The organism is Pseudomonas sp. v388, assembly GCF_003935425.1.
Taxonomy (GTDB): Bacteria; Pseudomonadota; Gammaproteobacteria; order Pseudomonadales; family Pseudomonadaceae; genus Aquipseudomonas.
On the sequence record NZ_RHQN01000002.1, the window covers coordinates 168,723 to 630,095 of the forward strand.

Consider the following 461,373-nt stretch of genomic DNA (forward strand, 5'->3'; position numbering starts at 1 on the left):
AGCCGAGTTTTCAATGTCCAGGTCCAGGTCACTTTCGTCGAAAATGTCCTCCAGCGCCTGCTGGGTGGCATCGACCAGGTCGTGAAAGCGGGCTTCGGTCAAACTCATTGCGGGAACCTCGAAAAATGTCTGCGGATGACGCCGTGACGCAAGATACGGACGCCGCATGCCAAATGCAAAGCTTACCCGCCGAGCGCAGCGCGGGGGGTGCCAATAATCCGAAGTAAAGCGGCAAATCCCGGGATATCGCGTCAAAGCCCCGCCGGACGGGCGGGACACCACATAGGCAATCCCGCAGGTGGCCGGTATACTCGGGCGCAATTAATGCTTTTACAAAGGATTTCGCCATGAAGCGCCTGATCTCTTCGCTTGCTGCGCTCGTCGCGGTTGCTTGCCTGGTTACTGCCTGTGGTCAAAAAGGCCCGCTGTACCTGCCTGATGACACCAAGTCTTCCGACGAACAAGCCAAATCGCACTCGCACAAGCATCTTTAAGGGAATCCCATGGACGCCTTCAACTACCGCGACGGCGAGCTGTTCGCGGAGGGAGTGGCATTGTCTGCCATTGCCGAGCGCTTCGGCACGCCAACCTATGTCTACTCCCGCGCTCATATCGAAGCGCAATATCGGGCCTATGCCGATGCGCTGAGCGGCATGCCGCATCTGGTCTGCTTTGCGGTAAAAGCCAACTCCAACCTGGGCGTGCTCAATGTCCTCGCGCGTCTGGGTGCCGGTTTCGACATCGTGTCGAGGGGCGAGCTGGAACGCGTTCTGGCGGCTGGCGGCAAGGCGGACAAGATCGTGTTCTCCGGCGTCGGCAAGACCCGCGATGACATGCGCCGCGCCCTGGAAGTCGGCGTCCACTGCTTCAACGTCGAGTCCACCGACGAGCTGGAGCGCCTGCAGGTCGTGGCGGCCGAACTCAACGTTCGCGCGCCGATCTCGCTGCGGGTCAACCCGGACGTCGATGCCGGCACCCACCCGTATATCTCGACGGGCCTGAAGGAAAACAAATTCGGCATTGCCATTGCCGATGCAGAAGATGTCTACATCCGCGCTTCGCAGCTGCCCAACCTGGAAGTGATCGGGGTCGATTGCCACATCGGCTCGCAGCTGACCACGCTGGAACCCTTTATCGATGCGCTGGATCGTTTGCTGGATCTGGTGGACCGCCTCGGCGATTGCGGCATCCATCTGCACCACATCGATCTGGGTGGCGGTCTGGGTGTGCGCTATCGCGATGAAGAGCCTCCGCTGGCCGCCGACTACATCAAGGCTGTCCGTGAGCGTCTCGAAGGCCGCGATCTGGGCCTGGTGTTCGAGCCGGGCCGCTTTATCGTCGCCAATGCCGGCGTTCTGCTGACCCAGGTCGAGTACCTCAAGCACACTGAACACAAGGACTTCGCCATCGTCGACGCAGCGATGAACGACCTGATCCGCCCGGCGCTGTATCAAGCCTGGATGGACGTGACCGCCGTGCGCCCCCGTGATGCCGAGCCCCGCGCCTACGACATCGTCGGCCCGATCTGCGAGACCGGCGATTTCCTCGCCAAGGGCCGCGAACTGGCCCTGGCCGAAGGCGATCTGCTGGCCGTGCATTCGGCGGGCGCCTATGGTTTTGTCATGAGCTCGAACTACAACACCCGTGGCCGCGCCGCTGAAGTACTGGTCGACGGTTCCCAGGCTTTCGAAGTGCGTCGTCGCGAAACCGTGGCCGAGTTGTTCGCCGGCGAAAGCCTGCTGCCGGAGTAAACCCATGCTGCTGCGTTTTACCAAGATGCACGGGCTGGGTAACGACTTCATGGTCCTGGACCTGGTGAGTCAGCACGCGCATATCTTGCCCAAGCACGCCAAACAGTGGGGCGACAGGCACACCGGAGTCGGTTTCGATCAGCTGCTGCTGGTCGAGGCGCCTAGCAATCCGGATGTGGACTTTCGCTACCGGATCTTCAATTCCGACGGCTCCGAGGTCGAGCAGTGCGGCAACGGCGCGCGCTGCTTCGCCCGCTTCGTGCTGGATAAGCGCCTGACCGCCAAGCGCCAGATCCGCGTGGAAACCAAAGGCGGCATCATCGAACTGGACATCCGCAACGATGGCCAGATCAGCGTCGACATGGGGCCGCCACGCCTGGTGCCGAGCGAGATCCCGTTCGAAGCGCCTGAGCAGGCGCTCAGCTACAACCTCGAGGTCGACGGCCAGAACGTCGAACTGGCCGCCGTTTCGATGGGCAACCCCCATGCCGTCCTGCGGGTGGACGACATCAATGCGGCCCCGGTGCATCAATTGGGGCCGAAGATCGAACACCACCCGCGCTTTCCGGCGCGGGTCAATGTGGGCTTTCTTCATGTGGTGGACCGCCAGCGCGCACAGCTGCGTGTCTGGGAACGCGGCGCCGGGGAAACCCAGGCCTGCGGCACCGGTGCCTGTGCGGCGGCGGTCGCGGCCATCAGCCAGGGCTGGATGGACTCACCGCTGCTGATCGACCTGCCCGGCGGACGCCTGTCCATCGAATGGGCAGGCCCGGGCCATCCGGTCATGATGACCGGCCCGGCCGTTCGGGTTTACGAAGGCCAAGTTCGTCTATGAGTGAGCAAATGCGATGACCGATCAGCCTCCGGCTTCAACCGGCAACACCAGCGAATCGCCTGCCGATAGCGCAGCGCCCAATCTTGAAGCGGAGGCGGTCATTGCATTCCTGCTTCAGCACCCTGATTTTTTCGCCGAGCACGACGAACTACTGGTTTCGATGCGCATCCCGCATCAGCGCGGCGACACCGTTTCGCTGGTAGAACGCCAGCTCAAGGTGCTGCGCGAGCGCAACATCGAAATGCGCCACCGTTTGTCCCAGCTGATGGATGTGGCCCGGGACAACGACCGCCTTTTCGAAAAGACCCGGCGCCTGAACCTTGCCCTGATGGATGCCACCAGCCTTGATGAGCTGGTCATTGCAGCCGAAGACAGCCTGCGCCAGGAATTCCAGGTGCCTTTCGTCAGCCTGATCCTGTTCAGCGACACTCCGGCCACCGTGGGACGTTGGGTCAGCAGTGCCGAAGCGCAGAAAGCCATCGGCGGTCTGATCGGCGAGAAGACCGTATGCGGCGCCCTGCGCGAGCATGAACTGGCCTTCCTGTTCGGTGCCGAGCAAAGCAAGGAAGTCGGCTCCGCCGCCGTCGTGACGCTCAATCATCTGGGACTGCACGGCGTACTGGCGATCGGCAGCCGCGATCCTCAGCACTACAAGAGTTCGGTAGGCACGTTGTTCCTCAGTTACATCGCCGATGTACTCGGGCGCCTGGTGCCGCGCTTCACCCATTCGCTGCGCTCGGTCCGCTAGGCCATGGAACAGCACCTGGATGCCTACTGCATGCACCTGCGCAGTGAGCGCCAGGTATCGCCGCATACCCTGGAAGCTTATCGACGCGATCTGAACAAGGTTCTCGCTTATTGCGAGAAGGCCCATGTCTCCAGCTGGGTAGACCTTGATATCCAGCACCTGCGCAGTTTCGTGGCCCGCCAGCATCAACAGGGCCAGTCGTCCCGCAGCCTGGCACGTATGCTCTCGGCGGTGCGCGGGCTCTACCTGTACCTGAACCGCGAAGGCATTTGCCAGCACGACCCGGCCAACGGCCTGTCGCCGCCCAAGGGTGAGCGACGACTGCCCAAGACCCTGGACACCGACCGGACCGCGCAGTTGCTGGATGGCGCTGTCGAAGATGACTTTCTGGCTCGTCGTGATCAGGCCATTCTGGAGCTGCTGTACTCCTCCGGGCTGCGGCTTTCCGAACTGACGGGACTGAATCTGGATCAACTCGATCTGAGTGCAGGTCTGGTGCAGGTACTCGGCAAGGGCAGCAAGACCCGAGTCCTGCCGGTGGGCAGCAAGGCCCGCTCGGCACTGGAAAACTGGCTCTCCTTGCGTGCATTGGCCAATCCGCAGGATGACGCGGTGTTCGTCAGCCAGCAGGGTAAACGCCTTGGGCCTCGGGCTATTCAAAAGCGTCTGAAGGCCGCCGGCGAGCGCGAGCTGGGTCAGAATCTGCATCCGCACATGCTGCGTCATTCCTTCGCCAGCCATCTGCTGGAATCCTCGCAGGATCTGCGCGCCGTGCAGGAATTGCTCGGTCATGCGGACATCAAGACCACGCAAATCTATACGCATCTAGACTTTCAACATCTGGCGACCGTATACGACGGTGCCCATCCCCGCGCCAAACGCAAAGGATCTGCCCATGATTAAGCTCATCACTTTCGATCTGGACGACACTCTGTGGGATACCGCGCCAGCGCTCGTGGGCGCCGAAGCGGCTTTGCGCGACTGGTTGACCGAGCACGCGCCGCTGTTGGGGCCGGTTCCGGTCGAGCACCTGTGGGAAATCCGCACTCGCCTGGTCGAGGCGGAGCCGTCTTTGAAGCATCGGATCAGCGCCTTGCGACGTCAGGTTCTGCTTCATGCACTGGAAGACGCCGGCTACGAGTCCGAGCAGGCTCAGGATCTGGCCGACAGGAGTTTCGAGGTGTTCCTGCATGGCAGGCACCAGGTGCAGATCTTTCCGGACGTGCAGCCCACCCTGGAAATCCTGGCCAAGACCTTCACCCTGGGTGTGATCACCAACGGCAACGCCGACGTGCGACGCCTGGGCCTGGCGGATTATTTCGCATTTGCGCTGTGTGCCGAAGACCTGGGCATTGGCAAGCCGGACGCCGCGCCGTTTCTGGAAGCGTTGCGCCGGGCCAATGTGGACGCCAGCACGGCCGTGCATATCGGCGATCACCCCAGTGATGACATCGCCGGCGCACAACGCGCCGGCATGCGCGCCATCTGGTACAACCCGCAGGGCAAGGCCTGGGAAGCCGACAATCTTCCGGACGCGGAAATCCACAACCTGTCGCAGCTGCCCGAGGTGTTGGCGCGCTGGGCCTGAGCCTGGCGGCGCGGAATCGGTAGGAGCCAGCTTGCTGGCGAACCCATCCTCTTCGCGAGCCAGCTCGCTCCTACAAAAATTCCCCCAAAAAAAAGCCCGCAGCGACAGCGGGCTTTTCTCATACGGCCGTGCAGCGTTAAATCGGGCGGCTGCCGTATTTGTTGTCTGGCTTCTTGGGCGGATCGGCGACCACGTTGGCCTCCACTTCCTGCACCTTGCCACCGCGCGCCAGGAATTCCTCCATGGCACGGGCAAGAGCATCACGCTCCTTGTTCTTGGCTTCTACGCTAGGCAGCTCATCGACCGATACCGCAGCCTTGGCCTTGCCTTTGACAGGTGTAGCCGAGGCTTCAGCACCATCGTCGGCATCGGAGGCGTCGTCTTCAGGAGCAGCAGCAAGCTCCTCGCCGTCCTCTTCACCTTCCAGGTCGTCTACCAGATCATCGTTGTCGTCGTCGCTCATGTTCTACCTCATGACTTGCGAAAGCAGATTAGTTATAGCCCAGCAGCCTCAAAATCCAAGGCTGTCGGAAAAAATTCAACAACCGCCATGTCTGGCGATCATGTCCATTCACCCTGAAGGGTGGCAAGGACGTTGCGAGCACCGCCAGCATCCCGGTGCTCACCCAGATAAACACCTTGCCAGGTCCCCAGCGCCAGTCGCCCCGCCGTCACCGGTAAAACCAACTGGCAGCCTAGCAAACTGGCCTTGAAGTGCGCCGGCAGATCATCAGGGCCTTCGTCGTTGTGTTCGTAGCCGCCCGCACCTTGCGGCACAAGACGGCTGAAGAAACGCTCGAAGTCACGACGTACCGCCGGATCGGCATTCTCGTTGACCGTTAACGAAGCCGAGGTATGTTGCAGCCACAAATGCAGCAATCCGACCTGACAACCACGCAGCTGCGGCAAGCCTGCCAGTATCTCGTCGGTCACCAGATGAAACCCGCGAGGCCTGGCCTTGAGGGTAATCCTGGATTGATGCCACATACCGTTCTCCGTACGTTCGGCGCGCATTCTAACTCGCCTGTGAAAAAAGCAAAGCCCGCAATAATGCGGCTTTCGGACGAGTTGACAACCGAGCTGTCAGCCACGCGAAGAGCGCATTGTCGAACCGCCCGGATCGCTCCCGGCGGCAAGATAAATGACAGCGCAAACTGGCAGTTGATTCACAAAAGACAGACAAAAAAATGCCCGGAAACCGGGCATTTTTGTTTCCGCAGCAGTGGCCGATTACAAGTTGTAGCCACGCTCGTTGTGTTGCGCAAGGTCCAGACCGACAGACTCTTCTTCATCGGTGACACGCAGACCCATGACTGCATCCAGCACCTTGAGAATGATGTAGGTCACGATCGCGGTGTAGACCACGGTGAACGCTACGCCTTTGAACTGAATCCAGACCTGACCGCCGATGTCGGTCACGGTGCCGAAGCCGCCCAGGGCCGGAGCTGCAAACACGCCGGTCAGGATGGCGCCGACGATACCGCCGACACCGTGCACGCCGAATGCGTCCAGGGAGTCGTCGTAGCCCAGCTTGCGCTTGAGGCTGGTGGCGCAGAAGAAGCAGATCACGCCCGAAGCCAGACCGATCACCAGTGCGCCCATCGGACCAACGGTACCCGCCGCCGGGGTTACTGCAACCAGGCCTGCAACCACGCCCGATGCGATACCCAGTGCGCTTGGCTTACCGTGGGTGACCCACTCGGCGAACATCCAGCCCAGTGCAGCGGCGGCGGTTGCGATCTGGGTAACCAGCATCGCCATGCCGGCCGTGCCGTTGGCAGCTGCAGCGGAACCTGCGTTGAAGCCGAACCAGCCGATCCACAGCATCGCGGCGCCGACCAGGGTGTAACCCAGGTTGTGCGGAGCCATCGGAGTGGTCGGGAAACCTTTGCGCTTGCCCAGTACCAGGCACGCCACCAGACCGGCCACACCGGCGTTGATGTGCACCACGGTGCCGCCGGCGAAGTCCAGAACGCCCCAGTCCCACATCAGGCCGCCGACGCCGCCCCAGACCATGTGAGCGATTGGCGCGTAGACCAGCGTGAACCAGATGCCCATGAACACCAGCATGGCGGAGAACTTCATGCGTTCTGCGAATGCACCGACGATCAGCGCCGGGGTAATGATGGCGAACGTCATCTGGAAGGTGACGAAGACTGCCTCAGGGAACAGTGCCGCAGGGCCTGTGATGCTCGATGGTGTGATGCCCGCGAGGAACGCTTTGCCCATGCCGCCGAAGAAAGAGTTGAAGTTGACGACGCCTTCTTCCATGCCCGTCGTGTCGAAGGCGATGCTGTAGCCGTAGACGACCCAGAGGATGCTGATCAGGCCAGTGATGGCGAAGCATTGCATCATCACGGAAAGAATGTTTTTCGAACGCACCATGCCGCCGTAGAACAGCGCAAGGCCGGGGATAGTCATGAACAGGACCAGAGCAGTCGCCGTCAGCATCCATGCAGTGTCGCCGGAGTTGAGGACGGGCTCGGCAACCGGATCAGCCGCCAGGGCCAGACCAGGTAATGCAAGGGACAACAGGGCTCCTAGCCCTGCGAATTGACGCAGAGTCATATTGTTTTCTCCTGGGGCTTTTGGGGTATGGCGGCTTAAATTGCGTCGGTATCGGTTTCGCCGGTACGGATGCGGATGGCCTGTTCCAGATTCACCACGAAAATCTTGCCGTCACCGATCTTGCCGGTATTGGCGGCTTTGGTGATGGCCTCGATCACGCGATCAAGATCCTTGTCATCGATAGCGACATCGATCTTCACCTTTGGAAGGAAGTCGACTACGTATTCAGCGCCGCGGTACAGCTCAGTGTGACCTTTCTGACGACCGAAACCTTTGACCTCGGTGACGGTGATGCCCTGCACGCCGATTTCAGACAACGACTCGCGCACGTCGTCCAACTTGAACGGCTTGATGATTGCAGTGACTAGCTTCATGAAACTTTCTCCCGAATTGGTGGACTTGCCCCAGGAAAACAAACCCGACTCAAGTCTAAGCGCAGTGCCTGGCTTTGTAACGCGTCGGTCGCCGGATGAGCCGGACCAACTCCAGAAAACCGCTTCTGACGAAACATTCCCCGCTCCGCCTGCCGCACTGCCTTCGTCACAGCGACTGCATCAGTGCATGGGTCATCTGCCACTAAGCAGAAAGCTTGCCATCTCACGAAAATTGATGAAATACGGGCCCCGGAGCCGTTAAAGGGGTCACCAGGAACGGCTCGGCGGAGCTGGTGCGCACAACAACAGTGCGCACGTGCACGCGCCGATGCTCAAAAATCGTGCATGGCAGGACCTGAAAAAGACTATAGACCCCGCGTGCTACACTGCCGCGTGTTCTGACTTCGGAAAAACCATCATGCTCGCGCCAAAAGCTTTCCTCGACGCCTTGAGCGGCCACGCTTCCCGCCTGTTCAACGGCGAGACGCCGCTGCCCCGCAACGAATTCGAGAACCAATTCAAAGCATTGCTGCACAGCGCCTTCAGCAAGCTCGACATGGTCAGCCGCGAAGAGTTCGACAGCCAGATGGCCGTCCTCGCTCGCACCCGCGCACGTCTGGAGGCGCTGGAAGCCAAAGTCGCGCAGATGGAAGAGAAAACCGCCGCTGCTGCCAATGTCGAGCGTCCCGCCGACCCAAGCTGAACCGCAAACGCCCGGCCTGGGGCATGGACGCCCCAGGCGCGCAGACGCGACCCGCTCCAGCATGGTGGCGTTCACACCCTGTATCCATTCCCTTCCTCGTTACGCCCTTGAATGTCGCACGATGTCTGCCGTCGCACTTTCAAGGAACGATCTATGTCGCTGGCCATTGTTCACAGCCGCGCCCAAGTGGGCGTGGAAGCCCCCGCCGTCACCGTCGAAACCCACCTTGCCAACGGCCTGCCCGCGCTGACGCTGGTGGGCTTGCCTGAAGGCGCGGTCAAGGAAAGCAAGGACCGGGTGCGCAGCGCCATCCTCAATTCAGGGCTGAGTTTTCCTGCGCGCCGCATCACGCTCAACCTCGCCCCCGCCGATCTGCCCAAGGACGGCGGCCGCTTTGACCTGGCGATTGCGTTGGGGCTGCTGGGCGCCAGCGGGCAGGTGCCGTTGGTTGCATTGCAGGATATCGAGTGTCTGGGCGAGCTGGCGTTGTCCGGCGCGATTCGTCCGGTCCAGGGCGTGTTACCCGCGGCGCTGGCGGCGCGCGCAGCCGAACGCACCCTGGTAGTCCCGGCCGCCAACGCGGAGGAGGCCTGCCTGGCCTCGGGGCTTCGGGTGATTGCGGTGAATCATCTGCTGGAGCTGGTTGCCCATTTCAACGGGCAGACGCCGATCACGCCTTACCAGGCCAGTGGCTTGCTGGCGCAGTCCCGCCCCTATCCGGACCTCAACGAAGTCCAGGGCCAGACCGCCGCGAAGCGAGCCTTGGTGGTCGCGGCTGCCGGCGCGCATAACCTGTTGTTCAGCGGTCCGCCCGGCACTGGCAAGACGTTGCTGGCCAGTCGACTGCCGGGGCTGCTGCCGCCGCTGGACGAGTTCGAAGCGCTGGAAGTGGCCGCGATCCAGTCAGTGGCCAGCCAGACACCGCTCGACTGCTGGCCGCAGCGCCCGTTTCGCCAGCCGCACCATTCGGCGTCCGGTCCGGCACTGGTAGGTGGCGGCAGTCGCCCGCAACCGGGCGAAATCACCCTGGCGCATCATGGCGTGCTGTTTCTGGACGAGCTGCCCGAGTTTGATCGCAGGGTGCTGGAGGTGCTGCGTGAGCCACTGGAGTCAGGACACATCGTGATCGCCCGAGCCCGCGACAGGGTTCGGTTTCCGGCGCGCTTTCAGCTGGTCGCCGCCATGAATCCCTGCCCATGCGGCTACCTCGGCGAGCCGACCGGCCGATGCCGGTGCTCGACCGAGCAGATCGAGCGCTATCGCAACAAATTGTCCGGCCCTCTGCTGGACCGCATCGACCTGCACCTGACCGTGGCCCGTGAAGCCACTGCGCTGCATCACATTCCCCAGGCTGGCGAGGACAGCGCAAATGCCGCGGCACGGGTTGCCCGCGCCCGCGACCGCCAGCAACGCCGACAGGGTTGCGCCAATGCGTTTCTGGACCTGCCGGGCTTGCGTGAGCATTGCGCGCTGTCCCGTGAAGACGAGATCTGGCTGGAAACCGCCTGCGAGCGCTTGACCTTGTCGCTGAGGGCCGCGCACCGGCTGCTGAAAGTGGCCCGCACCCTCGCGGATCTGGAGCAGGTCAACGCAATCGGCCGTGAGCATCTGGCTGAGGCGTTGCAGTATCGGCCGTCTAGCCAGTGAGGGGGAGTGACTGAGAACCATGCGCCGGCTTCAAGAGCGCTCCGGGCAAGTAGGAGCGCCCGCGACTGCGTGGGAGCGGCAGGCGCGGATATGCACTGGTCTGTTGGTCAGCAAGGCGGCGATCCGCCTTGCTGACCACGGGGACGTTTCAAACGATAAAGCTGATCACTCAGCGAAACCGATCCACCTGGTTACGCAGCTCACCGGCCAGCGAGTTCAGTTCTTCGGCGGTAATGGCCAGGTTGGACACCACTTCACGCTGTTCGCTGTTGGCCATGGCGATGCTCTGCAAGTTGCTGCTGAGCATGGTCGCCGTGTCGCTTTGTTCCTGGGTCGCGGTGGTGATCGCGGCAAATTGCAGGCCGGCCGAGCGGCTTTGCTCGTCGATCTGAGCCAGCGCAGCAGCCACTTTGGCATTGCGCGACAAGCCTTCCTGCATCAGCAGGTTGCCCTGCTGCATGGTGCTGATTGCGTTGCCGGTTTCCTGCTGGATGCTGGCGATCATGCCGGAAATTTCGTCGGTGGCCTGACGAGTCCGCGACGCCAGGCTGCGCACCTCGTCAGCCACCACGGCGAAGCCACGACCTTGCTCACCGGCACGGGCGGCTTCGATGGCGGCGTTCAGCGCCAGCAGGTTGGTCTGGTCGGCAATCGAAGTGATCACGCCGACAATACTGCCGATTTCCTGGGAACGCTGGCCCAACGTGTCGATAACAGTCGCTGTGCTGTTGAGCGAGGTCGCAATCTGTTGCAGTGAGGAGGAAGCTTCTTCCATCGACGTGCGACCGATGCGGGTCTGCTGGGCATTTTCCTGTGCCAGACGTTCGGTGTTACCCATGTTGTCGGCAATGTTCATGGAGGTGGAGCTGAACTCCTCGACGGCACCCGCCATGCTGGTGATCTCGCCAGACTGCTGTTCCATCCCTTCGTAGGCCCCGCCGGACATGCCCGACAGCGCATGGGCACGGGTGCTGACTTCCTGGGCGGCCGTGCGGATGTGGGAAACCATCGATGACAGCGCTTCACCCATCTTGTTGAAGCTGCCGGCCAGCTGACCGATTTCGTCCTGGCTGGTGACTTTCGAGCGCACGCTCAGGTTGCCGGCGCCCAGCGCATCGGCTTGCTGTACCAGTTCGGACAATGGACGCAGTTTGCTACGCAGCAGCCAGATGGCGCTGCCCACGGCGATCAGCATCGCCAGCAGGCTGCCGATTGCCAGTTGAGTACCGACATTCCAGGTCACTGCACTGATTTCTTCGCGAGGCATGCTCGACAACACGGTCCACGGACCACCGCTGAAGGTTTGACCGACGCTGTAGAACTCCTTGCCGCCCTCGGTCCAGAACTGGCCCTTGCCTGTCTGTTTAACCACGGGAGCGACCGCTTTGGCGGCATCTTCAAGGGATTTCACGCCTGCCGGTGGCACCAGCCACACCCCTTTGTCGTCCAGCAGTGCCAGCGAGCCGGTCTGGCCGATGCGGAATTTTTTCAGGTTCTCGAACTGAGTGTTCTGGGCGTCGGTGTAATCGAACCCCACGAACAGCGCGGCAATGATGTTGCCGCTGGAATCACGTACCGGCGAGTACTGAGTCATGGCGTTGCGTTCGAACAGAATGGTCTTGCCGACGTACTCTTGACCCGCCATGAGACGGCTGTATGCCGGGCTCTGGCGGTCCAGCAAGGTGCCGATGGCACGGCTGCCGTCCTGTTTGGTCACGGAGGTGCTGATGCGGACGAAGTCGTCGCCGCGACGCACGAATACAGTGGCTGTGCCCGCTGTCAGCCGGCGAAACTCATCCACTTCGGTGAAGTCGTTATTAAGCGCATGGTCGCCCAGGAACAGACCTGGCGTCTGCGTGCCGCCCACGTTAAAGCTCTTGTCGTTCTGCAAGGTCAGGCCACCGGCGAAACGCTTTTCGAACAGACCGCTCAGACGCTGCGTGCTGTCGCGCAGGGTGCTGTGGAACGTATTGAGCTGGTCGGCGAGCAAGCGCGCCTCGCTGCTCATGTGTTCTTCACGGATGACCAGGTTCGATGAATCCAGGGATCTAAGGGCAAACAACGTGCTGCCACTGATGACCACTGCCAAAATCACAGCCAAAGCAATACCGAGTTGCGTTGCAATTCGGGCACGGGGCTTGGACATAACGACTCCGAGCAAGATGGTTGGATTCACCAGGACCCTGGCGACCATCCAGCAAAAGTTTATTTTAGTTGAGGGGTGTACCGTTTTGAACGAACAGCACTTTGACTCATCATCGGCACGTGCTGCCGATACTTGAGTTCAGGGCGCGGACATTATCAAAGGATCGCGACAAAGTGCAGTCATATGGCCACTATTTACTGTAACAAATCCACGTCCGGCAGTTCCATCGCCTTCACTTCACCTTGCAGAAAATCACTGAGCCTGCGCAGACGCTCTGCGCCAGGTCGGGTCTTGGGCCAGACCAGATAATAGTTTTCGCCACTGAATACCGCCGTGCGCCATGGCAGACTCAGCCGCTCTTGCGCCACGTCCTCGGCGACCATCAGCAAATCGCCCATGGACACGCCATACCCACGGGCCGCAGCGATCATGCCCAGTTCGAGTGTGTCGAATACCTGACCGCCCTTGAGCGATACCTGGCCTGCCATGCCCATGCGGTTCAGCCACCTGCGCCAGTCACGCCGGTCCGGCGTCGGGTGCAGCAGTTCGGCCGCTGCCAGGCGCTCCACGGTCCAGGGCGACTCTTTGAGCAAGGTCGGCGCGCCCACTGGAATCAGCCACTCGGGGAACAGCAAGGTGGCTTCCCAGTCCGGAGGAAAGTGCCCGCGACTGAGCAGAATGGCGCAGTCGAACGGCTCCTGGGCGAAGTCCACCGCGTCGATGTCCATCCAGGCGCTGGTGAGCTGCACTTCGTTTCCGGCCTGAAGATGACGAAAACGGCTCAGTCTTGCCAGCAGCCAGCGCATGGTCAGCGTCGAAGGCGCTTTCATGCGCAGAATGCCTTCGTCTGCCAGCACGGTGGTGCAAGCGCGTTCAAGGGCCAGGAAGCCGTCGCGGACGCCCGGCAGTAGTGCGCGTGCGGTTTCGGTCAGTTGCAGATTACGGCCGTTGCGTTGGAACAGCCGACAGCCGAAATGATCTTCCAGGGTGCGGATATGCCGGCTCACCGCACTCTGGGTGATGGACAGTTCATGCGCCGCGCGAGTGAAAGATGTGTGCCGGGCGGCGGCTTCAAAAGCGCGCAGTGCGTATAAAGGAGGAAGATTGCGAGGCATTCCAGACATCCTGTCGAGACGAGCCACTACTTTACGATAAATGCCTCTACATGAGTATTTGTCATGCTGATGATCGCATTTATCGCTTTGTGAAAGTTCATGTAAGTCCCCAGAATACCCGGCTCATCAGTCATTCATGTAGTTGAGCACCCCGCCATGCAGCAGCCCGCCTTCAAAGAACTCTGGATCATCCTGCGTCTGGCCGGGCCGCTTATCGCATCGCAAATGGCCCACATGCTGATGGTTTTCACCGACACGGTGATGATGGGCAAGATAGGCCCTGAAGCGCTGGCCGGGGGCGGATTGGGCGCCGCCACCTACAGTTTCATCTCGTTTTTCTGTGTCGGCGTCATGGCGGCCGTCGGTACGCTGGTCTCGATTCGACACGGCGCCGGCGACGCCGAAGGAGCGACGCGCCTGACGCAGGCCGGCTTGTGGCTGGCTTGGGGCATGGCGCTGGTCGCGATGCTACTGCTGTGGAACCTGGAGCCGTTGCTGCTCAGGTTCGGTCAGGACGAGGCCAACGTCCATATGGCTGCTCAATTTCTGATCACCCTGCCCTTGGCGCTGCCGGGCCTGCTGAGTTTCATGGCATTGCGCGGATTCACCAGCGCCCTGGGCCGTGCCGGTCCGGTGATGACCATCAGCCTGATCGGCGCGGTCGCCAACTACGGGCTCAACTATGCACTTATCCACAACTGGTCCGGCCTGCCCAACCTCGGCCTGATGGGCATCGGGCTGGTCACCGCCGTGGTGACCAACTGCATGGCGCTCGCGCTGGCCCTGCATATCCGGCGTCATGCGGCGTATGCGGCCTATCCGATCCACAAGGGGCTGAGCAAACTGCCGCGCAGTCACCTGGCCGAGCTGTGGCGACTGGGCTTGCCGATTGGCGGCACTTACGCGGTGGAAGTCGGGCTGTTCACGTTCGCTGCGTTCTGTATGGGTGCCATGGGCAGCACGCAGATGGCAGCACACCAGATTGCCATCCAGTCAGTGTCGATGGCGTTCATGATTCCAGTGGGGATTTCCTACGCGGTGACCATGCGTATCGGCCAGCATTACGGAGCGGGGAACGCACAGATGGTGCGCACCGCCGGGCGGGTGGGGATTGGCTTTGGCGGCGCGGTGATGCTGTCGTTCGGCCTGTTGTTCTGGCTGGCTCCTTACCAGATCATCGGCCTGTTCCTGGATGTGCAGGACCCTGAGTTCGCCGAGATCGTGATTCTGGCGGTGAAACTGCTGGCGGTGGCCGCCTGGTTCGAGTTGTTCGATGGCATGCAGACCATTGCCATGGGCGCGATTCGTGGCTTGAAGGATGCCAGGACAACGTTTCTCATCGGCCTTGGCTGCTACTGGCTGATCTCTGCGCCGGCTGCCTGGCTGTTGGGATTTTCCGCGCAAATGGGGGCTCCGGGCGTCTGGTGGGGCCTGGCGCTTGGCCTGTTCTGCGCGGCAGTTGCCCTGACCTGGGCGTTCGAATACAAGGCTGCTCGCCTGCTGAACAAGAGGTCGGTCAGGGATGCGCTGCTGGACTGACCAGCCGCGCATCCCTGCGGTCAGTTCGCCGTGGCCTGTAATGGGTCAGCGGTCAGGTACGCTACCAGCTCCGGCATGGGCAGTGGCCTGCTGATCAGATAGCCCTGCACCTGATCGCATCCGAAGCTGCGCAACAGCTCCAGCTGTTCGGCGGTTTCCACGCCTTCGGCCACCGCTTCGAGGTCGAGGTTGTGGGCCAGGCTGATCATGGCGTGCACCAGCTTGCAGTTTTCGCTGCGCTGTTCCATCTCGCCGACAAAGCTCTTGTCGATCTTGAGCAGCGTGATGGGCAGGCTGTTGAGGTGCATGAACGACGAGAACCCGGTACCGAAATCGTCCAGCGAGAAGCGCACACCCAGGCGCCGCAGGGCGTCCATGGTCTGGCGGACCTGATCGCTGCGACGCATCACGGCCGTTTCAGTCAGTTCGAATTCCAGCCAGCGCGCGTCCACCGCGTGCTCGATGATCAGCCGGTTGAGGGTCGCCAGCAACTGGCTGTCCTGAAACTGCCGGAACGACAGGTTGACCGCCATGTGCAAGGGCGCGATGCCGTGCTCGCGTAACGCCTGCATGTCGCGCATGGCCCGGTAGATCACCCAGTAGCCCAGGGGAATGATCAAACCGCTCTGCTCGGCCAGCGGCACGAACTCGCCGGGCAGCAACAGGCCGCGCTCATGATGCCGCCAGCGCACCAATGCTTCGAGACCGACGATATTGCCGCTTTTCATGCACAGGCGCGGCTGGTAATGCAGCTCCAGTTCGTCGCGGCGCAGTGCCCGGCGCAGCTCGCCTTCCAGGTCCGCCAGGCTGCGTGCGTTGCGGCTGATGCGTTCGTCGAAGATATGGAAGGTACAGCCCTGGGAACTCTTGGCCTGGCGCATGGCGATGTGGGCGTGCCACATCAGCGGATCGGAGCCTGCGTCGCTGACTGCATGGGCAAGCCCCAGGCTGCAGCCCAGCAACAGGCTTTCCCCATCGATCCAGTACGGCTCGGACAAAGCGTCAGTGATGCGCTCTGCCATTTGTGTCGCACGTTGCGGGGCATCGCGGGTGTCGATCAGCAAGGCAAATTCGTCACCGCCCAGCCGGGCGATATGATCGTTGGCCGCCAACTGGCTCTTGAGGCGAGCGACCACCTGCAGGATCAGCCTGTCGCCAGCCTGATGGCCCAACGCGTCGTTGGTTCGCCGGAAGTTATCGAGGTCCAGATGCCCAAGCGCCAGATGACTGCCCTCGGCCAGGCGTGAGGCCAGCAGAGCATGGAATCCCTGGCGATTGACGATGCCGGTCAGCGAATCCTGGCCTGCCAGGCGGCGCAAGGCATCTTCGAGCAGGCCGCGCTCCAGAACATGCCGCAGGCAGCGGCGCAGGGTGTCGCGGCTGAGGGTGTCGCGGACCAGCCAGTCGCTGACGGCGCTCGGTCCGACCAGCGGTTCTTCGTCGAGCAGAAGAATGGTCGGCAAGGCGCAGCTGCCATGCGCGGGCAGCAGGTCCGGCGTCACCAAAAGCACGGTGCTGCGGTCGTTGCCGTGGCGGGCGCCGAGCGAGGCCCGGTCGGCAGGCTGCAACAAGGTGATTTCGCCGCCTGGAGAACCCAGGCAATCGTTCAAGAGCGCCAGCCATGCTGGTTCTTCTGCCAGCAGTAGCAACCGCAAGGATTCGACAGGCCTGGGCAATCTAACTCCCTAAATGCAAAGGAAAAACCGATGGCCACACCCCAAAAGGGGGTGCACGTAAATTCGCGCCGCGGGCAAATGTAACAAAATCCAAAGATTTAGATAGCCGTTCCTGACAATGACTATCAACGACGATCATCGCTGCACAAACCTGCGGGCCTGTTAAAATGCCCGCCCATTTCGCAACACGACTCCCTTATCGCCATGTCCCGACTCAATCCTCGGCAGCAGGAAGCCGTGAACTACGTCGGCGGCCCTCTTTTGGTGCTCGCCGGTGCCGGTTCCGGCAAGACCAGCGTGATCACCCGCAAGATCGCCCATCTGATCCAGAACTGCGGCATTCGTGCCCAATATATTGTCGCCATGACCTTCACCAACAAGGCCGCGCGGGAGATGAAGGAGCGGGTCGGGACGCTGCTCAAGGGTGGCGAGGGTCGCGGCCTGACAGTCTCGACGTTCCACAACCTGGGCCTGAACATCATCCGCAAGGAACACACGCGGCTGGGCTACAAGCCGGGCTTCTCGATCTTTGACGAGACCGACGTCAAGGCGCTGATGACCGACATCATGCAGAAGGAATATTCGGGCGACGACGGCGTCGACGAAATCAAGAACATGATCGGCGCCTGGAAGAACGACCTGATCCTGCCCGAGGAAGCGCTGGCCAACGCCCGCAATCCCAAGGAACAGACCGCGGCCATCGTCTACACCCATTACCAGCGCACGCTCAAGGCGTACAACGCGGTGGACTTCGACGACCTGATCCTGCTGCCGGTCAAGCTGTTCCAGGAACACGCCGACATTCTGGAAAAGTGGCAGAACAAGGTCCGCTACCTGCTGGTGGACGAATACCAGGACACCAACGCCAGCCAGTACCTGCTGGTGAAACTGCTGATCGGCACGCGCTGCCAGTTCACGGTCGTGGGCGACGATGATCAGTCGATCTACGCCTGGCGCGGCGCGCGGCCGGAAAACCTGATGCTGCTCAAGGACGACTATCCGTCGTTGAAAGTGGTGATGCTGGAGCAGAACTACCGCTCCACCAGCCGCATCCTGCGTTGCGCCAACGTGCTGATCTCCAACAACCCGCACGCGTTCGAAAAGCAGCTTTGGTCGGAAATGGGCCACGGCGACGAGATCCGCGTCATTCGCTGCCGCAACGAAGACGCCGAGGCCGAGCGGGTGGCGATGGAAATCCTTACCCTGCACCTGCGCACCGACCGGCCTTACAGCGATTTCGCCATCCTGTACCGGGGAAACTATCAGGCCAAGCTGATCGAGCTGAAATTGCAGCACCACCAGATTCCGTATCGCTTGTCGGGCGGCAACAGCTTCTTCGGGCGTCAGGAAGTGAAAGACCTGATGGCCTACTTCCGGCTGCTGGTCAATCCGGATGACGACAACGCCTTCCTGCGCGTGATCAACGTGCCGCGCCGGGAAATCGGCTCCACGACCCTGGAAAAACTCGGCAACTACGCCACCGAGCGCAAGGTCTCGATGTACGCCGCCACCGATGAAATCGGCCTTGGCGAGCACCTGGACAGCCGCTTCACCGATCGCCTGCAACGCTTCAAGCGCTGGATGGACGGCGTGCGCCAGCAATGCGCGCAGAACGACCCCATCGCTGCGCTGCGCAGCATGGTCATGGACATCGACTACGAGAACTGGCTGCGTCAGAACAGCTCCAGCGACAAAGCCGCCGATTACCGCATGAGCAACGTCTGGTTCCTGATCGAGGCGTTGAAAAACACGCTGGAGAAGGACGAAGAAGGTGGCATGACCATCGAGGAAGCCATCGGCAAGCTGGTTTTGCGTGACATGCTGGAACGCCAGCAGGAAGAGGAAGATGGCGCCGAAGGCGTGCAGATGATGACCCTGCACGCGTCCAAGGGCCTGGAATTTCCGTATGTGTTCATCATGGGCATGGAAGAAGAAATCCTGCCGCACCGCTCCAGCATCGAAGCCGACACCATCGAGGAAGAGCGGCGCCTGGCTTACGTGGGCATTACCCGCGCGCGCCAGACCCTGGCGTTCACTTTTGCCGCCAAGCGCAAGCAATACGGCGAAATCATCGACTGCGCGCCGAGCCGATTCCTTGACGAACTGCCACCGGACGACCTGGCCTGGGAAGGCAACGACGACACACCAACCGAAGTGAAGGCCGTGCGCGGTAATACGGCACTGGCGGACATCCGCGCCATGCTGAAACGCTAGGCTATATTGATCATTTTTTGCGCAATGGCGCACCCAAGGAACTGAAGTGGAAGCACTGCACACCAAGATTCGCGAAGAAGGCATCGTACTGTCCGACCAGGTATTGAAGGTCGACGCGTTCCTCAATCATCAGATCGATCCGGCACTGATGAAGGCCATCGGCGACGAATTCGCCCGGCTGTTCGCCGATTCGGGCGTTACCAAGATCGTCACCATCGAGGCTTCCGGCATCGCGCCGGCCGTGATGACCGGTCTGAATCTGGGCGTGCCGGTCATCTTCGCCCGCAAGCATCAGTCGCTGACGCTGACCGAAAATCTGCTGTCGGCCACGGTGTACTCGTTCACCAAGCAGACGGAAAGCACCGTTGCCATCTCGCCGCGTCATTTGAACAGCAGCGACAAGGTGCTGATCATCGATGACTTCCTGGCCAACGGCAAAGCGTCCCAGGCGCTGATTTCCATCATCAAGCAAGCGGGCGCGACCGTCGCAGGGCTGGGCATCGTGATCGAAAAATCCTTCCAGGGCGGACGCGCCGAGCTGGATTCACAGGGTTATCGCGTCGAATCACTGGCTCGGGTCGAGTCTCTGGCTGGCGGTGTGGTGACCTTCAAGTAAGCTTTCCATGCAGACGCATTGAAGCAGGAGGACGCATGAACATGGCAGACAGGCTCTACGTCGAGGCATTGTTCGACGAACAGACCTCGACCATCAGTTACCTGGTGATGGATCGCAGCAGCCGGCAGTGCGCCTTGATCGACAGCGTGCTGGACTATGATCCAAAGTCGGGGCGTACCTCAACGGCGTCCGCCGACCGGCTGATCGAGCGGGTCCGGGCGCTGGAGGCTTCGGTGCAATGGATTCTGGAAACCCATGTTCATGCCGATCATCTTTCGGCAGCGGCCTACCTGAAACACCGGGTTGCAGGCCGCACCGTGATCGGCCGCCATATCAAGGCCGTGCAGAAGGTGTTCGGCACCTTGTTCAATGCCTCGGATTTCCCGCGTGATGGCAGCCAGTTCGATGTATTGCTGGATGACAACGCCACGTTCTCCCTCGGCAGCCTGCAGGTTCGGGCACTGCACACGCCCGGTCATACCCCTGCGTGCATGACCTATGTCGTGGCGGATGGCGATGAAAGGATCGCCTTTGTCGGCGACACATTGTTCATGCCCGATTACGGTACGGCGCGGTGCGACTTTCCTGGCGCCGATGCGCGGACGCTGTACAGGTCAATCCGTCGTATCCTCGACCTGCCTGGCGACACTCGTCTGTTCATGTGCCACGACTACCTGCCCAATGGCCGGGAATTGAAATACATGACAACCGTGGCCGAACAGCGCGCCACCAACATTCATGTGCGCGACGGCATTTCCGAGGAGCGCTTTGTCGAGATGCGCGAAACCCGCGATGCCACACTCGATATGCCGGTGCTCATGCTGCCGTCGGTGCAGGTCAACATGCGCTGCGGCCGATTGCCCGAACCCGAAGACAACGGCGTGCGCTACCTGAAAATCCCGCTGAACACCTTCTGACCAACGCCGTAGGAGCGGACTTGTCCGCGAATGCACCTTTCAGGCGATGCATCTGCTTTGGGTGTACTGCCTTTCGCAGACAAGTCCGCTCCTACAGTTCTCGGCCTTGGGAATGATGCAGCCCGGCCAGCAGCAGGCGTTGATACAGCTCTTCGCGCAGGCCTTGTGGCTGGTCGAGCTGCATGCGCTGTAGATGCTCGGCGTAGGCGTCGGGTTCTGGTGCGTCGAGGGTGGCTTTGCCCAGTTCGAGGATTTCAGTGAGCTTGAGTTTGCTCTTGAGCCAGTTCAGCGCGCGCAACAGGTCGCGCTCCTGCGCGGTGAAATCGCACCCCAATGGATACTCGGTGAACAGGGACGGGTAGCCGGCGGCGATGTTCTGCAAGCGCTGCGGCGTGTTGTCCAGAAAGCGCGGGTCGAGCTGGAAGTCCTTGGGCAATTTACCGGCTTTCTGCGCCTGTTCGATCAGCCCACCCTGGAAACGTGAGTCGGTGATGTTGAGAATGCGCTCGATGACCGTGGCGTCGGTCTGCCCGCGCAAATCGGCGATGCCGTATTCGGTGACCACGATGTCGCGCAGGTGCCGGGGAATGGTGGTATGTCCATAATTCCAGACGATGTTGGAGCTGACCTCGCCGCCCGATTCGCGCCAGCTGCGCAGGATCAGAATCGAACGGGCATCCTCCAGCGCATGGGCCTGGGCGACGAAATTGTATTGCCCGCCCACGCCGCTGAGCACTCGCCCGTCTTCGAGCTGGTCGGCCACCGCCGCACCCATCAGCGTCACGGTGAAGGCGCTGTTGATGAATCGCGCGTCACGGCGTTGCAAGCGCTTGAGATGCTCGTCGCCATAAAGCTCGTTGATGAAGCTGATGGCCGTCATGTTGAACTGTGCCCGACGCTCCATCGGCAATTCCCGCAGACGCTCGTAGAAACTTTGCGGGCCGAGAAAGAAGCCGCCATGGACCACGACGCCGTCGGGATGCGTCTGTTCATCCAGCGTGCCCAGGTTGGCCAGCTTTTGCAGTTCGGCATCGGCATACACCTTGCGCCGCAGAATGCCGGCGTCGGCCAGTACCAGCAGGCCGTTGACGAACATTTCGCTGCAACCGTACAGGCCGGCGGCAAACGGCTGCATGCCGCCTTCGCGGTCGATCAGCGTCTGCCAGTTGCTCATGTTCAACTCGCCCAACAAGGCGCGATAAGTCTCGTTGTCGGCCTGACGCGCCAGTAGCGCTGCGGTCAGTGCGTCGCCCATCGAGCCAATGCCGATCTGCAGGGTGCCGCCGTCGCGCACCAGCGTGCTGGCATGCAGGCCGATCAGGTGATCCTGATAACCGACCGGCATGTTGGGCGTGGAAAACAGTGTGCTGTGTTCATCTTCGTCCAGCAGCAGGTCGAAGGCGTCGACGTCGAGTTCGGCGTCACCCGGCATGTACGGCAGTTGGGTATGAACCTGGCCGAGCATGAGGATGGTTTCCCCCGCCGCCCGGCGCCTGGCGATCATCGGTAGCAGATCGAGGGTGACGTCCGGGTTGCAGCTCAGGCTCAGCTTGCCGGGGTAGCGCTCGTCTCGGGCGACCAGCTGGGCGACCAGGTTCAGACCGCCGGCGTTGATGTCCCGGGCCGCATGGCTGTAGTTGCTGCTGACGTACTCCTGCTGCGCGCTGTCACTGCCCAGCAGGCTGCCCGGCTGCATGAAGAAATGCTGCACGCTGATGTTGGCCGCAAGCCTGTCGCGGCGCAGGGCCGCGAGGTAATCGAGTTCCGGGTAGTCGCCGAAGATGCGTTCCAGGAACGGTTCCAGAAAGCGCCCTTGCAGACCTTCGCCGGAGGTCGGCCGGCCAAGGCTCAAGGCGGTATAGATGGTCAGGCGCCTGTCGGGCAGCTGGCGGATGCGCTCGAACAGCGCGTTGACGAAGCGGTTGGGCTTGCCCAGCCCCAAGGGCATGCCGAGGTGAATATGCTCGGGTAGCTGCGCGAGAACATGATCGACGGCTTGCTCAATGGAACAGGACTGCGGCATCCCGGCTCTCCGGATTGATTATCGAATGGAGGTTGGACCGAGTGACGCGCCGAATTGCTGCAAACCCTGCGCGCATAAAAAAGCCGCCGAAGGCTGGACGACCATCGGCGGCTTGCGCGCCTGAAAACCTACTTGATGCCCGACATCTTCTCGATGGCGCCCTTGAGGTCGCTATCGGTGCAGTCGCCGCAGGTGCCTTTGGGCGGCATGGCATTGATGCCGGTAATGGCCTTGGCCAGCAGGCCGTCAATGCCGCCTTCCTTCTTGGCCCGCTCGCCCCACGCGGCGGCATCGCCGATCTTGGGTGCGCCGAGCAGCCCGGCGGTGTGGCAGGCGGTGCAATGCTTGGCGATGACATCGTCCGGAGACTTGGCTGCGCCGCCGCCAGTCGTGGCGACCACCTCCATACCCGGGCATTCCTTGCCTTGAACGCAGACTTGGCCGACAGGTTCGAGCCGCTTGGCAATGTCATCGTTGGGCGCCGCCTGAGCGTTGAATGCCCAAAAAGCCAGCAAAGCAGCGACTGCCAGGATCTTGTTTATCAGGTTCACGCTTACACCCTCATGGTGACTAATCACGCCCACGGCCACGGTTTGCCAGGCGGGCGAATTATAGCGACAAGCCTGTGACCCCGGAACACCCCTACAGCAATAAGGGTTATTGCGTCGTTGTACGACGCTGCCGATGTCTGGCTTGCCACCCCGTGTAAACAGGCGTTTGCGCGCTTCTTCTCAGAAATTGGCCGGTGTAGCTGCGCTGATTAGTCGCGCCGGAACGTCGAACGGATTGCGGAAGCGGTGCGGCCTGGTGCTTTCGAAATAGTAGCTGTCGCCGACTTCCAGGATGTAACTCTCCTGACCGACGACCAGTTCCAGGCGTCCCTCGACGAGAATTCCGGTTTCCTCGCCTTCGTGCGCAAGCATTTCTTCGCCGGTATCGGCGCCGGGCGGGTAGGTTTCGGTGAGAAACGCGATGGCGCGGCTTGGATGCGACTTGCCCACCAGCTTCATGGTGACGGCACCGTCGGAGATATCGATCAGTTCGCTGGCCTTGTAGACCACCTGGGTGGGATTTTCCGGCTCCAGTTCTTCGGAGAAGAACTCGACCATGGACATCGGAATGCCGCTGAGCACCTTGCGCAGGGAGCTGATCGACGGGCTGACACTGTTTTTTTCGATCATGGAGATGGTGCTGTTGGTCACGCCTGCGCGCTTGGCGAGTTCTCGCTGGGACAGGCCCTTGAGCTTGCGGATCGATTGCAGTCGGTCACCGACGTCCAATGCGGTATTCCCCTGTTGTTTTTACGGTCAAGTCGAGTAGAACGCCATCATGGCAACAGCGTTCAGTATTTACAACACTTCGACTTCCGGCCGGTCTGTCAGGGGTTGGCCGATGGACGGTTCAGCTGCCGGTATAGCTGCGCGGTACGCGGTGCAGGTTGCAGAAGATCTGGTAAGGGATGGTTCCGGCATGGTTCGCGACTTCGCTCGCCAACACATTGCGGCCCCATAGCTCGACGCTGCTGCCCAGCCCGGCCTGCGGCAGATGCGACAGGTCGACGCACAGCATGTCCATGGAGACGCGCCCCAGCAGCCGGCTTGGCTGGCCATCGACGAATACCGGCGTACCGGTAGGTGCCTGGCGCGGATAGCCGTCGGCATAACCCATGGCAACGATGCCCAAGCGTGTGCTGCCGGACGTGACGAATGTCGCGCCGTAGCCGACCGGCTCACTGGCCGGCAATTCGCTGACGCTGATGATCTTCGATTCCAGGGTCATTACCGGTTGCAGCTGGTCGGCCAAGGGGTGTGGCCGGTCAAAAGGCGTGGCGCCGTAAAGCATGATGCCGGGGCGTACCCAGTCGCTTGGAATATTCGGCCAGCCCAGCACGGCCGGGGAATTGCGCAGGCTGGTTTCGCCCGCCAGGCCTTCGCTGGCCGCCCGGAATACCGCGAGCTGTTCGTCGCTGCGGGGGTTGTCCAGTTCGTCGGCACGGGCGAAGTGGCTCATCAGCACGACGTCGGCAACCTTGCCGCTGGCCGTCAGGCGCTGATAGGCGGTCCGATATTCGCCTGGCTGAAAACCAACGCGGTGCATGCCCGTGTCGAGCTTGAGCCAGACGCCCAGCGGTCGGCTGATCGCGGCCTGTTCGATGGCATGCAGCTGCCACGTCGAATGCACCACGGACCACAGGTCGTGCTCGACGATCAGTGCCAGCTCTGCGGCTTCGAAAAAGCCTTCCAGCAACAGGATCGGTGCGCGTATGCCGGCGGCGCGCAGCTCCAGCGCTTCTTCGATGCAAGCGACGGCAAACCCGTTGGCTTCGTCTTCCAGCGCCTGGGCGACACGCACCGCGCCGTGCCCGTAGGCGTCGGCCTTGACCACCGCAAGGGCCTTGGCGCCGGTGTTTTCGCGGGCCAGGCGGTAGTTGTGACGCAGGGCTTGCAGATCGATGACGGCGCGGGCTGGACGCATGGGAGGTTCTTGCTCAGGAAATTAAAAAAAGCCCGACGCCGAGGGTGGTCGCCGGGCCAAGGAAAAACGTTACGGCAGTGCCGCAGTGACGGACAGTTCGACCAGAATCTGCGGCTCGCACAGCTTGGCTTCGACGGTCGCCCGCGCCGGGGCAACGCCCTTGGGCAGCCATTTGTCCCACACGCTGTTCATGCCTGCGAAATGGGCGTCGATGTCCTTCAGATAAATGGTGACAGACAGGATCCGGTTCTTGTCGGTTCCGGCCAGGTCGAGCAAGCGCTCGATATTGTCCAGTGTCTGCTGCGTCTGTTGCTCGATCCCCGTATCCAGATCATCGCCGACCTGGCCCGCCAGATAGACGGTGCCATTGTGGACGACGATCTGACTCATGCGCTCATTGGTGAGCTGGCGCTGGATTCCCATGCTTTTCATTCTCCTTGGTACTGCCATAGCGAGAGATATCGAGGCCTTCGGTGCTGATCTGGGGTTTGTTACGGGCCATCACATCGGCCAGCAATCGACCGGAACCGCACGCCATCGTCCAGCCAAGCGTTCCATGCCCGGTGTTGAGGAACAGATTGCGCAACGATGTCGCCCCCACGATCGGCGTGCCATCCGGCGTAGTGGGACGCAGCCCGGTCCAGAAACTGGCCTGGGACAGGTCGCCGCCCTGAGGATAGAGGTCGTTGACGATCATCTCCAGCGTTTCACGCCGACGCGGGTTGAGCGACAGGTCGAAACCGGCGATTTCCGCCATGCCGCCGACCCGGATGCGGTTGTCGAAACGGGTAATGGCGACTTTGTAGGTCTCGTCGAGAATGGTCGAGGTGGGCGCCATGTCGCCATCGGTGATCGGCACCGTCAGCGAATAGCCTTTGAGCGGGTACACCGGCGCCTTGATGCCCAGCGGCTTGAGCAGTTGCGGCGAGTAGCTGCCCAGCGCCAGCACGTAGCGGTCGGCGGTTTCCAGCTTGCCGTCGATCCACACGCCATTGATACGGTCGCCTGCATGATCGAGGCGTTCGATGTTCTGTCCGTAGCGGAACTCGACGCCCAGCTTGATGGCCATTTCCGCCAGGCGCGTGGTGAACAACTGGCAGTCGCCCGTCTGGTCATTGGGCAGGCGCAGCGCGCCGCTGAGAATATTGGTCACACCGGCCAGCGCCGGTTCGACCCGCGCAATGCCCGCGCGATCCAGCAGTTCGTAAGGCACGCCGGACTGTTCGAGTACGGCGATGTCCTTGGCGGCATTGTCCAGTTGCGCCTGAGTGCGGAACAGCTGAGTGGTGCCCAGCTTGCGGCCTTCATAGGCGATGCCGGTTTCGGCGCACAGTTCGTCGAGGCAGTCGCGACTGTATTCGGAGAGTCGCACCATGCGTTCTTTATTGATCGCATAGCGGCTGGCGGTGCAGTTGCGCAGCATCTGCGCCATCCACAGGTATTGATCGATATCGGCGGTGGCCTTGATCGCCAGGGGCGCATGGCGTTGCAGCAGCCATTTGATGGCCTTGAGCGGAACGCCCGGTGCAGCCCAGGGCGAGGCATAACCGGGTGACACTTGGCCGGCGTTGGCAAAACTGGTTTCCATGGCCGCAGCCGGCTGGCGATCGACCACAGTGACTTCAAAACCCGCTCGGGCCAGATAATAGGCACTCGTTGTGCCGATCACACCACTACCAAGGACCAGAACGCGCATGTCGATGACCTCATCGCGGATATCCGCTGACGTTTTGAAGTTTTAAGCAAGGATGTGCGCAGTATATGAAGCATCGAGCAGTGTTTCTCACCATATAACTGCGTATATTCAGGGCTAATTACCGGTAAAGAATGCTTTGTCAGAGAGGATCTGGACTGTGCGTACCCAACACCAGTCAAAACGTGAGCTGGACAAGATCGACCGCAATATCCTGCGCATTCTGCAAGTCGACGGGCGCATTTCCTTCACCGAACTGGGCGAACGGGTCGGCCTCTCGACCACACCGTGCACCGAACGGGTCCGCAGGCTGGAGCGCGAAGGCATCATCATGGGCTACAACGCACGCCTTAATCCGCAAAGCCTCAAGGCCAGTCTGCTGGTATTCGTGGAGATCAGCCTGGACTACAAGTCCGGCGACACCTTCGAGGAATTTCGCCGCGCAGTGCTCAAGCTGCCTCACGTTCTGGAGTGCCACCTGGTGTCGGGGGATTTCGATTACCTGGTCAAGGCGCGCATTTCCGAGATGGCCTCGTACCGCAAGCTGTTGGGCGATATCCTGCTCAAGCTGCCGCACGTGCGCGAGTCAAAGAGCTATATCGTGATGGAAGAAGTGAAGGAGAGCCTGAACCTGCCGATTGCCGAGTAGGCTGTCTCAGACCAGCACTTGTCGGGTAGATGCGATAAAGGCATGCACCTGCTTTTCGACCGCTGGGTGAATCAACTCTGCAGGGCGCCGGCCGTTCGGGCAGGGCAAGGAGCTGGTCGTACCGAACAGGCGACAGATCAGCGGGCGTTCTGCATAAACGGTGCAACCCTGCGGGCCAAGATGAACGCAGTTGAGCTCGTTGAGAGCTGCTTCCTGTTCAGCGGCGGTCTTGCGCGGCAGGCGAGACATTTCTTCGGAAGAGGTGGTGACCGGCCCGCAGCAGTCATGACAACCCGGCACACACTCGAACGATGGGATCTGCCGGCGCAGATCGCGGATTTTCTCACTGTTGCAACTCATTGAATCGACCACCTGAACGCTGTGCGGCGATTCTGCCTCAGTTGGCAGGCCGGTGACAGCGGCTTATCCTCCCTGTCGATTGTGTATTTCCCGCCAACAGGACACCCCATGACTTCCCGCGCGCTCGACCAGCATGCCGCTTCCTACTACGCCGCCAGCAGCCATCCGCAGCCGGATTACCCTGCGCTGCAAGGCGAGTTGAAAGTGGACGTATGCGTGGTGGGCGGCGGGTTTTCCGGGCTGAACACTGCCATCGAACTGGCCGAGCGCGGCCTGAGCGTCGCGTTGCTGGAGGCGCGCAGGATCGGTTGGGGCGCCAGCGGGCGCAATGGCGGCCAGCTTATCCGAGGTGTCGGGCATGGCGTCGAGCGTTTCGCCTCGGTCATCGGCCAGGACGGCGTGCGTCAACTCAAGCTGATGGGACTTGAGGCCGTGGAGATCGTGCGCCGGCGGGTTGAGCAGCATGCAATCGAGTGCGACCTCAAATGGGGCTACTGCGACCTGGCGAACAAACCACGCGAATTGGACGGCCTGGCCGCAGACGCCGACGAGTTGCGCGAACTGGGCTATCGACATGAGCTGAAACTGGTGCAAGCCGACAACATGCACAGCGTGGTGGGATCGGATCGCTACGCCGGCGGCCTGATCGATATGGGCTCCGGGCATCTGCATCCGTTGAATCTGGCGCTTGGCGAGGCTGCACTGGCGGCCTCGCTCGGCGTTCAGGTGTTCGAACATTCGGCGGTGACCCGCATCGACTACGGGCCGCAGGTAAAAGTGCACACCGGTCAGGGGACTGTGCAGGCGCAGACCCTGGTGCTGGGCTGCAATGCTTATCTGAATGACCTGAACCCGGAAATCGGCGGCAAAGTATTGCCCGCCGGCAGTTACATCATCGCCACAGAACCCCTGAGCGAAGAGCAGGCCAGGCAGCTGCTGCCGCAGGACATGGCGGTCTGCGATCAGCGTGTGACGGTGGATTACTACCGCCTTTCCAGCGACCGTCGCCTGTTGTTCGGCGGTGCCTGCCATTACTCAGGCCGCGATCCTCGGGATATCGCAGGCTATATGCAGCCCAAGATGCTGGACGTCTTTCCGCAATTGGCCGGTGTGCGCATCGATTATCAATGGGGCGGCATGATCGGCATCGGCGCCAACCGCCTGCCGCAGATCGGTCGGCTCAAGCACCAGCCCAACGTGTTCTATGCCCAGGCTTACTCCGGGCATGGACTGAATGCGACCCACCTGGCCGGACAGCTGCTGGGCGAAGCCATCGCCGGTCAGCACAGCGATGGTTTCGAACTGTTCGCCAAGGTGCCGCACATGACCTTTCCAGGCGGCAAGCACCTGCGCTCGCCGTTGCTGGCGCTGGGCATGCTCTGGCACCGCCTTAAAGAGCTGCGCTGAGGCTCAGTCGCGCCAGAAGGGCTTCATCGCCTCGATCCGGGCCTGACGGAAATCCAGCCCGATGTCGCGCAGCTCGGCATCGGTCAGCTCCAGCAGGGCGCGCCGTGAAGTGATGCGGTGGCGGTACAGCGCCCAGCGACTCATGCCTGCCGGCGTTGCGGCCGACGATTTGACCTCGATGGCCGTGTGCGGGCGACGATCGTCCTGTTCGCGTGCCCTGCCTTGCAGTGTCAACTGTACTTCGGTAACCCCGTTCATGATCTGTCTCTCCGTCACGTCCAATGTGATGCATGATGACGCGAGGAGTAAAACCATTACAGATTCAAAGCCCAACTTAATTTTCCATACAGAAGGTTTGTAAAACCGACTGAATGTTATATTTTGGGCGCATCTGTATTGCTTCCTCTTCCTTGGGCCCTGATGAGTACGCCATGACGCTCTACGTCAACCTTGCCGAGCTGCTCGGCTCACGCATCGAGAACGGCTTCTATCGCCCCGGTGACCGCCTGCCGTCGGTGCGGGCACTGAGCGTCGAGCATGGTGTGAGTCTGAGCACCGTGCAGCAAGCGTACCGGGTGCTGGAAGACAGCGGGCTGGCGACACCGAAGCCCAAGTCCGGCTATTTCGTATCCGCCGCCCGGCAGGCGCCAGCGCTTCCCGTGGTCGGGCGACCGATGCAACGGCCTGTGGATATCTCCCAATGGGATCAAGTGCTCGACCTGATCCGCGTATCGCCCGCCGAAGCCGTCACGCAGCTTGGGCGCGGCATGCCCGACGTCACCAGCCCGACCCTCAGGCCGCTCATGCGCTCCTTGAGCCAACTGAGTCGGCACCAGGATATGCCGGGTCTGTATTACGACAACATCAGTGGCGTCCATACACTTCGCGAACAGATTGCCCGACTGATGCTCGACTCGGGCTGTAACCTCACTGCGGACGACGTGCTGGTCACCAGCGGTTGCCACGAAGCCCTCTCGGCCTGCGTGCGTGCCCTGTGTTCACCCGGAGATATCGTTGCAGTCGACTCCCCGAGCTTTTTCGGAGCCATGCAAACGCTCAAGGGTCTGGGCATGAAGGCGCTGGAAATTCCCACTGACCCGATCACGGGTATCAGTCTCGAAGCCCTGGAGCTGGCGCTGGAGCAGTGGCCGATCAAGGTGATCCAGCTCACACCCAGTTGCAACAACCCGCTGGGCTACGTGATGCCCGAGGCGCGCAAACGCGGCTTGCTGACTCTGGCGCAGCGTTTCGATGTCGCAATCATCGAGGATGATGTGTACGGCGATCTGGCTTACAACTACCCGCGGCCGCGCACCATCAAGTCATTCGACGAAGATGGCCGGGTGCTGCTCTGCAGTTCGTTTTCCAAGACCCTCGCACCCGGCCTTCGCGTCGGCTGGGTCGCGCCGGGTCGCTATCTGGAACAGGTGCTGCACATGAAGTACATCGGCACCGGATCAACCGCGCCGCAACCGCAGCTGGCGATCGCCGATTTTCTCAAGGGCGGTCACTATGAACCGCACCTGCGCCGCATGCGCACCCAATACCAGCGCGGCCGCGACCAGATGATCGACTGGGTCATGCGGTACTTCCCGCAAGGCACGCGGGCCAGCCGCCCTCAAGGCGGCTTCATGATCTGGATCGAGCTGGCCGAAGGCTTCGACACCCTGCGCCTGAATCGCGCCTTGCTCGACCAGGGCGTACAGGTGGCGGTCGGCAGCATTTTCTCGGCGTCGGGCAAATACCGGAACTGCCTGCGCATGAACTACGCGGCCAAGCCGACCCCTGAAATCGAAGACGGTGTGCGTAAAGTGGGCGCTGCCATTGCGCGCCTGCTGGCTGAAACGGACCCGGTCTGAAAATTTTTCCCAATTTCCAGTGTCCTATCGCATGCCCTGCCCTGCCTGACTCAGACACGGAAAATCCATTTGAACACATCATGGGCCTTGCCCTTTTGCCTGCTGATTGCCCTGTGCGTCAGCGGTTGTGCCCATGTCGGCATTGACAGCCATCCCAGCCAGGCCACCGCGCCGTCGGCATCGGCCTTCGGCCGCTCGATCCAGAACATGGCGTTGCCCCACGAAGGGCGTTCGGGCTTTCGCCTGCTGCCTGACAGCAGCGATGCCTTCAAGGCTCGAGCCGAGCTGATCCGCAATGCCAAAAGCAGTCTGGACTTGCAGTACTACATCGTTCACGACGGCCTCAGCACCCGGGCGCTGATCGACGAGCTGCTCAAGGCGGCGGATCGTGGCGTGCGGGTGCGGGTTTTGCTCGACGACACTACCAGCGATGGGCTGGACCAGGTCATTGCGACCCTCGCCGCGCATCCCAATATCGAGATTCGCCTGTTCAACCCGCAGAACCTGGGGCGTGAAACCGGTGTTACTCGCAGCGTCGGCCGCTTGCTGAATCTGTCGCGTCAGCATCGGCGCATGCACAACAAATTGTGGCTGGCCGATAACAGCGTCGCCATCGTCGGCGGGCGAAACCTGGGCGACGAATACTTCGACGCCGAACCCAATCTGAACTTCACCGACATCGATATGCTCAGCGTCGGCCCCGTGGCCGAGCAGTTGGGTCACAGCTTCGACCAGTACTGGAACAGCACGCTGAGCAAGCCGATCGCCGATTTCATGTACTTCCTGCCGACCGTCAAGGACCTGGCCGAAGCACGCCGCAAGCTGGACATATCCCTTGAGCAGGCCCAGCGGCAGCACAAAGCGCTGTACGACCAACTGATGGCCTACAAGACCGAGCCGCGCCTCAAGGTCTGGCTCAATGAGCTGGACTGGGCCTGGAACCAGGCATTGTGGGACGCGCCCACCAAGGTGCTGGCTCAGGGTGATCCCGATCCGCATCTGTTGTTGACCACCCAGCTGGCGCCAGAGCTGATCAATACCCGCAAGGAGTTGATGCTGATCTCCGCCTATTTCGTGCCGGGCGAAGCCGGGCTGCTGTATCTCACCGGGCGTGCCGATGCCGGCGTGGAAGTGAGCCTGTTGACCAACTCGCTGGAAGCCACCGACGTCCCGGCCGTGCATGGCGGCTACGCGCCGTATCGCAAGGCGCTGCTGGAGCACGGCGTCAGGCTCTTCGAGCTGCGCCGCCAGCCGGGTGACACCGAGACGTTCAGCGGCAGTGGGCCGCGCCTGTTCAAGGAAAGCCACTCCATCGCCAGCTCCGATTCAAGCCTGCACAGCAAGGCCATGGTGTTCGACAGGCGCAAGATCTTCGTCGGCTCGTTCAATTTCGACCCGCGCTCAGTGCTGTGGAACACCGAGGTCGGCGTGCTGGTCGATAGCCCGAAACTGGCCGAGCAACTGCGCGAGCTGACCTTGCAGGGCATGGCGCCGGCCTTGAGCTACGAAGCGAAGCTGGAAGACGGCAAGGTGGTGTGGGTGACCGAGGACAACGGCCGCATCCACACCCTGCATACCGAGCCGGGCGACCTGTGGCGGCGGGTCAATGCGTGGTTCAGCAAGGTCGTGGGTCTGGAGCGCATGCTTTAAACGAGCGTGCACGCGAACAGGCCGGAGCGGTGCACTTCAGCCTTTGCCAGCAAGCTGGCGCCTACCAGATCGATACACGCCCCAGACCTGGAGGAGCGAGCTTGCTCGCGAAGGGGGCGTGCGGAGGCATCGGCTGCACTGCGCACGCCGAGCTCAGGCCTGCGCGACCTGCGCTCCGAAAGCGTCGCGCCGAAACGTCAGGATCACCAGCCCGAAAGCCCCGGCCGCCATCAGCAGTGGCAACGCGTGCCCGCTGACCCACTGACTGCCCGCTCCCGCAGCCAACGGCCCGAGCAAACAGCCGATGCCCCACAACTGCGCGACATGGGCGTTGGCGCGCACCAGCGAGTCGTCACGGTAGCGCTCGCCGATCAATATCAGCGACAAGGTGAACAATCCGCCCGCGCTGGCGCCGAACACTACCCACAACGGCCAGATCAGCACGGTATGCACCAGCAACGGCACCAGCAGGCTCGACACCAGCAAGGCCGCAGCACAGCCGGAGAACAACGTGCGCCGGGAAATCCGGTCGGCGAGCATGCCGATGGGCAATTGCAGGCAGGCGTCGCCGACCACCACCGTACTGACCATGATCAGCGCGATTTCCGGGCTGAAGCCCTGGCGCAAGCTGTAAATCGGCAGAAGCGTCAGAATCAGCGCCTCGAACGCGGCGAACAGTGCGACCGCCCAGGCGATGGCCGGAGTGGTCCGGCAGAATCCGAGCAAGTCCTTGAACGTGACGCGACAGGCGTCGGCGGCGGGCGCGCCGGTTCGGCCCAGCAACAGCAAGGGTGAAATCGTGAGCAGCGCAACACCGATCCAGAAGCCGTAATCGGCCTCGGTGCCGATCACGCCGAGTAACAGCGGCCCGGACAACTGGCTCAGGGCATAGGTGCTGCCATACAGCGCCACCAACCGACCGCGCAGCCGCTCGATCACCAACTGATTGATCCAGCTTTCCCCCAGGACGAACACGATGGTGAGAATCACCCCGAGCATCAGCCGCAAAAGCAGCCAGACCGGATAGTGCGGCAACAAGGCCAGCAGCGCGACCGAGAAGCCACCGGCCCACATGCACCAGCGCATCAGGTTGGCCGTGCCGAAGCGCGCTGCCAGTCGGCTCGCCAGGCTTGCGCCCACCAGCACACCGATGGCCGGCATGGCCGCCATGACTCCGATGGCGAACGCGTTGTAGCCCCAGCCTTCGAGGCGCAGGGACACCAGCGGCATACTGACGCCCAGCGCCAGGCCGATACTCAGTACCGATGCCAGAACGGCGAAATATGTACCCCAACGCATGTGCGAATCCTGTTAACCACGGTTGTGCAGCGAAGAAAGGACCGCGCCGTTCCTGAGCGAACGGCAGACGATCCGCGATGCCTGACGAGTCGCTCGCCAGGCATCGGGTGCAGCGCGCCCATGGCAGGCATGGGCGTCGTCGGAGGGGATGAAGCTTACAGCTTGATCCAGGTGGCTTTCAGTTCGGTGTACTTGTCGAAGGCATGCAGCGACTTGTCGCGGCCGTTGCCCGATTGCTTGAAACCACCGAATGGCGCAGTCATGTCGCCACCGTCGTACTGATTGACCCACACGCTGCCTGCGCGCAACGCCTTGGCGGTGCGATGGGCCTTGGACAGATCAGCCGTCCATACCGCGGCAGCCAGACCATACTGCGTATCGTTGGCGATATTGATGGCTTCTTCGGCAGTGTCGAAGGTCAGCACCGACAACACCGGGCCGAAGATCTCTTCCTGGGCGATTTTCATGGCGTTGGTCACGCCGTCGAAAATCGTCGGCTCGACATAGGTGCCGCCGGTTTCTTCCAGAATGCGCTTGCCGCCAGTAACCAGCTTGGCGCCGTCTGCATGACCCGCTTCGATGTACGACAGCACGGTGTTCATCTGCTGGGTATCGACCAGCGCGCCGACGTTGGTGGCCGGGTCCAGCGGGTTGCCGGGTTTCCAGCCCTTGAGAGCCTCGACGACCAGCGGCAGGAAACGGTCCTTGATCGAGCGCTCCACCAGCAGTCGCGAACCGGCGGTGCAGACCTCGCCCTGGTTGAAGGCAATCGCACTGGCGGCCGCTTCAGCCGCTGCCTGCAGGTCCGGAGCGTCGGCAAACACGATGTTCGGGCTCTTGCCGCCGGCTTCCAGCCAGACGCGCTTCATATTGGATTCGCCCGAGTAGACCATCAGTTGCTTGGCGATCCTGGTCGAACCGGTGAACACCACGGTGTCCACATCCATATGCAGCGCCAGTGCCTTGCCCACGGTATGCCCGTAGCCAGGCAGGACGTTCAGTACGCCGGCCGGAATACCGGCCTCGATGGCCAGTTGCGCAATACGGATGGCGGTCAGCGGTGATTTTTCCGAAGGCTTGAGGATCACGGAGTTGCCGGTCGACAACGCCGGACCAAGCTTCCAGCAGGCCATCATCAGCGGGAAGTTCCACGGCACGATGGCCGCCACGACGCCAACCGGCTCGCGGGTCACCAGACCCAACTGGTCGTGAGGCGTGGCAGCGACTTCATCGTAGATTTTATCGATCGCTTCACCGCTCCAGCTCAAGGCGCCGGCAGCGCCGGGCACATCGATATTGAACGAGTCGCTGATCGGCTTGCCCATATCCAGCGTTTCCAGCAGGGCCAGTTCTTCGGCATTCTGCTTGAGCAGACCGGCGAAGCGGATCATGGTCGCCTTGCGTTTGGCCGGCGCGGCTCGTGACCATGCACCGGAATCGAATGCACGACGAGCACTTTCAATCGCGCGTTGAGCGTCGGCGGCTTCGCAGCTGGCGACCTTGGCAAGCATCCGGCCATCGACCGGGCTCAGGCAATCGAACGTCTCGCCGGAGGCTGCGGCGGTGTACTCACCATCGATGAAGGCGCGGCCTTCGATCTTCAAATCCTGGGCACGTTGTTCCCAGTCGGCACGAGTCAGGGTGGTCATGCGAATTCCTCCTCTTGATGAAATGGCTACGGCTGTAGAACATAAAGACAAGCACAGCCCAAGGTATGAGCCACCCTAAACCAGCGGTCTGGCGATGCCAATATATTTGACAGAAATAGCCGATTTACGGCGCGCTTGTTGATTTTATTCAACGACAGGCTCGCCAGGCCGGTTCAAGCTGCAGGGCGGACTTGTCAGCGCTGCAACATCCATCAGTTCACTGCAGAGGGAAAGCATGAATATCAAGAGCATCGTCGACTTCAGCGAAGCTGCGACGGCAGTCGAAGAGTACCGCCCCGCGCAGGAAAAGATCTTCAAGGGCGACCCGCTCCAGAAGGTCTACAACCATTACAACAGTCCATGCGGGCAAATGAATGCCGGGGTGTGGGAAGGCGATCCGGGCCAATGGCGCGTCAACTACACCGAGCATGAATACTGCGAGATCGTCCAGGGGGTTTCCGTGCTGCGCGACGAGCAGAACCAGGCCAAGACCTTGCGGGCGGGTGACCGATTCGTGATCCCGGCCGGGTTCAAGGGCACCTGGGAGGTGCTGGAAACATGCCGCAAGATTTATGTGGTCTTTGAGGCGAAAGATATAAATAAGTAACGCATCAACGGACCCTGGCGGCGAGATTCTAGGGGCGTCCAGACCGGACATCATTCATAAAGGACTATGAGCATGACCAATGAACAGATCACCCAGGCCCTGCAATTCCTGATCGGCAGCCGTTACGTGCCGAGCATCAAGACCTACATCTCCGAACTGACCGGCCGCGCCCGTGTATTGGGTGCCAATGATGTCAGCACCCGCGAATTCGACCTGAACCGCATTCACGTACATACCGATGACGCGGGTCTGATTTCGGGCTTCACCTTCGGCTGATCCGACGATCGGGCGGCGCCCGCCGGGTCTGGCCCGAGAATCACAAACGCCCGGTGCCACGCATCGGGCGTTTTACGTTTCCGACAGGCACAAAAAAGCCCGCAGCGATGCGGGCTTTTCCGTAGCCGACAGAATCAATTACTTGATTTTGCCTTCTTTGTAGATCACGTGCTTGCGTACAACCGGATCGAATTTTTTGATTTCGATTTTATCCGGAGTAGTACGTTTGTTCTTGTCGGTGGTGTAGAAGTGGCCAGTACCGGCGCTCGACACCAAACGGATCAATTCACGCATGATTCTCTCCCTTAAATTTTGCCGTCGCGACGCAGTTCAGCGAGCACAACTTCAATGCCACGCTTGTCGATGATACGCATGCCTTTAGCAGATACGCGCAGACGAACAAAACGCTTCTCGCCTTCAACCCAGAAGCGGTGATGCTGCAGGTTTGGCAGGAAACGACGACGGGTTTTGTTGTTTGCGTGGGAAATGTTATTCCCAGTTACCGGACCCTTACCGGTAACTTGACAGACTCTCGACATGCCTCAGCCCTCTAAAACCACATGCCCAACCCGGCATGGGTTGGCCGCTTAATCTCTCAGTCATTTGGCGCCAGGCGCCGCGTTTCTTTAAGGGTCTTACCGGCTACACCTACAGTGAAGGAACCGGGCCCCTAGAAAAGAGCGCTGCTTTATACCAGAAAGCCTTCGAAGCAACAACAGGCAAAGCGTTTTGCCCGCCATGAATCGGCGCTGTGCCGCACATTGATCAGGCGCTGCGGGCATGTGGGCAAATCGACCGCTCGTCGTGTGACAGAGATTGTTCTGCCCCGATACATGGTCTAGGGTAAGTCCCTCACCAGACTGCACCGGCAGATGGAGCCCTTTCTGAACAGGAATCACGCCATGCGTCTTGCTGCAATTCCCTTTCTGCTCGCGCCACTGCTGCTGCCGGGCCTGGCCCAGGCGGCTTCCCTGGCAGTATGTACCGAAGCCAGCCCTGAAGGCTTCGACGTGGTGCAATACAATTCGCTGACCACCACCAATGCATCGGCCGATGTGCTGATGAACCGTCTGGTGGACTTCGACACGGCAAGTGGCAAGCTGGTGCCGAGCCTGGCGCAGAGCTGGACCGTTTCGCCCGATGGCCTGACCTACGACTTCAAACTGCGCACGGGTGTGAAATTCCACACCACCGACTATTTCACCCCCAGCCGCGAGCTGAACGCCGACGACGTGCTGTTCAGCTTCAAGCGCATGCTCGATCCGCAGAACCCGTGGCACAAGATTGCGCAAAGCGGCTTCCCCCATGCGCAGTCGATGCAGTTGCCTGCGTTGATCAAGAACATTGAAGCGCCTGATCCGCAAACCGTGCGCTTCACCCTCAACCGTGCCGACTCGACCTTTCTTGCCACGCTGAGCATGGGATTTGCCTCGATCTACTCGGCCGAATACACCGCACAGCTGATGAAAGCCGGTACGCCTGAGAAACTCAACAGCCAGCCCATCGGCACCGGGCCGTTCGTGTTCAGGCGTTTCCAGAAGGACGCCGTGGTGCGTTATCAGGCCTTTGACAGCTACTTCGCCGGCAAGCCCAAGGTCGAGACGCTGATCTACGCCATTACCCCGGACGCCAACGTGCGCCTGCAGAAGATTCGTCAGAATGAATGCCAGATTGCCCTGTCGCCCAAGCCTCTGGATATCGAGGCGGCCAGCAAGGATTCGGCGCTCAAGGTGGAGAAGACCGAAGCGTTCATGACAGCGTTCGTGGCGATCAACAGCCAGCATCCGCCGTTCGACAAGCCGCAGGTGCGTCAGGCGGTGAATCTGGCCTTCGACAAGGCCAATTACCTCAAGGCGGTTTTCGAGGGTACGGCGGAAACCGCGAACGGTCCTTATCCACCCAACACCTGGAGTTATGCCAAGGATCTGCCTGGCTATGCCCATGATCCGGCCAAAGCTCGTGACCTGCTGAACAAGGCCGGTTTGAAGGACGGTTTCAAGACCACGATCTGGACCCGGCCGTCCGGCAGTCTGCTCAACCCTAACCCCAGTCTGAGTGCGCAGTTGTTGCAAGCGGACCTCAAGCAGGTGGGTATCGATGCCGAGATCAAGGTCATCGAGTGGGGCGAGCTGATCCGGCGCGCCAAGGCCGGCGAGCATGATCTGCTGTTCATGGGCTGGGCGGGCGACAACGGCGACCCGGATAACTTCCTGACCCCGCAGTTTTCCTGCGCGGCGGTGCAGTCGGGCACCAACTTCGCCCGCTACTGCGACCAGAAGCTGGACAAGCTGATCACCGACGGCAAATCCACCAGCGCCCAGGCCGACCGCAGCAAGCTGTATCACCAGGCCCAGGCGCAAATTCAGCAACAGGCTTTGTGGATTCCCCTCGCCCACCCGACCGCCGCCGCGCTGGTGCGCAAGGATGTGAGCGGTTATCAGGTCAGCCCGTTCGGACGGCAGGATTTCTTCCAGGTGACCGGGAAGTAGGAATACCTTTCTGTGGGGGGCTGTGCGGACTTGTGTGGCGCGCCGCTCCCTCCCACAAGTAAAGGCAAGGCAATTGCTACAAAGTATGGCGCCTACATCAACCCGCGCTCCACCATCGACAGCGGCTCGCCGTCGCCGACGATCACGTGGTCCAGCACCTGCACATCGATCAACGCCAGCGCCTGTTTCAGGCGCTCGGTCAGTTCGATGTCGGCATGGCTGGGGTCGGTGATGCCCGAGGGGTGGTTGTGGCAGAGAATGAGGCTGGCGGCGTTATGCGCCATGGCGCGCTTGACCACCTGGCGTGGGTGGACATAGGCCGAGTTGATGGTGCCGTGGAACAGTATTTCGAAAGTCATGACCCGGTGCTTGTTATCGAGAAACAGGCAGCCGAACACTTCATGTTGCTCATGCCGCAACAGCGCCTTGAGGTAGTGGCGGACCTGAAGCGGACTTTCCAGTGCAGAACTGCGTTGCAGGGATTCGGCCATGTGCCGGCGGGCCATCTCCATCACCGCCTGAAGCTGGGCGAATTTCGCCGGTCCCAGGCCCAGTTGCGAGCGGAACTCGGTCAGGTTCGCGTCCAGTAACGGTCGCAGGCCGCCGAACTGATTCAACAGATGACGCGCCAGGTCGACCGCACTTTTGCCGGCCACTCCGGTGCGCAGGAAGATCGCCAGCAACTCGGCGTCAGACAGACTCTGGGCACCCAGTTCCAGCAGGCGTTCACGCGGGCGTTCGGACGCCGGCCAATTGCGAATACTCATACCACCTCCATGTGCATGTGCGCCGCTGTTCCAGTGCGGTCGCTGTGCTATCTTAGCCCATCTTTTTTGCGCGGCGATCTGGCCTGGGGAGGCGTCATCGCCGTCGCGCATCCACTCGACAAAAAGGCAGGCCTATGCAGCGGCTGTATCGAAAACGCATCGTTCTGGGCGTCGGCGGCGGCATCGCGGCCTACAAGAGCGCCGAGTTGGTCCGCCGCTTGCGCGACCACGGTGCAGAGGTGCGTGTTGTCATGACCCGCGGTGGCGCCGAATTCATCACGCCACTGACCATGCAGGCCCTTTCCGGCCATCCTGTGCATCTGGACCTGCTCGACCCTGCGGCCGAAGCCGCGATGGGCCATATCGAGCTGGCCAAATGGGCCGACCTGATCCTCATTGCCCCGGCCACCGCCGACCTGATCGCGCGCCTGACCCAAGGTATCGCCAACGATCTGCTGACCACCGTGGTGCTCGCTACCGATGCGACCGTCGCCATCGCGCCTGCGATGAATCAGGCGATGTGGCGCGACGCCTCGGTGCAGGCCAATACCCGTGCGCTGGAGGACCGCGGCTTTCGCGTATTCGGCCCGGCATCCGGCAGCCAGGCCTGCGGCGATGTGGGCTTCGGGCGGATGCTCGAACCCAACGATCTGGCGCAGTGCGCCGCCGAATGCTTCAAGCGCCTGACCCTGACCGGCAAGCACGTGCTGATCACCGCCGGGCCGACCCAGGAAAACATCGACCCGGTGCGTTACATCACCAATCACAGCTCCGGCAAGATGGGCTTTGCCCTCGCCGAAGCTGCGGTGGAAGCAGGCGCCCGCGTCACGCTGATCACAGGCCCGGTAAATCTGCCGACCCCGGATCGGGTAACGCGCATCGACGTGGTCAGCGCTCGAGACATGCTTGCCGCGTGTGAGGCCGCGATCCCGTGTGACCTGTTCATCGCCTCTGCGGCGGTTGCGGATTACCGGCCGGAGGTCGTTGCACCTCACAAACTTAAGAAAGATCCTACGAACGGTGATGGTCTTCTGTTACAGATGGTCCGTAATCCGGACATTCTGGCAACCATCGCCACACGCCCGGATCGCCCGTTCAGTGTCGGCTTCGCTGCCGAGACCGAACACCTGCTCGACTACGCTGCGCGCAAGCTCAAGGACAAGAATCTCGACCTGATCGTCGCCAACGATGTGGCCAACCCCAGCATCGGCTTCAACAGTGAGGAAAACGCCTGCAGCGTGATCGACCGAGCGTTGCATGCAACGCTTTTCGCCCAGACCAGCAAGGCCAAGATTGCTCGCCAGCTGATCACTTTTATCGCCGACCGCATGAATCAGGTTTAACTACGAATGCACGCTCTACAAGCCAAGATCCTCGACCCTCGCATTGGCGACCAATTCCCGCTGCCGGCTTACGCCACCACCGGTTCGGCCGGCCTGGACCTGCGCGCCATGCTCAAGGAAGACACCGTCCTTGAACCGGGCCAGACGCTGCTGATCCCCACCGGCCTGTCGATCTACATCGGCGACCCGGGCCTGGCCGCGATGATCCTGCCGCGTTCGGGGCTGGGCCATAAACACGGCATCGTGCTGGGCAACCTGGTCGGCCTGATCGACTCGGATTACCAGGGCGAGCTGATGGTGTCCTGCTGGAACCGTGGCCAGACGCCGTTCACCATCGCCATCGGCGAGCGTATCGCGCAGTTGGTGCTGGTGCCGGTGGTTCAAGCCCGCTTCGAGGTGGTCGAAGCATTCGATGAAAGCCAGCGCGGCACAGGCGGCTTCGGTCATTCCGGCAGTCACTGATCTGCCATTGGGAAGTCAATCCGGTCTCAGGACCAGCTCAGGGAGAGGACGGGTGAAAGGCAGTCAGCAGTCCGCGTCAAACCAGCCCGGCCCATTGAAAGCGAATGTGCAGGCTTTGTCTCCCGGCTTGATTCCTGCGCTGCTTGGCCTGGTGGCCGCCGCAGTGCTGATCTGGCTCGCCCTGGTCAGCAACCCCGCGCAACGGGCCTTGCTCGTGCAGGCGTGGGGCGGCAGCCAGGCGTCTGCGGTCAATCTGGCGCTCAGGCAGTTGAATGCCGATACCCGCGCCGCAGCGGCCAGTGACGTGCTGGTCAAGGCGTTGCAAAGCAATGATCCGGTGGCGATTCGTGCCGCACAGGATTCGCTCCGGCATTGGGATGGCGTTCTGGGCGCTCGTCTCGACCCCAATGCGCTGGCGGATGTCGATCCGCAAGGTGCGCTGCCAGTCAGCTATGCCACCCTCGATATGCTGAACAAGGCCGGCCAGGGACAGGACGTCGCCCCCGAAGCCCGCAAGATCGGTGAACGCTGGGTCATCTATGTCGCGGCACCGGTGCGCGCCGACATCGCACAAGCGGCCAGCGGCACGCTGTTGCTGGCCTTCGATCCGCAACGCCTGCTCAATGCCTTGCCGCCCATGCCCGAGCATGCCGGCAAGATCATTCTGAGCCAGCAGTTCGGCGCCGGACCTGAACAGGTCTTTCTGGAGCGTGGTCAGGCAGACGGCGAAGCCGTGACTCTGGATACCGGCTACGCAGGCTGGAAACTGGAGTTCACGCCGGGCGATGCACTGGCTGCATCCCCGTCATGGGCGTTTCTTCTACTTGCTGGATTGATTGCCCTGGCCGGGATTGTCATGGGGCTTTACATCAACGAGCGCACACTGCAGCGACGCATTCGCGACGATGCCCGGCAATTGGATCAGTTGCTTCAAGAACTCTCGGGCGGAAAAGCCGTCAAACCCTTCGGTTTGAGCCTCGCGCCCCTTCATGGCCTGGCTCAGGCACTTGCCCGCGTATCACTTCGCAGTCAGGCAGCACCTGTGCCGACAGCGATTGAAGAACCCGGTGCGTTACCCGGCATCACGAAAACCGGCGCTCGGCCCTCACCCGCCGTATCGGGCGCCGATTGGACAGATCCGCTGTTTCAAAATACCGATATCCTCGATGTCGACATTCTCGACGAAAACCCGGACTTCCTGAGATCGGAGCACCCCATCTTTATGAACAGCCAAGCATCAGTGGCACCCCAACTTCCCGACACTATTTTCCGTGCCTACGACATTCGTGGCGTGGTCGGGGACACCCTCAGCGCTGAAACCGCTTACTGGATCGGTCGTGCCATCGGCGCCGAAAGCCTGGCCCAGAACGAACCCAACGTCAGCGTTGGCCGCGACGGCCGTCTTTCCGGCCCCGAGCTGGTGCAACAACTGATTCAAGGCCTGCACGACAGCGGCTGCCACGTCAGCGACGTGGGCCTGGTGCCAACTCCTGCGCTCTACTACGCCGCCAACGTGCTGGCCGGCAAGACCGGCGTGATGCTGACCGGTAGCCACAACCCCAAGGACTACAACGGCTTCAAGATCGTGATCGCTGGCGACACCCTCGCCAACGAACAGATCCAGGCGCTGCACGAGCGCATCAAGACCCACAACCTGACCTGGCAGAAAGGCAGCATCACCCAGGTCGACATCCTCGATCGCTACTTCAAGCAGATCAAGGACGACGTGGTCCTGGCCCGCAAGCTCAAGGTCGTGGTCGACTGCGGCAACGGCGCGGCCGGTGTGATCGCTCCGCAGCTGATCGAAGCGCTGGGTTGCGAAGTCATTTCCCTGTTCGCCGAGGTGGATGGCAACTTCCCGAACCACCACCCGGATCCGGGCAAGCTGGAAAACCTCCAGGACCTGATCGCCAAGGTCAACGAAACCGGTGCCGACCTTGGCCTGGCCTTCGACGGCGACGGCGACCGTGTCGGCGTGGTGACCAACAAGGGCAACGTGGTGTATCCCGACCGCCTGCTGATGCTGTTCGCGCTGGACGTGCTCAAGCGCAACCCGGGTGCCGACATCCTGTTCGACGTCAAATGCACCCGTCGCCTGACCCCGCTGATCAGCGAGCATGGCGGTCGCCCGGTAATGTCCAAGACCGGTCACTCGCTGATCAAGAAAGAAATGAAGAAAAGCGGTGCGCTGCTGGCCGGCGAAATGAGCGGCCATATCTTCTTCAAGGAGCGCTGGTTCGGTTTCGACGACGGCATCTACAGCGCGGCACGCCTGCTGGAAATTCTCAGCCAGGAGTCGGCGACTGCCGAAGACCTGTTCGAGACCTTCCCGAACGATATTTCCACGCCCGAGATCAACATCAAGGTGACGGATGTCACCAAGTTCAGCATCATCGAGGCCCTTGAGAAAGACGCGCAGTGGGGCGACGCCAAACTGACCACCATCGACGGCGTCCGTGTGGACTATCCGAAGGGCTGGGGCCTGGTTCGCGCTTCCAATACCACGCCGGTACTGGTATTACGCTTCGAGGCTGAAACCGAAGCCGAATTGCAGCGCATCAAGGACGTGTTCCACGCCGAGCTCAAGAAAGTTGCGCCGGACCTCGACCTGCCGTTTTGATTTTTCCTTTTGACTGGAGCCCTGAATGACCCTCGAACGTGATGCCGCCTCTAATGTAGCCAAGGTCCTTTCCGAAGCGCTGCCTTACATTCGCCGATTCGTCGGCAAGACGCTGGTAATCAAGTACGGCGGTAACGCCATGGAGAGCGAAGAGTTGAAAACCGGCTTCGCTCGCGACATCGTGTTGATGAAGGCAGTCGGCATCAACCCGGTGGTGGTCCATGGCGGAGGGCCGCAGATCGGTGATTTGCTCGCTCGCCTGAACATCGAAAGCAACTTCATCGACGGCATGCGCGTCACTGATGCGCAAACCATGGATGTGGTGGAAATGGTGCTCGGCGGCCAGGTCAACAAGTCCATCGTGAACCTGATCAACCGGCATGGCGGCAGCGCCATCGGCCTGACTGGCAAGGACGCCGAGCTGATTCGTGCGAAAAAGCTCATCGCGACCCGCCAGACGCCGGAGATGACCAAGCCTGAAATCATCGACATCGGTCAGGTCGGCGAAGTGGTCGGGGTCAACACCGATCTGCTGAACATGCTGGTCAAGGGTGATTTCATTCCAGTCATCGCGCCGATTGGCGTGGGTCCGGAGGGCGAGTCCTACAATATCAACGCCGATCTGGTGGCAGGCAAGGTTGCCGAGGCGCTCAAGGCCGAGAAACTGATCCTGCTGACCAATATCGCTGGTCTGATGAACAAACAGGGCGAAGTCCTCACCGGGCTGACCACCGAGCAGGTCGACGGCCTGATCGCCGACGGCACGATCTACGGTGGCATGCTGCCGAAGATTCGCTGCGCGCTGGAAGCGGTCCAGGGCGGCGTTCACAGCTCGCACATCATCGATGGTCGGGTGCCCAATGCCGTGCTGCTGGAAATCTTCACCGACAGCGGTGTCGGTACGCAGATCACCAATCGCAAGCGTCACTGAGCGACCCGGTAATACCAGAGCCTCGTCGGCGAATGCTGACGGGGCTTTTTTATGGCCCGTACCAAGCCCGCGTTTACCCTACTCGCCCAGACGAATTGTCTGGCGCAGTCCGGCGCAAATGTCCGGCTGAACATTTTCTATCGGTATGCAACGTGGTTCCTTTGTTCATCAAGGAACGCACAACATGACCACTTCCTTTTCCTCGTCTGAACATCAGCCGGGGACCGCACTGCCCGTCCTGGTGGGCGCACTCTCTCACCAGCCGGAACTCGACATCATCAAGTTCGCCGTTGCGCGTTTCGTCGCGCAGCGCCGGGACTGGTACCTGTCCGCCGGCTTGAAGCCCAAGGACAGTCCGTCGTTCGACGTCAGTACGCTGCTTCAGGCGTTGGCCTGGGAGTCGCTGGATCGCCTCGACACCCGAGATTTCACAGCCGATCAGTTCCGGGCGTTACTGGAACAGCTGCTCGATTCGCCTGCGGCGCGGGCGCTGGGCCGGGAGTTGCATGAAGCGCTCGGCTGGGATAACGAAATCGATGCCCAGGACGCCGATCCGCAATTGCTCAAGCAACTGGTGTGGAGCGCTCTGATTCTGGAAATCGACCCACCGGCCCGGCACAAAATCGCCCATGTAGCGGGCTATGACCTCACGGCCAAACGCACTTGGGGTCGGCCCTTGCGGTGGATTCGGGCTGACCTGATCAGCTTTCTCGAATGGAAGACCCGAGGCGTTGACGGGTTGCGCTCCTATGAAATGGCCAGCCTCGCGCTGTGCGCACTGGAGCCGTTGATACCGGAGTTCGCCCGAAACGACATTCCGGCCGGTCTGCCATACGGTTCCCTGCGCTGGGCCAATTTCGCCCACGGCGTCGCGCTTGCCGAGGCGTTGCAGCCGGGAGCATCGCAGCTGCTGGGCTTCGAGCAATTGCTGGAGCTGCCGCTGGAGCAGAGTGACCAGGCCGGGCCTGACGTCTTGCAGGTCATCGCCGCAACACGTCTGCTGCCTGCGCTGCAATGGGCGATTGCCCACGAGCGGGTCGACCATCGTCCTGACGCGGCTTACTCCGAGGAGGACGTGCAACGAGCGATCGGCGCGCTGGACGACTACTCTGCTCGCCTGGCCCGTTCGACGCTGGCGGTGCTGCGCGATCCGCCGCACCGCATCAGGATGGCCGAGCAACTATTCAATGAGCTGATGGGCGACAAGAGTTACCTGCATCAGACGGTCATGCGACCGAGCACGGTCTGGGGGCGAATCGAATTCTCGTTGAAAAACCCGGCACCCAGCGTGCGCGCCGGCGAGTTCTATCTTCTGGATGTGTTCGCCGCGGGCTATCTGAAGAACGGCCTGGACCAGTTCGAACCTCATTTGCAGCACAATCAGACGGCGCTGCGGGATGCGATCGTGCCTGCCATCGAAAAACTCAAGGGGGTCGACATTCCAGCGCTGTATGACACTGCGTTCGATGCCTGGTTCGAGCAGGCTCAGGCCGGCTACAAGGCGCTGGTCGAGCACCTTCTTGAGCAGATCCCGCCTGATGATCAAGAGCGTCTCAACACCGGCGAAGTCACTGTCATCGTGCTGCGGCGCGAGACCGGCAAGGCCTTGCAGAGTGAAACCGCTCAGGACCGTGCGGATCATCAAGGGCGTTTCGGCTTCATGATTCGCTGCGAGCACGACGGCAAGGTTTTCTTCTACGAGCTGTTTCCGTTCCGGAGCCAGCTGAAACGCCGTGCCGACCTGGGCGTGATCCCTCGTTCTCGCGCCGAGGTGCAATACGTTGACTGGGCTCCAGCACTTATCCAGACCGACTGGGCGACCTATCGCGAAAATCGCGAGCCTGAAGCGGACGCCCGTTGCGCGGTTATCCCGGTGCAGATCGGATATTTTCCCGCGTCTTGCGACGATAGTCCGCCGGCGGCGCCATCGCAGCGCCTGAAGGCGATTGCTGAAGTGGTCGTGCAACGCAACATGTTCTGCGACCGGCAGCGCACCTATCAGGTGCAGCGTGGTGTCACAGGCGTGGAATTGGTCAGCGGTAATTACCCGCCAGTGCTGCGCCTCGCTGAAGTGCTGATCCCCGGCCTGGGTTGCTACAACGCTGTGCGAACCGGGGAGTCTGCGGCACTCAGCTGTGTGCTGGATGTGGGCGCGATCATGGCGCTTCCGTTATTCACGCTCGGCAAAGGCGTGTTGCAGGTTTCCGTGCGTTCGGGGCGAATCGGGTTGCTCAAGGCGCTTCCGGCGTTCGGGGGCGCCGCCCGCCAGTTCGTCAAGGCCAGCGGCGTGGCGTATCGACAGGCATTGAACCCGATAGGGCTGGGCATTGCGCTGGGCTCGGCACTGCAGGAGGCGGGTCAGTTCAGTCGGGTCGTATTGAAGCGAATGACTGCCCGCATGAATACCTGGGCCAGGCTGAGCAGCCGCGCCGTGGTTTTCAGAATGCCTCAGCGGGTCAATGGCCGCATCGGCTATCCCCTGAGCGGGCGCGGCGCGGCTGCGGCAGCGGTAGCGCTGGGTGCTGATGATTCGGGCCGCCGGATCCGTAATGTCAGGGACTACGATGCGTTTCTCGACACCGACGACATATTCAAAGGCAACGCCCGGCTCAGGGCCGACATGCTCGCCGAAGTCGAAGCGGGTGCCGACATTCGGGTGCACGTGCGGCGCGATGGCAGCAGGACGTTGGTCAAAAAAGACCAGGCCGATCAAGTCTTCGTCGATCTGGCGGACAACTCGACCGTGCACCTCACGTCCCACTACGACTACCGGGTGCTCAAAAGCTGGGCAACGGGGAATGAAAGCGGGCAGGCAGAGGTCAAGCGACTGGCGGTCAATCGAGTGGTGCCCAGCAGGCGCGTGCTCGATCCGCAACGGCTAAGGAGCGTCAAGGATGCCATCGAGAACGGAAATTACCTGCCGCCGCTGGATGTCAGGCGAATGGGAGAAGGGTTCGAGGTCGTCAACGGCAATCACCGTTTGCAGGCCGCCGTTGAACTGGAACTGGAGAACGTTCCGGCGGTGATCCTGCCGCAATCTGCGGATTCGCCCGCAACCAGTTACTGAGTCAGCTGTTGTACCCGGGCGCGGTCGACGGCAAAGCCTGCTTCGGCCTGTGCCCGTGTTGCCTGGTAACGGGCGATATCGGCCTTGAGTTTTTGCTGCTGATCGCGCAAGTCCTGCAGTTGATCCACCAGTGACTGCGGGACCGGCCTTCCGGCACGTTCCTGATCGGCGGCCTGGCTTTGCAGGTTGCGCTGCTGTACGGCCAGCCCCTGAATGTTGCCCTGGGCAACGCTCACCAGCGCGTCCAGCTCGGCCAGCTTGCGCGCCTTGACCCGGTCGACGTCGTCGACGCTGCCGTAAAGACTCAGCAACTGGGCGTCGGCGCTGGCCTGGACCTTATCGACCTGGGCCTGACGGATCTGCTCGGCGGTGGGCGCAGGCGGTACGACCTGCACCACCCGCCCGTGAGCGTTGAGCACTTCATAGCCCTTGGCAACGTACTCAGGCGGTACGCCCTGGCGATCCAGTACCGTTACGCCACGACTGTCGACGTAACGGTACAACTGCATCCCCGGCGCCTCGGCGGCCTGAGCGGCAGGCAAAGCGAACAGGTTCGCCGCCAGGCATAAACCCAGCAGGTTCACTCTCAACGCCCGATGGTTGCCGCCTTGGACCATACGCCCCTCAGATTCCGTATTGCGTGCGATAAGCCTCGACTGCCGGCAGATGCTGCTTGAGTTGCGGGTCGTCGGCCAGAAATTCCAGGACTTGATTCAAGGAAACGATACTGACCACCGGAATACCGAAGTCGCGCTCCACTTCCTGAATGGCGGACAACTCGCCGTTGCCGCGCTCCTGGCGATTGAGGGCGATCAGCACGCCAGCCGCGGTTGCGCCCTGGGCCTGGATGATCTGCATCACCTCGCGGATCGCGGTGCCGGCGGTGATCACGTCGTCGATGATCAGCACATTGCCGGTCAACGGCGCGCCGACCAGGCTGCCGCCTTCGCCGTGGGCCTTGGCTTCCTTGCGGTTGAAGCACCACGGCAGATCCAGATCGTGATGTTCGGCCAACGCCACCGCAGTAGAGGCCGCCAGCGGGATGCCTTTGTAGGCCGGGCCGAACAGAACGTCGAAGGAAATACCGCTTTCAACCACGGCCGCCGCGTAGAAACGACCCAGTTGCGCCAGGGCCGAACCGCTGTTGAACAGGCCGGCATTGAAGAAGTACGGACTGGTGCGCCCGGACTTCAGGGTGAACTCACCGAAGCGCAGTACACCGCGATCGATGGCAAAACGAATGAAATCGCGTTGATACGCTTGCATGAAAAAAGCCCCGAATACCACGGATTTAGCTAATTAGGTAGAGCTCGGGTATCATACACGCACGTGATTTTTGGGGCCATTTATGCGGATCATCAGTGTGAACGTAAATGGCATTCAGGCTGCGGTCGAGCGTGGTTTGCTCAGCTGGCTGCAAGCTCAGAATGCCGACGTCATCTGCCTACAGGACACCCGCGCCTCCACCTTTGAACTGGATGATCCAGCCTTCCAACTGGATGGCTACTTCCTCTATGCCTGCGAAGCTGAAGTCCCCGCCCAGGGTGGCGTGGCGCTTTATTCGCGGTTGCAACCGAAGGCGGTAATCAGCGGCCTCGGCTTCGAGACAGCCGACCGCTACGGGCGTTACCTGCAAGCAGATTTCGACAAAGTCAGTATTGCGACCCTGTTGTTCCCGTCGGGAATGAACGGGGACGAGGACTTGAATCAGAAATTCAAGCTCATGGACGATTTTGGCAAGTACATGGACAAGCAGCGCCGCAAGCGCCGCGAATACATCTACTGCGGATCGCTCTATGTGGCACAGCAGAAGCTCGACATCAAGAACTGGCGCGACAGCCAACAGTCGCCCGGCTTCCTGGCGCCCGAGCGTGCCTGGATGGACGAACTGGTAGGCACTATGGGCTATGTGGATGCCCTGCGTGAAGTCAGCCGTGAAGGTGACCAGTACAGCTGGTGGCCCGACAGCGAACAGGCCGAGATGCTGAACCTGGGCTGGCGCTTCGATTACCAGATCCTGACACCGGGTCTGCGCCGTTTCGTGCGCACCGCACGTCTGCCCCGCCAGCCGCGCTTCTCGCAACACGCGCCGTTGATCGTGGACTATGACTGGACGCTGACTATCTGATCTGAAGGAGCGAGCTTGCTCGCGAAGAGGCCGGTACATCCGCAGCAGATGTGTTGGCCTGAAATTAGTCTTCGCGAGCAAGCTCGCTCCCACCAGATCTACGCCGAACCCGCAGGAGCGGACTCGTCCGCGAAGAGGCCGGTACATCCGCAGCAGATGTGTTGGCCTGAAATTAGTCTTCGCGAGCAGGCTCGCTCCTACCAGATCTACACCGAACCTGTAGGAGCGAGCTTGCTCGCGAAGAGGCCGGTATAGCCGTAGCAGCTGTATTGGCCGGAAATACGCCTTCACGGACAAGTCCGTTCCTGCAGGATTCGCGCTGAATCTGGTTCGGGCCGCCTACTTCAGCAGTCGCCAGGTAAACGGATAACGATAATCCCGCCCTTCGTTCGCCTTGATACCGGCAATGATGATCAGCGCCATTGCGCCCACGATGACCAACAGCAAGAGTGGAAAGCCGATAACGACCACCATCAGCAGAATGCTGACCATGGCGGCAAGGGTTGCGGTGATCTGGAAATTCATCGCCTCCTTGCCCTGCGCGTCGATGAATGGGTCGTTCTCGCGCTTCAACTGCCAGAGAATCAAGGGAGCCAACAGGTTGCCGAGTGGAAAGATCAGCCCGGCAAATGCGGACAAGTGACAGAACATCGCCCATTGACGAGCGCTTTGAGCCGGTGTGTTCAACGGTTGCTGGCTGTCGCTCATGATCCTTCCCTCTGGTTTTTATCAATCGGCCAGTGCGGCCTTTTGCAGTGCGAACAGCTCGGTCATGCCTTGCTGTGCCAGGGCCAGCATGGCGTTCAGCTCTTGCGGCTGGAATGGCGCGCCTTCGGCGGTGCCCTGTACTTCGATGAAGCCGCCTTCGCTGGTCATCACCACATTCAGGTCAGTCTCGGCTGCGGAGTCTTCCAGGTAATCCAGGTCAAGCACCGGCTCGCCTTGGTACATGCCGACCGAAACGGCTGCAATCATCTGCTTGAGCGGATCGCCGCCTTTGAGGCCGCCACGTTTCTTGATCACTTTCAAGGCGTCGGCCAGGGCAACCATGGCGCCGGTGATGGACGCCGTGCGGGTGCCGCCATCGGCCTGGATGACATCGCAATCCACATACAGGGTGACATCGCCCAGCTTGGACATGTCCAGCGCAGCGCGCAGTGAGCGACCGATCAGGCGCTGGATTTCCAGGGTGCGGCCGCCTTGCTTGCCACGGCTGGCTTCGCGCTGGTTACGCTCGCCGGTGGCGCGCGGCAGCATGCCGTATTCGGCAGTCAGCCAGCCCTGGCCCTGACCCTTGAGGAAGCGGGGTACGCCGTTCTCGACGCTGACGGTGCAAATCACCTTGGTATCACCAAACTCGACCAGCACAGAACCCTCGGCGTGTTTGGTGTAGTTGCGGGTGATGCGGATCGAGCGGAGCTGATCGGCGGCGCGACCACTTGGACGTTTCATCTGGATACCTGTACTGGGACGGAAAACTGCCGAGCATTATAGAGGTCACAACCCTGACAGGGCATCTCTTAAAGTCACTCGTGCCCGATTGCATCCCGCCAAGGCCCGCCGGCCGGGCTCCGCGAGCCTTCAGCGAGTGACGGGCGGAACGACTCGAATCGCCGATTGGGAGCCGACGCCGCTCTGCGCTACAATCCTGCGCCTTTGCAGCCTGTCGGCTTTCACGACTCCACGACCGCCCTCTTCATTCGCGCTCCTGGACCGACCCAAGAGGTACATCCCATGGTGCATAGCATGACTGCCTTCGCTCGCGTCGAACGGGCCGGCGCCCAGGGCACGCTGAGCTGGGAATTGCGCTCGGTCAACCATCGCTATCTGGAGCCGCACCTGCGCCTGCCGGAATCTTTTCGCGATCTGGAAGGCTCGGTCCGCGAAGCCCTGCGCCAGGGTTTGTCCCGCGGCAAGGTCGAATGCACGCTGCGCTTCGTCGAGGAAACCGCCGGCAAGCCGTTGCAGGTGGACCGCGAGCGCGCCAGCCAGTTGGTCGCCGCAGCGGAAATCGTGGCTGGCCTGATCAAACAGCCGGCGGCGCTCAACCCGCTTGAAGTGCTGGCCTGGCCGGGGGTTCTGGTCGCCGATGCCAGCGATCCCCAGGCATTGAACAGCGAAGCGTTGAGCCTGTTCAACGAGGCGTTGGCGGAACTGAAGAAAGGTCGCGGCCGCGAAGGCGCGGATCTGGCGGCACTTCTCGACGAACGGTTGGTTTCCATCACGCAGGAAGTCGTCACTCTGCGCACGCTGGTGCCGCAGATGCTCGCCACCCAGCGGCAGAAAGTCCTGGATCGTTTCGCCGACATGAAGGCCGAGCTCGATCCGCAGCGGCTTGAGCAGGAAATGGTCCTGCTCGCGCAGAAGAGCGACGTCGCTGAAGAACTCGATCGCCTGAGCACTCATGTCACCGAGGTGCGCCGTGTGCTCAAGGCCGGCGGCCAGGCAGGACGACGGCTGGATTTCCTCATGCAGGAACTCAACCGCGAAGCGAATACACTGGGCTCCAAGGCCTTCGACCCGCGCAGCACGCAAGCGGCCGTCAACCTCAAGGTGTTGATCGAGCAGATGCGTGAACAAGTGCAGAATATTGAGTAAGGCTGAACCTGACATGACCCACAGCACCGGTACCCTGTACATCATTTCCGCCCCTTCGGGCGCGGGCAAGACCAGCCTGGTCAAGGCCCTGATCGACGCCCAGCCGCAGATTCGCGTTTCGGTGTCGCACACCACGCGGGCCATGCGTCCCGGCGAAGCCGATGGCGTGAACTATCACTTCGTGGAACGCGCCGAATTCGTGCGCATGATCGAGCATGGCGATTTCCTGGAGCAGGCCGAAGTCTTCGGCAATCTCTACGGGACGTCCCAGAGCCGCCTGCAGCAGACCCTGGACGAAGGTCATGACCTGATCCTTGAGATCGACTGGCAGGGCGCGCAGCAGGTTCGCAGGCAGATGCCCCATGCCCGGTCCATTTTCATTCTGCCGCCGACCCAGCAGGCACTGCGTCAGCGCCTGACCAATCGCGGCCAGGACAGTGACGAGATCATCGACGCGCGCATGCGTGAAGCGGTCAGCGAGATGAGCCATTACGTCGAATACGAGTACATCGTGGTCAATGACGATTTCGGCAGCGCACTTGAGGATCTCAAAGCCATCTTCCGCGCCAATCGCCTGTCCCAGACGCATCAGCAGGAACAGTACAGCGAGCTTTTCCAGCAATTGCTGGCTTGATCGCCGGGTTTTTGGGCGGCCGGCTGAGGTCAAAAGCAGCCATGCGACGGCATGGCGCTTGATGCTTGCAGCTGTCCGCTTGTAAACTACCGAGTCCGCTCGCCCATCCGGGCATCGCGCATCCGCATTTGCTACGAGGAATACCCATGGCCCGCGTAACCGTTGAAGACTGCCTAGAACACGTGGATAACCGCTTTGAGCTGGTCATGCTCTCCACCAAGCGTGCCCGTCAACTGGCAACCGGCGGCAAAGAACCGAAGCTGGCGTGGGAAAATGACAAGCCTACCGTTATGGCCCTGCGTGAAATCGCAGCAGGCGTGATGGATTACGCGGTAATCGCAGAAGCTGAAATCGTTGAAGATGAACCACTGTTCGCAGCGTTTGAGGACGAGTCCAACGAGGCCGTCTAAGCCTATGCCGGGTCGACGTAGTACGGCGCAGGGTACAAGCCATCGGCAGGGGGTAGCGCCTTGCCGAGCATAGACGCCCTCGCCGATCGCCTGTCGGCCTACCTCGGCAAGGAACAGGTCAACCTGGTCCGCCGAGCGTATTTCTACGCCGAACAAGCCCACGACGGCCAGCGCCGCCGTAGCGGCGAAGCCTACGTCACGCACCCGCTGGCGGTAGCGAACATCCTCGCTGACATGCACATGGACCATCAGAGCCTGATGGCCGCGATGCTGCATGACGTCATCGAGGACACCGGCATTGCCAAGGAAGCGCTCTGTGCGCAATTTGGCGAAACCGTGGCCGAACTGGTCGACGGGGTCAGCAAACTGACCCAGATGAACTTCGAGACCAAGGCCGAGGCGCAAGCCGAAAACTTCCAGAAGATGGCCATGGCCATGGCGCGCGATATTCGCGTGATCCTGGTCAAGCTCGCCGATCGCCTGCACAACATGCGCACCCTGGAGGTTCTCTCCGGTGAGAAGCGCCGCCGCATTGCCAAGGAAACCCTCGAAATCTACGCGCCCATCGCCAACCGGCTGGGCATGCACAGCGTGCGTATCGAGTTCGAGGATCTAGGCTTCAAGGCGATGTACCCGATGCGTTCGGCGCGCATCAATCAAGCGGTCAAGCGCGCCCGGGGCAATCGCAAGGAGCTGGTCAACAAGATCGAAGAGTCGCTGAGCCATTGCCTGGCAGTGGACGAGATCGAAGGCGACGTCAGCGGACGGCAGAAACATCTCTACGGCATCTACAAGAAGATGCGCGGCAAGCGTCGGGCCTTCAACGAGATCATGGACGTCTACGCGTTCCGCATCATCGTCGACAAGGTTGATACCTGTTATCGCGTGCTGGGCGCTGTTCATAATTTGTACAAGCCGCTACCGGGCCGCTTCAAGGATTACATCGCGATTCCCAAGGCCAACGGCTACCAGTCGCTGCATACCACGCTGTTCGGTATGCATGGCGTGCCTATCGAAATCCAGATTCGTACCCGCGAAATGGAAGAAATGGCCAACAACGGGATCGCGGCGCACTGGCTATACAAGTCCAGTGACGATGAACAACCCAAGGGCACGCATGCCCGCGCCCGCCAGTGGGTCAAGGGTGTGCTGGAAATGCAGCAACGTGCCGGCAACTCCCTGGAATTCATCGAAAGCGTCAAGATCGACCTGTTTCCGGACGAGGTCTACGTGTTCACGCCCAAAGGCCGGATCATGGAGCTGCCCAAAGGCTCCACGGCGGTGGACTTTGCCTATGCGGTTCACACCGATGTCGGCAACAGCTGCATCGCCTGCCGTATCAACCGCCGTCTGGCGCCGTTGTCCGAGCCGTTGCAGAGCGGTTCGACCGTGGAGATCGTCAGCGCGCCCGGTGCCCGTCCGAATCCGGCCTGGCTGAACTTCGTCGTCACCGGCAAGGCGCGCACCCATATTCGCCACGCGCTCAAGCTGCAGCGCCGTTCCGAGTCCATCAGCCTGGGCGAGCGCCTGCTCAACAAGGTGCTGAACGGCTTCGAATCCAGCCTGGAGAAAATCGCCCACGAGCGCGTTCAGCAGGCGCTGGCCGAATACCGGGTGGAAGTGCTGGAAGACCTGCTCGAAGACATCGGCCTGGGTAACCGGATGGCTTACGTTGTTGCCCGCCGCCTGCTGGGTGAAGGCGATCAGTTGCCGAGCCCCGAAGGTCCGCTGGCGATTCGCGGGACCGAAGGTCTGGTGCTCAGTTATGCCAAGTGCTGCACGCCGATTCCGGGTGACCCGATCGTCGGCCACCTGTCCGCCGGCAAGGGCATGGTCGTGCACCTGGATAACTGCCGCAATATCAGCGAAATCCGCCACAACCCGGAAAAATGCATCCAGCTGTCCTGGGCCAAGGATGTCACCGGCGAATTCAATGTCGAGCTGCGCGTCGAGCTGGAACACCAGCGCGGGCTGATTGCCCTGCTGGCCAGCAGCGTCAATGCGGCCGACGGCAATATCGAGAAGATCGGCATGGACGAGCGCGATGGTCGCATCAGCGTGGTCCAGCTGGTTGTCAGCGTGCACGACCGCGTGCATCTGGCCCGTGTGATCAAGAAGCTGCGCGCGCTGACCGGAGTGACTCGCATCACTCGCATGCGCGCCTAGTAAACCCACTACCAGGAGTTCTTCATGACCAAGACCGTCATCACCAGCGAACAGGCACCTGCGGCCATCGGCCCGTATTCCCAGGCGATCAAGGCTGGCAATACCGTCTACATGTCCGGGCAGATCCCGCTGGACCCGAAAACCATGGAACTGGTCGAGGGCATCGAAGCCCAGATCGTTCAGGTGTTCGAGAACCTGAAGTCGGTGGCCGAAGCGGCGGGCGGTTCGTTCAAGGACATCGTCAAGCTGAACATCTTCCTGACCGATCTGGGTCACTTCGCCAAGGTCAACGAGATCATGGGCAAGTACTTCGAGCAGCCTTATCCGGCCCGTGCCGCCATTGGCGTTGCTGCCCTGCCGCGTGGCGCGCAGGTCGAGATGGACGCCATCCTGGTCATCGAATAAATCCCCCTCGGCGGAGCGCCTCATGCTCCGCCACCTTGCAAAAGGAAGGACTCTGCTATGCGTTCCGCCCTCGCCATTTCGTTGTTGGCCCTCATGCTCGGCGGTTGCGCCAGCCACGCCGACCGCAACCCTGATGGGACATGGATCAACCAGAACGCCATCGACGCTGCGGTCAAAGGCGGCAACCTGCGCCAGGCGCTGTTGGCCAGCGGCCCCAATCTCGAATGGCAGATCAACACCAAGGCCAACCAGGCCGTGTATTCCAATGGTTTCGAAGTGGGCGAAGGCAAGATCGCCAGCGCTGCCAACGGCAAGTTGCATGTCGATTTCTACGGCAACTTTTTCGAAGACCTGAGTTTCGATGGCGATGAGCTGGTGCAGGCTGCCAGTGAATCCGGGCCGGAACAGCATTTCGAGAAGCCCGAAGCGCCGGCTGCGGAAGGCGCGCCGGCCGGCAGCAGCTTCGAACAAGCGCTGTACCAGGCATACATGGGCGGCAAATGGACCATCGTCAACGGCGACGGTCAGGGCAGCACCGTGCAGTTCATGGCTGATGGCAGTGTTCAGGGCCTGCCGGAGAACGATCGTTATGCACTCTGCCTGGCGGGCGACTGCGCGGCCATGAGCGGTGAGTACGACAGCATGTGGCTGGAGAAAGCCGAGCAAGGCGCACCGTGGATCTTCGTGCGCAAGGGCAAGCAGCTGGAAATCTTCCAGGCGCTGAACAATGCCGGCCCCGACCAGATGCCGGAGCTGCGTCCGGGTACGCGTCGCTGGTTGTTGGAACAGCAGTAGTTCGTAAAGCGGATTTTGTGCAGGAGCGAGCGGGCGGCGCTCCTACACGGAAGCGGGTTTACTCAATAACGCCGCATACCCAGCTCGGTAATCCGGGTACGCCGGCTCCCAGCCCAGCGCCCTCGCCCGGGCGTTGCTGCAGCGCTTGCTGCCGACGCGCTGCACGCTGGCATCGGCTGCCCATTCGGTGACGCCCAGATACTCGCGAATCCACGCGACTACGTCGGCCAGCGCGGCCGGTTCGTCGTCGACGCCCAGATAGCACTCCTCCAGCATTACGCCTTGAGCATCTGCCTTAAGTAAGTGCGCCAGCAATCCCGCTGCGTCATCGGCGTGGATGCGATTGGCGTAGACAGGTGGATCGATGCGGACACTTTGCCCCTGGCGCACGCGGTTGGACAGATCACTGCGGCCAGGTCCGTAGATGCCTGTCAGCCGCACGACCGTCGCCGCAAGCCCGCTGTTGAGCGCGACCTGTTCCGCTTCGAGCATGATCCGGCCGGTGAAGCTGCGAGGTTCGGTAGGCGACTGTTCATCGACCCATTCGCCGTCAGCCTGTCCGTAGACGCCGCTGCTGGAGACGAATAGAACCCGTTTGGGCTGTTGGCCGCAACGGGCCAGCCAACCCAGCACGTTCTGCAAACCCTCGACATAAGCCTGGCGGTAGCCCGCTTCATCCCGTTGCGAAGGGGTCGCGCAGTACACCAGATAATCGATCGGGGTCTGTGGCCAATGGGCCGGCAGGCGTGAATCAAACAGATCACCCGCCACTGCGGCAATGCCCGCAGGCAATTGCGAAGTGTCTCGACGCAATCCGTGCACAGTCCAGCCGTCAGCCAGCAACCGTTGAGCCGTTCGAGAACCGATGTCGCCACAACCGGCGATCAGTACGGAGGGGGCAGCCATTTGTCTCTCCATCAGGCGGTCGGGCCGCCGTAAAAATGATCAGAAACCCTCGCAAGCCGAGAATTTCTTTAAAAAAAGATACATTATTACTTTTGTTAACAAGAACGATTTGCAATAATGCCGGCCTATCTGCTTTTTCAACCGCGTCGAGCGCATCGCGCAGTACGACGCAATGCTCATTTATTCTCTTCCAGGTCCGGCCAGCATGACACGTAATGAATCAATCGCTTCGCCAACCAAGCTCTCCAGCCTGCCACGCGCATGGCGTGGTGTCGCTGCCTTCGTACTGAGCCTGATGCTCGCGCCTCTGGCGTTCGCCGACCAGGCCGCACCCAATGCCGCGCCGGCCACCCAGCCTGCGGTCAGCACGCCGGCCACTCCGGTTGCGGCTGATCCGACGGCACCTGCGCAGCCTCAGGCTGTCGCGCCCGGCGCAGCCGTCGAGCCGGTCGCGGAAGAAGGCAGCCTGGGCATGGCCCACGACCTGTCGCCATGGGGCATGTATCAGAACGCCGACGTCGTGGTCAAAGCGGTCATGATCGGCCTGGCCATCGCGTCGATCATCACCTGGACGATCTGGATCGCCAAGGGCTTCGAACTGCTGGGCGCCAAGCGCCGGCTGCGCAGCGAAATCGCCGACCTGAAAAAGGCCCGTTCGCTGTCCGATGCCAGCCAGAGCGCCAACAAGGAAGGCACCCTCGCCCACTTGCTGGTTCACGACGCACTGGAAGAAATGCGCCTGTCGGCCAACAGCCGCGAGCGCGAAGGTATCAAGGAGCGCGTCAGCTTCCGCCTGGAGCGTCTGGTCGCGGCATGCGGTCGCAACATGAGTTCCGGCACCGGTGTTCTCGCCACCATCGGTTCCACTGCCCCGTTCGTGGGTCTGTTCGGTACCGTCTGGGGCATCATGAACAGCTTCATCGGCATCGCCAAAACCCAGACCACCAACCTGGCGGTCGTGGCTCCCGGCATCGCCGAGGCTCTGCTGGCAACCGCACTTGGCCTGGTGGCCGCGATTCCCGCGGTAGTGATCTACAACGTCTTCGCCCGCTCCATCGCCGGCTACAAGGCTCAGGTTTCCGATGCCTCGGCTCAGGTTCTGCTGCTGGTCAGCCGCGATCTGGACCACCTGCCTGAACCGACCGAGCGCAATCAACAGCAACCGCACATGGTCAAGGTGGGCTAAGACGTGGGCCTGCATCTTAACGAAGGTGGCGACGATCTCGCCGAGAACCACGAAATCAACGTCACGCCGTTCATCGACGTCATGTTGGTGCTGCTGATCATTTTCATGGTGGCCGCGCCACTGGCGACGGTAGATATCAAGGTCGACCTGCCGGCGTCCACCGCGACGCCGCAGCCAAGGCCCGAGAAACCGATCTTCCTCAGCGTCAAGGCCGACAAAAACCTGTACCTGGGCGAAGAGCAAGTCTCCCGCGAGCAGATCGGTCAGGTACTGGACGGCAAGACCAAGGGCAAGAAGGACACCACGATCTTCTTCCAGGCCGACAAGGGTGTGGATTACGGCGACCTGATGGACGTCATGAACACGCTTCGCAGCGCCGGCTACCTGAAGGTGGGTCTCGTAGGTCTTGAGACGGTTGGTAAAAAATGATCACTACGCGCCAAAAACTGACGCGCTATAGCGGTAGTCTGTTGTTGGTGCTGGCCGTGCACGCCATTGCGTTCATCGTCGCGCTTCGCTGGCCGGCCTCACAGGCTATCGAGCTGCCGCCGGCGGCGATGATGGTCGAGCTTGCGCCTTTGCCCGAGCCCGCACCGCCACCACCGCCGCAGGTTGTTCAGCCGCCACAGCCACCTGCACCGGAAGAAGTCGAGCCGATCCCGGAAGTCGCGCAAGCGCCCAAGCCGGAAATCGTGGTGCCCAAGAAGGTCGAAAAGCCCAAGCCGAAGCCACAGCCGCCCAAGCCTGTGAAAAAGCCTGAGCCGCCCAAGGAAGAGCCCGCCGCCGAGAAACCGGTGGATACGCCGCCCACGACTGCCAAGCCGGAGAAGTCCGCAGCGCCGACACCGCCTGCTCCGCCTTCGCCGCCGAGCAACGCGCTGCCGAACTGGCAGAGTGATCTGTTGCGGCACCTGAGCAAGTACAAGAAGTATCCGGAAGACGCTCGTCGTCGCGGCATGCAGGGCGTCGCTCGCCTGCGCTTCGTGGTCGATGCGCAAGGCAATGTCTTGTCCTATTCGATTGCCAGCAGTTCAGGCAGTCCAGCGCTGGACCGAGCCACCACGGAAATGATCCGTCGTGCTCAGCCTTTGCCCAAGCCGCCTGCGGAAACACTGAACAACGGCACCATCGAAATCCTCGCACCGTTCGTTTATTCGCTGGATAAACGCTGAATCACACTTTTGTTACTCAAGAGTGCTTCTGATAACGTGCGTCTATCGATTGCACCCGCTATGCTGGGTTCGCAACTTCATGGACGCACGTTATGACTCTTACAGAATTGCGCTACATCGTTACGCTCGCTCAGGAACAGCACTTCGGCCACGCCGCCGAGCGCTGTCATGTCAGCCAGCCCACTTTGTCCGTGGGTGTGAAGAAACTCGAGGATGAACTCGGGGTTCTGATTTTCGAGCGCAGCAAGAGCGCGGTACGTCTGACGCCGGTCGGCGAAGGCATCGTGGCTCAGGCGCAGAAAGTACTGGAGCAGGCGCAAGGCATTCGCGAACTCGCCCAGGCGGGCAAGAACCAGCTCACCGCACCGCTCAAGGTCGGCGCCATCTACACCGTCGGCCCGTATCTGTTTCCTCACCTGATCCCGCAACTGCACCGGGTTGCCCCGCAGATGCCGTTGTACATCGAGGAAAACTTCACTCATGTATTGCGCGACAAGCTGCGCAACGGTGAGCTGGATGCGGTGATCATCGCCCTGCCGTTCAACGAAGCCGATGTGCTGACGCTGCCGCTGTACGATGAACCGTTCTCGGTGCTGATGCCGGCTGGCCATCCCTGGACCCAGAAAAAGACCATCGACGCCTCGGCGCTGAACGACAAGAGCCTGCTGTTGCTCGGTGAAGGTCACTGTTTCCGTGACCAGGTTCTGGAAGCCTGCCCGACCCTGACCAAGGGTAGCGAAGGCTCCAAGCACACCACGGTGGAATCCAGCTCGCTGGAAACCATTCGGCACATGGTTGCGTCCGGACTGGGGGTTTCGATCCTGCCGTTGTCCGCAGTGGACAGCCACCACTACGCTCCTGGCGTGATCGAAGTTCGCCCGCTGACCGCGCCGGTGCCGTTCCGCACCGTCGCCATCGCATGGCGCGCCAGTTTCCCAAGGCCCAAGGCAATCGAGATCCTCGCTGACTCTGTGCGCCTGTGTTCAGTGGCACGTCCGAAAGCAGAAGCGAGCTAGGCAGGAAGACATGAGCGAGCTTTCTAAAGTCTCGGTCACGGCGCTCAAGGGCGTCGGCGAAGCCATGGCTGAAAAACTGGCCAAGGTCGGTCTGGAAAACCTGCAGGATGTGCTGTTCCACCTGCCGCTGCGTTATCAGGACCGTACCCGCGTTGTCCCGATAGGCGCCTTGCGTCCCGGGCAGGACGCGGTGATTGAAGGTGTGGTCAGCGGTGCTGATGTGGTGATGGGCAAGCGGCGCAGTCTGCTGGTGCGGCTGGGCGATGGCTCCGGTGTCGTCAGCCTGCGTTTCTACCATTTCAGCAATGCCCAGAAAGACAGCATGAAGCGCGGCACTCTGCTGCGCTGTTTCGGCGAAGCTCGCCCGGGTGCGTCGGGCCTTGAGATCTATCATCCCGAATACCGCGCACTGACCGGCGACGAGCCTGCGCCGGTCGAGCAGACGCTGACCCCGATTTATCCCACTACCGAAGGGCTGACCCAGCAACGCCTGCGCCAGCTATGCCAGCAGAGCCTTGCGATGCTCGGTCCCAAGAGCCTGCCGGACTGGCTGCCTGAAGAGCTGGCACGAGATTATCAGCTGGCACCGCTCGACGATGCGATTCGCTACCTGCACCACCCGCCGGCCGATGCCGACGTCGATGAGCTGGCGCTTGGGCACCATTGGGCGCAGCACCGGCTGGCCTTCGAAGAATTGTTGACCCATCAACTCTCGCAGCAGCGCCTGCGGGAAAGCCTTCGTGCGCAACACGCGCCCGCCTTGCCGCCGGCGAAGAAACTGCCGAAACAGTTTCTCGCCAACCTCGGTTTTCCGCCCACCGGCGCGCAGCAGAGGGTCGGCAAGGAAGTGGCCTACGACCTGAGTCAGCCCGAGCCGATGCTGCGCCTGATCCAGGGCGACGTGGGTTCGGGCAAGACGGTGGTCGCGGCACTGGCGGCGTTGCAGGCGCTTGAAGCGGGGTATCAGGTGGCGCTGATGGCGCCGACCGAGATTCTCGCCGAGCAGCACTACATCAATTTTCAGCGTTGGCTGGAGCCGCTGGGTGTGGACGTGGCCTGGCTGGCGGGCAAGCTCAAGGGCAAGGCCCGTGTCACTTCACTGGAGCAGATCGCCAACGGCACGCCCATGGTGGTCGGCACCCACGCGCTGTTTCAGGACGAGGTGAAGTTCAAGAATCTGGCGCTGGTCATCATCGACGAGCAACACCGCTTCGGTGTCCAGCAGCGTCTGGCGCTGCGCAAGAAAGGCGTGGGCGGCATGATGTGTCCGCACCAATTGATCATGACTGCCACGCCGATCCCGCGCACGCTGGCGATGAGCGCCTATGCCGATCTCGACACCTCGATTCTCGACGAGCTGCCGCCGGGTCGAACGCCGGTCAACACCGTGCTGGTGGCGGACAGCCGACGCATCGAAGTCATCGAGCGGGTTCGCGCTGCGTGTGCCGAAGGGCGCCAAGCCTACTGGGTCTGTACCCTGATCGAAGAATCCGAAGAGCTGACCTGCAAGGCCGCTGAAACCACTTTCGAAGAGCTGAGCAGCGCCTTGGGTGAATTGCGGGTCGGGTTGATTCACGGACGCATGAAGCCGGTGGAAAAGGCCGCGATCATGGCTGAGTTCAAGCAAGGCGCATTGCAGTTGCTGGTGGCGACCACGGTCATCGAAGTGGGTGTCGACGTGCCCAATTCCAGCCTGATGATCATCGAGAACCCCGAGCGCCTGGGGCTTGCGCAACTTCACCAGCTGCGCGGCCGGGTCGGACGCGGCAGCGCCGTCAGCCACTGCGTGTTGCTTTATCATCCGCCGCTTTCCCAGATCGGTCGCCAGCGCCTGGGCATCATGCGCGAGACCAACGATGGCTTCGTGATTGCCGAGAAAGATCTGGAGTTGCGTGGCCCTGGCGAAATGCTCGGTACTCGACAAACGGGCTTGCTGCAGTTCAAGGTCGCTGATCTGATGCGCGATGCCGACCTGCTCCCGGCCGTTCGTGACGCGGCCCAGGCACTGCTGGAACGGTGGCCGCAACATGTCAGCCCGCTGCTGGAGCGCTGGCTGCGCCATGGCCAGCAATACGGACAGGTGTGACGCAAACAACGCTTTCAGAAGCGCAAACGACTTGAAGTGAGTAAGCTGGTTATACTTCCACGACTGTAGGAAATTGGACAAAGACCATGACAGAAGTTGCCCACGTCAGTGATTCGCACCACGCGCCGTCCGTCATTCGGCAATTGCTCGAAAAATTGTCCATCAGCTACAGGGAAGTCGTGGATGCCCCCGGCTTGCCTGCTGCGAGCAAAGTCCAGGCGGTGTTGGTCGAAGACGCAGTCGGGGCGCTTCTGATTCTGTTCCCGCAAAGCCAGTTGCTCGATCTGGGCCGGATCACCGAATTGACCGGTCGCCAGCTCGCTGCGGTGCCCCACGAGCGGCTGTTGCGCATGCTCGCCAAGCACAATCTGCATCAGTTGCCGGGTTTGCCGGCGCTGACCAGTTCGCCATGCCTGTATGACGATCGCCTGCTTCAGGAGCCTTTGTTGCTGGTGGGCTCGGGCGAACCCGGCGTCCTGCTGGAAATCGCCAGCGACGATTTCAAGGGCATGCTGAGCAAGGCCAGCGCTGCCCACTTCGGCGAACTCGCTGGCGCCATCCGGCCGAACCTGGACCGTCCGGACGACGACCGCGCGGAAATCACCCAGGCCATGACGGCGTTTACCGCCCGCCGCATCCAGCAGCGTCTGGAAGCGACCTTGGAGATTCCGCCGCTGGCCGGAACGGCACAAAAAATCATCAAATTGCGCGTCGACCCCGATGCAACCATCGACGACATCACCGGTGTGGTGGAAACCGACCCGGCGCTGGCGGCGCAGGTAGTCAGCTGGGCCGCTTCGCCTTATTACGCCTCCACCGGCAAGATCCGTTCGGTTGAAGACGCCATCGTGCGCGTGCTTGGCTTCGACCTGGTGATCAACCTGGCGCTGGGTCTGGCGCTGGGCAAGACGTTGAGCCTGCCCAAGGATCATCCGCAACAGACCACGCCTTACTGGCAGCAGTCGATCTACACCGCAGCCGTCATCGAAGGCCTGACCCGCGCCATTCCGCGTGCCAAGCGTCCCGAAGGTGGCCTGACCTATCTGGCCGGGCTGTTGCACAACTTTGGCTACCTGCTGCTGGCCCATGTATTCCCGCCGCATTTCTCGCTGATCTGCCGTCAGCTGGAAGTCAATCCGCACCTGCATCACAGCTATGTGGAGCATCATCTGCTGGGCATCACTCGCGAGCAGATCGGCGCCTGGTTAATGCGTTACTGGGACATGCCGGACGAACTGGCCACCGCCCTGCGCTTCCAGCACGACCCGCATTACGCCGGCGAGCACTGCGAGTATGCCAACCTGGTGTTCCTCGCCGTGCGCCTGCTGCGCGCCAATGGCGTGGGTTCCGGCCCGCAGGAGGAAATCCCGGACGAGCTGTTCGAGCGCCTGGGCCTGAGCCGTGAAAAAGCTACTGAGTCGGTGCGCAAGGTGCTCGAAGCGGAAGTCATGCTGCGCGAACTGGCTTCGCAGTTCGGGCATTGATGTCTGGTTACATATAGGAGCGGACCTGTCCGCGAAGACGGCAGTACGGACGATACACATGATGCGTCTGTTCAGGCCCTTTCGCGGACAGATCGGTTCCTACGAAGCTTCGCCTTCCCGGCCGGGAAGGTGCTCATCCAGACGCAACCACGGCAATCGGTTTTCGATCCAGATATGGCGAGACGCGGCTGCCTGTTCCGGATGATCCAGCGTGGCGATGGTGACGTCGATTTCTTCGGGGCTGTTGCGAGTGAACAGCGCCAGGTGTGCACCGCAGTTGCCGCAAAAGTAGCGCACGCAGGTCGGGCCGGAGTCATACGCGGCGGGGCTTCCCGCAAGCCAGTGAAACGACGCCAGAGGCACGGTGACCCAGCTCATGACGGTCCCGCCCGACGTGCGGCGGCAAATCGAGCAGTGGCAGTGAGCGATGTCCACCAGCGGAGCATCGAATTGATAGCGCAGGCTGCCGCAATGGCAGCCGCCGGTATGAATCTGTTCCATTTCCCTCTCCCGTCGCAGGTCGATACCGCTTGTGACAATCGGATCGGCCCATCGGTTGTCTGAAAGGTGAGCGAAAGCTTGTCCGATTAGGATCAAGTCACTTCCGGCAAAAGACCGGTCAGCCTGGAACACATCAACCGTGATTCCCGGCCCGATGAACAACAATAATGGTGATTCTGATGCTTGCTGATACCCCTCGTTGCTCCCTCCTTGCGCCCCCACTCCACGTACCGCTCCCGCTGAGCTGACTCGTTCGTTTCTTCTGAGCCGTATTACGTCTGGAGTATTCCCATGCTGACTTTCCTTGGCTTTGCCATGGTCATTGCGTTCATGTACCTGATCATGAGCAAGCGCCTGAGCGCGCTGATTGCCTTGATTCTCGTGCCCATTGTTTTCGCCTTGTTCGGCGGCTTTGCCTCCGAGATCGGGCCCATGATGCTCGCCGGCATCTCCAAGCTGGCGCCCACTGGCGTCATGCTGATGTTCGCCATTCTCTATTTCGCCCTGATGATCGACTCCGGCCTGTTCGACCCGGCCGTGCGCAAGATCCTGAAAATGGTGAAGGGCGACCCGGTGCGCATCTCCGTCGGCACTGCTGTGTTGGCATTGGTGGTTTCACTGGATGGTGACGGCGCCACCACCTACATGATCTGCGTCGCAGCGATGCTGCCGCTGTACAGCCGCGTCGGCATGAGCCCGCGGATCATGGCCGGCCTGATCATTCTGGCCGGCGGCGTGATGAACATGACGCCCTGGGGCGGCCCGACCGCGCGTGCGGCAAGCGCCCTGCACGTAGACGCTTCGGATATCTTCGTGCCGATGATTCCGGCCATGCTGGCGGGCGTCGTGGCGATCCTGGCTATCGCCTACTTCTATGGCAAGCGGGAACGCGCCCGCCTGGGTGAGCTGCATCTGCCGGGTGATGAAGTCGATCACAGTGAAATCTGCGTTTCGCAGTTTCCTGACGCCCGCCGCCCGAAAATGCTCTGGTTCAACGCCGGCCTGACCCTGGCGTTGATGGTTGCCCTGATCATGGGCCTGCTGCCCTTGCCGGTGCTGTTCATGATCGCGTTCAGTATCGCGATGATCATCAACTACCCGAACCTCGAAGACCAGAAAGAGCGGATCTCGGCCCACGCCGGCAGCGTTCTGGCGGTCGTCGGTCTGATTTTCGCAGCCGGCATTTTCACCGGGATCCTGAGCGGCACCAAGATGGTGGACGCCATGTCCCAGAGCCTGCTGGCGGTGATTCCCGACGCGTTGGGTCCGTACCTGGCGGTGATCACGGCGCTGGTGAGCATGCCGTTCACCTTCTTCATGTCCAACGACGCGTTCTACTACGGCGTACTTCCAGTGCTGGCCGAAGCTGCCGCTCACTACGGCATCAGCCCGGTAGACATGGCGCGTGCCTCGATCGTTGGTCAGCCGGTGCATTTGCTCAGCCCGCTGGTGCCTTCGACCTACCTGCTGGTCGCCCTGGCCGGGATCGATTTCGGCGATCACCAGCGCTTCACCCTCAAGTGGGCCGTGCTGGTCTGCTTGTGCATCATGGTCGCAGCATTGCTGATGGGCATTTTCCCGTTCTTCAGCAGTCTATAAGCTCTGACTCGCAGGCTCGCCGTCGGTCGGACGGCGAGCCTTCACGTTCAAGGAGCTTGCGATGGAGTGGCTGGCCAATCCCGAGATATGGGTTGCATTCTTTACCCTGACCCTGCTGGAAATCGTCCTGGGTATCGACAACATCATCATGATCTCGATCCTGGTCAGTCACATGCCCAAGGCCATGCAACCCCGGACCCGCATTGTCGGGCTGGCGCTGGCGATGGTCACGCGGATCATGCTCCTGCTGTCGATCACCTGGGTCATGCGCCTGACCACCGACCTGTTTTCGGTGATGGGCGAAGGCTTTTCCGGTCGCGACCTGATCCTGTTCTTCGGCGGGCTGTTCCTGCTCTGGAAGAGTTCGCAGGAGATCTATCACGGCCTGGAAGGCGACGATGAGCCCGCCGAAGAGCCCAAGGCCGGCAATGGCCGGTTCTTCTACACCATCATCCAGATCGCGATCATCGACATCGTGTTCTCCCTCGACTCGGTCATCACCGCCGTCGGCATGGTGTCCGACATTCCGGTGATGATTGCCGCCATCGTGGTTGCAGTGCTGGTGATGATGTGGAGTTCCGGCACCATCAGCGACTTCATCGATAAACACCCTTCGCTCAAGATGCTGGCGCTGTCTTTCCTGACGCTGGTCGGCACTGTACTGATCGCCGAGGCGTTCGGCGTGCATGTGCCCAAGGGCTACGTTTACTTTGCGATGGTTTTCTCGCTGGCGGTGGAGACGATCAATATCAAGATGCGTATGGCGAGGGCAAATCGCAAAGTGCCGTCGCAAGGTAAAGGCATGGACTGACAGTTCTGTCAGTAGCGCAAGCCTGGGGGGTGCCGCAGACTCGACGTGACGGACCATCAAGTTGCTCACTGGTTGACATGTAACCCAAGGCTTGATTGCGTCCGGTTCATGTGACTAACGGAGAACAACTGAAATGGACACTTCACAGCCTCTTGCGCCGGGCAGTCTGGACCCGGACTTTGCAACCAACGGCATCTTCACGTTTACCACTGACCCGTATGGGATGCTCTCCATCAACAGGCTCGCGCTGAGTTCTGATGGAAGTATCACCGTGGCATTAAGGCATCTGGTCCGCGAACACGAGAAAAACTTCTATTGCCTTGCCCGGTTGTTGAACGACGGTACACCTGACCCCGCCTTTGGCAGGCATGGGCTGGTTCAGGGCCAATTCAAAGAGGATGCTGAATCCTGGGGCGCATCTGTTGCAATCAGAGATGAAAAAAGCATCCTGCTCTCTGGACATTACCTGCCTCAAGGGACAGACGCGGTCCCTCGTAAAGTGGCACTGGTGCAATACACGACAGAGGGACGAATTGACAGCGGGTTTGGGGAGAAGGGCTTCGTCTATCTGGATTTCCCGCCTCCCAAGTCCACGACTGAGAGCCAGCACACGCCGGCTGGCGGACCGCCTGACATGCCTATCGAGTTCTTCGGTTTCAAAGTCACGCCACTGCCTGACGGCAAGATCATGTTTTCCGGCGTACTCGAAGTGCAGACAAAAGTGGGCGCGCCCTGGACACGCTTCAGCGTTTTGGGGCGATTGAAATCCGACGGCTCGTTGGACGAAAGCTTTGGCGAACGGGGCTGGGTCTATCCCAAACCGCCGCTCAATATCGCAGATCAGCATCTGATACAGGCGGACGGCAAGATTCTATTGACCGGTCAGATGGAGAATGTTCCTGGGGGTCGAGGTTATGTAGCCCGCTACTTACCGGACGGTACGTTGGACAACGGGTTTGGCAGCAGTGGGTATGTGCTATTCGAAGGGCTCGATGGTGGCCACGTTACCGCGATGGCATTGCATGGTGCTGAGGAAAAGTTGTTGATAGGCGCCAATAAAAAAGTTAACGGGGATTGGAGTGGTGTTCTGAGAAGCTATACCCGTCAAGGAGAGCCCGATGTCGAATTCAACGGCGGTCAGCCATTGGATGTGAAATTGGGGGCAAGCAGTTTCAAACTTATCCTCAAGGATATGGTTATTGACGACGACGGTGTTGTCCTTCTGGGAGAAATGGGCAATATCGCGCTGGTCCGATATTTTCTCGATGGCTCGCCAGATCTTGGCTACGGCAACAGGTCAGGGTGGCAAGAGGTCTCGGGGACGGAAACCTACGCTCTGGCCCGGCAGCCGGATGGCAAGCTGGTGGCTACCGCGATGGCAGTCTCAGGTGAAAAGATCGTGGCACGCTTTCTGAGCAATTGAGTCATCTCTTTGCGCGGATGATGGCGGTTCAGGGCGTTCGCTATGAGCGTCCTGATCATGAAACGGATGGCTATCGCCGAAGCGCGCAGCAATTTATGACAGTTTTATTTCAATGGCTTCACAGCTATGCGATGCTGGCGTCAAGGCCCAAGGCCGACTACAGCTTAGTTGAGCACCACACCCTCGTTCCGCTCGCTACACGCTATATCGTAAATCCTTCACCTTAGTCGGGTGATATCAGGGGGGCTTTCAGTATGCTGACCCTGCTCGATCTGCTTTCAGCGGTTGCGCTTCTTATCTGGGGCACGCACATCGTGCGAACCGGCATCCTGCGCGTGTACGGCTCGCAGTTGCGCCGGGTGCTCAGCCAGAACATGACCAACCGACCGTTGGCGTTCGTCTCGGGCATTCTGGTGACCGCGCTGGTACAGAGCAGCAACGCGACCGCGATGCTGGTGACCTCGTTCGTCGGTCAGGGCCTGATGGGGCTGACGCCGGCGTTGGCGATCATGCTCGGTGCCGACGTCGGTACGGCGCTGATGTCCCGCGTGCTGACCTTCGATTTGTCCTGGCTGTCGCCGTTGCTGATCTTTCTCGGCGTAGTGTTTTTCCTGTCCCGCAAGCAGACCCGCGCCGGTCAGTTGGGTCGGGTCGGGATTGGTCTGGGCCTGATCATTCTGGCCTTGCAACTGATCGTGGCGGCCGCCGCGCCGATTACCCAGGCCGCAGGGGTCAAAGTGCTGTTTGCGTCGTTGACCGGCGACCTGCTGCTCGATGCGCTGGTTGGCGCGATGTTCGCCCTGATTTCTTACTCCAGCCTGGCGGCGGTCCTGCTGACCGCGACCCTTGCCGGTGCCGAGATCATCGGCTTGCCGGTGGCAATCGGGCTGGTGATCGGTGCCAACATCGGCAGCGGCCTGCTCGCGTTTCTCAGTACCAGCATGCAGAACGTGGCTGGACGGCAGGTGGCGCTGGGCAGTCTGCTCTACAAATTGCTGGGCCTGCTGTTGATCATTCCTGTGCTTGATCCGCTGGTCGCCTGGGTCGATACCTTGGGTTTCCAGCCTCAGGAGCTGGTGATCGGTTTCCACTTGCTCTACAACTCCGCACGCTGCCTGATCATGCTGCCTACCGTCGGCCCGATGGCGCGGCTATGCTCGGCGTTGCTGCCGCAACAACACGAAGTGGGCGGCCTGGCCAAGCCTCGGCATCTGGACCTTGCCGCTTTATCCACACCCAGCCTGGCCCTGGCCAACGCGGTACGCGAAACACTGCGGATGGGCGACCGCGTGGAAAACATGCTTGGCTCCATGCTGGCCGTGTTGCGCGGTACCCAGACCGCCGTGACGCAAGAGGTTCGTCGCCTGGGTGACGACGTCGAAGCGCTCTACAACGCGATCAAACTGTACCTGGCGCAGATGCCGCGCGAAGAGCTGGGCGAGCAGGACAACCGGCGTTGGGCCGAAATCATCGAACTGACCATCAACCTTGAGCTGGCCAGCGGCCTGATCGAACGCATGTTGCGCAAGATTCAGCAGCAGAAGACCTCCCAGCGCCGCTCGTTTTCCGATACCGGGCTGGAGGAACTGGCCGATCTGCAAATCCAGCTGCAGTCCAATCTTCGCCTTGGCCTGTCGGTATTTCTCAGTGGCGACCCGGAAAGCGCACGCCAGCTGTTGCGGGAAAAACGTCGCTTCCGCGCTCAGGAACGGCGCCTCGCTCATGCGCATGTGAACCGCCTGCAACGCAAGGTAGTGCAGAGCATCGAGACCAGCTCGTTGCATCTGGAACTGATGGCCGACATGAAGCGCCTCAACTCGCTGTTCTGCGCCAGTGCCTATGCGGTTCTGGAAACTGCCGACACCGGTGCGCTGGCGGGTGAAAGCGCGGTCGAACAATCGCGGTGAACATACGCGACAGGTGGAAGTCTGTTGAACATACCGGCCCGCAAGGAAAGCTGTTTTATGCGTTGCCTGCTGTTCGTTTGTCTTTTCCTGAGTTCACTTTCTGCGCAAGCCCTGGATCGGCTTCAGGTCGAGGGCTATCTGTTGCCCAACGGTTTGCAGGTACTGCTCAAGCCTGGCTATGAAAAAGGCCACGTCGCCATCCGGTTGGTGGTGGGCATCGGCCTCGATGATTTTCCCTGCGCGGACAAGGAACTGCCTCATCTGTTGGAGCATTTACTGTTCAGCGGCATAGATGACGGTGGCGAAGGTGCGCTTGAAGAGCGCATGCAGGCATTGGGCGGCGAATGGAATGCGTTCACCAGTGACACCGACACCACGTTCGTGATCGAGGCGCCGGCGCGCAACCAGCGCAAGGTGCTGGACCTGCTGATGGAAGTCCTGGCTCATACCGAACTGGACCAGGCGCGCCTTGATACCGTGAAGCGCATCGTCGAGCGCGAGGATGGCGGCCATTCCTCGCATCTGCGACAGCTGCTGGATCGGCGCCAGACCGCCCACGGTGCCACCAGCGAACTGGCGGTAGAGCTGGGCCTCAAGTGCCCGGAACGCCCGCAAGTCGACAGAATTTCCCTTGAGCAGGTCGAAGAGGTCTTCGCCGCCTGGTACGCGCCCAACAATATGACGCTCATCATGGTGGGCGATCTGGACAAATTGCTGCCCAGTTACCTGGAGCGCGTCTACGGCCAGCTCAATCCGACAGACCCGATTGCGCATCCTCCGTTGGCGTCCATCAGTGAAGCCGCGCCGCAGCGTCAGGAGCTGGAGCGTGGCGGCCTGGGCGATGGTGCAAAACTGCACCTGATCTTCACCGAGCCGCAGCTTGACGAGCAGCACGACGAAACCTGGGACTTGGTCAAAGCCTACCTGGACTGGGCGCTCTACACCGATTTGCGGCTCAGGCACGGTTTGTCCTACGGGCCTTCCGCCGACCGTGAAGTCTTCGGCGACACGGGTTTCCTGAGCCTCAATGCCGACCTGGAACGCGATGACCTGGAGCAGGCCGAGCGCGCTCTGGGTGCGCTGATCGACACATTGCGCAAAGAGGGCATGCAGCCGGCGATGTTCAACCGCCTCAAGGACGCCGCGATCGCGCGTCAGGCCTGGGCGGTACAGGGCAACAGTTCCCTGGCCGATTATTACTGGAGTGCGCTCAATGACTACGAGAACGGCCGTTTCGCCGATCCCGCCAAGCGCATCAAGGCCGTCAGCCTGGAAAACGCCAACCGCGCCATGCGCCAACTGCTGGACCAGCCGGGTTACCTGCGCATCGAAAAACCGCTGCTGGGCTATGACGGCCTGCTATGGGTACTTGCTGCCGTCGTCGGCCTGATTGTGCTGGCGGCGCTCTGGAGCTGGCGGGTGCGTGGCCGCAACCGATGAAATGACAGGAACCGCGACGGCCTTGATATGCTTCGCGGTTTTCCGATCCCCGATGACCAAAGTGAAGCGCTCTGATGCCTGAATGGAAAAGCTACCTCACGCGGGTACTCGAACTGATGAAGCGCTATCCCGGCATCATTGCGGCGGGTGGTTTCATTTCGGGTATCGCCAGCTTCATTCTCGTCGACCGGCAGGCGGGGCTGGCGACCTGGATCGCGGTGGTCATGCTGATCAGCTGGGTCTGGCTGATGGTGGAGAACTCTATCGTCAGCCTGTTCAACAAGCGCTTCGGCAAGGAAATTCCCCAGGGATTGTTGCGCTACGGCACCCAGATGATCCATCAGGAAAGCCTGTTCTTCGTCCTGCCGTTCTTCTTCATCACCACCACCTGGAACAGCGGGCAGGCCATTTTCACCGCCTTCCTCGGCGCTGCCGGGCTGATCTCGATCATCGATCCGCTGTACTACAAGTGGCTGGCGCCACGGCGCTGGCTGTTCATGGCGCTGCACACGTTGACGCTGTTTGCGGCGTTGTTGACGGCGCTGCCGATCATTCTGCACCTCACTACCGCGCAGAGTTACAAGCTCGCGCTGGGCGTAGCCATGCTGCTGTCGTTCCCCAGCCTGGCATCCAGCTTTCCGATCAATAACTGGCGGCGCGCCGTGGCCGTGCCGGTCATGATTCTAGCGATCGGCGCTGGTGGCTGGCTGTTGCGTTCATGGGTGCCGCCGGCAACCCTGTGGTTGACCGAGGTGGCGGTAAGCACCGATTTCGACAACAAGAACCGCAAACCCGGCGAAAGCATCTCCCAGATCAGCGCCGGCCAGTTGCGCAGCGGCGGGCTGTACGCCTACACCGCCATCAACGCTCCGCGTGGGCTTGAGGAGCGGATTTATCACGTCTGGCGCCACGAGGGTAAGGAAGTCGACCGTATCGCCCTGGACATCCATGGCGGGCGCAAGGAAGGCTATCGCGCCTGGACCCACAAGCAGAACTTCTCGCAGGACGTCGTCGGCCGCTGGCAGGTCAGGGTGCTGACCGAAGACGGGCAGATGATCGGCGTGCTGCGCTTCATGGTGACCGACACCAATGAACCGGCCGTCACCCGACCAGCCGGCAGGCTGATCAAGTTCAAGCCTGGAGGAGACGCCCAAGCGCCGGCCCCAGAGCCTGAAGCGCCAAAGACGCCGCCTGCCGAGCCGGCGCCCGAAGCATCGAAAGGCTCCGAAAACTGACCGATCAGCTGGCGGTAGCGCCGAAGAACCAGTAACAGACGAAGATTGCGGCCACCACGCCGGAGAACTCGGCCAGCAGCGCGCAGCCCACCGCGTGGCGCGCGCGTTGAATGCCGACGGCTCCGAAGTACACCGCCAGGACATAGAACGTGGTTTCGGTACTGCCCTGAATGGTTGCTGCGGCCAGGGCCGCGAAGCTGTCCACGCCTTGGGTCTGCATGGTCTCGATCAGCAGGGCACGGGCGGCGCTTCCTGAAAACGGTTTGACCATCGCCGTGGGTAGCGCATCGACGAAACGAGTGTCCCAGCCCAGCCATTCCACCAGATGGCGAATGCCTTCCAGGCCGAAATCCAGCGCGCCGGATGCGCGCAGCACGCCGACGGCGCACAGCATCGCGACCAGATACGGCAGCAGACTCCTGGCCACGTCGAACCCTTCCTTGGCGCCTTCCACGAACGCTTCGTAGACTTGCACCTTACGCAGTGAGCCAATGATCAGGAACAGCATGATCAGGCCGAACAACGTCAGGTTGCCGAGAATCGAGGACAAACCGGCCAGGGCCGCCGCTGACAGTGTTGCCAGAAACGCCATGAAGCCGCCGAGCAGCAATGCGCCGGGAATCAGGTACGCCAGCACCACTGGGTCCCAGAGCCGCAGCCGTTGCATGAAGGCCACCGACAGCAGGCCGACGAACGTAGAGACGCTGGTCGCCAGCAGGATCGGCAGGAACACCAGTGTCGGGTCCGGCGCGCCTTGCTGGGCGCGGTACATGAAGATCGTTACCGGAAGCAGCGTCAGGGAAGACGCGTTCAGCACCAGGAACAGGATCTGCGCATTACTGGCAGCGGTGGCGCTGGGGTTCAGCTCCTGCAACGAGCGCATGGCCTTGAGGCCGATGGGTGTGGCGGCGTTGTCCAGGCCCAGCGCATTGGCGGCGAAGTTCAGCGTGATCAGCCCCAGCGCCGGATGGCCCGGCGGGACTTCCGGCATCAGGCGCAGGAACAGCGGGCCGAGCACCTTGGCCAGCCAGTCGACGATCCCGGCTTTCTCGGCAATGCGCAGAAAACCCAGCCACAGCGTCAGGGTACCGAACAGCAGCACCATGACTTCGACGGACAGCTTGGCCATGGCAAAGATGCTTTCGACCATCGCGGCAAAGATTCCGGCATTACCGCCAACCAGCCACTGCGCCATCGCGGAGATTGCCGCCACGACAAAAAAACCAAGCCACAGGCCATTGAGCATCAGATACGTCCTTTACAAGATGCGGCGATGATAGCGGCGTGAGTCGCTTGGGGGAAATGATGCGGCTGATTCAGTCAATTGATCTGAAACCAACCGACCGGTAGGAGCCGCCGGTGCGGCGTTTCGCCTTGCGGGCGAAAGGGCCGGTACTGCCTGAACATCTCCGTCGCCCGGCATGATGTCTTCGCCAGCAAGACGGCTCGCCGCCCGCTCTACGAGTTTGCATGGCTGAGAAACGACAAACCCCGGAAATCCGGGGTTTGTCGTTATGCCTACTCGGCGGCAGGGCCTTGAACAGGGACTGGGTCCTTGCTGCGCCAGTGCGGCAGCGAGTTCCAGTAACGCTCGCCCTTGGCGTCGTCGTACATGCCTTCCCAACGGGCGATGACCAGCACGGCCAGAGCGTTGCCAATGACGTTCAGCGCGGTACGTGCCATGTCCATGATGCGGTCGACACCGGCGATGAACGCCAGGCCTTCCAGCGGAATGCCGACGCTGCCCAGGGTTGCCAGCAAGACCACGAACGAAACGCCCGGCACACCGGCAATTCCTTTGGAAGTCACCATCAGGGTCAGCACCAGCATCAACTGCTGGCCGATCGACAGGTCGATGCCGTAAAGCTGCGCGATGAAGATGGCCGCGATGCTCTGGTACAGGGTCGAGCCGTCCAGGTTGAACGAATAGCCGGTCGGCACCACGAAGCTGCAAATGGCCTTGGGTGCGCCATAGGCTTCCATCTTGCTGATGACACGCGGCAGCGCGGTCTCGGAGCTGGCGGTGGAGTAGGCCAGAATCAACTCGTCCTTGAAAATCCGCATCAGCCTGATCACCGAGAAGCCGAATGCACGGGCGATCAGCCCCAGGACCACGAAGGCGAAGAAGGCGATGGCGACGTAAACCAGGATCACCAGTTTGGCCAGCGGCAGCAAAGAGGAGAAGCCGAAGTTGGCGACGGTCACGGCGATCAGGGCAAACACGCCGATGGGCGCATAGTTCATGATCATGTGCGTGACCTTGAACATGGTTTCCGATACGCCCTGGAACAGCTTGACCAGCGGCATGCGGATGTCGTCCTGCAGGCTGGAAAGGCCCAGGCCGAACATCACCGAGAAGAAAATGATCGGCAGCATGTCGGCGCGAGCCATGGCTGCGAAAATGTTTGCCGGAATCAGGTTGAGGATGGTCGCGACGAACGCGTGATCGTGCTGAACCTCGGCGGTGGTCGCTGTGTACTTGGAAATATCCACCGTACCCAGCGTGCTCATGTCGATGCCGGCACCTGGCTGGAACACGTTAGCCAGTACCAGGCCCACCAGAATAGCGATAGTGGTAACGACCTCGAAGTAGATGATGGTCTTGAGGCCGATTCGCCCGAGCTTTTTCGCATCACCGACGCCAGCGATACCGACCACCAGCGAAGCCACGACGATTGGCACGACGATCATCTTGATCAGGCGGATGAAGATATCACCGGCGGGTTGCAGAACATTGCTGATCCACCAGGCCTTCTCTTCGCCAAAGTGGTTGAGTACAGCGCCCAGCGCGATACCCAGTGCCAGTCCGATAAGAATCTGCCACGCCAGACTCAGTTTTGCCTTCTTCATGCGGTTACCCTTGTGCAAATGGCTTGGGCATGTCCAAAAACGACACACTGAAAGACGCCATTCCACAGCGGTTTCAATAATCGTATTTCTTCGAAAATGCCCACAAAAGGTCTACGCAGGCGGGCATCCAGGCCCTATTGCGCGCGAAAAAGGCGCAACTATTCCCATGGCAAGAACCGACGTCTAATGCCAGAAACGACTACCCTATGCCGAATCGGCATATGAAAGCGACAGAATGCATTGCATATCGGCCATTTTGAAATGCCGTGATTCGGCTCGAACGTGGCTAGAACGTCGCCTGTAGCTTGGCAAGAGGGGGGAGTGAAAGAGGCGGTTCGCGCAGGGGCGCTTGAGGAAATATCTCGCAAACTTTACTGGATGTACGGTTGCAAGCGGTTGAGCGAAAAGAAAAATATAAAGCGCCACATCCTTTTCCGGTCTCGACCTCGATGTCATCGAGACCGATATCGTCAACAGATGTGGCAGCTTTTCCTGACCCGGCCCATTCACGGGAGCACTCCCTGTGCTCCTAGGTCTCGCCGATCCATTCGATCAGCGCTTCCCGGCCCCTTGGTCATGCGCGAATCCTCTTCGGATCGCACAGCGAAAGAAAGCATGGCCCCTGATAAGGAAAATGCTTTCCTGTTCGATCAGTACCAGTTCGGGTCCTTGCGCAGCTGTTCCTGCAACAGTTGCTGCATGCCTTCATCAGGCTTGCCCAGAAAACGGTAAGTAGCATGACGGGTAGGCGACTTGTCGGAAGGAAGCCCGGCGGGCACTTCGACCAACATCGCGTACGCATCTTCTTTATCGAGGCTGAACGCCACGATCAGACGCTTGCTTTTACAGGTGTCGGCTGTCTCGCAAAGCGGGCCTACCAGATACTGGTCGCCATCCTCGGTAACCGCCGTCATCTGCTCGGAAGAGCCGGACAGGTTGATCACCCAGTCCGGTAGCCGCTCTTCCTTTTGCACGACTTGGGTCCATGTCTCGCGATACTCAGGAGCGGTGCTCAAAAGCTCATTGACCCGAGCCTGTCCATCATTGGCAGCCACTGCCATGGCACTGCCGCCCATCAACAGAGCGGCTGCCAGTGAATGGAAGGATGCGCGCATTATCAGCCTCGCCCACGACGACCGAAGAAGAACGACACAACGAACATCACCAGGAATACAACGAACAGAATCTTGGCGATACCGGTAGCCGTGCCTGCGATACCACCGAAGCCAAGTACAGCAGCGACAATGGCGATGATCAGAAACGTGATAGCCCAACTCAACATGGTGATACTCCTTTACTGCCGTTTAGATTGTCTGAGGTTTGCTCGGGTTCGTGTCAGAACACCCATTTTTCCTGCGGCGCTGCCTCACTCACCGACACCAGGCCATCGACAGGTCGAATGCTCTGGGCGTTGCTGTGAACCATCGGCGCACTGACGGCGCGATAGGAAACACTGCTGTGAATGATCTGCTGTTTAACCAGGGCTGCGTCGCTCGCTTGGGTCCAACGCTGGAACTGTTGAATGGCAATCAGGGTGACCAGCAACGCCAGAAGTAGAAACAGGCCCTGCTGGATATGGAGAGGGGAGATACGCATCTGTGCAATACGCTGACTGTTCATCGCAAACTCCCTTCACCTGAGTGCTATTCATCGTACCGGCCGTGTCACGACCTTCGTTGAAAGGGATATTGCAGACTGCGTGCCAATTTTTATGTTCAGGTTTTATCCAGTTAAATCAATGGTTTAGGATTCGTATCAGACTTTTCCTGCGCGCAAGCTGCACGATTACACCTTTGCAATCGTGCGTTCTGCACGGGCGCACTCAGTCGGGCGGCTTTTGCCCCTGATTCAGCCTGCGCTGCGTGCCATTACTTTAAGCGAATCGGCGTTCACGCCTTTTACGCCGCGGATGTTGCGGGCGATCTCCACGGCCAGCTCTTTTTCCGCATAGTTGGCGACGATCCCGTCGAGGCTGACCACGCCGCCCTCGGTGTTGACCTTGATGTTCAGGCCATCGAGGGTGCGGCTGTAGATAAGGCTGGACTTCACCTTGCTGGTGACCCAGGCGTCGCTCAACTGTTCGGTCGGGTTGAGGTTTTGCGGCTGAGCCTTGGCGGCAATGGAGTCGGCGGCGCTGATGCTGATCAGGTTGTTCACCGTAATCACGCCGTCGGTGTTGGTTGCCAGGCTGCCGGCCAGCTCCTTGGCTTCAGGGCTCTGGGCGCGCCCTTTGAGGGTGACCACGCCGTCCTTGCTGTTCACGTCAATGTTCAGCGCCTCGGTGACGCTGCTCCATAGCAGTTTGGATTTCACCGTAGCGGTCAAGGTTGCATCGTCGAAACGCTGGGCCATTGCCGAACGGGTACCGGGTTCGCTGGACACGTCCGGGTCCACCTGCAACTGGTTGTCGACCTTGTCGATGCCTTTGACATCAAGGGCAATGCGCTCGGCCAGCTCCCGCTCAACCTCGTTTTCGACCTTGCCCTTGAGAGTAGCGGTGCCTTGCTCGACGTCGACCTCCAGCTTGAACGGACTCAGATGCCGGTTCAGGGCAAACGCCGTCCAGATCGATCCTTCCTGACGTGCCTCGGCAAGTTGGGCTGGCACGTCGCCCTGGGCTGCCTGCGCGAACGCCGGGCCGCTCAGTGCGGCGGCGGTCATGGTGATCAGCGCCAGCTTTTTCAGCGAATGCATATCCACTCTCCTTCATATGAATAGGTCGTCTCAGGTTGAGCGACAGGTGCGGCTGTAAGGCAGGTGAACGTGTCCGTTCGCCATGGCTTACTCAGATAGCTACCATTCAAGCCGCAGAATCAATCAGAATGGACCATGCAACTTGCCCGATGATTCCGAGACTAACCAAGACTATTCATGAAGGAGCGTAGGAAAAATGGAAGCAGCCACTGAGAATCAGGGCCGTATTCTGCTTGTGGACGACGAGTCCGCCATCCTTCGCACGTTCCGGTATTGCCTGGAAGACGAGGGTTATAGCGTGGCCACTGCCAATAGCGCAGCTCAGGCCGATTCGCTGATGCAACGCCAGGTGTTCGATCTGTGTTTTCTCGATTTGCGCCTTGGCGAGGACAACGGGCTGGACGTACTGGCGCAGATGCGCATCCAGGCTCCATGGATGCGCGTGGTGATCGTCACGGCCCATTCAGCGGTCGACACCGCAGTCGATGCGATCCAGGCCGGCGCCGCCGATTACCTGGTCAAGCCGTGCAGCCCCGATCAGCTGCGCCTGGCTACCGCCAAGCAGCTCGAAGTGCGGCAGCTGTCCGCCAGGCTCGAAGCGCTGGAGGGTGAAATCCGCAAACCCAAAGACGGCCTGGATTCCCACAGCCCGTCGATGATGGCGATCCTGGAAACGGCCCGTCAGGTGGCCGTAACCGATGCCAACATTCTCATCCTCGGCGAGTCCGGTACCGGGAAAGGCGAGTTGGCACGGGCGATTCACGGCTGGAGCAAGCGCTCGAAAAAAGCCTGCGTTACCATCAACTGCCCGTCGCTTACCGCCGAACTGATGGAAAGCGAACTGTTCGGTCACAGTCGCGGCGCGTTTACCGGCGCCAGCGAAAGTACTCTGGGCCGGGTCAACCAGGCCGATGGCGGTACGCTGTTTCTCGATGAGATCGGCGACTTCCCGTTGACCCTGCAACCCAAACTGCTGCGCTTCATTCAGGACAAGGAATACGAACGCGTCGGCGACCCGGTCACGCGGCGTGCCGATGTGCGAATCCTGGCGGCCACCAACCTGAATCTTGAAGACATGGTGCGCAGCGGGCGCTTCCGAGAAGACCTGCTGTATCGCCTGAACGTGATCACCCTGCATCTGCCGGCCCTGCGTGAGCGCAGTGAAGACATCATGACCCTGGCCGACCGTTTCCTGGCGCGTTTCGTCAAGGATTACGCCCGTCCGGCGCGCGGCTTCAGCGAAGAGGCACGTGCCGCGCTGCTCAACTACCGCTGGCCCGGCAACATCCGTGAACTGCGCAACGTGATTGAGCGCGCCAGTATCATTTGCCCGGCCGAGCGCGTGGAGATCAGTCACCTGGGGATGGCCGAGCAACCGACCAACAATGCACCGCGCGTCGGCGCGGCCCTGAGCCTGGACGAGCTGGAGAAGGCGCATATCGGTGCGGTTCTGGCCACCAGCGATACCCTGGATCAGGCTGCCAAGACCCTGGGCATCGATGCCTCCACGCTTTATCGAAAACGCAAGCAGTACAACCTGTGAATTGCCCCTCATGAAATTGGCAATGAAGTTACGGACTCGCTTGTTTCTGAGCATTTCCGCGCTCATTACGGTGGCGTTGCTCGGGCTGTTGCTCGGGCTGGTCAGCGTGATGCAGATGGCCCGCACCCAGGAATCGCTCATCCAGCATAACTTCATCACCCTGGATCTGGGCTTGAAGTTGCGCCAGAACGTGGGCGACCAGTTGGTCCTGATGACCGGCTATCCGCGGGACGAGACGGAGCTGGCGGCCGCTCAGGAGCAGTTCAAGCAGCTGCTGGAACAGGGCTTTAGCCAGGACACGCAAAGCAACGTGCGCGCCGGTTTTGAAAAGACCCGGGCGGACTACGAGCGCTTCCTGGAAATTTATCGTCAGGTAGGCTCCGACAGTCGTGGCATAAATGGTGTGCCGCAGCTGCGCGAGGCATTCGTGGAGCTGCGTGAAGCGCTCCAGGATACCCATCGACATGCCTTGCAGAACATCAGCGACGCCGAAATCAGTTCACGCCAGCGGGCACTGTGGATTGCAGGCCTGCTGGGGATGGTCGGCATCGCCGTGCTGTTCATCGGTTTCGTCACTGCCCACGGCATCGCCCGGCGCTTCGGTGCACCTATCGAGGCCTTGGCCAAGGCCGCCGACCGCATCGGCGAGGGTGATTACGAAGTGACACTGCCGATCTCCTCGGCGGCGGAAATGAACCTGCTGACTCGCCGGTTCGGCATCATGGCCGAAGCCTTGCGGCAGCATCAGGCGACCAACGTCGACGAACTGCTGGCCGGGCAGCAACGCTTGCAGGCGGTGCTCGACAGTATCGACGATGGCCTGCTGATGATTGACCGGCAAGGACGCCTGGAACACTTGAACCCCGTCGCCCAGCGCCAGCTGGGTTGGGACGAGAGCCGCCTGGGCAAGGGGCTCGGCGAGGCGCTGGGCCGTCCGGAACTGGACGAGCAGCTGTTCCTGATCCTGCGCGGCGGCACGCTGGAGCGCGCGCCGGAGGATCTGGCCTTCGAGATCGACGGCGAATCGCGCCTGTTGACCTATAGCCTTACGCCGGTCAGCCACACCAAAGGCCACATTCTCGGCGCCGTAATGGTGCTGCATGACGTGACCGAACAACGGGCATTCGAGCGTGTGCGCAGTGAGTTCGTATTGCGCGCCTCTCACGAGTTGCGCACGCCGGTAACCGGCATGCACATGGCGTTCGGTCTGTTGCAGGAGCGGCTGCATTTCACGCCGGACTCCCGCGAAGCCGACCTGCTCAATACCGTGAACGAAGAAATGCAGCGCCTGATGCAGTTGATCAACGACCTGCTGAATTTCTCGCGCTACCAGAACGGCTTGCAAAAACTCAAGCTGGCACCGTGCTCGATCGAGGAATTGCTCGACGAAGCCAAGTCGCGTTTCAACGAGAAGGCCGAGGAGCAGAGCATCGTGCTGATGCTCGATATCCAGGAGCCGCTGCCGCGCCTGCATGCCGATGCGTCGCAACTGGAGCGGGTGCTGGATAACCTGCTGGACAATGCGCTGCGCCATACCCCGGAAAATGGCCTGATTCGTCTTCAGGGCCGTCGCCATGGCGAGCGGGTGATCATCAGTGTCGAGGACAACGGCGAAGGCATTGCCTATGGCCAGCAAGGAAGGATCTTCGAGCCTTTCGTGCAGGTCGGGCGCAAGAAGGGCGGCGCCGGGCTGGGGCTGGCCTTGTGCAAGGAGATCGTCCAGTTGCACGGCGGTCGCATGGGCGTGTACTCGCGTCCAGGGCAGGGCACGCAGTTCTACATGGCACTGCCGCTTTAAGCTGTATCTGCAGAAACGTCAGGCCACGTCGTCGCGGCGCCGCGGCGCACTGCGCCGACCGCCGGTGATCAGCTCGACGAATTGCATCGGCGACAATGGCCGCGCGAACAGCCAGCCTTGGCCGTACATCACGCCTTCACTGCGCAGCAGCAGCGCCTGCGATTCGAACTCGATGCCTTCGGCGATCACCTTCAGTTGCAGCGCGTGAGCCATGCGGATGATATGCGGCGCGACGCCGCTGCTGGCGGCGTCATAGCCCAGCGCATCGATGAACGCTTTGTCGATTTTCAGACAGTCCACCGGCAAGGTCTGCAGATAGGCCAGGCTGCAATAGCCGGTGCCGAAGTCGTCGATCAGCACCTGGTGGCCCCGATCCCTGAGCACCTGCAAATGGTTGCGGGCCACCACAACGTCTACCATGCCGCGCTCGGTGACCTCGAAAGCAATCTGCTGCGGTGCGACTTTGTGCAGGGCCAGCAGTTTGGCGGTTACCCGCCCGATCCGGGCCGACACCACGTCGCAGGCCGCGAGGTTGACCGAGATATACAGATGCGGGTTGGCTCGCAGCACCGGCCCGAGCTTCTCCAGAGTCTGTTGCAGGACAAAATCGGTGATCTGCCGGATCTGGCCGGTATTCTCCGCCAGCGGGATGAACAGGTCCGGGCTGGTGAGCGTGCCGTCCGGTCGTCGCCAGCGCACCAGCGCTTCGGCACCGACACACTGCCGCGTGTCGAGGTTGAATATCGGTTGATACAGCACCTTGAGTTCGCCGCGCCGCAGCGCGCCGGTCAGTTCGGCACCCAGGCTCTTGCGCTGCTGCGCCACTTGCAGGACCAGCGCGCCGATACACAGGGAAATCAGCAGGCTGAACGGCACCAGTAATCCCCAGGCACCGGTGATCTTTTCCTGAACGCTGAGGCGCGGGGTAATCAACACCAGCTGATATTCCGGGCTTTGCGTCGGCATGCTGTAGATCAACTGCCCAGGCGTGGTAACCAGCGCGCCGTCGGTGCCTGGTGACCAGTCCGCTGGAGGCCAGGCCTGCGCCGGGCCTAGTACGGGAATCGCCCGGGTGCCGTTATCCAGCACCACCAGCAGACTGCCGCCCGCCGGCAGATCGACCACGTCGGTCAAGTGCCCGCGCGAGGTCGAGACCCGAAAGTCGCCACGGCCCAGAACCAATGCCGCCAGGTTGTCGTCCGGCTGGGCAGAGGTGTTGAGCCAATAATCGTAGGTCGGGCCACGGATATCGGGAGCGCGGCTGTCATCGATGACTTTCTTGCGCGCCCAGCTCGAACAGGTGCGCTTGTCGCCCACGAAGGCCGCTTCATAGATGAAGCGGTTGCCGGAAATGACTTCGCGCAGCCGCCCGACCATCTCCGGGCTGCAACGACGCAGCGGTTGCTGCTCAAGTTGGTCGAGACCTGCGCGCAACTGCCCGAACAGTTGTTCGAGGCGAATCAGAAAGCGCTCGCCCTGTGCATTCATCTGCAGGGTTTCATTCTGCCGGGCCTGATGCACCGCCAGGCCGAAGCTGCCCAGCAGCAAGACGGCAGCACTCAACGAGGCCGCCAGCAAGGCCAGCAGCCAGGGGTTGGAGAGGTTCATGCGGGAGCGCGTGGCCGCTGGCATTGGTGGATATCCGAGTGAATACCCATCAGGTATAGCAACAAGCGTGAAAATAGCCCGCCCGGCAACGAGCTGTTTGTAGATCAGTTGCTGCGGTTGAGCACCTGCAGGATCGCCGCGCTCTGCGCATCAGGCTCGCCGTCGAAGCGCGCCGGGCGAAAACGCATCTGGAATGCCGCGAGAACATTGCGGGTTTCGGTATCCAGCTCTCCGCTGCGCGGCGTTTTATAACCCAATTGGGCCAATTGCTGCTGGAACCAGGCGATGCTCGGCAGATTGTTCATCAGCTGCGCCTGACGCTGCGCCACCAGCCGTTCGTCAGGCCAGATGCCGACGCCTGCCTCGGCGAGTCGTTTCCAGGGAAACAGCGGGCCTGGGTCGAGTTTGCGCATCGGTGCAATGTCGCTATGGCCGATGATATGGCGTGGATCGATTTTGTTGCGCTCGACGATGTCCTTGAGCAGCACGATGATCGATTTGATCTGGCTCTCGGTGTAAGGGTACCAGAGCCGGCCGGTGGGCGTGTCGCGGAAACCCGGATTGACGATTTCAATGCCGATGGAGCTTGAGTTCAGCCAGGTACGGCCGTCCCATTCGCTGTCTCCGGCGTGCCACGCGCGGGCGCTTTCATCGACCAGCTTGTAAATGGTCGCCGGGTTATCGTCGCCGATCAGGTAATGGCTGCTGACCTCGCCGTGGGTCAGCAATTGCAGCGATTGATCCAGCGGGGCCGAGGTGTAATGCATGACGACGTATTGAACACGGCCGTCGAAATTGACCGAAGGATGGCTGGTGTCGAGTCTGGGGCCGCTGGAACAGGCGGCGAGAAACAGCAGGAGCAGGGCAGGGACGAACAGCTTCATGGGAACTTCAGAATGCGTCGGCGGAAAGCGCAACAGCATAACAAAATGAGCGCCAATAGCTCGGCCGTTGAGGCAGAGCAGGCTGAACGGTTGCTTCCAAATGTTTCGATCAGACGGGCTCGACCCTGTTGCGACCGTTTTCCTTGGCGCGGTACAGCGCCTGATCCGCGCGCTTGAGTGCCGCATCGCTACGCTCGCCGGGCTGCAATGCCGTAACGCCCATGGACACGGTGATGGTGACCCGCTCGCCCTTGAAGTGGAACGGGCAGGCTTCGACCGCCGCACGCAACTCATCGAGCAACGGCACGCCTTCGTTCAGCGCGGTGGCGGGCAACAACATGACGAATTCCTCGCCGCCGAAGCGGGCCAGGAAATCCTTCGGGCGCAGGCGTTTCTTCAGTACGTTGGCGACGATCTTCAGCACCTTGTCGCCGGCCAGATGACCGTAGCCGTCGTTGATGCTCTTGAACCGGTCCAGATCCAGCATGCACACCAGCAGGTTGTCCTTGCGCTGCTGCCAGTGGGCCATTTCCTGTTCCAGCCGCTCGCTCCAGGCGGCACGATTGGGGAGCGCGGTCAGCGGGTCGATCAGCGCTTTCTGTCGTTGTTCTTCCAGATGGGTGCGGAAGCTCTGGGCCTCCTGCTCCATGCTTGCGACCCGGGCAGCTAGACCTTGCAAGCGGGCGGCCACTTCCTGTTCACGGTCGTCACGCTTGCGCTGGTAATCGTCCATTGTGGTCAACAGACCTTCGAGTCGGTTATCCAGCACCTGCTTGAGGCTGCTCAGGTCCGACGCGTCCTGAACGCTGCTTTGCAATCCGCCGACCTGCTCGCGCAGCTGCTCGTTGAGATCGCGGACGGAGGTCTGACTCTCGGCGTGATCCTCGCTGGCGGCCTGCAAATGGCTCTGGAATGACTCCAGTCGCTCATTGAGTTCCTTGAGATACACTCCGAAAGCCTGTTGCTCGCCGTTGTTGATGGCAAGCATCAGCACCGCCAGATCGTCGAGGATCGGCAGCAGTTCGTACCAGTTAAGCCCATGTTTGAGACGTAACTGCATGGCCTCGACCTGCGGGCGGTGATGCTCGGACAGCGTCAGGTCATTGAGTAGCCCCAGCAGGGTGTCCTCGATGTGCGCGGCCACCGAGCTGTAGCTCGGTTCCGGCGAGCAGGGCAGTGCGTAAGCGGCATCCTCGGCGTCCTCTTCTTCGGAAGACGGGTCGGCAGAGGCTTCAACCGGCTCGGGCGCATGTTGATAGGCAACCAGCGGCGTCGGCGTCAGCATTGCTTCCAGATCGACGACGTCGGCCTGCTGCACCTCGGCAGGTTCCGGCAGTGCATCTGCACGCGGGCCGGCAACGGGTTCGGCCTGCTGAACCTGCGCCGTAGCGACAGCAAGCACGGCAGGCTCCGGCGCTAACGGCAAGTCCGGCTCGTCACTGGCCTGAACAGCAGCGGCGGGCAGCTCGGGCTCCGGCTCCAGCTCCAGCTCGGCAGCGGACTCAGCCTCGACAGTGACCGGAGGCGCGGCCGTTGCAGTAGAAGCCGTCGGTTCGGGTTGCCCGGGAGGCGGCGTCTGAGTGTCGCGGGTGTCAGGGGCGGTCTCGACCGGGCTGGCGACGGGCGCGGTCTCGGCAGGCAAGGTTTCGACCTGTTCCTCACGCGAGCCGAACAGGCGTTGCAGCAGGCCGGGGCGGGGGCCGTCTTCGTCCTTTTCCAGAGCGCTGAGCGCCTTGCCCTGCAAGCCGCTCAATTCGCTCAACAGCAGCGGCAGCTCACGCGCCTGGGAGGCACGATCATCCAGATCCTTGGCGAACCGCTTGAGCGGCTTGCGCACTTCACGGGGAAGCGGCAACGCCTGCAACTGCTGAACCAGCGCGTTCAACGCGGTCAGGGTCTGGCCGGCGCGCACTTCGCGGCGCTGCTCGGAGTCGAGCACGGCTTTTTCCAGGCGGGGAATCAATGCGGCCAGACCGGCATCCATGTCGTCCTTGCGCACGATTTCGCGCATTTCCTTCATGCATTCGTCTACCGCGCGGTCAGAGCCTTCTGCGGCCAGACTGCTGCGCACCAGGCCCCGGCGCAGCAGGTCGAGGCGGGCGCTCCAGCGCTTTTCGAGCTTATCCTGCTGCTCGATGCCCTTGAGATACTTCTCTCTCCAGCGCTCGGCTTCGTCGCTCATGCAAGCGGTCCACCAGCAACCACGGGCAGGGAATCCCCGCGCAGGGAGTCAGGCAGGCGGATCTCTACCGCAACGGGCAGGTGATCTGAAATGGGTTGCGCCAGGACCTGAAAACGTTCCAGCGTCAGGGTCGGGCTGAGCAGAATGTGATCAAGGCAACGCTGAGGACGCCAGCTGGGGAAAGTCGCTTCCAGCTGCGGCGCCAGCAGGCCAAGGTCGCGCAGCGGCGAAGATTCGAGCAGGTCATTGGCGTGGGTGTTCATGTCACCCATCAGGATCTGGTGGCGATAACCGCCGATCAACTCGCGAATGTACGCCAATTGCCGAGTGCGGGTCCGCGTGCCCAAGGCCAGGTGCATCATGACCACGATCAACGCGTCATCACCTTCACCGAAACGAACCAGAATCGCGCCGCGTCCGGCCGGACCGGGCAGCGGGTGATCTTCGATCTTGGTCGGCCTAAGCCGACTCAGCACGCCATTGCTGTGCTGGCCGAAGCGTCCAAGGTTGCGATTGAGTTGCTGGTACCAGTAGGGAAACGAGCCCAACTGGGCGAGGTGCTCGACCTGATTGACGAAGCCGGAACGCAGGCTCCCGCCGTCGACTTCCTGCAGGGCGACCAGATCGAAGTCATTGAGCAACTGGCCGATTTTCTGCAGGTTGCCCGCCCGACCTCCGTGAGGCAGCAGATGCTGCCAGCCGCGGGTCAGGTAATGACGGTAGCGTTCGGTGCTGATGCCCACCTGGATATTGAAACTGAGCAGGCGCAGCCGGCCATCTTCCGGCAAACCGCTTTGCGTCAGATGCAGTTCGTTGACCTGCGGTTCATGCAGGCCAACGACTCGCTCGGTGCCCTTGCCCCAGCGGCGCATGGCGGGCGTTACTCGGCTTTGCCGGCTGCACGCTCTTTGGCGATCAGCTGGTCGGCTACCTGCAGAGTGGCTTCCGGACCGCCGGAAGTGCCCAGGTCAAAACGATACTTGCCGTTGACGATCATGGTCGGAACGCCGGTGACTTCGTACTTCTTGGCCAGTTCCTTGTACTGGGCGATCTTGCCCTTGACGGTGAAGGAGTCGAAGGTCTTGAGGAATTCGTCCTTGTCGACGCCTTGAGTGGCGACGAATTCAGCCATGTCTTTCTTGTCGGTCAGACGCTTGCCGCCCTTCTGGATGGCTTCGAATACCGCAGCGTGAACCTTGTGCTCTACACCCATGGTGTCGAGGGTGATGAACAGCTGGCCATGGGCATCCCAAGGACCGCCGAACATGGCCGGAATACGCACGAAATTAACGTCGGCCGGCAGCTTCTCAACCCAAGGATTGATGGTCGGCTCGAATGCATAGCAGTGGGGGCAGCCGTACCAGAACAGCTCCACGACTTCGATCTTGCCTGGCTCGGCGACAGGCACAGCGCTGCTCAGTTGGACATATTGCTTGCCAGCCTGAACAGGTTCGGCGGCCTGAGCGGACATACCGAACAGACTGGTGGCAACCAGAGCGGCGCTGATGATCAGATTACGCATGCTTAACTCCTGGACTGATGAAATCGCCTTCAAGCGACACGGTTTTCGACCGGTCGCCAAGGTTTGAGTTCGGTAGTGTAACGCTCGTCATCACAAAAAAGGGCAGCCGAAGCTGCCCTTTTTGCATATGCCCCGAAACCGGCGGCGCGGACTCAGTGCAGGCCCTGGATGTATTGCGCCAGGGCTTCGATGTCCTTGTTGCTGAGTTTGGCGGCGATGGAACGCATGACCATGGTGTCGCCGTCGTTGGTGCGCTCGCCTTCACGAAATGCCGTCAATTGTTTCTTGATGTAGTCGGCGTGCTGGCCACCCAGATGCGGGAACCCGGCTTGCGCGTTGCCGCTGCCGTTGGGCGAATGACAGCCGGTGCAGGCCGCCAGCCCTTGGTCCAGTTTGCCGCCGCGGAACAGAGCCTCGCCTCGGGCAACCAGATTCGGATCGGCGGCGCCGACGCTGCCTTTTTGCCCGGCATAGAACGCGGCGATGTCCGCCAGGTCCTGTTCGGTCAGGTTGTTGAGCAGGCCGGTCATCTCCAGGACGACACGCTTGCCGTCCTTTATCTCGTGCAGTTGCTTGAGCAGGTACCGCTCGCCCTGGCCGGCGATCTTCGGAAAGTTGGGCGCCATGCTGTTGCCGTCCGGACCATGACACGCGCCGCATACGGCCGTCTTGGCCTGCCCGGCGGTTGCGTCGCCGACTACCGTTTCAGCGGCCTGCACCGAGCTGCAGATGCCAAGCGCCAACAGCATACTCACGAGTAATTTGTTCATCAGGTAATCCAAGTCGGCTAAAAGGTGAAAAGTTAGGTAGCAGATGACTTGCTCATCCAGAGGACGATGGTTCGCAAATCCTGACTACTGCGGTCCTTGCACATTCCACGCGGCGGCATCGCTTTGAATCCTGTGAACAGCTGATCCAAGCCTCCTTACTCAGCAAAAACCTTTCAGGTTGAAAGCGGACTGCGTTCTAATGCGCATATTAGTTCTCGCTTTCGTGCTCTTCCTCCCGATGACGGTCGAAAGCACACACAAAATTTGCGGCATTATATACTCGAGCTACCCAAACGGAAACGACACCTCTTGCCGCACCCTTTGCAGGCAGGGCCTTCACCGGAAATCACATGCAACTCAAGAACCCGATCCTCGGTCTGTGCCAACAGGCCACGTTCATGCTCAGCGCCGCCAAGGTCGACCAGTGCCCCGACGACGAAGGCTTCGAAGTCGCTTTCGCCGGCCGTTCCAACGCCGGCAAGTCGAGCGCGCTCAACACGCTGACTCACGCCAGTCTGGCGCGCACTTCCAAAACGCCGGGGCGCACCCAGCTGCTCAACTTCTTTGGCCTGGACGAAGACCGTCGCCTGGTGGATTTGCCCGGTTACGGCTACGCCAAGGTGCCGATCCCGCTCAAACTGCACTGGCAGCGTCACCTGGAAGCGTATCTGGGCAGCCGCGAGAGCCTGAAAGGTCTGATCCTGATGATGGATATCCGTCATCCAATGACCGACTTCGACATTCTGATGCTCGACTGGGCCATCGCCAGCCAGATGCCGATGCATATCCTGCTGACCAAGGCCGACAAACTGACCTACGGCGCGGCCAAGAACACCCTGCTCAAGGTTCAGGCGGAAATCCGCAAGGGTTGGGGTGACGCGGTTTCGATCCAGCTGTTCTCGGCGCCAAAGCGCATGGGCCTGGAAGAAGCCTACACCGTGCTGGCCGACTGGATGGAATTGGAAGACAAAGTGCCTGCCGAATAAATCGCAGGCAAAAAAAACCCCGGACTTCGTATGGGGAGGGGGAAGAACGGGGTTCAAGGTCCAGACCCTTAGGGAGGGGGCCGGATATCTGCCAACACTTAACACAACATAGGAGCATGACTGGCTTCGCGGCCAATCGAGAGGTCTGACCCGTTCCGGGAAGGTTAAGTTCCGCCAGACGAGAAATGTTCTTGTCCGGCAGCCTGTCGGCGAGTCTGCGAACAGGCTCGCCTTGCGCCGTCAGTGCGCCTCGTCCCAGTTGTTGCCAACGCCCACCTCGACCAGCAACGGAACGGCCAGCTCGGCCGCACCGCTCATGTGCGGGCGGATCTGCTCGCTGATCTGATCCACCAGGTCTTCGCGCACTTCCAGCACCAGTTCGTCGTGCACCTGCAGGATCACTCGGGCATCGAGCCCGGAAGTGTCCAGCCAGCCATTCACCTCGACCATGGCGCGCTTGATGATGTCGGCGGCGGTGCCTTGCATCGGCGCGTTGATCGCCATGCGTTCCGCGCCTTTGCGCAGCGAAGGGTTCTTGGCGTTGATGTCCGGCAGATACAGGCGCCGACCAAAGATGGTTTCCACGAAGCCTTGCTCGGCAGCCTGGGCGCGGGTGCGTTCCATGTAGTCGAGCACGCCCGGATAACGCGCAAAATAACGGTCCACGTAAGCCTGGGACTGCTTGCGGTCGACGCCGATCTGCTTGGCCAGGCCAAATGCGCTCATGCCATAGATCAGACCGAAGTTGATGGCCTTGGCGCTGCGGCGCATGTCGGTGGTGACATTCTCCAGCTCGACGCCGAACACCTCCGCCGCCGTGGCGCGGTGCACGTCCAGGTCATTGCGGAAAGCGTGCAGAAGACCTTCGTCCCTGGCGAGGTGCGCCATGATGCGCAGTTCGATTTGCGAGTAGTCCGCCGCCAACAGCTTGTAGCCTTTCGGCGCGACGAAAGCCTGGCGAATGCGGCGGCCTTCGGCGGTGCGGATGGGAATGTTCTGCAGGTTCGGGTCACTGGACGACAGGCGTCCGGTCACCGCCACGGCCTGATGGTACGAAGTGTGGATCCGTCCGGTACGCGGGTTGATCTGCTCGGGCAGCCGGTCGGTGTAGGTGCTCTTGAGCTTGCTCATCGAGCGGTACTGCATCAGCACCTTGGGCAGCGGAAAATCCTGCTCGGCCAGTTCTGCCAGCACCGCTTCGGCGGTGGATGGCTGGCCGGTAGCGGTTTTGCTCAGGATCGGCATGCCGAGCTTTTCATACAGAATGACGCCCAACTGCTTGGGCGAGCCAAGGTTGAATTCTTCGCCGGCGATGGCAAAGGCTTCGCGCTCCAGCGCGGTCATCTTGTCGCCCAGCTCGACGCTCTGGATGCCGAGCAGGTTGGCATCGACCAGCGCACCCTGGCGTTCGATGCGCGCCAGAACCGGCACCAATGGCATCTCGATCTCGTTCAGCACCGGCTGCAAGGTCGGGATGGCCGCGAGCCTGGCCTGGAAGACTTCGTGCAGGCGCAGGGTCAGGTCGGCTTCTTCGGCGGCGTAGATGCCGGCCTGTTCCAGTGCGATCTGGTCGAAGGTCAGCTGCTTGGCACCCTTGCCGGCGATGTCCTGGAAATTGATCGGCGTGTGGGTCAGGTACTTGGCAACCAGGCTGTCACGGTCATGGCGAGTCGCGGTGGAGTCCAGCACGTAGGATTCCAGAATGGTGTCGTATTTCACGCCCTGCAGGTCGATGCCCTGCTGCGCGTCGCCACCAATCGCGCAGTTGGCGAGCAGGTTGATGGCGAACTTGGCGTGCTGCCCAACCTTGATGCGCGATGGGTCTTCAAGCAGCGGCTTGAGTGCCAGAAGCACGGTATCGCGGTCCAGCTGCTGCGGCACGCCCATGTACGAATGCGTCAGCGGGATATAAGCGGCTTCATGAGTCTGGATGGCGAACGACAAACCGACCAGTTGGGCCCGCTGGGCGTCGGTGCCGTTGCTCTGGGTCACGAAGGCGAACAGCTCGGTGCTTTCGAGCTTCTTCAACCAGGCGTCGAACTGTGCCTGCTCAAGAATGACTTCGTAGGAGGCTTCCTTGATCACCACCGGCTCTTCGACCACCAGCTCCTGTCCGGCGCGCTTGGCGTCACGTTGCAGGTCTTCGATCCAGCTCTTGAATTCCAGCTCGGCATACAGCTCCAGCAGGGCGTCGCGATCCGGCTCGCCGCAATGCAGCTGATCCAGCTCGATATCCAGCGGGACATCGACCTTGATGGTTGCCAGCTCGTAAGAGAGGAACGCCATGGTGCGGTGTTCTTCGAGCTTGGCCGCCAGCGTCTTGGCGCCGCGAATCGGCAGGGTCGCCACGGCTTCGAGATTGCCGTAAAGCTCTTTCAGGCCGCCGCCGACGCCTACCAGCAGGCCCACGGCAGTCTTTTCACCCACGCCGGGAACGCCTGGGATGTTGTCGACCTTGTCGCCCATCAGCGCCAGGTAATCGATGATGTGCTCAGGGCCGACGCCGAATTTTTCCTTCACGCCCGCCACGTCCAGCACGCTGCCGGTCATGGTGTTGACCAGCGTGATGTGGCCGTCGACCAGCTGGGCCATGTCCTTGTCGCCGGTGGAGATGATGACCGGCCGGTCCGCCGCGGCGCTGCTGCGTGCCAGGGTGCCGATCACGTCGTCCGCTTCCACGCCTTCCACGCACAACAGCGGGTAGCCCAGACCTTTGACGCAGGCGTGCAACAAGTCGACCTGCACCCGCAGGTCATCCGGCATGCTCGGGCGGTTGGCCTTGTATTCAGCGAACAACTCGTCACGAAACGTGCCGCCCTTGGCATCGAAGACCACGGCGAACGGGCTTTCCGGATACTGGCGGCGCAGGCTCTTGAGCATGTTCAGCACGCCCTTGACGGCGCCGGTCGGCAACCCCTTGGAGGTGGCCAGCGGCGGCAGTGCGTGGAATGCGCGGTAAAGATACGAAGAACCGTCCACCAGGACGAGGGGGGCTTGGCTCATGAGCAGAATCAACCTTTTCGGCGGGGTCGGCGCTAGAATGCGAGGACCATTGACGACAAAGGGATAAGGTTATCATGCGCGCAGCTAATCGACTGTTGTTGACCGGCCTGTTGGCTTTCTGCCCGATGATCGCTTTCGCGGCAGAAGACGCGCCATCGGCGGCTCCGGACGTTACTATCCGCACCGACGGCGACAGGACCATCCAGGAATACCGCCAGAACGGCTTCCTGTACGCTGTGAAGATCACTCCGAAAGGGGGTAAACCTTATTTTCTGGTCCGCGCCGATGGCACGAGCCCCAATTTCATTCGTTCGGACCAACCGGACATGCTGATTCCCCAGTGGGAAATATTCAGCTGGTAACGCCCTTCATTCACTTAACTTGTTGGCAATCTCGATATGTCCGTTTTTACCCCACTGGCTCGGCCCGAGCTGGAAACATTTCTCGCCCCTTATGGGCTTGGCCGTTTGCGTGACTTTCAGGGCATTGCCGCCGGTAGTGAAAACACCAACTATTTCATCAGCCTGGAGCAGGGCGAGTTCGTGCTGACGCTGGTCGAGCGCGGGCCGGTTCAGGAGATGCCGTTCTTCATCGAATTGCTGGATGTGCTGCACGATGCCGACCTGCCGGTGCCATATGCGCTGCAGACCACCGACGGCCAGGCGCTGCGGGAGCTGGCCGGCAAGCCTGCACTGCTGCAACCGCGGTTGCCGGGCAAGCACATCAAGGAACCCAACACCCAGCATTGCGTCGAGATCGGTGCGCTGCTGGGCAAGTTGCACCTGGCGACCCGCGAGCATGTGCTGGAACGCAGGACCGACCGCGGCCTTGACTGGATGCTGAGCGAAGGGCGCGACTTTCTTTCGCATCTGGGCGACGGACAGCGGGCATTGCTGGACAAGGCGCTCAAGGAAATCGGCGAACTCAAGGCGCAGATTCTGGCGCTGCCTCGCGCCAACCTGCATGGCGACCTGTTCCGCGACAACGCGTTGTTCGAAGGCACCCACCTCACCGGCGTAATCGATTTCTACAACGCCTGCTCGGGGCCGATGCTCTACGACCTGGCCATTGCCCTGAACGACTGGTGTTCACGGCAAGACGGCCAGATCGACCCGGTTCGCGCCCGCGCATTTCTGGGTGCTTACGCGGCGCTGCGTCCGTTCACGGCTGCCGAAGCCCAGCTGTGGCCGACCATGCTGCGCGTGGGTTGCGTCAGGTTCTGGTTGTCACGCCTGATCGCCGCCGAGTCGTTCGCCGGGCAGGATGTGCTGATTCATGACCCGATGGAATTCGAAAGCCGCCTGGCTCAGCGCCAGGATGTACACATTCCGTTGCCGTTCGCGCTCTGATGATCCGCCGGGAGGCTGCGTTGCAGCCTGTCGCGGGCAAGCGGACCCCCGCACGACCAGACCTGTAGGACCGGCTTTAGCCACGAAGAGGCCGGTCGATCCGCAGAATATGTAGTGTCTGAAACCACATATTCGCGGCCAAGCGGAGCGCTGCCCGATCCGCTGGCCACAGGCCAAGTGGTGTCAGAGGCTTTCCAGACAGCCCGCCAGATCGTCGCCTAGCTTCTGCAACACTTGCTCATAGCCATGGGCCGTCGCCTCGGTGTAGCCGCCAAGCGCGTCCAGCTCTGCGAGCTTGACCGGCAGACCTGCCGTCAGGGTTTCGGCCAGGCGCGGGCGCAACGGTGGTTCGCTGAACACGCAGGTCTTGCCGGCTTCCTTCAAACGATCACGCATCGCCGCCACATGTTGCGCGCCGGGCTGGATTTCGGCCGCCACGGCGAACACGCCAGCGTGCTTCAAGCCATAGGCATCTTCGAAATAATCGAAGGCTTCGTGAAATACGAAATAGGGCTTGTCCGCGAGGGGGGCAACGCGGTTCTTGATCCGCGCATCCAGTGCGTCCAGGCGCCTGGCGAAGGCTTCGGCGTTCTGTTTGTAGCGCGCGGCATTGCCCGTGTCCGCGGCGCTCATGTCGCTGGCCATTCTGGCGGCGATGACTCGGGCATTGACGGTCGACAGCCACAGATGGGAGTCCAGGCTGCCGGGCATGTGATCGTGATCATGATCGCTGCCGCCGTGGTCATGGTCGTCGTGCGAGGCATTATCCGTCGCGAAATGACGCAGTTTCATGCCGGACAAGCTCTGCACTGCCACAGCGGGCTTGCTGCGGCCCTGAATGACGCGCGGCAGGAAGCTCTCCATGTCCGGGCCAATCCAGTAGAACAGCTGCACGTCCCTGACACGCCGTACATCGGATGGCCGCAGCGCGTAGTTATGCGGCGACGCACCCGGTGGCAACAGCACTTGCGGCTTGCCCACTCCGTCCTGCACAGCCGCGGCGATCAGTTGCAGGGGCTTGATACTGGTCAGGACCTGAACATCGGCCTGAACCGGCGCGACAACCAGCAAACTGGTCGATAAAAAAGCAAAAAGGTTTAAAAGACGACGCACGTGATCCACTCATGTAAGGCAGGAACGGGTAACATAATAACGTCTCTCACAATTATCGTCGCCCGCTCATGACTATTACACCTCTGGCCAGCCGCCCACATGATCATTCCCACTGCGTGCATTCGGCCCTCACCGAAGCCGATACGCTGTGCGCCCGGCAAGGTCTGCGCCTGACGGCGCTGCGTCGCCGTGTGCTGGAACTGGTCTGGCAAAGTCACAAGCCGCTGGGTGCCTACGACATCCTTGCGGTGCTCAGCGACGAAGACGGCCGCCGCGCCGCGCCGCCGACCGTTTATCGGGCGCTGGATTTCCTGCTGGAAAACGGCCTGGTGCATCGGATCGCATCGCTCAACGCATTCACCGGCTGTAACCACCCGACCCACGCGCATCAGGGCCAGTTCCTGATCTGCCGCGAGTGCCACGCCGCCATCGAGCTGCAGCACGAAAGCATCAGCAACGCGGTGGTGAATGCCGCCGCTGAAGTCGGCTTCATGGTGGAAGGGCAGACAGTCGAAATCGTCGGTATCTGCTCCGGTTGCAAGGCCGCCTGATGAGCACAGCCTTGATTCGCCTGGAGCGGGTTGCGGTCACGCTTTCCGGGCAAAACGTACTGGATAACATTCAGCTAAGCGTAGAGCCTGGGCAGATCGTCACCTTGATCGGCCCCAACGGCGCCGGCAAGACGACCCTGGTGCGAGCGGTGCTCGGATTGCTCAAGCCGGACGCAGGCACGGTATGGCGAAAACCCAAGTTGCGGATCGGTTACATGCCGCAAAAGCTGCACGTCGACCAGACATTGCCGCTTTCGGTGCTGCGCTTTCTGCGCCTGGTGCCGGGCGTCGATCGGGCCGCCGCGCTGGCCGCGCTCGAAGAAGTCGGCGCGGGAAAGGTCATCGACAGCCCGTTGCAAGGGATCTCCGGCGGCGAGATGCAGCGCGTCCTGCTGGCCCGTGCGTTGCTGCGCAAACCTGAACTGCTGGTGCTCGACGAGCCGGTCCAGGGCGTGGATGTTGCCGGGCAGGCCGAGCTGTACAGTCTGATCACCCGCCTGCGCGACCGCCATGGCTGCGGCGTGCTGATGGTCTCCCATGATCTGCATCTGGTGATGAGCACCACTGACCAGGTGGTGTGCCTGAACCGGCACGTCTGCTGCTCGGGGCATCCCGAACAGGTCAGCCACGATCCGGCGTTCGTCGAGCTGTTCGGCAAGAACGCGCAAAGCCTGGCGATCTATCACCACCACCACGACCACGCCCACGATCTGCACGGCGAAGTGGTGAGCGATGCCTCGCCCGCCGCACCCCACGTTCACACACATGTTCACGGAGACAGCTGCAAGCATGGCTGATTTTCTACTCTACGCCTTGCTCGCAGGCCTGGCCCTTGCTGTCGTTGCCGGCCCGTTGGGATCGTTCGTGGTCTGGCGGCGCATGGCGTATTTCGGCGACACCTTGTCCCACGCGGCGCTGCTCGGCGTTGCCCTGGGTTTTCTGCTGGATGTCAGCCCGACCATCGCCGTGACCTGCGGCTGTCTGCTGCTGGCGATCCTGCTGGTGACGCTGCAACAGCGCCAGCCGCTGGCGTCCGATACGCTGCTGGGCATTCTGGCGCCCAGCACTTTGTCGCTGGGGTTGGTGGTGCTGAGCTTCATGCATGAAGTGCGTATCGACCTGATGGCCTACCTGTTCGGCGACCTGCTGGCGATCAGCCCGACCGACCTGGCGTGGATTATGGGCGGCAGCGCGTTGGTGCTGGTGCTTATCGTCGCACTGTGGCGGCCGCTGCTGGCGATCACCGTGCATGAGGAACTGGCGAAGGTCGAAGGGCTTCCTGTGGCTGCGTTGCGCATGACCCTGATGCTGCTGATTGCCGTGGTCATCGCAGTAGCCATGAAGATCGTCGGCGTGTTGCTGATCACCTCGTTGCTGATCATTCCCGCCGCTGCGGCACAGCGTCACGCCCGCTCACCGGAACAAATGGCACTGGGCGCGAGTCTGTTGGGCGTGACGGCAGTGGGTATTGGGCTATCGTTGTCCTGGTTCAAGGACACGCCAGCCGGGCCGTCTATCGTCGTCTGCGCCGCAGCGCTGTTCTTGCTCAGCTTTGTTCTCCCCAAGCGAGCGGTGTAGACTTGCTCGTTTTTTGCGCAAACTAGAGAATCGCAGGAATGAAGCCGCTCGCCTCACGCTATCTGCTGCTGGTCGCATTTTCCGTCCTGTTGGGTGCCTGCCAAAGCACGCCAACGGTTGAAACGCCCGTGGCCGAAGTCCAGCCAGATGGGTTTGCTCAGCTTGAACAAAGCATTGCCGGCAATGAGCTGGCGACCGCTGAAGAGCAGTTGGCCGCCTTGCAGGCCTCTGCACCGGATGACGCCCGACTTGAACCCGCCCAGCGCAGGCTGGCGGAAGCTTATCTGAGCCGTAGCCAGATCGGTTTGCAGAAGGGCGACATGAACGCCGCCGCCACTGCACTGACCCGCGCCCGCGCATTGATGCCCAAGGCTCCGGCATTGACCAGTGGTGTCAATGGCGCCATCGCCCACGCGCGCAAGGCCGAGCTGGAAAAGGCGGAAGCCGAATTGCGTGAAGCCGAAGCGCGGCGGGTCGCGAAGCTGATCGATCCGTCAGCCGAAAGCACCACCATCGACCTTAAAATCGGCGATATGGCAGAGTTGCGTCGGCAGTTGGATGCCATCGCGGCGGATACCGTAGCGTTCAATTGCGAAGTGCTGATCGTGGTGCCGCGCACCGATGATTATCCGTGGCTGGCCACGTTGCTGACCAAGCGCGTGGTGAAGCTCAACCCGAGTTTCGAACTGGAACTGCGCCGCCAGATCGACCGCACCGAACACGCTCGGATCGTCCTGACTCCCGCCAGGTCCTGATAGATTCATTTGCCGGCCAGCGACACGCGTGGCCCGTAGGAGCGACCGGGGCGGCGTTCCGCCTTGCTCACGAAGAGGCCGGTACATCCGCATTAGATTTAGCGGCTGAACACATGCCTTCGCGGACAAGCGGAGCGCCGTCCGGTCCGCTCCTACAGGTCTATTGCCTGCAGGAGCGGCGACTTGGTCAGGCCGGAACAGCCTTGGCCTTCGGCTCACGTGCCCACACCCGATGCTGGGCGATGGCGTTGAAGAACGCTTCGTAGGAAGCGCTATCGGACACCACCAACAAACCGGCGTCTTCATCCAGATGCAGCAGCTGAAGCAACGACTTGGCCTCGCCGGACAGCGAGATGGCCTTGAGGTGCTTGTAGGCTTCCAGGATGTAGTGCAGCGCCACGCCGTCGGTGCTCAGTGCCTTGATCGAATCCGCGCCGCCCGGTACGAATACCGCATCGAATGCGATCGATGGCAGACCTTCCGCCGAAGCATCCACCGGCAGTGTCTTGCCATCCGCCGTTGTCACCGGCGCCGACGTCGGGCCGAGGACCTTGGCATGAGCGCCTTTGGCAGCCAGCGCGGCTTTCATGGTCTCGACGGCCGTGCCATCTACCCCGTTGGCGACCAGAATCGCGACCTTGCGGGACACGATGTCACCTGACAGCAGGTTTACCTGGCTCAGCGCCGGCGATTCCTTGATCGAGGTATCGCGTGCAGGCACGGTCCCGGCAGTGGGTGCCGGCAAGCCCAGATTGGCGGCCACGCGGCTGGCCAGTTCCAGGTCGATGTTAGCGAGGATCTCGTTGACCTGACGCGCCCGAATGAACTCGCGATCCACCTTGCCCAGCTCGAAGCTGTAGGCCGCGATGATGTGCTCTTTCTCGTGATGGCTCATGCTCTGGAAGAACAGCGTCGCCTGGGAGAAATGATCCGAGAACGACTCGCTGCGCTCACGCACTTTGTGCGCTTCGATGCGCTCAGGATAGGTCTCGAAACCGCCGTCCACAGGACCGGCCGGTGTTTCCTTCGGCCAGCCGCCATCGATGGAGTTGGGCTCGTAGGAAGCGCGGCCCTTGTCGATAGTGGTGCGATGCTGGGCATCACGTTGACCATTGTGGTTCGGCGCGACCGGGCGGTTGATCGGGATCTCGTGGAAGTTCGGTCCACCAAGACGGCTGATCTGCGTGTCGGTGTAGGAAAACAGGCGGCCCTGCAGCAGCGGGTCGTTGGAGAAATCGATACCCGGCACGATGTGGCCCGGGCAGAACGCGACCTGCTCGACTTCGGCGAAGAAGTTGTCCGGGTTGCGGTTGAGCACCATCTTGCCCAGCGGCGTCACCGGCACCAGTTCTTCGGGAATGATCTTGGTCGGGTCGAGCAGGTCGAAGTCGAACTTGTGCTCGTCTTCTTCCGGCACGATCTGCACGCCCAGTTCCCATTCCGGGTAGTCGCCCATCTCGATGGACTCCCACAGGTCGCGGCGGTGGTAGTCGGTGTCCTTGCCGGCCAGCTTCTGCGCTTCATCCCAGACCAGCGAACAGACGCCTTGCTTGGGCTTCCAGTGGAATTTCACGAAGGTCGATTTACCTTCGGTGTTGATCATGCGGAAGGTATGGATACCGAAGCCTTGCATGGTGCGCAGGCTTTTCGGAATAGCACGGTCGGACATGGCCCACAGCACCATGTGCGCGGATTCAGGCACCAGCGACACAAAATCCCAGAACGTGTCGTGCGCCGAGCCGCCGGTTGGAATTTCGTTGTGTGGCTCAGGCTTCACCGCATGCACGAAGTCCGGAAACTTCACGGCGTCCTGAATGAAGAAGACCGGCATGTTGTTGCCGACCAGATCGAAGTTGCCTTCCTCGGTGTAGAACTTGACTGCGAAGCCGCGCACGTCACGCACGGTGTCGCCCGAGCCGCGCGGGCCTTGCACGGTGGAGAAGCGCACGAACACCGGCGTCTTGTGCTCAGGATTGCGCAGGAAACCGGCCTTGCTGAGGGCACCGTGGTTTTCATAGGTCTGGAAGTAACCGTGAGCCGCCGTGCCGCGGGCGTGAACGATGCGCTCCGGGATGCGTTCATGGTCAAAGTGCGTGATCTTTTCACGCATGATGAAGTCTTCCAGCAGCGACGGGCCGCGGCTGCCGACCTTGAGTGTGTTCTGGTTGTCAGCGATCTTCACGCCGTGGTTGGTGCGCAGCGCTTGCTCGGTGGCATCGGAGCGGAACTGCTCGAGTTGGTCCAGCTTGGCGTTGGTGTTGCCACGGTCGAGGGTGTCGGTGCCTGCCAGTGCGCTTTTGGCGGTGTCGCCCAAAGGCGGCTTGTTTTCGCTAGCCATCAGTCTTGCTCCTCGGTTACCACCCAGTCATGAGCTGGGTTTGGTTAAGTCCGACTCCCGCGGCAAACGCAAGGAATCACGGTATCCAAGAAATGACAAAAATTGATAACAGCCGTTCCGTCGGCGTTACGGCCAATGGCGCCAGCGGTTGCCTTATGTCACTTACGCAGCGTCGCCGACAAATAAATGCTAAGCACTGCCGCCCGGACAGGCTAAAATGCGCGCCCGGCTCAATCCGGCCGGGGTAACGAAGCAAGTGGCATCGTGCCCACTGCGCTGATTTCTTAACGCGCCCCCACAAGGTTCGCTCCGTGATCGAGTTTCATAACGTCCACAAAACCTATCGGGTGGCAGGCAAGGAAATACCGGCCCTGCACCCTACCCGCCTGAGCGTCGAAAATGGCCAGGTGTTCGGCCTGATCGGTCACTCCGGCGCCGGCAAGAGCACGTTGCTGCGCCTGATCAACCGGCTGGAAGCCCCGAGCGGCGGGCAGATCGTGGTCGATGGTGAAGATGTCACCGCACTCGACGCCAATGGCCTGCGCCGCTTCCGCCAACAGGTCGGGATGATCTTCCAGCACTTTAATCTGCTGGCATCCAAGACCGTGGCGGACAACGTCGCCATGCCGCTGACCCTGGCCGGCGACATGCCCCGCGCCCAGATCGACCAGCGTGTGGCCGAGTTGCTGGCGCGCGTCGGGCTGTCCGACCACGCCAAAAAGTACCCGGCGCAACTGTCCGGCGGCCAGAAACAGCGTGTCGGCATTGCCCGCGCCCTGGCGACCAAGCCCAAGATTCTGCTGTGCGACGAAGCCACCAGCGCACTGGACCCGCAGACCACGGCGTCGGTCCTGCAACTGCTGGCCGAGATCAACCGCGAGCTGAAGCTGACCATCGTGCTCATCACCCACGAAATGGACGTGATCCGTCGCGTCTGTGACCAAGTGGCGGTAATGGATGCCGGCGTGATCGTCGAGCAAGGCAACGTGGCGGATGTGTTCCTGCACCCCAAGCACCCGACCACCAAGCGTTTCGTGCAGGAAGACGAGCAGGTCGACGAGAACGAACAGCGCGACGATTTCGCTCATGTACAGGGCCGCATCGTGCGCCTGACGTTCCAGGGCGAGGCGACCTATGCACCGCTGCTGGGCACCGTTGCCCGGGAAACCGGCGTTGACTACAGCATCCTGGCCGGTCGCATCGACCGCATCAAGGATACGCCTTACGGGCAGCTGACACTGGCCATCACCGGCGGCGACATGGACGCCGCCTTCGCGCGCTTCACGGCTGCGGACGTGCATATGGAGGTCCTGCGCTGATGGACGCTTTTCTGAATCTGTTTTCCAACGTCGATTGGTACGAAATCTGGGTCGCCACCGGCGATACCCTGATCATGCTCAGCGTCTCGCTGGGCTTCACCATCCTGTTCGGCCTGCCGCTGGGCGTGCTGATGTTCCTTACCTCGCCGCGTCAGTTGCTGGAGCACAAGCAGTTGTATGCCACGGTCGGCCTGATCGTGAACATGTTGCGGGCGCTGCCGTTCATCATCCTGCTGATCGTAATGATGCCGCTGACCGAAATCATCACCGGCACCTCGCTGGGCATCCTCGGCACCCTGCCGCCGCTGATTGCCGGTGCGACGCCGTTCTTCGCCCGTCTGGTGGAAACCGCCTTGCGGGAAGTGGATCGCGGCATCATCGAAGCGACCCAGGCCATGGGCGCCACGACCCGGCAGATCATCGTCAAGGCGCTGCTGCCTGAGGCGCGCCCCGGCATTCTGGCGGCGATCACGGTCACGGCGATTGCGCTGGTGTCCTTCACCGCCATGGCCGGTGCCGTGGGCGCCGGCGGCCTGGGCGACCTGGCTATCCGTTACGGCTACCAGCGCTTCCAGAACGATGTGATGTTCGTGACGGTCGTATTGCTGTTGGTACTGGTGCAGATCCTGCAAACCGTCGGCGACCGACTGGTTGCGCACTTCACTCATCGTTGACCGAATCAGTTGGCAACGGCCGTCTCGGGCCGGGCCATCCCAAGGAGTTGTTGCATGAAAAAACTACTGGCCGTATTTGCTGCGGTGACCGCGCTGTCTGCGCAGGCCAACGAAACCCTGACCGTCGCGGCGTCCGCCGTGCCGCACGCCGAGATCCTCGAGTTCGTGAAGCCGACGCTGGCCAAGGAAGGCGTGGACCTCAACATCAAGGTGTTCAACGATTACATCCAGCCGAACGTGCAGGTGTCCCAGAAGCGCATGGACGCCAATTTCTTCCAGCACCAGCCGTACCTGGATGAATTCAACAAGGGCAAGAACACCGATCTGGTGGCTGTCGCCAAAGTCCACGTCGAGCCTTTCGGTGCCTACTCGGACAAGTTCAAGAAGCTGGAAGACCTGCCCGGTGGTGCAAACGTCGCACTGCCCAACGACGCCACCAACGAAGGCCGCGCCCTGTTGCTGCTGGCCAAGGCCGGCCTGATCACCCTCAAGGACCCGACCAGTATCCTGGCCAAGCCTTCGGACGTGGTGACCAACGTCAAGGACCTGAAATTCCGCGAGCTGGAAGCGGCAACGCTGCCGCGCGTGCTGACTCAGGTCGATCTGGCGCTGATCAACACCAACTATGCCCTGAGCGCCAAGCTGGACCCAACCAAGGACGCGCTGATCATCGAAGGTGCTGAATCGCCTTACGCCAACATCCTGGTTGCCCGCCCGGACAACAAGGATTCGGACGCCATGAAGAAACTGGCCGCCGCCCTGAACAGCCCTGAAGTCAAAGCGTTCCTGGTCGAGAAATACAAAGGCGCCGTGGTTCCGGCCTTCTGATCCTGCACATATGACCTGTGGGATGTGGGAGCGGACTTGTCCGCGAAGACATAATTACAGACGCAGCAGATGTTGCGAATGTACCGACCTTTTCGCGGACAAAGCGGGGGCCGCCCGGTCCGCTCCCACGCTGCGTTAATGACGCTGCAATAACATCGGCAACCGCTCTACCAGCTTCTGCCCGTTCAGCGGCGCGCGGATGAAGCCGCGTTGCCTGCCGTCCGGGCCGAGCAGGGCGAGGTTGCCGCTGTGGTCGACGGTGTAGTTGGGCTTGCTGGTGTCGGCGGGAATGAACGGAACGCTCACCGCATTAGCCAGTGTCTGGATGTCCGCCACCGGCGCACTCAAGCCAATGTACTGCTTGTCGAAGTAGCCCAGGTACTCATTGAGCCGCTGCGGCGTATCGCGGTTGGGGTCGACGCTCACCAGCACCACCCGCAGCCTGTCCGCATCCTCTGTGGATAACTCGCTGCGAATCTGCCGAATCTGCGCCAGTGTCGTCGGGCAGATGTCCGGGCAGAAGGTGTAGCCGAAGAACAGCAGCGTCCACTTGTCCTTCAATTGATCCACCGCCACCGGTGCACCGTTCTGGTCGAGCATTTGCAGGTCGGGCAGGGTGCGGCTTTGCGGCAGCAGGATGATCCCAGCGTCGATCAGCGCCATCTGGTCGTCCGAGCCTTTGCCGGACAGCACGCGGTACACGGTCAGGCCCATGATGAGCGCCACGAGGGCGACCAGGATGAATACGGTTTTCTGATTTCGGGTCATGAGTTCGGCAACAGATAGTGGTCGGCGAGCAGCGCGATAAACAACAGCAGCAGATACCACACAGAGTATTTGAAGGTGTCGATTGCCGCGTGCGGTCGTTTGCCAAGGTACAGCACCCAGCTCCACCACAGGAAGCGCATTCCCAGTACGGTCGCACACATCAGGTACAACACGCCGCTCATATGAATGGCGTAGGGCAACAGACTCACCGCCAGCAGAATGCAGGTATAAAACACGATATGGACTTTGGTGTATCGCTCGCCGTGGGTGACCGGCAGCATCGGAATATCAGCCTTGGCGTACTCAGCTCTGCGATGGATCGCCAGGGACCAGAAGTGCGGCGGCGTCCAGGCAAAAATGATCAGCGTCAGCAGCAGGGCCTCGGCGTCCAGGCGGCCGCTGACCGCCACCCAGCCTAGCAGCGGTGGCGCAGCGCCGGCCAGGCCGCCGATGACGATGTTCTGCGGTGTGGCGCGCTTCAGGAAACCGGTATAGACAACCGCATAACCCAGCAGCGAAGCAAGGGTCAGCCACGTCGTGAGCGGATTGGTGAACGTCAGCAGCAACGTCTGTCCGGTGACTGCCAGCAGCAGGGCAAAGACCAGCGCGGCGCCGGGCGCTATGCGCGCTTGAGCCAGGGGCCGCTGACGGGTGCGCGCCATGATCGCGTCGATACGGCGATCCACCACATGATTGATGACCGCCGCGCCCGCTGCACACAGGCCGATCCCCAGATTACCGAACACCAGCACCGTCCACGGCAAGGGCTGCCGGGTCGCAAGCAGCATGCCGACACTGGCTGTCACCAGCATCAGGATCACAACCCTGGGTTTGGTGAGTTCCAGATAATCACGCCACAGCAGCGTCTGCCGTCGCGTTCGGGTGATGGGTAGCATGTCATCGCATCCTTCGAGTGAGTCCGCCGAACCTCAGTCCATTGAACGGGTCATGAGCGGCCGGCTGCGCCGTCGAATGCGCCAGCCGATAGTTGATCGACACCAGACTCAACAGCAGCGCTGCGCCTCCGGCGTTGTGGGCCAATGCGATCCCCAACGGCAAATGCAGCAGCACATTGCTGAGGCCCAGCCCGAGTTGCGCGAACAGCACCAGCATCAGAGTGGCGGCCAGTTTTCCGAGCCCGGCGCGCAGCAGATGCCAGGCCAGCATGGAAAGCGTGCTCACCACCAGCAGCGCGCCGATGCGATGGGTCAGGTGAATGGCCGTGCGCGCCTCGCTGTCGAGCCGTCCGCCCAGGTAATTGGGGCCGATGTGCTGGTGGACATGGAAGGCGTTGGTGAAATCCGCATCGGGCCACCATTGGCCTTGGCAGGTCGGCAGATCGGTGCAGGCCATGGCCGCGTAGTTGGCGCTGACCCAACCGCCCAAGGCGATCTGCGTCACGACCAGCAGCAGACCGAACCGCGCCAGACGGCGCAGTGGCGCGGGATAGCTCAACCGGATCGAGGCGATGCCGGCCAGACGCAGCGTCAATACCAGCAACAGGCTCAAGGTCGCGAAACCGCCCAGCAGATGCGTCACCACCACGGGCGGCCAGAGTTGGAGGGTCACGGTCCACATCCCGAATGCGGCCTGGGCCACGACCACCGCCAGGATCAGCAGCGGCAGCTTCAGCGGCTGATCCGCCAGATGCCGGGTGCGCCAGGCCTGTACGGCCAGCAGCAGAATGGTCAGTGCCAGCGCGCCGGCAAAGTACCGATGAATCATCTCGCTCCAGCCTTTGTCCGCCTCCACCGGCGCATGGGGAAAATGCAGTTGCGCGTGGGCCAGTTGAACATCGTTGCTGGGTACGGCGATAAATCCGTAGCAGCCGGGCCAGTCTGGGCAGCCCAGCCCGGCGTGGGTCAAGCGCGTGTAGGCGCCGAGCAGCACCACCACCAGCGCCAGCAGCGTGGCGAGCAAGGCGAGACGAAATCCGGGCCGGGTCATGGCGACCTCCCTTTATCCGATGTTCGATAACTTCAGCAGTCGTCGCAGGTCGTCGAGCAGATCCTTGCCTTTGACCCGAGCGCCGTAACGCAGCACCAGGTTGCCGTGGGGGTCGATGATCCACAGCTGAGGCTCGTCCAGGCCCGGAACGGTTTGCCAGTAGCGGGCCAGATCCAGCGGATAACGCTTCAATTCGGCGTACTCGCGTTGCAGCTTTTCGGCATAGCCGGCATCGGGCGCCTGCCCGGTCGCCAGGGCATGGCTGGCGCGGGCGGCATCCCGGCCAAGGCCGATCTGAACCTGACGCGCCAGGTACACCAACTGCTGGCAGTCGGTTGCGCAGCGGGTCGGCGCGCTGACCAGCAACTGCCAGCGCCGCTCATCGGCGCTGACGCCCAGGTCGGCCCGGCTCTGGCCGGTGGCGATCAACTGGCCGTGATAGGTGCGGCCTTTGGGGACCCAGAACCCAAGGTGATACATGCTGGTCGCCAGTACCATCGGCACGACGGCTACCAGAATCAGCAGCACCAGTTGCAGGCGCCCACGGCGCCGGACCCGCGGTTCAGAGATCACGGTGGGGTTCATGACTGCTCCTGTGCTGGATAACCGCCTGACGCTGTTTGCCCTGATGCCAGCCCAGATAGCCGTAGAGGACCAATAACGCCAAGGCCAGGGCGAACCACTGCACCGCGTAGGCCACATGCTTTTCCGGCCCCATCGCCACCACCGGCCAATCGACCCGGTTGGCCGCAGGTCCAGGCTCCAGGCGCAGCGCATGGGGATAGCCTTCGCGACCCAGTTCGAGCCAGAGCGCTTCCGGCTCGACCGAGTTCACCAGCTTCGGCCACGCATGGGTTGGCGCATCGGCTCGCAGACGAAACGCCTTGCCGGGGGTTTCATACACCCAGGCGGTGAGTTCCAGGCGCTGATCCGGCGTGTCGAAAGCCGGCAGCGCGCGTCGGTCCGGCCAGGGCAGCCAGCCCCGGTTGACCAGCAACCACAGGCCACTGGCGTGATCGAGAAAGGGTTGCAGCAGTTCGACCCCGCCTTTGCCGTCCCGAATGGCATTGTCCAGCAGCACGCTGTGCTCGGGATCGAAGCGGCCCTGCATCCGCAGGCGCCGCCAGGCCGGTTCGTCCGCATAGAGAATCTGCGTCGGGCTGACCGGCTCGGCCGCCCGGCGCTCGGCATAGTGGCTGAGTATCTCGCGCTTTTCCGCGCCGCGGCTCAATTGCCAGAACCCCAGGGACACCAGGGTCGGCAATAACATCAGGACGATCAATGTGGGCAGCCAGCCAGGGGAAAAACGCCTCATACCGGCTGCCCGACCCAATCAAAAGCCCTGCCTATACTCCAATGCACCATCGCGATTGCTCCTGGAGTTCACATGCTCAAAGCAGCGATTGTTCTTATGTTGGCCGCTACCGTGACCAGCCTGTTCAGCGGCCTGTTTTTCCTGATCAAAGACGACAGCCAGTCCACCCGACTGGTCAAGGCCCTGGCCCTGCGCGTCATCCTCGCCGCGCTGACCCTGGCGTTGATCGCCTGGGGTTTCTACAGCGGCCAGCTGGTTTCGCATGTGACCTGGTAAGTCCAGAACACAGCGCGCGTGCGCGAGCGGTTACAGCACGTACACAAAAATGAACAGGCCGACCCACACCACATCCACGAAATGCCAGTACCAGCTTGCCGCCTCAAATCCGAACTGGTGATCGGCATCAAAATGCCCGCGCAGGATGCGCATCAGCATGACGAACAAAATGATGGTGCCGATGGTGACATGGGCGCCGTGAAATCCGGTGAGCATGAAGAACGTTGCGCCATAGATTCCCGAACCCAGGGTCAGGCCCAGCTCGTGATAGGCGTGCACATATTCCTCGGCCTGCAGCGCAATGAAGGTCCAACCCAACAGAATGGTCAGCGCCAGCCAGCGCTTGAGCGCCGTTCGATGGCCTTGCTTGAGCGCGTGGTGGGCGAAGGTGATGGTCACGCTGGAGCTGACCAGCAACACCGTATTGATCAGCGGCAGTTTCCAGGGGTCGATGATGCCTTTGGGCGCTGGATAGAGCTTGGGGTCGGGCGTGTCGAGCATCGGCCAGGTGTACTCGAAGTTCGGCCACAGCATATTGGAAACGGCATTGGCGCCTTCGCCGCCCAGCCATGGGCCGGACAGGACGCGCACGTAAAACAGCACGCCGAAGAACGCCAGGAAGAAACTCACTTCGGAAAAGATGAACCACGCCATGCCCCAGCGGAACGAGCGATCCATCTGTGCGCTGTAGAGTCCGGCCCGGCCTTCGCGCACGACCGCACCGAACCAGCCGAACATCATGTACGCCACCAGCAGCGCTCCGACGAAGAAAATCAGCGGCCCGTTCGATTCCGGCCGTCCGGCCTTCATGTCGTTGAACCAGGTGCCCAGGCCGAACATCGTGATCAGCAATGCCAGGGTGGCAATGATCGGCCACTTGCTCTGGGCGGGAACGTAATAGTGCTCGTGGGGCGTCGTCATGTCTGGCCTCCTTAACCGCCGCTGTGGGCGACGGGTGTTGCAGGCTTCTGGCTGGGAGTAATGTCGAACAGCGTGTAGGCCAGCGTCAGGTGTTTCACGTCGTCGGGCAGGTCACGGTCGACGATGAAACGCACCGGCATTTCAATCCGCTCGCCGGGCTTGAGGTGTTGCTGGGTAAAGCAAAAGCACTCGGTCTTGTGAAAATAGGCAGCCGCCGGCCCCGGCGAAACGCTCGGCACCGCCTGGGCGGTCATGGGTTTGTCAGTGGGGTTCTGCGCGATGAACACCATCTCGTTCACCGCGCCGGGATACACCTCCAGCCGATCGGCCTTGGGATAGAACGCCCAGACCATATTCGCCGCGTTGGTCGACATGAACTGCACGCGGATCTGGCGCGTCTGATCGACCGATTGCACACCCTGATAGGCGTCGCCGGTCTTGCCGTTGATGCCGAACGCCTTGCACATCACGTCGTACAGCGGCACCAGCGCGAAGCCGAACGCAAACATCGCCACCACAATCAGCAGCAGCCGTGGAACCAGCCATTTGGTCGAGCGGGATTCGTCCATGGGCTCTTACTTCACTTCCGGCGGCGTGGAAAAGGTGTGATAAGGCGCCGGCGAAGGCAGGCTCCACTCCAGCCCTTCGGCCCCGTCCCAGGGCTTGGCCGGAGCGGGCGGGCCGCCGCGGATGGTCTTGATCACGATGAACAGGAACAGCAACTGGGTGGCGCCGAAGGTGAACGCACCGATGGTCGACACCATGTTGAAGTCCGCAAACTGCAGGTTGTAGTCCGGAATTCTGCGCGGCATGCCCGCCAGGCCCACGAAATGCATTGGGAAGAAGGCCATGTTCATCCCCACAAACGACATCCAGAAATGCAGCTTGCCCAGGGTTTCGTCGTACATGTGGCCGGTCCATTTGGGCAGCCAGTAGTAAGCGGACGCGAAAATGCCGAAGATCGCGCCCGGCACCAGTACGTAGTGAAAATGCGCGACTACGAAATAGGTGTCCTGATACTGGAAATCGGCAGGCGCGATGGACAGCATCAGCCCGGAGAACCCGCCGATGCTGAACAGGATCACGAACGCCACTGCGAACAGCATCGGCGTTTCGAAGCTCAGCGAACCCTGCCACATGGTGCTCACCCAATTGAAAACCTTTACCCCCGTGGGTACCGCGATGAGCATGGTCGCGTACATGAAGAACAGCTCACCCACCAACGGCACGCCCACCACGAACATGTGATGCGCCCAGACAATGAACGACAGAAAGGCAATGGCCGCCACTGCGTAGACCATCGAGGTATAGCCGAACAGTGGCTTGCGCGAGAACGCCGGGATGATCGAACTGACCGCGCCGAACGCCGGCAGGATCATGATGTACACCTCGGGATGGCCGAAAAACCAGAACACATGCTGGAACAGCACCGGGTCGCCACCGCCTGCGGCATTGAAGAAGCTGGTGCCGAAGTGGATGTCCATCAGCATCATGGTCACGCAGCCGGCCAGCACCGGCATCACCGCGATCAACAGGAAAGCGGTGATCAGCCAGGTCCAGACGAACAAGGGCATTTTCATCAGCGTCATGCCTGGGGCGCGCAGGTTGAGAATGGTCGAGACCACATTGATCGCGCCCATGATCGAGCTGATGCCCATCATGTGAATGGCGAAGATGAAGAACGTCACGCTCTCCGGCGCGTAGGTCGTGGACAGCGGCGCGTAGAAGGTCCAGCCGAAGTTGGGGCCGCCGCCGGGGCTGAACAGCGTGGAGACCAGCAGCAAAAATGCCGCGGGCAACAGCCAGAAACTGAAGTTGTTGAGCCGTGGAAGGGCCATGTCAGGCGCGCCGATCATCAGCGGAATCATCCAGTTGGCCAGCCCGACGAATGCCGGCATCACTGCGCCGAACACCATGATCAGGCCATGCATGGTGGTCATCTGATTGAAGAACTCAGGCTGCACGATCTGCAGGCCGGGTTGAAACAGTTCGGCACGGATCACCATCGCGAAGGAGCCGCCGAGCAGAAACATCGAGAAGCTGAACCACAGGTACAGCGTGCCGATGTCCTTGTGATTGGTGGTCAGGACCCAGCGCATCAGCCCTTTGGCCGGGCCGTGAGCATGGTCATGATCAACGTGGTCGTGGTCGTCGATAACTGCGCTCATGTTCGGTCTCCTGCCGTGCGGTCTTGCCGGATATTCATGGCTGCGCCTGCTTGAGCGTCAGTACTTCCCTGGGCGTGATCATGTCGCCCTTGGCGTTGCCCCACGCGTTGCGCTCGTAGGTCACGACCGCCGCGATATCCACCTCCGACAGCTGCTTGCCGAACGCGGCCATGGCCGTGCCCGGCTTGCCGTTGACCACGATGGCGAGGTGCTCGGCGATAGGGCCGGTCGCAATCTTCGAGCCCTTGAGAGCCGGAAACATTGGCGGCAGGCCCTGGCCTTCGGGCTGGTGACAGGCCACGCAGACGGTGTGATAGACCTTGTCGCCCTGGGCAATCAGCTCTTCGCGGGTCCATTCCTTGCTGGTCAGCTCCTTGAGCCGGGCCGCTTCCTGCTTGCGCTCGGTGAGCCAGGCGTCGTAATCGGCCTGGCTGCGGACATCGACCACAATAGGCATGAAGCCGTGATCCTTGCCGCACAGCTCGGTGCATTGTCCGCGATAGATGCCCGGCTTTTCGATGCGGGTCCAGGCTTCATGGACAAAGCCGGGCACCGCATCGCGCTTGACCGCGAACGCCGGCACCCACCAGGAATGGATCACGTCGGCGCCGGTCACCAGAAAACGGATCTTGGAACCGACCGGCAACACCAGCGGCTGATCCACTTCCAGCAGGTAATGCTCGCCCTTGGTATCGCGATTCTGGATCTGGTCGGCGGTGGTCGCCAGGTTGCTGAAGAACTCGACGTCCTGGCCCAGGTATTTGTAGTGCCACTTCCACTGGTAGCCGGTGATCTGGATATCCAGATCGGATTCGGCAGCGTCGTACATGCTGATCAGGGTGCGGGTGGCCGGAATCGCCATCGCCACCAATATCAACAGGGGGACGACGGTCCAGAGGATTTCGACGGTGGTGTTTTCGTGAAAATGGGCGGCGGTTTGACCGGTTACCCGGCGATGAACGATCATTGACCACAGCATCGCGCCAAAGACCACCACACCGATCACCACACAGATCCAGAAGATGGTCATGTGCAGGTCAAAGACAGCGTTGCTGACGACAGAAGCGCCGGGCGCCATATTGACAGTCCAGGCTCCATGCACCGGACTGCATATCGACCACAACACGAAGCTCATCCAGACGTGTGGATGTCGCATCATCGCGCGTTCCCCCAGGCTCTTGTCATCCCGCAGGTTCAACCTGCGTTCAAGGGAGTGGGCCAACGAATGCCATGACGCGACGACCAGAGGGCTGCAACAGACAGCGCTGTGGTCCTGAGCCGACTTCCTTCAGAGCCGAGTATAGCCAGCACATGAAGGTCCGCCATCTCTCTGGATTGGCGGTGCGGCTGCGGGGTGCGTTCACTTGTTTTTGATTGAACACGCAATAAACCGCCCAAAACGGGCTTTTAATAGCTAATGCATATAAATGTGTACCGGTTATGACAAATGCGTCTTAGCTGTCGGGCCAATCAGGCTACCGTATGACGTTTCATCACACCTACCTGGTATTGTGCCGTCAGGAGCAACCATGAACACCGCCGCATTGCGCGAGCTGATCCACCATGCGCATCAACATGAGGCCGCCACCGGCCAGTTGTTACGCCAAGTCGCGAACCAGCTTCCGCATCTTCATCCAGCGATCCATTTGCCGGATGCCGATGCAAAAGGTGCGTTGACGCGTTTCGTCGCCGCTTATATCGATCTGGTTCCCGATCTGCTGGACGCGGCGCACGCGGTTGCGGTCGAGGCGGGTATCGAAAGCCAGATCAAGCCGGTCCTCAAGATCGCTGAACACTTCTTCATTACCCCGCCGGACATTCTGGCCGACCACGAGGGGCTGGACAGTCTGCTGGACGAGGCTTATCTGGCGCATCGCCTGGTCGAGGAAGTCAACGACCTGTATATCCGCCACTTCGGGCGCCCGCTGATTCCGTCCAACACCACCGTCGCCAGCGTGATCGCTCACCAGTTGATCGGCGAAACCTTCGCCAATCATCTGGATGAAGCCGTTCATAAGGCTGTGGACGAGTTGCTTGATGAGGAAAGTTTCGAATTGGCCTCGGTGGAAGCCTACCGCGACCGAATCGCCAGCCCGCACACCGAAGCTGCCTGGAAACGCTGGCCTTGCCTGTCGCGGCAGTTGGGCGTCGGCCTGGAGCTGGAAGAGCACGAAGCTTGACCCCGCTGAACCCGTAGGAGCGAGCGGGCGGCGATCCGTCTTGCTCGCGAACGGGTCGGTGCAGACGCCGAGCTGCTGTCAGCTGGCACCGCTCCCGATTCCGGTCGTGGTATGAACCCGGCCTTCCAGGCGCCGCTTCAGACCGCGCGGTTCGATGACCAGTTTCGTACCGTGCGCGGCATTGGCGCGACCCCATTCTTCCAGCAGTTCCAGGCAGGAATGGTCGATGTAGCTCAAATTGTTCAGCGGCACATGGACCGTACTGCCGGCAGGGATACCGGCAAGCGCCTTGGTCAGCGCCGGAACCTTGAGGAAGGTCGCTGCACCCACCAGACGCAGCTCCAGCTCGTTCTCCGCTTCCAGCGGAACCACGCTGATCTTCAGGCGCGAAGCTTTGAGCGCCAGCTTGACCAGGGTCAGACCAAAGCCCACCAATACACCCGTCAACAGGTCGGTGAAGATGATCGCACCTGCCGTGGCGGCGTAAGTGAACATCGGCATGCGACCGTAGCGCCCCAGACCGCGGAAGGTCTTCAGATCGACCAGTTTCAGACCGGTATAGACCAGCACACCCGCCAGACTCGCCACCGGAATGCTCTGCAGCACGCTGGACAGCAGCAACACGAACGCCAGCAGCCACAGGCCATGGAAGATCGTCGACATGCGCGTCGTAGCACCGGCCTGGACGTTGGCCGAGCTGCGCACGATCACGCCCGTCATCGGCAGCGCACCGACCAGACCGCACAACATGTTGCCGACACCCTGGGCACTGAGTTCCTTGTCGAAATCCGAACGCTGGCCGCTGTGCATGCGATCGACCGCCGCTGCGGACAGCAGCGTTTCGGCGCTGGCGATAAAGGCCACGGCAATGGCCGCGATCAGAATGGCAGGATCTGCCAGATTCATCAGATCTGCCGGACGCAGCCAGTCGATGGCGTCGGAAAGGTTATCAGGCACCTCGACGCGCTTGACATCGAGCGCCATGAACAGGCTGATGCCCGTCGCGATACCCACGCCCAGCAAGGCACCCGGCACGAAGCGCAGCGACTGCGGGCGCAACTTGTCCCAGCTCCACATGATCAGGATCGTACCCAGGCCCAGCATCCCGGCTTGCAGACCGCTGCCCGGCCCGATGGCCTGCACCAGCGTGGCGGGGAAGCCCACCAGGTTGTCCAGTCCGGAAGGCTTGGGTCCGCTGTCGAACATCACATGCGCCTGCGAAAGCACGATCAGCACGCCGATCCCCGCCAGCATGCCGTACACCACCGCCGGAGCGGTCACCCGAAACCAGCATCCGAGTTTGAAGCGCCCGGCCAGCACCTGCAGCAAGCCGGCCAGCAACAGGATAGGGCCGAGCATGAGCATGCCGTGTTCGCGCACCAGCTCGAAGACCAGCACCGCCAGACCGGCAGCCGGGCCGCTGACCTGCAACGGAGAGCCCGCCAGCCAGCCGACCACAAGGCCGCCGATGATGCCGGTGATCAGGCCTTTGGCCGGAGGCATACCAGAGGCAATGGCGATACCCATGCACAACGGCAGGGCGACCAGGAACACCACCACGGAAGCCAGTAGCTCCCGTGGTAAAACGGATTTCAATTCTGTTGCACCCATGGCACTTCTCCGGGATTTCATCAGACGTGACAACGCCTGGCGACACGCGATGAACGCAGCCGCCACAGGCAGAAAAAGGGTTACCGTCAGTCGTGGATCAAATCAGGCGACTAAAAGCGCGGCTTTGGAGTGGCCATGGGAATGTGACCGGAGCCGTCGAGTGGGATGAAGCTGTCCAGCTCGGCATCGTAGGCGAGGATTTCGCTGGTCTCGATGCTGTAGACCCAACCGTGGATGAACAGCTGGCCGGCGGCCATTTTTGCTGCAACGGACGGGTGAGTGCGCAGATGCTGGAGCTGGGAGATCACGTTTTCCTGAGTCAGGACGTGCATGGTCTCCAGTTCACTGTTGCAGTTGCAATTCTGCTCGACCACGGTGCGTGCGACTTCGGCGTGGCGCAGCCAGGCTTTGACGGTCGGCATCTTTTCCAGGCTATCGGGGTTGAGCACCGCACGCATCGCGCCGCAGTCGGAGTGACCGCAGATGATGATGTGCTGCACGCCAAGGGCGCCGACGGCATATTCGATGGCGGTGGACACGCCGCCGTTCATCTGGCCATAGGGCGGTACCACGTTACCGACGTTACGGGTAACGAACAGGTCGCCGGGCGAGCTTTGGGTGATGAGTTCGGGAACGATGCGCGAGTCGGCGCAGGTGATGAACATGGCGCGTGGCTTCTGGGCCGTGGCCAGTTTCTTGAACAGCTCTTGCTGCTGGGGGAACACTTCATTGCGAAAATGCACGAAGCCATCCACGATATGTTGCAACGCTACTTCGGCGCTCTCTGCGTGTTCACTGGTTGCCGAAGTAGCCGATGGCTGTTTATCCATGTCTCTCATGTCTGCATCCTCTGACGGATTGATGTGGATTATTCATGCGTTCACTGACCAAACCGGAATGACACTCTTGTCTGGCATGGCAATCATGTCCGTTGATCGCTGCCTCTGGCATCAGTCCTGAATACAAAGTAAACCGCCAAGCTTAAATGAAACTGAAGGCAGCCGCTCTGGGTCGTGGCTCGCAGCCATTATCAGAGCAGCGACATCTGCCCTCCCGGTGGGCAAAAGGCCGTGCAGTCCAGCACCAGTTCGCTACGCCGATTGAGCCCGAGGCGTTTGACCGCCACCGCATAACGCTGCGCCAACAGGTCGGCAAACGGCCCTTCGCCACGCATGCGCGAGCCGAATCGGCTGTCATACACCTCGCCGCCCCGGCTCTGGCGGATCAGGCTCATGACATGATCGGCGCGTTGCGGGTAATGCGTCTTCAACCACTCGTCGAACAGCGGCGCGACTTCAAGCGGCAGGCGCAACATGACATAGCTGGCGCTCAGTGCGCCCGCTGCCTTGGCTTCGCGCAGCAGGGCTTCAAGCTCGCTGTCGTTGATCATCGGGATCATCGGTGCGCACAGGACGCCCACCGGGATTCCGGCTTCGCGCATCACGCGGATCGCCCGCAGGCGTGCCTTGGGCGCCGCCGCACGAGGTTCAAGGATGCATTTAAGCTCGTCGTCCAGTGTGGTCAGGCTGATGTAGACCGACACCAGTCGCATTTTTGCCATTTCGGCCAACAGGTCAAGATCGCGCAGGATCAACGAACCCTTGGTGATGATGCTCACCGGGTGACGATAGCGCAGCAGCACCTCCAGCGTGGCCCGAGTAATCCGGTACTCGCGCTCGATGGGTTGATACGGATCGGTGTTGGCGCCCAGCGTAATGGGAGCGCACTGATAGCCCGGCCTGGAAAGCTGCTGTTCAAGCAGCGCAGCCGCATTGGTCTTGGCAATCAGCCTGGTCTCGAAATCCAGACCGGGCGACATGTCCCAATAGGCATGGCTGGGTCGAGCGAAGCAATAAATGCAGCCATGCTCGCAGCCGCGATACGGGTTGATCGAGCGATCGAAGGGAATGTCCGGCGAAGTATTGCGAGTGATGATGCTCTTGGCGGTCTCGAGGGTGACTTGCGTCCCCTGCGTCAAAGGCACTTCCTGGTACCAGCCATCGTCCTCGGCCACCGAGCGGCTGGGTGCAAAGCGATTGTGAGGATTGGTGGTGGTTCCGCGACCACGAAGGGGAGCCGGGCTGGGCATCTGGAAATACTCGAATACTGTCTGGATGTACAGTAATACGAGCCTGTCCGGATGTCATCGAAAAAACTGCCGCCCTGACCGATGGTGCCTGCGGATTTGACTTTATTGCCTCCCGCCACGTAGCGGTTATATGTCTTAACCGTGTTCGGCATTGACACTGTATGAGTAACCACCTGTCATTTCTGTCAGTAGACGTACTACCGGGTGCGGAATAAGTTGGCATGCACGCCGGGCTTGCGGGTCATGGAGTGCCGGCAACTTTACCTAACTGCGAGGTGGGTGATGGCCAAGTACGAGATTCGGTTATCGACTGAAGATTTCGAGCAGGAAGATCAGCCCGAAATTGCCATTGAGTTCTATCAGGACGACGAGTTGCAAGACAACGCCTGGGTCACACTGCGCCCGAAAGGCAAGCACAAGATTCGCGGTGATCTGGGGAGGGATGAAGAAGTACTTATCGACCTGGCGCTTTCCTTCAAGGAAAAGGTTTCCGAACTGGCCGAGCGTTAAGGCTATCGCGCCGGTGAAGGACGAGGCCATTCTTCTCGAGCTCGCCAACGCCTTCGCCAAGATCAAACTTAACTGACCAGATGCACCAGGAGCGCTATATGAGCGCTCCTGGTGGCGTTGATACAAAACCGACAGGGTCAGTCTGGATCGACAGGCTTTTTCAGTTTCGGGTTGGGAAAGAACTGAACGCCCTGGACCTTCGGATCGACAGCCTTCACGGCAATCTTGTTGACCCGCGTACCCAGTTCTTTGGGAACGGAAAGCCCTTGTTCGTTGAGCGTGTCGCTGTAGCCGCAGCCGACGCACTCACGATGCGGAACGTCATTTTCGCTCCACATCATCAGTTTGTCCGGCTCGCTGCAGGCCGGGCATACGGCCCCGGCGATGAAACGCTTCTTGGTGACGATCACCGGTGTGTCGGTCATGCTGCCGCTTCCTCGCTCAGGCCGCTGTGGCGCAAGAGTGCGTCAATGGAAGGCTCGCGTCCCCGGAAATCGACGAACAGCACCATCGGCGCCTGCGAACCACCACGGGCCAGAATGGCTTCGCGGAACGCGCGCCCGGTCTCGGCGCTCAGCACGCCGTCCTCCTCGAACTTCGAGAATGCATCGGCCGACAGCACTTCCGCCCACTTGTAGCTGTAGTAACCCGCCGCGTAACCGCCGGCGAAGATGTGCGCGAAGCTGTTGGGGAACCGGTTGTAGGCCGGTGGCCGCATGACCGAAACCTCGTCGCGAATGCCTTCGAGCACATCCAGCACGGTACGGCCGTCGCCGTGGGTGGCATGCAGTTCGAAGTCGAACAGCGAGAACTCCAGTTGGCGGACCATCATCAGGCCAGACTGGAAGTTTTTCGCCGCGAGCATTTTCTCCAGCAGGTCTTGCGGCAACGGTTCGCCGGTCTCGTAGTGACCGGAAATCAGTGCCAACCCTTCAGGCTCCCAGCACCAGTTTTCCATGAACTGGCTTGGCAGCTCGACCGCGTCCCACGCCACACCGTTGATGCCCGACACGCCGGCATGTTCGATACGGGTCAGCAGGTGATGCAGGCCGTGGCCGAATTCATGGAACAGCGTGGTGACTTCATCGTGGGTCAGCAGCGCAGGCTTGCCGCCCACCGCCGGCGTGAAGTTGCAGACCAGATTGGCAACCGGGTTCTGCAGAGTGCCTTCAGCGGTGCGGCGACGGTCGCGGGCGCCGTCCATCCAGGCCCCGCCACGCTTGTTGGCGCGGGCGTACAGGTCGAAGAAAAAGCGTCCGACGTGCTGGCCGTTTTCCTTGATCTCGAACAGGCGAACATCCGGGTGCCAGGTGTCGAAGCCTTGCTGCTCGGCAATCTCGATGCCGTACAGGCGCTGCACGATGGCGAACAGGCCGGTCAGCACCTTGTCGATCGGGAAGTAGGCGCGCAGGGCTTCCTGGGAAACGCTGTAGCGTTGTTCGCGCAGCTTCTCGGCATAGAAACCGCTGTCCCAGCTTTGCAGGTCGGGGCAGCCTTGTTCGGCGGCATACGCCTTGAGCTGCTTGAGGTCTTGCTCGGCGAACGGCTTGCTGCGCTTGGCCAGGTCGCGCAGGAAGCTGAGCACCTGATCGCTGGACTCGGCCATCTTGGTGGCCAGGCTCAACTCGGCATAGTTGGCGTAACCCAGCAGTACGGCCAGCTCCTGGCGCAGGTCGAGGATCTGCTCCATGATCGGGCCGTTGTCGTTCTTGCCGGCGTTCGGACCTTGATCCGAGGCGCGCGTGCAATATGCCGCGTAGACTTCTTCACGCAGGGCGCGGTCTTCGGCGTAGGTCATCACCGCGTAGTAGCTCGGGAATTCCAGAGTGATCAGGAACCCGTCCAGATCCTTGGCCTTGGCTGCAGCGGCCATTTGCTGTTTGGCCGATTCGGTCAGGCCGGCGAGCGCGGACTCGTCCGTGACCAGCTTGGTCCAGGCCTGGGTCGCGTCGAGCAACTGGTTGGAAAACTGGCTGCCCAGCTCCGACAGCTTGCTTTGCACTTCGGCGTAACGCTTCTGCTGTTCAGGCGGCAAATCGATGCCGGACAAGCGGAAGTCGCGCAGTGCCTGTTCGAGAATGGTTTTCTGGGCAACGTCGTAGGACGCCGCTTCCGGGCTGTTGGCCAGTGCTTCATACGCCTGGAACAGCTCGCGGTTCTGGCCCATCTCGGTAGAGTAGGCACTCAACGCCGGCAGGCAGGACTCATAGGCTTCCCGCAGCTCGGCGCTGTTGCACACGGCATTGAGGTGGCTGACCGGACTCCACGCTGCGCCCAGACGGTCGTTCAACTCGTCCATGGTGAGCACCAGCCCGGCCCAGTCCGGCGTTGAACCCTGCCTGGCGAGGATGTCGGCGATGGCGGCGCGGTTGTCGGCCAGAATCTGGTCGATGGCAGGTTTGACGTGCTCGGCGCGGATCGCCGAGAACGGAGGCAGGTCGTACGGTTGCAGAAGAGGGTTGTTCGCGCTCACGGTTTTGCACCTTGGCTGGAAGAAACACTCAGGCATCTTAATTACAATCGACGCCGACCGCAGCATCGAAACCCGGATCATCCACTATCAATGCCAGAGAAGGAGCCTATCGTGGCCATTCGCAAGTTTCAGGACCACACCCCAGCCCTTGGCGAGCGGGCGTTCGTCGATCATTCGGCCGTGGTAATCGGTGATGTGCAGATCGGCGCCGACAGCTCGGTCTGGCCCCTGACCGTCATTCGCGGCGATATGCACCGCATCCGCATTGGTGCCCGCACCAGCGTGCAGGATGGCAGCGTGTTGCACATCACCCACGCCGGCCCGTTCAACCCGGACGGTTTCCCGTTGCTGATCGGTGATGAAGTCACCATTGGCCACAAGGTGATGCTGCACGGCTGCACCGTAGGCAACCGCATCCTGATCGGGATGGGCACGACGATCATGGACGGCGCGGTAGTCGAGGACGAAGTCATCATTGGCGCTGGCAGCCTGGTGCCGCCGGGCAAGGTGCTGGAGAGCGGTTTTCTGTACGTTGGGCGCCCGGTCAGGCAGGTGCGCGCTTTGACCGAAAAGGAAATCGCCTTCTTCCCTTACAGTGCGACCAATTACGTGAAGCTCAAGGATCAGCATCTGGCCGAAGGCTTTGACCAGCCATGCTGACTTATCCCCAGACCGAGGCGCCCATGCATTACACCAATATTCTGTTCGACCTGGACGGTACGCTCACCGACCCACGCCTTGGTATCACCCGCTCGATCCAGTTCGCCCTGGCGCGTCTGGGCATCGACGAGCCGGACATCACCAGGCTGGAGCACTTCATCGGCCCGCCGCTGCTGCAGGCGTTCATGCAGTTCTATGACATGGACGAAGCGCGGGCGTGGGAAGCGGTGGGGCATTATCGCGAGCGCTTCAAAGTGACCGGGCTTTACGAGAACCTGGTGTTCGAAGGTGTTCCGCAACTGCTGGAAGACCTGGCCGGGCAGGGCAGGACGCTGTATATCGCAACCTCCAAGCCCTGGCTGTTCGCCCGCGAGATTGCCCGGCACTTCGACTTCGCCCGGCATTTCAAACTGATCTATGGCAGCGAGCTGGATGGCACCCGCACCGACAAAGTCGAGCTGATCGCCCATTTGCTGGCCGAAGAAAACCTCGACCCGGCGCACACCTTGATGATCGGGGATCGCAAACACGACCTGATCGGCGGCCTGCGCAACGGTCTGGATGTGGCAGCTGTGGGCTACGGTTTTGGCAGCCACGAGGAACTGGCGGCGGAGCAGCCGACGTATCATTTCGCGACGCTGGCTGAGTTGCATGAGGCGTTTGTCCCCTCGGCCAGGTAACGCTGTGCCAGCCAGTTCGCCAGCAAGACGAATTCCCGGAGCAGGCAAGGCGCAGATCACTTACTCCATCAATTCGCGCAACGCCTTCTTGCGGGCTTCTTCCGGCTGCTCACCCAATTTTTCTACAGCTTTGTAGAAAGCCGGCCAATCCCCATTCACTTGCCTGAACAGCGCCTCGAACGCCGGCACCCATTGGTCATACAGGCCCAAAGGCAGCAGCTTGGCGTTGTTCATGGGGCTGTTGATCCAGGCGTCGAAGCGCTTGTCGCCAGCCCATTGTTCGTCACGCACCCTGCGGTACTCACGACGCAATCGCTCGAATTCTTCAGCCTTGCGACTGCGCATGACATCGCTGTTCAGCGGCTGACGATACAGCGTCTGCAAGCGCTCGCGGGTGGCCAGCACCAAGCGAATGAACTGGTCGCGGCGCTCGGATTGCGCTACGGGTTCAGGCGCCAGCCCTCGGGCCGCGCGCCATTGCCGCGTGCCTTCCTGTTCGACGAAGCTGGCGTAAGACTCGTTGAATGCAGTGTCGTCCTTCACATAGAGACGCTGGTGCGCGAGCTCGTGAAAAATCAGGGTCGCCAGGCGTTCATCTCCCCAGTTCAGCATCGAACTCAAGATCGGGTCATCGAACCAGCCCAGGGTCGAGTAGGCTTCCACGCCGCTGACATAGGTGTCTTTGCCCGACTGGCGCTGCAAGGCCGCTGCGCCCCGCGCCGCGCCGACGCTGTAATAGCCGCGATAAGCCACACAACCGGCAATCGGAAAGCAATGGGTCACCGGTTCCAGACTGAACTCGCCCGTCGCAAACACGTTCCACACCACATAAGGGCGGCCCAGTTCGGTGTACAGGCGGTAGCTGCGGTTGTCCGGAAGCTTCAACTGTGAACTGGCGAAATCCCTGGCCTGCTGCGCGTGAGCCAGCCGCTCACGCAGCCTGGCATCGCGGCGCGGATCGTTGACCACCTGGGCAATCGGCTCCCGGGCGCGCAGCAGCTCCAGTTGCCCGCCGGCCAGTTGGCTGTAGTACGAAACGCTGGAACATCCGCCAGGCAGCAACAGCAGTATCATCGGCAACACGCGCCAATGGTTTGGAATGTCGAGTCCGGGCATATACGGCCTTGATGAATGAATTAACCGCCGTTATGCAGGACAGTCGAGGCTCGGCGCAACTATCATCGCCACGATCACCAATGGAGGCTGCGAATGCGACTGACACCACTGTGCATCATCATGGTTACGCTGGCGGGATGCGCATCGCCGTTGCCCGCAGTCGATCCGAACATGGCCTGGGTAGACATGCACACGTTCACCGGCAGGCTGGTGATGAGCGACAAGCTGGATGGCGAGAACGCGCCGGATGGCCGGTACTTTCAGGTGACGCCGGGCAGCCATGAGTTGCAGGTGCGATACGACTATGAATACCGGTCAGGTGGCATCGGCATCATGAGCGACGACCTGAGGGAGCTGACCTGTTTCATCGACCTCAGGTACGACCAGTTCAAGGCTGGCGAGCGTTACCGGTTCGAGGTGCGTTCCATCGCCAACAGCGTCGATGCGATGCTGTACGACTCAAAGCGCAACCTTGTTGCTGAGGAAGAGGACGTGCATTGCCTGTAATCAGCGATCGTTGCGCTGATAGATGATTTTCTTGGTGCCGTTCTCGCAGGTGCCGACAACCATGTTCGGGTCCTGCACTTCCTCGTTGGTGACGATTTCCAACGTATACGATGTGACGTTGTTGGCCTGGATCTTCGCCTCGATCTCATCCTTGAGCTCTTCACAGGATTTGGGGGCGGCCAGCGCGCCGCAAGCCATCAGGCTGCAGGTCACGGCAATGGCGAAACGTTTCATGCTCGACTCCTTCGATACGACGGACTGACGATGAGGGCCACACGCTGGCGACGCATGACAGGCCATGCCGTCATGCTTCAAGGGTGTCTTGAATATGGGACCGTTGCGTTCGGGGTCTGGTTCTGGGGTCATTCGAAAGACCCGGAAAGCAGTGCTCTCCGGGCTTCGGGGAAACCTGAATCAGCCGAGCAGCGTGGCGTCCAGGGTGATCTTGGCATTCAGCACCTTGGAAACCGGGCAGCCTTCTTTGGCTTTGTTGGTCAGTTCGGTGAACTGTTCCTGGCTGGCGCCTGGCACCTTGGCCTTGAGGATCAGGTGCACGGCGGAGATGGCAAAGCCACCTTCAACCTGGTCCAGGCTCACTTCAGCCTGGGTATCGATGCTCTCGGCAGTAAAGCCTGCGTCGCCCAGAATCATGGACAGCGCCATGGAGAAGCAGCCTGCGTGGGCTGCGCCGATCAGTTCTTCAGGGTTGGTGCCCTTGCCGCCTTCAAAGCGGGCTTTGAAACCATAAGGTGCTTCGCGCAGTACACCGGTTTCGGTAGAAATGCTGCCGATACCGCTTTTTAGATCACCTTCCCAATGGGCGGATGCTTTCTTGACGATGCTCATGGTGCCTCCTGACTGAATGTCTGAGTGGATATCTGATTATCTTTCTAGATGACTAGGGTTCTGAGGATAGACGGCTTCGGAAAGTTCAACCCTGCGGAAAGACCTAGTTATTTGGTAGGATTTTTCCCTTCCTGCTATTGAAAATGCCCTTTCGCGCCCCGACTGCATGTGTCATGCACGCTCGGTCTTCGAGCGGCCCATCCTTTCAAGGAGCTTTAGCGGCCTATGAAACGTCTCAGCGATATCAAGATTTCCACACTCGATCTGGTGCCCGTGCGCCACGACAAAGGTCCTGCCGAATCCCTGCGCAATTCCCTTAACCTGGCACAGCATGTCGAGAAGTTGGGTTACAACCGTTTCTGGGTCGCCGAACACCACAACATGGACGGCATCGCCAGCTCTGCCACGTCAGTGCTGCTGGCCTATCTGGCAGGCGGCACCTCGACCATCCGTGTCGGGGCCGGCGGTATAATGCTACCCAATCACGCGCCGCTGGTGATCGCCGAGCAGTTCGGCACCCTCGCCAGCCTGTATCCCGGCCGTATCGACCTGGGCCTGGGGCGTGCGCCGGGATCGGACCAGATGACCGCCCGCGCGCTGCGCCGCGAGCGCTCGGGCAGCGCCGATGATTTTCCGGATGACGTCGCCGAGCTGATGGAATACCTGGGGCCGCGCACTCCTGATCAAAAAGTGATCGCAGTGCCGGGCACCGGCACCAACGTGCCAATCTGGCTGTTGGGGTCCAGCCTGTTCAGCGCGCAACTGGCCGGCATGCGCGGTTTGCCGTATGCCTTCGCCTCGCACTTCGCGCCGCGCTACATGCACGAGGCGATCCGCACCTATCGCAACCACTTCCAGCCGTCCGAAGTCCTCGATAAGCCGTATGTCATGTTGGGCGTGCCACTGGCCGCAGCGGACACCGACGAGCACGCCGAATACCTGGCAACCTCGGTGTACCAGCGAATCCTCGCGCTGATGCGTGGGCACAGCCTGATGCAGCGCCCGCCGGTCGAGTCCATGGACAAGTTATGGCTGCCGCACGAGCGCGAAGCCGTGGCAAGCTTCCTGGGACTGGCAATGGTCGGCGGCCCTGAGAAAATCCGCGCCAAGCTTGAGGTCCTGCTGGAGCAGACTGATGCGGATGAACTCATCTTCACCTGTGACATGTACGAGCATCAGGACCGCCTGCGTTCCTACGAAATTCTCGCCCAGGTCGCCCAGGGCTGAGGCAGGACCACGGGCAAAAAAAACCGACTCACTGAGTCGGTTTTTTTATTTATCCAGCGAAGTTAGCCACGCTGATAAACGATCTCTTTGGTACCGGCTTCGCAAGTACCGACAACTTGTTTGTCGGTCACGCTGCCTTTGTCGACCACTTCCAGGGTATAGGACGTCGTGCCCTTGGCCTGAAGTTTGGCGTCGATCTCCGCCTTCAATTCTTCACACGGCTTGCCGGCTGCCAGAGCAGTTCCCGCCATACTCAACAGACCCACCGCCAACATGAACTTCTTCATGAGTTCAACTCCTGTTCAGCCAGAGACTGACGCCTGCAACAGGTCAGGCGTCGAGAGACGTCAGCCACGCCAGCGCTTACTCGGCAGCGGGCTATCAGTGTGTAGCGCAGCTTATGGCAATCGGCCAGTGGAAAGGTTCAGCCTGCTCAGCTGCTGGCGATGCGGAAGCCGACCTTGAGGGTGACCTGATAGTGCGCCACGCGACCGTTTTCGATATGGCCGCGGGTCTCGGTCACTTCGAACCATTCCAGGTGCTTGAGGCTCTTGCTGGCCTCAGCCAGCGCATTGTTGATGGCGTCTTCGATCGTCGTGGTGGACGAGCCGACCAGCTCGATTTTCTTGTACGTGTGGTGATCACTCATGGCAGTTCTCCTGATGGGTCATTGAGAGCGTAGCGATGATGACGCTCCTAGCATCTGTCAGGAGAAGACGATCAAAAGTTCAGCACATTGTAAAAATGCAATCGCACTTTCCAGAACGGCCGTAGTCGGAAACAACACACGCCACTTACCATTGCAGGAGAAACATCATGGCTAGTACTTCACTTCGCAAGGCCTCGTTGCAAAGCATGGAAGCGGAGATCGAAAGTCTCCTCAAGTCGCTGGAAAGCCTCAAGGCCGATGCGTCGGATGAGTCGCGCAAGACGCTGAAAAGCCTCAAGGCCAATGCTGAAAATGCACTGAGCCATTCGCGCAGCCTGTTGAGCGATGTCTACGAAGACGTGAAGGTCAAGACCCGTGAAAACGCGTTGGCAACACGCGACTACGCGCAAGAGCACCCATGGACTACTGCCGGCGTTGCAGTCGGTGCGGTAGGCCTGCTGGCAGCCTACCTGCTGTGCAAGCGCGGTCACTGATCAAGTTGCATCTGGCTGCCCTGAACGCTTGAGCTCGTTTTTCAACCATTGAGCCAGCTGCTGCGCGCGCCCGTCAACGGCCCGCCTGGGTATCCAAAGCGCCAGTTGCGCCGGGGTTTCGCTGAAACCCCACGGCGCAGCGAGGCGACCGGCGCGCAGGTCATCCACCACCAGCGGCTCCGGTGCGATGGCAATGCCAAGTCCGGCCACCGCTGCCTCCAGTAAATAATACAAATGCTCGAAACCCTGCCCGTAACGCAACGACTGCGGTTCGATCCCGTTCTGTCGTGCCCAGCTTGGCCACGCTTGCGGTCGTGACGCGGTATGCAGCAGCGACCCGTCGAGCAATGCCTGCGCCGGTGCCTGGCGCAGCGCTTCGAAATTAGCGAATCGCGGGCTTAACACCGGGCCTATTCGCTCGCTCGCCAGTTCGAATACCTGCATATCCGCAGGCCATGGCGGCTCGGCGAACATCAGCAGGGCGTCCAGCCCTGGCCTGCGCGGGTCCAGATCGCCTTCGCCTGCCGACAGGTGCAGACGCAAATCCGGCAACTCGGCATTCAAACGCCCCAGGCGCGGGATGAACCAGCGCGCCAGCAGGCTTCCCGAGCAGCCGAGCACGAAGGGTGCGTCAACGGCATCCTGGCTCAGCTCGGCGCAGACATCGCGCAATCGGTCGAACGCGTCGCTTGCGGCATCACGCAGGCGTATTCCTGAATCTGTGAGTTTAAGGCCGCGTCCATCCTTGATGAACAGGCTTACGCCCAAGTCTTCTTCAAGCACCTTGAGTTGCCGGCTCACCGCACCGTGAGTCACGTTGAGCTGCTCCGCTGCCTGGCTGACGCTGCCCAGGCGTGCTGTGGTTTCAAAGGCGCGCAGGGCATTGAGGGAAGGCAGTTTTCGAGTCATGGTATCTGTGAGTTTTTCTGACAGGTTTGCGCGATCTTATCGGTTTTCATCGAGCCATGCGCTGGTTAAAGTGTGTTCACTGCCTCGCGGCTCAATCCATTCGTTACGCAACTGGAGCTCCCATGACCCAGACCACCCTTCGCAGCGGCCCCGATGCCAACGGCCTGTTCGGCTCATTCGGCGGACGCTACGTGGCTGAAACCCTCATGCCGCTGGTGCTCGATCTCAATCGTGAGTACGAAGCCGCCAAAGCCGATCCTGAATTCGCCCGCCAGATGGCTTACTTCCAGAGCGACTACGTTGGCCGCCCTAATCCGCTGTACTTCGCCGAGCGCCTGACCGAGTTCTGTGGCGGGGCGAAAATCTACTTCAAGCGGGAAGAGCTGAACCACACCGGCGCGCACAAGATCAACAACTGCATCGGCCAAGTGCTGCTGGCCAAGCGCATGGGCAAGAAGCGCCTGATCGCGGAAACCGGCGCCGGCATGCACGGCGTCGCCACTGCAACGGTCGCCGCACGTTTCGGCCTGCCTTGCGTGATCTACATGGGTGCGACCGACATCGAACGCCAGCAGGCCAACGTGTTTCGCATGAAGCTGCTGGGCGCGGAAATCGTTCCCGTCACCTCCGGCACCGGCACCCTGAAAGATGCCATGAACGAAGCGCTGCGTGACTGGGTCACCAACGTCGACGACACGTTCTACCTGATCGGCACCGTGGCCGGCCCGCACCCTTATCCTGCCATGGTCCGCGACTTCCAGTCGGTCATCGGCCGGGAAACCAAGGCGCAGCTGCAAGAGAAAGAAGGCCGCCTGCCGGATAGCGTCGTTGCCTGCGTCGGCGGCGGCTCCAACGCCATGGGCCTGTTTCACCCATTCCTGGATGACGCCAGCGTCCAGATCATCGGCGTCGAAGCCGGCGGTCATGGCGTCAATACCGACAAGCATGCCGCCAGCCTGAACGGCGGCGTTCCGGGCGTACTGCACGGCAACCGTACCTACCTGCTGCAGGACGACGACGGCCAGATCGCAGACGCGCACTCTATTTCCGCCGGCCTGGACTATCCCGGCATCGGTCCTGAGCACGCCTGGTTGCATGAAGTGAAGCGCGCCGAATACGTCAGCATTACCGACGACGAAGCGCTGAATGCCTTTCACCAGTGCTGCCTGCTCGAAGGCATCATCCCGGCGCTGGAAACTTCCCACGCCCTGGCCGAAGCCATGAAGCGCGCACCGGGTCTGCCCAAGGATCACTTGATGGTGATCTGTCTGTCCGGACGCGGCGACAAGGACATGCAAACCGTGATGAACCACATGGCTGCGGCCGAAAAAACTCAGGAGGAGCTGGTATGAGCCGTCTCGAACAGCGTTTTGCCCAGCTGAAGACCGAAGGCCGCGCCGCACTGGTCACCTTCATTACAGCCGGCGATCCCGGCTACGACACCTCGCTGAAGATCCTCAAGGGTCTGCCGGCCGCTGGCGCTGACGTGATCGAACTGGGCATGCCGTTCACCGATCCGATGGCCGACGGCGTGGCAATTCAACTCGCGACCCTGCGTGCACTGGAAGCCGGCCAGACGCTGGCGAAAACCCTGCAGATGGTTCGCGAGTTTCGGGTCGAGGATCAGGCGACGCCTATCGTGCTGATGGGGTACTACAACCCGATTCACCGCTTCGGCGTCGAAGCATTCGTGGCTCAGGCCAGGGAAGCGGGTGTCGATGGCCTGATCATCGTCGATCTGCCGCCCGAGCACGATGCCGAGCTGGCCACACCGGCACAGGCGTCGGACATCGACTTCATCCGCCTGACCACACCGACTACCGACGACGCGCGCCTGCCGCGTGTGTTGGAGCGCAGTTCGGGCTTCGTCTACTACGTTTCGGTGGCGGGCGTGACCGGCGCCGGTTCGGCGACGACTGAACACGTCACCGAAGCGGTGGCGCGTCTGCGTCGCCACACTCAGTTGCCGATCAGCGTGGGCTTTGGCATCCGCACCCCGGAACAGGCGGCTGCCATTGCCCGCCTTGCGGACGGCGTGGTCGTGGGTTCGGCGCTGGTGGACAAGATCGCCACCGCCAGCTCGCCGGAGCAGGCCATCAATGGCGTACTGAGCCTGTGCTCGGCGCTGGCGGACGGTGTACGTAGCGCGCGTGTAAGCGGTAGGTAAAGTTCCTGATACAGAGGAATCAAAAGGTTTTTCACCGCTCTATGCTTCACAAGGCAAGGGGTTCATGACCGGGTCATGAACCCCTTTTTGCTGCATGAATAGAGGTTGAGGAGTACCACATGAAACTGCCGAATCGCTTTATCGCTGGCCTGGGAATATTGATGATCAGCGCCAGCCCGCTGTTGCAGGCTGCGCCGCCGGATCAGCGTGGTGGAGGCCCGGACGATAACCGTAGCGGTCAGCAGCAAGGCCCGCAGCATAACGGCGGCGGCAAGGGTCAAGGCAATGACAAGGGGCAGGGCAAGCCCGGCAACCAAGGGCATCAGGAGAATCGAGGCAAGAATCAACCGCCGCAGGACTTCGGCCAGGTTCGCCAGACCTTCCAGCAACACCGTGACGTGATCGGCCGGGGCCAGCCGCTGCCGCCGGGTATCCACATCGCCAAAGGCAAACCACTGCCGCCCGGTTACGGCAAGCGCCTGGACCGCCGCGCCCTGCAGAACCTGCCGCATTACGACGGCTACGAATGGCGCCGCCTGGGCACCGACGTGGTGCTGATCGCCGTGGGCACCGGCATCGTCTACGCCATTCTGGATGGCGTGCTGAACTGATCAGGACCGGACTGTAGGAGCGCGCTTGCTCGCGAAGAGGCTGGTACAACCGCAGCAGATGCATTGGCTGGGATCAGGTCTTCGCGGACAAGTCCGCTCCCATCGATACTGCGCTGAACTGTAGGAGTGAGCTTGCTCGCGAAGAGGCTGGTACAACCGCAGCAGATGCATAGGCTGGATCAGGTCTTCGCGGACAAGTCCGCTTCCGCCCATACCGCGCTCATGCAGGAAACATTCAAACCTGTTCCTGCTCCTGGGTCAGTTCCAGTACCCGGTCCACCAGCTTGTTGATGCCGGCGGCCGCTTCGCTGATGCTCTTGGCAACCATATAGGCCGGGGTGCTGACGAGTTTGCGGGCGTGGTCTTCGACAATCTCCGTGACTTCGCACTCCTCATGGATGCCGCCCATTTTGGTGATGGCCGCTGCGGTCTCCTGGTCGTTACCGATGGTGCAGGTCACGCCAGGGCCGTACAGTTTGGCGGCGAGTGCCGGGCTGATGCAGATCAGGCCGACCGGCTTGCCGGCCAGGGCAAAGGCTTCGGCCAGCGCCAGCACTCCGCTTTCCACGCGGCATCCGGCGCCCTGCCGGGCAAAGTCAGAGAGATTTTTCGCCGAGCCGAAACCACCGGGGATGATCAAGGCGTCGAACTCGTTCACATCAGCTTCAAGGATGTCCTTGATCGCACCGCGCGCGATGCGGGCCGATTCCACCAGGACATTGCGGGTTTCCGCCGTCTCCTCGCCGGTCAGGTGATTCACCACATGCTGCTGGGCAATGTCGGGAGCGAAGCATTGAACCTCGGCGCCGCGTTGATCCAGGCGCAGCAAGGTCAGAACGCTTTCGTGAATCTCTGCGCCGTCGTAGACGCCGCAGCCGGAAAGGATCACCGCCACTTTCTTGTGCATACCTCAACTCCTTATCGCCAGCGGCCGGTTGCGCGGCCGCTCGTTTTCAATGGGTGCTGATCTATGGATCGTATTGAGTGCGATGTGTTCAGTGGCGCATTTTCGCCCTCGTGGCAGGGAAAGCCAAGAGGGCGAGCGGGGCGGCGCCAGAGATGGGGAAGGGGTTGCGAGCCTGAAACGAATCAGTCGTCGGACTTCTTCGGCGGGGTTTCGCTAGGGACTTCGACGGCCAGATCGGAAGCGGCCGCCGACGCGCACAGACGCTTCTCTTCACGGGCGATGCGGGCGTTCTTCATGCGACGGCGCAGCCAGAGCGCAAGGCCCAGCACCACCAGGCCGCCGAGCACCCACATCTCGTATTTCTTGATATTGCCCAGCAGCCCTTCCATGACCGCACCGAAGTGGTACGCCGCAGAACCCAGTGCCGCCGCCCAGACCGCCGCGCCGATGCCATTGAGCAGCAGGTAGCGGCCCGGCGGGTAGCCGGACATGCCGATGGCCACCGGCATGACCGTTCGCAGGCCATAGACGAAGCGGAAGCTCAGTACCCAGATGTCGGGATGCTTGCGCACCAGCCGCAGGGCCTTGTCGCCCATCAACTGCCAGCGCGGCTTGCGCGCCAGAATCCGGCGGCCGTGCTTGCGCCCCATGAAGTACCACAACTGGTCGCCGGCGTAGCTGCCACAGAAGGCCACCAGGATGACCATGTTCAGGTCCATGTAGTTACGGAACGCCAGAAATCCGGCAAGCACCAAAATGGTCTCGCCTTCAAAGAAGGTGCCGAGGAACAGGGCGAAGTAGCCAAACTCGTTCAAGAAATTCTGGAGCATGGTCTGGATGCTGGCGAAATGAACGCGCAGCCTAACCCGGCCACGACAATCATGAAAGTGTCGATATGTGTCTCGACGTTAAAGATTGATACAGGTTAATGGGGTTACCCTATAGCTCGAACGTCGCTGCGGCCCCGAGTCGCAGGTCACACTATGACTGTCACACTTTGGTCATAATGGCAGCTTATAACTGTCGCGCTTGCCCGCGTATGCGGGCTCAGGAGTCTCGCCGTGAGCTTTACCCCCGCAAACCGCTTGTTTCCTCTCACCCGCCTGCGTCGCAACCGCCGCGACGACTTTTCTCGTCGTCTGGTTCGCGAAAACGTCGTCACCGTTGATGACCTGATTCTCCCCGTATTTGTCCTGGACGGCGAAAACCGTCGGGAAACCGTTGCTTCCATGCCTGGCGTCGAGCGCCTGAGCATCGACCTGCTGCTGAAGGAAGCCGAAAGCTGGGTTGAGCTGGGTATTCCTGCGCTGGCGCTGTTTCCGGTCACGCCGGCCGAGAAAAAATCTCTGGATGGCGCCGAAGCCTGGAACCCGGACGGTATCGCTCAGCGTGCAACCCGCGCATTGCGTGACCGCTTCCCGGAGCTGGGCGTCATCACTGACGTGGCGCTGGACCCGTTCACCACTCACGGTCAGGACGGTGTCCTGGATGAAGAAGGCTATGTGCAGAACGACATTACCGTCGATGCGCTGGTCAAGCAGGCCTTGTCCCATGCCGACGCGGGCGCCCAGGTGGTCGCGCCTTCCGACATGATGGACGGTCGCATTCAGGCGATCCGTGAAGCACTCGAGCTGGCCGGGCATGTCAACGTGCGGATCATGGCTTACTCAGCCAAGTACGCCAGCGCCTATTACGGCCCGTTCCGCGACGCGGTAGGTTCCTCGTTGAACCTGGGCAAGGCCAACAAGGCGTCCTATCAGATGGACCCGGCCAACAGTCACGAAGCATTGCATGAAGTGGCCGCCGACCTGGCTGAAGGCGCGGACATGGTGATGGTCAAGCCAGGCATGCCTTATCTGGACATCCTTTACCGGGTCAAGGATGAGTTCAAGGTGCCGACCTTTGTCTATCAGGTGAGCGGCGAATATGCGATGCATATGGCCGCGATCCAGAATGGCTGGCTGAGTGAGGGCGTGATTCTCGAGTCCCTCACCGCCTTCAAACGCGCGGGTGCAGATGGCATTCTTACTTACTTCGCCGTCCGCGCCGCCCAATTGTTAAAAGGGCAATAGCCTTACAGGAACGTTCATGAATACCGAAGGACTCATCGAAGCCACTGTTGAAGTCGACGTTCAGGAAGCTGCACCCGCGGTCCAGCCTGAGATCGAAGTCGTTCCGGTTGTCGAGGCGCCCGCAGCTCCTGCGATCGTTGCCGTGAACCTGGATGACAGCAGCTTGTACATCCACCGTGAACTGTCGCAGTTGCAGTTCAATATCCGGGTTCTGGAACAGGCGCTCGACGAGTCCTATCCATTGCTGGAACGGCTGAAATTCCTGCTGATCTTCTCCAGCAACCTCGACGAGTTCTTCGAGATTCGTGTCGCGGGCCTCAAGAAACAAATCACCTTTGCACGCGAACAGGCCGGTGCCGATGGCTTGCAGCCGCATCAGGCGCTGGCGCGCATCAGCGAGCTGACCCACGGTCACGTTGACCGTCAGTACGCGATCCTCAACGATATTCTCCTGCCGGAACTGGAAAAGCATCAGGTCCGGTTCATCCGCCGCCGTCACTGGACGGCCAAGCTCAAGGCCTGGGTGCGTCGCTATTTCCGTGACGAAATTGCGCCGATCATCACGCCGATCGGTCTGGACCCGACTCACCCGTTCCCATTGCTGGTCAACAAGAGCCTGAACTTCATCGTCGAGCTCGAAGGCATCGACGCCTTTGGTCGCGACTCGGGCCTGGCGATCATTCCGGCACCGCGCCTGTTGCCACGGGTCATCAAGGTTCCGGAAGACGTCGGTGGCCCGGGCGACAACTTCGTGTTTCTGTCGTCGATGATCCACGCCCACGCCGACGACCTGTTCCAGGGCATGAAGGTCAAGGGCTGCTATCAGTTCCGCCTGACCCGCAACGCCGACCTCGCGCTGGATTCGGAGGACGTGGAAGACTTGGCCCGCGCCCTGCGCGGCGAACTGTTCTCGCGTCGCTACGGTGACGCGGTGCGGCTGGAAGTGGCCGATACCTGCCCCAAACATCTGTCCGACTACTTGCTCAAGCAGTTCAACCTGAACGAGTCCGAGCTGTATCAGGTCAACGGGCCGGTCAACCTGACCCGCCTGTTCAGCATCACCGGCCTGGACAGCCATCCGGAGCTGCAATACCCGCCGTTTACGCCAGCCATCCCGAAACTGCTGCAGAACAGCGAAAACATTTTCAGCGTGATCAGCAAGCAGGACATCCTGCTGCTGCACCCGTTCGAGTCGTTCACGCCGGTCGTCGACCTGCTGCGCCAGGCCGCAAAGGACCCGCACGTCCTGGCTGTACGCCAGACCCTGTATCGCAGCGGCGCGAACTCGGAAATCGTCGATGCGCTGGTAGATGCGGCGCGTAACGGCAAGGAAGTCACGGCGGTGATCGAACTGCGCGCCCGCTTCGACGAGGAATCCAACCTGCAGCTGGCCAGCCGTCTTCAGGCAGCGGGCGCGGTAGTGATCTATGGCGTGGTCGGGTTCAAGACCCACTCCAAGATGATGCTGATCCTGCGCCGCGAAGGCAGCGAGATCGTGCGTTATGCGCATCTTGGCACCGGTAACTACCACGCGGGCAATGCTCGCCTGTATACCGACTACAGCCTGCTGACCTCCGACGATGCCTTGTGCGAAGACGTCGGCAAACTGTTCAGCCAGTTGATCGGCATGGGCAAGACGCTGCGCATGAAAAAGCTGCTGCATGCGCCGTTCACGCTCAAGAAGGGCATGCTCGACATGATCGCCCGCGAGACGCAGTTCGCGCTCGATGGCAAGCCGGCGCACATCATCGCCAAGTTCAATTCGCTGACCGATCCGAAGATCATCCGCGCGCTGTACAAAGCCAGTCAGTCAGGCGTGCGCATCGATCTGGTCGTGCGGGGCATGTGCTGCCTGCGGCCGGGAATTGCCGGTGTGTCGCATAACATCCATGTGCGTTCGATCATCGGCCGCTTCCTGGAGCACACACGGGTGTTCTATTTCCTCAACGGCGGCGATGAGCAGATGTTCCTTTCCAGCGCCGACTGGATGGAGCGCAACCTCGACAAGCGCGTCGAGACCTGCTTCCCGGTGGAAGGCAAGAAACTGACCCTGCGGGTCAAGAAGGAGCTGGAGAGTTACCTGACCGATAACACCCAAAGCTGGCTGTTGCAGGCTGACGGGCGTTACGTGCGCAGCACGCCGACCGGCAACCAGAACCCGCGCAGTGCCCAGGCGACCCTGCTGGAGCGCCTGAGCAACCCGGTTCTCAGCGTACGCTGAAGACGATGCCGACTCGGGTCAGCCACTCCGCTTCAAGCGCGAAGTCGGCCTGAGTCAGCTGGTTGTTTTCCAGCCAGCCTGCCGGGAATTCCGCATCCAGGTTCGGGCCATCGGCACGCAGCACCACGCGCGGCATCTCTTGCGTGCCGCGAATGTGGTGGAACAGGATCGCAAAGCGCAGCAGCACGCACAGACGAATCAGCTTGATGCCTTCATCGCCGAACTCGGCAAACTTGTCCTTGGGAATGTTACGGCGATGACCGCGCACCAGCAGCGCGAGCATTTGCTGGTCTACGCGTGAGAAGCCGGCCAGGTCCGAATGCTCGATCAGGTAGGCGCCGTGCTTGTGATACTGATAGTGGGCGATGTCCAGCCCGATCTCATGCACCTTGGCGCCCCAGCTCAGCAGCTCGGCATAGATTTCGTCCTGTAGCCCCCAGCTGTCGGCCACTTGCTCCAACGCGTGCAACGCCTTGGTCTCGACGCGCGCCGCCTGTTCCAGGTCGACGTGATAACGGTCCATGAGTGAACTCAGCGTGCGTTCACGGACGTCTTCGTGGTGATGACGGCCCATCAGGTCGTACAGCACGCCTTCGCGCAAAGCTCCGTCACAATGGTCCATGCGCTGAAGTTCCAGGGCATCGAAAATCGCTTCCAGAATCGCCAGGCCCGCCGGGAAGATCGTGCGGCGGTCGGGTTTGATGCCGTCGAAGTCGATCTTGTCGACGTCGCCCAGCTTGAACAGCTTGCGCTTGAGCCACGCCAGACCTTCGGCGTTGACCTCACCTGAGCCATGACCGTTGGCCTTGAGGGCCAGGCCGATGGCGCGGATGGTGCCGGACGAGCCGATGGCTTCATCCCACTTCAGGCGATGCAGGGCGTGCTCGATGCTCATGATTTCCAGGCGTGCAGCGGTATAGGCCTGGGCATAGCGCGCCGGGGTGATCTTGCCGTCGCGGAAATAGCGCTGGGTATAGCTGACGCAGCCCATCTGCAGGCTTTCGCGCAGCAGGGGCTCGAAGCGTTGACCAATGATGAATTCAGTACTGCCGCCACCGATGTCCGCGACCAGGCGTTTGCCCGGTGTGTCGGCCAGCGTGTGGGATACACCCAGGTAGATCAGTCGCGCCTCTTCACGCCCGGAAATCACTTCGACGGGGTGGCCGAGGATCTCTTCGGCACGGCGGATGAATTCGTTGCGGTTGCGCGCCTCACGCAGGGCGTTGGTGCCAACGATCCGCACGGCGCCCATGGGCAGGCCGTTGATCAGTTGGGCGAACCGCTTGAGGCAGTCCAGCCCGCGCTGCATGGATTCTTCAGTGAGCTGGCGTTCTTCGTCGATACCCGCCGCCAGCTGGACCTTCTCGCCGAGACGCTCAAGAATACGGATTTCACCTTCATTGGCCTTGGCCACGACCATGTGAAAGCTGTTCGAGCCCAGGTCGATTGCGGCGATCAGTGAAAAATTCTTGGCTTTGGATTGCGGCATGATCAGAAAACCCCGTTCGATAACCGCGTCATCGTGCCACGATCCATGCCTGCCGCCAACGCGAAGCTGCCCAAGGGGTCGCAAACACTGATGGCAATCGGCCTGTCCGAAGTGGACACCGATCCTGTGGGAGCCAGCTGGCTGGCGAAAGAGGCATTACGTGCTGCACCTGTGCTGCGCCTGCAAAGGCCCCTTCGGCAGCACGCTGACGCCTGCAGGTGCAAGGTGTGCCTTACGGGTTCTCGGTCCCGATGAAATTGGCCAGCTCCGGCGTTCGCGGGTTGGCGAACAGGACTTTGGGGTCGCCCACTTCATGCACCTTGCCCTGGTGCATGAACACCAGCTTGTCGCCCACTTCCCGGGCGAAGCGCATTTCGTGGGTCACCATGATCAGGGTCATGCCGTCGGCCGCCAGCTGGCGGACCACGCTCAACACTTCGCTGACCAGCTCCGGGTCCAGGGCCGAAGTGATTTCATCGCACAGCAAGACCTTGGGTGACATCGCCAGCGCCCGGGCGATCGCCACGCGCTGCTGCTGGCCACCGGAGAGTCGATCCGGAAATGCATCGAATTTCTCGCCCAGGCCGACACGCTCCAGCATCTGCCGCGCCAGCCGGGCCGCTTCGGCCTTGGGCACCTTCTGCACAACCTGAGGCGCGAGCATCACGTTCTCGCCCACGCTCAGGTGCGGAAACAGGTTGAACTGCTGAAATACCATGCCCACTTTCTGGCGCAAGGTGCGCAGGTCCGCGCGGGCTGCATCCAGATATTCGCCGTCTACCTCGATCACGCCGTCGTTGATCGACTCCAGGCCGTTGAGCGTGCGCAGCAGCGTGCTCTTGCCCGAACCGCTACGGCCGATGATTGCCACGACCTGGCCTTCCTCCACGGACAGGTCGATGCCCTTCAATACATGGTGATCGCCGTAGTATTTATGCAGGGCGGAAATTCTAAGCAGGGGCATGCAGCCTCCTTTCCAGATGGCGGGCGCAAAGCGACAAGGGATAGCAAAGGATGAAATAGCCCAGTGCAACGAAGCCGTAGACCATGAAAGGCTCGAATGTGGCGTTGGCCAGCATGCTGCCGGTCTTGGTCAGCTCGGTAAAACCGATGATCGAGGTCACGGCGGTGCCTTTGACCACCTGCACCGAAAAACCCACGGTGGGCGCTACACCTATGCGCAGTGCCTGGGGAAGAATGACGTAGCGCATCTGTTCCAGCGGAGTCATCGCCAGGCTGGCGGACGCTTCCCACTGCCCTTTGGAAATCGACTCGACACAGCCGCGCCAGATCTCTGCCAGGTAGGCGCTGGTGAACAGCGTCAAGGCCAGCGCTGCCGCTGCCCAAGGGGAAATATCCACGCCCATCAGTGCCACGCCGAAAAACACCAGGAACAGCTGCATCAGCAGCGGTGTGCCCTGGAACAGTTCGATGTAGAGGCTGGCGAAAACGCGCGGTCCGGTCTTGGCCGAGGTGCGCATGCCCATCACCAGCAGGCCGATCAGCCCGCCGCCGATGAACGCCACCAGCGACAGGGCGAGCGTCCACTGCAAGCCGGTCAACAGGTTGCGCAGGATGTCCCATAGCGTGAAATCCATCAGCGACTCCTGGCGATGAAGCGCCGCCCGAACCAGGCCAGTAATTGACGAATCAGCAAGGCCATCGCCAGATAAATCAGCGTCGTCACGATATAAGTCTCGAACGCGCGGAAGTCGCGGGACTGGATAAAGTTGGCAAAGAAAGTCAGTTCTTCGGTCGCGATCTGCGAACAGACCGCCGAGCCGAGCATCACGATAATGATCTGGCTGCTCAACGCCGGCCAGACCTTGCCCAGCGCCGGAATCAACACCACGTGGCGGAACACCTCCAGACGATTCATCGCCAGCGCCGACGCGGCTTCCAGCTGACCTTTGGAAATGGCCTGGATACCGGCGCGGATAATTTCCGTCGAGTAAGCCCCCAGGTTGATGACCATCGCCAGCACGGCAGCCTGCCACTCGGAAATCTGCACGCCGAGTGACGGCAGCCCGAAAAAGATGAAAAACAGCTGCACCAGAAACGGGGTGTTGCGGATCAACTCGACGTAGACCGCGAACACCGAAGCGAACGGCTGGATTTTCCAGGCCCTCACCACCGCGCCGACGATGCCCAGGCTCACGCCGAGCAGTGTGCCGATGGCGGTCAGTTCCAGGGTGAACAACGCACCGCGCAGCAGCAGGTCGAGGTTCTGCACCACCGGCGCGAAGTCGAATTGATAAGCCATCGGCAGATCCTGCTCAGTGGTCGATGATCAAAGGTCGGCCGGCAGCGGCTGCTTGAGCCAGGTCACCGAGGCTTTTTCCAGTGAGCCATCGCTCTTGGCCGTGTCGAGGATTTCGTTGACCTTGGCCAGCAACGCCGGTTGGCCCTTGTTCAGTCCAACGTAGACCGGCGAGTCCTTGAGCTTGATCTTCAGCGCGGGGATGCGTTTGGGGTTGCGCTCGCTGATGGCGACCATGACCACGTTGCCGCTGGCAATCAGGTCGGTCTGGCCGGCCAGGTAGGCGGCGATGGTCGAGTTGTTGTCTTCGAAGCGCTTGATGGTCGCGCCTTGCGGAGCGACGGCGCTCAGCTCGATATCTTCGATGGCGCCACGGGTGACGCTGATGGTCTTGCCGTTGAGGTCGGCGATTTCCTTGATCGGCGCATCAGGCGGGCCGAACACCGCCAGGTAGAACGGTGCATAGGCGCGGGAGAAATCGATGACTTTCTCGCGATCCGGGTTCTTGCCCAGGCTGGAAATCACCAGGTCGACCTTGCCGGTGGTCAGGAACGGGATGCGGTTGGTGCTGTTGACGGGTGTCAGTTCCAGCTTGACCTTGAGCTTGTCCGCCAGCAGTTGCGCGGTGTCGATATCCAGGCCGCGCGGTTTCATGTCCGGCCCCACCGAGCCGAAAGGCGGAAAATCCTGGGGAACGGCGACTTTCAACGTGCCACGCTTCACGACATCTTCCAGGCCGTCGGCCCGAGCCGGGGTCTGGCTCAGCAGCAGACTTGCAAACAAGGCAGCAAACAGGGCGCTGTAACGCTTGGTCATGGGTGATCTCCGGGCGGAACGAAAGAGGTGGGCTCCATGACAGTGCACAGCCCATGCCATTCATCCACAGCGCGGTTTCCGGCGTCGCCAGCGTGCTCAAGGCCGGGCGGGCCACCGACCGATGCCCCGATATGAAGCGCTCCGACGCGCGGCTGCCTTGATCCTGAGCACCGATCGGACGGCCGCCACCGCAGCGCGCAAGAATGCGCTATAACCTCACTCATGCCTCGTCATAGGTAGAGTCAATGATCCTTCGCTTCCTGAATGCCATTGAGGCCGCTATGATGAGCGTCGTTTTTTAGCCTATGACTCTCGGAGACTTTCATGAGTAGCGATAAGATCAAACACGTCACCGACGCCAGCTTTGAAGCGGACGTACTCAAGGCCGATGGTCCCGTGCTGGTTGACTATTGGGCTGAGTGGTGCGGCCCGTGCAAGATGATTGCCCCGGTTCTGGACGAAATCGCCAGCACCTACGAAGGCAAGCTGACTGTTGCCAAGCTGAACATTGACGAGAACCAGGAGACTCCGGCCAAGCATGGCGTGCGTGGTATCCCGACTCTGATGCTGTTCAAGAACGGCAACGTCGAAGCCACCAAGGTGGGTGCCCTGTCGAAGTCGCAGCTGGCAGCATTCCTCGACGCCAATATCTGAAGCGTCCAAAAACCCCGCTAATAGCGGGGTTTTTTTTGGGCCTTCGTACTAGACGCCTCGAAAATCAGGTGGTACATTCGGCCCCGCAACGGCTTCTCCGTTGCCCCCTGCTAGCCGTCGCCGACGCTCTCCTTATCGATTTAGTACGCGATCCTGTCGCCTTCTCTGCGGCGCGGCCTCATTAAGCCAAAAGCTTAATTCCCCCTCCATACATGATTACGTCATTCCTATATGAACCTGACTGAACTCAAGCAAAAGCCGATTACCGATCTGCTCGAAATGGCCGAACAGATGGGCATAGAAAATATGGCCCGTTCGCGCAAGCAGGATGTGATTTTCTCCCTGCTCAAAAAGCACGCTAAAAGTGGCGAGGAAATTTCCGGTGATGGCGTGCTGGAGATCCTCCAGGACGGCTTCGGCTTCCTGCGCTCTGCGGATGCTTCCTACCTGGCCGGCCCCGATGACATTTATGTCTCGCCGAGCCAGATCCGCCGCTTCAACCTGCGTACCGGCGACACCATTGTCGGCAAGATCCGACCGCCGAAAGAGGGCGAGCGTTACTTCGCGCTGCTCAAGGTCGACACGATCAACTACGATCGCCCGGAAAACGCCAAGAACAAGATCCTGTTCGAGAACCTGACTCCACTGTTCCCGACCATTCGCATGAAGATGGAAGCCGGCAACGGTTCCACCGAAGACCTCACCGGTCGTGTGATCGATCTGTGTGCTCCGATCGGTAAAGGTCAGCGTGGCCTGATCGTTGCTCCGCCGAAGGCAGGCAAGACCATCATGCTGCAGAACATCGCGTCGAACATCACGCGTAATAACCCGGAAGTGCATCTGATCGTTCTGCTGATCGACGAGCGTCCGGAAGAAGTGACCGAGATGCAGCGCACCGTGCGCGGCGAAGTGGTCGCTTCCACGTTCGACGAGCCGCCGGCGCGCCACGTACAGGTTGCCGAGATGGTGATCGAGAAGGCCAAGCGCCTGGTCGAGCACAAGAAAGACGTGGTCATCCTGCTTGACTCCATCACCCGTCTGGCTCGTGCCTACAACACCGTCATCCCGAGCTCCGGCAAGGTACTGACCGGTGGTGTCGATGCTCACGCCCTCGAGAAGCCGAAGCGCTTCTTCGGTGCGGCACGTAACATCGAAGAAGGCGGCTCGCTGACCATCATCGCTACCGCGCTGGTCGAAACCGGCTCGAAGATGGATGAAGTCATCTACGAAGAGTTCAAGGGTACCGGCAACATGGAGCTGCCTCTGGATCGCAAGATCGCAGAGAAGCGCGTGTTCCCGGCGATCAACATCAACCGCTCCGGTACCCGTCGCGAAGAGTTGCTCACCGCCGACGACGAACTGCAGCGTATGTGGATCCTGCGCAAGCTGCTGCACCCGATGGATGAAGTGGCGGCCATCGAGTTCCTGGTCGACAAGCTCAAGCAGACCAAGACCAACGATGAGTTCTTCCTGTCGATGAAACGCAAGTAACAGACAGGTCGACTCAAGAAATGGCGCTCCCCGGAGCGCCATTTTTTTTGGCCGCGTGCCGCTGATTAGCTGCCTTGGCCGGCAGGAGCAGGTACGATGTGCGTCTATTTGGATAACTGGCCGGGTTAATGAAATTCAATGATCTAAGGGATTTCGTGCAGCAGCTTGAGCAGCGCGGAGAGCTGAAACGCATCCAGATGCCGATTTCCCCTGTGCTGGAAATGACGGAAATCTGCGATCGCACCCTGCGCGCCAAGGGCCCGGCCCTGCTTTTTGAAAAGCCGGTGGGGTTCGATATTCCGGTGCTTGGCAACCTGTTCGGCACGCCTGAGCGCGTGGCAATGGGCATGGGCGCCGAGTCGGTCAGCGAGCTGCGGGAAATCGGCAAGCTGCTGGCGTTTCTCAAGGAACCTGAGCCGCCGAAAGGCTTGAAGGATGCCTGGTCCAAGCTGCCGATCTTCAAGAAAGTCATTTCCATGGCGCCCAAGGTCGTCAAGGACGCACCTTGCCAGGAGATCGTCATCGAAGGTGACGACGTGGACCTCGCCATGCTGCCAGTCCAGACCTGCTGGCCTGGCGACGTCGCGCCGCTGATCACCTGGGGTTTGACCGTCACCCGTGGCCCGAACAAAGAACGCCAGAACCTGGGTATCTATCGCCAGCAGGTCATCGGGCGCAACAAGGTCATCATGCGTTGGTTGAGCCATCGTGGCGGCGCGCTGGACTTCAAGGAATGGTGCGCCAAGCATCCAGGCAAGCCGTTTCCGGTAGCTGTTGCGCTGGGTGCCGATCCGGCCACCATCCTCGGCGCCGTGACCCCGGTTCCCGACAGCCTTTCGGAATATGCTTTTGCCGGGCTGTTGCGTGGATCGCGTACCGAGCTGATCAAGTGCCGTGGCAATGACCTGCAAGTGCCCGGCAGTGCGGAAATCGTTCTTGAAGGTGTGATCCATCCCGGCGAGGTGGCCGATGAGGGGCCATACGGCGACCACACCGGCTACTACAACGAAGTCGACAGCTTCCCGGTGTTCACGGTTGAACGCATCACCCACCGGATCAAGCCGATCTACCACAGCACCTACACCGGCCGGCCACCTGACGAGCCTGCGATTCTGGGTGTGGCGCTGAACGAAGTCTTCGTCCCGATCCTGCAAAAGCAGTTCCCGGAAATCGTCGATTTCTACCTGCCGCCTGAAGGTTGCTCGTACCGCATGGCGGTGGTGACCATCAAGAAACAGTATCCGGGGCATGCCAAGCGTGTGATGCTCGGGGTCTGGTCATTCTTGCGCCAGTTCATGTACACCAAGTTCGTGATCGTCACGGATGACGACATCAACGCCCGCGACTGGAATGACGTGATCTGGGCCATCACCACGCGCATGGACCCCAAGCGCGATACCGTGATGATCGAGAACACGCCCATCGATTACCTGGATTTCGCCTCGCCGGTATCCGGGCTGGGTTCCAAGATGGGCCTGGACGCTACGCATAAATGGCCAGGCGAAACCACGCGCGAGTGGGGCCGGGCTATCGTCAAGGACGAAGCCACGACACGTCGGGTCGACGAGATCTGGAATCAGCTGGGAATAGATTGATGCGCGTAACCTTGCAGCCCTCGGGTGCGGTACTGGAAACCTTGGCGGGCGAGCGGATTCTCGATGCCGCACAGCGCCTGGGCTATGACTGCCCACAGAGCTGTCGCAACGGCAACTGCCATGTGTGCTCGGCTTTGCTGGTGGAAGGGCGAGTCACCGAATCGGGTCAGGAACGTGACCACGGCGAAATTCACACCTGCCTGGCCGAGCCGCTGGAAGACTGCATCCTGCTGTGGGATGGCGTGCTGGCCAAGGGCGAGCTGCCGGTGCGCAGCTTCGCCTGCCAGCTGAGCGAGTGCGTCGAGGTGGGCGGCGATGTCTGGCGGGTCGGCCTGCGTGCGCCTGCGGGCAAGGCGCCGCGCTACCACGCCGGGCAGTACTTGATGATCGAACGCGAGAGCGGCGAAAAGTCGGCGTTCTCACTGGCGTCGGCACCGCACGATGGCCGGGATCTGGAATTGCATGTGCTGGTGCGCGAAGAGAGCGCCCGCAGTCTGCTGGAGCAGTTGCAGCGAAACCAGATGGCCAGGGTCGAGCTTCCGTTCGGTGATACCCACCTTGCCGAGTTGCCTGACGGCCCGCTGGTGCTGATCGCCGCCGGAACCGGTATGGCGCAGATGCACAGCTTGATCGAGCACTGCCGCGCCAAGGGGTTCCAGCATCCCGTGCATCTGTATTGGGGCGTGCGCCGACCCGAAGACTTCTACGACATCAGCCATTGGGACGAATGGGCCAGCCTGCCCAATCTGTTCCTGCACAAGGTCGTCAGTGACCTGTGCGGTTGGGAAGGGCGTTGCGGCCTGCTGCACGAAGCGGTCTGTGACGACATCAAGGACCTGTCCGGCGTGCACGTGTACGCCAGCGGTTCGCCGGCGATGATCTACGGCACGCTCGATGCGCTGGTCGAAGCCGGAATGGATGCCCATCAGATGCGTGCAGACGTGTTCGCTTACGCCCCGCGACCTTGAGTGTCTGACTGACGGCGCCTCAGCTGGATTGCAAATTGCTTCATCCGCTTATCGCGCCTGGCGGTGCCAATTGATCGGCAGGCGATCTTCCGGAGTTTGAAACGGTAATCGCAACATGACCCGCTGCCATCGTGGGTCGGCAACTTCTGGCAGCCTGCTGTCAGGGAGGCAAATGGAAAGTCCCATCAATGAACTGGCGGTCGCCGTACACGACGGCCTTGGCCTGACCTATCCGCCGGCCATCGATCTTGGTCCGCAGCTGACTCGCGAACAGTTGCTGGCCTCAATGAGCGCCACCATGCAAGCTCACAAGGGCGGGCCTGTGTGGCTATTCGCTTACGGCTCGCTGATCTGGCGCCCTGAATGCACGGCGGTCGAACGCCAGCGTGGCCGGGTGCATGGCTATCACCGCGGCCTGTACCTGTGGTCCCACGAGCATCGCGGTACGCCCGAAGCACCGGGTCTGGTATTCGGGCTGGATCGCGGTGGTTCCTGCACCGGATTCGCTTATCGCCTGCCGGATGACGATCTCGAACAGTCCCTGCTCGCCCTGTGGCAACGGGAGATGCCGTACCCCTCTTATCGGCCACACTGGCTCAGTTGCAGGCTGGCCGACGGCAGGCAGGTTCAGGCATTGGGTTTTGTGCTTGAGCGGCATTTGCCCAGCTATGCGGGGAACCTGCCTGACAGCGTGCTCAGCCAGGTACTGGCCAACGCGTGTGGGCGGTACGGAACCACCCTCGATTACGTGGAACAGACCGCCAACGCCCTGCGTAGCCACGCCATGCCAGACCTGAATCTGGAGGCGCGGCTCAAACGCTGCTGGGCGGCGACGGCCTGAATCAGGCCTCGGCGACGCGAGAGCGGCTGGCGACTTGCTTGTGGCCCAGCGTCGGGGCCAGGAACGCCATTGCCAGGATGCATGCACCGATCAGCAGCACGAAGCCGCCGTCCCAGCCGAAATGGTCAACCGTGTAGCCCATTGCCGCGCTGGCAGCCACCGAGCCGCCCAGATAACCGAACAGGCCGGTAAAGCCCGCAGCCGTGCCGGCCGCTTTCTTCGGCGCCAGCTCCAGTGCCTGCAGACCAATCAACATGACCGGCCCATAGATCAGGAAGCCGATGGAAACCAGAGCGATCATGTCCACTGTCGGATTGCCTTCGGGGTTGAGCCAGTACACCAGCGTGGCGATGGTCACCAGGAACATGAACACCATGCCGGTCAGGCCGCGATTGCCCTTGAAGATCTTGTCCGACATCCAGCCGCACAGCAGCGTGCCGGGAATGCCTGCCCACTCGTACAGGAAATAGGCCCACGAGGTCTTGTCGACCGTAAAGTGCTTGGCTTCCTTCAGGTAGGTCGGCGCCCAGTCCAGCACGCCATAGCGCAGCAGATACACGAACACGTTCGCCATGGCGATGTACCACAGCAGCTTGTTGCGCAGCACGTACTTGACGAAGATTTCCTTGGCGCTGAATTCTTCTTCATGGCTCGCGTTGTAGCCTTCCGGGTAATCGTTCTTGTAATGCTCGATAGGTGGCAAGCCCATCGACTGCGGCGTATCGCGCATGGTTGCGAATGCGAACACCGCGACCAGCAGCGCCACGGCCGCCGGCACGTAGAATGCTGCATGCCAGTCGTTGAACAGGCCCATGCCCAGCAGGAACAGCGGGCCAATCAGGCCGCCACCCACGTTGTGCGCCACGTTCCACACCGACACCACGCCGCCGCGCTCTTTCTGCGACCACCAGTGAACCATGGTTCGCCCGCTCGGCGGCCAGCCCATGCCTTGCGCCCAGCCGTTGATAAACAACAGCACGAACATGATGGTGACGCTCGACGTCGCCCAAGGCGCGAATCCGAAGATAAACATCACCCCGGCAGACACCAGCAAGCCGAACGGCAGGAAGTAACGCGGGTTGGAACGGTCCGACACCAGCCCCATCAGGAACTTCGACAACCCGTAGGCAATCGCGATAGCCGACATCGCCACACCCAGCTGACCACGGGTATAGCCCTCTTCGATCAGATAAGGCATGGCCAGGGAGAAGTTCTTGCGCAGCAGGTAGTAACCGGCATAGCCGATGAAAATACCGGCGAAGATCTGCCAGCGCAGGCGGCGGTAAGTGCTATCGACCTTTTCTTCAGGCAAGGGTGCCTGATGCTTGGCGGGACGGAAAAACGCAAACATGTGTACGCTCCGGATTATTATTGTGGTGTGCGGAAGCGAATATTACATTTTCGTTACAGAAAAAAGCAGGCCGTTTGTAGGAAATGTGCACTGGTGCGTGTTGTTTTATGAACGACCTTGCACAAACCTCGCCCGCCACGGCCGGCGCTGATCATCATTTCGTTATGTTCATTTGCGCGAATGATTTTACGAATGCTCCTACGCTTCAGCAGGATGTCATCACCTTATCGACCCGAGACAGCCTCCTTACCATTGCGTCCACTGCACCAGCTGGTGCCTGCGTGGTAGTGGAGGAAAGAGATGAAATGGTTCGTGTGGATGTCCACGAAGCTTGTGACGCTGTGTGCCATGGCCGCGCAACGGTTGCTGGTTCCGATGTTTACCCCCAGCCGCACTGTTGTCGCCTCGCAGCATGTCGCCGGGACCCTGCCGGCGATGCCGGGAATCGTCAAAGGCTGCGAACGGCATCCGGAGCTGCGTTACGGTGATTTCTTGCCAGCATGGATAAGGGCGCTGAGCTTGAGTGCGGTTGAGCCAGGGGAGGGAATCTGAATGGCCAGGCTGCTCACTTTTCTGCTCATCGGATTTTGCATTGCGGATGTTGTGCAGGCGACCGGCAGTTACCCGGTGCCACGCTATATGCCCATGGAGGATTACCCGAAAGAGCTACGCGGTACCTCTGCCAAAGGCAATGTCACCGTACGGATTTTTATCCAGGCCGACGGTAACGTGCGTTTCCGCGAAGTCGTCAGCGCGACAGATCCACGATTCATCGAGGCGGCCAGGAAGTCCGTCGAGCAATGGCAATTCGAACCATGGACGCCGCCAGCTTCCAGTCCAGAAGGCGAGACGGTGAAAGTAACCATCTCTTACACCGGCAAACCAGAGAAGGGGTTTGGCCTGGCCAGCAATTTCGAACTAAAGTCGGTGCGCTGCCATCAGCTCAATGCGCAGGTGCAGCGAAGTCGGGATGCATGGGAAATAAGGAGAGCGGATAAAGAATTGAAAATCCTCACAGAAACAGAGCATTTTCTAAGTAGCAACGCGGTCATTTCTCAGTTTCTCCCGCTCGCGGAGCGCGACGCACTGGTCAGCGAGTTTATCAGGGCAACGCCATACGTCATTGAACAGTGCAAAAAACACCCAACACGCAAATATGCAGACTTTCTGCCGCCGAGCGTTAAGCAGTATCTGTAGTGGCTAGGCGCGTAACAGCAGGGCTTGTCTATCTGTTCCACGCGGGCGAGAAGGGTTGAAATTGCTGCTGGGTGTAATCAGAGATTCTGGGCTTTGATTCCATTTATGGTATTCCTCACTGAGTAAGGGGCAAGACCCCGATATTTACTTTTTTGTGGTAATTACCACTTTCCCCACAGCCTTTCTCGCCTTCAGCGACTCAATAGCCGCCCCAGCCTGTTCCAGGGAATAAACCTTCGAGACCAACGGTCTCGCCCTTCCTTCTTCAAACCAGGTAAACAACTGTGCAAAGTTGGCCGCATTGTCTTCCGGCTGGCGTTGGGCGAAGGCGCCCCAGAAGACGCCGAGTACCGCTGCGCCTTTGAGCAACGCAAGGTTGACCGGAAGCTCCGGAATGCGTCCGCTGGCAAAGCCGATGACCAGCAAACGGCCGTTCCATGCGATGGCGCGCATGGCTTCGTCGAAAAGATCGCCGCCAACCGGGTCGAAGATCACATTGGCACCGTTGCCATCCGTCAGGCGTTTCACTTCGTCCTTTAGGCTGGTTTCGGAGTAGTTGACCAGTTCGTCGGCGCCGGCATTTCTGGCCACTGCAAGTTTCTCGGCTGAGCTGGCAGCGGCAATCACGCGAGCGCCCATGGCCTTGCCGATTTCCACGGCGGCCAGACCAACGCCGCCAGAGGCGCCGAGCACCAACAAGGTTTCTCCGCCCTGCAAACCGGCACGCTGTTTGAGCGCGTGCATGGCGGTGCCGTAAGTCATGCTGAAGGCCGCTGCCGCCTGGAAGTCCATGCCTGGCGGGATCGGTAGTACGTTGTAGGCCGGCACGGCGACCTGTTCGGCGAACGCGCCCCAGCCGGTGAGCGCCATGACCCGGTCGCCGGGCTTGAATGCCTTGACCTTGTCACCCACTGCCGCAACGACGCCGGCGGCCTCGCCACCCGGGGAAAAGGGGAACGGCGGTTTGAACTGGTATTTGCCTTCGATGATCAAGGTGTCCGGAAAGTTGACCCCGGCCGCATGAACGTCTAGCAGAATTTCGTTGCCCTTGATCACCGGGCTGGCGATGTCTTCGATCACCAGCGTGTCGGCGCTACCAAACGCTTTGCAAAGCACGGCTTTCATCGAGGCTATTCCTTTTCCATTGATGGCCGATAAAGTCGGGTATGTACGTTCAGGCGTCAATCAGCATGCCCTGACCTGATGAACGCTTATAAGCGCTAAGCTATGCGCGGTAATGAATTGAAGGAGTGGACTGTGAAAGCGTGGATCCTGATGTTGTTGGCCTTGTCACTGCCTGCCGTGGCGCAAGCTGAAGAAGCGAAGGAAGAAGGTCCGCCCAAGGCGGCCTATGTGTCGCTGACGCCACCTTTCGTGGGGAACTACGCCCTGGACGGTGGCCCGAAGCTGCGTGTCTACAAGGCTGACATTGCGCTGCGCGTGACAGGTGCCGAAGCCGAAGCGGCCGTGAAGCGCAACGACGCTTTGATCCGCAACCAGCTGGTGGCGCTGTTCACTCAGCAGACGGTCGATACGATGAGCACTGCCGAGGCGAAGGAAAAAATTCGCCAGGAAGCGCTCAAGCAGGTCCAGCAGGTCATGAACACCGAAGAAGGCAAGCCGGTCGTCGAGGATCTGCTGTTCAACAACTTCATCGTTCAGTAACAGGCGATCAACGCAGTGCCAGGATCGCCGTCCATTGTTCGGCGGTCACCGGCATGACCGATAGGCGGCTGCCTTTCTGCACCAGTGGCAGTTGCTCCAGCGCGGCCTGTTGCTTGAGGTAGCCCAGGCTCAGGACTTTGCCAAAGTATTCCACGAACGCTACGTCAATGGCGCTCCATGGGTTCTTGTCGGCGTTGGCTTTAGGGTCATGGTAATGACTTTGTGGATCGAGCGCGGTGGGGTCGGGATAGGCTGCACGGCTGATTTTACCAATACCTGCGATACCGGGTTCCGGGCAACTTGAGTGGTAGAAAAAGAACTCGTCGCCCACGGCCATCTCGCGCAGAAAATTGCGCGCCTGATAGTTGCGCACGCCGTCCCAGCGCGCGTTGCCCAGGCGTTGTAAATCGCTGACCGAGAACTCGTCAGGTTCGGACTTCATCAGCCAATAGGCCATTGCTGCATCTCCAGAAACTCAAGGAATTCGATTTGTCGAGGCTTTCATGACAAACCGACGGTCGGTTGGCGCCAATATTTGCGTACTGGTTCACGTTGTCGCAAAATGCCGCCATTTTAGGCACCCCACAACTGCGCGGCCTCTTACAAACCGATGTTTACATCGTATTGATTTGCCGAAGGAGGGCAATCGATGAAACGCAAGCCGGATTTACTTTGGATTTTGGTTGTACTGTTTGGCTTGGGTGTTGTGACGACCGGTTACGCGCAGAGCCTGTGGGCCAACAAGGCCGATGCGCCTGTTGAGATCGTTCAGCAGCAACAGAAAGTGCCAGGCCGCCACTGATTTTCCAGCGATGATCGTGTCCCGGCACGATCATCCCGCGCTTCAGGACAGGTACCAGCGCTTGTCCGACACCGTGCCCGTCAACGGCACGTCCCAACTGGCCTGAGCCAGTCGTTCGACCTTCTGGCATTCATGGGCCAGCCCCAGCAGTGTCGGTGTTTTCCAGAATTTTCTTCGCGAGCGGTAGGCCAGGCTTCGGTCATAGAAACCGCCGCCCATTCCCAGCCTTCCGCCTTCGTCATCGAACCCTACCAACGGCATCAGAATCAGGTCCAGTGCCCAGATCTTGCGCTGTCTGGCACGGTCGAAACGCGGCTCGGGAATGCGGAAACGATTGGGCCGAAATTTCTCTCCCGGCCGAACACGCTGGAACACCATGCGGGTGCGCGGCCAGGCATTGAGCACTGGCAGATAAGTCGCCTTGCCTCGGCGCTGAGCGGCACGCAGCAGCAGGCGCGGGTCGATTTCACCGTCCATGGGCAAGTACAGCGAGACGTGGCGGGCACGGCGAAAGACCGGGTGCTGAGCCAGCTGGCGGTACAGACCGCGGGCCGCTGCGCGTTGCTGGCTGGGGCTCAATGCGCGACGCGCGATGCGAAGCTTGCGACGCAATTGCGCGCGTGTGAGCGGCGGGGCGCTGGTCATGAACGAAAGGTCATGCAGGCTGATCCATGAGGCAGGAAACCGGAGGCTGGATCGTCATTGCCGGACAGCATGCCGGCAATGAATTGAATGAGGACTCCCCGACGAACCGCTGTCGGTGTAGCCCTTGAACCCGAAAGTTCAAGGTGGAGATTGCAGGAGGTTTTAAGGCTTTCCGTCGAGCGGACATGCACACCAACCCCAACGTGCAACCCCCGTGGTTGTGCGTATCGGCTCAGGGACATGACCGACTGGCAAGCACTCCAGGGAGCGGCGCAAGTATACCGAAACGGTCTGAAATAATCAGCCCCGGGTTGAATCCGGTGTGCCGGGAGTGTCCGTGGCCAGCACCAGATCGACTTTTTCCAGCAGGTCGCGGACTTGCTCGCGTGTCGATCCGCTGGTCTGTACGTCAGGTACGCTCTGCTTGTGCAGCAGATCGTGAGTAATGTTCAGAGCGGCCATGACCGCGATGCGATCGGCGCCGATGACCTTGCCGCTGCTGCGGATTTCACGCATCTTGCCGTCGAGGTAGCGCGCCGCGCTCACCAGGTTGGTGCGTTCTTCCTGAGGGCAGATGATCGAGTATTCCTTGTCGAGGATCTGAACGGTGACGCTGTTGCCATTGCTCATGAGTCTTGCTCCAGGGCTTTAAGGCGCGAAATCATGGTCTCGACCTTTTGCCGGGCGATTTCGTTCTTTTCAATGAGGTGGGCGCGTTCCTCGCGCCAGGATTTTTCCTGAGCTAATAGGAGTGCGTTTTGGCTTTTAAGTTGCTCTGTGTGCTTCAACAGCAACTCCAGCCGGTTCATCAGCGCTTGCAGATCGGTGTCTTCCATTGTTTTCCACTGAATACTTTCTGATGAATGGCAGAGGAGCCACCTTACACCACAGCCTCCGACCGCCCCCATTGGTGATCTTGTCGCGCGGATAGTCTAGGATACAAGGCCTTCATTCTAGACATTGCGCCGTTTGGCGACTAGCTGCCCATGCCCATTCAGAATTCCCCGTATAAAGCATTTGCGACCCTGCTCAACAGCAGCGGTCATCCCGTTTCCCCTGCCGAACTGCACGGTCTGTTGCTGGGCCGCAGTTGCGCCGGTGCCGGCTTCGACAACGAAGGCTGGTTCGCCGATGCGTCGGTACTGCTGGAAACCGAGCCGCAGGACAACGTTCGTCAGGCACTGATCGGCCTGCAGGAAATGGTCAAGGGCGAACTCACCAGCGACGACATGACCGTCGTGCTGTTGCTGCCGGGCGATGACGAATCGCTGACCGACCGCGCCGCGGCGCTGGGTCAATGGTGCCAGGGCTTCCTGTCCGGCTTTGGTCTGGCAGCGGGCGACAAGGTGATGAGCATCGAGGCGACCGAAGTCCTGCAGGATCTGGCAGCTATCGCTCAGGTACAGGATGCGCTGGAAGAATCCGAAGACGGCGAATCCGACTATATGGAAGTCATGGAGTACCTGCGCGTCGCTCCGCTGCTGCTGTTCACCGAGTTCAACAAGCCTGAAGCACCGCAACCCAAGCCTTCGCTGCACTGATCTCTGTCCCTGCGAAACGGCCAGGCGCAGCCGCGCGCTGGCCCATGCGCTGCACAAGGAATAACGCCTGCCCATGATCCGTATCCCGAAGTCCGAATACGCCCGGCGACGCAAGGCCTTGATGGCCCAGATGGAGCCCAACAGCATCGCCATTCTTCCGGCCGCTGCTGTTGCGATTCGCAATCGGGATGTCGAGCATGTGTACCGCCAGGACAGCGATTTCCAGTACATGAGCGGCTTTCCCGAGCCGGAAGCCGTGGTGGTACTGATTCCCGGGCGCGAGCACGGCGAATACGTGCTGTTCTGCCGCGAGCGCAATGCCGAGCGTGAGCTGTGGGACGGCCTGCGCGCCGGGCAGGAAGGCGCGATACGTGACTACGGCGCCGACGATGCCTTTCCGATCAACGACATCGACGACATTCTGCCGGGGCTGATCGAAGGCCGTGACCGGGTGTATTCGGCCATGGGCAGCAATCCCGAGTTCGACCGGCACCTGATGGAGTGGATCAACGTCATCCGCTCCAAGGCGCACCTGGGCGCGCAGCCGCCGAATGAATACGTTGCGCTGGACCATCTGCTGCACGACATGCGCCTGTATAAATCGGCGGCGGAAGTGAAGGTCATGCGTGAAGCGGCGCAGATCTCGGCACGTGCCCATGTGCGGGCCATGCAGGCCAGCCGTGCCGGGCTGCACGAATTCAGCCTGGAGGCCGAGCTCGATTACGAGTTTCGCAAGGGCGGCGCGAAGATGCCGGCCTACGGCTCCATCGTTGCTTCCGGTCGCAACACCTGCATCCTGCACTACCAGGAAAACGACGCGCCGCTCAAGGACGGGGATCTGGTGCTGATCGACGCCGGTTGCGAGATCGACTGCTACGCCAGCGACATCACCCGCACCTTCCCCGTGAATGGTCGGTTTTCGCCAGAGCAGAAAGCGATCTACGAGCTGGTGCTCGAGGCGCAGCAGGCTGCCTTCCAGGCCATCGGGCCAGGCAAGCACTGGAACCAGGCGCACGAGGCGACGGTCCAGGTTATAACCGCCGGGTTGGTGAAGCTGGGGCTGTTGCAGGGCGATGTGAATCAGCTGATCGAAGCCGAGGCCTACAAGGCTTACTACATGCACCGCGCCGGTCATTGGCTGGGCATGGATGTGCATGACGTCGGCGAATACAAGGTCGGCGGCGAGTGGCGTGTGCTTGAGGTCGGCATGGCGCTGACTGTGGAGCCTGGCATTTATATTTCCCCGGACGACCACAACGTCGCAAAGAAATGGCGAGGTATTGGCGTGCGAATCGAAGACGACGTGGTCGTGACCAGGAGCGGGTGTGAAATCCTGTCGGGTGACGTGCCCAAGACCGTCAGCGAAATCGAGGCGTTGATGGCCGCCGCACGAGAAGAGGCAGCATGAGTCGTTTCAACATTGCGATTGTCGGCGGCGGCCTGGTGGGCGCCAGCCTTGCGCTTTCCCTGCAGGCCGGCGCCAAGGCGCGTGGCTGGAAAATCGTGCTCATCGAGCCCTTCGCCCCCGGCGATAGCTGGCAGCCCAGTTATGACGCACGCTCGTCGGCGCTGTCGTTCGGTGCCCGGCGCATCTACGAACGGCTCGGCCTGTGGCAGCAGATTTCCCGACGCGCCGAGCCGATCATGCAGATTCAGGTTTCGGATCGCGGCCGTTTCGGCGCCACACGTCTGTCGGCGCTGGAAGAGGGCGTGCCGGCGCTGGGTTACGTGGTGGAAAACGCCTGGCTCGGCCAATGTCTGTGGGCAGGACTGGACCATGAAGTCATCAGCTGGCGCGTTCCTGCTGAAGTCCGCAGCATGCAGGCCCTGGCCGACGGTTATCGCCTGAAGCTCAATGATGACACCGAGCTGGAATGCGACCTGGCTATTCTCGCCGACGGCGGTCGCTCCAGCCTTCGCGAACAGTTGGGCATTGCCGTGCGCCAGCAGCCCTACGACCAGAGTGCGTTGATCGCGAACATTACCCCAGGCGAAGCCCATTGCGGCCAAGCATTCGAGCGTTTCACCGAAGAGGGGCCGATGGCGCTGCTGCCATTGCCGGAAAACCGCTGCGCGCTGGTCTGGACTCGGACCGGCAATGACACCAAACGCCTTGCCGCGCTGGATGACCGCAGTTTTCTCAACGAATTGCAGGGCGTGTTCGGCTATCGCCTGGGCACCTTGCGTCAGGTCGGCGCCCGGCATGTTTACCCGCTGGCACTGATTGAAGCCGAAGAACAGGTGCGCTCGCATCTGGTCATCCTCGGTAACGCTGCCCATAGCCTCCACCCCATCGCGGGCCAAGGGTTCAACCTGTCCCTGCGCGACGCCGACGCACTGGCTGATACCCTGCTCGACAGCGAGGCGCCGTTGGGTGATCTGGCTGTTCTGCTGGCCTACCGCGACCGCCAGCGCCTGGATCAGCAGCTTACTGTTGGCTTTTCCGACAAGGTGACGCGTCTGTTCGGCAGCAAGCAGTCGGTCATCGCTACCGGCCGCAACCTCGGACTGCTCGGCCTTGACCTGCTGCCTCCCGCCAAGCGCTGGTTTGCCAGGCAGGCCATGGGGCTGGGTACCCGTCCTGATGTCTGACGCCTTGACCCTTTCTTCACGAGATCGAATTAGCATGGAAACACGCGCAGATGTGTTGATCGTCGGAGCCGGTATGGTCGGCAGCGCCCTTGCCCTGGCTTTGCAAGGCAGTGGCCTGGATGTGTTGGTGCTCGACGGCGGCTCGCTGAGCGTCAAGCCCTTCGACCCGCAGTCCGCTTTCGAGCCGCGAGTCAGCGCGCTATCGGCTGCCAGTCAGCGCATCCTGGAACGGCTCGATGTCTGGGAAGGGATTGCTGCGCGCCGCGTCAGTCCTTACGGGCAAATGCACGTGTGGGACGGCAGCGGCACCGGGCAGATTCACTTTTCCGCCTCCAGCGTGCATGCCGACGTGCTGGGGCACATCGTTGAGAACCGGGTCGTGCAGGACGCACTGCTCGACCGTCTGCATGACAGCGATATCGGCCTGCTGGGCAATGCGCGGCTGGAACAGATGCGCCATTCCGGCGACGACTGGCTGCTGACCATGGCCGATGGTCGCCAATTCCGGGCGCCGCTGGTGGTGGCTGCCGATGGTGCAAATTCCGCGGTGCGCCGGCTGACCGGCACGCCCACGCGGGAGTGGGATTACATGCACCACGCCATCGTCACCAGCGTGCGTTGCACTGATTCGCACAAACGCACCGCCTGGCAGCGCTTCACGGACGACGGCCCACTGGCGTTTCTGCCGCTGGAGCGCGGCGGCGAGCATTGGTGCTCGATCGTCTGGTCGGTCACGCCGCTACAGGCCGAACGCTTGATGGCTTTGGACGATGAGTCGTTCTGTCGAGCACTGGAACAGGCTTTCGAAGGACAGCTTGGGCAGGTCGTGTCGGCCGATTCCCGGCTGTGCGTACCGCTGCGGCAACGCCACGCCAAACGCTACGTCGCCAAAGGTCTGGCATTGATCGGTGACGCCGCGCATACCATTCACCCGCTGGCCGGCCAGGGTGTGAACCTGGGCTTCCTCGATGCTGCGGTGCTGGCCGAGGTGTTGCGCCATGCAGCCGAACGGGGCGAGAACCTGTCCGATACGCGCGTCCTGAGCCGCTACGAACGCCGCCGCATGCCGCACAACCTGGCGTTGATGGCCGCGATGGAAGGCTTCGAGCGCCTGTTCCAGGCCGACCGCCTGCCGCTGCGCTGGTTGCGTAACACCGGGCTGAAGGTCGTCAACCGGATGCCCGAAGCCAAGGCGCTGTTCGTGCGCGAGGCGTTGGGCTTGTCCGGCGAGTTGCCAGAGCTGGCGCGCATCTAATAGGTAGCAACTGTCTTGCGCTTACCTGAGGGAGGCAGCTTGCTGGCGACTGCGGTGCGCCAGTCGCTGACGCGGAATCAAGTATGTCGCAGTCGTGAGCAAGCCCTCCCAAGTACAAGCTACGCAGTACAGTATGCGGGTCCGCAACATCCTGTAACGTCTAAAGGCCCTCACTGATTGAGATAGCAAATGGGATTCACTACCATTTCGCCTCATTTTGCGAATGCGAGAGACTTCCCATGCAGGCAAGCAAGCGACTTCTGGCTGCTTTGACACTGACCGTTCTGGGTAGCACCGCTCAGGCAGCCGACGAGGTCGTGGTGTATTCGTCTCGAGTCGATGAGCTGATCAAACCGGTGTTCGACGCGTATACCGCCAAGACCGGGGTGAAGATCAAGTTCATCACCGACAAGGAAGCGCCCTTGATGCAGCGCATCAAGGCTGAAGGCGAGAACGCTACCGCCGACCTGCTGCTGACCGTCGACGCCGGCAACCTCTGGCAGGCCGAGCAGATGGGCATTCTCCAGCCGTTCATTACGCCGGTGATCGAAGCCAACATTCCGCCGCAGTATCGTTCTTCGACCCAAGGCTGGACCGGCCTGAGCCTGCGTGCCCGGACCATCGCCTATTCGACTGACCGCGTACAGCCTGCGGAACTGACCACTTACGAGGCGCTGGCCGACAAGAACTGGGAAGGGCGGCTGTGCCTGCGTACCGGCAAGAAGGTCTACAACCAGTCGCTGACCGCGACCTTGATCGAAACCCACGGCGCAGAAGCGTCGGAGAAGATTCTCAAGGGCTGGGTGAACAACCTGTCCACCGATGTGTTCTCCGATGATATCGCGGTGCTGGAGGCGATCAATGCCGGGCAATGCGACGTCGGCATCGTCAACTCCTATTACTACGGCCGGCTGCACAAGCAGAACCCCGAGCTGGCGGTGAAGCTGTTCTGGCCTAATCAGGCTGACCGTGGCGTACACGTCAACCTGTCCGGCATCGGCCTGACCAGATACGCCCCGCATCCCGAGGCCGCCAAGGCGCTGGTCGAGTGGATGACCGGCCCGGACGCGCAGAAGATCTTCTCCGGCGTCAATCAGGAATTCCCGGCCAACCCGAAGGTTGCGCCTTCGGAGGAAGTGGCAAGCTGGGGTTCGTTCAAGGCCGATACCATTCCGGTCGAAGTGGCAGGCAAGCGCCAGGCCGAAGCCATACGCATGATGGATCGCGCAGGCTGGAATTGATCTAATACTTGCCTTGCTCCTTGCAGGGGCGGACATGTCCGCGAAGACTGATATACAGCCGCCGCATATGCTGTGCCTGTTCCGCTTCTTCGCCGACACGTCCGCTCCCGCAGGCCATCGTTACTCTTTCCTGAACCGAGCTTCTCTCCTTGGCCCATCCCGCCCAACGCCGCTGGTACCCTCTGGTTTTCGCCATCGCCGCGTTGGTGCTGCTGCCGCTGAGCGTGCTGCTGCTGTCGTGGGAGTCCATCGACCGGGAAATCTGGTCGCACTTGCTCGACACGCAGATGCCTCGCCTGCTGGGCAACACCCTGACGCTGCTGGCAGGCGTGGGCATTGGCGTTACCTTGCTGGGCGTGAGCCTGGCGTGGCTGACCAGCCTGTGTGAATTCCCCGGCCGACGCTGGCTGGACTGGGCGTTGATGCTGCCCTTTGCGATTCCGGCTTATGTGCTGGCTTTCGTCTTCGTTGGCTTGCTCGACTTCTCCGGCCCGGTGCAGAGCCTGATGCGCGAATGGTTCGGCACCGGCTTGCGGCTGCCGCGAGTCCGCTCCACCGGTGGCGTGATTCTGGTGCTGGTGCTGGTCTTTTACCCTTACGTTTATCTGCTGGCGCGCACGGCGTTCCTCGCGCAAGGCAAGGGCTTGATGGAAGCTGCGCGGGTCCTGGGTCAATCGCCGCTGCAAGCGTTCTGGCGGGTCGCACTGCCCATGGCGCGTCCGGCCATCGGGGCCGGTGTGGCGCTGGCGCTGATGGAGACGCTGGCCGACTTCGGCGCTGTATCGGTGTTCAACTTCGACACCTTTACCACCGCCATCTACAAGACCTGGTACGGATTCTTCAGCCTTTCCAGTGCCGCACAACTGGCCAGCCTGTTGCTGTTGGCGGTCATGGTGGTGCTGTATGGCGAGCGGCGGGCGCGGGGCGCCAGCCGTCCGGCCACCGAGCGGCCACGCAGCAAAGCGCTTTACCACCTGCATGGCATCAAGGCGCTGGCCGCGACTTTCTGGTGTGGGCTGGTGTTTGCCTGCGCGTTCGTAGTACCGGTGTTGCAGTTGATCGTGTGGGTCTGGCAACGCGGCCGCTTCGATCTGGATGAACGCTACACCGGCCTGATCCTGCACACGCTGTACCTGGGGGGCATGGCCGCGCTGATCACCGTCAGCGTCGCGCTGATCCTGGCGTTTGCGCGACGCATGGCGCCTACGCCGGCGATTCGTTCCGGTGTCAGCATCGCCAACCTGGGCTACGCACTACCCGGTTCGGTGCTGGCGGTATCGATCATGCTGGCGTTCAGTTACCTGGACCGGGAGCTGGTCATTCCGCTGTCCGGCTGGTTCGGTGGTGCGGGCAAGCCACTGTTGCTGGGCAGCCTTTCGGCGCTGGTGCTGGCGTATCTGGTGCGTTTCATTGCGGTGGCCTATGGGCCGCTGGAAAACAGTCTGGCGCGGATCAGGCCGTCATTGCCCGAAGCTGCACGTAGCCTGGGTGTCAGTGGGCCCAAGTTGTTTTTCAAGGTGTATCTGCCGTTGCTGGTGCCGGGCGCGTTGAGCGCGGCGCTATTAGTGTTTGTCGATGTGCTCAAGGAAATGCCGGCCACCTTGCTGATGCGTCCGTTCGGATGGGACACGCTGGCGGTACGAATCTTCGAGATGACCAGTGAAGGCGAGTGGGCGCGAGCCGCATTACCGGCCCTGACGCTGGTGTTGGTCGGCCTGCTGCCGGTCATCGGTTTGATCCGGCGTTCTGCCCGTCAGATTGGTTAGGTGCGTGGCCCACACCGTGCGGCTACAATGCGCCGCAATCGGTGCGGTCTGTCAGATCATTCGATGAGCTGTCATGTGCTGCAAACCCCGAGTCACGGGGGCTTGTCGGACATTTGCCGGTCCGCACCTTCGCCACGCCCGGAAGGAGAAACCCATGGGACAGCGTACCCCCCTCTTTGACCTGCACCTCGCGCTGGGCGCGAAGCTGGTTGATTTTGGTGGCTGGGACATGCCGTTGCATTATGGATCGCAGGTCGAGGAGCACCATCAAGTGCGTCGCGATTGCGGTGTGTTCGACGTCTCTCACATGCGTGTGATCGATGTGATGGGCAGCCAGGCCAAGGCCTGGCTTCGCTACCTGCTCGCCAACGATGTCGATCGCCTCAAGAATGTCGGGCGCGCTTTATACAGCGCCATGCTGGACTTCAGCGGCGGCATCATTGACGACATGATCGTCTACCTTACCCACGCCGGTTATCGGCTGGTCGTCAACGCCGCCACCGGCGCCAAGGACCTGGCGTGGATGCAGTCCCGTCTGGCCGGGTTCGACGTACAGCTCGTCCCCCGCGATGAAATGGCCATGCTGGCGATCCAGGGTCCGCAAGCCCGCAACAAGATCGCCGAGCTGGTCAGCAGCTCGCGCGCCGAACTGATTCGCCAGCTCAAGCCGTTCGAAGGCCATGACGACGGCGAATGGTTCATCGCCCGCACCGGCTATACCGGTGAAGACGGCCTGGAGATCATGCTGCCCGCCGATCAGGCACCGAGTTTCTTCAACGACCTGGTCGGCGCGGGCATCTCGCCCATCGGCCTGGGCGCCCGCGACACGCTGCGACTGGAGGCCGGCATGAACCTGTACGGCCAGGACATCGATGAGAGCGTGTCGCCGCTGGTGTCCAACATCGCCTGGTCGGTGGCCTGGGAACCGGTCGAGCGCGACTTCATCGGGCGCGCCGCCTTGCAGTCTGAGCGCGACCAGGGCGTGGCCTCCAAACTGGTCGGCCTGGTGCTCGAAGAACGGGGTGTTCTGCGGGCGCGTCAGGTGGTGCGGATCGCAGAAATTGGCGAAGGGGAGATCACCAGTGGTAGTTTCTCACCTACGCTAAGCAAATCGATTGCCCTGGCACGTGTGCCGATGGCGACGGCTGACCGGGCCGAAGTGGAGATCCGCGGCAAATGGTATCCCGTTCGGGTCGTGCAGCCGGCGTTCGTGCGCCACGGCAAGGTCCTTATCTAACCTATATGGCGGCTTTCCGCTGACTCGATCTAGAGGATGATTACATGAGCAATATTCCCGCCGAACTGCGTTTCGCCGAAAGCCATGAATGGGCACGTCTGGAGTCTGATGGCACCGTGACCGTCGGTATCTCCGATCACGCGCAGGAAGCACTGGGCGATGTGGTGTTCGTCGAGCTGCCGGAAGTCGGCAAGGTGTTCGCGGCTGGCGATACGGCTGGTGTCGTGGAATCCGTCAAGGCGGCGTCCGATATCTATTCGCCGATTGCCGGTGAGGTGATCGCGGCCAACGAAGCGCTGGGCGATGGTCCTGAATTGCTCAACAGCACGCCTTACGACGCTTGGATCTTCAAGCTCAAGCCGTCCGACGCGACAGGCGATCTGGCCAGACTGCTGGATGCCGCCGGTTACAAGAGCGCCATTGGCGAGTAAACCGCATGCAAAAAAATGCCGCTCGATGGAGCGGCTTTTTTTTGCGCGGAATTTACTGGTTTTCGGCCACCAGATTCTTGTCCAGGATGGCGTTGGCCAGTTCCATGTCCGTCGCCTTCAGGCCCGGATTGTCCTGACGAACCTGCTGGATGGCCGCTTCCAGGAACGGACCGCGAATCCCGCCTTCGCTGGCAACGAAACTGCCGGCATCATCCTGAGCTGCAACGATCAGCTTGTGATCCTTGAACGTGAGATAGGTCGAGCCGGTGGTGGCACCCGAGGAAATCACATTACGCCAGAAACTGTCAGCCATCGCTGAACCGACTGGAAGAGACAGCAAGGCTAACGTGGCTACAGCGAACTTGAGACGCATGGTGAGTACTCCAACTGTGGTTATTCTGAGCAGTTGGATAGCCATAGCGCCAGAGTAGTTCAATCGGCCCTGTGAGGGTGTCCCCTGTAGCAACTGTCTTGCGATGACCTGTGGGAGGCAGCTTGCTGGCGACTGCAGTGTGTCAGTCACTGATGCGCGGGCAGGTATGTCGCAGTCGCGAGCAAGCTCCCTCCCACGGGGGGCAGATAATCAGCGCTGCTCGCTCTGCGGCGTGACCCGCAACACTTCCTCCAGCGTCGTCAGGCCCGCCGAGACCTTCTGTGCGCCTGACAGGCGCAGACTGCGCATGCCTTCCTTGAAGGCCTGACGCCGCATCGCGGTCAGGTCCAGGTCGGCAGAGATGAGCGCCTTGACGTTGTCCGACATCAGCATGATTTCGTAGACGCCGGCACGGCCCCGGTAGCCGGTGTCGCGGCATTCCACGCAGCCGACGGCCTGGTGCGCACCTGCCGGCACCGGCGCCTGCCACGGACGGGTCAGTGTTTGCCAGTCGGTTTCATTGAGATTGATCGGCGCCTTGCAGTGCGGGCACAAGGTGCGCACCAGGCGCTGGGCCATGACACCCAGGATGGTCGCCTTGAGCAGATAATGCGGCACGCCCAGTTCCAGCATGCGGCTGATGGCGCTGGGCGCATCGTTAGTGTGCAGCGTCGAGAGCACAAGGTGGCCGGTCAGCGCGGCCTGAATCGCCATTTCGGCGGTCTCCAGGTCACGAATCTCGCCGATCATGATGATATCCGGATCCTGTCGCATCAGCGCCCGCACGCCGCTGGCGAAGTTGAGGTCGATGTTGTGCTGCACCTGCATCTGGTTGAACGCCGGTTCCACCATTTCGATCGGGTCTTCAATGGTGCAGAGGTTGACCTCCGAGGTCGCCAGTTTCTTGAGCGTGGTGTACAGCGTGGTGGTCTTGCCTGACCCCGTGGGGCCGGTGACCAGAATGATGCCGTTGGGCTGGCGGGTCATTTCCTGCCAGCGCCGCAGGTCATCGCTGGAAAAACCCAGCTGGTCGAAGTTCTTGAGCAGCACCTCCGGATCGAAGATCCGCATGACCATCTTTTCCCCGAACGCGGTGGGGAGGGTCGAAAGCCTCAGCTCCACTTCGCCGCCGTCCGGCGTGCTGGTCTTGACCCGGCCATCCTGCGGCTTGCGCTTCTCGGCCACGTTCATCCGGCCCAGGCTCTTGAGGCGACTGACGACAGCCATCACCACCTGGGGCGGGAACTGGTAGACATTGTGCAGCACTCCGTCGATCCGGAAGCGCACCGTGCCCTGCTCGCGGCGCGGCTCGATATGGATGTCGCTGGCGCGCTGCTGGAACGCGTACTGGAACAGCCAGTCCACGATATTGACGATATGTGCGTCGTTGGCGTCGGGCTCCTGGTCGCTGGCGCCCAACTTGAGCAACTGTTCGAAGTTGCCCATGTTGCTGGTTTTCTGTTCGGTGGAGCTGGCGCCGCTGACGGACTTGGCGAGCCTGAAGAACTCCACCGCCACGCGCTGGATATCCACCGGGTTGGCGACCACACGCTTGATCGGCAATTTCAGCACATGGGCAAGGTCCGCTTCCCACGAGCGCACGTAGGGCTGGGCGCTGGCGATGGTGACCGATTCGCGGTCGACGGCAACGGCCAGAATCTTGTGGCGCTGCGCAAAGGCGTAGGACATCAGTGGCGTCACCGCCGTGACGTTGATCTTCAATGGGTCGATGCGCATGTAGGGCTGGTCGCACTGCCGGGCCAGCCAGGCGGTGAGGGTTTCCAGATCCAGCCGCTTGCCGGGACGCTTGAGATCGTCGAATTGCAGGGTTGCCAGAAATTCCAGCGGATGCAGCTGAATGTTGGCCGCACTACGGCGCTGGGTCAGGGCTGTCTCGGCATCGTCCTGGCCGAGATAACCCTGGGCGACCAGATCGCGTAGCAAATCGTTGAGATCCAGCCAGCGATCCTGTGAAGAGGGGGCGAGAACTGCCATGCGCGCTCCTTGGACATTTCATCTTCAGTCGATGAGCAAGAGTAGCGTCCGGGCAGGGCGATGCAGATTTCGCTGTGTGACCGCTGGTTTCGAGGCTTAGCGAGATTTCAGCCGGCTGCCAGGACGACGTGGTGTTGTAGGTCGACTGCGTTGAACTGCGTCAGTTCTACCGAACTTACGTCGATGAGGTTGCGCATTTTTTCGCCAATCACCTGCGCACGATGCCAGCTCAGGCCGTCGATTGCCACGTCGATTGTCAGCAAGTCGTTCTCGCGTCTCACCTCGATTGCCGTTGGCACCAGATATTGCAGGGCAAACAGATTCAACACCTGACACAGCAAGGCAGGTTCGGCGTACGCCAAAATCCGATAGTTGGCACCGCAATGGAGGGCATTGGCTGACCATGCATCGGCACGATGGGCGGGGGTATTCACGGCTTCGAGAGTAGACATGCTCAGGTCTCCTGATCTGTGGAGAAAAGCTTTACATGCGGGAAAAGAAATTTCTGACCCAAGTTGGATTGGATTAAGCTGATCACGACTACTTAATGCGCAGCTGCGCCCAGGCGAGAATTGATTATGCAAAGCGAGCTGGACAGTTATGACCGCAGGATACTGGCGTTGCTGCAGGAAGACGCTTCCTTGTCGAGCGCCCAGATCGCCGAGCAGGTCGGGCTGTCGCAGTCGCCATGCTGGCGGCGCATTCAGCGGCTGAAAGACGAAGGGGTCATTCGCCGTCAGGTCACGTTGCTGGATCGCAAGAAAATCGGGCTCAACACGCAGATATTCGCCGAGGTAAAACTCAACGCCCACGGCCGTTCCAACTTCACCGAATTCACCGAAGCGATTCGCGGTTTTCCCGAAGTGTTGGAATGTTACGTGTTGATGGGATCGGTGGATTTTCTGCTGCGCATCGTCACGCCCGACATCGAGGCGTATGAGCGATTCTTCTTTGAAAAGCTCTCGCTGGTGCCGGGGATTCAGGAGGTGAATTCGACCGTGGCGCTTTCCGAGATCAAGTCGACGACGAGTTTGCCGTTAGGAAAATAGCCCGGCGTTTGCCGGGCCTTTTCGCCAGCAAGCTGGCGAAGACTAACCTTCAGGCGCCGAAGACGGCAGGTTCATTACAAACGCAGCAGCTGCTTCCATACCCGGCTCTGGAACACAGTCAGGGCCTGTTGCACGCGCGCGTCGAGGACTTCGTCGCTGATGTTCTGATTGGCCAGTTCCTGCAGCTTGTTCAGCTCGCCGTACAAGCGATCCAGGTCCGGCAGCTCCAGCGCGCCGCGTGCCCAGTGCAGCCAGACCTGCATACGCTCGATACGCGGCAGCTGTTCGGCCAGATCTTCCGGCTGCTGCTGATAGCGACCCAATTGCAGCGCAGTGGCCTCTTCGGCCAGCAGACGCGGCAACCAGCTGTACAGCAAAGCCGCGCCCTGGCGATTGCCGCGATTGTTGCGCTCGACGGTCCAGCTTCGCTCCAGCAGCCAGCGCGACGTGTTCAACGAGAACTCGCCCCAGCGCGTGTCCTGCAGTTCTTCGAGGAATTGCTCATGCGCAGCACTGCGCACGTCGGCGTCTTCCTGGCCGGCCTGGACCAGCGGGCGCCAGTCTTCCAACAGAACGTCCAGCGCAGTGCGCAATTGCGCGGTCGAGGCGCGCGGTGCGGCCTGGCCCAGGCTGCTGGTCAGCGAGCGCAGTTCGCCGAGCAAGTCGACCCAATCCTGCAACAGGCGCCAGTGGCCGTTGAAACGGTATTGTTCAGCCAGACGCTGACTGCTGCCCAACAAATGCCAGGCCAGCGCCGCGAAGGCGTCGTCCAGTGGCGTTTCGGCGGTCAGCTCAGGGGCCGGCAGGCTCAGGGAATAACTGCCGGCGTCCAGCAGGCGGTAGCCGCGCTCGGCCTTGCTGATATCGCACGGCATCAGCGGCAGCGTCGCGGCCAGTTCGGCAGCCAGTTCCAGCAGAGCGGCCGGCTCGCCTTCGCGCAGCTCAAGCTCCAGCTCGCAGATTTCTTCCTTCTGCTTGCCCGCGACCACGTTGCCCAGGTCCAGCGCGGCTTCGATCACCACCTTGGCCTTGCCGCGACCCCAGGAAATCTCCGCCTTCTCGCGCACGAAATCAGTGCTGAACAGCGGCTTGATGGTCTTCTTGTCCAGGTCCGCCAGTTGCTCGGGCCAGCACTCGCCGTCGAGCTTCTTGAGGTCCAGCTTGGCCTTGGGCAGGTCCCAGTTGTATTCGTTGCGCTCGGACAGCCCGGCCACGCTTTGCCCGCGGGTCTTCATGGTCTGGATGATCTGGTCGCCGTCACGACGAATGCGCAGGGCGACCTTGGCCTGGGCCAGTTCGCGCTCCGGCGTGTCGAAATACTGGTTCGACAGCTCATGGCGCTCCCAGCCACTTTTGTTGCGCTTCTTGAGCAACGGGTGTTCGCGCAATGCAGCGAGGGTCTCGCGGCTGACGCGGAGTTTGATTTCTGTTTCTTTTTGCATGGCCGGGGGAATCCAAACGCTGATGCTGATAACGGGAGCGCAGCCCATGGGTGAACGGGCGCGAAGGCCGCCAGTGTACAGGACATGGCCGGTAACGGTTTATTCCTGGGTCGCTATGGCCCTATGATGACTCGTGTCTCGTCTCGACTTCAGGAAGCGCCAATGCCCGTGCCGTCCATGAAAGACCAGTTCGCAGCCCTGATCGCCACGCCGTCGGTGAGCTGCACCCAGCCTTCCCTGGACCAGTCCAATCGCCCTGTGATCGACCTGCTGGCCGGCTGGCTCGGCGACCTGGGTTTTGCCTGCGACATCCAGCAGGTCTCGCCCGGCAAATTCAACCTGCTGGCGACGTTGGGCTCGGGGCCCGGCGGCCTGGTTCTGGCGGGCCATAGCGATACGGTGCCTTACGACGACGCCCTGTGGAAAACCGACCCGCTCAAGCTCACCGAAGTCGACGGCCGTTGGGTCGGGCTGGGCAGTTGCGACATGAAGGGCTTTTTCGCACTGGTGATCGAGGCCGTTCGCGGCGTGCTCGATCAGCCATTCCGCCAGCCCTTGCTGATTCTGGCTACGTGCGATGAGGAAAGCTCCATGGCCGGCGCTCGCGCCCTGGCCGATGCCGGTCGCCCGTTGGGGCGGGCCGCGGTGATCGGCGAGCCGACCGGGCTCAAGCCGATCCGATTGCACAAAGGCGTGATGATGGAGCGTATCGATATTCTCGGGCGCAGCGGCCACTCTTCCGATCCAGGCCTGGGCCACAGCGCGCTGGAGGCCATGCACGACGCCATCTCCGAACTGCGCGGGCTGCGCAGCCAGTGGCAGCAGGAATACCGCAATCCGCAGTTCACCGTGCCGCAACCGACGCTCAACCTGGGTTGTATTCATGGCGGCGACAATCCCAACCGGATCTGCGGGCAATGTTCCCTGGAGTTCGACCTGCGCCCGCTGCCGGGCATGGACCCGGACATGCTGCGCGATGCCATCCGCCAGAAGTTGCGCCCGCTGGCCGAGCGGCATCAGGTGCAGATCGATTACGCGCCGCTGTTCCCCGAGTGCTCGCCTTTCGAACAGTCGGCCGACGCGGAACTTGTCCGGGTGGCGGAACGTCTGACCGGCCATACGGCCGCGGCAGTAGCATTTGGCACTGAAGCGCCTTATCTTCAGCGCCTTGGCTGCGAAACACTGGTGCTCGGCCCTGGCGACATCGCTTGTGCGCACCAGCCGGGGGAATACCTCGAAATGTCACGCCTGGAGCCTACAGTGCGTCTGTTACGTCAGTTGATCGAACATTATTGCCTGAGCCCGCAGTGAGACGGGGGCGGGCGTATCCACAGCAAAGGAGAAAGCGCGTGTTGCCAAGCCTGTTACGACGATAACCACCACACCGTTGTGCGTGTTTCTGTCCTTCGTCCCTTTTTCACAGGCTCTTGCTGTCATGCCCGATTACGTAAACTGGCTCCGCCACGCGTCCCCTTATATCAATGCCCATCGCGACTGCACCTTTGTCGTCATGCTGCCCGGCGATGGCGTGGCGCACCCCAACTTCGGCAACATCGTTCACGACCTGGTGCTGCTGCACAGCCTTGGCGTGCGTCTGGTGTTGGTGCATGGGTCGCGTCCGCAGATCGAAAGCCGCCTGATCCAGCGCGGCATCACACCGCGCTTCCACCGCGACCTGCGCATCACCGACACGGAAACCCTCGATTGCGTGATCGATGCCGTAGGCCAGTTGCGCATTGCCATCGAAGCCCGGCTGTCCATGGACATGGCTGCGTCGCCCATGCAGGGCTCGCGGCTGCGGGTCACCAGCGGCAACGTCGTCACGGCACGGCCGATTGGCGTGCTGGAAGGCGTCGATTACCAGCACACCGGCGAAGTGCGTCGGGTTGACCGCAAAGGCATCAATCGCTTGCTTGACGAGCGTCATATCGTGCTGCTGTCGCCGCTGGGTTATTCGCCGACCGGGGAAATCTTCAACCTGGCCTGTGAAGACGTCGCGACCCGCGCCGCCATCGACCTGGGTGCGGACAAGCTGCTGCTGTTCGGTGCCGAGACCGGCCTGCTGGACGAGCAGGGCCGACTGGTGCGCGAACTGCGCCCTCAGCAGGTGCCGGCGCATCTGCAACGCCTGGGCAGCAACTATCAGGCTGAACTGCTCGATGCGGCGGCCGAGGCCTGTCGTGGCGGCGTGGGCCGCAGCCACATCGTCAGCTATGCCGAAGACGGCGCGCTGCTGACCGAATTGTTCACCCGCGACGGTGGCGGCACGCTGGTGGCGCAGGAGCAGTTCGAGCTGGTGCGTGAGGCGGCCATCGAGGACGTGGGTGGTTTGATGGATCTGATCACGCCGCTGGAAGAGCAGGGCATTCTGGTGCGCCGCTCGCGGGAAGTGTTGGAGCGCGAGATCGAGCAGTTCAGTGTGGTCGAGCGGGAAGGGTTGATCATTGCCTGCGCGGCGCTGTACCCGATTGCCGATTCGGAAACCGGCGAGCTGGCGTGTCTGGCGGTCAATCCGGAATATCGCCACGGCGGACGCGGCGACGAGTTGCTGGAGCGTATCGAAACCCGCGCCCGAGCCTTGGGCCTCAAGACCCTGTTCGTATTAACCACCCGCACCGCGCACTGGTTCCGCGAACGTGGCTTCGAGCCAAGCAGCGTCGACCGCCTGCCCAGCGCCCGCGCTTCGCTCTACAACTATCAGCGTAATTCGAAGATCTTCGAGAAGGCGTTGTAAAGCAAGCATCGACCTGTAGGAGAGGGCCGGGCGGCGCTCCGCTTGTCCGCGAAAAGGCCAGTACATCCGCAGCCTTGTATCGGCTCAAAGTACGTCTTCGCGGACAAGTCCGCTCCCACTGGTTCGACGCAAAACCTGTGGGAGGGAGCTTGCTCGCGACTGCGACACACCTGCGCGTGCAGCAGTGACTGATACGCTGCTATCGCCAGCAAGCTGGCTCCTTCAGTTCCGATTTTTTCTGTAGGAGCCAGCGGGCGGCGATCCGTCTTGCTGGCGAATAGCCCGTTGCGGCGTCAGGTACTGATCGACAGAATGCTCGCCTGGTAGGAACCGACGAAGGTGTCGAAATCGACGACTTCCTCGGTGGCTTCCAGTTCGGCCTGTTCCTCGATAGAGGTTTTGGCCAGCGCTTCGAACTCGGCCTGTTCGCCCGGTTCCAGGGCTGTGCTGCGGAAATACTCCGCGTGCAGTTTGCTCTGGCGTAGCGAGAACGCGGTGAATCCCTCGTTGTTTGCCTTCATGCTCGCCAGCACCTGTGCCGAGGGCGTCAGCGCGGCATCGTCGACCTTGGCCTGTTGCGCCGCGATGGATTTGACGTGCTCATCGGTGCCTTGCGCCTTGTCGAGCAATTGCGCGATAGGTGCGATCTTTTCCAGCAATTCACTGGCCCAGACCTTGAGCTGCACCGGCGCATTATCGCGATGCAGGTTCAGGCCCGGACGACGGCCTTCCTTGACCACTGTCAGGAAGTTCGAATTGGCGCTGGAACATTCGTGACTGGCCAGCTGCGGGCTTTCCTGCAGCGCGCAATACAGCACGAATGCATCGATGAAGCGCGACTCTTCGAGGCTGATGCCGGTCGGCAGGAACGGGTTGATGTCCAGGCAGCGCACTTCAACGTACTGCACGCCACGGGCCATCAATGCCTGAATCGGACGTTCGCCCGAATAGGTCACGCGTTTGGGGCGGATGTTGGAGTAGTACTCGTTTTCGATCTGCAACACATTGGTGTTGAGCTGGACCCATTCACCTTGCTCATCATGAGTACCGACCTTCACATAAGGCGGATACGGCGTCGCCACGGCCTTGCGCAGGCTGTCGGTGTAGCTGACCAGATCGTTGTAGCACGGGGTCAGGTCCGCCTGGGCATTGCTTTGATAGCCCAGGTCGCTCATGCGCAGGCTGGTGGCATACGGCAGGTACAGGGTGTTGGCGTCGAAATGCTCCAGCTGGTGAGCGCGGCCGCGCAGGAAACCCGCGTCCAGTGCCGGTGATGCTCCGAACAGGTACATCAACAGCCAGCTGTAGCGGCGGAAGTTACGGATCAGTGCGATGTAGGCGTGGGACTGATAATCCCGCGCATCTCCAGCGAAGTCCTCCGTCTGCTTGAGCAGCGCCCAGGCATCTTCCGGCAGCGAAAAGTTGTAGTGGATGCCGGCGATGCACTGCATGGTCTTGCCGTAACGCAGCGCCAGGCCCTTGCGGTAGACATACTTGAGCTTGCCGATGTTGGACGTGCCGTAATAGGCGATCGGAATGTCTTCCTCGCCCGGCAGCGGGCACGGCATCGACGGACTCCACAGCAGCTCGGCCCCCAGCTTGCTGTAGGCAAAGCGGTGGATCTTGTCGAGACTGGCGAGGGTTTCAGCCGGGTTCTTCAGTGCCGGAGTGATGAACTCCAGCAGCGATTCGGAATAATCGGTGGTAATCAGACTGTTGGTCAGTGCCGCGCCCAACGCCTTGGGGTGCGGCGTGCGGGCCAGCGCTGCCGTGTCGGTGACGCGCAGGCATTCACGTTCGATACCGTGCAGGCACTGCTCCAGCAGTGAGAGGTTGTTTCGCTCGCCAAGCAAGGCCAGGCGGCGGTTGAGTAGTTCGCTCAAGGTGGAATCCTTCACGCATCAGTCGCCCCGATATGGGGGTGGACACGACGGTCTACAAGGGGTGAAGAAGGGAGCTGGCGTTGTCGCCTGTTCTGGTCGGTAACGCCTGTTCACAATCACGGCTCTTCGTTGTACTGCCCAAATGGACACGGCACCACGCTAATGGTGCCGAAAGTACCCCAAACGGTCGTTTACAGCTAGGCGCAGTTCGTGAAGATCATCAGCCGTCAGACCACCGCGAAAGTGCCCTGGGCCTTGGCGACCAGCTTGTCGCCCTGTACCACCTCCGCTTCAACCACCAGCGTTCGCCGTCCGGCGTGCAGGACCTTGGCGATGCACAGCACCTCGCCTTCCGATACGCCGCGAACATAGTTGATCTTGCATTCGATGGTCACGCTGCGCTGGTCGAAGCCGTGGGAGCTGGAACAGGCCAGCCCCATGGCGATGTCGACGAGGCTGAAGATTGCCCCGCCGTGCAGCATGCTGCTCCGATTGCGCAGGTGGTCGTCCAGCGGCAGCGCCACCTCGGCGACGCCTTGATCAAGACGTTTCAGCTCGCAGCCGAGCGTCTTGAAAAAGGCGCTCTGGGTGAGGCCCGGCGCAATGTCCATCAACGCTTCTTCAACTGCTTGGCATTGGCGAACAGCGATGCCATGGCGTTGCCGGCTGGAGCCGCCGCCACGGTTTCCCGGCGTGGCGCGCTGGTCTGCTGACGCGGCGCCGCGCCCGGACGAGCGCCACGTGCGCCGTCGATCTTCTCGCCTGGCGTGTCGCTCATGCGCATGGACAGGCCGACGCGTTTACGTGGAATGTCCACCTCCATGACCTTGACCTTCACCACATCACCGGCCTTGACCGCTTCACGCGGGTCCTTGATGAATTTTTCGGACAGCGCCGAAATATGCACCAAACCGTCCTGATGGACGCCGATGTCGACAAATGCGCCGAAGTTGGTGACGTTGGTCACCACGCCTTCGAGGATCATGCCCAGTTGCAGGTCCTTGAGATCCTCGACGCCGTCCTGGAATTCGGCGGTCTTGAACTCCGGACGCGGGTCGCGGCCTGGCTTCTCCAGTTCCTGAAGAATGTCGGTCACGGTCGGCAAGCCAAAGGTCTCGTCGGTGAATTTCTTCGGGTCCAGGCGCTTGAGAAAGCCTGCGTCGCCGATCAGCGAACGGATATCGCGGTCGGTCTGCGCCGCGATGCGTTGTACCAGCGGGTAGGCTTCCGGGTGAACGGCAGACGAGTCCAGCGGGTTGTCGCCATTCATCACGCGCAGGAAGCCTGCGGCCTGTTCGAAGGTCTTCTCGCCGAGACGGCTGACTTTCTTCAGCGCAGCGCGGGTCTTGAACGCGCCGTTGGCGTCACGGTGGGCGACGATATTCTGCGCCAGCGTGGTGTTCAGGCCGGAGATGCGCGCCAGGAGTGCCACCGAAGCGGTGTTCACGTCCACGCCCACGGCGTTCACGCAGTCTTCCACGACCGCGTCCAGGCCACGCGCCAGTTTCAGCTGGGAAACGTCGTGCTGGTATTGGCCGACACCGATGGATTTAGGATCGATCTTCACCAGTTCGGCGAGCGGGTCTTGCAGGCGGCGGGCGATGGACACCGCGCCACGGATCGACACGTCCAGGTCAGGGAATTCCTTGGCGGCCAGTTCCGATGCCGAGTACACCGAAGCGCCGGCTTCGGACACCATCACCTTGGTCATTTTCAGGCCTGGGTATTTTTTGATCAGCTCGCCGGCCAGCTTGTCGGTTTCGCGGCTGGCGGTGCCGTTGCCGATGGCGATCAGGTCGACCGAATGCTTGGCGCACAAAGCGGCGAGCACGGCGATGGTCTGGTCCCACTGGTTCTTCGGCACGTGCGGGTACACGGTGGCGTAGTCGAGCAGCTTGCCGGTGGCGTCCACCACCGCGACCTTGCAGCCGGTGCGCAGGCCAGGGTCCAGGCCCAGGGTAGCGCGCGGCCCGGCCGGCGCGGCCAGCAGCAGGTCGTGCAGGTTGTGGGCGAATACGTTGATCGCTTCGGTTTCCGCGGCATCGCGCAGTTCACCCAGCAGATCGGTTTCCAGATGGCTGTAAAGCTTGACCTTCCAGGTCCAGCGCACCACCTCGGCCAGCCACTTGTCGGCGGGACGGTTCTGGTTTTGCAGGCCGAAGCGCTCGGCAATCATCATTTCGCACGGGTGCATCGTGCCCGGCAGCTCTTCGCCGACTTTCAGCGATGAACTGAGGAAGCCTTCGTTGCGGCCGCGGAAAATCGCCAGCGCGCGGTGCGACGGCATGCTCTTGAGCGGCTCGTCGTGTTCGAAGTAATCGCGGAACTTGGCGCCTTCTTCTTCCTTGCCAGGCACCACGCGGGCGCTGATCACGGCTTCGTGTTTCAGGAAGCTGCGCAGCTTGTCCAGCAACGAAGCGTCTTCGGCGAAGCGCTCCATGAGAATGTATTTGGCGCCTTCGAGGGCGGCCTTGACGTCCGCGACGCCTTTGTCCGCATCGACGAAGCGCGCGGCTTCGCTGTCGGGGGTCAGGCTCGGATCATTGAAGAGGCTGTCGGCCAGTTCGCCCAGGCCTGCTTCGAGGGCGATCTGGCCCTTGGTGCGGCGCTTCTGCTTGTACGGCAGGTACAAGTCTTCGAGGCGGGTCTTGGTGTCGGCCAGCTTGATGTCGCGGGCCAGTTCCGGGGTCAGCTTGCCTTGCTCTTCGATGCTGGCAAGGATGCTGATGCGGCGCTCGTCGAGTTCGCGCAGGTAGCGAAGGCGCTCTTCCAGATGGCGCAGTTGCGTGTCATCGAGGCTGCCGGTCACTTCCTTGCGGTAGCGGGAAATGAAGGGCACGGTCGAGCCTTCATCCAGTAGTGCTACGGCCGCTTCGACCTGTTGGGGGCGTACACCGAGTTCTTCGGCGATGCGGCTGTTGATGCTGTCCATAAGACCACCTGGAGTTGTGAGCAAAAAACTGGGCTTTGTACGATTTGCCTTGCCCCGGCTGCGTGCGCCGATGTGTATTTTTGCAACTGGCGAACTGCTATAAGTCTGGCGTTGCCTGACTTTGAGGGCGGCGCATTATACCCAGCGAAGTCGGATTAGGGGATTGGCCGACGAGCGCGCACTATTTTGCGCAGTCCACAGTTGATCGGATGTGACCCCAAGTAAAATCTGCTAACAATGCACACGGTGCGCATCACCGCAGCTACGCCATAATGCGCCCCGAGATCAAAGGAGCATCCGATGAGCAGCACTGCACAAAATGCTGAAGGCGAAAAAATCCTGATCGTTGATGACGATCCGGGGTTGAGCAGCCTTCTGGAGCGCTTTTTCACCAGCAAGGGCTATCGTGCCCGTGCCGTGGCCAACGTTGAGCAAATGGACCGCCTGTTGTCGCGCGAAGTGTTCAACCTTGTCGTCCTGGACTTGATGCTGCCCGGCGAAGACGGCCTTTCCGCTTGCCGCCGCTTGCGCGCAGCGAACAATCAGGTGCCTATCATCATGCTCACCGCCAAGGGCGACGAGCTGAGCCGGATCAAGGGCCTGGAACTGGGCGCCGACGATTACCTGGCCAAACCCTTCAACCCCGACGAGCTGATGGCCCGCGTCAAGGCCGTCTTGCGCCGCCAGGCCGCTCCGGTGCCAGGCGCACCGGGCAGCGAGGACGAGTCGGTCAGTTTCGGCGACTACGTGCTGTCCCTTGCCACCCGCGAACTCAAGCGCGGCGATGAAGTGCACATGCTGACCACCGGCGAGTTCGCGGTGCTCAAGGCGCTGGTCATGCATGCGCGTGAGCCGCTGACTCGCGACAAACTGATGAATCTGGCTCGCGGCCGGGAATGGGATGCGCTGGAGCGGTCCATCGACGTGCAGATTTCACGTCTGCGTCGCCTGATCGAACCCGACCCTTCCAAGCCGCGCTATATCCAGACCGTCTGGGGCGTGGGCTATGTATTCGTACCCGATGGTGCCGGAAACCGCTGACCGGCTGCTTGTTTCACCGAGCGCTGAAGTCCCTGCCAGTTACGTCGATGATCTTCGGATCATCGACGTAACTGGTTTTTCGCATGTGTAACCCCGGCTGGCCCACGACCCGCATACCCTGCGAGCCTGGTTCGTCCTGCAAAGTGTATGGCTGCAGTTATGAAGACTCCGCTCTGGTTCCCGCAAAGCTTTTTCTCCCGCACCTTGTGGCTGGTGCTCATCGTCGTGCTGTTTTCCAAGGCACTGACGCTGGTTTACCTGCTGATGAACGAAGACGTGCTCGTCGACCGGCAATACAGCCACGGTGTCGCCCTGACGCTGCGCGCCTACTGGGCGGCGGACGAAAATGATCGAGAAGCCATCGCAGAAGCCGCAGGGCTGATTCGGGTGGTGGGCGGCGGGGTGCCGGAAGGCGAGCAGCATTGGCCCTACAGCGAGATCTATCAGCGACAGATGCAGGCTGAACTGGGCGCCGACACCGAAGTGCGCTTGCGTGTGCACTCACCGCCTGCGTTGTGGGTCCGGGCCCCAAGCCTGGGGGACGGCTGGCTGAAAGTGCCGTTGTATCCTCACCCGCTGCGCGGACAGAAAATCTGGAACGTGCTGGGCTGGTTCCTGGCCATCGGCCTGTTGTCCACGGCCTCGGCGTGGATTTTCGTCAGCCAGCTCAATCAACCGCTCAAGCGTCTGGTCTTCGCGGCGCGCCAATTGGGTCAAGGGCGCAGTGTGCGGTTGCCGATCAGCGACACGCCCAGCGAGATGACCGAGGTGTACCGCGCGTTCAACCAGATGGCGGAGGATGTCGAGCAGGCCGGGCAGGAGCGGGAGCTGATGCTGGCCGGTGTGTCCCATGATCTGCGCACGCCGCTGACCCGGCTGCGACTGTCGCTGGAATTGATGAACGACAATGAGTTCAGTGAAGGCATGGTTCGCGACATTGAAGACATGGACGCGATTCTGGATCAGTTCCTGGCGTTCATCCGCGATGGTCGTGACGAGCAGATCGAGGAAGTCGATCTGAGCGAGCTGGTGCGCGAAGTGGTGGCACCGTTCAACAGCCCGGACGACCACATCCGGCTCTGCCTTGAGCCGATCCCGCCTTTTCCGCTGCGCCGGATCTCCATGAAGCGATTGCTGACCAACCTGATCGGCAACGCCATGCATCACGCGGGCAATGGTATCGAGGTCGCGGCTTATGTATCGGGCGACCGGAATGCGCCCTATGTCGTGCTCAGCGTTCTGGACCGTGGCACCGGTATCGATCCAGCCGAGCTGGACACCATCTTCAACCCGTTCATTCGTGGCGACCGTGCCCGCAGCGGCAAGGGCACCGGGCTGGGGCTGGCGATCGTCAAGCGCATTGCCTCGATGCACGGCGGCAACGTGGAACTGCGCAACCGCTCAGGCGGCGGCCTTGAGGCGCGGGTACGCCTGCCGCTGGGCTTGATGCTGCCAAGGGACGCGGTGTAGGCAGCGCTGGAAGGGGCGGTGTATCCGCAGCGGATGCATCGCCCGGCAAGACGTCTTCGCGAGCAAGCTCCTGCCTGTATTGCACCGCTTAACCCTTTCCTTTGGTCCGGGTCAGGTGCGGGCCGCTGTTCTTTTCCAGGTATTCGATGATCATCCCGGCAACGTCCTTGCTGGTAGTTACTTCGATACCTTCAAGGCCGGGCGATGAGTTGACCTCCATCACCAGCGGGCCGTGATTGGAACGCAGGATGTCGACGCCTGCGACACTCAAGCCCATTACCTTGGCAGCGCGCAGGGCGGTCATGCGTTCTTCCGGAGTGATCTTGATCAGGCTGGCGCTGCCGCCGCGGTGCAGGTTGGAGCGAAACTCGCCCGGCTTGGCCTGACGCTTCATGGAGGCGATGACCTTGTCGCCGACCACGAAGCAGCGAATGTCCGCGCCGCCGGCTTCCTTTATGTACTCCTGAACCATGATGTCCTGCTTGAGCCCCATGAACGCCTCGATCACCGATTCGGCCGCGGTCGCGGTTTCGCAAAGCACCACGCCGATGCCTTGCGTGCCTTCGAGCACCTTGATGACCAGTGGCGCGCCGTTGACCATCTGGATCAGGTCAGGAATATCATCCGGCGAGTGAGCAAAGCCGGTGACCGGCAAGCCGATCCCCCGACGCGACAACAACTGCAGCGAGCGCAACTTGTCCCGGGAACGGGCAATGGCGACCGATTCATTGAGCGGGAACACGCCCATCATTTCAAACTGGCGCAACACGGCGCAGCCATAGAAGGTCACCGAGGCGCCGATGCGCGGGATGACCGCATCGAAACCTTCCAGTGGCTTGCCGCGATAATGAATCTGCGGTTTGTGGCTGGCGATGTTCATATAGGCGCGCAGGGTGTCGATCACCACCATTTCATGGCCCCGCTCGATACCGGCTTCGACCAGACGACGGGTGGAATACAGACGCGGGTTACGCGAAAGCACAGCGATCTTCATGCAGCACCTGAGGAAGTAGAGGCCGGGAACACCGGCTTGTCTTGTACGTAAGTAATGCCCGGATTGACTACCAGCTGGCCGTCGATCAAGGCGTTTGAACCCAGCAGCAGCCGATAGCGCATCGATTTGCGGCAGGCCAGCGTGAATTCCACCGGCCAGATACGATCCCCCAGCGCCAGGGTGGTGCGGATCACATAGCGGACCTGCGCCTGGCCGTTGGAGCTTTTGATAGTCTTGATCGCCACCAGCTGTGCTTCACAGCGCCGATGACGCAACTGCACGATGGTGCCCAGGTGAGCGTTGAAGCGGACCCATTTATGGCCGTCGCGCTCGAAAGGCTCGATTTCGGTCGCATGCAGGCTTGAGGTGCTGGCGCCGGTGTCGATTTTTGCCCGAAGGCCTGCAACGCCCAGATCGGGCAGTGCCACCCACTCGCGCAGGCCAATGACTGTCAGATGGTCGAATGTCTTCAATGCGATTCCGTACTCTTCAAGACGTCTGCCAGGCGCCAGGCGAAACCTGGGCCAGGGCTTTGAACGCAGGCTTGGCGAACCAGTAACCCTGCATCAGGAAAATGCCGCAATCGGCGAGAAAATCCCGCTCGTCCGCCTGCTCGATGCCTTCGGCGATGACCGTGACGCCCAGTTCCTCGCACATTCTCACGACCCCACGAACAATAGCCTGACGCGGACGATCGCGATGAATATCTCGGATCAAATCCATGTCGAGTTTTATCAGGTCGGGCTGGAAGTTCGCCAGCAGGGTGAGTCCGGAGTACCCCGCGCCGAAATCGTCGATGGCCGTCATGAAGCCGAACTCGTGGTACTCGCGCAGGATATTCTGCAGATGCCCGTGGTTCTCCACGTGCTCGGATTCGACGGTTTCGAAGATCAGCCGTTCAATCGGGAAATTGTGCTGGCGGGCTGCCTCCAGCGTGCTTCGAATGCACAGTTCGGGACGATACACGGCGTTGGGCAGAAAGTTGATCGATAAACGTTCGGCCATGCCCAGTTGCGCTGCGCCCGCAATCGCCTTGACGCGACACTTCTGATCGAACCGGTAACGGTTCTGGTCGTTGACCTGATTCAACACGCTCAGCGCACCCTCGCCGTTGGGGCCGCGCACCAGTGCCTCATGGGCGAAGATGGACTGATCACGCACGTCCACGATCGGTTGATACGCATAATCGAAGGAGAAGGTCAGCTCTGGACTGTCGACACAGCCCTGACAGCCCTTCCGGGGTGCGGTCAGCGAAGCGGGAAATTCTGTCATGGCGCACTCCGGATAACGTCCGGATCATGGAAATCCGGATAACTGGTTTTGACAAGCAAGGTTCGGTTACTTCATGTTCTTGAAGGCATGCACGACTGTACACAGACACGCGACCGCAGGTCAGCGGTTCAGGTGCAGCGTCAGCAAGGTTCAGACTGTTATGCGAGTGGGGAATTCATATGGCGCAAAAGCCGGAAGATGACGACAAGGTCAGGTTGGATAAATGGTTATGGGCGGCACGCTTCTTCAAGACCCGCGCACTGGCCAAGGCGGCTATAGAAAGTGGCAAGGTGCACTGCCGTGGCGAGCGTTGCAAACCGGGCAAGGAACCCCGTCTGGGCGATGAATTCCAGATCCGCATCGGCTTCGACGAGCGTACCGTCGTGGTCGAGGCCTTGTCCATCGTTCGCCGTGGCGCGCCGCAAGCGCAGACACTGTATCGCGAAACACCGGAGAGTGTCGCCCGGCGCGAGCATGCCGCCGCTCAACGCAAGGCCGGCAATCTGGGCATGACCACCGACGGCAAGCCGACCAAGAAGCAGCGCCGACAACTGTCCGAGCTGCACGGCAGCCATCATGACGGTTAAACAAGCCAGGTAGCGGACACCCTTCGCTGCCTTTCGGCTTGGAAGAGCGGGGCTTAGCTCCTAAAATGCCATCCCAATGGCCTGACCCGAGTCGCCCTGTGACACCGGTCAGCGAACTTCACCCTTTCAGATACCTTCTTCCTATGCATGATTCCCCGGACATCGACTTCACCCAGCGTTTCATCTTCGACGAAAGCGACGTTCGTGGAGAACTGGTGGCGCTGGAGCGCAGCTACGCCGAAGTGCTCGCCAAACATCCTTACCCGGAGCCGGTTGCGCAACTGCTCGGTGAACTGATGGCCGCCGCTGCGCTGCTGGTCGGCACCCTGAAGTTCGACGGCCTGCTGATTCTGCAAGCCCGCTCCAGCGGCGCGGTGCCGCTGTTGATGGTCGAATGTTCGAGCGAACGCGAACTGCGCGGCATCGCTCGTTACGACGAATCCCTGATCACGCCGGGCGCCGGTCTGCAGGACCTGATGCCCGAAGGCTCGCTGGCCTTGACGGTCGATCCGCGCAAAGGCAAGCGTTACCAGGGGATCGTCGCGCTCGACGGCGTGGACCTGTCGGAAAGCCTCTCCAGCTATTTCGTCATGTCCGAGCAGCTGGGCACCCGCTTCTGGCTCAAGGCCGACGGTCATCGCGCCCGCGGCCTGCTGTTGCAGCAACTGCCGGTGGCGCAGATCACCGATCCTGAAGAGCGTGATGCCAGCTGGGAACACGTGATCACCCTCGCCAACACGCTGTCGGCCGAGGAAATGCTGGGCCTGGATAACGCGACTATCCTTCATCGGCTGTACCACGAAGACCCTGTTCGGCTGTTCGATATCCAGCCGATCTGCTTCCGTTGCAGCTGCTCTCGCGAACGTTCCGCCAATGCGCTGGTCAGTCTTGGGCTGGACGACGCGCAGCAACTGGTGGAAGAACATGGCGGCAAGATCGAAATCGACTGCCAGTTCTGCAACGAGCGCTACCTGTTCGATGCCACTGACGTGGCCCAGCTCTTCGCTGGCGGCGGCGTGGATTCGCCATCTGATACGCGCCACTGATTGCGTCCGGATTTGACTCACAACACTGCGTGGGCAGCTGTAATGCTGTACTGACAGGAGGGTCCTACCATTTCTGGGCTTTTCTGGCATAATCCGGCCCACTTTTACGCTGTAGTAGTGGTTGTTTTTTTACTACAAAATCGTTTGGAGCACTCGGCCACTGGCCGACGGGGACACTCATGACGCAAACCAACAACGCTGTGTACACCGATCTGAGCATCGACGAACTGGTGAAGGAAGCCCTTGCCCGCGGCGAAGGCGAACTTTCCGACACTGGCGCACTGGTTGTGCAGACAGGCCATCGCACCGGCCGTTCGCCGGTCGACCGTTTCATCGTTGATGAGCCGGGAACCCAGCAAGATATTGCCTGGGGCCCGATCAACCGCAAGTTTCCGTCCGAGAAATTCGACGCGTTGTGGAATCGCGTGGGTGCCTATCTTGCCGAGCGTGAGCGCTTCGTTTCCCACGTTCATGTAGGTTCCGATCCTGCGCACTACCTGCCGGTCAAGATGACCACCGAGACGGCATGGCATAACCTGTTCGGCCGTTGCCTGTTCATCAACCCTGAGCAGTACAACCAGGGCGGCAAGGACGAGTGGGAAATCCAGAACGCGCCATGGTTCGTCTGCGATCCCGAGCGTGACGGCACCAACTCCGATGGCACCGTGATCATCAACTTCCAGGCCCGCAAGGTTCTGATCGCGGGCATGCGTTACGCCGGCGAAATGAAGAAGGCATTGTTCTCGGTACAGAACTTCCTGCTCCCTGCGGTCGACGTGCTGCCAATGCACTGCGCGGCCAACATGGGCGAAGAAGGCGACGTGACCCTGTTCTTCGGTCTGTCCGGCACCGGCAAGACCACCCTGTCCGCTGACGAAACCCGCTACCTGATCGGCGACGACGAGCACGGCTGGGGCGAAGGCGTGGTGTTCAACATCGAAGGCGGTTGCTATGCCAAGTGCATCGACCTCTCCGAGAAGAACGAGCCGGTCATCTGGAAAGCCATCCAGCACGGCGCAGTCCTGGAAAACGTGGTCCTGGACCCGGTTACCAAGAAAGCCGACTATGCCGATGACAGCCTGACCCAGAACAGCCGTGCGGCCTACCCGCGTGAACTGATCGAAAAACGCGCACCGAAAAACCTCGGTGGCGAGCCGAACGCTGTGATTTTCCTGACCTGCGACCTGACCGGCGTTCTGCCGCCAGTGTCGATCCTCAGCGAAGAACAAGCGGCGTACCACTTTCTGTCGGGTTACACCGCGCTGGTCGGTTCCACTGAAATGGGTTCGGGTTCGGGCATCAAGTCCACCTTCTCCACCTGCTTCGGCGCACCGTTCTTCCCGCGTCCGGCCGGCGTCTACGCCGAGCTGCTGATCAAGCGCATCCGCGGCTTCGGTTCCAAGGTCTACCTGGTCAACACCGGCTGGACCGGCGGCGGCTACGGCGTAGGCAAACGCTTCAACATCCCGACCACGCGTGGCGTGATTGCAGCGATCCAGAGCGGCGCGTTGATCGGTGCTGAAACCGAACACCTGGACATCATCAACCTGGACGTGCCGAAATCGGTTCCAGGCGTCGACACCGTTCTGCTCAACCCGCGCAACACCTGGGCTGACAAAGCGGCCTACGACGAAGCAGCCAAGGGCCTTGCCAGCCTGTTTATCGAGAACTTCAAGAAGTTCGAAGTGAGCGACGCCATCAAGGCGGCTGGTCCGAAGCTGTAATTCGCTACGCGATATCCAGCTGGCCTGAGCGAACGCCCCGACTTGTCGGGGCGTTTTCATGTCCGGCACAGTGTTCGTGCTTCAGGATTGGTTTCGCCTCCATCAGCATTCAGCTTGCGGCATGTGCAAGGAACGCCCCTACGCTATCGGGCCTTTCGACTGGGTTTGCAATATGTTGAAGACAGCCATAGCCGAGCTGTCGTCCGAGGTCAGGTTGGCAGCGAAGTTGGTCGGGTACTGCGCTTTTTCTATAGGCGGCAACTCGTTGTAATGCGCCAGGATCATCATCAGCGTCTCGGTACTTTTGCCGGTTTGGTTGTATTCCTCCACGTAGCGCTGGGCCATGGCTCTGTTCCAGAGCTCTTCTTGCGCATAGTTTTCGGAAAAAGCTGCAGATCTTTCATTGATGGTGTAGAGGCCGCTGTCGTCGTACATAATCAGTCTCAGGTCATCCTGAGACAGGCCTGCGAATGGATTTTTCCCTGTGCCGTTGGCGAACCGAGTGGCCTGTCTGGCTCTTTCCAGAAGAGTCGCGTCATCTGTGTTCGGCACTTCGGCATCATGTAACTGTCGATTAGCGTAGTAACTTCGGCCCGCGATTCTATCGATAATGTCTTTTGCAAGAGCCCCTAAACTTTTAGAGCTGTGACTGTTTTCGCGGGACGCAGCGCGCGCCGCGCTCTCATTTAGCTGTATGGCCAGGGTTGAGAACGTAGCGCCGTTCGAGTTGATAACGGCAGGGGCGGTCTCTTTGAAGCTGCTATTTTCGGTGGCTGCTGAAGCAGTTTTCGCTAACTTCTGGATAGTCGTGTTGGTGATAAAACCTGAGGCAGGATGGATGTCCGTCATGTTGGCGTCCTCGCGTCACTTGCCGATCCCTGGCGTTATGTTCGCTATTCATATCGGCAAAGCGAGCGTGAGCTTTAGTTCCAAGAAGGCGTGCGCGTCACAGTTCGACGCGCACGCGAAGAAATTACTTCATCGTAAACTCGGCAGCCCAGGCATGGCTGGAGAGGTCAGTGACCCTGGAAGTGGCTGTACAGATAGCACCCCCGCTAGGGGTTGCCGTTCGAGTCCATTTCGGCACCCGAACGCCGCCCGCAGCCGGGAGTTTGCTAAAGGTCGTAGAGAACACACAAGCCTTGCTGCCCATCACGTAGCGAACAGAGGCATAGCCGGCATCTGGCGAAAGGCCGCTTTGTACAACATAAACACTTGTATCACCAGGTTTTATTGTTGGGTTGATAGGAGACCTCGCATTTCTTTGCGTAGACGTTTCATTGCTCGTAACGACGGTATAGACAGCCGCCTCAGTGCCCAGGTTTTTGAAGGTTACTGTCACAGGCGGGCCTGCCTGTGCCGTAGCGGCGGTGATCATTATGGCCAGCGCAAGGAAGGGTGCTAAGGTTTTAGTTGTTTTCATAAGTGCTGCTCCTTGGTTAAACGATTAACTTCATGTTGGTTACGGTGCAGCAATCAAAAGACGAAAAGCGGCGACCGCTGCCCGTGGGTAGAGGATGTATTTCAGGTTCAGATCGAAAGATATGGTTATGTATGGCTCGCGAATTGATCGCGCAGGTCAGATAGCTGGTTTCCAGGTTCAGTGGTAGTCATGGATAAGGCCGCGTTTAAATTATCAACGGTTTAATGCAACTAATCTGAAGTGGGGGCTTGAGTCAATACCTTAGTGGTTCGTTATCTGGCATATTGTCTTTCCTACACAGAGGATAACCGGAGCCCTCAGGCAATGCCCGACATACAGATCAAGCGTTTCGAACCCCACGACCAACAAGGTGTGATCGAGGTCATCGTGCCGATTCAGCGCGAGGAATTCGGCATCGCGATTACCGCCGAGGATCAGCCGGATCTCAAGGCGATTCCCGAGTTCTACCAGAGTGGCAATGGCGATTTCTGGGTGGCGAAAGCGGGCGAACGGGTAGTCGGCACCATTGGCCTCAAGGACATTGGTGCGAATCAGGCCGCGCTGCGCAAGATGTTCGTCGCCGCCGAGTACAGAGGCCGTGAGTTCGGCGTTGCCGCCAAGCTGCTGCATCGGCTCGTCGAAGACGCCGGGCGTAACGGCGTGAAAGACATTTTTCTCGGCACCACCGACAAATTCCTCGCCGCCCACCGGTTCTATGAAAAGCATGGCTTCAGCGAAGTCGCCAAGGAAAACCTGCCGGCAAGCTTTCCGCTGATGGCAGTGGACAGCAAGTTTTATGTGTTGGGCTTGTAGGGGCGACCGAGGCCTGTGTACTCACATCGGGCTGAATGATCCTTCTGCGCTGCAATACCGCTGACGGGCCGCAGCGCTTGAGTTCGGGCTTCTGCATTGTTCGCGGAAATAAACCTTGGCGCCTTTGCGACATTCGCGATATTCGATAGAGCCCGCCCGCCAGTTGCGACAGACGCTGCTGCCGTCGATATGGTTATCGGTGATCAGCCATTCGGCGCGGTAGCTGCGCTTGCGGTCCCACTGCCACACGGTGGCGTGGGTAACGGTCTGTTGCACGTTATGACGCTGTCGGGTGGGCTCACGTTCGGTCTTGTATTGCTGCATGTACTGCGCCGACACCATGCCTTGTGCTTGCGGGTCATGGACCGGGTCCGGGTATTTCCCAAATCGGCAGGTGGCTACCGCTGCGTTGATCAGGTTGTCCGGGCCTATGCAGTCGGCCAACGCCTGCGGGCGTCGTGCGCTTGGGACGCTGGAGGCTGAGCGAGGCGCTGGAGTTTGTACCGGCGTCTCAGGAGCACTGGCAAAGGGCGGCAGCGCAGTGACGGGAGCGGCAGGTTTGGTGAGATAAAAGATTCCGTAGCCCACCGCACAGATCAGAAACAGACACACCAGCGTATTGCGTAGGCGGTCAGACTTGTGGCCGTAGGTTCGGCGTCGCCGGCGGGGCGCGTCTTCTTCGTCAGCGCTCAAGCCGTTGGAGGCATTTCGGGGGTGGTGCATGGCGTCCGTCCATTGGTCTGCGCGTCCAGTGCGCCGGAGATGGCAAGCTTAAACAGCGATAAAGCATATTGCCAGCATAGGATCTGAGTTGATCCGCATTGCTGCTGCGCGCCAGATCCGTCTGGCGGCGACTCTTTTATCCAAACACCAGTCCCGACGACCGCAGCAACTCCTGGGTGTAAGCCTGCTGCGGCGCTGCGAAGATTTCCCGTGACGAGCCTTGTTCAACGACCTTGCCGTCCTTGATCACGATAAGGTCGTGAGCTAGGGCGTGGACCACGGCAAGGTCATGACTGATGAACAGATACGTCAGGCCGCGCCGGATCTGAAGGTCGCGCAGCAGGGCGACGATCTGTTTCTGTACTGTGCGATCCAGCGCTGACGTGGGTTCGTCCAGCAGAATCAGGTCCGGTTCGAGCACCAGTGCCCGGGCGATGGAGATACGTTGCCGTTGGCCGCCAGAGAATTCATGGGGGTAGCGATGGCGAGTGGCAGGATCGAGGCCCACTTCCTGCAGTACGCGGATGACCGCGTCCTCTCGTTCCTGCGCCGTTCCAATGTCATGGGTCAGCAAGCCTTCGGCGATGATCTGCGCCACGGTCATGCGCGGGCTGAGGCTGCCGAACGGGTCTTGGAACACGACCTGCAACTGGCGCCGCAACGGCCGCATCAAATGCTGGCTGTGCAGGCTCAGTTCCTTGGTGCCGAAACGGATGCTGCCTTCGGAGTCGATCAGGCGCAGGATCGCCTGGCCCAGTGTCGATTTGCCGGAACCCGATTCGCCAACGATCCCCAATGTCTTGCCCCTGAGCAATTCGAAGCTCACACCATCCACGGCCTTCACGTACTGCGGGTCGCGTTTGAACCAGCCTTTGGTCAGCGGAAACCAGACCTTGAGATCCTGCACCGACAGCAACGTGTGCCCCTCATCCAGCGGCACGGGATATCCATCTGGTTCGGCATTGATCAGCAGCCTGCTGTACGGGTGCTGCGGCGCGTCGAACAGCGTCTGGCAATCGGCCTGCTCGACGATCTCGCCTGCGCGCATCACGCACACCCGCTGAGCGATGCGGCGCACCAGATTCAGGTCATGGCTGATCAGCAACAGCGACATGTTCAAGCGCTGCTGCAAGGACTTGAGCAGTTCAAGAATCTTGACCTGCACCGTCACGTCCAGCGCGGTGGTGGGTTCGTCGGCGATCAACAGATCCGGCTCGTTGGCCAGTGCCATGGCGATCATCACGCGCTGGCGCTGACCGCCTGAGAGTTGATGCGGATAGGCCCTGAGTCGCTCCAGTGGCTGGCGGATGCCGACCAGTTCCAGCAATTCCAGAGTACGGTCGCGCGCGGCTTTGCCCTTGAGCCCCTTGTGAGTGATCAGGATTTCGCCGATCTGCTTTTCCACCGTATGCAACGGATTCAGCGAACTCATGGGCTCCTGGAAAATCATCGCCACCCGATTGCCGCGCAAGGCGCGCAACTGCTTGTCGTTGGCGGTGATCAGGTCAAGGCCGTCATAGCGAATCGAGCCCGTGGTACTGACGTTTCTGGCCGGCAGCAAACGCAGGATCGAGTGGGCTGTCACCGACTTGCCCGAGCCCGATTCACCCACCAGCGCCAGGCACTCGCCACGCCGGATATCCAGACTGACGCCATGCACCACTTGCGCACCGTTGAAAGCGACCCGCAGGTCGCGGATTTCGATCAGGTTATCGTTCATGTCAGCTCCGGGGATCAAAGGCGTCGCGGCAGGCTTCGCCGATGAACACCAGCAGGGAAAGGATCAACGCCAACACCACAAAAGCAGTCAGCCCCAGCCAAGGCGCCTGCAGGTTGCGCTTGGCCTGGCCGATCATCTCGCCCAGCGAGGCGCTGCCTGCGGGCATGCCGAATCCGAGGAAATCGAGCGCAGTGAGGGTGGTGATGGCGCCGGTGAGAATGAACGGCAGGTAAGTCAGGGTGCTGGTCATCGCGTTGGGCAGGATGTGTCGCCACATCAATGCGGCATCGGTCAGGCCCAGCGCACGGGCGGCCTTCACGTACTCCAGATTGCGCCCGCGCAGGAATTCGGCGCGCACCACGTCCACCAGCGCCAGCCAGGAGAACAGCGCCATGATCCCCAGCAGCCACCAGAAATTCGGCGACACGAACCCCGACAGAATAATGAGCAGATACAGCACCGGCAGGCCCGACCAGATTTCCTGGATGCGCTGGCCGATCAGGTCGGTCATGCCGCCGTAGTAACCCTGGATCGCACCGGCGCAGACACCGATCACGGTGCTGATGAGGGTCAGCATCAGCGCAAACAGAATGGAGATCCGCGCGCCGAGCAGCACCCGCGCCACCACGTCCCGCGCCTGCTCATCGGTGCCCAGCCAGTTGACCGCGCTCGGCGGGCTGGGCGAGGGCGCATCCAGGTCATAGTTGATGGTGTCGTAACTGAACGGAATCGGCGCGAACAGCATCCAGCCATTCCTGGCCGCGATCAGCTTGCGCACATAGTCGCTGGAATAGTCCGGCTCGAACGGCAGCTCACCCCCGAAGTCGGTTTCCATGTAGGTGTGCAACGACGGGTAGTACATCCGGCCTTCGAAACTCAGCAGCAACGGGCGGTCATTGGCGAGCAGCTCGCCGCACAGACACACCACCATCAGGGCGATGAAAATCCACAGCGACCACCAGCCGCGCCGGTTGGCCTTGAACAGCGCCATGCGCCGCCGGCTCTGGGGAGAGAACTCGAACATCAGGCGCTCCTCGCGGAAAAATCGATGCGCGGGTCGACCAGCGTGTAGCACAGGTCGCCCACCAGCTTGATCAACAGGCCGAACAGCGTGAACAGGAACAGCGTGCCGAACACCACCGGATAGTCCCGCGATACCGCGGCCTCGTAGCTCATGCGTCCCAGTCCATCGAGACCGAAGATGGTTTCGATCAACAGTGAACCGGCGAAGAACACCTCGATCAGCGCTTGTGGAATACCGGCGACGACCAGCAGCATGGCGTTGCGAAATACATGGCCGTAGAGCACGCGCGTTTCAGTCAGGCCCTTGGCGCGGGCAGTGACCACATACTGCCGGCTGATCTCGTTGAGGAAGCTGTTCTTGGTCAGGATGGTCAGCGTGGCAAAGCCGCCAATGACCAGCGCGCTGACCGGCAATACCAGGTGCCAGAGGTAATCGCAGACCTTGCCCCAGGTGCTGAGGCTGTCGAAGTCATTCGAGAACAGCCCTTGGGCCGGAAACCAGCTCAGGTAACTGCCTCCGGCGAACACCACGATCAACAGAATGGCGAACAGGAAGGCCGGAGTCGCGTAGGCGACGATCACCAGCGTGCTGGTCCACACATCGAACGCGCTGCCATGGCGTACCGCCTTGCGAATACCCAGCGGGATGGAGATCAGGTAGGTAATCACCGTCGCCCATAAGCCCAGCGACAACGAGACCGGCAGCTTTTGCGCAATCAGCTCGGTGACCGGTGCGCCGCGAAAGAAGCTGGTGCCGAAGTCCAGCTGCGCGTAGTTCTTGAGCATCAGCCACAGGCGTTCATGCAGCGGTTTGTCGAAGCCGTAATGCTCCTTGATCGTCTCGATCAGCGCCGGGTCGAGGCCGCGGGTGCTGCGGCTGGTGGTGCCGGATGCAGCGACTTCGCCTCCTCCGCCGCCCACGCCGTTGGGGCTGAAACCCTGGATGCGGGCGATGGCCTGTTCCACGGGCCCGCCGGGTGCGGCCTGGACGATCAGGAAATTGACGATCAGGATCGCCAGCAACGTGGGAATGATCAGCAGCAGGCGTCGAATCACGTAGGTCAGCATGTCAGTTCTCCTGCCCTGCGGTGAGCGTAGGGTCGAGCGCGGTGAACTGCGCGTTGGTCAGCGGTTTAGCGCTGACCTGCCACCAGGTTTCCAGGCCCACGTCATAGGTGGGCGCGGTTGCGGGCATGCCGAAGCGGTTGGCGAATACCAGCGGCGTGCCTTTGGAGTAGTAATTGGGGATCGTGTAGTAGCCCCATTGCAGGACTCGATCCAGCGCCTTCGCATAGCGCACCATCTGCTCGCGACTGTCGGCGGCCACCAGCCCGTCGATCAAGGTGTCCACCGCCGGGTTGCGCAGCACGATGGCATTGGAGCTGCCAACTTCCGTGGCGCTCTGCGAACCGTACAGGCTGTACAGCTCACGGCCCGGCGCGATCAGCGGGTTGCCGTTCTTTGGGAAGGTGACCACGATCATGTCGTAGTCGCGAGCGTTGAGCCGGTTGATGTACTGCGCCGAATCGATGCGGCGGAAATCCAGGGTGATGCCGATCTGCGCCAGAACCCGTTTGTACGGCAGGATCAGTCGGTCGAAGCCGCCCTGGCCGTCCAGAAAAGTGAAGGTCATCGGCTCCCCGGCGGCGTTCACCAGCCGATTGTTTTTCGGATGCCAGCCAGCCTCGGCCAGCAGTTTCAGGGCCTGCAACTGCTTGTCACGGATAAAGCCGCTGCCGTCGGTTTTCGGCGGCTGGTAAACCTCGGTAAAAACCTCGTCAGGAATCTGCCCGCGCAGCGGTTCGAGAATCTTCAGCTCGGCTGGGTCGGGCAGTTCGGCGGCGGCCATTTCGCTTTTCGGGAAATAGCTCTGCTCGCGCACATAGAAATTGCGCATCACGCGGCGGTTGATCCAGTCGAAGTCCCAGAGCATCGCCAGCGCCTGGCGCACGCGACGGTCCTGGAATACCGGCTTGTCGAGATTGAATGCAAAGCCCTGGGCGGCCACCGGGCGGCGTTCGGCGAAGATGCGTTTTTGCAGACGCCCGTCGTCTATCGCAGGCCCCGCGTAGCCGATGGTGTAGCCGGCGGAAGAGAACTCCCGGTTGTAGTCGAACGCACCGGCCTGCAACAGTTGACGGGCGATCTCGGTGTCGCCGTAGAAATTCACGGTCAGGGTGTCGAAGTTGTACAACCCGCGGCTGACCGGCAGATCTCTGGCCCACCAGTCCTTGACCCGCTCGAAGGTCACGCTGCGTCCGGCGTCGACCTTTGCGACTCGATAAGGCCCGCTGCCTAGCGGCGGTTCGAAGCCGCCGCCGTTGGCAAAGTCCCGTGTCTTCCACCAGTGTTCCGGCAGGATGCGCATACTGGCGATGTCCAGCGCCAGCGAGCGGTTGAGGTTGTTCTTGAAATCGAAGCGCACCTGGCGCGGCCCTTCGACGACTACGCCTTGAACGTCGGCGTACATCGGCCGGTAGCTGAAGCTGGCCTTGGTGGTCATCAGCTCGAAGGTGTAGCGCACGTCCTCGGCGGTGATGGGCACGCCGTCATGAAACTGCGCCTTGGGGTTGATGAAAAATCGCACCCACATGCCCTGCGGGTCACGCTCCATCCTTTCGGCAATCAAGCCATAAACCGTGTAGGGCTCGTCCAGCGAGCGGTAGGCCAACGGCGAATAGACCCACGCGTCCAGTTGCACCACGTTGATGCCCTGGTCGACATAAGGATTGAGGTAGTTGAACTGGCCGATTTCCTCGGCCGAGCGGGTCAGCGATCCGCCTTTCGGGGCTTTCGGATTGACGTAGTCGAAGTGCTGGAACGTAGCCGGATATTTCGGCGCTTCACCGTAGACAGTCAGCGCATGGCCGGGCGCGGCTTGCGCGGTCTGGCAGCAGGTCCACAGAGCGACACCCAATGACAGGCAGCGCAGAAAACGGGGTTGACGCAACATGATGGGGCTTTCCTCGAACACACTGAACGACGGTTGAGCGGATGAAAAAACCCCCGGCCGGGGAAGGTGGATGAAACCAGCAGGCCGGAGGTGCGATCCGCAATCTGCAACACGACACGCTTCGCTTGGCGCGCCGCGTGCTGCCCTCAGAAGTGGTAAGTCATGCGTGCGAACAGCGTGCGGCCCAGTGGGTCGGCGTAGCGCGGGTCATAGCCGGCCTGAAAGTTGTAGGCCTGGTTGGAGAACGGTGGGTCGCGGTCGAACATGTTGCGTACCCCGGCGTCGACATCCAGCGTCTTGGCGAAGGTATGGCCGACCGACAAGTCCCACAGCGCATAGGACGCGACCCGCGCATTGGTGGTGCGGTCGTAGTCGTTGTAACCGGTGGTGAAACGGTTGGTGATGGACGCGCGCGTGTCACCCAGCGACCAGCTGCCGATCAGCACATGCTTCCAGCGCGAGATCACGCCGTCACCCTGGAAGTCTCCAACCTTGTCGGTGTACGGGCCGTCGATGATGTTCTGGTAGTCATAGCGCGTTACGTAGGTGCCGGTCATGCCCAGGCCGAACTGGCCGATGGGGGTGTTCGGGAAGCGATAGTCCAGCGTCAGGTCGACACCGCTGGTCTTGACGATGCCCAGGTTGGCGTTGCCGGTCACGATGTTGGCGATCGAGCCGTCGGGGTTGCGGATGAAGCGGTCAGCGTAGGTGGCCGGGTCGTCGAAGACGGTCGACTCAGGAAACGACTGGATCTGGTTGGAAATGTGAATCCACCAGAAATCCAGGCCCATCGACAGGTTGCGCACTGGCTGGTAGACGAAGCCCAAGGTGGTGTTGCGGGCTTTTTCCGGGGCCAGCTCGGTGTTGCCGCCGCTGTTGTTAAGGAATTGCTGATTGCAATCGCGCCCGGCATTGCCGCCCGGTTGCACGGTGCCGCCTGCGCACAATACCGGGTCGTTGTAATACCCTTGGGAAAAGGTGGTACTGCGCGGTGCATACAGTTCATACAGCGACGGGGCGCGGAAGCCTTCGCTATAAGCGCCGCGCACCACCAGTTCCTTGAACGGCTGGAAGCGGAACGAGTACTTGGGGTTGGTGGTGCTGCCGAAGTCGCTGTATTTGTCGTGACGGATGGCCGCGGTCAGCTCCAGGCTGTCGAGTACGGGCACGTTGAGTTCGGCATACTCGGCCTTGACGCTGCGATCACCGGCAACGCTGCCCGCCGCATCGGCACCCAGGCTGCTGACGTCGTTGACGAAGGCTTCGTACTCCTGGTGCATTTTCTCTTTGCGGTATTCACCGCCCAGCGCCAGACCGGCCGGCCCTGCGCCGAACCAGTCGCCGATTTCACGGCTGAAACGCGCATCCACGCCCGCGACCCGGCCGACGGCGCTGGAGTACTGACCGTGATAAGTGTTGGCATCGATCAGCGCCTGACCGGCTGCTGTCTGCGGGCCGAACGGGTTGAGAATGCCGGCGGCCAGGCCGTCGATCATCGCTGCGTCGCTGACGTAACCGTCCGTTAGTGTCGAGAGCACCTTGCTCTGGTTGTACGACGCACCGACGTTGTAGTCCCAACCGCCGACCAGACCGTCGAAGTTCAGCAGGAAACGCTGGCTGGTGTTCTGGTCGCTGGAACCGCGCGGCCCGGCTGCGGTTTCCCGCCAGGCGGTGTCGACCGGCTGAGTCGGATCGATGGCCCAGTCGGTCGGGCCTGGTGTGATGCCGTTGCCCGGATAGTACGGTGACGACGAATCCAGAGACAGACCGGTCAGCGGCGCCGGACCGATATCGGTGTGGTTTCTGTTGCGAGCCCAGAAGTATTCGGCGCTGACATTGTGGTCATCGGCGAGCTTGCCGGTGGCGCGGCCGAAGAACGAGGTTTTTTCGGTCTGCGGAATCAGGTCGATGTATTCGCGGGTACTGAAACGGCAGATGCCGTTGCTGGCAATCAGGCTCGGGCCGCCACAGGCGGTGCCGAGCGGGTTGGCCGCATTGTCGCCCTGATAATAGTTGCCGGGGTAAGCGGTTCCGGAAGTCTGGTTCAGGCCTCGGTTGGGCGCATAGTCGGTGGCAAACTTGCGGTCATTGGCATCCAGGTTCTGCTGCTTGTTGTAGTTGAACACCCCCATCACGTTGAAACGGTCTTCTTCCAGATCGCCGAAACCCCAACTGGCGCTCATGTCCTTGCTGGCACCGCCGCCGCTGTTGGTCGGCGTTTCGCCACCCAGGCTCAGGGTGCCGTCGGTCAATGATTTCTTGGTGATGAAATTGATCACACCACCGATGGCATCAGTGCCATAGAGTGCCGAAGCACCGTCACGCAGCACTTCGATACGGTCGATGGCGGCGAACGGGATCAGGTTCAGGTCGACCCCGGCGCCGTTGGGCGTGCCGACGCCGGATAGAGCGTTGTTCGCCAGGCGGCGGCCGTTGAGCAAGACCAGCGTCTTGTTGGCGCCAATGCCGCGCATGTCGGCATAGGAAGCGCCGCCGGTGCCGGCACCGACCGAACCTGCGCTGTTGTTGATCGACTGGCTGCCGGTGATGCGGCTGACCATTTCCTGAGTCGTGGTCACGCCCTGCTTCTTGAGGTCGTCGGCGCGCAGGATGGTGACCGGCACCGCGGTTTCGGCATCGACGCGGCGGATTGCCGAACCGGTCACCTCCACGCGTTGCAACTGGGTGGTTGCCGGTACTACGGCAGCACTGGCGGACACGGCTTCAGTACCGGCATCCGCTTCGACCGGATCGGCCGCATGGGCACCGCTCATGCCTACGGCCAGCGCACAGACCACCGCGCGATGATGACGCCGGACCGCACGGGCCAGGGGTTTGAGGGTGCAACCGGGAAGATTCATCAACATGGTTATTTCCGACTTATTCCACACGTTATTGAAATGGCCTTGTGAGCCCTCTTTCCCCGAACGGTTGTGCCGACCGGGATTTGCACTGCATTTCCAGCAAGCCGCTCCCCTCCAGGGGCCTGGCGGCCCACGGACGACCGTGTCCTCTCTGTCGAGAGGTTGGGAGTTGGGTTCAAAGGCTTCGCGGTGCGAAGCCCTCAGGTCATTTCGCCGTCATGACGGAGATCCTGGTGATGCCCGAGCGCTCGATGGACGCCATTGCCTTGGCCACCTGGCCGTAGTTGACGTCGGTGTCGGCCTGTAGCTGAACGCGAATGTCCGGGTCCTTGGCCTTCTCGTCTTGCAGGCTTTTTTCCAGCAGTTCGGGAGCGACTTCCGATTTGGCCAGGTAGAACTTGCCGTCCTGATCGACGCTGACCACCACCGGGTCTTTCTTCTCGGCCGGCGCCACCGCACCGGTCTTGGGCAGGTTGACCTTGATGGCGTTGGTCATCAGCGGCGTGGTGACGATGAACACCACCAGCAGCACGAGCATCACGTCCACCAGCGGCGTCACGTTCATCTCGCTGAGCACTTCATCGCTGTCTTGAGTAGAGAACGACATCAGCTGGCCTCCCGCACGGCGTGCGCCTGTTTGTTGGCGATGGGGTGACGATTGACGGCAAAGGCGCTGCGCTGGGCAAGGGCGTCGAAGTCGTGGGCGAAATCGTCCATGTCGGCCACCGCCAGCTTCAGTCGGCGCAGGAAGAAGTTGTAAATCAGCACTGCCGGTACGGCGACCGCGATACCCACGCCGGTGGCGATCAGTGCATGGCCGATGGGACCGGCCACGGCCTCAAGGCTGGCCGAACCGGTGATGCCGATGCTCTGCAGCGCTTCCATGATTCCCCAGACCGTCCCGAACAGACCGATAAAGGGCGCGGTGCTGCCGATACTGGCGAGCACCGCCTGACCGCTTTCCAGCGAACGCCGCTCTTTCTGGATCTGCTGGCGCAAGTTGCGCTCAAGCCGATCGGAGCGATTGATGGTGTGAGCCAGTTGCTGTGTGGTGCGCGGCGTTTCCTCGACCGCCATGGCTTCAAAGCCGCTGTTGGCGATGCGGGCCAGGGAGCCTGGGTATTGCGTGGAATGTTCCGCAGCCGTCAGCAGATCCGGCGCGCTCCAGAACGCTTTGGTGAACTGTTTGTTCTGGGTTTTCAGGCGCAGGTACTGAGCCGACTTGATCAGCAACAATGCCCAGCTCAGCACGGAGAACAGCACCAGCGCCCAGAGCACAGCCGGGACGATCAGGGAAGAAAGCGATTCGTTCATGATTTACACCTCACCAGCATGAAAAGTTGTCGGTTGTATGCGCCGGATCATTCCGGAAGCTTGAAATCGATGGTCTGGGTCGCGAAGCCTTCAATGGGCGTATCACCGCGCTTGGCTGGAATGAACTTCCAGTTGCGCACTGCTTCCACCGCTGCTTCATCCAGGGCGGGCTTGCCGCTGGACTTGGTGACTTCCACCGTGCCGGCACGGCCGTTGGGCAGTACCTTGATGCGCAGCACCACGCGGCCTTCCCAGTTGCGCCGCAACGCCAGAGACGGATATTCCGGCGGCGGATTGCCCAGGCTTGCCAGGCCGGACACCGCGGCGCTTTCCTTGACCGGGGCTGCCGGTGCAGGTGGCGCAGGCGTCGGCGCGGGTGGAGCCGGTGGGCTCGGCACGGCGGGCGGCATCGGTGGCGCCGGCGGCGTCGGCTTTTTCACCGGTTCCGGTTTCTTGACCGGTTTGGGTTTCTCGACCTTCGGTTTCTCCACCGGTTTGGGCGGCGGCTTCAGCGCGTCCGGGTCCTCGACTGGCTGTTCCGGCTCTGGAGGCGGCGGCGGTGGCGGAGGTGGTGGAGGTGGTGGTTCCGGCGGTGGCGGCTCGGGCGTCGGCGGTGTCGGGCTGGTCAGCTCGATCTGCATTTCAGGAACCTGAGGCGCCACTTCGGGCAGCTCCGCCTTGGCGGTCTGCATGTACCACCACACGACGCCATGAATCAGCACCGAAGCGGCAATCAACAGAATAGCTTGCGGCTTATTGAGCCCGCCTGGACGTGAAGTGTTGGCTTTGAAAGGAATGCTCGGCCACACCACATTAACTTCGCTGGGTGGCGTAACCGGTATCGCTTTCGTAGTTACCGCATCATTCATTAACGCTCCCTCTACGAGTGGAAGGGCAATAAAGCACCGGTCGAACATTAAGTGAAAGTTAGATTCGGAAAGACTGCACGTTCAGCAGGGTGAAAATCGGCTCGCCGCCCGGACAGTTACCGGGTGGATGGTCGAGCGAGTAGTCGGTCTATGGAGATGGCATCACGCTTCCCTGTTTAGTTGTTTGTTGTCGTCAGGCTAGTTGGGAACGCCTGAGATGACGCTTTGCAACCGCTATGCCAAGAAGCGCGGGAATCAACCCCCTGTAACGCCCGGATTAGAGCGGATGTCGCATTGCTGTAATTTTTTATCGAATGATCGTGCATCTGATCAGATGCCTTCTTATCTATAACGCGAGGCTCGTAAAATCGCGGGCGAACGAGTTCGTTCGGTCTTTTTGAATGATGTCAAAAAGACAGTTTATGTTTGACTAATAAGATGCTGCACCATTAGTGACAAACTAAGACTAAATTGGTGCAGGTAGACTAAGGGTCCATGAATATGCCTCTCTTTTTACGTGAAATAGAAAATTCAAATGACAAGCCAGTGCCCGGCATGACGCCACGCGCTCATTAACTTCTCTGCTTTAAATTGTCCGACAATATGGATGGTTAGTTGAGTCTTCGGTGTAGATGCGTTTCGAATGCCTGAATAAAGAGCGCAGTTATGCCTGGCGCTTCAAACAAGCCAAATTAAAAATGGTCGCAGGAGATGGCCGACTTCCGGTATGCGCCTGGAAGGGCCGATCAGCTAGGTAATGAGGGGTTCGCGCGTCGGGAATGGCGGAATATTTCGGATCAGGCTGGTGCAGCCTGTGAGAAACGCGGCAAGCAAAGGCTGTGAATGCGGCACGATGGATCTCCTTATCGGAGGCCGGGCTTGTGGTCCGGTCTCTGCACTGTTTGTGGACGCGGTAACGTCCCCTGACTGCAAGTTGGTGCGGATAAACACCTGTTTTGCAGCGAATGCCTGAGATTTCTGGCACGGGCGTTCCACAAGAAAAAACTGTGCCAATTTATGTCTATTTGTATCAGCAGCCTTACAGAACGTGTCCGGGGGCCGGTTCAGGCACTGCGCAGGAGCCGTCGATAGCGGTTTTCTGAGGGCGGACTTGCCCGCGAAGACTTGCGCGGACACCGCCGCTTGTGAATTCGCAACTTTTCACAACTCGTTCCGTCACTCCCCTTGTGCTTGATTTCAGGCGGCTGCGCAGCCCTGCATGTCCAATCTGCCATCAATGATCACCGGCTTTGCAGGCCGCTAGCGTCACAGAACGTTCATGCAGAGCGGTTCTCATGGGCGTGCCCCGGCGACCCCAAGGCTCGCCCTCATTATTTGCCAGTACAGCCAGTAGCAAGGCCCTGCGCCCGATCCGGGAAGGCTTCGGCAGCCACTGCACGTTTCTGGTGTCCTGCAGAAGGAGTAGACAATGACTGTCAAGCCAGCGAGTAACACAGACGTCGACGCCAAAGGAGGCTCGGACTCGGTCAACGCTTGGGAACAAGCCGCGCAACAGGCCAAGGATGCCGGTATCCGCTGGGAGCGACCCGCGGACGATCAGCGTTCTGCGCAGGACATCATCAATGACTCCCCGATTCTCAAGAACCTGGGTAACCAGAGTGGCGTGAAGGACAAGCTCAAGGAGCGTGTCGGTGATTTCGAGAAAGACCCGGATGCCGCCTACCGCGCTGTCCAGGTGCTGGAGCACGTCGAGAAATTCGACGAGAGCGGCAATCGCCTGGTCGGCGGCGACGTCGATAATGGCCAGGTCAACGGTTTCACCAAGGGCGGCGATGCGAAGCACGGCACTGAGGCGGGCCGTCTTCAGGACTTCGGGAAATACGGGTTCACCAATCTCAAGGGTGAGCTCAATCACGTCAGCGATGCGCCGGATAACACCCAGGCCCGCGAGCAGGCCGAGAAACTGGGCATCGTCTGGGAACTGCCGGCCAATGACAAACGCACCGCGCAGGAGATCATCGACGGCGATCCGCTGCTCAAGAATCTGGGTAACCAAAGCGGTGTGAGAGACATGCTCAAGGAGCGTGTCGGTGATTTCGAGAACGACCCGGACGCTGCCTATCGCGCCTCGCAAGTGCTTGAGCATATCGAAACCCACGATGCAGACGGTAAGGTGCTCACCGGTGGCGATGTCGGCAACGGCAGCATCAATGGCATGACCAAGGGCGGCGAAGCGAAGAACGGCACTGAAGCAGGTCGTCTTCAGGACTTCGGCAAATATGGTTTCGAATCCCTCAAGGCGCCTGAACTGACCGAGGACGAGAAAATTGATTTCGCTCGCGAGAAAGCCGGGCTGCCGCCGGCGAGCGAAGTGGACATCGGCAACCTGGAAACCACCACGGCCGACCCCGCCGACAAGAATGCCAGGTTGACGGTCAATGAAATGACCTGGCAAACCCTGATGAAGGACTGGAAGGCCGGCATCGACAACGGCACCATCGCCAAGGACGACGACCGCGCCAAACTCTACAATGCCTTGCGCGCCCAGGCGGCCAGCGAAAACGGCATGGACATGGTGGTGCTCGACATTTCCATGGGCCAGAACACCGGCAAGGCCACCGGCGACGATTTCTCTTCGATCATCGACCGCGCCAAGGTCGACGAACAGGTCGCCAGCCTGTTCGGCTCCGAAAGTGTTCAGAAAGACTTCCTCGCCCAACAGTCCAAGGCCATAGACGCCTTGCCCGACAAAGACGGCGTGCGGGAAAAACTGGAGAAGATGGCATTCTCCGAGGAATACTCGCGCTACCTGGCCGACCTCAAGGAGAGCGGTCAGGCTGAAACCGCAGAAGCAGATATCGCCAAGACCTATGCCTCGCTCACCGCGTTCGACCCGGAAAAAGCCGCTCAGTTTTCGCAACACCTGATGATCGAATCCACCACCATGGATCTCGACAAGCTCATGGCCGATCCGTCGCTGATCAGCGCTGACAACACGGCCCTGGCAACCCAGGACACCATCAAGACGCTGCTGACCGCGCTGAAAAAGGGCGGGATCGACATGACCCGCCGGACTGTCGAGACGGAGCGCTTCGTTCAGGAATTCCTCGGCGACAAGCAGACCGCCAAGGCCTTCGGCGATGCCCTGCAAGAGCTGGGCGCAACGTTCGCCAAAAACGGCACCGTGACCGCGGACGACATCGGCAAGGTCATGGGCAAGGACATCTACAAGACCTTGGGCGAGGGTGCCCACGGCAGCATGCTCAAGGCCATCACCGAACTCAACGGCAATGGCGCACTGGGTTCGGCCGGCGGCCTGATTTCCCTGGCGTCGGGCATCTACCAGCTCGCGGGCAAAGGCGGCACGCTCGCCGACACTCCGGAGGAACGTCTGGCCATCGCCAAGGATTTCGTCAGCGTTCTGGGTGCCGGTCAGCACTTCGTCAATCTGGGCAGCAATATCTTCGACAAAGTGAATGGCACCAACGTCAATCAGATGCTGGGCCTGGACAAGTCATTGCCACAGATTTTCGGCAAGGACATCCCGGAAGGTTCCGGCAGGAACATGAGTCTGGTGGAAGGCGACCTGAAGAAGATCTTCGAAGACTTCAACAGCGCCATCGATGCCGCGCCCGTACCGGACAAGGAAAAACTGGCCAGCAAACTGGACCTGACGCCTGAGCAATGGACCAAGCTCAACGACGGCTTCCGTGACGGGTTTGCGAAGAACCCTGGGCTCAATGGCAGCACGCCGACCACGCGCGGCGTTTCCGCGTTCCTGAGGGTCATGGACGCCGGCGCCAACACGTTCACCGGCGTCGCCGACCTGGTGCTGGGCGGCCTGAAGATCAAGTCCGGGCTGGCCAGCAACGACAAGGTCGCCGTAGCGCAAGGTGCGATTACCGTGGCGGCGGGCGCCTTCAACGTCGCCGGCGGCGGCGCGCAAATGGCCGCTGTCATGGGCGTCAACGCCGCGCGCGCCCTCGCCGGACCGCTGTTATGGGCCGGTGCCGCCTTGACCGTGGCGCTGACGCCGTTCCTCATCGTCGAAGACATCAAGCACAACAACCGCATGGACGCTCACCGCGACGACGTTGAAAACCTGTTCAAGGAACTCGACGCTCAAGGCCTGTTGACCAAGGACGGCCTGGAACGCTTCGAATTCCTCGACGAGTACATGTACAACTACGGCCAACGCGACGCGCCGGACGACAAGAGCGTGTTCGAATACCGCGACGAGGAATACCGCTTCTACGCCGACGAAGGCCACCTGCCCGAGGAAGGCTTCGACGACGTCGCGCATCATGACTTCGAAGGCGATGGGGCGAATCTGGATACGCAGATGAGTTAAGTCGCCATCCACTCCACGCCCACGAACGACCGCTCGTCATGTGTGTTGCACTTTGAGCGCCGATGTAATTTCCAAAGAACACCTATCCCGATCCGAGAGGTATCTATGGAACATCAAGAACTGGAACGCGAAGTATTGACCCGCCTGCTGCACGCTCATCCGAGCGGCCTGGGGAAAGAGATCCTGGATAACTATCGGGGTGAGAAGGCGGTACTGGAAGTGATCAAGCATTTCCAGGAGAAGAACTTCATTCAGGGCAATCCTGTGGAGCAGCAGGATTCGGCGCCGCACTATCCGATCAAGCTGACCAGCGCTGGCGTTGACGAAGCGAAAAAACTGGACAGCTGACGGCGTCAGCAGGGGTCGGGTGGTCGCACGTCTGTGACCGCCCGGCCAACTGGCCGATGCGTCGGTGCATGCCCACGACCGGATCAGGCGTCAAGCGCCCGCTGGAACGTGAGAGTGTGGAGGATATGTTTTGAAGTTCAGGAAGGATGCTGGATTCGGCTGAAGCGCCGACCCTTGGAGCCAAGGGGTAAAGAAGATGGTGCACCAGGCGGGATTCGAACCCACGACCCCTGCCTTCGGAGGGCAGTACTCTATCCAGCTGAGCTACTGGTGCAACGCGGGCGCCATAATACTCATCTGGGGTGCGGGCGTCCATGCTGGCGAACGACTGTTGTTGATTTCACACAATTTTCCGCGCAAACGCGTCGCTGATCCGATAATCCAGTCAATCGGCGTCAGAGCGTTCTTTTTTTCGAACGGCCTCTTGTCCTTTATCCCCGCAGTCCCTAGGATTCGTTTGACATTTCAAACGCTCATGTTCGGGTTCCGCTATTTGCGATGAGCGTGTTTTCCTGGCGGTGGCCTCCAAACAGGGTCATCGAAACCAATAGTTCGCTCCGCCCAAGCGCGGTGCTGTTTAGGAGGCCGACATGCAGCTCAAAGATTCCAGATTGTTCCGCCAGCAAGCCTATATCAATGGTCAGTGGCTGGATGCGGACGGTGGTCAGTCGATCAAGGTCAATAACCCTGCAACCAACGAGATCCTCGGCAGCGTCCCAAAGATGGGCGCGGCTGAAACCCGTCGTGCCATCGAAGCGGCCGACAAGGCGTTGCCGGCGTGGCGTGCGCTGACCGCCAAGGAACGCGGCAACAAGCTGCGCCGCTGGTTCGAACTGATGATCGAGAACCAGGACGACCTGGCCCAGCTGATGACCCTGGAACAGGGCAAGCCGCTGGCCGAAGCCAAGGGTGAAATCACTTATGCGGCCTCCTTCATCGAATGGTTCGCCGAGGAAGCCAAGCGCGTCTACGGCGACGTGATTCCAGGCCACCAGCCGGACAAGCGCCTGATCGTGCTCAAGCAGCCGATTGGTGTAACCGCCGCCATTACCCCGTGGAACTTCCCGGCCGCGATGATCACCCGCAAGGCCGGCCCGGCACTGGCTGCCGGCTGCACCATGGTGCTCAAGCCCGCTTCGCAGACCCCTTACTCGGCGCTGGCACTGGCTGAACTGGCCGAGCGCGCCGGTATTCCCGCAGGCGTATTCAGCGTCGTGACCGGCAGCGCCGGCGAAGTCGGCGGCGAGCTGACCGGCAACCCGATCGTGCGCAAGCTGTCGTTCACCGGTTCGACCGAAATCGGTCGTCAGTTGATGGCCGAATGCGCCAATGACATCAAGAAAGTCTCGCTGGAGCTGGGTGGCAACGCGCCCTTCATCGTGTTCGACGATGCCGACCTGGACAAGGCGGTCGAAGGCGCGATCATTTCCAAGTACCGCAACAACGGCCAGACCTGCGTCTGTGCCAACCGCATCTACGTGCAGGACGCGGTCTACGACGCATTCGCCGAGAAGCTGAAAGCGGCGGTCGCCAAGCTCAAGATCGGCAACGGCATGGACGAGGGCACCACCACCGGCCCGCTGATCGACGAAAAAGCGGTCGCCAAGGTCAAGGAACACATCGCCGACGCAGTCAGCAAGGGCGCAAAAGTGCTCTCCGGCGGCAACACCATCGAAGGCAACTTCTTCGAGCCGACCATTCTGGTCAACGTGACCAAGGACGCTGCCGTGGCCCGTGAAGAGACCTTCGGCCCGCTGGCGCCGCTGTTCCGCTTCAAGGATGAAGAAGAAGTGATCGCGATGGCCAATGACACCGAGTTCGGTCTGGCCTCGTACTTCTATGCTCAGAACATGAGCCGTGTGTTCCGCGTTGCTGAAGCGCTGGAGTACGGCATGGTCGGCATCAACACCGGCCTGATCTCCAATGAAGTCGCGCCGTTCGGCGGCATCAAGTCCTCGGGCCTGGGCCGTGAAGGCTCCAAGTACGGGATCGAAGATTATCTGGAAATCAAATACCTCTGCCTGTCGGTCTGATTCGCTCAGCCTGATGCAGAGGTGTTGCAGCCGATGGCGCGCGAGAGCGACGTGTCATCGGTTTTTTGCAGCACCCGCAACTTCTTGGTGGCCTGAAGCTGCAGCAGTCGATCATCGTATGCTGTTGCAGTTGACCCAGGCCGCTTGATCCTTGAACTACGCCGACCGATGAGCGGCGAATGAGGAAAACATGAGCAATACCAACGAATCCCTGATGCAACGCCGCCAGGCAGCCGTGCCACGTGGCGTCGGCCAGATCCACCCGATCTTCGCTGCCTCGGCGAAGAACTCCACCGTGACTGACGTTGAAGGTCGTGAATTCATCGACTTCGCCGGCGGCATCGCGGTGCTCAACACCGGCCACCTGCACCCGAAAATCATCGCGGCCGTGCAAGAGCAGCTGACCAAGCTGACGCACACCTGCTTCCAGGTGCTGGCCTACGAGCCGTATGTCGAGCTGTGCGAGAAAATCAATGCCAAGGTGCCCGGCGACTTCGACAAGAAGACCCTGCTGGTCACCACCGGCTCGGAAGCTGTGGAAAACGCCGTCAAGATTGCTCGTGCCGCCACTGGCCGCGCCGGCGTGATCGCCTTCACCGGCGCTTATCACGGCCGCACCATGATGACCCTGGGCCTGACCGGTAAGGTCGTGCCTTACTCGGCCGGCATGGGCCTGATGCCGGGCGGCATCTTCCGCGCGCTGTACCCGTGCGAGCTGCATGGCGTGAGCGTTGACGATTCCATTGCCAGCATCGAGCGCATCTTCAAGAACGACGCCGAGCCGAAAGACATCGCTGCGATCATCATCGAGCCGGTTCAGGGCGAGGGCGGTTTCTACGTTGCGCCGAAGGCGTTCATGCTGCGGCTGCGCGAGCTGTGCGACAAGCACGGTATCCTGCTGATCGCTGACGAAGTGCAGACCGGCGCCGGCCGTACCGGTACGTTCTTCGCCATGGAACAGATGGGCGTCGCACCAGACCTGACCACCTTTGCCAAGTCCATTGCCGGCGGCTTCCCGCTGGCCGGCGTCTGCGGCAAGACCGAATACATGGATGCCATCGCGCCGGGCGGCCTGGGCGGCACGTACGCCGGTAGCCCGGTTGCCTGTGCGGCTGCGCTGGCGGTGCTGGAAGTCTTTGAAGAAGAGCACCTGCTCGACCGCTGCAAAGCGGTTGGCGAGCGTCTGGTCTCGGGCCTCAAGGCGATTCAAGCCAGGCATCCGGTGATCGGTGATGTGCGGGCACTGGGCGCAATGATCGCTGTCGAGCTGTTCGAAGGCGGCGACTCGCACAAGCCCAACGCGGCGGCAGTGGCCCAAGTGGTCGCCAAGGCCCGTGACAAGGGGCTGATCCTGCTATCGTGCGGTACGTATGGCAATGTCCTGCGCGTGCTGGTGCCATTGACCGCCGAAGACGCATTGCTGGATAAAGGCCTGGCGATTCTGGACGAGTGTTTCGCTGAAATCGGCTGAAAACCGCAGGGTCACGAATTGATTAATTTGTGACCAAATGCCCGAAAAAAACCCGTTTCGACGGGTTTTTTTCGTTTGAATGGGGGTATTTCGGGGTTTTGGCTATATCCGGACGAAGGCATTGGCTAAGGTAAACGCATCGATGTCGGAGAGCCCTGATGACAGCTGTAGCTTTACCTGCCATACCGCGCGTCTTGATCGCGGAATCCGATCCTTGGGTTCGCGAAACGCTCAGTGATCTGGTCCTGGGCGTGCGTGCCGATGTCGAACTGCAGATGTGTACCGACGGCAAACAGGCTGTCGAGTGTATCAAGAAGCAGATCCCCGACCTGGTCATCGCTGCCCGCGAATTACCCGGCATTGACGGCCTGAGCCTGCTGCGTGGCGTGCGTAATCTGCGTCGGCAACCTGCGACACCCTTTATCCTGATCAGCAGTCGCAGCGACAGCGCCAGTGTTCGCGAAGTGCTACCCCTCGCGCCGACTGCTTACCTCACCAAACCCCTGAACACCGAGGGCCTGCGCCAGCGCCTGGAAGGTTTGTTGCTGGAGCGCCGTGCGCCTGTTCCAGGGGAAATACCGGCCCTCACCCCGGGCCTGACCCTGACCAAATTCATGGACAAGCGGCGCGAGGTGGCCGATGGCGCACCGCTGTTCGTTGATGTCTCCACGGCACTGAAACTGAGCCAGGGCGTGGCGGGTGTCGATGCTGTGTTGCTGGAGCAGGAACTGCGCAGCGATCCCCATATCACCGCCGTGCTCATCGCATCGGCCAACACCGCGGCCCAGCACTTGGGCAAACCCGTAACAACGCTGGGCGGCGCGCTTGCAGTGCTCGGCGCGGCTCAAGCTGCAACCATTGCTTCGGGGCTTTCGAAAAAGCGCATGGCAGCACTCACCGACGATGTGTTGCTGGGCAAGGCTCATCAGTTCTGGGCAATGTCACAACGCACCGCCGAATACGCCCGCATACTGGCCGGCATGCTGGAACTGGATGTCGAACGCTGCTTCTGCGCAGGGTTGTTGCAGTCGCTGGGCGATCTGGCGGTGTTGGGATGCCTGCAGGAATGGTTGCTGGCCGGTGGCGAGTTGAACGAAACCGTGATCGATCAGGCGCTCGATCAATATTCAGCAGCCTACGGCTCGGCGCTGCGCACTCGCTGGCGCCTGCCTCTGGAGCTGCGGGAGCTGATCGCGGCGGTGTACCAGTACAACACCGGGGTCTTCACCCGCGAAGTGCTGGCCATGAACCTGGCCGGGCAAATGGCGCGGCTGGGGGAGGAAGAAAGCGTCACTACGCTGATCAAGACCAAATCCGCCAAGCTGCTGAAACTGAGCGTTGGTGACTTGCAGCGGCTGCGCAAGAAGCTTACCGGAGTCACCGACCCCAGCCTGCTGGCGCCGATAGTGCCTGAGCCTGAAACGCCGGACGAGCCCGATCTACTCGACCTGGCGCCCGAACCGCCCGCCGAAGTCCAGCAAGTCGAAGAAGCGGTGCCGGCCCCGAAGCCGTAGGACCGAGCTTTCTCGCGATTTGCCGCATAGTGGCAACGAATCAGGCCAACCACCGCGTCGTGAAGCTCTCGCCAGCAAGCTGGCTCCTACCGAAATAGCGTGTCGGGTTTCACACCAGCACTATCTGGTTCTTGCCCTGGCGCTTGGCCTGATACATGGCGCCGTCGGCGCGGGCGTAAAGGGCTTCAAGGCTGGAATCGTCCTTGCCCAGGTTGGTCAGGCCCAGGCTTGCGGTAATTCCGAAACTGACCGTCCCGCACTGGAATTGCTGACGCTGAATCTCGCGTTGCAGACGCTCGGCAATCTGCATGGCCATTTCCGGAGCGCAGCCGGGGAAGACTGCTGCGAATTCCTCACCGCCGATACGCCCGAACAGATCGCCACGACGCAGCGCCGAACGGCCGCTTTCGGCAATGCGCTGCAACACCGTGTCGCCTTCCTGGTGACCGTAGGTGTCGTTCACCAGTTTGAAGTCATCGATATCCAGCAGCAGGAACGCCAGCGGTGTGCCGTTGAGGCGCGCCAGTTCGAATTCACGCTGGGCGCATTCGAAGAAGTGCCGGCGGTTGCTGCTCTGGGTCAGCACATCGGTGGTCGCCAGGCGCTGGAGTTCGTCTTCCAGCTGCTTCTTCTCGGTGATGTCTTCGGCGATGCCGACCACGATCAGGCGCTGGCTCGCATCGGAGCGATGGCTGACGAAACACTTGTCGCTCAGCCAGCGCACTTCACCATCGGCGCGAATGATGCGGTATTCGCGATCCTCGATGGAGCCCTTTTCGATCACTTCGCTGAGGCTGCGCTCTGCATAGTTCAGATCGTCCGGGTAGATGCTGTCGCGCCATTCGCTGTAGTCGGCCAGCAGCAAACCGGCCGAGCGCCCGAAAATGCGCTCATATGCGGGGCTGACATAGACCATGCGCTGGGTTTCCCAGTCGAAGGCCCACAACACCGCATTGACGCTGACCAGCAAGGAACTGAACAGCTGTTCGCGCTCGCTCAGTCGCGCGACTTCCGCCTGCGCATGCATGAGCGCGAGCAACGTTTCCGCAGCGGCGGGCATCTCGGTTATAGGGGTAACAGGCGGGGTTGCTGTGTGTTTGTCCATAAGCCGGATCTCAACGACGTGCGGCACATGCCGACATCCCCCAAACGATCATGGGTAAGCTGATGAGATAGGAATTACGGAGGGAAGTTCCGGATCAGGCGCGCCCTTGAAGGGCGCGCTGATTAACGGCGTCAGGCGTGCGCGGGGCGCAGCGAGTAGGTTTTCAGCTGGCTGGCAAAGTCGCGCAGCGACTGGATACCGCTGGCTTCGGCTTCATGAACCCATTCCTTGATGGCCGACAGCATGTCGTGGCCGTTGCTGCTGGTCTTGACCCAGATCTGCTGCAACGCCAGGCGTTTTTCGTAGATCACTTTCAGCGCCTGGCTATGCTCCAGCATGGTCTGGATGCGCGCGTGATGCTGATCTTCCAGCAGGCTGGTTTCACGGGAAAGCAGGCGTTTGGCGCGGTGGAACTGATGGCGCACCGACGCATCGGCCTTGGACAGTTCCTGGGCAACCAGCGGCGCGATCACCAGCTTGCGGTACTGCGCCATGATCTGGAAGCGGTTGTTGAGGATCGCCATGGCCGTGTCCATGTCCATGCTGCCCTTGCCCTCGACCCGATGGGCGATAGGCGCGACGCGCTGCACCTTGGCCAGACCCAGGAAACTGAACGCCTTGATCCAGGCCCAGCCCATGTCGAACTCCCATGGCTTGACCGACAGCTTGGCCGAGTTGGGGTAAGTGTGGTGGTTGTTATGCAGCTCTTCACCACCGATCACGATGCCCCATGGCACCAGATTGGTCGCCGCATCGCGGCATTCAAAATTCCGGTAGCCGACCGCGTGGCCGAGCCCGTTGACCACGCCGGCGGCCCAGAATGGAATCCACATCATCTGCACCGCCCAGACGGTGATGCCGATGGCGCCGAACAGCGCAACGTCGATGACCGCCATCAGGGCGATACCCAGCAGCTTGTAACGCGAGTACAGGTTGCGCTCGATCCAGTCTTCGGGGCAGTTCTTGCCGTAGATACGCAGGGTGTCCTGGTTCTGCGCCTCTTCACGGTACAACTCGGCACCTTTGCGAAGCACTGTGGACAAACCTTTGACGACCGGGCTGTGCGGGTCGTCGACGGTCTCGCATTTTGCGTGATGCTTGCGGTGGATTGCGGTCCACTCGCGAGTGTTCTGCGCCGTGGTCAGCCACAGCCAGAAACGGAAAAAGTGTTTGAGCCCTGCATTGAGTTCCAGGGAGCGGTGCGCCGAGTAACGATGAAGATAAACCGTCACACCGACGATGGTCACGTGGGTCATCGCCAGCGTAACTGCTATTACCTGCCAGACGGAAAGGTCGAGCAAACCGTTGTACCACATAGGCTGTTGGGCCCTCGAGAAGACACTCGTGTCATGAAGAAAAATGTAACAGGGCGCATTATCTCTGAGCCTGCACAGAAAACCAGTCACGCAGGCAGATAAGCGTCGCAGGATGTTTCTTGATTTATAATCCGTTCTTTTCGTAAGGCTTTTCGTTTTCTTATGACAGATACATCTCGTGATGCGCTTCGGACGGCGCTCTGGTACGGCACGCTATCGATTTTCTGGCTGACGGCAAGCGGCGTTCTGTTGCCCTATTTCATCGAGGACCCCACCCGTTTGGCATTCTGGAACCGGATGAATGGTCTGGGCTGGGTGCTGTTCAGTACGGTGATGATCTACATGGTGCGCAGTCGGGTGCCGGCTTCTGTCCGTGTCCGGGAACAGCCGCCACGGCAGCCGGAGGATCATGACCGTGTGCGTCTGGCCGCAGCGGTCTTCGACAGCACACGCGAGGGCGTGCTGGTCAGCGATGCCGGCGGCAACATCACCCACGTCAATCGCGCTTTCGTTGAAATCACCGGCTACCAGCCCGAGGAAGTGCTGGGTTTCAATCCCAGCAAGTTCAAGTCCGGCCGCCACGGCCCGGAATTCTACCGGCACATGTATCGCTCGATACTCAGCGTCGGGGAATGGAGCGGAGAAATCTGGAATCGACGCAAGAGCGGCGAGGTTTATCCGCAGTGGCAAAGCATTCGCGGGATCAAGGACGACACCGGCCAGCTCAAGCATTATGTTGCCGTGTTCTCGGACCTGACGGCGATCAAGCGCTCTGAGCAGGAACTGGTACAGCTGACTCATTACGACGCGCTGACCCAGCTTCCGAATCGTTTGTTGTTCACCGACCGCACAGCCCAGGCGCTGACGTCTGCCCGGTCGAGCAAGCGCGGTTGCGCTCTGTTGCTGATCGACCTGGACCATTTCAAGAACATCAACGACAGCCTTGGTCATACGGTGGGCGACGACGTGCTCAAGGCGGTGGCGGATCGTCTCAAAAGCTTGTTCGACGGTGACATGACCCTGGCGCGGCTGGGCGGCGATGAGTACGGGTTGTTGGTCAAGAACTGCCAGCAGGCAGTGCAGGCCGCAGCCTTGGCGCAACGCATGGTCGATGCGTTCAGAAAGCCGTTTCTGCTGGACGGGCATCAGCTGTTCATCACCGCGAGTATCGGCATCAGCCTGTTTCCCGGCGATGCGCAGTCAGCGCTGCAACTGCTGCGCAACGCCGATTCCGCGCTGTTCAAGGCCAAGAGTGACGGGCGTGAAGGCTACGCGCTGTATACCGAGGAACTCACTGCCCATGCGCAGCAGCGTGTCGAACTGGCCAGCGAACTGCGCCGCGCCATCGACCAGCAGGAACTGCGGGTTTTCTATCAGCCGATCCATGACTTGAATACCCGGCGCATCACAGGCGTCGAAGCGTTGGTGCGCTGGCAGCATCCGCAGCGCGGGATGGTGTCGCCGGCCGAATTCATCCCCATTGCCGAGCAGAGCGGGCTGATCGCCGATATCGACGCCTGGGTATTGAACACGGCCTGCCGACAGATGCGTAGCTGGCTGGCGGCAGGTGTGCAGATTTCCTTCGTTGCTGTGAACGTATCCAGCCGCCTGTTCACCCACGGCGATCTGCACTGCCGGGTAGCCGAAGCCCTTTTGCACAGTGGTCTGGACCCTTCCTTTCTGGAACTGGAAGTCACCGAAAGTGCGGTCATGGACGATCCCGAACAAGCCATCGAGCAAATGCACAGGCTGCGTGCGCTGGGGCTGAGCCTGGCCATCGATGATTTCGGCACGGGGTATTCGTCGCTCCTGCGGCTCAAGCGCATGCCGGTGCAAAAGCTCAAGATCGATCAGGGCTTTGTTGCCGGGCTGCCCGGTGGTGAAGACGATATCTCGATTGTGCGGGTGATCATCGCGCTGGCGCGCAGCATGAACATGCGAGTGCTGGCCGAAGGCATCGAGCAGGCGGATCAGGCGAGATTCCTGCTGGAGAACGGCTGCCAACTGGGCCAAGGCTACTGGTTTGCCCGGCCGATGCCCGCCGAACAGATCGATTGGTGCAGCGCGCCGGATTTCCAGATCATCCCATCTTGATCGTAGGAACAGACCGGGCGGCGCTCCGCTTGTCCGCGAATACATAGGTACAGGCGCAACCGATGCATTGGCTGTACTGGTGTCTTCGCGGACAAGTCCGCTCCCACGGGCAATTCCCCGTTAATTCAATTTAGTTATATCTGCATTCTTAAATAGTCTTTTTAAGAATATCTCTGTGTCTCTAATATCTCCTCACCGCCCACGCTCATCGCTCCCCAGTCGCGATGGCAGGCCTCTCAAATTTCAAGGAATACGATTATGAGCGCATCTCTACGTAGTGTTGACGGTCAGGACGAAGCAGCGATTCTGCGTGAGATTCAGAGTGCGTTGCGTGACCTGCGTTTTGGCGCCGTCGAAATCACCGTGCACAACGCTCAGGTGGTGCAGATCGAGCGCAAGGAAAAGTTTCGTTTGCAGAACTCGGGCACCAAGCCCAACTGACGCTTCACCCGACTGGTTAACCGGAGGGCTTCACCTTGACTCCTGATACACCGCTGTACAGCAGCGCACTCTGTCGAACGCGGCACTGACGCGCGAAGAAAAATCATAAAGCCAACACATAGAATTCCCAGGAGCTTTACCCATGTCGATTCGTCGTTTTGCTCTGGCTGCACTGGCCAGTGCGGTTTTCGCAGGTTCCGCCGTAGCCAAGGATTACGAGTTGCTCAACGTGTCGTATGACCCGACGCGCGAGCTGTATCAGGAATACAACGCTGAATTCGCCAGCCATTGGAAAAAGGCGCATCCGGACGACACCGTTACCATCAAGCAATCCCACGGCGGTTCGGGCAAGCAGGCCCGCGGCGTGATCGATGGCCTGCGGGCCGACGTCGTGACCCTGGCCCTGGCCGGTGACATCGACGAAATCGCCAAGCTCGGCAAAACCCTGCCTGAAAACTGGCAGACCCGCCTGCCGGAAGCCAGCACGCCGTATACCTCGACCATCGTGTTCCTGGTGCGCAAGGGCAACCCCAAAGGCATCAAGGACTGGGGCGACCTGATCAAGAAAGACGTTTCGGTCATCACACCAAACCCGAAAACCAGCGGCGGTGCGCGCTGGAACTTCCTGGCCGCCTATGGCTATGGTCTGAAGAGCGGCGGCAGCGATGCCAAAGCGCAGGAGTACGTGAAGGAGCTGTTCAAGCATGTGCCGATCCTGGACACCGGCGCTCGTGGTTCGACCATCACTTTTGTCAACAACGGCCAGGGTGATGTGCTGCTGGCATGGGAAAACGAAGCGTTCCTGGCGTTGAAAGAAGACGGCGGCGCGGATAAGTTCGACATCGTCGTACCTTCGCTGTCGATCCTGGCGGAGCCTCCTGTCGCGGTAGTCGACAAGAATGCCGAGAAGAAGGGCAATACCGAAGTCGCGACCGAATACCTCAAGCACCTGTACAGCAAGCAGGGCCAGGAAATCGCGGCGAAGAACTTCTACCGTCCGCGTGACGCCGAAATCGCTGCCAAGTACGAAAAACAGTTCCCCAAACTGAACCTGCTGACTATCGACAAAGACTTCGGCGGCTGGAAAACTGCCCAACCGAAATTCTTCAACGACGGCGGTGTGTTCGACCAGATCTACCAGGCGCAGTAACCTGCGGATGACGCCGCCTGGCGCGGCGTTTCCATCTGGTCTAGTGGCCCGGGCTTATGTCCGGGCTTTGACGTAAGTAAAACCAGGGTTCTCTATGTCACGTCGTATCTCCCCCGTCATACCCGGCTTCGGGCTGACGCTGGGCTACACCTTGGTGTACCTCAGTCTGATTGTGCTCATCCCGCTGGCGGCCATGTTCGTGCATGCCGCGCAGCTGACCTGGGATCAGTTCTGGACCATCATCACCGCCCCGCGGGTGGTCGCCGCCCTGAAACTGAGTTTCGGCACCGCGTTCTTTGCGGCCCTCATCAATGGTGTGATCGGCACGCTACTGGCCTGGGTATTGGTGCGCTACACCTTTCCCGGTCGCAAGATCATCGATGCGATGATCGATCTGCCGTTCGCGCTGCCGACGGCCGTAGCCGGTATCGCCCTGACTGCGCTGTACGCGCCGAACGGCCTGGTCGGGCAGTTCGCCACCGACCTGGGCTTCAAGATCGCCTATACCCCGCTGGGCATTACCCTGGCGCTGACCTTCGTGACCATGCCGTTCGTGGTGCGCACGGTGCAGCCGGTGCTGGCCGACATCCCGCGTGAAGTCGAGGAAGCCGCCGCTTGCCTGGGCGCTCGCCCGTTGCAGGTGTTTCGCCACATTCTGGTGCCGGCCTTGCTGCCTGCCTGGCTGACCGGCTTCGCCCTGGCGTTTGCCCGTGGCGTCGGCGAGTACGGTTCGGTGATCTTCATCGCCGGCAACATGCCGATGAAGACTGAAATCCTGCCGCTGTTGATCATGGTCAAGCTCGACCAGTACGACTACACCGGGGCCACCGCCATCGGCGTGATGATGCTGGTGGTGTCCTTCATTCTGCTGCTGCTGATCAACTTGTTGCAGCGTCGCATCGAAACCCCGGCCTGAGGAGGCGAGCATGTCTGGTTCATCGGTAAGTGCCGCTGTCTCGGCCAACGACGCTCGTCGTGGCAATGCAGTAGCGCGTCGTGTATTGATCGGTCTTGGCTGGGTGATTTTCGCCCTGTTCCTGGGCCTTCCCCTGTTTATCGTGGTGTCCCAGGGTCTGAAGAACGGCCTGGGCGCCTTCATGTCGGCAATTCTTGAACCCGATGCCTTGTCCGCCTTGAAACTCACGGTCATCGCCGTGCTGATTTCGGTGCCGCTCAACCTGGTGTTCGGGGTGAGTGCCGCCTGGTGCGTGAGCAAGTACTCGTTTCGCGGCAAGAGCATCCTGGTGACCCTGATCGACCTGCCGTTCTCGGTCTCGCCGGTCATCGCCGGTCTGGTCTACGTGCTGATGTTTGGCGCGCAGGGCCTGTTCGGGCCGTGGTTGCAGGATCACGACATCCAGATCGTGTTTGCGTTGCCGGGCATCGTGCTGGCGACCATCTTCGTCACCGTACCGTTCGTGGCCCGTGAGCTGATCCCGCTGATGCAGGAGCAGGGCACGCAAGAGGAAGAAGCGGCGCGGCTGCTGGGCGCCAACGGCTGGCAGATGTTCTGGCATGTGACCGTGCCGAACATCAAATGGGGCCTGATCTACGGCGTGGTGCTGTGTACCGCCCGGGCGATGGGTGAGTTCGGCGCGGTGTCGGTGGTGTCCGGCCACATCCGCGGCGTTACCAATACCCTGCCGCTGCACGTCGAAATCCTCTACAACGAGTACAACCACGTGGCGGCCTTTGCCGTGGCAAGCCTGTTGCTGATCCTGGCGCTGTTCATCCTGCTGCTCAAGCAGTGGAGCGAATCCCGCATTAACCGTCTGCGCCAAAGCGCGGCGGAGGAATAATTCATGTCGATCGAAGTCCGTAATGTCAGCAAGAATTTCAACGCCTTCAAGGCGCTGAACAGCATCAACCTGGATATCCACAGCGGCGAGCTGGTGGCCTTGCTCGGCCCGTCAGGCTGCGGCAAGACCACCTTGCTGCGTATCATCGCCGGCCTGGAAACCCCGGACGCCGGCAGCATCGTATTCCATGGTGAAGACGTCTCCGGCCACGACGTGCGCGACCGCAACGTCGGGTTCGTCTTCCAGCACTACGCGCTGTTCCGCCACATGACGGTGTTCGATAATGTCGCTTTCGGCCTGCGCATGAAGCCCAAGAACCAGCGCCCGAACGAGACCCGGATTGCCGAGAAAGTCCACGAGCTGCTGAACATGGTTCAGCTGGACTGGCTGGCAGACCGCTACCCCGAGCAGCTGTCCGGCGGCCAGCGCCAGCGTATCGCGCTGGCCCGTGCCCTGGCGGTAGAACCCAAGGTGCTGTTGCTGGATGAGCCGTTCGGCGCGCTGGATGCCAAGGTCCGCAAGGAGCTGCGCCGCTGGCTGGCGCGCTTGCACGAAGACATCAACCTGACGTCCGTGTTCGTGACCCACGACCAGGAAGAAGCCATGGAAGTGGCCGACCGCATTGTGGTGATGAACAAGGGCGTGATCGAGCAGATCGGCTCGCCGGGTGACGTCTATGAAAACCCGGCCAGCGACTTCGTCTACCACTTCCTCGGCGATTCGAACCGTCTGAGCCTGGGCGAGGACAACCATGTGCTGTTCCGTCCGCATGAAGTATCGCTGTCGCGTCAGGAGCTGGAAGATCACCACGCCGCTGAGGTGCGGGACATTCGTCCGCTGGGCGCCACGACCCGGATCACCTTGAAGGTCGAAGGTCAGAGCGATCTGATCGAGGCCGAAGTGGTCAAGGATCACGACAGCCTTGCCGGGCTGGCGCGGGGCGAGACGCTGTTCTTCAAGCCCAAGGTCTGGCAGAAAGTCTCCAGCGTCTAGTCGTCGCCGTACTCGTTCCCACGTTCGCGTGGGAACGCCTTGCTCAGAGCTTCAACTCCACTTCCCCCAACCGCGCGCCATACGGCCCGAAGCTGTGCTCGATCATCTGTCGGCTGCCGTCGGCATTGACGATCAGTACGGTGCTGGCGCGGGTGCCGTAGTGCGGGCTGGCGATGAACACGCTCGATAGCAGCGTTTCGGTTGCCAGGCCGACGCCGGTGTTGGGCAGGTCGGCTTGCGCAGCGGGCGTCGGGTCATGCAGCAATTGCAGAAGCGCTGCAGGCTGCGGGTCGTCCAGCTGTGCGGACAATGCGGTTCTGGCTTTGAGCAGCTTGGGCCACGGTGTGTTAAGCCCTGCGTTGGATACGCCGTAGACGCCTGATTCGAGCCGGATCGGCAGCGGTTCTACCGAACTGAGGTAATACAGGTGCTGGGCATCACCCACCAATAGATTGAACCCTGTGTATTCAGCGGCCCGGCTCGCGGTTTCGGCGAGGAAGTCTTCAAGCGAACGGCCACCGTTCAGGTATCGGGCAACCAGCTCGCCCCTGGAGCGCAGGCCGATTGACTGGTTGGGGTCGCGGATATTGGTCAGCGCCGCGAAACGCCCGTTCGCGCTGATCCCCATCCAGCTGCCGCCCGCTTCCAGATCGCGGCCGGCGTAGATCTGCGGCGCGTCGGGCCATTGCGCCAGTGCCAGAGTCGGACGGGCATAGAATTCGTCACGGTTGGCCGCCACGATCAGCGGCCGTGGGTCGGACGGGCGCCAGGCAAAGACGATCAGGCACATGGGCTACTCCTTTTTTCAGCCACTCTACGCAGACAACGGCTGCACATCCATCGCGCGCTGCTAGAGCATCAAGCCTCGCTCCGGTAACATGCGCGACCGGCGAAGCGTCCGGGTATCGATGCCCGACAACGCAAGAAAATTTCATGATTGTGCGCTGGCAGATTGCGCGCTTGCCCGCGCATAGTCTGCAGCCTGAGTTCCAAATCGCTCCGTTGAGCGTTCCAATTGAGGAGTCGCAATGCTGCCTTACCCGCAGATTGACCCGGTAGCGGTTGCTATCGGCCCGCTGCAAATCCACTGGTACGGGTTGATGTACCTGGTCGGCATCGGCGGCGCCTGGTTGCTGGCGTCGCGTCGCCTGAACGGTTTCGATCCGACCTGGACCAAGGAAAAGCTGTCCGACCTGATCTTCTGGCTGGCCATGGGCGTGATCGTCGGTGGTCGCCTGGGCTACGTGCTGTTTTATGACCTGTCCAACTACCTTGCCAACCCGTTGCTGATCTTCGAAGTATGGAAAGGGGGCATGGCCTTCCACGGCGGTTTCGTTGGCGTGATGGTCGCGGCCTGGTGGTTCGGCAAGCGCAATGGCAAGAGCTTCTTCCAGCTGATGGACTTTGTCGCGCCGCTGGTGCCGATCGGCCTGGGCGCCGGGCGCATCGGCAACTTCATCAATGCCGAGTTGTGGGGCAAGGCGACGGACGTGCCGTGGGCCATGGTCTTCCCGCCGTTCAGCGACCCCGCGCAGCTGGCGCGTCATCCGTCGCAGCTGTACCAGTTCGCGCTGGAAGGCGTCGCGCTGTTCATCATTCTCAACCTGTATGCGCGCAAACCGCGCCCGACCATGGCGGTTTCCGGCATGTTCGCGCTGTTCTACGGGATTTTCCGTTTCGTGGTCGAGTTCGTCCGCGTGCCGGATGCGCAGCTCGGTTACCTGGCATGGGGCTGGGTCACCATGGGCCAGATTCTCAGCCTGCCGATGATCATCGCCGGCCTGTTCCTGATCTGGCTGGCTTACAAGCGCGCTCCGGTTGCCGGCAAGGCAGCGATCTAACACTGAAGCGCCGGGTGAATGCCCGGCGGTTCAACGATGCAGGTGATTTATGAAGCAATATCTGGAACTCGTCGCCCATGTGATCAAGCACGGGACCTTGCAGGCCAACCGTACCGGCGTGAACACCATCAGTTTCCCCGGCGCGATGCTGCGGTATGACCTGCAGGAAGGTTTTCCGGCGATCACAACGCGACGCATGGCCTTCAAATCCGCCATCGGTGAGATGGTCGGCTTTCTGCGCGGCGCGAACAACGCAGCCGAGTTTCGCGAACTGGGCTGCAAGGTCTGGGACCAGAACGCCAACGAAAACACCCAATGGTTGAACAACCCGTTCCGCAAGGGTGAGGACGATCTGGGCGAAATCTACGGCGTGCAGTGGCGCAAGTGGCCGGCCTACAAGCGCATCCTTTCCAGCAATACGGCAGCCATCGAACTGGCGCTGGGCCAGGGTTATCGCCAGATCGCCGAGTCCGAAGAGGATGGCGAAGCGTTCGTGGTGCTGTACAAGGCCATCGACCAGATCCGCCAGTGTGTGGACACCATCATCAACGATCCAGGCAGCCGGCGTATTCTGTTCCACGGCTGGAACTGCGCGCAGCTGGATGAAATGGCCTTGCCGCCGTGCCATCTGCTGTATCAGCTGCATCCGAATCCGCAGACCCGCGAGATTTCCCTGACGCTGTACATTCGCTCGAATGACCTGGGTCTGGGCACGCCGTTCAACCTGACCGAAGGTGCGGCCCTGCTGAGCCTGATCGGGCGCCTGACCGGCTACACGCCGCGCTGGTTTACCTACTTCATCGGCGATGCCCATGTGTATGAAAACCATCTGGACATGCTCAACGAGCAGATGACCCGCGAGCCGTATCCGATGCCCAAACTGGTGATCTCCGACCGCGTGCCGGAATTCGCCAAGACCGGCGTGTACCAGCCGGAGTGGCTGGAACTGATCGAGCCGTCTGATTTCTCTCTGGAAGGCTATCAGCACCACCCGGCGATGACCGCGCCAATGGCGGTGTAATTATTGCTGCCGCTGCGCGCCAGCTTGCTGGCGAACAGGCCCGTCCTGTCGTAACGCAGATTACGGCCTTGTGCCGATCTCCACTTCCTGCGCGGTCCACGGTTTGACCTGATCGCTCAGGGACAGGCCCAGCCCTGGGCGCGTCGGCACCAGCATGCGGCCGTCGCGGGTTTCCAGGCGTTCGTTGAACAGTGGCTCCAGCCACTCGAAATGCTCGACCCAAGGCTCGGTCGGGTAGGTGGCGGCAAGGTGCACATGCAGCTCCATTGCAAAGTGCGGCGCCAGCATCACGCCGGCCTGCTCGGCCATGGCGGCCACTTTCAGAAACGGCGTGATCCCGCCAACCCGCGGCGCATCCGGCATCAGGTAATCAGCGCCGCGCAGTTTGATGAACTCTGCATGCTCGGCAACGCTGGTGAGCATTTCACCGGTCGCAATCGGCGTATCGAATTGCTGCGCCAGAGCTGCGTGGCCTTCGGCGTCGTAGCAATCCAGCGGCTCTTCGATCCACACCAGGTTGTACGCCTCGAACTGCCGGCACATGCGCTGCGCGGTCGGACGATCCCACTGCTGGTTGGCGTCGACCATGAGCGGGAAGTTCTCGCCCAAGTGCTTGCGCACTGTGCTGACGCGCTGGATATCCACGGCACAATCCGGCTGACCGACCTTGAGCTTGATGCCGCCGATGCCTTTCTCCCGCGAAAGGTCGGTATTTTTCATCAGCTGATCCAGCGGCGTATGTAAGAAACCGCCCGAGGTGTTGTAGCAACGAACCGAGTCTCGCTGGCTACCCAATAGCCTCGCCAGGGAAAGATTGGCCCGTTTGGCTTTCAAGTCCCATAACGCAACGTCAAACGCACCGATGGCCTGGGTCGACAAACCGCTGCGGCCCACCGAGGCGCCGGCCCAGCACAGCTTGGTCCACAGTTTGCTGATGTCGCTGGGGTTCTCGCCGATCAGCGCGGGTGCGATTTCCTTGGCATGCGCGAACTGACCTGGCCCGCCTGCACGTTTCGAGTAACTGAACCCCAGACCGCTATGGCCGTCGACGGTTTCGATCTCGACGAACAGCATGGCGATCTCGGTCATGGGCTTCTGCCGACCGGTCAACACCTTCGCATCGCTGATCGGATTGGCCAGTGGCAGGAACACTGAAGAGACCTTGACCCAGGCAATGCGGTCGTTATCGGAAGAGGGACGATCTTGTTGTTGGGTGAGCATGGTGCTCTCCTTATCTGGATATAAGACTGTGGATAACGGATGTGGATTCAGCGCGTGTGCGGCTCGGCCTGTTCGTTGCTCACCTGCGGCTGAGCGATAGGCTCGTCGAGCTCCATGCGTTTGAGCGGGCCGACGATGAACAGGTAGGCGAATGCGCCAAGCAGACCCATCGCGGCAACGTAAGTCAGTGCAGAATCGAAGGAGCCGTTATTGACCAGCAGGCCAATAGCGATAGGCGTCACGATGCTGGCGATGTTGCCGCAGAAATTGAACATGGCGCCGCTGATGCCCATGGCCTGCTTGGGCGAGACATCACCCACGATGCACCAACCCAGATTGCCGACGCCTTTGGCGAAGAAGGCGACCGACATCACCAGAATGACCAGTGTGATGGACTGCGTGTAGTTGGCGACGATGATCGAGCTGGAGAGCAGCAGGCCGCAGATGATCGGCGTCTTGCGGGCGGCGGTCAGGCTGAACCCTTTCTTGAGCATCCAGTCCGACCACACGCCGCCGATCATCCCGCCCAGGCAGCCGGCGATAGGCGGAATCGCGGCCACCAGACCCACCTTGAGCATGGTCATGCCCTTGGCTTCGACCAGATAGGTGGGAAACCAGGTGAGGAAAAACCAGGTGATCGACGTCAGGCAGAACTGACCCAGGTAGATGCCTGCCATCATTCGGTTGCCGCCAATGGCGCGGACCCGCTGCCAACTGAATGGTGTCTTGGTGTCGCCCATGTTCGGCAAACCGCCGCCCGCCTCGATGTAGTCGATCTCGGCAGCATTGACCCGCTTGTCCTTGCGCGGCTCATGCACCATTCGGAACCACAGCAGACCGACCAGAATGCCCGCCGCGCCGGTCCAGAAAAACACGTGCTGCCAGCCGAAGCTGTTGAGCAGCAACACCATGATGGGCGTGAAGGCGGCAAGCGCGAAGTACTGGGCCGACTGAAAAATCGCCGTCGCCAGGCCGCGTTCATGGCGGGGAAACCACATGACCGTGAGCCGGTTGTTGGCCGGAAATGCCGGAGACTCGGCCACACCCATCAGGAAGCGCAGCACGAACAGCACCAGAAAGGCCGATGTGAACATGTCGACATAGCCCTGCAGAAAAGTCAGTGCCGACCAGATGATCAGGCTGCAACCCAACACCAGACGCGAGCCGAATCGGTCAAGAATGATGCCACCGGGAATCTGCATGCTGGTGTACGCCCAGCCGAAGGCTGAGAAGGCTATGCCCATCGTCACCGCGTCGAACCCCAGATCCACGCGCATGGACGGCGCGGCAATAGATAACGTGGCGCGATCCACATAGTTGAAAACGGTCACGATGAAGATCATCGCAAGGATGACGTAGCGGACGTTGGTCCTGGCTACCGACGCTGGAGATTGGGTCACTTTCTTATCTTCCTTATTGTGTGATGACGCGGGGACTACCGGTAGCGCATGACTCCTGCGGGCAATGATTACTTGTCTTGATTGCGCAATCATTCGCGCTCAAAAAATTCAGGAGTGGGTTAGGGGCCATGCTCCTGACGCTGGATACTACTCTGATTGCGCAATCATTCAATGCGCCGTTGATCAGTTTTTGCTGTCGATTTTCAGGTCGTTTCGCGGTCAACCATGCTGAACCCGGTATCGACCCGCACGGGATCGTCCGCGTCAACGGGGTTCCTGAATCGATCCAGCAGCGCCTGTGCAACGCGTTGGCCGATGGCCTGGCCGTCTACCCTTACCGTCGACAAGGCGGGATAGACCTGGGCCGCGCTAGTCAAATCGCCGAAGCCCATTACCGCAAGGTCTTTCGGGATTTTCAGGCCGCGACTGGCAGCTTCCGCCAAAACGCCTTGGGCGATGGTATCGGAACTGCAGATCACCACTTGCGGTGCAGCAGCTTGATCAAGCAGTAGACAAAGCCCGTCGCGGCCGGTCTTGAGCGTGGCCGGTGGCGTCATGATTTGCAGCGGAACGTCGAGGATGCCGTTGCGCGCCAGTTCGGCGATCAGGCTGTGGCTGCGACGCAGGCCGCGTGGATCGCCCAGGGTAATGACTGAAAAACGTTTGTATCCCTTGGCCAGCAAGTGTTGCGCGATGGCTTCGCCGACTTTCTCGTGGGAAAAGCCGATCAGCATGTCGAGCGGGTTGTCGCTCAGGTCCCAGGCTTCCACCACCGGAATGCCCGACTGCGCCAGGCGCAAGCGGCTGGCTTCGGTGTGCAGTGTGCCAGTCAGCACGATGCCGTCGGGTCTGCGGCCGAGCACAGCTTCAAGCAGTTTCTCTTCCTGCTCGGCAGAGTAGCCAGTCAGGCCCAGCAGCGTCTGGTAACCGGCTTCGGTCAGCCGGTCCATGAGTGCCTGAACCGTGTCGGCAAAGATCGAGTTGGCGATGGTCGGCAGAAAGATCGCCACCAGACGGCTCTTGTTGCTCGCCAGGCTGCCGGCCTGCATGTTGGACACGTAACCGGTCTTGCGTACGGCTTCGAGCACCTTGCGACGGGTGTCTTCGGTCACCACTTCAGGCCGATGCAAGGCCCGCGACACCGTGATCGGCGAGACGCCGGCAACCTTGGCGACATCGATCAGCGTCAGTGCCGCCTTCTGGCCCGGCAGGCAGGACTCGGACTTGGCGGGCCTTCCAGGTTTTTTCGGCATGGGTTACTCGGGGTCAATTCAGGGAAAACGCATGACTTGCGGTCAGCGCCGGGCAATTTATCAAAGCGGCGTTTCAATGCCCATGGCTGCGGCCCACATGGGACGGTTCGCCTTCGGGCGTGGCGACCGCACCGGTCACTTCCAGCCGCTCCAGTATCCCACACTGATCCGCCGTGCCATCGCCGCAGCGGCGACGCAAGTCCAGCAGCTGCTGTTGCAGCGCTTGCAGGCTCGCCACCCGAGCGTTGACGTGCTCGATGTGTTCGTCGATCAGCGCATTGACGCTTTCGCACTGATCCTGCGGACTGTCGCGCAGGTGAAGCAGGCTGCGGATCTCTTCCAGCGTCATGTCCAGGCTGCGGCAGTTGCGGATGAACGAAAGCCGCTCGACGTGGGCCTGGGTATAGGTCCGGTAGTTGCCTTCGGTGCGGGCGGGCGCGGGCAGCAGGCCTTCGCGTTCGTAATAACGGATGGTTTCCACCTGTGCGTCCGTAAGTCTGGCCAGTTCCCCGATCTTCATTTGCATTCCTTACGAGTCAACACTTGACCCTATAGTGGCTACAGGGTGTTCACTTGGCAACAGGCACAATCCAGGAGGGTGCGATGAGCCAGTTCACCAACATCACCGAGCAACACGACCACGACGGCCACGGGCATGCGCCGTCTGTGCATGAGCATTCCTGCTGTTCCGGCAAGGCAGCACCTGAGGTGGTCAGCTTCGCGGACGCGCCGACGGCTGGCGCGCAGCTCAGCCGGTTCCGCATCGAGGCGATGGACTGCCCCACCGAACAGACCTTGATCCAGAACAAACTGGGCAAGCTGCCGGGCGTGCAGAAACTGGAATTCAACCTGATCAACCGCCTGCTGGGCGTCTGGCACGACCTGCCCTCCACCGACCCGATTCGCGAAGCCATTGGTTCGCTGGGCATGCAGGCTGATCCGGTGGAAGACGGCGCAGCGGCTGACAGTGCGCCCGCCCCTGCAGTGAAGAAGCACTGGTGGCCGCTGGCGCTATCCGGCATCGCTGCACTGGGTGCAGAGCTTGTACATTTCGCTTCCCTCGGCCCGACCTGGGTCGTAGCGCTGCTGGCGATTGTCTCGATCCTGAGTTGCGGGCTGAGCACCTACAAGAAAGGCTGGATCGCTCTCAAGAACTTCAATCTCAACATCAATGCTTTGATGAGCATTGCGGTGACCGGCGCGGTGCTGATCGGTCAGTGGCCGGAAGCGGCCATGGTGATGTTCCTGTTCACCGTAGCCGAGCTGATCGAAGCCAAGTCGTTGGATCGCGCGCGCAATGCCATCAGCGGTCTGATGCAACTGACGCCTGAAATGGCCACCGTGCGGCAGGCCGACGGCACCTGGATCGAGACTGAAGCGCGTGCCGTCGAACTGGGCGCCATGGTGCGGATCAGGCCCGGCGAGCGGATCGGTCTGGATGGCGAAGTGGTGACAGGCAACTCGACCGTCGATCAGGCGCCGATCACCGGGGAAAGCCTGCCGGTGGAAAAGGCCGAAGGCGACAAGGTATTCGCAGGCACCATCAATCAGGCCGGTTCGCTGGAGTACCGAGTCACGGCGGCGGCCGGCAACTCGACCCTGGCGCGAATCATCCATGCCGTGGAAGCGGCCCAAGGCGCGCGGGCACCCACCCAACGCTTCGTCGACAGCTTTTCGCGTATCTACACACCGGTGGTGTTTCTGGTGGCGCTGGCGGTGGCGGTCATTGCGCCACTGTTCTTCGGCGGCGCATGGTTCGACTGGATCTACCGCGCACTGGTGCTGCTGGTGGTGGCATGCCCATGTGCGTTGGTGATCTCCACGCCGGTGACCATCGTCAGCGGTCTGGCGGCTGCGGCGCGCAAAGGCATCCTGATCAAGGGCGGCGTCTACCTGGAAATGGGCGAGAAGCTGGATTACCTGGCCCTCGACAAAACCGGCACGCTGACCCACGGCAAGCCGGTGCAGACCGATTTTGTGTTGCTCGATCCGGCAATGGCCGACAGCGCTGCGATCATTGCCGCCAGCCTGGCGGCGCGTTCTGATCACCCGGTATCCCAAGCCATCGCCAAGGCCGTGGATGCAAGTGTGAACCTGCACGAGGTCACTGCATTTGAGGCTCTGGGTGGCCGAGGCGTGAAGGGCGAGGTCGACGGGCGGCTTTACCATCTGGGCAATCATCGCCTGGTCGAAGAACTCAAGCTGTGCTCGCCGGCGCTGGAATCGCGACTCGACGCGCTGGAAATGCAGGGCAAGAGCGTGGTGCTGCTCCTGGGCGAGACCGGTCCGCTGGCGCTGTTCGCGGTGGCCGACACGGTCAAGGACACCAGTCGCGAAGCCATTGCGCAGTTGCATGACCTGGGCATCAAGACCTTGATGCTGACCGGCGACAACCCACACACCGCCAAGGCGATCGCCGAGCAGGTCGGTATCGATCAGGCGCAGGGCAACTTGTTGCCGGCTGACAAACTGGGCGCTATCGAAGCGCTGTATGCCGGGAACCACCGCGTCGGCATGGTCGGCGACGGCATCAACGACGCACCGGCGCTGGCCCGTGCCGAGATCGGCTTTGCGATGGCGGCTGCCGGCTCCGATACCGCCATCGAGACCGCCGATGTGGCGCTGATGGATGACGACCTGCGCAAGATCCCCACCTTCATCCGCCTGTCACGCCGGACATCGGCGGTGCTGAAGCAGAACATCGCCTTGGCGCTGGTCACCAAAGTGCTGTTCATCGGCATCACCTTCGCAGGCATGGCAACCATGTGGATGGCTGTATTCGCCGATATGGGCGTAAGCCTGCTGGTGGTGTTCAATGGGTTGCGGTTGCTCAAAAAGTAACCGGAAATGAAACTAACGGCCGAATCGTTCCTGCCCCCAGCCAATGAACGTTTCCAGCAGCTTTCTGAGCACCACTTGGGTCGGCTCCGCCAGATCGGGCCGGTAGTGGAAGGGCACGAACTCATCCATGTAGGTCGATTGCGCCAGTTCCAGCTGTACCGCGTGGATGTTGTTGGCGGGGTCGCCGTAATGACGGGTGATGTGGCCGCCCTTGAAACGGCCGTTCAGCACATGGCTGTACTGACTGGCCGCCGCACACACCGCTTCCAGTCGGTGAGCCAGCTGCGCGTCGCAACTGGCTCCGTTGAACGTTCCCAGGTTGAAATCCGGCAGCCGGCCATCGAACAGGTGCGGGACATGTCCGCGAATCGAATGCGCGTCGAATAACAACGCGTAGCCGAACTCGTCGCGCAGGCGCGCCAGTTCCTGCTCAAGCGTGCGGTGATAGGGCGCCCAGATCTGCTGAAGATAGGTCGCCCGTTCTGCGGCGCTCGGCGTTTTGTCGTGTTTGAACAGCGGCGCGCCGTCGAACAGGATCGAGGGAAACAACCCGGTGGTCGCTCCCGCATACAGCGGCTTGTCGTCCGCAGGCCGGTTCAGGTCGATGACGAAGCGGGAGTATTCGGCGGCCAGCGTACTGGCGCCCAGTTCTTCGGTGAAGTCGTAAAGGCGCGGAATGTGCCAGTCGGTATCAGGCAGGCTCAGGGCTTCGTCCACCAGAGCGGCTTCCACGGCCGGTGTCAGTTTCAGGCCGGCATGGGGCATGCTGATCAGTAGCGGCACGCGGCCACGCTTGAAGGTCAGAACCTTATCCACAGTGAACTCCTCAGATCATTGATTCGACGCCGTGGCGCACGATGCGTTTATCCAGATCGCCGCCCAGCCAGTAGCTCAGGTCGGCAGGCCGTTCGATATCCCAGGCAACGAAATCCGCCACCTTGCCGACTTCCAGCGAGCCGTGGCTGTCACCCAGCCCCAAGGCTTTGGCAGCGTTCAAAGTGACGCCGGCCAGTGTTTCCTCCGGCGTCATGCGGAACAGCGTGCAACCCATGTTCATCATCAGCCGCAGCGACAGGCCGGGCGACGTGCCAGGGTTCATATCGGTCGCAAGGGCGATGGAAACGCCATGCTGGCGCAGGGTATCCAGCGGCGGCAGCTGGGTTTCGCGCAGGAAGTAAAAGGCACCCGGCAGCAGCACGGCCACCGTACCGGCAGCGGCCATGGCGATGGCGTCGTCTTCGGTCATGAACTCCAGATGATCCGCCGACAAGGCCTGGTAACGAGCGGCAAGGCCGGAACCGCCCAGCGAGGACAGCTGTTCGGCGTGCAGCTTTACCGGCAACCCCAGCTGGCCTGCGGTGATGAACACCTGCTCGACCTGCTCGGGCGAAAACGCCAGGTATTCACAGAAGGCATCCACGGCGTCCACCAGCCCCTCGGCCGCCAGGGCCGGCAGCATATGGCCGCAGATATGGTTGATGTAGTCATCCGCACGGCCGATGTATTCCGGCGGCAGGGCGTGGGCGGCAAGACAAGTGCTGCGCACGGTCACCGGCTGGGTGTTGCCCAGGCGCCGGATCACTCGCAACAGTTTGCGCTCGTTCTCCAGATCCAGCCCGTAGCCGGATTTCATCTCGACCGTGGTCACGCCTTCCTTGAGCAGGTGCCGAAGGCGGCGCTCGGCGCTGGCGTACAGCTCATCCTCGCTGGCCGCGCGGGTGGCCCGCACCGTGCTGGCGATACCACCGCCGGCAGCGGCGATTTCGGCGTAGCTGACGCCTTGCAGCCGTTGTTCGAATTCACCGCTGCGATTGCCGCCGAACACCGCGTGGGTATGGCAGTCGATGAGCCCCGGCGTCACCCAGGCGCCGCCCAGGTCCACCGTGCCATCGAACCCGGAGTCGGCGAGTTGCCCGTGAGGCCCTATCCAGTGGATGAGTTCTCCAGAGGTCACGATGGCGGCGTTCTCGATGATCGAGTAACGACCCTGTGCCATGGTCGCAATGTGACAGTTCTTCCAAAGTGTTCTCATCCGGGGCCTCCTTGGGCTATTTCATTGTTTTGAGCTGCCTGGGCACGATCCACAGGTTGTAGGCGACGACCAACAAGGCAATCCAGACCGCGCCGACGATCAGCGCGGCACGGTTGTCCGGGAAGTAGCCCAGCACCCCGAAGATGAACAGCATGAATACGATGGCGGCGGCAGGACCGTAAGGCCAAAACGGTACTGGAAACTTTAGCTGTGCCGCTTCGTCAGGGCTCATCGAGCGACGCATGGCAACCTGGGTCAACAGAATCATCAGCCATACCCAAACGGTCGCGAAGGTGGCGAGCGAGGCGATGAGCAGGAAGACGTCTTTGGGAATCAGGTAATTGAGCACCACGCCGCCCAGCAAGGCCACGGCCATGACCAGCACGGTCATCCACGGCACGCCTTGCGGCGAAAGCCGGGCAAAGCCGGCCGGCGCCTGACCGTCCTGAGCCAGGCCGTACATCATGCGGCCGGCGCCGAAGATGTCGCTGTTGATCGCCGATACCGCCGCCGAGATCACCACGATATTGAGGATGGTGGCGGCCGAGGCGATACCCAGGTTGTCGAAAATCTGCACGAACGGGCTGCCCTGGGTGCCGATCTGCGGCCAAGGGTAAATGCACATCAGCACGAACAGGGTGAGCACGTAGAACAACAGGATGCGCAGCGGCACGGTGTTGATCGCACGCGGCAAGGTACGTTGCGGGTCTTTGGCTTCACCGGCAGTGATGCCGATGACTTCGATACCGCCGAAGGCAAACATCACCACGGCAAACGACGCGATCAATCCGCCGATGCCATTGGGCATGAAGCCGCCGTGTTCCCAGAGGTTACTGATGCCGATGGGCGTGGCGCTGCTCGACGAGCCGATGCCGAACAGCATGATGCCGAAACCGGCGGCGATCATCGCGATGATGGCGGCAACCTTGAGCAGCGACAGCCAGAATTCGGTTTCGCCGAACACCTTGACGTTGCACAGGTTCAGGGCGCCGATCAGGAACACGATGCTCAGCACCCAGATCCAGCGCGGAACTTCGGGGAACCAGAATCCCATGTAAAGCCCGAATGCCGTTACGTCGGCCAGGCACACGATCACCATCTCGAACGCGTAGGTCCAGCCCAGCACGAAACCTGCCAGCGGGCCGAGGTGGCGAGTCGCGTAATGGCTGAAGGAGCCGGCGGCCGGGTCGTGTACGGCCATCTCGCCCAAGGCGCGCATGACCATGAACACTGCGGCGCCACCGATCAGGTAGGCCAGAAGAACAGCGGGACCGGCCTGCTGGATGGCGGCGGCCGAGCCGTAGAACAACCCTGTGCCGATGGCAGCGCCCAGGGCCATGAAGCGAATGTGCCGGGCGGATAATCCGCGTTTCAAACCATCTTGTGACGTCATTTCAGGTCCAATTCATTACTGGGTATGGCAATAGCTGCGAGAACGCCTGCATCCGGCTTCCCGCAGCGACTGACCATTGCGAGCCCTGCCAGGCTCGCGGCGCATCACAAACTGGGTAGCAGACGTGCAGGAACCAGCGGGTTCAGGCAAGTTGAAGACAACAGCTGGCTGGCAGCCTCGATGTCCGGTGCGAAAAAGCGGTCCTTTTCGTAGGACGGTACTTTGCTGCGCAGGATGGAACGGGCTTGTTCCAGCTTGGGCGAGGTTTTCAGGCCGTCGCGCAAATCCAGACCCTGGCAGGCAGCCAGCCATTCTACGGCAAGAATCCCTCGAACGTTTTCTGCCATTTCCCACAATCGCTTACCGGCGGCCGGCGCCATCGACACATGGTCTTCCTGATTGGCCGAAGTCGGTAGGCTGTCGACGCTGTGCGGATGGGCCAAAGCCTTGTTTTCACTGGCCAGGGCGGCCGCCGTGACCTGGGCGATCATGAAGCCGGAATTGACCCCGCCGTTGGCGACCAGGAACGGCGGCAGCTGCGACATGTGCTTGTCCATCATCAGAGAAATGCGCCGTTCGCTCAGCGAACCGATCTCGGCAATCGCCAGCGCCAGGTTGTCCGCCGCCATCGCCACCGGCTCGGCGTGGAAGTTGCCGCCGGAAATCACGTCGTTCTCGGCGGCGAACACCAGCGGATTGTCGGACACCGCGTTGGACTCGATCTCCAGCACCTCGGCGGCCTGGCGCAGCTGGGTCAGGCAGGCGCCCATGACCTGCGGCTGGCAGCGCAGCGAATACGGGTCCTGCACCTTGTCGCAATTGCGGTGGGACTCGGACACTTCACTGCGCTCGCCCAGCAGCTCGCGATAACAGGCGGCGGCGTCGATCTGCCCGCGCTGGCCGCGGGCGGCGTGAATTCGCGCGTCGAATGGTGAGCGTGAGCCGAGCACAGCCTCGACGGTCAGCGCGCCGCAGGACATGGCCGCAGCAAACAGGTCTTCACCTTCGAACAGGCCGCGCAGGGCGTAGGCGGTGGATACTTGCGTGCCGTTGAGCAGCGCCAGACCTTCCTTGGCCGCCAGAGTCAGCGGTTTCAGGCCGGCGACCGCCAGCGCCTCGACAGCGCTGAGCCATTCGCCTTTGTAGCGCGCCTTGCCTTCGCCCAGCAGCACCAGGGACATATGGGCCAGCGGGGCGAGGTCGCCGGAGGCGCCGACCGAACCCTTGAGCGGAATGTGCGGGTAGACCTCGGCGTTGATCAGCGCGATCAGCGCGTCGATCACCTTGCGCCGGATGCCGGAAAAGCCCCGGCTCAGCGCGTTGACCTTCAGCACCATGACCAGTCGCACCAGCGCATCGCTGATCGGCTGGCCGACACCCGCCGCGTGGGACAGCACCAGCGAGCGTTGCAGGTTTTCCAGATCGGCGCTGGCGATCCGCGTCGAAGCCAGCAGGCCGAAACCGGTGTTGATACCGTAGGCGGTTCGATTTTCCGCCAGGATGCGTTCGACACAGGCCACGCTGTCGTCGATGCCCTGATCGGCGCAACTGTCCAGTGTCAGCATCACCGGTTGCTGATAGATGGCGCGCAATTGAGCAAGCGTCAGTTGGCCGGGAATCAGATTCAGGGCCTGGGCAGATGAGGAAATGGTCACGATGAAGCTACTCCTGTGGTGATGTCGGTCGGCGGTGTGGCAGTGGCGGCTGTTTCGCCGCTTGAGTGCCGACTGCGGTGCTGAGCGGCCGTGGATTCACGGCCTGGCTGGAAAATCCTTTCCAGCGCTTGTTGATGCTTGAGTACGTCTACGCTGCGGGCGATGTCCGGCGCCAGCCAACGGTCTTCGTCATAGGGCGGGACCTGTTCGCGCAGCAGATGCCACGCGGCCTGAGTGCCGGTGCCCAGGCGCTGGTCCTTGAGAAATTCGAAAGCCTGGGCGGCCAGCAGGTATTCGATGGCAAGGATCTGGCGCACATTGCCCAGCACCTTGTGCAGCTTCAATGCGGCGTTGGTGCCCATGCTCAAGTGATCTTCCTGCAAACCGGAGGTGACGTAGTTGTCGACCACTGCCGGTTGCGCGAGCTGGCGGTTTTCCGCGCACAGCGAAGCGGCCACGTACTGGGCGATCATCATTCCCGAGTTGACCCCCGGCTGGCTGACCAGAAACGCCGGCAAACCGCTGACCAGCGGGTTGATCAGACGGTCCAGGCGGCGCTCGGCAATCGCACCCAGTTCGGCCAGCGCGATGCACAGCAGATCCGCCGCCATCGCCACCGATTGCCCGTGCGGGTTGGCCTGGGACACCACGCGGTAGTCATCGGGCGTGCCCAGCAGCAACGGGTTGTCGGTGGCGGCATTGAGTTCGGTCTCGATCTGCCGCGTGGCATGCGCCAGTTGATCGCGGGTTGCGCCGTGTACCTGCGGAATCGAACGAATGCTCAGCGCGTCCTGGGTGCGGATGCCCTGGCCGTTGGCGAGCACTTCACTGTTCGCCAGCAGATTGCGCAGATTGCGACCCACCTGCTGCATGCCCGGATGCGGCTTGAGGGCAAGAATGCTGGCATCGAAAGCGTCCAGTTGTCCGCGCAGTGCCTCGAAGCTCATGGCCCCGGTCACGTCGGCCCATTGCGCCAGGTGCTCGGCATCGGCAATCGCCAGGCAAGCGAGGCCGGTCATGCACGGCGTGCCGTTGACCAGGCACAGCCCGTCCTTGGCGCCGAGCCGGACCGGCGACAGTCCTTCCGCGCTCAGCGCCTGTGAGGCGGCGACGATCTGCCCGCGATAGCTGACCTGCCCGACGCCCAGCAGCGCAATGGCGATATGCGCCATATGCGTCAGGTAGCCGACCGAGCCTTGGCTCGGCACCTGCGGAGTCATACCGCGATTGAGCAACGCCAGCAGCGCTTCGACCACTTGCCGATGAATGCCGGATTTGCCCTGGCTGTAATTGACGACAGCCGCGCAGATGATCGCTCGCGTCTGCTCGTCCGGCAACGGTGTGCCGACGCCGCAGGCATGGCTGAGCAAGGTATTGCGCGACAACCGGCTCAGTTGCTCGCCTTCCAGCGACACATTGCACAACGCGCCCAGCCCGGTGTTCACGCCATAGGCACGCTCACCGCTGGCGACGATGCGCCGGACGATGGCCTGGGCATTGTCGATGCGCGCCCATGCGCTGTCGGACAAGGCCAGCTGCGCACCATGCCGTGCCACGGCCACCACGTCCTGCCAGCCCAGCGGGGCGTCATCAATGAGGATCTGTTCTGCTCGCGACATCGGCCACGGTCCTTAAAGGGTTGCCACGCGACGCTGGACGAAACGGTCCACGTATTCGTCGGCGGGTGAATGCAGGATTTCCTTGGGGGTTCCGACCTGGATCAGCCGCCCGTCCTTGAGAATTGCGATGCGATTGCCGATGCGCACGGCTTCATCCAGATCGTGGGTGATGAACACGATGGTCTTGTGCAGGCTCGACTGCAGCTCCAGCAACTGGTCCTGCATCTCGGCGCGAATCAGCGGGTCGAGGGCGCTGAAGGCTTCGTCCATCAGAATGATGTCGGTGTCGGCCGCCAGTGCCCGGGCCAGGCCGACCCGCTGGCGCATGCCGCCGGACAGCTGGTGCGGGTACTTGTCTTCATAGCCCTTCAAACCCACGGTCGCGACCCAGTGCAACGCCCGCTCACGGCACAACGCCTTGCTTTCGCCGCGTACCTTCAAGCCGTAGGCGACGTTATCCAGCACGGTCTTGTGGGGCAGCAGGCCGAAGCCCTGGAACACCATGCTGATTTTCTGCCGCCGGAATTGGCGCAGGGCTTCCATGTCGTAGCGCAGGATGTCTTCGCCATCGACCAGGATTTCGCCGCTGGTAGGGTCGATCAGCCGGTTGAAGTGGCGCACCAGCGTCGACTTGCCCGAGCCGGAAAGCCCCATGATCACAAAGATTTCGCCGCTGCCGATGGACAGCGACAAGTCATTCACGCCGACCACGCAGCCGGTTTGCGCCAGCACCTGATCCTTCGACTGGTTGTTGCGCACCATCGCCAGCGCTTCGCTTTCACGGTTGCCGAAGATTTTGTACACATTGCGCACGACGATCTTGTTCGCTTGCATGTCCATCATTTGCTCGCCTCATGCCGTGGGCGGCCGTAAGCCTGAGTGATGCGGTCGATCACCACCGCCAGAATGACGATGGCAAGGCCCGCCTCCAGCCCGCGTCCGACGTTGAGTGTCTGAATCCCGACCAATACGTCTTCGCCCAGGCCACGGGCGCCGATCATTGAGGCAATCACCACCATCGACAGCGCCATCATGGTGGTCTGGTTGATGCCGGCCATGATGCTCGGCAAGGCCAGCGGCAACTGCACGCCGAACAGTTGCTGCCAGCGGTTGGCGCCGAAGGCGTTGATGGCCTCCATCACTTCGCCATCCACCTGGCGGATGCCCAGGTCGGTCAGGCGAATCAGGGGCGGCGCGGCGTAGATCACCGTGGCGAAGATCGCCGGCACCTTGCCCAGGCCGAACAGCATCAGCACCGGAATCAGGTACACGAAGCTGGGCATGGTCTGCATGATGTCCAGCAGCGGCATCAACACCGAGCGCAGGCGATTGCTGCGGGCCGACAGAATGCCCAGCGGAATGCCGATCAACACCGCGATGAACGTGGCCACCAGCATCAGCGCCAGGGTCTGCATGAGTTTGTCCCACAAGCCCACCGCACCTACCAGAAACAGCAGGCCGACGATCACCAGCGTGGTGAAGATCTTGCGCGTGGCGTGCCAGGCAATGCCGCCGACGATCAGCAGCATCAGCCACCAGGGCGCCAGGCGCAGCAGGCCTTCCAGGTTGACGATGGCCCACAGCAGGGTGTCGGAGATGTGCCGGAACACATCGCCGTATTCGGTAACCAGGGCGTCGACCCCGTCGTTCACCCAGTTGGCGATCGAGAAAGTGAAGCTTTCGGGAAACATAAGCGGCTCTCAGGTTGGGAGTGGCGGGTCTGCTGACCTTACAGCGCGGCGTCCACTTTCTTCGCGGCGTCCTCGCTGACCCACTTATGCCAGACTTCCGGGTGTTCCTTGAGGAAGATCCTGGCCAGTTTGGGCGACTCGATCCGTTCCTTGGCCATGCGTCCGAGATTCTGATTCAGCAGGTCGATGGGCAGGTTGACTTTCTCAAGCACGGCGACCAGTTCGGGAGCCTGTTCGTGAAAGACTCTGGACACACCGACCTTGATATCGATGGTCTTGTTCACACCCGGTTTCTCGTCCAGCCGCACCAGATCGACCTGGCCCATCAGCGGCGTCGGCGACCAGTAATAGGTGAGAATCGGCTCGCCACGCTTGTAGCTGGACAGAATAGCCGCATCCAGCGCCGGGCCGGTGCCCGGCCGGAAGTTGGTGTATTTGTCTTCCAGGCCGTAGCTCTTGAGCATTTCGCTGTTGTCCAGCTCGCAGGTCCAGCCGGCCGGGCAATTGTAGAAGCGTCCTTTGCCGGGTTCTTCCTGATCCTTGAACACTGCCGCGTACTGAGGCAGATCGCTTACCGCCTTGAGGTTGGGCGCCTTGGCTTCCAGCTTGCGCTTGGCATCGCCCTCGATCACGTAACGCGGCACGTACCAGCCTTCCACGGCGCCGACCACCGGCGCGCCGATGCCGACCACTTTTCCCGCTGCGGCAGCCTTGTTCCACACTTCGCTGCGGCCGACCCACTCTTCGGCAAACACCTGAATATCATTGGTGCTCAGGGCATTTTCCATGGCAATCGAGTTGCCCGGCAGTGCGTCTACGGTGCAGCCGTAACCCTTGTCGAAGACCACTTGCAGAATGTCGGTCAGCAGCATCGCGCTTTCCCAGTTCAAGCCGGCGAATTTCACCGGCTTGCCGGATTCGCACCAGCCTGCGGCCTGGCTCGTTCCGCTGGCGGCGAGCACGCCGGCCGAAATCAATGTGGTCAACAGCGCCTTTTTCATTTTCATGGTTGATGCTCCTAAGCCTGAAAGGGGTGAGGGCAGCTTCAAACAGGTATCCGGCACGCGTTCAGCGTCCGATCATCGGCAGGTTGAGACCCTGCTCTCTGGCGCAATCGATGGCGATGTCATAGCCGGCGTCGGCATGTCGCATCACGCCACTGGCCGGATCGTTGTGCAGCACGCGGGCAATACGTTCGGCCGCCTCGTCGGTGCCGTCGCAGACGATGACCATCCCCGAGTGCTGCGAGAAACCCATGCCCACGCCGCCGCCATGATGCAGCGATACCCAGGTCGCGCCGCTGGCGGTGTTGAGCAGGGCGTTGAGCAATGGCCAGTCGGACACCGCATCGGAGCCGTCGCGCATGGATTCGGTTTCGCGGTTGGGGCTGGCGACCGAGCCGGAGTCCAGATGGTCGCGGCCGATCACCACCGGCGCCGACAGCTCGCCGCTGCGCACCATTTCGTTGAACGCCAGGCCCAGCTTGGCGCGCTGGCCCAGACCGACCCAGCAGATACGCGCCGGCAGGCCCTGAAAGCTGATGCGCTCGCGGGCCATGTCCAGCCAGTTATGCAAGTGCGCATCGTCGGGGATCAGCTCTTTGACCCTGGCGTCGGTCTTGTAGATATCCTGCGGGTCGCCCGACAGCGCCGCCCAGCGGAACGGGCCGATGCCGCGACAGAACAGCGGGCGGATGTAGGCAGGCACGAAACCGGGGAAATCGAACGCATTGGCAACGCCCATTTCCTGGGCCATCTGGCGAATGTTGTTGCCGTAGTCGAAGGTCGGCACACCGGCCTTCTGGAAGCTCAGCATGGCTTCGACATGCTCGGCCATGGACTGCTTGGCGGCCATGACCACTTCGGCGGGTTCCGATTTGGCGCGGGCACGGTATTCGTCCCAGCTCCAGCCCTTGGGCAAATAGCCGTTCAACGGGTCGTGGGCGCTGGTCTGGTCGGTGACCATGTCCGGGCGCACGCCGCGCCGGACCATTTCCGGAAGAATGTCGGCGGCGTTGCCGCACAGCGCGATGGAGATCGCCTTGCCTTCAGCGGTGTAGCGGGCGATGCGGGCCAGGGCGTCATCCAGATCGGTGGCCTGTTCGTCCACATAACGAGTCTTGAGGCGGAAATCGATACGGCTCTGCTGGCATTCGATGTTCAACGAACAGGCGCCGGCCAGGGTCGCAGCCAGCGGTTGCGCACCGCCCATGCCGCCCAGCCCTGCGGTCAGCACCCAGCGGCCTTGCAGGTTGCCTTCATAATGCTGGCGCCCGGCTTCGACGAAGGTTTCGTAGGTGCCTTGCACGATGCCTTGGCTGCCGATGTAGATCCAGCTGCCGGCGGTCATCTGGCCGTACATCGCCAGGCCCTTGGCATCCAGCTCGTTGAAGTGCTCCCAACTGGCCCAGTGCGGCACCAGATTGGAGTTGGCGATCAACACCCGCGGCGCGTTGCTGTGGGTCTTGAACACGCCCACCGGCTTGCCGGATTGCACCAACAGGGTTTCGTCGTCGTTGAGTTGGGTCAGGCTTTCGACGATCTTGTCGTAGCACTCCCAATTCCGCGCGGCGCGACCGATGCCGCCGTACACCACCAGTTCATTGGGGTTTTCGGCGACTTCCGGGTCCAGGTTGTTCATCAGCATGCGCAGCGGCGCTTCGGTCAGCCAGCTTTTGGCCGTCAACTGGTTGCCTCGGGCGGCACGCACTTCGGTGTCGCGGTGGCGAGTCCAGTCTTGTTGGTGTTCTTGATGAGTCTCGGTCACAGAAAAATCCTCCATGGCGTGCAGCCAGTTGAACAGAGCAGGAAGCCGCGCTACCTGTCTCTACTTGTACATACAAGCATATGCAATTGAAGGACCAACTTTTCAGACCGGTATAGAAGTGGGCGTCGAAGCCCGAGTTTTCAGGCGTTCGCAAGATTCGCAAGGGTCACGCAGAGTGTTACGCGCAGAGGGCGTGGCGCCGTCATGGGGCGTTGGGTAACAAGTTGGTGCGCTTTAGGCATATCTGCAGGAGTCAGCTTGCTGGCGAATACCGACGCAAGGGCGATGTTGTCGCTCTGGAAGTACGACTCCTTTCGCGAGCAAGCGGCTGCTACAGGCTGACGCCCACTTTTACTGCGCGGCCGATGAACTGGATCGGTCCGGTAGGCTTGCCGATCGGCGAGCCGGTGGCCTGCTCCAGTGTCAGTTCGAACAGCTGGTCGGGCTGTAGCGGTGGGAGCTTGTCGACCGGGATCGACAAGGTCTGGCCGGGCTTGACCAGCCCCAGGGAAACCGGGCCTTGCCAGTCGTTGCCCTTGGTCCAGAACTCCAGCGCCTTGTCCGTCGGCACTTCGGTAACGCTCAGCGGGATCAGCTGGATTTCCTTCGGATTGCTGGCCTGCACGACCCAGCCCGGCGACTTGTCCTGCGGAGCGACCAGCACCACCAGATAGGACGGCGCGGCAGGCGCCTGCGTCAGCAGGGTAACGGCCAGCACCAGCGAAGCGGCCAGGCCCGCACCAGCCAGGCCGCGCCACAGCGAAAGGCTGTCCCACCAGTTGGCGCTGCGGCTGTGACCGCGGGCGGAACCGTTCAGGCTGCGCTCGATCCGGCCCCAAAGCCCGGCGGAAGGCGTCACAGGTTCGGCCAGTTCGGTGAGCGGCAAGAGCCGTTCTTCCCACGCATCCACCGCCGCGCGCAATGCCGGTTCGGCAGACAGGCGTCGTTCGACTTCAAGCCGTTGTTGCGCGGTCAGTGTGCCCAGCACGTATTCGCTGGCCAGGTGCTGAATGTCGTCGTCCGAAGCCTTGCTCATCCCATGCACTCCCGCAGAGCCTTGAGGCTGCGTTTGATCCAGGCTTTGACAGTGCCCAGCGGCGCGCCGATTTTCACGGCGATTTCCTGATGTGAGTAACCGTCGACGTAAGCGTGAAACACGCAGTTGCGTCGCACAGGTTCAAGTTGTTCCAGGCATGAGTGAATTCGCCCGGGGTTTACTCGCCAATCAAAGGCGTCACCGGTTTCCTGCCAGCCTTCGAGGGTGGCCTGAGCCTGGTGATCTTCATCCACGTCCTCATCCATGCGCACTTCCCGTGCAGTATTGCGCAGCCTGTTCAGCGCCAGATGGCGCGTCACGCTGAACATCCAGCCACGGGCCGACCCGCGCGAAGCATCGAAACTGCCGGCGCCGGTCCAGATTTTGAGAAAAGCGTCATGCACGATGTCTTCCGCCAGCGCGTTGTCACGCACGATGCGTTGCACCACGCCCAGCAGTCGGGCACTTTCCTGTTGATAAAGGCGATGCAAGGCCTGCCGCTCGCCACGGGCGCAGGACTGCAAGGCGGCTTCGTAATCAAAAACAGATTGGTGGGAGGACAAATTGATCTGCCATCTGTGGATAAGTGCTGCTTCGGGTGTCTCGCCATACTGACATCCCGAAGCATGCGCAGCAGCTTAGCCTAACTGCTGCGCGGTGCCTTGACCGATGACGATCAGTTGCTGGACCAGAACAGGTAGTCGGCCTGGTACTTGACCACTTCCTTGGCGCCTTTGTTGCCGGCGGCACAGGCGGTGGTCGGAGCCACGCCACCTTTCAGGGCCACTCGCTGGATGTAAGCGACGTCGGTCATGGCGCCTTTGCCTTGGGCCGGGTTGGCCTTGACCAACTGATACGGCAGGTTGCCGGCGCTCGACGGCGCTACGGCGACCTGAGTGCCGGTCAGTTTCGAGCCGTCTTTTGCTTCCCAGGTGGCAGGCGGGCCGTAGTAGGTGCCGACCTGATTGCCGCTACGGTCATTCAATACCGCTTTAGGACCGACGAACGCCCACTCCATTTCGGTCGTGGAGTTGGCCTTGGCGCGGCATTCGTAAGTGATTTCACCCACACCTGTGGTTTGCAGGCTGACCTTGTGCCCGGCGGGTACGCGGACGGATTCGGGCAGGTCGGCCTGGGCCATGGCCACCGACGACAGGCAGGTGAAAGCCAGGGTAGTACCTGCAAGGCAGAGCAAGCGTTTTGCGTTCATGCAGAAATCTCCAGATTGTTTGACCGCGCTCAGCAACCCGAATGGCTGCTGTCTGTACTACCCGCGGCAAGGCAATCTGGATGCAGTGTTCGAAAAATATTTTTTCAGGCCCGACTGAGGCGACTGCGCAACAGCAGCACACCGGCCAGCGCCGCAAGACCCGAGCCCAGCAACACGCCGATCTTGACCTCGTCCACCAGATGGGCAACACCGGGAAACGCCAGGTTGCCGATGAACAGGCTCATGGTGAAGCCGATACCGCACAGGATCGCCACGCCATACAGCTGCACCCAGTTGCTGCCTTGGGGCAGGACGGCCAGCCCGGCGCGAATCGCCAGCACGGCGGCGATGAACACGCCGATCTGCTTGCCGATGAACAGGCCCAGCGCTACGCCCAGCGGAACCGGGTCCAGCAGATTGCCCAGGGATATGCCGGACAACGACACGCCGGCATTGGCAAAGCCGAAGATCGGCACGATGGCGAACGCGACCCAGTAATGCAGCTTCTCCTCAAGGAACAGCAGCGGTGAGCGGGCTTCTTCTTCCGGCTTGCCCAGCGGGATGCACAGCGCCAGGGCCACGCCGGCCAGGGTCGCATGCACCCCCGACTGCAACACGAAGAACCACAATGCCGCACCCAGCAGCAGGTAGGGCAGCAAGCGGCGAACGTTCAGGCGGTTCATGACGATCAGCACCGCCAGCGTGGCGAACGCGGCGCCCAGCATCGGCAGGTTCAGGCCCGAGCTGTAGAAGAACGCGATGATGGTGACGGCACCCAGATCGTCGAGGATCGCCAGTGCCGCAAGAAACACCTTCAATGAGGCTGGAACACGCTTGCCCAGCAGCGAGAGCACGCCGAGGGCGAACGCGATATCGGTGGCCGCCGGAATCGCCCAGCCGGCAATGGTCTGCGGGTTGCCCCAGTTGATCGCGATGTAGATCAATGCCGGCACCAGCATGCCGCCGGCGGCGGCGAACCCTGGCAGCGCGCGTTGGCTCCATGTCGCCAGCCCACCGGCCAGTACCTCGCGCTTGATCTCCAGGCCGACCATCAGGAAGAAAATCGCCATCAGCCCATCGTTGATCCAGTGTTCGACGGACAGTCCCAACGCCTTGCTGTGCAGGACGGCGAAATAGCCGTCAGCCAGCGGCGAGTTGGCGACGATCAGGGCCGCCAGCGCAGCAATCATCAGTACGATGCCGCCAGCGGATTCAGAGGCCAGGAAGCTGGCGAGAATGGCGACGGCGCGTGGCGTCTCCTGACGTTGGGATTGGGTCATGGTCTTCCTTGCTGTGGATTCTTGTTATGAACGGGCCGCGAAGGATACCTTCAACGGGCAATCGCGGTCAGCTCGATCAGGCAGCAACGGCTGGCGCCTGGCGCCTGTAGCTCGATCTCCAGCAGCCCGCCGGCGTTGTCCACGCGCGCGCAGTCATGCTTGCCGAGAATATCCCAAAGCCCCGCGTTGACACTGACCGCCAGCTGCTCGGCCATGCTCAACAGCACCAGCGTGTCGGCCGAGCTGTACAGCCGTTGCGGCTGGCGCACGTCGAACCATTGCAGACGGGCGCGGTAATGCTCAGGCGCGTAGATCAGGTTGAAATCACGTATCGGGCCGTCGAGCAATGCGCAGTTGACGGCGCTGTCGCCACTGAAGGCGAACGGATCGGACGGCAGCAGCGGCCGACTGGGCACGCCGTCCACATCCAGCCGCATGCCCGCGCCTTGTAGAACGGTGATGATCCGCTGGTAACCGGCGAACACCGAGAACTCACCTGAAGCCTGGATATCGGCAATCGACAGCCTCCAGCCGAAGCCTTCCAGTTGCTCGCCCGCATCGCGGGTGATCTCTTCCGTGCTGCCACCGCCGTTCTTCCACGGCATGCGCGGGTAGTCGGCCGCGCGCAGGATGCGAGTCTGGGTCATTTGCTGAAGCGTCCTTCCAGTCGATGCCGTGAGCCGGGATGAATCAGCCGTGCGGCGGTCACCGGCTGACGCCCGGACCAGGTGCGACGGCGGATAAGCAGGCACGGCTCGCCGGCCTCGATTTGCAGCAGGGCGCATTCGTCGGGCTCGGCCAGAATCGCTTCCACCACATGCTCGCCCTCGGTAAGCGGCGCCACCTGCGAGAGGTAAGCGTAAGGCGTCTGCCGGGTGAAGTCCTGCTTGAGGTAGTCCGGCGCGACCTGAGCGTTGACGAAACGGTCTTCGATCTGCACCGGAATGTCATTTTCGAAATGCACGATCAGCGAGTGGAACACCTTCTGGCCTTCGCGCATGTCCAGTGCCAGCGCGCGCTCCGAACCTGCCGATTCTTCCTGAAGAAGAATGACCTTGCAGCGGTGCTGATGGTCGCGGGCGGCGATTTCGTCCGCAATGTTGTGGACTTCGAACAACGCCGACTGGCTCTTGGGTTCGGCGACGAAAGTGCCGACACCCTGCATGCGGATCAGCAGACCTTCGGCGGTGAGTTCACGCAGGGCGCGGTTGATGGTCATGCGGCTGAAGCCCAGCTCGGTGACCAGTTCGCTTTCCGACGGCACGCGATGATGCGGCGGCCAGCTGCCATTCTGGATCTGCTGGGCGATCATGTGCTTCACGCGGGCATAGAGCGGTGCGGGACTTTCGCCCATCTGGGCTGCCAGGGTCGTTGAGGCGGGCGGCGTGGGCACGAAAGAGTCCTTTGTTCAGGGGCTGTCGGGTAGCGAGATCGCTCAAGCTAACCATTAAGCGGGCCAGCGGCAAGCCTGCCGGAGTTTACCGGGCAGACAATCGTCTGTATATGTATATACAAATTCCCCTGATGAGGTGCGAAGTCAATGTCAGCCTTCTTTGCCGAGCGTGCGCTACTTCCGGACGGCTGGGCCAGCGACGTGCGTCTGGAAGTCGATGCGCAGGGTACGTTGACCCATGTCGACGCGAATGCGAGCCGGCAGGATGCCGAGATTCTCAACGGTCCGCTGTTGCCCGGCATGCCCAATCTCCATTCCCACGCATTCCAGCGGGCCATGGCCGGGTTGGCGGAAGTGGCGGGCAATCCCAATGACAGTTTCTGGACCTGGCGCGAGCTCATGTATCGCCTGGTCGGGCAGATCAGCCCGCAGCAGCTGGGCGCTATCGCCCGTCAGCTGTACATCGAGATGCTCAAGGGCGGCTATACATCGGTCGCGGAGTTTCACTACGTGCATCACGATCCGGCGGGCAATCCCTATGCCGATCCGACTGAGCTGGCGCTACAGATCAGCCAGGCCGCTCGCCAGGCGGGTATCGGCCTGACCCTGCTGCCGGTGCTCTACAGCCATTCCGGTTTCGGCGGACAGACACCCAACCACGGGCAGCGGCGGTTTATCCACAGCACGGACAGTTATCTGGATCTGCAGTCCAGGCTGCGGCCGCTGCTGGCGGCTGAAGCGGCTCAATACGTCGGGCTGTGCTTCCACTCGCTACGCGCCGTGACACCGGAGCAAATCAGTGAAGTGCTGGCCGCTGGCGATGCGCAATGCCCGGTGCATATTCACATCGCCGAGCAGCAGAAAGAGGTCGACGATTGCCTGAGCTGGAGCGGTCGGCGTCCGCTGCAATGGCTGTACGAAAATGCGCCGGTGGACGAGCGCTGGTGCCTGGTTCATGCGACGCATGCCAGTGCAGACGAAGTCCAGCTCATGGCCCAGAGCGGTGCTGTCGCCGGCTTGTGCCTGACCACCGAGGCCAATCTGGGTGACGGGATTTTTCCGGCGGTGGATTACCTGGCTCAGGGCGGACGTTGGGGAATTGGCTCGGACAGTCATGTGTCGGTCAGCGTGGTCGAAGAACTGCGCTGGCTGGAATATGGGCAACGCCTGCGTGACCAGCGCCGCAACCGTCTGTATCGCAGCGATCAGCCGATGGTGGGCCGCACGCTGTACGACGCGGCCTTGTCCGGCGGCGCCCAGGCGCTGGGTCAGCCGGTCGGCAAACTGGCGGTCGGGCAACGCGCGGACTGGCTGGTGCTCGACGGCAACGACCCGTATATCTCGACTGCAACCGGCGACGGCATACTCAACCGCTGGCTGTTCGCCGGCTCTGATCGACAGATCAAGGACGTGATGGTCAGCGGCCGCTGGGTCGTGCGTGATGGACGGCATGCCGAAGAAGAGCAGAGCGCCCAGGCGTTTGCCAAGGTGCTGCGCGAATTGCTCGGGTAACTGCGGCTAGCCCGGTCCGCTCCCACGGGTAGCGTGCATGGCCTATTTACCCATCTTCGAGTCCGCCTCGCGCCAGATCAAACGGCTGGTGTCGTAACCCTGCTGGCGGGCCTTGCCGAGCATTTCCTGTTTGACCGACTCGCTGACTGTCGGCGTGCGGGACAGCAGCCACAGGTATTTGCGATTCGGATTGCCGACCACGGCGGTCTTGTAGCCTTCGCTGACGTGCAGGATCCAGTAGTCGCCCTTGGTGAAGCCCGGCAGCAGGCGCGAGAACCAGTTGTCGAACTCGACCCACAGTTTGTCGGTCTTGCCGGGCACCTGCGGCGAGGCGGTGCCGATGGCTTCCTGCCACTCGCCTTCCATGGTCCGGCAGCGGTTGGTGACGGCGACGTTTCCGTCTCCCTTGATCTTGTAGTGGGCCTCTGACTGGGCGCAGTTGCGCTGGAAGAACATCGGCAAGCGCGCCAGTTCATACCAGGTGCCCTGGTATTGCTTGAGGTCGACGTTGTCCGCCGTGCGCGGTTCCAGGTTGTCGGCCGAGTGCGCGAAGCCAATGGCCAGGAAGCTGGCCAGAACGAAAATGCCGAAACGTAGCAGCAGCTTGATCATGTTTATTTCAGACCTTGACCCGAGAACATCAGCACCTTGTCACCGGCGTACTGCACGCTGATGAAGGATTTCTGGTCACCCCAGGTGCAGCTGGACATGCCCAGCGCGCCGGAACATTCGGTCGGGCTACCCAGCAGGTCTTCGACCTGAGCCTTGGGCATTCCGGCGGAGAGTTTCGAGTAATTTTCCTGATTGACCTTGCTGCAAGCGGCCAGCAGCACACAAAAAGACAATAACGCTAGAGAGCGCAACGACGGCATGGATGAAGCTCCTGGGCGGAAGGGGGCTGCGTCGCAACATCCGCCAAACGGGCAGACGCTGGCGCGATACCGCAAGCTTAGAAGAGAAAAAGGGGTTCTGGTTCCCGAGGGGAACGAGGAATTCTCGGCCGCGTCAGAAGCGTGAGCCGGGGCCTTTCAGGAATTCGATCTCTTCGTCAGTCGAAGGTCGGTCCAGAAATGCGTTGCGATGAGGGAAGCGCCCGAACCGGGCGATGATTGCCTGGTGACGTTGCGCGTAGTCGAGGCTTTGGGTGAAGTAGTCGCGGTCGGTAGCCGGCAGTAACGGCAGCAGGCTGCTGAAACAGGCGATGGCCTGGTCTTGCACGGCAAGGTCTTCGCAGTGTTCCAGCACCAGATAGATGAACGTGCGCTGCAACGGGTCCAGGTGTTGGTCGCGGCCCAGTTTGAGGCCATGACGGACCAATGCCTGAGCGCGCTGATCACCGGCAAAGGCTTTGCCGGTGTTGCGATGAACCATGCGCGGCAGCTGGTCGAGCAACAGCACCAGGGCCAGCCAGCCGTGCGGGTTTTCCGCCCATTCACGCAGACCGCCGGCCAGCGCCTGTTCCATCAGAGCACCGAAGCGTTCGCGAGCTTCGGTGTCGTTGGCCTTGCGCTTGCCGAACCACAGCTTCTCCTTGGCTTTCACCACTTCAGTGGGGGATTCGGCCGAGCCGAACCACCATTCAAGCAGCGGGAGCCAGGGAGCGAGCATGGCTTATTCCTTGTGGTAAGCCGTGGCGCGTTCGACTTCTTCCTTGGAACCCAGGAACACCGCCACGCGCTGGTGCAGGCCTTCAGGCTGGATGTCGAGAATGCGTTGATGGCCGTCGGTGGACGCGCCGCCGGCCTGCTCGACCAGGAACGACATCGGGTTGGCTTCGTACATCAGGCGCAGTTTGCCCGGCTTGGACGGCTCGCGGCTGTCGCGCGGGTACATGAACAGACCACCACGGGTCAGGATGCGATGCACATCGGCGACCATCGCGGCCACCCAGCGCATGTTGTAATTCTTTTTCAGCGGGCCTTCTTCACCGGCCAGCAGCTCGCCGACGTAGCGCTGTACCGGGGCTTCCCAGTGGCGCTGGTTGGACATGTTGATGGCGAATTCCTGAGTGGATTCCGGGATCTTGATGTCTTCGTGGGTCAGTACGAAGCTGCCCATCTCGCGGTCCAGGGTGAAACCTTTGACGCCGTCGCCCAGGGTCAGGACCAGCATGGTCTGCGGGCCATAGATGGCATAACCGGCAGCAACCTGCTCGGTGCCCGGCTGCAGGAAGGCGTTTTCGTTCAGCGCTTCGTTCTGGCTCAGGTATTCGTTCGGGCAACGCAGTACCGAGAAGATCGTGCCGACCGGCGCGTTGATGTCGATGTTCGACGAACCGTCCAGCGGGTCAAACACCAGCAGGTACGCGCCTTTTGGGTACTTGCCGGGAATCTGGTAGGCATTGTCCATTTCTTCGGAAGCCATGCCGGCCAGGTGACCGCCCCATTCGTTGGCTTCAAGCAGGATCTCGTTGGAGATGACGTCGAGCTTTTTCTGCACTTCGCCCTGCACGTTTTCGGTGCCCATGCTGCCGAGAACGCCGCCCAGTGCGCCCTTGGAGACCGCATGGCTGATTTCCTTGCACGCTCGCGCCACCACTTCGATCAGGAAGCGCAGATCGGCAGGAGTGTTGTTGCTGCGGGTCTGCTCAATCAAATAGCGACTTAGTGTAACGCGGGACATGGAGTGCTCCGAAAATGGGGTATGAGAAAAACCCGCGCAGTTTAGCGCGAGTGACGGCTGAATACTGCTATCAGACTGGCGCTGGGGCGATTGAGTTCACGACCCGCCACAGCGTAGCTGCAAAAGGCACGCCCACAAGCGCTCTGGTCAACGCCTGGAGGCCGATGCCCGCCATGTAGTGAAGGCCATCCAGCCCAACATCAACACGCCGATGACCAGCACCGCCCAGAGTCCGAGACGTTTCAGATCGGGACCTTGTGCTGCAACTGCCAGCGGCGCCGCCGCCATGTCGGCAACCGGCGCGGTGCTGGGCCGTGCCGTGCCCAGAGCGTTCAGCCGTTGGGGCACGAAGTCGGGAATCAGCGTGGTCAGCGGCAGATTGGCGGGTCTGGCCCGGGCATTGCCCACCGCCAGTGTGAACGGCCCTTCGCCCCGAGCCAGGAACACCACTTGAGTCGCCTGCACAGCGACGCTCATGTCCGGCGCCTGCGCGCCCAGTCCGCCGCCGCGATCGTCTACCTCGAGTTTGAGCTGGCGAACTACCTGGCCGGAAAACCGGCCCGAAAGCTGGAGCTGATCCTGCACCGCATCGCTGCCGTTCTGGGTCAGGCGATACAGCAACCCGCTGCTGATCACCTGCCAGGGCTGCTGGTCATCGAGTCTTCCGTACAGGGTGGCCGGTGCCAGGCTGTTGGGCTGAGCGATGGTGATCTTTACCCGCTCCACCGGCAGGCCGACCGGCAACTGCCACAGGTATTCGTCAGGCTTCTCGGACTTGCCGGCAATCACTGGCGACCAGGTCAGCGGCAGGGCCGGGCTGTCGGTAGGCGCGCTGAGCAGATGCGCGGCAGTCAGGGTCGGCGCGTTGCTCGGTGCGCGCCATAACAGCCGCAGGTATCGGGCGCTGTGGCCCGGCAGACCGACTTCGCGCTGCTCGACAACCTCATCGGAAAACGACAGCCGCGCGACCTGGCCCTCACCCCACGAGTGCCAATGCTGCAAATCGTCGCTGGCCTCGATGGTGAAATGCTGGAAACCCTCGCGCTCGGTGTTCCAGTCGATCACCAACTGCTCCAACGGTGCATGGATCGCGCTGGTGTCCAGCAACCAGCCGCGCAGGATTTCTTCGCCGGCTTCGATGTCACTCTGTGGCTGGACTTCCAGCACGCTGCCGCTGGCCGAGCGCTCGATACGGATCACCGGCACCGCGTCACCGGCTTCGGCGGTGGTGTAGAGCGGGAACCACTTTACTGCCGTCGACGTCTGTTCCTGAGCCGGGACCTGCTGCGCCAGCGCATAGGCTTGTGCCTGACCTGCGGCGTTGAACACCCGGACGTCGCCCAGGTTGGAGTCGCGCGCATTGAGCTGCACGGCCAGCGGCAGTTCGATGCGATACCACGGACCCTGGCCTTCGAGGGTCAACGGGGTCTGGCTGGCGAAGTCCGCGGGCTTGTCCTGAGCGTGGGCGATCATTCCCGAACACAGGACGGCACCCAGCACCGCGATCTTCAAGGTGAACGGACGGCTCAAGATCAGTTTCCTCATGGCTGGCGCGGCTCTGCGGCAGAGGGCAGGTCGGGCTCATTGCGGACTTCTCTGTCCGACTGTTTCGGCGGTAATGGTGCGAAATATCCCACCACTAATAGCAGCATGCCAACACCTATAAACGAAACGATGCGCGCCATCGAGCCTCGGTCGCTCAGTTCGACGAAAAACAGCTTGGCGACCACCACGGCGATCAGTGCCGCACCGGCGATCCACATTTCGCGCCTGCGCCGCAGATGGCCGCCGATCATCAACGCCAGTGCCATCAGCGTCCAGACGATGGACAGTCCGGCCTGGACCTGCATCGACGCCAGCAGATGGTCGGCGTCCCAAGGCACATCGTTCCAGTGATGAGCGGTGCGCATCACCATGGCCGTGACCAGCACGAACAGCGAGGCACCCACGACCAGCTGCGCGCTGCGTTGTGCCACCGCTTCGCTGAAACCCAGTTGCGCCAGGTAGCGCTGCATCCACAGGCAGATGCCGGCCAACGCGAACAGCAGGCCGAGTTCCAGCGGGTTGAGCAACGGAACATAGGGCAGGGGCGCGGCGGCACCGTCGCTAAAGATGTTCGCCAGCCAGAACCAGGCCAGCATCAGTACCGCCATGGGTGCGGCGGCCCACACTCGATATTCCCGAGGCTGGGCGGATATCGGCCATGGCCAGCTTCGCGGATGGGCCATCGCCAGCAGATACAGACTTGGCAGCAAGGCCCAGCCCAGCCAGCGCCAGGCATTGTGCTGCTCGGACAGCTGCATCAGGCCCATGCGCAGTTCCAGCGCCAGCAGCGCAATCACCAGCCAGCAGCCCAGGATGTGGGCCAGGCCGCCAGCCATGCGCGGCAGCACAGGCGCCAGTTTGCGCAGGGTCAGCAGATGCACGGCGATGACCGCCAGCCAGCCCAGCCAGCCCCAGTGTTCGGCAGGGTGATAATCGAAACGCAACGAGCCGATCAGTAACAGACTGGCGACAGGCATCAATGCAGTACACAACACCGCCAGGTCCGGCCACTGCAAACGCAGGGCAACCGTGGCCCAGAGCGCGACGCTGACGGCAGCCGCGATCAGCAGCCATGTCGGCTGGAACACCTCGGGCACGAACAACAGCACGCTGCAGATCAGTGAAAAAGCCCACCACGCCGCGCCCCACGTGAGCAGCAACGCGGTTGCCAGCTTCGGGTCGAGCCGCGTCAGCCCGTTGAAACGGTGGATGCACCAGGCGCTGATCAGCGCGGCGATCGCCATGACCATGGGCGTCCAGTAATCGCCGTGGTCGAGCAACGCGCTGTAGGACAGGTCCAGCTGGTTGAGCAACGCCGCGCCTGCGCCGATCTGCAGCAAAAGGCCGAAGCCGCGTGCCAGCAAGCGCTCCTGGCGCATGCCCAGCCAGAACACCGCCGCGCCTTCGACGGCCCAGGCGCAAGTGGTCCATTGCGAACCCAGGCCCAGCGGAATCGCCAGGGTCGCGAACACCACGCCCAGCGCCAGACAGGTTTCCATCAGCAACGCGGCTTGACCGGGCGCACGCAGCGCCAGCAAACGGCCCAGCCCCAGGTAGATCGCGCCGAGCGCCAGGGCGCTGAACGCCGCGCCGAATTGCAGATGCTCCACCAGCGCATATTGCAGACCGAAACCCACGATGGGCGTGCCGAACAGCAACGTACCGTCGACGTAATCACCCTTGCGCAACTGTATGGCCGGGTCATCGGAGGCACTGCCGGTTTCCTGCAATTTGCGCCGGGCGAACATCAGGCCGATGGCCAGATACATCAGGAAGAACAGGATCAGGAACGGTTCGGTGCTCCAGAACATTGCCGGCGTGTAGCTGTTGATGCCCCAGGCGAAGCCGATGCCGAAGGTGCCGAAGAAACCGATCAGGTTCAGCACGCGCCACGCCTTGAACCAGGCAATGGCGAAAATGCCCGCATTGAGCAGCGCGAAATAGCTGAACAGCGCGACGTGGCTGCCTTGCCCGGTAGACGCGAGCAACGGCGCGGCGAAACCGCCCAGCGCGCCTGCGCACGCCAGGGCCAGCGCATTCTGGGTGACCGCCAGAATCGTCGAAAAAGCGGTGATCGCAACCAGCAAGGTAAAGCCCATGGAGGGCTCGAGCAGCGGATGCAGCTTCATCGCCGCGAATACCGTCAAGTACAGTACGCCGACACCGGCGCCCTGGACCATCAATGCATATTGGGGGTTGCGATGGCGCAGCCACCAGCCCAGGCCCAGCAGGCCCAGCGCGCAACCGGCAACAGCGGCATACCGCGCTTCGATCGGGAACACTATGCCTTCGGTGGCGTAGCGCAGCAGGAAGGCCAGGCCGAGAAACAGCAGCACGACGCCGACTCGCAACACCGTATTGCCGCCCAGCAGCCAGTTCCTGGCGCGGGTGATGGTGCTGTCGAACGGATTGGCCTGGGCGGCATCACGGGTATCGGGTGCCGGGCGCCAGGCGGATTCGTCGGTCTTGGCGGGTAATGGTTGTTCGTCAGGCAAGTCCCAGATCAGCTCCGGGCCATCGGTGTGCGCCGCGACCACCACCGCGTCGGCGGGCAGCGGCGCAGGAGCCTGGGCAGGCTCGACAGGCTGGAAGTTCGAGACGGGCGGGAATTCGAGAAGCGTGAGCCGCTGTTGCAGCGATTCGACGGTTTTACGTGTGGTTTCCAGTTGCTGCGCTTGCTCGAACGAGCGTTTGCGCAACGAGTACAAGCGAACGCTCGCACAGACTGCCCAGCCGCAAGCCGCGCCAACGAGCATGCCCTGCCACTCGTCGTAGCTCAGCGAATAGCCCAGCACGGCACCGCCCAACAGCAGACAAATCCATAGCACGCGACGACATCCTTTTCGATGTGTGAAGGTTTATCGCTGCGCAGTATATAGGGCGGGAGCTATTGGACATAGCTAACAAGGGGCTGGACGCGTTGACCTGTGGGAGGCAGCTTGCTCGCGACGACGGTATTTCAATCGATGAATCACCTCAGGCCGTATCGGCCTCGTCGCCAGCAAGCTCCCTCCCATTGGGTCGCGGTGTGCCCGGAGTGTCAGTCCTGGCGGATCAACTCAATCCAGCGCTTTCCAGATATCGCCCGCGTATTCGCGGATGGTCCGGTCGGACGAGAACCAACCCATCCTCGAGGTATTGAGCACCGCCGAGCGCCACCACTGCTTGGGTTCGTGCCAGCAGGCCTCGACCTTGGCCTGGGCGGCCCAGTACGAGTCGAAGTCGGCGCAGACCAGGAAGCGGTCATACGCCAGCAACTGATCCACCAGACCGGCGTAGCGGTTCGGATCGTCCGGCGAGAACACGCCGCCGCGAATCGCCATCAGCACGTCATTCAGGCGCGGCGAAGCGGCCACGTCGGCGACGGCGCTGAAATCACCGGTCTGCTTGCGGGCTTCGACCTGCTGCGAGGTCATGCCGAAAATGAACATGTGTTCCTGCCCGATCTGCTCGCTCATCTCCACGTTGGCACCGTCCAGCGTGCCGATGGTCAATGCGCCGTTGAGGCCGAACTTCATGTTGCTGGTGCCCGACGCCTCCAGGCCCGCGGTAGAGATCTGTTCTGACAGGTCGGCTGCCGGAATGATGCTCTCGGCCAGGCTGACGTTGTAGTTGGGCATGAACACCACTTTGAGCAGGCCACGCACGGTCGGGTCGTTGTTCACGGTGCGGGCGATATCGTTGGTGAGCTTGACGATCAGCTTGGCCGAGTGATAACTCGCCGCCGCCTTGCCCGCGAAAATCTTCACCCGTGGCACCCAGTCCGTACCCGGCTCGGCACGAATCGCCTGATACAGCGCAACGGTATGGAACAGGTTGAGCAACTGGCGCTTGTACTCGTGGATCCGTTTGACCTGCACGTCGAACATGGCCGCCGGATTGACCGTAATGCCCAGTCGCTCGTGGATGATCGCGGCCAGCGCGCGCTTGCTGTGCAGGCGCTGGTCGGCGAACTGCTTGCGGAACGAACTCTTCTCGGCAAACGGCTCCAGCTCGATCAACCGGGTTTCGGCGTTGTCCAGCACGTCCTCGCCCAGTGCCTCGACCAGCATCTCGGTCAGCCGCGGGTTGGCCTGGAACAGCCAGCGCCGGAAAGTGATGCCGTTGGTCTTGTTGTTGATTCGCTCGGGATACAGCTTGTGCAGTTCGGCGAACACCGTCTTGCGCATCAGTTGGGTATGCAGCGCCGAGACACCGTTGACGCTGTGGGAACCGAGGAACGCCAGGTTGCCCATGCGCACGCGGCGGCCGTTGTCTTCTTCGATCAGCGACACGGCGCGCAGCACGTCGAAATCGTGAATGCCCTTGGCGCGCAGCTGGTCGATGTGCTGGGCGTTGATCAGGTAAATGATCTGCATATGACGCGGCAGCATGCGCTCCATCAGGCCAACCGACCAGGTTTCCAGCGCTTCAGGCAGCAGCGTGTGGTTCGTATAGCCCAGGGTGTTGACGGTGATCTTCCATGCCGTGTCCCAGGAAATGCCGTGGGTGTCGATCAGCAGTCGCATCAGCTCGGCCACCGCGATCGACGGGTGGGTATCGTTCATCTGGATGGCCGCGTGCTCCGGCAGATCCGTCAGGGTGGCGTGCATGTTCAGGTGGCGGCGCAGCAAGTCCTGCAACGATGCGGAGACGAAGAAGTATTCCTGGCGCAGGCGCAGTTCCTGGCCGGCCTCGGTGGCGTCATTGGGGTACAGCACGCGGGAAATGCTTTCTGCGCGGACGACTTCGGCGACGGCCCCGAAGTGGTCGCCGGCGTTGAAGCGTTCCAGGTGCAGGTCTTCCACGGCCCGGGCACGCCACAGTCGTAGCGTGTTGACGCTTGCGCCGCGCCAGCCGACCACCGGCGTGTCATAGGCAATGGCCCGCACGGTTTCAGCAGGACGCCAGACCTGCCGCGCTTCACCGGTTTCATTCAGGACCGTCTCGACGCTGCCGCTGAAACCGACCGGATAGACCACTTCCGGGCGCTCGAACTCCCACGGGTTACCGAAGTCCAGCCAGTTCTCGGTCTGCTCCTGCTGCCAGCCATCCACCACCGCCTGGCGAAACAGGCCGTGTTCGTAGCGGATACCGTAGCCGTGCCCGGCAATGCCCAGCGTCGACATGCTTTCCATGAAGCAGGCCGCCAGACGACCCAGGCCGCCGTTCCCCAAGGCCGCGTCCGGTTCGAGGGTGCGGATGCGTTCGATGTCCACCCCAAGCTCGGTCATCGCTTCGCGGGCGATTTCCAGCAGGCCCAGGTTGCTCAGGCTGTCGTACAGCAGGCGGCCGATGAGAAATTCCAGCGAGAGGTAGTAGACGCGTTTCTGCACCTTGCGATAGATCTGCCGGGTGTGATCCATCCAGTGCTCGACCATGTGGTCGCGCGCCGCGAGAGCAATGGCCTCGAACCAGTCATGCTCGAAAGCATGGTCAGGATCCTTGCCCACTGCATAAGTGAGTTTGGCGAGTACGGCGGTGCGGAATTCAGCCACATCTGCATCACGAACGAGTGGTTCCTGAGACATCGGTACGACCTCAAGTAGTCTGACGAATGAAAAAACGGAATGCTTTGACTGTAGGCGTGTACTCAGTAATTTCCCGAAAAAAATCAAAATAACTGAACGCACGACCCAGCTTTCGACTCGGGTGGAATGCTCTGGTTCGCCTGTCTTGCCCCTGGCGGCGCGCCGATTTCCAGTCAGGCACCCGCGGCGATGATGTGCAGCATGCTCATTCCTCGTTTCGGGTTTATGATGCCCAACGGCAGAATGATAGAAGCCCCTGAACCGAACCTACGGAGCACCTATGCAGACTTTGTACCCGCAGATCAAACCCTACGCCCGGCATGATCTGGCCGTGGAACAACCGCATGTGCTCTACGTCGACGAAAGCGGCTCGCCCGAAGGCCTGCCGGTGGTTTTCATTCATGGCGGGCCGGGTTCGGGTTGCGATGCCCAGAGCCGCCGCTATTTCGATCCCAACCTGTACCGCATCATCACCTTCGACCAGCGCGGCTGTGGCCGCTCGACGCCCCATGCGAGCCTGGAAAACAATACCACCTGGCATCTGGTGGAGGATCTGGAGCGTATTCGCGAACATCTGGGCATCGAAAAATGGGTGCTGTTCGGCGGGTCCTGGGGCTCGACCCTGGCGCTGGCCTATGCGCAGACCCACCCCGAACGCGTTCATGCCATGATCCTGCGCGGCATCTTCCTGTGCCGTCCACAGGAAATCGAATGGTTTTACCAGAAAGGCGCCAGCCGTCTGTTCCCTGACTACTGGCAGGATTACGTGGCGCCGATCCCGCTGGATGAGCGCGACAACCTGCTGGCAGCCTTCCACAAACGCCTGACCGGCCCGGACCAGATCGCCCAGATGCATGCGGCCAAGGCCTGGTCCACCTGGGAAGGCCGCACGGCCACCTTGCGCCCCAATCCGCAGGTTGTCGACCGTTTTTCCGAGCCGCAACGGGCGCTGTCCATTGCACGCATCGAATGCCATTACTTCACCAACAACGCTTTCCTGGAAGAGAACCAGCTGATCCGTGACATGCCCCGGATCGCACACTTGCCGGGCATCATCGTTCACGGTCGCTACGATGTGATCTGCCCGCTGGATAACGCCTGGGATCTCCATCAGGCCTGGCCCAACAGCGAACTGCAGGTCATCCGCGACGCCGGCCACGCGGCTGCCGAGCCGGGCATCACCGATGCGCTGGTCCGGGCTGCAGCGCAGATCGCGCGGCGCTTGCTCGACTTGCCGCCCGAAGAAGCCTGATCCGCAGCTCAACTATTTTTCTCGGGACTGGAAAGCGTCTATGAAAGGCTTGTTGCAGCGCGTGAGCAGTGCACGCGTTGAAGTGGAAGGTGAAGTGGTTGGGGCCATCGCCCAGGGTTTGATGGTGCTGGTGGGGATCGAGCCGCATGACACGCAGGCCAGCGCCGACAAGTTGCTGCATAAACTGCTCAACTATCGGGTCTTCAGCGATGACGGCGGCAAGATGAACCTGTCGCTGCGCGACGTGAAGGGCGGATTGCTGCTGGTATCGCAGTTCACGCTGGCGGCGGACACGCGAAGCGGCATGCGTCCCAGCTTCTCCAAAGCGGCTCCTCCGGCGCTGGGCCTGGAATTGTTCGATTACCTGTTGAGCCAGGCCGCAAAGGCACATCCGGATGTAGCATCGGGCCAATTCGGAGCTGACATGCAGGTACATCTAGTGAATGATGGCCCGGTGACATTTCTGCTCGAATCCTGAACGGAAAACGTCGACCGTACGGTGCTCGGATTTTTCGCACATTCGTCTGAAAAATTTCTTCTCACACCTGATGCGTTGAAGCGCGCGCTACTGGATAATCGCGCGTTACAGGATTGTCAGTGGTTGATCCACTGGGTTATGTCAAACGCGGTTCTGACACCGATTGGGGAATCATTAGGCCCTTTCGGAGTCGGAACAATGCTCGCCAACCCGGCATCGATAGCTGGCCGTTGGTTTTTTCATCTGTTTTCGGCGAGGGTTGCTCGTGATTGTTAGTCCCTGTGATGCTCCAAAAACACCTGTCAAACGGTTGCGTAGTGCGCTTTTGGCAAGCTCGGCTCTGGTCTGCCTGTTGGGCTCGGGTCAGCTGTGGGCGTTCAATCTTGATGATGTGGCGGTAAAGGCCAAAGAACTGGCCGGGCAGAAGTTCGAAGCTCCACGCAGCAACCTGCCGACCGAATTCCGTGAAATGAAGTTTGCGGACTACCAGAAGATTCGTTTCCGCGAAGACAAGGCTGAGTGGGCAACCGACAAGACGCCGTTCAAGCTGTCTTTCTATCATCAGGGCATGCACTTCGATACCCCGGTAAAAATCAACGAAGTCACGGCCACCACCGTCGAAGAGATCAAGTACGACAGCGCTCGTTTCGATTTCGGCGACGTGAAGTTCGACCCCAAATCCACCGAAAAGCTCGGCTACGCCGGTTTCCGCGTCCTCTACCCGATCAACAAGGACGACAAGCAGGACGAGATCATGACCATGCTGGGCGCGAGCTATTTCCGCGTGATCGGCAAAGGTCAGGTCTACGGCTTGTCCGCTCGCGGCATGGCCATCGACACCGCCGCTTCGACCGGCGAAGAGTTTCCGCGCTTCAAGGAGTTCTGGATCGAGAAGCCGGGCGCCGACGACAACCATCTGGTGATCTTCGCGCTGCTCGATTCGCCTCGCGCCACCGGCGCTTACCAGCTGACCCTGCGTCCGGGCACCAACACCCTGGTCGACGTGAAGTCGCGCATGTTCCTGCGTGACAAGGTCACCAAGCTGGGCGTTGCACCGTTGACCAGCATGTTCCTGTTCGGCGCCAACCAGCCGTCCCGCGTGCCCAACTATCGTCGTGAACTGCACGACTCCAGCGGTCTGTCCATCCAGGCAGCCAATGGCGAGTGGGTATGGCGTCCGCTGAACAACCCTAAACACCTGGCCGTCAGCAGCTTCTCGGTCGAGAATCCGCGTGGTTTCGGTCTGCTGCAACGTGGCCGCGACTTCAGCCAGTACGAAGACCTCGACGACCGCTACGACAAGCGCCCAAGCGCCTGGATCGAGCCGAAGGGCGATTGGGGCAAGGGTACGGTCGATCTGGTCGAGATCCCGACCGCCGACGAAACCAATGACAACATCGTTGCGTTCTGGAAGCCGGAAACCCTGGCTGCGCCGGGCGAGCCGATGAACTTCGATTACCGCATTCACTGGACCATGCAGGAAAACGCGATCCACTCGCCGGACCTGGGTTGGGTCAAGCAGACCCAGCGTTCCATCGGTGACGTGCGTCAGTCCAATCTGGTCCGTCAGCCTGACGGCAGCCTGGCATTCCTGGTCGATTTCGTCGGCCCGGTGCTTGCCGCACTGCCTGAAGACAAGACCATCCGCAGCCAGGTCACCACCGACGACAACGTCGAGCTGGTCGAGAACAACCTGCGCTACAACCCGGTCACCAAGGGCTATCGTCTGACCCTGCGCGTCAAGGTCAAGGACAGCAACAAGCCGACCGAAATGCGCGCTTACCTGCTGCGCGAGATTCCGGCCGAACCGGGCAAGGAACCTGCACTGCTGGTTGCGGACAAAACAGAAGAGAAGAAGGTCGTCAAGGAAGCTGCGAAACCTGCAGTCGCCAAGGACACCGCTACCGACAAGGTCGAAGTCGCCAAGGCTGATCCAGCCAAGCCCGACGCCGCCAAAGCGGATGCCGCCAAACCTGACGCTGCAAAAGGCGATGCCGCCAAGGCCGAGCCTGCGAAAGCCGACGTCGCCAAGGCGGAAGTCGCCAAGGACAAGGACGGTAAAGAGATCCAGCAGCCCGAAACAGAGGCCGCACCCACCCATCCAGAGCCGGCCAAGACGTTGCAAGTCATGACCGAGACCTGGAGTTATCAGTTGCCGAGCGATGAGTAATTCAGTTCCGGTGCCAGTATCACTCGAAGAGTATCTGGCCCACTTACCGATGACGGACGCGCAGCGGGCAGAACTTGCCAGCTGCAACTCGTTCGCCGAGCTGCATGAACGCCTGTCGGCCCAGTCGGTCAGCGAAACCACCGGAGCCGCCCAGGCTTCGGTGGGCCGTCGCCTGACGCTGTCCACCGCCGATGAGTTGCAGGACGCCGAGATGCTCGCCGTCGATGCCAACGGTCGCCTGTGCCTCAAGGCTACTCCACCGATTCGCCGCACCAAGGTCGTGCCCGAGCCGTGGCGCACCAATATCCTGGTGCGTGGCTGGCGTCGCCTGACCGGCAAGACCAATCCGCCCAAGCCGGATCACAGCGATCTGCCGAAAGATCTGCCCGAGTCGCGCTGGCGTACCGTGGGTTCGATCCGCCGCTATATCCTGCTGATCCTTATGCTGGGGCAGACCATCGTTGCCGGCTGGTACATGAAAGGCATCCTGCCGTATCAGGGCTGGTCGCTGGTATCGCTGGACGAAATCACCCGCCAGACTTTCGTGCAAACCGCTTTGCAGGTTCTGCCGTATGCGCTGCAGACCAGCATCCTGTTGCTGTTCGGAATTCTGTTCTGCTGGGTATCGGCTGGTTTCTGGACCGCGCTGATGGGCTTTCTCGAATTGCTCACCGGCCGCGACAAGTACCGCATCTCGGGCGCAAGCGCCGGCAATGAGCCGATCGAAGCCGGTGCGCGTACTGCGTTGGTGATGCCGATCTGCAATGAAGACGTGCCTCGCGTGTTCGCCGGTCTGCGTGCGACTTTCGAATCGGTGGCTGCCACTGGCGATCTGGACCGCTTCGATTTCTTCGTGCTCAGCGACACCAACGACACCGATATCGCCGTGGCCGAGCAACAGGCCTGGCTGGATGTGTGCCGCGAGACCAAAGGCTTCGGCAAAATCTTTTATCGCCGTCGTCGCCGTCGCGTGAAGCGCAAGAGCGGCAACCTCGACGACTTCTGCCGTCGTTGGGGCAGCGATTATCGCTACATGGTCGTGCTCGACGCCGACAGCGTCATGAGCGGTGAGTGTCTCACCAGCCTGGTGCGCCTGATGGAAGCGACGCCGGACGCCGGTATCATCCAGACCGCGCCGCGTGCGTCGGGCATGGACACGCTGTATGCGCGCATGCAGCAGTTTGCGACCCGCGTTTACGGCCCGCTGTTCACGGCCGGCCTGCACTTCTGGCAGCTGGGTGAATCCCACTACTGGGGTCACAACGCGATCATCCGCATGAAGCCGTTCATCGAGCACTGCGCCCTGGCGCCGCTGCCCGGTAAAGGTGCCTTCGCCGGTGCGATTCTCTCCCACGACTTCGTTGAAGCTGCGCTCATGCGCCGTGCCGGCTGGGGCGTGTGGATTGCGTACGATCTGCCGGGCAGTTATGAAGAGTTGCCGCCGAACCTGCTGGACGAACTCAAGCGTGACCGTCGCTGGTGCCACGGCAACCTGATGAACTTCAGGCTGTTCCTGGTCAAGGGCATGCACCCGGTTCACCGGGCCGTGTTCCTGACTGGCGTGATGTCCTACCTGTCGGCGCCGCTATGGTTCTTCTTCCTGGTGTTGTCCACCGCCTTGCTGGCGATGAACACGCTGATGGAGCCGACCTACTTCCTTGAGCCACGCCAGTTGTATCCGCTCTGGCCGCAATGGCACCCGGAAAAAGCCGTCGCGCTTTTCTCCACCACCATTGTCCTGCTGTTCCTGCCCAAGCTGCTCAGTATCATTCTGATCTGGGCCAAGGGTGCGACAGGCTATGGCGGCCGCATCAAGGTCACGCTGTCGATGCTGATGGAGATGCTGTTCTCCATGCTGCTGGCTCCGGTGCGCATGCTGTTCCACACTCGTTTCGTACTGGCTGCGTTCCTGGGCTGGGCCGCGACCTGGAATTCGCCGCAGCGTGACGATGACTCCACGCCGTGGATCGAAGCCGTGAAGCGTCATGGCCCGCAAACGCTGCTGGGTGCGTGCTGGGCTCTGCTGGTGTTCTGGCTGAACCCGAGCTTCCTGTGGTGGCTGGCGCCTATCGTGGTGTCGTTGATGCTGTCGATTCCGGTGTCGGTGATTTCCAGCCGCACCAATCTGGGCCTCAAGGCGCGTGACGAGAAGCTGTTCCTGATTCCGGAGGAGTACGACACGCCGCAGGAACTGATCTCGACCGACAAGTACACCCACGAGAACCGCTGGCATGCGCTGAAAGATGGCTTCATTCGTGCAGTCGTCGATCCGCAGCAGAACGCGCTGGCCTGCGCATTGGCGACCTCGCGTCACCGTACAGCCAAGCCGATCGAAGTGGTGCGCATGGAGCGCGTCGATCACGCCCTGGCCGTCGGGCCGGACAAGCTCAGCAACCATGAGCGGCTGATGCTGCTCAGCGACCCGGTCGCCTTGGGTCGCTTGCATGAGCGAGTCTGGAGCGAAGGCCACGAAGCATGGCTCGCTGCGTGGAGAGCTTCCATCGAAGCCGACCCGCATGCGCCGCTGCTGCCGTTGCAGCCGCTGCAAACGCCGCAGCCGGTTCTGGTCTGATAGCAAGCCGGTAACAAAAACGCCTCTGAAGTCTGGCTTCAGGGGCGTTTTTGTTTAAGGACCTGGGTGTGACGATTTCTCTGCAGGAGCGAGCTTGCTCGCGATCTGCCGTGCAGCGGCAGCAAAACCGGTGTACTCACCAGACCTAGCGACTGCATCGTCTGGATTGCCAGCAAGACGGATGTCGCGAAGAGGCCAGTACATCCGCAGCCCTGTGTTGGCTGAAAGGACGTCTTCGCAATGGATCTGCTGTGGATGTACCTATTATTGCTGCCGCTGCGCGACAGATCGCGAGCAAGGTCGCTCCTACATAGACCGCGGCGCACCTACGAAGCCTGCCTCCCACAGGTTCGCGGCGCTTTTGATTTTGGTCGGGTCAGCTCACCCTGAATTTCCCCACCAGCGCCTTCAAATGACTGCCCAATCTTGCCAGCTCCACGCTGGAGGCGGCGGTTTCTTCGCTGGCGGTGGCGGTCTGTTCGGAGATATTGCGCACGCTGAGCACGTTGCGGTTGATCTGTTCGGCGACCACGCTCTGTTGCTCGCTGGCGGTAGCGATCTGGCGGTTCATGTCCTGGATCGCCGCCACGGTACGGGTGATCTGCTCAAGCGCGTCACCGGCGCGGCGGCTGAGGTCCACGCTGTTGTCGGTCAGGCTTCGGCTGGCATCCAGCGTGGTAGCCACCTGCTGGGTGCCGTGCTGCAACGCGGCAATCAACTCTTCGATCTCTTCGGTTGACTCCTGGGTGCGCTGCGCCAGGCTGCGCACTTCATCGGCCACCACGGCAAAGCCGCGACCCGCTTCGCCTGCGCGGGCGGCTTCGATGGCGGCATTGAGCGCCAGCAGGTTGGTCTGTTGCGAGACCGACTTGATCACGTCCAGCACGCCCACGATCTTGCCGCTTTCCTGCTTGAGCGTGTTCATCGCGTGGGTGGAATTGACGACTTCCCGGGCCAGCTGCTCGATCTGGTCTATGGCCTGACCCACCACGCTGTCGCCGCTGCGCGCTTGCTGGTCGGCATGGGTGGCGGCTTGCGAAGCCTGCTGGGCGTTGTGAGCGACCTCCTGCACGGTGGCCGACATCTGGTTCATGGCCGTGGCCACCTGGTCGGTCTCCACCTTTTGATCGTTGACCCCGGCGCAGGTTTGCTCGGTGACGGCAGACAGCTGTTCCGCAGCACTGGCCAGTTGTGTGACGCCGTCGCCGATGCCGCCGATCAGCTCGCGCAGGCCCAGGGTCATGGCTTGCATGCTGCCCTGAAGCTGACCCAATTCATCCCTGCGCTCGATGTGCAGATCCTGGCTGAGATCGCCGTTGGCGATTCGACCCGCCGCGATCAGCGTCAGACGCAACGGGGCAATGATCTGATGGGTCATCACCCAGGCCGCCAGCACGCCGATCATCAGCGCCAGGGCTGCCACGCCGCTCAGGGTGGTGCGTGACGCTGCCGCCTGACTGTCGCGCTGGGTGCTTTGCAGGCCCAGCAATTGGGCCACCGAAGCCAGCATCTTGTCGCCCAGTGCTTCCATGCCTTCCTGGTCGGCTTCGACCTTGACCCGTATTTCCTTGAAGCGGTTCAACTGATCGCGGTATTGCTGCAAGGCATCGTTAGCCGGCTTCAGCCCCTGGATATTCTCATCCGCCTGATCCTGGGATATCTGCGTCACTTCCTTGAGCGCTTCATCGATGGCCACGACGGCCGCCGTTTCGTCGGCTTCCTTACCGGTGAAGGTGTACGCCTGCACCTGATAGCGGGCCACCTGGATCTGCTGCTTGAGCTGCGAGAGGTTGGTGAATTCGTCCAGGCGTTCGCTGTTGTCCTGCTCCTGGCTGACGGCCTTGAGCACTTCGGCTTCAACTTGCGCCACGGCCTTGACCGCCTGTTCCGAATGCTGCTCCAGACGCGCACGGGACTCGTCGCCCGCCTTGCGGTCGACACCCAGCTCGGTGAACGCCGCTTCCATGCGGCTGACCAGCTGGCTCTGTTCGTTGAGCATTTCCAGGCTGCGCGGGTCATCGATTTCCTTGCGCAGCTTGCTCAAGTGCTCTTCCAGCTCATTGAGCCGGTCGAAAACCCGTTGGGCCGTTTCGCTGCCGGGTTCGGCGCGGAAAATGATGCGCTCGGCACGCAAATCCTTGGTCATATTGCTCAGCTGACCAATCGACGACAGCGATTCGGAGCGCTCGATCATGGCGTCCAGACCATGCCAGCCGGTGAGCGTGATAGCCAATGTCAGTAGCAGCACCAGGCCGAAGCCCAGGGAAAGTTTGAGTTTGACGCTCATGTTGCCGAGCGGCCGGGCGATCCATCGAAACATGGGAAGACTCCTGCAAGAACGAACGAAAGCAGGCCCAGAGCATTGGTGGCCTGCGTTACGAGCGCATCGGCAAGGGTCGGGATCGCACGACCTGAAACGGTCGTAGGAGATTTCCGAGCAGGGGACGTCAGTGACCTGCGTCACACTCCCCGCCGACCTCAAGGCCTGCGGGGCAGCGTGACGACGATCAGACGGTGAAGCGGCTCACCAGAACCTGAAGGTGATTGCCCAGGCGCGCCAGCTCGACGCTGGAGGCCGCGGTTTCCTCGCTGGCGGCTGAGGTTTGTTCGGAGACGTCGCGCACGTTGATCACGCTGCGATTGATCTCGTCGGCGGTTGCGCTTTGCTGTTCGGCCGCCGCGGCAATCTGCTGGTTCATGGATTGAATCGCCGACACGGTTCGGGTGATGGACTCCAGAGAGCCGCCGGCGCGACGGGTCAGTTCCACACTGCTGACGGTCAGTTCACGGCTACTGTCCATGATGGTCGAGGCTTGCTGGGTGCCGCTTTGCAGGCGGGCGATCAAGCCCTCGATTTCCTCGGTGGATTTCTGAGTGCGTTGCGCCAGGCTGCGGACTTCGTCCGCCACCACCGCGAAGCCACGACCGGCCTCGCCGGCACGAGCCGCTTCGATGGCCGCGTTGAGCGCCAGCAGGTTGGTTTGCTCGGCGACGGACTTGATCACATCCAGCACGCTGCCGATCTTGTCGCTTTCAAGCTTGAGGGCACCCATCGCTTCGGACGAGTCGCCCACTGCCGAGGCCAGGCGTTCGATCTGAGCGATGGCTTCACCGACCACCCGCTCGCCTTCGCGGGCCTGTTGATCGGCTGCCACCGCGGCTTCCGAAGCTTCTTCGGCGTTGCGCGCGACTTCCTGCACGGTAGCGGTCATCTCGTGCATGGCGGTCGCGACCTGATCGGTTTCGATTTTCTGGCTGTTCACGCCGGCGCTGGTTTGCTCGGTCACGGCCGACAGTTCTTCGGCGGCGCTGGCAATCTGCGTCACGCCATCGCGAATCCCGCCGATCAGCTCGCGCAGGCTCAGGGTCATGCGCTGGATGCTGCCTTGCAGCTTGCCCAGTTCGTCCTTGCGTTCGATGGTCAGGTTGTGGCTCAGGTCGCCGGACGCGACCCGCTCGACGACGCGCAGCGTGTCGTTCAACGGTCGGGTGATCTGGCGGGTGATGACCAGCGCGGCGATGATGCTGAACACCACGGCCAGCAGCGTCGCGACGAGGATCATCATCACCGCCTTGGCGCTTTCCTGGTCGCGCTTGGTGTTCTGGTCATCGAGCAACTCATCGCTCAGGACCAGCAACCGCTCGCCCAGCGGCGTCATGGTTTCCAGCGCGGCCTTGCTTGCGGCCTGGGCATCGCGGTACTGGCCCACGGCATTTCGATAGCCGTTGAGGCCGATAATGGCTTGTTGCAGTTGCGGCAGGAACGAAGACGAGATGTCGCCGGCCAGCGTGTTGACGCCGGTGACCGCTTCATCGATGGCGGCATTGGCGTTCTTCTCGAATTCTGCCCTGCCGCTGTAGGTGTAGCCGCGTACCTGGAAGCGTGCCTGCTGGATCTGTTTGCTGACGCCCACGATGCCGTTGAACGCCAGCATGTTATCGGCCTGCAGCAGTTCGGCTTCGATCTTGTCCACTTCCGCGACCGCCTTGTCGGCGCTGTCGCCCATCAGGCTGCGGGTCTTCTCGCGGGTTTCGATGGCCTTGGTCATCTGCGTGAAAGCCTGGCGGTACTGAGCGGCGGTCTGGATCTGGGCGTCGACACGCTCGCGAGTTTGCGCGGTCTGCAGCAGCGATCTGGCCTTGTTGAGCGCGGCATCGAGCCTGTCGAGGGTCTGCACCACGGCAGCTGCACTCTCGGCATTGAACAGCGCTTCGTAGCGCTGACGATTGACGCGCAGCTCAAGGCTCAACTGGCTGACAGAAGAGATGGCGCTAACCCGGTCGCCACGGGAGATCAGCGATTGGGTGCTGAACCATGCAGTGGCGGTAATCATCAGCGTCATCAACAGCACAAGGCCGAAACCCAGGGCGAGTTTGAGGCTGACGCTCGCGTTGGCGAGGCGTTGGGTGGACCAGCGGAACATGACGAATCCCTCGTTCTGACGTTGTGGTTTGTTCTTCTACATCGGCTGAGGGTGTGTGAACTGAAGCGATTTAGTGGTTGAGCCCGACCTAAAACAGACGAGCGAGCAGGGCGGTGACCGCGGTTTCGACCCGCAGGATGCGGTCGCCCAGCTGCACCGGTTGCAGGCCAGAGCGGCCCATCAGGTCAACTTCGTAGGGAATCCAGCCGCCCTCGGGGCCGATGGCAAGCGTAACGGGCCGATCAACGGTACGTGGGCAGGGCGGGAAGTCGCCAGGATGGCCGACCAGTCCAAGGGTGTCTTGAGCCAGCGCCGGCAGGCGATCTTCGACGAACGGCTTGAAGCGCTTTTCGATCACGATCTCCGGCAATACGCTGTCGCGTGCCTGTTCGAGTCCGAGAATGAGTTGCTCACGGATGGCGTCGGGTTCCAAGAACGGCGTCTGCCAGAAACTCTTCTCGACCCGATAGCTGTTGAGCAGCACGACTTTCGGTACGCCCATGGTCGCGACGGTCTGGAATACCCTGCGCAGCATCTTGGGGCGCGGCAGGGCGAGCAGCAGCGTCAACGGCAGTTTGGCCGGCGGCGGGGTGTCCAGCACGACCCGCAGTTCGGCTTCGTGCTTTTCCAGACGCAGGACCTCGGCGCTGCCGAGCAGGCCGTTCACCCGACCCACGCGCATGCTATCGCCTACTGCTGCGCGATGGACCTCCTGCATGTGGATCAGGCGTCGGTCGCGCAGGACCACGCGGTCAGCCGCAATGAAGTCGGCTTCTTCGAGCAACAACAGGTTCACGGCATGGTCGCAGGTGGTTGGTCTTGCTTCTCGAGATCGTCAGGGTGCTCGCCGCGCTTCTTGATCAGCGTGCTGCACAGGATGCCCAGTTCGAACAGCAGCCACATCGGCACGGCGAGCAAGGTCTGGGAGAAGATATCCGGCGGCGTGAGGATCATGCCGACCACGAAGCAGCCAATGATCACATAGGGGCGGACCTTCTTGAGGTACTTCACGTCGACGATGCCGATCCAGACCAGCAGCACCACGGCGACCGGAATCTCGAAGGCCACGCCGAAGGCGAAGAACAGCGTCATCACGAAGTCGAGGTAGCTGGCGATGTCCGTCATCATCGACACGCCTTCGGGCGTCACGCTGGCGAAGAAGTGGAAAATCAGCGGGAACACCAGGAAGTAGGCAAACGCCATGCCTGCATAGAACAGGATGATGCTGGAAACCAGCAGCGGCACGGCCACGCGCTTTTCGTGCTTGTACAGGCCCGGCGCGATGAAGCCCCAGATCTGGTGCAGGATGACCGGCATGGACAGGAACAGCGCGACCATCATGGTCAGCTTGAACGGTGTCAGGAACGGCGACGCCACGTCGGTGGCGATCATCGTCGCGCCTTCCGGCAGATAGACCCGAAGCGGCGCGGAGACCAGCGTGTAGATCTTCTGGGTAAAGGTGAACAGACCGGCAAAGATCAGGAACACCGCCGCCACGCAGCGCAGCAGGCGCGTGCGCAACTCGGTGAGGTGCGAGACCAGCGGCATTTGCTGGTCGTTTTCCGGGATATCGCTCATGGGGCTCGCGGTGGCAATGTCGAATCGTGGACGGGAGGCGCGGCAGGTGCCGGAGAAACCGGAGGTCTGGCCGGCTTGTCGAGCGACAGGTGCGTGGGCACCGGCGGCTGGGCAGGGCCGGTGTCCGCCGTGTGGGCCGGTTGGGGCTCGACGTCTGCCGGCTGCTCGGCCGGAGGCTGCGAAGGTGCGTTCTGATTGAACAGTTTGCGCGCTTCTTCTTCCAGCCCCAGGATGTGCTCGTTATGCAACTGACGGCGGATTTCGTCGGCGCCGATCTCGCGTTCGACTTCCTGCTTGATCGCATTGAAGCTGCGTTTCAACCGGCCGATCCACAGCCCGGCGGTGCGCGCGGCACTGGGCAGACGCTCGGGGCCGAGGACCAGCAAGGCCACCAGACCGACCAGCAGAAGTTCCTGAAAGCTGACACCAAACATGGGCTTAAACCTGGTCTTTGCGGGTCGGCTCTTCGACTTTCTGCGCCTGGGTGTCGATGGTGTGCGGCTGCTTGAGAGGCGCGCTCTGGCCGGGGGTGTGGGTGTACGTCTGCTCCGATTGCGGCGCAGCCGGATCAACCGGTTTTTCATCGTCGCTCATGGCCTTGCGAAAGCCCTTGATCGATTCGCCGACGTCGCTGCCCAGGCCCTTGAGTTTCTTGGTCCCGAACACCAGCACCACGACCACCAGAATGACGATCCAGTGTTTCCAGTCAAAAATACCCATGAAGCAATCCTCGTAGACAATTCACGTTCAATTGGGGCGCCGGGTCAGTCTGCCGGGCGTGCGGCTTTTTCGGCATGGCCGGACAGGCCGAAGCGGCGATCCAGTTCATCGAGTACGGCCTGTGGATGCTGGCCCAGTGCAGCCAGCATCACCATGCTGTGGAACCACAGGTCGGCGGTCTCGTAGATGACATTGCTGCAATCGCCGCTCACGGCGGCGTCCTTGGCGGCGATGATGGTTTCCACCGATTCCTCGCCCAGTTTCTCCAGAATCTTGTTCAGGCCCTTGTGATACAGGCTGGCGACATACGACGAGTCGGCAGCGGCATCCTTGCGCGATTCCAGCACTTCGGCCAGGCGGGTCAAGGTATCAGTCATGTTCAGTGGCCTGCGTGGTAAATGGCGTCAGGGTCTTTGAGTACCGGGTCGACGGTCTTCCAGGTGGAGTCTTCGTAGACCCGGTAGAAGCAGCTCTCGCGCCCGGTGTGGCAGGCGATGCCGCCGATCTGCTCGACCATGAGGATCACGACGTCGGCGTCGCAGTCCAGGCGCAGTTCATGAAGCTTCTGCACATGGCCCGATTCTTCGCCTTTGCGCCAGAGTTTGCCACGCGAACGCGACCAATAGATTGCACGGTTTTCGGCGGCGGTCAGGGTCAGGGCTTCGCGGTTCATCCACGCCATCATCAATACACGACCGGTTTTATGGTCCTGAGCGATCGCAGGCACCAAACCGTCGCTGTTCCAGTGAATCTCGTCCAGCCAGTCTTTCATATCTACTCCGGCGGCCGGGCGTTGGCCCGGCGGATTGAACAGTGTGCCAGCGCCATGCGCCGCTGGCTATCGGCGAACGATCAGATACAGCCCGGCCACCAGCATGATCCCGGCAGGCCAGGCGGTCAGCGTCAGCAGTTGCGTACCGGCTTCGCTCATCACCCAGGCTTGCAGCGCACCGCCCACCAGCAGCGCCGCACCGGTCAGGCGCAAGGCCCAGCCGTCGTTGCGTTCGCGCCAGGGCTTGGGTGGGTCGTTCGCATGGGGCCGTGACATGCGTTCGAGCAGGTCACGGGTCATGTTGGCCATGTGCGGCAGCTGTTCGACCTGCGCCTGCAGGTTGCCCAACAGTGTCTTGGGGCTGATTCGCTCGCGCATCCAGCGTTCGAGGTACGGTTGAGCCGTGGTCCACAAATCCAGGTCCGGGTACAGCTGGCGGCCCAGACCTTCGATGTTGAGCAACGTCTTCTGCAACAGCACCAACTGCGGCTGAACTTCCATGTTGAAGCGCCGCGCGGTCTGGAACAGGCGCATCAGCACCTGACCGAAGGAAATGTCCTTGAGCGGCTTCTCGAAGATCGGCTCGCACACGGTACGAATCGCCGCCTCGAACTCGTTCAGCTTGGTTTCGGCCGGTACCCAGCCCGAATCGATGTGCAACTGCGCCACCCGGCGATAATCGCGCTTGAAGAAGGCAAACAGGTTACGGGCCAGATAATCCTGGTCTTCGGGGGTCAGGCTGCCGACGATGCCGCAGTCGATGGCGATGTATTGCGGGTCCCACGGGTTGACCGTACTGACGAAAATGTTGCCGGGGTGCATGTCGGCATGGAAGAAACTGTCGCGGAACACCTGGGTGAAGAAGATCTCCACGCCGCGTTCGGCCAGCAGCTTCATGTCGGTGCGCTGGTCGGCCAGGGTCGCCAGATCGTTGACCTGCACGCCGTAGATGCGCTCCATGACCAGCACTTTGGGCCGGCACCAGTCCCAGTAGACCTGCGGCACATACAGCAGATGGGAGTCTTCGAAATTGCGCCGCAACTGGCTGGAGTTCGCCGCTTCGCGCAGCAGGTCCAGTTCGTCGTAGATGGTCTTTTCGTAATCGCTGACCACATCCACCGGGTGCAGCAGGCGAGCGTCGGCCGACAGGCGTTCAGCGGTGCTGGCGAGGATGAACAACCATGCCAGATCCTGGCTGATGACCGGCTTGAGGCCCGGACGCACAACCTTGACCACCACTTCTTCGCCGGTCTTGAGGCGCGCCGAATGCACCTGCGCCACCGAGGCGGATGCCAGCGGCGTGCGGTCGAACCGGCTGAAGACTTCGTTGATGGTCGCGCCGAGCTGTTCTTCGATGAGGGCCACCGCCACCTGCTCGTCGAACGGCGGCACGCGGTCCTGCAACAGCATCAGTTCGTCGGCGATGTCCTCGGGCAGCAGGTCGCGCCGCGTAGAGAGCATCTGCCCGAACTTGATGAAGATCGGCCCCAGGTCCTGCAATGCCAGACGAAAGCGCGCGCCACGGCTCAGCTCCGACGTTCTGCGCGGCAGCCAGCGCCACGGCAGCACGAAGCGCACGGCAAGCAGCCACCAGGGCAATGGCAGGGCGAACAGCAAGTCATCGAGGCGGTAGCGGATCACGACACGTTGAATGCGGAATAGACGTCGTACGGCAAGCAGCTTCATGCGTTATCGCTGGGAGTGGGGGATTGGGCAAGGCGTGCAACACGCGCCTCGAGACGTTCCAGATCGAGTTTCATCTGATCGAGTTCGGCAAAACGGGCTTCGGCTTCGTGCCGGCCGACCATGGCGCGTGATTCTTCGCTCAGGTAATCGGCAAGGTTCTGGCTGATGCTGGAAAAATTGTCGCGGGTCCAGCGGGCCTGGCTGCGCAGGTGGCCGCCGAGCAACTGGCTGCCGACCGGGCCGAGCCAGCGGGAAACTTCGTACTCCCAGTCCAGTTCGAGATCCTGGAGGATGCCGGCCAGTTCCAGCAATACGCCGCTGTCGCCGTCAAGGTCGACGTCCGGGCCGTGCAGCACGGCGGTCTTGTCGCGGCTCAACGCCAGGCGCAAAAGGCTGGAGGCAGGCGCACGCAAGGTGCAATCGGCCGGCGCTGCCCAGTCTGCCGCCAGCGTCAGTCCCTCATCGCTGGGGATGATGAACAGGCGCAGGGACGGATCGCGGCAGTCAACCGCGATCACCTTGCCCGCCAGGGCCGTGAGGCGTGGAATCGCCGTACTGTCCATGCGCAGCACCCGATTGATGCCATGCTCGGCGCCGGCCAGCAAAGCCCGGAGCAGCATCAGGGCTTGATACCGCGATGCAGGGCCACGATGCCGGACGTCATGTTGTGATAGGTCACGCGGTCGAAACCGGCCTCGATCATCATCGACTTCAGGGTTTCCTGATTAGGGTGCATGCGGATCGATTCGGCCAGATAGCGGTAGCTTTCCGAGTCGTTGGTCACCAGCTTGCCCATCAGCGGCATGAACGCGAACGAGTAGGCATCATAGGCCTTGGACATGAAGGAGTTGGTCGGCTTGGAGAACTCCAGCACCAACAGGCGACCGCCCGGCTTGAGGACGCGCAGCATGGAGCGCAGGGCGTCTTCTTTGTGGGTCACGTTGCGCAGGCCGAAGGCAATGGTCACGCAGTCGAAATGGTTGTCCGGGAACGGCAGCTTTTCAGCGTCGGCCTGAACGAATTCGACATTGCCCGAAACACCCAGGTCCAGCAGGCGGTCGCGACCGACCTTGAGCATGGACGCGTTGATGTCGGCGAGCACCACGTGGCCGGTCGGGCCTACGAGATGCGAGAACTTGCGGGTCAGGTCGCCCGTGCCGCCGGCGATATCCAGCACCCGGTTGCCGGTGCGGACGCCGGACAATTCGATTGCGAACCGCTTCCACAGGCGGTGCATGCCGCCGGACAGCAGATCGTTCATCAGGTCGTATTTGGCCGCTACGGAGTGGAAAACCTCAGCGACTTTCTCGGCCTTCTGGCTTTCCGGCACACTCTTGTAGCCGAAGTGAGTGGTAGGTTCGGCATCGCTGCCTTTGCGCTGATCGTTCATATCGCTTCACCGGAATAGAATGCGGGCCATTCTAATCGCCAGGACCGTCTTTGTCTTGACAAGGCTCACCGCCAACGCTTTCTTGGATACAAGCGGATGTATATAGTTGCGCCGCATTTCATCCGACGATCAAGGAATCCCCATGGCCAAGATAACCGTTGAACGCCCGCACACGCTGGGCCTCGCCGAGGCACGGGAGCGCGCCGAGCAATTGGTCCTCAAGCTGTCCGACAGATACGGCCTGGCCCATGAATGGGTCGACGACACCGTTCGCCTCGAAGGCAAGGGTGCCAAGGGCCGGGTGGACGTTCAGGAAGCCCTGATCCGCATCACCATCGAGCTTAATTTCATCCTCTCGGCCATGAGCGGCTCGATCAAATCCGAAGTCGAGCGTGTGCTGGATAAAGCGCTGGCTGCTTGATTTCGCACGTTTGTAATAGCCCGCGATCGTCTTGAGTTTTTTTGTGGGAGGCAGCCTGCTGGCCACGGCAGTGGGTCAGCCCCTGTTGCTGGCGCTGTTGGATCGCAGCCGCGAGCACGCCCCCTCCCACAGGATCTTCAGTTCGCACAGCCTAGGGTGTGCATTCTAATTTTTCTCCGTAGTTTTGCGTCCATGCCCCGGTTTGCGGGGCGATCCTTCAACTTTCCCAAGTGAGGTGCATCATGGCCAGAACCAATGCGGCTAACGCGAAGAGAAAAATCGAAGAAGAAGCAACCAGCACCTTTTCCGAGGTCAAGCACTACGCTCGCAAGATCTGGCTGGCGGGCCTGGGGGCTTACTCGAAGGTCAACCAGGAAGGCACCGAGTACGTCCGCGAGCTGATCAAGACCGGCGAGCAGGTCGAGAAAGAAGCCAAGAAAGCCGTCGATGAAAAACTGGAAGCGGCCAACAGCGAGATCGATTCGGTACGCGGTGAAGTGTCCGGCGTCGTGGGTCGTGTCGAACACCAGCTCGATCGCATCGAAACCGCCTTCGACCGCCGCGTCGCCAAGGCCCTCAATCGGGTCGGCATTCCGTCCAAACGTGATGTTGACCTGCTCTCTGCTAAGCTCGATGAGTTGACCGCATTGCTTGAACGCGTCGGGCCGAAGAAGCTTGAGCGCTCCGAGCCCAAGCGCATCGAACGTTCCGAGTCTGGGCATAAGTCCAACCACGGGCATGCTTCCGAGCATGGAGAATAAGGAGAGCAGGATGGCTGGCAAGAATAAGGCAGACAAGAAAGAAGGCAGCTCCTGGATCGGCGAGGTTGAAAAATACTCTCGCCAGATCTGGCTGGCCGGGTTGGGTGCTTACTCCAAGATCAGCAATGACGGCAGTAAGCTTTTCGAAACGCTGGTCAAGGATGGCGAAAAAGCCGAGCAGCAGACCAAGGCCGAAGCCGAGAAGCAGCTCGACGAAGTCAAGGACGCCGGCAGGAAAGCCAAGTCTCGAGTGGGTGATGTAAAAGAGTTGGCTGTGGGTAAGTGGAATGAGCTGGAAGGCGCCTTCGACAAACGTCTCAACAGCGCCATTTCGCGCCTGGGCGTGCCCAGCCGTCACGAAGTTCAGGCACTGCACGTCAAGGTGGACGAGCTGACTCGACAGCTTGAAGAGATCACGGGCGAGAAAGTCCAGCCCGTCGCTCGAATCGCCGCGTCCAGGCCGAAAACCACGGCTAAACCGCTGGTCAAATCCGCCGCCAGGACCGTCGCCAAGGCGGCTGACAAGGCTGCCGAGAAAACAGCGGCCGCCAAGCCTGCGGTGAAGCGCGCGGCAGCCAAGCCGGTCGACGCGGCCAACAAGGCGGCTAATGCTACGGCTGGCAAGGCTCGCTCCGTAGCCAAGTCCGCGACGCCGAAAAAACCGGCGACCCGCAAGGCTGCGCCAAAACCGGCCCCCAAGCCGGCCGAGCCCGCAGCGGCCAACAACGCCGCCGAGAACGCCCCGGCCGCGCCAGCCAGCTAAGCCCGGTCGCAGCAATTGAGGCGTCCGTTGGCCGCCATCGCCAGCAAGCGGGCTTCTACACAGATCGGTGCGACTCGACTGTTTCTGTAGGAGTCAGCTTGCTGGCGAAAGCGGTTCCCGCGCTCGCTACCGCTTCAAATACTGCATCGCCATCTCCTGCGTGGCCTGCCCGGACGCGGGCACCAGATGCGGCGCAACCAGCATCATGATCTGGTACACCACGATCCTTACCTCCGGCTCACGTCCCAGAATCCTTTGGTAGTCCAGCGAAAACAGCAAGGTCATAGTGATCTGCTCCACCAGTTGCCCCAGCGCCTGGGTTTCGCTGACCAACTGGCCCTGGGCCTTGAGATGAGCCAGCAGTGAGGCCAGGGTTCGCTTGAGGGAATTGAGCAGGTTGCGAATCCCGCGCGCCAGCTTCGGCAGGCGCCCGGCCAGGTTGGACAGGTCCTGGAACAGAAAGCGATAGTGCGCCACGCGCTCGACGATCAGGTGCAGGAACAGCCAATAGTCTTCTGCGTTGAGCCGGGCGTCGGCGGGCGGGTCGAGCAGGGGCGTCAGTTCGGCCTGGAAACGCTCGAACAGCCCCAGCACCAACGGCTCCTTGCCGTGAAAGTGGTAATACAGGTTGCCTGGGCTGATGCCCATTTCATTGGCGATTTCCAGGGTCGAGACGTTGGGTTCGCCTTCCTGGTTGAACAGGTTCAGCGCACATTCGAGGATACGGTCGCGGGTCTTCATCCGGTCTTCTTGTCTGGTTCTCGGGATGTCCGGTACGCGTTGAGCGACAGCAGGGACGGCCGCGAACGGCGGCGTCCCTGACTATGCCGGGCCTGTGGTGCAGCGACCGCTCAGCGCACGTGTACGTAAGTGCCGGGCGCCGCTTCCATCGGGACGAACTTCTCGTTGCCCAGTTCCATTCTGGTCGGCCGCTCGGTGCCCGAATGCTCGTGAATCCATTTCAGCCAGGTCGGCCACCAGCTGCCGTCCTGTTGCCTGGCATCGTAGTACCAGGCGCGCGGGTCGCCGCTTAACTGGCTGTGCTCGACGTAGTGCGCCTTGGGATTGCCCGGTGGGTTGAGGATGCTTTGCACATGCCCGCTGTTGGCGAGAAGAAAGCGCCGCTCACCGCCCAGCAGCAGGGTCGAGCGATACACCGAATCCCACGGCGTGATGTGGTCGTTGATGCCCGCCACGCTGAAGCTGTCGACCGTGACCTTCTGCAGGTCGATGGGCGTGCCGCAGACTTCCAGCCCTCCGGGATGGGAAAGCGGGTTGTGTTTGAAGAAGTCCAGCAGGTCGCCATGCAGCGCGGCTGGCAGGCGCGTGGTGTCGTTGTTCCAGTACAGGATGTCGAACGGGGGCGGCGCCTTGCCCAGCAGGTAGTTGTTGATCCAGTAGCTCCAGATCAGGTCGTTGGGACGCATCCAGGCGAACACTCGGGCCATGTCGCTGCCTTCCAGCACGCCTCGCTGATACGACCGGCGCTTGGCGGCTTCCAGCGTCTGTTCGTCGATGAACAACGTGGCCGGGCTGTCGATCTGTGCGTCCAGCAGGCTGACCATATACGTGGCGCTGGCGACCCGGCGAATCTGGCGCTTGGCCTGCAAATGACCTTGCAAGGCCGCAATGGTCAGGCCGCCGGCGCAGGCGCCGACCAGATTCACCTCCCGGGCGCGAGTGATTGCCCGGCACACGTTCATGGCTTCTTCGGCCGCTTCGACGTAGCTCGACAGCCCCCATTCGCGGTGCCGCACGTCCGGATTGCGCCAGCTGATGACGAAGGTCTGCAGGCCGTTCTTCAGCGCGTACTGCACGAAACTGTTGGTCGGGCTCAAGTCGAAGATGTAGTACTTGTTGATCTGCGGCGGCACGATCAGCAAGGGCCGCGAATACTGTTTTTCGCTCATCGGCTTGTACTGGATCAGCTCCAGCATGTCGTTGCGAAACACCACCGCGCCCGGCGTGGTCGCGACGGTACGGCCGATTTCGAACGCGTCCCGGGTGGTCTGCCGTGGCAGCCCGTTGTTATGCAGCATGTCGTCGGCCATGTGCCGCAGGCCCTTGAGCAGGCTGGTGCCGCCGGAGTCGAACAGTGCCTTGACGGCCAGCGGATTGAGCAGCGTATTGGTCGGCGACATGGCGTCGTTGATCAGGGCGAACAGGAAATGCGCGCGGGCACGGTCGTCCTTGGACAGGTCGCTCTCGTCGATCCATTGTTTGACCTGGTGCTGCCAGCTCAGGTAGATCTGCAAGCCACGTCGGTAGAGCGGGTTGAGGCTCCAGGTCGGGTCGGCGAAGCGACTGTCGCGCGGATTGGGCGGGTAAGGGGTTTCGCCCAGCAGCATCACGCGGCCCACCTGGTTGCCCAGCGCCAGGGCGCGGCGGGCGCTGCGAAAAGGATGCCGCCAGCTTTGCACGGCGACGGCGCGCAGGGTGGACAGCAGGTCACGGCCTCGCAGACCGGTAATGGCGCTTTGCGCATTGATATAAGTGGCGGGGGCGGCATCGGCCACCGCCGTTGTGTTTTTTCGCATGAGGGCAACACTCCTTCGTCAAGCCATCAGCCCATTTGAATGACGCAGGCCTGCACCCGGCGGGCCTGCGTGGTTCTGTGCCATTCGAAATCCAGTCTGTCGGCACAGTCGGTGAAACGGATTCTGGCGGAAGCTCTCCCGCTCCGATGAATTCGGCTGATCGGTTCAACGCGTTCTGGGTGGTGGCGGCTGTGGATGCATGACCGCGCGTTGTCGTTCTTGCTGCAGAAAACCCATGATGATGGGGGCGACGGCTTCGGCTCGGGTGATGAGAAACAAATGACCGTCATCGATTATGTGTAGCTGGGCATTGGGTATCCGCCAAGCCAGTAACCGCATATTTACCAACGGGATCAGCGGATCGTCGTCGCCGGCCAGCACCAGGGTCGGCTGATGGATCTTGTGCAGCCAGTGGATGCTGGTCCAGCCCATGCCCGCGAACAGTTGCCAGTAATAGCCCAGCTTGCCGGACGCCCGGACCCTGCCGGCGTGGTTGGCGGCCAGATACGGGTCGCGACGAAACGCACCGCCGTAGATTTCCGGGGCAATGCGAATCACATGGGACGGCTGGATGTAGCGTCTCGGGCTGGCCATCATCCACATTACCCGCGGCTTGCCCGGCACCATCACCATGCCGGCGGAGGTGGCGGCCAGCACCAGCTTCTTGCAGCGTTCGGGGTAATCGAAGGCAAACTGCTGCGCCAGCGCACCGCCCCAGGACACGCCGATCACGTTTACCTGGCCGATATCCAGATAATCGAGCATGCGCGCCGCCAGCTTCGCCAGCCCCGGAAAGCGGTACGGCCGGCTGGGCGTGGAAGAGCCGCCGACGCCCGGCACGTCGAAGGCGATCACCTCCATCTCCGGGTCCAGCGCTTCGACGAACGGGAATACCAGCTCCAGGTTGGCGCCGATGCCGTTGAAAATCAGCAGCGGCGTCATATGGCTCTTGCCCGGCCGTACTGCCGTGCGAATCGTGTGACCGTCCAGGTCGATGGAACGAAATACATAGGGTTGAGGCATGCGCGAAGCCCTGTTCGTTAAACCGCTGACAAGCTGTCCCGCGCTTGGGCCAGATCCGCCGAGGCGTAGCCTCCTGTGTGCCGCTGTTGCATGCGTGCCGGTAACGGCCGGTGCCGAGAAGCTCGGTCCGGCCGTTGCCCAGGCACAGGGTCAATCCTAGCGTTCGTGAACGTATGTGCCCGGCGATGCTTCCCCTGCCGGGTAAGCCTTGCTGCCCAGCGCTGCCGGCGCTTTCTTGAGTTCGCCCGAACGCTGCGTCTGCCACTCTTGCCAGTACAGCCACCAGGAATCGGTGTGCTTGGTGCCGTTTTCCTGCCATTCCAGCGGGTCGACGGGCATTTCGGTGTTGGTCATGAAGCGCGCCTTGGGGTTGCCCGGCGGGTTCAGAATGCTCTGGATATGACCGCTGCTCGACAGCACGAACTCGGTATTGCCGCCAAACAGGCGCGCCGATTTGTAGCAGGATTGCCACGGGGTAATGTGATCGTTGGTGCCCGCCAGGCAGAACACATCGCTGGTGACCTGCTTGAGATCGATCGGCGTGCCGCAGACCTCCAGCGCGTTGGGGCGGATGAGCGGATTGTTCTTGAACATCTCGATCAGGTCGCCATGGAATGCGGCGGGCAGCCGCGTGGTGTCGTTGTTCCAGAACAGAATGTCGAACACCGGCGGCTCATTGCCCAGCAGGTAGTTGTTGACCCAGTAATTCCAGATCAGGTCGTTGGGCCGCATCCAGGCGAATACCTTGGCCATGTCACGACCTTCCAGCACGCCGGCCTGATAGGAATGGCGCTTGGCGGTTTCCAGGGTCTGCTCGTCGACGAACAGCGCCACCTCGGTTTCCAGGGTCGTGTCCAGCACGCTGACCAGCAAGGTCAGCGCATGGACCTTCTGCTTTTCCAGCGCCGCGTAATGGCCGAGCAGGGCGGTGCAGGTGATCCCGCCGGAGCAGGCGCCGAGCATGTTGATGTCCGGGCTGCCGGTGATCGCGGTGACCACTTCCACGGCTTCCTTGAGTGCCTCGATATAGGTCGACAGGCCCCATTCCCGCTGGGCCTTGGTCGGGTTGCGCCAACTGATGATGAAGGTCTGCACCTGACTGCGCAGGCAAAAACGCGCCAGACTCTTTTCCGGGCTCAGGTCAAAGACATAGAACTTGTTGATCTGCGGCGGCACCACCAGCAGCGGGCGCTCGTGAACCTCGTCGGTAACGGGCTTGTACTGGATCAGCTCCAGGACCTCATTGCGAAATACCACCGCGCCTTCGGTGGTGCCCAGGTTCTTGCCGACTTCGAACGCATCCATGTTGACCTGGCTGGGCATGCCGCCGTTGTGCACCAGATCCTTGGCCAGATGCGCCAGCCCGTCGAGCAGGCTCTTGCCGCCGGTTTCGAAGAAGCGCTTCACCGCTGCCGGATTGGCCGCCGAGTTGGTGGGCGACATGGCTTCGGTCAGCAAATTGATCACAAAATGACCACGGCTGATGTCCTGCGGCGACAGATTGCTGCTGCCGACCCAGTCATGCAGCTCGGATCGCCAAGCCAGGTAAATCTGCAGGTAACGGCGATACAGCGGATTTTGCGACCAGGCCGGGTCGGAGAATCGTCGGTCATCGGCAGCGGGATGCAGGTCCGACCTGCCCAACAGGACATGGGTCAACTGCGCGCCAAGGTGAGCGACATGCTTGAGGCTGTGAATAGGCTGCTTGAGTGCCTGGCGCAGAACGATGCGAGCGGTGGTCAGTAAGTCTTTGCGGCGCAAGCCAACCACCGGGTTCAGACCCAAGGTGTGTTCAGAGGCTTGCACCTGCAGGTCATCGTTGTTCTTGCTACTCATCTACGACGCTCCATTGTCCGAGACGAGTACCGACTTTCTCCCTGTGACCAGTGACACAGGCGAGACGCCGGTACTACTGCTCGTGTGACCGATGATGGTTTGCCAGCCAATTAGGCGGAATTTATGCAAGCTACCGCGAAGGCGCCTGAACAGCTGCGCTTCACGTGACCACGGCTCTGCATACCGCTGCCCGCACCGGGCTCGATGCGGGAAATTGACAAAGTCATTGGTTACGCGAGATTTCAATAAATCGCAAGCAGGGTCAGTCATTGACCGCTGCGCGGTACATTGAAACAAATTCGATTAGAAAGTGCGTTCTAAAACGGCGGGCGGCGGGCTAAAGCGCCCGACCGGGTATGGCGAGGTATTCAGCAATCCGTTGCAGCGATCAGTCGGGGTGACGAATGACCGTTGCGGCAGGCTAAAGCATAAGCTTGATGACTTGTTCGGACGGATCTCGGGATTTACCGGCTTTCTTGAGTTCCAGCAGATAGTCCTGCCACAGCGCTTCCTGACGTTTGCCCAGCTCGTACAGGTAATCCCAGGTGAACAAGCCGCTGTCGTGGCCGTCATCGAACGTCAGCTTCAACGCGTACTGCCCGGCCGGTTCAACCTTGGTCAACCCGACGCCAAGCTTGCCGAATTGCAGGATCGGCTTGCCATGCCCCTGAACCTCGGCGGACGGCGAATGCACCCGCAGGAATTCGGCAGGCAGATGATATTCCTCATCCGGCGCGTATTTCAGCGTCAGGGTCTTGGATGCTTTGTGCAGCTGGATCGCGGTGGGAAGTCGGGCCATGGGGGTCTCGAAGAGCAAGCTACAGGCTACAAACTACAAGCTACAGTTTTGGGCTGCAAGCCGCGACGAAGCGATTGCTCTCGCGGCTTGCGGCTTGTAACTGGCCGCCTCTTAGAGAATGTAGCGCGACAAGTCTTCGTCGTTGGCCAGCTCGCCCAAATGGCTGTTGACGTAGTCGGCGTCGATGCTGATGGCTTCGGCATCCGGACTGGTCGCCATGTCGCCGGCACTGAACGACAGTTCTTCGAGCAAGCGCTCCAGTAGCGTGTGCAGGCGACGAGCACCGATGTTTTCGGTCTTCTCGTTGACCTGCCAGGCAATTTCCGCCAGACGCTTGATGCCATCGGCCTTGAACTCGATGCTCAGGCCCTCGGTTTTCAGCAGCTCGCGGTACTGCTCGGTCAGCGAAGCATGCGGCTCGCTGAGGATGCGTTCGAAGTCCTGTGGCGTCAGCGCCTTGAGCTCCACGCGGATCGGCAGGCGACCTTGCAGTTCAGGCACCAGGTCGCTTGGCTTGCTGAGGTGGAACGCACCGGAGGCGATGAACAGGATGTGGTCAGTCTTGACCATGCCCAGCTTGGTATTGACGGTGCAGCCTTCGATCAGCGGCAGCAGGTCGCGCTGTACGCCTTCGCGGGAAACGTCCACGCCGCCGGAATTGCCGCGCTTGGCGACCTTGTCGATTTCGTCGATGAACACGATACCGTGCTGTTCGACGGCTTCCAGTGCCTTGACCTTGAGTTCTTCGTCATTGACCAGGCGGCTGGCCTCTTCTTCGCGCACCAGCTTGAGCGCTTCCTTGACCTTGAGCTTGCGGCTCTTCTTCTTGCCCTTGCCCATATTGGCGAACAGGCTCTGAAGCTGATTGGTCATTTCTTCCATGCCCGGCGGCGCGGAAATGTCGACGCCGATGGCTTCGCTCAGTTCGAGTTCGATTTCCTTGTCGTCCAGCTGGCCTTCACGCAGGCGCTTGCGGAACAGCTGGCGGGTGTTGGAATCGCTGGAGGACACCGGCTCTTCGCCAAAGCCTGTGCGGGCTTGCGGCAGCAGCGCATCGAGAATGCGGTCTTCGGCGGCATCTTCGGCACGATGGCGAACCTTGACGATTTCCTGCTCACGCAGCAGCTTGATCGCAGCGTCGGCCAGGTCGCGGATGATCGACTCGACGTCGCGGCCTACATAGCCCACTTCGGTGAACTTGGTCGCTTCGACCTTGATGAACGGCGCATTGGCCAGCTTGGCGAGGCGACGAGCGATTTCGGTCTTGCCGACGCCGGTCGGGCCGATCATCAGGATGTTCTTGGGGGTTACTTCAACGCGCAGCTCTTCGGGCAGCTGCATCCGGCGCCAGCGATTGCGCAGGGCAATGGCGACAGCGCGCTTGGCATCGTCCTGGCCGATGATATGGCGATTGAGTTCATGGACGATTTCGCGGGGAGTCATGGACATAATGAATACGATCCTCTGGATGGAAGTAAGCCGGCACGGCGTTGAAACGGTCGTGTGCGGGCTTATTCAGCGAGGTCCTGCTCCTCGACGGTGATGTTGTGGTTGGTGAACACGCAGATGTCGCCGGCAATGTGCAACGCGGTCTCGGTGATTTCGCGCGCCGACAGGTCGGTCTTGAGCAGCAGTGCGCGGGCAGCGGCCTGGGCGAAGGCACCGCCGGAACCCATGGCAATCAGGCCGTCTTCAGGCTCAACGACGTCACCATTACCGGTGATGATCAGTGACGCATCCTTGTTGGCAACGGCCAGCATGGCTTCAAGGCGGCTGAGGGAGCGATCGGTACGCCAGTCCTTGGCCAGCTCGACGGCGGCGCGAACCAGATGGCCCTGGTGTTTTTCCAGCTGACCTTCGAAACGCTCGAACAGGGTGAAGGCGTCGGCGGTGGCACCAGCGAACCCGGCAATCACTTCGCCATGATAAAGGCGACGGACTTTCTTCGCGTTGCCTTTCATGACGGTATTGCCCAGGGAAACCTGGCCGTCACCGGCCATGACGACTTTGCCATGGCGGCGCACTGAAACGATGGTGGTCAAGGGAGAGTCTCCACGCAGCGGGGCGAAAATGCCCTGATGCAGACTCATATGGGGGTGCGGTCGGGCATTTCAACCGTTAGGGATGAATGGCGGCAAAGCCCATTGCGATTCCTGTGGGAGCGGACTTGTCCGCGAAGCATGAGTACAGACGCCGCATACATTGCGTCTGCACGGGCCTCTCGCCAGCAAGCTGGCTCCCACAGATCGCCGCGCACCTCGTACCTGTAGGAGCCAGCTTGCTGGCGAAGCAATATCAGATCATGCCCGGAAACGCGTACCGACTGCTTACCGGCTCTGACGCTGCTGCAACAAGAGGTTACTGAATCCACCACCTGCCAGTTGTTTCTGCGCGGTGGTCAGTTGTTCGCGGTTGCTGAACGGACCGACCAGCACGCGGTACCAGGTTTCATCCTTCACAGTCCCCGATTCCACCGTAGCCGTCTGGCCGAGCAGAATGATCTGCGCCCGGACCTTGTCGGCGTCGGCCTGCTTGCGGAACGAACCGGCTTGCAGGAAGAACGTGGTGACCGCGGCAGGCTTGGTCGTGGCGACCGGAGGCGCCGGCGGTGGCGTCAGGCCGCTGAGGGCGGCCTGGGCGCGTGCAGTATCGATCTTCGCCGCCTGTTCTGGGGAAACCGGGGCAACCGGAGCCACGGCAGGCGGGGTTTTCTCCGGCACCGCCTCGTTCGGCACGATGACTTCCGATTCCGGCAGCAGCGTGTAGAAGTCGTACTTGGGCTTGACCGGCGCCGTCGGGCTTGGCGGCGTCTTGTTGGCTTCGGCGATCTTGGCGGCCTTGGCCTCGGCCCTTTCGCGCTTGATGTCGGCGCCACCGGGTTCCAGTTTCATCAGAAAGACGATGAACGCGCCCACGGTAAGGCCAATGACCAACCACAACCATCCTGGAATCGGCTTCTTCGCGGGTGCCTGATAACGGCTGGCGCCGCGCTTGGGAGCCGGTTTCTTCTTCGCAACTGCCAACTTACATACGCTCCAGAGTTTCCAGACCCAACAGATCCAGGCCTTGCTTGAGGGTGCGACCGGTCAGGGCCGCCAGACGCAGGCGGCTCTGTTGCTGATCGGGGTTTTGCGCACCAAGGATCGGGCAGTTTTCATAGAAACTCGAAAACAGGCCCGCAAGGTCATACAGATAAGCACAAAGAACGTGGGGCGTGCCTTTTTCTGCGACGGTGTTCAGGGTTTCGGTGAACTGCGCCAGGCGCGCCGCCAGATCCTGCTCCTGCGGCGCTTCCAGCACGATGTTGCCCAGGCTTGCATCGAACGGCGTGCCAAGTTTGCGGAACACACCCGAGACACGGGTGTAGGCGTACAGCAGGTACGGCGCGGTATTGCCTTCGAAACTCAGCATCTGGTCGAAGTTGAAGCTGTAGTCGCTGGTGCGGTGCTTGGACAGGTCAGCGTACTTCACCGCGCCAATGCCCACTGCCTTGGCGATGCTGCGCAGCTCGGCTTCCGGGCTTTGCGGGTTCTTTTCCTTGACCAGCGTGTAGGCGCGCTCCTGAGCTTCATCGAGCAGGTCGACGAGCTTTACCACGCCGCCGTCGCGAGTCTTGAACGGACGGCCATCGGCGCCGTTCATGGTGCCGAAGCCCATGTGTTCGAGCTGCATGCCGTCGTGTACGAAACCGGCGCGGCGCGCGACTTCGAACACTTGCTGGAAGTGCAGGGCCTGGCGCTGATCGACGAAATACAGCACGCGATCAGCCTTGAGGACGCGGCTGCGATAGCGGATTGCAGCCAGGTCGGTGGTGGCGTACAGATAACCGCCACCGGCTTTCTGGACGATGACCGGCAGCGGCGTGTCTTCGGCGGTGCGGAATTCTTCGAGGAATACGCACTGCGCGCCATTGCTTTCAACCAGCAGGCCGGCGGTCTTCAGGTCGTTGACCACATTGGCCAAGTCGTCGTTGTAGGCGCTTTCGCCCTTGACGTCGGCCGGGGTCAGTTTGACGTTAAGGCGCTCGTAGGTTTTCTGACAGTGCGACAGCGAGATTTCGTTGAAGCGCGTCCACAACGCCAGGCATTCGGCATCGCCGGCCTGCAACTTGACCACCAGCCCACGAGCACGCTCGGCGAACTCTTCGGATTCGTCGAAGCGCTGCTTGGCCGCGCGGTAAAAGTTTTCCAGGTCGGACAGCTCGTCGCTGGTCGCCGGTTTTTCCTGAAGGTAGGCCAGCAGCATGCCGAACTGCGTACCCCAGTCGCCGACGTGGTTCTGGCGGATCACGGTATCGCCGAGGAATTCCAGGACATTGGCGACGCCGTCGCCGATGATGGTCGAGCGCAGGTGGCCGACGTGCATTTCCTTGGCCAGGTTCGGCGCGGAAAGGTCGACGACCACACGCTGGGCCGGGCCTGCCTTGCGTACCGACAACTGCGGGTCGGCCAGCGCGGCGTCCAGGCGCGAAGCCAGGGCCTGGGTGTTCTGGAAGAAATTCAGGAAACCGGGGCCGGCGATTTCGACCTTGCTGACCTGTTCGTCGGCAGGCAGCGCGGCGATCAGTTTTTCGGCCAGGTCACGCGGCTTCATGCCCGCAGGCTTGGCGAGCATCATCGCGATGTTGCTGGCGAAGTCGCCGTGGGTCTTGTCCCGGGCGTTTTCCACCTGAATCGCCGGCGTCAGCCCTTCAGGCAAGACGCCCTCGGAAACGAGGCGGGTCAGGGCTTGTTGGATCAGCTGGCGAATGGTGTCTTTCATGATGCTCTCTTCGACCGCAAGCGCGGTGGCGCTTCGATGCGCGGGTGGAAAAACTCTGCATTATCCGTGGCGAAGGCCGGCTTGCCAACTGTGTGGGAGCGGACTTCCCCGCGGGGGTGTTACATCTACTGCATCTGTGCCGCCTGAAAGTAAGCCTCGCGGACAAGTCCGCTCCCACAGTGTCATCCTCAGGGTTAATAAAGATCCACCGGATCGACGTCCAGCGACCATCTGACCGCTCGTCCGCTGGGCATCTGTTCCAAGGCCAGCAGCCAGGTGCTGAGCAGTTTATGCAGCGGTGCGCGGGCGTTGCCTTGCACCAGCAACTGCGCACGATACCGACCGGCGCGGCGCTCCATGGGCGCAGGGACCGGGCCGAGCAGTTCGATCCCGCTCAAGCCTTGCTGCGCAAGAATATCCTCGGCCTGGGCGCACGCCTGGTCGAGAAACTCTTCCGCCTGGCCGGGTTTGTGGGCTTCGGCCCGCAGCAGGGCGAGATGCGAGAACGGCGGCAGCCCGGCGGCACGTCGCTCGCTCAGCGCCTGTTCAGCGAAAGCGAAATAACCCTGTTCGGTGAGCTGAATCAGCAGCGGATGGTCAGCCAGATGGGTCTGGATGATGACTTTTCCGGGCTCTTCCGCTCGTCCGGCCCGTCCCGCGACCTGCACGATCAGCTGCGCCATGCGCTCGCTGGCGCGAAAGTCGCCGGAAAACAACCCGCCGTCGGCATCCAGGATCGACACCAGCGTCACCCGAGGAAAGTGATGCCCCTTGGCGAGCATTTGCGTGCCGACCAGAATGCACGGCTGGCCGCGCTGGATGGTTTCAAACAGCTTGTTCATCGCATCCTTGCGTGACGTACTGTCCCGATCCACGCGCAGCACCGGGTAGTCGGGAAACAGAATGCCCAACCTCTCCTCGGCCCGTTCGGTGCCGGCCCCGACCGGGCGCAGATCGACCTTGCCGCAGGACGGGCACTGCCGTGGTACGCGCTCGACGTAGCCACAATGGTGGCAGCGCAACTCGCCGGAACGCTGGTGCACCGTCATGCGCGCGTCGCAGCGCTGGCAGCCGGACATCCAGCCGCAGTCGTGACACAGCAGCGTTGGCGCAAAGCCCCGACGGTTGAGGAACACCAGCACTTGCTGGCCCGCAGCCAGGGTCTGGCCGATCGCCTGTTGCATCGGCCCGGAAATGCCGCTGTCCAGCGGTCGGCTCTTGACGTCCAGGCGCATGAACCGCGGCTGCTGCGCACCGCCGGCGCGTTGATTGAGGCGCAGCAGGCCGTAACGGCCGGTGTAGGCGTTGTGCAGGCTTTCCAGTGAAGGCGTCGCCGAACCGAGCACGATGGGAATGTTTTCCTGGCGGGCTCGTACCAGTGCCAGATCGCGGGCGTGGTAGCGCAGACCTTCCTGCTGTTTATAGGAGCCGTCGTGTTCCTCGTCGATGATGATCAGGCCCGGATTCTTCATCGGCGTGAACAGCGCCGAGCGCGTGCCGATAATAATGTCGGCTTCGCCGTCCCGCGCGGCAAGCCAGGCATCCAGCCGCTCGCGGTCGTTGACTGCCGAATGCACGAGGGCAATCCGCGCGTTGAAGCGTTGTTCGAAACGCGCCAGGGTCTGCGGCCCGAGGTTGATTTCCGGGATCAGCACCAGCGCCTGCTTGCCGGCTTCGAGCGTCTCGCGGATCAGTTGCAGGTAGACCTCGGTCTTGCCGCTGCCGGTCACGCCGGCCAGCAAAAACGCATGGAAGCTGTCGAATCCGGCGCGAATCGCTTCGTAGGCGGCGCGCTGTTCAGTGTTGAGCGGCAGTTCCGGCTGCGCCAGCCAGCGTTCATGGCGCGGCGTCGGCGCATGGCACCGCACTTCAATGTACACCAGCTCTTTGGCCAGCAGCAGGTTGAGGCTGTCCTTGTTCAGCATCAGCTTGCTCAGCAGTTGATGCGCCACGCCGTGCGGGTGCTGGGCGAGGGTGGTCAGGGCTTCGCGCTGCTTGGGCGCGCGGGCGATACGCGGATCGTCAACGCTGGCGCCGGGCGCTACGTGCCAGAAGCGCTCCTGGCGAGTTTCGGCGGGTTCACCTTGGCGCAACAGGACCGGCAGTGCCCAGCTCAGCGTGTCACCCAGGCTGTGTTGATAATACTGGGCGGTCCACAGGCACAACTTGAACAGCGAAGCGGGCATCGGCACCTGGCTGTCGAGCAGGGCGATGGCAGGCTTGAGCTTGTCGGCAGGGACTTCGCTGTGATCGACGACTTCCACCAGAATGCCGATCATTTCCCGACGCCCGAACGGTACGCGCAGGCGCATGCCCGGCTGCAAAGCACTGCGCGCAATGCCGGCTGGAGCGCGATAGTCGAACAGGCGGCGCAACGGCGAGGGCAAGGCAAGGCGCAGGATGGCGTTGGGCACGCGGTAATTCCCTGTGGCGGTCTGTGGCGGATGCGCGATCTTAGCAGACGACCGGTGTAAAGGTTCGCTTGCGTCATCTGGATTGTCTGGTAGTATCCGCAGCCTATTTCCGTGCGGTATTCAACAATAGTGTTGGGTGGCGGCACGCTAGACTGAGGAAGTACCGATGAAAGCTAACATCCATCCAGTTTACGAAGCCATTGACGCAACCTGCAGCTGCGGCAATGTCATCAAGACCCGTTCCACCCTGGCCGCTCCTCTGAGCCTGGACGTGTGCAACGAGTGCCACCCGTTCTACACCGGCAAGCAGAAGACGCTTGACGTTGGCGGCCGTGTCGACAAGTTCAAATCCCGTTTCGGTGCGTTCGGCGCTACCAAAGCGAAGTAAGACGGGCTGCCCATGGGCAAAACCGGACTACTTGAAAAGGCGCCCCTTGTGGGCGTCTTTTTTATGTCTGCGATTTGGCTTTCCAGTGCCGAGGCATTGTGCCCGTCGTCGGTCGACCTGCCGGTTGCGCAGGTACAGAAAGTGGTCGATGGCGACACTTTGCGCCTCACCGACGGCCGCAGCGTGCGGATGATCGGCCTCAATACTCCCGAAACCGGAAAGAACGGCCGGTCCGCCGAGCCATTCGCCGAAGCCGCGCGCCGTCGCCTACAGGCGCTGGTGGATGAGAGCGCCGGCCGGGTTTCGTTGCGGGTCGGCCGGCAGAGCAGGGACCACTACGGGCGTACACTGGCCAACGTCTACGGCCGCAACGGCGATAATTTCGAAGCGCAACTGCTCAGCGAAGGGCTGGGTTATCAGGTTGCCATTGCGCCCAATGTTGAATTGGTTGAATGCCAGCGCGATGCCGAGCAGGTCGCACGCCGGGCGAAACTCGGCGTCTGGCGCAACTCGCCGGTGCGCTCGGTCGCTGCCATCAGCCAGAGCGGTTTTTCGGTGGTTGCCGGTCAGGTCCGCAAGGTGGAGCGCAACGGCGGCGGGCTGTGGATCGAGCTGAAGGGGTCGCTGGTGTTGCGCATCGAGCCGCGCCTGCTGGATCAGTTCGACGTGTCCGTGCTTCAGCGCCTCGCCGGGCAGCGGATCGAAGCCCGCGGCTGGTTAGTGGACCGCTCCCGTCGTGGAGGGTTGAAACCGGGCCAGGCCAGATGGCTCATGCCGCTTACGCATCCGGCGATGTTGAGCCCGGTTGGCGGATAGTCAGCTCGCGGTTCTAAGCGTAAAGTCTAAGCCTCCGCCCCTTGACAGCAGTGACTGGTCAGTCTTGTTAGGACTATGCATCTTGCGTATCCTCGGCGGTCCGTCAGTCCCACAGCAAAAAGCGGAATCGCATACATGTCAGATCTGAAAACTGCCGCGCTCGAATATCACGCCAATCCTCGTCCAGGGAAGCTGAGCGTAGAACTCACCAAGCCGACCGCAACCGCCCGTGACCTGGCGCTGGCCTACAGCCCCGGCGTTGCCGAGCCCGTGCGTGAAATCGCCCGTGATCCCGAGCTGGCCTACAAGTACACCGGCAAAGGCAACCTGGTAGCAGTTATTTCCGATGGCACCGCGATTCTGGGCCTTGGTGACCTGGGGCCTCTGGCGTCCAAGCCGGTCATGGAAGGCAAGGGCGTGCTGTTCAAGCGTTTCGCCGGTATCGATGTGTTCGATATCGAAGTCGATTCCGAAAGCCCGCAAGCCTTCATCGACACCGTCAAGCGCATTTCCATCACCTTCGGTGGCATCAACCTGGAAGACATCAAGGCGCCCGAGTGCTTTGAAATCGAGAAAGCGCTGATCGAACAGTGCGACATCCCGGTCTTCCACGATGACCAGCACGGTACCGCCATCGTCACCGCGGCCGGCATGATCAACGCGCTGGAAATCGTCGGCAAGTCCCTCGACACCGCCAAGATCGTTTGCCTGGGCGCTGGCGCCGCAGCCATCTCCTGCATGAAGTTGCTGGTGAGCATGGGCGCCAGGATCGAAAACATCTACATGGTCGACCGTACCGGGGTGATCCACTCCGAGCGTACCGACCTGAACCAGTACAAGGCGGTGTTCGCTCATCCGACCGAGAAGCGCAGCCTGGCTGACGCACTCGATGGTGCGGACGTGTTCGTCGGCCTGTCCGGCCCGAACCTGCTCAGCGCCGAAGGCCTGAAGACCATGGCCAAGGACCCGATCGTCTTTGCCTGCTCCAACCCTGATCCGGAAATCTCGCCGGAACTGGCGCACGCCACTCGCAGTGACGTGATCATGGCGACCGGCCGTTCGGACTACCCGAACCAGGTCAACAATGTGCTGGGCTTCCCGTTCATCTTCCGTGGTGCTCTGGACGTTCGCGCCAAGCGCATTAACGAAGAGATGAAAATCGCTGCCGCCAACGCCCTGCGTGAACTGGCCAAGCTGCCGGTTCCACAGGAAGTCAGCGACGCCTACGGCGGTATCAAGCTGGAATTCGGTCGTGAGTACATCATTCCGAAGCCAATGGACTCCCGCCTGCTCGGCCTGATCGCCGATGCGGTCGCCAAGGCAGCCATCGAGAGCGGCGTGGCTACCCTGCCGTATCCGAAGCACTACCCGCTGACCAGCGTGGATGACGTGTTCAAAGGCTGAAGCCTGAACCCGTAAAACAAAACGCCCCGACAATGTCGGGGCGTTTTTGTTTGTGCAGGCTAAGCGCGGTTCAGTTATCTGTGGGAGGGAGCTTGCTCGCGACCTAAGCGCTGCGGTCTGTCAGAAAGACCGCATCACATTCGTCGCCAGCAAGCCGCCTCCCACAGGGATCGCAGTCTCTTGCTGGCGAAGGCGTCAGTCAGAACAAATCGATCGGCGCCGATTCGTCTGCCGGCAGCGGGCTGCCTGGAGCGCTGCCGCCCAGTTCGTTCACGCTCGGTGGTGTGTCTTCGCTTTTGAACAGCTCGAAGAATGCATTGGGCGTGCTCGGCGTGGCGGCGCGGCCGCTGACCGGGTCTACCCGCAGGCTCAGGATGCCATCGGGCTCCGGCTGCTGATGCGGCGGCTTGTCCTTGAGCGCAGCGCTCATGTAATCCATCCAGATCGGCAACGCTACCGTGCCGCCGAACTCGTGACGGCCCAGGCTTTCCGGCTGATCGAAACCGCTCCATACCGTGGTCACGTAATCGGCGTTGTAGCCGGAGAACCACGCGTCCTTGGACTCGTTGGTGGTACCGGTCTTGCCGGCGATGTCCGGGCGATTCATCGCCAATGCCCGGCGTCCGGTGCCGCGCTTGATCACGTCCTGCAACATGCTGTTGAGGATGAACGTGGTGCGGCTGTCGACGATACGTTCCGCCAGCAGTGGAATCTGCGGCTGAGCCAGGCCGCTGGCGGAAGTTGCCGTCAGGCCGGGCGCATCGTGCACCGCGAAGGTCGAAGTGTCGGGCGCCGGCTTGCTGTCGGTCTCCGGAACGCTCGGCGGGTTGGCGGCGAACAGGGTTTTGCCGTCACGGTCCTCGATGGTCTGGATCAGGTAGGAATTGACCTTGTAACCACCGTTGGCAAAGGCGCTCCAGCCAGTGGCGATCTCCATCGGCGTCAAGGTTGCGGTCCCCAGCGCCAGCGACAGGTTGCGCGGCAGGTCCTGCTTGGCGAAGCCGAATTTGCTGATGTAATCGATGGTGCTGTCGACGCCCAGCGCCTGGAGCAGGCGGATCGAAACCAGGTTGCGCGACTTGTACAGCGCTTCGCGCAGGCGGATCGGCCCAAGGAACGTATTGGTGTCGTTCTTCGGACGCCAGACCTTGTCCAGGTATTCGTCGACGAACACGATCGGCGCATCGTTGACCAGGCTCGACGCGGTGTAGCCGTTATCCAGTGCCGCGCTGTAAACGAACGGCTTGAAGCTCGACCCTGGCTGACGCTTGGCCTGCATGGCACGGTTGTAGTTGCTCTGCTCGAAAGCGAAGCCACCCACCAGGGCGCGGATGGCACCGTTGCGTGGGTCCAGCGAAACCAGCGCGCTCTGGGCGGCGGGAACCTGGCTGAACTTGAGCGTGGAATCGTCCTGGCGCAATACGCGGATCAGGTCGCCAACCTTGGCAACGTCGCCCGGCTGGCGCGGATTGGCGCCCATGCTGTTGGTGTTCAGGTAAGGCCGCGCCCACTTCATGCTGGCCCAGTCGACGGTTTCTTCCTGCTCGCCGTTGCGGGTCAGAACCCGGATGCCGGTCTTGTCGACCTGGGTCACGATGGCAGGTTCGAGGCCATTGATGGTTCGCTGCTTGGTCAGCTCCTGAACCCAGCCCGCACGGGTCATGCCCGGGAAGCGGCTTTCAGGTCCGCGATAGCCATGACGCTGGTCGTAATCCAGCAGGCCGCGGCGCACGGCGAGTTTGGCATGTTCCTGCAAATCGCTCGGAACGGTAGTGGTGACGCGGAACCCTTCGGTGTAGGCGTCGCTGCCGTAGCGGCCGACCATCTCGGCGCGCGCCATCTCGGCGATATACGGCGCGTCGACTTCCGGCGTCTGCACGTGATAGCTGGCGTTGAGCGGCTCGCTCAGGGCGGCCTGATAGGCGGTCTGGTCGATCTTGCCCAGCCGGTACATGCGGCCCAGGATCCAGTCGCGACGTTCCTTGGCCCGGGCCGGGTTGGCCAGCGGGTTGAAGCGCGACGGGGCCTTGGGCAGACCGGCGATCATCGCCATTTGTGCAAGGCTTACATCGCGAATCGATTTGCCATAGTAGACTTGCGCCGCAGCCTCGATACCGTAGGCCCGGTTGCCGAGGTAGATCTTGTTCACGTACAGCTCGAGGATCTCGTCCTTGGTCAGCTGACGTTCGATCTGCAAGGCCAGCAGGATCTCGGTAGTCTTGCGTGAGAAGCTTCTTTCGCTGGTCAGGAAAAAGTTCTTCGCCACCTGCATGGTGATGGTGCTGCCGCCCGACTGAATATGGCCGCTCTTGACCAGTTGGGTCGCGGCGCGCATCAGGCTGCTGGGATCGACGCCATAATGATTGGCGAAATTGTCGTCTTCTGCCGATAACAGGGCGTTGATGAAATTGGGCGGGATTTCGGCGAAGCGGATCGGGGTGCGGCGCATCTCGCCGAATTCGGCGATCAGCTTGCCGTCGCTGCTGTAGACGCGCAGCGGGATCTGAAGCTGGATACTCCGCAGGGCTTCGACGGAGGGCAGGTTGGGGCTCAGATAGAGGAAGGCGCCACTCAGGCCGAGCAACAGTGCGCAGAAGACTGCTACAAGAGACCACCACAGAAATTTCAGCAGGCGTATCAAGGCTTTTGGATTTCCAGAAAAAGATGGGTTGAGCGCAGGCATTTACAAATGAACACGCCTTGAAGCTTTGGCAAAAGAAAAAAACGCTGGGCATTATAAGCATTTTTCGTCCCGACGCGTGATTTGCGCTACTGTCAAGGCTGCCGACACCGGTGCTGACACGAAATAACTCCGTAAGTGACGGAAACTCATAGGAATCAGGTTGTGTTCGAACTCTTCAGTAAGAAGGCCAATACCCTTCTAGGGATCGATATAAGTTCCACCTCGGTCAAGCTTCTTGAATTGAGTCGTTCCGGCACCCGTTACAAGGTCGAGTCGTACGCGGTCGAGCCGCTGCCGATCAACGCTGTCGTCGAAAAAAACATCGCCGATCTCGAAGGCGTCGGGCAGGCGTTGGCGCGTGTGCTGGTCAAGGCCAAGACCACTACCAGGTCGGTGGCGGTGGCGGTGGCCGGGTCTGCGGTCATTACCAAGACCATCGAGATGGACGCCGGTCTGTCTGACGACGACATGGAAAACCAGCTCAAGCTGGAAGCCGATCAGTACATCCCCTATCCCCTTGAAGAAGTCGCCATCGATTTCGAGGTGCAAGGCTATTCGCTGCGCAACCCCGAGCGGGTCGAAGTCCTGCTCGCGGCGTGCCGCAAGGAAAACGTCGAGGTGCGCGAAGCAGCGCTGGCCCTGGCCGCCCTGACCGCGAAAGTCGTCGACGTGGAAGCCTACGCCCTGGAGCGCTCGTTCGGTCTGCTCGCTGCCCAGCTGGGCAACGGCCATGAAGAACTGACGGTGGCCGTGGTGGACATCGGCGCAACCATGACCACCCTGAGCGTCCTGCACCACGGCCGCATCATCTATACCCGCGAACAACTGTTCGGCGGCCGGCAGCTCACTGAAGAAATCCAGCGCCGCTACGGCCTGTCGATGGAAGAGGCCGGGCTTGCCAAGAAACAGGGCGGGCTGCCCGACGACTACGTCAGCGAGGTGCTCGACCCGTTCAAGGACGCGCTGGTGCAGCAGGTGTCGCGCTCGTTGCAGTTCTTCTTCGCCGCCGGCCAGTACAACTCGGTGGACTACATCATGCTGGCCGGTGGTTCGGCATCGATCGCCGGCCTTGAACATCTGATCCAGAAGCGTCTCGGTACCCCGACCCTGGTCGCCAACCCCTTCGCCGACATGGCCCTGAGTTCCAAGGTCAACGCCGGCGCCCTGGCCAGCGATGCGCCGGCTTTGATGATTGCCTGCGGCCTGGCCCTGAGGAGCTTCGACTGATGGCCCGGATCAACTTATTACCGTGGCGCGAAGAGCTTCGCGAAGAGCGCAAGAAACGCTTCCTGACCGCGCTGGTCGGCGTCCTGCTGCTATCGGCAGGCACGCTGTTTCTGGTGGATCGCTTCATCAGCAACGCGATTACCCACCAGGACGAGCGCAACGCCTTCCTGCAAAAGGAAATCGTCCAGCTGGATATCCGCATCAAGGAAATCAGCGACCTGCGCGCACGTCGCAAGCAGTTGCTGGAGCGCATGAAGATCATCCAGGACTTGCAAGGCAACCGTCCGATCATCGGCCGGGTGTTCGACCAACTGGCGCGGACCCTGCCCGACGGCGTGTATTTCTCCGACGTGAAGATGACCGAGAAGGTCATTGCGATCAGCGGTGTCTCCGAATCCAACAACCGGGTTTCCGACCTGATGCGTAACCTGGATGCGTCCGACTGGCTGGAAGCGCCGAGTCTTACCGAGGTCAAGGCAGCGACGGCCGGCGCCGTGGATCAGGCCAACGTGTTTCAGTTGACCGTGCGTCAGACCCAGCCTGTCGTCGATGAAGGAGCCAAGCCATGAACCTGACCGAATGGCTCGAAGGGCTTCGCAAAGTCGATCTGAACGAACTGGACATCAACAACGTAGGCTCATGGCCGGCTGCGGTGAAAGTCATTTCCGGCGTGCTGGTCATGGTGCTGGTGTTCGCCCTGGGTTACTTCTTTTTCATCCAGGATCTGGAAGCGCAGCTGGACACCGCCCGGGCCAACGAAGTCGCGCTCAAGGAGCAGTTTTCCAGCAAGGCGTTCCAGGCCGCCAACCTGGAAGCGTACAAGAAGCAGATGCAGGAAATGGAAGACACCTTCGGCGCGTTGTTGCGGCAGCTGCCCAGCGACACCGAAGTACCGGGCCTTCTGGAAGACATCACCCGCACCGGCCTGGGCAGCGGTCTTGAGTTCGAGGAAATCAAGCTGCTGCCCGAAGAGGCCCAGCAGTTCTACATCGAACTGCCGATCCAGATCACGGTGGTGGGCGGTTATCACGACCTGGCGACCTTCGCCAGCGGCGTTGCCAGCCTGCCGCGGATCGTCACGCTGCACGATTTCGAGATCAAGCCGATCGATCCCAAGGCGCCGGCCAGGTTACGCATGAGCATTCTGGCCAAGACCTACCGCTACAACGATGAAGGGCTCAAGAAATGAGGTTGGCGCGAGTGTTGTGCGTCAGTGTGATGCTGATCGGTCTGGCGGGCTGCGACGGGGACAAGGAGTTCTCGGACCTGAGCACCTTCATGGAAGAAGTGCGGGCGCGGCCTGTCGGTACCATCGAGGCGCTTCCCAAGTTCTGGTCCTACGAGGCGTTCACTTACAACGCGGCCTCGTTGCGCAGCCCGTTCCAGCCGCCGATCAAGATCGACCTGCAGAATCGTCAGAAGGGGTCGCGGCTGGTGGCGCCGGACGAGAACCGGGTCAAACAGTTTCTCGAAGGCTTCAACATCGAAACCTTCGAGATGGTCGGTACCATCGGCAACGGCTCGGGTACATTCGCGCTGTTGCGCGGAGCCGGAGGAGTGCATCGCGTGAAGGTCGGTGATTATCTGGGACGCAACAACGGTCGAATAGTGTCGGTCAGCGATGGGCAGGTCGATGTCATTGAAATTGTTCCTGATGGAGAGGGGGCCTGGCTGGAAAGGCCGCGCAGTATCGCTCTCAAAGAACGCTCATGAAGTGGGCAAGGCCAAGCATGCTTAACACCGCAAAACGGAAACTGACCATGACCAGGATTCTCTCGATCATCGGCGCATCGCTATGGATAGCGATGACCTCGCCGGTTCTGCAGGCCGCCAACCTCAAGACGCTGGATGTCGCTGCGCTGCCGGGCGACCGGATCGAGCTCAAACTGTCGTTCGATTCGCCGGTTCCGGCGCCGCGCGGCTACACCACTCAGGAGCCTGCGCGCATCGCGCTGGACCTGCCGGGCGTGACCAGCCAGCTGGCGACTCGCAGCCGCGAGCTGGGCACCGGCAATGCGCGCAGCGTCGTGGTCGTCCAGGCGCAGGACCGGACCCGCATCATTATCAACATGACCACGCTGTCGGCCTACAGCACTCGGGTCGAAGGCAACAATCTGTTCGTGGTCGTCGGGCAGGGCGCCGCCGCGGCGCAAGCGTCCCAGCCAAGCACGGCAATGGGCGCGCCACGGATTGCCACGCCGGTTCCGGCACCTGCACCGAGCCAGGCCAGGCCGTTCGTACCGGCCGGCGTCAAGGCGATCCGGAATGTCGATTTTCAGCGTGGCGAGCTGGGTGAAGGCAATGTCGTCATCGAGCTGAGCAATCCCGGCATCGCGCCGGATATCCAGGAGCAGGGCGGCAAGATTCGCGTCGACTTCGCCAAGACCACGCTGCCGGACCCGTTGCGGGTGCGTCTGGATGTGAAGGATTTCGCCACACCTGTGCAGTTCGTCAACGCCACGACCGTCGGTGACAAGACCAGTATCACCATCGAACCGTCCGGCGCGTTCGATTACTCGGCGTTCCAGACCGAGAACAAACTGACCATCAGTGTGCGCCCGCTCACCAATGAAGACCTGGATCGCCGCGCGGCGGACAAGCCGGTGTACACCGGCGAGAAGCTGTCGCTCAATTTCCAGGACATCGATGTGCGTTCGGTGCTGCAGCTGATCGCCGACTTCACCAACCTCAATCTGGTGGCCAGCGACACGGTCCAGGGCGGCATTACGTTGCGCCTGCAGAACGTGCCCTGGGACCAGGCACTGGATCTGGTGCTCAAGACCAAGGGGCTGGACAAGCGCAAGATCGGCAACGTGTTGCTGGTAGCGCCGGCGGATGAAATTGCCGCCCGCGAGCGTCAGGAACTGGAGTCGCTCAAGCAGATCGCCGAGCTGGCGCCGCTGCGCCGCGAGCTGTTGCAGGTCAACTACGCCAAGGCCGCCGACATTGCCAAGCTGTTCCAGTCGGTGACCAGTGCCGAGTCCAAGACCGATGAGCGCGGTTCGATCACGGTCGACGACCGGACCAACAACATCATTGCCTATCAGACCCAGGATCGCCTCGACGAGCTGCGCCGTATCGTTTCACAGCTGGATATTCCGGTACGCCAGGTGATGATCGAAGCGCGGATCGTCGAAGCCAACGTCGACTATGACAAGCAGCTCGGCGTTCGCTGGGGCGGCCGTACCAACCTCAAGGGCAGCAGCAACTGGAGTGCCGGCGGTCTGGATGACAACGGCGACGAAGCGGGCAACGACGGCAACAGCCTGGGACCGAACATTCCATTCGTGGATCTGGGCGCCGCGGACGCGACATCGGGCATCGGCCTGGGTTTCGTGACCAACAACACCCTGCTGGACCTGGAACTGAGCGCGATGGAGAAAACCGGTAACGGTGAAATCGTCTCGCAACCCAAGGTGGTCACTTCCGACAAGGAAACCGCCAAGATCCTCAAGGGCACTGAAGTGCCTTACCAGGAATCCAGCTCCAGCGGCGCCACCACCGTGACCTTCAAGGAAGCGGCCCTGTCGCTGGAAGTCACGCCGCAGATCACGCCGGACAACCGGGTGATCATGGAGGTGAAGGTCACCAAGGATGCGCCCGATTATCTCAACGCCGTGCTGGGCCAGCCGCCGATCAGCAAAAATGAAGTCAACGCCAAGGTGCTGGTGGCCGATGGCGAGACTATCGTGATAGGGGGCGTGTTCTCCAACACACAAAGTAAAGTTGTCGATAAAGTGCCATTTCTCGGCGATGTGCCGTATGTTGGCCGCCTTTTCCGGCGTGACGTGGTCTCAGAAACCAAATCCGAGCTGCTGGTGTTTCTGACTCCGCGTATCATGAACAACCAGGCGATTGCGGTGAGTCGTTGATTCTGTGCGAAATTTAATACTCGTAGGGCCGATGGGTGCAGGCAAAAGCACCATCGGCCGTTTGCTTGCCAAAGAGCTGCGGCTGCCTTTCAAGGATTCCGACAAGGAAATCGAATTGCGGACCGGCGCCAATATCCCCTGGATCTTCGACAAGGAAGGAGAGCCGGGCTTTCGCGACCGTGAGCAGGCGATGATCGCCGAGCTGTGCGAGTCCGACGGCGTGGTGCTGGCGACCGGCGGCGGTGCCGTCATGCGCAGCGAAAACCGGCGTGCGTTGCACGCAGGCGGGCGCGTGGTCTATCTGCATGCATCGGTCGAGCAGCAGGTCGGGCGCACCGCGCGGGACCGTAATCGACCGCTGTTGCGCACGGCGGACCCGGCCAAGGTGCTGAGCGAACTGCTGGCGATTCGCGACCCGCTGTACCGGGAAATCGCCGATCTGATCATCGAAACCGATGAGCGGCCGCCGCGAATGGTGGTGCTCGACATCCTGGCTCTGCTGGCGCAGCTTCCTCCCCGTTAAAGCGCAGACAAAAATGCGTTATCCTCGGCGACCAATAAAATAACGACGGCTTGCGGCTTTGGCCTGTGGCCGTCCTGGCGCATGAAAATCCTGCGTCAGTGCCCAATCGGTAATCAATGTGGGGACACATGCAGACACTTAAGGTCGAGCTTGGTGAGCGTAGCTACCCGATCCATATTGGCGAAGGCCTGCTGGATCGTCCCGAACTCCTGACCCCGCACATCGTTGGGCGGCAGGTGGCGATCGTTTCCAACACGACAGTGGCGCCGCTGTATCTTGAGCGGTTGACCCGCACCCTGGCCGGCTACAACGTGCTGCCCATCGTGTTGCCCGATGGCGAGGCGTTCAAGAACTGGGAAACCCTGCAAACCATTTTCGACGGCTTGCTGACGGCCCGGCATGATCGCCGCACCACCGTGATCGCTCTGGGCGGCGGTGTGATCGGCGACATGGCCGGCTTTGCCGCCGCGTGCTACCAGCGTGGCGTCAATTTCATCCAGATCCCGACCACTCTGCTGTCCCAGGTCGATTCGTCGGTGGGCGGCAAGACCGGCATCAATCACCCGCTGGGCAAGAACATGGTGGGGGCGTTCTATCAGCCGGGCGTCGTGCTCATCGACACCACCACGCTCAATACCCTGCCCGAGCGTGAGCTGTCCGCCGGACTGGCCGAGGTGATCAAGTACGGGCTGATCTGCGACGAGCCGTTCCTGACCTGGCTCGAAGAACATGTCGAGCAGTTGCGCGGGCTGGACCAGGCGGCACTGACCGAGGCCATCGAGCGCTCCTGCGCTGCCAAGGCGCTGGTGGTCGGTGCCGACGAGCGTGAGTCCGGAGTGCGGGCGACACTGAATCTGGGGCACACGTTCGGCCACGCCATCGAGACGCACATGGGATATGGTGTCTGGCTGCACGGCGAGGCAGTTGCCGCCGGCACGGTCATGGCCCTGGAAATGTCCCAGCGCCTGGGCTGGATCACCTCTGACGAGCGTGACCGTGGCATTCGCCTGTTGCAGCGCGCCGGCCTACCGGTGGTGCCGCCTCAGGACATGACGCAGGACAATTTCCTCGAACACATGGCGATCGACAAGAAAGTCATCGACGGACGTCTGCGGCTGGTGCTCCTGCGCCGGCTGGGCGAAGCGGTTATCACGGACGATTATCCAAAAGAAGTACTACAGGCCACCCTGGTTGCGGACTACCGCGCCCTGGTGGATCAGCTTAGAGGTTAACGGAAAACCCATGACTAGTTTGCATGCCGACGAGGCCTTCCTCGGTCATTATCAGTTGAGTCATGACCCCTTTGCGGCGCGGGTACCTGGCTTCAAATTCTTCCCTGCCCAGCGCAAGCCGGTGCTGGGTCAGCTTCATCATCTGGCGCGCTACAGCCAGCTGTTGTTGGCCGTCACCGGCCCGCAGGGCAGCGGCAAGACCCTGCTGCGCCAGGCACTGGTGGCGAGCACCAATAAACAGTCGGTCCAGAGCGTGGTGGTTTCGGCGCGAGGTGCCGGCGATGCGGCCGGCGTCCTGCAGCAGGTAGCGCAGGCGTTGAGCGTCGCCCACGCGGAAATGCAGGCCATTCTTGCCCAGGTCGTGCAGCTGGGGCTGACCGGCCAGGAAGTCTATCTGCTGGTGGACGATGCGGAACAACTCGGCGATTCGGCGCTCGAAGCCTTGCTGGGGCTGGCCGAAGGCACGCCGGAAGGTCGGCCGCATGTGTTCCTGTTCGGCGAGCCATCGTTGCTCGATCGCCTGGATCAGTTGTGCGCTGCATTGCAGGGCGATGTCGAAGGCGAACGCTTTCATGTCATCGAGCTGCAACCCTACACGGAAGAGGAAACGCGCGAGTACCTGGCGCAACGGCTCGAAGGTGCGGGGCAGTCAATCGCCTTGTTCACCGCCGACCAGATTACCGATATCCATGAACAATCCGATGGCTGGCCTGGGGCAATCAACCAGGTGGCCCGCGATTCTATGATCGAGGCGATGATCGCGAGTCGCTCCGCGGTCAAACGTCCAAGTGTGGGGTTCAACATGCCGAAAAAACACGTATTGGCTCTCGGCGCAGTAGTGGTCGTGGCCGTGGCAGCAGCAGTGCTGATCCCCGGTCGGGACGACAAGGCTCCGGCCAATGCTCCTGCCAACGCTCAGGCGCAATTGCCGCTGGGTCAGGGCACGCCTTCAGCCCAGCAATCGAACAACGGTGGCCCGGCCATCGAGTTCGCGGGCAACTCCCAGCCTCAGTCTCTGCCGCTGGTCGGCAATTCCCAGCCGGTGATGCGCGGCCCGCTGGCCGAGGCGGCCGGTTCCAGTGATGTCGACGAGGATGCGGTGCCAACCGGTTCGCCTGCCCAGCCGCCGACCGTCACCACCACTGCACCACCTGCCGGCGTCCCAGCGGGGCAGGCAGCCGCTCCAGCGCCACGCTCGACCATCCCGGCTCCGGCCGCGGCGCCGCAGCCTGCTCCGGTGGTCAAGCCGGCTCCGGCACCGACTCAGGTCGCCACTGCCAAGCCTGCACCCAAGCCCGCCGAAAAGCCTGCCGCCAAACCAGCGGCCGGTGGCAGCTGGTACAGCAGTCAGGCGCCGGGCCGTTATGTGGTGCAGATTCTGGGCACCAGCTCCGAAGCCACCGCTCAGGCCTATGTGGCCGAACAGGGCGGCGAGTACCGTTATTTCAAGAAAACCCTGCAGGGCAAGCCTCTGTACGTCGTGACCTACGGTAACTTTTCCGACCGTGCTGCCGCTCTGGCAGCCATCAAGGTATTGCCAGCCAAGGTTCAGGCTGGTAAACCTTGGCCTCGTACTGTCGCCAGCGTTCAACAAGAGCTCGGCGCCACTCGCTGAAGTCGCAGCGGCCTTATCCAGGCCGCTCACCCGGCAACCCCTGATTTTACCCGCTTGAGCGCACCGCCTCTGGGTGGTGCGCCTTGTGGCGTCTGCGTCACAAACGCTCAGAAGTCCTCGTCGCTTCGGTCAGTTTCACGAAAAAATGTTTTGACTAGCACGGCGGCGCACTCTAAAACCTTCAAAATTGCGACAATAAATATCGGCCAATCGTCGCAAAATTTGTGAGCCTTTGTATCGCTGTGTACAATGACCTCCGTTTTGCCTGTCCAAAGCCGGCGTGCGTTCGGCGTGACAAGTAAGTGGTTGAATTAAAAAGGAAAAGCCTCTGATAGAGGCAGCCTGGTGAGAAAGTGTCTATGAAAGCAGGTCTGTACCAACCAGATGAATTCAAGGATAACTGCGGCTTTGGCCTGATCGCTCATATGCAGGGCGAGCCCAGTCATCACCTGTTGCAGACGGCGATCCAAGCCCTGACCTGCATGACCCACCGTGGTGGGATCAACGCCGACGGCAAGACCGGCGATGGTTGTGGTTTGTTGATCCAGAAGCCCGATGCATTCCTGCGCGCCGTCGCCAAGGAACACTTTGGTGCCGAACTGCCGCGCCAATACGCCGTAGGCATGGTGTTCCTGAATCAGGACGACGCCCGCGCCGATGCTGCCCGTGAAAACATGAACCGCGAGATCCTGGCCGAAGGGCTGGAGCTGATCGGCTGGCGCCAGGTGCCCATCGACACCAGCGTTCTGGGTCAACTGGCGCTGGAGCGCCTGCCGAAGATCGAGCAGGTGTTCATCGGCGGCGACGGCCTGAGCGATCAGGAATTCGCGATCAAGCTGTTCAGCGCCCGTCGTCGCTCGTCGGTGGCCAATGCCGCCGACACCGACCACTACATCTGCAGCTTTTCGCACAAGACCATCATCTACAAAGGTCTGATGATGCCGGCCGACCTCACGGCCTTCTTCCCGGACCTGAGCGACGAGCGCCTGCAAACCGCGATCTGCGTGTTCCACCAGCGTTTCTCGACCAACACCCTGCCAAAATGGCCGCTGGCCCAGCCGTTCCGCTTTTTGGCGCACAACGGTGAAATCAACACCATCACCGGTAACCGCAACTGGGCGCAGGCGCGCCGCACCAAGTTCACCAACGATCTGATGGATCTGGAAGAACTCGGTCCGCTGGTCAACCGTGTGGGTTCCGACTCCTCCAGCATGGACAACATGCTCGAACTGATGGTCACCGGCGGCATCGACCTGTTCCGTGGCGTGCGGATGATCATTCCGCCTGCGTGGCAGAACGTCGAGACCATGGACCCGGACCTGCGTGCCTTCTACGAATATAACTCCATGCACATGGAACCGTGGGATGGCCCGGCCGGTATCGTGATGACCGAAGGTCGCCACGCGGTCTGCCTGCTCGACCGCAACGGCCTGCGCCCGGCGCGCTGGGTCACCACCACCAATGGCTACATCACCCTGGCGTCGGAAATCGGCGTGTGGGATTACAAGCCTGAAGACGTGATCGCCAAAGGACGCGTCGGTCCGGGCCAGATCTTTGCGGTGGACACTGAAACCGGTCAGATCCTCGACACCGATGCCATCGACAACCGCTTGAAGTCGCGTCATCCGTACAAGCAATGGCTGCGCAAGAACGCCCTGCGCATCCAGGCGACCATGGAAGACAACGACCACGGTTCGGCTTTCTACAACAGCGACCAGCTCAAGCAGTACATGAAGATGTACCAGGTCACGTTCGAGGAGCGCGATCAGGTGTTGCGTCCATTGGGCGAGCAGGGCCAGGAAGCGGTCGGTTCCATGGGCGACGATACGCCGATGGCGATCCTGTCGCGCCGCGTTCGTTCGCCTTACGATTACTTCCGCCAGCAGTTCGCGCAGGTCACCAACCCGCCGATCGACCCGCTGCGCGAAGCCATCGTCATGTCGCTGGAAATCTGCCTCGGTGCCGAGCGCAACATTTTCCAGGAGTCGCCAGAGCACGCTTCCCGTGTAATCCTCAGTTCGCCGGTCATTTCCCCGGCCAAGTGGCGTTCGCTGATGAACCTGGAGCGTCCCGGTTTCGAGCGGCACATCATCGACCTGAACTACGACGAGCAGATCGGCCTGGAAGCCGCGATCCGCAACATCGCCGATCAGGCCGAAGAAGCCGTGCGCGCCGGTCGCACCCTGATCGTGCTGAGCGACCGCCATATCGCGCCGGGCAAGTTGCCGGCGCACGCTTCCCTGGCGGTCGGCGCGGTCCACCACCGCCTCACCGAACAGGGTCTGCGTTGCGACAGCAACATCCTCGTGGAAACCGCCACCGCGCGTGATCCGCACCACTTTGCCGTGCTGATCGGCTTCGGCGCATCGGCGGTCTACCCGTTCCTGGCCTACGAAGTGCTGGGCGACCTGATCCGCACCGGCGAAGTGCTGGGCGACCTGTACGAAGTCTTCAAGAACTACCGCAAAGGCATTACCAAGGGCCTGCTCAAGATCCTGTCGAAGATGGGTATCTCGACCATCGCTTCGTATCGCGGCGCGCAATTGTTCGAAGCGATCGGTTTGTCCGAAGACGTCTGCCACACCAGTTTCCGGGGTGTGCCGAGCCGCTTGAAAGGCGCGCGCTTCGTCGATATCGAAGCCGAGCAGAAAGCCTTGGCTGCCGAAGCCTGGAGCCCGCGCAAGCCGATCCAGCAAGGTGGCCTGCTCAAGTTCGTGTTCGGTGGCGAATACCACGCCTACAACCCGGACGTGGTCAGCACCCTGCAAGCCGCCGTGCAGCAAGGCGACTACAGCAAATTCAAGGAATACACCGCGTTGGTGGACAAGCGTCCGGTGTCGATGATCCGCGACCTGTTCCAGGTCAAGACCCTCGACCAGCCGCTGGCTATCGACGAAATCGAACCGCTGTCCGAAATCCTCAAGCGCTTTGACTCTGCCGGTATTTCCCTCGGCGCTCTTTCCCCGGAAGCCCACGAAGCGTTGGCCGAGGCGATGAACCGCCTGGGCGCGCGCTCCAACTCTGGTGAAGGCGGTGAAGATCCGGCGCGCTACGGCACCATCCGCAGCTCCAAGATCAAGCAGATCGCGACCGGCCGTTTCGGCGTCACGCCTGAATACCTGGTCAACGCCGATGTGTTGCAGATCAAGGTCGCCCAAGGCGCCAAGCCGGGCGAAGGCGGGCAGCTGCCGGGTGGCAAGGTCAACGGCCTGATCGCCAAGTTGCGCTATGCCGTACCGGGCGTGACGCTGATTTCGCCACCGCCGCACCACGACATCTACTCCATCGAAGACTTGTCGCAGCTGATTTTCGACCTCAAGCAGGTCAACCCGGCGGCACTGGTTTCGGTCAAGCTGGTGGCGGAAGCGGGCGTCGGCACCATCGCCGCAGGCGTGGCCAAGGCCTACGCCGACCTGATCACCATATCCGGCTACGACGGCGGCACCGGCGCTTCGCCGCTGACCTCCATCAAGTATGCCGGCGCGCCGTGGGAACTGGGCCTGGCGGAAACTCACCAGACCCTGCGCGGCAACGACCTGCGCGGCAAGGTTCGCGTGCAGACCGACGGCGGCCTGAAAACCGGCCTGGATGTAATCAAGGCAGCCATCCTCGGCGCCGAAAGCTTCGGTTTCGGCACCGCGCCAATGATTGCGCTGGGCTGCAAATACCTGCGTATCTGCCACCTGAACAACTGCGCCACCGGCGTTGCGACCCAGAACGAGAAGCTGCGCAAGGATCACTACATCGGCACCGTCGAGATGGTGATCAACTTCTTCACCTATGTGGCGCAAGAAACCCGTGAGTGGCTGGCCAAGCTGGGTGTTCGTTCGCTGGAAGAGCTGATCGGTCGCACCGACCTGCTGGACATCCTGCCGGGCGAGACCGAAAAACAGCAGCATCTGGACCTCACGCCGTTGCTGGGCAGCGACCACATTCCGGCCGACAAGCCTCAGTTCAGCCTTGTAGACCGCAACCCGCCGTTCGACAAAGGCTTGCTGGCCGAGAAGATGGTCGAGATGGCCAAGCCTGCCATCGAGTCCCTCAGCGGCGGCGAGTTCGAACTGGATATCTGCAACTGCGACCGCTCCATCGGCGCGCGGATTTCCGGCGAGATCGCCCGGCTGCACGGCAATCAGGGCATGAACAAGGCGCCGATCACCTTCCGCTTCAAAGGTACTGCCGGGCAGAGCTTTGGTGTGTGGAACGCCGGCGGCCTGAACATGTACCTGGAAGGCGACGCCAACGACTACGTCGGCAAAGGCATGACCGCCGGCAAGCTGGTGATCGTGCCGCCCAAAGGCAGCCCGTTCAAGACCAACGAAAGCGCCATCATCGGCAATACCTGCCTGTACGGCGCCACCGGCGGCAAGCTGTTCGCGGCCGGCACGGCGGGCGAGCGCTTCGCGGTGCGCAACTCCGGCGCGCATGCGATCGTGGAGGGCACCGGCGACCACTGCTGCGAGTACATGACCGGCGGTTTCGTCTGCGTACTGGGCAAGACCGGCTACAACTTCGGCTCCGGCATGACCGGCGGTTTCGCTTACGTGCTCGATCAGGACAACACCTTCGTTGACCGGGTCAACCACGAACTGGTCGAGATCCAGCGCATCAGCGGCGAAGCGATGGAAGCGTATCGCACCCATTTGCAGAGCGTGCTGGATGAATACGTTGCGGAAACCGACAGTGAGTGGGGTCGCAATCTCGCGGAAAACCTGGACGACTACCTGCGTCGTTTCTGGCTGGTCAAGCCCAAGGCTGCCAACCTGAAGTCGCTGCTCTCCAGCACCCGGGCAAATCCGCAGTAACGCAGCTGCGAGCGGCACGCTTCAAGCCGCAAGTTAACGGCAGTGCGCGAACGCCTGCGAATTCGATTTCTAGCAGCTTGAAGCTTGTAGCTTGAAGCTGCCGTAACGAGGCAACACCCATGGCTGAACGTCTCAGTAACGACTTCCAGTTCATCGATGTCGGGCGTAAAGATCCGAAGAAGAAACTGCTGCGTCAACGCAAGAAAGAGTTCGTGGAAATCTACGAACCCTTCAAGCCCCAGCAGTCCGCCGACCAGGCGCATCGCTGCCTGGGTTGCGGCAACCCGTATTGCGAATGGAAGTGCCCGGTGCACAACTTCATTCCCAACTGGCTCAAGCTGGTCGCCGAAGGCAACATCCTGGCGGCCGCCGAGCTGTCGCACCAGACCAACACCTTGCCGGAGGTCTGCGGCCGCGTGTGCCCGCAGGACCGGCTGTGTGAAGGCGCCTGCACCCTGAACGACGGTTTTGGTGCAGTGACCATCGGTTCGGTGGAGAAATACATCACCGACACTGCGTTCGCCATGGGCTGGCGCCCGGACATGTCCAAGGTCGTGCCGACCGGCAAGCGCGTGGCGATCATTGGCGCCGGACCTGCGGGCCTGGGTTGTGCCGACGTGCTGGTGCGCGGCGGTGTGACACCTGTCGTATTCGACAAGAACCCGGAAATCGGCGGTCTGCTGACCTTCGGTATTCCCGAGTTCAAGCTTGAAAAGTCGGTATTGAGCAATCGCCGTGAAGTGTTCACCGGCATGGGAATCGAATTCCGCCTCAATACCGAAGTCGGCAAGGACGTCAGCGTCGATCAACTGCTCGAAGAATACGATGCCGTGTTCATGGGCATGGGCACCTACACCTACATGAAGGGCGGCTTCCCCGGCGAAGAGCTGCCGGGTGTGCATGACGCGTTGGACTTCCTGATCGCCAACGTCAACCGCAACCTGGGATTCGAAAAGTCGCCGGAAGATTTCGTCGACATGAAGACCAAGCGTGTGGTCGTGCTGGGCGGCGGCGACACGGCGATGGACTGCAATCGTACTTCGATCCGCCAGGGCGCCAAGTCGGTCACCTGCGCTTATCGTCGCGACGAAGAAAACATGCCGGGTTCGCGCAAGGAAGTGAAGAACGCCAAGGAAGAAGGCGTGAAGTTTCTCTATAACCGCCAGCCCATCGCTATCGTCGGCGAAGACAAGGTCGAGGGTGTGAAGGTGGTCGAGACCCGTCTCGGCGAACCGGATGCCCGTGGCCGTCGCAGCCCCGAGCCGATCCCCGGTTCCGAAGAAATCATTCCGGCAGACGCCGTGGTGATTGCCTTCGGCTTCCGCCCAAGCCCGGCGCCATGGTTCGAGCAGTTCCAGATCAACACCGACAGCCAGGGCCGCGTCATTGCGCCTGAACAGGCGCAATTCAAGCACCAGACCAGCAACCCGAAGATCTTCGCCGGTGGCGACATGGTGCGCGGCTCCGACCTGGTGGTCACCGCCATCTTCGAAGGCCGCAACGCGGCTGAAGGGATCCTGGATTACCTGGGCGTCTAAATGATGGTGTAGGAGCCAGCTTGCTGGCGAAGAGGGATTCGCATTCAACTGGTTGCTGAATGTTATACCGCTTTCGCGAGCAAGCTCGCTCCTACAGTGCCGTCACAAATCGCCCCGATAGATAAAAGAATCCGCATCCGCCGTGCCTTTTGGGTCGCGCTCTGAGAAAATGCCCGCACTTTTTTTGCGGATGCCGACATGACTGCCCTGAAGAACGACCGTTTCCTTCGCGCCCTGCTCAAGCAACCCGTGGACGTCACGCCGGTATGGATGATGCGTCAAGCGGGCCGTTACCTGCCGGAATACCGCGCCAGCCGCGCCAAGGCCGGTGACTTCATGAGCCTGTGCAAGAACCCGGAGTTCGCCTGCGAAGTCACGATGCAGCCGCTTGAGCGTTATCCGCTCGATGCTGCGATCCTGTTTTCCGACATCCTCACCATCCCCGACGCCATGGGCCTGGGCTTGTACTTCGAGACCGGCGAAGGTCCGCGTTTCAAGAAAACCGTCTCCACGCTGGCCGACATCGAAGCGCTGCCGATTCCCGATCCGCGTGCCGATCTGGGCTACGTGATGGATGCGGTCAGCACTATCCGCCGTGAACTCAATGGTCGCGTGCCGCTGATCGGTTTCTCCGGCAGCCCGTGGACGCTGGCGACGTATATGGTCGAGGGCGGTTCGTCCAAGGATTTCCGCAAGTCCAAGGCCATGCTCTACGACAACCCGCACGCCATGCACCTGCTGCTGGACAAGCTGGCGCAGTCGGTGACGTCGTACCTGAACGGCCAGATCCTGGCCGGTGCCCAGGCCGTGCAGATTTTCGATAGCTGGGGCGGCAGTCTGTCGTCGGCGGCGTATCAGGAATTTTCCCTGGCCTATATGCGCAAGATCGTCAGCGGTTTGATCCGCGAGCGCGATGGCCGCAAGGTGCCGGTGATCCTGTTCACCAAAGGTGGCGGGCTATGGCTGGAAAGCATCGCGGATGCTGGTGCCGACGCGCTGGGTCTGGACTGGACGTGCGACATCGGTGAAGCCCGTCGCCGGGTCGGCGAAAAGGTCGCGCTGCAAGGCAATATGGACCCCACCGTGCTTTACGCACGTCCTGAAGCGATTCGTCAGGAAGTGGCGCGCATCCTCGCCAGCTACGGCAGCGGCACCGGCCACGTGTTCAACCTCGGCCACGGCATCACCCCGGAAGTCGACCCGGCCAATGCCGGCGCGTTCATCGAAGCGGTGCATGAGATGTCGTCGCAGTATCACCAGTAACGAACCGGGTCTGCAGGCGCGGACGTTGTGGGAGCGGACTTGTCCGCGAATACGTAGGTAAAAATGACGCACATGTTGCGACTGTACCGATGCCTTCGCCAGCCAGCTGGCTCCTACAATCGTGGTGCCGTGTCTTGTAGGAGACAGCTTGCTGGCGAAGACGACATTCGAGGTGTCCGGGATGTCGTTCTACGCCTTGACCAGCGGCTGCAACTTCGCCAGTCGCAGCGCCACTCCCAGAGCGAGTAGCAGCACTGCGCCGATGAACAGCCCGATGCCATTCCAGCCCGCGTAATGCCAGAACAACCCTCCACCGGTCCCCGCCACGCTTGATCCTGCGTAATAACAGAACAGGTACAGCGATGACGCCTGCCCGCGCGCCTTGGTCGCGCGGCGGCCCACCCAGCTGCTCGACACCGAGTGAGCGCCGAAGAAACCGAAGGTGAAAATCAACACCCCGATGATCACCACCGGCAGTGGCGAAAACAGGGTCAGGCTCATGCCCACCAGCATCATCACAATCACCGCCCACAACACCTTGCGCCGCCCGAGCCGATCAGCCAGCGAGCCGATTTTCGCCGAGCTGTAGATTCCCGACAGATACACCACCGAGAACACGCCCACCACCGCCTGGCTCAAGTGGTACGGCTCGGCCAGCAACCGATAGCCGATGTAGTTGAACAACGTGACGAAGGCGCCCATCAACAAAAAGCCCATCAGAAACAGCAGCGGCAGACCGGCATCGCGAAACTGGACGACGAAGCCGTCCAGCAGGCTGCGAGGGTGCAGCGACCGAGGCCGGAAGTTGCGTGAATCCGGAAGCATCTTCCAGAACACCACGGCGGTGATCAGCGCGACGCCACCCACCACCAGCATTGCCGCGTGCCAGCTCACGTAGTCGATCATCACTCCGGCAATCAGCCTGCCACTCATGCCGCCCACAGCGCTGCCGCCGATGTACAGCCCCATCGCCAGACCCAGATGGGCCGGATGGATTTCTTCGCTCAGGTAAGTCATCGCCACCGCCGCCAGTCCGCTGAGGGAAAGACCCACCAGCGCGCGAGTCACCAGCACGGTTTCCCAGGTCGGCATCAAGGCACTGGCGATGGTCGCCAGGGCCGCGCAGAACAGCGCCAGAACCATCACCGCCTTGCGCCCGAGACGATCGGAAATCGGGCCGGTGATCAACAGACCGACGGCGAGCATGGCAGTGGCCACCGACAAAATCAGGCTGCTTTCGGCAGCGTTGATCGAAAACTCACGAGACAGTAACGGCATCATCGGCTGCACGCAGTACAGCAGGGTGAAGGTCGAAAAGCCGCCGGCGAACAGCGCCAGCACCGTGCGCTTGAATAATGGAGTGCCCTTCTCGATGTAGAGGTCAGCGAGCGGGATGGATGCCTTCATCGTCTCCGATGGTTGATCAGCGGCAAGCGGTGCATGCGCAGGGTTCACGGTAAACCTCGGAACTGGAGCAGAGCGGAATTGGAAAAGCATATAGCTGACTAATGATCCGATCCAATATATTGTTCGACCTGTTTGATAGGTTAAACGACTCAATGGGAAGCCCATGGAATTGCGCCATTTGCGTTACTTCATCGCCGTTGCCGAAGAGCTGCATTTCGGCCGCGCGGCCAAGGCTCTAGGCATTTCGCAGCCACCGCTCAGCCAACAGATCCAGGCGCTGGAACACCAGTTGGGCGCGCGGTTGTTTGAACGCACCAACCGCCGGGTCGAGTTGAGTGAAGCGGGGCGGCTGTTTCTGGATGAGGCACGGCAGGTATTGGCGCAGGTCGACAAAGCGGCGAATGTTGCCCGGCGCGCGCAGTTAGGCGAGTTGGGCGAGCTGAAGATCGGCTTCACCGCTTCGGCACCTTTCACGTCGAGTATCCCCAAGGCGATCTTCGCGTTTCGCCAGGCTTACCCGGATGTGCATCTGGCGCTCAATGAGATGACCAGTCAGGACGTTGTCGCTTGCCTGGAAGATCAGTCGATTCGTGTCGGCATCATGCGTCCGTTGCCGCTTCCCGAATCGCTGACCGCCGTCGAGCTGCTGCGTGATCCTCTGATGGCGATCATGCGCGCCGATCATCCCCTGGCTCAAGGCAGCGAAAAGGGCCTGTCGCTGTCGGCGCTGGCAAACGAGCCATTCGTGTTCTTCCCGCGCAGCTATGGCAGCGGCTTGCACGCTCAGTTATTGAGCCTGGCGCGGGCGGCCGGTTTCAGCCCCTTGATCACGCAGGAAGCGGGAGAGGTGATGACCATTATCGGCCTGGTTGCGGCAGGGCTTGGGGTGACGGTACTACCTGCGTCCTATCAACGGATGCGGATTGACGGCGTGGTCTACCGGACTTTGCTCGATCCCGGCGCCACCAGCCCGATATGGCTGGCACAGCGCAAGGATGAGCAATCGCCCATGGCCAGAGCGTTTATGGAGTTGGTGACGCGGCATGCCGACGGGTCATGATCCGGTCGGCGAGTGATCGCTTGCGGACTTAGAGCTGCGCAGCCACGCCCAGCTTCTGGAGAATATCGGAGCGCAGGCGGTCGACCCAGCGGTTGTAGTTGCGATGAATCTCGCCGTCCTTGTAGTTCAGGCCGGTGCTGCTGCGATAGTTGATTTCGAAGGTGGTCGCGGTGTAGGGAATATCGATTTCCGCATGATGACGACCGCGCACGGTGATGGCCGCTTTGATCATGCCCGGCCTGGTCGACTGGATGACCCATGTGCGTTCGTTCAGGGAGTTCACGATGGCGCTGCTCATGCGCGCCTCGGTGAAACCGGCTCCTTTTGGAAGGCTTTCCCTGGCGTTATACACCGGCTTGCTGGTGCAACCGCCCAGCACCAGCGCCAGGGTCAGCAGGGCGAGGATACGGTGGATCATTTTCATTCCTGTCACTCCATCAGATAAATCAGGCTTCACTGCCAGCGGCGAAAAATCAGCGAGGTGTTCACACCGCCAAAGGCGAAATTGTTGTTCATCACGAATTCGTTGCTCATACGTCGCGGTTCGCCGACGATGTAGTCCAGTTCGCCGCATTCCGGGTCGATATCATCCAGGTTCAACGTGTGGATGTAGCGATCGGTGTTGAGCATCTGGATGCTGAACCAGGATTCCAGTGCGCCGCAGGCACCCAGGGTGTGGCCCAGGAAACTCTTCTGCGAACTGAGCGGCATGCGCGGGCCGAACAGGGCACTGGTTGCCAGGGTTTCGGCGATATCGCCCTGTTCGGTGGCGGTGCCGTGACCGTTGACGTAGCCGATGGCTTCGGGCGGCAGGTTGGCGTCTTCCAGGGCCAGTTCCATTGCGCGGCGCATGGTGGCCTGCTCCGGTCGGGTGCTGTGGGCGCCATCGGCATTGCTGCCGAAGCCGACGATTTCGGCGTGGATATGCGCACCGCGTGCCAAGGCATGCTCCAGCTCTTCGAGCACCAGCATGCCGCCGCCTTCGCCGATCACCAGGCCATCGCGGCCGCGGTCATAGGGACGCGGGCTGGTATGCGGCGCATCGTTTTTCAGGCTGGTGGCGTAGAGCGCGTCGAACACCATGGCTTCGGTCGGGCACAGTTCTTCAGCGCCACCGGCCAGCATCAGCGGCAGACGACCGAACTTGATCGACTCATAGGCATAGCCGATGCCCTGGCTGCCGCTGGTGCAGGCGCTCGATGTCGGGATCAGGCGCCCGGTCAGGCCGAAGAAAATGCTGATATTGGCGGCGGTGGTGTGCGGCATCATCCGCACGTAAGAATTGGCATTCAGGCCATCGGCCACGGAGTTGAGCAACATGTTGCCGAACGCCTTGATTTCATCGGTGCTGCCGGTGGACGAGCCGCAGGCGGTGCCCATACGGCCGTCGCGGATAATCGGGTCGTTCAGCAGCCCGGCGTCGAGCAGCGCCTGCTCAGAGGCGCCCACCGCCAGACGCGACACCCGGCCCATGCTGCGCAGCTGTTTGCGGGTCCAGTGGGTCGGGACAGCGAAGTCATCGATAGGCCCGGCCAGCCGGGTATTGAGTTCGGTGAAGCGATTCCACTCATCCATGCGCCGAATGCCGCTGCGGCTGGCGCTGAAATTGGCGTCGATACTCGCCCAGTCGCTGCCCAATGACGTGATACCGGACATACCGGTAACAACCACGCGTTTCATCAACACAGACCTCCGTTGACGGCCAGCACCTGGCGGGTGATATAGCCGGCCTCGGCCGACATCAGGAAATTCACCGCGCCGGCCACTTCTTCAGGCGTGCCCATGCGCTGGGCCGGAATCATTTTCATCAGCTCATCCACGGGAACGTTTTCGTCGAGCATTGCGGTGTCGATCAAACCCGGCGCGACGCAGTTGACGGTGATCTTGCGCTTGCCCAGTTCGATGGCCAGCGCCTTCGCGGCACCGATCAGCCCGGCCTTGGACGCGCTGTAGTTGACCTGGCCGCGGTTGCCGATCAGGCCGGAAACCGAGGTGATGCACACGATACGTCCTGCTGCGCGACGGCGGATCATCGGCATGGTCAGCGGATGCAGCACGTTATAGAAACCATCCAGATTGGTCCGCAGCACCTGGTCCCAGTCGTCGTCGCTGAGCGCCGGGAACGCACCATCGCGGGTCAGGCCTGCGTTGAGCACCACGCCGTAATAGGCGCCGTGGGTGTCGACGTCCTCTTCGAGAATCGCCTTGCAGGCGGCACGGTCGGAGACGTCGAATTGCAGCACGCGTGCCTGACGACCCATTTCATGGATCTGCGCCTGTACCGCTTCGGCTTCACTGCGGCCGGTGCGGCAATGCAGGATCAGATCGTATCCGGCGCGGGCCAGGCGCAAGGCGATGGCGCGGCCGATGCCACGGCTGGAGCCTGTGACCAGTATGGATTCAGTCATGCCGGGGCTCCTTCAGCCAGGTAGTCATGCGCATTGGGCGGGCAATATACATTGAGACGGGCAAAAGCCTGAATGTCCGGGCCGCTGAGGTGGCACTCGAATACACCCATGCCGCTGTCGTCCTGCAGCGAACGCATGGCATGGATGGTCAGTTCGCTGCCGGCCGGGAAGTGCGCGACATTGCAATCGAACTTGCGGCTACCCAGCAGAAAGCCCAGTTTGACGGGTTCGCCACGGGTACGCGCCGTGCAGCCGGCGAAGGCTGCGACGCTTTGCGCCATCAGTTCCACGCCGACCCAGGCAGGCAGGCTGCCGTCGGGTTGGTTGAACAGGCCGCCGGGACGGATGGTGACGTGAGTGCGGATCTGTTCTTCATCGAACTCCAGCACCCGGTCGAGCAGAATCATGTCGGCGGCGTGGGGAAGCAGCTCGGCGAGCGGCCAGTCGATCATGGGGCGTCTCCGATAATCAGGCTGATGTTATTGCCACCGAAGGCAAAGGAATTGCTCATCAGGTAACGGGGCGTCCCGGCGGTCAGACGCGCGCCGGGCGCGGTCCAGCCCAGGGTAGGCAATTGCGGGTCGGGCTGGCCGTCCCACAGGTGCGGCGGCAAGGCTCGCTCCAGATTCTGCGGCGCCAGCGTCAGCCAGCAGAACGCAGCCTCCAGCGCGCCGGCCGCGCCCAGGGTGTGGCCGGTGAGCGGTTTGGTCGACGAACAGGGTACCCCGTCAGGGAAGACGTCGTGCACGGCCAGGCTTTCCATTGCATCGTTGAGCGACGTGGCGGTGCCATGCAGATTCAGGTAACCGATTTGCGCGGCAGCGAGGCCGGCGTTGTCCAGCGCCAGCTGCATGGCCGTGCGCGCACCTCGGCCGCTGGGTTCCGGCGCGGAAATGTGGTGCGCATCGCAACTGGCACCGGCGCCCAGCAACGCGATGGAGTGGGTATCACCGGGCTCGCGGGTCATCAGAAACAGCGCTGCCGCTTCGCCGATGTTGATCCCGTCACGGTTGATCGAAAACGGATTGCAGCGCTTGGACGACACCGCTTCCAGCGAGGCAAAGCCGTTGAGGGTCAGTTTGCACAGGCTGTCCACGCCGCCGCACAGCACCGCATCGCACAGCCCCATGTCCAGGGCGCGACGCGCGCTCAACAGGGCACGAGCGCTGGACGTGCAGGCAGTGGAAATCACATAGGAGGGACCGGACAGTTGCAGCCAGTTCGACAGGAAGCTCGCCGGCGCGCCCAGTTCCTGTTGCTGATAGTCGTAATGCTCGGGGAAGGTCTGGTCGCGCACCCAGGTCGCCATGCTGGCGCTGGCTTCGTCGATGCCTGAAGTGCTGGTGCCCAGGATCACGCCGATCCGCGCCGGGCCGTAACGCTCGATGGCCTGGCGAATGGGGGCTTCGATCTGCAATGCGGCGGCCAGCAGCAACTGGTTGTTACGGCTGGCCTGGGATTGCACGGCCACCGGCAGAGGCGGCAGCTCGGCGCTCACGACCCCCACCGGCAGAACGCGCTCGGGCACCCAGCCGGGCTGTTCGAGCATGCCCGAGCTGTCGGCGGCGAACAGCTTGCGCGAGACGGCCTCCAGGCCGCTGCCCAAGGCACAGACAAGGCCCATGGCGTTGAGGTAGGCGGTCATCGGCTCGGCTCGCTGTTGAGCGGCGTGACCTGATAACTCAGGCCGTCCTTGAGCCGCAACGTGAATGCATCGGCGGACTGGTATTCCACCAGCCAGCGGTTTTCCAGGCGACGCTGCATGCCCTGACGCCGGGCAGACGGATAGCGGGCGGCCATCTCGACATCGGAGGACATGGCGAACATCAGCCCTTCGAACAACTCGCGGGCTTCGGGGTTGGGCGGCAGCAGGCCGTCGTTCTGCCAGCGGCCTTCAATCAGCAACTGGCGGGCGAGCGGAATGCCCAGCGGGTCCATCATCGACCAGCGCAGGCCGTTTGCTTCGCGCTGAATGACCAGCAGCCAGTCCTGACGCTGCTCAGCCTGATTGCGCACGATGTGCAGTTGCTTGGGCAATTGCATCTCGGGCGGGTTGCCAGGCAACGGCGATTGGCTGGTGCAGCCGCCGAGCAGCAACAGGATCAGAAACCATACGCGGATCACGACTGTACTTCCTCCGCAGACTGCAGCGGCTTGCGGGCCACGACATTCACCAGTGTTTCCTCGCGCGAGCCGAACGGCTTGGGCTTGCGCAGCTTGAGGCGTTCCAGCAGGCCGAAATCCCGGGACCGGCTCCACCACAGGTAAGGGTAGGAGACATTGCGCGGTGCGAACGTGAAACCCTGGTTTTCGATCATCTGCAGATACTGGGCGGCGCTTTTCTGCACATGCATGGGGTGACGGAACAGCCAGCGGATTACCCAGGTGTCGATGTACGCCTCGGTGGACTCGGCAAACAGCAGATAACCGCCGGGCTTGAGCACCCGATGGAATTCGGCGAGGGCTTTGTCCTGCTCCACCAAATGGTGGAACGTCTGATGGCAGAGCAACAGATCGACGCTGGCGTCCGGCAATTGCAGGGCTGCGCAGTCGCTGCCGATCAATTCGACATCGATGCCCAGTCGCGCCGCTTCTTCAGCGCAAGTGGTCAGGCTGTGCGGATCGGCGTCCACGCCCAGCAGGCGCGACGGCTGGAAAACGCGCATCAGGTGCTGAAACGACTTGCCCTGCCCGCAACCGGCGTCGAGCAGGACCGGCGCTGCCGGTGGCTGGCCGTCGAACAGACTGCGCAGGTCGTCGATCGCCACGCGCAGCACATGGTGCTGCCAGGTGTGGCTGCGCAGGAACCACAGGCCGAAGCGGGTTTCTTCGACATAGCTGGCGCTGAGGAACGGCCGGCTCATGACTGGCTGCTCGAACAGAACTCGGCCAGCGCCCGCAGGCGGCGTCTGGGTTCGCTGACGAAGGGGTTGCGCTCATCCCATGCATAACCGGCCAGGATCGAGCAGATCATGCCGCGTACTTCCGGCTGGCTGTTGTGGTAGTAGATGACGTCCTGGAGCGACCCGTCGTACCAGCCTTCCACATAGGCTCTGAAGGTGGAGACGCCACGCTTGAGCGGAGCGGCGAACTCGGTTTCCCAGTCGACGCTTTCGCCGTTCAACTGACGATTCAGCACACCGGCAGCCATGCTCGCCGACCGCATGGCGATGGTCACGCCCGAGGAAAACACCGGATCGAGGAATTCCGCAGCATTGCCCAGTAGCGCGAAACCTTTGCCGTGCAGGGTCTTGACGTTGGCCGAGTAGCCGCCGATGGTGCGCGCCGGCGTGTCCCAGACGGCGTTTTTCAGCACCTCCTTGAGCTGCGGCGTTTCGTCAATGAAGGCGCGCAGGCATTCGTCCAGATCCTGCGGCTTGTCGGCGAAACGCTCGGCCGAGGCCACCACGCCCAGCGAGCAGCGACCGTTGCTGAACGGAATCGACCAGAACCAGATATCGCTGTGCACCGGATGGCTGCTGATCAGGATTTTCTCGCGGTCGAAAGGCGGGCTCTGGATGTGGTCTTCGATGTGGGTGAACACCGCTTGGCGGACAGGAAACCCGGACGGCGCTTCCAGGTCCAGCAGGCGCGGCAGCACCCGCCCGTAACCGCTGGCATCCAGCACGAAACCGGCTCGCAGGCCGTACTCGCTGCCGTCTTCACGGCGTACCCGCAGCACCGGCTGCGCGCCGTCGAAATCAGCGCTGACGATTTCCTGCCGGTAACGGATTTCCACGCCTTGCAGTTCGGCCTGGTCGGCCAGCAGCTTGTCGAAGTCAGCGCGCTGGACCTGCAGCGTCGTCGGCCGGCCCTTGCTGAAGGTTTCGCCGAAATCGAAGGCGCTGTACTGCTCGCCACGGGCAAAGGCGGCGCCGTTCTTCTTCTGGAAACCGGCCGCTTCCACGGCTTCGAGCATGCCCGCTTCGTCGATGAAATCCAGGCAATGGGCGAGCAGGCTTTCGCCGATGGAAAAACGCGGGAACAGCTGGCGCTCGATAATCAGGACGTCGTGGCCCTGGCGCTTGAGCAGCGCAGCGGCGATGGCGCCGGACGGGCCTGCGCCGATGACGACGACCTGGCGACTTTCCATATCAGTGGTGAGCACAAGAATTCCTTACTGGTTTCGCTTCAACGAGAGGTGATGGCTTGGGTTGACGGCCCATGCCCAGCAGTGCGGGCATCAGCGTGGCCAGCAGGCTCATGAGCATCAGCGCGAAGTACAGCGCCGGGCTGATGAGCTGCTGTTGCAGCAACAGGTTGAGAAACACGATCTCGCTCAGGCCGCGGATGTTCAGCAGCACGCTTTCCCGCCAGCGGGAAGCGCCGGGAAATGAAGGCGGTGCCCAATACAGGCCCAGCCAGTTGCCCAACAGTTTGCTGGCAATGGGCAGCACCACCAGCGCCGCCAGCTGCCCGCCGCTCAGGCTGTCGATGGCGCTGTGCACGTCGATTTGCACCACGCCGAAGGTCAAGAGCAGCGGAATCGCCAGTTGGTTCTGCACACGCTGGAACAGCGCAGGCGGCAGCGGAGACACCCACGCCTGTTTCAGGCGCGCCATGCACAGCAGATAGCCGATGCCGAAAATCAGCGCGTTGAGCCGGTAATGTTCGGCCACCACCAGCAAGCCGAAGAACGTCAGGCTGTAGAGCAATGGCTGACGCAGGCGCAAAAGGCGGAACAGCAGCGGCACGCAGGCGCCCAGTAACGGCAGCAACAGCGCGGTGAGGTTCAGGCTGCCTTGTGCCAGGCCGAACAGGCTCCAGCAGGCCAGATCGATGAGAATCGCGGTCTGCACCAGACGCCGGGTGGCGGCCGGCGGGTAGTCAATGTGATGCAGGTACAGGTACAGCACCGGGATGGCGGTGATCGCGAACACCAGGCCCAGCGCCAGCGAACTTATCCACAGCTGGTCCGGCAAAAACACCAGTGCGCAGCCGATGCCTGCGATGAACGGCAGCAGAAAGCTTGGCAGCGCGATCTTCAGACTCTGTCGGTCCAGCCGGACATCGATGACGTCGCTGAGGATGTGGCCCAGCACGATGGCGAACGCCACGCCGTACAAGGCCCTGAGCCAGACCGGCGAGACCAGTTGCGCGCCGCTCAGTTGCCAGTAAGGCTCGACCCAGAACAGCATCAGCAGCGGCAGGCCGAAGGTCGCCAGCAGCAACTGGCTGACAATGGGAATCAGGCCCAGCCTGCGACCTGCCCAGGTCGCGAGGCCGAACAGCAACAGAATCAGGACCCAGAACGCCAGTGTGGTCATGGCCGCGGCTCCGCTTGATGCGGTGTGGGGCTGGCCCATGGCGCGAGCATGAAGCTGAACGCCAGGCCCAGACTGACCGATAGCCCGAAGTTGCTGATGGCCGGTGTACTGGACAGCGCCAGCAGCCCGAACGACAGCCAGGTGGTGATCGCAGCCAGCAAGGTGCCGAGCAGGCTCACTGCCGCGCCGCCGACCTGTTCGCGCATGAGAATGGCGTAGTCGACACTGATGGCCGTTACCAGCAACAGGCCGAACAGGCTGAACAGGGTCAGCGGCTGACCCAGCCAGCCCAGGCTCGCCAGGCTGCACAGCGCCGCCAGCAACGGCAGCGCCACAATGCGCAGCGCGCCATTGAGGCCGAATGGCGCGATCAGCAACAACACGATCAACACACAGGACGCCAGTTTCAATTCGGCGGCGCTGATCTGGGTCTTGGCAAACACCTCGTTGAGCTGGCCAAGGCGGTCGACCAGTTGCACGCCTTCCAGGCCGGTCGCCTGAACGCTCAACAAGGCCGGACTGCTCAGCCCGCGCAGACTGACGATACTCGCCACGCCGTCAGGAGTGTTGCCCAGCCAGAGCGTGCGCCAGGGTTCGCTCAGCGGACCACTCAACGCCATGTCGATATCCTGCGTCGGCAGCGCCTGCAATCGGCTCAGTTCCACCTGCAATGCGCTGGCCGGTACGCCGAGCCGGGTCAATGGCTGCCAGTGCGCGGCCAGTTTGCCGAGGGCCTCGCGAGTGGCTTGCTGGTCGGCGGGGGACGCCAGCAATTGGCTGATCGACATATAACCTTGCAGCTTGTCCATGCTCACCAGTTGATCCAGGCGCTGAATCAGCGCGGCCTGACGGTCCAGCAGTTGCTGCTGATCCTGGCCGCGCACCAGAAAGAACTGGCTGGTGGGCTGATAGCCGGTGATCCGCGCGATGGCCTGGGCTTCATCGGTCAATGCCTGAGGTGCGCTCACCCATTGGCGGATGTCGTTCCTGGTCGTCAGCTGCCACAGGCCGGACGCGCAGAATGCGATCAACAGCGCCAGCAGCACCGGTGTCTTGATGCGTTGCAGCAATTTCATGCGCCAGTCGAGCATCCGTTGCGCCACATGCAGCGGCCACTGCGCCGGGCGCAACTGCACTTTGTCGAGCAGCGCGGGCAGCAGGCACACCGCCGTCAGATAGGCGCCGATCAAGCCCGCAGCAGAGAACACGGCAATCTGGGTGAGGGCCGGAAAGGGCGTCCAGGCAAGGGCCAGATAGCCGATGCAGCTGGTGATCAGGCTCAGGCTCAGGCCCGGCAGCGTCAGGCGCAAGGCCGGCCAGCTGCGCCAGGACTTCAGGCTCCAGCTCTTGGACAGGTAATGCAGCGGGTAGTCCACGGCCACGCCGATCAGGCTCGAACCCAGCACCAGGGTCATGACATGCATGCTGCCGAACAGCGCCACGCAGGCCACCGCACCGAACAGCATGCCCACCAGCACCGGGACGAACGCCAGCAGCACGCTCCAGCGGCGGAACGCCAGCAGCAACAGCAACAGGATGCCGACGGTGGCGCCGCCGCCGACCCAGGTGATCTCCCGGCTGGCCTGTTTCTGGCCGTCGGCGGCGTACAGCAGGCCGCTGGCGGCGAGCAGTTGGCCGCCGGCCTGACTGGCTTGCCCGCGCGCGGTGTCCAGCAGGGCGGCGACCTGAAGCGGAAGATTCATGTCAAAGGCGTCGGCCTTGGTGCGTGAACGCAGCAGTACCCAGCTTTTGTCATCGGCGCTGGCGATCAGCGCGCCGCTGGACAGGTCCGGCTCGACCGAACCCTGTTTGGGCAAGCCATTCTGGATACGACCGGTCAGGCCCAGCCAGTCATCCTGGCCCGGCACGAGGCTGAAGCCGGCAAACGGATCGAACAGGGTTTGCACGCGCTGTTCGATGAACGCCTGCGGATTGTCCCGCAGTTGATCACGGTCCGCGTCGGGCAGCATGGCGATGCGGCCCTGCAACAGTTGAGTGCGCAGGGCCGGAAGGTCCGCTTGCAGGCTCCACTGCACCTTGTCGAACAGCCCGCTGCTTTGCCATTGCTCGGCCAGCTGCCGCGCCAGCTCGATGGCGCGCTGGCGATCCGCATGCCCCACCAGCACCAGCATTTCCCGATTGAGCGGCTCCTGCATGCGCTTTTCGGCACTCAGGGCCAGTTCATCGGTCTGGGTGCCGGGCACCAGTTCCATGAGGTTGGCCGATAACGGCGAGCGGTCGTGCCACTGCCAGCCGGCCAGGGCCATGACGCCCAGCAGGATCAGCAGGAACAGGCGTGGCAGCAGGCGCTCAGTTTGCAAAGTCATTGCGCTGTGCGTCGCTTAGAGTGGCCGCGGCACTGCTGTCGGTCATCTTCAAGACCGTGCTGTCGCCCTGGGTTTCCAGCAGCTCGATGCGCTGCACCAGTTGGCCACCCTCGATATTGATTTGCCTGAACACCTGTTGCAGAAACAAGGAGCGCGGCACCAGCCGAAGTTGCCAGGCATCGGCGCTGCCCGTGAGGCTCAGCTCGAAATCCCGTTGCAGGCCGCTGCTGTCGCCTTGCAGTACCGCCAGGAACAGACGGTTCTGCTCGGCACCGGCGCTCTTGCCGGGCAGCATTTTCCAGCCCGCCTGTGCGTCTCGGCGGGCAATGCCGTCGCTGGTGATGCGGTAGTCCTGACGCAAGGGCGTTTCCAGCAACCACAGCAGCCCCAATTCCCTGGCGAGGACGAATTTGCCCTTGCTGATCAGCGGCTGGGGCAGGGCGCGCAGGTGTTTTTCCTGAACGAAACCGCCACGCACCACGGCGGGCCGGGCCAGTTGTTCGCTCAGTTGGGTCAGGTCGAAAGCCTGGGCCATGGATGACAGGCAAGCCAGCCCCAGCAGGCACAGGGCACGCAGTGCAGTATTCATGAGAGCGCCTTTTGTACGGCTTCGATGAAAACCGGTGGCGAAGCCAGCTGCATCTCGCGGGTATGTTTATCGACCGCCACCTGCACGGTGCTGGCGCGGGTCAGGCGTTCGCCGGTCGCGGCATCGGTGATCAGGTAATTGATCTTCAGGCGGTTTTCCCACTCCACCAGACTGGCGCGCACATTCAGCTTCTGGCCGAACACCGCGCTGCGCACGTAACGCAATTGAAGATCGATGACCGGCCAGCCATACCCCGATTCCAGCATCTGGTTGTAGTTGTGGCCGATATGGTCCAGCAACGCACAGCGGGCGACTTCCAGGTATTTCACGTAATGGCCATGCCAGACGATGTTCATGGAGTCGACATCGAAAAACGGCACCACGATTTCGGTGTCCAGGTGCAGCGATCCCTTACTGCGCATGCAGCCTCCAATGGCGATTGGCGATGAGGGTCAGGCACAGGCGCAATTCGCTTTCCAGTGCGCGATCTTCGATGACCGGGGGGAAATCCTTGCCCAGTTCGTCATGCATGGCGGCCAGCGCGGGCGGCAGGGCACGTGCGTCGGCAACCCGGGAACGCAGCCATACGCCCTGGTTGGCGGCGATCAGGGTGGCGGCGGCGACCTGCTCGGTCAACTCCAGCACGCGGATCGCGTCCCGGGCGGCGATGGTGCCCATGCTCACCTTGTCCTGGTTGTGGCATTCGGTGGAGCGGGAAAACACGCTGGCCGGCATGGTGTTTTTCAAGGCTTCGGCGGTCCAGGCGCTGGCGCCGATCTGAACCGCCTTGAAGCCGTGGTTGAGCATTGCCCGCTCGGCGCTGGCGCCGGACAGGTTGCTCGGCAGGCCATGGTTGTAGCGTTCGTCGACCAGCAGGGCCAGTTGCCGGTCCAGCAGGTCGGCGACGTTGGCGACCAGATTCTTCAGGCTGTCCATGGCAAAGGCGATGTGCCCGCCGTAGAAATGCCCACCGTGCAGCACGCGTTCAGCCTCGGCGTCGATGATCGGGTTGTCGTTGGCGCTGTTGAGTTCGGTTTCGATGAACGAACGCAGCCAGTCCAGGCTGTCGGCCAGAACGCCCAGAACGTGGGGTGCGCAGCGCAGCGAGTAACGGTCTTGCAAACGGTGCAGTGGCGCGGTCGGGGCGTCGATGGCCAGATCCTGGCGCAACCAGGCCGCCACACGCATCTGGCCGGGATGCGGCTTGGCGGCGAACAGGCGTTCGTCGAAATGCTCCGGATTGCCTTGCAGCGCCACCACGTTGAGCGCGGTGATGCGGGTCGCCAGTTGCAGCAGGTAGTCGGCACGGGAAAACGCCAGGCATGCCAGGCCGGTCATCACTGCGGTACCGTTCATCAACGCCAGCGCCTCCTTGGGGCGCAACACCAGTGGCGTCCAGCCCAGCTCGCGATGCACATCGGCGGCCTCGCGACGTTCGCCGTTGAACATCACTTCACGCTCGCCGGACAGGGTCGCCGCCACGTAGGACAGCGGCGTCAGGTCGCCACTGGCGCCCACCGAGCCTTCTTCCGGGATCAGCGGCAGTACGTCGTACTCAAGGAAGGCTTGCAGGCGTTCGAGCAACTCGACACGCACCCCGGAAACGCCGTGGCACAGCGACTGCAAACGCGCCGCCAGTACCGCGCGGGTGGCCTGGGCATCGAGCAGCTTGCCCAGCCCGCAACCGTGAAAGGTATACAGATGACGCGGCAGCGCTTCGACGTGCTGCATCGGCACCGCCACCACGCAGGAATCGCCATAGCCGGTGGTGACGCCGTAGATCACGCCTTCCTTGTCCAGCAGGGAGTCGAGGAATCGTGCGCCCTTGGCGATACGCTCGCGAAATGCTGCGTCGTCTTGCAGCGTGGCAGGCGTCTGGCGGTCGGCCAGGGCACGCACGTCTTCGATGCGCAGCGCGCGTTCGCCGAAAATGATCGGCTCAGAGACTTGATTCGTCATCGGACTTCCAGAATGGATAGAAATTGAACCACTGCTGCGGCGCTTCCAGGCAGTAGTGGCCCAGGCGGTCGGCAAAGCGGCCTGCCCAGTGGGCGATAACCTGTGCGCGGTCGCTGCGGCGCCATTCGATGGCGTCGGCGAACGGTTCGAGCACCACGCGGTAACCCTTCGGGCCTTTCAGACAGAAAAACAGATTGACCGGGCACTTGAGCAAACCGGCCAGCAGCCACGGGCCTTGAGGGAAATTCGCCGGCGCGCCGAGAAAATCGACTCGCACGTTGCGCCCGCCATGCAGCGGTACTCGATCACCGGCAATCGCCAGCCATTCGCCCTTATCCAGGCGCTGGCTCAGTTGCAACATGATGGCCGGGTCCAGTTCACTGACCTGCACCAGCCGCAGGTTGGTCGCGCCGGCCTCGCCCAGCAGGCGATTGAACCGTTCGGCATGCTTGGTATGGACCAGCACGTTCATGGTGACTTTTTCGCCCAGCTCGGCCAGTGCCCGGCAGACTTCCAGATTGCCCAGGTGCGCACCGACCAGCAGCTGGCCGCGCTCGCCGCGCAACTGTTGGCGCAGTTGGGCCGGATCGATGATCTCGATCCGCTCGATCCCCAGCTTGCCGTTCCACACATCAAGCTTGTCCAGCAGCGCGTCGGCGAAGGCCATGAACTGGCCGAATACCCGCCACTGAGTAGGCCGCAATTCGGGCTTGCCGCTCCAGCTCGCCAGCCGCTGCTGGTATTCGTGAATGCTGCGTCTGGCGCGGCGGCCGAACAGGAAGAAGTACAGGACGATGCCGTACAACACCGGGCTGAGCAGGCGTCGCCCCAGTACCCGCACGCCCCAGGCGGTAAGTTTCATCAGCAGGAAACTGCCGCGCTCCTCGTGCTCGGCCCAGTGCTTCTGTTGATCGCTCATCAGCGCCACCGACGCCAGAGGATCACCGGCAGGCGCAGCAGCATTCCGAAGAACAGCTTGGCGTGCATCTTGGAAATCAGTGCGTTGTCGTGGAACAGGCGGAAGTGCGAAAGGCCGTCCTGCGGGTAATGCACGCGGGTCGGCAACCACTGCATCGGTTGCCGCCGCCAGGCCAGGCGCACGAGGATCTCCGGATCGAAGTCCATGCGCGTGCCCAGGCGCGCGCTATCGATGAGTTTGACCACCGGTGGCAGCGGATAGACCCGAAACCCGCACATCGAATCGCGGATCTGCAGCGACAGGCTGTTGATCCATACCCAGACGTGGGTCAGATAGCGGGCGTAGAGCCGGCCCTTGGGCACGCTTTCATCGTATTGCGGATAGCCGCAGATCAGTGCCTCGGGGTACTGGCGGGAGCGGTCGAGGAATACCGCGACATCCTGCAGGTCGTGCTGGCCGTCGGCATCGACCTGCAACGCATGGCTGAAGCCCAGCCGCGCCGCCTGCCGAAACCCGGCCATGACCGCACCGCCTTTGCCCTGATTGACCGGCAGGCAGACCAGATAGACATGCGGGGCCTGAGCCAGCTCCCGCAGAACCCTGGCGCATGCCGGGCTGCTGGCGTCGTCGACCAGAATACAGGGCAGGCCGGCGGCGCGCAGGGCATCGACCACAGCGGGAACCGCCAGCTCGTGATCAAAAACCGGGATCACTGCACATGGGTTATGCATGGGCAGCCTCCAGCACAATGCGGCCGCTGGAGCAGGCGGCCTGCCCGGCATTCTTGAAGATAAAGTGCAGTTTGCTGCGCGCCGCGTCGAAACGTAGCGTCAGGCTGAGCCCGTCGCCGGGACGCACCAACTGCTGGAACTTCAAGACTTCCATTCCGGCGAACGACGGCGGCAGGTCGAGCAGGCGCTGACCGAGCTGCATGGCCCAGTCGACCTGCACGACGCCGGGCAACACCGGCGCCTTGGGGAAGTGGCCGCTGAAAAACGCGAGGTCCGGCGGGACCATCAGCTTCAGGTGCAGCTCGTCTTCGATCCACTGCTGGTCGAGAATTTCCGGCAAGCGCGGGCGAGGCGCCAGTAACAATGCCTGGACCTGCGCCTGGGGCAGCTTGCCTTGGGCATTGAGCGGCAGTTGTCGCAACAGGCGCCAGCGCCGTGGCAGGGCAATGGGGTCGCAATGCGGGCGCAGATGTGCGCGCAGGGTTTCGGTCAGGGTACGCCGGCCATGCAGACACAGCGCGCGCAGGCCGATGTCACTGAGCACGACCAGCGCGCCCAGCGATGCACGTTTTTCCTGCACCACGCCCAGCCGCGCTTCACTGATCCATTCATGCGCCTGCAACGCCTGCTCCACCAGCGGCAGGGCGATGCGTTTTTCTTCCAGCTTGACGATGCGGTCCAGGCGGCCCAGCAGTTCGAAACGGCCCGATTCATCAATGCGCGCAGCGTCGGCGGTCTGCTCGACGTGGCCGGGCGGCATGTAAGGCGAGCTGATGCGCAGCGCGCCGTCGCTGCTCTGGTCCAGTTCTACACCTGCGAATGCCTGCCACAGCTCTTGGCCCTGGCGCCAGGCGATACCGCCGGTTTCCGAACTGCCGAGGATTTCCGTGGGCCATTGGCCGAGTCGTCGTTGCAGGCTGGCCGCCGCTTCGGCGGGCAACGCCCCGCCCGAGGAAAATACCCGGCGTACCGCGCTCAGGGCGGGCCAGTCCAGGTTGTCACCCATGCGCTTGAGCAGTGCAGGGCTGGCAACCCAGGCGAACGATGAGTGTTCACTACTGGCGCGCTGTAATTCTTCGGCGAACGGCAGCTGCCTGCGCAGAAATGGACGACCCGCGCACAGCGGCCACAGCACGCGGAACAGCAGACCATAGATATGCTGGGCCGCCACGCTGCCGATGATGCACGCCGAGCCAAGCTCCGCACCCCACAGCTGTTCCAGCGCGTTGACTTCATTGGCCAGTTGGCGCAGACGCTTTTCGATCAATTTAGGCTCGCCGCTGGAGCCTGAAGTACACAGGCCCAGTCGGCATTCGTCCAGATCCAGCGCGGCCGGCGACAGAGGCAAGGCGAAAAGGTCGGCCAACTGCGCATCACCCGGCTGGTCGGTCAGCCACAGGTCGACCTGTCCGGCCCAGCGCTGGCGGGTATGGCCTTGCAGGTCCGCAGTCAGCAGTACGCTGACGCCCGCCCGCCATGCGCCAAACAGGGCAATGGCCAGTTCGCCGGCGTCTTCCAGATGCACGGCCAGGCGCTTGATGCCTTGCGCCTGCAGGCCTGCCGCCACGCTCAGCGCATGTTCGCAGAACTGCGTGTGGTTCAGCTCAGGGGCTTGGGTCAGCTGCCGAGCCTCGCGGGCCTCGAGCAGCAGGTTTTCCAGGTTCAACCAGTTCATGCAATCCCTTTCATGCATGGCTTACGACACGGCGCCGCGCAAACCATTCGCCTGCGAACAGCAGGCCCATCAATGCGTAGGAAATCAGGCCGGTGTATAGCGCCCACCAGGACAACGGCGCCCACAGCGTCAACGCTGCGGCACTCAGGCCGTTGAACAGAAAGAACACGCACCAGATCTGTGTGACGCAGCGGGTGTAGCGCACCCCGGATGCGGGCAGGTCGGGACGTTGCAGGCGTGCCATGCGCTCGACGATCGGCGGGCCGTAGACCAGGCTCGAACCGAACAGGCTCAGCATGAACGCGCTGACCAGTACCGGATACCAGCGCAGCATCCAGTGGGTGTCGACCACGCTAAGCAGTATGCAGAACGCTATCGCCACACCCGCCATCGCCATGCCGCCTGGGCGCTGCCCGGCGGTGATCGCACGGGCCAGCCACAGGCTGCCGAGCAGCAACGCGAACTGCCAGGGCGCGAAATGCTCGGCGCCCCAGTAGACCGCCAGCGGGTAGAGCACACCAGCCACCACCAGGATGAGCCCGATCAGGCGTTTCATGCGGCGGGATTGACCAGCCGGTACACCGCCTCGACCACGTCGTTGACGGTACGCACGGACTTGAACTCATCGGCGGCGATTTTCTTGCCGGTCTTGCGCTTGATGTGGTCGATCAGGTCGACCGCATCGATACTGTCGATCTCCAGATCCTGATACAGGTTGGCATCGAGCGTCACGCGCTCGGGTTCCAGTTCGAACAGCTCCACCATGGAGGTGCGCAGAGTGTCGAAAATGTCATCACGGGTTTGCATGTTCAATCCTCAGGCCGGCTGTCTGGCGCTGACGAAGGCCGCGAGGCTGTCGACGCTGGTGAAATGATTGCGTGTGTCCTTGGCATCGGCATCGATCTTGATGCCGTAGTGTTTCTGGATGGCCAGGCCCAGTTCCAGCGCGTCCACCGAGTCCAGCCCGAGGCCCTCGCCGAACAGGATCTGGTCGTTGCCGATATCCGCCGGAGTGATGTCTTCGAGGCCCAGGGCATCGATGATCAATTGTTTAATGTCCTGGTGTAGATCGCTCATCTGCAGCGAGCTCCTTGATGAAATAGTGATGCAGGTAATCGTTGAGTCTGCGTGACGCCACCGGTGGCGGGCCAAGCGCAGCAAAGGCGGTTGGATCGATGTCCGTGCCGACGCGCAGGGTGAAATGCACGCGGCGGTGGGGAATGCGATACCAGGGTTCGGCTTTGGTCAGGGTTGTCGGGCTCACCGTGATCATCACCGGCGTGATCAGGCTGGCGCCGCGCAGTGCTATGGCAGCTGCACCGCGATGAAACGCCGGTGCCTGACCCGGTTGCGTGCGAGTGCCCTCGGGAAAAATGATCAGGGTCTGGCCGGCTTGCAGGCCTTCGACGGCGGCGTCGAACATGTCCATGCTGCCGTCGTTGCTGATGTAGCCGGTTGAACGCACCGGGCCGCGGGTGCACGGGTTGTCCCAGAGGCTGCGCTTGACCACGCAGTTCGCATCGCGGACCAGCCCGATCAGGAAGACCACGTCGATCAGCGACGGATGATTGGCGATGATCATCTGGCCGGGCCGGCCCAGCCGTTCGGCGCCCTGTACGTCATAGGTCAGTACGCCCATGCGTGCCATGAGCCGGATGAACAGCCAGAACAAACGGCTGATGGTCCGCCGCGCCCGGCGCTGATGGCTGGCCCTGTCGCCCGGCAGGCAACCGAGCAGCGGAAAAACCAGGACACGCAGGCACAGGCCGCTCAGCCCGAACAGGGCAAAGCTGAAGCCGGTGGCCAGCAGGCGCCAGTAATAGGCGTCGCGGCGCTTGCTCAAGGGTTGCGTCGCCAGGTCCATAACCGGTTGTTCCAGGGATGCTCGAAAGTGGTTTGGCGGATGTTCAGTGCCCGCAAGAGATTCAGCGCATGGGGCCATTTGCTGCGTTCGGAGGTTTGCGTGTCTGCGTTCAAGGCCAGATGCCAGTCATCGCCCGGGGTCAGCAGCAGCCCGACGGCATAAGGGAAGGGCACGTCGTCGATCCATTTGGCGTAAGCCTGCGGCGGTTGCTCTTCGGTGACGACCAGCAGGACCGCCGGTACGCCCTCGGCCAGCAGGGTCGCCGCTTCCAGCACACCGTGTTCGAGGCCGTCGCCGGAGGCGGCAATCGCCGTCATCTCGCTGGTCTCGCCACGCATGATCGACCACAGGCCAATGACGGCGTTATGCACCGACAAGCTGAATTGGGTGGGAGATAGCGGCTCGTTAGCTGCCAGTTCGCGCAGGATGTCGAATGTGCGTGGTGTTTCGCCGTGGCGTGAGACAAAGACCATCGGCAGTCGCGCAAAGCCTTCGGCCAGCGGCCAGCCCACTGCGAATGCCATACGCGCCATGCGCCCCAGGCGTCTGCGCTGCATGGCCGGCAGGAATGACACGTCCGGTGCTTCATCGCTGACCTGCAAGGGTGCCGGGTTGCGACTCCATTGCTGCCACTCGTCGGCGCTCGCCAGCCCGGGTGCCCAGGCGCGCCATTGTGCAATATTGAACGTGATCACAACTTCTCTTCCCGCCCCTGCGGGCTTGCTTATCGCTAAATAAATGCCAGAACGATATCAGCCTGGTGCGGTACTAGGACTGCGCGCACGCATTATCCCGATGGGGCTGTGGACTAGCAAATCTGATGCATGCAATCCGTCGGTGAAACAGGCCCCCGTGATTTCATGAATTACCTCGCCCTTGTCATATGTATTGCCTAGACTCGGTCCACTTGCAGGGCTGTTATCGGCCGGCTGCATCTTTTCTTCATTCTTTCAGGGAGGCCGTTCATGCGTCGCGTGGTGTTCAATCAGAAAGGGGGTGTTGGTAAATCCAGCATTGCTTGCAATCTGGCGGCGGTCAGCGCGAGCGAGGGTTACCGGACACTGTTGATCGACCTTGATGCGCAGGCCAATTCCACCCAGTACCTCACCGGCCTCACCGGCAACGATATCCCCATGGGAATTGCCGATTTCTTCAAGCAGACCCTGTCGTCGACGCCGTTCGGCAAGAAGAACCACGTCGATATCTATGAAACGCCCTACGACAACCTGCATGTCGTTACCGCCACTTCCGAGCTTGCGGATCTGCAGCCCAAGCTCGAGTCCAAGCACAAGATCAACAAGCTGCGCAAACTGCTCGATGAGTTGAGCGAGGACTACGAGCGGATCTACCTGGATACCCCGCCTGCGTTGAACTTTTATGCGGTGTCCGCGCTGATCGCTGCGGACCGCGTGCTGATTCCCTTCGATTGCGACAGCTTCTCCCGCCAGGCTCTGTACGGACTGCTGCAGGAGGTCGACGACCTCAAGGAAGACCACAACGAGCGCCTGGAGGTGGAAGGCATCATCGTCAACCAGTTCCAGCCTCGTGCCAGCCTGCCGCAGCAGATGCTCGACGAGCTGATCGCCGAGGGTCTTCCTGTATTGCCGGTGTATCTCAATGCCTCGGTGAAGATGCGCGAATCACATCAGGCGAACATGCCGCTGGTCCATTTCGACCCACGCCACAAGCTGACCCAACAGTTCGTCGAGCTGCACAACTGGCTGGAAACCAATGCCCGCCCCTGATGACGCGTGTGGGGCCGGCATGTGGCCCATTGTAGAAGGTCAGGAATGTGAAAAAAGCGGCCTGAGCACCGGCGAGTTGTAGGTTCCTTCCTTGATGGCCCGGGTAATCTGCTCGGCATTCAGGCGTGCCTGCTCGGCGATGTCCTCGGGGATGGTAATGGCCGCATCCATTTCTGCCGTGAAGTGATCCTGCGATGCGGACAATCGGTTGCTGCCCGGTTTGCAGCCGCAACTTACCTGATGGCCGTGAGTCGCTACGGCCAGGCACTCGTCGATGTAGGTGGGATTGCCCTGGGCGATGAACCCTACGCGCTTGCATACCGGACACCAGACCGGATCGCCCATGCGCGCCACCCGGCGCAGATCGATCACTTCGGTTGCCGAGGCGGCCAGTACGAAACCTCCGCTGGTGGTGGGATCGCCTTCCCTGACTATGTATGACATGGCGTTGTACCTCTGTGTGCTGAAAGCCCTGATGCTAGGTCTAAAAACCTTGTCCGGGGGCGCCTCTTTGCCTTTAGAGACAAGTCCTACGGAAAAATCAGCAGGGTGCGTCAAGCTGTTACAAGGCGAGCCCTGGATTGACTGGAACCGAGCGGCATTCAAGCTTAGGCTGGCCTCCATGACCCTTTCAGGATGACCGACATGCAAACCCTTGGCGTGATAGGTGGGATGAGCTGGGAGTCGACGACGACCTATTACAAGTTGTTGAACGAGGGCGTGCGCGATGCGCTGGGCGGGTTGCATTCGGCACCGCTGATTCTGCACTCGGTGGATTTCGCGGCGATTGCAGCCTTGCAGAAGGCCGGTGACTGGGACCGCGCCGGCGCGCAGCTCGCCGATGTGGCACGTGGCCTGGAGCGTGCCGGTGCTGGCGCTTTGTTGCTGGCGACCAACACCATGCATAAAGTCGCGCCGGCCATCGAGGCGGCGGTCGATATTCCGCTGCTGCACATTGGCGATGCGGTCGGTCAGGCGTTGCAGGCGGACGGGGTGAAGCGCGCGGCATTGCTGGGGACCCGTTTCACCATGCAGGAAGAGTTCTACCGGCAGCGGCTGGCCGAGCGATTCGACATCCAGGTGCTGCTGCCCGGCAGCGAAGCGATGGCAGAGATTGACCGAGCGATCTTTGCCGAACTCTGTCTAGGAGAGTTTCGCCAGACTACGCGTGACTATTACCTCGAGGTCTTGCGGCGCTTGCGCGACCAGGGCGCCGAGGCAGCCATCCTCGGCTGCACGGAAATCGGCCTGCTGCTCGGCGACGTGGAAAGCCCGCTGCCTCTGATCGACAGCGCCGAACAGCATGTGGCGATGGGCCTGAAGTGGTTGCTGCCGTAAAACCGCGTTCCCAGCTCAACGCAGCGCGCCGGCATAAGGCCCGTGGCGCGCGTTATCAGGCAGCCGGTGTCATGTGCGCGGCTCAAGACGAACAACTGATTTCCAGATGCTTGCCCCAATCCGGTGGACGCTGTGCATAACCGGACATGCCCGGTTGTTCGGTAAACGGGTTGCACAGCACGGTATGCAGGCGGCGTACCTCGCTGTAGTCGCCTTTCTCCGCCGCTTCGATGGCGTTCTGCGCCAGGTAGTTGCGCAGGATGTAGAGCGGGTTGACCGCATGCATGCGGGCCTGGCGTTCCTGCTCGTTATCGCTGCCATCGCGGGTGATGCGCTCCAGATAGCTTTGCGCCCAGCCGTCGAAGCCCTTGATGTCGATGAATTCGTCGCGTAACCGGCGCACTGCATCGGTGGCCGGTTGGTCGCCCAGTCGGCGGAAAAACAGGGTGTAGTCGACGCCGCTGTTCTGCATCAGTTGCAACAAGCGGGCGACCAGTTCTGCGTCCGCATCCTCGGCGCCGGTCAAGCCCAGGCGGCGGCGCATCAGGTCCAGATAGTGCGCCTGATACAGCGGCAGGAACAGGCCAATGGTCTCGCGCAGCGCTTCGACGCTGATGAACGGCGTCAGCGCCTGGGCCAGCGCGCTCAGGTTCCATTGGGCAATCGGCACCTGATTGCTGAAGGAATAGCGGCCTTCGTGGTCCGAGTGGTTGCAGATGAAGTGCTGGTCGAAATCGTCGAGAAAGGCGAACGGCCCGAAGTCGAAGGTGATGCCCAGGATCGACATGTTGTCGGTGTTCATCACGCCGTGGCAGAAACCGTAGGCCTGCCATTTGGCGATCAGCTCGGCGTTGCGCTCGACGATCTCGCGAAACATCGCCAGATACGGTTCCGGCTGTTCCCTGCATTGCGGGTAATGCAGCGTCAGCACATGTTCGGCCAGTTCCTTGAGCTGTTCGGGCTGCTTGGTGTAGTAGAAATATTCCAGGCTGCCGTAACGCACGTGGCTCTGCGCCAGACGCAGCACCATGGCCGCGCGTTCCTGGGTTTCCCGCCACACCGGCGTATCCGAGCCGATCACGCAGGCCGCGCGACTGGTGGGAATGCCCAGCGCATGCAGCGCTTCGGAGGCCAGGAATTCGCGGATCGATGAGCGCAGCACCGCGCGTCCGTCGCCCATGCGGGAATAGGGTGTCTGGCCGGCGCCTTTGAGGTGCAGGTCCCAGTGCTCGCCTGCATCGTTGTAGACCTCGCCGAGCAACAGCCCGCGGCCATCGCCCAGGCGCGGGTTGTAGGAACCGAACTGATGGCCGGAATACACCATGGCGCGTGGCTCGGCTTCGGACCACAGCTTGTGGCCGCTGAATATTTCCGCGAACAGGGGCAGTTCGGCTTGAGCCGGGTCCAGGTCCAGCAGTGCCAGCGCTGCGTCACTGGCAACGACCAGACGCGGCTCGGCAATGGGCTCAGGCAGGACGGATGTGGAAAACGCGTCGCCCAGGCGGGCGAAGCGATTATCGAAGATCAGTTCGTCGAGCGCTTTCAAGGGCGTTCTCCAGCAGAGTGTGCGGGCATTCTGCTGGGGTTGACCCTGTCAGTCGAGTCTCAGTTCCGGCGGTTCCTGCGCGTCCTTGGTCGCGGGCGAGACTTTGGTGGTGACCGGCGGGTTGACCGAAGGCGTGCCCGGCTGGGTAGGAACCAGGGTTTTGTCCGTCGGCTCGACCGGCACCATCTTGTATTCCTGGCCGTGGAGGTTCTTGAGATAGACCTCCATCTGGCGGAACGAGATGTTGATCTTCTGCTTCTTGAACTCGCGGTTGATGAAGCGGTTGATCTCGTCCAGCACCGGGTTGCGGTCGCCCAGGTCACGCACGTGCATGCGCAGTTCGTGGTCCAGCGTGCTTTCACCGAAATTCAGGAAGTAGACAATCGGTTCCGGGTCCTTGAGCACGCGCGGGTTATCCCGTGCGGCTTGCAGCAGCAGGGTGCGCACCAGATCCAGGTCCGAGCCGTAGTCGACGCCCAGCTTGAGGGTGACCCGAGTGATGGTGTCGGTCAGCGACCAGTTGATCAACTGGCCGGTGATGAACGTCTTGTTCGGGACGATGATGTCCTTGCGGTCGAAGTCGGTGATGGTCGTGGCGCGGATGCGGATCTTGCTGACCGTGCCCGACAGGTTGCCGATGGTGATGGTGTCGCCGATACGCACCGGACGCTCGAACAGGATCATGATGCCGGAGATGAAGTTGGCGAAGATTTCCTGCATGCCGAAGCCCAGGCCGACCGACAGTGCCGCGACCAGCCACTGCAGTTTGTCCCAGCTCACGCCCAGGGTTGAAAGGGTCGTGACAAAGCCAATGCCGGCGATGGCGTAAGACAGCAGCGTGGTGGTGGCGTATGCGCTGCCCTGGGCCAGATTCAGCCGCGACAGCACCAGCACCTCCAGCAGGCCAGGCAGGTTGCCCGCCAGCACGAATGTAATGGCGACGATCACCACCGCGCCGATGAAGTCGCCCAGGCTGATCGGCACCATGCTCATATTGGCGCCGGTGCCGCTGGTGTATTCGTAGAGGGTGATGTTGTCGAGGTAGGCGAACACGCTGATCAGGTCGGCCCAGACCAGATACAGTCCGCCGACGAAGGCGCTCAGCAGCGCCAGACGAATCAGACGCAACGATTGCTGGTTGACCTGCTCGATGTCCAGCTTCGGCTCCTCGATCGGCGCATCGCTGTCGCCACTGTCGCGGGCCGCCTGACGCTTGGCCAGGGCGCGCTGGTAGGCCAGGCGCCGCGCTGCCACACTCAGGCCGCGCACGAAGGTGGCTTCGATCATCAGCCACAGCATCAGCAGGTAGAGTGTGTCGATCAGTCGGTCACTGAGCTTGAGGGCGGTGTAGTAATAGCCGAAGCACACCGCCACGAACAGCGCGATGGGCAGCGCGGTAAACGCCAGGCCCAGCGCTTTGCGGAACAGCGAGGCGTTGTGATGGGTCGGGCTGGCCAGCAGCAAGCGGCCGAGCAGCCAGGCCATCAGCGCGTAGCACGCCAGAACCACACCGATTCCCAGCACGTCGTCAGCCAGCGCCGCAGGCTGATGCTCGGCGACGGCCACGACTGCTACCAGCGCCAGGACCACCAGCCCGAGGCGTCGGACCCAGCCGCGCAGGAATTCCACCTGGATGGTTTCCCAGCGGAAGTGCAACTGAGCGACACCGGCCGGCGCCAGCACCCGGTAGGCGGTGTAGAACACCAGCCAGGCCAGCGCGAGTTGCAGCAGCGCTTCTCCCAGGTTGGCGTTCTGGCCGCGCGCGTCGATCTGCAGCGCGTAGCCGCACAGCGCAAGGCCGAGCGCGACCGGCAGCGCCAGCAGCACGTTGATCAGCAAGGCCAACGGGGTTTTCCACTGGCTGTCGCGCTTGAAGTGGCCGATATCGGCATGCAGACGGTTGAGGTGCGCGTAGAGCGCGTTGCGTCGCCAGGTCAATACGCCGATCAGCAACAGCAACGGCAGGAACAGCAGCGGGCGATGGGTCAGGCCATCGCTTAATTCACTGATGCTGGAAGTCCACGGCAGGGTAGCGACCTGTTTTTTCAGGCGCGGCCAGATGGTCTGGAACCACTCCATATCCAGCGGCTTGTTGCTGGGAATCCAGAACATCTGCTCGTCCAGCGTGGCGCGCAGGCTGATCGCGGTGCTGGTCAGTTGCTTCTGGTTCAGTTGCAGCGTGATCGATTCGTTGAGCAATGCGCTCAGCTCACGGTTCAGGCGCTCCAGCAGGTCGCTGCGGGTGATCGCCAGATCCATCAGCGTGCGCCGCAACGACGGCGTGATGTCTTCGGGCGGCTGGGTCGCCAGCAGTTTCTCGACATACGCCAGCGGGGTGCTCATCTGTTCACGTTGCTGGTTGATTTCGAACTGGTACAGGCGAATGTTGGCGATTTCGTCGGCCAGGCCCTTGTCCAGTTCCAGATGCGGCAGCGCCTGCTTCTGTTTGTAGAGAATCTTGGACAGCAACAGGCTGCCGCTCAGCACGTTGATCTGTTCGCTCAGCGCCTGATCGGTCTGGGTCAGGTTATCCAGTTGCTGTTTGGTGCGCAGGTTCTGCTGGGTCAGCTCGTTGAGTCGGTCGGTGCCGCGCAGCAGATAGTCGGACAGCTTGAGGTTGGCCGCGCTTTCGGTGGCCAGCAGGCTGCTGCCACCGGCCTTCTGTGCTTCCAGCGACAGTTCGGCCACGGTCTTCTGGGACTGGGCGCGACGCTTGTCGTTGATCAGGGTTTGCAGGTCCTGGATTTCCTGTTCCTGGCGCGCCACTTTCTCAGTCAGCAGGTCGTGGCGGCTGTTGCCCAGATCCTGCAACTGACTGTTGCCCGCCAGTTCCTGGCGGCGCAGCAGATTAAGGGCGTTGATCGACGCCAGCTCAGCGTTGAGCAGGTTGCGTTGGTCGGTGCTCAACGTCTTGCCGTTGTCTTTACCGGCCTTGAGCGTGGCGTTGATCTGCTGGATGCGGGTCTGGTTGGCGCTGATTTCGGCCTGGGCGCGTTCTGGACGAGTCTGGGCGGTGATGGTCAGGCTGTTGGCTTCGTTCAGGGCTTTCTGCAAGTCGCTTTGCTGGGTGCTGCGCTGGCTGAGGATCTGTTCCAGCTGCGGCACATCCAGGTTGCCATAGCGCTGCGCGACGGGCACGATTTTGCTGGCCTTGAGGCGGTTCAGCTCGCGCTGGTTTTCTTCCAGCTCCTTGGGCGCCTGATTGAGCTGGTGCTTGAGGTCGGTCAGCTTCTGCTGGTTTTCTTCCTGGGCGGACAGAAAGCCCAAGGTCTGTTCCAGTACCTGCTGCAGGGCTTTCTGGTCGGCGTCCGGCAGTTTGCGGTCAGCGATTTTGTCCAGGCTCTGCTGCACGGTGGCAGCGGTAGGCGGAGCGCTGTCCGCCGCCATGGCCGGTGAAGCGGACAGGCAGAGCCCAAGCAGGGTGACGGCAAAGAAGGTGCGCAGGGAAAGCATAGATACCGGTCGCTGGATGAAACAGATGGATTGGCAGTTTAAAGGAACAATCCGGGACCCGGGCGGCTACCTTCGGGGAATCTGACGCCGACTTTGAGGATCTTGTTCCCCTCCATGGCTGCAACTGTCCAGATTGTGCTGTTCCACTCGATCTGATCGCCCACGACCGGTTCGCCGCGATTCTTCTGCACGATGAACTGGCTGAGCGGCATGCTGGCGTCCAGGCCATCGAGCGTCAGGCCATAGAGTTCTGCAACTGCGCCCAACTGTGCGTCACCTTCAAGCACAAAGTCGCCGAAGAAACGCAGGTCCAGCCCGCGCTGCGGCGCCTGGCTGAACAGTTTGCCCAAGGCCGGCAGGTCGTGTTCATGGCCGATCACGCACAGCAGGTCGCCGACTTCCAGCGTGGTGCTGCCGGAAGGGTGCAACAGTTGCTGACCGCGGAACAGGGCGGCGATGCGCGTGCCTTCGGGCATTTTCAGTTCACGCAGCGCGGCACCGATGCACCATTTTTCCGCGCCCAGGCGATAGACGAACAGCTCCCATTCACTGGTGACGTGCACTTCCAGGGCGGCGCGGGAAATCGGTGCCGGATCAGGTGGAACCGTCACTTTCAGCAATTTCGCCATCCACGGCAGGCTGGTGCCTTGCAGCAGCAGCGAGACCAATACGATGAAGAACGCCAGGTTGAAATACAGCTGGGCATTGGGCAAACCGGCCATCAGCGGGAACACCGCGAGAATGATCGGCACCGCGCCGCGCAGACCGACCCACGCAATGAACGCCTTTTCGCGACCGTGGAACGCCTTGAACGGCAGCAGGCCGACCATCACCGACAACGGGCGCGCGATCAGGATCATCCACAAGGCCAGGCCCAGCGCCGGAATCGCGATGGGCAGTAGATCGTGCGGCGTGACCAGCAGACCCAGCACCAGGAACATGCCGATCTGCGCCAGCCAGGCCATGCCGTCGAGCATGTGCAGAATGCCGTGGCGACTGCGGATCGGGCGGTTGCCCAGCACCAGGCCGCACAGGTAGACCGCGAGAAAGCCGCTGCCGTGAATGGCATTGGTCATGGCGAAGATCGCCAGGCCACCGGCAATCACCAGAATCGGGTACAGGCCGGCCGCCAGATTGATGCGATTGACCAGCTGCAACATGACCCAGCCACCGCCCAGGCCGATGACGCTGCCGATACCGAATTCCTGGATCAAGTGCCCGACCAGACCCCAGTGCAGGCCGGTTTCGCCGCTGGCGAGCATGCCGATCAGGGTAACGGTCAGAAACACTGCCATCGGGTCGTTGCTTCCCGATTCGATTTCCAGCGTTGCGGTGACCCGTTCGTTCAGGCCCTTGCCGCCCAGCAGCGAGAACACGGCTGCCGCGTCGGTCGAGCCGACGATAGCGCCGATCAGCAGGCCCTGGATCATGTTCAGATCGAACAGCCAGGCGGCAACCATGCCCGTCAGCGCGGTGGTTATCAGCACGCCGACGGTGGCCAGCGACAACGCCGGCCACAGCGCTACCCGGAAACTCGACACGCGGGTTCGCAAGCCGCCGTCGAGCAGGATCACTGCCAAGGCCAGGTTGCCGACCAGATACGCGGTGGCGTAGTTGTCGAAAATGATGCCGCCGCCATCGACGCCCGCCACCATGCCCACCGCCAGGATGATGACCAGAATCGGGATGCCCAGGCGCGAGGACAGCGAGCTGACCAGAATGCTTGCTGCCACCAGCAACGCGCCGATCAAAAACAGGCTGTTGATGGTCGTGGCATCCAAAGTCGGTACTCCTGATCAAAAAACGAAAGAAAGATTGCGGGGCTGAAAATGACCATGCAGTCGGCATGCCAAGGGATTTAACCTGTTGAATTGGCTGGCTGTCAAAGCATTGTCCGCATATATCACAGGAAAGGCTTCGCCCGCTGCCACGCAGGCATGAAAGATGTGTCATCGAGGTTTTGAGGTTTTTTCGAGGTGCCCGGCCGTCAGGCGTTTCCCACACGGTGGCGGGGTTTGACGCCACCCGATGAGTCGCCGCCGGAGGTCATGCTCCGCGATGGTTAGAACCAGTCTTCGCGCATCGCCAGGCAGGTGGTGTCGCGGCGTTCCAGGATCGCCAGCTCATGGTGGCAGCCGGGTATTTCCCAGGTCAGGAAGTAACGGGCCGCCTGCAACTTGCCGCGGTAAAAGGATTCGTCGCCGGCGTTGCCCTGCAGCAGGCCCTGACTGGCGTGAATGGCCTGCTCCAGCCAGCGCCATCCGATCACGGTATGGCCAAATACCTTGAGATACAGGGCTGAGTTGGCCAGAGCCGCGTTGACCTGGCCGTGCGCCAGATCGGCGAGCAGTCCAAGGGTGACGGCCTGCAGTCGCGCCAGCAAATGTTCCAGCGGTTGGCGCAACTCCACCAGTTCGGCAAACGCACGGGAGCGCTCGGTCGTGGCGCTGATCTGCCGGATCAGCTGCGTGAGCCCGGCTCCACCGCCTTGCGCCAGTTTGCGTCCCAGCAGATCCAGCGACTGGATGCCGTGTGTCCCTTCGTGAATCGGGTTAAGGCGGTTATCGCGGTAGTACTGTTCCAGCGGATAGTCTCGGGTGTAGCCATGGCCGCCCAGCACCTGGATAGCCAGCTCGTTGGCCTTCAGGCAGAACTCCGACGGCCATGATTTGACGACAGGCGTCAGCAGATCCAGCAGCGCCTGGGCGTTGTGCCGCGTTTCCTGGGTTTCGCCGGTCCGGGTGTCGTCGAACAGCCGGGCGGCGTACAGGCCCAGGTCGAACGCGCCTTCCACATAGGCTTTCTGGGTCAGCAGCATGCGCCGAACGTCCGCGTGTTGAATGATCGCCACCGGCGCGCTGGTCGGAGTTTTGCTGTCCGGCAGGCGTCCTTGCGGCCGTTGCCGTGCGTAGTCGAGGGAATACAGGTAACCGGCATAGCCCAGCATCACGGCGCCCAGGCCGACGCCGATCCGCGCTTCGTTCATCATCTGGAACATGTAGCCGAGGCCCTGATGCGGCTTGCCGATCAGATAGCCGACACACTGGCCGTTATCGCCGAAGTTCAACGCAGTCGAGGTGGTGCCGCGCCAGCCCATCTTGTGGAACAGGCCTGCCAATAGCACATCGTTGCGTGCGCCAGCGCTGCCGTCGTCGTTGACCAGGAACTTGGGGACGATGAACAACGAAATGCCTTTGACCCCGGCCGGTGCGTCCGGCAGCTTTGCCAGCACCAGATGCACGATGTTTTCCGACAGCGAGTGGTCGCCGCCCGAAATGAATATCTTGTTGCCGCGCAGGCGGTAGCTGCCGTCAGCCGCAGGCTCGGCGCGGGTGCGGATATCCGACAGCGAAGACCCGGCGTGCGGCTCGGTCAGCGCCATGGTGCCGAAGAACCTGCCTTCGAGCATCGGTTGCAGGAAGCGTCGTTTTTGCTCTTCGCTGCCGAAACTCTCGATCAGGTTCGCGGCGGCCATGGTCAGGAACGGATAGGCCGTGGTGCCGACGTTTGCGGCCTGAAAGTGGGCGAAGCAGGCTTGGGACAGCAACGTCGGCAGTTGCATGCCGCCCGCGTCGAAATCCCGCGCTGCGTTGAGAAAGCCTGCTGCCAGAAAGGCGTCCACCGCAGGCTTGACCTCCGGAATCAGAATCGCCTCGCCGTTCTCATAGCGCGGCTCGTTCTCGTCGGCCTTGCGGTTGTGGGGCGCGAAGTATTTCTCGGCAACAGACCGCGCCGTGCTGATTGCAGCATCGAATGTTTCGCGGTTGTGATCGGAGAACCGTTCCCGTCGGGTCAACGCTTCGGCGTCCAGCACTTCATACAGCTCGAAAGCCAGGTTGCGGGAGCAGAGCAGTGTCTCGGACATGGCGGCCTACCTTAGCGAGGGATTCGCTGAGTCTAGGTGCCGGGTGAAGAGGAGGGTAGGAAGATTGATTCGGGTGATAGCCCCTGAATCGTGGGAGCGGACCGGGCGGCGCTCCGCTTGTCCGCGAAGGAGGCCAAAGCAGTCGCCATATAGGTAGCGACTGTACAAACCTCTTCGCGGACACGTCCGCTCCTACGGGAGCGAGTTGACGTCAGCCGATGGTCATCAGGCTGGCGTTACCGCCGGCAGCAGCGGTGTTGACGCTCACGGCGCGTTCGATGACCAGGCGTTCCAACGGGATGTTGGTTTCGCCGTGGGACAGGCCGTTCACCCCAATGATCGCGCCGTTGCGCTGGGCGATCTGCTGGCAGACCTCACGCAACTGGTCCGAATCGCCATGGTGCAGAACCGCATCGAACACGACTTCGTCCTTGTTCCACTCGCTGACCAGCCTGATGCGGGCCTGGACTTCCTTCGGCAGACGAGCGCGCACCGCCTTGGCAACCGCGGTTTCCGGCCAGACAGCGCTGCTGCCGACAGCCAGGACGGCGGCCAGTTGAGCCAGCAGGTCCGCTTCTTCATCGGCCAGGCACAGCACGTGTTCGCGAGGCAGGATCGCGTAGCTGTTGCGCTCCCCGGTCGGGCCGACCAGTTGCCGCGTGATCCCGCTTTGCGACTGCGCAGCGTACTCGTCGCACAAAGCCTGCAACCCGGTCAGCTGGCTGTTCGCAGCCCAGTCCTTGAGCGCCTGCAACGGTTTGCTCATGGCATCACGCAAGCGAGTGTCCGGAGCGGCCACGGCGTCGCCGTGGGCAAACGACTTGTGAATCGCGTCCTGCGGACGAGTCGACAGCAGGCGGTACAGATACAGCGGGCCGCCGGCCTTGGGACCTGTGCCGGACAAGCCTTCGCCGCCGAACGGCTGAACGCCGACTACGGCACCGACGATGTTGCGGTTCACGTAGACGTTACCGGCGTGAACGTTGTCGACCACTTTGGCGATGGTCTCGTCGATACGGGTATGCACGCCGAGGGTCAGGCCGTAGCCGGACGCGTTGATCTGCTCGATCAACTGATCCAGTTCCTTGCGCTTGTAGCGAACCACGTGCAGCACCGGGCCGAAGATTTCACGCTCCAGTTCGTCGAAGCTTTCCAGTTCGATCAGGGTCGGCATCACATAGGTGCCACGCTTGATCTCGGCGCTGTCGGCGATGGCGACCTGATACACCGTGCGACCTTTATCGCGCATGCCCTGAATGTGCTTCTCGATACCGGCCTTGGCTTCGGCGTCGATCACCGGGCCGATGTCCACGCTCAGACGCTCCGGGTTGCCCAGACGGCTTTCAGCCATGGCGCCCTTGAGCATTTCGATCACGCGGTCGGCAGAATCTTCCTGCAGGCACAGCACCCGCAGGGCCGAGCAGCGCTGGCCGGCGCTGTCGAACGCAGACGACACCACGTCGATGACCACCTGTTCGGTCAGGGCCGAGGAGTCGACGATCATCGCGTTCTGGCCGCCGGTTTCGGCGATCAGCGGGATCGGGCGACCCTGGGAGTCCAGGCGACCGGCCACATTGCGTTGCAGCAGACGCGCCACTTCGGTGGAACCGGTGAACATCACGCCCTTGACGCGCTCGTCACCGACCAGCCGCGCACCGACGGTTTCGCCACGGCCCGGCAGCAACTGCACTGCGCCTTCGGGAATGCCGGCTTCCAGCAGAATGCGCACGGCTTGCGCCGCGATCAGCGGCGTCTGCTCGGCCGGCTTGGCCAGTACCGGGTTACCGGCGGCCAGTGCGGCAGCTACCTGACCGCTGAAGATCGCCAGCGGGAAGTTCCACGGACTGATGCAGACCACAGGCCCCAGCGGGCGGTGGCCGTCGTTGGTGAAATCGTTGCGCGCCTGAACGGCGTAGTAGCGCAGGAAATCGACCGCTTCGCGCACTTCGGCGATGGCGTTCAGGTAAGTCTTGCCGGCCTCACGGGCCAGCAGGCCCATCAGCGGCTGGATTTCGGCTTCCATCAGGTCGGCGGCACGTTCCAGAATCGCGGCGCGTTCCGCAGGCGGCGTGGCCTGCCAGATCGGGCCGGCGCTCAGGGCGCACTGGATGGCGTTGTCGACGTCCTGCAGATTGGCTTCCTGCACATGGCCGACCACGTCGCGCAGATCGGACGGGTTCAGCGCGGCGACAGCGGTACCGGCGCTGGCAGCACAGCCCAGCATCGGCGCGGCTTTCCAGTCGGTATGGGCGGTGGCGAGCAGCGCCGACGACAACGACGCCAGGCGATGTTCGTTGGCCATGTCGATGCCGCTGGAGTTGGCGCGCTCGGCACCGTACAGGTCGCGCGGCAAGGGAATGCGCGGGTGCGGCAGGCCGAAGCCGCCTTCCTGAGTGGCCATGCGCTCGATGTGGCTGACCGGATCGGCCACCAGTTCCTGGATGGAAATCGAGTGGTCGGCAATGCGGTTGACGAACGAAGTATTGGCACCGTTTTCCAGCAGGCGGCGAACCAGATAGGCCAGCAGGGTTTCATGGGTGCCGACCGGCGCGTAAACGCGGCACGGACGGTTCAGCTTGCCATCGGCGACCTTGCCCACCACTTGCTCGTAAAGCGGTTCGCCCATGCCGTGCAGGCACTGGAACTCGTACTGGCCCGGATAGTAGTTCTGCCCGGCGATATGGTAGATCGCCGCCAGGGTATGAGCGTTGTGCGTGGCGAACTGCGGATAGATGACTTCCGGCGCGGCCAGCAATTTGCGGGCGCAGGCAATGTAGGACACGTCGGTGTACACCTTGCGGGTGTAGACCGGATAGCCTTCCAGGCCTTCGACCTGGGCGCGCTTGATCTCGCTGTCCCAATAAGCGCCTTTGACCAGGCGGATCATCAAGCGATGGCGGCTGCGGCGCGCCAGATCGATCACGTAGTCGATCACATACGGGCAGCGCTTCTGGTACGCCTGGATCACAAAGCCGATGCCGTTCCAGCCGGTCAGCTGCGGCTCGAAGCACAGGCGTTCGAGCAGATCCAGCGACAGCTCCAGGCGGTCCGCTTCTTCGGCGTCGATATTCAGGCCGATGTCGTATTGCTTGGCGAGCAGGGTCAGCGACAGCAGGCGCGGGTACAGCTCTTCCATGACGCGCTCGTACTGCGCGCGGCTATAGCGCGGGTGCAGTGCCGACAGCTTGATGGAAATGCCCGGGCCTTCGTAGATGCCACGGCCGTGGGACGCCTTGCCGATGGAGTGGATGGCTTGCTCGTAGGACGCCAGATATTTCTGCGCGTCGTGCTCGGTCAGCGCGGCTTCGCCCAGCATATCGTAGGAATAGCGGAAGCCTTTGCTTTCGAACCGGCTGGCGTTGGCCAGGGCTTCGCCGATGGTTTCGCCGGTAACGAACTGCTCGCCCATCAGGCGCATGGCCATGTCCACGCCTTTGCGGATCATGGGCTCGCCGCTCTTGCCGATGATGCGGCTCAAAGAGGAGGTCAGGCCGGCTTCGTTATGAGTGGCGACCAGCTTGCCGGTCAGCAACAGGCCCCAGGTGGCGGCATTGACGAACAGTGACGGGCTGTTGCCCAGGTGCGGCTGCCAGTTGCCGTTGCTGATCTTGTCGCGGATCAGTGCGTCGCGGGTGCCCTTGTCGGGAATGCGCAGCAAGGCTTCGGCCAGGCACATCAGCGCTACGCCTTCCTGGGAAGACAGCGAGAACTCTTGCAGCAAGCCCTGAACGATACCGGCACGGCCGCCGGCACTCTTCTGGTTGCGCAGCTTGTCGGCGATGGTTGCCGCCAGCTTGTTGGTGGCCTCGGCGGTTGCGACCGGCAGGCGCGCCTGCTCCAGCAGCATTGGCACGACTTCCTGCTCCGGGCGACGGTAAGCCGCGGTGATGGCCGCGCGCAGCACCGATTGCGGAAGGATGCTTTCAGCGAACTCAAGGAACGGTTGGTGCCCGGCATCAACCGGCGGCTCGGCGTGATCTTCGCCGTTGCTCGCCTGGCCGTTCAGCTCCAGCAGGGTTACACCACTCTCGAGTTTTTCCAGATAGTTGAAGATCGCCTGCTTGATCAACCAGTGCGGAGTACGGTCGATGGAGTGGGCGGCTGCTTTCAAACGCTCGCGAGTCGGGTCGTCGAGTTTGACGCCCAGAGTGGTGGTGGCCATGCATTGTCCTCATTGTCGCCACTATGGATGTGGCATCGGCTGAGGCGCAGATTATCGTTGGACCCTCTGAGGTGCAACCGGGTGCAACCCGATTTTAAGAATATTTTGTGAGGTTCTGATCGATAAATAATCAATTTCGTTTCATTGCTCGATCAAGGTGCGCTTTTCTTTGCGAAAAGGCCATTTCATGCCCCAAAATGATGCGAAAAACAGGTTAAACCGGTCTTTTTGTGATGGGTGCAACTTGTTTGTTCAAAATGGTTGCACCCGGTTTGAAATCTTTAATACGATCCGCCTCCACGGTACAACCGTAATGTGAATCACTATTGGCTGAGTCCTTGCGGAGTATCAGTCAGCGCTGCGTCGGATGCCAAGGAGCGGCCGGGCTGGAATCTTCAGCTGCTATCTGGTCGGCATCAGGCGCTCTATAAAAACAATGCCAAGGCAGAAACACATGAGTTTGAGCAATCCCACGCTAATAACCTTCGTTATCTACATTGCAGCAATGGTATTGATCGGCCTGCTGGCTTATCGCTCTACCAACAACCTGTCGGACTATATTCTTGGCGGACGCAGCCTGGGCAGTGTGGTGACTGCACTCTCTGCCGGTGCCTCGGACATGAGCGGCTGGCTGCTGATGGGCCTGCCGGGCGCCATCTATATGTCGGGCCTGTCGGAAAGCTGGATTGCCATCGGCCTGATCATCGGTGCCTATCTGAACTGGCTGTTCGTGGCCGGTCGCCTGCGGGTACAGACCGAGCACAACGGTGATGCCCTGACGCTGCCGGATTACTTCAGCAGCCGATTCGAAGATGCCAGCGGCGTGCTGCGCATCATTTCCGCGGTCGTGATTCTGGTGTTCTTCACCATTTACTGTGCTTCGGGCATCGTTGCCGGTGCGCGTCTTTTTGAAAGCACTTTCGGCATGTCCTACGACACAGCCTTGTGGGCCGGCGCCGCAGCGACCATTGCCTACACCTTCGTGGGCGGCTTTCTGGCCGTGAGCTGGACGGACACCGTTCAGGCGACCCTGATGATCTTCGCGCTGATCCTCACGCCGATCATCGTGCTGCTGGCGACCGGCGGTGTCGACACGACGTTCCTGGCCATCGAAGCCAAGGACGCGACCAGCTTCGACATGTTCAAGAACACCACCTTCATCGGCATCGTTTCCCTGCTGGCCTGGGGCCTGGGTTACTTCGGCCAGCCGCATATTCTGGCGCGTTTCATGGCGGCGGATTCGGTCAAGTCCATCGCCAATGCCCGTCGTATCTCCATGACCTGGATGATCCTGTGTCTGGGAGGCACCGTTGCCACTGGTTTCTTCGGCATTGCCTATTTTTCGGCCAATCCTGACCTGGCAGGGCCGGTGACCGAAAACCCGGAGCGGGTGTTCATCGAACTGGCCAAGCTGCTGTTCAATCCATGGGTGGCGGGCGTGTTGCTGTCTGCGATTCTCGCGGCCGTGATGAGCACCCTGAGCTGCCAGCTGCTGGTGTGTTCCAGTGCGCTGACCGAGGACTTCTACAAGGCGTACCTGCGCAAGGGCGCGTCCCAGCGTGAGCTGGTCTGGTTCGGCCGGGCCATGGTTCTGCTGGTGGCAGTGGTTTCGATCATTCTGGCCTCCAACCCGGAAAACCGCGTACTGGGCCTGGTGAGCTACGCATGGGCCGGTTTCGGCGCGGCGTTCGGTCCAGTCGTGCTGATTTCGGTACTGTGGAAAGGCATGACCCGCAACGGCGCGCTGGCCGGCGTGATCGTCGGTGCAGTGACCGTCGTGGCCTGGAAGCAGTTCGATACCATGGGGCTATATGAAATCATCCCGGGCTTCCTGTTTGCCAGCATCGCCATCGTGGTCTTCAGCCTGATCGGCAAAGGCGCGTCCACGACCATGCAGGAGCGCTTCGTGGCTGCCGAGAAGGAGTTCAAAGCAACTCGCTGAACCCACATAACTGTAGGAGACGGCTCGCAGGCATAGGCGTACTTCTTGCCGATGCAAAGAGTGCGAATATATCGGCGCTTTGGCGAGCCGGCTCGTTCCTACAGAATCGCAGTGTGTCGGGAAGGCCCGTATTCCAAAAGGATGCGGGCCTTTTTATTTGCGGGAGTCAGGACTTGTTGTGATCAATGTCCAGGTTATAGAACGTGGCCTTGCCACCTTCACTGGAATATCCTTTATTATCCTGGACATAGACGCCAGCCTTGAAATAGAGCGGTTTGTCGCGCCAGGTTTTACTCACGTGAGTGCTCCAGTCCATATCGCGCGCGCTGACACTCAATCTTCCGCTGCGGCTGAGATGAATCTCGTATTTGAAGCGTTCATTGAGCGGCACGCCTTCGGCGAGTTTGATCACCCGGCTATGATTATCGTCGTATCGATTGCGGACTTTGATTACGATATTGCCCGCTTGCTGTTTCTGTTTATATTGGTACTCCACTTTGAGCATGGGCTCGGTACTTTCATAAGCATGAATCTGACCAATGACAATCTTGCCGGAGGACGGCACCTGGTTGACTTCCAGCGTCGCGTTCAGAAAATTGTCTGCATCGGGATACTTCCAGTTGTGCAACGTACCGTCCGACCACGTCTCGCGCAGTTCACTGCGCGCGTACTTCGCATTTTCCGTGCGCGACCCGGTCACCGGCGACCAGAAGAAAATCCGATTGCCATGAGATTCGAAATACTTGCCGTCATAGCCGCGTACCAGCTGCGACGTTTCGATGGTTTTTGGCGGAGAGCCCACAGGGATACTGAGATTCCACGACCCGAGATCAATCATTTTCGTCCTTCCAGATAGGTTCAAGCCCGGCATTGACTGCTCTGGCTTAAGGTTTCGGGGAGGTCTTATACGGATTGTCAGACGATTTGTTAACGTCGCAGTGCCGAACCAGTGACGTCAAAGTGCTGTCACATTTGCTCCAGGGCAAGGTGCGTGCGGCCTGTAGATGTATACCGTTAGTCGGCCCGTTTTGAGTTTGATAATGGCAATGAGCTTCCTTGCTACTGCTTTTCCCAAGACCGGGCTAGAGTTGGCTCACAACGCGTGAGGGTAGTCCTGGGCGACCGGGCCTCACGCCACAAATAGAGAAGCAGCATGGAATGCGCGCAACCCCAACCCAATGATGGATCCTCTGTTTTACTGGTCGTAGACGACTACCCGGAAAACCTGGTGACCATGTGCGCCGTCCTGCAGCGGACGGACTGGCGCATCATCACCGCCAGTTCCGGGATCGAAGCGCTTACGATTCTTCTGGAACAGGAAGTGGATCTGGTCCTGCTGGACGTTCAGATGCCCGGCATGGACGGCTTTGAAGTTGCGCGCCTGATGCGCGGCAGCCAACGCACCCGTCTGACCCCCATCATTTTCCTGACCGCCAATGAGCAGTCCAAGGATGCGGTACAGAAGGGTTACGCCAGCGGGGCGACCGACTACCTGTTCAAACCTTTCGACCCCAATGTGCTCAAGCCCAAGGTGCATGCGTTGCTCGAACAGCAGCGCAATCGGCGTGCGCTGCATACGCTGACTCTGGAGCTGGAGGCGGCGCGGGCGTTCAACGCCTCGGTGCTGGCCAATGTCGCCGAAGGCATTCTGGTGGTCGATGAAGACGGCAGGATCAGCTTCGCCAACCCGGCGATCTGCCGTTTGCTCAACAGCGATGTCGAGCGATTGCGCGGTTCCAGCGTGCTCGACTACGTGCTTGAACCACAGGCCGATAGCTGGCGGGACTCGGGCTTTTATCAGCAGTACCGCAAGGGCGACACCTACCGGGTACACGACGCGATCCTGACCACCAGCGACGGCTTGCAGCTTCCGGCGGCGTTGTCCTGTGCGCCGCTGCCAGCCGAGCAGAAGGCCATGGTCTTGACCGTGCTGGATATGTCGGTGGTTCGCGACCTGTATCAGCAACTGGAAAAACAGGCTGTTACCGATTCGCTGACCGGTCTGCTCAACCGGCGTGGCTTCTACCAGACCGTCGAAGGCATGCTGGTACGCAACGAGAAACTGGACAAGTTTCTGGTGGTTATCTACATGGACCTGGACGGCTTCAAGCAGATCAACGATTCGCTGGGCCATGACGCCGGCGACCAGATCCTGCTGTGGGTCGCCGAGCAGCTCAGGGACTGCCTGCGGCCCTATGACGTACTCGCACGAATGGGTGGTGACGAATTCACGGTGGTCATCGATGGCCTGGATTATCCGGAGCAGGCGGCGAAGGTGGCCGAGAAGCTGATCGAGCGCGTATCGGTGCGCAAGCGGATCGACGGCGTCGACATCAATCTCGGCGCCAGTGTCGGCATCGCCACCTACCCTGAGTGCGGCGCCAATCTCGACGGCCTGCTGCGTGCGGCAGACATCGCCATGTACGAAGCCAAGCGAGCCGGTCGCCAGCAGTACCGATTCTACGACCAGAACATGAACGGTCGGGCACGCTCTCGGTTGATGCTTGAAGACAGTGTGCGCACTGCCATCGACGGCAAGGACTTTTCGGTGGTCTATCAGCCGCAGGTCTATGCAGCCGACGGCCGCCTGCGCGGCTTCGAGGCACTGTTGCGCTGGCAGCACCCCAGTGTGGGCGAGGTGCCGCCGGCCCTCTTCATTCCGTTGCTTGAAGAAACGCGCCTGATCAACCGGCTGGGCGGCTGGATCTTCGATCAGGGCGCGGAGCAGCGCCAGGTCTGGAGCAGCGTGTTCGCGCCGGATCTGGTGCTGAGTCTGAGCGTCAGCCCTACGCAGTTCTGCATGCCCAACCTGGTGGCGGAGCTCAAGCGTGCGATGGACCGCTTCGAGCTCAAGCCCGGGCAGCTCGAAGTCGAAATCACCGAACACTCGTTGGTGCACAACCTGACGCATAGCCACAAACAGCTGGAAAAGCTTCACGACATCGGCGTGCGGGTGGCGCTTGACGATTTCGGCACCGGTGAGTGTTCGTTGTCGCATCTGCGCAATCTGCAGCTCGATACGCTCAAGCTCGATCGGCATTTCATCGCCCGGTTGCTCGACAATCCGCGGGACGCGGTGATGGCGCGCAGCATCATCGACCTGTGTCGCAACCTCGAGATGCTGGTGATCGCCGAAGGCGTCGAGACCGCCGAGCAGTACCGCTGGTTACTCGACAGCGGCTGCCAGGTCATCCAGGGGTTCTTCGTGGCCCGGCCGATGGTGCCGGAGGAGGCGTTGCGCTTCCCTTCGCCATTTCAGTATCAGGGCTGAATGACGGGAGAGTGAGTTAGACTGGCGCCTTTGAATCATCAGTCCCGAATCAATGGCCAGCCAGTCCCACGCCCCGCTCAAGTACCTGCAAGCCTATCCGACAGCGCTCCAGGATCAGGTGCGTCAGCTGATTGCCCAGGACAAACTGGGCGATTACCTGCAGCAGCGCTATCCCGACCGTCATCAGGTGCAGAGCGACAAGGCGCTGTACGCCTACGCGCTGGCGTTGAAGCAGGAACATCTGCGTAATGTGTCGGGGATCGACAAGGTGCTGTTCGATAACCGCCTGGACCTGACTCATCGTGCCTTGGGCCTGCACAGCAAGGTTTCGCGGGTACAGGGCGGCAAACTCAAGGCCAAGAACGAAATTCGCGTCGCCTCGCTGTTCAAGGATGCGCCGCCGGAGTTCCTGCGCATGATCGTGGTTCACGAACTGGCGCATTTCAGAGAGTCCGACCACAACAAGGCTTTCTACAAGTTGTGCGAGCACATGCAGCCCGGCTATCACCAGATCGAGTTCGATCTGCGCATTTACCTGACCTGGCGCGACCTGTCGGCCTCCGGCAAGGCCATTACCGAATAACCCAAGAGCAAGGATTCAAGGATGGAGGTCAGCAAGACCAAAAGCAGTTTCTACCGTCGCTTGTACGTGGCGTACCTGATTGATTCCGGTATCGCCACCAGTGTGCCGGCGCTGATGGAGGTCACCGGCATGCCGCGTCGTACTGCGCAGGACACGCTGGCAGCGTTGGCTGATCTGGACATTCAGTGCGAATTCGAACAGCAGGAAGGTGCGCGCAACCACGCCGGCCATTACCGGGTGCGCGACTGGGGTGCAATTGACCCGGCCTGGATCACCCGACACCTGAAGAGCATCAAGACGGTGCTGGGCTATCCCTGAACGAAACCCTACAATTGGCCCGCGAATCCCGGTTCCGTAGGAGCGAGCTTGCTCGCGAAGAGGGCGGGACAGGCGATAGAGATGCCGCGTCGCGCCAGGCGCCATCTCTGTTTCGTTTGCATCGGCCTCTTCGCGGACAAGTCCGCTCCCACACGTAAGCGCAGGCTACAGAGCTGTCCCGGTTATTCGAGGTCGCGACGCATGCCGATGTGCGGAATGTCGTCTTCCAGGTAGACCTCGCCCACGGCGTTGAAGCCGTAGCGGCTGTAGTAGCCCTGCAAGTGCGCCTGCGCCGACAGGTAGATCGGCTGGTCGGGCCACTGGCGCTCGGCATGCTCCAGCGCCTGTTCCATCAGTTCGTGGCCGATACCCTGGCTGCGAATCGACGGCGCAGTGACAACGCGCCCGATGGTCACATCGCCGCCCTGCTGGATAGGGTCCAGCAGGCGCAGGTAAGCCACCAGTTGATCCTCGCGCCAGGCCATCAGGTGGCAGGTGTCGCCGAGCAGGTCCTGCCCGTCCACATCCAGGTACACGCACTGCTGCTCGACCACAAACACCTCGGCCCGCAGCTTGAGAACGGCGTAAAGCTGCTCGATGCTCAGCTCGGTATGATGCTTGCAGATCCAATTGATAGACATGTTGCCGACTCGCCGGGAAACCAGAAGCGAAGTCTAAACGTATCTGGCGTCATTCCCAATAAAACCGTGCCCACCCGGGGTGAACCAGCAGGCTCGACAGATACGAAGTCCACTTGGCTGCGCAGGAACCCGTTCGCTGCGGCTGCCCGGCCTCTTTGCGAGCAAGCTCGCTCCTGGGGATGTGCCGGGTTCCAGGCGACCGATCCCAGTCCGGAAAAAAGCGGGCCGGGTTGTTGAATCGGGTAATTGCGACTTCAATCAACAGCGATGCCATTTCTGTAGTTTGCGGCTTTGCGGCCGATTGGGTTGTATTGGGCCTGGCGCCCATTTCTCGGGAACTTGAGCATGTCGCGATGGCTTCGGGCAGTTGGGGTATTGGGCATGCTGCTGATGGCCCAGGCGGGCGGCGCAGAGAAACTGCGGCTGGTCGCCGACGTCTGGCCGCCGTTCACGGATGCCACGCTGCCTCACAACGGGCTGGCCACCGATATCGTCAGCACCGCATTGCGCCGCGCCGGCTATGACTCTTTGTACGAAGAGGTGCCTTGGCCTCGCGCGATGCTGGGTCTGCGCGAAGGCCGCCATGATGTGTTGATCAACGCCTGGTTCAGCTACGAGCGCACCCATATCGGCCAGTTTTCCGACGAGTACCTGCTCAATCGCATTCGCTTTCTCAAGCGCAAAGGCTCGCCCGTCACTTACCAGAGTCTGGCGCAGTTGAATGACTATCTGATTGCAGTGGTGCGCGGGTATGCGTATTTCCCGGCCTTTGACAACGATCCCAGGCTCAAGAAGTTCCCGGTGCACAACTTCTCGATGGCGGCGCGGATGCTGGCGGCAGGTCGGGTCGATCTGGCGCTGGAGGACGAATACGTGGCCCGACACAGCCTCGCCCATGAGCCGGCCGAGGTGCGCGAGCAGATCGAATTCCTGCCCGGTTCACTGACTGAAAACAGTCTGCATATCCTCGTCAGCCTCCAGAACCCGCGGCATGCGGAGATCGTCGCCGCGTTCGACCGGGAAATCCTGGCGATGAAAGCCGACGGCAGCTACGACGAACTGTTCAGGCGGCATGGCCTGTAACGGGTTCCGGCGCCTTGATCAGGTGCGCGGCAAGCGTGCGCAGTGGCGCCAGCTGGCGGCAGATCAACGCCAGTTGGGTCTGTACCAGACGCTGGCTTTCATCCAGCTCATCCGGCATCTGTTCCAGTTGGGTGGCCAGCGCGTCTTCCTCGTCGCTCTGTACCGCTACGGGCTGTTTCTCCGCAAGGCTGCGGGCGATTTCGTCGATGCGGGCGGCCAGGGTCGCACCGGCGCCGTCGATCAACTGTTCATGCACGTCGGCCGGTAATTGAGTGTCGCGGTGCGCGCCCAGGCCCGACAGGTAACTGAGCAGCGTGTGGGACAGCACCAGGAAGCGGAAGCCGACGTCCGCTTCCTTACGAAAGTGCCCAGGCTCCATCAACATGTTTGCCAGAGTCGTGGACAGCGCCGCGTCAGCGTTGTGCGCGTCGCGTCGGGCCAGACGATAAGCCAGGTCGTCACTCTTGCCTTTGGCGTATTGCTGCATGATCTGGCGCAGATAGATGCTGTTGCAGGTCAGGGTGTTGGCCAGCACCTTGTTCAGGCGTCGGCCTTGCCAGTCCGGCAGGAACAGGAACACCGCCAGGCCCGCGATCAGGCTGCCCAGCAGCGTGTCGAACAGGCGCGGCAGGAACAGTCCGTAGCCGTCGCCCACCTGGTTGAAGCAGAACAGCACCATGATCGTGATGGCCGCCGTCGACAGCGTGTAGCGATGGGTGCGGTTGACGAAGAACACCACGCCGGCGATCACCGCACACATCGATTGCAGAATCGGGCTGGTCACCAGGGCGAACAGTGCCCAGCCGATGGTCAGGCCAATCGCCGTGCCGATGATCCGCTGCCCCAGTTTGAGGCGGGTCGCGCCGTAGCTCGGCTGGCAGACGAACACCGTGGTCAGCAGAATCCAGTAGCCTTGCGACGGATGGATCAAATGCACCATGGCGTAGCCGACGGTCAACGCCAGCGGCAGGCGCAGCGCGTGACGAAACAGCAGCGAGGTCGGCGTCATCTGCAGGCGCAGGCGCATCCACACGTCTTTCAACGTGCGTGGCGAACGATCCAGCAACGAGCTGTCGCTGGCCTCGGCAAGCGCGTCAGGGTTGCTGGCATCACTGATCAGCCGGTCGAGGGTGGTCAGGTTGGCCGCCAGCGCGCGCAACGAGCGCAACAGCCCGCGCCAGGCCGGGTTGCTCTGGATGCGCAGGTGTTCCAGCGAAGCGTGCAGGTCTTCCATGGCCTCGGCGAAATGCGGGTCGTACACGAACGGCTGGCGCAGCTGGATGGATTCGGACAGCACCTGGCACGCCACGCCCTGCTGGCGCAGCAGGCGCTGGCAGCGAAACAGCACGTCACTGTGGAAGAAGGCTTCGGCCAACGAGTTGTAGGGGTAGTGCGAGGAGCTGGCGCGCTCGTGGATGTCCTGGGCAATGAAATACAGCTTCAGGTAACGACTGACCTTGGAGCCCGGCCTGCCGCTGCCGACCCGGTGCAGAATGATCTCCTTGGTGGAGTTCAGCGCGGCGACCACCCGGCCGTTCTGCCGCGCCAGCTCCAGACGGCGTGCCTCGACGTCAAGGGTGCGCAGCGGCTCGAACAGGGTCGATTTGAGCTTGAGGTATTGCCCCAGTTCACGAAACAACCGCGCCAGCGCCTGTTGCACGGGCTGGTTGGAAAACAGCATCTGCCACAGTACCGACAGCAGTCCGTACCACGCCGCGCCTGCCACCAGCAGCATTGGCTCATGCCAGAAATCCACCACCACGCCGCCGCGCTGATCGACACCGATCATGGTGTACACCGACAGAATCAGGGTTCCGTAGGCAATCGCGCCATAGCGTTCGCCCAGCGCACCGAGCATGGTCAGGCTGAAACTGGCCAGCGCCATCGCGCACACGAACAGCCACGGGTAGGGAAACAGCAATTCGACCGCCAGCGCCGCGATGCTGAAACACACCAGCGTCACGGCCAGCGCGTTGAGGCGACCCTGCCAGCTGTCATCGGTCTCGGCCAGGGCGCAGGCGATGATCCCCAAGAACAGCGGGATCAACAGGTTCATCTCATTCTGGTACCAGCACAGCGCCATGCTGCCGGTCAGCGCGATGAAAACCCGCACGCTGTAACTGAATTTATCCAGCGCCCACAACCGGCGGAACGAATGACGGAGAGATGTCGATGCCATGAATGAAATGACGGCCTTTTCGCAATTGATCGATTCTGCAGCAGAATATGTACAGACCTGACGTCGGGCTGTACATCGGTCACGCAAAATTTGTTCCGGAATGCGCGACAATTACCGGGCTGCGTCGCTATGCCGCGCGCTCGGGATCAGACGTATTGCGCCGCGGCGTAGGCCGACGCCCAGGCCCACTGGAAGTTAAAGCCGCCTAGATGGCCGCTGACATCCAGTACCTCACCGACGAAATACAGCCCCGGTGACTTTAGCGATTCCATGGTCTTGGAAGACACTTCCCGCGTATCGATGCCACCCAGCGTCACTTCCGCCGTTCGATAACCTTCGGTTCCGGCGGGCACCACCTCCCAGTTCGCCAGTTTCCCGGCGATATCCGCCAGTTCGGCATGGGTGTACTGCTTCATCGGCTTGGAAACGAACCAGTGTTCGGCGATCAGGTTGGCCATCTTCTTGGTGAAGATTTCCCCCAGCAACGTCTTGAGTTCGCTGTTCGGGCGCTCGGCCTGTTGCTGCGCCAGCCAGTGCGGCACGTCATGGTCCGGCAGCAGGTTGATCTGCACCGTGTCGCCCGGTTGCCAGAACGAGGAAATCTGCAGGATCGCCGGACCGCTGAGGCCGCGGTGGGTGAACAGGATGTTTTCCCGGAAACTGGTGTCGTTGCAGCTGACCAGGCAATCCACCGACGTGCCGGACAGCTCGACGCACAAATCCTTGAGCTGATCGGTAATGGTGAACGGCACCAGCCCGGCGCGGGTCGGCAGCAGGCTATGGCCGAACTGTTTGCCGACCTGATAGCCGAAGCCGGTGGCGCCCAGCGTCGGAATCGACAGACCGCCGGTGGCGATCACCAGCGACTGGCAATGCAACGTGCCCAGCGTGGTTTCCAGGCTGTAGCCGGTTTCGGTCTTTTCGATCTGCTGAACGGAGGTGTCCATGTGCAGGCTGGCACCTGCCTGACGGCATTCTTCCAGGAGCATGTCGAGGATGTCGCTGGACTTGTTGTCGCAGAACAACTGGCCCAGCTTCTTCTCGTGATATGGCACGCCATGTTTGGCAACCATCGCGATGAAATCCCACTGGGTGTAGCGGGCCAGCGCCGATTTGCAGAAATGCGTGTTCTGCGACAGGAAGTTGGCCGGCTCGGTGTACATGTTGGTGAAGTTGCAGCGCCCGCCGCCGGACATCAGGATTTTCTTGCCCGGCTTGTTGGCGTGATCGATCAACATCACTTTGCGCCCGCGAGCGGCGGCAGTGAATGCGCACATCAAACCTGCGGCGCCAGCGCCAATGATAACTACGTCGGTAACGGGCACAGCTTGGTTCCTCGGGGAAAGCAGATTTCCGGGCTGGGTGGGAGCTTGCTCGCGACGAGGCCGGTGCCACCGCAGCAATGGTGGCGCCTGAAAACCACTGTCGCGAGCAAACTCCCTCCCACAGGTTTCATGGGATTTTCAAGAGCGCTTCAGAGAATCCGCACGCGCAGGGATTTGCCCTTGATCTTGCCGTTGTTCAGGCGCTCCAGCGCTTGCTTGGCCATGCTGCGCTCGACGGCGACATAGGCCTGGAAGTCGAAGATCGCGATTTTGCCCACCTGAGCGCCCGGAATCCCGGCTTCGCCGGTCAGCGCGCCCAGAATGTCGCCGGGGCGCAGCTTGTCCTTGCGGCCGGAACCGATGCACAGGGTGGTCATGACCGGCAGCAGCTTGCCGCCTTCCTTGATGCTCAACTGATCGTACTGCTGCCAGTTCAGCGGCGCCTTCTGCAACTCTTCAATAGCGCGGGCACGCTGGCTTTCCGACGGCGCGACCAGACTGACCGCAATACCGGTTTCCCCGGCGCGGCCAGTACGGCCAACCCGGTGAATGTGGATTTCCGAATCCCGGGCCAGCTCGACGTTGATCACCATGTCCAGCGCGTCGATGTCCAGACCGCGTGCGGCAACGTCAGTGGCCACCAGCACCGAAGTGCTGCGGTTGGCGAACATCGCCAGCACCTGGTCACGGTCGCGCTGCTCCAGATCGCCATGCAGGCCGACGGCCGACATGCCTTTGGCGGTCAGGTGATCGACCACTTCCTGAACCTGCTGCTTGGTAAAGCAGAACGCCACGCAGGATACCGGGCGGAAATGGCCGAGCACTTTCACCACCGCTTCCAGGCGCTGTTCCGGGGAAATTTCGTAGAAAATCTGCTCGATCTGGCTGTCGGCATGCAGCGCTTCGACCTTTACGGTCTGCGGGTCGCGCATGAACCTGGAGGCCAGTTGCTTGATGCCGACCGGGTAGGTGGCCGAGAACAGCAGGGTCTGACGGCGTTGCGGGGTCTGCTCGATGATATCGGCGATGGCGTCATAGAAACCCATGTCGAGCATACGGTCGGCTTCGTCGAGGATCAGCGTGTTCAAGCCGTCCAGCACCAGTGAGCCCTTGCGCAGGTGCTGCTGGATGCGGCCGGGCGTGCCGACGATGATATGCGCGCCGTGTTCCAGCGAGCCGATTTGCGGGCCGAAAGACACGCCGCCGCACAGGGTCAGCACCTTGATGTTGTCTTCGGAGCGCGCCAGACGACGGATTTCCTTGGCAACCTGGTCGGCCAGCTCGCGGGTCGGGCACAGCACCAGTGCCTGGCAGCCGAAGAAGCGCGGGTTGATCGGGTTCAGCAGCCCGATGCCGAAGGCTGCGGTCTTGCCGCTACCGGTCTTGGCCTGCGCGATCAGGTCCATGCCCTTGAGAATCACCGGCAGGCTCTGCGCCTGGATCGGCGTCATCTCGGCATAACCAAGCGACTCAAGGTTAGCCAGCATGGCGGCGGACAGGGGCAGAGTATTGAAAGCGGTGTTAGTCACGACGATGGACCTGCAAAACAAAAATGTCGCGCAGTGTATCAGGTCATGAACACCGCCCAGATGCCATTGGCGATAAAAGGCAGCACCACCTGCTTCATGTCGCCTTCGCCAGCAAGACGGATGAGGCTCACGGCGCTGTTGCAGCCTTGGCCTCGCGCCCCGGCAATTGCAGGAAGATCCCTGCCGCGAAGACCGCCAGCACGCCGACGCTCAGGAAGGTCAGCTGGAACGCTTCGAGCACGTTGTCGCCCAGGTCCTCGGTGAAACCGCCCAGCAATGCCGCCGCACTGGCCACGCCCAGGCTCAGGGCCAGTTGCGCGACGACCGACAGCAAACTGTTGCCGCTGGCGGCACTGGCGTCGTCCAGGTCGATCAGCGTCACGGTGTTCATGGCGGTGAATTGCAGTGAGTTCACCGCACCCAGCAGGCCCAGATGTACGAGCAATACCCAGTACGGCGTTTGCTGGTCGACCAGTGCCAGGCTCGCCAGCAGCACGCCGAGCAGCAATGTATTGCCGGTCAGGATCACGCGATAGCCCAAGTGCTCGATCAGCCAGCGCGCCACGGTCTTGGCGAACATCCCGGCAGCCGCCAGCGGCAGCATGCTCATCCCGGCTTGGGACGGCGAATAGCCCAGCGCGACTTGCAGCAGCAACGGCACCAGAAACGGCAACGAGCCGCTGCCCAGGCGCGCAAACAGATTGCCCAGAATGCCCACCGCAAAAGTGCGGGTGCGAAACAGCGAGGGCGCGAACAGCGGGAATTCGATATGCCCGGCCCGCAGCCAGTACGCTGCCAGACAACCCAGCCCGGCGAACAGCAGCAAAACCACGCGCATGTGCGGCAAGTGCAGTTCGCCCAGACCTTCCAGCGCGATGGTGATCAGCACCATCGCCGCTCCGAACAGAATGAAGCCTACCCCGTCGAAACGCGTGCGCGCGCCGCCGGCGATGTCGGGAATGAAGTGCTGGACCGCGTAGCAGCCCAGAATGCCCACCGGGATATTGATCAGGAAGATCCAGTGCCAGCTCAGGTACTCGACCATCCAGCCGCCCAGTGTCGGGCCAAGCAATGGGCCGAGCAGGCCGGGCACGGTGATGAAGCCCATGATCCGCACCAGCTCCGAGCGCGGATAGACGCGCAGCACGATCAGGCGCCCGATGGGCAGCATCAGCGCCCCGCCGAAACCCTGAATGATCCGCGCGCCGACCAGCATGTCCAGCGTGTTGGACAGCGCGCACAGCAGCGAGCCGAAGCTGAACAGCAGAATCGCACTGAAGAAGATCCGTTTGATCCCGAACCGGTCGGCAATCCAGCCCGACGCAGGAATCAGCAAGGCGATGGTCAGCATGTAGGCGATGACCACCGACTGCATGCGCAGTGGATCTTCGGCCAGCGAGGCGGCCATGGACGGTAGAGCCGTATTGAGGATCGTGCCGTCCAGGCTTTGCATGAAGAACGCGATAGCGATGACCCAGGGCATCCATCGCAGGGTCTTCTCGTCCAGATGAGGCGTCGATATGGGCATTCAGGCCTACTACAGAGTCAGGGTCAGTTGGCTGATCAGCGCTCCGGGAAGGTGATTGGAAGCTGTCTGGCGTTGACTATAGGTACTTGCCGACAGGATGAGTTCCCGCTCTGTGGTGAGATTCTCCAGGGCGGTGCCCAACAAGCTGAAGGCGCTGTCGTCGAAACGCATGGTGCTGACCGGCGCAACGATCCGGCCATCCTCCACCCAGAACGTCGCGAAACGGGTCATGCCGGTCAGGCGCGCAGCGGCGCGGTCCGAGAAGTTCAGGTACCAGAGATTGCTGATATACAGCCCGGTGCCGAGCTGTTGCAGCACGTCGTCCAGTCCCAGCGTGCCACCCGCCATGCTCAAGGCACTGGGCGTCTCGCCATAGTCCGCACCGTTGGCCTGCAAGCCGTATTCGGCAGCGCTGGTGGAGTCCACCAGGCGTTCACCGGCCCGACCTTCGACAATCAATGGCAAGTCTTTGCGCGGGTAACCTTCATGGGAAAACGCCGGCGAGAGCGAGCCGCTGACCTGTTCATCCAGACTGACCAGCGGGCCGAACCGGGCTTCCTCGGCGTACAGCCGTTGCAACGGGCTGCGCTTGCTGGCGATGGACTGCGCGGAAAAGCCGCCCCAGCACAGCATGCCGATGATTTCCTCCAGCGCAGCCGGCGCCAGGTACGCACGGTACTGACCAGGCTCCAGGGTACGCAGCGGGCGGCCGAGAAACTCCAGCTGCTGGCGGGCCTGCTCGAAGCGGCGGTCGAACGCAGCGGCGTCCCAGTCATGGCCTGCATAGTTGGCTTTGACGGCCTGGCCGTTTTCGTGAAACAGGCTCCAGTCGAAATTGAAACTGTTGGCCTGATGCCAACCCAGCGCGCCCCAGGAGCTGGCAAACCCGCGATAGATCGGCCCGGCGGCGTAAATGCCCACCAGATCCAGGTCACCGGACAGTTCGTCGATGCGCGCTACCACGTCACCACTGTCGGGCAACGGAGCAGCCTGAAGGCTGTGCGTGTTCCAGGCGTCGGTGTTGGGCAGCAGGTACGGGTCCTGAGCCAGTGACGGCAAGGTTTCCCGCAGTTGCTGCAAGGCTTCGGTTAGGCGCCGGTTATCGGTATCGGCATCGCCGGACAGCGTCAGGTCAAGATTGGCATGGCGGCCGTCGTTGATCAGCTTGAGCGTCACACCGGCCTGTTGCACATGCCCGGCTTGTCGAACCTGGCCGTGATTGAAGCGGATAAAGTCCGACGCTTCGGCGTTGTAGGCCAGTGTGAACTGTTCATCCGGACGGCGCGCTGAGTTGAGCGCCGCCACCAGCGACTCGAATTGCTGTTGATGCGACATCAGGCATCCCCTCCGAATACGTCCACGTTGGCGAACACGCAGGCCGGCGAAGCATGGCCGACGCGGATCACCTGATTGGGTTCGCCCTTGCCGCAGTTCGGCGTACCGAGGACCTTGAAGGTGCTGGCATCGCCCACGGCGCTGAGGCTTTTCCAGAAATGCGCGGAAATCGCCCGGTAGTTGGGGTTCTTGACCACGCCCTTGAGTTCGCCGTTTTCGATCAACTGGCCCCACTCGCAGCCGAACTGGAACTTGTTGCGCGCATCGTCGATGGACCAGGAGCGGTTGGTCGACATCAGGATGCCGTGCTCGATATTGCCGATCAGGCTGTCCATCGACTGGTCGCCCGGCTCGATATTGAGGTTGGCCATGCGGTCAATCGGCGCCCTGTTCCAGCTGGAGGCGCGGCTGTTGGCGACTCCCGGCAAGCCGCTGCGGTATTGCGACAGCGCGCCGCCCAGTGGCCGTTGCAGCAGGCCGTCGCGGATCAGGAATTGTTTGCTGGCCGCGCTGCCGTCATCGTCATGGCTGTAGCTGGCAAGCTGTTCCGGGATATCGGGATCGAATGTCACGTTGAGCAGCTTCGAGCCGTATTGCAGGGTGCCGAAGTCGCTCGGCTTGACGAAGCTGGTGCCGGCATAGTTGCGCTCGTCGCCCAGGATGCGGTCCAGCTCCAGCGGATGGCCGATGGACTCGTGGATCTGCAACACCATCTGGTCAGGCATCAGCAGCAGGTCGCGAGGGCCGCTCGGCGTGTTGGGCGCCAGGATCAGTTGCAGCGCTTGGTCGGCCACTTTGACGGCGGCATCCAGCAGGCCGCAGGAAGTCATGACTTCTATGCCGCCCTGTTGACCGAAGTTGTCCCGGCCCAGGCTGCGGGTCTGGCTGTCGTGGCCGTCGTAGGCGGTGACGGTCATGCCCGGATAGACAAAGCGCTGGGCCTGACGAATCTCGGCGCCTGCGTTATTGAGGTAAATCTGTTCGACGTTCTCCAGTCCCAGGCTGGCTTGCCAGTCCACCAGTCGCTCATCGGCCGGTACGGCATGGGATTCAGCCATCAGCATGCCCAGACAGTCGGCCAGCGAAGGAAACGGCTCGTGCAGGTGCGGCGACAGGTAATCGCCCTTGGCGCTGGAGACGGTCTGCTCGCTCAGGTTCAGCAGGGCATGGGGAGCGATTCGCCGGGCCATGGCTTCGGCCTGCTGCAAAGCGGCCTGCAAACCGCGCAGGGACAGGTCGTTGGTGGCTGCATAGGCTTCGACGCCATTGAGGCGCACCGTCAGCATCGCGCCTTCATCGCTGCCCAGTGAAGGCGGTTCGGCAACGTTCTTGCGCACGCACAAATGCTGGCTGGTGCGGCGGACATAGCGCAGGGAAAAGAATTGCGCAGAACTCTGCAAGGCGGCGAACCGCTGCTTGAGCGGCGCGGAGAAATCGAACATGCGGACTGGCTCCTTCATGAGGGCGGTTCGGTAGCGGCCGGGCGACCTTGTGGGTTCCGGTATGGCGGTCGCATGCAAGACAAATGCCGCAGAGCTTCGCGAATTCCGCAGGAGCAAGCGGGCGGCGAGCCGGCTTGCTGGCGAAAAGGCCCGTTCAGGCGATGAAGCTGTAGCGCCAAGCCTTCGCGAGCAAGCTTGCTCCTACAGGGATTGCGGTTATGCCGGCAGGCAGACCCCGGTGCCGCCCAGGCCGCAATAGCCTTGGGGATTCTTGGCCAGGTATTGCTGGTGGTACGCCTCGGCGAAGAAGAAGGTCGGGGCTTCGGCGATTTCGGTGGTGATCGAGCCCAGGCCGGCTTTGCTCAGTTCTTCCTGGAATGCCTTCTCGCTGGCCCTGGCCGCTTCCAGCTGTTCCGGCTTGGTGCAGTAGATCACCGAGCGGTACTGAGTGCCGATGTCGTTGCCCTGACGCATGCCCTGAGTCGGGTTGTGCGCTTCCCAGAAAACCTTGAGCAGCGATTCGTAGCTGATCTTCTCCGGTTCGTAGACCACCAGCACCACTTCGCTGTGGCCGGTCAGGCCCGAGCAGACTTCTTCGTAGGTCGGGTTCGGCGTCAGGCCGCCGGCGTAGCCTACTGCCGTGCTGAACACGCCTTCCTGTTGCCACAGGCGACGTTCGGCGCCCCAGAAGCAGCCCATGCCAAAGATGGCGAATTCCACATTGCCGGGAAACGGGCCCAGCAGTGGGTTGCCGTTGACGTAATGCTGTTCAGGAACCGCCATGGCGGTTTCGCGGCCCGGCAGTGCCTGGTCGGCGGTAGGGAGTACGTTCTTGTTCACCAGAATTTCCGAGCGCAGAGTCATGAACCATATCCTCTCGATGTGAGACAGGCAGCAGGGCCAGGACGAATGAGCGTACCAACATGGGGCCGGTCAGCCGCGCAGACAAGTGCTGCCGTATGAAAACGGACCGACAGTTTGCCCCAGAGTGCAGGGCGCAGGAAGGGTTGCCCGCTTACGGACGACGAGAGTAGCGGTGCAGCTTCTCGATCAGTTCCTGGCCGGGGATCGGTTTGTCGAACAGATAACCTTGCCCGACATCGCAGCGGTGGCGGCGCAGGAACGCCAGTTGCGCGGCGGTCTCGATGCCTTCGGCCACGACCTTGAGCTTGAGGTTGTGAGCCATGGCGATCACGGCGGAGGTAATTTCCATGTCGTCCTGATCATCCGGAATGTCGCGGATGAAGCTGCGGTCGATCTTGATCACATCGATGGGGAATTTCTTCAGGTAGCTGAACGACGAGTAACCGGTCCCGAAGTCATCCATCGCCAGGGACAGACCCAGACGCTTGAGCGAGTCCAGTTGCAGGCGGGTGTCTTCGGTGGCTTCCAGCAGCAGGCCCTCGGTCAGCTCCAGCTCCAGCAACGAGGCGTCGAGCTGTTCTTCGCGCAGGATGGCCGCGATGGAGGACACCAGTTCAGGATCGGAGAACTGCTTGGGCGACACGTTGATCGCCACTTGAAGATTGCCGAATCCGGCGGCGGTCAGTTCCTTACTCATGCGACAGGACTGGCGCGCCACCCACTTGCCGATCGGTATGATCAGCCCGGTCTCCTCGGCAACGCTGATGAACTGATCCGGACGGATCATGCCCTTTTCCGGATGGTTCCAGCGCAGCAACGCTTCCATGCCCAGCAGGCGGCCGGTGCGCAGGCACAGCTTGGGCTGGTAGAAGACTTCCAGTTCGTTCTGGGTCAAGGCGCGGCGCAGGTTGTTCTCGACGAACAGCTTGTAGCTGGCTTCGGCATTGAGCGCTTCGGTGAACACCTGAACCTGATGCTTGCCGTTGGCCTTGGCCTTGTGCAGCGCAAGACCTGCGTTTTTCATCAGGGTTTGCGGGTCGCGGCCATGCAGCGGCGCGCAGGCCAGGCCCACCGAGCCGGTCACGCTGATCAGCTGGTTGTCGACGAACATCGGCTTGTCCAGGGTCGCCAGCACCTGGCTGGCAATGCTCTGGCCGGCTTCCAGTCCGGTGTGGTCCAGCAGCACGGCGAATTCGTTACTGGCAAATCGCGCCAGCACGTCGGACGGGCTGAGGGTGTTGCGCAGGCGCCGGGCAAGGCTGATCAACAGCTTGTCGCCGGTCTGGTGGCCGAGGCTGTCGTTGATCCGCTTGAAGTTGTCGATGTCCACCAGCAACAGGCTCATGTGCGAGTCGGTGTCGCGGGCGAAACGCTCGTCCAGGTTGCGGATGAACGCCGGGCGGTTGCCCAGGTTGGTCAGGTTGTCGGTGTAGGCCAGGCGCTCGATGCGCTGTTGCGCGAGCTTGGATTGGGTGATGTCTTCGTAGATGCCGATGTAATGGGTCAGCTCACGATTGTCGCCGTAGACCTTGGAGATCGACAGCTGACCCCAGTACGGTTCCAGGTTCTTGCGGCGGCTCTTGAACTCGCCTTGCCAGCTGTTGCTGTTGGCCAGGCTGGAATTGGCGTCCAGCAGCAGCTCGTTGAGATTCTCCAGCGCCGGCAGTTCCGACAGCTTGTGGCCGTGGACTTCATCGGAGCTGTATTGGGTAATGGCGGTAAAGCTTGGGTTGACGTACTCGACCACGCCGTCGCAGTTGACCAGCAGGAAGGCATTGGCGCTTTGCTCCACCGCTCGCTGGAACAGATGCAGGGCATTGGTGGCGGCGCGCCGGTTGTGGTTGTTGATGACCTGGGCGAACTGATCGGCCAGTTCACCGGCAAAGGTGATTTCGTCCGATTGCCACTCGCGGGTCGAGCCGGTCTGCTCCAGGCACAGCACGCCGACCACCTGGCCATCGATGCGGATACTGGCGTCGAGGATCGCGTGGATACCCAGCGGAGCCAGAGCTTCGGCCATCTTGCGGGTGCGCGGGTCGTTCTGCACGTCGCTGGCATCGATGGCACGGCTGTTGTGCAGGGCTTCCAGATAGCTTGGGTAAAGACCGATATCGATCGGCTTGCGGTCCTGGTAATCCCCGGTCCGGCGAACGTAGTCGGCAATCGACACCAGTTCTTTGTCGTGCAGGCTCCAGATGCCCGCACGGTCTACATCGTAGATGTCGCAGGCGCTCTTGGTGATCAGTTCGGCGGCTTCCTGCACCGAATTGAGTGTGCTGTAGCGCTGGCGGGTCAGGCGCAGGATCAGTTCCTGTTGCGCCCGCACTCGTTCCAGATGCGCCAGCTGATCGCGTTGCGCACGCTGGTTGAGTTCCAGGGCAATCTGCAGGCGCGAGTTCTGGGTTTCCAGGTCGCCGCCGGTGACCTGCTCGCCCTCGGCAAAGCCCTCCAGCCCCAGGCTGCCGACCACCAGAAAGTAGCCGCGCAGTAACTGGCGATTGTGCTGTTTGTAGGCTTCACCGATCTCCAGCAGGCCGAGCGGGCCTGAAGGGGTGTGGAGGGTATAGCGGATCGAATAATGGGACGAGGTCGCCAGTTGCGCCTGGATCTCGTCGTGCAGTTGATAGCGCGCCTCGGGTTCCATCAGGCTTGCGTAGGGTGAACCGATCAGCGCGCAGAGATCCACGGCAGCCAGGCCGAGCTGTTTTTCACAGTTGGGATCGAGGAACAGTAGCGCCCAATTGGCTTCATTAAGCCGCTCGAAACGCAGCATGCCCAGGCGCGAGGGCACAGGCAATTGCGTCACTACCTCGGCCGCCGTTCTGCCGGCAGCATCGGTTTGGCTTTTCATCAACAAATTCGCTTCCGAAATACTGAACGCGGGGGCAACCGCCCATATCACTGACGCACGTGGCAAGGTTGCATCATGCAGCGCAGGCTTACAAGGGCCGCAATGGCTCAGTGCTATAAAAGTGTCGGCCGCAAACGCCAGTTCTTCAATGCCTGGCGAAATTGCAGGAGCGGACCGGGTGGCGCTCCGCTCTGCATCTGCCCGCGCAGGTAAAACCCGCAGGCAAAAAAAGCCCCGCAAGAGCGGGGTTGAGGTTCGAGCCTACGGGCTCGCAAAACGATTGAGTGCGGCCCGCCATGACGACGGGCCGGCTCAGGCTTACAGCAGGATCGTGCGGATATCCGCCAGCAATTCGCTCAAGCGCTTGGTGAAGCGGGCAGCGGCCGCGCCGTTGATCACGCGGTGATCGTAGGACAGCGACAGAGGCAGCATCAGTTTCGGCTGGAAGGCTTTGCCGTCCCAGACTGGCTGGATGGTTGCCTTGGAAACACCGAGGATCGCCACTTCCGGCGCGTTGACGATCGGCGTGAAGCCGGTGCCGCCAATGTGACCGAGGCTGGAGATGGTGAAGCAGGCGCCTTGCATGTCGTTGGCGGTCAGCTTCTTGGTGCGCGCCTTCTCGGCCAGTGCAGCCGCTTCGGCAGCCAGTTGCAGCAGGCTCTTCTGATCGACGTCACGGATGACCGGAACCAGCAGGCCGTCCGGGGTATCCACGGCGAAGCCGATATGCACGTACTTCTTGCGGATCACCGCTTTGCCGCTTGGCGCCAGCGAAGCGTTGAAGTCCGGCAGTTCCTTGAGCAGGTGTGCGCAGGACTTGAGCAGCAACGGCAGCACGGTCAGCTTGACGCCGGCCTTTTCCGCCACGGCTTTCTGCGCGACGCGGAAGGCTTCCAGCTCGGTGATGTCGGCCTGGTCGAACTGAGTCACGTGCGGAATGTTCAGCCAGCTGCGATGCAGACCGGTCGCGCCCAGTTGCATCAGGCGGGTCATCGGCACTTCTTCGATCTCGCCGAAACGGCTGAAATCGACTTCGGGAATCGGCTGGATGCCCATGCCGCCGCTTGCGCCGCCGGCTGGTGCTTCCTTGGCCTTCTGCATCATGGTCTTGACGTAGGCTTGCACGTCTTCCTTGAGCACACGGCCGTGTGGGCCAGAAGCGCTGACGGCGGACAGCTCGACGCCGAACTCGCGCGCCAGCTGACGAACCGCCGGGCCTGCATGAACCTTGGCGCCGTCTTTGGCCGGTGCAGCCGGCGCGGCAGGCGCTTCGGCTTTGGGTGCGGCAGGTGCAGCAGCGGCGGGCGCCGCTTCAGCCTTGGCCGGTGCGGCAGCCGGAGCGCTGGCAGCCGGTGCGGGTGCTGCGGCTGGCGCGGCGCCTTCGATTTTCAGCTTGAGGATCAGGTCGCCGGTGCCGACTTCCTGGTCCAGCTTGACTTCGATGCTCTCGACAACGCCCGCGGCAGGAGAAGGAATCTCCATGCTGGCCTTGTCCGACTCCAGAGTGATCAAGGATTGATCAGCCTTGATGCTGTCACCGACCTTGACCATCAGTTCGATGATCTTGGCCTTGCCCGACGAACCGATATCCGGCACGTGGATGTCCTGGACCGAAGCGGCAGCCGCCGGTGCAGGCGCTGCAGCCGGAGCGGGGGCCGCTTCAGCAGGTTTTTCAGCAGCGGCCGGAGCTGCGGCAGGCGCGGCCTCGGCCGGTGCGGCAGCGGCTTCGCCTTCGACTTCCAGCTCGAACAGCTCGTCGCCTTCTTTCAGGCGGTCGCCCAGCTTGACCTTCATGGTCTTGATCACGCCGGCCTTGGGAGCAGGGATTTCCATGCTCGCCTTGTCCGACTCCAGCGTCAGAACGCTCTGGTCAGCTTCGATGCGATCACCGACCTTGACCATCAATTCAATGACTTCACCTTCACCGTTGCCGATGTCGGGTACGCGAATTAGCTCACTCACTATGTCTCTCCTTCGGAGAACCTGTTCACTCTCGAATACGCTGGTTCAATTGCAACGAAACAGCGTTGGATGCTCATTTACGCCAGGTAAATTCCGCATCCTCGGCTGTCTACGCTTTGATCAGCGCTCTTGAAGCAGACTCTTAGCAGTCCAGTGGATTGCGTTTTTCAGGATCGATACCGAACCTGGTAATGGCTTCGGCCACGACTTTAGGTTCGATATCGCCACGATCAGCCAAGGCTTCCAGGGCGGCCAGCACCACGAAGTGGCGGTCGACTTCGAAGAAGTGACGCAGCTTCTTGCGGCTGTCGCTACGGCCGAAACCGTCGGTGCCCAGGACTTTGTATTCCTTGGTTGGAACCCACTGACGGATCTGGTCAGCGAACAGTTTCATGTAGTCGGTCGACGCGATCACCGGACCCTTGCGGCCGTTGAGGCATTCTTCCACGTAGGTCAACTGAGGTTTCTGACCTGGGTGCAGGCGGTTGTGACGCTCGACGGCCAGGCCGTCACGGCGCAGTTCGTTGAAGCTGGTCACGCTCCACACGTCGGCACCGATGTTGAACTCGTCACGCAGGATCTTCGCCGCTTCACGAACTTCACGCAGGATGGTGCCCGAGCCCAGCAACTGGACGTGGTGCGCCGCTTCCTTGGTGTCTTCTTCGAGCAGGTACATGCCCTTGATGATGCCTTCTTCCGCACCGGCCGGCATGGCTGGCTGGACGTAGGACTCGTTCATCACGGTCAGGTAGTAGAAGACGTCCTGCTGTTCTTCGAACATCAGGCGCATGCCTTCGCGAATGATGACCGCCAGCTCGTAGCCGTAAGTCGGGTCGAAAGTGCGGCAGTTCGGGATGGTCGAGGCCAGGATGTGGCTGTGACCGTCTTCGTGCTGCAGACCTTCGCCGTTGAGCGTGGTACGCCCGGCAGTGCCACCGATCAGGAAGCCACGGGTGCGGCTGTCGCCAGCGGCCCATGCCAGGTCACCGATGCGCTGGAAACCGAACATCGAGTAGAAGATGTAGAACGGAATCATCGGCTGGTTGTGGCTGCTGTACGACGTACCAGCTGCGATGAAAGACGACATGGCGCCGGCTTCGTTGATGCCTTCCTCGAGGATCTGACCCTTCTTGTCCTCGCGGTAGAACATCACTTGCTCTTTATCGACCGGCTCGTAGAGCTGGCCGACGGAGGAGTAGATGCCCAGCTGGCGGAACATGCCTTCCATACCGAAGGTGCGGGCTTCGTCCGGGATGATCGGCACGATGCGCTGACCGACTTCCTTGTCCTTGACCAGTTGCGCCAGGATGCGCACGAAAGCCATGGTGGTGGAAATCTCGCGGTCGCCGGAACCGTCCAGGATGGCCTTGAGGGTTTCCAGTGGCGGTGTCGGCAGGTTGAAGCTCTTGGCGCGACGCTGCGGCACGAAACCACCCAGTGCGGCACGACGCTCGCTCAGGTAACGGGCTTCGGCGCTGCCTTCTTCAGGCTTGTAGAACGGCAGGGCTTCCAGTTCGGAATCCTTGACCGGAATGTCGAAGCGGTCACGGAAGTGACGCAGGCTGTCGACATCGACCTTCTTGGTGTTGTGCGCGGTGTTCTTGGCTTCGCCGGCGCCGGTGCCATAACCCTTGATGGTCTTGGCCAGGACAACGGTAGGCTGGCCCTTGTGGTTGACCGCCTCGTGGTAGGCCGCATAGACCTTGTACGGGTCGTGGCCGCCACGGTTGAGCTTCCAGATTTCGTCGTCGGACATGTCCGCGACCATCGCCTTGAGCTCAGGGGTGTTGAAGAAGTGCTCGCGGACGAACGCGCCGTCCTTGGCCTTGTAGTTCTGGTACTCGCCGTCGATGACTTCGTCCATGCGGCGCTGCAGGATGCCGTCGACGTCCTTGGCCAGCAACGGGTCCCAGAAACGGCCCCAGATGACCTTGGTGACGTTCCACTGGGCACCACGGAATACGCCTTCCAGTTCCTGGATGATCTTGGCGTTGCCGCGAACCGGGCCGTCGAGACGCTGCAGGTTGCAGTTGACGACGAAGATCAGGTTGTCCAGCTTCTCGCGACCGGCCAGGGCGATGGCGCCCAGGGATTCCGGCTCGTCGGTCTCGCCGTCGCCCAGGAAGCACCAGACTTTCTGCTTGCCTTCCGGGATGAAGCCGCGGTGCTCCAGGTACTTCATGAAGCGTGCCTGGTAGATCGCCTGGATCGGACCCAGACCCATGGAAACGGTCGGGAACTGCCAGAAGTCCTTCATCAGCCACGGGTGTGGATAAGACGACAGGCCAAGGCCGTCGACTTCCTGACGGAAGTTGTTCATCTGGTCTTCGGTGATGCGGCCTTCGAGGAACGCACGGGCGTAGACGCCTGGCGATGCGTGACCCTGGAAGTAGATCAGGTCGCCGCCGTGTTCATCGGTCGGCGCCTGGAAGAAGTAGTTGAAGCCGATGTCATACAGCGTGGCACTGGAGGCGAAGCTGGAAATGTGACCGCCCAGGTCCGGGTCGTTCAGGTTGGTTTTGACAACCATGGCCAAAGCGTTCCAGCGCACCAGCGAGCGAATGCGGCGTTCCATGAACAGGTCGCCAGGCATGCGTGCTTCGTGGGTGACGGGAATCGTGTTGCGGTATGGCGTGGTGATGGCGTACGGCAGCTGCGAACCACTTCTGGTGGCGAGTTCGCCCATACGGGTCATCAGGTAGTGAGCACGGTCTTCGCCTTCTTTGTCGAGAACCGATTCCAGGGCGTCCAGCCATTCCTGGGTTTCGACGGGATCGAGGTCTTGCATGGCTTGCTCCAGGGCGGAAAGGCTTCCAGAATCGGTTGCCTGAGTTTGCGACTGGCCTTGTGGGCAGACGACATAAATTCTTGGATTACCGGAGGTAGGTTCCGGCGGCGTGTAGTTTTACTACAAATCGTTGACCATTTCAGCCTTTCGGATAGCAGGCCCAGTAGTAAAACTACAGAGAAGCGACCAAATCGCTCCTGTCGTGTTGTGAGATAAATCGGTACCGTTGATTCGAATTGAATAGCGTTAGCGGAAAAATTGGCATTGGCTGCTGCTTGTGCGGTTTTTCCGGCAATTAATAACCTTTGTTCGACATTCCTCGGTGTTGCGTGGTTCTTGCGGTCATGGCAGGCAGCCTCAAGTACGCCGAATCAGGATAGACCATGAGCCTTCCTTCGCTGACCGATTTCCCCGACATTCTCCTGCCTGTGGTTACCCGCGCACGGCAGACATTCGAAACTGCCGTTGCCGCGTTATCCGACCAATCCCTGGCGTCTTTCAAGGCCTGGCCCGAGGCGCGCATGCGCGCCTTCGACCGGGTCTGTGCAGCCAGTGATTTCGTCACCGAGCAGGTGTGCCGCGACCCGCACATGCTGCTGGAGCTGGCGCAATCCGGCGCTTTGGAGCGTAGCTTCACGGCGGGTGAGCTGCGCGGTCAAATTGCTGCGGCAGTCGAGGCGGCCGGCAGCGAAGATGAATTGGGGCGTAATCTACGTCGGCAACGCATGCGTCAGCAAGTCCGGATTATCTGGCGCGACCTTAGTCGTACGGCTGACCTGACCGAAACCTGTCGCGATCTGTCGGAGATGGCGGACGCCTCCATCGACCAGGCGTACCAGTGGCTATACCAGCGTCATTGCCAGCAGTTCGGCACGCCGATCGGCAGTCGCAGCGGCGAGCCGCAGCATCTGGTCATCCTGGGCATGGGCAAGCTGGGGGCCGTCGAGCTTAACCTGTCCTCGGACATCGACCTGATCTTCGGCTACCCCGAAGGGGGCGAAACCACCGGTGTGAAGCGCCCGCTCGATAATCAGGAATTCTTCATCCGCCTGGGCCAGCGCCTGATCAAGGCGCTGGACCCGGTGACGGTCGACGGTTTCGTGTTTCGCGTCGACATGCGCCTGCGTCCTTACGGCTCGTCCGGAGCGCTGGTGCTGAGCTTCAACGCGCTGGAGCAGTATTACCAGGATCAGGGCCGCGACTGGGAACGCTACGCGATGATCAAGGCGCGAGTGGTCGGTGGCGACCATGCGGCGGGTGAGCAGTTGCTGGATATGCTGCGTCCTTTCGTCTATCGCCGTTACCTGGACTTTTCGGCCATCGAAGCGCTGCGCACCATGAAGCAGCTGATTCAGCAGGAAGTGCGCCGCAAGGGCATGGCCGAGAACATCAAGCTGGGCGCCGGCGGCATACGCGAAGTGGAATTCATTGCCCAGGCGTTCCAGTTGATTCACGGCGGTCGCGACCTGAGCCTGCAGCAGCGGCCGTTGTTCAAAGTGCTCAAGACCTTGGAAGGGCAAGGTTACCTGCCGGCCGCCGTAACCGATGAACTGCGCGAAGGCTACGAATTTCTGCGTTACACCGAACACGCCATCCAGGCCATCGCCGACCGCCAGACCCAGATGCTGCCGGACAACCAGCTGGATCAGGCGCGCATCGCCTTTATGCTGGGCTTTGCCGACTGGACGAGCTTCCATGAGCGGCTGATGCACTGGCGGGATCGGGTGTCGTGGCATTTTCGACAGGTGATTGCCGATCCGGATGACGAGCAGGACGACGGCGGCGAGGTTGTAGTCGGAGGGGAGTGGCTGCCGTTGTGGGAAGAATCCCAGGATGAAGACGCCGCGTGCCGTCAATTATTGCAGGCCGGTTTCGCGGATGCCGACAAGGCGCTCAAGCACCTGGCCAACCTGCGCGGCAGCCCGCAATTACGCTCCATGCAGCGGCTGGGTCGCGAGCGCCTGGATGCTTTCATTCCCAGGCTGCTGGCGCAGGCGGTCGAGCATGACAATCCTGATCTGGTGCTGGAGCGGGTCCTGCCGCTGGTGGAAGCCGTGGCACGGCGTTCGGCCTATCTGGTGCTGCTCACGGAAAACCCCGATGCCTTGCGGCGTTTGCTGACCCTGTGCGCCGCCAGCCCGTGGATCGCCGAGCAGATTGCGCGTTTCCCGTTGCTGCTGGACGAATTGCTCAATGAGGGCCGGCTGTTCAACCCGCCGCTGGCGCCGGAACTGGCCGCCGAATTGCGCGAGCGGCTGGTGCGTATTCCCGAGGACGACCTGGAGCAACAGATGGAGGCCCTGCGGCACTTCAAGCTGGCCCACCGTTTGCGGGTCGCGGCCTCCGAAATCACCGGCAGCCTGCCATTGATGAAAGTCAGCGATTACCTGACCTGGCTGGCCGAGGCCATTCTCGAACAGGTGCTGGCGCTGGCCTGGCGCCACACCGTCGCGCGGCACGGCATACCGACCCGCCCCGATGGCAGCTTGTGCGACCCCAGCTTCATCATCGTGGGTTACGGCAAGGTCGGCGGTATCGAACTGGGCCATGGCTCGGACCTGGACCTGGTGTTCATCCACGACGGCGATCCCCAGGCCGAGACCGACGGCGCCAAGCCCATCGACGGCGCGCAGTTTTTCACCCGCCTGGGACAACGCATCATCCATCTGCTGACCACCCAGACCAATTCCGGCCAGCTCTATGAAGTCGACATGCGCCTGCGGCCTTCCGGCGCGTCCGGGTTGCTGGTCAGTTCCCTGGGCGCGTTCGACCGCTATCAGGAAAACCAGGCCTGGACCTGGGAACATCAGGCGCTGGTCCGTGCGCGGGTGCTGGTCGGCAGTCGCGACGTGGGCGCCGCGTTCGAGCAAGTCAGGGCCAGGGTGCTGGGGCGCGAGCGCAACCTGGACAAGTTGCGCGCCGAGGTCAGCGAGATGCGCGCCAAGATGCGTGACAATCTCGGGACGCGGGTGACGGCAGCCGGCACGGCGCCCAATGCCTTCGAAGCGACAGTGCCATTCGACCTCAAGCAAGACGCCGGTGGTATCGTCGATATCGAATTTATGGTGCAATACGCGGCCCTGGCGTGGTCCAGAGAGCATCCCGCACTGGTGCGGTACACCGACAATATCCGGATTCTCGAAGGTCTGGAGCAAGCCGGTCTGCTGCCCGACGCCGACGCCAGCCTGTTGCGCGAAGCCTACAAGGCATACCGCGCGGCGGCTCACCGACAGGCACTGCAGAAAGACGCAGGCGTGGTCGGCGGCGACCAGTTTCAGGCCGAGCGGCGTGAAGTGATGCGGATCTGGACGCAGATGGGGTTGAGCTGATGCCATGAAGACTGAGCGTTCGGCCTCGTGCGTGACGCCGCCGGTTGTACCATCGGGCATCGCGCACGCTATATAAAGCTATGACAGGGAGGCGGCGGGTTGTGTGGGAATGTCACGCAGTCTGACCGGCCTCCCTGGTCGTTTTGGAAGAAGCATGAGAATTCTGATCGTTGGGCCTAGCTGGGTCGGTGACATGGTAATGGCGCAGACGCTGTTCCAGTGCCTGAAGCAGCGCCATCCTGAGTGCGAAATCGATGTGCTGGCCCCCGAGTGGAGCCGCCCGATTCTGGAGCGCATGCCCGAGGTGCGCGCAGCCTTGAGCTTTCCACTCGGCCACGGCGCCCTTGAGCTGGCGACCCGCCGGCGCATCGGCAAGAGCCTGGCCGGCCAGTACGACCAGGCGATCCCGTTGCCCAATTCCCTCAAGTCGGCCCTGGTGCCGTTCTTCGCGGGCATCCCGAAGCGTACCGGCTGGCGTGGCGAATTCCGCTATGGCCTGCTCAATGACGTGCGCACCCTCGACAAAGAACGCTACCCGCTGATGATCGAGCGCTTCATGGCGCTGGCCTACGACAAGGGCGCCGAGCTGCCGCGTCCGTACCCCAAACCGAGCCTGCGCATCGACGCTGCGACCCGTGAAATCGCGCTTGCCAGGTTCGGCCTGACCCTGGACCGCCCGGTGCTGGCGCTGTGTCCGGGTGCCGAGTTCGGCGAGTCCAAGCGCTGGCCGGCCGAGCATTACGCGCAAGTGGCCGACGCCCGGATTCGCGAAGGCTGGCAGGTGTGGCTATTCGGCTCGAAGAAGGACCATCCGGTCGGTGAAACCATTCGTGAAAACCTGATTCCCGGCCTGCGTGAAGAGTCCGTCAACCTGAGCGGCGAAACCTCCCTGGCCGAAGCCATCGACCTGATGTCCTGCGCTGACGCCGTGGTGTCCAACGATTCGGGCCTGATGCACGTGGCCGCCGCGCTGAATCGCCCGCTGGTTGCCGTCTACGGTTCGACCTCGCCAGGCTTCACGCCGCCGTTGGCCGATGAGGTCGAAGTGGTGCGCCTGGGTATCGAATGCAGCCCGTGCTTCGACCGCACCTGCCGCTTCGGCCATTACAACTGCCTGCGCCTGCTGGAGCCGGACGCCGTGATCCAGGCGCTGGGTCGCATGAGTGGCACCCCGGTCGAGGTGGTCTGAACTTGCGGGTATTGCTGATCAAGACCTCGTCTCTGGGCGACGTCATTCACGCGCTCCCCGCGCTGACCGACGCCGCACGCGCCGTGCCCGGCATCCGCTTCGACTGGGTGGTGGAAGAAGGCTTCGCCGAGATTCCGACCTGGCATCCGGCCGTCGACAAGGTGATCCCGGTGGCGATTCGCCGCTGGCGCAAGAACCTGTGGCAGACCTTCAAGTCCGGCGAGTGGAAGCGCTTCAAACAGAGCCTGCGCCAATCGCGCTACGACCTGGTGATCGACGCCCAAGGGCTGTTCAAAAGCGCCTGGCTCACCCGTTACGCCGGTGCGCCGGTGGCCGGGCTGGATCGCAACTCGGCCCGCGAGCCGTTGGCCAGCCGCTTTTATGACCGGCCGCTTTCCGTGGCCCGCGGGCAGCACGCGGTGGAGCGCTTGCGCCAATTGTTTGCCCAGGCCCTCGGCTATGAACTGCCCAGCGGTCTTGGCCAGTACGGCCTCAACCCGCTGACTGAGCCGGATGGCGCGACCACGGCGCCGTTCGTGCTGTTCCTGCACGGCACCACCTGGGACACCAAGCACTGGCCCGAGCTGTACTGGCGCCAGTTGGCCGAATTGATGGGCCGACGCGGCCTGCAAGTGCGCTTGCCTTGGGGCAATCCGTCGGAAAAGGCCCGTGCCGAGCGTATCGCTGAAGGTCTGGATCACGCGCAGGTGTTGCCCAAGCTGAATCTGGCAGGCGTGGCGCAAGTGCTGTCCAGCGCCCGGGCCTGCGTGGCGGTGGATACCGGCATCGGTCATCTGGCGGCCGCGCTGGATGTGCCGACCATTTCCCTGTTCGGCCCGACCAATCCGGGCCTGACCGGCGCCTATGGTCAGTCGCAGGTGCATCTGGCCAGCGACTACCCGAGCTGCGCGCCTTGCTTGCAAAAGAAATGCACCTACCAGCCCACCGCTGAAGACCAGCGGCGGTTCGATCTGAAGCGCGAGTGGCCCTTGTGCTTCACCCCCTTGAATCCCGAGCGAGTAGCGAGCCAGTTGGGCGCGCTGTTGCTGGCAAAGGAAACCGTCTGATGCAACTGGCATTCGTACTGTACAAATACTTCCCGTTCGGCGGCCTGCAACGGGATTTCATGCGCATTGCGCTGGAGTGCCAGCAGCGCGGGCATCAGATCCGCGTCTACACCCTGATCTGGGAAGGCGAGGTGCCGCCCGGCTTTGAAGTGCTGGTCGCGCCGGTCAAGGCGTTCTTCAATCATCGGCGCAATGAAAAACTCCTGGCCTGGATGCAGGCAGACCTGGCCAGACGTCCTGTGGATCGCCTGATTGGCTTCAACAAGATGCCTGGCCTGGACGTGTACTACGCCGCCGATGGCTGCTTCGAGGACAAGGCGCAGAACCTGCGCGGCTCGCTGTACCGTCAATGGGGCCGCTACCGTCATTTTGCCGAGTACGAGCGAGCGGTGTTCGCCGAGGACGCAAAAACCCAGGTGCTGATGATCTCCGAGGTCCAGCAGCCGTTGTTCATCAAGCACTACAACACGCCGCTGGAACGCTTCCATCTGCTGCCGCCGGGCATTTCCCAGGACCGCCGCGCCCCTGCGGACGCGCCTCAGGTGCGCGCCGAGTTCCGCAAGGAGTTCGGCCTGGCCGACGACGACCTGTTGCTGGTGCAGATCGGCTCAGGCTTCAAGACCAAGGGTGTGGATCGCAGCCTCAAGGCGTTGGCCGCATTGCCCGCCGAACTCAAGAAACGCACCCGGCTGTTTGTAATCGGCCAGGACGACCCCAAGGTATTCCAACTGCAAAGCTCTGCGTTGGGCCTGGGCGATCAAGTGACCTTCATGAAAGGCCGCAGCGATATTCCGCGCTTTCTGCTGGGTGCCGACCTGTTGATCCACCCGGCCTACAACGAGAACACCGGCACCGTGCTGCTCGAAGCCCTGGTGGCCGGGCTGCCGGTGCTGGTCAGTGCGGTCTGCGGGTACGCTCACTACATCGCCGAGGCCGATTGCGGTCGGGTGCTGGACGAGCCGTTCGAGCAGGCGCAGCTCAATCGTTTCCTGGCAGAGATGCTGGCGGACGATGCGGCGCGGCAGGCCTGGAGTCGCAACGGGCTGGCCTACGCAGAAACTGCAGACCTCTACAGCATGCCGCAGCACGCGGCGGATGTGATTCTGGCGGAGCATTATTGATGAAACTGTTCCTGGCTGAACCGTTCAAGAGCCTGTGGGCCGGGCGCGATGCCTTTGCCGAGGTCGAAGCGCTGGACGGTAAGGTCTACCGCGAACTTGAAGGGCGTCGCACCTTGCGCACTGAAGTCGAGGGGCGCGGCTATTTCGTGAAGATCCACCGTGGCATCGGCTGGGGTGAAATCGCCAAGAATCTCGCCACCGCCAAGCTGCCGGTATTGGGCGCCGGGATGGAATGGCAGGCCGTTGCACGCCTGCACGAAGTCGGCGTGCCGACCATGACCGCGGTAGCCTACGGCGAGCGCGGCAGCAATCCGGCGGCGCAGCATTCGTTCATCGTCACTGAAGAACTGGCGCCGACCGAAAGCCTGGAAGACTACAGCCGCCACTGGCTGGCCGAGCCGCCGCCGCCGCGCCTGAAACGCGCGCTGATCGCCGAAGTGGCCCGGCTGGTGGGCATGATGCACCGCGCCGGCGTCAACCATCGCGATTGCTACATCTGCCACTTCCTGCTGCACACCGACAAGCCGGTAAGCGCCGACGATTTCCGTCTGTCGGTGATCGACCTGCATCGCGCCCAGACGCGCAAGGTGCTGCCTGCCCGCTGGCGTAACAAGGATCTGGGAGCCCTTTATTATTCCGCCCTCGAGATCGGTCTGACGCGCCGCGACAAGCTGCGCTTTCTCAAAGGCTATTTCCTCAAGCCACTGCGACAGATTCTGGCCGAAGAAGCCGCATTGCTGGTCTGGCTGGAGCGCAAGGCCGAGAAGCTGTACCAGCGCAAGCTGCGCTACGGAGGCGCGCTCTGATGGCGGGCTGGATTCTGGAGCCCGAATACGCCTTTCTTGAGGAAGAGTTCGGCAGCCTGGATGCAGTGTTCGCTCTGCAAGGCGAGCATCTGACCCGCGACCCGCTCTCGGAAGTGATTCGCGTGGAACGCGGCGGGGTCAATTATTACGTCAAGCGCTACAGCGGCGCCGGCAAGGGCTTGCGTCGTTACGTCGGCAAGCCGCGGGTAAAGTCCGAGTGGCAGAACCTCAAGCGTTTCGCCAAATGGGGCATCCCGACCGCCGATGTGGTGGCCTGGGGTTTGGAGCGCAATGGTGCCGCTTACGACCGTGGCGCGCTGATCACCCGCGAGTTGCCCAATACCGAAGACCTGTCCGCCGTGGCCAAGCGCAACGATCCGCGTCTGAGCGACCGGGCCTGGGTCGACGGGATCAGTCGCCAGCTGGCCGCCTGCACCCGGGCCATGCATGACCGGCACTTCACCCACAACGATCTGAAGTGGCGCAACCTGCTGGTCGACGATCAGGACCGGCTGTTCTTCATCGACTGCCCCAATGGCGCGTTCTGGTGGAGCTTCATGCTGCGCTACCGGATCACCAAGGACCTCGCCTGTCTGGACAAGGTCGCCAAGTACCACCTGTCCGCCACTCAGCGCCTGCGTTTCTACCTGCAATATCGTCAGCGAGCGCGCCTCAATGCCTCCGACAAAAAGCGTATCCGGCATGTCATCAGTTTTTTCGAGGGGCGCGAATGAGCGTTTTTATCGCCAGTGCCGACCAGTCGTTGCTCGAACGCCATGGTCTGACCGATTTCCAGGCGCTGTGGGACGTGCAGCTCGACGCGGTGGATGAACCCAATACCGGCCGGGGCGGCTGGAGCAGCGTGTTCCGCCTGGACCTCGACGGCCAGGGGTTCTACCTCAAGCGCCAGAGCAATTACCTGACTCATACCCTGCACCACCCGCTGGGTGAGCCTTCGTTTTCCCGGGAATTTCGCAATATCAGCCGCTACCAGAAGCTGGGTATCCCGGCCTTGCAGGCAGCGTTCTACGCAGAGCGTCGGGTCAACGGCGAGCGCCGGGCGATCCTGATGACGCGTGCGCTGGATGGCTGGACTGACCTGGACGCGATCCTGAGCGGCTGGTTCGACCTGGCTGAGCCGGTGCGCGCGGCTATTCTCAAGGCGTGTGGCGAGCTGGCGCGTACCCTGCACGGCGCAGGTCAGGTGCATGGCTGCTTTTATCCCAAGCACATCTTCCTGCAGGCGCAAGGCGACGTTTATCAGGCCCAGCTGATCGACCTGGAGAAGACTCGCCCGGTGTTGTTCGGCCGGCGTGACCTGATCAAGGATCTGGAGCCTTTGCTGCGCCGCGCGCCGATGTGGGGTGAAGCCGAACGACGCGAACTCCTGGCCGCGTATCTGCATGCCGCGACCGACAGTGCCCAGGTCGATGCCTGGAATGCACGACTCGGTCAGCGCGAGCAGCACAAGCGCGACCCTCGATACCGTGACCAGAAAGAGAACCGCTGATGCGTTTGTCTGAACTCAACAACGCCGGACGTACTCCCCAACTGCCTATGACCCTGGCGCTGGCCGATGCGGCAGGCCCGGCCGAACTGCAATTACTGTCCCTGCTGCGCGTGTTGCCGGGCCAGCGCTATGTGGGCGCGGGCGTCTGGCGCGGCCGGCCGGTGCTGGCGAAACTGCTGGTCGGCAGCAAGGCTGCCCGGCATTTTCAGCGTGAACGTTCCGGCGTACGCCTGCTGGCCGAACAAGGCATGACCACGCCGCGGTTGCTGGCCGACGGCTTGCAGGAAGGCGAGGGCGGCTGGTTGCTGTTCGAGTGGCTGGAAGATGCGCCAAGCCTGGGCGATGCCTGGTCCAGGGTCGAGCATCTGCCGCCGTTGGCCGATGAGCAGCAAGCGGTGCTGGGCGAAGCGTTGTCCGCCATCGCTCAACTGCACACCAAAGGGCTGTGGCAGGAAGACCTGCACCTGGACAACCTGCTGCGTCACGATGGCCGGCTGTATCTGATTGATGGCGCGGGCATTTGCGTCGAGCAGGCCGGGCAGCCGCTGTCCCGCCAGAAAGTCCTGGAAAACCTCGGTATGTTCTTTGCGCAATTGCCCAGGGCATTCGAACCGTTCACCGAAGAACTGCTGGTGCATTACCTGCTCAGCAATGCCGAGCATGGTTTGCCGATGGAAGCCCTGCAAAAGCAGATCGACAAGGTGCGCAGCTGGCGCCTGAAGGATTTACTGAGCAAGACAGGCCGTGACTGCACGCTGTTCAGCGTCACCGATACCGCCTCGTTGTTCCAGGCCATTCGCCGGGAAGAAGAGGCGGCGCTGTTGCCGGTGCTGGAACAGGCCGATGCGCTGCTCGAGCGCGGCCATCTGTACAAGGCCGGTAACTCCGCCAGCGTTGCGCGGGTCGAGGTCGGTGGTCGTGCGGTGGTGATCAAACGCTACAACATCAAGGATTTCAGTCACTGGCTCAAGCGTTTCTGGCGCCCGAGCCGGGCCGTGCACTCGTGGCGCGAAGGCAATCGGCTGATGTTTCTGGGTATCGCCACGCCCAAGCCGCTGGCCGTGCGCGAGCCGCGTTTCCTCGGTCTGCGCAGCAAGGCGTATCTGGTTACCGAGGCGCTGGACGGGCCGAACATCATCGAGCGCTTTGCGCCGTTCGTGGAATCGGGCGATGTGCCGGAGCGTGATCTGAATGCACTGGACCTGTTGTTCTCGCAGCTGATCGCCGAGCGCATCAGCCATGGCGACTTCAAAGGTACGAACATCTATTGGCAGGACGAGCGTTGGGTGTTGATCGATCTGGATGCCGTGCAACAGCACGGCACCCAGAGTGCGTTTGCGCCGGCCTTTGCCCGCGACCGGGCGCGTTTCCTGCGCAACTGGCCGCAAGGCAGCGCGCTGCACCAGTTGCTGGAGCAGCGCTTGCCCAAGGGCGAGACGGCCTGAGGCCGCACTCGCCCTGGCGGGTCAACCGACGCGGGTCAGGTTGATGCTCTTGAGTGCACTGATCAGCGCGTCCATATCGTCGTAAGGCGTCAGGTGAACGGGTGCCCAGCTTGGGCGATCCACGTACAGCTTGCCTTGTTCGTTGACGAGCACCGGCGTGCGATTGATCTGAAAGGCGCGGGATCGATGCACGACAACGTGGACGTCGCCTTCTCCCTGTTCGATCAGGAACATCCCCGGCCTGGCCAGTTTTTCATCAAGCGGGATCGGCTTGGGCGGGCGGACCGTGATCACTCGGTTGCTCACTTCCAGTTCCACGCGATAGTCGCTTTTGACTTCGGCGGTTTCCCGCGTGATGCCGGTCGGCAGGAATTCACCCGGGTCACGCACCACACCTCTGGATTTGCCCGGCAATACGTCGATCACCCGCACGCTGATACCGCCCTGCAATTCGGCAATGCCCGGAACCAGGGAAGCGAAGGTGCTGGAATGGCTGTTGCCGACCAGCGCGATCCATTTGTGGGCGCCCATGACTTGCTGATGCTTGCCGATCGTGCGCGACGCAAAGTAATTCATCATTTGCTGGCGCGACGTATCGACCTTGTTCAGCAGGCCCTTGAGGTAGTAGCTGGCCGTGCAGTCCAGGGCGCGGATCTCCAGGCCATGCTGTTGGGTCTTGATCAGTAACTGCTCAAAGGTGTAGACCTTGTCCGGATCGGTAAAGTGGCCGCGATCCAGCTTCTTCAAGTCGTGCAGCAGGCCCTTGCTCATCTGGCCGGTCTCGAAAAAGCGGTCCAGGTCGGCCTGATGCAGGTCGGTCAACAGATGCTCCATGTACAGCGTGCGAACGTTCTGCCGCTTGAGCAGCGGCAGGTTGTCCATGATCAGCTTCTTGCTGGCGATCGACGAATGGGTTTCGCCGATGACCACGCCGTCCGTGTGCTGGTACAGCGTGGTCAGGAAATCCGGCAGGCTGGTTTGCGGCTGCACGACCGGCAGTGTCGGCCGGGGCGGCAGTTGCGCAGGGGGTAGCCCGGGTCGTGGCGGCAGCGCGGTGGGGACAATGACGCTCGCGTCCGATTGCAGCTTCCGGCGCCGGGTAAAGAATTCGCTGCGCACTTTGCCCATGGCAGGGTCGAGTATGAAGTACTCCTGATCCAGCCCTTTGCTCTGGAAATTGGCCAGCGTGTGCATCAGGGGTCTGTCACTGATCGGGGTGTCGTAGGCCGAGTCCGCCAGCGATTGCTGGAGCGCGGTTGCAGGATGATTGGCGGTCCAGTCCTGCGGTTCGATGCGCTGCCAGCCGCCGATATCATCCCAGCGAAAGCCATATTCCCCGGCCCAGCGTTCACCGGCAAGAACGGCCTCGTTGTCTGCCAAGGCTTTGAACAGCGCGTCGTCCACCTGGGAACTGGGCAGCAGGGACGATGCCGGAGGCAGAATCAACGGATTGGAAAAGCTGATCAGGTAATCGCTGTGCACACCCGTTTCAGCAATGCCGGCGGGGCCTGACGTGATTCGGGTCGCTCGTCCTCCCGCTATATCCTGAATATGAGCGCAGGTGACGCCCTGCAGCTCGGCAATGCCGGGTAGCTCACCGTGAGTCGTGGCCAGGCGGTGATCGAGCAAGGCAATCCAGCGCCGTGAAGGGTTGGCTGCAACGTCGCTGCTGATCAAGGTGTGGCCAAAGAACTTGCTCATTTTTTCGCCCGCAGCGCTGTCGCCTGCCGCAATGGCTACCGGATGGCCGAGCAGCGGATAACTGACCGATGAGCTGAACGGCCGGATTTCGATACCGTGCCGATGGGCAGTCTTGACCAGATGGTAGTAGTCGTACTCGGTGGTCAGGTTATCCAGCGCGCCGTTATTGATTTCCCGGAAGTGATATTTGATTTCATGGGAGCCGGCCCGGCTCTTGTTGCCCATCGCACGGTATTGGGCGAGTTTGGGCAGGTGCCGGTCGGTGAACAGGTGCTCGATATAGATGACTTCGACACGCTGTTCGGCCAGTAACGGCATGTTCATGATCAGCAGTCGCTTGCTGGCCACGGATTTCGGAACCTCGCTCAGGACCAGACCGTCGCTGTGGGTAAAGATATTCTGGAACCAGGTTTCCAGCTTCACAGGCGGCGTCAGCGTCGGCAGGCGCGGTCTGGAAACCGCCGCAGGCTGACTGAAAAACGCGTCGGCGTCCCGGTACAACGTCTCGCGAAGCGCGGTGTGGGTCTCGCGCATGCCTCCGAAGTACGTCTCGAAATAACTTTCCAGGCCGTATCCGCTGGGGTCGTATGGTTCCCTGTTCAGAATGATGTGCAGATACTTTTGCATGGTCGGCGGCAATTCATAGCGGCCGGTAGGGTGGCTGGCGACAAGCTCGGCTTCGTCTTCCTTCAGCGGCCTGTACCTGCCGGCTTCATCCATTCCGCCACGCAGTCCGGGACGCTCCACGAGTTGCCACTGGCCATGCTCGTCAAGGCGAACCGGCTGCCTGCCGAAGAAGGCAAACGGATTGGCGGGATCGACGATTTGCCAGCAACGCAGCTGCGCATCGTAATGGACCTGATACGTCCGGCCGGACAACTCGATGTACGACTGGCCGTTGACCATGCGTACACCTTGGGCATGGCCGCTGTTGATTGGCGGCACATCGCGCAGGGACAACTGGACGCTCAGCTCGCTGCGCAGTCCGGATTGCGCCCCCGAACCCAGACTGGGCGAACGCCCCAACGGCTGCCAACCGCCGTCGCGTTGATAGAGCGCGAACTGGCCGGTTGCATTCACGTCCTGCGATGAACCTTCGATACGGCGGAACACCGGCGCATGACCGTGAGCGTCGGGTTTGCTGACCAGGAAGGCTTCGTCCTGGAGCTGCACCGGGAACAGATCTTCGTAGCGCGGCAAGGACGTGGAACGCTGGAGCGGCGTCGACGCAGGCGGCGTACCGGGCTGGCCATCGGCCGCGATACGCCGCAATGTGCCGCCCAGACCTTTGATGCCCGAATGAATGTCCCCCGCAGCGCCAAGGCTGTTGAGCAAGGAGGTCAGGATATAGGCGCCGGCCGCTTCGGTTTCCCCTTCGCGCAGCGCCTGCAATGCGCGCACGCTGTCGTGCAGGGACAACAAGGCGCCCACGGCAAAGCTTGCGGTGGGAAACGGCAGGGTCACCACTGCTGCGATCAGCTCGACCGTGGTCCAGACCAGTCGGGTGAGCATTTCCTTGCGGCTGGTGGTGGTCTCGTCCGCATCGCGGAGCCGGCGCAGCAGAGGCCGGTTGTAACAGGTGTCGGCAAAATCGGAGATGGACTCCTTGGGCAGAAACGGTGCTTTGCTGGCATTACCGCGCTGCATGTCGGCCAGGAACAGTGCCAGGGTCTTGCGCGATTTGATCCGGCAGCGTTGGGTGTAGTAGTCGATCATGCCCGGCGTCTGCAGCGAGTCAACGAAGCGGGCGAACAGGCGAAACTCGATGCCATCGGGCGCCTGCGGGGTGTACAGCAGCGCCGCCTGCCTGATTCGGGTGGGCAGAACCGCGATGCAACCTTGTACGGTTTCGACGTGGGTCAGCCGCGTGTCCGGGATCACCAGTTGATCGATGCCGCTCAGTTCGGTGCCGATGAACGGCTTGTCCACATGGATCTGCAACGGGTAGAGCGGAAAGCGCTCACGCACTCCGTTGTCGTTGCGGTGCGCATGATCGATGGACTCGTGAAGCCAGCCATATTGCACGGCAGTGATATGCCCTTTGAGCAGGCTGCGCAGCGCGGCGGCCTGCATCTGCAATTGAGTGATCAACACGCTGGTCTGGCGGCGGTACGCGTAACCCTCGGCACTACTGTCGAGCAGGGTGCTTTTCACCAGCGCGATGTAATCGTCGGCCAGCCACTGGCCGCGTACCGAGCCTGAAACACGTTCGGGTGTCAGCAGGGTCAGGTCCACGCCGGCCGGGCCGCTGAATTTGGCGTGGGTGTCGGCGCCGGTACGGCTCAAGCCCAGGCTGTCGTCGTAGCCATGCAGCAGCATGTCGGTGTAGTTAAGCGTTTCGCGCTCGCTATAGATCGTGATGGTGTCAGGGTCCACCGAGCCAGGGGGCACGTTCAATAGCTGGGCGATCTTCTGGCTGGCGCGCTGATGCACATACTTCTCGAACGTCTGCGCCCGGGTATGCGGTTTTTCCTCATAGTTGCGCATGGCACCTGCGGCCGCGTCCTCCAGGGCCACCAACTGTTGGCGCTGTTCACGGCTGGCCTGCAGATACCAGTCGGGCGTGTGCCGGGCCTGCTCGGAAAGCGCGACGGCGACGTGCTCTTCGACCAGATACTGCAAACCCGCGTCATAGCTGGAGAGATCGCTGAGGCGAACGAAGTCTGCATTCGGATACGGCTTGAGTTTCAGGGCCACCAGCAACTGATTCAGCAGCGGCCGGCTGGCAACGTCGACTTGGCCGAGCAGGTAGGCGCGCATTGCGTCGGAAGCAAACCAGCCGATCAGCTCGTGCTGCAATTGGGTCGGGTTGTCGAACGCCTTGAAACGCTGCGGGGACGGCGCGTCCATGGCGACCAGCACCAGTCGTTGCAGCGCACCTTGCGTCGAGCGCTTGGCAAATACCAGCAGCTTGCCCAGGGCGTGGCGGTTGTGCAGCGTGATCTGCTGGATGACGGGGGCGGCATCGGGTGCTGTCAGCGGCGAGTTGGCGGCTTCGATGAGCGCAAAGTCATCAGGCTGGATGTGGCCCTGCATCTTTGCCGCATAAGCTTGCGCGGTGATCCGGGCGCGGGTCAGCACCCGCATGAGCTGCTGATGGTCAGGGTTCTGATACGCCGTTCGCTGGTAATCGCCAAACCTTGCGCGCAAGTCCAGCTCATCGACCAGCTGCGCGAGGTAGGCCGGGGTGAGGGTTGCCTGGACCGGCTCGAACGCCTGGTCGTCGAGGCTTATCGTGGTGTGGCTGAGAAAATCCGATCCGGGAATCAGGTCGTCCGGGTGCAGGCCGTACAGGGCCAGCTCGACCAGCGAGCGGGTCGTGGTGTAGGCCTCGCCGGTCACCGGCAAGGTTCGGCGCGTACCGACGGTGATCGCCTGCGGGTCCAGCGCGTGACCCAGGTCATCGGCCAGTCGCGTGCGCAGGTGTGCTTCGGCGAAGCGCTCCGGCGAAGCGGCCGGGCCAAGCACGCTGAGCACCGCGGCACGCGTCGCGTCGTAATGCTGCAATCGCTGCACATAGGCGGTCAGGTCGTCCGGGCTGGCAAACTTCACCCAGTCCGGCAGGCTCTGGCGCTCGCGTCGCTCGGCAAACGTCTGTTCGCGCAGATCCAGCATGGCACCCGGCCCCCACAGGCCACGCATTGCGATGGCCTGGCGAATCAGGCGTTCGCGCTCTCGCGGCTCACCGGCTGATGCGCTGCAGGCGTGCCGCACGTCCGCGCGCTGTTTTCTCAACAGACTCTCCACGGCGTGGGCGAAAGGGTCGCCGGATACGGACGGCAGCACTACGTCTGCCGCCGTGAAAGGCTCCAGATACAGGTCCGGCTCGCTGTCGATCTGCCGCAGTCGATCCTGATGGGGCTGCTCAAGGGTGTTAAACAAGACGCGCCTGAGGGGTGAATTCAGCCCCTGGGCCAGGGATTCGCGCATTTGTTTCAGCGTGTTGAAACCGCTCACGCCCACGCCGGGAAGCATCAGCAGGGTCTGGTCCTGGTCCCGGACCAGCACCAGAGCGCCGGTCAGCTCGACCTGCTCGTCGTCATTGAGCAGCAGATGGACGGCCAGAGCCGTCGACGTGGCTGCTTCGTTCGAGTCGGGCAGGCAGGCGGCATGAGCCGGTTGCAGGTCGCGCTCGTGAATCATGACCGTGACCTCATCGGCCAGCGCCTGTTTCATGGCGGTGCGAAAGGTCTCGCGGCGTGCAGGAGTCCAGTAGGCGTCGAGCCGCTGCAGCAGGCTGGCGATTTCCAGCTCTCGCTCGGCGGCGGTTGCGGCATCGAGCATGGTCTGGGCTGGCACAGGCAATGCGGCCAGTTCGAGACTCAGGCTCGCGCGGGTGGCGTCGAGTCGCTGTAGTGCAGCGGCGGCGCCAGGGTAGGTTTCGGTGGGTGCGGGTGGCACCGGGGTCAGTGTTTGCATCCGTCTTGCTTTCCGATAGGCGCTCGTGGAGCGCTGGCATTTGAACGAGGGCCGTTGGCCCAAGGGTGACAGCGGCCAATCAATCAGAAGTGCGGTGCGCGGGCGGCATAGATAGTTATTGAATGCGGGCAGGGGAAACTTCAGGGCACAGTCCGCTCGCCGATGACATTTCAGGCCCCGAGCCAAATCGCCGGTCATTACGCTATAATCCCGCGCTTTAGCTGTCCCCGGCCGACCTTGCAGGGGCACATATTTTCTCGGGCGCCTTGCGCTCGCATGCAGACTAAAGAGGCTGAACCCCAGTGGCATTGACGATCCTTGGCCTGTCCGGCGCCCTTAGCCATGATCCCTCGGCCGCGCTCTATATCGACGGCAAGCTGGTAGCAGCGGCCGAAGAGGAGCGCTTCGTTCGCGATAAACACGCAAAGAACCGCATGCCCTACGAGTCTGCGAAGTTCTGTCTCGAACAGGCGGGCATCAAACCCTCCGACGTCGATGTGGTAGCCATTCCCTTCGCGCCCATCAGCCTGTTCGGCAAGGCGCGCTGGCACTACGCCAAGCGCTACTGGTACGCCCCGGATCGTGCGCTCGACGCGCTGCTGATGGGCAACCGCCGCTACAAGCGCTATCGCAACAAGATCGTCTGGTGCCTCGAGCAACTGGGCTTCGATCCGAAGAAGATCAAGATCGAGCCGGTCGAACACCACCTGGCCCACGCCTCCAGCGCCTACCACTGCTCCGGTTTCCAGGAAAAGACCGCGATCATGGGTATCGACGGCAAGGGTGAGTACGCCACGACCTTCTTCGGCTATGGCGAAAACGGCAAGATCCACAAGATCAAGGAATTCTTCGATCCGGACTCGCTGGGCGGCCTGTATGGCGCGATCACCGAATTCCTGGGCTTCGAAATGCTCGACGGCGAATTCAAGGTCATGGGCATGGCGCCGTATGGCGACGCCAGCAAATATGACTTCTCGCGCCTGGCAACCTTCGAGAACGGCGAACTGGTGATCAACACCGAGCTGGCCAACGTGATCGGCCTGCGTCGCTATAAAGAAAACGGCAAGGGCTTCTACTTCTCGCCGAAACTGATCGAGTGGCTCGGCCCGAAACGCGTGGGCGACGTGGCTGACGAGCCTTACATCCATTACGCCGCCAGCATGCAGGCACTGTTCGAGAAGCTGGCGTTGCAGATGATGGATCACTACCTGGGTGACATCCTCAAGGAAACCGGCAAGATCGCCTTTGCCGGCGGCTGTGCGCTGAACGTCAAGCTCAACCAGCGCATCATCGCCCGCCCGGAAGTCAAGGAACTGTTCGTGCAACCGGCCTCCGGCGATGCCGGTACGGCGGTGGGCGCGGCCGCTTACGTGTCCCATGCCCGCGGCGTGCCGGTGGAAAAGATGGAACACGTCTACCTCGGCCCGGCCTACAGCAACGAAGACGTCATCGCCGCCTGCGCTCGCCACCCGAGCAAGCCGGTCTGGCGCCAGATCGAAAACACTCCAGAGCGCATCGCCAGAATCATGGTCGAGGGCAACCCGGTGGCCTGGTTCCAGGGCCGCATGGAGTTCGGCCCGCGTGCGCTGGGCGGTCGTTCGATCATCGGTTGCCCAAGCGTGGCCGGCGTGGCCGATCGCATCAACCACCAGATCAAGTTCCGCGAGCGCTGGAGGCCTTTCTGCCCGTCGATGCTCGATACCGTCGCCTCGCAGATGATCAAGATCGATCACCCGGCGCCGTTCATGACCTTCACCTTCGAAGTCGCCGAAGAGTGGAAGACCCGCGTGCCGGAAGTCGTCCACGAAGACGGCACGTCCCGTGCCCAGGTGCTCAAGCGCGAGTACAACCCGCGCTACTACGACATGATGAAGGCGCTGGAAAACCTGACCGGCAACGGCGTGTCGCTCAACACCTCGCTCAACCGTCGCGGTGAACCCATGATCTGCTCGCCGACCGACGCGCTGAACATGTTCTTCGGCTCCGACCTGCAATACCTGATCATGGAAGACATTCTGGTGGTCAAGGACGGCGTGGAGACCTATGACACGCTCGACTGAACGTCATGTGCTGCAGTTCTGTCACGGTTATGACGGGCCGTTCCTGGACTGCGCACGACAATACGCCAGCCTGTTCGCGGGAAAGGGCTACCGGGTCACCACGGTATTTCTGACCGGTGCCGCCGATCCGGACGTGGTCGCCGACTGCGGCTCGGATGAGGTGTTGTTCCTGGGTTACAGCTCCAGCGCCATCCGCGGCCTCAAGCTGGGCGCGATTCGCGACCTGCGCAGGATCGCCGCGACGCGCCCGTTCGCCTTCTGTATCGCGCACCGGTTCAAACCGGTGTACATCGCGATGCTGGCGACCAGCCTGCCGATCATCGGCGTTCATCATCACATTGGCGACTATCAGCGACGCACTCGCAAGCTTTTTGCCCATCTGTTCAAGAAGCGCCTGAGTCTGCTCGGCGTGTCCGACGCGGTGCGCGACAACCTGCGCGAACACCTGCCCAAGTGGCCGGCGGAACGTATCCAGACCCTCTACAACCGGGTCGATATCGAGCAGCTGCAAGGCAGCCAGTTCAGCGCCGAGGATGCTCGGGCCGAACTGGGTCTGTCGGCTGATGCCTGGATTGTCGGCAATGTCGGGCGTCTGCATCCGGACAAGGACCAGGCGACACTGCTGCGCGGTTTTGCCGCTGCGTTGCCGCAGTTACCGGCAAACAGCCAGCTGGTGATCCTCGGGGAAGGGCGCCTGGAACGGTCACTCAAGGATCTGGCACTGGAACTGGGCATCGGTGGCAACGTGCTGTTCATGGGGCAAGTGCCGGAAGCGCGGCGTTACTTCAAGGCTTTCGATGTGTTCGCCCTGAGTTCCGATCACGAGCCGTTCGGCATGGTCCTGCTCGAAGCCATGGTCGCCGGTGTTCCGTTGGTCGCCACGTCCTGCGGCGGCGCCAAGGAAGTGGTCGAAGGCGTCGGCCTGCTGTTTCCGCTGGGCGATGCCCAAAGCCTGGCGCAAGGTCTGGTCCATTTGGCCGGTCTTGACCCTGCACAGCGACAGGCGTGTGCAGACCGCATGCTGTCGCGCCTGCGCGAGCGCTTCTCCGACCACGCAGTGCGAGACGTCTTCTGGCGTCTGCCGCTGGTGACCGACCTGATTCAGCAGGCGTAGCGCTGCAAGGAAAACAATGAAAGTCTTACTGCTCGTCCAGAAAGAACAGCGCGTCATCCTTGACCGCCTCTATGAAGGCATTGCCGCGCATTGTGATTGTGAAGTGCGTTGGCTCGATTCCAGCGAGCAACGCAACCTGCGCGCCTATTTCACCCGTGAAGTCGATGTCACGCGCTATGACCGCATCGTCTTTTTCCTGCGCTTCAAGCATGAAATCCGCCAGGTCGGTTTCATCCGCACGATCCCCAACCTGGTGATCCTCGAGCACGACGCCTACCAGAACTACGTTCCCGGCAAATACAGCGGCAAGTTCAGTGCGCACTATCGCCAGATGCCGTGGGTGCGGGTGATCAGCTCCGGCTTCGTGGTCAGCGAGCGGCTGCGCGAAGAAGGCTTCGATGCGGTATTCGTGCCCAAAGGCTATGACCAGACCCTGCTCAAGGGGCAAGGCCGGCAGCGCGATATCGAACTGGCCTTCGTCGGCAGCACCAAAAGCGGTGCGTACAGCGGCCGCAAGGCGTTGCTGGATGAGCTGGGGCGTGTCGAGCCGCTGGTCGTCACCCGCACCAATTCCGGTGCCGAATACTGCGACACTCTGAACCGTATTCGTTTTTTCGTCGGCGCCGACGTCGGCATGGGCGAATACATGATCAAGAACTTCGAAGCCATGGCCTGTGGTTGCGTACTCCTGGCCTACGACCAGGGTGCGCAAGAAAATCGTGCGCTGGGCTTCGTCGACATGCATAACATCGTGCTTTACAAAGACATTCCCCAGCTTCGCGAAAAGCTGGCTCTGCTGCGGGAGAATCCTGCGCTGACAGAAGACATCTCTCGCAACGGGCAGGCGCTGGTCGAGGAGCGTTTTACCTTCCACGCCCTCGGGAAAGCCATTGTCGATGCAATGCATGCGCCGCTGCGCGCCATGCCTGCAGCAAACTGGATACACCGTTTGCGCTCGCGCTGGTTCGGTTAATGCTTGTCGAATACTCAATGGTTGGGAATAAATGATGGTTTTCAGCGAAAACAGCGACATTACGCTGGTGGTGACCAGCTGTGGTCGATTTGACCTGTTGAAACGTACCCTGGAATCGTTCGACCGTTTCAACACTTCGCCGATACGCCATGTGTTGATCACCGAGGACTCCGGTGACGCCAAGGTCCGCAACTGCATACCCGAGCACTGGCGCCCTCATACCCGTTTCATCATCAATAATCCCAAGCTGGGCCAGATGCGCTCGGTCGACGCGGCTTACTCGCTGATCGAGACGTCCTGGGTGTTCCATTGTGAAGATGACTGGGAGTTCTACCGCCCGCACTTCATCGAAGATTCGATGACCCTGCTGGAAAACGATCCGCAGGCCTTGCAGGTCTGGTTGCGCAGCTTCAATCATGACCTGCTTGTCCACAGCCCCTACGTATTCCTGCATGAGCGTGAAGTGGTCCAGGGTATCCCGTTCTACCAATTGGGCTCGCACAAGCCCGAGTGGCAGGGTTTCTCTTTCAATCCAGGGTTGCGGCGCCTGGCTGACTACAAGCGCCACGCTCCCTATGCCGGGCATGGCGGCGAGAAGAAACTTTCACAATTGTTTGCGTCAGAGAACCGTTACGCTTTGATCCTTGAAAACGACGCCGTCTTGCACACCGGTTTCGGTGAGCACGTGGTCGTGCCGCAGGAACGGCTGGACAAGCAGCGTCGCAAACGTCGGGATCGCATCAAGCTGATCGCCGTTCTGCTCACCGGACTCGCCACAGGTTGGTTGCTCAATAATGTCATTTGACCGAACCGGTTTTGCCGGCAGTAAGGTATCGATCTACTTCAGTGCGGCATTGATCGTCTTTCTCCTGAGTTACATCCTGAACCCGTCGGCCAAGGTCACCAACAACCTGTTCTATGCGCTGATCGCACTGCCCGGCTTGTTCTTCATGCTCAAGCATCGCGGTGCGGGCGTGCTCGGTCAGCCCCTGGGGGTGGCGTGGGCCGTGTTCATGGCCTGGTTCCTGGCCCCGGCGTTGGTGGCGGGGGAATTCCAGTTCTACAAGCACATTCTTTACGTGAGCCTGTTCGTCTGTGTCGTGGGCGGGCTGGTGAGCAACGAGTTCTTCCGTAGCTCGCCGTTCATCCGCGGCCAGTTCTGGACAGTCTGTCTCTATATTCTTGCCGTCAGCGTCTACGGTTGGTCGACCGGACAGTTCGCGCTCGGCGAGCGCGTGAATCTTCTGCCGGCGCGCATGGAGAACGTGATCTACGCCAGCGGCTGGCTGGTCTGCTGCCTGGCGCTGGCCTTGCCGGTCTGGGTCAGGGAGCGCCGCTGGGTCGAAGCCGGCTGCGCGGTGTTCGTGACCCTGCTGGTGGCGGCCTTCATCGTTCAGACCCGTACCGCGCTGGTTGGCGCGGCATTCCTGTTCGGGGTCTGCGCGCTTTACTCGCTCTACCGCTCCCCCAAGCGTAGCGTCCCGGTTCTGCTGGCACTGGCGGCGGTCGCCGCGCTGGGCTTCTGGGTGGTCAAGGATGAGCAATGGATTCAGTTGTTGCTGGTGCGAGGCGATTCCTACCGGATCGAGCTGTTCCAGATCATGACCGGCGAATGGCGCAATTGCGGCTGGCTGCTGGGTTGCGGTGTGGAATTCCATACCGACCAGACCCTGACCGGCGGCATGCCGATCCAGCATCCGCACAGCATTTTCGTGTCCATGGGGCTCTACACCGGTGCCGTTTCGCTGGTGCTGTTTCTGGTGGTGATGGCCGCGACGCTCTGGAACGCCGTGCGTCTGCGCGAAGGCTGGGGTCTGTATCTGGCCTGTGCGTTGGTGATGCTCAACTTTGACGGTGCCAAGCTGATCGGCAATCCGGATGAGCTGTGGGTGCTGGTGCTGCTGCCGGCGGCCATGGTGCTGGGGCGCGTGGTGCAGAGTCGACGTCGGCTGTAACCCGGTAAACCTGCGCAGGCGCCAGCTTGCTGGCGAAGCGGGCGGTACATGACCTGCGGATGTGGCGCCTGACAGAATGCCTTCGCCAGCCAGCTCGCCGCTACCGGGTCGGGCGCTGTTGCCCCACGGGCAGCCCGTCTAGTCCAGCGACCGCGCCACTTCCGCAGCACTGCAAAGACTCTGGCCACTGAGGTAGCCGTTGAGGAACGCGCGATTTCCATTGCCCAGCAACCACTGCCGATCCTGCGGATAGCGCATCATGTGCTTGAAGTTGCGCAGGCGCAGGTGCTTGCGCAGTGGGCGGCGATAGGTCTTCATGTCCGCGATGTCGATCAGGCCGAGCTGGCCTTCAGGGGTCAGGACCACGTTGCCCAGATGCGCCGATCTGAAATACACGCCCTTTTCATGCAGGCTGGCAATGAAACGCCCCAACTGCAGCCGCAGCTCGTCATCGCTGGTCGCCTCGTTCAGTACCTGGCGCAGGGTACGTCCGGCCAGCGGGTCATAGTGCACGGCGTCGCGGGCGATGTCTGAGATCCGATAGACCTTGCGCACATGCGGGCACGGGACGGCCCGATTGGCCAGGGTCGTGCAGTTGTCGGCAAAGCGCCGGGCATAGGGATACCAGGCAGCCGAACTGACCACGCGCTTGCGGCGGAACAGCTTCAGCATCGAACCGTCGGCCAGGCGTAATACTTTGTCGCCCGAGCCGTCGGCTTCAAGGACTTCTGCTCCCTGGACCATATTCAGGTAATGGGCGTGGTCAAGCGCTTGCATCGATACTCCGGTTGTCTATGCCCCTGGGGCAGGACGGGCGCGTATGTTACCGCAGCAAACAGTGACGAAACCCGCTTGTGATACAATTCGGCCTCTTTTTGACACGACGGATTCTCATGAAACCCTCCGAATCGTCCGCCACATCCAGCGTGAAAATCTATTTCCGCTTGTTGTCATATGTGCGTCCGTACGCAGGCATCTTTCTGCTCAGCATCATCGGCTTCGTGATCTTCGCGTCTACCCAGCCCATGCTGGCGGGTATCCTCAAGTATTTCGTCGACGGCCTGACCAACCCCGATGCCGTCCTGTTTCCCAATGTGCCGTACCTGCAAGACCTGAAACTGCTGCAGGCCGTGCCGCTGCTGATCGTACTGATCGCGGCCTGGCAGGGCTTCGGCTCGTTTCTCGGTAACTACTTCCTGGCCAAGGTTTCGCTGGGCCTGGTCCACGATCTGCGGGTCGAGCTGTTCAACAAGCTGCTGGTCCTGCCCAACCGCTATTTCGACACCCACAACTCGGGCCACCTGATTTCCCGCATCACCTTCAACGTCACCATGGTGACGGGCGCTGCGACCGATGCCATCAAGGTGGTCATCCGTGAGGGCCTGACGGTGGTGTTCCTGTTCGTCTACCTGATGTGGATGAACTGGAAGCTGACGCTGGTGATGCTCGCCATTCTGCCGTTGATCGCTGTCATGGTCGGCACCGCCAGCAAGAAATTCCGCAAACAGAGCAAGAAGATCCAGGTGGCCATGGGCGACGTTACCCACGTGGCCTCCGAAACCATCCAGGGCTATCGCGTGGTGCGCAGCTTCGGCGGCGAGCGGTACGAGCAGGACCGTTTCGCCCGCGCCAGCAACGGCAATACCGAAAAACAGCTGCGAATGACCCGTACCGGGGCGATCTACACGCCGATGCTGCAACTGGTCATCTATACCGCGATGGCCGTGCTGATGTTTCTGGTGCTGCTGTTGCGAGGCGAGGCCTCGGCGGGTGATCTGGTGGCCTACATTACGGCAGCGGGCTTGCTGCCCAAGCCGATCCGCCAGCTGTCCGAAGTCAGCTCCACGATCCAGAAAGGTGTCGCCGGTGCCGAGAGCATTTTCGAGCAGTTGGACGTCGAGCCGGAAGTGGACACCGGCAGCATCGAGCTGGACCGGGTTACCGGCAGGCTGGAAGTGCGTAATCTGAGTTTCACGTATCCACAGACCGAACGGCAGGTGCTGGACGACATCAGCTTCACCGCCGATCCCGGCCAGATGATCGCGCTGGTTGGCCGCTCGGGGAGCGGCAAGTCGACCCTGGCCAATCTCATTCCGCGCTTCTACGGCCATGAAACCGGCAATATCCTGCTCGATGGCGTGGATATCAACGACTATCGACTGCGTAACCTGCGCCGCCACATTTCCCAGGTCACCCAGAACGTGACCCTGTTCAACGACAGCGTGGCCAACAATATTGCCTATGGCGATCTGGCCGGCGCGCCGCGTGCCGATATCGAGGCTGCCGCCGCCGACGCCTACGCTAAGGAGTTCATCGACCAGCTTCCTCAGGGTTTCGACACTCAGGTCGGGGAAAACGGCGTGCTGCTGTCCGGCGGACAGCGCCAGCGTCTGGCGATTGCCCGCGCCTTGCTGAAAAACTCGCCGCTGCTGATTCTCGACGAAGCCACTTCGGCGCTCGATACCGAGTCCGAACGCCACATCCAGGCGGCACTGGATCAGGTCATGAAAGGCCGCACCACGCTGGTGATCGCTCACCGCCTGTCGACCATCGAAAAAGCCGACATGATTCTGGTCATGGATGGCGGTCGCATCGTCGAGCGTGGCACTCATGGCGAACTGCTGGCGCAGAACGGCTACTATTCCCGCCTGCATGCCATGGGCCTGGACGAGCCGGCGCCGGTCGGCGCGGTCTGAGCCTGGCGCGGCGCTTGTGCTCCCGTGAAGCGCCGCCGGCCGGGCGTGCAGGATTCGTCCTGGCGCCTACGCTTTATGCCAGCCCGGAGACTTTCTGAAGCAGCCAAGGATCAGTCTGTTCCAAACCCTGTGCTAAGATTCCGCCCCTGTTCATTCTTAGTACGGGTTGTTCGATGAAGTTGTCCATGCCGCGTTTCGATCAAGCGCCTGTCCTGGTGGTGGGCGATGTCATGCTCGACCGATACTGGCATGGTGGTACCTCGCGAATTTCCCCCGAGGCACCGGTGCCGGTGGTCAAGGTCGACCAGATCGAGGATCGTCCCGGTGGTGCCGCCAACGTCGCCTTGAACATCGCCGCCCTTGGCGCGCCCGCTTCGCTGGTCGGTGTCACCGGCGAAGACGAGGCTGCCGACAGCCTGACCAACAGCCTCAAGGCCGCCGGTGTCGTGGCGCGTTTCCAGCGGATCGCCAGCCAGCCGACCATCGTCAAGCTGCGGGTCATGAGCCGTCACCAGCAATTGCTGCGTATCGATTTCGAGGAGCCGTTCGCCACCGATGCAGTGGCCCTGAGCGCGGAAGTCGATACCCTGCTCGACGGCGTCAAAGTGCTGGTCCTGTCCGATTACGGCAAGGGCGCGCTGAAAAACCATCAGTTGCTGATCCAGGCCGCGCGCACCCGCGGTATCCCGGTGCTCGCCGATCCCAAGGGCAAGGATTTCGCGATCTACCGCGGCGCCACCATCATTACCCCGAATCTCAGCGAATTCGAAGCCATCGTCGGTCATTGTGTCGATGAGACTGAGCTGGTCGCCAAGGGCGCACAGCTGATGGAAGAACTGGAACTGGGCGCTTTGCTGGTCACTCGCGGCGAACACGGCATGACCCTGTTGCGCCCGGATCAGAACGCTTTGCATCTGCCGGCGCGTGCCCGTGAAGTGTTCGATGTCACCGGCGCCGGCGACACAGTGATTTCCACTCTGGCCGCGGCCCTCGCAGCGGGTGAAGACCTGCCGCAGGCCGTGGGTCTGGCGAACCTGGCGGCGGGTATCGTGGTCGGCAAGCTGGGTACCGCTGCGATCAGCGCGCCGGAGCTGCGCCGTGCCATCCAGCGCTCCGAAGGTTCGGAGCGCGGCGTTCTCGGCCTGGAACAGCTTCAGCTGGCGGTTGAGGATGCCCGTGCGCACAAAGAGAAGATCGTCTTCACCAATGGCTGCTTCGATATTCTGCATGCAGGCCATGTGACCTACCTGGAGCAGGCCCGCGCCCAGGGCGATCGACTGATCGTCGCGGTCAACGACGATGCTTCGGTGAGCCGCCTCAAGGGGCCTGGTCGCCCGATCAACAGCGTCGACCGGCGCATGGCCGTTCTGGCCGGCCTCGGTGCGGTGGACTGGGTCATCAGCTTTTCCGAAGGTACGCCGGAAAACCTTCTGCGCCACGTCAAGCCGGACGTGCTGGTCAAGGGCGGCGACTACGGAATCGATCAGGTGGTCGGCGCCGACATCGTGCAAGCCTACGGCGGCGAAGTGAAAGTGCTGGGTCTGGTGGAGAACAGCTCGACCACGGCCATCGTCGAGAAAATCCGCAAACAGTGACCCGCCCGGGTCACTTGCTCAAACTGCTGCGCGCCAGCTCCAGAAGCGCCCTGGCCTTGCCGGTCAGGCGCTTGAGGCCGCTCTTGTTCGGCGCGGGCGTCATGCCCTGCTGGCGCAGCCAGTCCTTCCAGCGAATGCGCTCGTCACGTACCACCCAGCCTTCCTGAATCGCGAAGCTTTCCGCCAGATACAAGCCGCGGGTGCTGGCCGGGGTCAGCTTGTCGCGCTTGAGGGTGTACAGCTCGGGCAACGGCGCGCCGTTTTCCAGCGGCATCAGGTACAGGTCCGGTTTGCTGCGGTTCAGCCGCGCTACCAGCTGATCGTTTTCCAGCGCTTCGTCCACATGGAACAGGCTGACAGGTCGGGCATCCCTGGGGATTTCCAGGCGCATGTCATAGATCAGTTGCAACGACGCGGTCGGCAGATGCACGTAAGCGCGTGGACGCTCGATCAGGTTCAGGTTGCCGCACTTGATCGGCCGGGCTGCACCGGACAACGGCGTCAGGCTGAACGGCATCGCCTCGCGGTAATGCAGGGCCGCGGAGTAGGGCGCCGGTAGCCAGGTGTCCTTGAAGCGCCCGCTCAGCCAGCCTTGCGGCGTTTCGATCAGGCATTCCTCGGCCACTTCCTGAATGGCAGTGTGCAGCGGCAGCGTCAGTTCGTGGGCCGGGACGTAGCCGGAAATCAGCTTGAGCACCACATCGCCACGGTCCTGGCGACGCTGACGCACCAACACCCAGTAATCACGGTTCTGCCAGCTGATGGTCAGGCGAATGGACACACCCAGGTTGGCCAGCTCTGTCGCGAAGCGTTCGGTGTCGGGTACTTCGATCTTGCGCCGCCGCTGCAAGGTCTGGGCGAAGTTCATCGGCATGCCGATGCTCTGGTAGCTCAGGCTTTCGGAGGTGGCTTCGACGAACAGCGGCAGGGTCTTGAAATTGCTGGGGTTCTTCCGGATCAGGGTTCGCGGCATTTCGGCTCCTTCTTGCGTTGGGGTCGGCCGCCTACATCAGGCTTGACGGCGAATCACGGCGGCGGCGCACGCGACGTTGTGCGCCAGATGCATCGGATTGATGGTCCCGACAATAGCACCGGCCACGCCCGGATGTTCGAAAAGCAGCTGGAAGCTGGCCTGCACTGGATCGACGCCAGGGTTCAGACAGACGTGACCGCTGGCCAGCGCCTTCTTGACCAGAATCCCCTTGTCATGGGTTGCCGCGAAATCGATGACCGGCTTTTCGCCCTGCTCATTCAGATTGTAGGTAACCATCGCGCAATCGCCGTCGCGCAACGCCAGCAGGCCACCTTCGACCGTCTTGCCGGAAAAGCCGAAACCGCGAATCTTGCCTTCACGCTTTAGCTCGGCAAGGGTGGGATACACCTCGCTGTCGTTGAGAATCGCCAGATCGTTGCCGTCGGAGTGAACCAGCACCAGGTCCAGAAAATCGGTTTCAAGACGCTTCAGGCTGCGCTCCACCGACAGACGCGTGTGCGCGGCGCTGAAGTCGTGCCGCGACTGACCGTTCTCGAACTCTTCACCCACTTTGCTGACGATCACCCAGTCCTGACGCTGGCCCCTCAGCAGCGGGCCGAGGCGCTCTTCGCTGGTGCCGTAGGCCGGCGCGGTGTCGATCAGGTTGATGCCCATGTCGCGGGCCATCTTCAGCAGCATGCGCGCCTGCTCATCGTCGGGGATCGTGAAGCCATTGGGGTACTTCACGCCTTGGTCGCGCCCCAGCTTGACGGTGCCCAGGCCCAGCGGCGAAATGCTCAGGCCGGTATTGCCCAGCGGGCGATGCAGCTCGTGGAGGGTCTTGAGGCTCATGGCAGCAATTGGTCCCAGACAGGTATCGCCAATGGCGGACGCGGCACGTCGGTCAGCGCCGGTTGCGGTGTCGGATGAATGCCGTCTTTCGACAGCGCCGCCAGCACGCGATCGGCGAAGTCCGGCGCCAGGGCCAGCTTGGTCGGCCAGCCGACCATCAGCCGGTCCTGAACGTCGACAAACGCGTTGTCCGGACGAACCAGGCCCGATTGTGCAGGCTCGGCGCGAACTACCCGCAGCGTTGCCCACTTTGCCTGGCTGAGGTCGACCCACGGCAGCAGGGACTCAAGCTCCTTGCGTGCGGCGGCGATCTGCGCCGCCGGCTCGCGGGCCACGCCGTCCGCTTCGGCCAGATCGCCGCCCAGATACCAGACGCACTGGCCGTCGGCGGCCGGGTGAGTGGTGACCGTAATGCGCGGCTTGGGTCCGCCGCCCAGGCAGTGCGCGAACAGTGGTTTGAGGGTCGGGCCTTTGACCAGCACCATGTGCAACGGACGACGCTGCATCTGCGGTTGCGAGACGCCCAGCGCCTCCAGCAGATCGGCCGTTCCGCCACCGGCGCTCATCACAATGCGCTGGGCGCGGATTTCGCGACCGTCGACGCGCAGGCCCACCAGTTCGCCGGCTTCCCGCACCGGCTCGATACGTTGGCCAGCCAGCAGGCTGTCACCGGCCAGGTCGGCGAGGCGCTGGATCAGGCTCGGCACATCGACGACCAGCTCGGCCAGGCGATACACCCTGCCCTTGAAACGCGGGTTTTGCAGCGCCGGGGGCAACGCGTCGCCCTTGACCTGATCGACGCGCCCGCGCACCGCCTTGCTGGCAAAGAAACTGGTCAGGTTGCCAGCGAGGGTGCCGGGCGACCAGAGATAATGCGCTTCGGACAGGATGCGCACGCCCGTCAGGTTCAGCTCGCCGGTGCCGGCCAGCGCCTCACGCCAGCGGCGCGGCATGTCGGCGATGGCTTCCGATGCGCCGGACAACGCGCCGTGCAGTGCATACTTGGCACCGCCATGGATGATGCCTTGGGATTTCAGGCTCTGTCCGCCACCCAGGCCTGCGCTTTCAACCAGCACTGTGGAAAACCCCTGACGACGCAGCCGGGCGTTGAGCCAGAGACCGGCAACACCCGCTCCGACAATCAGGACGTCAGTGGAAATAACAGCTGGCATGGGCACCTCGGTGGATAAAGAGTCCGGCCATTATAGGGGAACGTGATTTCAATGCCCGGCCGTTTTCGAGAACATCTGGATCACGACCACGCCCAGCACGATCAGGCCCAGCCCCAGCATCGCGGGCAGGTCCAGCTTCTGCCCGTAGATAAAGAACGCCGCGACGCTGACCAGCACGATACCCATCCCGGACCAGACCGCATAAGTGATTCCCACCGGAATGGTGCGCACGACCAGGATCAGCATCCAGAACGCAATCGCATAGCCCACGATCACGAGGGCCAGCGGCAGCGGCGTGCTGAATCCCTTCACCGCCTTCATCGAGGTGGTGGCAATGACTTCGGCGGTGATGGCTACAGCCAGCAGATAATAAGCGTTCATGAGCAGTTCCTCTGGTGAGGCGGGCATTCTAGAGAATGTCGGGATGGGGTAAAGTCATTACCTATCCTTTTTGCAGATAGGTAAGCCATGGAGCGTTGGAGTCTGGAGCAGTTGCGCCTGTTCCTCCGGGTTGCGGAACTGCGGTCGTTTTCCGCCGTGGCGCGTGAGCAGCACAAGGCCCAGTCCGCCGTCAGCAACGCGATTGCTCTGCTGGAGGCGGACCTGGGTGTCACGCTCTTCGAGCGCAGCAGCGGTCGCCAGCCGCGCCTCACCGAGAGCGGAGCCGCGTTGCTCGAAGATGCCCGCGAGCTGTTACGCCAATGCGAGCGCCTGGACGGTCGGGCTCTGGCCCTGATGCGCGGGCAGGAACCCTTGTTACGCGTGGCGCAGGACGAGGCCATGCCGTATCAGCCGGTCATCGACAGTCTGGATGAACTGGCCAGCCGCTTTCCCTATCTGCAAGTCCAGCTGGCCAGCGCCGCCCAGGGCGATGTGGCGCGCAGGCTGGAGGAACGCAAGGCAGACCTGGGACTGTTCTTTCACCATGAGCGGATTCCCGAGTCGCTGGAGCGCAGTGCGCTGGGCAGCGTGGAAATGGTCACCGTCTGTGCCGTCGGCCATCCGCTGGCGGGCGTGGGCCGGGTAACCCGGCAACAGCTGGCACGCCACCGGCAATTGCTGATCACCCCGCAACAAAGCGATTATCCCGGCGGCGAAGCGATCAGCCCGCAGGTATGGCGTGCGGACAGTTTCTACGCAGGAGCCGAGCTGCTGATGCGCGGCCTGGGCTGGGCATGGCTGCCGCGGCACGTAGTGCAGTACCCGACCTATCAGACGCAGATGATCGAACTGGCCTGCGACTGGCGGCCACCGGCACTGGTGGTGGAAATGGCCTGGCGCCGTGATGAACCTCTAGGCCCGGCCGCGCAATGGCTGGCCGAACGTTTCGCCGTTCATTTGCAGGCCATTGGTTAGCTCAGCGCGGTGGTGTGCATAACTTTTTGGTACGGTTCCTTGTAGACTTCGCGCCCATGAATAGAACTCTCTACACCTTGCTGTTTCACCTGGGTTTGCCACTGGTTGCCCTGCGTCTCTGGTTACGTGCGCGCAAGGCTCCGGCGTACCGTCAGCGGATCGGTGAGCGTTTCGCCATGGGCCTGCCGAGCATGCGCCGCGACGGGATCTGGGTGCATGCGGTGTCGGTGGGTGAAAGTATCGCCGCCGCGCCGATGATCCGGGCATTGCTCAAGCAGTATCCCGATGCGCCGATCACGGTCACCTGCATGACGCCGACGGGTTCAGAGCGAATCAACGCGATGTTCGCCGATGAACCGCGCATCCAGCATTGCTACCTGCCCTACGACTTGCCGTGGGCCGCAGGCCGTTTTCTCGACCATGTGCGGCCTCGCCTCGGAATCATCATGGAGACCGAGTTGTGGCCCAACCATATTCACCAGTGCGCCAGGCGCGGCATTCCGGTGCTGCTCGCCAACGCCCGGCTTTCAGAGCGTTCGGCGCGGGGTTACGGGCGTTTCACCAGGCTGACCCGTCCGATGCTGGCTGAAATGAGCGGCTTTGCGGTGCAGACCGAAGCCGAAGCCCAGCGCTTTCGCGACCTGGGTGCACGACCCGAGTGCGTGACGGTGACCGGTTCGATCAAGTTCGACTTGAGCATTGACCCTCGACTGCTGGACGACGCGGCGCGGTTGCGCGAGCGGTGGCAGGCCACGGAGCGACCCGTGTGGATCGCGGCCAGCACGCATGCGGGTGAGGACGAGAGTGTGCTGGCCGCGCATCGGCAATTGATGGTCAGTCACCCGGATGCCTTGCTGATTCTGGTGCCGCGCCATCCCGAGCGGTTCAACAGCGTCCACGAGCTGTGTCAGCAGCAGGGATTCGCAACCGTCCGGCGCTCGACCGGGCAGACGGTTACCGCCACGGATTCGGTGATGCTGGGCGACACGATGGGGGAATTGCTGTTTCTATATGCGCTGGCCGACGTGGCCCTTGTCGGCGGCAGCCTGGTGCCCAACGGCGGCCACAACCTGCTGGAGCCTGCGGCGCTGGCCAAGCCGGTGTTGAGCGGTCCGCACCTGTTCAACTTCCTGGAAATCGCCGCCATGCTGCGCAACGCCGGCGCGCTGGAGACAGTGAGCGATGCCACGGAACTGGCCACAGCCGTGCAACGCCTGTTCGACCAGCCACAGCATGCCAAAGCCATGGCCGAGTCCGGATTGAGCGTGATGAAAGCCAATCAGGGGGCCTTGCAGCGGTTGCTGGATCTGATTGCCGGCCTGAGCAGGCTGTAGGCGCGCCTGTCTGCCAATAGGGTGGTACATGCCCAGCCGATGTGGCGCCTGACACGATGCCTTGGCGAGCAAGCTCGCTCCTACAGGTGTTGGCTCAGCGCGCGGGCCTTTCGAAATTCTTCCGGGCTTGCGCCGCCAGATCCGGCGGCAGGAAGTCCTTGTCGGGGTTGTAATCCGATTTCAGATAGCGCGCCAGATCCTGCAAATCACCCGGATTCAGCGTGCCGGCCGCTTGCTTCAGGCGCAGGTTGTCGATGATGTAGTCATAGCGGGTGTTGTTGTAATCGCGCACCGACGCATACAGCTGACGCTGCGCATCCAGCACGTCGACGATATTGCGCGTGCCCACCTGGTAACCGATTTCCGTGGCTTCCAGCGCGCTCTGGTTGGAAATGATCGACTGCTTGCGCGCCTGCACCTGCTCCACATCGGTATTGACCGCGCGATGCAGGTTGCGGGTGTCTTCCACCACTTGCCGGCGCAGACTCTCGCGGCGCTGTTCACTCTGATTCAAACGAGCATAAGCCTCACGCACCTGGGAACTGGTGAGGCCGCCGCTATAGAGCGGAATGTTCAGCTGCACGCCGATCGTGCGTTGCTCCACATCGCCGCTGTAGTTCTGCCCGGTGTAGTTGGGGTTGCTGAAATCCATCGCGTCGTTGTCACCGCGCTGGTAGGTGGCGACGGCATCCACGGTCGGAGCATGCCCGGCCTTGCGCTGGCGCACGGTTTCCTGGGCAGCATCGACAGCGTAATTGCTCGCCAGCAGGTTCAGGTTCTGCCGGGCGGCGGTGTCGACCCACGCCTTGGCGTCATTAGGCGTCGGCGCCAGTACCGGCAAGGTGTGGACGATGCCTTCAATCGAGTTGTACTCGCGGTTAGTCAGTGTCACCAACGCCTGAAAGGCGTCATCGACCTGGCGCTGAGCGATGATCCGGTTGGCCCGCGAGGTGTCGTGACTGGCCTGGGCCTGCAGCACGTCGGTCTTGTCGGACAGACCGACATTGAAGCGTTCGTTGGCCTGATCCAGTTGGCGTCTGAAGGCGGCTTCCTCAGCCTTGGTCGACGCCAGGTTGTCCTGGGCGCGCAGCACCGCAAAGTAGCTTTGCGCCGATTGCAGGATCAGGTTCTGCTCGGTGGCGGACAGCTCCAGCGCGGCCTGCTCGTTCACGGCCTCGGCGGCTTGCAACTGAAACCAGCGGTCGGCGCGGAAGATCGGCTGGCTCAAGGTCGCCTGATACACCGTGCCGCTGCGGCTGATGGTAGCGCGCGGCTGATCGATGCTGACGCGGGTGTTGTTGGTCTGCGCGCCCGCCGACAGATTGGGCAGCAGCCCGGAGCGGGCCTGCGGCACGCCTTCCTTGCGGGCCTGGTAATCGGCGCGCGCTGCGGCCAGGTCGGCGTTGTTGTCCACGGCCTGTTGATAGACGCTCACCAGGCCGGTCTGGGTCGGGGGTGGAAGATCCGCTGCCAGGGCCAGTTCACCGCCTGCGAGCGAGACGGCAATGACCAACGAAAGTTTGCGCAGCATGAGGCATTCCCTGTTCATGAAATTGATCGCGGGTCGGTGTAAAACCGGTTAGCGAGTGTAGAGCCAGACGCCGGGTGCGACAAAGCGCCATTTCGGCCATCTATCCAGACCTGTGCAATTGCGCTGGCGTTCCGTGCGCCGCCCATCATAGACTGGCGACGTTCTTGTCGGGGTGCCTTGCTATGAGGCTGAGATCGGTTAAACCGGATCCCGTTGAACCTGATCAGGTTAGCGCCTGCGTAGGGAACAAGATTTCTCGTCTCCCGGCGAGTCCTCTTGAGTATCGTCCGGGGTCGATTGTTCAAAAAATGAACAGCTTCACGCCTTCGATATTCAGCACTGGCACCAGTGCACCCGTCCGTCCCGATCAGGTCACTCCGACAATCAATCCGCTGCTGGATGTCTGGAGAGACCGTGATGAGTACAAAACCAAAAAACGCACCGCACTTGAGTGAGTCGGCCCAGGTCGATTCGGGATCGGTACAACCGTTTACCCGCTCGCAGAAAATCTACGTTCAGGGTTCGCGCCCGGACATCCTGGTGCCGATGCGTGAAATCACCCTGGATGTGACGCCGACCGACTTCGGCGGTGAAATCAACGCCCCGGTGACCGTCTACGACACTTCCGGCCCGTATACCGACCCGAAAGTCATCATTGATGTGCGCAAAGGCCTGGCCGATGTGCGCTCGCCGTGGATCGACTCGCGCGGCGACACCGAGCGCCTGGCGGGCCTGAGTTCGAACTTCGGGCAGCAGCGTCTGAACGATGCCGAGCTCACCGCGCTGCGTTTCGCCCACGTGCGCAATCCGCGCCGGGCCAAGGCGGGCGCCAACGTCAGCCAGATGCACTACGCGCGCAAAGGCATCATCACCGCCGAGATGGAATACGTCGCCATCCGCGAAAACATGAAGCTCCAGGAAGCCCGCGCCGCCGGCTTGCTCACCCAGCAGCATGCCGGGCACAGCTTCGGCGCCAGTATTCCCAAGGAAATCACCCCTGAATTCGTGCGCGAGGAAATCGCTCGCGGTCGGGCGATCATCCCGGCCAACATCAACCACGTCGAGCTGGAACCGATGATCATCGGTCGCAACTTCCTGGTGAAGATCAACGGCAACATCGGCAACAGCGCCTTGGGGTCTTCGATCGAAGAAGAAGTCGCCAAGCTGACCTGGGGTATTCGCTGGGGTTCGGATACGGTGATGGACTTGTCCACCGGCAAGCATATCCATGAAACCCGCGAATGGATCATCCGCAACTCGCCGGTGCCGATTGGCACGGTGCCGATCTATCAGGCACTGGAAAAAGTCGGCGGTGCAGCCGAAGACCTGACCTGGGAGCTGTTTCGCGACACGTTGATCGAACAGGCCGAGCAGGGCGTCGATTACTTCACCATCCACGCCGGCGTGCTGCTGCGTTATGTGCCGCTGACGGCCAGGCGCGTCACCGGGATCGTCAGCCGCGGTGGTTCGATCATGGCCAAGTGGTGCCTGGCGCATCACAAGGAAAACTTCCTCTACACCCATTTCGAAGACATCTGCGAAATCATGAAGGCCTACGACGTCAGCTTCTCGCTGGGCGATGGCCTGCGTCCGGGTTCGATTGCCGACGCCAACGACGCCGCGCAATTCGGCGAGCTGGAAACCCTGGGCGAGCTGACCAAGATCGCCTGGAAGCATGACGTGCAAACCATGATCGAAGGCCCGGGCCACGTGCCGATGCAGTTGATCAAGGAGAACATGGACAAGCAGCTGGAGTGCTGCGACGAAGCGCCGTTCTACACCCTTGGCCCGCTGACCACGGATATCGCGCCAGGTTATGACCACATCACCTCAGGCATTGGTGCGGCGATGATCGGCTGGTTCGGTTGCGCCATGCTCTGCTACGTCACCCCCAAAGAGCACTTGGGCCTGCCGAACAAGGATGACGTGAAGACCGGGATCATCACCTACAAGATCGCCGCACACGCGGCGGACCTGGCCAAAGGTCATCCCGGCGCACAGATTCGCGATAACGCCTTGAGCAAGGCGCGCTTTGAATTCCGCTGGGAAGATCAGTTCAACCTTGGCCTGGACCCGGACACCGCGCGCTCCTATCACGACGAAACCCTGCCCAAGGATTCGGCCAAGGTCGCGCACTTCTGCTCCATGTGCGGGCCGAAGTTCTGCTCGATGAAGATTACCCAGGAAGTCCGCGAGTACGCGGCCAATCAGCGCATCGACGCGGTGGATGTGGACGTTGCGCAGGGGCTGGCGGAACAGGCCGAACGCTTCAAACAGGAAGGCAGCCAGTTGTACAAGAAGGTCTGAAGCGGGGAATGGCAGGGCGCCCGGACGGCGCTCTTGCCAGAAGAATCAACCGCGACCGGGGAACAGTTCCGGCTTGAGTACGCCATTGAGCTGCGGATAGGGAATCTTCAATTCGATGTGGCCCATCGAGTATGGCGCGATGGTCACCACCGGGTACTTGAGGATCACCGCGCCGTAGGTCAGGGCAATGTTGGGCGTGCGTTTGAACGGCCAGGTCTGCATGAACTCGGTGTCCTTGTTCATGCCCGTCGAGGCCAGCCAGCCCATGTGGGCCAGTTCGGCTTTCTGCCAGAATTCGTTTTCCTTGCCCGGCACGACCATGTCGGCCAGGGTCAGGACTTTCTGCTGCTGGCGCGAATAGTTGATGAACGCGCGGCCCGGATTGCCATGGGCGCCGCCGTTGTCCAGATAGCTCGACAGCTCGATCACCACGATTCCGTCATGCTGCTCGCGGACCTTGGCTTGCAGGTAGCTGCTGTTGCGGCCTTGGGCGCGGCTGAGGAACTGCTCCTGATAATCCTTGAGGGAAGCCGGCAGCGGCGCATCCGAATCGGTGCGGGTCAGCTGCAACAGGGTTCTCTGGACGATAGCATCCAGCTTCTGCTCGGTCGGGAAATGCACGGTATCGATGTTCACCAACGGGCAGTCGGCCGTGGTGCAGCCCGGCTTGATCAGCTCGGAAGCGTCACGTTCGACTTGCAGCGGAGAGCGCATGTTGGGTGTGAAGAGGCTTTGGCAGGCGCCGAGCACCAGGGCCAGGCAAACCAGTGAAGTGATCCTCAATAACGACATGTTGATCCTTTGCGGTGTCTGTAATAGCGGTTGCGTTGCACGCATGCAGGCTGGTTGGACTGCAAATCATGACTTCGGTTCGCCACTTGGCGGATTGGATTTGTTTTACGCCATAGGCGTCTAACCTGCATCTCATGGGGGCTGCATCCGGGTGCCGATGCGCGTTAGGATGGTCCAAAGCCAAACACGGCAGCAAGCGAGATATCCATGACCCAAACCACCCGATCCGTTCCGACGGCGTTCGAGATCAGCCGACGCGAAAACTGCTTCCAAGGCTTCTATAGACTGGACAAACTGTTCCTGCGTCACGAATTGTTCGAAGGCGGCATGGGCAGGGAGATCAGCCGCGAGCTTTTCGTGCGCCACGATGCGGTATGCGTCCTGCCCTATGACGCCAGGCGCGACGAGGTGGTACTGATTGAACAGTTCCGTGTCGGCGCGCTGGAAAAGACCGGCAACCCATGGTTGATCGAGATGGTCGCCGGCCTGATCGACAAGGAAGAGGAGCCGGAAGAAGTTGCTCATCGTGAAGCGGAAGAGGAAGCTGGATTGACCTTCAGCGCGCTCTGGCCGATCACCAAGTACTTTCCGTCACCGGGTGGCAGCGATGAATTCGTTCACCTGTTCCTGGGGCAATGCAGCAGCCAGGGTGCTGGCGGAATACACGGTCTTGAGTCGGAAGGCGAAGACATCCGCGTCACAGTCTGGTCGTTCGACGACGCCATGCAGGCCGTTGCCGACGGTCGCATCATGAACGCTGCAACCATTATCGCCATGCAATGGCTGGCATTGAATCGCACTGAAATAAGGGGGTTATGGTCGTGAACCTATTGCGCGAGCGCTACCGTGTCGACCTCGCCGGGCTGCAAGCTGCCTGCGAAGCCAACTACGCGCGCTTGATGCGTTTGCTGCCCGACATGCGCAACGCACAGCGCTCCCGTCGAGTGGCCGTTACCCAGGGTGACCAGATGCTGGGCGTGCTGGCAGTCGAAGTCCTGCTCGATTGCCCGTACACCACCACCCTGCAAGTCCGCCAGGAGCACAGCCTGCCCTGGCTGCCGGTCCCGAGCCTGGAAGTGCAGGTCTACCACGACGCCCGCATGGCCGAAGTCATCGGCGCCGAACATGCCCGTCGGTTCCGGGGGATTTATCCGTATCCCAATGCCGATATGCACCAGCCTGACGAAAAAGCACAGTTGAATGTGTTTTTGGGGGAGTGGCTGAGCCACTGCCTGGCGTGTGGGCATGAGTTTGAAGTGGTGAGGTGAGAAGGGTAGCCACACTCCGGGCTTGTGCGGGGATCAAGAGCACACCTGTCTTTCACGGCTTGGCGCCATAGAGTTTATGCTTTACGCCTCCTTCTATTTTTGTCGCGTGGGTAAAGGCGTGGGAAGTGTCATGTGCTGGGTGTAAGAAGCTTCCGAAAATAAATATTTAGCCGTGTTGTTAACTGTTTAAGTTTTTCTCTTGTGCTAGTTTGCCTGAAGTGTTCTTCAGGCATTGGCTAGTCGTGTATGGTTTATCTGGGTGAGAAGTTGGAAATCTGCAGGGTGGTTCCGTTCAATTGGAGTGACACTTGGCTTGTGGTTGTCAGTGGTGATGGGATTAATGTCTGTGGGCACGCACTGATGAAAGCGGGTAGTTATTATTTTCATATCCTGGGTTGGGTCGAGAGGCCATGGTATATGAATGATGAAGGCTACGATCGCTACAAGCGCGAGGGCGCAAAGAGAGAGTTGTTTCGTCGTAAAGTGACGATGCCCAATCCACAAGGGGCTCAGCGAAAACTTGAGGAGCTAAGTCTGAAGCCTTGGGTCTGGCTAGGGGTTCCCAATAACTGCGTATCCTACGTCGAAGAAATTTTTAAGGCTGGCGGCATCAATGATTTCTCTTTTATAAATTGTCCGATTGGTTGGCGATGAATATTGTCCTGGGTCTCGTAAAATTGGCTTTGGCTGCCGCGGCTGGAGGCCTGATCTCGGTCGTTTTAATTTGTGTAATGATTGGGTGGGCTCGAGTGCCGCCCATGGATGTTGATGTTTATTTGATAATGTGGTCGGCGTTACTGGCTGGCGGACTATTCGCTTACTTTTTCTCATTTGGCTTCGTGATGCTCTGTCTAGCGGGATTGTGGTTGGGCTTTATATCGATCTATTTTGTTATATTCATTCTTTGGCCTGGAATGAATTATGAAGAAGGTCTCGTCTATCTCTTCAATGCGGGGTTTGTAGGTGTGCTGCTGGGAGGGCTGGTGGGCCGATACAAACTTCGCGCCTGGCGTCGGGTAGCAGGCGCCCGTTAACGAGTTCGTAGATCACGTAATAGCTAGATACTTTTCTAAATAGTTTGAAACCGATTTCAGCTCGACCTGGCTGCACCATTCTCTAAACTCGCTCTCCTTGTCGTGCCATACACGGCACATATTTAGTTGCTGAAGCGCATGGACGCGCAGCAGGTAATACAGGGAGTTCGTGGTTGTGGGCGTTTACGATTCCAGGGGCAACTACTCGCCCACTCCGGGGCTGTGCAATCAGCCACCTGCCAAGCCAGTCAAGGCTAAACCGCCTGTTTATAGCTGGGAGAGCCCGCCGCCCAGAATAGTAGTTCGACCCGAGCCTGAAGAGCGCTGCCTGGTCGGGGTCCGTTTCTGCTGGAGCAACGGCGAATACCTTGCAGGCTGTGATTGGGCGCTTACGCAAGGCGATGGCGGCGTTATTCGCGGGACGCTTGATTCCAAGGGTTTTCTGAGTCAAGTCATAAGCGGTTTATCCCATCGTATTCAGCTTGCTCCGCAGTTCGATCCTAAAAAGCAAGTCAATGCTCGTCGCTCCGAGCTTCGAAAAATGTTGGACCAGATACTCGCTGCAGAACGGGATCAGGCCAATGAACTGAAAGCCGCTCAGGCAGAGCGAGGTGTACTAGCTAATACGTATTACGTCGGCGTTGCTTTTGGGGAGGGTTTTCTCTTCGGCGCCTGGGCTTGGCGAAGTCCTTGAGGTCGACGTACTGGTCCGTGGGCCAAAAGGTGAGCGCATAGTTCGTACCGGCTGGATCTATCTCACCGAGAGCAAAGGAGATACTTCCAGAGTATTCGAATGCAGGGCTGACGCTTTCGATAGGGTTGTCTTCATCACCATCGAGCGACAGCGGCGACGAAAGTACCGAAGTGTGCTCTTGAACGCACATCCAGGCCCATATTGCGGTTTACCCGCTTCGGTTCCCATCACATAATCCCCGCTGAATCCTACCCAGGAGATGGCCTTGTCCAGCGCAGCCCCTTCATCTTCAGTCTTGCTGGTCCAGCTGTCCGACAGTCATTTGTTCGCCGAGGCGGACGGCACGCTGCTGGGCATGAACACGCGCGAAAGCCTTGCCAAGGTGATCGATGTGGTTTTGGCCGAGCAGCCGGCCATCGATTTCATCATCGCCAGCGGCGATATTTCCCAGGACGGCAGCGTGGAATCCTATGAAGCCTTCCGCACGCTCAGTGGACGAATCGCGGCGCCGGTGCGCTGGTTTCCCGGCAATCATGACGAACTGCCGCAGATGGAGCAGGTTGCGAGACGAGGCGGTCTGCTTGAGCCGATCATCGATACCGGCCATTGGCGGATCACGCTGCTGGATTCGGCAGTTCCCGGTTCGGTACCCGGCTTCCTGGAGCCGGCGCAGCTGGAATTGCTGGAAAAGTCCCTCAGCCAGGCGCCGAACCGGCACCATCTGGTCAGCCTGCACCATCATCCGGTCAGCATCGGCTGCGAATGGATGGAGCCCATCGGCCTGCGCAATGCCGAAGCGCTGTTTGCCGTGCTCGATAAGTATCCACAGGTGCGTGGCGTGCTTTGGGGGCATGTGCATCAGGAGTTCGACCAGCTGCGCAACGGCGTCAGGCTGCTGGCTTCACCGTCGACTTGCATCCAGTTCGCGCCGGGCAGCATCGATTTCAAGCTCGATACCACCGCGCCGGGCTATCGCTGGTTGCGGCTGCATGATGACGGATGCCTGGAAACCGGCGTTTCCCGCGTTCAGGGCATGACATTCGAGGCCGACTACGGCGGCGCCGGTTACTGAATGGCTCACGTCGATTTGTTTCCGTTGAAGTCATGAGCCGTTAGTCCCTGTAAACTACGCGGCTTTGCTCTGGGCTCCAGGAGAACACGCGTGACCGGTGACGCACCCACACTGCTCTATATTCATGGCCTGAACAGCTCGGCTCGCTCGATGAAAGCCCGGCAGCTGTCCGCCGTGATGACGTCACTGGGCATGGGCGAGCAATTGCGGGTTCCGGAGTTGCACCACCATCCGCGCCAGGCGATGCAGCAGCTCGACGAGGCAATCCAGGCGCTCGGGCGGCCTTTGCTGGTCGGCAGCTCGCTCGGCGGCTACTATGCGACACACTTGGCGCAGCGCCACGGCCTCAAGGCAGTGCTGATCAACCCGGCGGTCAACCCGCACCAGCTGTTCGACGGTTTCCTCGGGACTCAGCAGAACCTCTACACCGGTGAGTGCTGGGAATTGACCCACGATCACATCCACGCCCTGGGCGAACTGGAAGTGCCTGCCCCGCAGGACCCGGCGCGTTATCAGGTATGGCTGCAGACCGGCGATGAAACCCTTGACTACCGCCGTGCCGAGCGGTTCTACCGCAGTTGTGCCTTGCGTATTCAGGCGGGTGGCGATCACAGCTACCAGGGCTTCGCCGCGCAGATTCCGGCACTGCTGAGCTTCGCCGGGTTTGCCCCGACTCTGTTGCAGGATGTGGATCTGTCAGCGCTGTAAGTGACCGACGCCCGGTCATATGAATGCAAGAACATTGAACTCCCGAAAATTCATGAACGATTGATACGAGAACCCATGGCCAATCCCAGCGCTAGCTCTTATAACGCAGACGCCATCGAAGTCCTCTCGGGCCTCGATCCGGTTCGCAAACGTCCGGGCATGTACACCGACACCTCGCGGCCCAACCACCTGGCCCAGGAAGTCATCGACAACAGTGTCGACGAAGCCCTGGCAGGGCACGCCCGCTCGGTGCAGGTCATCCTTCATGCCGACAACTCCCTGGAAGTGGCCGACGACGGCCGCGGCATGCCGGTGGACATTCACCCCGAAGAAGGCGTGTCCGGGGTCGAGCTGATCCTCACCAAGCTGCATGCGGGCGGCAAGTTCTCCAACAAGAACTACCAGTTCTCCGGCGGCCTTCACGGCGTGGGGATTTCCGTCGTCAACGCGCTTTCAACCCAGGTTCGGGTGCGTGTCAAGCGCGACGGCAACGAGTACGAAATGACTTTCGCCGACGGTTTCAAGGCCTCGGACCTGTCCGTGGTCGGCACCGTCGGCAAGCGCAACACCGGCACCAGCGTGTACTTCGCGCCGGACCCCAAGTATTTCGACAGCCCTAAATTCTCGGTCAGCCGCCTCAAGCATGTGCTCAAGGCCAAGGCCGTGTTGTGCCCCGGCCTGTCGGTCAGCTTCGAAGACAAGTCCACCGGCGAAAAGGTCGAGTGGCATTACGAAGACGGTCTGCGTTCTTACTTGCAGGATTCGGTCAGCGATTTCCTGCGCCTGCCGGACGAGCCGTTCTGCGGCAGTTTCGCCGGCAACAAGGAAGCCGTGGACTGGGCGTTGCTGTGGCTGCCCGAAGGCGGCGACAGCGTGCAGGAAAGCTACGTCAACCTGATCCCGACCGCCCAGGGCGGTACTCACGTCAACGGTTTGCGCCAGGGTTTGCTGGACGCGATGCGCGAGTTCTGTGAATTCCGCAATTTGCTGCCACGTGGTGTGAAGCTGGCTCCGGAAGACGTCTGGGAGCGCATTGCGTTCGTGCTGTCGACCAAGATGCAGGAGCCGCAGTTCTCCGGGCAGACCAAAGAGCGCCTGTCGTCCCGCGAGTCGGCGGCGTTCGTTTCCGGGGTGGTCAAGGATGCGTTCAGCCTGTGGCTCAACACCCATTCGGACCTCGGCATGCAGCTGGCGGAACTGGCGATCAACAACGCCGGTCGCCGTCTCAAGGCCAGCAAGAAGGTCGAGCGCAAGCGCATCACCCAAGGTCCGGCATTGCCGGGCAAGCTGGCCGACTGCGCAGGACAGGACCCGGCGCGCTCCGAGCTGTTCCTGGTCGAAGGTGACTCTGCCGGCGGCTCGGCCAAGCAGGCGCGGGACAAGGAATTCCAGGCCATCCTGCCGTTGCGCGGCAAGATCCTCAACACCTGGGAAGTGGACGGCGGCGAAGTGCTCGCCAGCCAGGAAGTGCACAACATCGCCGTCGCCATCGGCGTCGATCCGGGCGCGGCGGACATGAGCCAGCTGCGCTACGGCAAGATCTGCATTCTCGCCGACGCCGACTCCGACGGCCTGCACATTGCCACGCTGCTCTGCGCGCTGTTCGTCCAGCATTTCCGCCCGCTGGTGGACGCCGGGCACGTCTACGTCGCCATGCCGCCGCTGTACCGCATCGACCTGGGCAAGGAAATCTACTACGCCCTGGACGAAAGCGAGCGCGACGGGATTCTCGACCGTCTGGTGGCCGAGAAGAAGCGCGGCAAGCCGCAAGTCACCCGCTTCAAGGGCCTGGGTGAGATGAACCCGCCGCAGTTGCGCGAAACCACGATGGACCCCAACACCCGTCGACTCGTGCAACTGACCCTGGACGATTTCGCCGCCACGTCGGAGATGATGGACATGCTGCTGGCGAAGAAGCGTGCCGGTGATCGCAAGAGCTGGCTGGAATCCAAAGGCAACCTCGCCGAGGTACTGGTTTGACGCGACGCTGGCTGGCGGCCCTGTTGCTGCTGGCCACGCCGGCCTTTGCCGCGCCGCTGGAGACGCTGAAGCTGGTCTCCGAGCATCCGGTGGACGGCATGGTCGGCGGTAACCTGTCGGGTTTGGCGGTGTGCAACGGTCGTTTGTGGACGGTTTCCGATCGCGACGACAACGTGCTCTATCGCCTCGATACCGCGCAGACGGTGTGGGCCGCCGAAGCCCAGAGCTTCGAGGCGCCTGCGCCGCAAAGCGTGCTGCCGCTCAACCTGCGTTCGCTGGCCAACATGTCTTCGGTCGTGCGCGGCGGCAGCCTGGATTTCGAAGGCATCAGTTGCGACACGGCGGGCAATCGCTACCTGGTCAGCGAGGCCTACGGCACGGTGCTGAAAGTACCGGCCAGCGGCGTGGCCAGCTGGCTGGCGCTGCCTGACGAAATGACCGCCCAGGCGCGTGATAAAGGCATGCTGCACCACTTCAACGCCATCTTCGAAGGCATTGCGGTGGACCCGGCCGGAAGACGCATATGGCTGGCGGCCGAACGCGAGGACCGCGGCCTGTTGGTCGTGCGTCGCGAAGGTGACGACTGGCGCTGTGGGCAAAGTTGCGTGCTGCTCGCCGAATCGCAGGAAGCTGCGGCCCCGTCAAAGGGCGGCCAGACGAACAAGCGCGATTATTCCGACGTGTCGTTGTACAACGGCAAGTTATTCACGCTGGAGCGTTCGGTGTATCGCGTCTGTCGGCGAACCCTGGAAACCGGTCGGCTGGAGCGCTGCTGGTCGTTCGGCGCAGAGGCGACCAAGCCATCGCGCCGCTACGATCAGCGTTATGGCTTGACCGAGGCTTTAGTGGTGGACGAAACCGGCGCGTGGATCGGAACCGACAATAACTTCGGCGCGCGCGCCGATGGTGAGAAACGTCCTGTGGTCTGGCGCTTCGCGGCGCCGAAGGCCGGCTGGAGCGCGCCGTAATGGAGCAACCGGTTGCCGGCAGGCGCGCGGGCAAGGTGTTGATGATCCTTGCTTGGGCGGCCGGGTTATTCCTGGCCACGCGTTTCTTTGGCGACTGGGAAGACAAACAGCAGAATCCGAACACCGTGGTGAACTCGCAGCACCGTGACGGCTACATCGAAGTGCAACTGGTGGGCAATCGCCAAGGGCATTTCGTCAGCTCCGGGCAGATCAACGGCCGGGCTGTGCAATTTTTGATCGATACCGGTGCGACCGACGTCGCCGTCCCGGGCGATCTGGCTCAAAGCCTTGGCCTGCGGCGTGGTCCGCCGGTCATGGTCAGCACCGCCAACGGCACCAGCCAGGGTTTTCGGACCACACTGGAGCGCCTGCAGCTCGGTGATATCGTCCTGCACAACGTGCGCGCCCTGGTGGCGCCCGGGCTGCAGGGTGATGAAGTGCTGCTGGGCATGAGCGCAATGAAACAACTCGAATTCACACAGCGTGGCGGCACCTTGCTGCTGCGCCAGTCAACGCAATGATGAGGCCCGCATGAGCGACTCCCTTGACCTCAGCCTGGATGGCGTAGAACGCCGATCGCTGGCTGACTTCACCGAACAGGCCTACCTCAACTATTCCATGTACGTCATCATGGACCGCGCGCTACCGCATATCGGCGACGGCTTGAAGCCTGTGCAGCGTCGTATCGTCTACGCCATGAGCGAGCTGGGCCTGGGCGCCGACGCCAAACACAAGAAATCGGCGCGTACCGTTGGCGACGTGCTCGGCAAGTTCCACCCCCACGGCGACTCGGCCTGCTACGAAGCCATGGTGCTGATGGCCCAGCCCTTCAGCTATCGCTACACGCTGGTGGACGGGCAGGGCAACTGGGGTGCGCCGGATGATCCCAAGTCGTTCGCGGCCATGCGTTATACCGAAGCGCGTCTGTCCCGATATTCCGAAGTGCTGCTCAGCGAACTGGGCCAGGGCACGGCCGATTGGGTGCCGAACTTTGACGGCACACTGGACGAGCCCGCCGTATTGCCGGCTCGCCTGCCGAACATTTTGCTCAACGGCACCACCGGCATCGCGGTCGGCATGGCGACCGACGTTCCGCCGCACAACCTGCGGGAAGTGGCGGGCGCCTGCGTGCATCTGCTCGACGAGCCGAAGGCGACCATCGAAGCGCTCTGCGAGCACATCAAGGGTCCGGATTATCCAACCGAAGCGGAAATCATCACGCCGCGCGCCGACCTGCTGAAGATTTACGAAACCGGGCGCGGCTCGGTACGCATGCGTGCGGTCTACCGCATCGAAGACGGCGACATCGTGGTCACCGCACTGCCGCACCAGGTTTCCGGCGCCAAGGTGCTGGAGCAGATCGCCGCGCAGATGCAGGCCAAGAAGCTGCCGATGGTGGCTGACCTGCGCGACGAGTCGGACCACGAAAACCCGTGCCGCATCGTCATCATCCCGCGCTCCAATCGCATCGATCTCGATGAGCTGATGCAGCATTTGTTCGCCACTACCGAGCTGGAATCCAGCTACCGGGTGAACATCAACATCATCGGCCTGGACGGCAAGCCGCAGCTCAAGAACCTCAAGGCGCTGCTCAGCGAGTGGCTGGTATTCCGCATCGGCACCGTTCGCCGTCGCCTGCAGTTCCGTCTCGACAAGGTCGAGCATCGCCTGCACCTGTTGGAAGGTTTGCTGACCGCCTACCTGAACCTGGATGAAGTCATCCATATCATCCGCACCGCCGAGCATCCCAAGGCTGAACTGATCGAGCGCTTCGCGCTGTCGGAAATCCAGGCCGACTACATCCTCGACACCCGCTTGCGTCAACTGGCGCGCCTGGAAGAGATGAAGTTGCGCGGTGAGCAGGACGCGCTGCTCAAGGAGCAAGCCAAACTGCTCGCCCTGCTGGGCAGCGAAAGCAAGCTGCGCAAGCTGGTTCGCGCCGAGCTGATCGCCGACGCCGAAACCTATGGCGATGATCGCCGTTCGCCGATCGTGGCGCGCGCCGAGGCCAAGGCTCTGTCTGAAAACGAACTGATGCCGACCGAGCCGGTAACCGTCGTCATGTCGGAAAAAGGCTGGGTGCGTTGCGCGAAAGGTCACGATATCGACGCCACCGGGCTTTCCTACAAAGCTGGAGACGGATTCAAGACATCCGCCATCGGCCGCTCCAACCAGTTTGCAGTGTTCATCGATTCCACCGGGCGCAGTTATTCGGTGGCCGCGCACACCTTGCCGTCCGCGCGTGGGCAGGGCGAGCCGCTGACCGGCAAATTGCAGCCGCCGCCGGGTGCGACGTTCGAATGCGTACTGTTGCCGGAAGACGATGCGCTGTATGTCATCGCGTCGGACGCGGGCTACGGCTTCGTGGTCAAGGGCGAAGACCTGCAAGCCAAGAACAAGGCCGGCAAGGCTTTGCTGAGCCTGCCTTCCGGGGCCAAGGTCATCCAGCCGCGCCCGGTCGCCGACCGCGAGCAGAACTGGCTGGCCGCGGTGACCACCGAAGGGCGTTTGCTGGTGTTCAAGATCAGCGATCTGCCGCAGCTGGGCAAAGGCAAGGGCAACAAGATCATTGGTATTCCGGGCGAGCGGGTGGCAAGTCGGGAAGAGTATGTAACCGATCTGGCGGTGGTCGCTCAAGGCGCAACGCTGGTATTGCAGGCGGGTAAGCGTACCCTGTCGCTCAAGGCTGAAGACCTCGAACATTACAAGGGTGAGCGGGGGCGTCGGGGCAATAAACTGCCGCGTGGCTTCCAGCGTGTCGATGCGTTGCTGGTTGAAAACGGCTGAAATTAACCATATAAAGCCAGTGGACTTCATTTTGCCATGAAGTACGACGCATAATCGCTGGAGTCACGACGAATATTCACGGATGATATGAGGTCTTGGGGCGCAAGCGTGGCGCAGTGCCTGCATGAGTCTTGTAAGTATCTACACTGTGGCTTCTCTCGGAGCGGCCACCTGGATGGGACGATGAATTTTCTACGCCTTCCCCTGGTCTTGTTGATGACTGGCGTTCTGGGGCTGGCCGGGTGCGCCGTGCACCAGCCGACCGCGCTGTATCAGCTCGATAGCGGTGAGCCGGGTCAACCGAAGCAGAGTAATGGTCTGGCAGTCTTGCTGGGCCCTGTGTCGGTGGCCGACTACCTGCAGCGCGAAACCTTCCTGCAACGTCAGCCTGACGGTACGCTGACGGCTTCGCCCGATGGCCGCTGGGCGGGCAACCTCTCTTCGGATATCGATCAATTGCTGCTTCGCCAGTTGGCGTGGAAGCTCGACAGCCAACGTGTGGTGATGGCGCCGGCGACGGCCAATTTCACGCCGGATGTCCAGATCGTGCTGTCGATCACCCGGCTTGACTCGGGTGCCAAACAGCCTGCCGTGCTCGACGCCCAGTGGCGTTTGCTCGACCGCAAGGGCCAGGTTCGTGACAGCCGCCTGGTGCACCTTGAACAGGTTCATGCCGGCAGTTCTTCCGATCAGGTCAAGGCTCAAGGCATGCTGCTGCAACGTCTGGCCGAGCAGGTCAGCGCGGCGGTCAAGCCGATTTCCTGGCAGCGGGTCGAAGAACCGAAGAAAGCGCCGGTGGCTCGCAGCAAAGAGCCGGAAAAGCCAAGGATTCCCATGGCTTCGCCAATACGTACCGATCTGGAAGTGTTCCGCTTCTAAGATCGCAGAAACCAAAAAGCCCGCAGCGATGCGGGCTTTTTTGTGGCTGCTCTGAGCCTGGAGCCAGCTTGCTGACGAAGGTTGCGCAGATGTAGCGCGTGGAAATATGCCTTCGCGGACTTGTCCGCTCCTACGGATTTAGCTCGTATCCCGTGGGAGCGGACTTGTCCGCGAAAAGGCCGCTGCATCCGCAGCAGATGCAGCGGCTGAAAGTCAGCCTTCGCGAGTAAGCTCGCTCCTACGCCTTGTGCGCCTCGTGCATGCGCGCCAACTGGCGTTCGAGCATGGATGGGTAAGGCTCCATCAGGCGTTCTACGCAGCAGGCGCCTTCCGGGCTTGCGATAGGGCGGATACGGGCGCGCTGGCGGATCAGCGCGTCGTCGTTGATCTTGCGCTCCACCAGCAGCAGGTTACGGCTGTGTTGCGACAAGGCCAGCGCGTCCTGGGCGGTTTCGGTGAGCAGCAAGTCGATCTGGCTAAGGCCGGATAGCCCTTCACCCAACGTCAGGCCCAATTGCAATTGCAATGTGATGCCGCTGTCGGCCACTTCGATCTGCAACGCGTGGCTCAATGCGCGCAACAGCTCGCCGCAGCAGATGGCGTTGGTCAGGTAGTCTTCACCGCTTTCCTGGCTGTGGAACAGCATCAGGGTGCTGCCGTCATTGAGCGTATGCAGCTCGCTGTCATACAGCGAAGCTGCCTGATCGATGCAGTCGCGATAGCGCTGCAGCAGTTCGGTCAGGCGAGCCTTGGGCAGACGACGCAACTGATCCTGCGCACCCAGCTGGACTGCCAGGATTGCGCTGGGTTGCGGTTCACCCGGCACGGCCGGTTCTGCAACAGGACGCACCACGGCTGCAGTGCCGGAGCTGTCGCGCAGGTCGGCGAACGGATCATCCTCGTCGTCTTCATCTTCCTGGGCAACGAGTTGGCGTCGAACCGGCGGAGCAGGCAGGCGAGGCTTGTGGGCGGCAGCTTCACGCGCAGCCAGCACCGGCGCAGGTTTGGCGTCCGGCTGCAGGTAAGCGTCGTCTTCGTCTTCCACGTATTCCGGTTCAGGCTCCGGCTCGGGTTCCGGCACTGGTGGTGCGAACGAGGTGCGCAGCTGACGCGCCAGATCGCCGATTTCATCCTGGCGATCCGTGGCTGGCGTGTAGGGGTCGATGTCCCGCAGCCAGATGCGCATTTGCATCAAAGGCGTGGAGATATGCCGTCCCAGACGCAAGCTCAAGGCCAGCGCCAGAGCAAGCAGGATGCCGGCAAGGATGCCCATGCTTTGCAGGCTGATGGTCATCGGTTGCTGGAATTGCGACATGTCCAGACTGATGCGCAGATGACCCGCCATCACATCCTGGAAGGTGATCTTGATTTCATACAGACCCTGGGCTTCGCCCAGCAGGCTGTTTTTCGGGCGTTGCCCGGCCTCCGCCAGAATACGGTTGTCGACGCTGTAGATCGCAGCATGAGCCACCAGCGGGTTCTTGACCAGATTGCCCAGCAGCACGTTGAGGCTGAGGATGTCGTTGGACACCAGCAGCTCTGTCGCCGAGGTAGCGGTCTGGGTGGTCAGTGCCTGCCCGAGTGCATCGGCCTGTTCGTGCATGGCCTGCTTGAACTGCAGCCCCATGACTCCGGCGTAGATCACCAGCGCCAAGGCGACGAGGATCACGTTATGACTGGCGATGCGCAACGCGATCGGTACACGGCGATGACGCAGTGCGCGAAAGATGAGCAGGAAGAAATTATCGGATTTAACTGGCGTGGGCCGGTTCACAGAGCACGGCTCTTTCGGTGAAGTTGCCGCGCAGTATAACGACCGACCCATTGGCGGCAAAGCGCTGCCTGTGCCCGGCGGTCACTGAATGTGGTTAGAATGCGGTTTTTTTCCACTGCGGGGGTGCGCCTTGCGCGAAATCGTCCTGATTAACATCACCGGTGCGGACCGTCCCGGTCTCACTGCGGCCATCACCGGCGTCCTCGCCCAAGGTGGCGTGAACATTCTCGATATTGGTCAGGCGGTGATCCACGACGCCTTGTCGTTCGGCATCCTGGTTGAAATTCCGGCAGAGGCTCAAGGCGCGTCCGTGCTCAAGGACATCCTGTTCAAGGCCCACGAACTGGATCAGCAGGTGCGCTTCACGCAGGTTTCCGAGCAGGATTATCAGCATTGGGTCGAAGGCCAGGGCAAGGCGCGGCATATCGTGACCCTGCTGACCCGCAAGGTGACTGCCGAGCAGTTGCAGTGTGTCAGCTCGATCACCGCGCGCTACGGCCTGAATATCGATCGCATCGACCGCCTTTCCGGGCGCATGCCCCTCGACACACCGGCCGACAAGGGCAAGGGCTGTATCGAGTTTTCGGTACGCGGCGAACCTGCCGATCTGAAGGCCATGCGCGCCGAGTTTCTCAGTGTCGCGCAAGACTTGAACGTCGATATCGCTTTCCAGCAGGACTCGCTGTTCCGGCGCAATCGCCGTCTGGCCGTGTTCGACATGGACTCGACCCTGATCGAAGCCGAGGTCATCGATGAGTTGGCCAAGGCCGCCGGCGTGGGCGAACAGGTCTCGGAGATCACCGAGCGGGCCATGCGTGGCGAGCTGGATTTCAGTGCCAGCTTCAAGGAACGTCTCGCGTTGCTCAAAGGCCTGGACGTCAGCGTGCTGGACGAAATCGGTGCCTCGCTGCGCTTGACCGAGGGCGCGGAAAATCTTTTTGCCGAACTCAAGCGACTGGGCTACAAGACCGCGATCCTGTCAGGCGGCTTCACCTACTTCGCCAAGCAGCTGCAGGCCAGACTCGGTATCGATTACGTGTTTGCCAACGAGCTTGAAGTCGAGGACGGCAAGGTCACCGGCGTGGCGGTCGAGCCTATCGTCAACGCTCAGCGCAAGGCGGATCTGTTGCAGGAGCTGGCGCGCAAGGAAGGCTTGAGTCTGGAGCAGACTATCGCGGTCGGCGACGGTGCCAATGACCTGCCGATGCTGGCTATCGCCGGTCTGGGCGTGGCGTTCCGCGCCAAGCCGCTGGTGAAGGAATCGGCCAAGCAGGCGATCTCGACGCTGGGCCTGGACGGAGTGTTGTATCTGCTGGGCTTTCGCGACCGCGAAGGCAGAGGCTGATCGGTCGGCAAGCGCTGTCGCGCACCTGACGGTGTGCGGCGGCTACAGCGAACCCCATAGCGAATCAAATTCCTGATCCGGTTTTTGCTCGCCTTCGGCAGGCTTCGGCGCGTCGTACACCGTGTATTCGAACTGGTTGTAGCTGGAGCTGCTGATTTTCCGGTTGCTCAGCGCCGCCTTGCGCTCCTTGCCGCTCATGTTCAACAGCACCTTGCTGCCTTCCTGGAAAGGCAACCGCGGTGCCAGGACGGTCGGCGGTTTGTCCATTGCCCGGACTTCCGGCAGCATCAGCGTGCGCAGGTACTGACTGTTCTGTTCTTCTCGAATCAGCTGCATGCCACAGGGTTGCGCAAACGGCGCGATCAACTCGACACCCATCTGCGTGCCGCCGCTGCGCACCTGGCGAACCCAGCGCACGATGGCGATGCTCCAGCCTTGCCCAGAATCATCCTGAATACCGATCAGTTCACCGGCCTGCAACTGTGGCGGGACTTCCTTGGGCCACGCCAGGCAATATCCGCCCGGACTGTGGTTGACGATATTCAACTCGTAGGTCGGGAAGTTCTGTTGGGCGTTGCTCTGCGCGTCGTTGTCGGCGTCGCTCTGGTACTGGATTTCTTCATAGGGCAGCAAGGCGGAGGAGGTTCCTCCACGCTGGGTATCGAAAGCGTTGGCCCAGGGATCGTCGACATTGTCGTTGGCCATTTTCAGGCTGAAGTCCGCCGCCCGCGCCACTGCCGGCAGTTGCAGCAGTTCACTGAACGATTTCTGCCCCGAGACGTGGTAGTGCAGCGCGCTCATGCCGATGCACAGCGTCAGCGTGCCTTGGCCGGCAGTTCGTTGAAAAGTGCGCTCGGCGACATCGCCCCAGGCCGCTGCAAGATGTTGCAGCAAGTCGGTGTTGATGCCCGGCGGAACCACCAGTTTCGACTGCGAACGCTGGTCCGCGGGCAGAGCCAGGTATTGGGTGATGGCATCCGCTATGGCGCGTGGGTCGATACCCAGCAACCGCGGCAGTTCTTCATCGCTAAACAGCGTCCGGTACAGCGCCGGTTTGTCGACCGTCGGGTCCAGTGCAAACAGGCTGTCGCCATGTGCCGGCATCTGTAGCTTGATCAGCGGGCTCCAGGCTTCCAGCGCGTCGGCCAGTTTGCCGATATTCAGCTGGCGCATCTGATTGCAGCGCGAGCAACCCATGAGCAACGCAATCGCGTAGGTCTGTTCTGCCGTCAGCGTGCGCGTGTGGTGGGCCAGGGGCTCGTTGATCGCAACGGTGTGCAGCTGAAACTGGCGGGCGATCTGATACAGCTGGTGCAGTTCCAGCCACAGTCCGTCCTGGACCGGGCAGTACAACTGGTTGGCGCGAACCAAAGGGCCGTTGAGTGCATGCATCGCCCGCTGGATGGCGGTGCTGAGCAACGGGCCGCGCTCCTTGGTGTAGCGCGGTGCGATCCGCTGGATGATCTGCTTGTAGCCGGTGGCCAGATGGTTTTGCAGTGCCTGGCACAGGTTGGCGACCTTGCGCGGACGCTCGTCGAGGACGATGGCCTGGTTCAGGAAATGACGTTCCAGGTGCTGACAGACGAAATACACCTCGGGCCGCAACAGCTCCAGCATTTGCAGGCGGTTGTCGGAAGGTGTCAGCAGTTGATTGAGTTCGCTCAGCCCTTGATAGAGCTGCCGGGCCATCTCCCCCAGATTGGCCTTGGGCAAGGTGGAGATCCAGCGTTTGAGGTCGCGGGGTGTGGCTTCACAGAATGTCAGGCTCGACTGCGTCGGCGTAGGAGCACGCAGCAACAGCGGAAGGCTCAAATTACTCATGTGACAGACAGACTCCACTACTTCCAGCACCGGACGGTGGCTTTCAACTGACGGATCAATAACGTTGTTCCGCGAAGGACGAACAAGCGTACGTCAATGAAACGCCATTTGTCCTGCAGCGCCGATGGAGGACTGTACCAGCATCGGAGCAACCACGCAGCAGTTGTGGCTTATGGCCACTGCTGCGCGGTACGTCGGTCAACGGCACCAGTGCCTGTCATTACAGGGCAATGACTTCTTCGGTCGGCGGTGCAACGAAACCCGCCGGCGCGGCCAGGGACTGGCCCATCACCACTTTGGATTGCGCTTTCAGGCTCTCGACCCACTTCACTTGTTCCGGCCCGAACAGCAGCACGACGGTGGAACCCAGCTTGAAGCGGCCCATTTCCGCGCCTTTCTCCAGGTGAATCGGTGCCCGTGCAGCCTCGTCGTAGCGCACGGTTTTCAACTCGCGCTTGGGCGGCGTGACCAGACCGGCCCAGACCGTTTCGACCGAGGCCACGATCATGGCACCGACCAATACCATCGCCATCGGACCGCGCTCGGTGTCGAACAGGCACACCACGCGCTCGTTACGGGCGAACAGCTCCGGAACGTTTTCGGCTGTGGTCTGGTTCACCGAGAAAATACGGCCCGGCACGTAGACCATCTCGCGCAGGGTGCCGCTGAGCGGCATATGCACGCGGTGGTAATCCTTGGGCGACAGGTAAATGGTTGCGAACTCACCGCCCATGAACGGCGCCGAGAGTTTCGGGTCGCCGCCCAGCAGTTCCAGGACGCTGAAGCTGTGGCCCTTGGCCTGGAAGATCCGGCCGTGCTCGATGGTGCCCAGCTGGCTGATTGCGCCATCGGCCGGCGACAGGATTGCGCCGGGCTCGGTGGACAGAGGGCGAGCGTCAGGCTTGAGGGCGCGGGTGAAGAACGCGTTGAAGTTCTCGTAGGCGGTCAGGTCTTCGACCTGGGCCTGGGACATGTCCACCTGATAACGACGCACGAACCAGGCGGTGAACGCATTCTTGAACCAGGTCGCCCGGCACTCGGCAACGCAGCCGGCCAGACGCGACAGCAGGTGATGAGGCAACAGATACTGACTGAGGATGAACAAACGATCTTTCATTGAAATTCCCAAAACATGAGAGGAGTACCAGGACCGTTCGGGCGCTGGGCGCGAACCGGCCTTTTAGTGTTCAACGGGTGTATCCGGGTGATTGCCCCATTCGCCCCATGAACCGGCGTAGGCCTTCACGCGTGGATAGCCCAGCGCCTTGGCCACCAGATAGGTAAAGCCCGAGCGATGGTGCGTCTGACAGTGGGTGATGATTTCCTTGTCCGGCGTGATACCCAGGTGTTCGAGAATCTGCGGTATGTCCCGGCGGATGCGCAGGTAGTGCGCCGTATCCATGCCCGCAGTCCACTCGAAATTGATTGCGCCTGGAACATGCCCGCCCTTGGCCGCCAGCACCTTTTCACCGGAATACTCGGTCGGGCCGCGTGCGTCCCAGATGGCGAGGTCTGCTGCGCCGAGTCGACTTTGCAGGTACTCGCGCGTGGCGGTTGGTTCGTCGTGCAGCGTCAGTGGCACGGGACCGCCCGCAGCGGCGGGTACTTCGCTGGAAAGCGGGAGTGCATGCCCTTGCCACGCCAGCAGGCCACCGTCGAGATAGTGGTAGCGGGTGTGGCCAATGACATCCAGCAGCCAGATGAAACGCCCGGCCCATCCGCCGCCTTCGTCGTCGTACACGACATAAACGGCATCCGGATTGTGCCCCAGCTCACCGAACAGCTGCTCAAGACTGGACTGGGTCGGCAGCAGGCCGGGAGCGGGGGGCAGGCCCAGTTGGGTGCGTTTCGGATCGACGAAGCGCGCGCCGGGAATGTGTCCGGCTTCGTAGCGGGCCTGACTGGTCAGGTCGACGAGAATCAGATCTGGGGCCTCAAGGCGATCGAGCAGGTCGCCAGGCTCGATGACCAGCGGTAAGCCGTTGAAAGCGGACATGTGCAGCCTCCGATTCAGACAAAGATGCGAATTGTACGCGACGCCTCACGCTTTGCGATGACTAAAGATGCCCAGTGCCCGCTCAATACATTGCGCGGTTTTTCCGAATGCCTGCACGGAAATTTCTGATAATGCGCCACCGCCCTGGTCGCCCACCACCAACATCAGCACCTTGCCGTTGCTGCTTAGCGAGCGGATCAGGGAGTGGTGCCCGCTGAACAGATCCTTCAGCGGCGCCGGCAACAACGCGGAAAACTGCGCGTGATTGGCGGGCGTCAGGCGCAACTGGGTCGGCTGCGCCAGCAGGCGTTGCAACACCGTGCTCTCCTTGATGAACAGCTGCAACCCGGCGGCTTCGCTGGGCAAACCGGCAAGCTGGTGAACACGCATCAGGGTTGCGGTTTTGTCCGTCATCAACAGCATGACTCGCTGCATACCGCAGGCGACCAGGGCGTCGCGGGCGGTGGTGGTCAGGTGTATGGCGTTGATGAAAGGCGTGGGTTCGCTGAGCAACTCGGCGCACAGCTTGCGCCAGTGGGCCAGCTCGTCGGCGCTCGGTGGCGGAGTCGGTTCGCTGTCTCGGCGCACGCGGCGTGCATCCCAGGGCCAGAGCAAAGCCTCGGCCGGGTGCCAGAGGTCCGGCTCGGCGTGGGCGCGTCCACTGCTCGCCGCGTTCTGGTGGGCCTGCTGCTGCACTTCGTCCAGGGATTGTTGCAGATAGAGGCTGGTCAGTCGCTCCCAGCGCAGGCAGTGCGGGCTGTTCCACGCCTGCTGGGCCGCCAGTGCCAGGCCGTTGCCCAGCAATACGGTATTGGCCGGCTGGTTCAGCCAGCGCCGCAGATGCGGATCGGCGTCCATCAGTTGCTGCTGGTGCAAGGGGCTGGCTTCGCGGGAAATGCGCAGCGCCTTGACCAGATCACGACGTTCGCCCAGCAACAGTTTGTAGCCGCGAGTGACCCAGATCGGCAGCCGCCAATGCTCGGCCAGTTTCAGGCACAGCTCCAGCAAGTTGACCCCGAACAGCTGCTTTTCAACCGTTTGACTGGATTCCCCCTTATGAATCACCCGCAACTCCAGCTCTTCGAGCAACTTGGGGTGAGCCAGGGCCATCGGCCAGAGGGGTGAAAGAAACAGCAGGCTGCCCAGATGGATGTCCTGCCACAGCCGGGCCAGTCGGGCGGCGAACAAACCATTGGCCTGCTGCGTGGCGTGCTGGCTGATCAACACCAGTTGCCGAAAGGCCGCCGGAATGTCTTCAGGCGCCTTGGCCGGCAGTCGGCCGAGCAAGACTTCGGTGCGCGCCAGGCCCAGGCGATTGATCGCGATTTCCAGGCTTTCGGCCGGCTCGGTAATGCCATGGGAGTGATGGTTGGCCTCACGCAGCACGCTGAGCACCAGCGCCGGGCTGTCCTGCATCATGTCGGCAATCTCGCGCAGCGAGCGGCGACTGTCGGTCAGCGCGGCGCGGACACGATTGTGGCTTGCCACCGGTACCGGCAAGGCAATGCCATCGAGCTGCCGGACCCAGGCGTCGAGCGTTGTCGGGACGGGGTGATGTGCTGGATGTGCTGTCGGCATTCGAGGGCCTTTGGGCTGGTTTTTTTCGCGCAACGTAGACCGCGAGTATCCGGGGCTGTACGCCCGTTTCCAACCCCTCGTTCGAGGGGGAATCCGGTTTTTCGCATTAACTGACTATAGTCTCGCCCGATTGGGCCGATAAGGGGGCTAAGAGTTTCAAGAACTTCCGCACATGTCCCTGAACCCGACTCAGCAAAGTATTTTTTCCTATGGCTAAGATTATCGGCATCATCGTCGTATTCGCGAGCGTGCTCGCCGGCTACGTCCTCTCCCACGGCAAAGTCATGGCGCTGTGGCAGCCCTATGAAGTCTTGATCATTGGTGGTGCGGCCCTGGGTGCGTTCCTTCAGGCCAACCCTGGCCACATGACCATGCATGTGTTCAAGAAGTCGCTGAAGATGTTCGGGACGCGCTTCACCCACGCCTATTATCTGGAAGTGCTGGGCCTGGTTTACGAGATCCTCAACAAGAGCCGCCGCGAAGGCATGATGGCGATTGAAGGAGATATCGAAGAACCGGCTTCCAGCCCCATCTTCGCCAAATACCCTGGCGTGCTCAAGGATGAACGCATGACTGCGTACATCTGCGATTACCTGCGCATCATGTCCTCCGGCAACATGGCTCCCCACGAGCTTGAAGGCCTGTTCGACATGGAATTGCTGAGCATGAAGGAAGAACTCGAACACCCGTCCCACGCCATCACCGGTATCGCCGACGGCATGCCCGGTTTCGGTATCGTTGCGGCGGTACTGGGTATCGTGGTGACCATGGCTTCCCTGGGTTCGGGTGACAAGGCGGCCATCGGTGCGCACGTCGGTGCGGCCCTGGTAGGTACCTTCTTCGGTATTCTCGCGGCCTACGGTTTCTTCGGCCCTCTGGCGACTTCCCTGGCCCACGATGCCAAGGAAGAAATGAACGTCTACGAATGCATCAAGGCGTCGCTGGTGGCATCGGCTTCCGGCATGCCGCCTTCACTGGCCGTCGAGTTCGGTCGTAAAGTGTTGTATCCCTTGCATCGCCCCAGCTTCAGCGAGCTGGAACAAGCGGTTCGCGGACGCTAAGTCATGGAAAATAATCAGCCCATAATCATCAAGCGCGTCAAGCGCTTCGGTGGTGGACATCACGGCGGCGCCTGGAAAATCGCCTTCGCCGACTTCGCGACGGCGATGATGGCGTTCTTCCTGGTGTTGTGGCTGATGTCTGCCGCCACGCCTGAACAATTGATCGCGGTGGCCGGTTACTTCAAGGACCCGGTCGGCTTCTCCGACAGCGGCTCGCCCTACGTAATCGACCTCGGTGGTTCGCCGGAGATGTCGCCGAACCAGACGCTCAACCCTGAGGTCAAGACCACGCCTTCGCCGGATACCGTACCGATCGAGTCCGAGACGTCCGAATCCAAGGCCGAGCAGGTCGAGCAGGAACGCCTCGAAATGTTGCTGCAGGAACTGCAGAACAAGGTCGAGGAAAACCCGCAACTTCAGAAGTTCAAGGACCAGATACTGTTCGAGATCACTCAGGACGGCTTGCGCATCCAGATCATGGATGCCGACAACCGCCCGATGTTCGACGTCGGCAGTGCACGCCTCAAGCCGTACTTCGAGGACATCCTGCTGGCCATGGCCGACACCATCAAGAGTGTGCCAAACAAGATCAGCGTCAGCGGTCACACCGATGCCACGCCGTTCGTAGGCAATGGCGGTTTCGGTAACTGGGAACTGTCGTCGAGCCGCGCCAACGCTGCGCGCCGCGCATTGATTGCCGGTGGCTATCCGGACCCACAGGTCGCCAGGGTTGTGGGCTATGCGTCCTCGGCGCTGTATGACCGGGAAAACCCGTTCAATCCGGTGAATCGCCGTATCGACATCGTGGTGTTGACCAAAAAGGCCTTGCAGCGCATCGAAGGCGATCAGAACACCGCGCCGACTCCGCCGCCGGCAGCACCGGCACCGGCACCGGCACCGGGAGCCTCAACCGCCCCCGCGCCGGTCGACCCACAGGCCTACGCCCAGCCGCACGAGATTCGGCAGAAGCTGAATCTCTTCGACCAGGGCACGCTGAAGGTCGCACCGGCGCAGAATTAGGCCTGCAGCAGAAACGAGAACGCCGCGATCATCGCGGCGTTTTTGTATGCGCAACCTTCAACTCAATAACTGTCTTCCGGCAGGCTGGCGATGATCGAGCGGTAGCTGTTCATGCGCTGCTGTTGCACGCGGCCGTCTTCCAGTGCCTTGAGCAGGGCGCAGCCCGGTTCGCGGTCGTGCTTGCAGTCTCGGAAACGGCAGGTGCCGATCAGGTCGTTGAACTCGATGAAGCCCGCTTCCACATCGGCACGGCTGACGTGGCCCAGGCCGAATTCACGAATACCCGGTGAGTCGATCAGATCGCCGCCACGCGGGAAGTGAAACAGGCGCGCGGTGGTCGTGGTGTGTGTGCCCTGACCGGACAGTTCCGACAGCGGGCCGACGCGAGTACCGACTTCCGGCAACAGGCTGTTGACCAGCGACGACTTGCCCACCCCCGACTGACCCACGAACACACTGATATGCCCGTCGAGCCTGGCTTGCAGTTGCTGCATGCCGTCGCCCTGATGCGCCGAGACTTCCATCACCGGATAACCCAGCGTGCGGTACACCGCCAGCAAGGCGTTGAGCGCCGGCGCATTCTGCTCGTCGATCAGGTCGGCCTTGTTGAGCAGCAGCAACGGATGAATCCCGGCGTGCTCGGCCGCGACCAGATAACGGTCGATCAGGTTGGCGTGCGGTTCGGGCATCGGTGCGAAGACGATCACGATCATGTCGACGTTGGCCGCCACCGGCTTGAGCTGGCCTCGGGTGTCCGGGCGGCACAGCTCGGTGGCGCGGGGCAGTTGCGCGACGATCACGCCGATACCCTGATTGCCCGCACGCCAGACAACACGGTCGCCAGTGACCAGCGCCGGCAGGTTGGCGCGCAAATGGCAGCGGAACACCTGGCCGGCGAGTTCGCCTTCCTGGGCTTCGACCTCGACCTGGACGCCGAAGTGAGCAATCACCAGGCCAGTCTGCTCCGGGCCGAGGTCGCCGCCTTCCAGCGTTTCCAGAGCGACCGACTCACGTTTGGCGGCGCGTGCGGCGCGTTCGCCCTGAATCTTTTCGATGCGCCAGTTCTGACGACGATTGAGTTGGCGTTTGGCCATGGGTGTTCCGACTAGATGAAACCGGTGAATTGAGCAGTACGTTGAATCGGGCAGGAGTCTAGCACGGCGAGGTGAGCTAAACTGCGCGCCTACGCTGAGGAGTCGTCACATGCAGAACAAGCAAAACCTGATCTGGATCGATCTGGAAATGACCGGGCTGGACCCGGACACCGATGTCATCATCGAGATGGCCACGATCATCACCGACAGCGAACTCAACACCCTGGCCGAAGGCCCGGTGATCGCGGTGCACCAGAGCGACGAGATCCTCGCCGGAATGGACGAATGGAACACGCGTCAGCACGGCGGTTCGGGGCTGACCCAGCGCGTGCGTGAGAGCACCATCAGCATGGCTGAAGCCGAGGCGCAGACCCTGGCGTTCATCCAGCAATGGGTGCCGGAGCGCAGTTCGCCGATCTGCGGCAACAGCATCTGCCAGGACCGCCGCTTCCTGTATCGGCACATGCCGACCCTGGAAAACTATTTCCACTACCGCAATCTGGACGTCTCGACGCTCAAGGAACTGGCTGCACGCTGGTCGCCTGAGCTGAAGTTCAAGAAGGGCAGCACCCACCTGGCGCTGGACGACATCCGCGAGTCGATCGCCGAGCTGCGTTACTATCGCGAGCACTTCATCAAGTGAGACCGCCTGCCGGGTGCAGCGAATAAACTTCGTTGCACTCTTTCGGTGCGCCGAGCCGCTGGGTAGACTCCGTGCCTTCGTCGCAGGGATGCCGCCATGTTGTTGATGCTTTATCTGATCGCCATTACCGCTGAAGCCATGACCGGCGCGCTGTCGGCTGGGCGACGCGGAATGGACTGGTTCGGCGTGGTGCTCATCGCCTGCGTGACGGCACTTGGCGGCGGTTCCGTGCGCGACGTATTACTCGGGCATTATCCGCTGACTTGGGTCAAACACCCGGAATATCTGGTGCTGACCAGCGTTGCGGCGCTGGTGACCATCTTCATTGCGCCGCTGATGCGGCATCTGCGCTCGCTGTTTCTGGTGCTCGATGCACTGGGGCTGGTGGCGTTCACACTGATCGGCTGCATGACGGCGCTGGAAGCAGGGCACGGTCTGCTGATCGCTTCGGTGTGCGGGGTAATTACCGGCGTATTCGGCGGCATCCTGCGCGACATCTTCTGCAACGACATTCCCCTGATCTTCCGCCGCGAACTGTACGCCAGCGTGTCGTTCCTGGCTGCATGGTGCTTCCTGCTGTGCCGCGAGCTGGACCTGCCCTCGGAACAGGCCATCCTCATCACCCTGTTCGGCGGCCTGCTGCTGCGCCTGCTGGCGATCCGCTTCAAATGGGAAATGCCGAAGTTCGTCTATAAGGATGAGCATTAGTCTTGGTAATAGACTCCACCTGTAGGAGCCAGCTTGCTGGCGAAGCGGCATTTACAATCGCAGCATGTATCTCGCCTGAAAAGCCGCCTTCGCCAGCAAGACGGATCGCCGCCCGCTCCCTCCCAAGGGTCCGATCAGACGTCAGCGGCAGGTCCGCGGCCGTGCTGTTTCAACGCCCATTCCACGTGTTCGCGCACCAGCTCGGACGGGTAATCACGCCTGGCTTGCAGTGCTTCGAGCACCGGAATGGTCGATGGCGCGTTGCCCAGCCCGACTGCCAGATTACGCAGCCAGCGCTCGTAGCCGGCGCGGCGCAACGGTGAGCCTTCGGTGCTGCTGAGGAATTTGTCCTCATCCCACATGAACAACTCGGCCAGCCCGGCATTGTCCAGGTTGTGGCGCGGCTGGAAGTCGCTTTGCTCGGTGGGTCGGGCGAAGCGGTTCCATGGGCAGACGATCTGGCAGTCGTCGCAGCCGAACACCCGATTGCCGATCAGCGGGCGCAGCTCTTCGGGAATGGCGGTCTTGAGTTCAATGGTCAGGTAGGAAATGCAGCGTCGCGCATCCAGCACATAAGGCCCGACGAAAGCGTTGGTCGGGCAGATATCCAGGCAGGCCGAACAGCGTCCGCAATGCTCCGTGGCGTGGGGCGCGTCCACCGGCAGCGCAATGTCCACGAACAGCTCGCCCAGAAAGAAAAAGCTGCCCGCCTTGCGATTGAGCACCAGCGTGTTCTTGCCGATCCAGCCCAGTCCGGCCTGCTCGGCAATCGCCTTTTCGAGAACCGGCGCGCTGTCGACGAACGCCCGGTAGCCGAACGGGCCGATGGCCTGCTGGATACGTTCGGCCAGTTGCTGCAAGCGCTTGCGCACCAGCTTGTGGTAATCGCGGCCCAACGCATAACGCGAGACGTAGGCTTTTTCCGGCTCGGCCAGGCGCTGGTTCATTTCAGTGTCGCCCGGCAAGTAGTCCATGCGCAGCGACACCACGCGCAACGTACCCGGCACCAGCTCGTCCGGATGGGAACGTTTGCTGCCATGGGCTGCCATATAGTCCATTTCGCCGTGATAACCGGCATCGAGCCAGCGTTGCAGATGCTGCTCATGCTCTGCCAGCTCCAGCCCGGCAATGCCAACCTGCTGAAAGCCCAGCTCACGGCCCCACACCTTGATGGATTGCGCAAGGGTGGCGAGGTCGTCGGAAGTGGGGAGTTCAGCAGTAATAGCGGACATGCGCAGAGAGAAACCGGAGCCAAGGTGCGTATAATTCTGCCAGACATCGGAGCCCATGAACGCATGTTCGACCGCAAACCTGATTTACCCGACGCGCTGTATAGCGCCGCACAAGTGCGCGACCTCGACGCCCGGCTGATTGCCGCAGGCACGCCGGGCCTGACGCTGATGCAGCGTGCCGCCCACGCCACCTGGCGCGCAGTCCGTCGCCGCTGGCCGCAAACCGCTGCGTTGACGGTGCTGGCCGGGCGCGGCAACAACGCCGGTGACGGGTATCTGGTGGCGGCATTGGCGCACAAGGCCGGCTGGCAAGTCCAGGTGCTGGCCGTCGGTGAGCCCGGCGCCTTGCAGGGCGATGCGGCCGCTGCGCACGCTGATGCGCTGGCAGCAGGCGTCGAGATCCAGACCTGGTCCAATCAGCCGTTGACCGGAGTGGTGCTCGATGCCTTGCTCGGCACAGGCTTGAACGGCGAAGTGCGTGAACCCTATCTGGCCGCCATCAAGGCGATCAATGCCAGCGGTCTGGCGGTCGCAGCGGTGGATATTCCCTCGGGCCTGTGCGCGGACACCGGGCGGATCCTGGGCGAAGCCGTGCGCGCCGACCTGACCATCACCTTCATCGGCCTCAAACTGGGGTTGATGACCGGCGATGCCGCAGACCTGATCGGCGAGCTGGTGTTCGACGATCTGCAGGCTGACCGCGAGATCGTTGCCCAGGCACCCGCCAGCGCGGTGCGCCTCGACACCTTCAATCTGCCGACGCTGAAACCTCGCCCGCCGACCGCGCACAAAGGCATGTACGGCCGAGTGCTGGTGATCGGCGGGGATCACGGCTTCGGCGGCGCGTCGATGCTCAGCGCCGAAAGCGCGCTGCGCAGCGGCGCGGGCATGGTCACGCTGGCGACTCGCGCCGAACACGTTCCGGCGGCACTGGTGCGCATGCCGGAAATCATGAGTGCGGGCATCCGTTCGGCCAATCAGCTGATGCCGCTGATCAAGGCCGCCAGCGTGCTGGTGGTCGGCCCGGGTCTTGGCCAGGAAAGTTGGGGGCGCAGCCTGCTGTCGGCGGCGGCCAATGCTGATCGCCCGCAAGTCTGGGATGCCGATGCGCTCAACCAGTTAGCCACCGGTCAGGTGAAACTGCCGCGCGGTAGCGTCATCACTCCGCATCCCGGCGAGGCCGCGCGCCTGCTGGGCATCGATACCCGGCAAGTACAGGCGAACCGTCCTGCCGCCGCTCACGCCCTGGCGCGCAAGTACAACGCGGTCTGCGTACTCAAGGGAACGGGCAGCCTGATCGCGGACCCGGACGGTCGCCTGGCGGTTGCCGGTCGCGGTCATCCCGCCATGGCCACCGCAGGGCTGGGCGATGTACTGGCCGGGTTGGTCGGCGCGCTCATGGCTCAACATCTGGCGGCCTTCGATGCCGCGTGCCTCGCGGTGTGGCTGCACGCCGGCGCAGGTCAGCAAGTCGCCGGGCAAGGACGTGGGTTGGCCGCCAGCGACGTCATCCCGGCCATTCGTCAGTTACTGGAGGAGCAACAACCGTGTCTGAAATAACGCTCAATGTGCTGGGCGAAGAGGCCATGACCGACTTCGGTTCGCGCCTGTCCAAGGTGACCGAAGGAGCAGGTGTCATCTTTCTCGAAGGCGACCTGGGCGCGGGCAAGACGACCCTGTCCAGAGGCATCATCCGCGGCTTCGGCCATGAAGGAGCGGTGAAAAGTCCGACCTTCACGCTGGTCGAACCCTACGAAATCGGAGCGGTGCGTGTCTTCCACTTCGATCTCTATCGGCTGGTGGACCCCGAGGAGCTGGAGTTCATGGGCGTGCGGGATTATTTCGACGACAATGCACTTTGTCTGATCGAGTGGCCCCAACGCGGTGCAGGCTTTTTGCCAAAGCCTGACCTGACCATTACCATTAGGCCGCACGGGCAAGGTCGCTCGATAACACTGAGTCCACAAGGCTCGCGCGGCGAGAGCTGGTGCGCCATTTTGGCATTGGAATTCAAATAGATATGAGGTTCGGTATGCGCATGCGCGCGCTGGTCACTGTAGTGGGGCTGCTGTTGGCGTCCCTGGCTGTCGAAGCGCTGGCCGCTACGCAAGTCAAAAGTGTCCGCCTGTGGCGTGCACCGGATAACACTCGCCTGGTTTTCGACCTGTCCGGGCCGGTTCAGCACAGCGTGTTCACCCTGACGGCGCCTGATCGTCTGGTGATTGATATCAACGGCGCCACCCTCGGCGGGCCGCTCAACGTTTCCACGGCCAATACGCCGATCACCGCCATGCGCTCGGCGCAGCGCACGCCCACCGATCTGCGGGTGGTCATCGACCTGAAAAAGGGCGTGACCCCCAAGAGCTTCGTCCTGGCGCCTAACCAGCAGTACGGCAACCGCCTGGTGGTCGACCTGTTCGATGACCCGGCCGACGCCAACCCTGCACCGTCGCTCCCTGCCGCGGCCGCCACGACGGCGCCTGCCGTACCGGTCAGTCCGGCCAAACCGGAAATCAAGCTCACGCCCGTGCCCAACGGCAAGCGGGACATCGTGATCGTGATCGATGCCGGTCATGGCGGTGAAGACCCAGGCGCTTCGGGCGGCCGGGGCCAGCGGGAAAAGGACGTGGTGTTGTCCATCGCCAAGGAGCTGCAACGCCAGATCAATGGTGAGAAGGGCTACCGCGCCGAGCTGACCCGTACCGGCGATTACTTCATCCCGCTGCGCAAGCGCACCGAGATCGCCCGTGCCAAGGGTGCCGACCTGTTCGTATCCATTCACGCCGATGCCGCGCCGTCCAAGGCCGCGTTCGGTGCTTCGGTGTTTGCATTGTCGGACCGTGGCGCGACCTCTGAAACCGCTCGCTGGCTGGCGGACAGCGAAAACCGTTCCGACTTGATCGGCGGCGCCGGCGCGGTCAGCCTCGACGACAAGGACCGGATGCTGGCGGGCGTGCTGCTGGATCTGTCCATGACCGCGTCGCTGTCGTCCAGCCTCAACGTCGGGCAGAAGGTATTGAGCAACATTGGCCGGGTGACTTCGCTGCATAAATCCCGTGTCGAGCAGGCCGGCTTCATGGTGCTCAAGTCGCCGGACATTCCTTCGATCCTGGTCGAGACCGGCTTTATCTCCAATGCCAACGAAGCCAACAAGCTGTCGAGCGCTCCGCACCAACAGGCTCTGGCCCGTTCGATCAACTCCGGCGTGCAGCAGTTCTTCCAGCAGAACCCGCCGCAGGGCACGTACATCGCCTGGCTGCGGGACAACGGCAAGCTGGCCCAGGGGCCGCGTAACCATGTGGTGCGTTCAGGTGAAACCCTGGCGATGGTCGCCGCGCGTTACGACATGAGCGTCGCCACGCTGCGCGGTGCCAACAATCTGAAAACCGATGAACTGCGTATCGGGCAAGACCTGCGGATTCCAAACAACGAGGTTGCCACTCAGCCATGACCGATCTCCTTCTCGACGGCGTCGAGGCCAGCGACACCCGGGCCCTGCTGAATGCGGCGCGGATCGAGTTGCTCAGCCCGCGGCTGGCGAACCAGATCGCGGCGGGTGAAGTCGTCGAGCGCCCGGCGTCGGTGATCAAGGAACTGCTGGAAAACAGCCTCGACTCGGGGGCGCGTCGCATCGATGTGGATGTCGAGCAGGCAGGCATCAAGCTGCTCAAGGTGCGTGACGACGGTGGCGGTATTTCAGCCGACGACCTGCCGCTGGCGCTGGCCCGCCACGCCACCAGCAAGATCCGCGATCTGGAAGACCTTGAACGGGTCATGAGCCTGGGGTTTCGCGGTGAAGCCCTGGCGTCGATCAGTTCTGTCGCACGCCTGACCCTGACCTCGCGCACTCGCGATGCGGATCAGGCCTGGCAGGTGGAAACCGAAGGTCGCGACATGGCGCCTCGGGTCCAGCCGGCCGCGCACCCGGTGGGCACATCGGTGGAAGTGCGCGACCTGTTCTTCAACACCCCGGCCCGCCGCAAGTTTCTCAAGGCCGAGAAAACCGAATTCGATCATCTGCAGGAAGTCATCAAGCGCATGGCGCTGGCGCGTTTCGATGTCGGCTTCCACCTGCGCCACAACGGCAAGACCATCCTCAGTCTGCACGAAGCACTGGACGATACGTCCAGGGCGCGGCGGGTTTCGGCGGTGTGCGGCCCAGGCTTCCTGGAGCAGGCGCTGCCCATCGAGATCGAGCGCAACGGGCTGCATCTGTGGGGCTGGGTCGGCTTGCCGACGTTCTCGCGCAGTCAGGCCGATCTGCAATATTTCTTCGTCAACGGCCGTGCGGTGCGCGACAAGCTGGTGGCCCATGCGGTGCGCCAGGCTTATCGCGATGTGCTGTTCAACGGCCGGCACCCGACTTTCGTGCTGTTCTTCGAGGTCGATCCGGCGGCGGTGGACGTAAACGTTCACCCGACCAAGCACGAAGTGCGTTTCCGTGACGGGCGCATGGTCCACGACTTCTTGTATGGCACCTTGCACCGTGCGTTGGGCGACGTGCGTCCCGAAGATCAACTGGCGGGCAGCGCGCCGGTGGTTGCCGCGCCGCGTCCGAGTGGGCCGCAGGCCGGTGAGTTCGGCCCGCAGGGCGAGATGCGTCTGGCCAACAACGTGCTGGAACAGCCCCAAGGTCAGCCGTACGCGCAGCCGGCCCAGAGCGGTTCCGGTGGCGGTTATCAGTACCAGTACACGCCGCGCCCTACGTCCAGCTTGCCGGCCGCCGAAGCGCAAAGCGCCTACCGTGAATTTTTCGCGCCGCTGCCCGGCGCGACGCCGAGTGCGCTGCCTGAATCGCAAAGTGACGTTCCGCCGCTGGGTTACGCGCTGGCGCAACTCAAGGGCATTTACATCCTGGCCGAGAACGCCCACGGGCTGGTGCTGGTGGACATGCACGCCGCGCATGAGCGGATCATGTACGAACGACTGAAAATCGCCATGGCCAGCGAAGGCCTGAGCGGCCAGCCGCTGCTGGTGCCTGAGTCCCTCGCGGTCAGTCAGCGTGAAGCCGATTGCGCTGAAGAGCATGTGGCCACGTTCCAGCGGCTGGGTTTCGAGTTGCAGCGTCTCGGCCCGGAGACCCTGGCAATCCGGCAGATCCCGGCCTTGCTCAAGCAGGCCGAAGCCAACCGGCTGGTCAGCGATGTGCTGGCCGATCTGATGGAGTACGGCACCAGCGACCGTGTGCAGGCGCACATGAACGAATTGCTCGGCACCATGGCCTGCCATGGCGCCATCCGCGCCAATCGGCGCCTGGCCATTCCGGAAATGAACGCCTTGTTGCGAGACATGGAAAACACCGAACGCAGCGGCCAGTGCAACCACGGCCGTCCCACCTGGACCCAGATGGGCCTGGATGATCTCGATAAACTCTTCCTGCGCGGTCGTTGAATGAATGCGTTACCCCCGGCCATTTTTCTCATGGGGCCAACTGCCGCCGGCAAGACCGACCTTGCCATCGAACTGACCAAAGTCCTGCCATGCGAGCTGATCAGTGTCGATTCGGCGCTGGTCTATCGCGACATGGACATCGGTACGGCCAAGCCGTCCAAGGCGCAACTGGCTGAATTCCCCCATCGCCTGATCGACATCATCGACCCGTCGCAGAGCTATTCGGCTGCCGATTTTCGTACCGATGCGCTGAGCGCCATGGCCGAGATCACAGCCCGGGGAAATATTCCTTTGCTGGTCGGCGGCACTATGTTGTATTTCAAGGCTCTACTGGACGGGTTGGCGGATATGCCGGCCGCCGATCCGGCAGTGCGGGCACAGCTTGAAGCCGACGCCAGGGCGCAGGGCTGGCAGGCCTTGCACGACCGGCTGGCAGCGGTGGACCCGGTTTCCGCGCAGCGCATTCATCCCAACGACCCGCAGCGTCTGATCCGGGCGTTGGAGGTGTTTTTGGTGAGCGGGATGAGCATGACAGCACATCGCGAGCAACAAACTGCGCAAAGTACCCTTGCGGCGGCATCAGGGTGTCAGCAATTGCCCTATACTGTCGCCAGCTTCGCGATAGCTCCGGCTGATCGCAAGGTTCTGCACGACCGAATCGCGCTACGTTTTATGCAAATGCTGGATCAGGGGTTTCTGGACGAAGTACTGGCATTGCGCTCAAGAGGTGACCTGCATACCGGGTTGCCGTCGATAAGAGCCGTCGGTTATCGCCAGGTCTGGGATCACCTGGATGGAAAGCTGACACGGGATGAAATGCAGGAGCGCGGCATCATAGCGACGCGCCAGTTGGCCAAGCGGCAATTCACCTGGTTACGCAGCTGGGAGAATTTGCACTGGTTGGACAGCCTGGCTTGCGACAATCTGCCACGCGCCTTGAAATACCTGGGATCGGTCTCCATATTGAGCTGAGTCCTTGCAATAGCCGTCTATCCTTGGGGGGTGGCCGGTCAAGCCAATCGAATTCGATTTATTTATTATTGATCCTTAAAGGAGTGCGGCACATGTCAAAAGGGCATTCGCTACAAGACCCTTACCTGAACACCCTACGTAAAGAAAAAGTCGGGGTTTCGATTTATCTGGTCAACGGCATCAAGCTGCAAGGCACGATCGAGTCTTTCGACCAGTTCGTCATTCTGCTGAAGAACACTGTCAGCCAAATGGTCTACAAGCACGCCATCTCCACCGTCGTTCCAGTTCGTCCAATTCGCCTGCCTAGCGCTACCGATACCGACGCGGCCGACGCTGAGCCAGGTAACGCCTGATAGGAGTCTGCCTTGTTCTTTGAGCGCCACAGCGGTGGTGAACGAGCCATTCTCGTTCATCTGGATGGTCAGGACCCTGAGGCGCGCGAAGATCCGCAGGAGTTTCAGGAGTTGGCCATCTCGGCGGGCGCCGATACCGTCGCGTTTATCAACGTGCCGCGTCATCGGCCATCGGCCAAATTCCTGATTGGCTCCGGCAAGGTCGAGGAACTACGCGACCAGGTCAAAGCCGAGCAGGCAGATCTCGTGATCTTCAATCACACCCTCACGCCCAGTCAGGAACGTAACCTCGAACGCGTTTTCGAGTGTCGCGTGCTGGACCGCACCGGTCTGATCCTGGATATCTTCGCCCAGCGGGCGCGAACTCATGAAGGCAAGTTGCAGGTCGAGCTGGCACAGCTCGAGCACATGAGCACGCGTCTGGTTCGCGGCTGGACTCACCTGGAGCGGCAGAAAGGCGGTATCGGCCTGCGCGGTCCGGGTGAAACCCAGCTGGAAACCGACCGGCGTCTGCTGCGGGTTCGCCTGCGCCAGATCAAGGGGCGTCTGGAGAAGGTTCGCAGTCAACGTGACCAGGCCCGCCGCGGGCGGCGTCGTGCGGACATACCTTCGGTTTCCCTGGTTGGCTATACCAACGCCGGCAAATCCACACTGTTCAACGCGGTGACCGATTCCGACGTGTTCGCCGCCGACCAGCTGTTCGCCACCCTCGACCCGACCTTGCGCCGTCTGCAGCTCGACGACCTTGGCCCGATCGTGCTGGCCGACACCGTGGGTTTCATTCGCCACCTGCCGCACAAACTCGTCGAAGCCTTCCGCGCTACGCTCGAGGAGTCGAGCAACTCCGACCTGCTTTTGCATGTCATCGACTCCCACGAACCCGAACGCATGGCGCAGATCGAGCAGGTGATGGCGGTGCTGGGCGAGATCGGAGCCGAGGGCTTGCCGATCCTTGAGGTGTATAACAAACTCGATCTGCTCGAAGGGGTGGAGCCCCAGATACAGCGGGATGCCGATGGCAAGCCGCAGCGTGTCTGGTTGTCCGCTCGCGACGGTCGGGGTCTGGACCTGCTCAAGCAGGCGGTGGCCGAACTGCTGGGTGACGACCTGTTCGTCGGCACCCTGTGTCTGCCCCAGAGTCTTGCAAGGTTGCGCGCGCAGTTCTTCCAGCTGGGCGCGGTGCAGAGCGAGACGCATGACGAACAAGGTGCCAGCGTGCTGGCAGTACGTTTGCCGCGAGTTGAATTCAATCGTCTGGTGAGTCGCGAAGGACTGCAGCCGCTAGAGTTCATCGAGCAACACACTTTGCAATAAAAGCAGGATAAAGCCGTTGTACGGCTTTCTCATGCATTCTGTAGCATTGGTCGGCGCGCCGCGGGCGCGTCTTTGCTTTATCAGATGGAGAGCGCTATGGCTTGGAATGAGCCGGGTGGCAACTCGAATAATCAAGATCCCTGGGGTGGCAAACGCCGAGGCGGCGACCGCAAGGGACCACCTGATCTCGACGAGGCCTTCCGTAAGCTGCAGGAAAGCCTGAATGGGTTGTTCGGCGGCGGTAAGAGACGCAGTGGGGACGGTAGTGGCGGCAGTTCGGGCAAGGGCGGCAGCTTTGGCCTGCTCGGCATCGGTCTGGTCGTGCTCGTCGCGTTCTGGCTTTACAGCGCCATCTATGTTGTCGACGAGCAGGAACAGGCTGTCGTACTGCGGTTCGGTCAGTATTACGAAACCGTGGGTCCGGGCCTGAACATCTACTTCCCTCCGTTCGATCGCAAGTACATGGAAAACGTCACTCGCGAACGTGCCTACAGCAAGCAAGGCCAGATGCTGACCGAAGACGAGAACATCGTCGAGGTGCCTCTGACCGTGCAGTACAAGATCAGCAATCTCCAGGACTTCGTACTGAACGTCGATCAGCCTGAGATCAGCCTGCAACACGCTACGGAAAGCGCACTGCGTCATGTCGTGGGTTCCACGGCGATGGACCAGGTGCTGACCGAAGGTCGTGAGCTGATGGCCAGCGAAATCAAGGAGCGCCTGCAGCGTTTCCTCGATACCTACCGCACCGGTATCACGGTCACTCAGGTGAACGTGCAGAGCGCTGCTGCGCCGCGGGAAGTCCAGGAAGCCTTCGATGACGTGATCCGTGCCCGTGAAGACGAGCAACGTGCACGCAACCAGGCTGAAAGCTACGCCAACGGTGTGATTCCGGAAGCCCGCGGCCAGGCCCAGCGCATCATCGAAGACGCCAACGGTTACCGCGACGAAGTGGTTTCCCGCGCCAAGGGTGAGGGCGATCGCTTCACCAAGCTGGTTGCCGAATACCGCAAGGCACCTGAAGTCACCCGCGAGCGTCTGTACCTGGACACCATGCAGGAAGTCTTCAGCAACACCAGCAAGGTGCTGGTGACCGGCGACAAGGGCCAGAACAATCTGCTGTACCTGCCTCTGGACAAGATGATCGAAAGCAGTCGCGGCGGTAATCAGGGCTCCTCGGCTGGCGGTGGTTCATCCTCGACTGGCGCTGATGCTGGCGCACGCGCGACCGATACCCCGCCGCGCGAAGTACGTACCCGGGAGAGTCGCTGATGAGCAATAAATCACTGATCACCCTGATTGTCGGCATCGTGCTGGCCGTCGTGGCCTGGAACAGCTTCTACATCGTGTCCCAGACCGAGCGTGCGGTTCTGCTGCAATTCGGTCGTGTGGTCCAGGCTGATGTGCAGCCCGGTCTGCACATGAAGGTTCCTTACGTCAACCAGGTGCGCAAGTTCGATGGTCGCCTGCTGACCCTCGATGCGCCTACCCAGCGTTTCCTGACGCTGGAAAAGAAAGCCGTCATGGTGGATGCCTACGCCAAATGGCGTGTGAAAGATGCCGAGCGTTTCTACACCGCCACATCGGGCCTCAAGCAGATTGCCGACGAGCGTTTGTCGCGTCGTCTGGAATCGGGCCTGCGTGACCAGTTCGGCAAGCGCACCCTGCACGAAGTCGTGTCGGGCGAGCGTGACGCACTGATGGCGGATATCACCGGTTCGCTGAACCGCATGGCTGAAAAAGAGCTGGGTATCGAAGTGATCGATGTCCGGGTCAAGGCCATCGACCTGCCCAAGGAAGTCAACCGCAGCGTCTTCGAGCGGATGAGTACCGAGCGTGAGCGTGAAGCACGCGAGCATCGGGCCAAGGGTAACGAGCTGGCTGAAGGTATCCGTGCCGATGCCGACCGTCAGCGTCGAGTGCTGCTGGCTGAAGCCTATCGCGAGTCGGAAGAGACCCGCGGTGATGGTGACGCCCAGGCGGCGGCGATCTATTCCAAGGCCTATGGTCAGGATCAGGAGTTCTATGCGTTCTACCGCAGCCTGCGTGCCTACCGTGAAAGCTTTGCGAACAAGAGCGACGTGATGGTGCTGGACCCAAGCAGCGAGTTCTTTCGCTATCTGGAGAAAGCCAAGCCGTAATCAGTAACCCGCCGGGCGGCAAAACCGCCCGGTGGGGTGATCGTACGGTAAAACGTGTGTATCATGCGGCAGCCGGGAAATTCCCGGCTTTTTTGCGTCTGCACGATTGATTGGCCGCGGTCGGTTACGGCGGGCGGCAAGATTTTTCGAGGAGAGTGGTCTGCAAGGCCTGTCTCGGGTGTTTGTCGTGCCCGTTATTTCGGGGCGACCGCTCTCTGCTTTACTCAAGGCTGGCCTGATGGCTGGCCGCCCGGATCATAGGGGAATGGCGTAATGGCAACGGTTGACCGCTGGCTGCTACCAGATGGCATCGAAGAAGTACTGCCACCAGAAGCGGCGCGCATCGAAGTAGCGCGTCGTCAGGTGTTGGATCTGTTCCAGAGCTGGGGCTATGAGTTCGTCGTCACCCCGCATATCGAATATCTCGAGTCCCTGCTCACCGGCGCGGGCTCGGATCTGGACCTGCGCACCTTCAAGGTCATCGATCCGCAATCGGGCCGGCAGATGGGCTTTCGCGCCGACATCACGCCGCAGGTTGCACGTATCGATGCGCACACGCTCAAGCGTGAAGGCCCGAGCCGCCTGTGCTATGCGGGCAGCGTGCTGCACGCCTTGCCGCGCGCCTTGTCGACCTCGCGCAGCCCGATTCAGTTGGGCGCCGAGCTTTACGGCGATGCAAGCCCGAGCAGCGACGTGGAAGTCATCAGCCTGATGCTGGCGATGCTGCAACTGGCCGATGTGCCGGATGTCCACATGGACCTGGGGCACGTCGGGATCTATCGTGGCCTGGCGCGTGCCGCCGGCCTGTCGGGCGAAGTCGAGCAGCAGCTGTTCGACGCCCTGCAGCGCAAGGCCATCGACGAAGTGATCGCGTTGACCGAGGGCCTGCCGACCGATCTGTCCGGGATGCTGCGTGCGCTGGTCGATCTGTGTGGCGGGCGTGAAGTGCTGGATGCGGCCCGCGACCGACTGAGCGGCGCACCAGCGCCGGTGCTGGCGGCGCTGGACGACCTGCTGGCCATCGCCGACCGCCTGACTGCCCGCTTCCCGCAGCTGCCGCTGTATTTCGATCTCGGCGAGCTGCGCGGCTACCACTACCATACCGGTGTGGTATTCGCGGTATTCGTGCCAGGCATGGGGCAATCCATCGCCCAGGGCGGTCGCTACGACGATATCGGCGCTGACTTCGGTCGTGCCCGTCCGGCAACCGGCTTTTCCACTGACCTGAAAACCCTGGTTACCCTGGGCCGGGCAGAAATCAAACTACCGTCTGGTGGCATCTGGATGCCGGACAGTACGGATGCGGCACTCTGGCAGCAGGTTTGCCAGTTGCGCAGCGAAGGTCAACGTGTGGTCCAGGCGCTGCCGGGGCAACAGGTGAGCGCGGCGCGTGAAGCCGACTGTGACCGGCAATTGATTCAGCAAGGCGAGCACTGGCAGGTAATGCCGCTGGCTTCTTGAGTATTCCTGCCGGCCGCCGCCGGCATCCAGTTTGCGTGAATGAGGACAAGTGTTATGGGTAAGAATGTCGTAGTCCTGGGCACCCAGTGGGGTGATGAGGGCAAAGGCAAGATCGTTGATCTGCTGACCGAACATGCCAGCGCTGTAGTTCGCTACCAGGGTGGCCACAACGCGGGTCACACCCTGGTGATCGACGGCGAGAAAACCGTTCTGCACCTGATCCCGTCCGGTGTACTGCGCGAAGGCGTGCAGTGCCTGATCGGTAACGGTGTGGTGGTGGCGCCCGATGCGCTCCTGCGTGAAATCATCAAGCTGGAAGAGAAAGGTATTCCGGTGCGCGAGCGCCTGCGTATCAGCCCTTCCTGCCCGCTGATCCTGTCGTACCACGTTGCGCTGGACCAGGCGCGTGAGAAGGCTCGTGGCGAATTCAAGATCGGCACCACCGGTCGCGGCATCGGCCCTGCGTACGAAGACAAGGTCGCACGTCGTGGCCTGCGCATCGGCGACCTGTTCCATCGCGAGCGCTTCGCGGCCAAGCTCGGTGAGCTGCTCGACTACCACAACTTCGTGCTGGTCAATTACTACAAAGAGCCTGCGATCGACTTCCAGAAGACGCTCGACGAGTGCATGGAATACGCCGAACTGCTCAAGCCGCTGATGCTCGACGTGACCGCCGCGCTGCACGACCTGCGCCGCGAGAGCAAGGACATCATGTTCGAGGGTGCCCAGGGTTCGCTGCTGGACATCGACCACGGTACCTATCCGTACGTGACCAGCTCCAACACCACCGCTGGCGGCATCGCGACCGGTTCGGGCTTCGGTCCGATGTACCTGGATTACATCCTGGGCATCACCAAGGCCTACACCACGCGCGTTGGCTCGGGTCCGTTCCCGACTGAGCTGTTCGACGAAACCGGCGCGTTCCTGGCCAAGCGTGGCCACGAGTTCGGTGCAACCACCGGGCGTGCCCGTCGTTGCGGCTGGTTCGATGCCGTCATCCTGCGTCGCGCTATCGAAATCAACAGCATCTCGGGCCTGTGCCTGACCAAGCTGGACGTGCTCGACGGTCTGGAAACGATCAACATCTGCGTGGGCTACGAGAACGAGAATGGCGCAGTCATCGATGCGCCAACCGACGCCGACAGCTACAACGGCCTGCGTCCGGTCTACGAGCAGATGCCGGGCTGGAGCGAATCCACCCTGGGCGCCAAGACCCTGGAAGAACTGCCCGCTGCCGCTCGCGCTTACATCAAGCGCGTCGAAGAGCTGGTAGGCGCACCGATCGACATTATCTCCACCGGTCCGGACCGCAACGAAACCATCGTTCTGCGTCACCCGTTCGGCTGATACGTCCTCGCTGTACAAAAAGGGGCCGCTTATGCGGCCTTTTTTTGTGTTTTTTATCTGTAGGAGCTGACCGGGTACTACGGCACAACCCTTGCTACGAGAATGACAGAAAAGTGCCATCATTTTAATGGCGCCTCTGCTGGAGGGTTTCTCTGTGTCAGCTGTGCTTTCTCTTGTACGCAGCCGCCTGCTGCGGCCGGTCTTCATTACGCTGGGCATTGCCCTTTTGGTGCAAGTGATCGTGGCGGTTGCTCTTACCCGGAGCACGGTCACTGCGCTTGAGGCCGACCTGGCCAGTCGACTCGGGGTAGATTCGCAACATGTGTCCGCCGAACTGGAGAGCGCGAGTAGCGAAGTGACATCCAGCTTGAGCGCGCTCGCGGCCAATACCGGCCAGCGACTGAGCGTTGGGCTGTCGACCCGCCTGAAGGACGAGCAAGCACAACTTCGCACGACACTGGAAAAGGATCTGCGGGAGTCGGCCACTGACATGGCCGAACTGCTGGCGGCTGTTGCGCCGCGTGCCATGTGGGATAACGACACGCCCACCTTGTCCGAATTTGCGCGCCGGGCTCAGCGCAATCCGAACGTGCTGTTTGTGGTCTACGACGATGCAGCGGGCGAGCACTTGACCCGCTACCTGAATCGGGACAACGCTGCGGTGAAGGTGCTGCTCGCCAAGGGCGAAGGCGAGCGGGCCATGGACAAGGTTCTCAACGCTGCGCGCAATGACCCTTCGGTTTACTACGTCGAGGCCTCGATCAGCCCTAATGGTGTCGAGATCGGCAAGGTGCGCATGGGTGTCTCCACCGCGGCCGTCGAGGAAAACCTGGCGGCGCTGGACAAGCGTTTTGCAGCGCTGATTACCAGTGGCGAACAGTTGGTGTCCGACAGCCTTGCCAGCGCCTCCAAAGACAGCTCCACCGCGCTGCGTGCCCGGCTTGGGTCGGCGCAGGGCGCGGCCGTCGCCATGGCCGGCAATACCCAGGTGGCGGTGCAGCACGCAGCCCGGACATTGCGCTGGCAGATCGGCCTGGGCCTGGCGTTGATCGGGTTGGGCGTGCTGCTGTTGGTGGCGCTAGTCCTGGGGCGTCGCGTCGTCAGCAAGCTGCATTTGCTGATTGCGGCGCTGAATGATCTGGCGGCGGGTGAGGGGGATCTGACCAAGCGTGTGAGGCTCGACAGTCGCGACGAAATCGGCGATATGGCGGCGGCCGTCAATCGCTTCGTCGACAAGCTGCAACCTATCGTCCGCGAAGCGGGTGAAGTGGCGCAGCGTACCGGTGTCGAGATCGGCGTGATGAGCGAGCGCAATGCGGGGGCCGATGCGGCGGCTGAATTGCAGCGTGACGAAGTGGCGGCCAGCCTCAAGGCTCTCGAACAGATGGCGGATGAAGCCCAGTCGGAAAGTCATGCGATGCAGGCCGCGCTGCAGCAGGTGATCGACATCAGGCAGGCGACCGATGAAAACACCCGGACGTCGAATCAGGTCGGCAAGCTGATCGAGGCGTTGGCCGGGCAGGTAGAAAGCGGCGCGCAAGTGATCGAGCGGGTGGCGCAGCAGAGCAAGCAGATCGAGGTGGTGCTTGAAGTCATCCATGGCATCGCCGAGCAAACGAACCTTCTGGCGCTGAACGCGGCCATCGAAGCGGCGCGTGCCGGCGAAACCGGGCGTGGCTTCGCAGTGGTGGCCGATGAGGTCCGGGCGCTGGCGAGCAAGACACAGCGCTCGACCGGCGACATCCAGGAACATATCGGCGCGTTGCAGCGTGGCGCACGGGAGGCGGTCGAGGCTATCGGCGTGGCTGGCCGGCAGGCCAAGGAAGGGCTGGCAGTGTTGCGCGACAGTGCTCAGCGCCAGCAGACCGTACAGGTTTCAGTCGAGCAGGTGCATGCGGCCATCGGATTGGCCACGAAGGCGTCGGTGCATCAGGCTGAAGGTGCGCAAGCGGTGCGCGGCAGGGTCGAGGTGATCCATGCCCAGGCGGAGCGGGCGGCCAAGGCCGTGGTGGAAACCACCGCCAGCGGCAAAGTGCTGGATGGGCTGGCTGCACAGCTCAAGGCAAGCCTGGGACAATTCCGGGCTTAGCATGGAGTCGTAGGTTGATGTAGGAGCGAGCCTGCTCGCGATCTGGCGCGAAGCGGCAGCAAGTGGTTGCAGTGGCCGGGTCGTGGATCGCCAGCGAGCTGGCTGCTACAGATCAATTCGCCACGATTTCTGCAGGAAACAGCTTGCTGGCGAGCGCGGTCATGAAAAACCAGACCCCAGAAAGCACAAAACCGAGCGCTAGGCTCGGTTTTGTTTGAATTGGTGCCCAGAAGAAGACTCGAACTTCCACGACCTTGCGGTCACCAGCACCTGAAGCTGGCGTGTCTACCAATTTCACCATCTGGGCAGCATCAGCAGCGTTGTCCGCCGTTGATGGGGCGCACTATACGGCGAACGTTTTATTCTGTAAACCCCTGTTTTGTCAGAACAATCAAAACGCCGGAACAATTAAAACCGCAGAATGCAAAAACCCGCTTTCGCGGGTTCTTGTGAAGCATCAGACTGGTGTAGGCTGCTGCTTGAATTGGTGCCCAGAAGAAGACTCGAACTTCCACGACCTTGCGGTCACCAGCACCTGAAGCTGGCGTGTCTACCAATTTCACCATCTGGGCAATATCGGCAAGCTTGCGCCTGTCGATGGCGCGCACTATACGGAGCGTCCTTTGAGCTGTAAAGCCCGACTCTGAAAAAAAGTCGAAAAATTTCGCAGGCGGTGTTCGCGGTGGCTTTGCGCGCGTTCCGGAAGGCCTCAGGGCAAGCTGATTGACTCTGAAATTTCCCGTTTCATTAGGTGTATGCCAAACTAACCCGCATATAGACAAGGTGAAAACTATCTAATGGCCGATTGGCAGTCCCTCGATCCCGAGGCCGCTCGTGAAGCGGAAAAATATGAAAACCCCATTCCCAGCCGTGAGCTGATTCTGCAGCATCTTGCCGAGCGTGGTTCGCCGGCCAGTCGCGAGCAACTGGTCGAAGAGTTCGGCCTGGTCACGGAAGATCAATTCGAAGCCTTGCGCCGCCGCCTTCGTGCGATGGAGCGCGATGCGCAGTTGATCTACACCCGCCGCGGCACTTACGCGCCGGTCGACAAGCTGGACCTGATCCTGGGCCGCATCGCCGGTCACCGCGACGGTTTCGGTTTCCTGATTCCTGATGACGGCTCGGACGACCTGTTCATGAGCCCGGCGCAAATGCGTCTGGTGTTCGATGGCGACCGTGCCCTGGCGCGCGTATCGGGTCTGGATCGTCGTGGTCGTCGCGAAGGCGTGATCGTGGAGGTCATCTCCCGCGCCCACGAGACCATCGTCGGTCGCTACTTCGAAGAGAGCGGCATCGGTTTCGTCATTCCGGACAATCCCAAGATCCAGCAGGAAGTGCTGGTCACGCCGGGTCGCAACAACAGCGCAAAGATCGGCCAGTTCGTCGAAGTGAAGATCACCCACTGGCCGACGCCGCGCTTCCAGCCGCAAGGTGACGTGGTTGAGGTGGTGGGCAACTACATGGCGCCCGGCATGGAAATCGATGTTGCGCTGCGCACCTACGACATTCCCCACGTCTGGCCTGAGGCGGTTCTCAAAGAAGCTGCCAAACTCAAGCCGGAAGTGGAAGAAAAGGACAAGGAAAACCGCGTAGACCTGCGCCATCTGCCGTTCGTGACCATCGACGGCGAAGACGCACGGGACTTCGACGACGCGGTTTACTGCGAAGCCAAGCCGGGCAAGCTGCGCCTGTTCTCCGGCGGCTGGAAGCTCTACGTGGCAATCGCCGACGTGTCGAGCTACGTGAAGATCGGTTCGGCGCTGGATGCCGAGTCACAAGTGCGCGGCAACTCCGTGTACTTCCCCGAGCGTGTCGTGCCGATGCTGCCCGAGCAGTTGTCCAACGGCCTGTGCTCGCTGAACCCGCATGTCGATCGTCTGGCCATGGTCTGTGAAATGACCATCTCCAAGACCGGCGAGATGACCGACTACACGTTCTACGAAGCGGTCATCCACTCCCATGCGCGCCTGACCTACAACAAGGTCAGCACCATGCTGGAACATCCGAAGTCCGCGGACGCCAAGGCCTTGCGTAGTGAGTACGACAATGTCGTGCCGCACCTCAAGCAGCTTTACGCGATGTACAAAGTGCTGCTGGGCGCGCGCCATGTGCGCGGCGCCATTGATTTCGAAACCCAGGAAACCCGGATCATCTTCGGTTCCGAGCGCAAGATCGCGGAAATCCGCCCGACCACGCGCAACGATGCTCACAAGCTGATCGAGGAATGCATGCTGGCCGCCAACGTGGCCACCGCCGAATTCCTCAAGAAGCACGAGATTCCTGCACTGTACCGCGTGCACGACGGCCCGCCGCCGGAGCGTCTGGAGAAGTTGCGTGCGTTTCTGGGCGAGCTGGGTCTGTCGTTGCACAAAGGCAAGGATGGCCCGACGCCGAAGGATTACCAGGCGCTTCTGGAAACCGTTCGCGGACGTCCCGATTACCACCTGATCCAGACCGTCATGCTGCGTTCGTTGAGTCAGGCCGTGTACAGCTCTGACAACAACGGCCACTTCGGCCTGAATTACGAGGCGTACACCCACTTCACCTCGCCGATCCGCCGTTATCCGGACTTGCTGACTCACCGTGCGCTGCGCAGTGTCATCCGCTCCAAGCAGGATACGCCGCATGTTCGCCGTGCCGGTGCGCCGACCATTCCGAAGGCGCGCATCTATCCGTACGACGAAGCGCTGCTCGAGCAGCTTGGCGAGCAATGCTCGATGAGCGAACGCCGTGCCGACGAAGCCACGCGTGACGTGGTCAACTGGCTCAAGTGCGAGTTCATGAAGGACCGCGTCGGCGAGTCTTTCCCGGGTGTGATCACCGCCGTGACCGGTTTCGGCCTGTTCGTCGAGTTGAGCGACATCTATGTCGAGGGCTTGGTGCACGTCACCGCTTTGCCGGGTGATTACTATCACTTCGATCCTGTGCATCACCGCCTCGCCGGTGAGCGTACCGGGCGCAGCTTCCGTCTGGGCGACACCGTTGAAGTGCGCGTGATGCGCGTGGATCTGGATGAGCGCAAGATCGACTTCGAGATGTCCGAGAAAACGGTTACCGCACCGATCGGTCGCAAGCGTCGCGGTCAGGAAACTGCAGCCCCTGCGCCGGCCGAGAAGGAAAAGGCGCCGGCCAAGGCCGGACGTCGCGGTGCGAAGGAAGCTTCCGTCGAGGCGTATCGGCCCAGCGACGCTGCGGCGAAAAACGCCGAAGTGCGCAAAAGTCGGGAAATGAAGCAGGCTTTGCTGAACGAAGCCAAGGGCGGTAGCAAGGCATCGTCGGGAAAGTCGTCGAGGGCTGATTCCGGCGCCGCCAAGCCCAGTAAACATCGCAAGGGTCCGCCCAAGGCGGGCTCGGCATCGGCTGCCAAGGGCGGCGGTGCACGTAAACCCAAGGTCAAGTCATGAGTCAGTTGGAAAAGATCTACGGTGTACACGCCGTAGAAGCATTGCTTCGCCATCACCCTAAGCGCGTCAAGCACATCTGGCTGGCGGAAGGTCGCAATGATCCGCGCGTCCAGGTGCTGGTCGAGCTGGCGGGCCTCAATCGCGTCACCATCGGTCAGGCCGAGCGTCGCGAGATGGATGCCTGGGTCGAAGGCGTACATCAGGGTGTGGTCGCGGATGTCAGTCCGAGCCAGGTCTGGGGCGAGGCAATGCTCGAAGAGTTGCTGGACCGCTCCGAGGGTCCGCCCTTGTTGCTGGTGCTCGACGGCGTAACCGATCCGCACAATCTGGGCGCTTGCCTGCGTACGGCTGATGCGGCTGGCGCATTGGCAGTCCTGGTGCCGAAAGACAAGTCGGCGACCCTGACTCCAGCTGTACGAAAAGTGGCCTGTGGCGCAGCGGAAGTCATTCCGTTGGTGGCGGTGACCAACCTAGCGCGCACGCTGGAAAAACTTCAGCAGCGCGGCCTGTGGATCGTCGGTACGGCGGGGGAGGCTGAGCAGGAGCTGTATCAGCAGGATCTCACCGGTCCGACCATCATCATCATGGGTGCCGAAGGCAAAGGCATGCGTCGCCTGACGCGTGAGCATTGCGATTACCTGGTGCGCCTGCCGATGGCGGGCAGCGTCAGCAGCCTGAACGTGTCCGTGGCAACGGGCGTGTGCCTGTTCGAAGCGATGCGTCAGCGTAACGTCAAGGCAGCCGGCAAGAAGTCCTGAGCGATGCAACTGTAGGAACGGATCGGGCGGCGCTCCGCGTGTCCGCTCCTGCAGGTGTCTGTCTGCACACGCTGTTGTTCAAATATTCACCAATTGCCTTGCGCCGTACCCGACCCTTCTCTACAATTGCGCCCCTTGCTGTCATGGCAGGCGCGCATGTGCCTGTTCCTGGGCAAGACTCACAGTGTCATTCACTCCTTGTCTGACCGCATTTTGCGGCAGGCTACAACCCGTAAGGAGCATTCATGCGTCATTACGAAATTATCTTTTTGGTCCACCCGGATCAAAGCGAGCAAGTCGGCGGCATGGTTGAGCGTTATACCAAGCTGATCGAAGAAGACGGCGGCAAAATCCACCGTCTGGAAGATTGGGGCCGTCGTCAACTGGCTTACGCAATCAACAATGTTCACAAGGCTCACTACGTGATGCTGAACGTTGAGTGCACTGGCAAGGCTCTGGCCGAGCTGGAAGACAACTTCCGTTACAACGATGCAGTGATCCGTAACCTGGTCATCCGTCGCGACGAAGCCGTTACCGGCCAGTCCGAGATGCTCAAGGCTGAAGAGAACCGCAGTGAGCGCCGTGAGCGTCGTGACCGTCCTGAGCACTCCGACAGCGCCGATGGCGATGACGGCGACAACAGCGACGTTAGCGATAACGCTGACGAGTAATCCACGGACCTTTTGAGGAGCCAATTACATGGCACGTTTCTTCCGTCGTCGTAAATTCTGCCGCTTCACCGCTGAAGACGTCAAAGAGATCGATTACAAAGATCTCAACACTCTGAAAGCTTACGTATCCGAGACCGGCAAAATCGTTCCAAGCCGCATCACCGGTACCAAAGCACGTTATCAGCGTCAGCTGGCCACCGCTATCAAGCGCGCCCGCTTCCTGGCCCTGCTGGCCTACACCGACAGCCACGGCCGCTGAGACCAGGTCGTCGACAAAACGTAGCAAGGAATAGAACGCATGCGCGCCCTGGCTGAATTCATCATGCGCGGCCGCATGCAGGCCACTCTCGTAGTGGCCGGGTGTGCGGCATTGCCGCTGTTGTTCTGGTTGAGTGCTGCCGCAGGTTGCCTTGTGCTCCTGCGACGCGGGTTCAGTGATGCCGTTGGTGTCCTGTCCTGGGCTCTGCTGCCGGCCTTGGTCTGGTGGTATTTCGGTGAACCTCGTACAGCCATGGTGCTGGCCGGGTCACTGGGTTTGGCAATGGTTCTGCGTGCCAGCGAGTCTTGGGTCCGTGTGCTGCTGGTCAGCGTAGCGGTAGGTCTGGTGTATGCAGTGGTTCTGGGCACGGTTTTCCGCGAACCCATCGAAGCCATGTCGCAAGAGCTGCAAAAGCACTTGCCGACAATGCTTCAGGGGCTCTACGAGCAGTTGAACGTAGAAGAGCGAGCGCGTCTGGGAGCACTGATCACTCCGGTCCTCAATGGCCTGATAGCGGCTGTGCTGCAAATCGTCAGTGTGCTTTGCCTGATGCTTGGGCGCTACTGGCAGGCGTTGCTGTATAACCCTGGTGGTTTCGGGCGTGAATTTCGCGCCGTGAAGCTCCCGCTGGTACCCGCGTTGGTGCTGCTGGTGTGCATGCTCGTCGGGCCGAATTTTGGTCCGCAAGTGGCGATGTTGACACCGCTGTGCAGCGTACCGCTGGTATTCGCCGGGCTGGCCTTGATACATGGGTTGGTGGCTGAAAAGCGACTGGCCCGGTTCTGGTTGGTGGGGATGTACATCACGCTGCTGGTATTCATGCAGCTGATCTATCCGTTGCTCGTGGTGATAGCCATTGTCGACAGCCTGATTGATTTTCGCGGTCGCCGGATATCGAAAGATTCCGGTAACGGCCCTGCGAACGGTGAAGGTTAAAAGTTAAGAGGATTTTCACATGCAACTGATCCTTCTGGAAAAAGTCGCGAACCTGGGCAACCTGGGCGACAAAGTAAATGTTAAGGCCGGTTACGGTCGTAACTACCTGCTGCCATACGGCAAGGCTACCGCTGCGACCGCTGCCAACGTGGCTGCGTTCGAAGAGCGTCGTGCCGAGCTGGAAAAGCTGGCTGCAGACAAGAAAGCATCCGCCGAAACTCGCGCTGCTCAACTGGCTGAGCTGGAAGTGACCATCACTGCCACTGCCGGTGACGAAGGCAAGCTGTTCGGTTCGATCGGCACCCACGACATCGCTGATGCACTGACCGCCTCCGGCGTTGAAGTTGCAAAAAGCGAAGTTCGTCTGCCGAACGGCACTATCCGCAACGTTGGCGAATTCGACGTAGCCGTGCACCTGCACAGCGACGTAGAAGCGACCGTACGCGTTGTCGTAGTGGCTGCTTAAGCAATACGTAATCGTCTGGCGGCCCGGCCGCTGGAGGATTAACATCGGGCACGATCCTGTTCACAGGTCGTGCCCTTTGTTTTTGTGTCATCCCCATTTTGCAAACTTCGAATTCAAGTGGCCATGAACGAAATCACCGCCCCCGAGCAATACGATCTGCAAACCGCCGCCCTCAAGGTGCCGCCTCATTCCATCGAGGCTGAGCAGGCCGTGCTCGGCGGTCTGATGCTGGACAACAACGCCTGGGAACGTGTGCTCGATCAAGTCTCCGACGGCGATTTCTATCGACATGACCACCGCCTGATCTTCCGCGCCATCGCCCGGCTGGCCGATCAGAACAGCCCTATCGACGTGGTAACCCTTGCCGAGCAGCTTGACAAGGAAGGTCAGACTTCCCAGGTCGGCGGTCTGGGTTATCTCAGCGAGCTGGCAAAGAACACGCCATCGGTTGCCAACATCAAGGCCTACGCGCAGATCGTCCGTGCGCGAGCGACCTTGCGGCAGTTGATCGGTATCAGTACCGAGATCGCCGACAGCGCGTTCAACCCCGAAGGTCGGACCGCCGAGGAGATTCTCGACGAAGCCGAGCGGCAGATCTTCCAGATCGCCGAAGCGCGTCCCAAGAGCGGTGGCCCGGTGGGCGTCAACGACCTGCTGACCAAGGCCATCGACCGCATCGATACACTGTTCAACAGTGATAACGCGATCACCGGCCTGTCCACCGGTTACGCCGACCTGGACGAGAAGACCAGCGGCCTGCAACCCGCCGACTTGATCATCGTCGCCGGTCGTCCTTCCATGGGTAAGACCACCTTCGCCATGAACCTGGTGGAGAACGCCGTATTGCGCAGCGACAAGGTCGTGCTGGTCTACTCGCTGGAGATGCCAGGTGAATCGCTGATCATGCGTATGCTGTCGTCCCTGGGTCGCATCGACCAGACCAAGGTGCGTGCCGGTCAGCTGGACGATGACGATTGGCCGCGCCTGACTTCGGCGGTCAACCTGCTCAACGACCGCAAGCTGTTCATTGACGACACCGCCGGCATCAGCCCATCGGAAATGCGCGCCCGCACCCGTCGTGTCGCTCGCGAGCATGGTGATATCGCCATGATCATGATCGACTACCTGCAGCTGATGCAGATTCCGGGTTCTTCCGGCGACAACCGTACCAACGAGATTTCCGAGATTTCCCGCTCGTTGAAAGCCCTCGCGAAAGAATTCAACTGCCCGGTAATCGCGCTGTCGCAGCTCAACCGCTCCCTGGAACAACGCCCCAACAAGCGCCCGATCAACTCTGACCTCCGGGAATCCGGAGCGATCGAGCAGGACGCCGACGTCATCATGTTCGTGTACCGGGACGAGGTGTATCACCCCGAGACCGAGCACAAGGGCATTGCCGAGATCATCATCGGCAAGCAGCGTAACGGCCCGATCGGCACCACGCGGCTGGCGTTCATCGGCAAGTACACCCGCTTCGAAAACCTTGCGCCGGGCAGCTACAACTTCGACGACGAATAATTTGAAATCCCCGCAATCCATGTGGGGGCCGGCTTGCTGGCGAAGCGTCGGCCCGGACAGTGGGTGACATTGCCGTGCTGCCACTGACCTCTTCGCCAGCAAGCTGGCTCCCACGAGTTGCGGCGCAGCACATCAAAATCCGACCGTTACCGTCGGACTTGATCATTTTTTGTGCTATATTCCGCGCCCGCGATTTTTCCAACGTGCAAACGTAGGTCCTGACATGCAAGCAGCCAAGCCGTTATTTGACTATCCCAAGTACTGGGCCGAATGTTTCGGGCCAGCGCCTTTCCTGCCGATGAGCCGGGAAGAGATGGATCTGCTTGGCTGGGATTCCTGCGACGTCATCATCGTGACCGGCGACGCGTACGTCGATCACCCGTCCTTCGGCATGGCGATCATCGGCCGGCTGCTGGAAGCCCAGGGCTTCCGCGTGGGCATCATTGCCCAACCAAACTGGCAGTCCAAGGACGACTTCATGAAGCTGGGCGAGCCGAATCTGTTCTTCGGTGTCGCGGCCGGCAACATGGACTCCATGATCAACCGCTACACCGCCGACAAGAAAATACGCTCCGATGACGCCTATACACCCGGCGGCATGGCGGGCAAGCGGCCGGATCGCGCCAGCCTGGTCTACAGCCAGCGCTGCAAAGAAGCCTACAAGCATGTGCCGATCGTCCTCGGCGGCATCGAGGCTTCGCTGCGTCGCATCGCGCATTACGACTACTGGCAGGACAAGGTTCGCAATTCGATCCTGATCGACGCCTGCGCCGACATCCTGCTGTACGGCAACGCCGAGCGGGCGATTGTCGAAGTGGCGCAGCGCCTGTCCTACGGCCACAAGATCGAAGACATCACCGACGTGCGCGGCACTGCGTTCATTCGTCGTGACACGCCGCAAGGCTGGTACGAGGTGGACTCCACGCGCATCGACCGTCCGGGCAAGATCGACAAGATCATCAACCCGTACGTCAACACCCAGGACACCCAGGCCTGCGCCATCGAGCAGGAAAAAGGTCCGGTCGAAGATCCGAACGAAGCCAAGGTCGTACAGATTCTGGCCAGCCCGCGCATGACCCGCGACAAGACGGTCATCCGTCTGCCGTCGGTGGAGAAAGTGCGTAACGACGCCGTTCTGTATGCCCACGCCAACCGCGTCTTGCACCTGGAAACCAATCCGGGCAACGCCCGTGCGCTGGTGCAGAAGCATGGTGAGGTGGACGTGTGGTTCAACCCGCCGCCCATTCCGATGACCACCGAAGAAATGGACTACGTGTTCGGCATGCCGTACGCACGGGTTCCGCATCCAGCGTATGGCAAGGAGAAAATCCCGGCCTACGACATGATCCGTTTCTCGGTAAACATCATGCGGGGCTGTTTCGGCGGCTGCACCTTCTGCTCGATCACCGAGCACGAAGGCCGGATCATCCAGAACCGTTCCGAAGACTCGATCATTCGCGAGATCGAAGAGATCCGCGACAAGGTGCCCGGCTTTACCGGCGTCATTTCCGACCTTGGCGGCCCGACCGCGAACATGTACCGGATCGCCTGCAAGAGCCCGGAAATCGAATCCGCTTGCCGCAAACCGTCCTGCGTGTTCCCCGGCATCTGCCCGAACCTGAACACCGACCATTCGGCGCTGATCCAGTTGTATCGCAGTGCCCGCGCTTTGCCGGGCGTGAAGAAAATCCTGATCGCTTCCGGTCTGCGTTATGACCTGGCGGTGGAGTCTCCGGAATACGTCAAGGAACTGGTGACTCACCACGTTGGCGGCTATCTGAAAATCGCCCCGGAGCATACCGAGGAAGGGCCGCTCAACCAGATGATGAAACCGGGCATCGGCAGCTACGACCGGTTCAAGCGAATGTTCGAGAAGTATTCGAAGGAAGCGGGCAAAGAGCAGTACCTGATTCCTTACTTCATCGCTGCCCACCCAGGCACCACCGATGAAGACATGATGAACCTCGCGTTGTGGCTCAAGGGCAACGGGTTCCGTGCCGATCAGGTCCAGGCGTTCTACCCCTCGCCAATGGCGTCGGCGACTGCCATGTACCACTCGGGCAAGAACCCGCTGCGCAAGGTCACCTACAAGAGCGACGCGGTCACTATCGTCAAGAGCGAGGAGCAGCGTCGTCTGCACAAGGCGTTCCTGCGCTATCACGACCCCAAGGGCTGGCCGATGCTGCGCGAAGCGCTGGAGCGCATGGGCCGTGCCGACCTGATCGGTTCGGGCAAGAATCAGCTGATTCCGGCGTTCCAGCCATCGACCGACAGCTACCAGAGCGCCCGTCGCAAGAACTCGACGCCGGCCGGCAGCCACAAGGTTGGCAAGACCACGCTGATCCAGACCCAGCACACCGGCCTGCCACCACGCGCCAGCGACGGCAGCAAGCCGTGGGACAAGCGCGAGGAAGCCAAGGCCGCAGCCATGGCGCGCAACAAGCAGGCTGCCAAGGAGCGCATGGATGCGGCCAAGGGTGGGAAAGGCGGCAAAGGTGGCAAGAAGCCTGCGCGTCAGCCGGTAGTGCCACGCTGATCTCGTTTGCCTGAATGCAAAACGCCAACCCTCGGGTTGGCGTTTTGCGTTTTGGCGGTCAGGTTTTTGCGTTCAGATGTAGGGCGATTTTTGTGACGTGCAACCGGTTTGTGGGACGTCGGACGCAAAAAGAGAATATTCATACGCACCGCCGGAGTGATTCCTACATCCAGTGAAGGGGTGAATTCCTATCCTCGGGTTCTTCAACGCACGTGCTGGCTCGCCAGCACTTCAGGGAGAAGCCGAGATGATCGTCAATAACAGAACTATCCCAGTGGCAGCCCCGGCAGTCAGCGCAAGTCCGGCTGTCAAAGCCCCAGACGTGACGTCGAAGGACGGCAACAGCCTCGACGAGAGCCAGCCCGATATCCATTGCACCATTTCAAATACGGCTCGCCAGCTTAGCGAAACGGGATGCGCTGCTCAGGCCAAAGAAAGTAATAACGACCGTGGCCGCCAATTGATGCTCAATCAATTGTACGGCGGACGGGAGCCTGTGCTCATTAGTGGTGCGCTTGGGATGAGGCACGATAATATGGCGCGCTCCAGTTATGAGTTCCTGACTCGACAGGATCTTGAATTGCTTTCGGATGTTTACTCGTATGCCCAGGACCAAGGTGTAGATCTTACCTATGTTGATCTTATTGCTGACGATATAGGGGACTATCGCCAACATGATGATGGGCGTGGCATGGGTAATTTTAATAGTGGTGGCAGTTATAACAGCCAGGGCTGGCAGCTCACTGTGGATTTCAATGAAAGAGATGCTGCTATCGCATCAAGTTTACGTAGCGGGGCTGCGATTAACAGTACGCGATTCGACCAAGGTTTTTTGCGATATATTTTAGATCCGGGTAACGGTGCTATGGGGCGTTGTGGGGATTTTTCTTTGCTTGAACATCTTGTGACTCACTTTTCTGCTGAGGCCAATACCGCAGCCCCTCTCGATTCTCGATTCTCAGTGTACACACCGATAGATTTGAGCGAGAACTATGTACTGACGGCTTCAACTGAAATCAGGTTGCCAAAGTTTGAGCCAGATATCATCAGTGAAAATGGCGTGTCGCGTCTTACGGCAAAGGGACGGGCGCTTGGCATTCAATTAGAGGGCGGTGTAGACGGACAGCTACCCGTAGAGTTTGTGAAAGTGAAGGCCGGTTTCGATCTGCTACGTGAGTGGAGTGGGGGCGAAAGCGTAGCTCCCGCAAGAAGTTGGTTGCGTCTACTGTGGGAGCGTTTCTCTCAGTAATTCAGGTCGCCTTTAAGGCTGGGTTTGTAGGTATCTATCTATGCGCAACTGCCAAAAGAAAACGGATATGCTCCTTGTCGTGATATTCACAACTCAAGGATAATTCTGTGAAAATAATAATAGCTATTGCGCTTGTACTCGTATCTGTCAGCGGCTTTGCCGTAGAAAAGTCACTGACTAAATCCCTAAAGCCTGGTCGAATCATTGTCGCTAAAGACGGTAGCGCTATGGCGCAGTTTTCTGTGCTTAGCAGGGACTTCTCAGCTCCCGGTCTGCTGGTGGCAAAGAAGACGCTTACAAGTGTTGAGTGGCGCACGACCCATTATCCCGACAATCTGAATGAAGAAGTCGAGATCTGCTACACGGAGCCGGGTCGTATTGATCATGTGCTCTGTGAGGATATTTCTCCTAACGCCTCGGGAACTACCGATAAATTTAACAATTTCAAATTTGATATGCATGCCAGGGTTACAATTCGGCATTCAGTGAAAGGTGGCCGAAATTCCGGCGCACCAGCCGGGATGGATTCAGTGGTTATCAACTACAGCTATTGAAACAGGTTTAGACCTTTAGCTTTTGGTGCAATCGGGCGGCGCTCCGCTTGTCCGCGAAAGCTGGATTTCAGATCACGCATCTTTTGCGGATGTACCGCCCTCTTCGCGAGCAAGCTCGCTCCTACGGGTTCAGCGCAAAGTTTGTAGGAGCGGACCGGGCGGCGCTCCGCTTGTCCGCGAAAGCTGGATTCCAGATCGCGCATTTGCTGCGGGTGCACCGGCTTCTTCGCGAGCAAGCTCGCTCCTACGGGGTCAGCGCAGATTTTGTAGGAGCGGACCGGGCGCGCTCCGCTTGTCCGCGAAAGCTGCATTTCAGATCACGTATTTGCTGCGGGTGTACCGGCGTCTTCGCGAGCAAGCTCGCTCCTGCATCATCGGCACAAATCCCTAGGGCAGATAATCCTCATCCTGTAACCCAACCTCTGCCACACTCAGTGCCTCGTTATCGTGCGGACGGTCCACCGTCAGCGGGCACTGGCGCGATTCTGGTGCTGCGCCCGGTTGTGCGGGCAGTGTTCATGCCGGCGCCGCAGGCTTTGCCCGTGTGGCATAAGTCTTGCGCGGCTCACTCACCGTTCAGGCTCGCAGGAGGCACGCCGTGTCGATTCATATTGCCTTGCACCACGTTACGCATTATCGCTACGAACGCGCGGTGGAACTGGGCCCCCAGATCGTCCGCCTGCGCCCGGCTGCCCATAGCCGCACCCGCGTGTTGTCGTACTCGCTGAAAGTGCTGCCTGAAAATCACTTCATCAACTGGCAGCAGGACCCGCAAGGCAATTACCTGGCGCGCCTGGTGTTTCCGGAGAAGACCCGAGAACTGCGAGTCGAGGTCGATCTGGTCGCCGAAATGGCGGTGTTCAACCCTTTCGACTTTTTCCTCGAGCCTTACGCTGAAAACATACCGTTCAGCTATGCCGCCGAAGAACAGCGCGAACTGGCACCGTATCTGGAAAAGCTGCCGCTGACGCCTGCGTTCAAAACCTATCTGGACAGCATCAGTCGCGAACCGATTCCGGCCATCGACTTTCTGGTCGGCCTGAACCAACGGTTGAGTCAGGACATCGCCTACCTGATCCGAATGGAACCGGGTGTGCAAACCCCGGAACACACACTCCAGAACGCGTCCGGTTCATGCCGGGACTCGGCCTGGCTGCTGGTGCAGCTGATGCGCCACCTTGGGCTGGCGGCACGTTTCGTATCCGGTTATCTGATCCAGCTCAAGGCAGATGTCGAGGCGCTGGACGGCCCGTCCGGCACTGACGTCGATTTCACCGACCTGCATGCCTGGTGCGAAGTTTATCTGCCGGGCGCCGGCTGGGTCGGCCTCGATGCGACTTCGGGCCTGTTTGCCGGAGAAGGCCACATCCCGCTGGCCTGCAGCCCCGAGCCATCTTCAGCGGCGCCGATCAGCGGGCTGGTCGAGCCTTGCGAAACCGAATTCAGCCATGAAATGTCGGTCGAGCGGATCTGGGAGGCACCGCGCGTGACCCAGCCGTACACCGAGGAACAGTGGCATGCGATTCAGGCGCTGGGTCGGCAGATCGACGTCGATCTGAGCGACAACGATGTGCGCCTGACCATGGGTGGCGAGCCGACGTTTGTGTCCATCGATGACCGCGAAGGCGGCGAATGGAACACCGCCGCGCTCGGCCCGACCAAGCGCGGGCTGTCGGCCGAGCTGTTCCAGCGTATGCGCAAGCACTATGCGCCGTTGGGCCTGGTGCATTTCGGGCAGGGCAAGTGGTATCCGGGCGAGCAGTTGCCGCGCTGGTCGCTCAACTGCTTCTGGCGCAAGGACGGCCAACCGGTCTGGCATGACAATGCGCTGATCGCCGACGAAACCCGTGACTACGGAGCTACCGGCGAATTGGCCGGACGTTTTCTGAGCAGTGTGGCCGAGCGCCTGAACGTGCCGACCCGCTTCGTGTTTCCGGCCTATGAAGACAACTTCTACTACCTGTGGCGCGAGGGTGCATTGCCGGTCAACGTCACCGCCGAGGATTCGCGACTCGCCGACGAGCTGGAACGCACGCGCCTGCGCAAGGTGTTCGCCCAAGGGCTGGACAAGGTCATCGGCCAGGTTCTGCCGTTGGCGCGCACGGCAGAAGGGGATCGCTGGCAGAGTGGGCGCTGGTATCTGCGCGACGAACACTGTCGGCTGGTGCCGGGCGACTCTGCGCTGGGCTATCGCTTGCCGCTGGCTTCGCAGCCGTGGGTCAAGGCCGCCGAATATCCGTTCATCCACCCTGCCGATCCCAATCAGGACTTCGCCAAATTGCCCGACAGCCAGCAATTGCGCGCGCGCTCGTCATCCAGCGAAGTCAGTGACGACCGAGCACCGGAGCTGGACGAGTCCGCCGACTGGCTGACCCGCACCGCGCTGTGTGCCGAAGCCCGCGATGGTCGCCTGTACCTTTTCATGCCGCCGCTGCAGGCGCTGGAAGATTACCTGGAGCTGGTCGCGGCCATCGAAGCGACTGCCGCGGAACTGGCGTGTCCGGTGCTGCTGGAAGGCTACGAGCCGCCGAGCGACCCGCGTCTGGCGAACTTCCGCATCACCCCCGATCCCGGTGTAATCGAGGTCAATGTCCAGCCGTCCTCCACTTGGGACGAGTTGGTAGAGCGCACCGAGTTTCTCTACGAACAGGCGCGCCTGACCCGGCTGACCACCGAGAAATTCATGATCGATGGACGCCATACCGGCACCGGTGGCGGCAACCATTTCGTGCTCGGCGGCGCGACACCGGCGGACTCGCCGTTTCTGCGGCGTCCGGATTTGCTGCGCAGTCTGCTCAGTTACTGGCACAACCATCCGTCCTTGTCTTACCTGTTTTCGGGATTGTTCATCGGCCCGACTTCACAAGCGCCACGCATCGACGAAGCGCGTAACGACTCGCTCTATGAGCTGGAAATTGCTTTCGCGCAAATGCCCAGGCCGGGCGAAGAGGTGGCGCCGTGGCTGGTCGACCGGTTGCTGCGCAACCTGTTGATCGATGTGACCGGCAACACCCACCGTGCCGAGTTTTGCATCGACAAGCTGTATTCGCCGGACGGCGCCACCGGGCGGTTGGGGCTGCTGGAGCTGCGGGCGTTTGAAATGCCGCCCCATGCCCGCATGAGTCTGGCCCAGCAATTGTTGCTGCGGGCGCTGGTCGCGCGTTTCTGGCGCGAGCCGTATGCGCCGGCCAGGCTCGTTCGCTGGGGTACGCAGCTGCACGACCGTTTCATGCTGCCGCACTTTATCGCCCAGGACTTTGCCGACGTGGTTTCGGAACTCAACGAGGCCGGCTATTCGCTCAAGGCTGAATGGTTCGCCGCGCACCTGGAGTTCCGTTTCCCCAAGGTCGGCGATTACGCGGTCAACGGCATCGAACTGGAACTGCGCCAGGCGCTGGAACCGTGGCATGTACTCGGCGAAGAAGGCTCGGGCGGCGGCGCGGTGCGTTACGTCGACTCGTCACTGGAGCGTCTGCAAGTGCTGGTCAGCGGGCTGCCGCCGCAGCGCTACCAATTGACCTGTAATGGCATTGCGGTGCCCTTGCAGCCGACCGGGCGTGTCGGCGAATTCGTGGCCGGTGTGCGTTATCGCGCCTGGCAGCCCGCCAATTGCCTGCAACCGACCATCGGCGTGCATGCGCCGCTGGTGTTCGATCTGGTAGACACCTGGATGCAGCGCTCGCTGGGCGGCTGCGAGTATCATGTCGCCCATCCTGGCGGTCGCAATTACGAGACCTTGCCGGTCAATGCCAATGAAGCGGAGAGCCGACGCCTGGCGCGTTTCTTCCGCATCGGACATACCCCCGGCAAACTGGACGTGCCGCCGCTCAACATTAACGGCGAGCTGCCGATGACGCTGGATATGCGTTTGCATTAAAACGCCGGCCGCGCAGCCGGATGTGCGCTACAAGCGTGTCATCCGGCTGCGCTAAGCTGAGTCCTTACGTTTCCTGCCGAGCCTTCCATGCCCGACCTGCTTGACCGCTACCCGCATTCCGAGGGTACTTATCACGAGATGCTCGATGCCGGCGGCGCCATTCGGCCGCATTGGCAGCGCCTGTATGAAAACATGCAGCGCAGCTCGGCGGCTCAACTGGTCCAGCGTCAGGCGCTGCTGACCCGGCAGATTCAGGAAAACGGCGTCACCTACAACGTCTATGCCGACCCCAAGGGCGCGGACCGGC

The 461,373-nt window shown here is 61.5% G+C and carries 400 protein-coding genes, 3 tRNA genes, 1 other RNA gene, 1 pseudogene and 1 riboswitch (2 of these 406 running past the window's edge); of the genes and pseudogenes, 197 read left to right on the forward strand and 208 right to left on the reverse strand.

Annotation, left to right across the window (positions count from 1 at the left end):
- A protein-coding gene (gene cyaY, locus EGJ27_RS04910; RefSeq protein ID WP_125829610.1) for an iron donor protein CyaY crosses the window boundary here: on the reverse strand, window positions 1–108 show its 5' portion. Its footprint begins 225 nt before the window's first position; the window shows 108 of its 333 coding nt (coding positions 1–108); it begins with the start codon at window positions 106–108; its stop codon lies off the left edge, out of view.
- 239 nt (window positions 109–347) lie between these two features.
- Here cyaY and EGJ27_RS04915 point away from each other — a divergent pair, with 239 nt between their 5' ends.
- The 6 genes from EGJ27_RS04915 to EGJ27_RS04940 are packed head-to-tail and all read left to right on the forward strand — an operon-like array spanning window position 348 to window position 4,922.
- On the forward strand, window positions 348–494 hold the full coding sequence (locus tag EGJ27_RS04915; RefSeq protein WP_125829611.1) for a lipoprotein: 147 nt from the start codon (window positions 348–350) through the stop codon (window positions 492–494).
- Window positions 495–503: 9 nt separating this feature from the next.
- The gene (lysA, locus tag EGJ27_RS04920; RefSeq protein ID WP_125829612.1) at window positions 504–1,751 is read left to right on the forward strand and encodes a diaminopimelate decarboxylase; all 1,248 of its coding nucleotides are present in this window, start codon (window positions 504–506) and stop codon (window positions 1,749–1,751) included.
- 4 nt (window positions 1,752–1,755) lie between these two features.
- Window positions 1,756–2,586 (forward strand): diaminopimelate epimerase, encoded by an 831-nt coding sequence (gene dapF / locus EGJ27_RS04925; protein WP_125829613.1) that lies wholly within the window; start codon window positions 1,756–1,758, stop codon window positions 2,584–2,586.
- A gap of 13 nt (window positions 2,587–2,599) precedes the next feature.
- Window positions 2,600–3,334: a DUF484 family protein gene (locus EGJ27_RS04930; RefSeq protein ID WP_125829614.1), complete on the forward strand. Its 735-nt coding sequence runs from the start codon at window positions 2,600–2,602 to the stop codon at window positions 3,332–3,334.
- A gap of 3 nt (window positions 3,335–3,337) precedes the next feature.
- Complete coding sequence (gene xerC / locus EGJ27_RS04935; RefSeq protein ID WP_125829615.1) at window positions 3,338–4,237, forward strand: tyrosine recombinase XerC; 900 nt, start codon at window positions 3,338–3,340, stop codon at window positions 4,235–4,237.
- A complete protein-coding gene (locus EGJ27_RS04940) occupies window positions 4,230–4,922 on the forward strand; it encodes an HAD family hydrolase (RefSeq protein ID WP_125829616.1) in 693 nt (230 codons plus the stop codon). Before xerC ends, EGJ27_RS04940 begins: the two co-directional genes overlap by 8 nt.
- Window positions 4,923–5,058: 136 nt before the next feature.
- On the opposite strand, the gene sutA is transcribed toward EGJ27_RS04940, so the two are convergent.
- The 4 genes from sutA to glnK all read right to left on the reverse strand — a co-directional run bounded on the left by sutA (window position 5,059) and on the right by glnK (window position 7,864).
- The gene (gene sutA, locus EGJ27_RS04945; RefSeq protein ID WP_125829617.1) at window positions 5,059–5,385 is read right to left on the reverse strand and encodes a transcriptional regulator SutA; all 327 of its coding nucleotides are present in this window, start codon (window positions 5,383–5,385) and stop codon (window positions 5,059–5,061) included.
- Window positions 5,386–5,483: 98 nt separating this feature from the next.
- Entirely contained in the window at window positions 5,484–5,909 is a 426-nt protein-coding gene (locus EGJ27_RS04950) for a secondary thiamine-phosphate synthase enzyme YjbQ (RefSeq protein ID WP_125829618.1), read from the reverse strand.
- 243 nt (window positions 5,910–6,152) lie between these two features.
- Complete coding sequence (locus EGJ27_RS04960; RefSeq protein ID WP_125829619.1) at window positions 6,153–7,490, reverse strand: ammonium transporter; 1,338 nt, start codon at window positions 7,488–7,490, stop codon at window positions 6,153–6,155.
- Window positions 7,491–7,525: 35 nt separating this feature from the next.
- Window positions 7,526–7,864 carry a P-II family nitrogen regulator gene (gene glnK / locus EGJ27_RS04965; protein ID WP_002555808.1) on the reverse strand — a complete coding sequence of 113 codons (339 nt, stop codon included), beginning with the start codon at window positions 7,862–7,864 and terminating at the stop codon, window positions 7,526–7,528.
- Between the two features lie 418 nt (window positions 7,865–8,282).
- On the opposite strand from glnK, the gene EGJ27_RS04970 reads away from it, so the two are divergent.
- Window positions 8,283–8,567, forward strand: coding sequence for an accessory factor UbiK family protein (locus EGJ27_RS04970; protein WP_125829620.1), 285 nt, complete (start codon window positions 8,283–8,285; stop codon window positions 8,565–8,567).
- A 153-nt stretch (window positions 8,568–8,720) separates the two neighbouring features.
- Window positions 8,721–10,214: a YifB family Mg chelatase-like AAA ATPase gene (locus tag EGJ27_RS04975; protein WP_125829621.1), complete on the forward strand. Its 1,494-nt coding sequence runs from the start codon at window positions 8,721–8,723 to the stop codon at window positions 10,212–10,214.
- A gap of 169 nt (window positions 10,215–10,383) precedes the next feature.
- Here the strand turns inward: EGJ27_RS04975 and EGJ27_RS25280 are convergent, their stop codons facing one another.
- From EGJ27_RS25280 to EGJ27_RS04985, 3 genes and pseudogenes are all read right to left on the reverse strand, one after another.
- Complete coding sequence (locus tag EGJ27_RS25280; RefSeq protein ID WP_371920840.1) at window positions 10,384–11,244, reverse strand: methyl-accepting chemotaxis protein; 861 nt, start codon at window positions 11,242–11,244, stop codon at window positions 10,384–10,386.
- A pseudogene (locus EGJ27_RS25285) lies at window positions 11,239–12,408 on the reverse strand (Cache 3/Cache 2 fusion domain-containing protein); the annotation flags it as partial. The gene EGJ27_RS25280 and the pseudogene EGJ27_RS25285, both read right to left, overlap by 6 nt.
- A 146-nt stretch (window positions 12,409–12,554) precedes the next feature.
- Window positions 12,555–13,475 (reverse strand): LysR substrate-binding domain-containing protein, encoded by a 921-nt coding sequence (locus tag EGJ27_RS04985; protein WP_125829623.1) that lies wholly within the window; start codon window positions 13,473–13,475, stop codon window positions 12,555–12,557.
- A gap of 156 nt (window positions 13,476–13,631) precedes the next feature.
- Between EGJ27_RS04985 and EGJ27_RS04990 the strand changes: the two genes are divergently transcribed.
- Window positions 13,632–15,014, forward strand: coding sequence for a NorM family multidrug efflux MATE transporter (locus EGJ27_RS04990; RefSeq protein WP_125829624.1), 1,383 nt, complete (start codon window positions 13,632–13,634; stop codon window positions 15,012–15,014).
- A gap of 20 nt (window positions 15,015–15,034) precedes the next feature.
- On the opposite strand, the gene EGJ27_RS04995 is transcribed toward EGJ27_RS04990, so the two are convergent.
- Window positions 15,035–16,690 carry a bifunctional diguanylate cyclase/phosphodiesterase gene (locus EGJ27_RS04995; RefSeq protein ID WP_125829625.1) on the reverse strand — a complete coding sequence of 552 codons (1,656 nt, stop codon included), beginning with the start codon at window positions 16,688–16,690 and terminating at the stop codon, window positions 15,035–15,037.
- 204 nt (window positions 16,691–16,894) lie between these two features.
- Here EGJ27_RS04995 and rep point away from each other — a divergent pair, with 204 nt between their 5' ends.
- From rep to EGJ27_RS05010, 3 genes are read left to right on the forward strand one after another with little or no spacing between them, the layout of a single operon-like run.
- Entirely contained in the window at window positions 16,895–18,904 is a 2,010-nt protein-coding gene (gene rep / locus EGJ27_RS05000) for a DNA helicase Rep (protein ID WP_125829626.1), read from the forward strand.
- Between the two features lie 46 nt (window positions 18,905–18,950).
- The gene (locus EGJ27_RS05005) at window positions 18,951–19,520 is read left to right on the forward strand and encodes a xanthine phosphoribosyltransferase (protein ID WP_125829627.1); all 570 of its coding nucleotides are present in this window, start codon (window positions 18,951–18,953) and stop codon (window positions 19,518–19,520) included.
- Between the two features lie 35 nt (window positions 19,521–19,555).
- Entirely contained in the window at window positions 19,556–20,437 is an 882-nt protein-coding gene (locus EGJ27_RS05010; RefSeq protein ID WP_125829628.1) for an MBL fold metallo-hydrolase, read from the forward strand.
- Between the two features lie 91 nt (window positions 20,438–20,528).
- Here EGJ27_RS05010 and EGJ27_RS05015 read toward each other — a convergent pair whose 3' ends face one another.
- The 6 genes from EGJ27_RS05015 to dadA form a co-directional block, all read right to left on the reverse strand.
- Window positions 20,529–22,460 carry an acetyl-CoA hydrolase/transferase C-terminal domain-containing protein gene (locus EGJ27_RS05015; RefSeq protein ID WP_125829629.1) on the reverse strand — a complete coding sequence of 644 codons (1,932 nt, stop codon included), beginning with the start codon at window positions 22,458–22,460 and terminating at the stop codon, window positions 20,529–20,531.
- Between the two features lie 128 nt (window positions 22,461–22,588).
- Window positions 22,589–23,011: a cytochrome c5 family protein gene (locus EGJ27_RS05020; RefSeq protein ID WP_125829630.1), complete on the reverse strand. Its 423-nt coding sequence runs from the start codon at window positions 23,009–23,011 to the stop codon at window positions 22,589–22,591.
- Window positions 23,012–23,191: 180 nt separating this feature from the next.
- Entirely contained in the window at window positions 23,192–23,740 is a 549-nt protein-coding gene (locus tag EGJ27_RS05025; protein WP_125829631.1) for a cupin domain-containing protein, read from the reverse strand.
- Between the two features lie 121 nt (window positions 23,741–23,861).
- Window positions 23,862–24,935, reverse strand: a complete 1,074-nt coding sequence (alr, locus tag EGJ27_RS05030; RefSeq protein WP_125829632.1) for an alanine racemase — start codon at window positions 24,933–24,935, stop codon at window positions 23,862–23,864.
- A 69-nt stretch (window positions 24,936–25,004) separates the two neighbouring features.
- Window positions 25,005–25,358, reverse strand: coding sequence for a RidA family protein (locus EGJ27_RS05035; protein WP_125829633.1), 354 nt, complete (start codon window positions 25,356–25,358; stop codon window positions 25,005–25,007).
- Window positions 25,330–26,631, reverse strand: coding sequence for a D-amino acid dehydrogenase (gene dadA / locus EGJ27_RS05040; protein WP_125829634.1), 1,302 nt, complete (start codon window positions 26,629–26,631; stop codon window positions 25,330–25,332). The genes EGJ27_RS05035 and dadA overlap by 29 nt, the downstream gene beginning before the upstream one ends.
- A 157-nt stretch (window positions 26,632–26,788) precedes the next feature.
- Between dadA and EGJ27_RS05045 the strand changes: the two genes are divergently transcribed.
- Window positions 26,789–27,277: an Lrp/AsnC ligand binding domain-containing protein gene (locus EGJ27_RS05045; RefSeq protein ID WP_125829635.1), complete on the forward strand. Its 489-nt coding sequence runs from the start codon at window positions 26,789–26,791 to the stop codon at window positions 27,275–27,277.
- A gap of 6 nt (window positions 27,278–27,283) precedes the next feature.
- Here the strand turns inward: EGJ27_RS05045 and EGJ27_RS05050 are convergent, their stop codons facing one another.
- Window positions 27,284–27,637 carry a YkgJ family cysteine cluster protein gene (locus EGJ27_RS05050; protein ID WP_125829636.1) on the reverse strand — a complete coding sequence of 118 codons (354 nt, stop codon included), beginning with the start codon at window positions 27,635–27,637 and terminating at the stop codon, window positions 27,284–27,286.
- A gap of 108 nt (window positions 27,638–27,745) precedes the next feature.
- Here EGJ27_RS05050 and EGJ27_RS05055 point away from each other — a divergent pair, with 108 nt between their 5' ends.
- Complete coding sequence (locus tag EGJ27_RS05055; protein WP_125829637.1) at window positions 27,746–29,044, forward strand: FAD-binding oxidoreductase; 1,299 nt, start codon at window positions 27,746–27,748, stop codon at window positions 29,042–29,044.
- A 3-nt stretch (window positions 29,045–29,047) separates the two neighbouring features.
- Here the strand turns inward: EGJ27_RS05055 and EGJ27_RS05060 are convergent, their stop codons facing one another.
- Window positions 29,048–29,302, reverse strand: coding sequence for a DUF1127 domain-containing protein (locus EGJ27_RS05060; RefSeq protein ID WP_125829638.1), 255 nt, complete (start codon window positions 29,300–29,302; stop codon window positions 29,048–29,050).
- A gap of 173 nt (window positions 29,303–29,475) precedes the next feature.
- Here EGJ27_RS05060 and EGJ27_RS05065 point away from each other — a divergent pair, with 173 nt between their 5' ends.
- Together EGJ27_RS05065 and EGJ27_RS05070 are read left to right on the forward strand one after the other, a co-directional pair.
- On the forward strand, window positions 29,476–30,903 hold the full coding sequence (locus EGJ27_RS05065) for a PLP-dependent aminotransferase family protein (protein ID WP_125829639.1): 1,428 nt from the start codon (window positions 29,476–29,478) through the stop codon (window positions 30,901–30,903).
- Window positions 30,904–30,972: 69 nt separating this feature from the next.
- Window positions 30,973–32,553 carry a phospholipase D family protein gene (locus EGJ27_RS05070; protein WP_125829640.1) on the forward strand — a complete coding sequence of 527 codons (1,581 nt, stop codon included), beginning with the start codon at window positions 30,973–30,975 and terminating at the stop codon, window positions 32,551–32,553.
- A gap of 153 nt (window positions 32,554–32,706) precedes the next feature.
- On the opposite strand, the gene EGJ27_RS05075 is transcribed toward EGJ27_RS05070, so the two are convergent.
- Both EGJ27_RS05075 and EGJ27_RS05080 read right to left on the reverse strand, forming a co-directional pair.
- The gene (locus tag EGJ27_RS05075) at window positions 32,707–33,852 is read right to left on the reverse strand and encodes an MFS transporter (protein WP_125829641.1); all 1,146 of its coding nucleotides are present in this window, start codon (window positions 33,850–33,852) and stop codon (window positions 32,707–32,709) included.
- A 155-nt stretch (window positions 33,853–34,007) separates the two neighbouring features.
- The gene (locus EGJ27_RS05080; protein ID WP_125829642.1) at window positions 34,008–35,501 is read right to left on the reverse strand and encodes an aldehyde dehydrogenase; all 1,494 of its coding nucleotides are present in this window, start codon (window positions 35,499–35,501) and stop codon (window positions 34,008–34,010) included.
- 235 nt (window positions 35,502–35,736) lie between these two features.
- Here EGJ27_RS05080 and EGJ27_RS05085 point away from each other — a divergent pair, with 235 nt between their 5' ends.
- Both EGJ27_RS05085 and EGJ27_RS05090 read left to right on the forward strand, forming a co-directional pair.
- Window positions 35,737–36,108 carry a cupin domain-containing protein gene (locus EGJ27_RS05085; protein ID WP_125829643.1) on the forward strand — a complete coding sequence of 124 codons (372 nt, stop codon included), beginning with the start codon at window positions 35,737–35,739 and terminating at the stop codon, window positions 36,106–36,108.
- A gap of 72 nt (window positions 36,109–36,180) precedes the next feature.
- Complete coding sequence (locus EGJ27_RS05090; protein ID WP_125829644.1) at window positions 36,181–36,384, forward strand: hypothetical protein; 204 nt, start codon at window positions 36,181–36,183, stop codon at window positions 36,382–36,384.
- A gap of 138 nt (window positions 36,385–36,522) precedes the next feature.
- On the opposite strand, the gene rpmG is transcribed toward EGJ27_RS05090, so the two are convergent.
- Together rpmG and rpmB are read right to left on the reverse strand one after the other, a co-directional pair.
- Window positions 36,523–36,678 carry a 50S ribosomal protein L33 gene (rpmG, locus tag EGJ27_RS05095; protein ID WP_002551515.1) on the reverse strand — a complete coding sequence of 52 codons (156 nt, stop codon included), beginning with the start codon at window positions 36,676–36,678 and terminating at the stop codon, window positions 36,523–36,525.
- 11 nt (window positions 36,679–36,689) lie between these two features.
- Window positions 36,690–36,923, reverse strand: coding sequence for a 50S ribosomal protein L28 (gene rpmB, locus EGJ27_RS05100; protein ID WP_002551514.1), 234 nt, complete (start codon window positions 36,921–36,923; stop codon window positions 36,690–36,692).
- A 363-nt stretch (window positions 36,924–37,286) separates the two neighbouring features.
- Between rpmB and EGJ27_RS05105 the strand changes: the two genes are divergently transcribed.
- The gene (locus EGJ27_RS05105; protein WP_125829645.1) at window positions 37,287–38,873 is read left to right on the forward strand and encodes an ABC transporter substrate-binding protein; all 1,587 of its coding nucleotides are present in this window, start codon (window positions 37,287–37,289) and stop codon (window positions 38,871–38,873) included.
- Between the two features lie 92 nt (window positions 38,874–38,965).
- Here the strand turns inward: EGJ27_RS05105 and radC are convergent, their stop codons facing one another.
- Window positions 38,966–39,640, reverse strand: a complete 675-nt coding sequence (gene radC / locus EGJ27_RS05110; protein ID WP_125829646.1) for a DNA repair protein RadC — start codon at window positions 39,638–39,640, stop codon at window positions 38,966–38,968.
- Window positions 39,641–39,774: 134 nt separating this feature from the next.
- Between radC and coaBC the strand changes: the two genes are divergently transcribed.
- The 5 genes from coaBC (at window position 39,775) to EGJ27_RS05135 (ending at window position 48,063) form a co-directional block, all read left to right on the forward strand.
- A complete protein-coding gene (gene coaBC, locus EGJ27_RS05115; RefSeq protein ID WP_125829647.1) occupies window positions 39,775–40,983 on the forward strand; it encodes a bifunctional phosphopantothenoylcysteine decarboxylase/phosphopantothenate--cysteine ligase CoaBC in 1,209 nt (402 codons plus the stop codon).
- 6 nt (window positions 40,984–40,989) lie between these two features.
- Window positions 40,990–41,445, forward strand: coding sequence for a dUTP diphosphatase (gene dut, locus EGJ27_RS05120; RefSeq protein WP_125829648.1), 456 nt, complete (start codon window positions 40,990–40,992; stop codon window positions 41,443–41,445).
- Window positions 41,446–41,497: 52 nt separating this feature from the next.
- Window positions 41,498–44,065 (forward strand): phosphomannomutase/phosphoglucomutase, encoded by a 2,568-nt coding sequence (locus EGJ27_RS25170; RefSeq protein WP_306085274.1) that lies wholly within the window; start codon window positions 41,498–41,500, stop codon window positions 44,063–44,065.
- 25 nt (window positions 44,066–44,090) lie between these two features.
- A complete protein-coding gene (gene argB / locus EGJ27_RS05130; RefSeq protein WP_125829649.1) occupies window positions 44,091–44,996 on the forward strand; it encodes an acetylglutamate kinase in 906 nt (301 codons plus the stop codon).
- 184 nt (window positions 44,997–45,180) lie between these two features.
- Window positions 45,181–48,063: a ParB N-terminal domain-containing protein gene (locus EGJ27_RS05135; RefSeq protein ID WP_158619334.1), complete on the forward strand. Its 2,883-nt coding sequence runs from the start codon at window positions 45,181–45,183 to the stop codon at window positions 48,061–48,063.
- Here EGJ27_RS05135 and EGJ27_RS05140 read toward each other — a convergent pair.
- Both EGJ27_RS05140 and pyrE read right to left on the reverse strand, forming a co-directional pair.
- Window positions 48,057–48,680 carry a DUF4124 domain-containing protein gene (locus EGJ27_RS05140; RefSeq protein WP_125829651.1) on the reverse strand — a complete coding sequence of 208 codons (624 nt, stop codon included), beginning with the start codon at window positions 48,678–48,680 and terminating at the stop codon, window positions 48,057–48,059. The two genes, EGJ27_RS05135 and EGJ27_RS05140, sit on opposite strands and share 7 nt — an antisense overlap.
- Before the next feature lie 7 nt (window positions 48,681–48,687).
- A complete protein-coding gene (gene pyrE, locus EGJ27_RS05145; protein ID WP_125829652.1) occupies window positions 48,688–49,329 on the reverse strand; it encodes an orotate phosphoribosyltransferase in 642 nt (213 codons plus the stop codon).
- An 82-nt stretch (window positions 49,330–49,411) separates the two neighbouring features.
- On the opposite strand from pyrE, the gene EGJ27_RS05150 reads away from it, so the two are divergent.
- On the forward strand, window positions 49,412–50,191 hold the full coding sequence (locus EGJ27_RS05150; protein WP_125829653.1) for an exodeoxyribonuclease III: 780 nt from the start codon (window positions 49,412–49,414) through the stop codon (window positions 50,189–50,191).
- Window positions 50,192–50,530: 339 nt separating this feature from the next.
- On the opposite strand, the gene EGJ27_RS05155 is transcribed toward EGJ27_RS05150, so the two are convergent.
- The gene (locus EGJ27_RS05155; protein WP_125829654.1) at window positions 50,531–50,899 is read right to left on the reverse strand and encodes a DUF4870 domain-containing protein; all 369 of its coding nucleotides are present in this window, start codon (window positions 50,897–50,899) and stop codon (window positions 50,531–50,533) included.
- Window positions 50,900–50,920: 21 nt separating this feature from the next.
- Window positions 50,921–51,643 carry a ribonuclease PH gene (gene rph, locus EGJ27_RS05160; RefSeq protein WP_125829655.1) on the reverse strand — a complete coding sequence of 241 codons (723 nt, stop codon included), beginning with the start codon at window positions 51,641–51,643 and terminating at the stop codon, window positions 50,921–50,923.
- Window positions 51,644–51,925: 282 nt separating this feature from the next.
- Between rph and EGJ27_RS05165 the strand changes: the two genes are divergently transcribed.
- The 6 genes from EGJ27_RS05165 (at window position 51,926) to EGJ27_RS05190 (ending at window position 57,199) form a co-directional block, all read left to right on the forward strand.
- Window positions 51,926–52,789, forward strand: coding sequence for a YicC/YloC family endoribonuclease (locus tag EGJ27_RS05165; protein WP_125829656.1), 864 nt, complete (start codon window positions 51,926–51,928; stop codon window positions 52,787–52,789).
- A gap of 13 nt (window positions 52,790–52,802) precedes the next feature.
- Window positions 52,803–53,423: a guanylate kinase gene (gmk, locus tag EGJ27_RS05170; protein WP_125829657.1), complete on the forward strand. Its 621-nt coding sequence runs from the start codon at window positions 52,803–52,805 to the stop codon at window positions 53,421–53,423.
- A 146-nt stretch (window positions 53,424–53,569) separates the two neighbouring features.
- Window positions 53,570–53,833: a DNA-directed RNA polymerase subunit omega gene (gene rpoZ / locus EGJ27_RS05175; protein WP_122849478.1), complete on the forward strand. Its 264-nt coding sequence runs from the start codon at window positions 53,570–53,572 to the stop codon at window positions 53,831–53,833.
- 60 nt (window positions 53,834–53,893) lie between these two features.
- Complete coding sequence (gene spoT / locus EGJ27_RS05180) at window positions 53,894–55,999, forward strand: bifunctional GTP diphosphokinase/guanosine-3',5'-bis pyrophosphate 3'-pyrophosphohydrolase (RefSeq protein WP_125829658.1); 2,106 nt, start codon at window positions 53,894–53,896, stop codon at window positions 55,997–55,999.
- Window positions 56,000–56,023: 24 nt separating this feature from the next.
- Window positions 56,024–56,404, forward strand: coding sequence for a RidA family protein (locus EGJ27_RS05185; RefSeq protein ID WP_125829659.1), 381 nt, complete (start codon window positions 56,024–56,026; stop codon window positions 56,402–56,404).
- A gap of 57 nt (window positions 56,405–56,461) precedes the next feature.
- Window positions 56,462–57,199, forward strand: a complete 738-nt coding sequence (locus EGJ27_RS05190; RefSeq protein WP_125829660.1) for a hypothetical protein — start codon at window positions 56,462–56,464, stop codon at window positions 57,197–57,199.
- Between the two features lie 42 nt (window positions 57,200–57,241).
- Here EGJ27_RS05190 and EGJ27_RS05195 read toward each other — a convergent pair whose 3' ends face one another.
- Complete coding sequence (locus EGJ27_RS05195; protein WP_125829661.1) at window positions 57,242–58,105, reverse strand: SDR family oxidoreductase; 864 nt, start codon at window positions 58,103–58,105, stop codon at window positions 57,242–57,244.
- Between the two features lie 205 nt (window positions 58,106–58,310).
- On the opposite strand from EGJ27_RS05195, the gene exbB reads away from it, so the two are divergent.
- The 6 genes from exbB (at window position 58,311) to EGJ27_RS05225 (ending at window position 65,049) form a co-directional block, all read left to right on the forward strand.
- Complete coding sequence (gene exbB / locus EGJ27_RS05200; protein WP_125829662.1) at window positions 58,311–59,291, forward strand: tonB-system energizer ExbB; 981 nt, start codon at window positions 58,311–58,313, stop codon at window positions 59,289–59,291.
- Between the two features lie 3 nt (window positions 59,292–59,294).
- On the forward strand, window positions 59,295–59,720 hold the full coding sequence (gene exbD / locus EGJ27_RS05205; protein WP_125829663.1) for a TonB system transport protein ExbD: 426 nt from the start codon (window positions 59,295–59,297) through the stop codon (window positions 59,718–59,720).
- Window positions 59,717–60,463 (forward strand): energy transducer TonB, encoded by a 747-nt coding sequence (locus EGJ27_RS05210; RefSeq protein WP_125829664.1) that lies wholly within the window; start codon window positions 59,717–59,719, stop codon window positions 60,461–60,463. Before exbD ends, EGJ27_RS05210 begins: the two co-directional genes overlap by 4 nt.
- A gap of 92 nt (window positions 60,464–60,555) precedes the next feature.
- Window positions 60,556–61,479 carry a hydrogen peroxide-inducible genes activator gene (locus tag EGJ27_RS05215; protein WP_125829665.1) on the forward strand — a complete coding sequence of 308 codons (924 nt, stop codon included), beginning with the start codon at window positions 60,556–60,558 and terminating at the stop codon, window positions 61,477–61,479.
- Between the two features lie 10 nt (window positions 61,480–61,489).
- Complete coding sequence (gene recG / locus EGJ27_RS05220; protein WP_125829666.1) at window positions 61,490–63,565, forward strand: ATP-dependent DNA helicase RecG; 2,076 nt, start codon at window positions 61,490–61,492, stop codon at window positions 63,563–63,565.
- An 86-nt stretch (window positions 63,566–63,651) separates the two neighbouring features.
- On the forward strand, window positions 63,652–65,049 hold the full coding sequence (locus EGJ27_RS05225) for an aminoacyl-tRNA deacylase and HDOD domain-containing protein (RefSeq protein WP_125829667.1): 1,398 nt from the start codon (window positions 63,652–63,654) through the stop codon (window positions 65,047–65,049).
- A gap of 99 nt (window positions 65,050–65,148) precedes the next feature.
- Here the strand turns inward: EGJ27_RS05225 and EGJ27_RS05230 are convergent, their stop codons facing one another.
- Window positions 65,149–65,550, reverse strand: a complete 402-nt coding sequence (locus EGJ27_RS05230) for a GFA family protein (RefSeq protein ID WP_125829668.1) — start codon at window positions 65,548–65,550, stop codon at window positions 65,149–65,151.
- A gap of 291 nt (window positions 65,551–65,841) precedes the next feature.
- On the opposite strand from EGJ27_RS05230, the gene EGJ27_RS05235 reads away from it, so the two are divergent.
- The 6 genes from EGJ27_RS05235 to EGJ27_RS05260 all read left to right on the forward strand — a co-directional run bounded on the left by EGJ27_RS05235 (window position 65,842) and on the right by EGJ27_RS05260 (window position 73,965).
- On the forward strand, window positions 65,842–67,149 hold the full coding sequence (locus EGJ27_RS05235) for a CitMHS family transporter (protein ID WP_125829669.1): 1,308 nt from the start codon (window positions 65,842–65,844) through the stop codon (window positions 67,147–67,149).
- A gap of 61 nt (window positions 67,150–67,210) precedes the next feature.
- Window positions 67,211–67,960 (forward strand): TerC family protein, encoded by a 750-nt coding sequence (locus EGJ27_RS05240; protein ID WP_125829670.1) that lies wholly within the window; start codon window positions 67,211–67,213, stop codon window positions 67,958–67,960.
- Between the two features lie 133 nt (window positions 67,961–68,093).
- A complete protein-coding gene (locus tag EGJ27_RS05245; RefSeq protein ID WP_125829671.1) occupies window positions 68,094–69,383 on the forward strand; it encodes a hypothetical protein in 1,290 nt (429 codons plus the stop codon).
- Window positions 69,384–69,637: 254 nt separating this feature from the next.
- Window positions 69,638–71,290, forward strand: a complete 1,653-nt coding sequence (locus EGJ27_RS05250; protein ID WP_125829672.1) for a Na/Pi cotransporter family protein — start codon at window positions 69,638–69,640, stop codon at window positions 71,288–71,290.
- A 57-nt stretch (window positions 71,291–71,347) separates the two neighbouring features.
- Entirely contained in the window at window positions 71,348–72,730 is a 1,383-nt protein-coding gene (locus EGJ27_RS05255) for a pitrilysin family protein (protein WP_125829673.1), read from the forward strand.
- Window positions 72,731–72,804: 74 nt separating this feature from the next.
- Complete coding sequence (locus tag EGJ27_RS05260; RefSeq protein WP_125829674.1) at window positions 72,805–73,965, forward strand: DUF5924 family protein; 1,161 nt, start codon at window positions 72,805–72,807, stop codon at window positions 73,963–73,965.
- 4 nt (window positions 73,966–73,969) lie between these two features.
- Here the strand turns inward: EGJ27_RS05260 and EGJ27_RS05265 are convergent, their stop codons facing one another.
- The 6 genes from EGJ27_RS05265 to EGJ27_RS05290 all read right to left on the reverse strand — a co-directional run bounded on the left by EGJ27_RS05265 (window position 73,970) and on the right by EGJ27_RS05290 (window position 79,509).
- The gene (locus EGJ27_RS05265) at window positions 73,970–75,211 is read right to left on the reverse strand and encodes a nucleoside recognition domain-containing protein (protein WP_125829675.1); all 1,242 of its coding nucleotides are present in this window, start codon (window positions 75,209–75,211) and stop codon (window positions 73,970–73,972) included.
- Between the two features lie 272 nt (window positions 75,212–75,483).
- Entirely contained in the window at window positions 75,484–76,815 is a 1,332-nt protein-coding gene (gltP, locus tag EGJ27_RS05270; protein WP_125829676.1) for a glutamate/aspartate:proton symporter GltP, read from the reverse strand.
- Window positions 76,816–77,465: 650 nt separating this feature from the next.
- Window positions 77,466–77,930, reverse strand: a complete 465-nt coding sequence (locus EGJ27_RS05275; RefSeq protein WP_125829677.1) for an inhibitor of vertebrate lysozyme family protein — start codon at window positions 77,928–77,930, stop codon at window positions 77,466–77,468.
- Between the two features lie 2 nt (window positions 77,931–77,932).
- A complete protein-coding gene (locus tag EGJ27_RS05280; protein WP_002555679.1) occupies window positions 77,933–78,097 on the reverse strand; it encodes a DUF1328 domain-containing protein in 165 nt (54 codons plus the stop codon).
- Between the two features lie 53 nt (window positions 78,098–78,150).
- Window positions 78,151–78,435 (reverse strand): hypothetical protein, encoded by a 285-nt coding sequence (locus tag EGJ27_RS05285; RefSeq protein ID WP_125829678.1) that lies wholly within the window; start codon window positions 78,433–78,435, stop codon window positions 78,151–78,153.
- A gap of 228 nt (window positions 78,436–78,663) precedes the next feature.
- On the reverse strand, window positions 78,664–79,509 hold the full coding sequence (locus EGJ27_RS05290) for a BON domain-containing protein (protein WP_125829679.1): 846 nt from the start codon (window positions 79,507–79,509) through the stop codon (window positions 78,664–78,666).
- Window positions 79,510–79,705: 196 nt separating this feature from the next.
- Between EGJ27_RS05290 and algB the strand changes: the two genes are divergently transcribed.
- Window positions 79,706–81,052 (forward strand): sigma-54-dependent response regulator transcription factor AlgB, encoded by a 1,347-nt coding sequence (gene algB / locus EGJ27_RS05295; RefSeq protein WP_125829680.1) that lies wholly within the window; start codon window positions 79,706–79,708, stop codon window positions 81,050–81,052.
- Window positions 81,053–81,062: 10 nt separating this feature from the next.
- Entirely contained in the window at window positions 81,063–82,850 is a 1,788-nt protein-coding gene (locus tag EGJ27_RS05300) for a KinB sensor domain-containing domain (RefSeq protein ID WP_125829681.1), read from the forward strand.
- 18 nt (window positions 82,851–82,868) lie between these two features.
- Here the strand turns inward: EGJ27_RS05300 and EGJ27_RS05305 are convergent, their stop codons facing one another.
- The 6 genes from EGJ27_RS05305 to EGJ27_RS05330 all read right to left on the reverse strand — a co-directional run bounded on the left by EGJ27_RS05305 (window position 82,869) and on the right by EGJ27_RS05330 (window position 89,816).
- Entirely contained in the window at window positions 82,869–84,482 is a 1,614-nt protein-coding gene (locus tag EGJ27_RS05305; protein WP_125829682.1) for an EAL domain-containing protein, read from the reverse strand.
- Between the two features lie 80 nt (window positions 84,483–84,562).
- Entirely contained in the window at window positions 84,563–85,342 is a 780-nt protein-coding gene (locus EGJ27_RS05310) for an N-acetylmuramoyl-L-alanine amidase (RefSeq protein ID WP_125829683.1), read from the reverse strand.
- 109 nt (window positions 85,343–85,451) lie between these two features.
- On the reverse strand, window positions 85,452–87,524 hold the full coding sequence (locus EGJ27_RS05315) for a GGDEF domain-containing protein (RefSeq protein WP_125829684.1): 2,073 nt from the start codon (window positions 87,522–87,524) through the stop codon (window positions 85,452–85,454).
- On the reverse strand, window positions 87,521–88,396 hold the full coding sequence (locus EGJ27_RS05320; protein ID WP_125829685.1) for an endonuclease/exonuclease/phosphatase family protein: 876 nt from the start codon (window positions 88,394–88,396) through the stop codon (window positions 87,521–87,523). Before EGJ27_RS05320 ends, EGJ27_RS05315 begins: the two co-directional genes overlap by 4 nt.
- A gap of 8 nt (window positions 88,397–88,404) precedes the next feature.
- The gene (locus EGJ27_RS05325) at window positions 88,405–89,046 is read right to left on the reverse strand and encodes a thiol:disulfide interchange protein DsbA/DsbL (RefSeq protein WP_125829686.1); all 642 of its coding nucleotides are present in this window, start codon (window positions 89,044–89,046) and stop codon (window positions 88,405–88,407) included.
- 152 nt (window positions 89,047–89,198) lie between these two features.
- Complete coding sequence (locus EGJ27_RS05330; RefSeq protein ID WP_125829687.1) at window positions 89,199–89,816, reverse strand: cytochrome c; 618 nt, start codon at window positions 89,814–89,816, stop codon at window positions 89,199–89,201.
- A gap of 350 nt (window positions 89,817–90,166) precedes the next feature.
- On the opposite strand from EGJ27_RS05330, the gene yihA reads away from it, so the two are divergent.
- Entirely contained in the window at window positions 90,167–90,802 is a 636-nt protein-coding gene (gene yihA, locus EGJ27_RS05340) for a ribosome biogenesis GTP-binding protein YihA/YsxC (protein ID WP_125829689.1), read from the forward strand.
- 240 nt (window positions 90,803–91,042) lie between these two features.
- On the opposite strand, the gene polA is transcribed toward yihA, so the two are convergent.
- Window positions 91,043–93,805, reverse strand: coding sequence for a DNA polymerase I (gene polA / locus EGJ27_RS05345; protein ID WP_125829690.1), 2,763 nt, complete (start codon window positions 93,803–93,805; stop codon window positions 91,043–91,045).
- Between the two features lie 74 nt (window positions 93,806–93,879).
- Here polA and EGJ27_RS05350 point away from each other — a divergent pair, with 74 nt between their 5' ends.
- Complete coding sequence (locus EGJ27_RS05350; RefSeq protein ID WP_125829691.1) at window positions 93,880–94,167, forward strand: DUF2782 domain-containing protein; 288 nt, start codon at window positions 93,880–93,882, stop codon at window positions 94,165–94,167.
- Window positions 94,168–94,203: 36 nt separating this feature from the next.
- Window positions 94,204–95,154 (forward strand): homoserine kinase, encoded by a 951-nt coding sequence (locus EGJ27_RS05355; protein ID WP_125829692.1) that lies wholly within the window; start codon window positions 94,204–94,206, stop codon window positions 95,152–95,154.
- Between the two features lie 183 nt (window positions 95,155–95,337).
- On the opposite strand, the gene EGJ27_RS05360 is transcribed toward EGJ27_RS05355, so the two are convergent.
- Entirely contained in the window at window positions 95,338–96,267 is a 930-nt protein-coding gene (locus EGJ27_RS05360) for a zinc ABC transporter substrate-binding protein (protein WP_125829693.1), read from the reverse strand.
- Between the two features lie 68 nt (window positions 96,268–96,335).
- Here EGJ27_RS05360 and EGJ27_RS05365 point away from each other — a divergent pair, with 68 nt between their 5' ends.
- Genes EGJ27_RS05365 through EGJ27_RS05380 form a run of 4 tightly spaced genes read left to right on the forward strand, consistent with a single transcriptional unit; the run spans window position 96,336 to window position 99,151 of the window.
- Complete coding sequence (locus EGJ27_RS05365) at window positions 96,336–96,818, forward strand: Fur family transcriptional regulator (RefSeq protein WP_125829694.1); 483 nt, start codon at window positions 96,336–96,338, stop codon at window positions 96,816–96,818.
- A complete protein-coding gene (znuC, locus tag EGJ27_RS05370; RefSeq protein WP_125829695.1) occupies window positions 96,818–97,615 on the forward strand; it encodes a zinc ABC transporter ATP-binding protein ZnuC in 798 nt (265 codons plus the stop codon). Before EGJ27_RS05365 ends, znuC begins: the two co-directional genes overlap by 1 nt.
- A complete protein-coding gene (gene znuB / locus EGJ27_RS05375) occupies window positions 97,608–98,396 on the forward strand; it encodes a zinc ABC transporter permease subunit ZnuB (protein ID WP_125829696.1) in 789 nt (262 codons plus the stop codon). Before znuC ends, znuB begins: the two co-directional genes overlap by 8 nt.
- 38 nt (window positions 98,397–98,434) lie before the next feature.
- Window positions 98,435–99,151 carry a PA5502 family lipoprotein gene (locus EGJ27_RS05380; RefSeq protein ID WP_125829697.1) on the forward strand — a complete coding sequence of 239 codons (717 nt, stop codon included), beginning with the start codon at window positions 98,435–98,437 and terminating at the stop codon, window positions 99,149–99,151.
- A gap of 187 nt (window positions 99,152–99,338) precedes the next feature.
- Here EGJ27_RS05380 and katE read toward each other — a convergent pair whose 3' ends face one another.
- On the reverse strand, window positions 99,339–101,489 hold the full coding sequence (katE, locus tag EGJ27_RS05385) for a catalase HPII (RefSeq protein WP_125829698.1): 2,151 nt from the start codon (window positions 101,487–101,489) through the stop codon (window positions 99,339–99,341).
- Between the two features lie 311 nt (window positions 101,490–101,800).
- Here katE and EGJ27_RS05390 point away from each other — a divergent pair, with 311 nt between their 5' ends.
- From EGJ27_RS05390 to EGJ27_RS05400, 3 genes are read left to right on the forward strand one after another with little or no spacing between them, the layout of a single operon-like run.
- Window positions 101,801–102,808, forward strand: coding sequence for a methionine ABC transporter ATP-binding protein (locus tag EGJ27_RS05390; RefSeq protein WP_125829699.1), 1,008 nt, complete (start codon window positions 101,801–101,803; stop codon window positions 102,806–102,808).
- Window positions 102,808–103,482, forward strand: coding sequence for a methionine ABC transporter permease (locus EGJ27_RS05395; RefSeq protein WP_125829700.1), 675 nt, complete (start codon window positions 102,808–102,810; stop codon window positions 103,480–103,482). Before EGJ27_RS05390 ends, EGJ27_RS05395 begins: the two co-directional genes overlap by 1 nt.
- A 54-nt stretch (window positions 103,483–103,536) precedes the next feature.
- The gene (locus tag EGJ27_RS05400) at window positions 103,537–104,310 is read left to right on the forward strand and encodes a MetQ/NlpA family ABC transporter substrate-binding protein (protein WP_125829701.1); all 774 of its coding nucleotides are present in this window, start codon (window positions 103,537–103,539) and stop codon (window positions 104,308–104,310) included.
- Window positions 104,311–104,445: 135 nt separating this feature from the next.
- Here EGJ27_RS05400 and EGJ27_RS05405 read toward each other — a convergent pair whose 3' ends face one another.
- From EGJ27_RS05405 to EGJ27_RS05425, 5 genes are read right to left on the reverse strand one after another with little or no spacing between them, the layout of a single operon-like run.
- Window positions 104,446–105,078: an SCO family protein gene (locus tag EGJ27_RS05405; protein ID WP_125829702.1), complete on the reverse strand. Its 633-nt coding sequence runs from the start codon at window positions 105,076–105,078 to the stop codon at window positions 104,446–104,448.
- Window positions 105,075–105,974 carry a heme o synthase gene (gene cyoE, locus EGJ27_RS05410; protein ID WP_125829703.1) on the reverse strand — a complete coding sequence of 300 codons (900 nt, stop codon included), beginning with the start codon at window positions 105,972–105,974 and terminating at the stop codon, window positions 105,075–105,077. Before cyoE ends, EGJ27_RS05405 begins: the two co-directional genes overlap by 4 nt.
- Window position 105,975: 1 nt before the next feature.
- Window positions 105,976–107,025: a heme A synthase gene (locus EGJ27_RS05415; protein ID WP_125829704.1), complete on the reverse strand. Its 1,050-nt coding sequence runs from the start codon at window positions 107,023–107,025 to the stop codon at window positions 105,976–105,978.
- Between the two features lie 12 nt (window positions 107,026–107,037).
- Window positions 107,038–107,610: a hypothetical protein gene (locus EGJ27_RS05420; RefSeq protein WP_125829705.1), complete on the reverse strand. Its 573-nt coding sequence runs from the start codon at window positions 107,608–107,610 to the stop codon at window positions 107,038–107,040.
- Window positions 107,588–108,340 (reverse strand): SURF1 family protein, encoded by a 753-nt coding sequence (locus EGJ27_RS05425; protein ID WP_125829706.1) that lies wholly within the window; start codon window positions 108,338–108,340, stop codon window positions 107,588–107,590. Before EGJ27_RS05425 ends, EGJ27_RS05420 begins: the two co-directional genes overlap by 23 nt.
- Window positions 108,341–108,412: 72 nt before the next feature.
- On the opposite strand from EGJ27_RS05425, the gene EGJ27_RS05430 reads away from it, so the two are divergent.
- Complete coding sequence (locus EGJ27_RS05430) at window positions 108,413–108,616, forward strand: twin transmembrane helix small protein (RefSeq protein ID WP_125829707.1); 204 nt, start codon at window positions 108,413–108,415, stop codon at window positions 108,614–108,616.
- Between the two features lie 30 nt (window positions 108,617–108,646).
- Here the strand turns inward: EGJ27_RS05430 and EGJ27_RS05435 are convergent, their stop codons facing one another.
- From EGJ27_RS05435 to coxB, 4 genes are read right to left on the reverse strand one after another with little or no spacing between them, the layout of a single operon-like run.
- Complete coding sequence (locus tag EGJ27_RS05435) at window positions 108,647–109,537, reverse strand: cytochrome c oxidase subunit 3 (protein WP_125829708.1); 891 nt, start codon at window positions 109,535–109,537, stop codon at window positions 108,647–108,649.
- Between the two features lie 11 nt (window positions 109,538–109,548).
- Window positions 109,549–110,106 carry a cytochrome c oxidase assembly protein gene (locus EGJ27_RS05440; RefSeq protein ID WP_125829709.1) on the reverse strand — a complete coding sequence of 186 codons (558 nt, stop codon included), beginning with the start codon at window positions 110,104–110,106 and terminating at the stop codon, window positions 109,549–109,551.
- Window positions 110,107–110,112: 6 nt separating this feature from the next.
- Window positions 110,113–111,705, reverse strand: coding sequence for a cytochrome c oxidase subunit I (ctaD, locus tag EGJ27_RS05445; protein ID WP_125829710.1), 1,593 nt, complete (start codon window positions 111,703–111,705; stop codon window positions 110,113–110,115).
- Window positions 111,706–111,739: 34 nt separating this feature from the next.
- Entirely contained in the window at window positions 111,740–112,864 is a 1,125-nt protein-coding gene (gene coxB, locus EGJ27_RS05450; protein WP_125829711.1) for a cytochrome c oxidase subunit II, read from the reverse strand.
- A gap of 370 nt (window positions 112,865–113,234) precedes the next feature.
- Here coxB and EGJ27_RS05455 point away from each other — a divergent pair, with 370 nt between their 5' ends.
- Window positions 113,235–113,885, forward strand: coding sequence for a hypothetical protein (locus EGJ27_RS05455; protein ID WP_125829712.1), 651 nt, complete (start codon window positions 113,235–113,237; stop codon window positions 113,883–113,885).
- A 78-nt stretch (window positions 113,886–113,963) separates the two neighbouring features.
- Here the strand turns inward: EGJ27_RS05455 and EGJ27_RS05460 are convergent, their stop codons facing one another.
- The 3 genes from EGJ27_RS05460 to EGJ27_RS05470 form a co-directional block, all read right to left on the reverse strand.
- On the reverse strand, window positions 113,964–115,496 hold the full coding sequence (locus tag EGJ27_RS05460) for a SulP family inorganic anion transporter (RefSeq protein WP_125829713.1): 1,533 nt from the start codon (window positions 115,494–115,496) through the stop codon (window positions 113,964–113,966).
- A 110-nt stretch (window positions 115,497–115,606) separates the two neighbouring features.
- Entirely contained in the window at window positions 115,607–116,335 is a 729-nt protein-coding gene (locus EGJ27_RS05465; RefSeq protein ID WP_125829714.1) for a carbonic anhydrase, read from the reverse strand.
- A 191-nt stretch (window positions 116,336–116,526) separates the two neighbouring features.
- Window positions 116,527–117,585, reverse strand: coding sequence for a PA0069 family radical SAM protein (locus EGJ27_RS05470; RefSeq protein WP_125829715.1), 1,059 nt, complete (start codon window positions 117,583–117,585; stop codon window positions 116,527–116,529).
- Between the two features lie 282 nt (window positions 117,586–117,867).
- On the opposite strand from EGJ27_RS05470, the gene EGJ27_RS05475 reads away from it, so the two are divergent.
- On the forward strand, window positions 117,868–118,095 hold the full coding sequence (locus EGJ27_RS05475) for a hypothetical protein (RefSeq protein WP_125829716.1): 228 nt from the start codon (window positions 117,868–117,870) through the stop codon (window positions 118,093–118,095).
- 137 nt (window positions 118,096–118,232) lie between these two features.
- Here the strand turns inward: EGJ27_RS05475 and EGJ27_RS05480 are convergent, their stop codons facing one another.
- Both EGJ27_RS05480 and prlC read right to left on the reverse strand, forming a co-directional pair.
- On the reverse strand, window positions 118,233–118,520 hold the full coding sequence (locus tag EGJ27_RS05480; RefSeq protein WP_125829717.1) for a YheV family putative zinc ribbon protein: 288 nt from the start codon (window positions 118,518–118,520) through the stop codon (window positions 118,233–118,235).
- Entirely contained in the window at window positions 118,517–120,568 is a 2,052-nt protein-coding gene (gene prlC / locus EGJ27_RS05485; protein WP_125829718.1) for an oligopeptidase A, read from the reverse strand. Before prlC ends, EGJ27_RS05480 begins: the two co-directional genes overlap by 4 nt.
- 111 nt (window positions 120,569–120,679) lie before the next feature.
- Between prlC and EGJ27_RS05490 the strand changes: the two genes are divergently transcribed.
- Window positions 120,680–121,228, forward strand: a complete 549-nt coding sequence (locus tag EGJ27_RS05490; protein ID WP_125829719.1) for a gamma carbonic anhydrase family protein — start codon at window positions 120,680–120,682, stop codon at window positions 121,226–121,228.
- 23 nt (window positions 121,229–121,251) lie between these two features.
- On the forward strand, window positions 121,252–121,908 hold the full coding sequence (locus EGJ27_RS05495) for an HAD family hydrolase (protein WP_125830105.1): 657 nt from the start codon (window positions 121,252–121,254) through the stop codon (window positions 121,906–121,908).
- 60 nt (window positions 121,909–121,968) lie between these two features.
- Here the strand turns inward: EGJ27_RS05495 and EGJ27_RS05500 are convergent, their stop codons facing one another.
- A complete protein-coding gene (locus EGJ27_RS05500; protein ID WP_125829720.1) occupies window positions 121,969–123,024 on the reverse strand; it encodes an aminopeptidase in 1,056 nt (351 codons plus the stop codon).
- Window positions 123,025–123,117: 93 nt separating this feature from the next.
- Here EGJ27_RS05500 and EGJ27_RS05505 point away from each other — a divergent pair, with 93 nt between their 5' ends.
- Window positions 123,118–123,531 carry a hypothetical protein gene (locus EGJ27_RS05505; RefSeq protein WP_125829721.1) on the forward strand — a complete coding sequence of 138 codons (414 nt, stop codon included), beginning with the start codon at window positions 123,118–123,120 and terminating at the stop codon, window positions 123,529–123,531.
- Here EGJ27_RS05505 and EGJ27_RS05510 read toward each other — a convergent pair whose 3' ends face one another.
- Window positions 123,532–123,765, reverse strand: a complete 234-nt coding sequence (locus EGJ27_RS05510; protein WP_125829722.1) for a DUF1161 domain-containing protein — start codon at window positions 123,763–123,765, stop codon at window positions 123,532–123,534.
- A gap of 180 nt (window positions 123,766–123,945) precedes the next feature.
- Window positions 123,946–124,377: an OsmC family protein gene (locus EGJ27_RS05515; protein ID WP_125829723.1), complete on the reverse strand. Its 432-nt coding sequence runs from the start codon at window positions 124,375–124,377 to the stop codon at window positions 123,946–123,948.
- Window positions 124,378–124,602: 225 nt separating this feature from the next.
- On the opposite strand from EGJ27_RS05515, the gene EGJ27_RS05520 reads away from it, so the two are divergent.
- Entirely contained in the window at window positions 124,603–125,604 is a 1,002-nt protein-coding gene (locus tag EGJ27_RS05520; protein ID WP_125829724.1) for an LLM class flavin-dependent oxidoreductase, read from the forward strand.
- 62 nt (window positions 125,605–125,666) lie between these two features.
- Here EGJ27_RS05520 and EGJ27_RS05525 read toward each other — a convergent pair whose 3' ends face one another.
- Both EGJ27_RS05525 and EGJ27_RS05530 read right to left on the reverse strand, forming a co-directional pair.
- Window positions 125,667–125,891, reverse strand: a complete 225-nt coding sequence (locus tag EGJ27_RS05525; RefSeq protein ID WP_125829725.1) for a DUF1161 domain-containing protein — start codon at window positions 125,889–125,891, stop codon at window positions 125,667–125,669.
- Between the two features lie 146 nt (window positions 125,892–126,037).
- Complete coding sequence (locus EGJ27_RS05530) at window positions 126,038–126,253, reverse strand: dodecin (protein WP_125829726.1); 216 nt, start codon at window positions 126,251–126,253, stop codon at window positions 126,038–126,040.
- A 167-nt stretch (window positions 126,254–126,420) separates the two neighbouring features.
- Between EGJ27_RS05530 and EGJ27_RS05535 the strand changes: the two genes are divergently transcribed.
- Window positions 126,421–126,747 (forward strand): YqjD family protein, encoded by a 327-nt coding sequence (locus EGJ27_RS05535; protein WP_125829727.1) that lies wholly within the window; start codon window positions 126,421–126,423, stop codon window positions 126,745–126,747.
- On the opposite strand, the gene EGJ27_RS05540 is transcribed toward EGJ27_RS05535, so the two are convergent.
- On the reverse strand, window positions 126,748–127,656 hold the full coding sequence (locus tag EGJ27_RS05540) for a LysR family transcriptional regulator (RefSeq protein ID WP_125829728.1): 909 nt from the start codon (window positions 127,654–127,656) through the stop codon (window positions 126,748–126,750).
- A 122-nt stretch (window positions 127,657–127,778) separates the two neighbouring features.
- Here EGJ27_RS05540 and trpB point away from each other — a divergent pair, with 122 nt between their 5' ends.
- The 3 genes from trpB to EGJ27_RS05555 all read left to right on the forward strand — a co-directional run bounded on the left by trpB (window position 127,779) and on the right by EGJ27_RS05555 (window position 130,434).
- Window positions 127,779–129,008 (forward strand): tryptophan synthase subunit beta, encoded by a 1,230-nt coding sequence (gene trpB / locus EGJ27_RS05545; RefSeq protein ID WP_125829729.1) that lies wholly within the window; start codon window positions 127,779–127,781, stop codon window positions 129,006–129,008.
- Window positions 129,005–129,823 carry a tryptophan synthase subunit alpha gene (trpA, locus tag EGJ27_RS05550; RefSeq protein ID WP_125829730.1) on the forward strand — a complete coding sequence of 273 codons (819 nt, stop codon included), beginning with the start codon at window positions 129,005–129,007 and terminating at the stop codon, window positions 129,821–129,823. The genes trpB and trpA overlap by 4 nt, the downstream gene beginning before the upstream one ends.
- A gap of 119 nt (window positions 129,824–129,942) precedes the next feature.
- Window positions 129,943–130,434: an anti-virulence regulator CigR family protein gene (locus tag EGJ27_RS05555; protein ID WP_125829731.1), complete on the forward strand. Its 492-nt coding sequence runs from the start codon at window positions 129,943–129,945 to the stop codon at window positions 130,432–130,434.
- Between the two features lie 235 nt (window positions 130,435–130,669).
- On the opposite strand, the gene elbB is transcribed toward EGJ27_RS05555, so the two are convergent.
- Window positions 130,670–131,341 carry an isoprenoid biosynthesis glyoxalase ElbB gene (gene elbB, locus EGJ27_RS05560; protein WP_125829732.1) on the reverse strand — a complete coding sequence of 224 codons (672 nt, stop codon included), beginning with the start codon at window positions 131,339–131,341 and terminating at the stop codon, window positions 130,670–130,672.
- 182 nt (window positions 131,342–131,523) lie between these two features.
- Window positions 131,524–132,171, reverse strand: a complete 648-nt coding sequence (locus tag EGJ27_RS05565) for a DedA family protein (RefSeq protein ID WP_125829733.1) — start codon at window positions 132,169–132,171, stop codon at window positions 131,524–131,526.
- Window positions 132,172–132,402: 231 nt separating this feature from the next.
- Here EGJ27_RS05565 and hemB point away from each other — a divergent pair, with 231 nt between their 5' ends.
- Window positions 132,403–133,413, forward strand: a complete 1,011-nt coding sequence (gene hemB / locus EGJ27_RS05570) for a porphobilinogen synthase (RefSeq protein ID WP_125829734.1) — start codon at window positions 132,403–132,405, stop codon at window positions 133,411–133,413.
- Window positions 133,414–133,429: 16 nt separating this feature from the next.
- The gene (ppk1, locus tag EGJ27_RS05575) at window positions 133,430–135,634 is read left to right on the forward strand and encodes a polyphosphate kinase 1 (protein ID WP_125829735.1); all 2,205 of its coding nucleotides are present in this window, start codon (window positions 133,430–133,432) and stop codon (window positions 135,632–135,634) included.
- Here ppk1 and ppx read toward each other — a convergent pair.
- From ppx to EGJ27_RS05600, 5 genes are all read right to left on the reverse strand, one after another.
- Entirely contained in the window at window positions 135,621–137,123 is a 1,503-nt protein-coding gene (gene ppx, locus EGJ27_RS05580; RefSeq protein WP_125829736.1) for an exopolyphosphatase, read from the reverse strand. The two genes, ppk1 and ppx, sit on opposite strands and share 14 nt — an antisense overlap.
- Window positions 137,124–137,355: 232 nt before the next feature.
- Entirely contained in the window at window positions 137,356–138,087 is a 732-nt protein-coding gene (locus EGJ27_RS05585; RefSeq protein WP_125829737.1) for an amino acid ABC transporter ATP-binding protein, read from the reverse strand.
- Window positions 138,074–138,724 carry an amino acid ABC transporter permease gene (locus tag EGJ27_RS05590; RefSeq protein WP_177522970.1) on the reverse strand — a complete coding sequence of 217 codons (651 nt, stop codon included), beginning with the start codon at window positions 138,722–138,724 and terminating at the stop codon, window positions 138,074–138,076. Before EGJ27_RS05590 ends, EGJ27_RS05585 begins: the two co-directional genes overlap by 14 nt.
- Window positions 138,721–139,386, reverse strand: a complete 666-nt coding sequence (locus EGJ27_RS05595) for an amino acid ABC transporter permease (protein ID WP_125829739.1) — start codon at window positions 139,384–139,386, stop codon at window positions 138,721–138,723. The genes EGJ27_RS05590 and EGJ27_RS05595 overlap by 4 nt, the downstream gene beginning before the upstream one ends.
- Before the next feature lie 27 nt (window positions 139,387–139,413).
- On the reverse strand, window positions 139,414–140,199 hold the full coding sequence (locus tag EGJ27_RS05600) for a transporter substrate-binding domain-containing protein (RefSeq protein ID WP_125829740.1): 786 nt from the start codon (window positions 140,197–140,199) through the stop codon (window positions 139,414–139,416).
- Window positions 140,200–140,523: 324 nt separating this feature from the next.
- Between EGJ27_RS05600 and trxA the strand changes: the two genes are divergently transcribed.
- The 5 genes from trxA to EGJ27_RS05625 all read left to right on the forward strand — a co-directional run bounded on the left by trxA (window position 140,524) and on the right by EGJ27_RS05625 (window position 145,748).
- Entirely contained in the window at window positions 140,524–140,853 is a 330-nt protein-coding gene (gene trxA, locus EGJ27_RS05605; protein ID WP_125829741.1) for a thioredoxin TrxA, read from the forward strand.
- A gap of 231 nt (window positions 140,854–141,084) precedes the next feature.
- On the forward strand, window positions 141,085–142,344 hold the full coding sequence (gene rho, locus EGJ27_RS05610) for a transcription termination factor Rho (RefSeq protein ID WP_125829742.1): 1,260 nt from the start codon (window positions 141,085–141,087) through the stop codon (window positions 142,342–142,344).
- A gap of 128 nt (window positions 142,345–142,472) precedes the next feature.
- Window positions 142,473–143,939, forward strand: coding sequence for a 4-hydroxy-3-polyprenylbenzoate decarboxylase (ubiD, locus tag EGJ27_RS05615; RefSeq protein WP_125829743.1), 1,467 nt, complete (start codon window positions 142,473–142,475; stop codon window positions 143,937–143,939).
- Window positions 143,939–144,907 (forward strand): CDP-6-deoxy-delta-3,4-glucoseen reductase, encoded by a 969-nt coding sequence (locus EGJ27_RS05620; RefSeq protein WP_125829744.1) that lies wholly within the window; start codon window positions 143,939–143,941, stop codon window positions 144,905–144,907. The genes ubiD and EGJ27_RS05620 overlap by 1 nt, the downstream gene beginning before the upstream one ends.
- A 172-nt stretch (window positions 144,908–145,079) precedes the next feature.
- Window positions 145,080–145,748 carry a gamma-glutamylcyclotransferase gene (locus tag EGJ27_RS05625; RefSeq protein ID WP_125829745.1) on the forward strand — a complete coding sequence of 223 codons (669 nt, stop codon included), beginning with the start codon at window positions 145,080–145,082 and terminating at the stop codon, window positions 145,746–145,748.
- Between the two features lies 1 nt (window position 145,749).
- Here the strand turns inward: EGJ27_RS05625 and glpT are convergent, their stop codons facing one another.
- Window positions 145,750–147,099 (reverse strand): glycerol-3-phosphate transporter, encoded by a 1,350-nt coding sequence (gene glpT, locus EGJ27_RS05630; protein WP_125829746.1) that lies wholly within the window; start codon window positions 147,097–147,099, stop codon window positions 145,750–145,752.
- Window positions 147,100–147,399: 300 nt separating this feature from the next.
- Between glpT and EGJ27_RS05635 the strand changes: the two genes are divergently transcribed.
- Together EGJ27_RS05635 and EGJ27_RS05640 are read left to right on the forward strand one after the other, a co-directional pair.
- Entirely contained in the window at window positions 147,400–147,651 is a 252-nt protein-coding gene (locus EGJ27_RS05635) for a hypothetical protein (RefSeq protein WP_125829747.1), read from the forward strand.
- The gene (locus EGJ27_RS05640; RefSeq protein WP_125829748.1) at window positions 147,652–148,296 is read left to right on the forward strand and encodes an energy transducer TonB; all 645 of its coding nucleotides are present in this window, start codon (window positions 147,652–147,654) and stop codon (window positions 148,294–148,296) included.
- Between the two features lie 144 nt (window positions 148,297–148,440).
- On the opposite strand, the gene EGJ27_RS05645 is transcribed toward EGJ27_RS05640, so the two are convergent.
- The gene (locus EGJ27_RS05645; RefSeq protein WP_125829749.1) at window positions 148,441–149,421 is read right to left on the reverse strand and encodes an NADPH:quinone oxidoreductase family protein; all 981 of its coding nucleotides are present in this window, start codon (window positions 149,419–149,421) and stop codon (window positions 148,441–148,443) included.
- A 132-nt stretch (window positions 149,422–149,553) separates the two neighbouring features.
- Between EGJ27_RS05645 and EGJ27_RS05650 the strand changes: the two genes are divergently transcribed.
- Window positions 149,554–149,961 (forward strand): flagellar basal body-associated protein FliL, encoded by a 408-nt coding sequence (locus EGJ27_RS05650; protein WP_125829750.1) that lies wholly within the window; start codon window positions 149,554–149,556, stop codon window positions 149,959–149,961.
- A gap of 7 nt (window positions 149,962–149,968) precedes the next feature.
- Here EGJ27_RS05650 and EGJ27_RS05655 read toward each other — a convergent pair whose 3' ends face one another.
- Window positions 149,969–150,418 carry an EVE domain-containing protein gene (locus tag EGJ27_RS05655; protein WP_125829751.1) on the reverse strand — a complete coding sequence of 150 codons (450 nt, stop codon included), beginning with the start codon at window positions 150,416–150,418 and terminating at the stop codon, window positions 149,969–149,971.
- 192 nt (window positions 150,419–150,610) lie between these two features.
- Between EGJ27_RS05655 and EGJ27_RS05660 the strand changes: the two genes are divergently transcribed.
- Window positions 150,611–150,763, forward strand: a complete 153-nt coding sequence (locus EGJ27_RS05660; protein ID WP_125829752.1) for a hypothetical protein — start codon at window positions 150,611–150,613, stop codon at window positions 150,761–150,763.
- 42 nt (window positions 150,764–150,805) lie between these two features.
- Here EGJ27_RS05660 and EGJ27_RS05665 read toward each other — a convergent pair whose 3' ends face one another.
- The 4 genes from EGJ27_RS05665 to EGJ27_RS05680 form a co-directional block, all read right to left on the reverse strand.
- The gene (locus EGJ27_RS05665) at window positions 150,806–151,408 is read right to left on the reverse strand and encodes a 5-formyltetrahydrofolate cyclo-ligase (protein ID WP_125829753.1); all 603 of its coding nucleotides are present in this window, start codon (window positions 151,406–151,408) and stop codon (window positions 150,806–150,808) included.
- 91 nt (window positions 151,409–151,499) lie between these two features.
- Window positions 151,500–151,678, reverse strand: a non-coding RNA gene (ssrS, locus tag EGJ27_RS05670) — 6S RNA.
- Between the two features lie 30 nt (window positions 151,679–151,708).
- Window positions 151,709–152,038, reverse strand: coding sequence for a cell division protein ZapA (locus EGJ27_RS05675; protein WP_125829754.1), 330 nt, complete (start codon window positions 152,036–152,038; stop codon window positions 151,709–151,711).
- Window positions 152,035–152,244, reverse strand: coding sequence for a TIGR02449 family protein (locus EGJ27_RS05680; protein WP_125829755.1), 210 nt, complete (start codon window positions 152,242–152,244; stop codon window positions 152,035–152,037). Before EGJ27_RS05680 ends, EGJ27_RS05675 begins: the two co-directional genes overlap by 4 nt.
- 150 nt (window positions 152,245–152,394) lie before the next feature.
- On the opposite strand from EGJ27_RS05680, the gene EGJ27_RS05685 reads away from it, so the two are divergent.
- The 8 genes from EGJ27_RS05685 (at window position 152,395) to gcvH (ending at window position 161,471) form a co-directional block, all read left to right on the forward strand.
- Window positions 152,395–152,949, forward strand: a complete 555-nt coding sequence (locus EGJ27_RS05685; protein ID WP_125829756.1) for a YecA family protein — start codon at window positions 152,395–152,397, stop codon at window positions 152,947–152,949.
- A gap of 73 nt (window positions 152,950–153,022) precedes the next feature.
- Complete coding sequence (gene pepP, locus EGJ27_RS05690; RefSeq protein WP_125829757.1) at window positions 153,023–154,357, forward strand: Xaa-Pro aminopeptidase; 1,335 nt, start codon at window positions 153,023–153,025, stop codon at window positions 154,355–154,357.
- Window positions 154,354–155,541 (forward strand): 2-octaprenyl-6-methoxyphenyl hydroxylase, encoded by a 1,188-nt coding sequence (gene ubiH, locus EGJ27_RS05695; RefSeq protein ID WP_125829758.1) that lies wholly within the window; start codon window positions 154,354–154,356, stop codon window positions 155,539–155,541. The genes pepP and ubiH overlap by 4 nt, the downstream gene beginning before the upstream one ends.
- 34 nt (window positions 155,542–155,575) lie before the next feature.
- Window positions 155,576–156,796: a 2-octaprenyl-3-methyl-6-methoxy-1,4-benzoquinol hydroxylase gene (locus EGJ27_RS05700; protein WP_125829759.1), complete on the forward strand. Its 1,221-nt coding sequence runs from the start codon at window positions 155,576–155,578 to the stop codon at window positions 156,794–156,796.
- A gap of 239 nt (window positions 156,797–157,035) precedes the next feature.
- Complete coding sequence (locus EGJ27_RS05705; RefSeq protein ID WP_125829760.1) at window positions 157,036–158,037, forward strand: extracellular solute-binding protein; 1,002 nt, start codon at window positions 157,036–157,038, stop codon at window positions 158,035–158,037.
- A gap of 149 nt (window positions 158,038–158,186) precedes the next feature.
- Window positions 158,187–159,803 carry an iron ABC transporter permease gene (locus tag EGJ27_RS05710; RefSeq protein ID WP_125829761.1) on the forward strand — a complete coding sequence of 539 codons (1,617 nt, stop codon included), beginning with the start codon at window positions 158,187–158,189 and terminating at the stop codon, window positions 159,801–159,803.
- 154 nt (window positions 159,804–159,957) lie between these two features.
- Complete coding sequence (gene gcvT, locus EGJ27_RS05715; protein WP_125829762.1) at window positions 159,958–161,040, forward strand: glycine cleavage system aminomethyltransferase GcvT; 1,083 nt, start codon at window positions 159,958–159,960, stop codon at window positions 161,038–161,040.
- A gap of 44 nt (window positions 161,041–161,084) precedes the next feature.
- Entirely contained in the window at window positions 161,085–161,471 is a 387-nt protein-coding gene (gcvH, locus tag EGJ27_RS05720) for a glycine cleavage system protein GcvH (RefSeq protein ID WP_125829763.1), read from the forward strand.
- Window positions 161,472–161,523: 52 nt separating this feature from the next.
- Here gcvH and EGJ27_RS05725 read toward each other — a convergent pair whose 3' ends face one another.
- From EGJ27_RS05725 to EGJ27_RS05740, 3 genes are all read right to left on the reverse strand, one after another.
- Entirely contained in the window at window positions 161,524–161,844 is a 321-nt protein-coding gene (locus EGJ27_RS05725; RefSeq protein ID WP_125829764.1) for a DUF2388 domain-containing protein, read from the reverse strand.
- A 210-nt stretch (window positions 161,845–162,054) separates the two neighbouring features.
- A complete protein-coding gene (locus EGJ27_RS05735; protein ID WP_125829766.1) occupies window positions 162,055–163,839 on the reverse strand; it encodes a GspE/PulE family protein in 1,785 nt (594 codons plus the stop codon).
- Window positions 163,840–163,946: 107 nt separating this feature from the next.
- On the reverse strand, window positions 163,947–164,291 hold the full coding sequence (locus tag EGJ27_RS05740) for a hypothetical protein (protein WP_125829767.1): 345 nt from the start codon (window positions 164,289–164,291) through the stop codon (window positions 163,947–163,949).
- 126 nt (window positions 164,292–164,417) lie between these two features.
- On the opposite strand from EGJ27_RS05740, the gene EGJ27_RS05745 reads away from it, so the two are divergent.
- Window positions 164,418–164,888, forward strand: a complete 471-nt coding sequence (locus tag EGJ27_RS05745; protein ID WP_125829768.1) for an Lrp/AsnC family transcriptional regulator — start codon at window positions 164,418–164,420, stop codon at window positions 164,886–164,888.
- A 74-nt stretch (window positions 164,889–164,962) separates the two neighbouring features.
- Here EGJ27_RS05745 and EGJ27_RS05750 read toward each other — a convergent pair whose 3' ends face one another.
- Window positions 164,963–166,330: an inorganic triphosphatase gene (locus EGJ27_RS05750; RefSeq protein ID WP_177522939.1), complete on the reverse strand. Its 1,368-nt coding sequence runs from the start codon at window positions 166,328–166,330 to the stop codon at window positions 164,963–164,965.
- Window positions 166,331–166,492: 162 nt separating this feature from the next.
- Between EGJ27_RS05750 and argE the strand changes: the two genes are divergently transcribed.
- Entirely contained in the window at window positions 166,493–167,641 is a 1,149-nt protein-coding gene (argE, locus tag EGJ27_RS05755) for an acetylornithine deacetylase (protein WP_125829770.1), read from the forward strand.
- Window positions 167,642–167,765: 124 nt separating this feature from the next.
- Entirely contained in the window at window positions 167,766–169,064 is a 1,299-nt protein-coding gene (gene argA, locus EGJ27_RS05760; RefSeq protein WP_125829771.1) for an amino-acid N-acetyltransferase, read from the forward strand.
- Window positions 169,065–169,357: 293 nt separating this feature from the next.
- Here argA and gshA read toward each other — a convergent pair whose 3' ends face one another.
- The 3 genes from gshA to EGJ27_RS05775 form a co-directional block, all read right to left on the reverse strand.
- Entirely contained in the window at window positions 169,358–170,947 is a 1,590-nt protein-coding gene (gene gshA / locus EGJ27_RS05765; protein ID WP_125829772.1) for a glutamate--cysteine ligase, read from the reverse strand.
- Between the two features lie 227 nt (window positions 170,948–171,174).
- Entirely contained in the window at window positions 171,175–171,558 is a 384-nt protein-coding gene (locus EGJ27_RS05770) for a PaaI family thioesterase (RefSeq protein ID WP_125829773.1), read from the reverse strand.
- The gene (locus EGJ27_RS05775; RefSeq protein WP_125829774.1) at window positions 171,558–173,879 is read right to left on the reverse strand and encodes a Tex family protein; all 2,322 of its coding nucleotides are present in this window, start codon (window positions 173,877–173,879) and stop codon (window positions 171,558–171,560) included. Before EGJ27_RS05775 ends, EGJ27_RS05770 begins: the two co-directional genes overlap by 1 nt.
- 300 nt (window positions 173,880–174,179) lie before the next feature.
- Here EGJ27_RS05775 and ompR point away from each other — a divergent pair, with 300 nt between their 5' ends.
- Together ompR and EGJ27_RS05785 are read left to right on the forward strand one after the other, a co-directional pair.
- Window positions 174,180–174,920, forward strand: coding sequence for a two-component system response regulator OmpR (ompR, locus tag EGJ27_RS05780; protein ID WP_004880573.1), 741 nt, complete (start codon window positions 174,180–174,182; stop codon window positions 174,918–174,920).
- Between the two features lie 159 nt (window positions 174,921–175,079).
- Window positions 175,080–176,390 carry an ATP-binding protein gene (locus EGJ27_RS05785; protein ID WP_177522941.1) on the forward strand — a complete coding sequence of 437 codons (1,311 nt, stop codon included), beginning with the start codon at window positions 175,080–175,082 and terminating at the stop codon, window positions 176,388–176,390.
- A gap of 88 nt (window positions 176,391–176,478) precedes the next feature.
- On the opposite strand, the gene rimK is transcribed toward EGJ27_RS05785, so the two are convergent.
- Genes rimK through EGJ27_RS05800 form a run of 3 tightly spaced genes read right to left on the reverse strand, consistent with a single transcriptional unit; the run spans window position 176,479 to window position 178,656 of the window.
- The gene (rimK, locus tag EGJ27_RS05790) at window positions 176,479–177,384 is read right to left on the reverse strand and encodes a 30S ribosomal protein S6--L-glutamate ligase (RefSeq protein WP_125829776.1); all 906 of its coding nucleotides are present in this window, start codon (window positions 177,382–177,384) and stop codon (window positions 176,479–176,481) included.
- Window positions 177,381–177,824, reverse strand: a complete 444-nt coding sequence (locus tag EGJ27_RS05795) for an ATP-dependent zinc protease (RefSeq protein WP_177522971.1) — start codon at window positions 177,822–177,824, stop codon at window positions 177,381–177,383. The genes rimK and EGJ27_RS05795 overlap by 4 nt, the downstream gene beginning before the upstream one ends.
- 49 nt (window positions 177,825–177,873) lie before the next feature.
- Complete coding sequence (locus EGJ27_RS05800) at window positions 177,874–178,656, reverse strand: EAL domain-containing protein (RefSeq protein WP_125829778.1); 783 nt, start codon at window positions 178,654–178,656, stop codon at window positions 177,874–177,876.
- Between the two features lie 179 nt (window positions 178,657–178,835).
- Between EGJ27_RS05800 and EGJ27_RS05805 the strand changes: the two genes are divergently transcribed.
- From EGJ27_RS05805 to EGJ27_RS05815, 3 genes are all read left to right on the forward strand, one after another.
- Entirely contained in the window at window positions 178,836–179,243 is a 408-nt protein-coding gene (locus EGJ27_RS05805; protein WP_125829779.1) for an RNA-binding S4 domain-containing protein, read from the forward strand.
- Between the two features lie 143 nt (window positions 179,244–179,386).
- Window positions 179,387–180,289: an Hsp33 family molecular chaperone HslO gene (gene hslO / locus EGJ27_RS05810; RefSeq protein WP_125829780.1), complete on the forward strand. Its 903-nt coding sequence runs from the start codon at window positions 179,387–179,389 to the stop codon at window positions 180,287–180,289.
- Between the two features lie 179 nt (window positions 180,290–180,468).
- Complete coding sequence (locus EGJ27_RS05815) at window positions 180,469–182,013, forward strand: phosphoenolpyruvate carboxykinase (RefSeq protein WP_125829781.1); 1,545 nt, start codon at window positions 180,469–180,471, stop codon at window positions 182,011–182,013.
- 138 nt (window positions 182,014–182,151) lie between these two features.
- On the opposite strand, the gene EGJ27_RS05820 is transcribed toward EGJ27_RS05815, so the two are convergent.
- A complete protein-coding gene (locus EGJ27_RS05820) occupies window positions 182,152–182,862 on the reverse strand; it encodes a hypothetical protein (RefSeq protein WP_125829782.1) in 711 nt (236 codons plus the stop codon).
- Window positions 182,863–182,986: 124 nt separating this feature from the next.
- Window positions 182,987–183,436: a hypothetical protein gene (locus tag EGJ27_RS05825; RefSeq protein WP_125829783.1), complete on the reverse strand. Its 450-nt coding sequence runs from the start codon at window positions 183,434–183,436 to the stop codon at window positions 182,987–182,989.
- Between the two features lie 324 nt (window positions 183,437–183,760).
- Between EGJ27_RS05825 and EGJ27_RS05830 the strand changes: the two genes are divergently transcribed.
- Window positions 183,761–184,249: a GNAT family N-acetyltransferase gene (locus EGJ27_RS05830; RefSeq protein WP_125829784.1), complete on the forward strand. Its 489-nt coding sequence runs from the start codon at window positions 183,761–183,763 to the stop codon at window positions 184,247–184,249.
- Window positions 184,250–184,270: 21 nt separating this feature from the next.
- Here EGJ27_RS05830 and EGJ27_RS05835 read toward each other — a convergent pair whose 3' ends face one another.
- The 9 genes from EGJ27_RS05835 to EGJ27_RS05875 form a co-directional block, all read right to left on the reverse strand.
- Window positions 184,271–184,972 (reverse strand): hypothetical protein, encoded by a 702-nt coding sequence (locus EGJ27_RS05835; RefSeq protein WP_125829785.1) that lies wholly within the window; start codon window positions 184,970–184,972, stop codon window positions 184,271–184,273.
- A gap of 136 nt (window positions 184,973–185,108) precedes the next feature.
- Complete coding sequence (locus EGJ27_RS05840; RefSeq protein WP_125829786.1) at window positions 185,109–186,692, reverse strand: ABC transporter ATP-binding protein; 1,584 nt, start codon at window positions 186,690–186,692, stop codon at window positions 185,109–185,111.
- 1 nt (window position 186,693) lies between these two features.
- Complete coding sequence (locus EGJ27_RS05845; RefSeq protein WP_125829787.1) at window positions 186,694–187,716, reverse strand: ABC transporter permease; 1,023 nt, start codon at window positions 187,714–187,716, stop codon at window positions 186,694–186,696.
- Window positions 187,716–188,783 (reverse strand): microcin C ABC transporter permease YejB, encoded by a 1,068-nt coding sequence (locus EGJ27_RS05850; RefSeq protein ID WP_125829788.1) that lies wholly within the window; start codon window positions 188,781–188,783, stop codon window positions 187,716–187,718. The genes EGJ27_RS05845 and EGJ27_RS05850 overlap by 1 nt, the downstream gene beginning before the upstream one ends.
- A gap of 1 nt (window position 188,784) precedes the next feature.
- Window positions 188,785–190,668: an extracellular solute-binding protein gene (locus EGJ27_RS05855; RefSeq protein WP_125829789.1), complete on the reverse strand. Its 1,884-nt coding sequence runs from the start codon at window positions 190,666–190,668 to the stop codon at window positions 188,785–188,787.
- A 146-nt stretch (window positions 190,669–190,814) separates the two neighbouring features.
- Window positions 190,815–193,535, reverse strand: a complete 2,721-nt coding sequence (locus tag EGJ27_RS05860) for a TonB-dependent receptor (RefSeq protein WP_177522943.1) — start codon at window positions 193,533–193,535, stop codon at window positions 190,815–190,817.
- A gap of 202 nt (window positions 193,536–193,737) precedes the next feature.
- The gene (locus EGJ27_RS05865; RefSeq protein ID WP_125829790.1) at window positions 193,738–194,139 is read right to left on the reverse strand and encodes a biopolymer transporter ExbD; all 402 of its coding nucleotides are present in this window, start codon (window positions 194,137–194,139) and stop codon (window positions 193,738–193,740) included.
- Window positions 194,139–194,846 (reverse strand): MotA/TolQ/ExbB proton channel family protein, encoded by a 708-nt coding sequence (locus tag EGJ27_RS05870; protein WP_125829791.1) that lies wholly within the window; start codon window positions 194,844–194,846, stop codon window positions 194,139–194,141. Before EGJ27_RS05870 ends, EGJ27_RS05865 begins: the two co-directional genes overlap by 1 nt.
- 47 nt (window positions 194,847–194,893) lie before the next feature.
- Window positions 194,894–195,715, reverse strand: a complete 822-nt coding sequence (locus tag EGJ27_RS05875; protein WP_125829792.1) for an energy transducer TonB — start codon at window positions 195,713–195,715, stop codon at window positions 194,894–194,896.
- Between the two features lie 1,429 nt (window positions 195,716–197,144).
- On the opposite strand from EGJ27_RS05875, the gene EGJ27_RS25025 reads away from it, so the two are divergent.
- A complete protein-coding gene (locus EGJ27_RS25025) occupies window positions 197,145–200,027 on the forward strand; it encodes a hypothetical protein (RefSeq protein WP_256672679.1) in 2,883 nt (960 codons plus the stop codon).
- Between the two features lie 105 nt (window positions 200,028–200,132).
- On the forward strand, window positions 200,133–200,375 hold the full coding sequence (locus tag EGJ27_RS05885; RefSeq protein ID WP_125829793.1) for a hypothetical protein: 243 nt from the start codon (window positions 200,133–200,135) through the stop codon (window positions 200,373–200,375).
- Window positions 200,376–200,572: 197 nt separating this feature from the next.
- On the opposite strand, the gene EGJ27_RS05890 is transcribed toward EGJ27_RS05885, so the two are convergent.
- Window positions 200,573–200,649, reverse strand: a tRNA-Arg gene (locus EGJ27_RS05890).
- A gap of 316 nt (window positions 200,650–200,965) precedes the next feature.
- Here EGJ27_RS05890 and gabD point away from each other — a divergent pair.
- The 3 genes from gabD (at window position 200,966) to EGJ27_RS05910 (ending at window position 205,393) form a co-directional block, all read left to right on the forward strand.
- Entirely contained in the window at window positions 200,966–202,408 is a 1,443-nt protein-coding gene (gene gabD / locus EGJ27_RS05895) for an NADP-dependent succinate-semialdehyde dehydrogenase (protein ID WP_125829794.1), read from the forward strand.
- A gap of 190 nt (window positions 202,409–202,598) precedes the next feature.
- Window positions 202,599–203,879, forward strand: a complete 1,281-nt coding sequence (gene gabT, locus EGJ27_RS05900) for a 4-aminobutyrate--2-oxoglutarate transaminase (protein ID WP_125829795.1) — start codon at window positions 202,599–202,601, stop codon at window positions 203,877–203,879.
- A gap of 158 nt (window positions 203,880–204,037) precedes the next feature.
- On the forward strand, window positions 204,038–205,393 hold the full coding sequence (locus tag EGJ27_RS05910) for an HDOD domain-containing protein (protein WP_125829796.1): 1,356 nt from the start codon (window positions 204,038–204,040) through the stop codon (window positions 205,391–205,393).
- A 109-nt stretch (window positions 205,394–205,502) separates the two neighbouring features.
- Here the strand turns inward: EGJ27_RS05910 and EGJ27_RS05915 are convergent, their stop codons facing one another.
- A complete protein-coding gene (locus EGJ27_RS05915) occupies window positions 205,503–206,498 on the reverse strand; it encodes a sensor domain-containing diguanylate cyclase (RefSeq protein ID WP_125829797.1) in 996 nt (331 codons plus the stop codon).
- 131 nt (window positions 206,499–206,629) lie between these two features.
- Entirely contained in the window at window positions 206,630–207,814 is a 1,185-nt protein-coding gene (desA, locus tag EGJ27_RS05920; RefSeq protein WP_125829798.1) for a delta-9 fatty acid desaturase DesA, read from the reverse strand.
- 162 nt (window positions 207,815–207,976) lie between these two features.
- Between desA and dibA the strand changes: the two genes are divergently transcribed.
- From dibA to EGJ27_RS05950, 6 genes are all read left to right on the forward strand, one after another.
- Window positions 207,977–209,908, forward strand: coding sequence for a phosphodiesterase DibA (gene dibA / locus EGJ27_RS05925; RefSeq protein WP_125829799.1), 1,932 nt, complete (start codon window positions 207,977–207,979; stop codon window positions 209,906–209,908).
- Window positions 209,909–210,166: 258 nt separating this feature from the next.
- A complete protein-coding gene (gene oscA / locus EGJ27_RS05930) occupies window positions 210,167–210,349 on the forward strand; it encodes a sulfur starvation response protein OscA (RefSeq protein WP_056841250.1) in 183 nt (60 codons plus the stop codon).
- A 142-nt stretch (window positions 210,350–210,491) separates the two neighbouring features.
- Window positions 210,492–211,499: a sulfate ABC transporter substrate-binding protein gene (locus EGJ27_RS05935; RefSeq protein ID WP_125829800.1), complete on the forward strand. Its 1,008-nt coding sequence runs from the start codon at window positions 210,492–210,494 to the stop codon at window positions 211,497–211,499.
- A 94-nt stretch (window positions 211,500–211,593) separates the two neighbouring features.
- The gene (gene cysT, locus EGJ27_RS05940) at window positions 211,594–212,415 is read left to right on the forward strand and encodes a sulfate ABC transporter permease subunit CysT (protein ID WP_125829801.1); all 822 of its coding nucleotides are present in this window, start codon (window positions 211,594–211,596) and stop codon (window positions 212,413–212,415) included.
- A 10-nt stretch (window positions 212,416–212,425) separates the two neighbouring features.
- Entirely contained in the window at window positions 212,426–213,298 is an 873-nt protein-coding gene (gene cysW, locus EGJ27_RS05945) for a sulfate ABC transporter permease subunit CysW (RefSeq protein WP_125829802.1), read from the forward strand.
- A gap of 3 nt (window positions 213,299–213,301) precedes the next feature.
- The gene (locus tag EGJ27_RS05950) at window positions 213,302–214,291 is read left to right on the forward strand and encodes a sulfate/molybdate ABC transporter ATP-binding protein (protein WP_125829803.1); all 990 of its coding nucleotides are present in this window, start codon (window positions 213,302–213,304) and stop codon (window positions 214,289–214,291) included.
- Between the two features lie 43 nt (window positions 214,292–214,334).
- On the opposite strand, the gene EGJ27_RS05955 is transcribed toward EGJ27_RS05950, so the two are convergent.
- Entirely contained in the window at window positions 214,335–215,081 is a 747-nt protein-coding gene (locus EGJ27_RS05955) for an NRDE family protein (RefSeq protein WP_125829804.1), read from the reverse strand.
- Between the two features lie 238 nt (window positions 215,082–215,319).
- Between EGJ27_RS05955 and lgt the strand changes: the two genes are divergently transcribed.
- Window positions 215,320–216,132 (forward strand): prolipoprotein diacylglyceryl transferase, encoded by an 813-nt coding sequence (gene lgt, locus EGJ27_RS05960; RefSeq protein WP_125829805.1) that lies wholly within the window; start codon window positions 215,320–215,322, stop codon window positions 216,130–216,132.
- A 49-nt stretch (window positions 216,133–216,181) separates the two neighbouring features.
- Entirely contained in the window at window positions 216,182–217,153 is a 972-nt protein-coding gene (locus EGJ27_RS05965; RefSeq protein ID WP_125829806.1) for a thymidylate synthase, read from the forward strand.
- Window positions 217,154–217,213: 60 nt separating this feature from the next.
- On the opposite strand, the gene EGJ27_RS05970 is transcribed toward EGJ27_RS05965, so the two are convergent.
- From EGJ27_RS05970 to cadR, 4 genes are all read right to left on the reverse strand, one after another.
- A complete protein-coding gene (locus EGJ27_RS05970) occupies window positions 217,214–218,374 on the reverse strand; it encodes a mandelate racemase/muconate lactonizing enzyme family protein (RefSeq protein WP_125829807.1) in 1,161 nt (386 codons plus the stop codon).
- A 47-nt stretch (window positions 218,375–218,421) separates the two neighbouring features.
- Window positions 218,422–219,717 carry an MFS transporter gene (locus tag EGJ27_RS05975; RefSeq protein WP_125830107.1) on the reverse strand — a complete coding sequence of 432 codons (1,296 nt, stop codon included), beginning with the start codon at window positions 219,715–219,717 and terminating at the stop codon, window positions 218,422–218,424.
- A gap of 260 nt (window positions 219,718–219,977) precedes the next feature.
- Entirely contained in the window at window positions 219,978–221,027 is a 1,050-nt protein-coding gene (locus EGJ27_RS05980) for a LacI family DNA-binding transcriptional regulator (RefSeq protein ID WP_125829808.1), read from the reverse strand.
- Window positions 221,028–221,100: 73 nt separating this feature from the next.
- Entirely contained in the window at window positions 221,101–221,547 is a 447-nt protein-coding gene (gene cadR / locus EGJ27_RS05985; protein ID WP_125829809.1) for a Cd(II)/Pb(II)-responsive transcriptional regulator, read from the reverse strand.
- Between the two features lie 83 nt (window positions 221,548–221,630).
- On the opposite strand from cadR, the gene EGJ27_RS05990 reads away from it, so the two are divergent.
- Window positions 221,631–223,868, forward strand: coding sequence for a heavy metal translocating P-type ATPase (locus EGJ27_RS05990; protein WP_125829810.1), 2,238 nt, complete (start codon window positions 221,631–221,633; stop codon window positions 223,866–223,868).
- A 12-nt stretch (window positions 223,869–223,880) separates the two neighbouring features.
- Here EGJ27_RS05990 and hutG read toward each other — a convergent pair whose 3' ends face one another.
- From hutG to hutC, 15 genes are all read right to left on the reverse strand, one after another.
- A complete protein-coding gene (hutG, locus tag EGJ27_RS05995) occupies window positions 223,881–224,684 on the reverse strand; it encodes an N-formylglutamate deformylase (protein WP_125829811.1) in 804 nt (267 codons plus the stop codon).
- A 10-nt stretch (window positions 224,685–224,694) separates the two neighbouring features.
- Complete coding sequence (hutI, locus tag EGJ27_RS06000) at window positions 224,695–225,900, reverse strand: imidazolonepropionase (protein WP_125829812.1); 1,206 nt, start codon at window positions 225,898–225,900, stop codon at window positions 224,695–224,697.
- A gap of 16 nt (window positions 225,901–225,916) precedes the next feature.
- Complete coding sequence (locus EGJ27_RS06005; RefSeq protein ID WP_125829813.1) at window positions 225,917–227,293, reverse strand: amino acid permease; 1,377 nt, start codon at window positions 227,291–227,293, stop codon at window positions 225,917–225,919.
- A gap of 104 nt (window positions 227,294–227,397) precedes the next feature.
- A complete protein-coding gene (gene hutH, locus EGJ27_RS06010; RefSeq protein ID WP_125830108.1) occupies window positions 227,398–228,942 on the reverse strand; it encodes a histidine ammonia-lyase in 1,545 nt (514 codons plus the stop codon).
- A gap of 2 nt (window positions 228,943–228,944) precedes the next feature.
- Entirely contained in the window at window positions 228,945–230,567 is a 1,623-nt protein-coding gene (gene hutH, locus EGJ27_RS06015; RefSeq protein ID WP_125829814.1) for a histidine ammonia-lyase, read from the reverse strand.
- Between the two features lie 12 nt (window positions 230,568–230,579).
- Complete coding sequence (locus tag EGJ27_RS06020; protein WP_125829815.1) at window positions 230,580–231,410, reverse strand: glycine betaine/L-proline ABC transporter ATP-binding protein; 831 nt, start codon at window positions 231,408–231,410, stop codon at window positions 230,580–230,582.
- Window positions 231,407–232,258, reverse strand: a complete 852-nt coding sequence (locus EGJ27_RS06025) for a proline/glycine betaine ABC transporter permease (protein WP_125829816.1) — start codon at window positions 232,256–232,258, stop codon at window positions 231,407–231,409. Before EGJ27_RS06025 ends, EGJ27_RS06020 begins: the two co-directional genes overlap by 4 nt.
- A 38-nt stretch (window positions 232,259–232,296) precedes the next feature.
- Complete coding sequence (locus tag EGJ27_RS06030; protein WP_125829817.1) at window positions 232,297–233,265, reverse strand: ABC transporter substrate-binding protein; 969 nt, start codon at window positions 233,263–233,265, stop codon at window positions 232,297–232,299.
- A gap of 61 nt (window positions 233,266–233,326) precedes the next feature.
- Window positions 233,327–235,039, reverse strand: a complete 1,713-nt coding sequence (hutU, locus tag EGJ27_RS06035; protein WP_177522946.1) for a urocanate hydratase — start codon at window positions 235,037–235,039, stop codon at window positions 233,327–233,329.
- Between the two features lie 316 nt (window positions 235,040–235,355).
- Window positions 235,356–236,060, reverse strand: a complete 705-nt coding sequence (locus EGJ27_RS06040) for an anti-sigma factor domain-containing protein (RefSeq protein WP_125829819.1) — start codon at window positions 236,058–236,060, stop codon at window positions 235,356–235,358.
- Window positions 236,057–236,623, reverse strand: coding sequence for a sigma-70 family RNA polymerase sigma factor (locus tag EGJ27_RS06045; RefSeq protein WP_125829820.1), 567 nt, complete (start codon window positions 236,621–236,623; stop codon window positions 236,057–236,059). Before EGJ27_RS06045 ends, EGJ27_RS06040 begins: the two co-directional genes overlap by 4 nt.
- A gap of 113 nt (window positions 236,624–236,736) precedes the next feature.
- Window positions 236,737–237,270, reverse strand: a complete 534-nt coding sequence (locus tag EGJ27_RS06050; RefSeq protein ID WP_125829821.1) for a DUF3455 domain-containing protein — start codon at window positions 237,268–237,270, stop codon at window positions 236,737–236,739.
- A gap of 104 nt (window positions 237,271–237,374) precedes the next feature.
- Window positions 237,375–238,550, reverse strand: coding sequence for a Na+/H+ antiporter NhaA (gene nhaA, locus EGJ27_RS06055; protein ID WP_125829822.1), 1,176 nt, complete (start codon window positions 238,548–238,550; stop codon window positions 237,375–237,377).
- Between the two features lie 50 nt (window positions 238,551–238,600).
- Entirely contained in the window at window positions 238,601–239,197 is a 597-nt protein-coding gene (locus EGJ27_RS06060; RefSeq protein WP_125829823.1) for a HutD family protein, read from the reverse strand.
- On the reverse strand, window positions 239,194–239,904 hold the full coding sequence (hutC, locus tag EGJ27_RS06065) for a histidine utilization repressor (protein WP_177522972.1): 711 nt from the start codon (window positions 239,902–239,904) through the stop codon (window positions 239,194–239,196). The genes EGJ27_RS06060 and hutC overlap by 4 nt, the downstream gene beginning before the upstream one ends.
- A gap of 186 nt (window positions 239,905–240,090) precedes the next feature.
- On the opposite strand from hutC, the gene EGJ27_RS06070 reads away from it, so the two are divergent.
- Window positions 240,091–241,455 (forward strand): formimidoylglutamate deiminase, encoded by a 1,365-nt coding sequence (locus tag EGJ27_RS06070; protein ID WP_125829825.1) that lies wholly within the window; start codon window positions 240,091–240,093, stop codon window positions 241,453–241,455.
- Window positions 241,456–241,497: 42 nt separating this feature from the next.
- Here EGJ27_RS06070 and EGJ27_RS06075 read toward each other — a convergent pair whose 3' ends face one another.
- From EGJ27_RS06075 to EGJ27_RS06105, 7 genes are all read right to left on the reverse strand, one after another.
- A complete protein-coding gene (locus EGJ27_RS06075) occupies window positions 241,498–242,067 on the reverse strand; it encodes a lipocalin family protein (protein ID WP_125829826.1) in 570 nt (189 codons plus the stop codon).
- A 2-nt stretch (window positions 242,068–242,069) separates the two neighbouring features.
- Entirely contained in the window at window positions 242,070–242,327 is a 258-nt protein-coding gene (gene bamE, locus EGJ27_RS06080) for an outer membrane protein assembly factor BamE (protein ID WP_125829827.1), read from the reverse strand.
- 133 nt (window positions 242,328–242,460) lie between these two features.
- Window positions 242,461–243,063: a DUF924 family protein gene (locus EGJ27_RS06085; protein WP_125829828.1), complete on the reverse strand. Its 603-nt coding sequence runs from the start codon at window positions 243,061–243,063 to the stop codon at window positions 242,461–242,463.
- Window positions 243,064–243,066: 3 nt separating this feature from the next.
- On the reverse strand, window positions 243,067–244,077 hold the full coding sequence (locus EGJ27_RS06090; RefSeq protein WP_125829829.1) for a class 1 fructose-bisphosphatase: 1,011 nt from the start codon (window positions 244,075–244,077) through the stop codon (window positions 243,067–243,069).
- A 147-nt stretch (window positions 244,078–244,224) separates the two neighbouring features.
- On the reverse strand, window positions 244,225–245,622 hold the full coding sequence (locus tag EGJ27_RS06095; RefSeq protein ID WP_125829830.1) for a DUF3999 domain-containing protein: 1,398 nt from the start codon (window positions 245,620–245,622) through the stop codon (window positions 244,225–244,227).
- Entirely contained in the window at window positions 245,619–248,450 is a 2,832-nt protein-coding gene (locus EGJ27_RS06100; RefSeq protein WP_125829831.1) for a DUF2339 domain-containing protein, read from the reverse strand. The genes EGJ27_RS06095 and EGJ27_RS06100 overlap by 4 nt, the downstream gene beginning before the upstream one ends.
- Before the next feature lie 231 nt (window positions 248,451–248,681).
- The gene (locus EGJ27_RS06105) at window positions 248,682–251,132 is read right to left on the reverse strand and encodes a glycogen/starch/alpha-glucan phosphorylase (protein WP_125829832.1); all 2,451 of its coding nucleotides are present in this window, start codon (window positions 251,130–251,132) and stop codon (window positions 248,682–248,684) included.
- A gap of 280 nt (window positions 251,133–251,412) precedes the next feature.
- On the opposite strand from EGJ27_RS06105, the gene pip reads away from it, so the two are divergent.
- The 4 genes from pip to mdoH all read left to right on the forward strand — a co-directional run bounded on the left by pip (window position 251,413) and on the right by mdoH (window position 257,604).
- Window positions 251,413–252,384: a prolyl aminopeptidase gene (pip, locus tag EGJ27_RS06110; RefSeq protein WP_125829833.1), complete on the forward strand. Its 972-nt coding sequence runs from the start codon at window positions 251,413–251,415 to the stop codon at window positions 252,382–252,384.
- 40 nt (window positions 252,385–252,424) lie between these two features.
- Window positions 252,425–252,862, forward strand: coding sequence for a D-aminoacyl-tRNA deacylase (gene dtd, locus EGJ27_RS06115; RefSeq protein WP_125829834.1), 438 nt, complete (start codon window positions 252,425–252,427; stop codon window positions 252,860–252,862).
- Between the two features lie 265 nt (window positions 252,863–253,127).
- A complete protein-coding gene (locus tag EGJ27_RS06120) occupies window positions 253,128–255,032 on the forward strand; it encodes a glucan biosynthesis protein G (protein WP_125829835.1) in 1,905 nt (634 codons plus the stop codon).
- On the forward strand, window positions 255,025–257,604 hold the full coding sequence (gene mdoH / locus EGJ27_RS06125) for a glucans biosynthesis glucosyltransferase MdoH (RefSeq protein ID WP_125829836.1): 2,580 nt from the start codon (window positions 255,025–255,027) through the stop codon (window positions 257,602–257,604). The genes EGJ27_RS06120 and mdoH overlap by 8 nt, the downstream gene beginning before the upstream one ends.
- Window positions 257,605–257,980: 376 nt before the next feature.
- On the opposite strand, the gene EGJ27_RS06130 is transcribed toward mdoH, so the two are convergent.
- From EGJ27_RS06130 to ubiE, 11 genes are all read right to left on the reverse strand, one after another.
- Window positions 257,981–259,924 carry a methyl-accepting chemotaxis protein gene (locus EGJ27_RS06130; RefSeq protein ID WP_125829837.1) on the reverse strand — a complete coding sequence of 648 codons (1,944 nt, stop codon included), beginning with the start codon at window positions 259,922–259,924 and terminating at the stop codon, window positions 257,981–257,983.
- 187 nt (window positions 259,925–260,111) lie between these two features.
- Window positions 260,112–261,947, reverse strand: a complete 1,836-nt coding sequence (locus EGJ27_RS06135; protein ID WP_371920841.1) for a methyl-accepting chemotaxis protein — start codon at window positions 261,945–261,947, stop codon at window positions 260,112–260,114.
- Between the two features lie 169 nt (window positions 261,948–262,116).
- A complete protein-coding gene (locus EGJ27_RS06140; RefSeq protein ID WP_125829839.1) occupies window positions 262,117–262,824 on the reverse strand; it encodes a 16S rRNA (uracil(1498)-N(3))-methyltransferase in 708 nt (235 codons plus the stop codon).
- Window positions 262,821–263,606, reverse strand: a complete 786-nt coding sequence (gene tatC, locus EGJ27_RS06145) for a twin-arginine translocase subunit TatC (protein WP_125829840.1) — start codon at window positions 263,604–263,606, stop codon at window positions 262,821–262,823. The genes EGJ27_RS06140 and tatC overlap by 4 nt, the downstream gene beginning before the upstream one ends.
- Window positions 263,603–264,040, reverse strand: coding sequence for a Sec-independent protein translocase protein TatB (gene tatB / locus EGJ27_RS06150; protein WP_125829841.1), 438 nt, complete (start codon window positions 264,038–264,040; stop codon window positions 263,603–263,605). Before tatB ends, tatC begins: the two co-directional genes overlap by 4 nt.
- A 4-nt stretch (window positions 264,041–264,044) precedes the next feature.
- Complete coding sequence (locus EGJ27_RS06155; protein ID WP_125829842.1) at window positions 264,045–264,326, reverse strand: twin-arginine translocase TatA/TatE family subunit; 282 nt, start codon at window positions 264,324–264,326, stop codon at window positions 264,045–264,047.
- Between the two features lie 44 nt (window positions 264,327–264,370).
- Window positions 264,371–264,703, reverse strand: a complete 333-nt coding sequence (locus EGJ27_RS06160) for a phosphoribosyl-ATP diphosphatase (protein WP_125829843.1) — start codon at window positions 264,701–264,703, stop codon at window positions 264,371–264,373.
- A 2-nt stretch (window positions 264,704–264,705) separates the two neighbouring features.
- A complete protein-coding gene (gene hisI / locus EGJ27_RS06165) occupies window positions 264,706–265,098 on the reverse strand; it encodes a phosphoribosyl-AMP cyclohydrolase (RefSeq protein ID WP_125829844.1) in 393 nt (130 codons plus the stop codon).
- 66 nt (window positions 265,099–265,164) lie between these two features.
- Complete coding sequence (gene ubiB, locus EGJ27_RS06170; protein WP_125829845.1) at window positions 265,165–266,784, reverse strand: ubiquinone biosynthesis regulatory protein kinase UbiB; 1,620 nt, start codon at window positions 266,782–266,784, stop codon at window positions 265,165–265,167.
- Window positions 266,781–267,404, reverse strand: a complete 624-nt coding sequence (locus EGJ27_RS06175) for an SCP2 domain-containing protein (RefSeq protein WP_125829846.1) — start codon at window positions 267,402–267,404, stop codon at window positions 266,781–266,783. The genes ubiB and EGJ27_RS06175 overlap by 4 nt, the downstream gene beginning before the upstream one ends.
- Entirely contained in the window at window positions 267,404–268,174 is a 771-nt protein-coding gene (ubiE, locus tag EGJ27_RS06180) for a bifunctional demethylmenaquinone methyltransferase/2-methoxy-6-polyprenyl-1,4-benzoquinol methylase UbiE (protein WP_125829847.1), read from the reverse strand. Before ubiE ends, EGJ27_RS06175 begins: the two co-directional genes overlap by 1 nt.
- A 142-nt stretch (window positions 268,175–268,316) precedes the next feature.
- Between ubiE and EGJ27_RS06185 the strand changes: the two genes are divergently transcribed.
- From EGJ27_RS06185 to EGJ27_RS06195, 3 genes are all read left to right on the forward strand, one after another.
- Window positions 268,317–268,595 carry a polyhydroxyalkanoic acid system family protein gene (locus EGJ27_RS06185; protein ID WP_125829848.1) on the forward strand — a complete coding sequence of 93 codons (279 nt, stop codon included), beginning with the start codon at window positions 268,317–268,319 and terminating at the stop codon, window positions 268,593–268,595.
- A 242-nt stretch (window positions 268,596–268,837) separates the two neighbouring features.
- Entirely contained in the window at window positions 268,838–269,356 is a 519-nt protein-coding gene (locus EGJ27_RS06190) for a phasin family protein (protein WP_125829849.1), read from the forward strand.
- Window positions 269,357–269,366: 10 nt separating this feature from the next.
- The gene (locus tag EGJ27_RS06195) at window positions 269,367–270,119 is read left to right on the forward strand and encodes a phasin family protein (protein ID WP_125829850.1); all 753 of its coding nucleotides are present in this window, start codon (window positions 269,367–269,369) and stop codon (window positions 270,117–270,119) included.
- 126 nt (window positions 270,120–270,245) lie between these two features.
- Here the strand turns inward: EGJ27_RS06195 and EGJ27_RS06200 are convergent, their stop codons facing one another.
- From EGJ27_RS06200 to EGJ27_RS06245, 10 genes are all read right to left on the reverse strand, one after another.
- A complete protein-coding gene (locus EGJ27_RS06200; RefSeq protein ID WP_125829851.1) occupies window positions 270,246–270,860 on the reverse strand; it encodes a TetR/AcrR family transcriptional regulator in 615 nt (204 codons plus the stop codon).
- Window positions 270,861–270,970: 110 nt separating this feature from the next.
- The gene (phaC, locus tag EGJ27_RS06205; RefSeq protein WP_125829852.1) at window positions 270,971–272,656 is read right to left on the reverse strand and encodes a class II poly(R)-hydroxyalkanoic acid synthase; all 1,686 of its coding nucleotides are present in this window, start codon (window positions 272,654–272,656) and stop codon (window positions 270,971–270,973) included.
- 165 nt (window positions 272,657–272,821) lie between these two features.
- Window positions 272,822–273,679 carry a poly(3-hydroxyalkanoate) depolymerase gene (gene phaZ, locus EGJ27_RS06210; protein WP_125829853.1) on the reverse strand — a complete coding sequence of 286 codons (858 nt, stop codon included), beginning with the start codon at window positions 273,677–273,679 and terminating at the stop codon, window positions 272,822–272,824.
- Window positions 273,680–273,835: 156 nt separating this feature from the next.
- Window positions 273,836–275,515, reverse strand: a complete 1,680-nt coding sequence (gene phaC, locus EGJ27_RS06215) for a class II poly(R)-hydroxyalkanoic acid synthase (RefSeq protein WP_125829854.1) — start codon at window positions 275,513–275,515, stop codon at window positions 273,836–273,838.
- Window positions 275,516–275,936: 421 nt separating this feature from the next.
- Window positions 275,937–276,314: a gamma-butyrobetaine hydroxylase-like domain-containing protein gene (locus tag EGJ27_RS06220; RefSeq protein ID WP_125829855.1), complete on the reverse strand. Its 378-nt coding sequence runs from the start codon at window positions 276,312–276,314 to the stop codon at window positions 275,937–275,939.
- A gap of 111 nt (window positions 276,315–276,425) precedes the next feature.
- Window positions 276,426–277,763, reverse strand: a complete 1,338-nt coding sequence (gene hslU, locus EGJ27_RS06225) for an ATP-dependent protease ATPase subunit HslU (protein ID WP_125829856.1) — start codon at window positions 277,761–277,763, stop codon at window positions 276,426–276,428.
- A gap of 62 nt (window positions 277,764–277,825) precedes the next feature.
- Window positions 277,826–278,356: an ATP-dependent protease subunit HslV gene (gene hslV / locus EGJ27_RS06230; protein WP_125829857.1), complete on the reverse strand. Its 531-nt coding sequence runs from the start codon at window positions 278,354–278,356 to the stop codon at window positions 277,826–277,828.
- Window positions 278,357–278,641: 285 nt separating this feature from the next.
- Entirely contained in the window at window positions 278,642–279,337 is a 696-nt protein-coding gene (locus EGJ27_RS06235) for an SPOR domain-containing protein (protein ID WP_125829858.1), read from the reverse strand.
- 1 nt (window position 279,338) lies between these two features.
- A complete protein-coding gene (gene argS, locus EGJ27_RS06240; RefSeq protein WP_125829859.1) occupies window positions 279,339–281,075 on the reverse strand; it encodes an arginine--tRNA ligase in 1,737 nt (578 codons plus the stop codon).
- A gap of 194 nt (window positions 281,076–281,269) precedes the next feature.
- Window positions 281,270–283,489 carry a primosomal protein N' gene (locus tag EGJ27_RS06245; RefSeq protein WP_125829860.1) on the reverse strand — a complete coding sequence of 740 codons (2,220 nt, stop codon included), beginning with the start codon at window positions 283,487–283,489 and terminating at the stop codon, window positions 281,270–281,272.
- A gap of 166 nt (window positions 283,490–283,655) precedes the next feature.
- Here EGJ27_RS06245 and rpmE point away from each other — a divergent pair, with 166 nt between their 5' ends.
- The 3 genes from rpmE to EGJ27_RS06260 all read left to right on the forward strand — a co-directional run bounded on the left by rpmE (window position 283,656) and on the right by EGJ27_RS06260 (window position 286,097).
- Complete coding sequence (gene rpmE, locus EGJ27_RS06250; protein ID WP_125829861.1) at window positions 283,656–283,877, forward strand: 50S ribosomal protein L31; 222 nt, start codon at window positions 283,656–283,658, stop codon at window positions 283,875–283,877.
- Between the two features lie 12 nt (window positions 283,878–283,889).
- The gene (locus EGJ27_RS06255; RefSeq protein WP_125829862.1) at window positions 283,890–284,693 is read left to right on the forward strand and encodes a thermonuclease family protein; all 804 of its coding nucleotides are present in this window, start codon (window positions 283,890–283,892) and stop codon (window positions 284,691–284,693) included.
- A gap of 135 nt (window positions 284,694–284,828) precedes the next feature.
- Window positions 284,829–286,097 (forward strand): malic enzyme-like NAD(P)-binding protein, encoded by a 1,269-nt coding sequence (locus EGJ27_RS06260; protein WP_125829863.1) that lies wholly within the window; start codon window positions 284,829–284,831, stop codon window positions 286,095–286,097.
- A gap of 199 nt (window positions 286,098–286,296) precedes the next feature.
- Here the strand turns inward: EGJ27_RS06260 and EGJ27_RS06265 are convergent, their stop codons facing one another.
- A complete protein-coding gene (locus EGJ27_RS06265) occupies window positions 286,297–288,735 on the reverse strand; it encodes a penicillin-binding protein 1A (RefSeq protein WP_371920842.1) in 2,439 nt (812 codons plus the stop codon).
- 207 nt (window positions 288,736–288,942) lie between these two features.
- Between EGJ27_RS06265 and EGJ27_RS06270 the strand changes: the two genes are divergently transcribed.
- From EGJ27_RS06270 to hemE, 11 genes are all read left to right on the forward strand, one after another.
- Window positions 288,943–290,007 (forward strand): pilus assembly protein PilM, encoded by a 1,065-nt coding sequence (locus EGJ27_RS06270; RefSeq protein WP_125829865.1) that lies wholly within the window; start codon window positions 288,943–288,945, stop codon window positions 290,005–290,007.
- On the forward strand, window positions 290,007–290,576 hold the full coding sequence (locus tag EGJ27_RS06275; protein ID WP_125829866.1) for a PilN domain-containing protein: 570 nt from the start codon (window positions 290,007–290,009) through the stop codon (window positions 290,574–290,576). Before EGJ27_RS06270 ends, EGJ27_RS06275 begins: the two co-directional genes overlap by 1 nt.
- Complete coding sequence (gene pilO, locus EGJ27_RS06280; protein WP_125829867.1) at window positions 290,573–291,196, forward strand: type 4a pilus biogenesis protein PilO; 624 nt, start codon at window positions 290,573–290,575, stop codon at window positions 291,194–291,196. Before EGJ27_RS06275 ends, pilO begins: the two co-directional genes overlap by 4 nt.
- On the forward strand, window positions 291,193–291,720 hold the full coding sequence (pilP, locus tag EGJ27_RS06285; protein ID WP_125829868.1) for a type 4a pilus biogenesis lipoprotein PilP: 528 nt from the start codon (window positions 291,193–291,195) through the stop codon (window positions 291,718–291,720). Before pilO ends, pilP begins: the two co-directional genes overlap by 4 nt.
- A 47-nt stretch (window positions 291,721–291,767) precedes the next feature.
- Window positions 291,768–293,879, forward strand: a complete 2,112-nt coding sequence (gene pilQ / locus EGJ27_RS06290; protein ID WP_177522950.1) for a type IV pilus secretin PilQ — start codon at window positions 291,768–291,770, stop codon at window positions 293,877–293,879.
- A gap of 4 nt (window positions 293,880–293,883) precedes the next feature.
- A complete protein-coding gene (gene aroK, locus EGJ27_RS06295) occupies window positions 293,884–294,402 on the forward strand; it encodes a shikimate kinase AroK (RefSeq protein ID WP_125829870.1) in 519 nt (172 codons plus the stop codon).
- A 128-nt stretch (window positions 294,403–294,530) separates the two neighbouring features.
- Window positions 294,531–295,634, forward strand: coding sequence for a 3-dehydroquinate synthase (aroB, locus tag EGJ27_RS06300; protein ID WP_125829871.1), 1,104 nt, complete (start codon window positions 294,531–294,533; stop codon window positions 295,632–295,634).
- A 10-nt stretch (window positions 295,635–295,644) separates the two neighbouring features.
- Window positions 295,645–297,249: an AAA family ATPase gene (locus tag EGJ27_RS06305; protein WP_125829872.1), complete on the forward strand. Its 1,605-nt coding sequence runs from the start codon at window positions 295,645–295,647 to the stop codon at window positions 297,247–297,249.
- A 359-nt stretch (window positions 297,250–297,608) separates the two neighbouring features.
- Complete coding sequence (gltB, locus tag EGJ27_RS06315) at window positions 297,609–302,054, forward strand: glutamate synthase large subunit (RefSeq protein ID WP_125829873.1); 4,446 nt, start codon at window positions 297,609–297,611, stop codon at window positions 302,052–302,054.
- A 119-nt stretch (window positions 302,055–302,173) separates the two neighbouring features.
- Window positions 302,174–303,592: an FAD-dependent oxidoreductase gene (locus EGJ27_RS06320; RefSeq protein WP_125829874.1), complete on the forward strand. Its 1,419-nt coding sequence runs from the start codon at window positions 302,174–302,176 to the stop codon at window positions 303,590–303,592.
- A gap of 198 nt (window positions 303,593–303,790) precedes the next feature.
- Window positions 303,791–304,855, forward strand: a complete 1,065-nt coding sequence (gene hemE, locus EGJ27_RS06325) for a uroporphyrinogen decarboxylase (RefSeq protein ID WP_125829875.1) — start codon at window positions 303,791–303,793, stop codon at window positions 304,853–304,855.
- A 189-nt stretch (window positions 304,856–305,044) separates the two neighbouring features.
- Here the strand turns inward: hemE and EGJ27_RS06330 are convergent, their stop codons facing one another.
- Window positions 305,045–306,310, reverse strand: a complete 1,266-nt coding sequence (locus EGJ27_RS06330) for an MFS transporter (RefSeq protein ID WP_371920836.1) — start codon at window positions 306,308–306,310, stop codon at window positions 305,045–305,047.
- 115 nt (window positions 306,311–306,425) lie between these two features.
- Here EGJ27_RS06330 and EGJ27_RS06335 point away from each other — a divergent pair, with 115 nt between their 5' ends.
- Complete coding sequence (locus EGJ27_RS06335) at window positions 306,426–307,322, forward strand: LysR family transcriptional regulator (RefSeq protein WP_125829877.1); 897 nt, start codon at window positions 306,426–306,428, stop codon at window positions 307,320–307,322.
- Window positions 307,323–307,350: 28 nt separating this feature from the next.
- On the opposite strand, the gene EGJ27_RS06340 is transcribed toward EGJ27_RS06335, so the two are convergent.
- From EGJ27_RS06340 to EGJ27_RS06440, 21 genes are read right to left on the reverse strand one after another with little or no spacing between them, the layout of a single operon-like run.
- A complete protein-coding gene (locus EGJ27_RS06340; protein WP_256672684.1) occupies window positions 307,351–307,746 on the reverse strand; it encodes a hypothetical protein in 396 nt (131 codons plus the stop codon).
- A 29-nt stretch (window positions 307,747–307,775) separates the two neighbouring features.
- The gene (locus EGJ27_RS06345) at window positions 307,776–309,002 is read right to left on the reverse strand and encodes a beta-ketoacyl-ACP synthase (RefSeq protein WP_125829878.1); all 1,227 of its coding nucleotides are present in this window, start codon (window positions 309,000–309,002) and stop codon (window positions 307,776–307,778) included.
- Window positions 309,002–309,730, reverse strand: coding sequence for a 3-oxoacyl-ACP reductase FabG (fabG, locus tag EGJ27_RS06350; RefSeq protein ID WP_125829879.1), 729 nt, complete (start codon window positions 309,728–309,730; stop codon window positions 309,002–309,004). The genes EGJ27_RS06345 and fabG overlap by 1 nt, the downstream gene beginning before the upstream one ends.
- Entirely contained in the window at window positions 309,727–310,182 is a 456-nt protein-coding gene (locus EGJ27_RS06355; RefSeq protein WP_125829880.1) for a hotdog family protein, read from the reverse strand. The genes fabG and EGJ27_RS06355 overlap by 4 nt, the downstream gene beginning before the upstream one ends.
- The gene (locus EGJ27_RS06360; protein WP_125829881.1) at window positions 310,179–311,375 is read right to left on the reverse strand and encodes a beta-ketoacyl-[acyl-carrier-protein] synthase family protein; all 1,197 of its coding nucleotides are present in this window, start codon (window positions 311,373–311,375) and stop codon (window positions 310,179–310,181) included. The genes EGJ27_RS06355 and EGJ27_RS06360 overlap by 4 nt, the downstream gene beginning before the upstream one ends.
- On the reverse strand, window positions 311,372–311,854 hold the full coding sequence (locus EGJ27_RS06365) for a hypothetical protein (protein WP_125829882.1): 483 nt from the start codon (window positions 311,852–311,854) through the stop codon (window positions 311,372–311,374). Before EGJ27_RS06365 ends, EGJ27_RS06360 begins: the two co-directional genes overlap by 4 nt.
- On the reverse strand, window positions 311,851–312,594 hold the full coding sequence (locus tag EGJ27_RS06370) for a class I SAM-dependent methyltransferase (RefSeq protein ID WP_125829883.1): 744 nt from the start codon (window positions 312,592–312,594) through the stop codon (window positions 311,851–311,853). Before EGJ27_RS06370 ends, EGJ27_RS06365 begins: the two co-directional genes overlap by 4 nt.
- Window positions 312,591–313,838, reverse strand: coding sequence for an NAD(P)/FAD-dependent oxidoreductase (locus EGJ27_RS06375; protein WP_125829884.1), 1,248 nt, complete (start codon window positions 313,836–313,838; stop codon window positions 312,591–312,593). The genes EGJ27_RS06370 and EGJ27_RS06375 overlap by 4 nt, the downstream gene beginning before the upstream one ends.
- A complete protein-coding gene (locus EGJ27_RS06380; RefSeq protein WP_125829885.1) occupies window positions 313,825–314,997 on the reverse strand; it encodes a sodium:proton antiporter in 1,173 nt (390 codons plus the stop codon). The genes EGJ27_RS06375 and EGJ27_RS06380 overlap by 14 nt, the downstream gene beginning before the upstream one ends.
- Window positions 314,994–317,324 carry an MMPL family transporter gene (locus tag EGJ27_RS06385; protein ID WP_125829886.1) on the reverse strand — a complete coding sequence of 777 codons (2,331 nt, stop codon included), beginning with the start codon at window positions 317,322–317,324 and terminating at the stop codon, window positions 314,994–314,996. Before EGJ27_RS06385 ends, EGJ27_RS06380 begins: the two co-directional genes overlap by 4 nt.
- Window positions 317,308–317,913, reverse strand: a complete 606-nt coding sequence (locus EGJ27_RS06390; RefSeq protein ID WP_125829887.1) for an outer membrane lipoprotein carrier protein LolA — start codon at window positions 317,911–317,913, stop codon at window positions 317,308–317,310. The genes EGJ27_RS06385 and EGJ27_RS06390 overlap by 17 nt, the downstream gene beginning before the upstream one ends.
- On the reverse strand, window positions 317,910–318,335 hold the full coding sequence (locus EGJ27_RS06395; RefSeq protein ID WP_125829888.1) for a thioesterase family protein: 426 nt from the start codon (window positions 318,333–318,335) through the stop codon (window positions 317,910–317,912). Before EGJ27_RS06395 ends, EGJ27_RS06390 begins: the two co-directional genes overlap by 4 nt.
- Window positions 318,325–319,872, reverse strand: a complete 1,548-nt coding sequence (gene hutH, locus EGJ27_RS06400) for a histidine ammonia-lyase (RefSeq protein ID WP_125829889.1) — start codon at window positions 319,870–319,872, stop codon at window positions 318,325–318,327. The genes EGJ27_RS06395 and hutH (EGJ27_RS06400) overlap by 11 nt, the downstream gene beginning before the upstream one ends.
- Window positions 319,853–320,791, reverse strand: coding sequence for a glycosyl transferase (locus EGJ27_RS06405; RefSeq protein WP_125829890.1), 939 nt, complete (start codon window positions 320,789–320,791; stop codon window positions 319,853–319,855). Before EGJ27_RS06405 ends, hutH (EGJ27_RS06400) begins: the two co-directional genes overlap by 20 nt.
- Window positions 320,791–321,522 carry a glycosyltransferase family 2 protein gene (locus EGJ27_RS06410; RefSeq protein ID WP_125829891.1) on the reverse strand — a complete coding sequence of 244 codons (732 nt, stop codon included), beginning with the start codon at window positions 321,520–321,522 and terminating at the stop codon, window positions 320,791–320,793. The genes EGJ27_RS06405 and EGJ27_RS06410 overlap by 1 nt, the downstream gene beginning before the upstream one ends.
- Window positions 321,515–323,197: an AMP-binding protein gene (locus tag EGJ27_RS06415; RefSeq protein ID WP_125829892.1), complete on the reverse strand. Its 1,683-nt coding sequence runs from the start codon at window positions 323,195–323,197 to the stop codon at window positions 321,515–321,517. Before EGJ27_RS06415 ends, EGJ27_RS06410 begins: the two co-directional genes overlap by 8 nt.
- Before the next feature lie 10 nt (window positions 323,198–323,207).
- Window positions 323,208–323,753 carry a hypothetical protein gene (locus EGJ27_RS06420; RefSeq protein ID WP_125829893.1) on the reverse strand — a complete coding sequence of 182 codons (546 nt, stop codon included), beginning with the start codon at window positions 323,751–323,753 and terminating at the stop codon, window positions 323,208–323,210.
- Window positions 323,750–324,004 carry an acyl carrier protein gene (locus EGJ27_RS06425; RefSeq protein WP_125829894.1) on the reverse strand — a complete coding sequence of 85 codons (255 nt, stop codon included), beginning with the start codon at window positions 324,002–324,004 and terminating at the stop codon, window positions 323,750–323,752. The genes EGJ27_RS06420 and EGJ27_RS06425 overlap by 4 nt, the downstream gene beginning before the upstream one ends.
- Window positions 324,005–324,013: 9 nt before the next feature.
- Window positions 324,014–324,274 (reverse strand): phosphopantetheine-binding protein, encoded by a 261-nt coding sequence (locus tag EGJ27_RS06430; RefSeq protein ID WP_125829895.1) that lies wholly within the window; start codon window positions 324,272–324,274, stop codon window positions 324,014–324,016.
- Window positions 324,249–325,061 (reverse strand): 1-acyl-sn-glycerol-3-phosphate acyltransferase, encoded by an 813-nt coding sequence (locus EGJ27_RS06435; protein ID WP_125829896.1) that lies wholly within the window; start codon window positions 325,059–325,061, stop codon window positions 324,249–324,251. The genes EGJ27_RS06430 and EGJ27_RS06435 overlap by 26 nt, the downstream gene beginning before the upstream one ends.
- The gene (locus EGJ27_RS06440) at window positions 325,037–325,756 is read right to left on the reverse strand and encodes a beta-ketoacyl synthase chain length factor (protein ID WP_125829897.1); all 720 of its coding nucleotides are present in this window, start codon (window positions 325,754–325,756) and stop codon (window positions 325,037–325,039) included. Before EGJ27_RS06440 ends, EGJ27_RS06435 begins: the two co-directional genes overlap by 25 nt.
- A gap of 270 nt (window positions 325,757–326,026) precedes the next feature.
- Here EGJ27_RS06440 and EGJ27_RS06445 point away from each other — a divergent pair, with 270 nt between their 5' ends.
- The gene (locus EGJ27_RS06445) at window positions 326,027–326,806 is read left to right on the forward strand and encodes a ParA family protein (RefSeq protein WP_125829898.1); all 780 of its coding nucleotides are present in this window, start codon (window positions 326,027–326,029) and stop codon (window positions 326,804–326,806) included.
- Window positions 326,807–326,845: 39 nt separating this feature from the next.
- On the opposite strand, the gene EGJ27_RS06450 is transcribed toward EGJ27_RS06445, so the two are convergent.
- Window positions 326,846–327,250 (reverse strand): PAAR domain-containing protein, encoded by a 405-nt coding sequence (locus EGJ27_RS06450; protein WP_125829899.1) that lies wholly within the window; start codon window positions 327,248–327,250, stop codon window positions 326,846–326,848.
- A gap of 201 nt (window positions 327,251–327,451) precedes the next feature.
- On the opposite strand from EGJ27_RS06450, the gene EGJ27_RS06455 reads away from it, so the two are divergent.
- The gene (locus tag EGJ27_RS06455; RefSeq protein WP_125829900.1) at window positions 327,452–328,144 is read left to right on the forward strand and encodes an aspartate/glutamate racemase family protein; all 693 of its coding nucleotides are present in this window, start codon (window positions 327,452–327,454) and stop codon (window positions 328,142–328,144) included.
- Between the two features lie 82 nt (window positions 328,145–328,226).
- On the opposite strand, the gene selO is transcribed toward EGJ27_RS06455, so the two are convergent.
- The 5 genes from selO to putA form a co-directional block, all read right to left on the reverse strand.
- Window positions 328,227–329,690, reverse strand: a complete 1,464-nt coding sequence (gene selO, locus EGJ27_RS06460) for a protein adenylyltransferase SelO (protein ID WP_125829901.1) — start codon at window positions 329,688–329,690, stop codon at window positions 328,227–328,229.
- A 48-nt stretch (window positions 329,691–329,738) separates the two neighbouring features.
- Entirely contained in the window at window positions 329,739–333,143 is a 3,405-nt protein-coding gene (gene mscK, locus EGJ27_RS06465) for a mechanosensitive channel MscK (RefSeq protein WP_125829902.1), read from the reverse strand.
- 38 nt (window positions 333,144–333,181) lie between these two features.
- Complete coding sequence (locus EGJ27_RS06470; RefSeq protein WP_125829903.1) at window positions 333,182–334,924, reverse strand: potassium/proton antiporter; 1,743 nt, start codon at window positions 334,922–334,924, stop codon at window positions 333,182–333,184.
- 281 nt (window positions 334,925–335,205) lie between these two features.
- Window positions 335,206–337,008, reverse strand: coding sequence for an acyl-CoA dehydrogenase (locus EGJ27_RS06475; protein ID WP_125829904.1), 1,803 nt, complete (start codon window positions 337,006–337,008; stop codon window positions 335,206–335,208).
- A gap of 211 nt (window positions 337,009–337,219) precedes the next feature.
- Complete coding sequence (gene putA / locus EGJ27_RS06480; RefSeq protein WP_125829905.1) at window positions 337,220–341,170, reverse strand: trifunctional transcriptional regulator/proline dehydrogenase/L-glutamate gamma-semialdehyde dehydrogenase; 3,951 nt, start codon at window positions 341,168–341,170, stop codon at window positions 337,220–337,222.
- A 454-nt stretch (window positions 341,171–341,624) separates the two neighbouring features.
- Between putA and putP the strand changes: the two genes are divergently transcribed.
- Window positions 341,625–343,112 (forward strand): sodium/proline symporter PutP, encoded by a 1,488-nt coding sequence (putP, locus tag EGJ27_RS06485; RefSeq protein ID WP_125829906.1) that lies wholly within the window; start codon window positions 341,625–341,627, stop codon window positions 343,110–343,112.
- A gap of 166 nt (window positions 343,113–343,278) precedes the next feature.
- On the opposite strand, the gene EGJ27_RS06490 is transcribed toward putP, so the two are convergent.
- Window positions 343,279–343,950, reverse strand: coding sequence for a polysaccharide lyase family 7 protein (locus EGJ27_RS06490; protein ID WP_125829907.1), 672 nt, complete (start codon window positions 343,948–343,950; stop codon window positions 343,279–343,281).
- Window positions 343,951–344,265: 315 nt separating this feature from the next.
- Between EGJ27_RS06490 and EGJ27_RS06495 the strand changes: the two genes are divergently transcribed.
- From EGJ27_RS06495 to EGJ27_RS06505, 3 genes are read left to right on the forward strand one after another with little or no spacing between them, the layout of a single operon-like run.
- Window positions 344,266–346,383, forward strand: a complete 2,118-nt coding sequence (locus tag EGJ27_RS06495; protein WP_125829908.1) for an EAL domain-containing protein — start codon at window positions 344,266–344,268, stop codon at window positions 346,381–346,383.
- Between the two features lie 52 nt (window positions 346,384–346,435).
- Window positions 346,436–346,966, forward strand: a complete 531-nt coding sequence (locus EGJ27_RS06500; RefSeq protein ID WP_125829909.1) for a YgjP-like metallopeptidase domain-containing protein — start codon at window positions 346,436–346,438, stop codon at window positions 346,964–346,966.
- 21 nt (window positions 346,967–346,987) lie between these two features.
- A complete protein-coding gene (locus EGJ27_RS06505; protein ID WP_125829910.1) occupies window positions 346,988–347,284 on the forward strand; it encodes a helix-turn-helix domain-containing protein in 297 nt (98 codons plus the stop codon).
- Window positions 347,285–347,466: 182 nt separating this feature from the next.
- Here EGJ27_RS06505 and EGJ27_RS06510 read toward each other — a convergent pair whose 3' ends face one another.
- Window positions 347,467–347,925: a GNAT family N-acetyltransferase gene (locus EGJ27_RS06510; protein ID WP_125829911.1), complete on the reverse strand. Its 459-nt coding sequence runs from the start codon at window positions 347,923–347,925 to the stop codon at window positions 347,467–347,469.
- 345 nt (window positions 347,926–348,270) lie between these two features.
- On the opposite strand from EGJ27_RS06510, the gene EGJ27_RS06515 reads away from it, so the two are divergent.
- The gene (locus EGJ27_RS06515; protein ID WP_125829912.1) at window positions 348,271–349,008 is read left to right on the forward strand and encodes an ABC transporter substrate-binding protein; all 738 of its coding nucleotides are present in this window, start codon (window positions 348,271–348,273) and stop codon (window positions 349,006–349,008) included.
- Here the strand turns inward: EGJ27_RS06515 and yccS are convergent.
- From yccS to aceE, 10 genes are all read right to left on the reverse strand, one after another.
- Window positions 348,989–351,187 (reverse strand): YccS family putative transporter, encoded by a 2,199-nt coding sequence (gene yccS, locus EGJ27_RS06520; RefSeq protein ID WP_125829913.1) that lies wholly within the window; start codon window positions 351,185–351,187, stop codon window positions 348,989–348,991. The genes EGJ27_RS06515 and yccS overlap by 20 nt on opposite strands.
- Before the next feature lie 146 nt (window positions 351,188–351,333).
- The gene (locus EGJ27_RS06525) at window positions 351,334–352,512 is read right to left on the reverse strand and encodes an NAD(P)/FAD-dependent oxidoreductase (RefSeq protein ID WP_125829914.1); all 1,179 of its coding nucleotides are present in this window, start codon (window positions 352,510–352,512) and stop codon (window positions 351,334–351,336) included.
- A 149-nt stretch (window positions 352,513–352,661) separates the two neighbouring features.
- Window positions 352,662–354,041 carry an ATP-dependent RNA helicase DbpA gene (gene dbpA, locus EGJ27_RS06530; RefSeq protein WP_125829915.1) on the reverse strand — a complete coding sequence of 460 codons (1,380 nt, stop codon included), beginning with the start codon at window positions 354,039–354,041 and terminating at the stop codon, window positions 352,662–352,664.
- Window positions 354,042–354,168: 127 nt separating this feature from the next.
- The gene (mdtD, locus tag EGJ27_RS06535) at window positions 354,169–355,569 is read right to left on the reverse strand and encodes a multidrug transporter subunit MdtD (RefSeq protein WP_125829916.1); all 1,401 of its coding nucleotides are present in this window, start codon (window positions 355,567–355,569) and stop codon (window positions 354,169–354,171) included.
- 9 nt (window positions 355,570–355,578) lie between these two features.
- Window positions 355,579–356,904, reverse strand: coding sequence for a TldD/PmbA family protein (locus EGJ27_RS06540; RefSeq protein ID WP_125829917.1), 1,326 nt, complete (start codon window positions 356,902–356,904; stop codon window positions 355,579–355,581).
- Window positions 356,904–358,346, reverse strand: a complete 1,443-nt coding sequence (locus EGJ27_RS06545; protein ID WP_125829918.1) for a TldD/PmbA family protein — start codon at window positions 358,344–358,346, stop codon at window positions 356,904–356,906. Before EGJ27_RS06545 ends, EGJ27_RS06540 begins: the two co-directional genes overlap by 1 nt.
- Before the next feature lie 216 nt (window positions 358,347–358,562).
- Window positions 358,563–359,210: a peptide-methionine (S)-S-oxide reductase MsrA gene (msrA, locus tag EGJ27_RS06550; protein WP_125829919.1), complete on the reverse strand. Its 648-nt coding sequence runs from the start codon at window positions 359,208–359,210 to the stop codon at window positions 358,563–358,565.
- Window positions 359,211–359,361: 151 nt separating this feature from the next.
- The gene (locus tag EGJ27_RS06555) at window positions 359,362–362,061 is read right to left on the reverse strand and encodes a GGDEF and EAL domain-containing protein (RefSeq protein ID WP_125829920.1); all 2,700 of its coding nucleotides are present in this window, start codon (window positions 362,059–362,061) and stop codon (window positions 359,362–359,364) included.
- Between the two features lie 318 nt (window positions 362,062–362,379).
- A complete protein-coding gene (gene aceF, locus EGJ27_RS06560; protein WP_125829921.1) occupies window positions 362,380–364,023 on the reverse strand; it encodes a dihydrolipoyllysine-residue acetyltransferase in 1,644 nt (547 codons plus the stop codon).
- A gap of 142 nt (window positions 364,024–364,165) precedes the next feature.
- Window positions 364,166–366,811, reverse strand: a complete 2,646-nt coding sequence (gene aceE / locus EGJ27_RS06565; RefSeq protein ID WP_125829922.1) for a pyruvate dehydrogenase (acetyl-transferring), homodimeric type — start codon at window positions 366,809–366,811, stop codon at window positions 364,166–364,168.
- A 383-nt stretch (window positions 366,812–367,194) separates the two neighbouring features.
- Here aceE and glnE point away from each other — a divergent pair, with 383 nt between their 5' ends.
- The 8 genes from glnE to EGJ27_RS06610 all read left to right on the forward strand — a co-directional run bounded on the left by glnE (window position 367,195) and on the right by EGJ27_RS06610 (window position 377,278).
- Complete coding sequence (gene glnE / locus EGJ27_RS06575; RefSeq protein ID WP_125829924.1) at window positions 367,195–370,140, forward strand: bifunctional [glutamate--ammonia ligase]-adenylyl-L-tyrosine phosphorylase/[glutamate--ammonia-ligase] adenylyltransferase; 2,946 nt, start codon at window positions 367,195–367,197, stop codon at window positions 370,138–370,140.
- Between the two features lie 154 nt (window positions 370,141–370,294).
- Window positions 370,295–371,329, forward strand: coding sequence for a lipopolysaccharide heptosyltransferase II (gene waaF, locus EGJ27_RS06580; protein WP_125829925.1), 1,035 nt, complete (start codon window positions 370,295–370,297; stop codon window positions 371,327–371,329).
- Window positions 371,330–371,331: 2 nt separating this feature from the next.
- Window positions 371,332–372,396 (forward strand): lipopolysaccharide heptosyltransferase I, encoded by a 1,065-nt coding sequence (waaC, locus tag EGJ27_RS06585; protein WP_125829926.1) that lies wholly within the window; start codon window positions 371,332–371,334, stop codon window positions 372,394–372,396.
- Window positions 372,396–373,517 (forward strand): glycosyltransferase family 4 protein, encoded by a 1,122-nt coding sequence (locus tag EGJ27_RS06590; RefSeq protein ID WP_125829927.1) that lies wholly within the window; start codon window positions 372,396–372,398, stop codon window positions 373,515–373,517. Before waaC ends, EGJ27_RS06590 begins: the two co-directional genes overlap by 1 nt.
- Complete coding sequence (gene rfaP / locus EGJ27_RS06595; RefSeq protein WP_125829928.1) at window positions 373,517–374,323, forward strand: lipopolysaccharide core heptose(I) kinase RfaP; 807 nt, start codon at window positions 373,517–373,519, stop codon at window positions 374,321–374,323. Before EGJ27_RS06590 ends, rfaP begins: the two co-directional genes overlap by 1 nt.
- Window positions 374,323–375,057 carry a lipopolysaccharide kinase InaA family protein gene (locus EGJ27_RS06600; RefSeq protein ID WP_125829929.1) on the forward strand — a complete coding sequence of 245 codons (735 nt, stop codon included), beginning with the start codon at window positions 374,323–374,325 and terminating at the stop codon, window positions 375,055–375,057. The genes rfaP and EGJ27_RS06600 overlap by 1 nt, the downstream gene beginning before the upstream one ends.
- Window positions 375,054–375,833, forward strand: a complete 780-nt coding sequence (locus tag EGJ27_RS06605; protein WP_125829930.1) for a lipopolysaccharide kinase InaA family protein — start codon at window positions 375,054–375,056, stop codon at window positions 375,831–375,833. Before EGJ27_RS06600 ends, EGJ27_RS06605 begins: the two co-directional genes overlap by 4 nt.
- Window positions 375,833–377,278 carry a lipopolysaccharide kinase InaA family protein gene (locus EGJ27_RS06610; RefSeq protein ID WP_125829931.1) on the forward strand — a complete coding sequence of 482 codons (1,446 nt, stop codon included), beginning with the start codon at window positions 375,833–375,835 and terminating at the stop codon, window positions 377,276–377,278. Before EGJ27_RS06605 ends, EGJ27_RS06610 begins: the two co-directional genes overlap by 1 nt.
- A 21-nt stretch (window positions 377,279–377,299) precedes the next feature.
- Here EGJ27_RS06610 and EGJ27_RS06615 read toward each other — a convergent pair whose 3' ends face one another.
- Window positions 377,300–383,398, reverse strand: coding sequence for a membrane-targeted effector domain-containing toxin (locus EGJ27_RS06615; protein WP_125829932.1), 6,099 nt, complete (start codon window positions 383,396–383,398; stop codon window positions 377,300–377,302).
- Between the two features lie 302 nt (window positions 383,399–383,700).
- Between EGJ27_RS06615 and EGJ27_RS06620 the strand changes: the two genes are divergently transcribed.
- The 5 genes from EGJ27_RS06620 to EGJ27_RS06640 are packed head-to-tail and all read left to right on the forward strand — an operon-like array spanning window position 383,701 to window position 389,500.
- Entirely contained in the window at window positions 383,701–385,458 is a 1,758-nt protein-coding gene (locus tag EGJ27_RS06620; protein ID WP_125829933.1) for a carbamoyltransferase, read from the forward strand.
- Window positions 385,442–386,572 carry a glycosyltransferase gene (locus EGJ27_RS06625; RefSeq protein WP_125829934.1) on the forward strand — a complete coding sequence of 377 codons (1,131 nt, stop codon included), beginning with the start codon at window positions 385,442–385,444 and terminating at the stop codon, window positions 386,570–386,572. The genes EGJ27_RS06620 and EGJ27_RS06625 overlap by 17 nt, the downstream gene beginning before the upstream one ends.
- Window positions 386,573–386,588: 16 nt before the next feature.
- Window positions 386,589–387,545: a glycosyltransferase gene (locus EGJ27_RS06630; RefSeq protein ID WP_125829935.1), complete on the forward strand. Its 957-nt coding sequence runs from the start codon at window positions 386,589–386,591 to the stop codon at window positions 387,543–387,545.
- Between the two features lie 31 nt (window positions 387,546–387,576).
- Window positions 387,577–388,350: a glycosyltransferase family 2 protein gene (locus tag EGJ27_RS06635; protein WP_125829936.1), complete on the forward strand. Its 774-nt coding sequence runs from the start codon at window positions 387,577–387,579 to the stop codon at window positions 388,348–388,350.
- Complete coding sequence (locus EGJ27_RS06640) at window positions 388,340–389,500, forward strand: O-antigen ligase family protein (RefSeq protein WP_125829937.1); 1,161 nt, start codon at window positions 388,340–388,342, stop codon at window positions 389,498–389,500. Before EGJ27_RS06635 ends, EGJ27_RS06640 begins: the two co-directional genes overlap by 11 nt.
- A gap of 138 nt (window positions 389,501–389,638) precedes the next feature.
- Here the strand turns inward: EGJ27_RS06640 and EGJ27_RS06645 are convergent, their stop codons facing one another.
- On the reverse strand, window positions 389,639–390,277 hold the full coding sequence (locus tag EGJ27_RS06645) for a toluene tolerance protein (RefSeq protein WP_125829938.1): 639 nt from the start codon (window positions 390,275–390,277) through the stop codon (window positions 389,639–389,641).
- Window positions 390,278–390,393: 116 nt separating this feature from the next.
- Between EGJ27_RS06645 and msbA the strand changes: the two genes are divergently transcribed.
- Together msbA and hldE are read left to right on the forward strand one after the other, a co-directional pair.
- Window positions 390,394–392,196 (forward strand): lipid A export permease/ATP-binding protein MsbA, encoded by a 1,803-nt coding sequence (msbA, locus tag EGJ27_RS06650; protein WP_125829939.1) that lies wholly within the window; start codon window positions 390,394–390,396, stop codon window positions 392,194–392,196.
- A gap of 173 nt (window positions 392,197–392,369) precedes the next feature.
- Window positions 392,370–393,791, forward strand: coding sequence for a bifunctional D-glycero-beta-D-manno-heptose-7-phosphate kinase/D-glycero-beta-D-manno-heptose 1-phosphate adenylyltransferase HldE (hldE, locus tag EGJ27_RS06655; RefSeq protein ID WP_125829940.1), 1,422 nt, complete (start codon window positions 392,370–392,372; stop codon window positions 393,789–393,791).
- A gap of 10 nt (window positions 393,792–393,801) precedes the next feature.
- On the opposite strand, the gene EGJ27_RS06660 is transcribed toward hldE, so the two are convergent.
- The 4 genes from EGJ27_RS06660 to EGJ27_RS06675 are packed head-to-tail and all read right to left on the reverse strand — an operon-like array spanning window position 393,802 to window position 397,169.
- Complete coding sequence (locus tag EGJ27_RS06660; RefSeq protein ID WP_125829941.1) at window positions 393,802–394,764, reverse strand: metal ABC transporter ATPase; 963 nt, start codon at window positions 394,762–394,764, stop codon at window positions 393,802–393,804.
- Window positions 394,765–394,800: 36 nt separating this feature from the next.
- Window positions 394,801–395,616: an aldo/keto reductase gene (locus tag EGJ27_RS06665; RefSeq protein WP_125829942.1), complete on the reverse strand. Its 816-nt coding sequence runs from the start codon at window positions 395,614–395,616 to the stop codon at window positions 394,801–394,803.
- Window positions 395,613–396,788 (reverse strand): FAD-binding oxidoreductase, encoded by a 1,176-nt coding sequence (locus tag EGJ27_RS06670; protein WP_125829943.1) that lies wholly within the window; start codon window positions 396,786–396,788, stop codon window positions 395,613–395,615. The genes EGJ27_RS06665 and EGJ27_RS06670 overlap by 4 nt, the downstream gene beginning before the upstream one ends.
- A 48-nt stretch (window positions 396,789–396,836) precedes the next feature.
- Complete coding sequence (locus EGJ27_RS06675) at window positions 396,837–397,169, reverse strand: SMR family transporter (protein ID WP_125829944.1); 333 nt, start codon at window positions 397,167–397,169, stop codon at window positions 396,837–396,839.
- An 87-nt stretch (window positions 397,170–397,256) separates the two neighbouring features.
- Here EGJ27_RS06675 and EGJ27_RS06680 point away from each other — a divergent pair, with 87 nt between their 5' ends.
- Together EGJ27_RS06680 and waaA are read left to right on the forward strand one after the other, a co-directional pair.
- Entirely contained in the window at window positions 397,257–398,144 is an 888-nt protein-coding gene (locus EGJ27_RS06680) for a LysR family transcriptional regulator (protein ID WP_125829945.1), read from the forward strand.
- 56 nt (window positions 398,145–398,200) lie between these two features.
- Complete coding sequence (waaA, locus tag EGJ27_RS06685; protein WP_125829946.1) at window positions 398,201–399,478, forward strand: lipid IV(A) 3-deoxy-D-manno-octulosonic acid transferase; 1,278 nt, start codon at window positions 398,201–398,203, stop codon at window positions 399,476–399,478.
- A gap of 94 nt (window positions 399,479–399,572) precedes the next feature.
- On the opposite strand, the gene EGJ27_RS06690 is transcribed toward waaA, so the two are convergent.
- On the reverse strand, window positions 399,573–401,009 hold the full coding sequence (locus EGJ27_RS06690) for a TolC family outer membrane protein (protein WP_125829947.1): 1,437 nt from the start codon (window positions 401,007–401,009) through the stop codon (window positions 399,573–399,575).
- Window positions 401,010–401,167: 158 nt separating this feature from the next.
- A riboswitch (TPP riboswitch) is annotated at window positions 401,168–401,272 on the forward strand.
- Window positions 401,273–401,426: 154 nt separating this feature from the next.
- On the opposite strand from EGJ27_RS06690, the gene thiC reads away from it, so the two are divergent.
- Complete coding sequence (thiC, locus tag EGJ27_RS06695) at window positions 401,427–403,316, forward strand: phosphomethylpyrimidine synthase ThiC (RefSeq protein WP_125829948.1); 1,890 nt, start codon at window positions 401,427–401,429, stop codon at window positions 403,314–403,316.
- 45 nt (window positions 403,317–403,361) lie between these two features.
- Here thiC and EGJ27_RS06700 read toward each other — a convergent pair whose 3' ends face one another.
- Window positions 403,362–404,108: an RsiV family protein gene (locus EGJ27_RS06700; protein ID WP_125829949.1), complete on the reverse strand. Its 747-nt coding sequence runs from the start codon at window positions 404,106–404,108 to the stop codon at window positions 403,362–403,364.
- 207 nt (window positions 404,109–404,315) lie between these two features.
- Here EGJ27_RS06700 and EGJ27_RS06710 point away from each other — a divergent pair, with 207 nt between their 5' ends.
- The 12 genes from EGJ27_RS06710 (at window position 404,316) to EGJ27_RS06765 (ending at window position 415,498) form a co-directional block, all read left to right on the forward strand.
- Window positions 404,316–404,933, forward strand: coding sequence for an NUDIX domain-containing protein (locus tag EGJ27_RS06710; protein WP_125829951.1), 618 nt, complete (start codon window positions 404,316–404,318; stop codon window positions 404,931–404,933).
- Complete coding sequence (locus tag EGJ27_RS06715; RefSeq protein ID WP_125829952.1) at window positions 404,924–405,376, forward strand: DUF1249 domain-containing protein; 453 nt, start codon at window positions 404,924–404,926, stop codon at window positions 405,374–405,376. The genes EGJ27_RS06710 and EGJ27_RS06715 overlap by 10 nt, the downstream gene beginning before the upstream one ends.
- Window positions 405,377–405,622: 246 nt before the next feature.
- Complete coding sequence (locus EGJ27_RS06720; RefSeq protein ID WP_125829953.1) at window positions 405,623–406,030, forward strand: hypothetical protein; 408 nt, start codon at window positions 405,623–405,625, stop codon at window positions 406,028–406,030.
- A complete protein-coding gene (locus EGJ27_RS06725) occupies window positions 406,027–406,410 on the forward strand; it encodes a hypothetical protein (RefSeq protein WP_125829954.1) in 384 nt (127 codons plus the stop codon). The genes EGJ27_RS06720 and EGJ27_RS06725 overlap by 4 nt, the downstream gene beginning before the upstream one ends.
- Before the next feature lie 175 nt (window positions 406,411–406,585).
- Complete coding sequence (locus EGJ27_RS06730; protein WP_125829955.1) at window positions 406,586–407,104, forward strand: hypothetical protein; 519 nt, start codon at window positions 406,586–406,588, stop codon at window positions 407,102–407,104.
- Window positions 407,105–407,363: 259 nt separating this feature from the next.
- Window positions 407,364–408,176 (forward strand): 3',5'-cyclic-AMP phosphodiesterase, encoded by an 813-nt coding sequence (cpdA, locus tag EGJ27_RS06735; RefSeq protein ID WP_125829956.1) that lies wholly within the window; start codon window positions 407,364–407,366, stop codon window positions 408,174–408,176.
- Between the two features lie 90 nt (window positions 408,177–408,266).
- Window positions 408,267–408,884 carry a YqiA/YcfP family alpha/beta fold hydrolase gene (locus EGJ27_RS06740; protein WP_125829957.1) on the forward strand — a complete coding sequence of 206 codons (618 nt, stop codon included), beginning with the start codon at window positions 408,267–408,269 and terminating at the stop codon, window positions 408,882–408,884.
- A gap of 75 nt (window positions 408,885–408,959) precedes the next feature.
- Window positions 408,960–410,864 (forward strand): DNA topoisomerase IV subunit B, encoded by a 1,905-nt coding sequence (parE, locus tag EGJ27_RS06745; protein WP_125829958.1) that lies wholly within the window; start codon window positions 408,960–408,962, stop codon window positions 410,862–410,864.
- Entirely contained in the window at window positions 410,861–411,832 is a 972-nt protein-coding gene (locus EGJ27_RS06750; protein WP_256672687.1) for an esterase-like activity of phytase family protein, read from the forward strand. The genes parE and EGJ27_RS06750 overlap by 4 nt, the downstream gene beginning before the upstream one ends.
- Window positions 411,832–412,353 (forward strand): TIGR02281 family clan AA aspartic protease, encoded by a 522-nt coding sequence (locus tag EGJ27_RS06755; RefSeq protein WP_125829959.1) that lies wholly within the window; start codon window positions 411,832–411,834, stop codon window positions 412,351–412,353. Before EGJ27_RS06750 ends, EGJ27_RS06755 begins: the two co-directional genes overlap by 1 nt.
- A gap of 10 nt (window positions 412,354–412,363) precedes the next feature.
- Window positions 412,364–414,619, forward strand: a complete 2,256-nt coding sequence (parC, locus tag EGJ27_RS06760; protein ID WP_125829960.1) for a DNA topoisomerase IV subunit A — start codon at window positions 412,364–412,366, stop codon at window positions 414,617–414,619.
- A 183-nt stretch (window positions 414,620–414,802) separates the two neighbouring features.
- Window positions 414,803–415,498: a membrane integrity-associated transporter subunit PqiC gene (locus EGJ27_RS06765; protein WP_125829961.1), complete on the forward strand. Its 696-nt coding sequence runs from the start codon at window positions 414,803–414,805 to the stop codon at window positions 415,496–415,498.
- A gap of 238 nt (window positions 415,499–415,736) precedes the next feature.
- Here the strand turns inward: EGJ27_RS06765 and EGJ27_RS06775 are convergent, their stop codons facing one another.
- The gene (locus EGJ27_RS06775) at window positions 415,737–417,272 is read right to left on the reverse strand and encodes a HAMP domain-containing protein (RefSeq protein ID WP_125829962.1); all 1,536 of its coding nucleotides are present in this window, start codon (window positions 417,270–417,272) and stop codon (window positions 415,737–415,739) included.
- Window positions 417,273–417,402: 130 nt separating this feature from the next.
- On the opposite strand from EGJ27_RS06775, the gene serB reads away from it, so the two are divergent.
- Window positions 417,403–418,617, forward strand: a complete 1,215-nt coding sequence (gene serB, locus EGJ27_RS06780) for a phosphoserine phosphatase SerB (protein ID WP_177522954.1) — start codon at window positions 417,403–417,405, stop codon at window positions 418,615–418,617.
- Window positions 418,618–418,659: 42 nt separating this feature from the next.
- Here the strand turns inward: serB and EGJ27_RS06785 are convergent, their stop codons facing one another.
- The 4 genes from EGJ27_RS06785 to EGJ27_RS06795 all read right to left on the reverse strand — a co-directional run bounded on the left by EGJ27_RS06785 (window position 418,660) and on the right by EGJ27_RS06795 (window position 424,012).
- The gene (locus EGJ27_RS06785) at window positions 418,660–420,438 is read right to left on the reverse strand and encodes a molecular chaperone (RefSeq protein WP_125829964.1); all 1,779 of its coding nucleotides are present in this window, start codon (window positions 420,436–420,438) and stop codon (window positions 418,660–418,662) included.
- A 220-nt stretch (window positions 420,439–420,658) separates the two neighbouring features.
- A complete protein-coding gene (asd, locus tag EGJ27_RS24875; protein WP_177522973.1) occupies window positions 420,659–421,561 on the reverse strand; it encodes an archaetidylserine decarboxylase in 903 nt (300 codons plus the stop codon).
- 57 nt (window positions 421,562–421,618) lie between these two features.
- Complete coding sequence (gene rhdA / locus EGJ27_RS24880) at window positions 421,619–422,434, reverse strand: thiosulfate sulfurtransferase (protein WP_177522956.1); 816 nt, start codon at window positions 422,432–422,434, stop codon at window positions 421,619–421,621.
- Window positions 422,435–422,479: 45 nt separating this feature from the next.
- Window positions 422,480–424,012 carry an HDOD domain-containing protein gene (locus EGJ27_RS06795; RefSeq protein WP_125829965.1) on the reverse strand — a complete coding sequence of 511 codons (1,533 nt, stop codon included), beginning with the start codon at window positions 424,010–424,012 and terminating at the stop codon, window positions 422,480–422,482.
- Between the two features lie 209 nt (window positions 424,013–424,221).
- Between EGJ27_RS06795 and motA the strand changes: the two genes are divergently transcribed.
- Window positions 424,222–425,073, forward strand: a complete 852-nt coding sequence (motA, locus tag EGJ27_RS06800) for a flagellar motor stator protein MotA (RefSeq protein WP_125829966.1) — start codon at window positions 424,222–424,224, stop codon at window positions 425,071–425,073.
- 3 nt (window positions 425,074–425,076) lie between these two features.
- Window positions 425,077–426,093 (forward strand): flagellar motor protein MotB, encoded by a 1,017-nt coding sequence (gene motB / locus EGJ27_RS06805; protein ID WP_125829967.1) that lies wholly within the window; start codon window positions 425,077–425,079, stop codon window positions 426,091–426,093.
- Window positions 426,094–426,155: 62 nt separating this feature from the next.
- Here the strand turns inward: motB and rsgA are convergent, their stop codons facing one another.
- Window positions 426,156–427,187 (reverse strand): small ribosomal subunit biogenesis GTPase RsgA, encoded by a 1,032-nt coding sequence (rsgA, locus tag EGJ27_RS06810; protein ID WP_125829968.1) that lies wholly within the window; start codon window positions 427,185–427,187, stop codon window positions 426,156–426,158.
- A gap of 109 nt (window positions 427,188–427,296) precedes the next feature.
- Between rsgA and orn the strand changes: the two genes are divergently transcribed.
- Window positions 427,297–427,830 carry an oligoribonuclease gene (orn, locus tag EGJ27_RS06815; RefSeq protein ID WP_125829969.1) on the forward strand — a complete coding sequence of 178 codons (534 nt, stop codon included), beginning with the start codon at window positions 427,297–427,299 and terminating at the stop codon, window positions 427,828–427,830.
- Between the two features lie 96 nt (window positions 427,831–427,926).
- Window positions 427,927–428,538: a trimeric intracellular cation channel family protein gene (locus tag EGJ27_RS06820; protein ID WP_125829970.1), complete on the forward strand. Its 612-nt coding sequence runs from the start codon at window positions 427,927–427,929 to the stop codon at window positions 428,536–428,538.
- Window positions 428,539–428,672: 134 nt separating this feature from the next.
- Here the strand turns inward: EGJ27_RS06820 and queG are convergent, their stop codons facing one another.
- Window positions 428,673–429,770: a tRNA epoxyqueuosine(34) reductase QueG gene (gene queG, locus EGJ27_RS06825; RefSeq protein ID WP_125829971.1), complete on the reverse strand. Its 1,098-nt coding sequence runs from the start codon at window positions 429,768–429,770 to the stop codon at window positions 428,673–428,675.
- A 63-nt stretch (window positions 429,771–429,833) separates the two neighbouring features.
- Here queG and EGJ27_RS06830 point away from each other — a divergent pair, with 63 nt between their 5' ends.
- From EGJ27_RS06830 to EGJ27_RS06885, 12 genes are all read left to right on the forward strand, one after another.
- Complete coding sequence (locus tag EGJ27_RS06830; RefSeq protein ID WP_125830111.1) at window positions 429,834–431,330, forward strand: NAD(P)H-hydrate dehydratase; 1,497 nt, start codon at window positions 429,834–429,836, stop codon at window positions 431,328–431,330.
- Window positions 431,318–431,788, forward strand: coding sequence for a tRNA (adenosine(37)-N6)-threonylcarbamoyltransferase complex ATPase subunit type 1 TsaE (gene tsaE, locus EGJ27_RS06835; RefSeq protein ID WP_177522960.1), 471 nt, complete (start codon window positions 431,318–431,320; stop codon window positions 431,786–431,788). Before EGJ27_RS06830 ends, tsaE begins: the two co-directional genes overlap by 13 nt.
- 2 nt (window positions 431,789–431,790) lie before the next feature.
- Window positions 431,791–433,221 (forward strand): N-acetylmuramoyl-L-alanine amidase, encoded by a 1,431-nt coding sequence (locus tag EGJ27_RS06840; RefSeq protein ID WP_218568048.1) that lies wholly within the window; start codon window positions 431,791–431,793, stop codon window positions 433,219–433,221.
- Window positions 433,222–433,265: 44 nt separating this feature from the next.
- Entirely contained in the window at window positions 433,266–435,161 is a 1,896-nt protein-coding gene (mutL, locus tag EGJ27_RS06845; protein ID WP_177522974.1) for a DNA mismatch repair endonuclease MutL, read from the forward strand.
- Entirely contained in the window at window positions 435,162–436,133 is a 972-nt protein-coding gene (miaA, locus tag EGJ27_RS06850; RefSeq protein WP_125829974.1) for a tRNA (adenosine(37)-N6)-dimethylallyltransferase MiaA, read from the forward strand.
- Window positions 436,134–436,225: 92 nt separating this feature from the next.
- Window positions 436,226–436,486, forward strand: coding sequence for an RNA chaperone Hfq (gene hfq, locus EGJ27_RS06855; RefSeq protein WP_125829975.1), 261 nt, complete (start codon window positions 436,226–436,228; stop codon window positions 436,484–436,486).
- Window positions 436,487–436,498: 12 nt separating this feature from the next.
- Window positions 436,499–437,800, forward strand: coding sequence for a ribosome rescue GTPase HflX (gene hflX / locus EGJ27_RS06860; RefSeq protein ID WP_125829976.1), 1,302 nt, complete (start codon window positions 436,499–436,501; stop codon window positions 437,798–437,800).
- Window positions 437,801–437,896: 96 nt separating this feature from the next.
- Window positions 437,897–439,072, forward strand: a complete 1,176-nt coding sequence (gene hflK / locus EGJ27_RS06865) for an FtsH protease activity modulator HflK (protein ID WP_125829977.1) — start codon at window positions 437,897–437,899, stop codon at window positions 439,070–439,072.
- Window positions 439,072–439,941: a protease modulator HflC gene (hflC, locus tag EGJ27_RS06870; protein WP_125829978.1), complete on the forward strand. Its 870-nt coding sequence runs from the start codon at window positions 439,072–439,074 to the stop codon at window positions 439,939–439,941. The genes hflK and hflC overlap by 1 nt, the downstream gene beginning before the upstream one ends.
- 273 nt (window positions 439,942–440,214) lie before the next feature.
- Window positions 440,215–441,402, forward strand: coding sequence for an ATP phosphoribosyltransferase regulatory subunit (locus EGJ27_RS06875; RefSeq protein ID WP_125829979.1), 1,188 nt, complete (start codon window positions 440,215–440,217; stop codon window positions 441,400–441,402).
- A gap of 54 nt (window positions 441,403–441,456) precedes the next feature.
- Complete coding sequence (locus EGJ27_RS06880) at window positions 441,457–442,749, forward strand: adenylosuccinate synthase (protein WP_125829980.1); 1,293 nt, start codon at window positions 441,457–441,459, stop codon at window positions 442,747–442,749.
- Between the two features lie 154 nt (window positions 442,750–442,903).
- Window positions 442,904–444,838, forward strand: coding sequence for a methyl-accepting chemotaxis protein (locus EGJ27_RS06885; RefSeq protein ID WP_125829981.1), 1,935 nt, complete (start codon window positions 442,904–442,906; stop codon window positions 444,836–444,838).
- A 220-nt stretch (window positions 444,839–445,058) separates the two neighbouring features.
- Here EGJ27_RS06885 and EGJ27_RS06890 read toward each other — a convergent pair.
- Window positions 445,059–445,145, reverse strand: a tRNA-Leu gene (locus EGJ27_RS06890).
- 178 nt (window positions 445,146–445,323) lie between these two features.
- Window positions 445,324–445,410 (reverse strand) — tRNA-Leu (locus EGJ27_RS06895).
- A gap of 225 nt (window positions 445,411–445,635) precedes the next feature.
- Between EGJ27_RS06895 and rnr the strand changes: the two genes are divergently transcribed.
- The 10 genes from rnr (at window position 445,636) to EGJ27_RS06945 (ending at window position 457,189) form a co-directional block, all read left to right on the forward strand.
- Entirely contained in the window at window positions 445,636–448,242 is a 2,607-nt protein-coding gene (rnr, locus tag EGJ27_RS06900; protein ID WP_125829982.1) for a ribonuclease R, read from the forward strand.
- Window positions 448,239–449,000 (forward strand): 23S rRNA (guanosine(2251)-2'-O)-methyltransferase RlmB, encoded by a 762-nt coding sequence (rlmB, locus tag EGJ27_RS06905; RefSeq protein WP_125829983.1) that lies wholly within the window; start codon window positions 448,239–448,241, stop codon window positions 448,998–449,000. Before rnr ends, rlmB begins: the two co-directional genes overlap by 4 nt.
- A 245-nt stretch (window positions 449,001–449,245) precedes the next feature.
- On the forward strand, window positions 449,246–449,671 hold the full coding sequence (gene rpsF / locus EGJ27_RS06910) for a 30S ribosomal protein S6 (RefSeq protein WP_002551828.1): 426 nt from the start codon (window positions 449,246–449,248) through the stop codon (window positions 449,669–449,671).
- 28 nt (window positions 449,672–449,699) lie between these two features.
- Window positions 449,700–449,930, forward strand: coding sequence for a 30S ribosomal protein S18 (gene rpsR, locus EGJ27_RS06915; protein ID WP_002551829.1), 231 nt, complete (start codon window positions 449,700–449,702; stop codon window positions 449,928–449,930).
- A gap of 39 nt (window positions 449,931–449,969) precedes the next feature.
- Entirely contained in the window at window positions 449,970–450,866 is an 897-nt protein-coding gene (locus EGJ27_RS06920; protein ID WP_125829984.1) for a hypothetical protein, read from the forward strand.
- A 19-nt stretch (window positions 450,867–450,885) separates the two neighbouring features.
- Window positions 450,886–451,332 (forward strand): 50S ribosomal protein L9, encoded by a 447-nt coding sequence (gene rplI / locus EGJ27_RS06925; protein WP_003317208.1) that lies wholly within the window; start codon window positions 450,886–450,888, stop codon window positions 451,330–451,332.
- 123 nt (window positions 451,333–451,455) lie between these two features.
- Window positions 451,456–452,850, forward strand: a complete 1,395-nt coding sequence (gene dnaB, locus EGJ27_RS06930) for a replicative DNA helicase (protein ID WP_125829985.1) — start codon at window positions 451,456–451,458, stop codon at window positions 452,848–452,850.
- Between the two features lie 223 nt (window positions 452,851–453,073).
- Window positions 453,074–455,386: a YgiQ family radical SAM protein gene (locus EGJ27_RS06935; RefSeq protein ID WP_125829986.1), complete on the forward strand. Its 2,313-nt coding sequence runs from the start codon at window positions 453,074–453,076 to the stop codon at window positions 455,384–455,386.
- Window positions 455,387–455,633: 247 nt separating this feature from the next.
- Window positions 455,634–456,635 (forward strand): hypothetical protein, encoded by a 1,002-nt coding sequence (locus tag EGJ27_RS06940; protein ID WP_125829987.1) that lies wholly within the window; start codon window positions 455,634–455,636, stop codon window positions 456,633–456,635.
- A 107-nt stretch (window positions 456,636–456,742) separates the two neighbouring features.
- Window positions 456,743–457,189, forward strand: a complete 447-nt coding sequence (locus EGJ27_RS06945; RefSeq protein ID WP_125829988.1) for a hypothetical protein — start codon at window positions 456,743–456,745, stop codon at window positions 457,187–457,189.
- On the opposite strand, the gene EGJ27_RS24885 is transcribed toward EGJ27_RS06945, so the two are convergent.
- Window positions 457,183–457,425, reverse strand: a complete 243-nt coding sequence (locus EGJ27_RS24885; protein ID WP_177522961.1) for a hypothetical protein — start codon at window positions 457,423–457,425, stop codon at window positions 457,183–457,185. The two genes, EGJ27_RS06945 and EGJ27_RS24885, sit on opposite strands and share 7 nt — an antisense overlap.
- 362 nt (window positions 457,426–457,787) lie before the next feature.
- Between EGJ27_RS24885 and EGJ27_RS06955 the strand changes: the two genes are divergently transcribed.
- Window positions 457,788–461,066, forward strand: coding sequence for a DUF2126 domain-containing protein (locus tag EGJ27_RS06955; RefSeq protein WP_125829989.1), 3,279 nt, complete (start codon window positions 457,788–457,790; stop codon window positions 461,064–461,066).
- 87 nt (window positions 461,067–461,153) lie between these two features.
- Window positions 461,154–461,373 carry the start of a circularly permuted type 2 ATP-grasp protein gene (locus EGJ27_RS06960; protein ID WP_125829990.1) on the forward strand. 2,276 nt of this gene lie beyond the right edge of the window, so 220 of the gene's 2,496 nt are visible here — the first part of the coding sequence; the start codon lies at window positions 461,154–461,156; its stop codon lies off the right edge, out of view.

Bases quoted from the DNA above. Each gene is read 5' to 3' on its own strand.
- EGJ27_RS04915 (WP_125829611.1), top strand. From the start codon at position 348: ATGAAGCGCCTGATCTCTTCGCTTGCTGCGCTCGTCGCGGTTGCTTGC.
- lysA (WP_125829612.1), top strand. From the start codon at position 504: ATGGACGCCTTCAACTACCGCGACGGCGAGCTGTTCGCGGAGGGAGTG.
- dapF (WP_125829613.1), top strand. From the start codon at position 1,756: ATGCTGCTGCGTTTTACCAAGATGCACGGGCTGGGTAACGACTTCATG.
- EGJ27_RS04930 (WP_125829614.1), top strand. From the start codon at position 2,600: ATGACCGATCAGCCTCCGGCTTCAACCGGCAACACCAGCGAATCGCCT.
- xerC (WP_125829615.1), top strand. From the start codon at position 3,338: ATGGAACAGCACCTGGATGCCTACTGCATGCACCTGCGCAGTGAGCGC.
- EGJ27_RS04940 (WP_125829616.1), top strand. From the start codon at position 4,230: ATGATTAAGCTCATCACTTTCGATCTGGACGACACTCTGTGGGATACC.
- sutA (WP_125829617.1), bottom strand. From the start codon at position 5,385: ATGAGCGACGACGACAACGATGATCTGGTAGACGACCTGGAAGGTGAA.
- EGJ27_RS04950 (WP_125829618.1), bottom strand. From the start codon at position 5,909: ATGTGGCATCAATCCAGGATTACCCTCAAGGCCAGGCCTCGCGGGTTT.
- EGJ27_RS04960 (WP_125829619.1), bottom strand. From the start codon at position 7,490: ATGACTCTGCGTCAATTCGCAGGGCTAGGAGCCCTGTTGTCCCTTGCA.
- glnK (WP_002555808.1), bottom strand. From the start codon at position 7,864: ATGAAGCTAGTCACTGCAATCATCAAGCCGTTCAAGTTGGACGACGTG.
- EGJ27_RS04970 (WP_125829620.1), top strand. From the start codon at position 8,283: ATGCTCGCGCCAAAAGCTTTCCTCGACGCCTTGAGCGGCCACGCTTCC.
- EGJ27_RS04975 (WP_125829621.1), top strand. From the start codon at position 8,721: ATGTCGCTGGCCATTGTTCACAGCCGCGCCCAAGTGGGCGTGGAAGCC.
- EGJ27_RS25280 (WP_371920840.1), bottom strand. From the start codon at position 11,244: ATGGGTGAAGCGCTGTCATCGATGGTTTCCCACATCCGCACGGCCGCC.
- EGJ27_RS04985 (WP_125829623.1), bottom strand. From the start codon at position 13,475: ATGCCTCGCAATCTTCCTCCTTTATACGCACTGCGCGCTTTTGAAGCC.
- EGJ27_RS04990 (WP_125829624.1), top strand. From the start codon at position 13,632: ATGCAGCAGCCCGCCTTCAAAGAACTCTGGATCATCCTGCGTCTGGCC.
- rep (WP_125829626.1), top strand. From the start codon at position 16,895: ATGTCCCGACTCAATCCTCGGCAGCAGGAAGCCGTGAACTACGTCGGC.
- EGJ27_RS05010 (WP_125829628.1), top strand. From the start codon at position 19,556: ATGAACATGGCAGACAGGCTCTACGTCGAGGCATTGTTCGACGAACAG.
- EGJ27_RS05015 (WP_125829629.1), bottom strand. From the start codon at position 22,460: ATGCCGCAGTCCTGTTCCATTGAGCAAGCCGTCGATCATGTTCTCGCG.
- alr (WP_125829632.1), bottom strand. From the start codon at position 24,935: ATGCGTCCAGCCCGCGCCGTCATCGATCTGCAAGCCCTGCGTCACAAC.
- EGJ27_RS05035 (WP_125829633.1), bottom strand. From the start codon at position 25,358: ATGGGAATCCAGCGCCAGCTCACCAATGAGCGCATGAGTCAGATCGTC.
- dadA (WP_125829634.1), bottom strand. From the start codon at position 26,631: ATGCGCGTTCTGGTCCTTGGTAGTGGTGTGATCGGCACAACGAGTGCC.
- EGJ27_RS05050 (WP_125829636.1), bottom strand. From the start codon at position 27,637: ATGAGTTGCAACAGTGAGAAAATCCGCGATCTGCGCCGGCAGATCCCA.
- EGJ27_RS05055 (WP_125829637.1), top strand. From the start codon at position 27,746: ATGACTTCCCGCGCGCTCGACCAGCATGCCGCTTCCTACTACGCCGCC.
- EGJ27_RS05060 (WP_125829638.1), bottom strand. From the start codon at position 29,302: ATGAACGGGGTTACCGAAGTACAGTTGACACTGCAAGGCAGGGCACGC.
- EGJ27_RS05065 (WP_125829639.1), top strand. From the start codon at position 29,476: ATGACGCTCTACGTCAACCTTGCCGAGCTGCTCGGCTCACGCATCGAG.
- EGJ27_RS05075 (WP_125829641.1), bottom strand. From the start codon at position 33,852: ATGCGTTGGGGTACATATTTCGCCGTTCTGGCATCGGTACTGAGTATC.
- EGJ27_RS05080 (WP_125829642.1), bottom strand. From the start codon at position 35,501: ATGACCACCCTGACTCGTGCCGACTGGGAACAACGTGCCCAGGATTTG.
- EGJ27_RS05085 (WP_125829643.1), top strand. From the start codon at position 35,737: ATGAATATCAAGAGCATCGTCGACTTCAGCGAAGCTGCGACGGCAGTC.
- EGJ27_RS05090 (WP_125829644.1), top strand. From the start codon at position 36,181: ATGACCAATGAACAGATCACCCAGGCCCTGCAATTCCTGATCGGCAGC.
- rpmG (WP_002551515.1), bottom strand. From the start codon at position 36,678: ATGCGTGAATTGATCCGTTTGGTGTCGAGCGCCGGTACTGGCCACTTC.
- rpmB (WP_002551514.1), bottom strand. From the start codon at position 36,923: ATGTCGAGAGTCTGTCAAGTTACCGGTAAGGGTCCGGTAACTGGGAAT.
- EGJ27_RS05105 (WP_125829645.1), top strand. From the start codon at position 37,287: ATGCGTCTTGCTGCAATTCCCTTTCTGCTCGCGCCACTGCTGCTGCCG.
- radC (WP_125829646.1), bottom strand. From the start codon at position 39,640: ATGAGTATTCGCAATTGGCCGGCGTCCGAACGCCCGCGTGAACGCCTG.
- coaBC (WP_125829647.1), top strand. From the start codon at position 39,775: ATGCAGCGGCTGTATCGAAAACGCATCGTTCTGGGCGTCGGCGGCGGC.
- dut (WP_125829648.1), top strand. From the start codon at position 40,990: ATGCACGCTCTACAAGCCAAGATCCTCGACCCTCGCATTGGCGACCAA.
- argB (WP_125829649.1), top strand. From the start codon at position 44,091: ATGACCCTCGAACGTGATGCCGCCTCTAATGTAGCCAAGGTCCTTTCC.
- EGJ27_RS05135 (WP_158619334.1), top strand. From the start codon at position 45,181: ATGACCACTTCCTTTTCCTCGTCTGAACATCAGCCGGGGACCGCACTG.
- EGJ27_RS05140 (WP_125829651.1), bottom strand. From the start codon at position 48,680: ATGGTCCAAGGCGGCAACCATCGGGCGTTGAGAGTGAACCTGCTGGGT.
- pyrE (WP_125829652.1), bottom strand. From the start codon at position 49,329: ATGCAAGCGTATCAACGCGATTTCATTCGTTTTGCCATCGATCGCGGT.
- EGJ27_RS05150 (WP_125829653.1), top strand. From the start codon at position 49,412: ATGCGGATCATCAGTGTGAACGTAAATGGCATTCAGGCTGCGGTCGAG.
- EGJ27_RS05155 (WP_125829654.1), bottom strand. From the start codon at position 50,899: ATGAGCGACAGCCAGCAACCGTTGAACACACCGGCTCAAAGCGCTCGT.
- rph (WP_125829655.1), bottom strand. From the start codon at position 51,643: ATGAAACGTCCAAGTGGTCGCGCCGCCGATCAGCTCCGCTCGATCCGC.
- EGJ27_RS05165 (WP_125829656.1), top strand. From the start codon at position 51,926: ATGGTGCATAGCATGACTGCCTTCGCTCGCGTCGAACGGGCCGGCGCC.
- gmk (WP_125829657.1), top strand. From the start codon at position 52,803: ATGACCCACAGCACCGGTACCCTGTACATCATTTCCGCCCCTTCGGGC.
- rpoZ (WP_122849478.1), top strand. From the start codon at position 53,570: ATGGCCCGCGTAACCGTTGAAGACTGCCTAGAACACGTGGATAACCGC.
- EGJ27_RS05185 (WP_125829659.1), top strand. From the start codon at position 56,024: ATGACCAAGACCGTCATCACCAGCGAACAGGCACCTGCGGCCATCGGC.
- EGJ27_RS05190 (WP_125829660.1), top strand. From the start codon at position 56,462: ATGCGTTCCGCCCTCGCCATTTCGTTGTTGGCCCTCATGCTCGGCGGT.
- EGJ27_RS05195 (WP_125829661.1), bottom strand. From the start codon at position 58,105: ATGGCTGCCCCCTCCGTACTGATCGCCGGTTGTGGCGACATCGGTTCT.
- exbB (WP_125829662.1), top strand. From the start codon at position 58,311: ATGACACGTAATGAATCAATCGCTTCGCCAACCAAGCTCTCCAGCCTG.
- EGJ27_RS05210 (WP_125829664.1), top strand. From the start codon at position 59,717: ATGATCACTACGCGCCAAAAACTGACGCGCTATAGCGGTAGTCTGTTG.
- EGJ27_RS05215 (WP_125829665.1), top strand. From the start codon at position 60,556: ATGACTCTTACAGAATTGCGCTACATCGTTACGCTCGCTCAGGAACAG.
- recG (WP_125829666.1), top strand. From the start codon at position 61,490: ATGAGCGAGCTTTCTAAAGTCTCGGTCACGGCGCTCAAGGGCGTCGGC.
- EGJ27_RS05225 (WP_125829667.1), top strand. From the start codon at position 63,652: ATGACAGAAGTTGCCCACGTCAGTGATTCGCACCACGCGCCGTCCGTC.
- EGJ27_RS05230 (WP_125829668.1), bottom strand. From the start codon at position 65,550: ATGGAACAGATTCATACCGGCGGCTGCCATTGCGGCAGCCTGCGCTAT.
- EGJ27_RS05235 (WP_125829669.1), top strand. From the start codon at position 65,842: ATGCTGACTTTCCTTGGCTTTGCCATGGTCATTGCGTTCATGTACCTG.
- EGJ27_RS05240 (WP_125829670.1), top strand. From the start codon at position 67,211: ATGGAGTGGCTGGCCAATCCCGAGATATGGGTTGCATTCTTTACCCTG.
- EGJ27_RS05245 (WP_125829671.1), top strand. From the start codon at position 68,094: ATGGACACTTCACAGCCTCTTGCGCCGGGCAGTCTGGACCCGGACTTT.
- EGJ27_RS05250 (WP_125829672.1), top strand. From the start codon at position 69,638: ATGCTGACCCTGCTCGATCTGCTTTCAGCGGTTGCGCTTCTTATCTGG.
- EGJ27_RS05255 (WP_125829673.1), top strand. From the start codon at position 71,348: ATGCGTTGCCTGCTGTTCGTTTGTCTTTTCCTGAGTTCACTTTCTGCG.
- EGJ27_RS05260 (WP_125829674.1), top strand. From the start codon at position 72,805: ATGCCTGAATGGAAAAGCTACCTCACGCGGGTACTCGAACTGATGAAG.
- EGJ27_RS05265 (WP_125829675.1), bottom strand. From the start codon at position 75,211: ATGCTCAATGGCCTGTGGCTTGGTTTTTTTGTCGTGGCGGCAATCTCC.
- gltP (WP_125829676.1), bottom strand. From the start codon at position 76,815: ATGAAGAAGGCAAAACTGAGTCTGGCGTGGCAGATTCTTATCGGACTG.
- EGJ27_RS05275 (WP_125829677.1), bottom strand. From the start codon at position 77,930: ATGCGCGCATCCTTCCATTCACTGGCAGCCGCTCTGTTGATGGGCGGC.
- EGJ27_RS05280 (WP_002555679.1), bottom strand. From the start codon at position 78,097: ATGTTGAGTTGGGCTATCACGTTTCTGATCATCGCCATTGTCGCTGCT.
- EGJ27_RS05285 (WP_125829678.1), bottom strand. From the start codon at position 78,435: ATGAACAGTCAGCGTATTGCACAGATGCGTATCTCCCCTCTCCATATC.
- EGJ27_RS05290 (WP_125829679.1), bottom strand. From the start codon at position 79,509: ATGCATTCGCTGAAAAAGCTGGCGCTGATCACCATGACCGCCGCCGCA.
- algB (WP_125829680.1), top strand. From the start codon at position 79,706: ATGGAAGCAGCCACTGAGAATCAGGGCCGTATTCTGCTTGTGGACGAC.
- EGJ27_RS05300 (WP_125829681.1), top strand. From the start codon at position 81,063: ATGAAATTGGCAATGAAGTTACGGACTCGCTTGTTTCTGAGCATTTCC.
- EGJ27_RS05305 (WP_125829682.1), bottom strand. From the start codon at position 84,482: ATGCCAGCGGCCACGCGCTCCCGCATGAACCTCTCCAACCCCTGGCTG.
- EGJ27_RS05310 (WP_125829683.1), bottom strand. From the start codon at position 85,342: ATGAAGCTGTTCGTCCCTGCCCTGCTCCTGCTGTTTCTCGCCGCCTGT.
- EGJ27_RS05315 (WP_125829684.1), bottom strand. From the start codon at position 87,524: ATGAGCGACGAAGCCGAGCGCTGGAGAGAGAAGTATCTCAAGGGCATC.
- EGJ27_RS05320 (WP_125829685.1), bottom strand. From the start codon at position 88,396: ATGCGCCGCTGGGGCAAGGGCACCGAGCGAGTCGTTGGCCTGCATGAA.
- EGJ27_RS05325 (WP_125829686.1), bottom strand. From the start codon at position 89,046: ATGCGTAATCTGATCATCAGCGCCGCTCTGGTTGCCACCAGTCTGTTC.
- EGJ27_RS05330 (WP_125829687.1), bottom strand. From the start codon at position 89,816: ATGAACAAATTACTCGTGAGTATGCTGTTGGCGCTTGGCATCTGCAGC.
- yihA (WP_125829689.1), top strand. From the start codon at position 90,167: ATGCAACTCAAGAACCCGATCCTCGGTCTGTGCCAACAGGCCACGTTC.
- polA (WP_125829690.1), bottom strand. From the start codon at position 93,805: ATGAGCCAAGCCCCCCTCGTCCTGGTGGACGGTTCTTCGTATCTTTAC.
- EGJ27_RS05350 (WP_125829691.1), top strand. From the start codon at position 93,880: ATGCGCGCAGCTAATCGACTGTTGTTGACCGGCCTGTTGGCTTTCTGC.
- EGJ27_RS05355 (WP_125829692.1), top strand. From the start codon at position 94,204: ATGTCCGTTTTTACCCCACTGGCTCGGCCCGAGCTGGAAACATTTCTC.
- EGJ27_RS05365 (WP_125829694.1), top strand. From the start codon at position 96,336: ATGACTATTACACCTCTGGCCAGCCGCCCACATGATCATTCCCACTGC.
- znuC (WP_125829695.1), top strand. From the start codon at position 96,818: ATGAGCACAGCCTTGATTCGCCTGGAGCGGGTTGCGGTCACGCTTTCC.
- znuB (WP_125829696.1), top strand. From the start codon at position 97,608: ATGGCTGATTTTCTACTCTACGCCTTGCTCGCAGGCCTGGCCCTTGCT.
- EGJ27_RS05380 (WP_125829697.1), top strand. From the start codon at position 98,435: ATGAAGCCGCTCGCCTCACGCTATCTGCTGCTGGTCGCATTTTCCGTC.
- katE (WP_125829698.1), bottom strand. From the start codon at position 101,489: ATGGCTAGCGAAAACAAGCCGCCTTTGGGCGACACCGCCAAAAGCGCA.
- EGJ27_RS05395 (WP_125829700.1), top strand. From the start codon at position 102,808: ATGGACGCTTTTCTGAATCTGTTTTCCAACGTCGATTGGTACGAAATC.
- EGJ27_RS05400 (WP_125829701.1), top strand. From the start codon at position 103,537: ATGAAAAAACTACTGGCCGTATTTGCTGCGGTGACCGCGCTGTCTGCG.
- EGJ27_RS05405 (WP_125829702.1), bottom strand. From the start codon at position 105,078: ATGACCCGAAATCAGAAAACCGTATTCATCCTGGTCGCCCTCGTGGCG.
- cyoE (WP_125829703.1), bottom strand. From the start codon at position 105,974: ATGCTACCCATCACCCGAACGCGACGGCAGACGCTGCTGTGGCGTGAT.
- EGJ27_RS05415 (WP_125829704.1), bottom strand. From the start codon at position 107,025: ATGACCCGGCCCGGATTTCGTCTCGCCTTGCTCGCCACGCTGCTGGCG.
- EGJ27_RS05420 (WP_125829705.1), bottom strand. From the start codon at position 107,610: ATGAACCCCACCGTGATCTCTGAACCGCGGGTCCGGCGCCGTGGGCGC.
- EGJ27_RS05425 (WP_125829706.1), bottom strand. From the start codon at position 108,340: ATGAGGCGTTTTTCCCCTGGCTGGCTGCCCACATTGATCGTCCTGATG.
- EGJ27_RS05430 (WP_125829707.1), top strand. From the start codon at position 108,413: ATGCTCAAAGCAGCGATTGTTCTTATGTTGGCCGCTACCGTGACCAGC.
- EGJ27_RS05435 (WP_125829708.1), bottom strand. From the start codon at position 109,537: ATGACGACGCCCCACGAGCACTATTACGTTCCCGCCCAGAGCAAGTGG.
- EGJ27_RS05440 (WP_125829709.1), bottom strand. From the start codon at position 110,106: ATGGACGAATCCCGCTCGACCAAATGGCTGGTTCCACGGCTGCTGCTG.
- ctaD (WP_125829710.1), bottom strand. From the start codon at position 111,705: ATGAGCGCAGTTATCGACGACCACGACCACGTTGATCATGACCATGCT.
- coxB (WP_125829711.1), bottom strand. From the start codon at position 112,864: ATGATGCGACATCCACACGTCTGGATGAGCTTCGTGTTGTGGTCGATA.
- EGJ27_RS05455 (WP_125829712.1), top strand. From the start codon at position 113,235: ATGAACACCGCCGCATTGCGCGAGCTGATCCACCATGCGCATCAACAT.
- EGJ27_RS05460 (WP_125829713.1), bottom strand. From the start codon at position 115,496: ATGGGTGCAACAGAATTGAAATCCGTTTTACCACGGGAGCTACTGGCT.
- EGJ27_RS05465 (WP_125829714.1), bottom strand. From the start codon at position 116,335: ATGAGAGACATGGATAAACAGCCATCGGCTACTTCGGCAACCAGTGAA.
- EGJ27_RS05470 (WP_125829715.1), bottom strand. From the start codon at position 117,585: ATGCCCAGCCCGGCTCCCCTTCGTGGTCGCGGAACCACCACCAATCCT.
- EGJ27_RS05475 (WP_125829716.1), top strand. From the start codon at position 117,868: ATGGCCAAGTACGAGATTCGGTTATCGACTGAAGATTTCGAGCAGGAA.
- EGJ27_RS05480 (WP_125829717.1), bottom strand. From the start codon at position 118,520: ATGACCGACACACCGGTGATCGTCACCAAGAAGCGTTTCATCGCCGGG.
- EGJ27_RS05495 (WP_125830105.1), top strand. From the start codon at position 121,252: ATGCATTACACCAATATTCTGTTCGACCTGGACGGTACGCTCACCGAC.
- EGJ27_RS05500 (WP_125829720.1), bottom strand. From the start codon at position 123,024: ATGCCCGGACTCGACATTCCAAACCATTGGCGCGTGTTGCCGATGATA.
- EGJ27_RS05505 (WP_125829721.1), top strand. From the start codon at position 123,118: ATGCGACTGACACCACTGTGCATCATCATGGTTACGCTGGCGGGATGC.
- EGJ27_RS05510 (WP_125829722.1), bottom strand. From the start codon at position 123,765: ATGAAACGTTTCGCCATTGCCGTGACCTGCAGCCTGATGGCTTGCGGC.
- EGJ27_RS05515 (WP_125829723.1), bottom strand. From the start codon at position 124,377: ATGAGCATCGTCAAGAAAGCATCCGCCCATTGGGAAGGTGATCTAAAA.
- EGJ27_RS05520 (WP_125829724.1), top strand. From the start codon at position 124,603: ATGAAACGTCTCAGCGATATCAAGATTTCCACACTCGATCTGGTGCCC.
- EGJ27_RS05525 (WP_125829725.1), bottom strand. From the start codon at position 125,891: ATGAAGAAGTTCATGTTGGCGGTGGGTCTGTTGAGTATGGCGGGAACT.
- EGJ27_RS05530 (WP_125829726.1), bottom strand. From the start codon at position 126,253: ATGAGTGATCACCACACGTACAAGAAAATCGAGCTGGTCGGCTCGTCC.
- EGJ27_RS05535 (WP_125829727.1), top strand. From the start codon at position 126,421: ATGGCTAGTACTTCACTTCGCAAGGCCTCGTTGCAAAGCATGGAAGCG.
- EGJ27_RS05540 (WP_125829728.1), bottom strand. From the start codon at position 127,656: ATGACTCGAAAACTGCCTTCCCTCAATGCCCTGCGCGCCTTTGAAACC.
- trpB (WP_125829729.1), top strand. From the start codon at position 127,779: ATGACCCAGACCACCCTTCGCAGCGGCCCCGATGCCAACGGCCTGTTC.
- trpA (WP_125829730.1), top strand. From the start codon at position 129,005: ATGAGCCGTCTCGAACAGCGTTTTGCCCAGCTGAAGACCGAAGGCCGC.
- EGJ27_RS05555 (WP_125829731.1), top strand. From the start codon at position 129,943: ATGAAACTGCCGAATCGCTTTATCGCTGGCCTGGGAATATTGATGATC.
- elbB (WP_125829732.1), bottom strand. From the start codon at position 131,341: ATGCACAAGAAAGTGGCGGTGATCCTTTCCGGCTGCGGCGTCTACGAC.
- EGJ27_RS05565 (WP_125829733.1), bottom strand. From the start codon at position 132,171: ATGCTCCAGAATTTCTTGAACGAGTTTGGCTACTTCGCCCTGTTCCTC.
- ppk1 (WP_125829735.1), top strand. From the start codon at position 133,430: ATGAATACCGAAGGACTCATCGAAGCCACTGTTGAAGTCGACGTTCAG.
- ppx (WP_125829736.1), bottom strand. From the start codon at position 137,123: ATGCCGCAATCCAAAGCCAAGAATTTTTCACTGATCGCCGCAATCGAC.
- EGJ27_RS05585 (WP_125829737.1), bottom strand. From the start codon at position 138,087: ATGCCCCTGCTTAGAATTTCCGCCCTGCATAAATACTACGGCGATCAC.
- EGJ27_RS05595 (WP_125829739.1), bottom strand. From the start codon at position 139,386: ATGGCTTATCAATTCGACTTCGCGCCGGTGGTGCAGAACCTCGACCTG.
- EGJ27_RS05600 (WP_125829740.1), bottom strand. From the start codon at position 140,199: ATGACCAAGCGTTACAGCGCCCTGTTTGCTGCCTTGTTTGCAAGTCTG.
- trxA (WP_125829741.1), top strand. From the start codon at position 140,524: ATGAGTAGCGATAAGATCAAACACGTCACCGACGCCAGCTTTGAAGCG.
- rho (WP_125829742.1), top strand. From the start codon at position 141,085: ATGAACCTGACTGAACTCAAGCAAAAGCCGATTACCGATCTGCTCGAA.
- ubiD (WP_125829743.1), top strand. From the start codon at position 142,473: ATGAAATTCAATGATCTAAGGGATTTCGTGCAGCAGCTTGAGCAGCGC.
- EGJ27_RS05620 (WP_125829744.1), top strand. From the start codon at position 143,939: ATGCGCGTAACCTTGCAGCCCTCGGGTGCGGTACTGGAAACCTTGGCG.
- EGJ27_RS05625 (WP_125829745.1), top strand. From the start codon at position 145,080: ATGGAAAGTCCCATCAATGAACTGGCGGTCGCCGTACACGACGGCCTT.
- glpT (WP_125829746.1), bottom strand. From the start codon at position 147,099: ATGTTTGCGTTTTTCCGTCCCGCCAAGCATCAGGCACCCTTGCCTGAA.
- EGJ27_RS05635 (WP_125829747.1), top strand. From the start codon at position 147,400: ATGAAATGGTTCGTGTGGATGTCCACGAAGCTTGTGACGCTGTGTGCC.
- EGJ27_RS05640 (WP_125829748.1), top strand. From the start codon at position 147,652: ATGGCCAGGCTGCTCACTTTTCTGCTCATCGGATTTTGCATTGCGGAT.
- EGJ27_RS05645 (WP_125829749.1), bottom strand. From the start codon at position 149,421: ATGAAAGCCGTGCTTTGCAAAGCGTTTGGTAGCGCCGACACGCTGGTG.
- EGJ27_RS05655 (WP_125829751.1), bottom strand. From the start codon at position 150,418: ATGGCCTATTGGCTGATGAAGTCCGAACCTGACGAGTTCTCGGTCAGC.
- EGJ27_RS05660 (WP_125829752.1), top strand. From the start codon at position 150,611: ATGAAACGCAAGCCGGATTTACTTTGGATTTTGGTTGTACTGTTTGGC.
- EGJ27_RS05665 (WP_125829753.1), bottom strand. From the start codon at position 151,408: ATGACCAGCGCCCCGCCGCTCACACGCGCGCAATTGCGTCGCAAGCTT.
- EGJ27_RS05675 (WP_125829754.1), bottom strand. From the start codon at position 152,038: ATGAGCAATGGCAACAGCGTCACCGTTCAGATCCTCGACAAGGAATAC.
- EGJ27_RS05680 (WP_125829755.1), bottom strand. From the start codon at position 152,244: ATGGAAGACACCGATCTGCAAGCGCTGATGAACCGGCTGGAGTTGCTG.
- EGJ27_RS05685 (WP_125829756.1), top strand. From the start codon at position 152,395: ATGCCCATTCAGAATTCCCCGTATAAAGCATTTGCGACCCTGCTCAAC.
- pepP (WP_125829757.1), top strand. From the start codon at position 153,023: ATGATCCGTATCCCGAAGTCCGAATACGCCCGGCGACGCAAGGCCTTG.
- ubiH (WP_125829758.1), top strand. From the start codon at position 154,354: ATGAGTCGTTTCAACATTGCGATTGTCGGCGGCGGCCTGGTGGGCGCC.
- EGJ27_RS05700 (WP_125829759.1), top strand. From the start codon at position 155,576: ATGGAAACACGCGCAGATGTGTTGATCGTCGGAGCCGGTATGGTCGGC.
- EGJ27_RS05705 (WP_125829760.1), top strand. From the start codon at position 157,036: ATGCAGGCAAGCAAGCGACTTCTGGCTGCTTTGACACTGACCGTTCTG.
- gcvT (WP_125829762.1), top strand. From the start codon at position 159,958: ATGGGACAGCGTACCCCCCTCTTTGACCTGCACCTCGCGCTGGGCGCG.
- gcvH (WP_125829763.1), top strand. From the start codon at position 161,085: ATGAGCAATATTCCCGCCGAACTGCGTTTCGCCGAAAGCCATGAATGG.
- EGJ27_RS05725 (WP_125829764.1), bottom strand. From the start codon at position 161,844: ATGCGTCTCAAGTTCGCTGTAGCCACGTTAGCCTTGCTGTCTCTTCCA.
- EGJ27_RS05735 (WP_125829766.1), bottom strand. From the start codon at position 163,839: ATGGCAGTTCTCGCCCCCTCTTCACAGGATCGCTGGCTGGATCTCAAC.
- EGJ27_RS05740 (WP_125829767.1), bottom strand. From the start codon at position 164,291: ATGTCTACTCTCGAAGCCGTGAATACCCCCGCCCATCGTGCCGATGCA.
- EGJ27_RS05745 (WP_125829768.1), top strand. From the start codon at position 164,418: ATGCAAAGCGAGCTGGACAGTTATGACCGCAGGATACTGGCGTTGCTG.
- EGJ27_RS05750 (WP_177522939.1), bottom strand. From the start codon at position 166,330: ATGCAAAAAGAAACAGAAATCAAACTCCGCGTCAGCCGCGAGACCCTC.
- argE (WP_125829770.1), top strand. From the start codon at position 166,493: ATGCCCGTGCCGTCCATGAAAGACCAGTTCGCAGCCCTGATCGCCACG.
- argA (WP_125829771.1), top strand. From the start codon at position 167,766: ATGCCCGATTACGTAAACTGGCTCCGCCACGCGTCCCCTTATATCAAT.
- EGJ27_RS05770 (WP_125829773.1), bottom strand. From the start codon at position 171,558: ATGGACATTGCGCCGGGCCTCACCCAGAGCGCCTTTTTCAAGACGCTC.
- EGJ27_RS05775 (WP_125829774.1), bottom strand. From the start codon at position 173,879: ATGGACAGCATCAACAGCCGCATCGCCGAAGAACTCGGTGTACGCCCC.
- ompR (WP_004880573.1), top strand. From the start codon at position 174,180: ATGAGCAGCACTGCACAAAATGCTGAAGGCGAAAAAATCCTGATCGTT.
- EGJ27_RS05785 (WP_177522941.1), top strand. From the start codon at position 175,080: ATGAAGACTCCGCTCTGGTTCCCGCAAAGCTTTTTCTCCCGCACCTTG.
- rimK (WP_125829776.1), bottom strand. From the start codon at position 177,384: ATGAAGATCGCTGTGCTTTCGCGTAACCCGCGTCTGTATTCCACCCGT.
- EGJ27_RS05800 (WP_125829778.1), bottom strand. From the start codon at position 178,656: ATGACAGAATTTCCCGCTTCGCTGACCGCACCCCGGAAGGGCTGTCAG.
- EGJ27_RS05805 (WP_125829779.1), top strand. From the start codon at position 178,836: ATGGCGCAAAAGCCGGAAGATGACGACAAGGTCAGGTTGGATAAATGG.
- hslO (WP_125829780.1), top strand. From the start codon at position 179,387: ATGCATGATTCCCCGGACATCGACTTCACCCAGCGTTTCATCTTCGAC.
- EGJ27_RS05815 (WP_125829781.1), top strand. From the start codon at position 180,469: ATGACGCAAACCAACAACGCTGTGTACACCGATCTGAGCATCGACGAA.
- EGJ27_RS05820 (WP_125829782.1), bottom strand. From the start codon at position 182,862: ATGACGGACATCCATCCTGCCTCAGGTTTTATCACCAACACGACTATC.
- EGJ27_RS05825 (WP_125829783.1), bottom strand. From the start codon at position 183,436: ATGAAAACAACTAAAACCTTAGCACCCTTCCTTGCGCTGGCCATAATG.
- EGJ27_RS05830 (WP_125829784.1), top strand. From the start codon at position 183,761: ATGCCCGACATACAGATCAAGCGTTTCGAACCCCACGACCAACAAGGT.
- EGJ27_RS05835 (WP_125829785.1), bottom strand. From the start codon at position 184,972: ATGCACCACCCCCGAAATGCCTCCAACGGCTTGAGCGCTGACGAAGAA.
- EGJ27_RS05840 (WP_125829786.1), bottom strand. From the start codon at position 186,692: ATGAACGATAACCTGATCGAAATCCGCGACCTGCGGGTCGCTTTCAAC.
- EGJ27_RS05845 (WP_125829787.1), bottom strand. From the start codon at position 187,716: ATGTTCGAGTTCTCTCCCCAGAGCCGGCGGCGCATGGCGCTGTTCAAG.
- EGJ27_RS05850 (WP_125829788.1), bottom strand. From the start codon at position 188,783: ATGCTGACCTACGTGATTCGACGCCTGCTGCTGATCATTCCCACGTTG.
- EGJ27_RS05855 (WP_125829789.1), bottom strand. From the start codon at position 190,668: ATGTTGCGTCAACCCCGTTTTCTGCGCTGCCTGTCATTGGGTGTCGCT.
- EGJ27_RS05860 (WP_177522943.1), bottom strand. From the start codon at position 193,535: ATGTTGATGAATCTTCCCGGTTGCACCCTCAAACCCCTGGCCCGTGCG.
- EGJ27_RS05865 (WP_125829790.1), bottom strand. From the start codon at position 194,139: ATGTCGTTCTCTACTCAAGACAGCGATGAAGTGCTCAGCGAGATGAAC.
- EGJ27_RS05870 (WP_125829791.1), bottom strand. From the start codon at position 194,846: ATGAACGAATCGCTTTCTTCCCTGATCGTCCCGGCTGTGCTCTGGGCG.
- EGJ27_RS05875 (WP_125829792.1), bottom strand. From the start codon at position 195,715: ATGAATGATGCGGTAACTACGAAAGCGATACCGGTTACGCCACCCAGC.
- EGJ27_RS25025 (WP_256672679.1), top strand. From the start codon at position 197,145: ATGACTGTCAAGCCAGCGAGTAACACAGACGTCGACGCCAAAGGAGGC.
- EGJ27_RS05885 (WP_125829793.1), top strand. From the start codon at position 200,133: ATGGAACATCAAGAACTGGAACGCGAAGTATTGACCCGCCTGCTGCAC.
- gabD (WP_125829794.1), top strand. From the start codon at position 200,966: ATGCAGCTCAAAGATTCCAGATTGTTCCGCCAGCAAGCCTATATCAAT.
- gabT (WP_125829795.1), top strand. From the start codon at position 202,599: ATGAGCAATACCAACGAATCCCTGATGCAACGCCGCCAGGCAGCCGTG.
- EGJ27_RS05910 (WP_125829796.1), top strand. From the start codon at position 204,038: ATGACAGCTGTAGCTTTACCTGCCATACCGCGCGTCTTGATCGCGGAA.
- EGJ27_RS05915 (WP_125829797.1), bottom strand. From the start codon at position 206,498: ATGGACAAACACACAGCAACCCCGCCTGTTACCCCTATAACCGAGATG.
- desA (WP_125829798.1), bottom strand. From the start codon at position 207,814: ATGTGGTACAACGGTTTGCTCGACCTTTCCGTCTGGCAGGTAATAGCA.
- dibA (WP_125829799.1), top strand. From the start codon at position 207,977: ATGACAGATACATCTCGTGATGCGCTTCGGACGGCGCTCTGGTACGGC.
- oscA (WP_056841250.1), top strand. From the start codon at position 210,167: ATGAGCGCATCTCTACGTAGTGTTGACGGTCAGGACGAAGCAGCGATT.
- EGJ27_RS05935 (WP_125829800.1), top strand. From the start codon at position 210,492: ATGTCGATTCGTCGTTTTGCTCTGGCTGCACTGGCCAGTGCGGTTTTC.
- cysT (WP_125829801.1), top strand. From the start codon at position 211,594: ATGTCACGTCGTATCTCCCCCGTCATACCCGGCTTCGGGCTGACGCTG.
- cysW (WP_125829802.1), top strand. From the start codon at position 212,426: ATGTCTGGTTCATCGGTAAGTGCCGCTGTCTCGGCCAACGACGCTCGT.
- EGJ27_RS05950 (WP_125829803.1), top strand. From the start codon at position 213,302: ATGTCGATCGAAGTCCGTAATGTCAGCAAGAATTTCAACGCCTTCAAG.
- EGJ27_RS05955 (WP_125829804.1), bottom strand. From the start codon at position 215,081: ATGTGCCTGATCGTCTTTGCCTGGCGCCCGTCCGACCCACGGCCGCTG.
- lgt (WP_125829805.1), top strand. From the start codon at position 215,320: ATGCTGCCTTACCCGCAGATTGACCCGGTAGCGGTTGCTATCGGCCCG.
- EGJ27_RS05965 (WP_125829806.1), top strand. From the start codon at position 216,182: ATGAAGCAATATCTGGAACTCGTCGCCCATGTGATCAAGCACGGGACC.
- EGJ27_RS05970 (WP_125829807.1), bottom strand. From the start codon at position 218,374: ATGCTCACCCAACAACAAGATCGTCCCTCTTCCGATAACGACCGCATT.
- EGJ27_RS05975 (WP_125830107.1), bottom strand. From the start codon at position 219,717: ATGATCTTCATCGTGACCGTTTTCAACTATGTGGATCGCGCCACGTTA.
- EGJ27_RS05980 (WP_125829808.1), bottom strand. From the start codon at position 221,027: ATGCCGAAAAAACCTGGAAGGCCCGCCAAGTCCGAGTCCTGCCTGCCG.
- cadR (WP_125829809.1), bottom strand. From the start codon at position 221,547: ATGAAGATCGGGGAACTGGCCAGACTTACGGACGCACAGGTGGAAACC.
- EGJ27_RS05990 (WP_125829810.1), top strand. From the start codon at position 221,631: ATGAGCCAGTTCACCAACATCACCGAGCAACACGACCACGACGGCCAC.
- hutI (WP_125829812.1), bottom strand. From the start codon at position 225,900: ATGAGAACACTTTGGAAGAACTGTCACATTGCGACCATGGCACAGGGT.
- EGJ27_RS06005 (WP_125829813.1), bottom strand. From the start codon at position 227,293: ATGACGTCACAAGATGGTTTGAAACGCGGATTATCCGCCCGGCACATT.
- hutH (WP_125829814.1), bottom strand. From the start codon at position 230,567: ATGTCGCGAGCAGAACAGATCCTCATTGATGACGCCCCGCTGGGCTGG.
- EGJ27_RS06020 (WP_125829815.1), bottom strand. From the start codon at position 231,410: ATGATGGACATGCAAGCGAACAAGATCGTCGTGCGCAATGTGTACAAA.
- EGJ27_RS06025 (WP_125829816.1), bottom strand. From the start codon at position 232,258: ATGTTTCCCGAAAGCTTCACTTTCTCGATCGCCAACTGGGTGAACGAC.
- EGJ27_RS06030 (WP_125829817.1), bottom strand. From the start codon at position 233,265: ATGAAAATGAAAAAGGCGCTGTTGACCACATTGATTTCGGCCGGCGTG.
- hutU (WP_177522946.1), bottom strand. From the start codon at position 235,039: ATGGAGGATTTTTCTGTGACCGAGACTCATCAAGAACACCAACAAGAC.
- EGJ27_RS06040 (WP_125829819.1), bottom strand. From the start codon at position 236,060: ATGAGCAAGGCTTCGGACGACGACATTCAGCACCTGGCCAGCGAATAC.
- EGJ27_RS06050 (WP_125829821.1), bottom strand. From the start codon at position 237,270: ATGAACGCAAAACGCTTGCTCTGCCTTGCAGGTACTACCCTGGCTTTC.
- nhaA (WP_125829822.1), bottom strand. From the start codon at position 238,550: ATGACCCAATCCCAACGTCAGGAGACGCCACGCGCCGTCGCCATTCTC.
- EGJ27_RS06060 (WP_125829823.1), bottom strand. From the start codon at position 239,197: ATGACCCAGACTCGCATCCTGCGCGCGGCCGACTACCCGCGCATGCCG.
- hutC (WP_177522972.1), bottom strand. From the start codon at position 239,904: ATGGGCGAAAGTCCCGCACCGCTCTATGCCCGCGTGAAGCACATGATC.
- EGJ27_RS06070 (WP_125829825.1), top strand. From the start codon at position 240,091: ATGTCAGCCTTCTTTGCCGAGCGTGCGCTACTTCCGGACGGCTGGGCC.
- EGJ27_RS06075 (WP_125829826.1), bottom strand. From the start codon at position 242,067: ATGATCAAGCTGCTGCTACGTTTCGGCATTTTCGTTCTGGCCAGCTTC.
- bamE (WP_125829827.1), bottom strand. From the start codon at position 242,327: ATGCCGTCGTTGCGCTCTCTAGCGTTATTGTCTTTTTGTGTGCTGCTG.
- EGJ27_RS06085 (WP_125829828.1), bottom strand. From the start codon at position 243,063: ATGCTCGCTCCCTGGCTCCCGCTGCTTGAATGGTGGTTCGGCTCGGCC.
- EGJ27_RS06090 (WP_125829829.1), bottom strand. From the start codon at position 244,077: ATGTCCCGCGTTACACTAAGTCGCTATTTGATTGAGCAGACCCGCAGC.
- EGJ27_RS06095 (WP_125829830.1), bottom strand. From the start codon at position 245,622: ATGAGGAAACTGATCTTGAGCCGTCCGTTCACCTTGAAGATCGCGGTG.
- EGJ27_RS06105 (WP_125829832.1), bottom strand. From the start codon at position 251,132: ATGTCTCAGGAACCACTCGTTCGTGATGCAGATGTGGCTGAATTCCGC.
- pip (WP_125829833.1), top strand. From the start codon at position 251,413: ATGCAGACTTTGTACCCGCAGATCAAACCCTACGCCCGGCATGATCTG.
- dtd (WP_125829834.1), top strand. From the start codon at position 252,425: ATGAAAGGCTTGTTGCAGCGCGTGAGCAGTGCACGCGTTGAAGTGGAA.
- mdoH (WP_125829836.1), top strand. From the start codon at position 255,025: ATGAGTAATTCAGTTCCGGTGCCAGTATCACTCGAAGAGTATCTGGCC.
- EGJ27_RS06130 (WP_125829837.1), bottom strand. From the start codon at position 259,924: ATGTTTCGATGGATCGCCCGGCCGCTCGGCAACATGAGCGTCAAACTC.
- EGJ27_RS06135 (WP_371920841.1), bottom strand. From the start codon at position 261,947: ATGACGCTGATGATTACCGCCACTGCATGGTTCAGCACCCAATCGCTG.
- tatC (WP_125829840.1), bottom strand. From the start codon at position 263,606: ATGAGCGATATCCCGGAAAACGACCAGCAAATGCCGCTGGTCTCGCAC.
- tatB (WP_125829841.1), bottom strand. From the start codon at position 264,040: ATGTTTGGTGTCAGCTTTCAGGAACTTCTGCTGGTCGGTCTGGTGGCC.
- EGJ27_RS06155 (WP_125829842.1), bottom strand. From the start codon at position 264,326: ATGGGTATTTTTGACTGGAAACACTGGATCGTCATTCTGGTGGTCGTG.
- EGJ27_RS06160 (WP_125829843.1), bottom strand. From the start codon at position 264,703: ATGACTGATACCTTGACCCGCCTGGCCGAAGTGCTGGAATCGCGCAAG.
- hisI (WP_125829844.1), bottom strand. From the start codon at position 265,098: ATGAAAGACTGGCTGGACGAGATTCACTGGAACAGCGACGGTTTGGTG.
- ubiB (WP_125829845.1), bottom strand. From the start codon at position 266,784: ATGAAGCTGCTTGCCGTACGACGTCTATTCCGCATTCAACGTGTCGTG.
- EGJ27_RS06175 (WP_125829846.1), bottom strand. From the start codon at position 267,404: ATGCTGCTCCGGGCTTTGCTGGCCGGCGCCGAGCATGGCATCAATCGG.
- ubiE (WP_125829847.1), bottom strand. From the start codon at position 268,174: ATGAACGATCAGCGCAAAGGCAGCGATGCCGAACCTACCACTCACTTC.
- EGJ27_RS06185 (WP_125829848.1), top strand. From the start codon at position 268,317: ATGGCCAAGATAACCGTTGAACGCCCGCACACGCTGGGCCTCGCCGAG.
- EGJ27_RS06190 (WP_125829849.1), top strand. From the start codon at position 268,838: ATGGCCAGAACCAATGCGGCTAACGCGAAGAGAAAAATCGAAGAAGAA.
- EGJ27_RS06195 (WP_125829850.1), top strand. From the start codon at position 269,367: ATGGCTGGCAAGAATAAGGCAGACAAGAAAGAAGGCAGCTCCTGGATC.
- EGJ27_RS06200 (WP_125829851.1), bottom strand. From the start codon at position 270,860: ATGAAGACCCGCGACCGTATCCTCGAATGTGCGCTGAACCTGTTCAAC.
- phaC (WP_125829852.1), bottom strand. From the start codon at position 272,656: ATGCGAAAAAACACAACGGCGGTGGCCGATGCCGCCCCCGCCACTTAT.
- phaZ (WP_125829853.1), bottom strand. From the start codon at position 273,679: ATGCCTCAACCCTATGTATTTCGTTCCATCGACCTGGACGGTCACACG.
- phaC (WP_125829854.1), bottom strand. From the start codon at position 275,515: ATGAGTAGCAAGAACAACGATGACCTGCAGGTGCAAGCCTCTGAACAC.
- EGJ27_RS06220 (WP_125829855.1), bottom strand. From the start codon at position 276,314: ATGGCCCGACTTCCCACCGCGATCCAGCTGCACAAAGCATCCAAGACC.
- hslU (WP_125829856.1), bottom strand. From the start codon at position 277,763: ATGTCCATGACTCCCCGCGAAATCGTCCATGAACTCAATCGCCATATC.
- argS (WP_125829859.1), bottom strand. From the start codon at position 281,075: ATGAAAGACACCATTCGCCAGCTGATCCAACAAGCCCTGACCCGCCTC.
- rpmE (WP_125829861.1), top strand. From the start codon at position 283,656: ATGAAAGCTAACATCCATCCAGTTTACGAAGCCATTGACGCAACCTGC.
- EGJ27_RS06255 (WP_125829862.1), top strand. From the start codon at position 283,890: ATGGGCAAAACCGGACTACTTGAAAAGGCGCCCCTTGTGGGCGTCTTT.
- EGJ27_RS06260 (WP_125829863.1), top strand. From the start codon at position 284,829: ATGTCAGATCTGAAAACTGCCGCGCTCGAATATCACGCCAATCCTCGT.
- EGJ27_RS06275 (WP_125829866.1), top strand. From the start codon at position 290,007: ATGGCCCGGATCAACTTATTACCGTGGCGCGAAGAGCTTCGCGAAGAG.
- pilO (WP_125829867.1), top strand. From the start codon at position 290,573: ATGAACCTGACCGAATGGCTCGAAGGGCTTCGCAAAGTCGATCTGAAC.
- pilP (WP_125829868.1), top strand. From the start codon at position 291,193: ATGAGGTTGGCGCGAGTGTTGTGCGTCAGTGTGATGCTGATCGGTCTG.
- pilQ (WP_177522950.1), top strand. From the start codon at position 291,768: ATGACCAGGATTCTCTCGATCATCGGCGCATCGCTATGGATAGCGATG.
- aroB (WP_125829871.1), top strand. From the start codon at position 294,531: ATGCAGACACTTAAGGTCGAGCTTGGTGAGCGTAGCTACCCGATCCAT.
- EGJ27_RS06305 (WP_125829872.1), top strand. From the start codon at position 295,645: ATGACTAGTTTGCATGCCGACGAGGCCTTCCTCGGTCATTATCAGTTG.
- gltB (WP_125829873.1), top strand. From the start codon at position 297,609: ATGAAAGCAGGTCTGTACCAACCAGATGAATTCAAGGATAACTGCGGC.
- EGJ27_RS06320 (WP_125829874.1), top strand. From the start codon at position 302,174: ATGGCTGAACGTCTCAGTAACGACTTCCAGTTCATCGATGTCGGGCGT.
- hemE (WP_125829875.1), top strand. From the start codon at position 303,791: ATGACTGCCCTGAAGAACGACCGTTTCCTTCGCGCCCTGCTCAAGCAA.
- EGJ27_RS06335 (WP_125829877.1), top strand. From the start codon at position 306,426: ATGGAATTGCGCCATTTGCGTTACTTCATCGCCGTTGCCGAAGAGCTG.
- EGJ27_RS06340 (WP_256672684.1), bottom strand. From the start codon at position 307,746: ATGAAAATGATCCACCGTATCCTCGCCCTGCTGACCCTGGCGCTGGTG.
- EGJ27_RS06345 (WP_125829878.1), bottom strand. From the start codon at position 309,002: ATGAAACGCGTGGTTGTTACCGGTATGTCCGGTATCACGTCATTGGGC.
- fabG (WP_125829879.1), bottom strand. From the start codon at position 309,730: ATGACTGAATCCATACTGGTCACAGGCTCCAGCCGTGGCATCGGCCGC.
- EGJ27_RS06355 (WP_125829880.1), bottom strand. From the start codon at position 310,182: ATGATCGACTGGCCGCTCGCCGAGCTGCTTCCCCACGCCGCCGACATG.
- EGJ27_RS06360 (WP_125829881.1), bottom strand. From the start codon at position 311,375: ATGACCGCCTACCTCAACGCCATGGGCCTTGTCTGTGCCTTGGGCAGC.
- EGJ27_RS06370 (WP_125829883.1), bottom strand. From the start codon at position 312,594: ATGAGCCGGCCGTTCCTCAGCGCCAGCTATGTCGAAGAAACCCGCTTC.
- EGJ27_RS06380 (WP_125829885.1), bottom strand. From the start codon at position 314,997: ATGACCACACTGGCGTTCTGGGTCCTGATTCTGTTGCTGTTCGGCCTC.
- EGJ27_RS06385 (WP_125829886.1), bottom strand. From the start codon at position 317,324: ATGACTTTGCAAACTGAGCGCCTGCTGCCACGCCTGTTCCTGCTGATC.
- EGJ27_RS06390 (WP_125829887.1), bottom strand. From the start codon at position 317,913: ATGAATACTGCACTGCGTGCCCTGTGCCTGCTGGGGCTGGCTTGCCTG.
- EGJ27_RS06395 (WP_125829888.1), bottom strand. From the start codon at position 318,335: ATGCGCAGTAAGGGATCGCTGCACCTGGACACCGAAATCGTGGTGCCG.
- hutH (WP_125829889.1), bottom strand. From the start codon at position 319,872: ATGACGAATCAAGTCTCTGAGCCGATCATTTTCGGCGAACGCGCGCTG.
- EGJ27_RS06405 (WP_125829890.1), bottom strand. From the start codon at position 320,791: ATGAGCGATCAACAGAAGCACTGGGCCGAGCACGAGGAGCGCGGCAGT.
- EGJ27_RS06410 (WP_125829891.1), bottom strand. From the start codon at position 321,522: ATGCATAACCCATGTGCAGTGATCCCGGTTTTTGATCACGAGCTGGCG.
- EGJ27_RS06415 (WP_125829892.1), bottom strand. From the start codon at position 323,197: ATGAACTGGTTGAACCTGGAAAACCTGCTGCTCGAGGCCCGCGAGGCT.
- EGJ27_RS06420 (WP_125829893.1), bottom strand. From the start codon at position 323,753: ATGAAACGCCTGATCGGGCTCATCCTGGTGGTGGCTGGTGTGCTCTAC.
- EGJ27_RS06425 (WP_125829894.1), bottom strand. From the start codon at position 324,004: ATGCAAACCCGTGATGACATTTTCGACACTCTGCGCACCTCCATGGTG.
- EGJ27_RS06430 (WP_125829895.1), bottom strand. From the start codon at position 324,274: ATGAGCGATCTACACCAGGACATTAAACAATTGATCATCGATGCCCTG.
- EGJ27_RS06435 (WP_125829896.1), bottom strand. From the start codon at position 325,061: ATGGACCTGGCGACGCAACCCTTGAGCAAGCGCCGCGACGCCTATTAC.
- EGJ27_RS06445 (WP_125829898.1), top strand. From the start codon at position 326,027: ATGCGTCGCGTGGTGTTCAATCAGAAAGGGGGTGTTGGTAAATCCAGC.
- EGJ27_RS06450 (WP_125829899.1), bottom strand. From the start codon at position 327,250: ATGTCATACATAGTCAGGGAAGGCGATCCCACCACCAGCGGAGGTTTC.
- EGJ27_RS06455 (WP_125829900.1), top strand. From the start codon at position 327,452: ATGCAAACCCTTGGCGTGATAGGTGGGATGAGCTGGGAGTCGACGACG.
- mscK (WP_125829902.1), bottom strand. From the start codon at position 333,143: ATGCTTTCCCTGCGCACCTTCTTTGCCGTCACCCTGCTTGGGCTCTGC.
- EGJ27_RS06475 (WP_125829904.1), bottom strand. From the start codon at position 337,008: ATGTCCGAGACACTGCTCTGCTCCCGCAACCTGGCTTTCGAGCTGTAT.
- putA (WP_125829905.1), bottom strand. From the start codon at position 341,170: ATGGCCACCACCACTCTGGGCGTCAAACTCGACGACCCGACTCGCGAG.
- putP (WP_125829906.1), top strand. From the start codon at position 341,625: ATGAGTTTGAGCAATCCCACGCTAATAACCTTCGTTATCTACATTGCA.
- EGJ27_RS06490 (WP_125829907.1), bottom strand. From the start codon at position 343,950: ATGATTGATCTCGGGTCGTGGAATCTCAGTATCCCTGTGGGCTCTCCG.
- EGJ27_RS06495 (WP_125829908.1), top strand. From the start codon at position 344,266: ATGGAATGCGCGCAACCCCAACCCAATGATGGATCCTCTGTTTTACTG.
- EGJ27_RS06500 (WP_125829909.1), top strand. From the start codon at position 346,436: ATGGCCAGCCAGTCCCACGCCCCGCTCAAGTACCTGCAAGCCTATCCG.
- EGJ27_RS06505 (WP_125829910.1), top strand. From the start codon at position 346,988: ATGGAGGTCAGCAAGACCAAAAGCAGTTTCTACCGTCGCTTGTACGTG.
- EGJ27_RS06510 (WP_125829911.1), bottom strand. From the start codon at position 347,925: ATGTCTATCAATTGGATCTGCAAGCATCATACCGAGCTGAGCATCGAG.
- EGJ27_RS06515 (WP_125829912.1), top strand. From the start codon at position 348,271: ATGTCGCGATGGCTTCGGGCAGTTGGGGTATTGGGCATGCTGCTGATG.
- yccS (WP_125829913.1), bottom strand. From the start codon at position 351,187: ATGGCATCGACATCTCTCCGTCATTCGTTCCGCCGGTTGTGGGCGCTG.
- mdtD (WP_125829916.1), bottom strand. From the start codon at position 355,569: ATGCCCATATCGACGCCTCATCTGGACGAGAAGACCCTGCGATGGATG.
- EGJ27_RS06540 (WP_125829917.1), bottom strand. From the start codon at position 356,904: ATGTCGCATCAACAGCAATTCGAGTCGCTGGTGGCGGCGCTCAACTCA.
- EGJ27_RS06545 (WP_125829918.1), bottom strand. From the start codon at position 358,346: ATGTTCGATTTCTCCGCGCCGCTCAAGCAGCGGTTCGCCGCCTTGCAG.
- msrA (WP_125829919.1), bottom strand. From the start codon at position 359,210: ATGACTCTGCGCTCGGAAATTCTGGTGAACAAGAACGTACTCCCTACC.
- EGJ27_RS06555 (WP_125829920.1), bottom strand. From the start codon at position 362,061: ATGAAAAGCCAAACCGATGCTGCCGGCAGAACGGCGGCCGAGGTAGTG.
- aceE (WP_125829922.1), bottom strand. From the start codon at position 366,811: ATGCAAGACCTCGATCCCGTCGAAACCCAGGAATGGCTGGACGCCCTG.
- glnE (WP_125829924.1), top strand. From the start codon at position 367,195: ATGAGCCTTCCTTCGCTGACCGATTTCCCCGACATTCTCCTGCCTGTG.
- waaF (WP_125829925.1), top strand. From the start codon at position 370,295: ATGAGAATTCTGATCGTTGGGCCTAGCTGGGTCGGTGACATGGTAATG.
- EGJ27_RS06590 (WP_125829927.1), top strand. From the start codon at position 372,396: ATGCAACTGGCATTCGTACTGTACAAATACTTCCCGTTCGGCGGCCTG.
- rfaP (WP_125829928.1), top strand. From the start codon at position 373,517: ATGAAACTGTTCCTGGCTGAACCGTTCAAGAGCCTGTGGGCCGGGCGC.
- EGJ27_RS06600 (WP_125829929.1), top strand. From the start codon at position 374,323: ATGGCGGGCTGGATTCTGGAGCCCGAATACGCCTTTCTTGAGGAAGAG.
- EGJ27_RS06605 (WP_125829930.1), top strand. From the start codon at position 375,054: ATGAGCGTTTTTATCGCCAGTGCCGACCAGTCGTTGCTCGAACGCCAT.
- EGJ27_RS06610 (WP_125829931.1), top strand. From the start codon at position 375,833: ATGCGTTTGTCTGAACTCAACAACGCCGGACGTACTCCCCAACTGCCT.
- EGJ27_RS06615 (WP_125829932.1), bottom strand. From the start codon at position 383,398: ATGCAAACACTGACCCCGGTGCCACCCGCACCCACCGAAACCTACCCT.
- EGJ27_RS06625 (WP_125829934.1), top strand. From the start codon at position 385,442: ATGACACGCTCGACTGAACGTCATGTGCTGCAGTTCTGTCACGGTTAT.
- EGJ27_RS06630 (WP_125829935.1), top strand. From the start codon at position 386,589: ATGAAAGTCTTACTGCTCGTCCAGAAAGAACAGCGCGTCATCCTTGAC.
- EGJ27_RS06635 (WP_125829936.1), top strand. From the start codon at position 387,577: ATGATGGTTTTCAGCGAAAACAGCGACATTACGCTGGTGGTGACCAGC.
- EGJ27_RS06640 (WP_125829937.1), top strand. From the start codon at position 388,340: ATGTCATTTGACCGAACCGGTTTTGCCGGCAGTAAGGTATCGATCTAC.
- EGJ27_RS06645 (WP_125829938.1), bottom strand. From the start codon at position 390,277: ATGCAAGCGCTTGACCACGCCCATTACCTGAATATGGTCCAGGGAGCA.
- msbA (WP_125829939.1), top strand. From the start codon at position 390,394: ATGAAACCCTCCGAATCGTCCGCCACATCCAGCGTGAAAATCTATTTC.
- hldE (WP_125829940.1), top strand. From the start codon at position 392,370: ATGAAGTTGTCCATGCCGCGTTTCGATCAAGCGCCTGTCCTGGTGGTG.
- EGJ27_RS06660 (WP_125829941.1), bottom strand. From the start codon at position 394,764: ATGCCGCGAACCCTGATCCGGAAGAACCCCAGCAATTTCAAGACCCTG.
- EGJ27_RS06665 (WP_125829942.1), bottom strand. From the start codon at position 395,616: ATGAGCCTCAAGACCCTCCACGAGCTGCATCGCCCGCTGGGCAATACC.
- EGJ27_RS06670 (WP_125829943.1), bottom strand. From the start codon at position 396,788: ATGCCAGCTGTTATTTCCACTGACGTCCTGATTGTCGGAGCGGGTGTT.
- EGJ27_RS06675 (WP_125829944.1), bottom strand. From the start codon at position 397,169: ATGAACGCTTATTATCTGCTGGCTGTAGCCATCACCGCCGAAGTCATT.
- EGJ27_RS06680 (WP_125829945.1), top strand. From the start codon at position 397,257: ATGGAGCGTTGGAGTCTGGAGCAGTTGCGCCTGTTCCTCCGGGTTGCG.
- waaA (WP_125829946.1), top strand. From the start codon at position 398,201: ATGAATAGAACTCTCTACACCTTGCTGTTTCACCTGGGTTTGCCACTG.
- EGJ27_RS06690 (WP_125829947.1), bottom strand. From the start codon at position 401,009: ATGCTGCGCAAACTTTCGTTGGTCATTGCCGTCTCGCTCGCAGGCGGT.
- thiC (WP_125829948.1), top strand. From the start codon at position 401,427: ATGAGTACAAAACCAAAAAACGCACCGCACTTGAGTGAGTCGGCCCAG.
- EGJ27_RS06700 (WP_125829949.1), bottom strand. From the start codon at position 404,108: ATGTCGTTATTGAGGATCACTTCACTGGTTTGCCTGGCCCTGGTGCTC.
- EGJ27_RS06710 (WP_125829951.1), top strand. From the start codon at position 404,316: ATGACCCAAACCACCCGATCCGTTCCGACGGCGTTCGAGATCAGCCGA.
- EGJ27_RS06715 (WP_125829952.1), top strand. From the start codon at position 404,924: ATGGTCGTGAACCTATTGCGCGAGCGCTACCGTGTCGACCTCGCCGGG.
- EGJ27_RS06720 (WP_125829953.1), top strand. From the start codon at position 405,623: ATGGTTTATCTGGGTGAGAAGTTGGAAATCTGCAGGGTGGTTCCGTTC.
- EGJ27_RS06725 (WP_125829954.1), top strand. From the start codon at position 406,027: ATGAATATTGTCCTGGGTCTCGTAAAATTGGCTTTGGCTGCCGCGGCT.
- cpdA (WP_125829956.1), top strand. From the start codon at position 407,364: ATGGCCTTGTCCAGCGCAGCCCCTTCATCTTCAGTCTTGCTGGTCCAG.
- parE (WP_125829958.1), top strand. From the start codon at position 408,960: ATGGCCAATCCCAGCGCTAGCTCTTATAACGCAGACGCCATCGAAGTC.
- EGJ27_RS06755 (WP_125829959.1), top strand. From the start codon at position 411,832: ATGGAGCAACCGGTTGCCGGCAGGCGCGCGGGCAAGGTGTTGATGATC.
- parC (WP_125829960.1), top strand. From the start codon at position 412,364: ATGAGCGACTCCCTTGACCTCAGCCTGGATGGCGTAGAACGCCGATCG.
- EGJ27_RS06765 (WP_125829961.1), top strand. From the start codon at position 414,803: ATGAATTTTCTACGCCTTCCCCTGGTCTTGTTGATGACTGGCGTTCTG.
- EGJ27_RS06785 (WP_125829964.1), bottom strand. From the start codon at position 420,438: ATGAGTAATTTGAGCCTTCCGCTGTTGCTGCGTGCTCCTACGCCGACG.
- rhdA (WP_177522956.1), bottom strand. From the start codon at position 422,434: ATGTCCGCTTTCAACGGCTTACCGCTGGTCATCGAGCCTGGCGACCTG.
- EGJ27_RS06795 (WP_125829965.1), bottom strand. From the start codon at position 424,012: ATGCCGACAGCACATCCAGCACATCACCCCGTCCCGACAACGCTCGAC.
- motA (WP_125829966.1), top strand. From the start codon at position 424,222: ATGGCTAAGATTATCGGCATCATCGTCGTATTCGCGAGCGTGCTCGCC.
- motB (WP_125829967.1), top strand. From the start codon at position 425,077: ATGGAAAATAATCAGCCCATAATCATCAAGCGCGTCAAGCGCTTCGGT.
- rsgA (WP_125829968.1), bottom strand. From the start codon at position 427,187: ATGGCCAAACGCCAACTCAATCGTCGTCAGAACTGGCGCATCGAAAAG.
- orn (WP_125829969.1), top strand. From the start codon at position 427,297: ATGCAGAACAAGCAAAACCTGATCTGGATCGATCTGGAAATGACCGGG.
- EGJ27_RS06820 (WP_125829970.1), top strand. From the start codon at position 427,927: ATGTTGTTGATGCTTTATCTGATCGCCATTACCGCTGAAGCCATGACC.
- queG (WP_125829971.1), bottom strand. From the start codon at position 429,770: ATGTCCGCTATTACTGCTGAACTCCCCACTTCCGACGACCTCGCCACC.
- EGJ27_RS06830 (WP_125830111.1), top strand. From the start codon at position 429,834: ATGTTCGACCGCAAACCTGATTTACCCGACGCGCTGTATAGCGCCGCA.
- EGJ27_RS06840 (WP_218568048.1), top strand. From the start codon at position 431,791: ATGAGGTTCGGTATGCGCATGCGCGCGCTGGTCACTGTAGTGGGGCTG.
- miaA (WP_125829974.1), top strand. From the start codon at position 435,162: ATGAATGCGTTACCCCCGGCCATTTTTCTCATGGGGCCAACTGCCGCC.
- hfq (WP_125829975.1), top strand. From the start codon at position 436,226: ATGTCAAAAGGGCATTCGCTACAAGACCCTTACCTGAACACCCTACGT.
- hflK (WP_125829977.1), top strand. From the start codon at position 437,897: ATGGCTTGGAATGAGCCGGGTGGCAACTCGAATAATCAAGATCCCTGG.
- hflC (WP_125829978.1), top strand. From the start codon at position 439,072: ATGAGCAATAAATCACTGATCACCCTGATTGTCGGCATCGTGCTGGCC.
- EGJ27_RS06875 (WP_125829979.1), top strand. From the start codon at position 440,215: ATGGCAACGGTTGACCGCTGGCTGCTACCAGATGGCATCGAAGAAGTA.
- EGJ27_RS06880 (WP_125829980.1), top strand. From the start codon at position 441,457: ATGGGTAAGAATGTCGTAGTCCTGGGCACCCAGTGGGGTGATGAGGGC.
- rnr (WP_125829982.1), top strand. From the start codon at position 445,636: ATGGCCGATTGGCAGTCCCTCGATCCCGAGGCCGCTCGTGAAGCGGAA.
- rlmB (WP_125829983.1), top strand. From the start codon at position 448,239: ATGAGTCAGTTGGAAAAGATCTACGGTGTACACGCCGTAGAAGCATTG.
- rpsF (WP_002551828.1), top strand. From the start codon at position 449,246: ATGCGTCATTACGAAATTATCTTTTTGGTCCACCCGGATCAAAGCGAG.
- rpsR (WP_002551829.1), top strand. From the start codon at position 449,700: ATGGCACGTTTCTTCCGTCGTCGTAAATTCTGCCGCTTCACCGCTGAA.
- EGJ27_RS06920 (WP_125829984.1), top strand. From the start codon at position 449,970: ATGCGCGCCCTGGCTGAATTCATCATGCGCGGCCGCATGCAGGCCACT.
- rplI (WP_003317208.1), top strand. From the start codon at position 450,886: ATGCAACTGATCCTTCTGGAAAAAGTCGCGAACCTGGGCAACCTGGGC.
- dnaB (WP_125829985.1), top strand. From the start codon at position 451,456: ATGAACGAAATCACCGCCCCCGAGCAATACGATCTGCAAACCGCCGCC.
- EGJ27_RS06935 (WP_125829986.1), top strand. From the start codon at position 453,074: ATGCAAGCAGCCAAGCCGTTATTTGACTATCCCAAGTACTGGGCCGAA.
- EGJ27_RS06940 (WP_125829987.1), top strand. From the start codon at position 455,634: ATGATCGTCAATAACAGAACTATCCCAGTGGCAGCCCCGGCAGTCAGC.